449 protein-coding genes, 3 tRNA genes and 4 pseudogenes (2 of these 456 cut by a window edge) are annotated in these 450529 nt (G+C 62.8%); 200 read left to right on the top strand and 256 right to left on the bottom strand.

Annotated features, from left to right (window positions below):
• A protein-coding gene (polA, locus tag ABFY71_RS05015) for a DNA polymerase I (protein ID WP_347944943.1) crosses the window boundary here: on the top strand, window positions 1-2471 show its 3' portion. The gene continues 451 nt to the left of window position 1, outside the view; the window shows 2471 of its 2922 coding nt (coding positions 452-2922); its start codon lies beyond the left edge, outside the window; it ends in the stop codon at window positions 2469-2471.
• Between the two features lie 605 nt (window positions 2472-3076).
• The gene (locus tag ABFY71_RS05010; RefSeq protein ID WP_347944942.1) at window positions 3077-3478 is read left to right on the top strand and encodes an OsmC family protein; all 402 of its coding nucleotides are present in this window, start codon (window positions 3077-3079) and stop codon (window positions 3476-3478) included.
• Window positions 3479-4034: 556 nt separating this feature from the next.
• Here the strand turns inward: ABFY71_RS05010 and tsaE are convergent.
• From tsaE to ABFY71_RS04965, 9 genes are all read right to left on the bottom strand, one after another.
• On the bottom strand, window positions 4035-4466 hold the full coding sequence (gene tsaE / locus ABFY71_RS05005; protein ID WP_347944941.1) for a tRNA (adenosine(37)-N6)-threonylcarbamoyltransferase complex ATPase subunit type 1 TsaE: 432 nt from the start codon (window positions 4464-4466) through the stop codon (window positions 4035-4037).
• 11 nt (window positions 4467-4477) lie between these two features.
• Window positions 4478-6937, bottom strand: a complete 2460-nt coding sequence (locus ABFY71_RS05000) for a sensor histidine kinase (protein WP_347944940.1) — start codon at window positions 6935-6937, stop codon at window positions 4478-4480.
• 323 nt (window positions 6938-7260) lie between these two features.
• Entirely contained in the window at window positions 7261-8661 is a 1401-nt protein-coding gene (gene ahcY / locus ABFY71_RS04995; RefSeq protein WP_347944939.1) for an adenosylhomocysteinase, read from the bottom strand.
• A gap of 98 nt (window positions 8662-8759) precedes the next feature.
• Window positions 8760-9266, bottom strand: a complete 507-nt coding sequence (locus ABFY71_RS04990; RefSeq protein ID WP_347944938.1) for a DUF2937 family protein — start codon at window positions 9264-9266, stop codon at window positions 8760-8762.
• A 77-nt stretch (window positions 9267-9343) separates the two neighbouring features.
• Complete coding sequence (locus tag ABFY71_RS04985; RefSeq protein ID WP_347944937.1) at window positions 9344-9643, bottom strand: HPr family phosphocarrier protein; 300 nt, start codon at window positions 9641-9643, stop codon at window positions 9344-9346.
• Between the two features lie 49 nt (window positions 9644-9692).
• Complete coding sequence (locus tag ABFY71_RS04980) at window positions 9693-10094, bottom strand: PTS sugar transporter subunit IIA (protein WP_305577079.1); 402 nt, start codon at window positions 10092-10094, stop codon at window positions 9693-9695.
• 175 nt (window positions 10095-10269) lie between these two features.
• Window positions 10270-10728 (bottom strand): HPr kinase/phosphorylase, encoded by a 459-nt coding sequence (locus tag ABFY71_RS04975; RefSeq protein ID WP_347944936.1) that lies wholly within the window; start codon window positions 10726-10728, stop codon window positions 10270-10272.
• Between the two features lie 9 nt (window positions 10729-10737).
• A complete protein-coding gene (locus tag ABFY71_RS04970; protein ID WP_347944935.1) occupies window positions 10738-12552 on the bottom strand; it encodes a stimulus-sensing domain-containing protein in 1815 nt (604 codons plus the stop codon).
• 9 nt (window positions 12553-12561) lie between these two features.
• Window positions 12562-13278: a response regulator transcription factor gene (locus tag ABFY71_RS04965; protein ID WP_347944934.1), complete on the bottom strand. Its 717-nt coding sequence runs from the start codon at window positions 13276-13278 to the stop codon at window positions 12562-12564.
• Window positions 13279-13533: 255 nt separating this feature from the next.
• On the opposite strand from ABFY71_RS04965, the gene pckA reads away from it, so the two are divergent.
• Window positions 13534-15120 (top strand): phosphoenolpyruvate carboxykinase (ATP), encoded by a 1587-nt coding sequence (pckA, locus tag ABFY71_RS04960; RefSeq protein ID WP_347944933.1) that lies wholly within the window; start codon window positions 13534-13536, stop codon window positions 15118-15120.
• A 170-nt stretch (window positions 15121-15290) separates the two neighbouring features.
• On the opposite strand, the gene ABFY71_RS04955 is transcribed toward pckA, so the two are convergent.
• Both ABFY71_RS04955 and ABFY71_RS04950 read right to left on the bottom strand, forming a co-directional pair.
• Entirely contained in the window at window positions 15291-16181 is an 891-nt protein-coding gene (locus ABFY71_RS04955; protein ID WP_305582902.1) for a cell wall hydrolase, read from the bottom strand.
• A gap of 365 nt (window positions 16182-16546) precedes the next feature.
• Window positions 16547-17233: an HAD family hydrolase gene (locus ABFY71_RS04950; protein ID WP_347944932.1), complete on the bottom strand. Its 687-nt coding sequence runs from the start codon at window positions 17231-17233 to the stop codon at window positions 16547-16549.
• A gap of 101 nt (window positions 17234-17334) precedes the next feature.
• On the opposite strand from ABFY71_RS04950, the gene ABFY71_RS04945 reads away from it, so the two are divergent.
• The 5 genes from ABFY71_RS04945 (at window position 17335) to ABFY71_RS04925 (ending at window position 23968) form a co-directional block, all read left to right on the top strand.
• On the top strand, window positions 17335-18741 hold the full coding sequence (locus ABFY71_RS04945) for a protein adenylyltransferase SelO (protein ID WP_347944931.1): 1407 nt from the start codon (window positions 17335-17337) through the stop codon (window positions 18739-18741).
• An 11-nt stretch (window positions 18742-18752) separates the two neighbouring features.
• Complete coding sequence (locus ABFY71_RS04940; protein WP_347944930.1) at window positions 18753-19307, top strand: gamma carbonic anhydrase family protein; 555 nt, start codon at window positions 18753-18755, stop codon at window positions 19305-19307.
• A 1-nt stretch (window position 19308) separates the two neighbouring features.
• The gene (locus ABFY71_RS04935; protein WP_347944929.1) at window positions 19309-20100 is read left to right on the top strand and encodes a DeoR/GlpR family DNA-binding transcription regulator; all 792 of its coding nucleotides are present in this window, start codon (window positions 19309-19311) and stop codon (window positions 20098-20100) included.
• 91 nt (window positions 20101-20191) lie between these two features.
• Window positions 20192-22867: a bifunctional diguanylate cyclase/phosphodiesterase gene (locus ABFY71_RS04930; protein ID WP_347944928.1), complete on the top strand. Its 2676-nt coding sequence runs from the start codon at window positions 20192-20194 to the stop codon at window positions 22865-22867.
• Window positions 22868-22933: 66 nt separating this feature from the next.
• Window positions 22934-23968, top strand: coding sequence for a Gfo/Idh/MocA family protein (locus tag ABFY71_RS04925; RefSeq protein ID WP_347944926.1), 1035 nt, complete (start codon window positions 22934-22936; stop codon window positions 23966-23968).
• A gap of 6 nt (window positions 23969-23974) precedes the next feature.
• Here ABFY71_RS04925 and ABFY71_RS04920 read toward each other — a convergent pair whose 3' ends face one another.
• The 6 genes from ABFY71_RS04920 to ABFY71_RS04895 all read right to left on the bottom strand — a co-directional run bounded on the left by ABFY71_RS04920 (window position 23975) and on the right by ABFY71_RS04895 (window position 30342).
• Window positions 23975-25021 (bottom strand): YihY/virulence factor BrkB family protein, encoded by a 1047-nt coding sequence (locus tag ABFY71_RS04920; protein WP_347944925.1) that lies wholly within the window; start codon window positions 25019-25021, stop codon window positions 23975-23977.
• A 39-nt stretch (window positions 25022-25060) separates the two neighbouring features.
• The gene (locus ABFY71_RS04915) at window positions 25061-25906 is read right to left on the bottom strand and encodes an ABC transporter ATP-binding protein (RefSeq protein WP_305582920.1); all 846 of its coding nucleotides are present in this window, start codon (window positions 25904-25906) and stop codon (window positions 25061-25063) included.
• Window positions 25903-26751 (bottom strand): ABC transporter ATP-binding protein, encoded by an 849-nt coding sequence (locus ABFY71_RS04910; RefSeq protein ID WP_305582922.1) that lies wholly within the window; start codon window positions 26749-26751, stop codon window positions 25903-25905. Before ABFY71_RS04910 ends, ABFY71_RS04915 begins: the two co-directional genes overlap by 4 nt.
• A 2-nt stretch (window positions 26752-26753) precedes the next feature.
• Window positions 26754-27668 carry an ABC transporter permease subunit gene (locus ABFY71_RS04905; RefSeq protein WP_305582924.1) on the bottom strand — a complete coding sequence of 305 codons (915 nt, stop codon included), beginning with the start codon at window positions 27666-27668 and terminating at the stop codon, window positions 26754-26756.
• 8 nt (window positions 27669-27676) lie between these two features.
• Window positions 27677-28684, bottom strand: a complete 1008-nt coding sequence (locus ABFY71_RS04900) for an ABC transporter permease subunit (protein WP_305582926.1) — start codon at window positions 28682-28684, stop codon at window positions 27677-27679.
• A gap of 62 nt (window positions 28685-28746) precedes the next feature.
• Window positions 28747-30342 (bottom strand): ABC transporter substrate-binding protein, encoded by a 1596-nt coding sequence (locus tag ABFY71_RS04895; protein ID WP_347944922.1) that lies wholly within the window; start codon window positions 30340-30342, stop codon window positions 28747-28749.
• Window positions 30343-30565: 223 nt separating this feature from the next.
• Here ABFY71_RS04895 and ABFY71_RS04890 point away from each other — a divergent pair, with 223 nt between their 5' ends.
• Both ABFY71_RS04890 and ABFY71_RS04885 read left to right on the top strand, forming a co-directional pair.
• On the top strand, window positions 30566-30958 hold the full coding sequence (locus ABFY71_RS04890; RefSeq protein ID WP_347944921.1) for a VOC family protein: 393 nt from the start codon (window positions 30566-30568) through the stop codon (window positions 30956-30958).
• 84 nt (window positions 30959-31042) lie between these two features.
• Complete coding sequence (locus tag ABFY71_RS04885) at window positions 31043-31981, top strand: aldo/keto reductase (RefSeq protein WP_347944920.1); 939 nt, start codon at window positions 31043-31045, stop codon at window positions 31979-31981.
• A 47-nt stretch (window positions 31982-32028) separates the two neighbouring features.
• Here ABFY71_RS04885 and ABFY71_RS04880 read toward each other — a convergent pair whose 3' ends face one another.
• From ABFY71_RS04880 to ABFY71_RS04870, 3 genes are all read right to left on the bottom strand, one after another.
• Window positions 32029-32967, bottom strand: coding sequence for a Gfo/Idh/MocA family protein (locus ABFY71_RS04880; RefSeq protein WP_347944919.1), 939 nt, complete (start codon window positions 32965-32967; stop codon window positions 32029-32031).
• Between the two features lie 72 nt (window positions 32968-33039).
• Window positions 33040-33387, bottom strand: a complete 348-nt coding sequence (locus ABFY71_RS04875) for a VOC family protein (protein ID WP_347944918.1) — start codon at window positions 33385-33387, stop codon at window positions 33040-33042.
• A gap of 48 nt (window positions 33388-33435) precedes the next feature.
• Window positions 33436-34689: a glycerate kinase type-2 family protein gene (locus ABFY71_RS04870; protein WP_347944917.1), complete on the bottom strand. Its 1254-nt coding sequence runs from the start codon at window positions 34687-34689 to the stop codon at window positions 33436-33438.
• Between the two features lie 111 nt (window positions 34690-34800).
• Between ABFY71_RS04870 and ABFY71_RS04865 the strand changes: the two genes are divergently transcribed.
• The 5 genes from ABFY71_RS04865 (at window position 34801) to ABFY71_RS04845 (ending at window position 37592) form a co-directional block, all read left to right on the top strand.
• Complete coding sequence (locus tag ABFY71_RS04865) at window positions 34801-35493, top strand: DUF1045 domain-containing protein (protein WP_347944916.1); 693 nt, start codon at window positions 34801-34803, stop codon at window positions 35491-35493.
• Window positions 35490-36620 carry an alpha-D-ribose 1-methylphosphonate 5-triphosphate diphosphatase gene (locus tag ABFY71_RS04860; RefSeq protein WP_347944915.1) on the top strand — a complete coding sequence of 377 codons (1131 nt, stop codon included), beginning with the start codon at window positions 35490-35492 and terminating at the stop codon, window positions 36618-36620. Before ABFY71_RS04865 ends, ABFY71_RS04860 begins: the two co-directional genes overlap by 4 nt.
• A 3-nt stretch (window positions 36621-36623) precedes the next feature.
• A complete protein-coding gene (gene phnN, locus ABFY71_RS04855; RefSeq protein WP_347944914.1) occupies window positions 36624-37193 on the top strand; it encodes a phosphonate metabolism protein/1,5-bisphosphokinase (PRPP-forming) PhnN in 570 nt (189 codons plus the stop codon).
• Window positions 37194-37258: 65 nt separating this feature from the next.
• Window positions 37259-37408, top strand: coding sequence for a hypothetical protein (locus ABFY71_RS04850; RefSeq protein ID WP_305582946.1), 150 nt, complete (start codon window positions 37259-37261; stop codon window positions 37406-37408).
• Window positions 37395-37592, top strand: coding sequence for a hypothetical protein (locus tag ABFY71_RS04845; protein ID WP_305582948.1), 198 nt, complete (start codon window positions 37395-37397; stop codon window positions 37590-37592). Before ABFY71_RS04850 ends, ABFY71_RS04845 begins: the two co-directional genes overlap by 14 nt.
• A 78-nt stretch (window positions 37593-37670) precedes the next feature.
• On the opposite strand, the gene ABFY71_RS04840 is transcribed toward ABFY71_RS04845, so the two are convergent.
• Window positions 37671-37892: a hypothetical protein gene (locus ABFY71_RS04840; protein ID WP_305582950.1), complete on the bottom strand. Its 222-nt coding sequence runs from the start codon at window positions 37890-37892 to the stop codon at window positions 37671-37673.
• A gap of 112 nt (window positions 37893-38004) precedes the next feature.
• Window positions 38005-38280: a hypothetical protein gene (locus ABFY71_RS04835; RefSeq protein ID WP_347944913.1), complete on the bottom strand. Its 276-nt coding sequence runs from the start codon at window positions 38278-38280 to the stop codon at window positions 38005-38007.
• A 134-nt stretch (window positions 38281-38414) separates the two neighbouring features.
• Between ABFY71_RS04835 and ABFY71_RS04830 the strand changes: the two genes are divergently transcribed.
• Window positions 38415-39458 carry a LacI family transcriptional regulator gene (locus tag ABFY71_RS04830; RefSeq protein WP_305582954.1) on the top strand — a complete coding sequence of 348 codons (1044 nt, stop codon included), beginning with the start codon at window positions 38415-38417 and terminating at the stop codon, window positions 39456-39458.
• Window positions 39459-39461: 3 nt separating this feature from the next.
• Here ABFY71_RS04830 and ABFY71_RS04825 read toward each other — a convergent pair whose 3' ends face one another.
• Both ABFY71_RS04825 and rirA read right to left on the bottom strand, forming a co-directional pair.
• The gene (locus ABFY71_RS04825; protein WP_347944912.1) at window positions 39462-41276 is read right to left on the bottom strand and encodes an ABC-F family ATP-binding cassette domain-containing protein; all 1815 of its coding nucleotides are present in this window, start codon (window positions 41274-41276) and stop codon (window positions 39462-39464) included.
• Window positions 41277-41520: 244 nt separating this feature from the next.
• Complete coding sequence (gene rirA, locus ABFY71_RS04820; protein WP_305582958.1) at window positions 41521-41982, bottom strand: iron-responsive transcriptional regulator RirA; 462 nt, start codon at window positions 41980-41982, stop codon at window positions 41521-41523.
• Between the two features lie 216 nt (window positions 41983-42198).
• Here rirA and ABFY71_RS04815 point away from each other — a divergent pair, with 216 nt between their 5' ends.
• Window positions 42199-42495: an HU family DNA-binding protein gene (locus ABFY71_RS04815; RefSeq protein ID WP_347944911.1), complete on the top strand. Its 297-nt coding sequence runs from the start codon at window positions 42199-42201 to the stop codon at window positions 42493-42495.
• 96 nt (window positions 42496-42591) lie between these two features.
• Here ABFY71_RS04815 and ABFY71_RS04810 read toward each other — a convergent pair whose 3' ends face one another.
• Genes ABFY71_RS04810 through ABFY71_RS04795 form a run of 4 tightly spaced genes read right to left on the bottom strand, consistent with a single transcriptional unit; the run spans window position 42592 to window position 46076 of the window.
• Window positions 42592-43437 (bottom strand): metal ABC transporter permease, encoded by an 846-nt coding sequence (locus tag ABFY71_RS04810; RefSeq protein WP_347944910.1) that lies wholly within the window; start codon window positions 43435-43437, stop codon window positions 42592-42594.
• The gene (locus ABFY71_RS04805; RefSeq protein WP_347944909.1) at window positions 43434-44300 is read right to left on the bottom strand and encodes a metal ABC transporter permease; all 867 of its coding nucleotides are present in this window, start codon (window positions 44298-44300) and stop codon (window positions 43434-43436) included. The genes ABFY71_RS04810 and ABFY71_RS04805 overlap by 4 nt, the downstream gene beginning before the upstream one ends.
• The gene (locus ABFY71_RS04800) at window positions 44293-45177 is read right to left on the bottom strand and encodes a manganese/iron ABC transporter ATP-binding protein (protein ID WP_347944908.1); all 885 of its coding nucleotides are present in this window, start codon (window positions 45175-45177) and stop codon (window positions 44293-44295) included. Before ABFY71_RS04800 ends, ABFY71_RS04805 begins: the two co-directional genes overlap by 8 nt.
• Window positions 45174-46076, bottom strand: a complete 903-nt coding sequence (locus ABFY71_RS04795; protein ID WP_347944907.1) for a metal ABC transporter substrate-binding protein — start codon at window positions 46074-46076, stop codon at window positions 45174-45176. Before ABFY71_RS04795 ends, ABFY71_RS04800 begins: the two co-directional genes overlap by 4 nt.
• 367 nt (window positions 46077-46443) lie before the next feature.
• Here ABFY71_RS04795 and ABFY71_RS04790 point away from each other — a divergent pair, with 367 nt between their 5' ends.
• From ABFY71_RS04790 to ABFY71_RS04765, 6 genes are all read left to right on the top strand, one after another.
• Window positions 46444-47169 (top strand): FadR/GntR family transcriptional regulator, encoded by a 726-nt coding sequence (locus ABFY71_RS04790; RefSeq protein WP_347944906.1) that lies wholly within the window; start codon window positions 46444-46446, stop codon window positions 47167-47169.
• 108 nt (window positions 47170-47277) lie between these two features.
• Window positions 47278-48414: a sugar ABC transporter substrate-binding protein gene (locus ABFY71_RS04785; RefSeq protein ID WP_305580098.1), complete on the top strand. Its 1137-nt coding sequence runs from the start codon at window positions 47278-47280 to the stop codon at window positions 48412-48414.
• Window positions 48415-48597: 183 nt separating this feature from the next.
• Window positions 48598-50130 carry a sugar ABC transporter ATP-binding protein gene (locus tag ABFY71_RS04780; RefSeq protein ID WP_347944905.1) on the top strand — a complete coding sequence of 511 codons (1533 nt, stop codon included), beginning with the start codon at window positions 48598-48600 and terminating at the stop codon, window positions 50128-50130.
• Window positions 50127-51176, top strand: a complete 1050-nt coding sequence (locus ABFY71_RS04775; protein WP_347944904.1) for an ABC transporter permease — start codon at window positions 50127-50129, stop codon at window positions 51174-51176. The genes ABFY71_RS04780 and ABFY71_RS04775 overlap by 4 nt, the downstream gene beginning before the upstream one ends.
• Window positions 51177-51188: 12 nt before the next feature.
• Window positions 51189-52148 (top strand): ABC transporter permease, encoded by a 960-nt coding sequence (locus ABFY71_RS04770; RefSeq protein WP_347944903.1) that lies wholly within the window; start codon window positions 51189-51191, stop codon window positions 52146-52148.
• Window positions 52149-52560: 412 nt separating this feature from the next.
• On the top strand, window positions 52561-53625 hold the full coding sequence (locus ABFY71_RS04765) for a LacI family DNA-binding transcriptional regulator (RefSeq protein ID WP_347944902.1): 1065 nt from the start codon (window positions 52561-52563) through the stop codon (window positions 53623-53625).
• A 135-nt stretch (window positions 53626-53760) separates the two neighbouring features.
• On the opposite strand, the gene ABFY71_RS04760 is transcribed toward ABFY71_RS04765, so the two are convergent.
• Together ABFY71_RS04760 and ABFY71_RS04755 are read right to left on the bottom strand one after the other, a co-directional pair.
• Window positions 53761-54765, bottom strand: a complete 1005-nt coding sequence (locus ABFY71_RS04760) for an ABC transporter permease (RefSeq protein ID WP_347944901.1) — start codon at window positions 54763-54765, stop codon at window positions 53761-53763.
• Between the two features lie 22 nt (window positions 54766-54787).
• Window positions 54788-55528, bottom strand: a complete 741-nt coding sequence (locus ABFY71_RS04755; RefSeq protein ID WP_305580110.1) for an ATP-binding cassette domain-containing protein — start codon at window positions 55526-55528, stop codon at window positions 54788-54790.
• 304 nt (window positions 55529-55832) lie between these two features.
• Here ABFY71_RS04755 and ABFY71_RS04750 point away from each other — a divergent pair, with 304 nt between their 5' ends.
• From ABFY71_RS04750 to ABFY71_RS04730, 5 genes are all read left to right on the top strand, one after another.
• On the top strand, window positions 55833-56822 hold the full coding sequence (locus ABFY71_RS04750; RefSeq protein ID WP_431021504.1) for a sugar-binding protein: 990 nt from the start codon (window positions 55833-55835) through the stop codon (window positions 56820-56822).
• A 60-nt stretch (window positions 56823-56882) separates the two neighbouring features.
• A complete protein-coding gene (locus ABFY71_RS04745; RefSeq protein WP_347944899.1) occupies window positions 56883-57857 on the top strand; it encodes an NAD-dependent epimerase/dehydratase family protein in 975 nt (324 codons plus the stop codon).
• Between the two features lie 167 nt (window positions 57858-58024).
• On the top strand, window positions 58025-58972 hold the full coding sequence (locus ABFY71_RS04740) for a sugar-binding protein (RefSeq protein WP_305580116.1): 948 nt from the start codon (window positions 58025-58027) through the stop codon (window positions 58970-58972).
• Window positions 58973-59091: 119 nt separating this feature from the next.
• Window positions 59092-60603 carry a sugar ABC transporter ATP-binding protein gene (locus tag ABFY71_RS04735; RefSeq protein ID WP_347944959.1) on the top strand — a complete coding sequence of 504 codons (1512 nt, stop codon included), beginning with the start codon at window positions 59092-59094 and terminating at the stop codon, window positions 60601-60603.
• An 11-nt stretch (window positions 60604-60614) separates the two neighbouring features.
• The gene (locus ABFY71_RS04730) at window positions 60615-61613 is read left to right on the top strand and encodes an ABC transporter permease (RefSeq protein WP_347944898.1); all 999 of its coding nucleotides are present in this window, start codon (window positions 60615-60617) and stop codon (window positions 61611-61613) included.
• A gap of 479 nt (window positions 61614-62092) precedes the next feature.
• On the opposite strand, the gene ABFY71_RS19305 is transcribed toward ABFY71_RS04730, so the two are convergent.
• The 9 genes from ABFY71_RS19305 to ABFY71_RS04685 all read right to left on the bottom strand — a co-directional run bounded on the left by ABFY71_RS19305 (window position 62093) and on the right by ABFY71_RS04685 (window position 72133).
• Window positions 62093-62518 (bottom strand): NAD(P)-dependent oxidoreductase, encoded by a 426-nt coding sequence (locus ABFY71_RS19305; protein WP_431021508.1) that lies wholly within the window; start codon window positions 62516-62518, stop codon window positions 62093-62095.
• 433 nt (window positions 62519-62951) lie between these two features.
• Window positions 62952-64865 (bottom strand): glycoside hydrolase family 127 protein, encoded by a 1914-nt coding sequence (locus tag ABFY71_RS04720; protein WP_347944896.1) that lies wholly within the window; start codon window positions 64863-64865, stop codon window positions 62952-62954.
• 10 nt (window positions 64866-64875) lie between these two features.
• Window positions 64876-65934: an ABC transporter ATP-binding protein gene (locus ABFY71_RS04715; protein WP_347944895.1), complete on the bottom strand. Its 1059-nt coding sequence runs from the start codon at window positions 65932-65934 to the stop codon at window positions 64876-64878.
• A complete protein-coding gene (locus tag ABFY71_RS04710) occupies window positions 65931-66758 on the bottom strand; it encodes a carbohydrate ABC transporter permease (protein ID WP_347944894.1) in 828 nt (275 codons plus the stop codon). Before ABFY71_RS04710 ends, ABFY71_RS04715 begins: the two co-directional genes overlap by 4 nt.
• Window positions 66755-67657, bottom strand: coding sequence for a carbohydrate ABC transporter permease (locus ABFY71_RS04705; RefSeq protein WP_347944893.1), 903 nt, complete (start codon window positions 67655-67657; stop codon window positions 66755-66757). Before ABFY71_RS04705 ends, ABFY71_RS04710 begins: the two co-directional genes overlap by 4 nt.
• 71 nt (window positions 67658-67728) lie before the next feature.
• Window positions 67729-68961, bottom strand: a complete 1233-nt coding sequence (locus ABFY71_RS04700) for an ABC transporter substrate-binding protein (RefSeq protein ID WP_347944892.1) — start codon at window positions 68959-68961, stop codon at window positions 67729-67731.
• 109 nt (window positions 68962-69070) lie between these two features.
• Complete coding sequence (locus ABFY71_RS04695; protein ID WP_347944958.1) at window positions 69071-70114, bottom strand: LacI family DNA-binding transcriptional regulator; 1044 nt, start codon at window positions 70112-70114, stop codon at window positions 69071-69073.
• A gap of 70 nt (window positions 70115-70184) precedes the next feature.
• Entirely contained in the window at window positions 70185-71087 is a 903-nt protein-coding gene (locus tag ABFY71_RS04690) for a sugar phosphate isomerase/epimerase family protein (RefSeq protein WP_347944891.1), read from the bottom strand.
• A gap of 11 nt (window positions 71088-71098) precedes the next feature.
• Window positions 71099-72133 (bottom strand): Gfo/Idh/MocA family protein, encoded by a 1035-nt coding sequence (locus ABFY71_RS04685; protein ID WP_347944890.1) that lies wholly within the window; start codon window positions 72131-72133, stop codon window positions 71099-71101.
• A gap of 162 nt (window positions 72134-72295) precedes the next feature.
• Between ABFY71_RS04685 and ABFY71_RS04680 the strand changes: the two genes are divergently transcribed.
• Entirely contained in the window at window positions 72296-73321 is a 1026-nt protein-coding gene (locus ABFY71_RS04680) for a substrate-binding domain-containing protein (RefSeq protein WP_347944889.1), read from the top strand.
• Window positions 73322-73603: 282 nt separating this feature from the next.
• Here ABFY71_RS04680 and ABFY71_RS19300 read toward each other — a convergent pair whose 3' ends face one another.
• The 9 genes from ABFY71_RS19300 to ABFY71_RS04640 form a co-directional block, all read right to left on the bottom strand.
• Window positions 73604-73882 carry a putative quinol monooxygenase gene (locus ABFY71_RS19300; RefSeq protein WP_431021503.1) on the bottom strand — a complete coding sequence of 93 codons (279 nt, stop codon included), beginning with the start codon at window positions 73880-73882 and terminating at the stop codon, window positions 73604-73606.
• 129 nt (window positions 73883-74011) lie between these two features.
• Window positions 74012-76123 carry a beta-galactosidase gene (locus ABFY71_RS04675; RefSeq protein ID WP_347944888.1) on the bottom strand — a complete coding sequence of 704 codons (2112 nt, stop codon included), beginning with the start codon at window positions 76121-76123 and terminating at the stop codon, window positions 74012-74014.
• A 73-nt stretch (window positions 76124-76196) separates the two neighbouring features.
• Window positions 76197-77072: a 2-hydroxy-3-oxopropionate reductase gene (locus ABFY71_RS04670; protein ID WP_347944887.1), complete on the bottom strand. Its 876-nt coding sequence runs from the start codon at window positions 77070-77072 to the stop codon at window positions 76197-76199.
• 10 nt (window positions 77073-77082) lie between these two features.
• The gene (gene hyi / locus ABFY71_RS04665) at window positions 77083-77859 is read right to left on the bottom strand and encodes a hydroxypyruvate isomerase (protein ID WP_347944886.1); all 777 of its coding nucleotides are present in this window, start codon (window positions 77857-77859) and stop codon (window positions 77083-77085) included.
• 10 nt (window positions 77860-77869) lie between these two features.
• Window positions 77870-79615, bottom strand: a complete 1746-nt coding sequence (locus ABFY71_RS04660; protein ID WP_347944885.1) for an ABC transporter ATP-binding protein — start codon at window positions 79613-79615, stop codon at window positions 77870-77872.
• A 4-nt stretch (window positions 79616-79619) separates the two neighbouring features.
• Complete coding sequence (locus ABFY71_RS04655; RefSeq protein WP_347944884.1) at window positions 79620-80792, bottom strand: ABC transporter permease; 1173 nt, start codon at window positions 80790-80792, stop codon at window positions 79620-79622.
• Entirely contained in the window at window positions 80792-81778 is a 987-nt protein-coding gene (locus ABFY71_RS04650; protein ID WP_305580152.1) for an ABC transporter permease, read from the bottom strand. Before ABFY71_RS04650 ends, ABFY71_RS04655 begins: the two co-directional genes overlap by 1 nt.
• A 5-nt stretch (window positions 81779-81783) precedes the next feature.
• A complete protein-coding gene (locus tag ABFY71_RS04645) occupies window positions 81784-83892 on the bottom strand; it encodes a family 10 glycosylhydrolase (RefSeq protein ID WP_347944883.1) in 2109 nt (702 codons plus the stop codon).
• Window positions 83893-83973: 81 nt separating this feature from the next.
• Window positions 83974-85893 (bottom strand): ABC transporter substrate-binding protein, encoded by a 1920-nt coding sequence (locus ABFY71_RS04640; RefSeq protein ID WP_347944882.1) that lies wholly within the window; start codon window positions 85891-85893, stop codon window positions 83974-83976.
• A 161-nt stretch (window positions 85894-86054) separates the two neighbouring features.
• Between ABFY71_RS04640 and ABFY71_RS04635 the strand changes: the two genes are divergently transcribed.
• Window positions 86055-87074, top strand: coding sequence for a LacI family DNA-binding transcriptional regulator (locus tag ABFY71_RS04635; RefSeq protein ID WP_347944881.1), 1020 nt, complete (start codon window positions 86055-86057; stop codon window positions 87072-87074).
• A 33-nt stretch (window positions 87075-87107) separates the two neighbouring features.
• Here ABFY71_RS04635 and ABFY71_RS04630 read toward each other — a convergent pair whose 3' ends face one another.
• From ABFY71_RS04630 to ABFY71_RS04595, 8 genes are all read right to left on the bottom strand, one after another.
• Window positions 87108-87866: an iron ABC transporter ATP-binding protein gene (locus ABFY71_RS04630; RefSeq protein ID WP_347944880.1), complete on the bottom strand. Its 759-nt coding sequence runs from the start codon at window positions 87864-87866 to the stop codon at window positions 87108-87110.
• The gene (locus ABFY71_RS04625) at window positions 87863-88825 is read right to left on the bottom strand and encodes an iron chelate uptake ABC transporter family permease subunit (RefSeq protein WP_347944879.1); all 963 of its coding nucleotides are present in this window, start codon (window positions 88823-88825) and stop codon (window positions 87863-87865) included. Before ABFY71_RS04625 ends, ABFY71_RS04630 begins: the two co-directional genes overlap by 4 nt.
• A complete protein-coding gene (locus tag ABFY71_RS04620; protein WP_347944878.1) occupies window positions 88815-89777 on the bottom strand; it encodes an ABC transporter permease in 963 nt (320 codons plus the stop codon). The genes ABFY71_RS04625 and ABFY71_RS04620 overlap by 11 nt, the downstream gene beginning before the upstream one ends.
• A gap of 78 nt (window positions 89778-89855) precedes the next feature.
• Window positions 89856-90773, bottom strand: coding sequence for a siderophore ABC transporter substrate-binding protein (locus ABFY71_RS04615; protein WP_347944876.1), 918 nt, complete (start codon window positions 90771-90773; stop codon window positions 89856-89858).
• Between the two features lie 404 nt (window positions 90774-91177).
• Entirely contained in the window at window positions 91178-92107 is a 930-nt protein-coding gene (locus tag ABFY71_RS04610; protein ID WP_305581702.1) for a helix-turn-helix domain-containing protein, read from the bottom strand.
• Window positions 92108-92248: 141 nt separating this feature from the next.
• Window positions 92249-93166 (bottom strand): hypothetical protein, encoded by a 918-nt coding sequence (locus ABFY71_RS04605; protein ID WP_347944875.1) that lies wholly within the window; start codon window positions 93164-93166, stop codon window positions 92249-92251.
• Window positions 93163-94077 (bottom strand): ABC transporter ATP-binding protein, encoded by a 915-nt coding sequence (locus ABFY71_RS04600; RefSeq protein WP_347944874.1) that lies wholly within the window; start codon window positions 94075-94077, stop codon window positions 93163-93165. Before ABFY71_RS04600 ends, ABFY71_RS04605 begins: the two co-directional genes overlap by 4 nt.
• Window positions 94070-94444 (bottom strand): GntR family transcriptional regulator, encoded by a 375-nt coding sequence (locus ABFY71_RS04595; RefSeq protein ID WP_347944873.1) that lies wholly within the window; start codon window positions 94442-94444, stop codon window positions 94070-94072. Before ABFY71_RS04595 ends, ABFY71_RS04600 begins: the two co-directional genes overlap by 8 nt.
• A 123-nt stretch (window positions 94445-94567) precedes the next feature.
• Here ABFY71_RS04595 and ABFY71_RS04590 point away from each other — a divergent pair, with 123 nt between their 5' ends.
• Window positions 94568-95329, top strand: coding sequence for a copper homeostasis protein CutC (locus tag ABFY71_RS04590; protein ID WP_347944872.1), 762 nt, complete (start codon window positions 94568-94570; stop codon window positions 95327-95329).
• A gap of 99 nt (window positions 95330-95428) precedes the next feature.
• Window positions 95429-96214: a siderophore ferric iron reductase gene (locus tag ABFY71_RS04585; RefSeq protein WP_347944871.1), complete on the top strand. Its 786-nt coding sequence runs from the start codon at window positions 95429-95431 to the stop codon at window positions 96212-96214.
• On the opposite strand, the gene ABFY71_RS04580 is transcribed toward ABFY71_RS04585, so the two are convergent.
• Entirely contained in the window at window positions 96211-96789 is a 579-nt protein-coding gene (locus ABFY71_RS04580; RefSeq protein WP_347944870.1) for an SH3 domain-containing protein, read from the bottom strand. The two genes, ABFY71_RS04585 and ABFY71_RS04580, sit on opposite strands and share 4 nt — an antisense overlap.
• Before the next feature lie 104 nt (window positions 96790-96893).
• Between ABFY71_RS04580 and ABFY71_RS04575 the strand changes: the two genes are divergently transcribed.
• From ABFY71_RS04575 to truB, 3 genes are all read left to right on the top strand, one after another.
• Window positions 96894-97883 carry a 2-hydroxyacid dehydrogenase gene (locus ABFY71_RS04575; protein ID WP_347944869.1) on the top strand — a complete coding sequence of 330 codons (990 nt, stop codon included), beginning with the start codon at window positions 96894-96896 and terminating at the stop codon, window positions 97881-97883.
• 148 nt (window positions 97884-98031) lie between these two features.
• Window positions 98032-98439, top strand: coding sequence for a 30S ribosome-binding factor RbfA (gene rbfA / locus ABFY71_RS04570; RefSeq protein WP_305581686.1), 408 nt, complete (start codon window positions 98032-98034; stop codon window positions 98437-98439).
• Entirely contained in the window at window positions 98436-99338 is a 903-nt protein-coding gene (truB, locus tag ABFY71_RS04565) for a tRNA pseudouridine(55) synthase TruB (protein ID WP_347944868.1), read from the top strand. Before rbfA ends, truB begins: the two co-directional genes overlap by 4 nt.
• 145 nt (window positions 99339-99483) lie before the next feature.
• Here truB and ABFY71_RS04560 read toward each other — a convergent pair whose 3' ends face one another.
• The 9 genes from ABFY71_RS04560 to aptA form a co-directional block, all read right to left on the bottom strand.
• Window positions 99484-100365, bottom strand: coding sequence for a hypothetical protein (locus ABFY71_RS04560; RefSeq protein ID WP_347944867.1), 882 nt, complete (start codon window positions 100363-100365; stop codon window positions 99484-99486).
• 269 nt (window positions 100366-100634) lie between these two features.
• Window positions 100635-101612, bottom strand: a complete 978-nt coding sequence (locus tag ABFY71_RS04555; RefSeq protein WP_347944866.1) for an ABC transporter substrate-binding protein — start codon at window positions 101610-101612, stop codon at window positions 100635-100637.
• Between the two features lie 19 nt (window positions 101613-101631).
• A complete protein-coding gene (locus ABFY71_RS04550; protein ID WP_347944865.1) occupies window positions 101632-102732 on the bottom strand; it encodes an ABC transporter permease in 1101 nt (366 codons plus the stop codon).
• Window positions 102729-103595 (bottom strand): ABC transporter permease, encoded by an 867-nt coding sequence (locus ABFY71_RS04545; RefSeq protein WP_347944864.1) that lies wholly within the window; start codon window positions 103593-103595, stop codon window positions 102729-102731. The genes ABFY71_RS04550 and ABFY71_RS04545 overlap by 4 nt, the downstream gene beginning before the upstream one ends.
• Window positions 103592-104401 carry an ABC transporter ATP-binding protein gene (locus tag ABFY71_RS04540; RefSeq protein WP_305581674.1) on the bottom strand — a complete coding sequence of 270 codons (810 nt, stop codon included), beginning with the start codon at window positions 104399-104401 and terminating at the stop codon, window positions 103592-103594. Before ABFY71_RS04540 ends, ABFY71_RS04545 begins: the two co-directional genes overlap by 4 nt.
• Entirely contained in the window at window positions 104401-105855 is a 1455-nt protein-coding gene (gene hydA, locus ABFY71_RS04535) for a dihydropyrimidinase (RefSeq protein WP_347944863.1), read from the bottom strand. Before hydA ends, ABFY71_RS04540 begins: the two co-directional genes overlap by 1 nt.
• A gap of 165 nt (window positions 105856-106020) precedes the next feature.
• Window positions 106021-107271, bottom strand: a complete 1251-nt coding sequence (locus tag ABFY71_RS04530; RefSeq protein ID WP_347944862.1) for a Zn-dependent hydrolase — start codon at window positions 107269-107271, stop codon at window positions 106021-106023.
• Window positions 107272-107280: 9 nt separating this feature from the next.
• The gene (locus ABFY71_RS04525) at window positions 107281-108774 is read right to left on the bottom strand and encodes a CoA-acylating methylmalonate-semialdehyde dehydrogenase (protein WP_347944860.1); all 1494 of its coding nucleotides are present in this window, start codon (window positions 108772-108774) and stop codon (window positions 107281-107283) included.
• On the bottom strand, window positions 108774-110120 hold the full coding sequence (gene aptA, locus ABFY71_RS04520; protein WP_347944859.1) for an omega-aminotransferase AptA: 1347 nt from the start codon (window positions 110118-110120) through the stop codon (window positions 108774-108776). Before aptA ends, ABFY71_RS04525 begins: the two co-directional genes overlap by 1 nt.
• A gap of 106 nt (window positions 110121-110226) precedes the next feature.
• Here aptA and ABFY71_RS04515 point away from each other — a divergent pair, with 106 nt between their 5' ends.
• Window positions 110227-110949 carry a TetR family transcriptional regulator C-terminal domain-containing protein gene (locus ABFY71_RS04515; protein ID WP_347944858.1) on the top strand — a complete coding sequence of 241 codons (723 nt, stop codon included), beginning with the start codon at window positions 110227-110229 and terminating at the stop codon, window positions 110947-110949.
• A 44-nt stretch (window positions 110950-110993) separates the two neighbouring features.
• Here ABFY71_RS04515 and ABFY71_RS04510 read toward each other — a convergent pair whose 3' ends face one another.
• Window positions 110994-111371 carry a DoxX family protein gene (locus ABFY71_RS04510; protein WP_347944856.1) on the bottom strand — a complete coding sequence of 126 codons (378 nt, stop codon included), beginning with the start codon at window positions 111369-111371 and terminating at the stop codon, window positions 110994-110996.
• Window positions 111372-111625: 254 nt separating this feature from the next.
• Here ABFY71_RS04510 and ABFY71_RS04505 point away from each other — a divergent pair, with 254 nt between their 5' ends.
• A complete protein-coding gene (locus ABFY71_RS04505) occupies window positions 111626-112333 on the top strand; it encodes an NYN domain-containing protein (protein ID WP_347944855.1) in 708 nt (235 codons plus the stop codon).
• Window positions 112334-112366: 33 nt separating this feature from the next.
• On the opposite strand, the gene ABFY71_RS04500 is transcribed toward ABFY71_RS04505, so the two are convergent.
• Window positions 112367-113407: a diguanylate cyclase domain-containing protein gene (locus ABFY71_RS04500; RefSeq protein WP_347944853.1), complete on the bottom strand. Its 1041-nt coding sequence runs from the start codon at window positions 113405-113407 to the stop codon at window positions 112367-112369.
• A 476-nt stretch (window positions 113408-113883) separates the two neighbouring features.
• Between ABFY71_RS04500 and ABFY71_RS04495 the strand changes: the two genes are divergently transcribed.
• Window positions 113884-114237: a septal ring lytic transglycosylase RlpA family protein gene (locus ABFY71_RS04495; RefSeq protein WP_347944852.1), complete on the top strand. Its 354-nt coding sequence runs from the start codon at window positions 113884-113886 to the stop codon at window positions 114235-114237.
• A 9-nt stretch (window positions 114238-114246) separates the two neighbouring features.
• Here ABFY71_RS04495 and ABFY71_RS04490 read toward each other — a convergent pair whose 3' ends face one another.
• Window positions 114247-114465, bottom strand: coding sequence for a YjiS-like domain-containing protein (locus ABFY71_RS04490; protein ID WP_305581654.1), 219 nt, complete (start codon window positions 114463-114465; stop codon window positions 114247-114249).
• Here ABFY71_RS04490 and ABFY71_RS04485 point away from each other — a divergent pair.
• From ABFY71_RS04485 to ABFY71_RS04470, 4 genes are all read left to right on the top strand, one after another.
• A complete protein-coding gene (locus ABFY71_RS04485; RefSeq protein ID WP_347944960.1) occupies window positions 114382-114663 on the top strand; it encodes a hypothetical protein in 282 nt (93 codons plus the stop codon). The two genes, ABFY71_RS04490 and ABFY71_RS04485, sit on opposite strands and share 84 nt — an antisense overlap.
• Window positions 114644-115510, top strand: a complete 867-nt coding sequence (locus tag ABFY71_RS04480; RefSeq protein WP_347944851.1) for a LysR family transcriptional regulator — start codon at window positions 114644-114646, stop codon at window positions 115508-115510. Before ABFY71_RS04485 ends, ABFY71_RS04480 begins: the two co-directional genes overlap by 20 nt.
• Window positions 115511-115698: 188 nt before the next feature.
• Window positions 115699-116889: an MFS transporter gene (locus ABFY71_RS04475; protein WP_347944850.1), complete on the top strand. Its 1191-nt coding sequence runs from the start codon at window positions 115699-115701 to the stop codon at window positions 116887-116889.
• Window positions 116890-116891: 2 nt separating this feature from the next.
• Window positions 116892-117353 carry an MmcB family DNA repair protein gene (locus ABFY71_RS04470; RefSeq protein WP_347944849.1) on the top strand — a complete coding sequence of 154 codons (462 nt, stop codon included), beginning with the start codon at window positions 116892-116894 and terminating at the stop codon, window positions 117351-117353.
• Between the two features lie 33 nt (window positions 117354-117386).
• Here the strand turns inward: ABFY71_RS04470 and ABFY71_RS04465 are convergent, their stop codons facing one another.
• Window positions 117387-119039 carry an MBL fold metallo-hydrolase RNA specificity domain-containing protein gene (locus ABFY71_RS04465; RefSeq protein ID WP_347944848.1) on the bottom strand — a complete coding sequence of 551 codons (1653 nt, stop codon included), beginning with the start codon at window positions 119037-119039 and terminating at the stop codon, window positions 117387-117389.
• Between the two features lie 116 nt (window positions 119040-119155).
• Between ABFY71_RS04465 and ABFY71_RS04460 the strand changes: the two genes are divergently transcribed.
• Complete coding sequence (locus ABFY71_RS04460) at window positions 119156-119506, top strand: DUF1428 domain-containing protein (protein WP_347944847.1); 351 nt, start codon at window positions 119156-119158, stop codon at window positions 119504-119506.
• A gap of 1 nt (window position 119507) precedes the next feature.
• Here ABFY71_RS04460 and ABFY71_RS04455 read toward each other — a convergent pair whose 3' ends face one another.
• Both ABFY71_RS04455 and ABFY71_RS04450 read right to left on the bottom strand, forming a co-directional pair.
• Window positions 119508-120059 carry an ActR/PrrA/RegA family redox response regulator transcription factor gene (locus tag ABFY71_RS04455; RefSeq protein ID WP_305579818.1) on the bottom strand — a complete coding sequence of 184 codons (552 nt, stop codon included), beginning with the start codon at window positions 120057-120059 and terminating at the stop codon, window positions 119508-119510.
• A gap of 51 nt (window positions 120060-120110) precedes the next feature.
• Complete coding sequence (locus ABFY71_RS04450) at window positions 120111-121421, bottom strand: ActS/PrrB/RegB family redox-sensitive histidine kinase (protein WP_347944846.1); 1311 nt, start codon at window positions 121419-121421, stop codon at window positions 120111-120113.
• A 146-nt stretch (window positions 121422-121567) separates the two neighbouring features.
• Between ABFY71_RS04450 and ABFY71_RS04445 the strand changes: the two genes are divergently transcribed.
• Window positions 121568-122050 (top strand): DUF2852 domain-containing protein, encoded by a 483-nt coding sequence (locus tag ABFY71_RS04445; protein ID WP_305579820.1) that lies wholly within the window; start codon window positions 121568-121570, stop codon window positions 122048-122050.
• A 200-nt stretch (window positions 122051-122250) separates the two neighbouring features.
• Window positions 122251-122988: a M48 family metallopeptidase gene (locus tag ABFY71_RS04440; RefSeq protein WP_347944845.1), complete on the top strand. Its 738-nt coding sequence runs from the start codon at window positions 122251-122253 to the stop codon at window positions 122986-122988.
• A 27-nt stretch (window positions 122989-123015) separates the two neighbouring features.
• Here ABFY71_RS04440 and ABFY71_RS04435 read toward each other — a convergent pair whose 3' ends face one another.
• Both ABFY71_RS04435 and ABFY71_RS04430 read right to left on the bottom strand, forming a co-directional pair.
• Window positions 123016-125610 carry a PBP1A family penicillin-binding protein gene (locus tag ABFY71_RS04435; protein ID WP_347944844.1) on the bottom strand — a complete coding sequence of 865 codons (2595 nt, stop codon included), beginning with the start codon at window positions 125608-125610 and terminating at the stop codon, window positions 123016-123018.
• Window positions 125611-125842: 232 nt separating this feature from the next.
• Entirely contained in the window at window positions 125843-127096 is a 1254-nt protein-coding gene (locus ABFY71_RS04430; RefSeq protein WP_347944843.1) for a D-amino acid dehydrogenase, read from the bottom strand.
• 149 nt (window positions 127097-127245) lie between these two features.
• Between ABFY71_RS04430 and ABFY71_RS04425 the strand changes: the two genes are divergently transcribed.
• The 4 genes from ABFY71_RS04425 (at window position 127246) to ABFY71_RS04410 (ending at window position 129435) form a co-directional block, all read left to right on the top strand.
• Window positions 127246-127701 carry an Lrp/AsnC family transcriptional regulator gene (locus ABFY71_RS04425; RefSeq protein WP_305579824.1) on the top strand — a complete coding sequence of 152 codons (456 nt, stop codon included), beginning with the start codon at window positions 127246-127248 and terminating at the stop codon, window positions 127699-127701.
• Between the two features lie 23 nt (window positions 127702-127724).
• Window positions 127725-128240: a hypothetical protein gene (locus tag ABFY71_RS04420; RefSeq protein WP_347944842.1), complete on the top strand. Its 516-nt coding sequence runs from the start codon at window positions 127725-127727 to the stop codon at window positions 128238-128240.
• A 73-nt stretch (window positions 128241-128313) separates the two neighbouring features.
• The gene (locus ABFY71_RS04415; RefSeq protein WP_305577236.1) at window positions 128314-128730 is read left to right on the top strand and encodes an antitoxin Xre-like helix-turn-helix domain-containing protein; all 417 of its coding nucleotides are present in this window, start codon (window positions 128314-128316) and stop codon (window positions 128728-128730) included.
• Window positions 128731-129435, top strand: a complete 705-nt coding sequence (locus ABFY71_RS04410) for an RES family NAD+ phosphorylase (protein WP_347944841.1) — start codon at window positions 128731-128733, stop codon at window positions 129433-129435. It begins immediately after the preceding gene.
• A gap of 13 nt (window positions 129436-129448) precedes the next feature.
• On the opposite strand, the gene gyrB is transcribed toward ABFY71_RS04410, so the two are convergent.
• The 3 genes from gyrB to dnaN all read right to left on the bottom strand — a co-directional run bounded on the left by gyrB (window position 129449) and on the right by dnaN (window position 134420).
• Window positions 129449-131902, bottom strand: a complete 2454-nt coding sequence (gene gyrB, locus ABFY71_RS04405; protein ID WP_347944840.1) for a DNA topoisomerase (ATP-hydrolyzing) subunit B — start codon at window positions 131900-131902, stop codon at window positions 129449-129451.
• 102 nt (window positions 131903-132004) lie between these two features.
• Window positions 132005-133117 carry a DNA replication/repair protein RecF gene (recF, locus tag ABFY71_RS04400; protein ID WP_305577182.1) on the bottom strand — a complete coding sequence of 371 codons (1113 nt, stop codon included), beginning with the start codon at window positions 133115-133117 and terminating at the stop codon, window positions 132005-132007.
• Between the two features lie 181 nt (window positions 133118-133298).
• Window positions 133299-134420 carry a DNA polymerase III subunit beta gene (gene dnaN / locus ABFY71_RS04395; protein WP_347944839.1) on the bottom strand — a complete coding sequence of 374 codons (1122 nt, stop codon included), beginning with the start codon at window positions 134418-134420 and terminating at the stop codon, window positions 133299-133301.
• Between the two features lie 200 nt (window positions 134421-134620).
• On the opposite strand from dnaN, the gene ABFY71_RS04390 reads away from it, so the two are divergent.
• Window positions 134621-135478, top strand: coding sequence for an SDR family NAD(P)-dependent oxidoreductase (locus tag ABFY71_RS04390; protein WP_347944838.1), 858 nt, complete (start codon window positions 134621-134623; stop codon window positions 135476-135478).
• A 58-nt stretch (window positions 135479-135536) separates the two neighbouring features.
• Here ABFY71_RS04390 and dnaA read toward each other — a convergent pair whose 3' ends face one another.
• The 3 genes from dnaA to mutM form a co-directional block, all read right to left on the bottom strand.
• Window positions 135537-137027: a chromosomal replication initiator protein DnaA gene (gene dnaA / locus ABFY71_RS04385; protein ID WP_305577188.1), complete on the bottom strand. Its 1491-nt coding sequence runs from the start codon at window positions 137025-137027 to the stop codon at window positions 135537-135539.
• 873 nt (window positions 137028-137900) lie between these two features.
• A complete protein-coding gene (gene rpsT, locus ABFY71_RS04380; RefSeq protein WP_347944837.1) occupies window positions 137901-138167 on the bottom strand; it encodes a 30S ribosomal protein S20 in 267 nt (88 codons plus the stop codon).
• Window positions 138168-138321: 154 nt separating this feature from the next.
• Window positions 138322-139209, bottom strand: a complete 888-nt coding sequence (gene mutM / locus ABFY71_RS04375; RefSeq protein ID WP_305577192.1) for a bifunctional DNA-formamidopyrimidine glycosylase/DNA-(apurinic or apyrimidinic site) lyase — start codon at window positions 139207-139209, stop codon at window positions 138322-138324.
• A 98-nt stretch (window positions 139210-139307) separates the two neighbouring features.
• On the opposite strand from mutM, the gene ubiE reads away from it, so the two are divergent.
• The 5 genes from ubiE to ABFY71_RS04350 all read left to right on the top strand — a co-directional run bounded on the left by ubiE (window position 139308) and on the right by ABFY71_RS04350 (window position 143572).
• Entirely contained in the window at window positions 139308-140072 is a 765-nt protein-coding gene (gene ubiE, locus ABFY71_RS04370; protein WP_347944836.1) for a bifunctional demethylmenaquinone methyltransferase/2-methoxy-6-polyprenyl-1,4-benzoquinol methylase UbiE, read from the top strand.
• A 3-nt stretch (window positions 140073-140075) separates the two neighbouring features.
• Window positions 140076-141626, top strand: coding sequence for a 2-polyprenylphenol 6-hydroxylase (gene ubiB / locus ABFY71_RS04365; RefSeq protein ID WP_347944835.1), 1551 nt, complete (start codon window positions 140076-140078; stop codon window positions 141624-141626).
• Window positions 141627-141698: 72 nt separating this feature from the next.
• Window positions 141699-142160: a dUTP diphosphatase gene (dut, locus tag ABFY71_RS04360; protein WP_305577198.1), complete on the top strand. Its 462-nt coding sequence runs from the start codon at window positions 141699-141701 to the stop codon at window positions 142158-142160.
• Window positions 142114-142860, top strand: a complete 747-nt coding sequence (locus tag ABFY71_RS04355; RefSeq protein ID WP_347944834.1) for a DUF2259 domain-containing protein — start codon at window positions 142114-142116, stop codon at window positions 142858-142860. Before dut ends, ABFY71_RS04355 begins: the two co-directional genes overlap by 47 nt.
• Window positions 142850-143572, top strand: a complete 723-nt coding sequence (locus ABFY71_RS04350) for a HesA/MoeB/ThiF family protein (RefSeq protein WP_347944833.1) — start codon at window positions 142850-142852, stop codon at window positions 143570-143572. The genes ABFY71_RS04355 and ABFY71_RS04350 overlap by 11 nt, the downstream gene beginning before the upstream one ends.
• 51 nt (window positions 143573-143623) lie before the next feature.
• On the opposite strand, the gene fabB is transcribed toward ABFY71_RS04350, so the two are convergent.
• Together fabB and fabA are read right to left on the bottom strand one after the other, a co-directional pair.
• The gene (gene fabB, locus ABFY71_RS04345; protein ID WP_347944831.1) at window positions 143624-144850 is read right to left on the bottom strand and encodes a beta-ketoacyl-ACP synthase I; all 1227 of its coding nucleotides are present in this window, start codon (window positions 144848-144850) and stop codon (window positions 143624-143626) included.
• A 77-nt stretch (window positions 144851-144927) separates the two neighbouring features.
• The gene (fabA, locus tag ABFY71_RS04340; protein ID WP_305577206.1) at window positions 144928-145458 is read right to left on the bottom strand and encodes a 3-hydroxyacyl-[acyl-carrier-protein] dehydratase FabA; all 531 of its coding nucleotides are present in this window, start codon (window positions 145456-145458) and stop codon (window positions 144928-144930) included.
• Window positions 145459-145640: 182 nt separating this feature from the next.
• Here fabA and irrA point away from each other — a divergent pair, with 182 nt between their 5' ends.
• The 5 genes from irrA (at window position 145641) to ABFY71_RS04315 (ending at window position 149147) form a co-directional block, all read left to right on the top strand.
• On the top strand, window positions 145641-146093 hold the full coding sequence (irrA, locus tag ABFY71_RS04335; protein WP_305577208.1) for an iron response transcriptional regulator IrrA: 453 nt from the start codon (window positions 145641-145643) through the stop codon (window positions 146091-146093).
• A gap of 161 nt (window positions 146094-146254) precedes the next feature.
• Complete coding sequence (locus ABFY71_RS04330) at window positions 146255-147124, top strand: arylamine N-acetyltransferase family protein (RefSeq protein WP_347944830.1); 870 nt, start codon at window positions 146255-146257, stop codon at window positions 147122-147124.
• A 3-nt stretch (window positions 147125-147127) separates the two neighbouring features.
• Window positions 147128-147724, top strand: a complete 597-nt coding sequence (locus ABFY71_RS04325) for a YdeI/OmpD-associated family protein (protein ID WP_347944829.1) — start codon at window positions 147128-147130, stop codon at window positions 147722-147724.
• The gene (locus ABFY71_RS04320) at window positions 147721-148257 is read left to right on the top strand and encodes a DUF1697 domain-containing protein (RefSeq protein WP_347944828.1); all 537 of its coding nucleotides are present in this window, start codon (window positions 147721-147723) and stop codon (window positions 148255-148257) included. The genes ABFY71_RS04325 and ABFY71_RS04320 overlap by 4 nt, the downstream gene beginning before the upstream one ends.
• Window positions 148254-149147, top strand: coding sequence for a ribokinase (locus ABFY71_RS04315; RefSeq protein ID WP_347944827.1), 894 nt, complete (start codon window positions 148254-148256; stop codon window positions 149145-149147). The genes ABFY71_RS04320 and ABFY71_RS04315 overlap by 4 nt, the downstream gene beginning before the upstream one ends.
• Window positions 149148-149184: 37 nt before the next feature.
• Here ABFY71_RS04315 and ABFY71_RS04310 read toward each other — a convergent pair whose 3' ends face one another.
• Entirely contained in the window at window positions 149185-149709 is a 525-nt protein-coding gene (locus ABFY71_RS04310) for a YcxB family protein (RefSeq protein WP_347944826.1), read from the bottom strand.
• A gap of 259 nt (window positions 149710-149968) precedes the next feature.
• On the bottom strand, window positions 149969-150505 hold the full coding sequence (gene infC, locus ABFY71_RS04305; protein ID WP_305577238.1) for a translation initiation factor IF-3: 537 nt from the start codon (window positions 150503-150505) through the stop codon (window positions 149969-149971).
• A gap of 185 nt (window positions 150506-150690) precedes the next feature.
• On the opposite strand from infC, the gene ABFY71_RS04300 reads away from it, so the two are divergent.
• Entirely contained in the window at window positions 150691-151464 is a 774-nt protein-coding gene (locus tag ABFY71_RS04300) for an alpha/beta hydrolase (protein ID WP_347944825.1), read from the top strand.
• Window positions 151465-151564: 100 nt separating this feature from the next.
• Complete coding sequence (locus ABFY71_RS04295) at window positions 151565-152542, top strand: ribose-phosphate diphosphokinase (RefSeq protein ID WP_347944824.1); 978 nt, start codon at window positions 151565-151567, stop codon at window positions 152540-152542.
• 9 nt (window positions 152543-152551) lie between these two features.
• Here ABFY71_RS04295 and ABFY71_RS04290 read toward each other — a convergent pair whose 3' ends face one another.
• Genes ABFY71_RS04290 through ABFY71_RS04275 form a run of 4 tightly spaced genes read right to left on the bottom strand, consistent with a single transcriptional unit; the run spans window position 152552 to window position 155872 of the window.
• Window positions 152552-153211 (bottom strand): GNAT family N-acetyltransferase, encoded by a 660-nt coding sequence (locus ABFY71_RS04290; protein WP_347944823.1) that lies wholly within the window; start codon window positions 153209-153211, stop codon window positions 152552-152554.
• Window positions 153208-154077: an SDR family oxidoreductase gene (locus tag ABFY71_RS04285; RefSeq protein ID WP_347944822.1), complete on the bottom strand. Its 870-nt coding sequence runs from the start codon at window positions 154075-154077 to the stop codon at window positions 153208-153210. The genes ABFY71_RS04290 and ABFY71_RS04285 overlap by 4 nt, the downstream gene beginning before the upstream one ends.
• A complete protein-coding gene (gene queG / locus ABFY71_RS04280; RefSeq protein WP_347944956.1) occupies window positions 154074-155153 on the bottom strand; it encodes a tRNA epoxyqueuosine(34) reductase QueG in 1080 nt (359 codons plus the stop codon). The genes ABFY71_RS04285 and queG overlap by 4 nt, the downstream gene beginning before the upstream one ends.
• Before the next feature lie 41 nt (window positions 155154-155194).
• Window positions 155195-155872: a glutathione S-transferase family protein gene (locus ABFY71_RS04275; protein WP_305577228.1), complete on the bottom strand. Its 678-nt coding sequence runs from the start codon at window positions 155870-155872 to the stop codon at window positions 155195-155197.
• A 112-nt stretch (window positions 155873-155984) separates the two neighbouring features.
• On the opposite strand from ABFY71_RS04275, the gene ABFY71_RS04270 reads away from it, so the two are divergent.
• Entirely contained in the window at window positions 155985-156797 is an 813-nt protein-coding gene (locus ABFY71_RS04270) for an undecaprenyl-diphosphate phosphatase (RefSeq protein ID WP_347944821.1), read from the top strand.
• A gap of 1 nt (window position 156798) precedes the next feature.
• On the opposite strand, the gene ABFY71_RS04265 is transcribed toward ABFY71_RS04270, so the two are convergent.
• The 6 genes from ABFY71_RS04265 to ABFY71_RS04240 form a co-directional block, all read right to left on the bottom strand.
• The gene (locus tag ABFY71_RS04265; RefSeq protein WP_347944820.1) at window positions 156799-157425 is read right to left on the bottom strand and encodes a LolA family protein; all 627 of its coding nucleotides are present in this window, start codon (window positions 157423-157425) and stop codon (window positions 156799-156801) included.
• A 94-nt stretch (window positions 157426-157519) separates the two neighbouring features.
• Entirely contained in the window at window positions 157520-160255 is a 2736-nt protein-coding gene (locus ABFY71_RS04260; protein WP_347944819.1) for a DNA translocase FtsK, read from the bottom strand.
• Between the two features lie 206 nt (window positions 160256-160461).
• Window positions 160462-161820 (bottom strand): ammonium transporter, encoded by a 1359-nt coding sequence (locus ABFY71_RS04255; protein ID WP_347944818.1) that lies wholly within the window; start codon window positions 161818-161820, stop codon window positions 160462-160464.
• Window positions 161821-161840: 20 nt separating this feature from the next.
• Complete coding sequence (locus ABFY71_RS04250) at window positions 161841-162179, bottom strand: P-II family nitrogen regulator (RefSeq protein WP_305579605.1); 339 nt, start codon at window positions 162177-162179, stop codon at window positions 161841-161843.
• 324 nt (window positions 162180-162503) lie between these two features.
• Window positions 162504-163892, bottom strand: a complete 1389-nt coding sequence (locus ABFY71_RS04245) for an ammonium transporter family protein (RefSeq protein WP_347944817.1) — start codon at window positions 163890-163892, stop codon at window positions 162504-162506.
• Window positions 163893-163917: 25 nt separating this feature from the next.
• Window positions 163918-164256 (bottom strand): P-II family nitrogen regulator, encoded by a 339-nt coding sequence (locus ABFY71_RS04240; RefSeq protein WP_305579603.1) that lies wholly within the window; start codon window positions 164254-164256, stop codon window positions 163918-163920.
• A 258-nt stretch (window positions 164257-164514) separates the two neighbouring features.
• Between ABFY71_RS04240 and ABFY71_RS04235 the strand changes: the two genes are divergently transcribed.
• Entirely contained in the window at window positions 164515-165735 is a 1221-nt protein-coding gene (locus ABFY71_RS04235) for an FAD-dependent monooxygenase (protein WP_347944816.1), read from the top strand.
• On the opposite strand, the gene ABFY71_RS04230 is transcribed toward ABFY71_RS04235, so the two are convergent.
• From ABFY71_RS04230 to trxA, 4 genes are read right to left on the bottom strand one after another with little or no spacing between them, the layout of a single operon-like run.
• The gene (locus ABFY71_RS04230) at window positions 165732-166124 is read right to left on the bottom strand and encodes an ACT domain-containing protein (protein ID WP_347944815.1); all 393 of its coding nucleotides are present in this window, start codon (window positions 166122-166124) and stop codon (window positions 165732-165734) included. The two genes, ABFY71_RS04235 and ABFY71_RS04230, sit on opposite strands and share 4 nt — an antisense overlap.
• Window positions 166114-166362: a Trm112 family protein gene (locus ABFY71_RS04225; protein ID WP_347944814.1), complete on the bottom strand. Its 249-nt coding sequence runs from the start codon at window positions 166360-166362 to the stop codon at window positions 166114-166116. Before ABFY71_RS04225 ends, ABFY71_RS04230 begins: the two co-directional genes overlap by 11 nt.
• Complete coding sequence (locus ABFY71_RS04220; protein ID WP_347944813.1) at window positions 166362-167030, bottom strand: LON peptidase substrate-binding domain-containing protein; 669 nt, start codon at window positions 167028-167030, stop codon at window positions 166362-166364. The genes ABFY71_RS04225 and ABFY71_RS04220 overlap by 1 nt, the downstream gene beginning before the upstream one ends.
• A gap of 14 nt (window positions 167031-167044) precedes the next feature.
• A complete protein-coding gene (trxA, locus tag ABFY71_RS04215; RefSeq protein WP_347944812.1) occupies window positions 167045-167995 on the bottom strand; it encodes a thioredoxin in 951 nt (316 codons plus the stop codon).
• A 201-nt stretch (window positions 167996-168196) separates the two neighbouring features.
• On the opposite strand from trxA, the gene ABFY71_RS04210 reads away from it, so the two are divergent.
• From ABFY71_RS04210 to ABFY71_RS04175, 8 genes are all read left to right on the top strand, one after another.
• Window positions 168197-168271, top strand: a tRNA-Gly gene (locus ABFY71_RS04210).
• Between the two features lie 292 nt (window positions 168272-168563).
• Window positions 168564-169808, top strand: coding sequence for an AAA family ATPase (locus ABFY71_RS04205; RefSeq protein ID WP_347944811.1), 1245 nt, complete (start codon window positions 168564-168566; stop codon window positions 169806-169808).
• 189 nt (window positions 169809-169997) lie between these two features.
• A complete protein-coding gene (locus ABFY71_RS04200; RefSeq protein WP_347944810.1) occupies window positions 169998-170333 on the top strand; it encodes a hypothetical protein in 336 nt (111 codons plus the stop codon).
• Window positions 170333-171019, top strand: a complete 687-nt coding sequence (locus ABFY71_RS04195; protein WP_347944809.1) for an SOS response-associated peptidase — start codon at window positions 170333-170335, stop codon at window positions 171017-171019. The genes ABFY71_RS04200 and ABFY71_RS04195 overlap by 1 nt, the downstream gene beginning before the upstream one ends.
• Before the next feature lie 164 nt (window positions 171020-171183).
• Window positions 171184-171375: a YodC family protein gene (locus ABFY71_RS04190; RefSeq protein ID WP_347944808.1), complete on the top strand. Its 192-nt coding sequence runs from the start codon at window positions 171184-171186 to the stop codon at window positions 171373-171375.
• Window positions 171368-171625 carry a DUF6953 family protein gene (locus ABFY71_RS04185; protein WP_347944807.1) on the top strand — a complete coding sequence of 86 codons (258 nt, stop codon included), beginning with the start codon at window positions 171368-171370 and terminating at the stop codon, window positions 171623-171625. The genes ABFY71_RS04190 and ABFY71_RS04185 overlap by 8 nt, the downstream gene beginning before the upstream one ends.
• A complete protein-coding gene (locus ABFY71_RS04180; RefSeq protein ID WP_347944806.1) occupies window positions 171622-171810 on the top strand; it encodes a hypothetical protein in 189 nt (62 codons plus the stop codon). The genes ABFY71_RS04185 and ABFY71_RS04180 overlap by 4 nt, the downstream gene beginning before the upstream one ends.
• Before the next feature lie 9 nt (window positions 171811-171819).
• Complete coding sequence (locus ABFY71_RS04175; RefSeq protein WP_347944805.1) at window positions 171820-172098, top strand: hypothetical protein; 279 nt, start codon at window positions 171820-171822, stop codon at window positions 172096-172098.
• A 391-nt stretch (window positions 172099-172489) separates the two neighbouring features.
• On the opposite strand, the gene ABFY71_RS04170 is transcribed toward ABFY71_RS04175, so the two are convergent.
• From ABFY71_RS04170 to ABFY71_RS04140, 7 genes are all read right to left on the bottom strand, one after another.
• On the bottom strand, window positions 172490-173053 hold the full coding sequence (locus tag ABFY71_RS04170; RefSeq protein ID WP_347944804.1) for a Panacea domain-containing protein: 564 nt from the start codon (window positions 173051-173053) through the stop codon (window positions 172490-172492).
• A 168-nt stretch (window positions 173054-173221) separates the two neighbouring features.
• Window positions 173222-175033: a cell wall hydrolase gene (locus ABFY71_RS04165; RefSeq protein WP_347944802.1), complete on the bottom strand. Its 1812-nt coding sequence runs from the start codon at window positions 175031-175033 to the stop codon at window positions 173222-173224.
• 3 nt (window positions 175034-175036) lie between these two features.
• Window positions 175037-178006: a hypothetical protein gene (locus ABFY71_RS04160; RefSeq protein WP_347944801.1), complete on the bottom strand. Its 2970-nt coding sequence runs from the start codon at window positions 178004-178006 to the stop codon at window positions 175037-175039.
• Window positions 178006-178527 carry a hypothetical protein gene (locus ABFY71_RS04155; RefSeq protein ID WP_347944800.1) on the bottom strand — a complete coding sequence of 174 codons (522 nt, stop codon included), beginning with the start codon at window positions 178525-178527 and terminating at the stop codon, window positions 178006-178008. The genes ABFY71_RS04160 and ABFY71_RS04155 overlap by 1 nt, the downstream gene beginning before the upstream one ends.
• A 148-nt stretch (window positions 178528-178675) precedes the next feature.
• On the bottom strand, window positions 178676-179350 hold the full coding sequence (locus ABFY71_RS04150) for a hypothetical protein (protein WP_347944799.1): 675 nt from the start codon (window positions 179348-179350) through the stop codon (window positions 178676-178678).
• A 6-nt stretch (window positions 179351-179356) separates the two neighbouring features.
• Window positions 179357-180232 carry a hypothetical protein gene (locus ABFY71_RS04145; protein WP_347944798.1) on the bottom strand — a complete coding sequence of 292 codons (876 nt, stop codon included), beginning with the start codon at window positions 180230-180232 and terminating at the stop codon, window positions 179357-179359.
• Between the two features lie 570 nt (window positions 180233-180802).
• Window positions 180803-181126, bottom strand: coding sequence for a hypothetical protein (locus ABFY71_RS04140; RefSeq protein ID WP_347944797.1), 324 nt, complete (start codon window positions 181124-181126; stop codon window positions 180803-180805).
• A gap of 349 nt (window positions 181127-181475) precedes the next feature.
• On the opposite strand from ABFY71_RS04140, the gene ABFY71_RS04135 reads away from it, so the two are divergent.
• Entirely contained in the window at window positions 181476-182486 is a 1011-nt protein-coding gene (locus ABFY71_RS04135; RefSeq protein WP_347944796.1) for a tyrosine-type recombinase/integrase, read from the top strand.
• Here ABFY71_RS04135 and ABFY71_RS04130 read toward each other — a convergent pair.
• From ABFY71_RS04130 to ABFY71_RS04085, 10 genes are all read right to left on the bottom strand, one after another.
• Entirely contained in the window at window positions 182483-182647 is a 165-nt protein-coding gene (locus ABFY71_RS04130) for a hypothetical protein (RefSeq protein WP_347944795.1), read from the bottom strand. The genes ABFY71_RS04135 and ABFY71_RS04130 overlap by 4 nt on opposite strands.
• 78 nt (window positions 182648-182725) lie before the next feature.
• Entirely contained in the window at window positions 182726-183085 is a 360-nt protein-coding gene (locus tag ABFY71_RS04125) for a hypothetical protein (RefSeq protein ID WP_347944794.1), read from the bottom strand.
• Window positions 183082-183648 (bottom strand): hypothetical protein, encoded by a 567-nt coding sequence (locus ABFY71_RS04120; protein WP_347944793.1) that lies wholly within the window; start codon window positions 183646-183648, stop codon window positions 183082-183084. The genes ABFY71_RS04125 and ABFY71_RS04120 overlap by 4 nt, the downstream gene beginning before the upstream one ends.
• Before the next feature lie 378 nt (window positions 183649-184026).
• Window positions 184027-186501 carry an AAA family ATPase gene (locus ABFY71_RS04115; protein WP_347944792.1) on the bottom strand — a complete coding sequence of 825 codons (2475 nt, stop codon included), beginning with the start codon at window positions 186499-186501 and terminating at the stop codon, window positions 184027-184029.
• A 402-nt stretch (window positions 186502-186903) separates the two neighbouring features.
• Window positions 186904-187746: a hypothetical protein gene (locus ABFY71_RS04110; RefSeq protein WP_347944791.1), complete on the bottom strand. Its 843-nt coding sequence runs from the start codon at window positions 187744-187746 to the stop codon at window positions 186904-186906.
• A complete protein-coding gene (locus ABFY71_RS04105) occupies window positions 187746-187976 on the bottom strand; it encodes a helix-turn-helix transcriptional regulator (RefSeq protein WP_347944790.1) in 231 nt (76 codons plus the stop codon). Before ABFY71_RS04105 ends, ABFY71_RS04110 begins: the two co-directional genes overlap by 1 nt.
• The gene (locus ABFY71_RS04100; protein WP_347944789.1) at window positions 187973-188239 is read right to left on the bottom strand and encodes a helix-turn-helix domain-containing protein; all 267 of its coding nucleotides are present in this window, start codon (window positions 188237-188239) and stop codon (window positions 187973-187975) included. Before ABFY71_RS04100 ends, ABFY71_RS04105 begins: the two co-directional genes overlap by 4 nt.
• A gap of 191 nt (window positions 188240-188430) precedes the next feature.
• On the bottom strand, window positions 188431-189834 hold the full coding sequence (locus tag ABFY71_RS04095; RefSeq protein ID WP_347944788.1) for a site-specific integrase: 1404 nt from the start codon (window positions 189832-189834) through the stop codon (window positions 188431-188433).
• A gap of 286 nt (window positions 189835-190120) precedes the next feature.
• Window positions 190121-190972, bottom strand: coding sequence for a division plane positioning ATPase MipZ (locus ABFY71_RS04090; RefSeq protein ID WP_347944787.1), 852 nt, complete (start codon window positions 190970-190972; stop codon window positions 190121-190123).
• A gap of 154 nt (window positions 190973-191126) precedes the next feature.
• Complete coding sequence (locus ABFY71_RS04085; protein ID WP_347944786.1) at window positions 191127-192218, bottom strand: NAD(P)-binding domain-containing protein; 1092 nt, start codon at window positions 192216-192218, stop codon at window positions 191127-191129.
• Window positions 192219-192326: 108 nt separating this feature from the next.
• Between ABFY71_RS04085 and ABFY71_RS04080 the strand changes: the two genes are divergently transcribed.
• On the top strand, window positions 192327-192578 hold the full coding sequence (locus ABFY71_RS04080) for a DUF2188 domain-containing protein (protein WP_305579595.1): 252 nt from the start codon (window positions 192327-192329) through the stop codon (window positions 192576-192578).
• A gap of 57 nt (window positions 192579-192635) precedes the next feature.
• On the opposite strand, the gene ABFY71_RS04075 is transcribed toward ABFY71_RS04080, so the two are convergent.
• From ABFY71_RS04075 to ABFY71_RS04050, 6 genes are read right to left on the bottom strand one after another with little or no spacing between them, the layout of a single operon-like run.
• The gene (locus ABFY71_RS04075) at window positions 192636-193688 is read right to left on the bottom strand and encodes an ABC transporter ATP-binding protein (RefSeq protein ID WP_347944785.1); all 1053 of its coding nucleotides are present in this window, start codon (window positions 193686-193688) and stop codon (window positions 192636-192638) included.
• A gap of 9 nt (window positions 193689-193697) precedes the next feature.
• Window positions 193698-194783: a Gfo/Idh/MocA family protein gene (locus ABFY71_RS04070; RefSeq protein ID WP_347944784.1), complete on the bottom strand. Its 1086-nt coding sequence runs from the start codon at window positions 194781-194783 to the stop codon at window positions 193698-193700.
• Complete coding sequence (locus ABFY71_RS04065; protein WP_347944783.1) at window positions 194780-195799, bottom strand: Gfo/Idh/MocA family protein; 1020 nt, start codon at window positions 195797-195799, stop codon at window positions 194780-194782. The genes ABFY71_RS04070 and ABFY71_RS04065 overlap by 4 nt, the downstream gene beginning before the upstream one ends.
• A 4-nt stretch (window positions 195800-195803) precedes the next feature.
• Complete coding sequence (locus ABFY71_RS04060) at window positions 195804-196688, bottom strand: carbohydrate ABC transporter permease (RefSeq protein WP_305579591.1); 885 nt, start codon at window positions 196686-196688, stop codon at window positions 195804-195806.
• Window positions 196681-197628, bottom strand: a complete 948-nt coding sequence (locus ABFY71_RS04055) for a carbohydrate ABC transporter permease (protein WP_347944782.1) — start codon at window positions 197626-197628, stop codon at window positions 196681-196683. Before ABFY71_RS04055 ends, ABFY71_RS04060 begins: the two co-directional genes overlap by 8 nt.
• Before the next feature lie 3 nt (window positions 197629-197631).
• Window positions 197632-198921, bottom strand: coding sequence for an ABC transporter substrate-binding protein (locus tag ABFY71_RS04050; RefSeq protein WP_347944781.1), 1290 nt, complete (start codon window positions 198919-198921; stop codon window positions 197632-197634).
• Window positions 198922-199373: 452 nt separating this feature from the next.
• On the opposite strand from ABFY71_RS04050, the gene ABFY71_RS04045 reads away from it, so the two are divergent.
• Window positions 199374-200297: a LysR family transcriptional regulator gene (locus ABFY71_RS04045; protein WP_347944780.1), complete on the top strand. Its 924-nt coding sequence runs from the start codon at window positions 199374-199376 to the stop codon at window positions 200295-200297.
• Here the strand turns inward: ABFY71_RS04045 and ABFY71_RS04040 are convergent.
• The 4 genes from ABFY71_RS04040 to ABFY71_RS04025 form a co-directional block, all read right to left on the bottom strand.
• Window positions 200294-200986, bottom strand: coding sequence for a TetR/AcrR family transcriptional regulator (locus ABFY71_RS04040; RefSeq protein ID WP_347944779.1), 693 nt, complete (start codon window positions 200984-200986; stop codon window positions 200294-200296). The two genes, ABFY71_RS04045 and ABFY71_RS04040, sit on opposite strands and share 4 nt — an antisense overlap.
• Complete coding sequence (locus ABFY71_RS04035; RefSeq protein ID WP_347944778.1) at window positions 200934-202460, bottom strand: tripartite tricarboxylate transporter permease; 1527 nt, start codon at window positions 202458-202460, stop codon at window positions 200934-200936. Before ABFY71_RS04035 ends, ABFY71_RS04040 begins: the two co-directional genes overlap by 53 nt.
• Window positions 202461-202477: 17 nt before the next feature.
• Complete coding sequence (locus ABFY71_RS04030; RefSeq protein WP_347944777.1) at window positions 202478-203032, bottom strand: tripartite tricarboxylate transporter TctB family protein; 555 nt, start codon at window positions 203030-203032, stop codon at window positions 202478-202480.
• Between the two features lie 78 nt (window positions 203033-203110).
• Window positions 203111-204151 (bottom strand): Bug family tripartite tricarboxylate transporter substrate binding protein, encoded by a 1041-nt coding sequence (locus ABFY71_RS04025; RefSeq protein ID WP_305579584.1) that lies wholly within the window; start codon window positions 204149-204151, stop codon window positions 203111-203113.
• Between the two features lie 230 nt (window positions 204152-204381).
• On the opposite strand from ABFY71_RS04025, the gene ABFY71_RS04020 reads away from it, so the two are divergent.
• The 5 genes and pseudogenes from ABFY71_RS04020 to ABFY71_RS04000 all read left to right on the top strand — a co-directional run bounded on the left by ABFY71_RS04020 (window position 204382) and on the right by ABFY71_RS04000 (window position 208488).
• Window positions 204382-204555 (top strand): hypothetical protein, encoded by a 174-nt coding sequence (locus ABFY71_RS04020; protein WP_347944776.1) that lies wholly within the window; start codon window positions 204382-204384, stop codon window positions 204553-204555.
• Between the two features lie 15 nt (window positions 204556-204570).
• Window positions 204571-205122 (top strand): annotated as a pseudogene (locus ABFY71_RS04015) (TSUP family transporter); the annotation flags it as partial.
• Between the two features lie 106 nt (window positions 205123-205228).
• Window positions 205229-206380, top strand: a complete 1152-nt coding sequence (locus ABFY71_RS04010; protein WP_347944775.1) for a Gfo/Idh/MocA family protein — start codon at window positions 205229-205231, stop codon at window positions 206378-206380.
• A 114-nt stretch (window positions 206381-206494) separates the two neighbouring features.
• Window positions 206495-207667, top strand: a complete 1173-nt coding sequence (locus ABFY71_RS04005; protein WP_347944774.1) for a dihydrodipicolinate synthase family protein — start codon at window positions 206495-206497, stop codon at window positions 207665-207667.
• Window positions 207664-208488: a sugar phosphate isomerase/epimerase family protein gene (locus ABFY71_RS04000; protein WP_347944773.1), complete on the top strand. Its 825-nt coding sequence runs from the start codon at window positions 207664-207666 to the stop codon at window positions 208486-208488. Before ABFY71_RS04005 ends, ABFY71_RS04000 begins: the two co-directional genes overlap by 4 nt.
• Before the next feature lie 44 nt (window positions 208489-208532).
• Here ABFY71_RS04000 and ABFY71_RS03995 read toward each other — a convergent pair whose 3' ends face one another.
• The 5 genes from ABFY71_RS03995 to ABFY71_RS03975 form a co-directional block, all read right to left on the bottom strand.
• A complete protein-coding gene (locus ABFY71_RS03995) occupies window positions 208533-208928 on the bottom strand; it encodes a hypothetical protein (protein WP_347944772.1) in 396 nt (131 codons plus the stop codon).
• A gap of 107 nt (window positions 208929-209035) precedes the next feature.
• The gene (locus tag ABFY71_RS03990) at window positions 209036-210232 is read right to left on the bottom strand and encodes a class I SAM-dependent RNA methyltransferase (protein WP_347944771.1); all 1197 of its coding nucleotides are present in this window, start codon (window positions 210230-210232) and stop codon (window positions 209036-209038) included.
• A 52-nt stretch (window positions 210233-210284) separates the two neighbouring features.
• A complete protein-coding gene (locus ABFY71_RS03985; protein WP_347944770.1) occupies window positions 210285-213233 on the bottom strand; it encodes an FAD-binding and (Fe-S)-binding domain-containing protein in 2949 nt (982 codons plus the stop codon).
• A gap of 79 nt (window positions 213234-213312) precedes the next feature.
• Window positions 213313-214017 carry a PadR family transcriptional regulator gene (locus tag ABFY71_RS03980; RefSeq protein WP_347944769.1) on the bottom strand — a complete coding sequence of 235 codons (705 nt, stop codon included), beginning with the start codon at window positions 214015-214017 and terminating at the stop codon, window positions 213313-213315.
• Window positions 214018-214189: 172 nt separating this feature from the next.
• The gene (locus ABFY71_RS03975; protein WP_347944768.1) at window positions 214190-215188 is read right to left on the bottom strand and encodes a complex I NDUFA9 subunit family protein; all 999 of its coding nucleotides are present in this window, start codon (window positions 215186-215188) and stop codon (window positions 214190-214192) included.
• 141 nt (window positions 215189-215329) lie between these two features.
• Here ABFY71_RS03975 and ABFY71_RS03970 point away from each other — a divergent pair, with 141 nt between their 5' ends.
• The 5 genes from ABFY71_RS03970 to ABFY71_RS03950 all read left to right on the top strand — a co-directional run bounded on the left by ABFY71_RS03970 (window position 215330) and on the right by ABFY71_RS03950 (window position 218591).
• Complete coding sequence (locus ABFY71_RS03970) at window positions 215330-215695, top strand: GFA family protein (protein WP_347944767.1); 366 nt, start codon at window positions 215330-215332, stop codon at window positions 215693-215695.
• Window positions 215696-215753: 58 nt separating this feature from the next.
• Window positions 215754-215838, top strand: a tRNA-Leu gene (locus tag ABFY71_RS03965).
• A gap of 213 nt (window positions 215839-216051) precedes the next feature.
• Window positions 216052-217308 (top strand): methionine adenosyltransferase, encoded by a 1257-nt coding sequence (gene metK, locus ABFY71_RS03960; RefSeq protein WP_305579573.1) that lies wholly within the window; start codon window positions 216052-216054, stop codon window positions 217306-217308.
• 81 nt (window positions 217309-217389) lie between these two features.
• Window positions 217390-218103, top strand: coding sequence for a tRNA (guanosine(46)-N7)-methyltransferase TrmB (trmB, locus tag ABFY71_RS03955; RefSeq protein ID WP_347944766.1), 714 nt, complete (start codon window positions 217390-217392; stop codon window positions 218101-218103).
• A gap of 104 nt (window positions 218104-218207) precedes the next feature.
• Window positions 218208-218591 carry a winged helix-turn-helix transcriptional regulator gene (locus ABFY71_RS03950; protein ID WP_347944765.1) on the top strand — a complete coding sequence of 128 codons (384 nt, stop codon included), beginning with the start codon at window positions 218208-218210 and terminating at the stop codon, window positions 218589-218591.
• Between the two features lie 48 nt (window positions 218592-218639).
• Here ABFY71_RS03950 and ABFY71_RS03945 read toward each other — a convergent pair whose 3' ends face one another.
• Window positions 218640-218909 carry a hypothetical protein gene (locus ABFY71_RS03945; RefSeq protein ID WP_347944764.1) on the bottom strand — a complete coding sequence of 90 codons (270 nt, stop codon included), beginning with the start codon at window positions 218907-218909 and terminating at the stop codon, window positions 218640-218642.
• A gap of 597 nt (window positions 218910-219506) precedes the next feature.
• Here ABFY71_RS03945 and rimP point away from each other — a divergent pair.
• From rimP to infB, 4 genes are read left to right on the top strand one after another with little or no spacing between them, the layout of a single operon-like run.
• Window positions 219507-220130 carry a ribosome maturation factor RimP gene (gene rimP / locus ABFY71_RS03940; RefSeq protein ID WP_347944763.1) on the top strand — a complete coding sequence of 208 codons (624 nt, stop codon included), beginning with the start codon at window positions 219507-219509 and terminating at the stop codon, window positions 220128-220130.
• Window positions 220131-221747, top strand: coding sequence for a transcription termination factor NusA (gene nusA, locus ABFY71_RS03935; protein WP_347944762.1), 1617 nt, complete (start codon window positions 220131-220133; stop codon window positions 221745-221747).
• A 29-nt stretch (window positions 221748-221776) separates the two neighbouring features.
• A complete protein-coding gene (locus ABFY71_RS03930; RefSeq protein ID WP_305582159.1) occupies window positions 221777-222478 on the top strand; it encodes an RNA-binding protein in 702 nt (233 codons plus the stop codon).
• Entirely contained in the window at window positions 222471-225284 is a 2814-nt protein-coding gene (infB, locus tag ABFY71_RS03925) for a translation initiation factor IF-2 (protein WP_347944761.1), read from the top strand. The genes ABFY71_RS03930 and infB overlap by 8 nt, the downstream gene beginning before the upstream one ends.
• An 89-nt stretch (window positions 225285-225373) precedes the next feature.
• Here infB and ABFY71_RS03920 read toward each other — a convergent pair whose 3' ends face one another.
• The 6 genes and pseudogenes from ABFY71_RS03920 to miaB form a co-directional block, all read right to left on the bottom strand.
• Window positions 225374-226399, bottom strand: a complete 1026-nt coding sequence (locus ABFY71_RS03920) for a hemolysin family protein (protein WP_347944760.1) — start codon at window positions 226397-226399, stop codon at window positions 225374-225376.
• Window positions 226400-226472: 73 nt separating this feature from the next.
• The gene (ybeY, locus tag ABFY71_RS03915) at window positions 226473-226877 is read right to left on the bottom strand and encodes an rRNA maturation RNase YbeY (RefSeq protein WP_347944955.1); all 405 of its coding nucleotides are present in this window, start codon (window positions 226875-226877) and stop codon (window positions 226473-226475) included.
• A 65-nt stretch (window positions 226878-226942) separates the two neighbouring features.
• Window positions 226943-227974, bottom strand: a complete 1032-nt coding sequence (locus ABFY71_RS03910) for a PhoH family protein (protein ID WP_347944759.1) — start codon at window positions 227972-227974, stop codon at window positions 226943-226945.
• Window positions 227975-228129: 155 nt separating this feature from the next.
• Window positions 228130-228261, bottom strand: a complete 132-nt coding sequence (locus tag ABFY71_RS03905; protein ID WP_347944758.1) for a hypothetical protein — start codon at window positions 228259-228261, stop codon at window positions 228130-228132.
• Between the two features lie 6 nt (window positions 228262-228267).
• Window positions 228268-228354 (bottom strand): annotated as a pseudogene (locus tag ABFY71_RS03900) (DUF305 domain-containing protein); the annotation flags it as partial.
• A gap of 29 nt (window positions 228355-228383) precedes the next feature.
• Window positions 228384-229781: a tRNA (N6-isopentenyl adenosine(37)-C2)-methylthiotransferase MiaB gene (gene miaB / locus ABFY71_RS03895; RefSeq protein ID WP_347944757.1), complete on the bottom strand. Its 1398-nt coding sequence runs from the start codon at window positions 229779-229781 to the stop codon at window positions 228384-228386.
• Between the two features lie 96 nt (window positions 229782-229877).
• On the opposite strand from miaB, the gene ABFY71_RS03890 reads away from it, so the two are divergent.
• The 5 genes from ABFY71_RS03890 (at window position 229878) to ABFY71_RS03870 (ending at window position 235731) form a co-directional block, all read left to right on the top strand.
• A complete protein-coding gene (locus ABFY71_RS03890) occupies window positions 229878-230129 on the top strand; it encodes a hypothetical protein (RefSeq protein ID WP_347944756.1) in 252 nt (83 codons plus the stop codon).
• Between the two features lie 112 nt (window positions 230130-230241).
• Window positions 230242-231954 (top strand): sensor histidine kinase, encoded by a 1713-nt coding sequence (locus tag ABFY71_RS03885; RefSeq protein ID WP_347944755.1) that lies wholly within the window; start codon window positions 230242-230244, stop codon window positions 231952-231954.
• Window positions 231955-232016: 62 nt separating this feature from the next.
• Window positions 232017-232355: a 30S ribosomal protein S15 gene (gene rpsO / locus ABFY71_RS03880; RefSeq protein WP_305582205.1), complete on the top strand. Its 339-nt coding sequence runs from the start codon at window positions 232017-232019 to the stop codon at window positions 232353-232355.
• A gap of 377 nt (window positions 232356-232732) precedes the next feature.
• Window positions 232733-234862, top strand: coding sequence for a polyribonucleotide nucleotidyltransferase (gene pnp / locus ABFY71_RS03875; protein ID WP_347944753.1), 2130 nt, complete (start codon window positions 232733-232735; stop codon window positions 234860-234862).
• A 239-nt stretch (window positions 234863-235101) separates the two neighbouring features.
• The gene (locus ABFY71_RS03870) at window positions 235102-235731 is read left to right on the top strand and encodes a L,D-transpeptidase (protein WP_305582176.1); all 630 of its coding nucleotides are present in this window, start codon (window positions 235102-235104) and stop codon (window positions 235729-235731) included.
• A 229-nt stretch (window positions 235732-235960) separates the two neighbouring features.
• Here ABFY71_RS03870 and ABFY71_RS03865 read toward each other — a convergent pair whose 3' ends face one another.
• From ABFY71_RS03865 to ABFY71_RS03820, 10 genes are all read right to left on the bottom strand, one after another.
• Window positions 235961-236527: a NifU family protein gene (locus ABFY71_RS03865; protein ID WP_305582178.1), complete on the bottom strand. Its 567-nt coding sequence runs from the start codon at window positions 236525-236527 to the stop codon at window positions 235961-235963.
• 100 nt (window positions 236528-236627) lie between these two features.
• Window positions 236628-237095, bottom strand: a complete 468-nt coding sequence (locus ABFY71_RS03860) for a universal stress protein (protein ID WP_347944752.1) — start codon at window positions 237093-237095, stop codon at window positions 236628-236630.
• A 12-nt stretch (window positions 237096-237107) separates the two neighbouring features.
• Window positions 237108-238139 (bottom strand): tryptophan--tRNA ligase, encoded by a 1032-nt coding sequence (trpS, locus tag ABFY71_RS03855; RefSeq protein WP_347944751.1) that lies wholly within the window; start codon window positions 238137-238139, stop codon window positions 237108-237110.
• Window positions 238140-238201: 62 nt separating this feature from the next.
• The gene (murJ, locus tag ABFY71_RS03850) at window positions 238202-239761 is read right to left on the bottom strand and encodes a murein biosynthesis integral membrane protein MurJ (RefSeq protein ID WP_347944750.1); all 1560 of its coding nucleotides are present in this window, start codon (window positions 239759-239761) and stop codon (window positions 238202-238204) included.
• Window positions 239762-239764: 3 nt separating this feature from the next.
• A complete protein-coding gene (locus ABFY71_RS03845) occupies window positions 239765-242560 on the bottom strand; it encodes a [protein-PII] uridylyltransferase (protein ID WP_347944749.1) in 2796 nt (931 codons plus the stop codon).
• The gene (gene mutS, locus ABFY71_RS03840) at window positions 242541-245246 is read right to left on the bottom strand and encodes a DNA mismatch repair protein MutS (protein WP_347944748.1); all 2706 of its coding nucleotides are present in this window, start codon (window positions 245244-245246) and stop codon (window positions 242541-242543) included. Before mutS ends, ABFY71_RS03845 begins: the two co-directional genes overlap by 20 nt.
• A gap of 179 nt (window positions 245247-245425) precedes the next feature.
• The gene (locus ABFY71_RS03835) at window positions 245426-247051 is read right to left on the bottom strand and encodes a glycoside hydrolase family 43 protein (RefSeq protein WP_347944747.1); all 1626 of its coding nucleotides are present in this window, start codon (window positions 247049-247051) and stop codon (window positions 245426-245428) included.
• Between the two features lie 169 nt (window positions 247052-247220).
• Window positions 247221-248528, bottom strand: coding sequence for a xylose isomerase (xylA, locus tag ABFY71_RS03830; protein WP_347944746.1), 1308 nt, complete (start codon window positions 248526-248528; stop codon window positions 247221-247223).
• A complete protein-coding gene (xylB, locus tag ABFY71_RS03825; protein WP_347944745.1) occupies window positions 248525-249988 on the bottom strand; it encodes a xylulokinase in 1464 nt (487 codons plus the stop codon). The genes xylA and xylB overlap by 4 nt, the downstream gene beginning before the upstream one ends.
• Before the next feature lie 92 nt (window positions 249989-250080).
• Window positions 250081-251124: a LacI family DNA-binding transcriptional regulator gene (locus tag ABFY71_RS03820; protein WP_305582196.1), complete on the bottom strand. Its 1044-nt coding sequence runs from the start codon at window positions 251122-251124 to the stop codon at window positions 250081-250083.
• Between the two features lie 122 nt (window positions 251125-251246).
• Here ABFY71_RS03820 and ABFY71_RS03815 point away from each other — a divergent pair, with 122 nt between their 5' ends.
• The gene (locus ABFY71_RS03815) at window positions 251247-252257 is read left to right on the top strand and encodes an aldose epimerase family protein (RefSeq protein WP_347944744.1); all 1011 of its coding nucleotides are present in this window, start codon (window positions 251247-251249) and stop codon (window positions 252255-252257) included.
• Between the two features lie 170 nt (window positions 252258-252427).
• The gene (locus ABFY71_RS03810) at window positions 252428-253141 is read left to right on the top strand and encodes a helix-turn-helix transcriptional regulator (RefSeq protein ID WP_347944743.1); all 714 of its coding nucleotides are present in this window, start codon (window positions 252428-252430) and stop codon (window positions 253139-253141) included.
• A 70-nt stretch (window positions 253142-253211) separates the two neighbouring features.
• On the opposite strand, the gene ABFY71_RS03805 is transcribed toward ABFY71_RS03810, so the two are convergent.
• Entirely contained in the window at window positions 253212-254618 is a 1407-nt protein-coding gene (locus tag ABFY71_RS03805) for a helix-turn-helix domain-containing protein (RefSeq protein ID WP_347944742.1), read from the bottom strand.
• A 164-nt stretch (window positions 254619-254782) separates the two neighbouring features.
• Between ABFY71_RS03805 and ABFY71_RS03800 the strand changes: the two genes are divergently transcribed.
• Window positions 254783-255010: a hypothetical protein gene (locus ABFY71_RS03800; RefSeq protein WP_305576822.1), complete on the top strand. Its 228-nt coding sequence runs from the start codon at window positions 254783-254785 to the stop codon at window positions 255008-255010.
• Window positions 255011-255135: 125 nt separating this feature from the next.
• Entirely contained in the window at window positions 255136-256419 is a 1284-nt protein-coding gene (gene aceA, locus ABFY71_RS03795; protein WP_305576824.1) for an isocitrate lyase, read from the top strand.
• A 4-nt stretch (window positions 256420-256423) separates the two neighbouring features.
• Here the strand turns inward: aceA and ABFY71_RS03790 are convergent, their stop codons facing one another.
• Window positions 256424-257056, bottom strand: coding sequence for a DUF1294 domain-containing protein (locus ABFY71_RS03790; RefSeq protein ID WP_347944741.1), 633 nt, complete (start codon window positions 257054-257056; stop codon window positions 256424-256426).
• A gap of 125 nt (window positions 257057-257181) precedes the next feature.
• On the opposite strand from ABFY71_RS03790, the gene cfa reads away from it, so the two are divergent.
• Entirely contained in the window at window positions 257182-258297 is a 1116-nt protein-coding gene (cfa, locus tag ABFY71_RS03785) for a cyclopropane fatty acyl phospholipid synthase (protein ID WP_347944740.1), read from the top strand.
• 147 nt (window positions 258298-258444) lie between these two features.
• Here the strand turns inward: cfa and ABFY71_RS03780 are convergent, their stop codons facing one another.
• Entirely contained in the window at window positions 258445-259968 is a 1524-nt protein-coding gene (locus tag ABFY71_RS03780) for a YifB family Mg chelatase-like AAA ATPase (RefSeq protein ID WP_347944739.1), read from the bottom strand.
• Window positions 259969-260149: 181 nt separating this feature from the next.
• On the opposite strand from ABFY71_RS03780, the gene ABFY71_RS03775 reads away from it, so the two are divergent.
• Window positions 260150-260989 carry a glycoside hydrolase family 25 protein gene (locus ABFY71_RS03775; RefSeq protein ID WP_305581593.1) on the top strand — a complete coding sequence of 280 codons (840 nt, stop codon included), beginning with the start codon at window positions 260150-260152 and terminating at the stop codon, window positions 260987-260989.
• A 36-nt stretch (window positions 260990-261025) separates the two neighbouring features.
• Here ABFY71_RS03775 and ABFY71_RS03770 read toward each other — a convergent pair whose 3' ends face one another.
• Both ABFY71_RS03770 and ABFY71_RS03765 read right to left on the bottom strand, forming a co-directional pair.
• Window positions 261026-261457, bottom strand: coding sequence for a GreA/GreB family elongation factor (locus ABFY71_RS03770; protein WP_305581595.1), 432 nt, complete (start codon window positions 261455-261457; stop codon window positions 261026-261028).
• 82 nt (window positions 261458-261539) lie between these two features.
• A complete protein-coding gene (locus tag ABFY71_RS03765) occupies window positions 261540-261746 on the bottom strand; it encodes a hypothetical protein (protein WP_347944738.1) in 207 nt (68 codons plus the stop codon).
• A gap of 356 nt (window positions 261747-262102) precedes the next feature.
• Here ABFY71_RS03765 and ABFY71_RS03760 point away from each other — a divergent pair, with 356 nt between their 5' ends.
• On the top strand, window positions 262103-262225 hold the full coding sequence (locus ABFY71_RS03760; protein ID WP_305581599.1) for a hypothetical protein: 123 nt from the start codon (window positions 262103-262105) through the stop codon (window positions 262223-262225).
• 351 nt (window positions 262226-262576) lie between these two features.
• Here the strand turns inward: ABFY71_RS03760 and ABFY71_RS03755 are convergent, their stop codons facing one another.
• From ABFY71_RS03755 to rsmI, 4 genes are all read right to left on the bottom strand, one after another.
• Entirely contained in the window at window positions 262577-263209 is a 633-nt protein-coding gene (locus tag ABFY71_RS03755; protein ID WP_347944737.1) for a MarC family protein, read from the bottom strand.
• A gap of 65 nt (window positions 263210-263274) precedes the next feature.
• Window positions 263275-264222 (bottom strand): glutathione synthase, encoded by a 948-nt coding sequence (gene gshB / locus ABFY71_RS03750; RefSeq protein WP_347944736.1) that lies wholly within the window; start codon window positions 264220-264222, stop codon window positions 263275-263277.
• Window positions 264223-264230: 8 nt separating this feature from the next.
• Window positions 264231-264617, bottom strand: a complete 387-nt coding sequence (locus ABFY71_RS03745) for a YraN family protein (protein WP_347944735.1) — start codon at window positions 264615-264617, stop codon at window positions 264231-264233.
• A complete protein-coding gene (gene rsmI / locus ABFY71_RS03740; protein WP_347944734.1) occupies window positions 264586-265473 on the bottom strand; it encodes a 16S rRNA (cytidine(1402)-2'-O)-methyltransferase in 888 nt (295 codons plus the stop codon). The genes ABFY71_RS03745 and rsmI overlap by 32 nt, the downstream gene beginning before the upstream one ends.
• 83 nt (window positions 265474-265556) lie before the next feature.
• Here rsmI and ABFY71_RS03735 point away from each other — a divergent pair, with 83 nt between their 5' ends.
• Window positions 265557-266786 (top strand): penicillin-binding protein activator, encoded by a 1230-nt coding sequence (locus tag ABFY71_RS03735; protein WP_347944733.1) that lies wholly within the window; start codon window positions 265557-265559, stop codon window positions 266784-266786.
• Between the two features lie 29 nt (window positions 266787-266815).
• A complete protein-coding gene (locus ABFY71_RS03730) occupies window positions 266816-267622 on the top strand; it encodes an MBL fold metallo-hydrolase (protein ID WP_347944732.1) in 807 nt (268 codons plus the stop codon).
• Here ABFY71_RS03730 and hemW read toward each other — a convergent pair.
• Genes hemW through rph form a run of 4 tightly spaced genes read right to left on the bottom strand, consistent with a single transcriptional unit; the run spans window position 267619 to window position 270263 of the window.
• Window positions 267619-268776 carry a radical SAM family heme chaperone HemW gene (gene hemW, locus ABFY71_RS03725; RefSeq protein ID WP_347944731.1) on the bottom strand — a complete coding sequence of 386 codons (1158 nt, stop codon included), beginning with the start codon at window positions 268774-268776 and terminating at the stop codon, window positions 267619-267621. The two genes, ABFY71_RS03730 and hemW, sit on opposite strands and share 4 nt — an antisense overlap.
• Window positions 268766-269407: a non-canonical purine NTP pyrophosphatase gene (locus ABFY71_RS03720; protein ID WP_347944730.1), complete on the bottom strand. Its 642-nt coding sequence runs from the start codon at window positions 269405-269407 to the stop codon at window positions 268766-268768. The genes hemW and ABFY71_RS03720 overlap by 11 nt, the downstream gene beginning before the upstream one ends.
• Entirely contained in the window at window positions 269404-269550 is a 147-nt protein-coding gene (locus ABFY71_RS03715) for a hypothetical protein (RefSeq protein ID WP_305581618.1), read from the bottom strand. Before ABFY71_RS03715 ends, ABFY71_RS03720 begins: the two co-directional genes overlap by 4 nt.
• On the bottom strand, window positions 269547-270263 hold the full coding sequence (rph, locus tag ABFY71_RS03710) for a ribonuclease PH (RefSeq protein ID WP_305581620.1): 717 nt from the start codon (window positions 270261-270263) through the stop codon (window positions 269547-269549). The genes ABFY71_RS03715 and rph overlap by 4 nt, the downstream gene beginning before the upstream one ends.
• A gap of 140 nt (window positions 270264-270403) precedes the next feature.
• Here rph and hrcA point away from each other — a divergent pair, with 140 nt between their 5' ends.
• The gene (gene hrcA, locus ABFY71_RS03705) at window positions 270404-271477 is read left to right on the top strand and encodes a heat-inducible transcriptional repressor HrcA (RefSeq protein ID WP_305581622.1); all 1074 of its coding nucleotides are present in this window, start codon (window positions 270404-270406) and stop codon (window positions 271475-271477) included.
• Window positions 271478-271706: 229 nt separating this feature from the next.
• Window positions 271707-272303 (top strand): nucleotide exchange factor GrpE, encoded by a 597-nt coding sequence (gene grpE / locus ABFY71_RS03700; protein WP_305581624.1) that lies wholly within the window; start codon window positions 271707-271709, stop codon window positions 272301-272303.
• Window positions 272304-272532: 229 nt separating this feature from the next.
• On the opposite strand, the gene pncA is transcribed toward grpE, so the two are convergent.
• Window positions 272533-273168, bottom strand: coding sequence for a bifunctional nicotinamidase/pyrazinamidase (gene pncA, locus ABFY71_RS03695; RefSeq protein ID WP_347944729.1), 636 nt, complete (start codon window positions 273166-273168; stop codon window positions 272533-272535).
• 6 nt (window positions 273169-273174) lie between these two features.
• A complete protein-coding gene (gene pabB, locus ABFY71_RS03690; RefSeq protein WP_347944728.1) occupies window positions 273175-274962 on the bottom strand; it encodes an aminodeoxychorismate synthase component I in 1788 nt (595 codons plus the stop codon).
• Between the two features lie 134 nt (window positions 274963-275096).
• Between pabB and ABFY71_RS03685 the strand changes: the two genes are divergently transcribed.
• From ABFY71_RS03685 to dnaJ, 5 genes are all read left to right on the top strand, one after another.
• Window positions 275097-275429 (top strand): hypothetical protein, encoded by a 333-nt coding sequence (locus tag ABFY71_RS03685; RefSeq protein WP_347944727.1) that lies wholly within the window; start codon window positions 275097-275099, stop codon window positions 275427-275429.
• A 261-nt stretch (window positions 275430-275690) separates the two neighbouring features.
• Complete coding sequence (gene dnaK, locus ABFY71_RS03680; RefSeq protein ID WP_305581630.1) at window positions 275691-277604, top strand: molecular chaperone DnaK; 1914 nt, start codon at window positions 275691-275693, stop codon at window positions 277602-277604.
• Window positions 277605-277684: 80 nt separating this feature from the next.
• Window positions 277685-278146, top strand: a complete 462-nt coding sequence (locus tag ABFY71_RS03675) for a hypothetical protein (RefSeq protein ID WP_305581632.1) — start codon at window positions 277685-277687, stop codon at window positions 278144-278146.
• Window positions 278147-278458: 312 nt separating this feature from the next.
• Entirely contained in the window at window positions 278459-279511 is a 1053-nt protein-coding gene (locus ABFY71_RS03670) for an alpha/beta hydrolase (protein ID WP_347944726.1), read from the top strand.
• 233 nt (window positions 279512-279744) lie between these two features.
• Window positions 279745-280875, top strand: a complete 1131-nt coding sequence (gene dnaJ, locus ABFY71_RS03665; RefSeq protein ID WP_347944725.1) for a molecular chaperone DnaJ — start codon at window positions 279745-279747, stop codon at window positions 280873-280875.
• A gap of 143 nt (window positions 280876-281018) precedes the next feature.
• On the opposite strand, the gene ABFY71_RS03660 is transcribed toward dnaJ, so the two are convergent.
• Complete coding sequence (locus tag ABFY71_RS03660) at window positions 281019-281426, bottom strand: VOC family protein (RefSeq protein ID WP_305581638.1); 408 nt, start codon at window positions 281424-281426, stop codon at window positions 281019-281021.
• A gap of 114 nt (window positions 281427-281540) precedes the next feature.
• On the opposite strand from ABFY71_RS03660, the gene ABFY71_RS03655 reads away from it, so the two are divergent.
• Both ABFY71_RS03655 and ABFY71_RS03650 read left to right on the top strand, forming a co-directional pair.
• On the top strand, window positions 281541-282089 hold the full coding sequence (locus tag ABFY71_RS03655) for an NADPH-dependent FMN reductase (protein WP_347944724.1): 549 nt from the start codon (window positions 281541-281543) through the stop codon (window positions 282087-282089).
• Between the two features lie 2 nt (window positions 282090-282091).
• Window positions 282092-282691 carry a histidine phosphatase family protein gene (locus ABFY71_RS03650; protein WP_347944723.1) on the top strand — a complete coding sequence of 200 codons (600 nt, stop codon included), beginning with the start codon at window positions 282092-282094 and terminating at the stop codon, window positions 282689-282691.
• Here ABFY71_RS03650 and ABFY71_RS03645 read toward each other — a convergent pair.
• On the bottom strand, window positions 282684-282902 hold the full coding sequence (locus tag ABFY71_RS03645) for a hypothetical protein (RefSeq protein WP_347944722.1): 219 nt from the start codon (window positions 282900-282902) through the stop codon (window positions 282684-282686). The genes ABFY71_RS03650 and ABFY71_RS03645 overlap by 8 nt on opposite strands.
• Window positions 282903-283117: 215 nt before the next feature.
• Here ABFY71_RS03645 and pyrF point away from each other — a divergent pair, with 215 nt between their 5' ends.
• The 3 genes from pyrF (at window position 283118) to ABFY71_RS03630 (ending at window position 285693) form a co-directional block, all read left to right on the top strand.
• A complete protein-coding gene (gene pyrF, locus ABFY71_RS03640) occupies window positions 283118-283816 on the top strand; it encodes an orotidine-5'-phosphate decarboxylase (protein ID WP_347944721.1) in 699 nt (232 codons plus the stop codon).
• Window positions 283813-284583, top strand: coding sequence for a TIM barrel protein (locus ABFY71_RS03635; protein ID WP_347944720.1), 771 nt, complete (start codon window positions 283813-283815; stop codon window positions 284581-284583). The genes pyrF and ABFY71_RS03635 overlap by 4 nt, the downstream gene beginning before the upstream one ends.
• A 129-nt stretch (window positions 284584-284712) precedes the next feature.
• Window positions 284713-285693, top strand: a complete 981-nt coding sequence (locus ABFY71_RS03630; protein WP_347944719.1) for a hypothetical protein — start codon at window positions 284713-284715, stop codon at window positions 285691-285693.
• Window positions 285694-285699: 6 nt separating this feature from the next.
• On the opposite strand, the gene ABFY71_RS03625 is transcribed toward ABFY71_RS03630, so the two are convergent.
• Window positions 285700-286704, bottom strand: a complete 1005-nt coding sequence (locus tag ABFY71_RS03625; RefSeq protein ID WP_347944718.1) for an adenosine kinase — start codon at window positions 286702-286704, stop codon at window positions 285700-285702.
• A 71-nt stretch (window positions 286705-286775) separates the two neighbouring features.
• On the bottom strand, window positions 286776-287339 hold the full coding sequence (locus tag ABFY71_RS03620) for a TetR/AcrR family transcriptional regulator (protein WP_347944717.1): 564 nt from the start codon (window positions 287337-287339) through the stop codon (window positions 286776-286778).
• A 59-nt stretch (window positions 287340-287398) separates the two neighbouring features.
• Between ABFY71_RS03620 and ABFY71_RS03615 the strand changes: the two genes are divergently transcribed.
• Window positions 287399-287842, top strand: coding sequence for a DUF2214 family protein (locus ABFY71_RS03615; RefSeq protein ID WP_347944716.1), 444 nt, complete (start codon window positions 287399-287401; stop codon window positions 287840-287842).
• Window positions 287843-287847: 5 nt separating this feature from the next.
• Here ABFY71_RS03615 and nth read toward each other — a convergent pair whose 3' ends face one another.
• Complete coding sequence (gene nth, locus ABFY71_RS03610) at window positions 287848-288540, bottom strand: endonuclease III (protein ID WP_347944715.1); 693 nt, start codon at window positions 288538-288540, stop codon at window positions 287848-287850.
• Window positions 288541-288594: 54 nt separating this feature from the next.
• Here nth and ABFY71_RS03605 point away from each other — a divergent pair, with 54 nt between their 5' ends.
• Together ABFY71_RS03605 and ABFY71_RS03600 are read left to right on the top strand one after the other, a co-directional pair.
• Window positions 288595-289071 (top strand): DUF2244 domain-containing protein, encoded by a 477-nt coding sequence (locus ABFY71_RS03605; RefSeq protein WP_347944714.1) that lies wholly within the window; start codon window positions 288595-288597, stop codon window positions 289069-289071.
• Between the two features lie 79 nt (window positions 289072-289150).
• Window positions 289151-290020, top strand: coding sequence for a methylated-DNA--[protein]-cysteine S-methyltransferase (locus ABFY71_RS03600; protein WP_305581803.1), 870 nt, complete (start codon window positions 289151-289153; stop codon window positions 290018-290020).
• Between the two features lie 261 nt (window positions 290021-290281).
• On the opposite strand, the gene ABFY71_RS03595 is transcribed toward ABFY71_RS03600, so the two are convergent.
• The gene (locus tag ABFY71_RS03595) at window positions 290282-290896 is read right to left on the bottom strand and encodes a 2,3-bisphosphoglycerate-dependent phosphoglycerate mutase (protein WP_347944713.1); all 615 of its coding nucleotides are present in this window, start codon (window positions 290894-290896) and stop codon (window positions 290282-290284) included.
• A gap of 15 nt (window positions 290897-290911) precedes the next feature.
• A complete protein-coding gene (dapB, locus tag ABFY71_RS03590; protein WP_347944712.1) occupies window positions 290912-291724 on the bottom strand; it encodes a 4-hydroxy-tetrahydrodipicolinate reductase in 813 nt (270 codons plus the stop codon).
• A gap of 116 nt (window positions 291725-291840) precedes the next feature.
• Between dapB and ABFY71_RS03585 the strand changes: the two genes are divergently transcribed.
• Window positions 291841-292191 carry a VOC family protein gene (locus ABFY71_RS03585; protein ID WP_347944711.1) on the top strand — a complete coding sequence of 117 codons (351 nt, stop codon included), beginning with the start codon at window positions 291841-291843 and terminating at the stop codon, window positions 292189-292191.
• 33 nt (window positions 292192-292224) lie between these two features.
• Here the strand turns inward: ABFY71_RS03585 and ABFY71_RS03580 are convergent, their stop codons facing one another.
• From ABFY71_RS03580 to hisB, 8 genes are all read right to left on the bottom strand, one after another.
• The gene (locus ABFY71_RS03580; RefSeq protein WP_347944710.1) at window positions 292225-292761 is read right to left on the bottom strand and encodes a hypothetical protein; all 537 of its coding nucleotides are present in this window, start codon (window positions 292759-292761) and stop codon (window positions 292225-292227) included.
• 44 nt (window positions 292762-292805) lie between these two features.
• On the bottom strand, window positions 292806-293756 hold the full coding sequence (coaA, locus tag ABFY71_RS03575) for a type I pantothenate kinase (protein ID WP_305581813.1): 951 nt from the start codon (window positions 293754-293756) through the stop codon (window positions 292806-292808).
• Window positions 293756-294082 (bottom strand): phosphoribosyl-ATP diphosphatase, encoded by a 327-nt coding sequence (locus ABFY71_RS03570; RefSeq protein WP_305581815.1) that lies wholly within the window; start codon window positions 294080-294082, stop codon window positions 293756-293758. Before ABFY71_RS03570 ends, coaA begins: the two co-directional genes overlap by 1 nt.
• A 138-nt stretch (window positions 294083-294220) precedes the next feature.
• Window positions 294221-295018: an imidazole glycerol phosphate synthase subunit HisF gene (gene hisF, locus ABFY71_RS03565; protein ID WP_347944709.1), complete on the bottom strand. Its 798-nt coding sequence runs from the start codon at window positions 295016-295018 to the stop codon at window positions 294221-294223.
• Window positions 295015-295746 (bottom strand): 1-(5-phosphoribosyl)-5-[(5-phosphoribosylamino)methylideneamino]imidazole-4-carboxamide isomerase, encoded by a 732-nt coding sequence (hisA, locus tag ABFY71_RS03560; protein ID WP_347944708.1) that lies wholly within the window; start codon window positions 295744-295746, stop codon window positions 295015-295017. The genes hisF and hisA overlap by 4 nt, the downstream gene beginning before the upstream one ends.
• Entirely contained in the window at window positions 295743-296393 is a 651-nt protein-coding gene (gene hisH, locus ABFY71_RS03555) for an imidazole glycerol phosphate synthase subunit HisH (protein ID WP_347944707.1), read from the bottom strand. Before hisH ends, hisA begins: the two co-directional genes overlap by 4 nt.
• Entirely contained in the window at window positions 296390-296737 is a 348-nt protein-coding gene (locus tag ABFY71_RS03550; protein ID WP_347944706.1) for a DUF2628 domain-containing protein, read from the bottom strand. Before ABFY71_RS03550 ends, hisH begins: the two co-directional genes overlap by 4 nt.
• 165 nt (window positions 296738-296902) lie before the next feature.
• Window positions 296903-297490: an imidazoleglycerol-phosphate dehydratase HisB gene (hisB, locus tag ABFY71_RS03545; protein WP_347944705.1), complete on the bottom strand. Its 588-nt coding sequence runs from the start codon at window positions 297488-297490 to the stop codon at window positions 296903-296905.
• A 638-nt stretch (window positions 297491-298128) separates the two neighbouring features.
• Here hisB and hslV point away from each other — a divergent pair.
• The 3 genes from hslV to hslU are packed head-to-tail and all read left to right on the top strand — an operon-like array spanning window position 298129 to window position 300516.
• Window positions 298129-298689, top strand: coding sequence for an ATP-dependent protease subunit HslV (hslV, locus tag ABFY71_RS03540; protein WP_305579358.1), 561 nt, complete (start codon window positions 298129-298131; stop codon window positions 298687-298689).
• Entirely contained in the window at window positions 298686-299204 is a 519-nt protein-coding gene (locus ABFY71_RS03535) for a GNAT family N-acetyltransferase (RefSeq protein ID WP_347944704.1), read from the top strand. Before hslV ends, ABFY71_RS03535 begins: the two co-directional genes overlap by 4 nt.
• Before the next feature lies 1 nt (window position 299205).
• Window positions 299206-300516, top strand: a complete 1311-nt coding sequence (hslU, locus tag ABFY71_RS03530) for an ATP-dependent protease ATPase subunit HslU (RefSeq protein ID WP_305579360.1) — start codon at window positions 299206-299208, stop codon at window positions 300514-300516.
• A 124-nt stretch (window positions 300517-300640) separates the two neighbouring features.
• Here the strand turns inward: hslU and ABFY71_RS03525 are convergent, their stop codons facing one another.
• From ABFY71_RS03525 to ABFY71_RS03515, 3 genes are read right to left on the bottom strand one after another with little or no spacing between them, the layout of a single operon-like run.
• Entirely contained in the window at window positions 300641-301009 is a 369-nt protein-coding gene (locus tag ABFY71_RS03525) for a helix-turn-helix domain-containing protein (RefSeq protein WP_347944703.1), read from the bottom strand.
• Entirely contained in the window at window positions 301006-301605 is a 600-nt protein-coding gene (locus ABFY71_RS03520; RefSeq protein WP_305579362.1) for a Smr/MutS family protein, read from the bottom strand. Before ABFY71_RS03520 ends, ABFY71_RS03525 begins: the two co-directional genes overlap by 4 nt.
• Window positions 301606-301635: 30 nt before the next feature.
• Window positions 301636-302349 carry a Tim44/TimA family putative adaptor protein gene (locus ABFY71_RS03515; RefSeq protein WP_305579363.1) on the bottom strand — a complete coding sequence of 238 codons (714 nt, stop codon included), beginning with the start codon at window positions 302347-302349 and terminating at the stop codon, window positions 301636-301638.
• Window positions 302350-302508: 159 nt separating this feature from the next.
• On the opposite strand from ABFY71_RS03515, the gene ABFY71_RS03510 reads away from it, so the two are divergent.
• Both ABFY71_RS03510 and secB read left to right on the top strand, forming a co-directional pair.
• Window positions 302509-302967, top strand: coding sequence for an FxsA family protein (locus ABFY71_RS03510; RefSeq protein ID WP_305579364.1), 459 nt, complete (start codon window positions 302509-302511; stop codon window positions 302965-302967).
• A gap of 81 nt (window positions 302968-303048) precedes the next feature.
• On the top strand, window positions 303049-303564 hold the full coding sequence (secB, locus tag ABFY71_RS03505) for a protein-export chaperone SecB (protein WP_305579365.1): 516 nt from the start codon (window positions 303049-303051) through the stop codon (window positions 303562-303564).
• 64 nt (window positions 303565-303628) lie between these two features.
• Here secB and dnaQ read toward each other — a convergent pair whose 3' ends face one another.
• Genes dnaQ through ABFY71_RS03485 form a run of 4 tightly spaced genes read right to left on the bottom strand, consistent with a single transcriptional unit; the run spans window position 303629 to window position 306370 of the window.
• Entirely contained in the window at window positions 303629-304357 is a 729-nt protein-coding gene (gene dnaQ / locus ABFY71_RS03500; RefSeq protein WP_347944702.1) for a DNA polymerase III subunit epsilon, read from the bottom strand.
• Window positions 304354-304950 (bottom strand): dephospho-CoA kinase, encoded by a 597-nt coding sequence (gene coaE, locus ABFY71_RS03495; protein WP_347944701.1) that lies wholly within the window; start codon window positions 304948-304950, stop codon window positions 304354-304356. Before coaE ends, dnaQ begins: the two co-directional genes overlap by 4 nt.
• Before the next feature lie 2 nt (window positions 304951-304952).
• Complete coding sequence (locus ABFY71_RS03490) at window positions 304953-305780, bottom strand: shikimate dehydrogenase (protein ID WP_347944700.1); 828 nt, start codon at window positions 305778-305780, stop codon at window positions 304953-304955.
• Window positions 305777-306370, bottom strand: coding sequence for a Maf family protein (locus ABFY71_RS03485; RefSeq protein ID WP_347944699.1), 594 nt, complete (start codon window positions 306368-306370; stop codon window positions 305777-305779). Before ABFY71_RS03485 ends, ABFY71_RS03490 begins: the two co-directional genes overlap by 4 nt.
• Window positions 306371-306809: 439 nt before the next feature.
• On the opposite strand from ABFY71_RS03485, the gene hemE reads away from it, so the two are divergent.
• The 8 genes from hemE (at window position 306810) to ABFY71_RS03445 (ending at window position 315452) form a co-directional block, all read left to right on the top strand.
• Window positions 306810-307835, top strand: a complete 1026-nt coding sequence (gene hemE, locus ABFY71_RS03480; RefSeq protein ID WP_347944698.1) for a uroporphyrinogen decarboxylase — start codon at window positions 306810-306812, stop codon at window positions 307833-307835.
• Between the two features lie 30 nt (window positions 307836-307865).
• Window positions 307866-308291, top strand: a complete 426-nt coding sequence (gene hemJ, locus ABFY71_RS03475) for a protoporphyrinogen oxidase HemJ (RefSeq protein ID WP_347944697.1) — start codon at window positions 307866-307868, stop codon at window positions 308289-308291.
• 251 nt (window positions 308292-308542) lie between these two features.
• Window positions 308543-309808, top strand: coding sequence for a transcription termination factor Rho (rho, locus tag ABFY71_RS03470; RefSeq protein ID WP_347944696.1), 1266 nt, complete (start codon window positions 308543-308545; stop codon window positions 309806-309808).
• Between the two features lie 51 nt (window positions 309809-309859).
• Entirely contained in the window at window positions 309860-311152 is a 1293-nt protein-coding gene (gene mnmE, locus ABFY71_RS03465) for a tRNA uridine-5-carboxymethylaminomethyl(34) synthesis GTPase MnmE (RefSeq protein WP_431021501.1), read from the top strand.
• A gap of 82 nt (window positions 311153-311234) precedes the next feature.
• The gene (mnmG, locus tag ABFY71_RS03460) at window positions 311235-313097 is read left to right on the top strand and encodes a tRNA uridine-5-carboxymethylaminomethyl(34) synthesis enzyme MnmG (protein WP_347944695.1); all 1863 of its coding nucleotides are present in this window, start codon (window positions 311235-311237) and stop codon (window positions 313095-313097) included.
• Window positions 313097-313744, top strand: coding sequence for a 16S rRNA (guanine(527)-N(7))-methyltransferase RsmG (gene rsmG / locus ABFY71_RS03455; protein ID WP_347944694.1), 648 nt, complete (start codon window positions 313097-313099; stop codon window positions 313742-313744). Before mnmG ends, rsmG begins: the two co-directional genes overlap by 1 nt.
• Window positions 313745-313768: 24 nt before the next feature.
• Entirely contained in the window at window positions 313769-314569 is an 801-nt protein-coding gene (locus ABFY71_RS03450) for a ParA family protein (protein ID WP_305579374.1), read from the top strand.
• Window positions 314570-314579: 10 nt separating this feature from the next.
• Complete coding sequence (locus tag ABFY71_RS03445; protein WP_305579375.1) at window positions 314580-315452, top strand: ParB/RepB/Spo0J family partition protein; 873 nt, start codon at window positions 314580-314582, stop codon at window positions 315450-315452.
• Between the two features lie 91 nt (window positions 315453-315543).
• Here ABFY71_RS03445 and holA read toward each other — a convergent pair whose 3' ends face one another.
• From holA to leuS, 3 genes are read right to left on the bottom strand one after another with little or no spacing between them, the layout of a single operon-like run.
• On the bottom strand, window positions 315544-316566 hold the full coding sequence (holA, locus tag ABFY71_RS03440) for a DNA polymerase III subunit delta (protein ID WP_347944693.1): 1023 nt from the start codon (window positions 316564-316566) through the stop codon (window positions 315544-315546).
• Entirely contained in the window at window positions 316566-317072 is a 507-nt protein-coding gene (locus ABFY71_RS03435) for a hypothetical protein (protein ID WP_347944692.1), read from the bottom strand. The genes holA and ABFY71_RS03435 overlap by 1 nt, the downstream gene beginning before the upstream one ends.
• Window positions 317059-319677, bottom strand: a complete 2619-nt coding sequence (gene leuS / locus ABFY71_RS03430) for a leucine--tRNA ligase (protein ID WP_347944691.1) — start codon at window positions 319675-319677, stop codon at window positions 317059-317061. The genes ABFY71_RS03435 and leuS overlap by 14 nt, the downstream gene beginning before the upstream one ends.
• Before the next feature lie 130 nt (window positions 319678-319807).
• Between leuS and ABFY71_RS03425 the strand changes: the two genes are divergently transcribed.
• From ABFY71_RS03425 to ABFY71_RS03415, 3 genes are all read left to right on the top strand, one after another.
• Window positions 319808-320485, top strand: a complete 678-nt coding sequence (locus tag ABFY71_RS03425) for a YggS family pyridoxal phosphate-dependent enzyme (protein WP_347944690.1) — start codon at window positions 319808-319810, stop codon at window positions 320483-320485.
• Between the two features lie 161 nt (window positions 320486-320646).
• The gene (locus ABFY71_RS03420) at window positions 320647-321330 is read left to right on the top strand and encodes a response regulator transcription factor (protein WP_347944689.1); all 684 of its coding nucleotides are present in this window, start codon (window positions 320647-320649) and stop codon (window positions 321328-321330) included.
• Between the two features lie 114 nt (window positions 321331-321444).
• Window positions 321445-321909 (top strand): cyclic nucleotide-binding domain-containing protein, encoded by a 465-nt coding sequence (locus ABFY71_RS03415; protein ID WP_347944688.1) that lies wholly within the window; start codon window positions 321445-321447, stop codon window positions 321907-321909.
• Here the strand turns inward: ABFY71_RS03415 and ABFY71_RS03410 are convergent.
• From ABFY71_RS03410 to rimM, 4 genes are all read right to left on the bottom strand, one after another.
• Complete coding sequence (locus tag ABFY71_RS03410; protein WP_347944687.1) at window positions 321906-322718, bottom strand: exodeoxyribonuclease III; 813 nt, start codon at window positions 322716-322718, stop codon at window positions 321906-321908. The two genes, ABFY71_RS03415 and ABFY71_RS03410, sit on opposite strands and share 4 nt — an antisense overlap.
• 184 nt (window positions 322719-322902) lie before the next feature.
• On the bottom strand, window positions 322903-323457 hold the full coding sequence (gene rplS, locus ABFY71_RS03405; RefSeq protein ID WP_305579383.1) for a 50S ribosomal protein L19: 555 nt from the start codon (window positions 323455-323457) through the stop codon (window positions 322903-322905).
• A gap of 189 nt (window positions 323458-323646) precedes the next feature.
• Window positions 323647-324339, bottom strand: a complete 693-nt coding sequence (gene trmD, locus ABFY71_RS03400) for a tRNA (guanosine(37)-N1)-methyltransferase TrmD (RefSeq protein ID WP_347944686.1) — start codon at window positions 324337-324339, stop codon at window positions 323647-323649.
• A complete protein-coding gene (gene rimM / locus ABFY71_RS03395; protein WP_347944685.1) occupies window positions 324336-324875 on the bottom strand; it encodes a ribosome maturation factor RimM in 540 nt (179 codons plus the stop codon). Before rimM ends, trmD begins: the two co-directional genes overlap by 4 nt.
• Before the next feature lie 116 nt (window positions 324876-324991).
• On the opposite strand from rimM, the gene ABFY71_RS03390 reads away from it, so the two are divergent.
• Window positions 324992-325291 (top strand): hypothetical protein, encoded by a 300-nt coding sequence (locus tag ABFY71_RS03390; protein ID WP_305579386.1) that lies wholly within the window; start codon window positions 324992-324994, stop codon window positions 325289-325291.
• Window positions 325292-325372: 81 nt separating this feature from the next.
• Here ABFY71_RS03390 and ABFY71_RS03385 read toward each other — a convergent pair whose 3' ends face one another.
• The 10 genes and pseudogenes from ABFY71_RS03385 to htpX form a co-directional block, all read right to left on the bottom strand.
• Entirely contained in the window at window positions 325373-325678 is a 306-nt protein-coding gene (locus ABFY71_RS03385; protein ID WP_305579387.1) for a hypothetical protein, read from the bottom strand.
• 179 nt (window positions 325679-325857) lie between these two features.
• Window positions 325858-326285: pseudogene (locus tag ABFY71_RS03380) on the bottom strand (metallopeptidase family protein).
• A complete protein-coding gene (gene leuC / locus ABFY71_RS03375; RefSeq protein ID WP_305579389.1) occupies window positions 326276-327682 on the bottom strand; it encodes a 3-isopropylmalate dehydratase large subunit in 1407 nt (468 codons plus the stop codon). Before leuC ends, ABFY71_RS03380 begins: the two are co-directional and overlap by 10 nt.
• 89 nt (window positions 327683-327771) lie before the next feature.
• Window positions 327772-329127, bottom strand: a complete 1356-nt coding sequence (locus ABFY71_RS03370) for a lipopolysaccharide biosynthesis protein (RefSeq protein ID WP_347944683.1) — start codon at window positions 329125-329127, stop codon at window positions 327772-327774.
• Between the two features lie 122 nt (window positions 329128-329249).
• Window positions 329250-330215: an endonuclease/exonuclease/phosphatase family protein gene (locus ABFY71_RS03365; RefSeq protein ID WP_347944682.1), complete on the bottom strand. Its 966-nt coding sequence runs from the start codon at window positions 330213-330215 to the stop codon at window positions 329250-329252.
• Window positions 330216-330289: 74 nt separating this feature from the next.
• On the bottom strand, window positions 330290-331357 hold the full coding sequence (locus tag ABFY71_RS03360) for a hypothetical protein (protein WP_347944681.1): 1068 nt from the start codon (window positions 331355-331357) through the stop codon (window positions 330290-330292).
• A gap of 59 nt (window positions 331358-331416) precedes the next feature.
• Window positions 331417-333003, bottom strand: coding sequence for a bifunctional phosphoribosylaminoimidazolecarboxamide formyltransferase/IMP cyclohydrolase (gene purH, locus ABFY71_RS03355; protein ID WP_347944680.1), 1587 nt, complete (start codon window positions 333001-333003; stop codon window positions 331417-331419).
• Between the two features lie 68 nt (window positions 333004-333071).
• Window positions 333072-334670: a heparinase II/III family protein gene (locus tag ABFY71_RS03350; protein ID WP_347944679.1), complete on the bottom strand. Its 1599-nt coding sequence runs from the start codon at window positions 334668-334670 to the stop codon at window positions 333072-333074.
• Between the two features lie 101 nt (window positions 334671-334771).
• Window positions 334772-336079: an RsmB/NOP family class I SAM-dependent RNA methyltransferase gene (locus ABFY71_RS03345; RefSeq protein ID WP_347944678.1), complete on the bottom strand. Its 1308-nt coding sequence runs from the start codon at window positions 336077-336079 to the stop codon at window positions 334772-334774.
• An 8-nt stretch (window positions 336080-336087) separates the two neighbouring features.
• Entirely contained in the window at window positions 336088-337071 is a 984-nt protein-coding gene (htpX, locus tag ABFY71_RS03340) for a zinc metalloprotease HtpX (protein WP_347944677.1), read from the bottom strand.
• Between the two features lie 94 nt (window positions 337072-337165).
• On the opposite strand from htpX, the gene ABFY71_RS03335 reads away from it, so the two are divergent.
• Window positions 337166-337369, top strand: a complete 204-nt coding sequence (locus tag ABFY71_RS03335; protein ID WP_347944676.1) for a DUF1674 domain-containing protein — start codon at window positions 337166-337168, stop codon at window positions 337367-337369.
• A 6-nt stretch (window positions 337370-337375) separates the two neighbouring features.
• Here ABFY71_RS03335 and ABFY71_RS03330 read toward each other — a convergent pair whose 3' ends face one another.
• From ABFY71_RS03330 to ccmA, 6 genes are all read right to left on the bottom strand, one after another.
• Window positions 337376-337534 (bottom strand): Flp family type IVb pilin, encoded by a 159-nt coding sequence (locus tag ABFY71_RS03330; protein ID WP_305579398.1) that lies wholly within the window; start codon window positions 337532-337534, stop codon window positions 337376-337378.
• 73 nt (window positions 337535-337607) lie between these two features.
• Window positions 337608-338144 (bottom strand): DsbE family thiol:disulfide interchange protein, encoded by a 537-nt coding sequence (locus ABFY71_RS03325; RefSeq protein WP_347944675.1) that lies wholly within the window; start codon window positions 338142-338144, stop codon window positions 337608-337610.
• Window positions 338141-338314 (bottom strand): heme exporter protein CcmD, encoded by a 174-nt coding sequence (gene ccmD, locus ABFY71_RS03320; protein ID WP_347944674.1) that lies wholly within the window; start codon window positions 338312-338314, stop codon window positions 338141-338143. The genes ABFY71_RS03325 and ccmD overlap by 4 nt, the downstream gene beginning before the upstream one ends.
• Window positions 338311-339072: a heme ABC transporter permease gene (locus ABFY71_RS03315; RefSeq protein ID WP_347944673.1), complete on the bottom strand. Its 762-nt coding sequence runs from the start codon at window positions 339070-339072 to the stop codon at window positions 338311-338313. The genes ccmD and ABFY71_RS03315 overlap by 4 nt, the downstream gene beginning before the upstream one ends.
• Window positions 339073-339094: 22 nt before the next feature.
• Entirely contained in the window at window positions 339095-339748 is a 654-nt protein-coding gene (gene ccmB / locus ABFY71_RS03310; protein WP_347944672.1) for a heme exporter protein CcmB, read from the bottom strand.
• Window positions 339745-340350, bottom strand: coding sequence for a heme ABC exporter ATP-binding protein CcmA (gene ccmA / locus ABFY71_RS03305; protein WP_431021507.1), 606 nt, complete (start codon window positions 340348-340350; stop codon window positions 339745-339747). The genes ccmB and ccmA overlap by 4 nt, the downstream gene beginning before the upstream one ends.
• A 195-nt stretch (window positions 340351-340545) precedes the next feature.
• On the opposite strand from ccmA, the gene acnA reads away from it, so the two are divergent.
• The 3 genes from acnA (at window position 340546) to ABFY71_RS03290 (ending at window position 344760) form a co-directional block, all read left to right on the top strand.
• Complete coding sequence (gene acnA, locus ABFY71_RS03300; RefSeq protein ID WP_431021500.1) at window positions 340546-343218, top strand: aconitate hydratase AcnA; 2673 nt, start codon at window positions 340546-340548, stop codon at window positions 343216-343218.
• 132 nt (window positions 343219-343350) lie between these two features.
• Complete coding sequence (locus ABFY71_RS03295) at window positions 343351-344088, top strand: DUF1223 domain-containing protein (RefSeq protein ID WP_347944952.1); 738 nt, start codon at window positions 343351-343353, stop codon at window positions 344086-344088.
• Window positions 344089-344370: 282 nt separating this feature from the next.
• Window positions 344371-344760, top strand: coding sequence for a DUF2794 domain-containing protein (locus tag ABFY71_RS03290; protein WP_305579404.1), 390 nt, complete (start codon window positions 344371-344373; stop codon window positions 344758-344760).
• Window positions 344761-344790: 30 nt separating this feature from the next.
• Here ABFY71_RS03290 and ABFY71_RS03285 read toward each other — a convergent pair whose 3' ends face one another.
• On the bottom strand, window positions 344791-345291 hold the full coding sequence (locus ABFY71_RS03285) for a GNAT family N-acetyltransferase (protein ID WP_347944670.1): 501 nt from the start codon (window positions 345289-345291) through the stop codon (window positions 344791-344793).
• A gap of 100 nt (window positions 345292-345391) precedes the next feature.
• On the bottom strand, window positions 345392-346162 hold the full coding sequence (locus ABFY71_RS03280) for a Bax inhibitor-1/YccA family protein (RefSeq protein ID WP_305579406.1): 771 nt from the start codon (window positions 346160-346162) through the stop codon (window positions 345392-345394).
• 200 nt (window positions 346163-346362) lie between these two features.
• On the opposite strand from ABFY71_RS03280, the gene thpR reads away from it, so the two are divergent.
• The 4 genes from thpR to rlmN all read left to right on the top strand — a co-directional run bounded on the left by thpR (window position 346363) and on the right by rlmN (window position 349568).
• Window positions 346363-346902 (top strand): RNA 2',3'-cyclic phosphodiesterase, encoded by a 540-nt coding sequence (gene thpR, locus ABFY71_RS03275; RefSeq protein ID WP_347944669.1) that lies wholly within the window; start codon window positions 346363-346365, stop codon window positions 346900-346902.
• 219 nt (window positions 346903-347121) lie between these two features.
• Entirely contained in the window at window positions 347122-347643 is a 522-nt protein-coding gene (locus ABFY71_RS03270; protein ID WP_347944668.1) for an invasion associated locus B family protein, read from the top strand.
• Window positions 347644-347735: 92 nt separating this feature from the next.
• Window positions 347736-348239 carry an invasion associated locus B family protein gene (locus ABFY71_RS03265; protein ID WP_347944667.1) on the top strand — a complete coding sequence of 168 codons (504 nt, stop codon included), beginning with the start codon at window positions 347736-347738 and terminating at the stop codon, window positions 348237-348239.
• Window positions 348240-348362: 123 nt separating this feature from the next.
• Entirely contained in the window at window positions 348363-349568 is a 1206-nt protein-coding gene (rlmN, locus tag ABFY71_RS03260) for a dual-specificity RNA methyltransferase RlmN (protein ID WP_305579410.1), read from the top strand.
• Between the two features lie 38 nt (window positions 349569-349606).
• Here rlmN and ABFY71_RS03255 read toward each other — a convergent pair whose 3' ends face one another.
• Window positions 349607-350254 (bottom strand): LysE family translocator, encoded by a 648-nt coding sequence (locus ABFY71_RS03255; protein ID WP_347944666.1) that lies wholly within the window; start codon window positions 350252-350254, stop codon window positions 349607-349609.
• A 74-nt stretch (window positions 350255-350328) separates the two neighbouring features.
• Window positions 350329-350796, bottom strand: a complete 468-nt coding sequence (locus tag ABFY71_RS03250; RefSeq protein WP_347944665.1) for an Lrp/AsnC family transcriptional regulator — start codon at window positions 350794-350796, stop codon at window positions 350329-350331.
• A 130-nt stretch (window positions 350797-350926) separates the two neighbouring features.
• On the opposite strand from ABFY71_RS03250, the gene ABFY71_RS03245 reads away from it, so the two are divergent.
• The 8 genes from ABFY71_RS03245 (at window position 350927) to ABFY71_RS03210 (ending at window position 359376) form a co-directional block, all read left to right on the top strand.
• Entirely contained in the window at window positions 350927-352153 is a 1227-nt protein-coding gene (locus ABFY71_RS03245) for an argininosuccinate synthase (RefSeq protein WP_347944664.1), read from the top strand.
• A 169-nt stretch (window positions 352154-352322) separates the two neighbouring features.
• The gene (locus ABFY71_RS03240; RefSeq protein ID WP_347944663.1) at window positions 352323-354461 is read left to right on the top strand and encodes a putative bifunctional diguanylate cyclase/phosphodiesterase; all 2139 of its coding nucleotides are present in this window, start codon (window positions 352323-352325) and stop codon (window positions 354459-354461) included.
• 209 nt (window positions 354462-354670) lie between these two features.
• Window positions 354671-356485, top strand: coding sequence for a translational GTPase TypA (gene typA / locus ABFY71_RS03235; RefSeq protein WP_347944662.1), 1815 nt, complete (start codon window positions 354671-354673; stop codon window positions 356483-356485).
• Between the two features lie 92 nt (window positions 356486-356577).
• Entirely contained in the window at window positions 356578-357186 is a 609-nt protein-coding gene (locus ABFY71_RS03230; protein WP_347944661.1) for a DedA family protein, read from the top strand.
• Between the two features lie 94 nt (window positions 357187-357280).
• Window positions 357281-357886: a 3-isopropylmalate dehydratase small subunit gene (gene leuD / locus ABFY71_RS03225; RefSeq protein ID WP_347944660.1), complete on the top strand. Its 606-nt coding sequence runs from the start codon at window positions 357281-357283 to the stop codon at window positions 357884-357886.
• A gap of 4 nt (window positions 357887-357890) precedes the next feature.
• A complete protein-coding gene (locus tag ABFY71_RS03220; RefSeq protein WP_347944659.1) occupies window positions 357891-358316 on the top strand; it encodes a GNAT family N-acetyltransferase in 426 nt (141 codons plus the stop codon).
• 4 nt (window positions 358317-358320) lie between these two features.
• Window positions 358321-358716 carry a RidA family protein gene (locus ABFY71_RS03215; protein ID WP_347944658.1) on the top strand — a complete coding sequence of 132 codons (396 nt, stop codon included), beginning with the start codon at window positions 358321-358323 and terminating at the stop codon, window positions 358714-358716.
• Window positions 358717-358731: 15 nt separating this feature from the next.
• Window positions 358732-359376 carry a CPBP family glutamic-type intramembrane protease gene (locus tag ABFY71_RS03210; RefSeq protein WP_347944657.1) on the top strand — a complete coding sequence of 215 codons (645 nt, stop codon included), beginning with the start codon at window positions 358732-358734 and terminating at the stop codon, window positions 359374-359376.
• Window positions 359377-359399: 23 nt separating this feature from the next.
• On the opposite strand, the gene ABFY71_RS03205 is transcribed toward ABFY71_RS03210, so the two are convergent.
• Both ABFY71_RS03205 and ABFY71_RS03200 read right to left on the bottom strand, forming a co-directional pair.
• Window positions 359400-359666 (bottom strand): YjiS-like domain-containing protein, encoded by a 267-nt coding sequence (locus ABFY71_RS03205; RefSeq protein ID WP_347944656.1) that lies wholly within the window; start codon window positions 359664-359666, stop codon window positions 359400-359402.
• Window positions 359641-360630 (bottom strand): homocysteine S-methyltransferase family protein, encoded by a 990-nt coding sequence (locus tag ABFY71_RS03200; protein WP_347944655.1) that lies wholly within the window; start codon window positions 360628-360630, stop codon window positions 359641-359643. Before ABFY71_RS03200 ends, ABFY71_RS03205 begins: the two co-directional genes overlap by 26 nt.
• Window positions 360631-360874: 244 nt before the next feature.
• On the opposite strand from ABFY71_RS03200, the gene ABFY71_RS03195 reads away from it, so the two are divergent.
• The gene (locus ABFY71_RS03195) at window positions 360875-361516 is read left to right on the top strand and encodes a TetR/AcrR family transcriptional regulator (protein ID WP_305579424.1); all 642 of its coding nucleotides are present in this window, start codon (window positions 360875-360877) and stop codon (window positions 361514-361516) included.
• Between the two features lie 108 nt (window positions 361517-361624).
• A complete protein-coding gene (leuB, locus tag ABFY71_RS03190) occupies window positions 361625-362725 on the top strand; it encodes a 3-isopropylmalate dehydrogenase (protein ID WP_347944654.1) in 1101 nt (366 codons plus the stop codon).
• Between the two features lie 57 nt (window positions 362726-362782).
• On the opposite strand, the gene ABFY71_RS03185 is transcribed toward leuB, so the two are convergent.
• The 6 genes from ABFY71_RS03185 to ABFY71_RS03160 all read right to left on the bottom strand — a co-directional run bounded on the left by ABFY71_RS03185 (window position 362783) and on the right by ABFY71_RS03160 (window position 369451).
• Window positions 362783-363130, bottom strand: a complete 348-nt coding sequence (locus ABFY71_RS03185) for a DUF6968 family protein (RefSeq protein ID WP_347944653.1) — start codon at window positions 363128-363130, stop codon at window positions 362783-362785.
• Between the two features lie 352 nt (window positions 363131-363482).
• A complete protein-coding gene (gene rpsP, locus ABFY71_RS03180) occupies window positions 363483-363929 on the bottom strand; it encodes a 30S ribosomal protein S16 (RefSeq protein WP_347944652.1) in 447 nt (148 codons plus the stop codon).
• A 29-nt stretch (window positions 363930-363958) separates the two neighbouring features.
• A complete protein-coding gene (gene ffh / locus ABFY71_RS03175) occupies window positions 363959-365548 on the bottom strand; it encodes a signal recognition particle protein (protein ID WP_347944651.1) in 1590 nt (529 codons plus the stop codon).
• Between the two features lie 215 nt (window positions 365549-365763).
• Complete coding sequence (locus ABFY71_RS03170; RefSeq protein ID WP_347944650.1) at window positions 365764-367191, bottom strand: methyl-accepting chemotaxis protein; 1428 nt, start codon at window positions 367189-367191, stop codon at window positions 365764-365766.
• Between the two features lie 86 nt (window positions 367192-367277).
• Complete coding sequence (locus tag ABFY71_RS03165; protein WP_347944649.1) at window positions 367278-368498, bottom strand: GNAT family N-acetyltransferase; 1221 nt, start codon at window positions 368496-368498, stop codon at window positions 367278-367280.
• Entirely contained in the window at window positions 368495-369451 is a 957-nt protein-coding gene (locus ABFY71_RS03160) for a hypothetical protein (RefSeq protein ID WP_347944648.1), read from the bottom strand. Before ABFY71_RS03160 ends, ABFY71_RS03165 begins: the two co-directional genes overlap by 4 nt.
• A 294-nt stretch (window positions 369452-369745) precedes the next feature.
• On the opposite strand from ABFY71_RS03160, the gene dapF reads away from it, so the two are divergent.
• The 4 genes from dapF to ABFY71_RS03140 all read left to right on the top strand — a co-directional run bounded on the left by dapF (window position 369746) and on the right by ABFY71_RS03140 (window position 373852).
• The gene (dapF, locus tag ABFY71_RS03155) at window positions 369746-370597 is read left to right on the top strand and encodes a diaminopimelate epimerase (protein ID WP_305579450.1); all 852 of its coding nucleotides are present in this window, start codon (window positions 369746-369748) and stop codon (window positions 370595-370597) included.
• A complete protein-coding gene (gene mtaB, locus ABFY71_RS03150; RefSeq protein ID WP_347944647.1) occupies window positions 370597-371862 on the top strand; it encodes a tRNA (N(6)-L-threonylcarbamoyladenosine(37)-C(2))-methylthiotransferase MtaB in 1266 nt (421 codons plus the stop codon). Before dapF ends, mtaB begins: the two co-directional genes overlap by 1 nt.
• Window positions 371863-371880: 18 nt before the next feature.
• Window positions 371881-373128: a signal recognition particle-docking protein FtsY gene (ftsY, locus tag ABFY71_RS03145; protein WP_347944646.1), complete on the top strand. Its 1248-nt coding sequence runs from the start codon at window positions 371881-371883 to the stop codon at window positions 373126-373128.
• A gap of 91 nt (window positions 373129-373219) precedes the next feature.
• Complete coding sequence (locus tag ABFY71_RS03140) at window positions 373220-373852, top strand: septation protein A (protein ID WP_305579434.1); 633 nt, start codon at window positions 373220-373222, stop codon at window positions 373850-373852.
• Between the two features lie 23 nt (window positions 373853-373875).
• On the opposite strand, the gene ABFY71_RS03135 is transcribed toward ABFY71_RS03140, so the two are convergent.
• From ABFY71_RS03135 to tsaD, 5 genes are all read right to left on the bottom strand, one after another.
• Window positions 373876-374280, bottom strand: a complete 405-nt coding sequence (locus ABFY71_RS03135) for a DUF1761 domain-containing protein (RefSeq protein WP_347944645.1) — start codon at window positions 374278-374280, stop codon at window positions 373876-373878.
• Between the two features lie 68 nt (window positions 374281-374348).
• Window positions 374349-374783 (bottom strand): EVE domain-containing protein, encoded by a 435-nt coding sequence (locus tag ABFY71_RS03130; RefSeq protein WP_347944644.1) that lies wholly within the window; start codon window positions 374781-374783, stop codon window positions 374349-374351.
• Between the two features lie 4 nt (window positions 374784-374787).
• Window positions 374788-375081 (bottom strand): YciI family protein, encoded by a 294-nt coding sequence (locus ABFY71_RS03125; RefSeq protein ID WP_347944643.1) that lies wholly within the window; start codon window positions 375079-375081, stop codon window positions 374788-374790.
• A 7-nt stretch (window positions 375082-375088) separates the two neighbouring features.
• Window positions 375089-376075, bottom strand: a complete 987-nt coding sequence (locus ABFY71_RS03120) for an NAD(P)H-dependent glycerol-3-phosphate dehydrogenase (RefSeq protein ID WP_347944642.1) — start codon at window positions 376073-376075, stop codon at window positions 375089-375091.
• Window positions 376065-377120 carry a tRNA (adenosine(37)-N6)-threonylcarbamoyltransferase complex transferase subunit TsaD gene (gene tsaD / locus ABFY71_RS03115; RefSeq protein ID WP_431021506.1) on the bottom strand — a complete coding sequence of 352 codons (1056 nt, stop codon included), beginning with the start codon at window positions 377118-377120 and terminating at the stop codon, window positions 376065-376067. The genes ABFY71_RS03120 and tsaD overlap by 11 nt, the downstream gene beginning before the upstream one ends.
• Window positions 377121-377190: 70 nt before the next feature.
• Between tsaD and hemC the strand changes: the two genes are divergently transcribed.
• The 5 genes from hemC to ABFY71_RS03090 all read left to right on the top strand — a co-directional run bounded on the left by hemC (window position 377191) and on the right by ABFY71_RS03090 (window position 381842).
• The gene (gene hemC / locus ABFY71_RS03110) at window positions 377191-378138 is read left to right on the top strand and encodes a hydroxymethylbilane synthase (protein WP_347944640.1); all 948 of its coding nucleotides are present in this window, start codon (window positions 377191-377193) and stop codon (window positions 378136-378138) included.
• On the top strand, window positions 378135-378866 hold the full coding sequence (locus tag ABFY71_RS03105) for a uroporphyrinogen-III synthase (RefSeq protein ID WP_347944639.1): 732 nt from the start codon (window positions 378135-378137) through the stop codon (window positions 378864-378866). Before hemC ends, ABFY71_RS03105 begins: the two co-directional genes overlap by 4 nt.
• A 28-nt stretch (window positions 378867-378894) precedes the next feature.
• The gene (locus tag ABFY71_RS03100; protein WP_347944638.1) at window positions 378895-380244 is read left to right on the top strand and encodes a COG4223 family protein; all 1350 of its coding nucleotides are present in this window, start codon (window positions 378895-378897) and stop codon (window positions 380242-380244) included.
• The gene (locus tag ABFY71_RS03095) at window positions 380241-381617 is read left to right on the top strand and encodes a heme biosynthesis protein HemY (RefSeq protein WP_347944637.1); all 1377 of its coding nucleotides are present in this window, start codon (window positions 380241-380243) and stop codon (window positions 381615-381617) included. Before ABFY71_RS03100 ends, ABFY71_RS03095 begins: the two co-directional genes overlap by 4 nt.
• Before the next feature lie 149 nt (window positions 381618-381766).
• Window positions 381767-381842: transfer RNA gene (locus ABFY71_RS03090), tRNA-Thr, on the top strand.
• A gap of 34 nt (window positions 381843-381876) precedes the next feature.
• On the opposite strand, the gene ABFY71_RS03085 is transcribed toward ABFY71_RS03090, so the two are convergent.
• Together ABFY71_RS03085 and ABFY71_RS03080 are read right to left on the bottom strand one after the other, a co-directional pair.
• The gene (locus ABFY71_RS03085) at window positions 381877-382875 is read right to left on the bottom strand and encodes a hypothetical protein (protein ID WP_347944636.1); all 999 of its coding nucleotides are present in this window, start codon (window positions 382873-382875) and stop codon (window positions 381877-381879) included.
• A 104-nt stretch (window positions 382876-382979) separates the two neighbouring features.
• Entirely contained in the window at window positions 382980-383291 is a 312-nt protein-coding gene (locus ABFY71_RS03080; RefSeq protein WP_347944635.1) for a hypothetical protein, read from the bottom strand.
• A gap of 115 nt (window positions 383292-383406) precedes the next feature.
• Between ABFY71_RS03080 and ABFY71_RS03075 the strand changes: the two genes are divergently transcribed.
• Window positions 383407-383625 (top strand): helix-turn-helix domain-containing protein, encoded by a 219-nt coding sequence (locus ABFY71_RS03075; RefSeq protein ID WP_347944634.1) that lies wholly within the window; start codon window positions 383407-383409, stop codon window positions 383623-383625.
• Between the two features lie 303 nt (window positions 383626-383928).
• Here ABFY71_RS03075 and ABFY71_RS03070 read toward each other — a convergent pair whose 3' ends face one another.
• The 4 genes from ABFY71_RS03070 to ABFY71_RS03060 all read right to left on the bottom strand — a co-directional run bounded on the left by ABFY71_RS03070 (window position 383929) and on the right by ABFY71_RS03060 (window position 388577).
• A complete protein-coding gene (locus ABFY71_RS03070) occupies window positions 383929-386349 on the bottom strand; it encodes a bifunctional DNA primase/polymerase (protein WP_347944633.1) in 2421 nt (806 codons plus the stop codon).
• Entirely contained in the window at window positions 386342-386557 is a 216-nt protein-coding gene (locus tag ABFY71_RS19295) for a helix-turn-helix transcriptional regulator (RefSeq protein WP_406873948.1), read from the bottom strand. Before ABFY71_RS19295 ends, ABFY71_RS03070 begins: the two co-directional genes overlap by 8 nt.
• A gap of 360 nt (window positions 386558-386917) precedes the next feature.
• Window positions 386918-387373, bottom strand: a complete 456-nt coding sequence (locus ABFY71_RS03065; protein ID WP_347944632.1) for a hypothetical protein — start codon at window positions 387371-387373, stop codon at window positions 386918-386920.
• A 40-nt stretch (window positions 387374-387413) separates the two neighbouring features.
• Window positions 387414-388577, bottom strand: coding sequence for a tyrosine-type recombinase/integrase (locus ABFY71_RS03060; RefSeq protein ID WP_431021499.1), 1164 nt, complete (start codon window positions 388575-388577; stop codon window positions 387414-387416).
• A 278-nt stretch (window positions 388578-388855) separates the two neighbouring features.
• Between ABFY71_RS03060 and ABFY71_RS03055 the strand changes: the two genes are divergently transcribed.
• The 8 genes from ABFY71_RS03055 (at window position 388856) to ABFY71_RS03020 (ending at window position 395515) form a co-directional block, all read left to right on the top strand.
• Window positions 388856-389083: a type II toxin-antitoxin system prevent-host-death family antitoxin gene (locus tag ABFY71_RS03055; protein WP_347944631.1), complete on the top strand. Its 228-nt coding sequence runs from the start codon at window positions 388856-388858 to the stop codon at window positions 389081-389083.
• Window positions 389084-389141: 58 nt separating this feature from the next.
• Window positions 389142-390626, top strand: coding sequence for a DNA cytosine methyltransferase (locus ABFY71_RS03050; protein ID WP_347944630.1), 1485 nt, complete (start codon window positions 389142-389144; stop codon window positions 390624-390626).
• Window positions 390623-391039 carry a very short patch repair endonuclease gene (locus tag ABFY71_RS03045; RefSeq protein ID WP_347944629.1) on the top strand — a complete coding sequence of 139 codons (417 nt, stop codon included), beginning with the start codon at window positions 390623-390625 and terminating at the stop codon, window positions 391037-391039. The genes ABFY71_RS03050 and ABFY71_RS03045 overlap by 4 nt, the downstream gene beginning before the upstream one ends.
• Before the next feature lie 107 nt (window positions 391040-391146).
• On the top strand, window positions 391147-391371 hold the full coding sequence (locus ABFY71_RS03040) for a hypothetical protein (protein WP_347944628.1): 225 nt from the start codon (window positions 391147-391149) through the stop codon (window positions 391369-391371).
• Window positions 391372-391451: 80 nt separating this feature from the next.
• Window positions 391452-393206 (top strand): hypothetical protein, encoded by a 1755-nt coding sequence (locus ABFY71_RS03035; RefSeq protein ID WP_347944625.1) that lies wholly within the window; start codon window positions 391452-391454, stop codon window positions 393204-393206.
• A gap of 88 nt (window positions 393207-393294) precedes the next feature.
• On the top strand, window positions 393295-393963 hold the full coding sequence (locus tag ABFY71_RS03030) for a hypothetical protein (protein WP_347944624.1): 669 nt from the start codon (window positions 393295-393297) through the stop codon (window positions 393961-393963).
• Window positions 393960-394730 (top strand): hypothetical protein, encoded by a 771-nt coding sequence (locus ABFY71_RS03025; RefSeq protein ID WP_347944623.1) that lies wholly within the window; start codon window positions 393960-393962, stop codon window positions 394728-394730. The genes ABFY71_RS03030 and ABFY71_RS03025 overlap by 4 nt, the downstream gene beginning before the upstream one ends.
• A gap of 44 nt (window positions 394731-394774) precedes the next feature.
• Window positions 394775-395515 (top strand): hypothetical protein, encoded by a 741-nt coding sequence (locus ABFY71_RS03020; protein ID WP_347944622.1) that lies wholly within the window; start codon window positions 394775-394777, stop codon window positions 395513-395515.
• Window positions 395516-395948: 433 nt separating this feature from the next.
• Here the strand turns inward: ABFY71_RS03020 and ABFY71_RS03015 are convergent, their stop codons facing one another.
• Together ABFY71_RS03015 and ABFY71_RS03010 are read right to left on the bottom strand one after the other, a co-directional pair.
• Window positions 395949-396725, bottom strand: coding sequence for an N-acyl amino acid synthase FeeM domain-containing protein (locus tag ABFY71_RS03015; protein WP_305577012.1), 777 nt, complete (start codon window positions 396723-396725; stop codon window positions 395949-395951).
• 106 nt (window positions 396726-396831) lie between these two features.
• Entirely contained in the window at window positions 396832-399141 is a 2310-nt protein-coding gene (locus tag ABFY71_RS03010) for a putative bifunctional diguanylate cyclase/phosphodiesterase (protein WP_347944621.1), read from the bottom strand.
• Window positions 399142-399529: 388 nt separating this feature from the next.
• Between ABFY71_RS03010 and ABFY71_RS03005 the strand changes: the two genes are divergently transcribed.
• Window positions 399530-399820: a 4a-hydroxytetrahydrobiopterin dehydratase gene (locus ABFY71_RS03005; protein ID WP_347944620.1), complete on the top strand. Its 291-nt coding sequence runs from the start codon at window positions 399530-399532 to the stop codon at window positions 399818-399820.
• Between the two features lie 28 nt (window positions 399821-399848).
• On the opposite strand, the gene ABFY71_RS03000 is transcribed toward ABFY71_RS03005, so the two are convergent.
• From ABFY71_RS03000 to ABFY71_RS02990, 3 genes are read right to left on the bottom strand one after another with little or no spacing between them, the layout of a single operon-like run.
• Window positions 399849-403280, bottom strand: a complete 3432-nt coding sequence (locus ABFY71_RS03000) for an error-prone DNA polymerase (protein WP_347944619.1) — start codon at window positions 403278-403280, stop codon at window positions 399849-399851.
• On the bottom strand, window positions 403277-404950 hold the full coding sequence (locus ABFY71_RS02995; protein WP_347944618.1) for a Y-family DNA polymerase: 1674 nt from the start codon (window positions 404948-404950) through the stop codon (window positions 403277-403279). The genes ABFY71_RS03000 and ABFY71_RS02995 overlap by 4 nt, the downstream gene beginning before the upstream one ends.
• Window positions 404838-405641: a hypothetical protein gene (locus ABFY71_RS02990; protein ID WP_347944617.1), complete on the bottom strand. Its 804-nt coding sequence runs from the start codon at window positions 405639-405641 to the stop codon at window positions 404838-404840. Before ABFY71_RS02990 ends, ABFY71_RS02995 begins: the two co-directional genes overlap by 113 nt.
• 248 nt (window positions 405642-405889) lie before the next feature.
• Here ABFY71_RS02990 and ABFY71_RS02985 point away from each other — a divergent pair, with 248 nt between their 5' ends.
• Window positions 405890-406327, top strand: a complete 438-nt coding sequence (locus ABFY71_RS02985; RefSeq protein ID WP_305577024.1) for a tellurite resistance TerB family protein — start codon at window positions 405890-405892, stop codon at window positions 406325-406327.
• Window positions 406328-406564: 237 nt separating this feature from the next.
• Here the strand turns inward: ABFY71_RS02985 and ABFY71_RS02980 are convergent, their stop codons facing one another.
• The 5 genes from ABFY71_RS02980 to sdhC are packed head-to-tail and all read right to left on the bottom strand — an operon-like array spanning window position 406565 to window position 410277.
• Window positions 406565-407347 carry a succinate dehydrogenase iron-sulfur subunit gene (locus ABFY71_RS02980; RefSeq protein WP_347944616.1) on the bottom strand — a complete coding sequence of 261 codons (783 nt, stop codon included), beginning with the start codon at window positions 407345-407347 and terminating at the stop codon, window positions 406565-406567.
• A 48-nt stretch (window positions 407348-407395) separates the two neighbouring features.
• Window positions 407396-407683, bottom strand: coding sequence for a hypothetical protein (locus ABFY71_RS02975; RefSeq protein WP_305577028.1), 288 nt, complete (start codon window positions 407681-407683; stop codon window positions 407396-407398).
• Complete coding sequence (sdhA, locus tag ABFY71_RS02970) at window positions 407683-409494, bottom strand: succinate dehydrogenase flavoprotein subunit (protein WP_347944615.1); 1812 nt, start codon at window positions 409492-409494, stop codon at window positions 407683-407685. The genes ABFY71_RS02975 and sdhA overlap by 1 nt, the downstream gene beginning before the upstream one ends.
• Before the next feature lie 5 nt (window positions 409495-409499).
• Window positions 409500-409889 (bottom strand): succinate dehydrogenase, hydrophobic membrane anchor protein, encoded by a 390-nt coding sequence (gene sdhD, locus ABFY71_RS02965; protein WP_305577032.1) that lies wholly within the window; start codon window positions 409887-409889, stop codon window positions 409500-409502.
• Between the two features lies 1 nt (window position 409890).
• Window positions 409891-410277 (bottom strand): succinate dehydrogenase, cytochrome b556 subunit, encoded by a 387-nt coding sequence (gene sdhC, locus ABFY71_RS02960; RefSeq protein ID WP_347944614.1) that lies wholly within the window; start codon window positions 410275-410277, stop codon window positions 409891-409893.
• 291 nt (window positions 410278-410568) lie between these two features.
• Here sdhC and ABFY71_RS02955 point away from each other — a divergent pair, with 291 nt between their 5' ends.
• Window positions 410569-411150, top strand: a complete 582-nt coding sequence (locus ABFY71_RS02955) for an NUDIX domain-containing protein (RefSeq protein ID WP_347944613.1) — start codon at window positions 410569-410571, stop codon at window positions 411148-411150.
• A 32-nt stretch (window positions 411151-411182) separates the two neighbouring features.
• Here the strand turns inward: ABFY71_RS02955 and ABFY71_RS02950 are convergent, their stop codons facing one another.
• Both ABFY71_RS02950 and ABFY71_RS02945 read right to left on the bottom strand, forming a co-directional pair.
• Window positions 411183-411389 (bottom strand): hypothetical protein, encoded by a 207-nt coding sequence (locus ABFY71_RS02950; protein ID WP_347944612.1) that lies wholly within the window; start codon window positions 411387-411389, stop codon window positions 411183-411185.
• A gap of 91 nt (window positions 411390-411480) precedes the next feature.
• The gene (locus tag ABFY71_RS02945) at window positions 411481-411687 is read right to left on the bottom strand and encodes a DUF1737 domain-containing protein (RefSeq protein ID WP_347944611.1); all 207 of its coding nucleotides are present in this window, start codon (window positions 411685-411687) and stop codon (window positions 411481-411483) included.
• 72 nt (window positions 411688-411759) lie between these two features.
• On the opposite strand from ABFY71_RS02945, the gene ABFY71_RS02940 reads away from it, so the two are divergent.
• Both ABFY71_RS02940 and ABFY71_RS02935 read left to right on the top strand, forming a co-directional pair.
• Complete coding sequence (locus tag ABFY71_RS02940; RefSeq protein ID WP_347944610.1) at window positions 411760-412401, top strand: carbonic anhydrase; 642 nt, start codon at window positions 411760-411762, stop codon at window positions 412399-412401.
• A 406-nt stretch (window positions 412402-412807) separates the two neighbouring features.
• A complete protein-coding gene (locus tag ABFY71_RS02935; RefSeq protein WP_347944609.1) occupies window positions 412808-413053 on the top strand; it encodes an EF-hand domain-containing protein in 246 nt (81 codons plus the stop codon).
• A gap of 77 nt (window positions 413054-413130) precedes the next feature.
• Here ABFY71_RS02935 and ABFY71_RS02930 read toward each other — a convergent pair whose 3' ends face one another.
• The 3 genes from ABFY71_RS02930 to ABFY71_RS02920 form a co-directional block, all read right to left on the bottom strand.
• Window positions 413131-414000 carry an EamA family transporter gene (locus tag ABFY71_RS02930; protein WP_347944608.1) on the bottom strand — a complete coding sequence of 290 codons (870 nt, stop codon included), beginning with the start codon at window positions 413998-414000 and terminating at the stop codon, window positions 413131-413133.
• Window positions 414000-414875, bottom strand: a complete 876-nt coding sequence (locus tag ABFY71_RS02925; RefSeq protein ID WP_347944607.1) for an EamA family transporter — start codon at window positions 414873-414875, stop codon at window positions 414000-414002. Before ABFY71_RS02925 ends, ABFY71_RS02930 begins: the two co-directional genes overlap by 1 nt.
• A gap of 192 nt (window positions 414876-415067) precedes the next feature.
• Window positions 415068-416120 (bottom strand): aspartate-semialdehyde dehydrogenase, encoded by a 1053-nt coding sequence (locus ABFY71_RS02920; RefSeq protein ID WP_347944605.1) that lies wholly within the window; start codon window positions 416118-416120, stop codon window positions 415068-415070.
• A 396-nt stretch (window positions 416121-416516) separates the two neighbouring features.
• Here ABFY71_RS02920 and ABFY71_RS02915 point away from each other — a divergent pair, with 396 nt between their 5' ends.
• Window positions 416517-417707, top strand: a complete 1191-nt coding sequence (locus ABFY71_RS02915) for a BaiN/RdsA family NAD(P)/FAD-dependent oxidoreductase (RefSeq protein WP_347944604.1) — start codon at window positions 416517-416519, stop codon at window positions 417705-417707.
• 18 nt (window positions 417708-417725) lie between these two features.
• On the opposite strand, the gene ABFY71_RS02910 is transcribed toward ABFY71_RS02915, so the two are convergent.
• Window positions 417726-418322, bottom strand: coding sequence for an acyloxyacyl hydrolase (locus tag ABFY71_RS02910; RefSeq protein WP_347944603.1), 597 nt, complete (start codon window positions 418320-418322; stop codon window positions 417726-417728).
• Between the two features lie 166 nt (window positions 418323-418488).
• Between ABFY71_RS02910 and ABFY71_RS02905 the strand changes: the two genes are divergently transcribed.
• The 3 genes from ABFY71_RS02905 (at window position 418489) to ABFY71_RS02895 (ending at window position 421747) form a co-directional block, all read left to right on the top strand.
• Window positions 418489-419499, top strand: a complete 1011-nt coding sequence (locus ABFY71_RS02905) for an LLM class flavin-dependent oxidoreductase (RefSeq protein ID WP_347944602.1) — start codon at window positions 418489-418491, stop codon at window positions 419497-419499.
• A gap of 97 nt (window positions 419500-419596) precedes the next feature.
• The gene (locus ABFY71_RS02900) at window positions 419597-420823 is read left to right on the top strand and encodes a GGDEF domain-containing protein (RefSeq protein ID WP_347944601.1); all 1227 of its coding nucleotides are present in this window, start codon (window positions 419597-419599) and stop codon (window positions 420821-420823) included.
• Window positions 420824-420983: 160 nt separating this feature from the next.
• Window positions 420984-421747, top strand: a protein-coding gene (locus ABFY71_RS02895; protein WP_347944600.1) for an IS5 family transposase whose coding sequence is annotated in 2 segments (ribosomal slippage) — window positions 420984-421317 and window positions 421317-421747 — 765 coding nt in all. Because the reading frame shifts where the segments join, the coding sequence is not laid out codon by codon here.
• A 6-nt stretch (window positions 421748-421753) separates the two neighbouring features.
• Here ABFY71_RS02895 and ABFY71_RS02890 read toward each other — a convergent pair.
• From ABFY71_RS02890 to ABFY71_RS02880, 3 genes are all read right to left on the bottom strand, one after another.
• Complete coding sequence (locus ABFY71_RS02890; RefSeq protein ID WP_347944599.1) at window positions 421754-422068, bottom strand: hypothetical protein; 315 nt, start codon at window positions 422066-422068, stop codon at window positions 421754-421756.
• A 78-nt stretch (window positions 422069-422146) separates the two neighbouring features.
• Window positions 422147-422947: a COG3904 family protein gene (locus ABFY71_RS02885; RefSeq protein ID WP_347944598.1), complete on the bottom strand. Its 801-nt coding sequence runs from the start codon at window positions 422945-422947 to the stop codon at window positions 422147-422149.
• Complete coding sequence (locus tag ABFY71_RS02880; RefSeq protein ID WP_347944596.1) at window positions 422944-424296, bottom strand: hypothetical protein; 1353 nt, start codon at window positions 424294-424296, stop codon at window positions 422944-422946. The genes ABFY71_RS02885 and ABFY71_RS02880 overlap by 4 nt, the downstream gene beginning before the upstream one ends.
• Before the next feature lie 222 nt (window positions 424297-424518).
• Between ABFY71_RS02880 and ABFY71_RS02875 the strand changes: the two genes are divergently transcribed.
• Window positions 424519-424872 carry a YciI family protein gene (locus ABFY71_RS02875; RefSeq protein WP_347944595.1) on the top strand — a complete coding sequence of 118 codons (354 nt, stop codon included), beginning with the start codon at window positions 424519-424521 and terminating at the stop codon, window positions 424870-424872.
• 31 nt (window positions 424873-424903) lie between these two features.
• Here ABFY71_RS02875 and deoD read toward each other — a convergent pair whose 3' ends face one another.
• On the bottom strand, window positions 424904-425614 hold the full coding sequence (gene deoD, locus ABFY71_RS02870) for a purine-nucleoside phosphorylase (protein WP_347944594.1): 711 nt from the start codon (window positions 425612-425614) through the stop codon (window positions 424904-424906).
• A 265-nt stretch (window positions 425615-425879) separates the two neighbouring features.
• On the opposite strand from deoD, the gene argC reads away from it, so the two are divergent.
• From argC to ABFY71_RS02850, 4 genes are all read left to right on the top strand, one after another.
• Window positions 425880-426827: an N-acetyl-gamma-glutamyl-phosphate reductase gene (argC, locus tag ABFY71_RS02865; RefSeq protein ID WP_347944592.1), complete on the top strand. Its 948-nt coding sequence runs from the start codon at window positions 425880-425882 to the stop codon at window positions 426825-426827.
• Between the two features lie 310 nt (window positions 426828-427137).
• Complete coding sequence (locus tag ABFY71_RS02860) at window positions 427138-427428, top strand: YggT family protein (RefSeq protein WP_305578668.1); 291 nt, start codon at window positions 427138-427140, stop codon at window positions 427426-427428.
• 12 nt (window positions 427429-427440) lie between these two features.
• On the top strand, window positions 427441-427749 hold the full coding sequence (locus ABFY71_RS02855; protein ID WP_305578670.1) for a DUF167 family protein: 309 nt from the start codon (window positions 427441-427443) through the stop codon (window positions 427747-427749).
• A gap of 186 nt (window positions 427750-427935) precedes the next feature.
• Window positions 427936-430080 (top strand): sodium-translocating pyrophosphatase, encoded by a 2145-nt coding sequence (locus ABFY71_RS02850; protein WP_347944590.1) that lies wholly within the window; start codon window positions 427936-427938, stop codon window positions 430078-430080.
• A gap of 76 nt (window positions 430081-430156) precedes the next feature.
• On the opposite strand, the gene ABFY71_RS02845 is transcribed toward ABFY71_RS02850, so the two are convergent.
• On the bottom strand, window positions 430157-431521 hold the full coding sequence (locus tag ABFY71_RS02845; protein ID WP_347944589.1) for a metallophosphoesterase: 1365 nt from the start codon (window positions 431519-431521) through the stop codon (window positions 430157-430159).
• 806 nt (window positions 431522-432327) lie between these two features.
• On the opposite strand from ABFY71_RS02845, the gene ABFY71_RS02840 reads away from it, so the two are divergent.
• On the top strand, window positions 432328-433128 hold the full coding sequence (locus ABFY71_RS02840) for an ion transporter (RefSeq protein ID WP_347944588.1): 801 nt from the start codon (window positions 432328-432330) through the stop codon (window positions 433126-433128).
• A gap of 90 nt (window positions 433129-433218) precedes the next feature.
• On the top strand, window positions 433219-433764 hold the full coding sequence (locus ABFY71_RS02835) for a dihydrofolate reductase family protein (protein ID WP_347944587.1): 546 nt from the start codon (window positions 433219-433221) through the stop codon (window positions 433762-433764).
• A 28-nt stretch (window positions 433765-433792) separates the two neighbouring features.
• On the opposite strand, the gene ABFY71_RS02830 is transcribed toward ABFY71_RS02835, so the two are convergent.
• Window positions 433793-434242, bottom strand: a complete 450-nt coding sequence (locus ABFY71_RS02830; protein ID WP_347944586.1) for a MarR family winged helix-turn-helix transcriptional regulator — start codon at window positions 434240-434242, stop codon at window positions 433793-433795.
• 75 nt (window positions 434243-434317) lie between these two features.
• Here ABFY71_RS02830 and ABFY71_RS02825 point away from each other — a divergent pair, with 75 nt between their 5' ends.
• Entirely contained in the window at window positions 434318-434854 is a 537-nt protein-coding gene (locus tag ABFY71_RS02825; RefSeq protein WP_347944585.1) for a cytochrome b, read from the top strand.
• Between the two features lie 61 nt (window positions 434855-434915).
• Here ABFY71_RS02825 and ppa read toward each other — a convergent pair whose 3' ends face one another.
• Window positions 434916-435449 carry an inorganic diphosphatase gene (gene ppa, locus ABFY71_RS02820; RefSeq protein WP_347944584.1) on the bottom strand — a complete coding sequence of 178 codons (534 nt, stop codon included), beginning with the start codon at window positions 435447-435449 and terminating at the stop codon, window positions 434916-434918.
• 137 nt (window positions 435450-435586) lie between these two features.
• On the opposite strand from ppa, the gene ABFY71_RS02815 reads away from it, so the two are divergent.
• A complete protein-coding gene (locus ABFY71_RS02815) occupies window positions 435587-436135 on the top strand; it encodes a hypothetical protein (protein WP_347944583.1) in 549 nt (182 codons plus the stop codon).
• A 32-nt stretch (window positions 436136-436167) separates the two neighbouring features.
• Here the strand turns inward: ABFY71_RS02815 and ABFY71_RS02810 are convergent, their stop codons facing one another.
• The 3 genes from ABFY71_RS02810 to ABFY71_RS02800 form a co-directional block, all read right to left on the bottom strand.
• On the bottom strand, window positions 436168-437064 hold the full coding sequence (locus ABFY71_RS02810; RefSeq protein ID WP_347944582.1) for a hypothetical protein: 897 nt from the start codon (window positions 437062-437064) through the stop codon (window positions 436168-436170).
• Between the two features lie 43 nt (window positions 437065-437107).
• Window positions 437108-438082, bottom strand: coding sequence for a DMT family transporter (locus tag ABFY71_RS02805; protein ID WP_347944581.1), 975 nt, complete (start codon window positions 438080-438082; stop codon window positions 437108-437110).
• Window positions 438083-438188: 106 nt separating this feature from the next.
• Complete coding sequence (locus ABFY71_RS02800; RefSeq protein ID WP_305578441.1) at window positions 438189-439118, bottom strand: tyrosine recombinase XerC; 930 nt, start codon at window positions 439116-439118, stop codon at window positions 438189-438191.
• 152 nt (window positions 439119-439270) lie between these two features.
• Between ABFY71_RS02800 and ABFY71_RS02795 the strand changes: the two genes are divergently transcribed.
• From ABFY71_RS02795 to ABFY71_RS02750, 10 genes and pseudogenes are all read left to right on the top strand, one after another.
• Window positions 439271-439594, top strand: a complete 324-nt coding sequence (locus tag ABFY71_RS02795) for a hypothetical protein (RefSeq protein WP_347944580.1) — start codon at window positions 439271-439273, stop codon at window positions 439592-439594.
• 64 nt (window positions 439595-439658) lie between these two features.
• Entirely contained in the window at window positions 439659-440336 is a 678-nt protein-coding gene (locus ABFY71_RS02790) for a L,D-transpeptidase (protein ID WP_347944579.1), read from the top strand.
• Between the two features lie 79 nt (window positions 440337-440415).
• Window positions 440416-442584, top strand: a complete 2169-nt coding sequence (locus tag ABFY71_RS02785) for a primosomal protein N' (protein ID WP_347944578.1) — start codon at window positions 440416-440418, stop codon at window positions 442582-442584.
• Window positions 442585-442787: 203 nt separating this feature from the next.
• On the top strand, window positions 442788-443348 hold the full coding sequence (locus ABFY71_RS02780) for a F0F1 ATP synthase subunit delta (RefSeq protein ID WP_347944577.1): 561 nt from the start codon (window positions 442788-442790) through the stop codon (window positions 443346-443348).
• The gene (atpA, locus tag ABFY71_RS02775) at window positions 443348-444883 is read left to right on the top strand and encodes a F0F1 ATP synthase subunit alpha (protein ID WP_347944576.1); all 1536 of its coding nucleotides are present in this window, start codon (window positions 443348-443350) and stop codon (window positions 444881-444883) included. The genes ABFY71_RS02780 and atpA overlap by 1 nt, the downstream gene beginning before the upstream one ends.
• A gap of 24 nt (window positions 444884-444907) precedes the next feature.
• The gene (locus tag ABFY71_RS02770; protein WP_347944575.1) at window positions 444908-445792 is read left to right on the top strand and encodes a F0F1 ATP synthase subunit gamma; all 885 of its coding nucleotides are present in this window, start codon (window positions 444908-444910) and stop codon (window positions 445790-445792) included.
• A 37-nt stretch (window positions 445793-445829) separates the two neighbouring features.
• Window positions 445830-447257, top strand: a pseudogene (gene atpD, locus ABFY71_RS02765) (F0F1 ATP synthase subunit beta); the annotation flags it as partial.
• A gap of 59 nt (window positions 447258-447316) precedes the next feature.
• Window positions 447317-447742 carry a F0F1 ATP synthase subunit epsilon gene (locus ABFY71_RS02760; RefSeq protein ID WP_305578455.1) on the top strand — a complete coding sequence of 142 codons (426 nt, stop codon included), beginning with the start codon at window positions 447317-447319 and terminating at the stop codon, window positions 447740-447742.
• A 313-nt stretch (window positions 447743-448055) separates the two neighbouring features.
• The gene (locus ABFY71_RS02755) at window positions 448056-448652 is read left to right on the top strand and encodes a hypothetical protein (RefSeq protein WP_347944574.1); all 597 of its coding nucleotides are present in this window, start codon (window positions 448056-448058) and stop codon (window positions 448650-448652) included.
• A gap of 40 nt (window positions 448653-448692) precedes the next feature.
• Window positions 448693-450529 carry the 5' portion of a methyl-accepting chemotaxis protein gene (locus ABFY71_RS02750; RefSeq protein ID WP_347944573.1) on the top strand. Its footprint extends 146 nt past the window's final position, so the window shows 1837 of its 1983 coding nt (coding positions 1-1837); its start codon is at window positions 448693-448695; its stop codon lies off the right edge, out of view.

The following is a 450529-nucleotide window of genomic DNA, read 5'->3' as shown; positions in this document are numbered from 1 at the left end:
GCATGCTCGACACCATTCCGCGCCCCGGCCAGCCGCCTTTGCGCTGGATCGGCATGGATGAGGTGTTCACCAAGTTTGGCGTCACCCCCGACAAGGTGATCGAGGTGCAGGCTTTGTGCGGCGACAGCGTCGACAATGTCCCCGGCGTGCCCGGCATTGGCGTCAAGACGGCGGCCGAGCTGATCAATCAATATGGCACGGTGGAGAACCTGCTCGCCCATGCCGACGAGATCAGGCAGAACGCGCGGCGCGAAAAGCTCAAGGCCAATGCCGATCTGGCGCTGGTCTCCAAACGCCTCGTCACCCTCAGCCAGGATGTGCCGGTGGAACTTGAGCTGGACGCCCTGGTGCGCCAGCCCATGGAGCCGGGCAATCTGTTCCCCTTCCTCAAGGCGATGGAGTTCAACACCATCACCAAGCGGCTGGCCGGGCTGCTCGATGCCAATCCCGACGATTTCCCCGCCGATCCCGAACTCAGCGCCAAAACCGCCCCCGGCGCGGTGGGCTTTGACAATGCGGCGCGGGCGGAAAGCCGGGCGGCGCGGCACGAGGCCAGTGGCCGCTCCAATGCCGCCACCGTCGCCCATGCGGCGGCCGAACATGCCCGGGTGCGCGCCATCCCCTTCAGGCCGGAAGATTACGAGATCATCCGCGACGCCGCCGCCCTGCAGCGCTGGATCGACGCCATCGAGATGACCGGCTATGTCGCCACCGATACCGAGACCACCGGGCTGGACAACCAGACCGCCGATCTGGTTGGCATCTCGTTTTCCATCGCTCCGGGCAGTGGCGCCTATCTGCCGCTCGGCCATTCCGACGGCGAGGCCGACATATTTGGCGGCGGCGGGCTGGTCGAGGGGCAGATGGAGATCCGCACCGCGCTCGACATGCTGAAGCCGCTGTTTGCCGATCCGTCGATCCTCAAAATCTTCCACAATGGCAAATATGATCTGGGCATGCTGGCGCGCTATGAGGTGCCGGTGGCCTCGATCGATGACACGCTTCTCTTGAGCTATGCGCTGGACGGGCCGCAGTTCAACACCATGGGCGAGCTGGGCGAACACTGGCTGGGCTTTGCCGGCCAGTCGATCCGCGAGCTGCTCGGCAGTGGCAAGAGCCAGCGCACCTTTGCCCAGGTGCCGCTGGCCGAGGGCGCGCGCTATGCCGCCGAAGATGCCGACATGACCATGCGGCTGTGGCAGGTGCTCAAGCCGCGCCTCGCCGCGGAAAACATGACGGCGCTCTACGAAACCATCGAGCGGCCCCTGGCCCCGGTGCTGGCGCGGATGGAGGCGCGCGGCGTCAATGTCGATCGCGCCATTCTGTCGCGCCTCTCGGGCGAGTTCGCCCAGCGCGCCGCCGCCTTCGAGGCGGAAGCCTATGAACTGGCCGGGCAGAGTTTCAATCTCGGCTCGCCCAAGCAGCTGGGGGAAATCCTGTTTGACAAGATGGGGCTCGAGGGCGGCAGCAAGACCAAGACCGGCGCCTGGGCCACCGGCGCCGATGTGCTCGAAGACCTGGCGCTCAAGGGCGTGCCGCTGGCCCGCACCATTGTCGACTGGCGCCAGCTCAACAAGCTGCGCGGCACCTATACTGATGCCCTGCCCGCCTATATCAATGCCCGCACCGGACGGGTGCACACCACCTATTCCCAGCATTCGGTGCTCACCGGGCGGCTGAGCTCGAACGATCCGAACCTGCAGAACATCCCGGTGCGCACCGAGGATGGCCGCAAGATCCGCTCCGCCTTTGTCGCCGCGCCGGGCAAAATCCTGATCTCTGCCGATTACAGCCAGATCGAGCTGCGCGTGCTGGCCCATATCGCTGATATTCAGGCGCTGAAAGACGCCTTCGAGGAGGGGCTCGACATTCACGCCATGACCGCCAGCGAAATGTTCGGCGTGCCGGTGGCCGGCATGCCCAGCGACATTCGCCGCCGCGCCAAGGCGATCAATTTCGGCATCATCTATGGCATTTCCGCCTTTGGCCTGGCCAATCAGCTGGGCATTGGCCGCGGCGAGGCGGGCGACTACATCAAGACCTATTTCGAGCGCTTCCCCGGCATCAAGGACTATATGGAAGAGCAGCGCCGCCGGGTGAAGGAAGACGGCCACGTCACCACGATCTTTGGCCGCCGCATCAACTTCCCCAATGCCAAATCGCACAATCCGAGCGAACGCGCCTTCGTCGAACGCGCCTCCATCAACGCCCCGATCCAGGGCTCAGCCGCCGACATCATCCGCCGCGCCATGATCCGCATGGAGCCCGAACTGGCACGGGCGGGCATCGACGCCGACATGCTATTACAGGTGCACGACGAACTGATCTTCGAAGTGCCGCTGGGCACCGAGAATGAGGCGATCCCGGTGATCAAGCGGGTGATGGAAGGCGCGGCGGAACCGGCGGTGCGCCTGACGGTGCCGATCCAGGTCGACGCCCATGCAGCGGGGAACTGGGACGAGGCGCATTGAGTGGAGATAACCCTCACATTTGAGGGAGAAATTCCCGCCCAGCGAACGGATTTGGGCGTGATTTGGAGCATGCGCCGATCCTTCCACACCCAGTTGCAGAAAGTTTGGGGCAAGGAGCCATTTGGCATCTTGAAGAAGTGGGAGGACACCAGTTTCTCGGCAGGTGCTCCAAATTTCATTCGCCGTCATTCAAGTCAGGCCAATGGCGATGAAGGTGACGAATGGCAATATAGCGATGCTCTTTTAGGACCCGCCGAGACGGCATTCCATTGTCCCGCTCAACGGTGTCGGGCACCACCCTAAGCCTACCCACGGTGTACCTCCAGCCTTGAGCCGGGCCCATCCCGAGATCAGTGAATGGCCGCAAGGTGGATCGTTCGGGGCACCGTTCTGCGATGGGGGGGGTTGCACTCTCAGGATGGATCCGCGCTGGAGCCTGCCCTCGGGCGCGCAGCGACCCGGGGGACGGGGATGACATCGAGTGTGTGGTGGGGGAGGGCGACGACTGCAGCATCTGTATCCACGCGCCCCAATTTTGCGCTCAATCAAAACCCACGCCCCCAAACCCCGCTACACTCCCCCCGACACCACAAGGGAGACCCACCATGCGCAGTTACACCATTTCCGCCCGCCGCGATGACGAGAACGGCAGTCTGGCCGGGGTGCGTGAGGCGGTGGTGACGCTCGATACCTCGCTGGCCGGGCGGCGCGATGCGCTCAATCCGGTGGAATTGCTGCTGGCCAGTCTGGCCGCCTGCATGATCAAGGGCATCGAGCGCTCGGCGCCGATGCTGAAATTCGGGTTTTCCGGGGTCACGGTCAGCCTCAGCGCCGAGCGGCAGGATGCGCCGCCAAAACTCACCGCCATCAGCTATGAGCTCATTGTCGACACCACCGAGAGCGACCGCCGGCTGGAGCTGCTGCACACCAATGTGCGCAAATATGGCACCATTTCCAACACGCTGGCCGACAGCGTCAGCCTCAGCGGCAGTATCCGGCGGGGGTGAGGGGGCCTTACCGCGCGTCATCCTCGGGCGCGATCCAACCCACCGCGCATCACCCCCTCGCTACCTCCCCCTGAGAGGGGGCGGGGTTTGTTCACTCGTGCGACACTATCCCGCCCCATCCACCGGACCGCACCTCCCCCTGCCAGGGGAGGCCGGGCGGGGTGAGGGTTGGCCCCAATGGCAGAATTATCCCCCTTGTCCCCGGCCCCGCGCCCCGTGCCATACTGCCGCCATCACCCCGCACGGGCGGCCTGCAGGCGAACAGTGGTGGGGTGTGTCGGGTGGAAGTTCGTCTCTTCCACAGGTTCCAGTCCGGCCGTGTGGGGGCGAGCGACCCCCGTGCCGCCGTACAGTTCCAAAAACCGGCGCCCCGAGGCGGCAATCGTCTCGTTTTTAACTTTACCAGAGGCGAAAGCCGTCTCGGGGTCCGTCCGCCTGCCCGCAACCGTTCGGCCCGCGCCGCGCGGTCGAGAACCATGCCTCGAAAAAAACTCCCCGTAGCCAAAGCACGCGTCAGGCTGCCGATGCTGGCCAGGACCGCCCGCGGAAACCGCGTCTATCGCCCGGTCCGGGTCAGGGTGGCGCGGCGGCCCTCGCCGCCGGGCGGGATGACCAGCTGCACCACCCAGCTGGCGGCGGCGCTGATTTCGGGTGAGCGCTCGGCCCATTCGACCAGCACGATGGCGTCGGGATTGTCGAGCAGGCCCAGCTCGTCGACCTCGCGCGGATCGCCGAGCCGGTAGAGATCGGCATGCAGCACGACGCCCCGGGCGGTGTCATAGGGCTGCACCAGGGCGAAGGTGGGCGAGGGCACGTCGAGCGTCGGGTCATCGGCCAGCTGGCGGATGATGGCGCGGGCCAGGGCGGTCTTGCCGGCGCCCAGATCGCCCTGCAGCAGCAGCAGATCGCCCGGCGCCAGTTCGGCCGCCAGTTCGGCGCCCAGGGCGGCGGTGGCGGCGTCATCGGGCAGGAAGCGCTCGGCCAGCACGGGCGGCGCCGCTATTCGGCGACGGCGGACATCGAGCTGTCGCGCGGCAGGTTGACGATGATCTTGGAGCCGCGCGGCTCGCGGCGCTCGGCGCTGATGGTGCCGCCATGCAGATTGACGAAGGTCTTGACGATGGCCAGGCCCAGTCCGGCGCCGCGCTGGCGGCCGCTGGGGCCACCGGTGCTGTCGAGCCGGGTGAGAATGGCCGATTTCATCTCGTCGGTCAGGCCCGGGCCCTCATCCTCGATGACGAACAGCATGCGTTCGCCACGATAGGAGATCGACAGCCGGATCTCGCCGCCGGGCGGGGAGAAGCGGGCGGCATTGGAGAGCAGGTTATACAGCACCTGCACGATGCGGGTGCCATCGGCGATGAAGGGGGGCAGATCGGGGTCGATGTCGACGGTCAGATTGATCGGCTTCTCGCCCGAAATCTCGGGGAAACTGGCCGATAGCCCGGCCCGGGCATTGTCGACCAGCTTGTGCACGTCGAGCAGTTCGGGGCGCAGTTCGGCAATGCCGGCATCGACCGAGGCGAGGTCGAGAATATTATCGATCAGCACGCCCAGCGTCACCGACGAGGCGCGGATATAGTCGACATAGGCGCTCTGGCGTTCATTGAGCGGGCCGGCACCGGTGGCCAGCATTTCGGCAAAGCCGATGATATTGGTCAGCGGCGAGCGCAGCTCATAGGAGACGTTCTCGACAAAGGCGTCCTTGAGCACGTCGGCAGCGACCAGGGCGTCATTGCGCTCCTTGAGCACGCGCGAATAGGAGGCGCTTTCGGTGACGTCGAGAAAGGTCATCATGGTCTGCCCGTCGGGCAGCCTGGTGATGGCATAGTCGAGCAGCCGGCCATCGGAGCGGTTGATGCGCCCGGTCTGGTCGGAGCGGGTGGGATTGAGATCAATTATCCCCCGCTTCAGATCCCGCCATATACTGGCCCCGTCTTCGGGAATGGCGCGGCCGCTGGCTTCGGTGATTTCGTCGATATGCGGGTTTTTGCCCAGTTCGTTGGTGGGCAGTTTCCACAGCGCCGACAGCCGCGGATTGGACAGGGTCAGCCGGCCATTGGTGCCAAACACCGCGACGGCCTCGGACAGCGAATTGATGGTCTCGCGCTGCACATTGGAGAAGGCCTTGTTGGTGGATTCGAGCTTGAGGCGCTCGGTAATGTCGTCAAACACATAGATCACGCCGCCGGTGGCGCCGGCGGGGGCCGAGATCACCTTGATGGTGCGGCCATCGGGCAGGTGCCAGGGCTCGTCCTCGAAGGGCTCGGTGCGGCTATAGGCCTTGAGATGGGCGTCGCGCCAGGTGTGGTAATTGACCTGGGCGGGCAGCATGCCCTCGGTGCGCAGCTTGTCGAGAATGGCGCGCTCGTCGAGGCCGAGCGCCAGGAAATCGCCGCTCAGTTTCCACAGGGTGGCATAGGCCTGGTTGAACTGGATCAGCTCGCGCCGGGCATTGAAAATGGCGATCGGCGTGCTCAGCGTGTCGATAATGCCGCTGATATGGGCGACGGCCTCGCTGGCGCTGTCGCGTTCGGTCTCCTGGACCCGGCGCAACATGCCGGCGCGACCGCCGGTGACGGGGAATTCGAGCAGCTCATAGGCGCCGTGCTGGCCCCAGGCCAGCGAGAGCGAATTGGGTCCCTGGGCGGCGTCGCAGGCCTGCAGATGCCGGGTCAGCCGGGCCGGGTCGAGCAGTTCGGGCGGGGCGCTGGTGGTGCCGGTCTTGCCCAGGGCGCGGGCCAGCTCGAGATAGGCGGCATTGGCATAGACCAGCCGGTCCTCGGCATCGCGGGCAAAGGCGGGCTTGGCCAGGGTGTCCAGAATTGCCCGCACGCTGGTGAAGTCACCCGTCGCGGCGGCGGCCACCAGATCGGGCTCGGCTCCGGGCTGCAGAAAGGCGGGGCGCAGGCGCATGGCCGTGCCGCCGCCGAGCACCCAGCCATTGGCCCGCACCAGCCGGCCGTCCAGGGCATTCAGGCTGACGGCAAAGGCATGGCCGTGCACGCGCAGGTCTTCGAGCAGGCGGGCCAGCCGGTCGGCATCGGCAATGGTCAGCCAGCTCTGGAAATTCAGCACGCTTTCGGGCTGCCGCCCGATCGGCAGCACGGCGGCGGCCTGCCCCAGCAGCTTGGGGGCGCCTTCATCGGTCCACAGCACGGTGACTTCGCGGGTGCCCGACAGCAGGGCCTCATATTCGTCCACCAGGGCGCGCAGCGCGGCGATCTGTTCGGCCGCCTTGCGGCGGGCCAGCTTGCCATCGACCAGCATGGTGCGCACCACGGCCATGGCCAGCAGGGCAAAGGCGCCGGCGCCGGCGGCAATGGCGACGGGTGCGGCACCGGCGAAGCTGGCCGCCTGCATCCCTTGCGCGGCGGCGGGTGCCGTCGTGAGCAGGGAGAAAGGGGTTACTGCCAGTCCGGCGAATCCCCAATGCTTCCGGAAGTGATCCGGCGCCATGCGCTACCCTCTAGGTCAAATTGTGTTGCTTGCCAGTCCGACGCCGCAAAGAGTCGGTACGCAATGACTACATACGGAGTGACTTACGCGGCCCAAACAGGCCTGCCGATTCCGGATTGGCTGCGTGTCCCCCAGCAGCCGAATCACCTTGACCATAGCGGCCCGGCGAATCGCCTAAAAGAGTCTTAATGACCTACCTTGACAGGCAAAGCATCGATATCGGGGCTTGACCGAGAACGAAGCAGCAACAACGAAACGCGGGTTTCTGGCAAAAGAAATGCCCGCGACCGGGGTCGCGGGCATAATGGCAGGGTCGGGGGCGCCTAGTAGCGGTATTCGCCCGACTTGAAGGGGCCTTCGGTGCTGACGCCGATATAGTCGGCCTGGTCTTTGGTCAGCTTGGTCAGCTTGGCGCCGAGCTTGGCCAGGTGCAGTTCGGCCACTTTTTCATCGAGATGCTTGGGCAGCACATGCACCTTTTTTTCCAGGTTTTCGCCATTGGTCCACAGCTCGATCTGCGCCAGGGTCTGGTTGGCAAAGCTGGCGCTCATCACGAAGCTGGGGTGACCGGTGGCATTGCCCAGATTGACCAGACGGCCTTCCGACAGCAGGATCAGGCGGCTGCCATCGGGCTTTTCGATCAGGTCGACCTGCGGCTTCACATTGGTCCACTTGAAATTGCGCAGGCCGAGCACGTCGATCTCATTGTCGAAATGGCCGATATTGCAGACAATGGCCATGTCCTTGAGCTTGCGCATGTCATCGACCATCAGCACGTCGCGGTTGCCGGTGGCGGTAACCACGATGTCGGCGCGAGGGGCAGCCTCGGCCAGGGTAACGACCTCAAAGCCTTCCATGGCGGCCTGCAGCGCGCAGATCGGGTCGACTTCGGTGACCAGCACGCGGGCGCCGGCGCCGCGCAGCGATTCGGCCGAGCCCTTGCCCACATCGCCAAAGCCGCAGACGATGGCGACCTTGCCGGCCAGCATCACGTCGGTGCCGCGACGGATGGCGTCGACCAGCGATTCACGGGTGCCGTACTTGTTGTCGAACTTGGACTTGGTGACCGAGTCATTGACGTTGATGGCGGGGAAGGGCAGCTCGCCCTTGGCGTGCAGCTGATAGAGGCGCATCACGCCGGTGGTGGTTTCTTCGGAGACGCCGCGGATGGCGTCGCGGATCTTGGTGAAGAAGCCCGGGCTCGATGCCAGGCGACGCTTGATGGTGGCAAAGAAGATTTCTTCTTCTTCATTGGTGGGCTTTTCAAGGAAGGACGGGTCCACCTCGGCCCTGGCGCCATTGAGAATATACATGGTGGCGTCGCCACCATCGTCGAGAATCATGTTGGGGGTGGTCCCCGGCCAGTCCATCATCCGATCGGTGAAGGCCCAGTATTCTTCCAGCGTTTCGCCCTTGTGGGCAAAGACCGGGATGCCGGCCGCCGCGATGGCAGCTGCAGCATGGTCCTGGGTGGAAAAGATGTTGCAGCTGACCCAGCGCACTTCGGCGCCCAGCGCGACCAGGGTCTCGATCAGCACGGCAGTCTGGATGGTCATATGCAGCGAGCCGGCGATGCGGGCGCCCTTGAGCGGCTGGGCGGCGGCATATTCTTCACGGATGGCCATCAGGCCGGGCATTTCGATCTCGGCGATATCGAGTTCCTTGCGGCCATAGGCGGCGAGGGAAATGTCCTTGACCGCGTAATCGGTCGAATGGGTGGTCATGAATGAAGCTCCGGAGCGGAATGGGGGATCGTTGCCTCTGCTATACGCAAGGGCGCGACCGGGATCAACCAGAGACATAAAGAAAGGTTTATATGCGACTAGGAATGAGCGGCGTAACGGCGGCGGTGGAAGGGCAGCATGACCAACCGCCACAGACCCGAGAGCACCAGATAGCCCAGGATGAAGCCACCGCCGGCATAGAGAATGCCCTCCATGGTGACCGGCACGGCGGGCCGGTAATTTTCCAGCGTCCGCTGGCCAATTTCACTGTCGAGATAGGCCGGAAGCGACTGGAAGCGTTCCACTGCACCGGCCCCCTCGATGCGCCGCAGCGTGGCCTGCAGCGCCGCGTAGCGCTCGAAGGTGGCGGTCATGGCAGTCCCGCGTCCGGCGAGGAAATCGTCGTTCGCTCCCTCATAGCGGCCCAAAGCGGTGGCGCGATCGAGCCCGCCTTCGACTGCGGCGCGATCAAAATCCTCGGCAATGACCCGCAATTCGTCGACGGCGCCACCGAGCCGCTGGGTATATTGCTGGGCATATTCGGGAAATTGGCTGAGCGTGACGGCCAGGCCGAGCCCGCCCAGTCCGGCAATGATGCGCCGCATGCGTTGATCTCCGTGCTGCTGATGCCCCGGGGGGTTGCCCCCCTGGCCTCAACGCGGGGCGACAGCGGCGCGTTCCGTCAGTCGGGGGCCCCTTCGCTATCCTCGTCAAAGCCGCTATTGACCAGCAGGACGATGGCCTCGAGCGCTTCGCGAGCCTGGCGGCCGCTCGATTGCACCAGAATGGTGCTGCCCGGTCCGGCGCCCAGCATCATCAGCCCCATGATGGAATTGCCGTCGACCGAGGTGCCGTCCTTGACGACAGAGATGGCCGCATCGAAGCACTCGGCGGTGCGCACGAAGCGGGCCGAGGCCCGCGCATGCAGGCCCTTGCGGTTGACGATGGTCAGTTGCTGCGCCAGTGCGCGACTTGAATCCATCAGCTCACTCTCCCCTGGGCCGTGTTGCCGGACGTCACGTTCACGGCGCTCAATCGGCAGCGAGAATGGAATTGGCGACGGTGATATATTTGCGACCCGCTTCCTGGGCCATGTTCACGGCATCCTTGATGGTCATCTCATTGCGCACGCGAACCAGCTTGACCAGCATGGGCAGATTGACCCCGGCGATCACTTCGACCGCCCGGTTCTGCATCACCGAAATGGCCAGGTTGGAGGGCGTGCCGCCAAACATGTCGGTGAGGATGATGACGCCCTTGCCGTTATCGGCGCTGTCGACCGCGGCAAGAATATCGTTGCGGCGGTCTTCCATATTGTCATCGGGACCAATGGCGATGGTCTCGCAGTATTCCTGCGGGCCGACGACATGCTCGAGCGCCGACTTGAATTCATGGGCGAGCGCACCGTGCGTCACCAGAACCAAACCAATCATACAAAGTCCCCAACATGTCGAGCGGCGCCTGCGGCGCAGAAGCGACAGTACTCCATAGTTTGCCCCAGTTCATCGCGCAATGCAGCAGCTGCACGGCCCAAGGCAGTGCCCGGGTCATTGGGCCGGGCGCGCGTCAGTCTTGTCCGGCAGCGGACGCGATTCAAGTGGTATTTTGTCACGGTTGAGCCAGCGCCGACATGGCCTCGGTCACCAGCAGGATCTGATGACCCAGGCTGATGACACTGCCATAGGGCACCGGCGCGCGCGGCAGGGTGATCCCGGCGATTTCGGTGACGAACTCGTCCTCTTCAACCATGCGCACCATTTCGGGCACCATGTCGATGACCAGATCAAGGGGGACCGCGTTCTGATGGGGGCGACTGACAATGCCGCGGCCCCGCAGCTCGATCAGCCCGGCCAGATTTGGGGGGGCCTGCATGGCCACCCGCTCATCGGTCCTGAGGAGATCGACGCGGTCGTCAGAGACGAGGAAGGCGGGCAGGCCGCGCAGCGTCCAGCGCTCCAGCAGGGTCAACGCCAGCACCGATTTTCCGGCGCCGGACGGGCCGCGCAACAGCACGCCGGTCGATCCCAACAACAGTCCCGTGCCATGCACGTTTTTTGGTTTGCTCATGGTGGCAATCTATTTGCGCGCGCGCGGCAGCACAACCGAGAACACGGCGCCGCTGCCATCGGTGCGATTATGCCCCTTGATCGTGCCCTTGTGGGCCTCGACGATCTGCTTGCAGATCGACAGGCCCAGGCCGGAATGATCGCCAAAGCTCTCGGTATCGGGCCGGTCGGTATAGAAGCGCTGGAAAATCTTGTTGAAATCGCCGGTAATGCCGCGCCCCTGATCGCTCACCGTGATGCGCACATCGTCGGCATCGGTGCTCAGCGCCACATGCACCACGCCTCCCTCAGGGGAAAACGAGACGGCATTGTCGATCAGATTGGCGAACACCTGGGCCAGGCGGCTCTCGTGGCCATTGACAATAGCGGCGCCCTTGCCGGTGCGCTTGTCCATGGCGACGGTGACGCCACGCCCCAGCGCCATGTCCTTCTGCATCGAGACAATGGCTTGGGCCAGCTTCTCGACGTCGACCCGCTCGGCGCTCTCGCGCGCCAGTTCGGCGTCGAGCCGGCTGGCGCTGGAAATATCGGTGATCAGCCGGTCGAGCCGTTTGACGTCATGCTGGATGATGGCATTGAGGCGCTCGCGGTCTTCCGGGCGCTTGGCCAGCGGCAAGGTCTCAACAGCACTGCGCAGCGAGGTCAGCGGGTTCTTGAGCTCATGGGCCACGTCGGCTGCAAAGCGCTCGATTGCCTCGATGCGGTTATAGAGCCCGTCCGTCATGCGGCGGAAAGCGTCGCTGAGGTGGCCGATCTCGTCGGGGCGATCGGTGAAATCGGGAATTTCGGCGCGGGCATTGCCGGCGGTCTGCACCCGCTCGGCGGCAGCCGCCAGGCGGCGCATCGGCCCGGCTATGGTGCCGGCCAGCGCCAGCGACAGCACGATCTGCACGGCAGCGGCAATCAGGGCAATGCGCAGAATGCTCCAGCGCTCCTGGGCAACAATGGAATCGATGTCGCCCGGGGCGGTCGAGAGCAGGATGGCGCCCACCACGGCGCGGACGCGCTGCACCGGTACGGCGACCGAGACCACCAGCTGGTTCTGGCCATCGACGCGGACAAAGTCTGCGGCAGCGCCCTGCAGCGCCGAGGCCACTTCGGGATAGCGGGCGCCTTCATCGACACCATGTTCCTGGTACTTCGGATAGTTGTCGCCGGGGACCCAGTTCAGCACGGCGTTCCACCAGTCCCACAGGAAGAACTCGTCGGCCTGCTTGGTTTCAATGATCTGCCGCATCACCTCGCCACGGGCGTAGATATTGTCGCTGTCCAGGATCAACAGCCCGCCCTGGTCATAGATGCGGGCGCGGGTGCGCGTGGGGGTGATCAGATTGCGCAGCAGCGGCGCGACCCGTTCGGGATTGATGGGAAATTCCAGGGTGGGATCGTAGTAGGACAGGGAGGACACCGAACCATCACCCTGCAATTGCAGCAGACGGTCGGGATTGATCGAGATGACGTCGCTATCCACCGTTGCCGAGGCCGCCACGGCCGCCGCAATGATCTCGCCCTGCACGCGGAGCGACTGCACGCGGGCGTCAATCAGCCCGGCGCGCCACTGGTTGAGATAGAGAATGCCGACCACCAGCACCAGCAGCCCGGCCATATTGAGCACGATGATGCGGCGCGTCAGGTTGGCAAAGATGGTGAGGTCGAGAAAGCGGCTGATGGCGCTGGCCAGCTTGTGGAACGGGGCCAGCAGGAGCCGCCAGCGGCGACGGGCGTGCGGCTTGGGGGACGCGCGGCGTGGGTCCTCGGTGCCCGGCGCGCGCCAGTCCGGTGCGGCGTCGGGCTGGCGATCGCGTTCGGGTTCGAGGATGGCCACAGGTTGTGCCTATTGCTCCTTGAAGCGGTAGCCGACGCCATACAGCGTCTCGATCATTTCAAAGTCATCATCGGTGGCCTTGAACTTCTTGCGCAGACGCTTGATGTGGCTGTCGATGGTGCGGTCATCAACATAGACCTGATCGTCATAGGCCGCATCCATCAAGGCATTGCGGGATTTGACCACGCCCGGCCGCAGGGCCAGCGACTGCAGGATCAGGAACTCGGTAACGGTCAGGGTGACGCGCTGGCCTTTCCAGGTGCAGGTGTGGCGCTCTTCATCCATCACCAGCGAGCCGCGCTCGATCAGGGCCTTGTCGCCGCCGGTTTCCCCCGAGGCGCCGTTCGAGGCGGCGGGATCACGTGGCGTCGAGCGGCGCAGGATGGCCTTGACCCGCTCGACCAGCAGGCGCTGGCTGAAGGGCTTGGTGATGAAATCGTCGGCACCCATCTTGAGACCGAACAGTTCATCGATCTCCTCGTCCTTGGAGGTGAGGAAGATCACCGGGATGTCGGATTTCTGGCGCAGCCGGCGCAGCAGTTCCATGCCATCCATGCGGGGCATCTTGATGTCGAGAATGGCTAGGTCCGGCCGGTCGGTGGTCAGACCCTCCAGGCCCGAAGCGCCGTCGGTATAGGTGGCGACCTGGTAGCCTTCCGCCTCCAGTGCCAGAGACACGGAAGTCAGGATATTGCGGTCGTCATCGACGAGAGCGATCTTGGGCATGAACTGCCTTTCTTGTTCGGACGCTTCAAACATGTGACCCACGCGGCGTTCCGTATGCTTGCAGGCGACAATTACGCATTAAATAAGGCGGTGCCAAGGAGAGTACAACCGCAGGCCCGCTGCACAGGGGTGTTGCGGGCGCGATGCAACTTCCGTCTTACGACCCATTTGGGGATGGTTGTAGCACAGTTCGACCCTCTATTTTGCACGTCAACAACGGGCGGCAGCACGTGCCCGCGAGCGACGGAGTTTTCTATGTTCGACCATGACACCCTGAGAAGCACAATCGCCGCCAGCGCCGGCTCGGTCTCCCACAACGACATCGTGCCCGTGCTGGTTGCACGCGCGCTGCAGGGCGATGAATGCGAATTGACGGCCGATGGCGCCGTTTCCGTGCGCACCGGGGCCTTTACCGGCCGCTCGCCCAAGGACAAGTTCATTGTGCGCGACGCTTTGACCGCCGACAGCGTATGGTGGGACAATTCGGGCGCCATGAGCCCGGCGCATTTTTCCGTGCTGCTGGAAGACGCCGTGGCCGCCCTGGGCGGGCTGAACGTGTTCCGCCAGGACCTGCTGGCCGGGGCCGATCCGCGCCTGCAATATGGCGTCACCGTGCTGACACCCAGCGCCTGGCACGCCCTGTTTATCCGCAACCTGCTGATCCGGCCCGGCGAGATGGTGCAAACCGGCGCCAACCCCACGCCCGTCACCATTGTGCACGTGCCGCAGTTCAAGGCTGATCCAGCCCGACATGGCTGCCGCAGCGAGACGGTGATTGCGCTCGACATGAGCCGCAACATCGTGATCATCACTGGCACCTCCTATGCCGGCGAGATCAAGAAAAGCGTGTTCTCGCTGTTCAATTTCCACGCCCCACGCCAGGGCGTGCTGCCCATGCATTGCTCGGCCAATCTGGGCAAGGATGGCGAGGCAGCCCTGTTCTTTGGCCTGTCGGGCACCGGCAAGACGACGCTCTCCAATGACCCCGACCGTCCGCTGATCGGCGATGACGAACATGGCTGGAGCGATGACGGCGTGTTCAACCTGGAGGGTGGCTGCTACGCCAAGACCGTCAAGCTGAGCGCGACGGCCGAGCCCGAGATCTTTGCCGCCACCAAACGCTTTGGCACGGTGCTGGAAAATGTCGTGCTCGATGACGCCAAGGTTCCCGATTTCGATGACGTGTCGCTGACCGAAAACACCCGGGCCGCCTATCCCATCCATGTGCTGCCGGCCATTGCCAAGGGCAGCGTTGGCGGCACGCCGAAAACCGTGGTGTTCCTCACCGCCGATGCGTTTGGCGTGCTGCCGCCGATTGCCCGGCTGACCCCCGATCAGGCGGTCTATCACTTCCTGTCAGGCTACACGGCCAAGGTTGCCGGCACCGAGCGCGGCATCACCGAACCGCAGGCGACATTTTCGGCCTGCTTTGGCGCGCCGTTCATGCCCCTCCATCCCACGGTCTATGGCGAGATGCTGGCCGAAAAGCTGCGGGCCAGCGGCGCCTCGGCCTGGCTGATCAATACCGGCTGGACCGGTGGCGGCTATGGCGTCGGCAAGCGGATCGACATTGCCTCAACCCGGCGCCTGCTGAGCGCCGCCCTGAACGGCGCGCTCGATGACATCGCCATGCGGACCGACGAGTTGTTTGGCTTTGAGGTGCCAGTAGCGGTGCCCGGCGTTGACAGCAAACTGCTGACTCCGCGCCTGACCTGGGCCGATGCGGCGGCCTATGACCGCCAGGCGCTGCATCTGGCTGGCCTGTTCCGGGCCAATTTTGAAAAGTTCGGCGACGCCGCCAATGCCGAACCGGGACCCCGGATGGCGCAGGCGGCCGAATAGATCCAAATCGGCCTGGCTCGCATCAGGCCAGCTTCGCTTCACCCTCGCCCGGCCTCCCCATCAAGGGCAGGCCGGGATGAGCGGCACAGGAACGCAGGTCCGCGAAGGACGCGGTTCAGGCTAGGGCGGCGTGCCAGCACGACGGCGCGTTCGACAGGGAGAGGATTGCCCTAGTTGGGCGAATAGAAAATGTGCGAGCCGATCTGGGCGACCGCATTGTAGGTATTGGCCCAGTTCGGGCGAACACTGGTGGTGTGATAGTACAGCGCCGAGCGCGGCACGGCCCCAACCGATTCACCGGTGGCGAACTCAGCATAGACAGCCTGTGCCAGATCGGCCGAGCGGGCCCAGGCGCGGCGTTCGCCGGGTGCATCGGTGCGGCCGTCACAGGCGAAGGTGAACTGGCAGCGATAGCGGCCCTTGTCGGCGTTCTGGTAAATCACGCCACACAGGGTGGAGGGGAATTTGGCGGAGCGGGCGCGATTGACGATGACATTGGCCACCGCGAGCTGGCCGGCTGCGCTTTCCCCGCGCGCCTCGTGATAGATGGCCTGCGCCAGGCAATCGCGCTCGGCCTCAGCATGCTCGATGCGCTTGCCGGTGGGCTGATAACCCGCGTCGATATAGGCGGCCAGCGCGCCGCTGTTCAATGCCGGCTGCGGCGTGGTTGGTGCAGCGGTGAAACTGGCAATGGCCGAGACGGCGCTGTTGCTGCCCAAGGCGCCGCGCGCAATATAGCTCAGCAGCACGTCGGAATTGAGCGGACGCGGGGTGGCGATACCCAGCACATCGAGCGCGCGCAGCGTCTGCTGGCGCTGCACATAATTGCTCAGCAAGGCGGGGGTCAGCGCCTGTTCGCCCGGCGCCAGTGGCACCAGCGTCGGCCCGATGGCCGGCTGGGCCCGCAGGGCGACAAGATCAGCGGGGACGGGAAGCGGGGTAACCAAGGCGAGCTGCTGGGTCTGGGCTTGGGCCGGCACGAGAGTCACAAGCAGCGCGAGCGTCATCGCGCACACGTGCCCGAGAGCACGTACAGCGTTGAGCTGCCTGGATTTCGTCATGCCCCGTCCTTACCCCTGAGCGCGTCCGGTCGTCTCCGGCGCGCCTTCGTCAGAACCCGCTGGCGAGTCCCTGGTCACTTCTGCGGGCACACTAGCCAAGCTTGGCCGCCCTGGGAAGTCAGAATTTACGACTGATTAACCATAGCCGTTAGCATCTTAAGTTACGGTTAATCGACAGAGCGGCAGATGAAAACCCTTGAAAGGCAAGGACTTGTGGTGTGGTGAAGGGGGGATGGGCCGGAAAGATAAAAGTTTACCAATTGGCGGCGCGGCCGAGGCAAGCCCCGGCGGCCCGATCATTGCCCAGTCTCAAACTGCCCCGGCCAGGGGCCAGGGCACGCAGGAGCAGCAGCTCTGGCGTGATATCAGGAGCGGTCGAACGCCGCCGCTAGGACGTGATTGAGGCTCTCCGTCACGGCAATGCCCAGTGCGCGGACCTCGTCATTGGGATGAACCAGATCGGGCACCATCACGGTTTGCATGCCGGCAGCATGGGCGGCGCGCACGCCGGCGTGACTGTCTTCCAGCGCCAGGCAGTGCAGCGGGGCAACGCCGAGACGCCGGGCGGCGGTCAGATAGGGTTCAGGATGGGGCTTGGGCTGAATGACGTCATCGCGGGTAACGATGGTATCGAACAGCTCGAGCAGGCCGGCGGCGCCCAGATGGGTGATGGCATGGGGCTGGCGCGAGGAGGTCGCCACCGCCGTGGGGATGCCGCGGGCCCGCAGTTCGCCGACCAATTCACGGGCGCCGGGCTTGACCGGCACGCCGCCATGGCTGCGTTCGCCCATGATCAGCCGGCAGCGCTGATCAAACAGGGCATAGGGAAAGGCGACACCATAGGCTTCGACCAGCAATTGGTTGGTGCTTTCATGGCTGCCGCCAATCATCGAGAGGTGGACCGCGTCAGTCATGGGGAAACCGAGCTCGTCGCAGACCTCAAATACCACCGTACGAAAAACGCTTTCGGTGTCGAGCAGCGTGCCGTCCATGTCAAAGATCACTGCCTGGAACGGGGTCAGGCGCAAAAGGTCGGTTGGGCGTGTCATCATGGCACGATATAGGGCGATTTGCCGCGCAGTGCTAGGCGGCTGCACGAAAGGCAGGGTTGCGCGCTGGCGAATGCCAGCGGCTGTGCTAGCCTTGTGCAACCATGACTGATTTCAAACCCGCCCGCAGCCACGAGACGCTGGGCGATGCGTTCTATGATCGTGTCGCGCCTGCCAACTTCCCGCAGACCATCCTGCGCCACCGCGACCAGCGCTGGGCCGCGCGCATGGGGCTTGATGGGCTGAGCGAAAGGCAATGGCTGGCCCATTTCGGGCGGTTCACCCCCCTGCCCGGCTCGTTCCCCGAGCCGCTGGCGCTGCGCTATCACGGGCATCAGTTCCGCAGCTACAATCCGGAACTGGGCGATGGCCGCGGCTTTCTCTTCGCGCAGGGCTACGACCTGCACGACGGCCGCCTGCTCGATTTCGGCACCAAGGGCACCGGCCGCACCCCCTGGTCACGCGGCGGCGATGGCCGGCTGACACTGAAGGGTGGGGTGCGCGAGGTGCTGGCCAGCGAAATGCTCGACGCCATGGGCGTTACTACCTCCAAGAGCTTCTCGCTGGTGGAGACCGGGGAAGCACTGCAGCGCGGCGACGAGCCATCGCCCACACGGTCGGCGGCGCTGGTGCGGCTCAGCCACAGCCATATCCGCGTCGGCACCTTCCAGCGCCTGGCCTATCTCGGCGACACAGCGGGGCTGCAGCAACTGCTCGACTACGCAATCGCCACCTATTATCCCGCGCTTGCCGATGCTGAGGATCGCGCCGCTGCCTTTCTCACTGCGGTGGTCGCCCGGGTCGCCCGGCTGGGCGCGCAATATATTGCGGCGGGCTTTGTGCATGGCGTGCTCAACTCCGACAATATCAACATTACCGGGGAGAGTTTCGACTACGGTCCATGGCGCTTCATCCCCCGCTATGATCCCGATTTCATCGCCGCCTATTTCGATGAAACAGGGCTCTACAGCTTCGGCCGCCAGCCCGATGCGCTGGCCTGGAACCTGACCCGGCTGGCCGAGTGTCTGGTGCCGCTCTCCAGCATTGCGGCACTCGAACCCGCGCTCAATACCGTGTGGCCGCAGTTCCGCGCGGCACTGCCGCTCCAGATGCTGCGGCGACTGGGGCTGCAGCCGCGCGACACCGAGAGCGACGGGACGTTCGTCACGGCCCTGTTTGAGTTCCTGGCCGCCTCCCAGGCACCCTATGAACAGATGCTGTTTGACTGGCGCGGGGGTGGCCTCAGCGCCAAACGGGCGGCGCGGAGCCCGTCGGCCGAGCATTATGCGAGCGCCGCATTCCGGCCGATTGCTGATGCACTGGAAGCCTATGCGCCCAGCGACGATGTCAATCTTGGTCACCCCTACTTTGCGCGGCCAACCCCACGCACTATGCTGATTGAAGAGGTCGAGGCGATCTGGACACCCATCGCCGAACGCGATGACTGGACGCTGTTGCAGCAGGCGCTGGCAGAGATCGCCCAGATGCGCCAAGCCTATGGCCCCGGGTGAGGAGAGACGAGATGACGCTATATGCACTGGATGGCATTGCCCCCGAGATCGCCGCCGATGTGGGCTGGATCGCACCAAGTGCGGTCCTGATCGGTCGTGTCATCGTGCGGGCCGAGGCCGGCATCTGGTTTGGCGTGGTGGCCCGGGGCGACAATGAAGCCATCACTATTGGCGCGCGCAGCAATGTGCAGGAAAACACGGTGCTGCACACCGATATGGGCTTCCCCCTGACGATCGGCGAAGGCTGCACCATTGGCCACAAGGCGATGCTGCACGGCTGCACCATCGGTGACAATACGCTGATCGGCATGGGTGCCACCGTGCTGAATGGCGCCAGGATCGGCAAGAACTGCCTGATCGGGGCCGGCGCGTTGATTACCGAGGGCAAGGAAATTCCCGATGGCTCGCTGGTGGTAGGGGCGCCCGGCAAGGTGATCCGCGACCTGGACGAGGCGGCCATTGCCGGGCTGCGCAAATCCGCCGATGGCTATGTGCGCAATGCCCGACGCTTTGCTGCCGGCCTGGTGGATGTAACGGCGCGCCTCAATGATTTTGAACCCGCCTAGCATGGCCAATGAGACGAGCGTACGCCATCGGGAAATCCTGGAACTGGCCCGCCAGCACAACCGGGTCACGGTTGACGCGCTGGCGGCCCATTTCACGGTATCGGTGCAGACCATTCGCAAGGATCTCAACCAGCTCTGTGAGCAGCGCCAGCTGACCCGCGTGCATGGTGGGGCAACCCTGCCCTCGGGCGTCGAAAATCTGGAGTACGAATCGCGCCGCCGCATCGCCGCCGACGCCAAGGAAGCCATCGGCGCGGCCGTGGCCGGGCTCATTCCCAATGGTGCGTCACTATTCATCAATATCGGCACCACCACCGAGGCAGTCAGCCAGGCGCTGCTCGATCATACGGGCTTGCTGGTGGTAACCAACAACATCAATGTGGCCAACCGCATGCGGGTCTATCCGCGCTTTGAGGTGGTCATTGCCGGTGGCGTGGTGCGACCCTCCGATGGCGGAGTGGTGGGCGAAGCGGCTGCCGGCTTCTTCTCCCAGTTCAAGGTGGACTATGCCGTGATCGGCGCCTCAGCGCTGGATGAGCAGGGGGCCCTGCTCGATTTCGACTATCGCGAGGTCAAGGTTGCGCAGGCCATCATCGCCAATGCCCGCCACGTAATCCTGGTGGCCGATCAGGGCAAGTTCAGCCGCTCGGCACCCGTGCGCATTGCCCGGATTGACCAGATCGGCAGCTTCGTGACCGACCATTGCCCGTCCGAGAGCTTTCGCCAGCTCTGCAAAGCCGCTGGCGTTCTCCTTGTTGAGACAAGCCGGCCGCCAGCATTAGCTCAACGCTAACCACACCCCAAGCTTCCCGCTGAAAATTATCAAACAGCAATTGTCAGGCCGCATAGTCATGTCAGGCCAGAATGGCCGTCGGGATGGGCGTATGGTGGCTGGCAACGAGAAAATTGAGGGCGGACACCGCTATAGCTGGCTGCGTCCCACGCTGGTGCCGGCGCTGGTGGCTCTGATCGTGCTGGTCGCTGGTGGCTTTTTTCTTGATCTGCAGAGCTCGACCATTAATCGCGCACGGGCCGAAGCACACGTACTGACCGAGTTGGCAGTGATCCGGGCCAAGCTTGAAGGCAACATCAATTCCAGTCTGCAACTGGTGCGCGGGCTGGTTTCGGTAGTCGCGACCACGCCGGACCTGACACAGGCCGAGTTTGATGCCCTGGCGAGCAATCTGCTGGAGGCGCAAAGCCAGTTGCGTTCAATCGCCATTGCGCCCGACATGATCGTCACCATGAGCTATCCGCTGGTCGGCAATGAAAGCGCCATTGGCCTGAATTACCGCCTCAATGCGGCGCAGCGCAGTTCAGCAATGCTGGCACGCGATACGGGCCAGCTCGTCTTGGCCGGACCAGTCGATCTGGTTCAAGGGGGGCGCGGCTTTATTGGACGGTTTCCGGTTCTCGTCGACAGCGCCCAGGGCCGGCGATTTTGGGGCCTGGTGTCGGCCGTCATCGATGTCGACCGGCTTTACGCCGATAGCGGCCTGACCGACCCAACACTCGACATTGAGCTGTCGCTGAGCGGCAAAGATGCGGTCGAGCAGTCGCTGGCGCCATTTTTTGGCCCCGACCTGAGCGCGCAGGCGCCGGTCTCAGCCGAGATAACCATGCCCTATGGTGCATGGACCATTTCGGCTGTTCCCAGGGGAGGCTGGTCGACGGTCTCGGACCAGAACTGGCTGATGCGTCTGGCAATTGTGGTCGCGGGCATCCTGATCCTCGTGCCGATCGTGATTACCGGCCATCTGGTGGGCGAGCGTAAACTGCATTTCCTTGCCCTCAAATCGCGCGAGTCCGAGCTGAGCCGCATGTCGCGCCGGCTGGAAGTGGCCCTGAACGTCTCCAAGGTGGGCGTCTGGGAACTGGACATGGCCAGCGGTTGCGAGACCTGGGACGCTCGCACCAACGAACTTTATGGCAGGTCAGCCGATGGCGGGCCGCGTAGTCATCAGGACTGGAAGGGCGCGGTGCATCCGGACGATCAGAATCGCGCCGAGGAGGAATTCCAGCGCATGATCGGTGCGGACGGCCACCATTATGAGGGCTATTACCGGGTTCTGTTGCCCGATGGCGGCCTGCGCCATGTCCGCTCCGTCGCCACGTTGCACCGCGATCCCGGATCGCCAGACAAGGTGATCGGCGCCAACTGGGATGTGACGACCGATATCGAGCTCAACAGGGAACTCCAGCATGCCACCGAACAGGCCCTGGCGCACAATGCAGAACTGGAGTCGGCGCGGATCCGTATCGAGCACAATGCTCTGCATGACAGCCTGACCGGACTGCCCAACCGGCGCTATGTCGACGAAAAGCTCGAGGGGCTGGCGGCCGAGGGGTTTGGGCCCGACCAGTCAATTGCCCTGCTGCATATCGATCTGGATCGCTTCAAGCAGATCAACGATACGCTGGGGCACGCGGCGGGCGACGCCATGCTGGTGCATGCCAGTGCGGTGCTGCGCGCCAAGTGCCGGGACGGCGATTTCGTCGCCCGCATTGGTGGCGACGAATTCGTGGTGCTGACCACTGCCAATGACAGCCAGGCCGAACTGGCGGCGCTGGCCGACGCCATTGTGCGACAGATGCGCCAGCCGGTGACCTATGAAGGCCATGAATGCCGGTTCGGCGTCAGCATCGGCATTGCCAGCGCCTGTGGCAGAGCGCTTGATGGCAGGCAATTGCTGATCAATGCCGATATTGCGCTGTATCGCGCCAAGGGGCGCGGCCGCAATTGCCATGAGTTCTTCTCGACCGCCTTGCAGGCGGAGGTGATCAATACCAAGCGTGTGGCCGACGAAATTCTGAGCGGGTTGGAACGCGATGAATTCATTGCCTATTACCAGCCGCAATTTGATGCGCGCACACTCGACGTTGTCGGGGTTGAAGCTCTGGCCCGCTGGCGCCACCCTGATGGACGCATCATGACGCCTGACAGCTTTTTGCCAGTGGCCGAAGAGCTCAACGTCATGGCGACGATCGACCGGCTGATGCTGGAGCAATCGCTCGCCGCCCTGGATCGCTGGGAGGCCATGGGCCTGATCGTGCCGCGTGCCTCGGTCAATGTCTCGCTGCGCCGCCTGCATGACGAAGAGCTCATCACCAGCCTGCGCCGGCTCGACATCAGGCCTGGCCGCATCTCGTTTGAACTGGTGGAGTCGGTCTATCTGGACGATAATGATGACATCGTCAGCTGGAATATCGACCAGATCAAGGAACTGGGCATCGATGTCGAAATTGATGATTTCGGCACGGGCTATGCCTCGATCGTCTCGCTGCAGAAACTGCGCCCGACCCGGCTCAAGATTGACCGCCAACTGGTCATGCCGATCCTCAAGGACATGCCCCAGCGCCAATTGCTGACCTCGATCATCGATATCGGCAAATCCATGGGCATCGAGGTGGTTGCTGAGGGTGTCGAGACCATGGAGCATGCCGCCATTCTGCGGGATCTGGGCTGCGATATCCTGCAGGGCTATGCGTTCGCCAAACCCCTCTGTGCGCCCGATCTGGAGCGTTTTCTTACCGAGCAACCCTGGCGCCTGGCCAGTTAGGCGCCCTTTTCAAAGCGGCGCGCATAGTCCATTGATCGCCCCTGATGACGTTATGGGGGAGTCAAAATGGCAGACGAACAGGGACGGTTTGCAATCGGGGTAATCGGTGCCGGGATGGGGGCCAAGCCACATGCGCTGGCGCTGCAGTCGCTGGCCGATACCATCAATGTGCTGGGCGTCTATCGCCGTAACCGGGCCGAGCTCGACGCCTTCTGCAGCACCTATGGCTTTGCCGCTGCGCCGAGCTATCAGGCGCTGCTGGCCGATCCGCGCCTTGACGCGATACTGGTGCTGACGCCGCCCAATGCGCGCGAAGAGATTGTCGCTGCCGCAGCCAGGGCGGGCAAGCATGTGCTGCTCGAAAAGCCGGTGGAGCGCACTGTCGAGGCGGCCGAGCGGATCGTGGCGATCTGCGACAACGCCCATGTCAAGCTGGGCGTCATCTTCCAGCACCGCTTCCGCCTTGCTTCAAAATTTCTCGCCGAGGCCATTGCCGGGCAACGCTACGGCCGGCTCGAGACGGTGCATCTGGTGGTGCCATGGTGGCGTCCGCAGCAGGGCTATTATGACCAGCCCGGTCGCGGCACGATTGCCCAGGATGGTGGTGGCGTGCTGATCACCCAGGCCATCCATTCGCTTGATCTGATGCTGAGCCTGTGCGGCCCGGTCAGGGCCGTCACGGCGATGGCCGCAACAACACGGCTGCACCAGATGGAGACCGAGGATTTCGTGGCCGCCGGTCTTGAATTTGCCAATGGTGCGGTGGGCGCGCTTATGGCGACCACTGCCAATTTCCCGGGCGGGCCCGAAAGCCTGACGCTGAACTTTGCCGAGGCAGCGGCTACACTCACCGCTGGCAATCTAACAATCCACACCCGCAGTGGCGACATCATCAGTGAAGGGGAGACCAGCGAGGGGGGCGGTGGCGCCGATCCGATGGCCTTCCCCTTTGACTGGCATGCAGACCAGATTGCCGACTTCGTCGACGCGGTGCGCGATGACCGGGCACCGCTGTCGAACGGTCACACGGCGCTGCTGGTTCATCGCTTGATCGACGCCCTGATGCGGTCATCACGCGAGGGTCGGCGGTTGCCGGTCTAGGCCGGTTCAACTTTCAGGTGGGCGCTCCTGGGACGGCACGGTCGGGGTCGTGCCGCCCCGCGCCGGCCAGCGCTCGCCCACGGTATCGGCCACAAACGCGCCCCGCTGGCCAATGGGCATGGCGGCGCCGGTGGTCGAATCCCTGGCAGTCTGGTGTTCGATCTCGGAATTGAGTGAGCCACCCAGGATGACGATGGTGATCGACAGCCACATCCAGGTCAGCATGCCCACCACGGCACTCAGTGAACCATAGGTAGCGCTGTAGTGGGAGATGTTGGCCGCATACCAGGAAAACAGCGCGGACGTTGACAGAATAGCCAGGGCCGCAAACAGGCTGCCCGGGGTAATCCAGCGCCAGCGCGCCTCCTGCCGGCTCGGCCCCCAGCGATATAACGCCGATATGGCGAGCAGCAGAAACACCAGCAGCACGGCATAGGCGCCCAGCTGAACCAGCCATTCAGAGCGCGACAGCCACAGCAGGCTGAGCAGCACGGGCAGCACCAGGACGACGCTGAGCATAATGATGGTGAGCACCAGGCCGCCCAGAATGAAGATCAGGGCCAGCACATTGATGGCGAGCAGATTGCGCTTCTCCTGTTCGCCATAGACCACGTTCATGGCTTCAAACAGCGCCTTGATGCTGGCGCCGGCGCTCCACAATGCAATGCCCAGAGACAGCAGCAGCGTGATACCCAGGGAACGATCGTCCTGGCTGGTCAGCCGCACCAATTGCTCCCGGATGATGTCGAGCCCACCCTCAGGGACGATGCCCGCTAGCAGGTTGAGTTGCTTGACCACGCTGGTGGCATCATTGAGCAGACCATAGGCCATCACGAACAGGCTCAATGACGGCACCAGTGCGAGCAGCAGGAAATAGGTTACACCGGCTGCCGTCAGCGGCACCCGGTTGTCATTGAACCCCACGACCAGACGATAGGCGATATCTTTCCAGCCGCGCCAGGGAATGGCGCCAGGCCCGGTGGCCTGGCGTCCCCGGTTGTGTTGCCGGGCGCGCTGGTGCTGGCTGTGCTCGATCATGGCAGCGTAACGCATGAAACCGGCTGGTGGCTCCATGGCAATACGATGAAAGGATCAGGCGGGCAGGGCAGCCTTGGCGGCGAGGCGACGCCGAATGCTTGCCACATCGGCTTTGGGCGTCGCGGCAAACAGGGTCTGGGTGTAGGCGTGCTGGGGATTGTCGAACACGGCCTGGCGGCTGCCATGCTCCACCACATCGCCGAAATACATAACCATCACCTCATCGGCGATATAACGCACCACGCTCAGATCATGGCTGATGAAGACATAGGTCAGGCCGAACTCGTCCTGCAGATCCTTGAGCAGGTTGAGGATCTGCGCCTGCACCGACAGGTCGAGGGCCGAAACCGGCTCATCGAGTACCAGAAAACTCGGATTGAGCATCAGGGCGCGGGCGATGGCGATACGCTGGCGCTGGCCGCCGGAAAACATGTGCGGATAGCGGTTGAAATGCTCGGGCGCCAGACCGACCTTGAGCAGCATCGCCATAGCCTTCTGCCGGCGTTCGTCATTGCCCATATCGGTATTGAGCAGCAATGGCTCGGCCAGCACGTCGCCAATCTTCTGGCGCGGATTGAGCGAGCCATAGGGGTTCTGGAACACGATCTGCACCTTCTGGCGCATCGCCTTGGTGACGCCATGGGTCTTGTCGACGATCTCGCCGTCGATCAGGATATCACCCGCAGTCTGCTGGTCGATCAGCGTGATCATGCGCGCCAGGGTGGATTTGCCGCAACCGCTTTCGCCGACCACGGCCAGCGTCTTGCCCTTGGTCAGTGTGAAATTCACGCTCTTGACGGCGTGCACCACCTTGGCCGGCCTGAACAGGCCGCCGCCGGTGACATAGTCGCGCGTCAGATTGCGGACTTCGAGAACGGGAGGAATAGCCGCGTTGCTCATGGCGTGCTCCCCAGTTCATCGGCAAAATCGTAATCGGCCACTGTGGGCAGGCGGTCGCCTACGGCGTTCTCAGGCAGGGCCGACAGCAGGGCGCGGGTATAGCGGGATTTGGGCTGTTCAAACAGCGTCAGCACATCGGCCTCTTCCATCTTGTGGCCCTTGTACTGCACGATGACGCGGTCGGCGGTCTCGGCGACGACGCCCATGTCATGGGTAATCATGATCAGGCCCATGCCGGTATCGACCTGCAACTGCACCAGCAGGTCCAGAATCTGGCGCTGGATGGTGACGTCAAGCGCGGTGGTCGGCTCGTCGGCAATCAGCAGTTTGGGATTGCAGGCAATGGCCATGGCGATCATCACGCGCTGGCACTGGCCACCACTCATCTGGTGCGGGAAGGCGCCGATGCGTTCGGCCCCGTCCCGGATGCCGACCATCAGCAACAGTTCGATCGCGCGATCGCGGGCGGCACGACCCGTCAGCCCCATGTGGCGGCTCAGCACTTCCTCGATCTGGAAGCCGACGGTGAAGCAGGGATTGAGGCTCGCCACCGGCTCCTGGAAGATCATGGCGATATCCTTGCCGATGATCTTGCGTTTATCGGCCGGGTCCATATTGAGCAGATCGATGCCTTCAAATTCCATCTTGTCGGCGGTCACGGTAGCGGTGGGGGGCAGCAGCCCCATCACCGCCAGCATGGCCACGGACTTGCCCGAGCCGGACTCCCCGACAATGGCCAGCACTTCGCGGCCATCGACCGACACATCTATGCCGTCAACGGCCTTGAACAGGCCGATGGAGGTATCGAACGATACCGACAGATTTTTGATTTCGAGCAGGGGCATGGTCAGCTCCTCTTGAGCTTGGGATCGAGCGCGTCGCGCAATCCGTCGCCAACAAGATTGATGGCCAGCACTGTGACAAGGATTGCCAGGCCCGGGAAAGTCACCACCCACCAGGCACGCAGAATGAACTGGCGCGCTTCGGCGAGCATGGTGCCCCATTCGGGGGTTGGCGGCTGGGCGCCCAGGCCCAGAAAGCCCAGCGCCGCAGCATCGAGAATGGCACTGGAAAAGCTCAGCGTCGCCTGCACAATCAAGGGCGCCAGGCAATTGGGCAGAATGGTCTTGAACATCAGCCGCAAATGGCTGGCACCGGCAACGCGGGCCGAGGTTACATAGTCCTTGCCGATCTCTCCCAGCACGGCCGAGCGGGTCAGGCGCACAAAGTGGGGCTGCAGGACCAGGGAGATGGCTATCATCATGTTGAGCAGGCCGGGGCCGAGGATGGCCACCAGAACCAGCGCCAGCAGCAGCGAGGGAAAGGCCAGGATCAGGTCCATCAGCCGCATGAGCACCGTATCAACCCAGCCGCCGGCATAACCGGCAATCAGCCCGACAATGATACCGACGGTCAGTGATATGGTCACCACGACAGCGCCGATCAGCAGCGAATACTGCGAACCGTGAATCAGCCGCGACAGTATATCGCGACCCACCGCATCGGTGCCAAGCAGGAATTCGGGCCGCCCGCCTGGCAGCCAGGATGGCGGTGACAACAGGGCGTCGCGGTATTGCTGGATCGGCGAATGCGGCGCGAGCCACTGCGCGAAAATGGCCGTCAGCACCAATAGGATGAAGACGACGAGGCCGATGACAGCCCCGCGATTGACGGAGAAATAATACCAGAACTCGCGCAACTGGATCAGCTTGCTGATCTTGGGTGCGGCGTTCGGATCGGCGACGATAACGGGAGTGGACATGTCGCCTCCTAAGTGTGCCGGATACGCGGATTGATGAGCCCGTAGAGCACATCGACGATGAGATTGACCGCCATGACGATCAGGGCAATCAGCAGCAGGCCCGCCTGCACCACCGGATAATCGCGACGGGAAATCGCATCAATCATCCACTTTCCGATCCCGGGCCAGGAAAAGATGGTTTCCGTGAGGATGGCCCCCGCCATCATCACCCCGACCTGTAGACCGATGGTGGTGACCACCGGGATCAGCGCGTTGCGCAGGGCGTGTACGCCGATGACCTGATGGGGAGCCAGCCCCTTGGCGCGCGCGGTGCGCACATAGTCGTCACCCAGCACTTCGAGCATGGCCGAGCGGGTCTGCCGGGCGATGACCGCGAGCGGGATGGTGCCCAGTGTTACTGTTGGCAGGATGAGGTGGCGCATCGCCGAAACGAAGGCACCGTCCTGCCCTGAAAGCAGGGCATCGATGGTCATGAAACCCGTCGTTGCCGGGAAATAGTACAGCATGTCAATGCGGCCGGACACCGGAGTCCAGCCCAGCATGCCTGAAAAGAAGATGATCAGCAGCAGGCCCAGCCAGAAGATGGGCATGGAATAGCCGACCAGGGCGGTGCCCATCAGCGTCTGGTCATACCAGGAGCCGCGCTTGACAGCGGCGATGACGCCAGCCGGAATGCCGAGCAGGATGGCAAAGCTGATTGCGAAGAAGGACAGCTCAAGCGTCGCCGGGAACAGCGTCAGGAAGTCCCGGATCACCGGACGTTTGGTGGAAACCGAGGTGCCGAAATCACCCTGGAATATCCCCGACAAATAGCTCCAGTACTGCTCCCAGATCGGCCGATTATAGCCGAACTGCTCGAGCAACATCTGGTAACGTTCGGGGGATACGCCGCGTTCACCGGCGATGAGCAGCACCGGATCACCCGGCAGCACGCGAACGAAGGCAAAGGCAAGAATGGTTATGCCGATGAAGGTCGGCACAATCAGGAACAGGCGATTCAGAAGGAATCGGATCATTGATGCTATCCGTTAGCAGAGGACGGCGCCGCAGCGCCGCCCCCTTATCGTGAAAGGACCGATTATTCGGCGAGATCGACGCCGTCAAAGGCGTGCGTGCCCTTGGGGTCCATGACATAGCCGGTAACCTTGGTGCTCATTGGCATGAAGACGACCGAGTGCGCAATGGTCAGCCATGGCGCTTCGCGCTTGAACACAACCTGGGCTTCTTCATAGAGAGCGGTACGCTCGGCCTTGTCAGAAGTAATCTTGGCCTTCTGGATCAGAGCGTCGAACTCTTCATTGCACCACTGGGCGCGGTTCGCCGAACCAACGGCATCGCAACCAAGCAGAACGGCGAGGAAGTTGTCCGGATCACCATTGTCACCGGTCCAGCCGAGCAGCACGGCACCATCACGGTCGGGCAGCAGCGACTGGGAGAGGTACTCACCCCATTCCATCGAGACGATCTCGGCAGTAACGCCGATCGCCGCGTAGTCAGCCTGGATCAACTCGGCCATACGGCGAGCATCCGGGTTGTATGGACGCGACACGGGCATGGCCCAGACCTTCATCGAGAGGTTCTCGACGCCAGCTTCGGCCAGCATGGCCTTGGCGGCTTCCGGGTTGTACTCGTCGTCGACGATCGAGGTGTTGTACGACCAGATGGTCGGCGGGATCGGGTTGATGGCGGCGGTCGCGTTGCCCTCAAACACGGCATCGACGATGGCCTGCTTGTCGACAGCCATGTTGAGCGCCTTGCGGACGTTCACATTGTCGAACGGTGCCATGGTGGTGTTGTAGGCGAGGTAGCCCACATTGAGGCCCTCCTGCTCCATCAACTGCAGGCTGGAATCGGCACGGATGGAGTCGAGATCAGCCGGGTTCGGATACGGCATCACATGGCATTCGCCGGCCTGCAGCTTCTGCATGCGGACGGCCGGATCAGTGGTGATGGCGAAAACCAGGTCGTCGAGCGGCTGTACGCCACCCCAGTAGTCATCGAAGGACGAGTAGCGGATCGCGGCGTCCTGCTGGTAGTTGACGAACTCGAACGGGCCAGTGCCGATCGGGGCCTGGTTCAGCAGATCCATGGTGCCGGCAGCTTCGAGCTGGGCAGCATATTCGGCCGACATGATCGACGCGAAGTCCATCGCCATGTTGGCGATAAAGGGCGCTTCGGGACGGGTCAGCGTGAACTTGACGGTATAGTCGTCAACCTTCTCGATGCTGGAGAGCAATTCGCCCATCGACATCGAGTTGAAATATTCCCAGGAAATGCCTGCTGTATAGGCATTCCACGGGTGATCGGACTTCCACTGGCGCTCGAAGCTGAACAGCACGTCGTCAGCGTTGAAGTCGCGGGTCGGGGTGAAGGTGTCGCTGCTGTGAAATTTCACGCCCTGACGCAGGTGGAAAGTATATTCCAGGCCGTCTTCGGACACGTCATAGCTCTCGGCCAGGCCCGGCTCGGTGTCGGACGAACCCTTGGTGAACTGCACCAGGCGGTTGTAGATCGGACGGCTCGAGGCATCGAATGTGGTACCTGAAGTGTAGGGTGCCGGATCGAAACCCTCCGGCGAACCTTCCGAGCAATAGACCAGAGTTTTGGCTTGGGCCGCGCCGGCAGCGAGTGCCAGAACGGCCGTCGCGGCGAGCAGCGTTTTCATCAATTTCATGATTGTTGTCTCCCGAAAAGTTTTATGCACCCGGCTTGCCAACCAGGGCTTGAGGTCAACAAAGCCTAGAATCCGGGGGAGTGCAATGGGGGAGTTTGACCAATTGGTCAATCTGATGACGGAGCGAAGACGAATCCACAGGATTGGACGGTTATTTATCGAACCGTTCGGCTCGCCACCCACCGCGCTTGACCCGGCGACAGCGCTGGTGGTCCATACAGAGATGACCCAAACCATTGCAACCGTGACGCTCGTCGTCGCCGAATATGATGCAGCGATCAATTTTTATCGCGACCAACTCGGCTTTGCCCTGCTTGCCGATATCGAAATGGGTGGCGGCAAACGCTGGGTGGTGGTTGGGCCCAATAAGGGCGGCGGCGCCAGATTGCTGCTGGCCCGGGCCGATAGCACCCGACAGCACGGCGCCGTCGGCAATCAGACCGGTGGCCGCGTCATGGGATTTCTGGAGACCGATGACTTTGCCGGCGACCATGCAGGCATGCTGGCACGCGGGGTGAAATTCCTCGAAGCACCACGGCACGAGGCCTATGGTTGGGTCGCGGTGTTTGAAGACCTCTATGGTAATAAATGGGACCTCATCGAGCCGAAGGGCTGACATTTGACCTGACCCAGTTGGCCAGCAGGCGAACGAAACTCGACCCCCGCCGTTGAGACTGAGAACAGAAAAAGGAGTCGCCTCATGGATCGCCGCCCCCTTGGACGCAGTGAACTCGTTATCGAACCCCTGGTACTGGGGGGTAATGTCTTTGGCTGGACGGTGGACGAGGCGCAGGGTTTCAAGATCCTGGACGCCTATGTCGAAGCCGGGTTTACCGCCATTGACACGGCCGAAGGCTATCCCAACTGGGTACCAGGCAATCCACCCGGCATGAGCGAGACCATTATCGGCAAGTGGATGCGGGCCCGCGGCAATCGCGAAGCGGTGCATATTTTCACCAAGGTCAATTCAGCCAACAAGCCCGGCGGGCTGAGTGCCAAGGCCATCCATGATAGTGTGGAAGCATCGCTGAAGCGGCTGCAGACCGACTATGTCGACCTGTATTTCAGCCATTGGCCCGATCCCCAAACCAGCCATGAGGAAACCCTGTCGGCCTATGCTCCCCTGGTGAGCTCGGGCCGGGTCCGGGTGATCGGCGCCTCGAACTACACCAGCGACATGGTGCGGGCCGCGCACGAGACCGCGGTGATCAAATCCCTGCCGCGCTACGAAGTACTGCAGCCGCTATACAATCTGTATGACCGGGAGACGTTCGAGGCGTTGCGCGATGTGGTGCTGGAGGAAGATCTGGGGACCATTGTCTATTACAGTCTCGCTGCAGGCTTCCTGACCGGCAAATATCGCAGCAAGGCCGATTTCAGCAAGTCACAGCGCGGCGGCGGCATGGAAAAATATCTCGATGGCAAGGGCGAGGCGATCCTGGCCGCGCTAGATCGCGTGGCGGCGGCCAATGACGCGACACCTGCTGAAGTGTCACTGGCCTGGCTGGTAGCGCAAAAGGGCGTCACTGCCCCCATCGCCTCGGCGACCTCGGTTGAGCAGGTACAGAGCCTGGCCAAGGGCGTCCGGCTCAAGCTCAGCGACGCCGACCTGCAGGCCTTGACGGATGCCGGGCACTAAAACGGCGCCACCGGCCCTCCCCGTGTGGGGGGGGTCTCGCCTTCAGCCTACCATTGGAAATCAGGGCCATTGACGCGCGCGCCGATCAGAAACACGTCTGACATCAGGCGGAATGGCGTGGTGTCGACATCGCTTTCATGGCGGTCCAGCAGATCGGCAAAGTGATCGTACATGGCAGCGTATTCGCCATCGCCATGCTGCAGCACCACTGCATCATTGACCTTGAGCGTGCGCCCGCCCCCCTCAAGCTTGACCACGTCGCCCGTGCCGGTCTCGAAGCGAATGGTCCAGATCTCGCCGCTTTCCTCGAGCCAGTTGAACCCGGCTGACAGCTTTGGCTTATGGGCCTGAGCGGACTTGAAGGTGATGGCCACATCTATGGGTGTCTGCCGGTTGGCGGGGAAGGTCAGCGTGCTGGCTTCCACAAACACCGGATAGGGCATCACCTTGGTGAAGATCGAAAAGGCGTTGATGCCGGGATCGCAGACGCCGAACCCGCCGGGCTCCCAGACCCAGTCCTGGCCGGGGTGCCATTTGCGCACGCTTTCGCGCCAGTCGATCCGCGCCGCGGTCACGCCCTGCTCGGCCAGCAATGCCTTGGCCCGATCAACCGCGGCATTATACTGGCTGTGCCATGTCTGATACAGCACGCGATCGAGCCGCTTGGCATGGGCGATCAGATCATCGAGTTCGGCAATGGTGGTGGTGGGCGGCTTTTCCATCATCACGTCCTTGCCCGCGTCGAGCGCCTCGCGAACATATTGATGGCGAATGCCGGGCGGGGTGCAGATCGAGACAACATTGATTTCGGGCATTGCCGCGTAGAGTTCGGCCGGAGTCTTGAAAACCGGCAGGCCCTTATGGGCGAGGCCCCGGGTCGACACCGTCGCGGCCAGCTCGAAATCGGCGGAACCATCGATGACGGGCAGGTGCTGATCCTGCGCGATCTTGCCCACCCCGATAACGGCGATCTTGCGTTTGGCCATGGTCTGGCTCCTCCCGAAAAGTCGCGGCTATAGAACAGAGCCACCCCCGCTCTGCCAAGGGCATTTGTATGATTATTTTGGTGGTTGCCAGAGCTCGATGGGATTGCCCTCGGGGTCGTGGATGCGGGCAAATCGTCCGGTTTCGGCTGAATCCCATTCTGCGGGCCGGGTTTCGCTGGTGATCCCGGCCTCCAGCAGGCTCTGGAGCAGCGAATCGAGATCGTCGACGCGCAGATTGATCATCCACTGCCGCTCAGCCGGGAAATAATCGCTGTCGGCCTTGAAGGGCGCAAAGACCGTGGGGCCGGCCTCCTGGGTCCAAAAGCTCGGCAAGCCCAGATGCTCCTCGTACCATTTTGCCAGCGCTTGGGTGTCCCGGGCCCGGAAAAACACGCCGCCTATGCCTGTTGCTCTGCCCATCCCGACCTCCTGTTCTGCTGGAAGTCTAGTGTGGCGCCGGCGGGCTGGCTAGCGGATCAGGATGGCCCGGAAGTCGTTGACATTGGTGCCGGTTGGCCCGGTGACTAGCAGGTCGCCAATCGCCTTGAAGGCCGAATAGGCATCATTGTTGGCCAGCGCCGCCAGGGGATCAATGCCGGCATGGCGCAAACGCGTGGCCGTGCTGCCATCGACAAGTGCACCGGCATTGTCTTCCGAGCCATCAATCCCGTCGGTATCGGCGGCCAGTGCGGTGATATTGTCGGCCCCATCAATGGCAATGGCCAGCGCGAGCAGGAATTCACCATTGCGGCCGCCGCGCCCGTTGCCGCGCAGCGTCACCGTGGTCTCGCCCCCCGAGAGCAGAACAACGGGCTTGGCAAAGGGCCGGTTGCGGCTGGCGATTTCCTTGGCAAGGGCGGCGTGTACCTGGGCAACGTCGCGCGCCTCGCCCTCAATGGAATCGGAGAGAATGGCCGCTTCTACCCCCTGCTCTCGCGCCAGATCAGCAGCCGCCTCCAGCGATAGCGCGGCCGAGGCTATGGTACGTACAGTGTTGCGGGCCAATGCGGGGTGGCTGGCCAGGGGGGCCAAATTATCCTCGCTGGCCAGTGCATCTGCGGCGCGCGACGGCAGCGCGATGCGATAGAGCGAGACATATTTGCGGGCCAGCGCGCGCGTGCCGGTCAGCGGGATGGTCGGCCCCGACGCCACCAAAGCCGGATCATCTCCTGGCACATCAGAGACCACCAGGGTGGCGACGCGCGCTGGCGCACAGCGGACCGCCAGACGGCCGCCCTTGATGGCCGAAAACTGATTGCGCACCAAGTTCATGACCGAAATGGGCGCGCCCGATGCCAGCAGGGACCGGTTGATGGCCTGTTCGTCATCCAGTGTCAGGCCGGGCCCCGGGGCCGGCAGCAATGAGGACCCTCCCCCCGAAATCAGCGCCACGACCAGATCATCGGCCCCCAGGCCGGAGACCGTTTCCATGATGCGCCGGGCGGCGAGAAACCCGGCCTCATCGGGCACGGGGTGGGCGGCCTCGACGATTTCGATATGTTCGCAGGCCTCTGCATAGCCGTAGCGCGTCACCACCAATCCACTGAGCGGGCTATCCCAGGCCTGTTCGAAGGCTCGCGCCATCTGAGCCGAAGCCTTGCCGGCACCGATGACCACGGTTCGTCCCTTGGGACGGTCGGGCAGGTTCTGGGCAACAGCCAAGGCCGGCTGCGCCTGGGCAACGGCAGTTCGGAACATCTGCTCAAGCAGGGTGGTTTGCATGGTTTCTCTCGGCTTGCGATTCGCGACGGGCGCGGGTAGCCAGCTATAAGAGCATGGCCAGTGTCAAATGCCCGACACATACTATGGCTAGCGACCGGTCAAGGAGTTCCGATGCCAGAACGATTCGCCATATACTATGCCCCCTCCGCCACCAGCCATTTATGGGAGCGGGCGGCAGCATGGCTTGGCCGCGATTCCAGCGACGGCAAATTGCTCAACGGCCCCCTTGCCGGCATTGATCGGGATCGACTGCTGAACCTGACCCAATCGGCCAACCGCTATGGCTTTCACGCCACCCTGAAGGCGCCGATGGCATTGGTTGATGGCGCCGGTGAAGCCGATTTGCGTGCGGCAATCACGGCCTTTGCCAGCGAGCATGCACCGCTTGATCTGGGTAAGCCGCGACTGGCGTCACTGGACGGCTTCCTGGCGCTGCTGGTCGATGACAATGAAGCGCTGCAGGATTTCGCAGCGCATGTGGTGGAGCGGTTCGACATCTTCCGCGCGCCCATGACCGCCAAGGACCGGGCTGCGCGCGCCGGCCGCCACTTGAGCGCTCGCCAGACTGAACTGCTCGATGCCTATGGCTATCCCTATGTGTTCGACGAGTTTCGTTTCCACATGACACTGACGGACCGGCTGGCTGACGCCGATCGGGTCGAAATCATGCAGGCGGCCAAGACCTGGTTCAATCCGGTGCTGGAGGAGCCGCTGCTGCTGGACCGGCTGGCACTCTACCACGAGCCCGATACCGGCAAGCCGTTTGTCCGTCTGGCCGACTTCAAGCTGGGTCACAGCGCATGAGGGGGGGCGCGTTTCGCAATGGCCGAATCGTGCTGGCTGACAGCGTGGTCGAAGGCAGTCTGAGCTATGCCGACGGCGTCATAGCGGCCGTGTCGGAGGGCGCCGCCACAACCGGGGTGGATCTGGAGGGTGATTATCTGATCGCCGGGCTGATCGAACTGCATACCGATCATCTGGAGAATCACTACCGCCCCCGCCCCGGCGTATTCTGGGACCCGCTGGCATCGCTGCACGCCCATGACGTGCAGATTGCCGGCTCGGGCATCACCACGGTATTTGATGCCGTCCGCATCGGCTCGGATAGCGACGTACCGAACATGGCGCCGCATATCGAGGCCCTGACCGGCGCCATTGCCAGTGGCCGACGGGATGGTTGGCTGCGGGCCGAGCATTTTGTGCATTTGCGGTGCGAACTGCCCAGTCACGACGTGCTGGAGCATTTCGAGGCCTATGCGGCCCATCCGGAAACCCGGCTCGCCTCGATGATGGACCACACGCCAGGTCAGCGCCAATTCCAGTCGCTGGATGCCTATAAACAATTCTACCAGATCGGCAGGACCGAGGAAGAACTTGAGCGCTATATCGAGGCGCGGCTGGCCGATCACGCCCGCTATTCGGCGGCTCATCGCAGCCATATCGTCCGGCGCGCGCAGGAACTGGGTCTGGCACTGGCCAGCCACGACGATGCGACTCTGGCCCATGTCGAACAGGGTGTTGAGGACGGCGTGGCGATCGCCGAATTCCCCACCACGCTGGAGGCCGCGGCAGCGGCCCATGATGGCGGCCAGGCCATCTTGATGGGGGCGCCAAACGTGGTGCGTGGCAGATCCCATTCTGGCAATGTCTCGGCAACCGATCTGGTGCGGGCAGGCCTGTTGGATATTCTGAGTTCGGACTATGTGCCCTTTGCCATGCTGCAGGCGGCCTTCAGGTTGCCGCAGCGGGTGGAGGGCATGACACTGCCGCAGGCCCTGGCCATGGTCACCGCCAATCCGGCCAAAGCCGCAGGGCTGGTCGACCGGGGCGAAATAGCCATCGGCAAGCGTGCCGATCTGGTGCGGGTGCGGGTGATCGGCGGCTTGCCAGTGGTGCGGGGCGTTTGGCGACAAGGCGTAAGGGTAAGCTAGGTCATGGCGCGGCGACCACTCGGTTCGCTGGTTCTGGTCGTCGGCCCCTCCGGGGTCGGCAAGGACACCCTGATCAAGGGCGCCCGACACGCTCTGGCCAGTGACCAGCGCTTCGTCTTTGTGCGGCGCGTGGTGCGCATGCCGGCAGGCATCGAGGTCGAAGAACATGACGCCATCGAGCCCGGCGCGTTTGACAGTGCCGAGGCCGTCGGCCGATTTTGCCTGTGCTGGGACGCCCATGACCGGCGCTATGGGCTACCGATCAGTGTGGACACCGATCTGGCGCTGGGCAAGGTCGTGGTTGCCAATGTCGCGCGCCATGTGGTGGCCCAGGCGCGCACCAGATATCCCGCCTGTTCGGTTGTGCTGATCACGGCCGAGATCTCACGGCGTGCCGAGCGGCTGATCCAGCGCGGTCGCGAAAATGGCGACCAAATCACGGCGCGCCTGGCCCGTGAAAGCCCAGCCGTGCCCAGTGGCATCAACCCCATCATCATCGACAATTCGGGAGGGGTGGCGATAGGTGTCACCGCCTTTGTCATGGCGCTGCGCACCATCGCTGCACAGGATTAACACTGCGGTGAACCAATTGGTCTGTCCCGCGTTGTTGTGAGTTGAACAAGCGTCAGGAGTTTTCTATGAGCCGCAATGGACTATATGCCGTGATCGCAATCTTGCTCATCGCGGTGGTCGGCTTTGCCATTTACAGCTATCAGCAGCAGCAAGCCCAGCCGGGCATTGAGGTGCGGGTAGATGAGCAGGGGATTTCCATCGATGGCAATGGATGATGGCCCGCGCCGGAGCGCCATAGCGACGGCCATTGAGGCCGAATTGAACCGGCAGGCCCACACGGATACTGCACGGATTGATGTCGACGCCCTGGCGGGCGCGGTCGATGAGGCACTTGATCCACCCCCGCCGGCGGCAGAGGGCAAGCGCCCCGACGAGCTCAACGCCACCAATGATGATTGAAATCCCGCCGCTACCATTCGGGTCTGCGACGCCGCTCCATTAGCAGAGCGCCGCAGATCGCGATTCGCACATAGCTGATCAGGCGGCGTCGGCGCCGTTCTTGCGCACAGCCTGGGAAACGGCGAAATGCGCCTTTTCGACCGTGTCGAATTGCTGCCCATCAATGGCAAAGGCCGGCAGCTTGACCGCGAGAAACCGATAGCCATCGGCATGCGGCACGACCACTCCAAGTGGCTCACCGCCGACTTCAATAACCACCGGCTTGTGGGCCTTGGCCTTATCTAAATTGCTTTCCTGCATGATCAAATCTCTGCTTGCGCGTCGGTGCAACGTGGCGGGATGGGCATGCTCTGCACCATCCGACCGGCGACACTGGGGGTTTATCAGACTTGTGAGTCGAACGAGTGACGGATCACATTCGTTTCGAGTGACAGCGTCCCAGCCAGCGTTTTACGCTTTGCAGTTTGGTGCGTACGAGAGCCGAACCGGCATGGATGGTGAAGGTAGTTGATGGTGTCATCTTCATTCCTTTCCTGCGGGTTGGCGACGGCACAACATCGGCGATTACCGATGCAACACGGAGAACATAGGCCCGTTTTCTTGGGAATACTAGCGCACCAAGCACCAATGAGCGCCAAAAATCAGGAAAATCCTGCTCGACTTTCGTTGCAGAACGATAATTGGACACAATCGATCCGGTTTTGCCAAACTTCGGTCACAGCCTGTCGCCTTGCGCAAGTGCTTGTAATCAAGCGGACAATCTGGTGTTGTCACACCCTGATTGCGTCCTGCCTGCATGGCTGGGACCGAGGGGTATCAAAAGTGTCCGAAGACGACCTGCCCGCGGGAGCGGGCAAGCGCGGTGTCAAGCCGTCCGGCAAGCCAACGCTGAAGACCATCGCGCAAATGACCGGGTTTGCGGTCACCACAATCTCGCGCGCCCTCAACAATGCGCCGGAACTGTCACAGGATACGCGCGACCGCGTGCAGAAAGTGGCCGCCGAGGTGGGATATTTGCCCGACCGCGCCGCGCTGCGCCTGAAAACCGGACGCACCAATGTCATTGCTCTGGTGCTGGAGCCCGACGAGCAGATCTATGGCTTTGGCAGTTCGATTGTGGGCGGGCTCACCGAAGCCCTGCGCGGCACTGCCTATCACCTGGTCATTACCCCCTTGTTCCGCAATGTGGCGCCCATCGAGCCAATCAAGCACATTGTCCGCAACCGCATGGCCGATGGGGTGATCTTTTCCAAATCCGAAGCCTTCGATGAGCGGACGCGGTTTCTCATCGACAATGAGTTTCCCTTCGTCAGCCACGGTCGCAGCAAATGGCCCGACGCCCATCCCTGGGTCGATTTCAACAATGAGGCCTATGCCTATGGCGCCGTACAGCGCTTGATCGCCAAGGGGTGTCGCAAGGTTTCGATTGTGCTGCCGGACAGCGCACTGACCTATACCGAGCATCTCAAAGCGGGGATGGCGCGGGCGGCACTCGATGGCGGAATCGACCATGAGTTCGCCGCTGACGTCAATCTGGGCAGCGCAGCAGATGCCATCCGCAGCTATGTTATCAAACGGTCCAGGCGACCGGACGGGCCCGATGGCTGGGTATGTGCCTCGGAAGTCTCGGCACTGGCCGTCATCAGTGGCATCACCGAGGCCGGGCTCAAGGTGGGCCGGGACGTGCATGTGGTGACCAAGCAGTCATCGCAATTGTTTGCCCAGTTCCAGCCCGGTGCCGAAACGGTATTCGAGGATTTTATCGGCGCCGGCCGCCTGCTGGGCTCATTGCTGTTGCGGCGCATTGGCGGCGCGACTGATGCATTGCAGGCGCTGGTCGAGCCGGTGTTCGACTGGAAAGACTGAAGCCTAGCCTTCCAGTTCCTCGCGCAGCAGTTCAAGCTCCATCCAGCGCTCTTCTGCCTTGGCGCGCTTGGCCTCGGCAGCGATCAGATCCTGGGAATGACGGGCAAAAGCATCGGGATCCCTGGTGTAGAGATCGGGCGCAACCAGTGCCGCATTGATCGCGGCAATACGGACCTCAAGCTCCTCGATCTGCTTGGGCAGTGTTTCGAGCGCGTGCTTTTCCTTGAACGACATTTTGCGCTTGGCCGCTGGCGCGGTCACGGCAATGGGCGCCATGGCGGTCTTGCCCGGGCGGTGCGGCTTGGCCGCGCTGCGCGCCTGAACGCCTTCGCCACGCTGGATCACCATGTCGGAATAGCCACCGGCATACTCGGTCCAATCACCATTGCCTTCGGCAATGATCACCGAGGTCGCGACACGGTCGAGAAAGTCGCGATCGTGGCTGACAACGATAACGGTACCGGCATATTCGGCGACCATTTCCTCAAGCAGATCAAGCGTTTCCAGGTCAAGGTCGTTGGTCGGCTCATCAAGCACCAGGAAATTGGACGGCAGCGACAGGGCCCGGGCCAGCGCGACACGGGCGCGCTCGCCACCCGACAACTTGCCGATCGGCGTATTGGCCTGTTCGGGGTTGAACAGGAAGTCCTTCATATAGCCCACGACATGTTTGGGCTGACCATTGATCTGCAGCGTGTCGGAGCCTCCACCGGTCAGCGCGTCACGCAACCTGGTATCAGGGTCGAGCTTGGCACGGCCCTGATCGAGCATGGCCAGTTCGAGCGCCGAGCCCAGCTTGATGGTACCCGTATCGGGCTTGAGCATGCCGGTCAGCATCTTGATCAGTGTGGTCTTGCCAGCCCCATTGGGGCCGACAATGCCGATCCGGTCGCCGCGCAGCACGCGGGTGGAAAAATCGGCGACTATGGTGCGCTCACCATAGGTCTTGGAAATATTTTCCGCTTCGACAACCAGGGCGCCGGAGGTACGGCCTTCGGAAACCTGCATATTGACCGAGCCGGTGACCTTGCGCTGTTCACGCCGATCCTGCCGCAACCCCGCCAGACGCTCCATCCGGCCGACATTGCGCTTGCGGCGCGCCGTCACGCCATAGCGCACCCAATGTTCTTCGCGCACAATCTGGCGGTCGAGCTTGTGCCGATCGCGCTCTTCTTCTTCGAGCACCTGATCCCGCCAGGCCTCAAAATGGCCAAAGCCCTTGTCCAGGCGCCGCGTGACGCCGCGATCAAGCCAGACGGTGGAGCGCGTCAGATCGCTGAGAAACCGCCGGTCATGGCTGATCAGCACCATGGCCGAGCGCATGGAATCGAGTTCGGACTGGAGCCATTCAATGACCGGCAGGTCGAGGTGGTTGGTCGGCTCGTCGAGCAGCAGGATGTCGGGCTTGGGTGCCAGCACACGCGCCAGAGCGGCGCGGCGCGCTTCACCACCCGACAGCGTCTTGGGATCTTCGGCGCCGGTCAGCCCGAGCGAGCTCAGCAGGTATTGCGCGCGATACTCGTCATCCCCTGGCCCCAGGCCGGCTTCGACATAGTCGAGCGTCGTGGCATAGGCGGACAGGTCGGGCTCCTGCGGCAGGTAGCGCAGGGTGGCGCCGGGCTCAACAAACCGCAGCCCGCTGTCGAAGGCGACCTCGCCCGAGGCGATCTTGAGGAGCGTTGACTTGCCCGAACCATTGCGGCCCACCAGCGCGATGCGCTGGCCGGGCGAGACAATAAGATCGGCCCCCTCAAGCAGCCTTGTGCCGCCGAAGGTGAGTTGAATATTCTGAAGCGAGAGAAGGGGTGCTGGAGCCATGGGGCGGATAGAGCATAGGCCGAGGATAAAGGGAAGGCTGACGGTGGCCGCGCTTGGGGCGCCAGCAAAATAGGCTGGTCAGGGTGTTGAGGACCCTGACCAGCCCGGGGAGACGGTAGCAGCAAGCCCCGTCATGGCAGCGCCGCTAGGATCGGCAGATCCTGCTGGATCAACCCATGCTGCGCGATGACCGGAGACAACCACATTATAACTTGACTGTCAAACTCATCTTATAGGTAACGCGCTAATGCGCCGTCTCGGTCACCAGATCGAGGGCCGTCAGCCCGAGGCGATCACGAATCGAGCGCTTCTTGCTGGCGAGATCGGCGATGGTGTAGCTTGCCAGAACTTCAAAGAAGGCACCCAGCGCTTCGCGCAAGGCCCCGTTAAGATCGCATTCGCCAATCAACGGGCAATCGGCACCGTCCTCAAAACACTCCGCCAGGGCGAAATTTTCTTCCGTCAGGCGAATGGTGTCCAGCAAGGTGATCTCATCGGCCGGCTTACCCAGCTTGATCCCGCCATTGCGGCCACGCACCGTGGCCAGAAGGCCATTTTCGACCAGGGGTTTGATCAGTTTGAACAAGAACAGTTCGGAAATATTGTAAGCACGCGCAATGTCGGCCACACGGCTCAGGCCGGGCTCATTGACGGCACAATAGACCAGGGCACGGATCGCGTAATTGGATTGGCGGGTCAGGCGCACGTTTGGACCTTTCTGGAGACACCTTGCGCGATTAAGAGCGCAATAGTCCTAGCTTCGAACTCGGACAGGCGTGATTGATGCCTGTGCCCAGCTTATAATCATTCTAAAATATGTCAACTTAACTTGATGACGTCATTCATATTTGTGAACAGCGGCAAACTCTGGACAGCGCTTTAAATTCTTCTTATGAACTTAACCGTCGGAGGAACAGCCATTGTGACAGAAACAATAACCCGCGCGAGGCTTTCCGAGGCCGCGGCCCGGCGGACAGGATCGAGCAAAGCCGATGTTGCGGCGGTGGGCGAGGCGATGTTTGCCTTGATGCGGAAAGCCCTGATGGAGGGCGAAAACGTCAAGCTGACGGCGTTTGGTTCATTGCAGGTGCGCGAGCGCGCCGAACGGCTGGGGCGCAATCCCCGCACCGGGACGGCGCACCGCATTTCGCCCCGCCGCACGGTGATCTTCACCCCGAGCGCCCAGCTGCGCGCGGCGCTCGACAAGAAAACACCGTAAAGCCATCGCGGTCGCTGCGTTCTCGTCCCCTATTTCTGGCGCACCAACGCGTCCTGAGGGGTCTAGCAATGCACAACATTGCGCATCATTTGCCCCTCAAACAGGCAGAGCAAGTCGCGCGGGCCGCCGCGTCGTGGTGACGATAAAGGTCACGATGAAGGTGGCGCTCATCAGCAGCACGATGGTCGGCGCCGGCGCCGAGTCGATGAAGAAGCTGAGATAGATGCCAGCCAGGGAGCTCAATACCGAGATGGTGACCGCAATCAGCATCATCGGCGCGAACCGTTTGGAAATGAGAAAAGCGATGGCGCCGGGGGCGACCAGCAGGGCAATCACCAGCACGATTCCGACGGCGGTGAGCGCCGCAACAATGGTCAGCGACAGCAACACCAATAGTCCATAATGCAGCACGCGTACCGGCAGGCCGATGGCGCCGGCCTGTTGCGGATCAAAGATGAACAGCAGCAGATCGCGCCATTTGGCCAGCACGATCAGGGTGACGACCAGGGCAATCATGCCGGTCTGGATCAGATCGCCCGTGCTGATGCCCAGAATGTCACCGAACAGGATGTGGTCGAGATGCACATCGGTCTCGATCGAGGTGTAGAGCACAATGCCCAGACCAAACAGGCCCGAAAACACCACGCCCATGACGGTGTCTTCCTTGATGCGGCTGTTTTCCTTGAGGAAACCCACCGCCAGCGCGCAGCCCATGCCGGCGGCAAAGGCGCCCACCCCCAGCGGCAGGCCGACAATATAGGCCAGTACCACGCCGGGCAGCACGGCATGGGAGATGGCGTCGCCCATCAGCGACCAGCCTTTTAGCACGAGGAAACAGCTCAGCAGGGCGGTAGGCACCGCGACCATGACGGCGATGAGCATGGCGTTGGTCATGAAGGGAAACTGGAACGGCCAGAGCGCGGAGATCAGGAACTCGTTCATGGCGCGACCTCGCCGGCGACATTGGCGTCGCGGCGGCGCCGGGCAGCCAGCATGCCGTGTTTGGGGGCAAAGACGAAGGCAGTAAGGAAGACCGCCGTCTGCAGCACGACGATGACGCCGCCGGTCGCACCATCGAGAAAGAAGGAAATATAGGCGCCAAATAGCGCGGAGAGCGTGCCCACCGCGATGGCAATCAGGATCAGGCGCGGGAAGCGGTCGGTCAGCAGATAGGCGGTGGCGCCGGGCGTCACCACCATGGCGATGACCAGAAAGGCGCCGACGGTCTGCATCGCCGCGACGGTGCAGGCAGCAAGCAGGGTGAAGAACACCACCCGCAGCAGCGGCGGATTGAGACCGATGGTGCGGGCATGGCTCTCGTCAAAGAAGGTGACCATCAGGTCTTTCCAGATGAAGAACATGACCACCAGCGTCACCACCGCAATGATCACCAATTGGATGGTGTCCTCGGGGGTAACAGCCAGGATATTGCCCATAACGATGGTCTGGATGTTCACCGAGGTGGGCGACAGCGAGATCATGAACAGACCCAGCCCGAAAAACGCGGTGAAGATCAATCCGATGACGGCATCTTCCTTGAGCTTGGTGCGCTGGGTGAGAAACAGCATGGCCGCCGCGGCAAGACCACCCGAGAAGAAGGCGCCGATGGAGAAGGGCAGGCCCAGCATGTAGGCGCCGGCTACCCCTGGGACGATGGAATGGCTCAGCGCATCGCCGATCAGCGACCAGCCCTTGAGCATCAGATAGGCCGATAGGAAGGCGCAGACGCCGCCAACCAGCGCCGAAACCCACATGGCGTTGATCATGTAGTGGTAGTGGAACGGCAGTAGCAGCGTCTCAATCATTGCTGTCGACCGGGTCAGACTGGCGCGTGGTCATCTTGCCCTTTTCGCCATACATGACGAGCGGCCGCTCGTCGTCGGTGATGACGGTAAGGTGGCGCGGATCGTCGTCATCATGCAGGCCGGCGCCGGCCAGCACGAAGTGGCGCAGCGCGCCACCAAAGGTGACTTCAAGCCATTCGCGGGTGAAGATTTCACTGGTCGGACCGGAGGCCAGCACGGTGCCTTTGACCAACACGGTGCGGTCGCAGAATTCAGGGACCGAGCCAAGATTGTGGGTGGAGACCAGCATCACCTTGCCCTCGTCGCGCAAGTCGCGCAGCAGGGCAACAATGGCATCCTCGGTCTGCACGTCAACGCCGGTGAACGGCTCGTCAAGCAGGATGACTTCGCTCTGCTGGGCCAGCGCCCGGGCGAGGAAGACGCGCTTCTTTTGGCCGCCGGACAGTTCGCCGATCTGGCGATGGCGGAATTCGAGCAGGTTCACGCGCTGCAGCGCCTGGGTAACCATGGCGTGGTCATCAGGTTTGGGCCGGCGCAGCATCCCCATATGGCCATAGCGGCCCATCATCACCACGTCTTCCACCAATACCGGGAAATTCCAGTCGACGTCTTCGGACTGTGGCACATAGGCGACGAGGTTTTGCTTGAGCGCCTGCCTGCCGGGCAGTCCCAGGATATCAACCGTACCGCCAGCCAGCGGCACAAAGCCCATAATGGCCTTGAACAGGGTGGACTTGCCCGAGCCGTTGACCCCCACCAGAGCGGTGATCGAGCCACGCGGAATGGTGAAGCTGGCCTGCCTGATGGCGGTGGTGCCATTGCGATAGGCGACCGTGATGTCACGGACAGCCAGACCGAGAGCAGTGGTAGCGCTCATGGTGTGAGGCCCTCGACAATGGTGCTGGTCGTGACCGAGAGCAGATCGAGATAGGTCGGCACCGGGCCGCCCGGTTCAGACAGCGAATCCACGTAAAGCATACCACCATAGGCAATGCCGGTTTCGCGGGCGACCTGCTGGGCCGGCTTGGGCGAGATGGTGGATTCCGAGAAGATTGCCGGCACGGCATTGGCCCGAACCTGGTCAATCACGTGGCGCACCTGTTGCGGCGTGCCCTGCTGGTCGGCGTTGATTGGCCACAAATAGAGTTCCTTGAGCCCGAAATCACGCGTCAGATAGGAAAAGGCCCCTTCTGAAGTGGCGAGCCAGCGGCGTTGCTCGGGAATGGCGGCGATGGCTGCGCGGATCGGGGCGACGGTGGCGGTGATCTCGGCGGCATAGGCCGCAGCATTGGCATTGTAGGTCTTCGCGTTGGCCGGGTCGGCGCTTACCAGCGCGGCCCGAATGTTCTCGACATAGATGAGCGCGTCGGTGGGCGACATCCATGCATGGGGGTTAGGCTTGCCAGCGTAGGGGCCATCGCCAATGCCCATGGGCTCAATGCCAGTGGTGATGACGACCGAGGGCACATCGCCCAGATTGGCCAGGAACCGCTCGAACCACTGTTCAAGATTGAGCCCGTTCCACAGGACCAGGTCCGCATCCTGGGCGCCGATCAGATCGCCTGGGGTGGGCTGGTAGTTGTGGATCTCGGCGCCGGGCTTGGTGATCGAGACCACATCCGCCGCGTCGCCGGCTACGTTCTGCGCCATATCGGCAATGATGGTGAAGCTGGTGATGACCTTGAGGCGACGGGCGTCCCCATCCTGGGCCAGGGCAGGCAAAGCTGCCAGAATGACCGCGGGCAGCAACAAAATCGACAACAGAAGACGACGCATCAAACACTCCGGGGCAATCCAGCCTTTGTGTGTAATGCAATTGCAACTCATTCGCAAGAAGCGTCTCGCGCTTTGGGAGGCCGACTCAATTGGCGCGTTACACAAAGGATGCGCTCAATCACCCAATGTCCGAGTTCAAAGAGCGCATCTCTGGTCCTTCTGATGGGGCCAGAGCCTACGTCAGACTGGATTAGGCGCAGGGGCAACGTCACGTCGTATAGAAAACGCGTCAGTCAGCACACGATTTGCTAATTCCACATACTATATTATTTATATTAATTGTTTGACGTCGGTAATTCGTCGGGCTAAGTGTTTTGTCCAACAAATAGACAGAGCGGCAGTGACACGGGGTCTGGGGGCAGATTTGGTGAAAGTCGACGGTGCCGACAGCATCGCGGTGATACGTACGGCACCCTCTGCCGTTGATGTGATCGTTGCTAATATTCGCAATCTGATTTCCGATGGCGGCCTCCGCGTCGGCGATAGCCTGCCGACGGAACGTGAGCTTTGTGAACGGTTTCAGGCCAGCCGGAATACGGTGCGCGAAGCCATGCGCATCCTCAAGGCCTATGGCATGGTTACGGTGCGGCCCAAAGTCGGCGCGACCATTATCGATGATCGCATGGAGCGGGTTTTTGACCTGTTCTCGTTCAATACGCTGGAAATTTCGCGCAAGAGTTTTACCGACATCCAGGGGTTTCGCAGCCTGATCGAAGTAGTCTCGGTGGACCATATCTTCGATAATGTTGGACCAGAAGACACCGCCGCGCTTCGCGAAATCAATGGTCGCCTGCGCCACGTCCATACTATTCCCGAAGCATCGGAAATCGACTTCCAGTTTCACCTGCGGCTGATTTCGGTGCTCAACAACCGGGCCGTGCACGACGTCTATCGCATGATGAAGCCGGTGATCATCCGCATCATAGAAAAGGGCAAGTCGCGGCAGGATTTCGCCGAGGGCACCTATAGCCAGCATCTGGCCATTATCGAGGCGATCGAGGCGCGAAACCGCATCAGTTACCAATACGCGCTGCAGTTTCACCTGCAGCTCGGGTTCAATAATTTCGACGATTTGGGTGAGGAGAGCGCCTGATTGTCAGGCGTCTGGAGGGGCGCGAGGAGGAATGGGAGGGCCGCGCGATTTAGGAGAACCGCGCCGCCTGATCATAGCGTGAGATACGCTTTATAACGGGAGGACGACATGAAGTTTCTAAGTCTCGCAACACTGGCGGGCGCCAGCCTGCTTGCATCGACCAGCCTGACCATGGCCGGCCCGGAGATCGTTTCCGGTCCCGGCGTTGACCCTGCCTGCTTTGCGGCGTGGGATGCCGACACCAAGTTCATGCAGTGGCCGGCCGCCGAAGGCCCCTATCGCATCGCCGTTGTGAACGGCTTTGTGGGCAATACCTGGCGCATCCAGATGATCAAGACCGCCAAGGCCTATGCCGAGGACCCGTCGGTCAAGGACAAGATCGCCGAGTTCAAAGTGGTCTCGACCGGCACGGACGCTCCGGCACAGCTGGGCGCCATCGAAGACTTCATCAACCAGGGCTTTGACGCCATCATCACCATCGCTGTTTCGCCCGACGGGTTCGACCGCGTGATCCGCCTCGCTGACCGCGAGAACGTGGTGCTGGTGCCGTTCGACAATGTGCTCGACACCGATGCGGTGATGCAGGTCAACGAAGACCAGACAGAGATGGGCCGCCAGTGGGCGCAGTTCCTGATCGACGAGCTGGCTGCGCAGGGCGTGACCGGCGGCAAGATCCTCGAAGTGCGCGGCCTGGCCGGCAATTCGGTGGACCGTGACCGTTCGGCCGCCATCCATGCTGCGTTCGAAGCCACCGGCGGCGATTGGGAAATCGTTGAAGTGGTCGGCAATTGGGATGACGGCACCGGCCAGAAGGTGACCGCCGACGCGATTGCCGTGCATGGCGAATTTGCCGCCGTGGCTGCACAGGGCGGCACCACGGGCGTCGTCCAGGCGCTGATCGACGCCGGCCACAAGATGGTCCCCATCGCCGGCGAATCCGAGAACGGCTATCGCAAGCAGCTGGCCAATCTCTCGGGCGATGGCCTCAAGGGCATCTCCATCGGCCAGTCGCCAGGCCTTGTTGCCATTTCCATCAAGGCCGCTATTTCGGCGCTTGAAGGCAATGTCATGCCGCAGCTGATCTCGGTTCCGCTGCCGGTCGCCACCTATGACCAGCTCGAAGACGGCGTCAACTACTGGTCCGATCTGCCGGACAACTTCTTCACCGTGAACGAATTCCCGCCCTGCGGCGTGAATATTTCGGGCCCGGCGATCATGTCCCAGAGCGAAGCTGACGTGAGCTAAACGTCCTCGGAAAGGCGGCGCCGGCCCCTTACCGGCGCCGCCACATGTCTTACGTGACCACCCAGGAGCCAATCGGTTTTGATTCTCAAAACCGCCGCTCCAGGTCTTATTTGCCTCGCTTCCGAACCGAATAGGTGGCGTCCACTTATTCTGGAAGCGCTCTAGTTGAAGGGCTAACAAGCCATGTCCGACCGCCCTCTCGTGCAGCTCAGCGGCATTTCCAAATTCTTTTCTGGCGCAAGGGCGCTCGAAAACGTCGATTTCTCCTGCCATAGCGGCTCGATCCATGCTGTCCTGGGGGAAAATGGCGCGGGCAAATCGACCCTGATCAAGATCATTTCGGGCGTGCTGCGGCCCGATACGGGGATTCTCAATCTCGATGGCGCGCCGATGGAATTTGCCAATCCGGCCGAGGCCAGCGCCGCCGGGATTGTCTGTATTTTCCAGGAACTTTCGCTGGTGCCCGACCTGACGGTCGCGGAAAATATTTCCCTCGCCACGCCGCCGCGCCGCTTCGGACTGATCGATGCGCGCGCCCAGCGCCAGCGCGCTGAAGAGCTTCTAGCGCGGATCAAATGCGAGGACGTTGACCCCAATGCCATGGTGCGCGACCTGTCGCTGTCGCGGCGGCAGATGGTGGAGATTGCCAAGGCGTTGGGCAAGAATCCGCGCCTGCTTATTCTCGATGAGGCCACATCGGCGCTGACCAGCCGCGATGTAGAAACCGTCTATGGGCTCCTGGCTGATCTCAAGGCGGACAATGTCGCCAGCCTCTTTATTTCCCACCGGATGCACGAAGTCGAACGGCTGTGCGACACACTGTCGGTGTTTCGCAATGGTCAGCATGTGGAGACCTTTGCCAAGGGCGCGCGCAGTGACCGCGACATTGTGCGGCTGATGATCGGGCGCGAAGTGGATGCGCATTTCCCGCCCAAGCCGGTGACAGGGAAACGAGCGCCTCATCTCGTCGTGGAGCAGTTGCGCTGGGAAAACCGGCTCAAGGGCGCCAGCCTCAATGTGGGCAAGGGCGAGATCGTCGGGCTGGGCGGGCTTGATGGGCAGGGGCAGAAGGAATTGATGCTGGCCCTGTTCGGCGTGTTGAAGGGCGTTGAGGGGCGTGTCGCGGTCGGCAGCACATCCGGAGTGCCCGGCTCGCCGGCCGTGGCCAAATCGGGGCGCAGCCGCATTGCGCTGGTGCCCGAGGATCGCAAGACCGAAGGCCTGATGCTGCCTATGTCCATCGCAGACAATCTGCTGGCAGCGTCCTATTCCAAAGTGTCGCGCGGGCCGTTTATTGACCCGGCGCTGGAGCGACAGGCAGTTGCGGATGGCATTGCGAAATTGCAGATCAAGATCGGGCGACCCGAAGATGCGGTGGCGACGCTTTCGGGTGGCAACCAGCAGAAGGTGGTTATCGCCAAATGGCTGATGACCGATCCGGAACTGATCCTGCTCAATGACCCGACGCGCGGCATTGACGTGGGGACCAAGCAGGAAATCTACCGGCTAATGCGCGAACTGGCCGACGAAGGACGGGCGATCCTCTTTTACTCGACCGATTATGCCGAGCTGATCGGCTGCTGCGACCGGGTGGCCGTCATGTATGACGGGGCCATCGTCACCGAGCTTTCGGGCACGGAGATCAATGAGGAGGCGATCATCGCCGCGTCGCTCAATATCGATGCCACAGAGCCTCTGGCCGGAGCCAGCGCATGAATAGTCTCCTGTCCAGCCTCGCCATTTCCATGCGGCAGAACCGGGGCTTTTATGGCGCCCTGTTCCTGTTGAGCGCGCTTTACCTGCTCTACAATATCCTCCACCCGCGCGGCTTTTCGAGCGCGGTGTTTGTGCAGAATGCCAATGAATCGGTGGCGATCGTTTTCGTTGCCATGGCCCAGACCATTCCGGTGCTGATGGGTGGGCTCGACCTTTCCGTCGGCGCGGTGATGACGCTGGCCTCGTGCATTGCCTCGGTGCTGGTCAATGGTTCGCCCCTGCAGATCGTCTTCGGCATGATCGTCACGCTGGCCTCGGGCACCGCCTTCGGCTTCGCCAATGGGTTGATCATCGTCTATGGGCGGCTGCAGCCGATTATCGCCACGCTGGCCACCGGCGCCATCGCCATGGGCCTCGCGCTCTTCATCCGGCCCAAGCCGGGCGGCGATATTGATGGCGATCTCAACTGGGCGCTGACCAATTCGCTCTGGGATTTCGTCGATACCTATCAATTGTTCGATCCGGACGCGCCCTGGTTCCAGCCAATTGCCTGGATACCAACGCCATTCCTCATCATCATTGTCGTGGCCGTTGTGGTCTGGATCCCGTTCCGGCGCACGGTCACCGGACGGACCATCTATGCCATCGGCTCGGCTGAGGGCCCGGCCTATATGTCGGGCCTGCCGATCAACCGCGCCAAGATTGCCGCCTTCACCCTCTCGGGCTTTTTCGCCTCGTGCGGCGGGCTTTATCTGGCCATCCAGACCGCCTCGGGCAATGCCGACATCACCCAGGCCGGTGCCTATACGCTCAATTCCATCGCCGCCGTTGTGCTAGGGGGCACTTCGCTTTTGGGTGGCATTGGCGGGGCCATTGGTTCGCTGATCGGCGCGCTGATCCTGCGCGTCATCTCCTTCTACTTCCGCATCCTGTCCATCGACCCGCTGCTGCAGCCGCTGGTCGAGGGTCTGGTTCTGCTCGCAGCGGTCAGCCTGGGCGCCATTGGCGTGCTCCGGGTCAAGAACCGCCTCGATCTCTTCCGCTAGGGAAATTTGGCCATGTCACTTTCGTTCGCCAGTCTCAAACCGGAAGACAAGCCGGTCCTCATCGCCTCGGGCTTCGTGCTGGTCATCCTGCTCGTCGGCACCGTCTATACGATGGCCACGCAGGGCAGTGCGCCGCTGCTGTCGCCCAATTACCTGCTGCAGCAGTTGCAGACCGGCTCTTTTCTCGGCATTGTCGCGGCCGGAATGATGATGGTCATCCTGCTCGGCCATATCGACTTGTCCATTCCCTGGACCGTTGCCGCCGCGGCTATGATGGCGACGACGGTGGGCGGGGACATGGCGCTGCCCACCGGCATCGCGGTCGGTATAACGGTCGGGCTCGTCAACGGGCTGGGCGTGGCCTATCTGCGCATCCCCTCGATGATCTTCACCCTCGGGGTGGATTCCGTGCTGCGCGGCTTGATGGTCTGGCACACGGGCGGCTTTGCCCCGCAGGATCAGGCAACGCCCATCATGCGCTTCCTCGCCGCTGACAAGATCCTCGGCATTCCCGTCGCCATTTTCGTCTGGGTCGCGGTGTCCCTTGTCATCGTGCTCATCCTCGGGCGCACCGCCTTTGGCCGCGCCGTCTATGCGACGGGCAATCGCGAAGGCGCCGCCTATCTCTCGGGCATCCGCACCCGCTGGGTGATCGTGGGCGCCTTTGTCATCTCGAGCGTCTGTGCCGCCATGGCCGGCATCCTCCTCGCCGGTTATTCGACCAAGGCCTACCAGGGTATGGGCAATGCCTATCTGCTGCCGGCCATCGCGGCAGTCGTCATCGGGGGCACGCGCATTCTCGGCGGCCAGGGGCGCTATGCCGGCACGGTCGTCGGCGTCACTCTCATCGTGCTGCTCAATTCGGTCCTCTCAATTATGCAGATGCCCGAGGCCGGGCGGCAGGTGATCTATGGCTGCGTCATCGTCGGGATGCTGCTGGTCTATGGCCGGGGCAATAAGGTGGTTTCATGAGTTCCAAAACTGGAACCAACACTCTGCGATATTGAACCGAAACCAAAAATCAGGGTGCTACTTTTCACCCTAGCCTTTAGAGCCATGAAACTGGAGTACTCGCCCTCGCGAATGACGCCTCTGCCATTGACCCTATGACATCCCTCACCAGCCGCTAAAATGACGCACGGCCGGACGGCGGTGTACGGGATGGCCGTTTGGCCGGCACAAGGGTAAACTCGGGCGAACGATGGATAGCCAAACCCTTCCTTCCGGTGGTTGATGAAGTCGGGTCGGATCCCGGGACTTTTGCAAAGGTCAGCACTTTCTGGAGTTGCGGTCGCGCAGAAATTGCGCAGACCTTGACTCGACCACACTAGACATTCACCTAGAACCTCTTGATCGACGTCGAGCCGCAACTTCAGGCAATTTAATGGTAAAATCAAAGCGACAGGCCGCGGGCACGCGGCCGACAATGATGGATGTGGCAGCGGCAGCCGGCGTATCTCAGGCGACGGTCTCGCTGGTGCTCAGCGGCAGTAAACTGGCGCGATTGACCGATGCGACCCGCCGACGCGTCATGGAAACGGCCGAACAGCTCAACTACAAATTCGTGCGTCGCGGTCCGAGAACGACTGGCCAGGCGACCATCCTGTTCATTGCCGACGAGGCATCGACGGATCCCTGGATGTCATTGGCCTTTGAAGGCGTGCGCGACAAGGCCCTCGATTTTGGGGTCAACGCCCTGATGGCGGTCAGCCATGCCGACGCCGATCTCGAGACCAGCATCCTTTCGAGCCTGAGGGACCAATCGATCCTGGGCATTGTCTATGGCACTATTCTTACTCGACAGGTCGGCCTTCCGGCGGCCTTTGGAGCGCATCGGACGGTTCTGGTAAATTGCTACGATGAACAAGGTGCGCTCCCGGCCGTACTGCCGGCAGACCTGCTGGCCGGCCGGGTGGCGACCGAACATCTGATCGGGTTGGGCCGGCGGCGCATCGGGATGATCAATGGGCAACAAGGCCTGGACAATCCACGGGACCGGCTGCGAGGCTACAAGCAGGCGCTGACGAGCCACGATCTCGCTTTCGACGCTGCATTGGTGAAGCCGGGCAATTGGGAGCCGTCATCGGGCTATGCCATGACGATGGAACTCATGGCGCAGGACAATCCACCGGATGCGATTTTCTGTGCAAACGATCTGATGGCGATGGGGTGTTTCGAAGCGCTGAAACAGCTGGGCCGGAAAATTCCCGAGGATGTTGCGGTGGTCGGTTTCGACGATCGCGAAATCGCCCGCTTCCTGCATCCGCCGCTCACCACCATGGTGCTGCCCCAATATGAAATGGGGCAGACCGCGGCGGAATTGCTGCTCGACAGCGCTGGGGGCCTGACCACCGGACCCAATCGCATCAAGGTCGAGTGCGAGCTGATCCAGCGTGGGTCGACCCTGGGCGCCAAGCAGCTTGCCGGTGTGGCAGAGCCGGCCGAGTAGAGCATTTCCAGCAAGAACTTGGAGACAGCTTTTGGTCGGAAAACGCGACAGGCAAAAAATTGGATCATTTCACCGTTTCAACGAAATGATGAAATGATCCAGCACCGGGCCGCCAGCCCGTGGCGGTCCGCCTTGTCAGTCGGACGAGCGGGCGCTGCGGAAGCGATCGAAAGCGACCGCTATGACTATGAACGAGCCGACAAATGCTCCCTGCCAGAAGGTGCTGATCCCGAGGAGAATCAGGCTGTTTCTGATCACCTCGATCAACAGCGCGCCGACCACGGCGCCAAAGGCGGTCCCCACGCCGCCCGCCAGATTGGCCCCACCGATCACCGCTGCCGCGATGACGGACAATTCCATCGCCTGACCGAGATTGGTGGTGATGCCGCCCAGCCAACCCACTTCCAGCACGCCGGTCACGCCCGCGGTGAAGGCGCAGAAAACGTAAACCGAAACCTTGAGTTGCTTCACCGCGATGCCGGTCAGCTTGGCCGCTTCTTCATTGCCGCCCATGGCGAACAGATGCTGCCCCCAGCGCGTCCATTTGAACGCGAAGCCAGTAACCAGCGCCAGCACCGCGAGAACGATGAGGGGGTTCGGCAAACCCAGCGTGGAACCGCCACCCAAGGCCAGCAGCATGTCATGGTCAGGTCCAAACTCGTACATCATCTTGTTGTTGGACAGCACCATGGCCAGGCTTCGTGCCACTGAAAGCATGCCGAGGGTGACGACGAAGGCCGGCATTCCGGCATACGCGATCAATAGGCCATTCGCGAGGCCTACCAGCACGGCCACCAGCAATGCTGCAGGAACGCCGATCCAGATCGGCAGCCCGGCGGCCATGATGACGGCTACTGTCATGGCGGAAATCACCACGGTGGATCCAACCGAGAGATCTATGCCGCCCGATGCAATGACCGCGGTCATTCCGATGGCAATTATGCCGACGAAGGCAAAGTTGCGCGACACGTTGAAGAGGTTTCTTTCGGTGGCAAATGTGTCGGTCATCAGCGTCAGCGCCACACAGGCAAGCAGGGCGGCGAGAAAGACCCAGAAGGTCTGGTGACCGGTCAGCCGGGAAAGCGCCGTGCGGTTTTGCGAGGCGCCGATGACTTCTATCAGGGTAGAGTTTGTCGACATCTGGATTGGTCCTTGATGATAATCAGGCGGCCTCGATTGCGCCGGTGATAAGCCCGGTGACTTCTTCGGGCGAGGAGGCGGCGGCGCGCTTGTCGGCGACCAGACGGCCTCTGCGCAGCACGGCGATCCTGTCCGCCACATCGAAGACGTCGGGCATGCGGTGGCTGATCAGCACCACGGCAATGCCGTGGTCACGCAGGTTGCGGATCAGATTGAGCACCTCGGCCACCTGGCGCACCGAAATGGCGGCCGTGGGCTCGTCCATCAGTACAATGCGGGCGTCCGAGAGCAGCGTGCGTGCAATCGCCACCGCCTGGCGTTGGCCGCCCGACATGCGCCGCACCAGATCGCGTGGACGGGTTTCAGACTTGAGGCGCGCGAAAAGCTCCGCCGACCTGCTGCGCATCCCTGCATAGTCCAATAGCCGCAGCGGCCCGATGCGATGCGTCAGTTCGCGGCCGAGAAAGACATTGGAAGCGGCCGACAGGTTGTTGCAAAGCGCCAAGTCCTGATAGACGACCTCGATCCCGGAGCGCTGCGCATCGCGCGGCTTATGAAATGCCGCCTTCTGGTCGCCGACGTAAACTTCGCCGCTGGTCGGGGCGAAATTGCCGGCAATGACTTTGACCAGGGTGGATTTACCGGCCCCGTTATCCCCCATCAGTCCCACTACCTCGCCTGGTTCGATCACCAGCGAAACATCGGTCAAAGCGTGGATCGCCCCAAAGTGCTTGCTCACGCCATTCAGTCGCAGTGCGCTCATGCGCCTCCCTTTCTGACTTACTCACCCCAGTCCAATCAGTGGGCTCGCTGGCCTGTTTCCTCCTGCCAGCGCCCTCCCCTTCAACAAGACCGCCAATTCACGCTTGACGGCCCCGCTAATTAGATGCTGATATTATCACATAATATGACTAAATCACCAGTGATCTGCTTAATACCGCTCGATCAGGGCGGAGAAACAGGCGAGGGGCTTAGGCCGGTCTCGTCTCGTGATCAACAATGGGGGAAATCCGACCATCAGTCGGAGCATGGACCGGGAAGCCGGTCATCAACGGGAGGAACTGAATTTGACATACGTAAATCATCTCGCCATCGCAGCGGCCGTGCTGGCCCTTGCGGCTGGTCCGGCCAATGCCCAGGACAAGAAGACCCTGGCAATCGTGGTGAAGGGCCTCGACAACCCTTTCTTCGAGCAGATCAATCTTGGTTGCCAGGACTGGGCCGCCAACAATCCGGACTCGGAATACGAGTGTCTCTATACCGGGCCGGCCTCCAGCGCCGATGAATCGGGCCAGGTGCAGTTGGTCGACGATCTGGTAACGCGCGGCGTGGCAGCCATTGCCATATCGCCGTCCAACGCACCGGCTATGGCCAACCGGCTCAAGGAAATCGCGCCGCAGATCCCCGTGATGACGGTGGATGCGGACCTTTCCGAGGCCGACCGGTCCTTGCGCGCCACATTCCTAGGCACCGACAATTACCTGATGGGCGTGATGATGGCTGAGCAGGCCCTGCGGCTCAAGCCCGATGGCGGCACGGTCTGCCTGCAGTTGGGCAATGTCGCGGCGGACAATATCAACGCTCGCGCCGCCGGTTTCCGTGACACCATTGCCGGCGCCGAAGGCACCGATCGCCTGAGCGGGGAAGCTGGCTGGAGCGAAATTGAAGGCTGCCCGGTCTTTACCAATGACCAGATCGATCTGGCCAACCAGCAGATGGCGGACGTATTCACCTCCAATCCGGATCTGGATGCCTTCATCCTGATTGGCGGCTGGGCCCAGTTCGCGCCCCAGGCCTATGCACAGGTCACCGATCAGGTCATGGACCGGCTGATGAGCGATGAACTCATCATCATCGCTGGCGACACGTTGCCACCGCAGGTGCAAGCCTTCAACGATGGGCGCAGCCATGTCCAAGTTGGTCAGCGGCCGTTCGAGATGGGCCAGCGCTCCCCCGATGTGATGATCCAGCTCATCAATGGCGAGGCTGTTGAAGACCCGATCTATACCGGCCTCGATGTCTGCACCCGCGAAGAGCCCGGTTTCTGCGCACAGTAAACGGGACATATCTGGCGTGGCGCCTCGGGCGCCATGCCGCTCGATGCAAGGGGCATTGGCGTGAAATTACTGGTCACCGGCGTAACCGGCAAAGTTGGCGGCAATTTTCTGCCTGCATTCCTGGCGGCCGAAAGGTTTGCTGGTTGGTCCATAAGGGCGATCTGCAACAACCGCGTGGTGGAGCATCCTGGCGTAGAAATTGTCCGCGCCTCCCTTGCAGATGCCGATGCCATGTTTGCAGCAATGGAGGGGGTCACACATGTCCTGCATATGGCCGCGGTGAAGGAGTCGCCGCTTCTGGCGATGGAGGTTGGTGTCGGGGGCATGTTCAACCTGCTCGAAGCCTTCCGGTCTACGCCGGGCACACGGCAGTTTGTGCTGCTCGGTGGCGATTGCACTGTCGGGCACATGTTCCAGCGCTATAACGAGCCGATCACCGATGCCGCGCCGCGCCGCGCCTATCCGGGCTGCTACGCGCTGACTAAGGTGCTCGAAGAGGTCATGCTTGAGCAATATGGAATCCAGTACGGCATCAATGGCTGCTGCCTGCGCGCACCCTGGATCATGGAGAAAGATGATTTCCGCTTTGCGCTCAGTTTCAGCGACCAGTTTGGCGGGCCACCCTGGAGCGAGCTAATTGATGCAGGGGCTGTAGCACGGCACGCACAGGCGGCGAGTGTACCCTTGCTGCGCGACGCGCGTGGCGCCCCACTCCGGCGCAACTTCATCCATGTCGACGATCTGGTCGGCGCCATTCTGACGGCATTGGACCATCCGGCCGCGGCCGGTCAGCTTTTCAACATTGCGATGGATGCGCCGGTCGATTACGGCGAGGTGGCGCAGTATCTGAGCGCCACCCGATCCCTGCCGGTGGCCGAGATCGACACACCCTTTCACAGCAACTGGCTCGACAATGCCAAGGCTCGCCTACTGCTGGGCTGGAAGCCGCAGGTCGATCTGCAACGACTCATCGAACGGGCATGGGACTATGTCCGCGCGCCCGATGACCCGCGCAAGGTCTGGTACCCTGGGTAGCAGCATGCGCACCACTTAATATCCAATGTTCCGGCGCCCATTCCATCAACGGGAGCGTGCCCGGATCGGCGGATATAAACCGCTCGACGGCAAACGGTTTGGCGCCGAGCAATTCAACGTCGTCGCGGAGCGCCAACAACAAAGCGCCTGTGACATGGGAGGACAATATGAAAGTCAAACTTGCCGTTTCAATCGCGGCCGTGGCCACTGTCGTGGCGGCACCCGCATTTGCTCAGGACAAGCCACAGCTGGCCTTTGTCGTAAACGCGGCTTCTGATTTCTGGAAGTTGGCCGAAGCAGGCGTGGCTAAGGCGCAGGGGGAACTGCCTGGCTATGATCTGCAGTTTCGCTATCCTGCGCAAGGCACGGCAGCGCTGCAGAATGCGCTGATGGACGATCTGGTCGCCGCCGGCACCGATGCCATCATGATTTCTTCGGCAGATCCGAAGAACTCCATCGATGCCTTCAACCGCATTGCCGCGCAGGTGCCCCTGTTCACCACTGACAGCGATGCGCCCGACAGCGATCGCATCGCCTATCTGGGTTCATCCAACACCCTAGCAGGCGTTCAGGCCGGTGAGATTGCTGTGGCTTCCTTGCCCAATGGCGCAAAATGCATGGGCTTTGTCGGCTTCCTTGGGGCCGATAATGCCATCGAGCGCATTGCCGGCTTCCGCCAGGCCGTCGAGGGTTCGGGCATTGAACTGGTCGATGTCCGTGGCGATGACGTGGACTTTGCGCGCGCCCGCTCCAATGTCGATGACGTGCTCGCGGCCAATCCCGACATCAACTGCATGGTCGGATTCTATTCTTACAACCCGCCCAAAATCTACGAGGCACTGCAGGCCGCCGGCAAGCTGGGAGAGATCACGGTTGTGGCGTTTGACGAAGACCCGATCACCCTGGGCGCCGTGCGCGAAGGCAGCTTTGCCGGCACTGTTGTTCAGGACCCATACCAGTGGGGTTACCAGGGCATGCACCTGATGGCAAAATATCTCGAGGGTGACACTTCGGGCGTGCCGGAAGACGGGCTGATCATTGTTCCGACCAAAGTTGTCGACCAATCCAATGTCGATGCCTTTGAGGCCGAACTCAAGGAGCGTATCGGCGGGTAATCCTCCCAGCCAGCGCAGCCGCACCGGGTCGGTTTCTGACCCGGTGCGTGCCTGTCCATGCGATGAGTCTGTTGAGCGGCACCCCCGGTGCCGTTGCCGCTTTTTCGGGTTGCCTGAACATGAATGCCCATGACACGAAGCACCCACTGTTGGTGCTTGAGAACATCTCGAAGGTCTATCCCGGCGTGGTGGCCCTCTCCAACGTTACCCTGTCGGTCAGGGCTGGCGAGGTGTTGGCGCTAATCGGAGAGAACGGAGCCGGAAAATCGACGCTGATGAAGATACTGGGCGGGGTGATCGCGCCCAGCTCCGGCAAAGTCATCATCGACAACGTTGCCCACGACCATCTCACGGTCACCCAGTCGCAGGCGGCCGGGATCGCCTTTGTGCACCAGGAACTCAACGTCTTCGACAATCTCGACGTGGCGGCGAACATGTTCCTGGGTCGCGAAATCCGGGGTGGCGCTCTTCGCCTGCTTGACCTCAAGGCTATGCGCGATGCGGCCCGTCCCCTGCTGGCGCGGGTGGGCGCCACGTTCCGGCCTGAAACTTCTGTGGCCGAGCTGTCGCTGGCCGAGCGGCAATTGCTTGAAATTGCCAAGGCGCTCTCCATCGATGCGCGCGTGGTCATCATGGACGAGCCAACTTCGTCGCTGACGCTATCGGAAACGCGGACCCTGATGAAGGTGATCGCCGACCTCAAGGCGCAGGGTATCGCGGTCATCTACATTTCCCATCGCCTGGGGGAGGTCGAGGATTGCGCCGACCGCGTCTTTGGATTGCGCGATGGCCATGTCGCGGGTGAGCTCAGCCGCGACGAGATCAACCATGATGCGATGATTCGCCTGATGATCGGACGAGATCTAAAATCGCTTTATACCCCGCCGACCCATGCAGTTGGCGACATCATCCTCTCGCTCAAGGGCGTGCGGATCGGCGCTAACCCGCGGGCTCGTGCCGACTTGGATCTGCATGCGGGCGAAATCCTGGGCTTGGCCGGGTTGGTCGGCGCTGGCCGAACCGAACTGGCCGAAGCCGTCTTCGGAATTGCGCCAGTGCTCGAGGGCGAGGTGCTCCTGGCCGGACAGCCGTTCCGTGCCTCCTCGCCGCGAGAGGCGATCCAGGCTGGCGTTTACCTTGTGCCCGAGGATCGCAAGCGCGCGGGCCTCGTTCTCGAGACATCGATTTGCGAAAACATCTCGCTGGCCGATTTCCAGTCGGTGAGCCGCAACGGCCTGGTCTCGGGAACGAAGGTTGCCGAAAGGGCCGAGGCGCAGCGCGCCCGGCTCGGCATCAAGGCCGCTGATGTGCAGCGCAATGCCGCAGAACTGTCAGGGGGCAACCAGCAAAAGGTTGTGTTGGGCAAATGGCTCTCGATGAAACCCCGGCTCATCATCTTTGACGAGCCGACGCGGGGCATCGATGTCGGCGCCAAGTGGGAAATCTATAAGCTCATGCGGGCTCTGGCCGAGGCCGGTGTCGGCGTGATGATGATCTCGAGCGACATGGAAGAGGTCATCGGTGTCTCTGACCGTATCCTGGTGCTCCGGGAGGGTGAGGTCACCGGCTCGCTGCCACGCTCGGATTTCTCCGAGCACAATGTTCTCAAGCTTGCCGTCGGCGCACATTAGGGGGAAGAAGAATGCACAAGAAAGACATGGGACTGGCGCTCCTAATCATCGTGGTGGGTGCCATAGTCTATATGCGCACCCCCCTGTTCCTCTCGCCCATCAACCTGGGCAATACGGCAAACCTGATTGGCCTGTTCGGCCTCTTCGCCATTGGGCAGGGCTTTGTCATCATGACCGGCGGGATTGACCTCTCCGTGGGTTCGATGATTGCCCTGCTCGGTGTCCTCTTTGTCGATATGGTGGGCCGGTTCGGCGTGCCTTGGCCGCTGGCCATGCTGATAACCATCGGCATCGGCACGCTGATGGGCCTAGCGCATGGATTGCTCATTACCAAACTGAAGATGCAGCCCTTTGTGGTGACCTTGTGCGGCCTGCTGATCTACCGCGGCGTGGCGCGCGGCTATACTGGTGAGGCCACGGCAGGCTTTCCATTTGGGGCCAGCTATCCGGAACTGGAATGGTTGACCATCGGTCGCTCCTTCGGCATCCCGCATTCGTTCTATGCGATGATCATTATCGGTGTGATCTGCTGGTTCGTGCTGCATCGGTCCGTGTTTGGGCGGCACCTGCAGGCCGTCGGCAAGAACGAGGATGCGGCCCGCTATTCCGGCGTAAGGACGGGTCTCGTCATCACCGCGGCCTACGTCATCTGCGCCGTGTTGACATCGATTGCCGCCATCTACTTCGCCATGTTCACCCGGTCGGTGCAGCCGTCTTCACATGGCAATTTCTATGAACTCTATGCCATCGCGGCGGCAGTGCTGGGGGGCTTCTCGCTCCGTGGCGGTGAGGGCTCGATCGTCGGCGTCATTCTGGGAGCGGTGCTGCTGCAGCAATTGCAGAACCTGGTGAACCTGCTGGGTATTCCGTCTTCGCTCAATTTTGCAGTTATGGGTGGGGTCATCCTGGCCGGTGTTCTCGCGGACCAGCAGTTCAACCGCTACCGCCAGAAACGCCGCGCTGCGCGTGCGCTGGATGGGCTCGGTAACGTGGCTGCTGCGCCGAGTTGAATGTGTCTGGCTCGTCCATTCTGAGACAAGCGATCGTGCTGCATTGCGAAAGCCCAGAGCCGCCCAAAGTCGCTGGCAGGGTAACGTTTGGCCGTTTGCAAGCGATACCTTCGGAGCGCAAGGCAGGGCACTAAGTTGCCGGTCCGCTAAGTCACCTTGGCAGCTCAAGTTCTGGCAGTCGCTTGCGGCCCCCTTCGCCACCAATCCGTTATTAGACAGAAGCCAAACTTCGCTAAACCACTGACGTAGAATACTTTCATTCGACGTCGGCGCGATGGAAAGTCGCGAAGCGTCGGTATTACGTCGAGCGCACCCACTCATCGCCCCTCGCTTGCTGGAGTGCTCAAGAGCCAGCGGAATTGACGCTGCGGGGAATGCGGATTGAGCGGCGCTGCACATTGATGCAGAGCCGAGAGGCTAGCAAACACTAGTTGCCGGTTGTCATCAGGCGGTCGCAGAACCTCAAGCCTGGATAACGCCTAAGAAGGACAAAAACCGAACGCGGATCCGCTAGAACACTGGAAACACTGTGGATCGACTAAACCGCTAGTCATGCTTAATGCTTGCGCCAATCCACGCAGTGGAAACTCAGCGGGCGGTTGCCGTCTTTGTTGGTAGCCCAGGCTGCGATCGACAGTGTGGTGAACAAGCTCGCCGTTTTCGAAGCGTCGGATATTGGCGGCCATCTCCCTGATCGCCATATGCTGATGGGTTGGCGCCGCAACATGCGGCGACAGCCGGATTTTTGGGTGTGTCCAGACCGGGCCTTCGGCTGGCAGCGGCTCGATGCGGAAGACATCGAGCGCTGCACCGCTGAGCTTGCCACTATCGAGCGCAGCGATCAGGTCGGCATCGACAACGTGGCCTCCGCGAGCTCCATTTATGAAGAAGGCGCCATCTTTAATCGAATCGATCAGTTTTTTGTCGACGATTTCTGACGTTTCCAGCGTAAGGGGTACGCGAATCCAGTGACCTATGCCAATCTCGGCATTGAAAACTCGGAAGCTGAACAGACCGCTCAGTCGTAAGCAGCACTGCGAGATTGGGCACTGCTCAATCTCGCTTCAGCAAAGGCGTCCGGCGGAAACGTCACGGAGCTCAATCGTTCGCAACTGGGTTCGAAGCTGCCATTCTTGGCGAGGAGTTTGGATGACCGAAAGGGGTCGGCAGCCGCCAAGGGTCAAATCGGCTGTCCGCTCACCTCTGCCGACTTTTGAACGATATCGGTTCCTTGGCAAGAAGACTTGATTGAGCTCTGCCACAACAGAGCCCTAGGTCGGTTCCTTGCGCACGTCACCATGAAAGGCCAGCAAATCGCCATGTGATGCGCGCTGATTGTCAGCCCGGTTGCTCCGGCACCCAGACCATCATGGAGCCCTGCCCTCGGTTGGACCAAAGGTAGTACGGGATGGCCACCAGGCTCGTCGGGGTCTGAAGGGCTGGGGTGGTGCGATAGAGGGTTTTCCAGTCGCCCTCGTCGATGGCGGTCCCTCTGGCCGTGAGGGTGACTATGCCGCCAAACAGGTCCGCTCGCGGTTCGGCAAGGAGCTCGGCACTACGTGGCAGCTTGATGCGCTGTACCCTGCCGCCGGGATTGTCGAACTCCTCAAGACAATAGACCAGCGGGCCGCGCTTCAGAGCAACTCGACCAGCATCCATTATGACGCCGGGATGAGCATAGAGCCGGGTCGGTGGCATAGGCAGATCGAGGGTGACGCGGTCGCTGGCCTGCCAGGTGCGGTGGATGGTGAGATAACCGCGCTTCGCCGCGGCGGCATCCGCCTCCTCCCCGTTGACCTGGACCTTGGCACCCTGGCACCAGCCGGGGATGCGCAAGGCGAGATCGAAGGCAGCGGGCGTTTCCGGATCGACACTGATGGCGATGTCGCCCGACCAGGGATAGTTGGACACCTCGCGCAAGCCGACCTTCACACCGCCAATCTCGACGTCCGAGGCTATGCCGCCATAGAGGTGAAAGGCCACGCCATCCTCGGCCACTGAGAGGAAATAGCCCCCGACCGAGGCGACCAAGCGACTGACATTCATGGTGCAGCAGGGGCACGTATGCCAGTCCCAGCGGGTCGGGGTGCCATCGCTTTCGAGTGGATTGGCATAGAAATAATGCTCGCCATCCCGGCTGAGACCAGACAAGGCGCCGTTGAACATGGCCAGTTCGAGAATGTCGGCATATTTGCCGTCGAGGTCGAGATGCAGCATGCGCTGCGCCCAAAAAATCAACGCCACCGAGGCGCAGGTTTCCGCATAGGCGGTCTGGTTGGGCAGGTCGAAATCGTGGGTGAATCCCTCATTATGCGCCGACGGCCCGAGGCCTGCCGTCACGTACATCTTGGTCTCCATCACATCGTCCCACAGCACTTCGCAGGCGTGTTTGAGACCGGCATCGTCGAGTTCGGCCGCCAGGTCGGCCATGGCGGTATAAAGATACATGGCGCGCACGGCATGGCCGACCACCTTGTCCTGCTCGCGCACCGGCTTGTGGCTTTGCGAATACTCGTAATTGGCAAAGACATAGGGTTGCTTGCTGTCGCCGCCTTCGCGCCGCTCGCGCTCGACATCGAAATAATGCGGCGGCTGCTGGCCGCGTTCATTGATGAGATAGGCGGCAAAATCGAGGTGCTTCTTTTCGCCGGTGAGATAGTAGAGCTTCATCAGCGCCAGCTCGATTTCCTCATGCCCGTCATAGCCGCGGCGCTGGCCTGGGCCGGTGCCGAAGGTTGCATAGATGTGGTCGAGATAGCGCTCCATCACGTCGAGGAAGCGCCGTCGGCCGGTGACCTGGAAATAGGCGACGGCGCCCTCAAGCAGGTGCCCGGCATTATACATTTCGTGGTTGTCGCGCAGATTGGTCCAGCGCTTGTCCGGCTCGCGGCCAAGATACCAGCAGTTGAGATAGCCATCCGGCGCCTGCGCCTTTTCGAGATCGTCGATCGCCGCCTCGATCTTGGCTTCGATGTCCGCGTTGCGGCGATGGGCCAGGGCATAGCTGGCCGCCTCGATCCACTTGCCGACATCGCTGTCCCAGAACACCTGGACGGTAAAGCCATTGGCATGGCGCGGAAAGCGCAGCGGCGGTGGCGGCTTGGGGAGCTTGAGGGAATCGAGGATGCCGTATTCGCCGAGCTTCTTGTGCTGGCTGGGAACGGTGCGGTCGAGCACGGTATCGAGGCGCTCGTGCCAGAACTGGCCCTCGAGCTTGACCTGGGGGAAGGGGACGGGGGCGTAGCGGGACATGGGCAAAACCTTAGAGGGCGATCCCGCTCTGGGGATCAAAGAGGTGGATCTTGGCTGCGTCGATGCGCAGGCCAAGGCGATCGCCGGAGGCGAGGCTGGTCCGCTCGGACTGGACGAGCTGGAAATTGCCATCGGGCGAGGTGAGATAGGTGGCCGACCCGGTCGACTCGACGGTGCCGATCTCGAGATGGAACGTGGCCGCATCGCCCGCCACATCGAGATGTTCGGGGCGCACGCCGACGATCACCGCGCGGCCTGGCGCAAGGCTGCGATCAAGCGGCAGCGTGCCGGCGCCATCGGCCAGCACCACGGCATTGCCGGTCTCGGCAATATGGCCGGGCATGAAGTTCATCGCCGGCGAGCCGATAAAGCCGGCAACGAACCGGTTGACCGGCTTGTCATAGAGATCGAGCGGGCGCCCCTGCTGCTCGATGAGCCCATCGCGCATGACCACGACCCAGTCGGCCATGGTCATGGCTTCGATCTGGTCATGCGTCACATAGACCGAGGTGGCGCCGAGCCGGTCGTGCAAGGCGCGGATTTCCTTGCGCATCTGTACGCGCAGCGAGGCATCGAGATTACTGAGCGGCTCGTCGAAGAGGAAGGCCTTGGGATTGCGGATGATGGCGCGGCCCATGGCCACGCGCTGCCGCTGCCCGCCCGACAATTGCCGCGGATAGCGACCGAGCAGGCTTGTCAGCCCGGTCGTGGCCGCCACCTCGGCGGCCTTCTGCCGGGCATCAGCCTTGCCCACGCCATGCAGGCGCAGCGAATAGGTGAGGTTTTCCTCCACCGTCATATGCGGGTAAAGCGCATAGCTCTGAAACACCATGGCAATGTCGCGGTGTCTGGGCGGCACGCCGTTCATGGCCTTGCCGGCAATCTGCAACGTGCCCGAGGTGATGGTTTCGAGCCCGGCAATCGAGCGCAGCAGCGTGGACTTGCCGCAGCCGGACGGGCCGACCAGGGCGACGAAACTGCCCTTGTCGATGGTCAGCGATATGCCCTTGAGCGCATGAAAGCTGCCATAATGCTTCTGGATGTCGCGCATTTCGATCTGGGCGGTCATTTGAGGGCTCCCGAGGTGAGGCCGGAGACGATGCGGCGCTGCAGGATGACGAAGGCGACCAGGATTGGCGTCACATAGATCGCCGAATAGGCCATGATGGAACTCCAGTCGGTCGAGTTGGGGCCGAGGAACCCGGACAGGCCAACGCTGGCGGGCTGCAGCGACGGGCTCTGGATGATCGACTTGGAGTAGATATATTCGCCAAAGGCGCTCATGAAGGTGAGGATGGCGCAGACCAGGATCCCGTTGCGCGCCAGCGGCAGGACGATGAAGAAGAAGGCGCCGACGCGCGAATTGCCGTCCACGAGGGCCGCTTCCTCTAGTTCGCGTGGCACGCTCATGAAAGTGGCGCGCACCAGCACGACAAAGAACGGCATGGCCTTGGCGGCAGCGGCGAGCACGACCGCGGTGCGCGGATAGTTGAGCAGGCCGACCTGGTTAAAGCCGACAAAGAGCGGCGTGATCATCACCGATGCGGGCAGCACCTGCAGCATCAGCACGAAGAACAGGCCGATATCGATCCAGTGATTGCGATAGCGGGCCAGCACATAGGCGCAGCCGGTGCCCAGCACCACGGTAATGGCCGTGACGCCGCCGGCAATCACCACCGAGTTCCACAGATAGGTCGGCATGGCCCGCCGCGCCCACACCTCGGGATAGACGGCGAAATTGGCATTGTTGGGCCAGAAGGTGGGCGGATTGGCGAACATTTCCGAGCCGGTCTTGAGGCTCGTGACATACATCCAGTAGAGCGGGAACAGATAGACCGCGGCCAGCGCCAGGGCGACGGTCAACAGGATCCAGGGGGTATAGGTCCGGGTCATCCGCGCACCTCGTGGCGGGTCGAGCGCACATAGACGACCGAGGCAAACAGCACGAGCAGGAACATCATCACCGATACGGTGGCGCCCTTGGCAAAATCATAGAGCTGGAAGCTGAGCTGCCAGGACCAGTAGCCGGCCACATTGGACGTATTGGCCGGACCGCCCTCGGTCAGCGCCGGGAACAGGTCGAACTGCTGCAGCGTGCCGATCAGGCCCAGCGACAGCACGGCGCCGATGGTGGGGCGCATCATGGGCAGGGTGATGGTCCAGAAGCGCTGGAAGGCATTGGCGCCATCGAGCTCGGCCGCCTCATAGAGATCGCGCGGAATGGCGGCGAGCCCGACCGACAGCAGCAGCATGTTAAAGGCCAGACCCAGCCAGATATTGGCGATGATGACGGCCCAGATGGAAAAACTCGGATCCGACTTCCAGAAGATGCTGGCATCGATAATGCCGAGTGCCTTGAGGATGACGTTGAGCACGCCATAGTCGCCGGCCAGGATAAAGCTCCAGATGCCGCCGACCACAAGGCCCGGCATCACCCAGGAGACGAGGAACAGGCCGCGAATGGTGGAGGCGCCGGGGAAGTTCTGCGCGAAGAACAGCGCCAGCGCGAAGCCCAGCACGAATTGCCCCGCCATGGAGCCGAACACGAAGACCAGCGTATTGCGCGTGACCAGCCAGAATTCGGGCTGCTGCACCACGGCCACATAATTGTCGAAGCCGACAAAGGGCCGGAACAGGGCGCCCAGGGTGAACATGTCCACCTGCTGGAAGCTCATCAGCACATTGTAGACCAGCGGCGCGCCGGCCAAAGCGAGCAGGAAAAGCAGGGCGGCGCCGACCAGCAGGATATCAAACCCCACACCGTCTCGCAGCCCGCTGAAAAATCGCGACACCGAATCCTCCGTGATCACGGGAACAGAAAATGCCGGCCAGAGCTTGCCTCCGGCCGGCCCAGTCGGGAGGACTAGTCGATGATTGTGTCGATCGTCGCCTGCGCCTGACTCAGCGCCTCGTCAGGTGTCATCTGACCGGTCAGGGCCGCCTGCTCGGCGTCGTAGATCGCTTTGGAGATTTTCTGCCATTCCGGATGCGGCCCGCGCGGCTGGGCATATTTCAGCTGTTCCTGGAAGACGGCGAGGGCGGCGTCCTTCTTCTCGACGCCCGAGAGCGGCAACTCAACGTCGGACCGCGTCGGTAGATAGCCGAACTCAGGGAAGAGGCGGTCGTCCTGACTGACGAAAAATTCCAGAACCTTGAAGGCTTCCTCTGGATAATCAGTCGTGGACATGATGCCGAGATTGAAGCCGCCAAGCGCTGAGGAGCGCTCATCGCCGTCCCCAAAGGTGGGCAGCAGGGTCACGCCCCAGTCGAAGTCGGCATCCTCGACCATGCGGTCGATTTCCCACGGGCCCGAGATCGCCATGGCGGCGTTGCCCGAGTTGAAGGTGCCGGTCGAATCCCACTGGCCAAGCGAGAGGACGTCCTGGCTGAGCACGCCATCATCGATCATGCCCTTGACCATGGACAGCCACTCGCGGGCGCCCTCGGTGTTGACGTTATCATAGCCGCCACCGGACATCTGGATGACGGGCAGGAACTGAAAGGTGCCCTCCTCATTACCACGGGCCGAAAGGGTTGCGCCGTATACGCCCTGGTCGGGCTTGGCGAGTTTCCGGGCGTATTCCTCGAACTCGGCCCAGGTTTGCGGCGGGTTCTCGATCCCCGCTTCTGCAAACATATCCTTGTTGTAGAAAACGCCAATCGTGTCGGTGTACTTGCCAACACCGTAGAGGCGCCCATCCCAACTCACCGAGTTGAGCGGCCCTTCGAAGTAAACTTCAGGATTTATGACGTCGCTTTCAGCGGCCATATCGGTAATGTCGAGAAACGCCCCACGCGATGAGAACATGGCGAAGTCTGGATTATCGAGGCTAACGATGTCGGGCGCGTTGCCCGTAGCAAAGGCGCGCAGCGTTTCGTTTACGATCTCGTCGAACTGCAGGATGCGGTATTCTACGTTGATGCCGTTATCCATCTCATCGAACTCGGCTGAGAACGTATCGGACGGACCGACCTGATTGGCCCCGTCAATCGACCAGACGGTGATAGTCACATCTTCCTGCGCCTGAGCCGGCGTGGCTGCGACCAATGCGCCGATGGCCAGACTGGCCAATAGACCTCGTTTAGACAATTGCATTATATCCTCCCTTGCGGCCTTGGCCGCGCTTGTGCCGCTTGGGTTTCCTCTTCCCTTGCGGCCCTTTCCTCGCTGCCATGGGCGGTTGCAACGCCCGTGGCAGCACTCCTCAAATCCCCTGAAGCTCCTCTTGCCTGTTGGGGCGGGCGAGCATGTCGCCGCCGCAGGATTGGCGCACCACGAGCTTGCAGGGCAGCGTGCGGATGCCCGGCTCGACTGGCTTGCCTTCGGCAAGATCCAGGATCAGGCGGCCGGCCACGCGGCCAAGTTCCTTGAGATTCATGTCCACACTGGTCAGCGGCGGGCGGGTCGCAGCGGCGACGATCTCCCAATTGTCAAAACCGATGACCGAGACATCGGCGGGCACATCGACACCGCGCTCGCGCAGGGCGTCGACGACGCCGCGCGCGATCTGGTCATTGCCGCAGAAAATGGCGTCGGGCGGCGTCTCCTGCTGCCACAACTGCGCCACCGCCGCATGCCCCCAGGCTTCCGACCATGGGCCATGCAGCACGGCTGCAGCCGCGCCAGCGGCCTCACGGAAGGCCCCGGCTCGCGCCGAAACAGAGGCAAAGCTGTCCGGTCCCGTGACATGCACCAGCCGTTGCCGGCCGAGCCCGAGCAGCCATTCGGTGGCTTCGCGCGCGCCCTGCGCATCATCCGATACCAGGGTCACCGCATCGGCCGGGCCCTCGGTAAAGGCATAGACCACCGGCAATGGCAACTCGGACAGATCGACCGGCAGGCGGCGATCGATGCGCTTGCCGGTGGCGATGATGCCATCGACCTGCTTGTCGAGCATGGCATCGACATGGATCTTGCCCAGGGCAGCATCATCCTCGATGCCGCACAGAAACACCGAGACGCCCTGATCGACCAGCGCCTCGTTGATGCCGGCCATGACCGGCAGGGTGAAGCGGCCATAGCTGTCATTGGTCAGCAGGCCAATGGTGAAGCTGCGCTGCTGAGTCAGCGCCCGGGCCATGGCATTGGGCCGGAAGCCCAGCGCCAGAGCGGTCTGCTTGACGCGGGTGCGGGTGGCATCGGTCATGCGGCCGGTATCGTTGAGCGCCTTGGAGGCCGTGGCAACGCTGACGCCGGCGACGCGAGCAACGTCATAGATGCGTATCCGTTCTGCCTTGGCCACGTCCACATACCTCAAAGGAAAACCCTTTTCTCAGCGATGGTAAAACGGTTTCTCAAACATCGTCAAGTCAGTTTCATCACGGTCCGACCGGCACGTAATCGCCGCCGCGTGCGGCTTTGAGGTGATTGAGCGCGTGGATCTGCCCGGTCATTTCGAGGTCGCCGCGATAGACCGGATCGTGCCAGCCTTCGATGTCGATGCTGCCCGACCAGCCGGCCAGGCGAAGCTCGGAAAGGATGTCGGTCCAGTTGCTGTCACCAAAGCCGGGCGTGCGCATGAAGACAAAAGGATGCTTGCCGAAAATGCCGTGTTCGCGGATTACCTCCCAGCGAATGGTGGCGTCCTTGCCATGCACATGGAAAATCTTGTGCGCCCATTTGCGGACCTGCGGCAGCGGGTCTATCAAATAGACCATCTGGTGGCAGGGCTCCCATTCGAGCCCGATATTGTCCTGCGGCGTCTCGTTGAACATCAACTCCCAGGCATCGGGATTATGCGCGATGTTCCAGTCGCCGGTGGCCCAGTTGCCATCCATGGCGCAGTTTTCAAAGGCAATGCGCACACCCTTGTCCGCCGCGCGCGCCGCCAGTTCGGTCCACACTTCTTTATAGCGCGGCAGGCTGTCGGTCAGCGGCTTGTTGCGCACCCGGCCGGTAAAACCGGCGACGCAGGTCGCGCCAAAGTGGTGGGCATTGTCGATGCAGTCCTTCCAACCCTGCAGGGTCTGGCGGTCCATGTCCTGGTCCTCGAGCGGATTGCCGAACATGCCCAGCGTTGAAATGGTGATGTCGCGGTCGCCAATCGCATCAAGGCTGCGCTTGCCCAGTTCGGCCAAGTCCTGACCATTGGTAGTCTGCCAGAAAAACGGCTCGAAGCTTTCAAAGCCCAGATCGGCGATCTCGGCAATGCGCTCAGCCGATTTGCCGGCGCTGGCGCTGATCATGGTGCCGATACGGATGGATTTTGCAGGGTCGCTCACGGGGATGGTCCTTAATTGGCAATGGTGACGCGCTGGCCTTTGCGCGCGCTCTCGATCGCGGCAAAGACCATAGCGAGGCTCTTGATGTTGTCGCTGCCCACGGTTTCTGGCTGGCGGCCGGTTTCGATGGCATTGAGAAAATCGGCGATGACGCTGGCATGGCCATGGGTCTGGTCGGCGTCGGCGGGCGGGGGCACCTCGATGTCCACGAGGTCGCGGAAGAAGCCGCTGTCGCCCGCCACGACACGGGCGGTAAAGCTCTCTTCGCCATCCCAGATCAGCGTGCCCTTGCTGCCCACGATGCGCCATCCGCTTTCCCAACTGGTATGGACGCCCTCGGCGGCCCAGGAGCCGCGATAGTTGAATACGACATTGTCGTCGAACTCAAAGATCGCATTGGCGGCGGCGCCATGCCGGTACCAGGAGCCGGGCGGATTGGTTTCGAGGCAATAGACGGCGCGCGGCGTCTTGCCGGCCATGAAGCGGGCCGCGTCCAGCGTATGGATGGCCATGTCGAGCAGGAGCACATTGTCCATCTCCTCGCGGAAGCCGCCAAAATGGGCGCCGATAAAGAAGTCGCAGTTGAGGCTGGCCAGCTCGCCCAGGGCGCCGCTTTCGATAAGGCGGCGGATCCGGCGGACCCCGGCAATGAAGCGGCGGTTCTGCACCACGGCATGGATACGGCCGGCCGCTGCGGCCTGGGCTATCATCGCCTGGGCCGCCTCTAGGCTCGCCGCCATCGGCTTTTCGCTCAGGACGTGGCAGCCATGGGTGAGGCCGGTTTGCACTACGCCGGCGCGCGCTCCGGGCACGACGACATCAAACAGCAGATCGGGTTTGGTCGTCGACAGCACCGCATCGAGATCGGTGCCGACGACCGCGTTGGTCAGGCCGAACTCGGCAGCGCGGGCCGCCGCAATCGCAGGGTCGAGGTCGACCAGCCCCACGACCTGCACCCTGCCAGCCAGCAGGGGATGCTCGGTAATGGCTGTCAGCCAGCCCTTGGACATGCCGCCGCAACCGGCCAGCACCGCCGTAAACACCACATTTTCCTCCTCTGGACCATTGCGCGCCGCCATCGTCTTGAGCGAGGGTCAGCGCAGAGAGCCGTAAACGTTTACGACGCTATTATTTCGCGCGTGAAGCTGTCAAGTAAGCTTCGTAAACGTTCACGCGGAACGATGCGGGGTTGGGGCTTTCGGAACATCATGACGGGCATCAAGTTTCTGGCGCAGCAACTGAATGTGTCCATCGGTACCGTGTCGCGCGCGCTCAACGGCAAGCCGGACGTTAGCGAGGACACCAGGCAACGCGTCATCGCCGCAGCGGCAGCGATGGGCTATGCGCCCAACCAGGCGGGACGAAGCCTTCGCCGCGGCAACACCAATGCAGTGGGCTTCATGATTGAACTGGGCTCGGACACCGGTCGCAACAACGACAACTTCTTTCTCGGTGTATTTGATGGCGTGCAGGCTACGTTGGCGCGACACCACCTCGATCTCATCGTTCTGCCTTGCCCCACCGACGAAGATCCCACGCAATATGTGCAACGGATGATCGCGCGGCGGCTGGTGGACGCGATGATCATATCCGCCACCCATCGCAAGGACACGCGCATCGATGTGCTGCGCGATGCGCGCATCCCCTTCATTACCCTGGGCCGCTCGGCCACTCCAGGGACGCATCCCTGGATTGATCTCGATTTTGACGGGGTCGCCAGGCGTGCCGTCGACCGCCTCGTTGCTGCCGGGCATCGCCGCATCGCCGTAGCTGTGCCGAGCAATGATATCAATCTGGGCTTCATCTTTCTCGACGGCTACAGAAATGCCCTCGCGGCCAACGGACTGTCCTTCGAACCTGAACTGGTATTTCGGGTCCCATCGTCCGAGCAGGGCGGTTATCAACTGGGACACGACCTGTGCGCCATGGCCAACCGCCCCAGCGCCGTGGTGCTCAATTATGAGCTCCTGGCGCTCGGACTTTATCGGCGGCTGGACGAATCGGGGCTTACACCAGGGATTGACCTGGCGGTCATTGGCTTTCGCGAGGGCCCTGTCTCCCGTTTTCTGTCGCCCACGCTGACCTGCTTCAGGCTCTCTCTGCGGGATTTAGGTATTGCCTTGGGGGAGGCACTACTGGCGTCGATCCCGGCCTATGCCGACGTTTATCCGCAGGGCATCGTGCGCCGCATCTGGCCGATGGAACTGGTGCCGGGCGAAAGCGATCGCGCATAATCCAGGACTGCTTTCTGCGACAGGCTTGGCTCTTTCGTGTGAAATTTTCCTCGTCCCTACGTTGCTGGCATTCTTGAAATGAACAGTTCTGGGCGATAGGCAATGTCCGTTCTCAGGATCCTCGCCTTCAGCGGTAAATGCCAGGAAGGGGGTCGGAACCTGGCGACCCTAGTGCTCAATTACAGCCGACCCAGATCGTTTATTTTTGCGAAGCCAGCGGGCGCCCTTTTTGAGCTTTTGCCAACCCGGTCGCGGCCGTCATGGTCTCGGACTGCTGCAGCGTCAGAGAGCGTGAAAGTAGGCCGAACTCGGCGGCGTGGCGAGATGGCTCGCAATGCCAGCCCAAGTTCCAATTGCCATCAAGCTATCAAAATGAGCGCTGTGCCTCTCCTGACTTTCCCAAGTCTCGACCAAAGTGAAGCGGCAGGGGCCTTGCACATCCTGCATGACAGAAACGGCCATGCAGCCGGGCGTGTTGACTATCCGCCACAGCAGCGGAAGGGGTTCAGGGAAGGCAGCAATCTCAGCATTATGGATGAACAGCCATCCGCATCCGGACACTGCTCGACGTGCGACTTGTCGGTTCCGCTGGGCGGTCAAAGGGATGGTGGGATCAACCTGCCTCGGGCGGCCCCCTGCCCTTCGGACCTGTCGCGCGGGTAGATGGCCTCACGAGCGCGACAGGCGTTCCTATCGGACGAGTTGAATAACCAGCGCGTCACGGGGTGGAACGGTGACCGTGGAGTTCACCACCGAACTATTCTTGCCGGACCAGAAGATTGCCCCAAGTGTCGGTGATTGGTCGGACACAGAGACAACGGCCTGCTGCGTCTGTCGTGTCGGATTAAGCACCCAAAGGACATTGCCGTTCGGGCCATGATGCAAACGGGCCTGCATCACCCGATTGGAGAGCCGAACCTGTTGCACGTTCCCGGTCCACTCAAAGATCGCGGCGAAGAATGCCAGGTTGTCGGCATTGCTCTGCTTGAAATAGGCGATGCCGGGATTGGTACCAACCAAAAGAGTTCGGCCCTTGCCAAACTGGTTCTCGACCACCGCTTGTCGCCCATCGGCAAAGGCTCCGCGCGATGTTCCAGTAGTGGGGTGGTAGGATTGCAGAAATCCGCCACCCCTGACCGGCTTGCCATCAAATTCGAAGGCGATGCGATCGCCGATATCGGGCATGAATTCGACGTCCTCCTCGCGGACCCCGAACACCGCGTCGAGACCGTTATGGGGCTGGATCACGCCGACCTTGCCGCGGTCGCCGAAATAGCCAGGCGTCGCCTCCGAGATCAATGTGCCACCATTCTTGACCCAGCTGGCGAGGGCTCCGGCATGGTCCGCCGTGAGCATGATCGGATAGGGTGCATAGATGGTATCGTAGTCAGCCAGATGGTCGATATGCACCCAATCGGCCTGAATGCCATTGTCGAAGAAGCCGCGATAGGCGCCCCACATGGCCTCGCGATAGGTTTCGGGCTTGTGCTTGTGGTTGAGCAGGTAGTCCCATGCCTGGGCTTCGGGAATGACCAGGATTCCGATATCGCCCCTGACCGGCCTGGCCTCGAACAACGCCTGCTGCTCGGGGGCATTGGCCCACTTGCCGATGCTGCTGGCCATATCGGAGCGCGGCGTGCGCGAACCATCCATGCCGTAGGAGCCAAAGGCGCCAAATAGCGGGCCATCGAGCAGCGGGCGATAGCGCAGGTTGAGCACACCGGTGGCGCCGGCGGCAAAGGATGTCATGGTGAGGATGCGGATGTCCTCGGGCTCCATGACGCGGCCATCATCCTTGTCGCGACCGAGCACTTGCGACTGCAGCCAGAGCGGCCCACCGGGACGCTCGGCATGCCACCACTTCTTGCCGCGCGCGGCGGCGCGGGTCAGGTCGGGCCCAAAGAAGTTCTGCCAGGGTTTGAAGCCGCGCCGGCTTGGCACCCAGGTGAGGCCATAGAGTTCGACCTTGGAGGCGGCGAGCCAGTCATCCGAGCCATTGGCGGCCATGTTGGGGATGGCGCCGCCGACGCCATGGGCGGCGATCATGCAGTCTTGATCCACCGCGCGGATAGTGTCGATCTTGAATTGCATCTGGTCATAGTAATTCTGCCGCTTGAATTCGAGCCAGTCGAGATTTTGCGGATAGGCCGCCGTTTCGGCAGGGGGATCGATATCGTCCCATTCTGCGTAGGAATAGCGATACCAGGCCTCGGCCAAGGCATCGAGATCACCATATTTGGCCTGCAGCCACAGGCGGAAGTCGGCTTTCATATAGGTGGAGAAGTCGACATCCTCGGCGTAATTGACTTCGTTCCAGACGTCATAGCCCAGCAGGGCCGGATGGCCCTTGTAGCGGGTGGCAAGCGCCTTGAGGAAGGCTTCGACAGCGTCCTTGACCTCGGGGGCATTCATGGTGAGGGAGCCGGCGCCGCCACCATTACTGGTGAAACCACCCGTAGCCGCGCTGACGCCCATATTGGCCGTCATGGGGCGGCCATCGGCGCGCAATTGGCGGGCATGAGCGAATTTTCGATAGGCCCAGTCGGGCACGGTATGGGTCAGTTCGGCAATGACGGTCTTGATGCCGTGCTTGGCGGCCAGGTCCATCTGGCGATCATAGTCGTCCCAATCATAGCGGCCAGGCTTGCGCTCAATGGCCGCCCACATGAACCAGTGGCGGAACACATTGAGCCCGTCTTCGGCGGCAATACCATAATCGCGCGCCCAGTCCTGCTTGGGGGGATTGGACTTGCGAAAATAGACGGCGCCGAAGGGAGACTGCGGGAGCTTGTCGAGTGGCATGGGGCGTTCCTGGGCAAGGCAATGGCGTTCGGCGCGGCGGCGCCGTCGGAAATCGGGGTGAACGGGTGCGGAACTAGCCGGGATCGCCAGCCAGCGCCTCCAGGGTCTGAATCAGGGCAGAATGATCCCGGTCGCCGTCGCCGCGGGCGATGGCCGCGTTCATCAATTGCTGTGTTGCGGCAGCATTGGGCAGGGCGATGTTGAGTGCTTTGGCAGCATCAACGGCCAGGGACAGGTCCTTGCGGTGCAGCCTTATGCGGAAACCGGGATCGAAAGTGCGCTTGACCATGCGCTCGCCATGCACCTCGAGAACACGCGAAGCGGCAAAGCCCCCCATCAGCGCTTCGCGGACCTTGGCGGGGTCGGCTCCGGCCTTGCTGGCAAACAGCAGGGCTTCGGCGACGGCTGCGATATTGAGGCCGACAATGATCTGGTTGGCTACCTTGGCCGTCTGGCCATCGCCATTGTCGCCGACCAGGGTGATGTTCTTGCCCATCAATTGGAGCAGGGGAAGCGCCTTGTCGAAGACGGCTCGCTTGCCACCGACCATGATGGTTAGCGCCGCATTTTTCGCGCCGACATCGCCGCCGGAAACCGGCGCGTCGAGATAATCGCAACCCAAAGCCTCGATGCGTCCGGCAAAATCCTTGGTGGCCACCGGCGAGATGGAACTCATGTCGATGACCAGCTTGCCGCGCGACAGACCCTCGGCGACGCCATCAGGCCCGAACAGTACGGTCTCCACATCGGGGGTGTCGGGCAGCATCAGGATAATCACATCGCTGGCTTCGGCCACTGCCCTGGCGCTGCCCAGCGACTTGCCGCCTTGCTCGACCAGATGCCGGGATGGGTCCTTCACCCGATGCAGGGCGAGCGTGTGGCCGGCTGCGATCAGGTGTTCCGCCATCGGGCGGCCCATGACACCGAGGCCGATAAATCCGATATTCATGGAGTGCTCCTCACAGATAGGGTTTCATCCAGCCCAGCCCGGCCGTGGTGCCGGATCGGGGCTTGTATTCGCAGCCGATCCAGCCGTCATAGCCAAGCCGGTCGAGTTCTGAAAAAACAAAGGGGTAGTTGATCTCGCCGGTACCGGGCTCGTGGCGGCCAGGATTGTCGGCGATCTGCACATGGCCGATGCGATCCTTGAGGCGGGCATAGGTTGGGATCAGATCACCCTGCATGACCTGGGTATGATAGATGTCGTACTGGATGAGCAGATTGTCCGACCCGACGGCATCGAGCAGGCGCTCGGCGTGATCGGTCGTCGAAACATGAAAACCGGCAATATCGCGCAGATTGATCGGCTCCAGCAGCAGCGTGATGCCAGCATCGGCAAGGCGCGGCGCGGCGTATTTCAGATTGTCGAGAAGGATGGCGTCGCGGTCCTCGACGCTGGTGCCAGCTTGGGCAATTCCCGCCAGGCAGTTGATCCTGGTGCAGCCCAGCGCCTGACCATAGCGGATCGCTGTCATCACCCCGGCCCGAAACTCGGCCACGCGATCACCATGGCAGCCGATACCGCGCTCGCCGGCATCCCAATTGCCGGCGGGCAGGTTGAACAGCGCCTGAGTCAGCCCATGGGTGTTGAGCGCCGCGGCGACCTCTGCGGCTGGCAAATCATAGGGACCGACATATTCTACGGCTTGAAAGCCATCTTTTGCGGCAGCGGCAAAGCGGTCCAGAAAGGGCAGGTCGGCATAGAGAAAGGAAATATTGGCGGAGAATTTCGGCATTGGACTATCCTCAGACGCTGAAGCGGGTGCGATGGAGCATCCGCTTGTTGCGCGGATCCGGGTTAGGCACGGCGGAGATGAGGCTCTTGGTATAAGGCTCTTGCGGATCGGTGCAGATCTGCTCGGCAGTCCCCATCTCGACCAGCTTGCCGCGATGCATCACTGCAACGCGGTCGCAGAAGTAGCGAACCACCGAAATGTCGTGCGAAATGAAGATGAAGCTCAGCTCGAGCCGCTTCTGGATATCGAGCAGCAGATCGAGGATTTGCGCCCGGATCGACACGTCGAGTGCGGCCGTAGCCTCATCGGCGATGAGAATTCGGGGATCAAGCGCCAGCGCCCGCGCAATGCCGATGCGCTGCCGCTGACCGCCGGAAAAGGCATGCGGATAGCGCTCCATGGCCATGGGATCGAGCCCGACCAGTTCGAGCAGTTCGGCCACCCGCTGTTCCAGCGCTGCTCCCTTGGCCTTGCCCGAGACCACCAGCGGATCGCCGATGACCTGCTTGACCGTCATGCGCGGATTGAGCGAGGCGAAGGGGTCCTGGAAGACCAGACGCACATCGCGGTGAAACGATTTGAGCTCGTGCTTGCTGAGGCCGGTGACCTCGACCGGCTTGTCCTGCCCGAAATAGGTGATGGTGCCTGAACTTGGCTCCACCGTGCGCAGGATCAGTCGCCCCAGCGTTGTCTTGCCCGATCCGCTCTCGCCAACAATACCGAGGTTTTCACCGGGATAGAGATCAAAGCTGACAGCGTCGACGGCCCTGATGGGATTGCTGTTGCCGCCAAGCCAGCCGGTCGAAGCGCCGTAGGTCTTGGAGAGGTTGCGCAGGCTGAGCACCGGCGCCGGCGCCGGCGCCGTCGCGACGGGGGCTGCCGCTGCATGGCTGCGCTGGTTCTGCTCGAGCTTGACGGTCGAGCGCAGCAAACTCCTGGTATAGGCATGTTTGGGATCATAAAAGATGGCGTCGGTGCTGCCGGTTTCCACGATCCTGCCGTAATGCATCACGGCAACCGTATCGGCCACCTCGGCCACAACACCCATATCATGGGTGATCAGCAGCATGGCCATGCCGCGACTGACCTGCAGACGCTTGATGAGATCGAGGATTTCGGCCTGGGTGGTCACATCGAGCGCCGTGGTGGGCTCGTCGGCAATGAGGATTTCCGGGTCTGCTGCCAGTGCCATGGCGATCATGGCGCGCTGACGCATACCGCCGGAGAATTCGAAGGTGTAGCGGTCGATCGCTGTATCAGGATTGGGAATTTCCACCTGCCGCAGCAGTTCGATGGTTTCGGCGCGGGCCTGCTTTTTGTCCATCCGACGATGGAGGCGCAACGCTTCGGTGATCTGGCTGCCAATAGTGTGGACCGGCGACAGCGAACTCATTGGCTCCTGAAAGATCAGGCCGATGCGGCCGCCGCGAATCTTGAGTAGTTCGGGGCTCCGCTCGGTAAGCGGGGCAATATCGATCGCGCCGGTTTTGCCAGCGAGCAGGATGCGGCCCGAGGTGATGGCGCCGTTCTTGTCAAGAATGCGCAGCAGGGCCCGGGCGGTGACGGACTTGCCCGAACCGCTTTCCCCCACAAGACACAGGGTCTGCCCTCGGCGCAACTGGAAGCTGACATTGCGCACGGCATGCAGAATTTCGGTGCGCAGGCGGAAATCCAGACTGAGATTTTCCACCGTGAGCACGACCTCGCCAGCGGCGGCGTCGGCGGCTCTTTCGGTGTTGACGGCTTGCCTCTGCATGGCGTCAGCTTTCATAGGGGTCGGCGGCGTCGCGCAGGCCATCGCCGAGGAAATTATAGGCCAGCACGGTCAGCACGACCGCGCCGGAAGGCCAGATCAGCAGCCAGGGCGCATTGGCAATGGTGCGCACGTTCTGGGCCTCCTGCAGCAGGACACCCCAGGACACGATGGGTGCCTTGAGCCCGATGCCGAGAAAGCTCAGCGCCGTTTCAGCGACGATCATGGTGGGCAGTGCCAGGGTGACCACCGCGAGGATGTGACTGGTGAGCGAGGGGAGAATGTGCCGGAAAATCAGGCGGCGCTCGCTCGACCCATCCAGCCTCGCGGCGGTAACGAAGTCTTCGCTGCGCAGGGCAAAGAAGCGGCCACGCACTTCGCGCGCCAATCCTGTCCAGCCGAACAGCGAGACGATCAGGGTGATGATGAAATAGACGCTGAGCGGCGACCAGGTCAGCGGGATCGCTGCTGCCAGACCCAGCCACAAGGGAATGGTGGGCATGGAGGAAATAACCTCGATTATCCGCTGGACTACCATATCGACCCAGCCGCCGTAAAAGCCCGAGACCGCCCCGAGCGCAACCCCCAGCAGCAGGCTGATGCCGACGCCAATCAGGCCGATGGACATGGAGATACGTGTGCCATGGATGAGGCGGCTCAGCAGGTCACGCCCCAGCTTGTCGGTGCCCAGCAGATACATGGTATCGCCGGGGTTGAGCGGGCCGAACAGGTGGGTGTCGAGCGCGAACAGGCCCCACAGCTTGTAGGGTGCTCCCTTGACCAGGAAACCCACAGGCACGACCTGGTTCTCGTCAATGACATAGGAGCGACGCAGAGAGGCCAGATCCACCGACATCGTGTAGCCGGTGACGTGGAGCTGGAACTGCTGGCTGCCATCGGCCTGGGTAGCAAACAGACGCAGTTCCTGCGGGGGCGCATTGGTGAATTGTGGCCGCGACATATCTGGCAGGGTGGGTGCTAGAAACTCGGCGAACAAGCCCACGAGAAAGAGCATCAGGATGATGCCCCCGGAAGCCACCGCCACCTTGTTGCGGGAGAACTTGGCCCAGACCAGCTGCCAGGGTCCCGCAACTGCGGTTTGGACCGGCTTGCCGGTGTTGAGCGCGGTCGTTGCCGGGCCAGCTTCTGGCGCTTCGTCGATGAAAACATGGTCAGTCATCAGTTGAACCTGATCCGTGGGTCGAGAAGGGCGAGCAGAATGTCAGAGACCAGCATGCCAACCAGCGTCAGCACGCCCATCAGCAGGATGAAACTGCCCGCCAGATACATGTCCTGGCTGATCAAGGCCCGCAGCAGCAGGGGGCCGGCCGTGGGCAGGTTGAGGACAATGGCGGTGATGGTGACCCCGGAAATGAGTTCCGGCAGCACCCAGCCGATGGCCGAAACGAACGGGTTCAAGGCGATGCGGACGGGGTATTTGATGACCGCTCGATATTCCGGCAGGCCCTTGGCCTTGGCCGTGATCACATAGGGCTTGTTCAACTCATCGGTGAGGTTGGCCCGCAGAATGCGGATCAGCGCTGCCGTGCCGCTGGTGCCAATGACGATGACGGCGATCCAGATGTGCCCGAGCAAATCGACGAACTTGGCCACGCTCCACGGCGCTTCGACATATTCCGGCGAGAACAGCCCGCCCACGCTTTGCCCGAAGAATTTGTAGCTGACATACATCAGCGTCAGAGCAAGAATGAAGTTGGGAATGGCCAGGCCGATAAAGCCGAGGAAGGTGAAGGCATAGTCGCCGACCGAATGGCGGCGCATTGCCGAATAAATGCCGATGGGCAGCGACACGGCCCAGACGAACAGGAGAGAAGCAATCGACAGTGCCAGAGTCGAGCCCATGCGCTCCCAGATCAGGTCGGCAACGGGACGGTTCCATTCAAAGGAATAGCCAAAATCGCCGCGGAACAGGATGCCACTGATCCATTTCCAGTATTGCAGCCAGATCGGGTCATCAAAGCCATAGCTGCGCCGCAAAGCCTCCACCTGGGCCGGATCGATGTTCTGCCCGCTATCGGCCATGGTCGCCAGCAGGGAGCTCAGGTAATCGCCCGGCGGTAGCTGGATGATCATGAAGGCGATCATCGACATCCCGAACAGCGTCGGGATCATGTAGATCAGCCGTTTGATCACATAGTTCAGCATGGCGTTCAGGCCCAGGTGAGGTGGATGACTTCGAGGGTAGTGATACTGGGCACCACGACGGTCACACGGCCATCGGCGAGGGTAATCTCGGCCTCCCGGCCCGCAACCAGCAACTCGGCCTTGCCCAGCGTTTTGCCCGTCGGGATCGCAATGGAAACGGCCTGCCGCCCAACCGGATAGATCTCGCGGATCGGTCCCTTCATCATCATCGGATTGGAGAGGTTATTGAGCACCACGGCAAGCCCGGCATGGTTTTCGCGCACAGCAAGATCGAGCGCGGCCAGTCCGGTGATTTCGATATCGGGGCGCTTGTTGAGCGCCCAGCGAACCGAGTTGGCGATCAGCCGCGAATGATCTGCGGCCATGACCTCCCAAAGGATGCCGCCGATATTCCAGGGAATGTAGACAGTACGCCCGCCCGAGGCATGCTCGCGGGTAACAACAGCGGCGCCCTTGGGGTCTTCTCGCGGATAAACCTCTTCCATGGGCAGATCAGGGAAATCGGGGACATAGAGGAATGGTTGGCTGGTGTCGGCGGCAGCATCAACGGCAAGCAGTCTGGTGCCACCGATGATGCGATTGGCGCCCTCGAAACCGTCCGAGATCGGATGGCTGCCATTGATGGCGACATAGGTATTTTTGACCGGGCCGCGTGCGGCCTTGGCCATGGTGACGCCGAGCAGATCGCCCAGTGCGATGGCGTTACGCGGCTTGTTGGCCTCCGTGCGGGTGGAGGATTCATGAGCCGCGACGATCGAACCGCCACGGGCCACATAGGCTTCCAGCGCCTGGACCTGCTCGTCGGACAGACAGGTGGAATTGGCCAGGATAATCACTTTGAACCGGTCCAGCATTGCCGGCGCCATGGCCTGATCGGAGACCATTTCAAATGGCAGTCGCGCCTCCACCAGCGCCATGTAGAAACCGAGATCATCGGCTTCGGCGACGCGGCGGGTGTCCTGGCCGTGGTGGCGCAGCGTGGTGGCCGGATCGAGAATGGCAATCTCGGCGGTGGGCGTCATCGTGCTGAGCAAGGGCTCAAGATCGGCATGCATGCCAAAGCTGTCGGCCACTGGCTGGATCCAGCGCGTGTCGGGCACCACGCCATTGAACTTGGTGAACCAGGGCAGCAGACCCTGGGTCGTGCCGTCATCAATCCACGCCTGGATTTCGGGACCGGTGGTCACCGAGTCCTTCCAGCGATATTCTTCTTCGGGCCCGATCGAGGTGATCAGGATGGCGGGGCGGTCGCGGAATGTGGCGCGCATGCGCTTGCCGTTGCGACCGCTCATCCAGACGGGCTCTACCCCCTTGCGGCCCTGGTCATCAACGCAGAGGAATGGGCAGTATTTCTCGATGATATCGAGGTCAAATTCGGTGAGCGAGACCGAGCCCATATTGGGAATGAAGCTGGTGTGAGGCTTGACCGATTTCATCACCGCATCCCATTCCACCACCAGCCGGCTCAGCAGGCTGCGGCGCCAGCCGGTCCAGGCCAGCCAGGCCGGATTCTCAAGACTTTCATCCATGGGCAGTTCATGGCCGGTGGCAGTGCGGAAATTGGTCTTGCAGCTCTGGCAATAGCAGACGCCATGCCCCTGCCATCGATTGGCAAAAATGGCGTCGATATCGTAATTGGCAGTCAGCTCGCGGACGATTTCGGGCATGAACTTGAAATTGTAGTCCGAGTAGGCGCAGGTCACCCAGACATCGGGGAAAGCCCAGTGCCGGCGCTTGTTGCCTTCCTTGTCAACCGCGATCCATTCAGGATGCGCATCGGCGGCGTCCTGGTGGATGGCGTGGGGATCGACGCGGGCCATGACATGCATGCCGAGCTGGCGCGCGCCGGTCACCAGATCGCCGAACGGGTCGCTGTCGCCGATGAACTTTGAAACATGGTGCAGCGGTACCTTGGACGGATAATAGGCAACATAGCCGCCCGCGCTGATGCAGGTGGCGTTGGAGCGCGTCCGCTTGAAGATGTCGATCCACTGGGCCAGATCGTATTTTACCGGATCATCCTCGGCGAGGGTAAGCTGGGTCCAGCGGGTGGCCGACCTGTACCAGTCGTGGGTGCGGAGGTGATCATTGGCTTGCGCCTTGGCGTCGAGCATAGCTGGTCCCAGGGTATGAGGTTTCTGTCGCCGGTCCCCCACTAGGGACCGGCGTTGTCATTGGCGGTAGTGGAAGGCCTGTCAGGCCTTGAAGAACTGCTCGGGTCGTGCGGGGCCGGGGGTCGGCCAGCCAAACGAATTGGGCATGGTGTCGAGCAGGTTGACGACCGAGTTCTTGACAATTCCATAGCCATCTGGCGGCAGGCTGACACCGAAGGTGAAGAACAGATCGGCGGCGTTTTGCAGCACCTGCGCCATCAGCTCGTTCTGTGTCGCAGGATCGGCAGTGCCGACCAGGGTGCGGTACAGGTCCTGCTGCGCCTTGACCGCCGGTGGCGGCTCCACCGCGGCTTCATTGGTGGGGTCAGTGTAGTAGAGCGACCAACCCGGCGCATAGAAGCAGTTGCTGTTGATCGGCACATAGAAGCGGGCGTCGAGCATGGCGGCAATGCCGGAATTGGCGCCGAACTGGTGGGCGGTGGCGTCATATTCACGGCCGCGGCGCACCCGTTCCTCCCAGAGCGAGCGGTCCATGGTGCGCATCTGCGCATCAATGCCGACGGCCCGGAACATGGGCAGAGCCAGCTCGAACATGTCCAGGAAGGTGGTGCGAGATTGATCGATCTCGAAAATGATCGAAACACGCCGGCCTTCGCTGTCCAGCCGGTAGCCATCGCCATCCTTGTCGGGAATGATGGCGTCAAGCATCTCATTGGCCCGGGCAGGATCGAATTCGGTGAACTGCTTGGACAATTGTTCATTGTAGAGTGGATCACCTTCGATGATGGAAGGCTGTGCCGGCGAGCCCTGGCCGACAAATACGGCATCGATCAGCGCCTGTCGGTCGACCGCAAGCGACATGGCATGGCGGAATTCCAGCGTGTTGAACAGCGCGTTCTTGACCGGGTCCTGATGGTTGAGATTGAGCTGGAAGGCCATGACATTGGCCGCCGTTTCCTTGAGGGTATAGAAGCCGTAATTGCCGGTTTCCTGGCCATCGAACAGCACCGGCTTGTTGGCTGGGGTGCAGATATACTGGTCGAAGATGTCGATCTCCCCCTGCAGGGTCTTGAGCAGGAGCACTTCGGGGTCGGCGACCATCTGGTAGACCACCCGGTCGAAATAGGGCAGCTGCGTGCCCTGATCGTCGACCTTGAAGTAGTAGGGGTTGCGGGTCGCGATCGCCTGTTCGGTATTGGTACCGGGCGCCTCGGCGAAAACCCAGGCATTCAGCGTTGGCCGATTGCCATTCTGGAAGAAGGTGTTGTCGTCGAGCAGGCCAATCTCGCGCTGGAACAGCGCAACCCAGCTTTCGAGGCCGGCCGCCTTGGCCAGCGCGTCGGCATCGGGGTTATAGCGGATGTGGAACTGCTCAAGATAGTGCTTGGGGGTGCGCGTCAGCTGGTCCTGCTGGGCCCAGGCAAGCTGCTGGACAAAGAAGCCGTTGGGGCCGGAAAAGCTGACCTTGAAAGTCTGCTCGTCCACCACTTCGAGCTTGGCCTGTTCGCCGTTGACCGACCACCAGGCATTGCCACCCAGTGAGGTTTCCTCATCGGTCAAATAGGCATCGTACCAGAACTGAATGTCGGCGGTGGTAAAGGGGGTCCCGTCGGACCATTTGTGGCCCTTGCGCAGGGTGAAGGTGTACTCGGTGGCTTCGGCATTGGCCGACCAGGACTCGGCAGCGTTGTTGACCAGGCCCGTCCAGTCCGGATTGAAACGCACCAGCGGCTCATAACCTTGATAGCGAACCAGCATGGACAGTGACCCGCCGCCAACCAGCGCGTGGTTCCAGTCGCCGCCCTGCTGGCCTGCCCGGTCAAATGGCGTAATCACCAGCGGATTGGCGGGTAGCCGATCGGCAACAGGTGGCAATGTGCCCGCTTCCACCTGCGGTTTGAGAAAAGCGGATTCCTGCGCCCGTACCCATGAAGATACTGCCAGCGCTCCAGCGAAAGCGGAACTGGCGGCGATAAAGGCCCTGCGGCTGATTCTTCCCATCGTGATCTCCTCCTCGCTAACCGCATTGTAGCGTTATTAGCTACCATCAGCTTGTAACTGCCTTTTTGTTAGGTAAAGCGTTATGTTAATATTGATGTTAGCCTGTGGATTGGGTTAGCTGGTTCTGCTCGGATGTCGGGCCCAGGAAGCGGAGGTTTTGTTTGAGAGCTCGAACGGCGCGCGTCACTTTGTCCACCATCGCGGAACGGACGGGCCTGTCCAAATTCGCCGTATCCCGCTCCCTGTCCGGCAAGGATGGCGTCAGCGAGGAAACACGCCGCCGTGTGCAGCAGGCGGCCACCGAACTGGGATATGAGCGGGCCGTGGTTGAAGTGGAGACGCCGGTGCTCGGCGTGGTGTTTCACGATACCGACCTGATCAATTCCGAACTGCATCTGCTGATCCAGAGCGGCTTCCAGACCGAGGCGCTGCGCAGTGGCTACCAGGTGCGCATGTGCTGGTCCCACCTCGCCAGTGAGATCGTGGACTTTGCCAGGGGCTGCCGCGGCATAGCGCTGGTCGGGCCCCATCTCAAACAGACCATGCAGTCGATTCGTGACCTTGGCATGCCGGTGGCCCGGATCGGCTGGATGGACCCACTCGATCCCTTCGATATTGTTGCGGGCACCGACCACGAAGCGGGATCAGCCGTGGCAAACTACCTGCTGGATCTGGGCCACAAGACCATCGCCTATGTGCACGGCACGCCTGGTTACCGCGGCCGCGTGGAGCGCTTCTATGGTGTGCGCGAAGTGTTGGAGAAACGGCCCGACGTCAGCTTCCGGGAAATGACGTTCCAGGCGGAGAGGCGGTTTTCCGAGCATCTTCTGGCCGTGCAGAAAGATGGCTTTCATCCAACGGCGTTCTTTTGCGCCCATGATGGCATGGCGCTGACCGTGGTCTCGGAGTTGCTGCGGCAGGGCTACAGAATTCCCGAGGATGTATCGGTCATCGGCTTTGGCGATTATTCCGCAGCGACCCAGATCTCGCCGCACCTGACGACGGTGAAGGTGCATGGTCGGGAAATGGGGGCCGGTCTGGTGCGCTTGCTGGATGATCGCAACAATGAGCGAATTCCCCCTGATGTGCCCATCAGAATGCTGTTTACGGGTCGTCTGGTGGTCCGCGCCTCCACCGGCATTGCCAAGGTTCCGTGCCGCATCCCGTCGCAGGACGCCTGACCAAATGAGGTCTATTGTAGCCTTTGGACGCAGCTAGCCATAGTAGACGCTGATGCGCTGGCCGCCGATCTGGTGGACCTTGATGTCCATCTCGTAGATCTCGGCCAGCACGGCCGGCACGATCATCGCTTCGGCTGTGCCCTGGGCGGCGACCTTGCCGTGCTTCATGGCCACAATATAGTCCGAATACCAGGACGCAAAATTGATGTCGTGCAGCACCAGCACCACGGTCTTGCCCAACTCATCGGCCGCCTTGCGCAGCAGTTTCATCATCGCCATGGCATGCTTCATGTCGAGATTGTTGAGCGGCTCGTCGAGCAGCACATAATCGGTGTCCTGGCACAGCACCATGGCGACAAAGGCCCGCTGGCGCTGACCACCCGAAAGTTCGTCAAGGAAGCGGTGTGATAGTGCGTCGAGATTGAGATAGTTGATGGCCTGATCGATATGGATTTTATCCGCGGGGGTCAGCCGCCCCTTGGAATAGGGATAGCGGCCAAAGCTGACGAGATCGTGCACGGTCAGGCGCGCCGTCATGTGATTTTCCTGCCGCAGGATGGACAGGCGCCGCGCCAGTACATCGCTGGCGGTTTTGGTCACGTCCAGCCCATCGACGGTCACGCTGCCCTTGTCCATGCTCATCAGGCGGCTGACCATCGAGAGCAATGTCGATTTGCCAGCGCCGTTCGGTCCGATGATCGAGGTGATGCCGCCCTTGGGCAGGTTGAGCGTGACCCCGTCGACCACGCAGCTGTCGCCGTAACTCTTGGTAACCTGGTTGGTGACGATCATCGGGCTGATCTCCGCAAGACGAGAAATATGAACACAATGCCACCGAGGAACTCGATGATGATCGAGAGCGCCGTGTCGAAGGCAAACGCCCGCTCCAACAGGGTCTGGCCCCCGACGAGGCAGATGACGGCGAGCAGCACGGAGGCCGGCAGCACATATTTGTGTCGGCTATTGCCCACCAGGGCGTGCGCCAGGGTGGCCACCAGCAGACCGAAAAAGGTGATCGGGCCCACCAGGGCCGTCGAGACCGACACCAGGACGGCAATGAGCACCAGAATGGTAACCACGGTGCGCTGGTAATTGACGCCGAGGTTGATGGCCTGTGCGCGGCCCAGGCTCAGCACATCGAAGGCAGGCAGGATGCGCCAGGCCACGAGGCTGACGACGAGCACGATGACGCAGGATATCGCCAGCAGCGTGGCGTCGGTGGTGGCAAAGCTGGCATACATGGAGTCCTGCAGCACATTGAACGCGCCGGGATCAAGCATGCGCTGCAGCAGATTGCTGATCGAGCGGAACAGGATGCCGAAGACGATGCCGACCAGCACCAACAGATGCAGGCTGCGTTCCTCGCCCAGAAACAGCCAGCGGAACAGCAGCAGGGCGAAGACAACCATGACGACCACCTGCAGGACAAACTGGATTTGCGGGTCGACGGCGACCAGCGCCCCGATGCCAAAGAAGAAGACCAGACCGGTCTTGATCAGCACGTAAAGCGCATCAAAGCCCATGATTGAGGGAGTCAGGATACGGTTATTGGCAACGGTCTGGAACAGCACGGTCGACACCGAAATGGCATAGGCCACCAGGATCAGCCCGAGCAGTTTCTTGCCGCGGAAGGAGAGCACGAAGCTCCAGCTGCCCCTGGCGCCCAGGGTCATGAAGCAGACAATGGAGAGCAGCGTCAGAACGGCAAGCGCGATCAGGACCAGGGCCGGCCGGGACAGGTTAGCTGGCATGGCGACGCGTCCGTAGCAGCAGATAGAGGAAGATGACGCTGCCCACGACACCGACCACGACGCTGATCGGAATTTCGTAGGGGAAGCGCACGAGGCGGCCGATGATGTCGCAGACCATGACGAAAGCCGCGCCGCCCACCGCCACCCAGGGCACGGTACGGCGCATATTGTCGCCCACGGTGAGGCTGACGATATTGGGAATGATCAGACCCAGAAACGGAATGGCGCCCACCGAAACCAGTACTACTGCGCTGACGATGGAGACAATCACCAGACCCAGCACCATGACCTGCTGGTGGTTGAGGCCCAGATTGGTGGTAAAGTCGCTTCCCATGCCGGCGACGGTGAAGCGGTCAGCGGCAATATAGGCGATGACGCAGCAAACCAGGCCGAGCCAGAGCAGCTCATAGCGGCCGCGCAGAACCCCCGAAAAATCGCCCATGCTCCAGGCCAGCAGCGAGCCGTTCAAGCCCATTCGATAGGCAAAGAACGCGGTTATCGAACCGATGACGCCGCCGAGCATGATGCCCACCAGCGGCACCAGCAGCACATCACGGAGCGGTACGGCGCGTAGTACGCGCAGGAATAGCGCCGTGCCGCCCAGCGCGAACACGGCCGAGACCAACATCTTGGCCATTAGCGGCCAGCCGGGCGCAAAAATGGTCACCACAAGAAAGCCCAGGCTAGCGGCCTCGGTGGTGCCGGCGGTGGAGGGTTCGACGAAGCGGTTGCGCACGATCATCTGCATGACCAGACCCGCAATGGCCATCGAGGCGCCGGCCAGCAGGATGGCAAGGGTGCGCGGAATGCGGCTGATCAGCAGCACCTGCATCGGGCGATCATCGGGGCTGGAAGACAGCAAAGACGCGAGCGACACATCGCTCACGCCGACAAACAGGCTGATGATCGCCAGCCCGATGGTGACGAGAATGGCAATGAACAAAGTGCGCAACCGGCTGCCCCAATCGGTGCCGTAGAAATAGCAGAACCCGGCAGCCTGGCGCTGCCGGGAAATGGGTCCCGTCCGGGCTTACTTCTGGAAGCCGGCCAGAACCTGATCAAGCATCAGCGACACGGCGGAATAGCCGTTCATGGTGATGTAGGCGGCCTGGGGGTCGAGATAGACGATCTGTCCATTTTGGGCGGCAGTGGTCTGGTTGAACAGTTCGTTGTCGAGCAGAGCGGCAGCAGCGCCGTTGTTCTCGCCGGTGCCGGCGTCGCGATCGACGACGAACACCCAGTCCGGATTGACCTCGAGCAGGAACTCAAAGGTCACCGCATCGCCACCGTGATCGCCATCCTTCACCTCGGCCAGCGCCGAGGGGATGCCGACTTCGTTGTAGATCCAGGATACGCGCGAATCGCGACCATAAACGCCAAGCTTGCCGGCATTGGTGACCAGTACCAGCGCATTGCCCTTGCCCGCTGCGGCGGCTTTGACGGCGGCAACCTTGGCATCAAGCGCGGCGATCAACTCGGCCGCCTTGGGCTGGACGTCGAAAATATCGCCCAGAATAGTGAGGTTCTTCTCGAGGCCGGCGATAACGGCGTCGTTGTTCACCGACAGATCGATGGTGGGCACGATATCCTTGGCCGTTGCGTATGCTGCGGCCGAGCGCGCGGCGACGAAATACACATCGGCTTGCGCAGCAGCAATGCCCTCGAAATCGGGCTCGAACAGCGAGCCGAGCTGCAGCAGATCGGCTGGAACCTGGTCGGCCAGATAGCCCGGAACATTGGAAGATGGGACGCCGGCAACCGCAATATCCAGTGCGGCGAGATTGTCGAATGTCGCCCAATCCTGCACCAGAACCTTGGCCGGAACGCCCGAAATGGTGGTTTCTCCCTGCGCGTGAACAATCGCTTTTTCCTGGGCAATCGCTGGCAGGGTGAACGACAGGGCGCCGGCAACCAGTGCGGCAAACATTGCGGTATGAGCGAGCTTCACGAGACTTCCAATCCAGAACAGCCAACAGGACACGGTCAAAAGATGACCGACACTGTCCGGTTTCCTATCCCGGCGAATTATGAGAGTCAAAAGCTAAATACACACCTCGGGAACCAGAGCCAATGTCATCCAATTCCGGGCACGGACCCCTCGAGAAAACCCTGTGGGTCAGGACCATTCGCGATGCTGCGATGGAAAAAAGACGAGCGCGCCGGTCGATCCAGCCCGCCAACGTGATTTGTGATGCAAATCAGAACCCGTGATATAAAATACAGAGGGGTGCGGCACCCCCTGATGTGGTCAATAGACGCTCACGGGTAACAAGGTGTTCCCCATTGCCGCCCGATGCGGCGACGAATCGAGGGGTGTGCGACTTGCCGCGCCACCCGGCGGTGGATTTTCGGTCACCCGGCAGTCTGCAGCCGCATGATGATCTCCTGATCATAATTGCCAAAGCCACGACCAAAAATATTGATGCCACCTGGATGTTTGGCATCAGGCTTGACGGCAATGCGCAGGCGAATGGAATGGCGGTTGGCCAAGTCCAGATCACTCAACGACACCGGCGAAATCTTCATGCCGTCGACATAGCTACCCTCCGTCGTCACGCGGAAACTCTTGAGCTTGCCATATTGGCTGCCCTTCAGTTTCCACCAATCGGGGGTATAGACGCCGCGCTTGTCACCAAAGTCGCCGGGCGACATCCAGGTGCCGATTTCCGTGCCATTGACCGACAGGGTAATATCGCTTGGCCAGTCTGCCGACGTGCCCGGCACCTCCGAACTGAGCTCCATGGAAAACTCCATGGCCTCAATCACTTGCTGGCTCAGCTTGGCATTGTTGGGAAACTGGTACTCAAGATAACCGCGGGTGAACCAGAGCAGACCCGCCTTCATCCGGTCCGGATCGAGAAACGTATCGGGCACGTCGAGCAAGCCGATAATCCCTTCGGTCGAACACAGCCCGCATGGTGCCGACACCTCGCAACTGGTGTAAAGCCCCAGGGGCATGGACACCTCGATGGTGTTGGCGGCCAATGGCTTGATGTCTTCCTTGAACATCACCATCACTTCGTCAAACATCGAGTGACAAATCTTCTGATTGCCCTTGCGCGCCTTTTGCGTCTCGGTCCGGATCAGTCCTGCACCCTCCAGGATCTGGATATTGGTCGACACTGTCGACTGCGGCAGGCTGAGTTTTTCGGCGATATCATTGCCGTTCATCGCCCCTTCGACATGCAGCAGCTTGAGGATCTTCACCCGGATTGGCGACGCCAGCCCCTTGAGAACCTCCATGTCCTCTTCAGGATCAACGACCAGAAAATTGCGGCTCATCGGGGCTCTCTCAAGGCGGGATTAAGGCAGGCACCCTGTCTATCACGAATGGCGATGTGATCAACCTGATGGCCCCGTCACCCCGGTACCGCCGCCGTAAGTGTGCGGCGGCCCCTGGCTGGCTGCCACGCTCCGGTCGGCCTAGTTGTCGTTGACGCGGCGGCGGTACTCGCTGGCAAGATAGATGGCGGCCAGCGCGAAGACGATGCCGATGCCGATCTGGGTCCAGTCGAGGCTGGCGAGCACTTCGCCCGAGGCGGCCACGCCGTCAAACCGGGGCACGCCCAGGCGACCGCTAGTGGCGGTTTCGGCGGCGGCAAACCAGGTGTCGACATAGTCGGTCTGCGGCACGGCAAGCCTATATTGCAGGAACCGCCAGGTATTGGTGGCGAAGGGATGCAGACCGCCCAAAGTGACCCATTCCAGGGTCGAGATCAACGTGGGCAGCAGCAGCGCAATGGGGATGGCCCAGCGACCAATGGCAGCGGCAATAGCGCCCACCAGCGCCATCACCGGCAGATACCAGAGCAGGGCAGCAATCAGGGCGGTGAACAGGGTGAGCGCCACATTGCCATAGATGCCAGCAATCGCCCCCAGCGTCCCGACGCTGGCCGTGCCATTGATTGACATGGTGGCAAAGGCCACGCCGAACAGCAGGACGCCGCTGAGCAAAGCGAGGCCGAACACCACGCCGGGCAGAATGGTCACGGCAGCCGTCAGCTTACTGAGCAGGATCTTGAAATCGGTGACCGGCATGGACTTCCAGAACAGCATGGCATTGTTGCGCTTGTCGGCAGCAAATCCATCGGCACAGTAGAAGAACAGGGTCACCGCCAGATAGAGTGACCAGGCAAAGCCCAGCCCGAAAAAGCCCATTTCGTAGATGATCAGCGGCGCGACGGTGAACAGGGCACCCGACAGGTGCACATCGACCCGCCCGACGGTGAAAGCCAGAATGGTGAGACCGAACAGCACGGCCAGCAACAGCATGGGGCCGAGGAAAAACGCCCCCTTGTGTTCGATGAATTCGCGATGCATCAGCGCAGTGAAAGCTTTCATCGAGCGGGCTCCGGGTTCGCGGTTGGCCGCTGCATCAGGGCGACGAACAGGTCAGACAGGGTGGGTGTCGACAGCGCACCGAGCGGCTCGAGCTGGGCGCGGGGCACGCCATCAAAGATCAGCACGGTCTGGCCGAAACGGGTTTCCTCAAAAACCGGTTTGAGGGCACGGGCTGACGCCAGTTGCGCCGGATCGGTGACCACCAGCTGGGTGAACTTGTCGTTGACGGTTTCCATCTGCATGTGCAGCACCAGATCACCATCGCGGATGAACATGATGTCGGAGAGCATGAACTCGATCTCGTCCACCTGATGGGTAGTGATGAGCAGGGTGCGCTCCTCGGTCATGTAGTCTTCGAGCAGGCGGCGATAGAAGCGCTTGCGATAGGTGATGTCGAGCCCCAGCGTGGGCTCATCGAGCACCAGCAGCTTGGCGTCGATGGCCATGACCACCGCCAGATGCAGCTGGGCAATCATGCCCTTGCTGAGGTGCTTGACCTTCATTTCGGGCTTGATGTCGGTGCCCTCGAGAAAACCGCGCGCCTTGTCCTGGCTGAAATTGGGATGAATATTGCTGAGCAGGGCGAACAGTTCGCGCACCCGCAGAAAGCGCGGCAGGCTGGCGACGTCGGAGATGAAGGCGACGTTTTCCATCAGCTTGGCGCGCCGGGCAAAAGGGTCTTCGCCCAGCACCCGAATGGTGCCCTGGCAATCGGTCAGGCCCAGCATGGCGTTGAGCGCGGTGGTCTTGCCGGCACCGTTGTGGCCGATCAGCCCATAGATCCGCCCGGCGGGAATATCGAAATCAAGGCCGTGCAGGACCTCCTTGCGGCCAAAGCTCTTGCGCAACCCGCGGGCCGTGACAATAGGCTCACCACTGGGCGGTGCGGGATCAAGGGTAAGCTCATTCATGGTTGTGCACCTGATCATCATTGATGGGTTTGAGGAGCGTGTTGAGATCAAGCTCGAGCGCCTTGATCTGGGCGGCAATGCGGGGCCAGTCCTGCAGCAGAAATTTCTCGCGCTCATGGGTCAGCAATTGGGCGCGCGCACCCGGCTTTACGAACATCCCTAGTCCCCTGCGTTTTTCGACCACACCAATTTCCACCAGAGCATCGAAGGCCTTGGTGACCGTCAGCGGATTGACCGACAGATCGGCGGCAATCTGGCGCACCGAGGGTAGGGCCTCGCCTTCTGCCACGTTGCCGCGCAGGATCATCTCGGCCAGCCGCTGCCGGATCTGCACGAAGATCGGCTGGCTGGTGTGAAACTCATCCATGTGTATTGCCTATATAGTGTGCCATACAACTACCACAGTAATACGGATTGTCAACAGCAATTTTCCGGCTTGCCCGCAGCGGCGTGGTTCACTATCCAATACAATACCAATTGGAGACCAGTTATGCGCAAGTCGCCGTTCAAGATCGAGATCTGCGTCGAAGGCACTGATGGCCTGATCGCCGCCCAAAATGCCGGGGCGGACCGGGTGGAGCTGTGCGCCAGCCTGATCGAAGGTGGATTGACGCCCAGCCTGGGCGTGGTGCGCGAGGCGCTGCAGGTCGCGACCATTCCGTTTCACGTCATCATCCGGCCGCGCGGCGGGGACTTCCTCTATTCAGAGGTCGAGTTCAACAGCATGCTCGCGGACATCGCGGCGCTGCGCGAGATGGGCAATGTCGCCGGCGTGGTGATTGGCTGTCTGACGAGCGATGGTCGTATCGACGAGGAGCGGACTGCCGCCCTGGTTGCGGCGGCGCGACCGATGGCGGTGACCTGCCACCGCGCCTTTGACATGACAGCAGAGTATCGCGCGGCGCTTGAGGCACTGATCGCCTGCGGGGTTGATCGGGTGCTGACCAGCGGCCAGCGCGATACGGCGATCGAGGGCAGCGAAATTCTCAAGGACTGCATGGCGATTGCCGATGGGCGCATTGTCATCATGGCCTGTGGTGGGCTGGATGCCGACACGATTGCCCAGGTGCGGCGCGAGACCGGCGTGGACGAAATGCACTTTGCCGCGCTCAAGACGCTCAAGAGCGGCATGACCTTCCGCAATCCCCATGTCGGCATGGGCGGCACCGCCATTGAGCGCGAATATGAGGTGACGGTGACCGATACCGAGGCAGTGCGCGCCACCATCGCGGCGGCACGCGGCGCGCTCTAAGGCGTTTTTGGCAAAAGTGGCGCCAGCGCCAGCAAATTGGTCCGACCGTGTGACACCGGGCGGGCTTTTTTCTTTGCTGCAGCGGCGCTAGAAGCAGGCATGGTCCGCTCCTTTCTGTTTGCCCCCAATGATGCCGACACTGCCACGACGCGGCTGATCGCGACGGCGGCGCAAATGACGGGCTTCATGCAGGGTGAACCCGGCCCGGCCCGCGCGGGCTGGTACCAGCCCGGCGGCGACAATGCCGACTTCATGGCCCAGCTGCACCAGGCGCTGGCCGTGACTTATCCTGCAGCCGGCCCGGCCTTCTGGGCTGTGCGGCTATGGACCAATCTGATCTGGCAGCCTGCCTATCTGGCGGTGATCGCCACCCACATCCACGGCGCCGTGCCAGATCTGGGTGGGTTGAGCCAGCAGCGACGCGGGATCCATGTCAATGGCTACCGGCTGCTGCCGGGGGAGCAGCGCGAGGGCGATGTCGCCGCTCGCATCGCCGCGACCAGTAGCCAGCTCAACACCATGACGGCGCAATTGCTCGAGGAGGTCAATGCGCTGGCCAAGCTGCGCCCCCTGCCCGCCAAGCGACTGCTGGCGGACCGCATGCTCAGCCTGATGGTTTGGCTGAGCCAGCGGCAGCGCGATCTGCCGGTCGCGATGATCCGCGGCTATTGCGACCAATGGCTGGCGGCGCTGGCATTGAGTGGACAGGGAACACTCGAAACCATCGTGGCCCCGGACGGACGCGAATTGCTGATCGTCAAGCGCAAGGGCTGTTGCCTCGACTACCTGATCGATTCAGACCGGCTCTGCGCCAGCTGCCCCAAGCAGGACAATGATCTGCGGGTGGCACGCCAGAGCGCCAACGCGCTGGCGGAACTGGATTAGTCGAACTGCTCGTCGGGGTAGACACCCCAGAGCTCTTCCTGACGCACATGGCCGGAATAGCTGGCAGAGCGGGCATTGTCGTCCTGCCGGCTGGCGGTGACGTCGCACCAGACGGCATCGCACTGCTTGATGATGACCTTGAAGCCGGCGCCCAGACGAGCGCGCAGCTCGGCGCTGTCGGACGGGCTGGCGCGCAGGGCGACCTCGCCATTGGCCAGCAGCGGCGTGGCATAGCCGGCGCGGGTGCCCGAGAGCAGGTTCTGGTGCACCCAGCCTTCGGCACCATCGACATCGCGGATTTTGCGCCAAGTGTCGAATTCCTGGACGATCTCGACCGGAATGACCGATTTCAGATAGGTCCAGGCCACTTCATATTTGGTGCCGGGGCCGACGCGGACATTGATCGGCTCGGAGCGGGTGGTGGCAAAGCGTGGCAGCGGCAGGCCGCTGGGATTGCCCGATTGGGCCAGCGCCGACGGGACAGCCGGCAGCAACGCCAGCATTAGCAGGGCGATCGAACGGGCAAGACGCTGGAAATGACGGTCAAAGCCGCCATGAGGGGGCTGATCAAACATGGCTTTGCAGATAAAATCGAATTGCCCTATCAGTACCCCATGAACCTTAATGGTCGCTGAAGGGGGAGGTTTTCCACACCCCGGCGACCCCATTCCGGAACCGTATGGCCAGCCACAAACCCAAAATCCTGGTGACGCGACGCCTGCCCGAGACCATCGAGGCCCGGATGGCGACGCTGTTCGAGACTGACATCAATGATGGCGATGTCACACTGACGGCCGACGACATCATCGACGGCCTGGCGGGCAAGGACGTGCTGGTCTGTTCGATCACCGACAAGATCGACGCACGGCTGATTGCCCGGCTGCCCAAGAGCGTCCGGCTGATTGCCCAGTTCGGCAATGGCATCGACAATATCGATGTCGAGGCCGCCTGGGCTGCCGGCCTCACCGTGACCAACACGCCCTCGGTGCTGACCGAAGACACGGCCGATATGGCCATGGTGCTGATGCTGGCGCTACCGCGCCGGCTGGTGGAAGGCACACAGATGCTGGTGCGCGACGGGATCTGGGCCGGCTGGTCACCCACCTCGATGCTGGGCCACCGGTTGCGCGGCAAGGCGCTGGGCATAATCGGCATGGGGCGGATCGGCACGGCAGTGGCGCAGCGGGCCAAGGCGTTCGGGCTGAACATCCACTATTATTCGCGCAATCGCCGCCCGCCCGCCATTGAAGAGCCGCTGGAGGCGACCTATTGGCCTGATCTGGATGCGATGATCGCTGCAGTGGACATTGTCTCGCTGCACACTCCCCACACCAGAGAGACCTTTCATCTGCTCTCGGCAGACCGGCTAGCCCGGATGAAGCCAGGCAGCTTTGTGGTCAATGTCAGCCGACCCGAGCTGATCGATGAAACTGCCCTGGTGGCCGAGATCGAATCCGGCCATCTCAGTGGCGCGGCGCTGGACGTGTTCGAGAACAAGAACGGCATCAATCCGCGCCTGCTGGCGCTGGCCGAGGAGAACAAGGTTGTGCTGACTGCCCATATGGCTTCGGCAACGCTGGAAGCACGGGTGGAGATGGGCGAGACGGTGATCGTCAATATCAGGGCCTTCATGGACGGTCACCAGCCGCCACACCGGGTACTGCCCTAGGAGCATAGCGCCATGATGGCGGGCGGACGCGCCGGCATTGACGAAATTTACCGCACAAGGCTCAAGGGCGGTAACAAGTGGTTGGGGAGCCATGCCACGCGCGTCCTCACCGATTGACGGGAAGGCAGCGAGGGCCTAATTCGCTCCCATGAGCAAAGACAACAAATTTTCCGGCCCGACCCAGCGCTCGCTGCGCATGGGTGAACTGGTCCGCCACGCGATGGCGGACATCTTCGCCCGCGGCGACATTGATGATGATGCCCTGCGCGGCACGGTGATCACCGTGCCCGAAGTGCGCATGAGCTCCGATCTCAAGCTGGCCAATGTCTACATCATGCCGCTGGGCGGCCAGCATGCCGAGGAAATCGTCGCGGCACTGAACCGACACCGCAAATATGTGCGCGGCCGGGTCTCGCCCGCGCTGAACGTCAAATTTGCGCCCGAAGTGCGGTTCTTCGTTGACGAGACATTTGAGGAAGCCGGGCGTATAGACGCGCTGCTGCGCTCCGAAAAGGTCAAGCGCGACCTCGCCGACGATGATGGCGAGACCGATTGAGCGCCCCCAAACGCGTCAAACGCGCGATTTCCGGCTGGGTAGTGCTCAACAAGCCCTATGACATGACGTCCACCCAGGCGGTGGGCAAGGTGCGCTGGCTGTTCAGCGCGGCCAAGGCGGGCCATGCCGGTACGCTGGACCCGCTGGCGACCGGCATTCTGCCGATTGCGCTGGGCGAGGCGACCAAGGCGGTGCCGCAGGTGCAGGACGGCACCAAGATCTATCGCTTTGCCATTGCCTGGGGCAGCGCCACCACCACGGACGACACTGAAGGCGCGGTGATCGCCACCTCCGATAGGCGGCCCGATCGGGCGGCACTGGAGGCGGTGTTGCCGCAATTTGTCGGCACCATCATGCAGCGGCCACCGATTTTTTCGGCGCTCAAGATCGATGGCGAGCGCGCCTATGATCTGGCGCGGGCCGGCGAAGCGGTCGATCTGCCGCCGCGCGAGATTGATGTGGATGCCATTGAATTGATCGAGCATGGCAGCGAAAGCAGCATTCTGGAGGTCACCTGCGGCAAGGGTACCTATGTGCGCTCATTGGCCCGCGACATTGGCGAGGCACTGGGCACGCGCGGTCATGTCAGCATGCTGCATCGCGCCGCCGTGGGGCCATTTACCGATGAAGATGCCGTGACCATAGAGCAGCTTGAGGCGCTGGACGGGGCAGCGCGCGACGCCTTGCTGCAGCCGGTATGGTCGGGCTTTGGCGATCTGCCGGAAATCCGGCTCGACGCGCTGCAGGCCAGCGCCGTACGCCATGGCAATACTGTGCTGCTGACCGGGGCCGGTTCGCCGGTGAGCGTGGATGAGTGCTGGGCCAGTTTCAAGGGCGACGTGCTGGCAACCGGCTGGGTCGAGTTTGGCCAGTTCCGCCCCAAACGCGTGTTCAACTGAACGAGAAAAAAGGCGGAGCTGGCGCCCCGCCTTTTTGAATCATTGATCGTCTTCTAGTTGATGAAAAAGATGATGATGATGATCAGCCAGATCGGCACGCCGAGCAGCCAGAGTCCAATACCTCGAAACATCTGCTTTCCTTTCCCTAGAACCGACGGAATACGTCAGCAAAGACGCTGTTATTGTCGCGGTGGTTGCCACCCTTCTGGGCAGCCCAATAAGCGCCGATAGCCGAGATCAGCAGCGAGGCGGCCAGCAGGAAGGCACCAATGATGCCGGTGTTGCGGGCGATCCGCGCGGCCTCGATGGCCTCCTGCCGGGCAGCTTCGACATTGGCGATGGCCTGGTCGACGCGGGTCTGGGCTTCAGCAGGCGCAATCCCGGTATTGGCGGCGACAATATTGGCCAGGTAGGCACGATCAGCGTCAGCAAAGGTACCGTCGTCAAGGGCAGCCCGAGCAAATATCCTAGTGGCTTCTTCGCGCGCCACCATGGCTTCAACCGGCTGATTGGAGCGGAACATGGTATCAACGAAATAGGCGTTTGGATCGAGGACATCGGCCGGGCCTTCAGCCGCATTGGTGGCCGTGGCTGCAATATTGCCGGCCGTAGAGGCGACCGCCCCAATGCCGCCAACGGCGATCATGGTGCCGAGCAGCGCGGCGCCACCCCAAACCAGCAGGCCATGGGCGCCATCACGCAGATCGCTCTCGTCTTCACTGGCATCGAAATGCCGGCGACGCAGGCGACCGGTCAGATAGCCGCCAGCCATGAAGCTGGAAATCTGCACCCAGAGGAACCAGCTGGCTGCGACAATGCCGACCACGATCGGGTTGACGCCCGTGCCATAGCCGAAGTCAAGGAAGTTCAGGCCAACGGCCGAGCCAAAGCTGATCAGCACGACGCTGATGGCCGTGGCCAGCACAATGCCGGCAATAATGGCAGGCCAGTCGACATAGCTCGACTGGTCACGCTCGGCGACGGAAGTTTCGATAACGGCGACGCCCGCGGGCGCATCAATGCTCATAATGGCTGCTCCTGAAATTTATGGTGTTCGCATGGGCCATGACAGGCTCAAGCCAGACCGATGAATGACAGGATGGCCATGACCACAACGACGAGGCCGACGAGATAAATGATCGAGTTCATTGCAATTGCCTTGTTGAGTTAAGCAGGTGACCTATCAACATGGCGTGAGCGGAATCGTTCCCCGCCTGCCGCAAATATGTGCAGAACAAGGCAAACAAAAAGGCGGGGATTGCTCCCCGCCTCCTGTCTTCAAGTGATTGATAGGACTTACTTCAGCGCGTCGGTAACGACGGTGGTGTAAGCGCCTTCCGGCTGCTCCTTGATGATGGACTGATCGATCAGGGCCTGTACCGTGCGCTCATAGGTTGCGATGTCGAGCGCGGGATCGGTCGGATCGACCAGCTTGGCGACTTCCTTGGCCATATAGAGCTGATGGTCGAGCATTGCCGCGCCGGTATCGTCCATGTCAACGACGATCTGGGCCGCTTCTTCGGGGTTCTCGGCGGCATAGGCCCAGCCCTTCATCGAGGCGCGGACGAAGCGGGTATAGGCGTCAACCTTGGCCGGATCATCCAGGCTTTCTTCCATGACGTAGAGGCCGTCTTCAAGCAGGTCATTGCCCATTTCGGTATAGTTGAAGATGGTCAGATTGTCCGGTCCGTAGCCGGCATCGAGCGCCTGCCCGTATTCATTATAGGTCATGACCGAGATGCAATCGGCCTGGCCCTGGATCATCGGCTGGATGTCAAAGCTCTGCTGCAGCACGGTAACGCCGCCTTCCGAGCCATCGGTAGCCAGGCCTTCCTTGTTCATCCAGGCAAAGAACGGGTATTCGTTGCCGAAAAACCAGACGCCCAAAGTGTGGCCCGGAAAGTCGGCAACCGTCTTGATCTCGGTTTCGGTCGGGCAGATCATCATCAGGCCCGAGCGCTTGAACGGTTGGGCGATATTGACCAGTGGCACACCATTTTCGCGGGCGGCCATGCCCGCTGCCATCCAGGTGACGATGATGTCGGCGCCGCCGCCGGCGATCACCTGCTCGGGGGCGATGTTGGGACCGCCAGCCAGCACGGTGACGTCAAGGTTTTCCTCGTCATAAAAACCCTTGGACTCGGCAACCAGATAGCCAGCGAACTGGGCCTGGGTGACCCATTTGAGCTGCAGTGTCAGCGCGTCCTGCGCGAATGCGGGCGTGGTCGAAAGCGCCAGGGCGCTCACGAGCAGACCTCCGATAATTTTGTTCATTGTCGTTCCCTTTTCCCTGTTACGCCCGTCCACCACGGACAGACGGATGCCAGAAGGTGACGCCCCTTTCGATGAGGGCGATCACCCCGTAGAAGGCAGACCCCGCGATCGCAGCAACGGCGATCTCTGCCCAGACCAGATCGATGGCCAACCGGCCAACGCCTGTAGAAATTCGGAAGCCCATTCCCACAACGGGCGTCCCGAAGAATTCCGCTACGATTGCGCCGATCAAGGCCAGAGTCGAGTTGATCTTGAGGGCGTTGAATATGAAGGGGCCCGCAGCGGGAAGCCGCAACTTCATAAGGGTTTGCCAGTAATTGGCGGCATAGGTGCGCATCAGGTCACGCTCGATGGCGGAACTGGCATTAAGGCCTGCCACGGTGTTGACCAGCATGGGAAAGAAGGTCATCGCCACCACGACGGCGGCCTTGGATTGCCAATCAAAGCCGAACCACATGACCATGATCGGCGCGATGCCGATGATGGGCAGGGCCGACATGAAATTGCCGATGGGCAGGAGCCCGGCCTTGAGGAAGGGGGAGCGGTCGACGAGGATGGCGACGGCCAGGCCCGAGAGGCACCCGATGGCGTAGCCCGGCAGCACCGACTTGATGAAGGTCTGCACGAAATCGGCCCACAGGATCGGTGCCGAATTGACCAGTTGCGCCCCGATCATCGATGGGGCGGGCAGCAGCACGGGCGGCACATTGGCGCCGCGCGTCACCACTTCCCAGACCACCAGCAGGGCCGCTCCAAACATCACCGGGATGAGCAAGCCAAGCCCCGCATTGTCGGAGAGCCGGGGAGCGAGGGTGTGGCTGAGGCGTTCGACGAACAGCCAGGCAAACAGCCAGGTCACGGTCAGCGCCAGCCAGAAATAGGGTGGCGCCGGGGCAAAGACTTCCAGGCTGGTCAGCAGGGCGGTAGCGCCGAGCACGGCCAGGACGCCATCGACCCATGGTCCCATGGGGACAACGAAGCGCAGCAGCGACACGACGCCGAGCGCGAGGAACGCCTTGAGCAGGAGCCCCTGTTCAAACGGCGTGATGAGGCTGAGGGCCAGGGCGATAGCGGAAAGCCCGCCGGCGATGAGCGCGAGAAAGAACTGCAACTGGCTCATGCGCGCACCCCCATGCGGGCATTGACCAGCCGCTCGGCCGCACCGACGAGCATCACCAGCACCGCGGCAAGCGCCGCAGCGATGAACAGGGCAGCCCAGATCTGGATGGTCTGGCCATTGTAGGAGCCGGTGAGCAGGCGGACGCCAAGGCCCCCACCGGCGGCATTGGAGAGTTCACTGACCACCGCGCCGACCAGCGAAATGGCAATGCCCACCTTCATCGAGGCGAACAGCATGGGCATGGCAGCGGGCCAGCGCAGTTTCCAGAAGGTCTGCCAGGGCGAGGCATCATAGGTGCGCATCAGATCGAACTGAATGGCTTCGGGCGAACGCAGGCCCTTGACCATGCCGACCACGACCGGGAAGAAACTGAGATACATCGAGATCAGCGCGCGCGGCACGGTGCCGGTGATGCCGATCGAGCCCAGCCCCACCACCACCATGGGCGCGATGGCCAGGATGGGGATGGTCTGGCTGGCAATGATCCAGGGCATTAGCGAGCGATTGGCCGCTTCATTGTGCACAATGATGACGGCCAGGGCGACGCCGAGCGCCGTGCCCAGCACGAAGCCCAGCAGGGTGGAGGAGAGGGTGATCCAGCCGTGATAGGCCAGCGAACGCTTGGAGGTCAGCTCCAGCGCCACGGTGGCGTTCCAGATTTCGCCGATCACCTGATGCGGTGCCGGCAGGAGCGGCCGATCCTGCGCCCAGGTCTGCAGGGCAAAGTCGGTGAAGGGCAGATCGGTGAGTCCGGCGCGGGTGTTCAGCGTGTTCTGCCACGGCGTGTTCATGCCGATGGCGGCGGCGTACCAGATGACGACGATGGCCAGCAGCACGGTGAGAATGGGCAGGGCGCGGGTCAAACGTGATCCTCGTCATAGGAATGCCCGGCTCGCAACCCCTCCCGCACCCGCGCGGCGATGGCAAGGAACTCAGGCGTCTCGCGCATGTCGAGCGGCCGTTCGGCTGGCAGATCGGATTCGATGATGTCGATCACCCGGCCAGGGCGCGGCGACATCACCACAATCCGGGTCGAGAGATAGACCGCCTCGGGAATGGAATGGGTGACAAAGCAGATGGTTTTCTGGGTACGCGCCCACAATTTCAGCAATTCGGAATTGAGGTGGTCGCGGACGATTTCATCCAGCGCGCCGAAGGGCTCATCCATCAGCAGCAGATCGGCGTCGAACGCCAGCGCGCGGGCGATGGAGGCGCGCTGCTGCATGCCACCCGAGAGCTGCCAGGGATATTTCTGTTCAAAACCGGCCAGATTGACCAGATCCATGGTGCGGGCAACGCGCTCGGCCTGCTCAGCCGAGCCGTGCCCCATGATTTCGAGCGGCAGGGCAATATTCTTGGCAATGGTGCGCCAGGGATAGAGCGCGGGCGCCTGAAACACATAGCCATAGGCGCGGGCGCGGCGGGCCGCTTCAGGGCTCTGGCCATTGATGGTCAGGGTCCCCGAAGTGGGCTGCTCCAGATCGGCAATAGTGCGCAGAAACGTCGTCTTGCCGCAGCCCGAAGGGCCGATGAAGGAAACGAACTCGCCCTTGTTGATGGTCAGATTGACGTCGCTGAGCGCAACAACATCGCCATCATTGGTCGGAAAGGTGAGCCCAAGATTGTTGGCCGCGACAACGGCGTCGCCTGGCGTGGTCTGCACTGACATTAAACCCCCGAGGCCGGAATGCCCGACCGCTGCACCTTGCGCGGCGCGACGATGTCTTTCCACTGGCTAAGGGCCTGATTCACAGGGTTCTTCGCCTCGCGGGCGACAAACTTTCCATGACCGGACTGATGATGCATCTCGTTTTCGATGACGGCGACCTGGCCGCGGGTCAGCACGAAGCGTGGCAGTCCGGTCAGTTCGAACCCTTCGAACACATTGTAGTCGATGGCCGATTGCTGCGTGGCGGCCGACACCGTCTTCTTGCGCGCCGGATCCCACACCACCAGATCGGCATCGGCGCCGACGAGAACCGCACCCTTTTTGGGGTAGAGGTTGAGAATCTTGGCAATATTGGTCGAGGTGACAGCGACGAACTCGTTCATGGTCAGCCGGCCGGTATTGACGCCGCGACTCCACAGCACGGCAAGGCGATCTTCAAGGCCGCCAGTGCCGTTGGGGATCTTGGAAAAATCGCCAATGCCATGGCGCTTCTGCGCAATGGTGAAGGCGCAGTGATCGGTGGCGACCACCGAGAGCGAGCCGGATTGCAGACCGGCCCACAGCGAATCCTGATGCAGCTTGTTGCGGAAGGGCGGCGACATCACCCGGCCCGCGGCGTGGTCCCAATCGGGGTTGGCATATTCGCTGTCATCCAGCGTCAAATGCTGCACCAGCGGTTCGCCATAGACGCGCATGCCCTTTTGCCGGGCGCGGCGGATCGCCTCGTGCGCCTGTTCGCTCGAGACATGCACGACATAGAGCGGCACGCCGGCCATGTCGGCGATCATGATGGCGCGATTGGTGGCCTCGCCTTCGACCTCTGGCGGGCGGGAATAGGCGTGCGCCTCAGGGCCATTATTACCCTCGGCCAGCAATTTGGCGGTCATGGCCGCGACGACGTCGCCATTTTCGGCATGCACCAGCGGCAGCGCGCCAAGGTCGGCACAGCGCTGAAATGATGCGAACAGTTCGTCATCATTGACCATCAGCGCGCCCTTATAGGCCATGAAGTGCTTGAAGCTGGTGATGCCGCGCTTGACCACTTCGTCCATCTCGCGCCAGACCTGTTCGTCCCACCAGGTAATGGCCATGTGGAAGGAGTAGTCGGCGCTGGCCTTGCCCGATTTGTTGTCCCACATCTGCAATGCTTCGAGCAGGCTCTGGCCGGGACTGGGCAGGCAGAAATCCACCACCATGGTGGTGCCGCCGGACAGCGCCGCGCGGGTGCCCGATTCAAAGTCATCGGTCGAATAGGTGCCCATGAAGGGCATCTCCAAATGCGTATGGGGGTCTATCCCCCCGGGCATGATGTAACAGCCGGTAGCGTCTATGACGGCGTCGCCGCTGAGGTTGGGCCCGATGTCGACAATCACCTCGCCCTCAATCTTCACGTCGGCCTTGTAGGTCAGGTCGGCGGTGACGACGGTGCCATTCTTGATGACAGTACTGCCCATTTTTTGCTCACTCCCTAGTCGTAATATCTGTCGGTTCCGGCTACTGGGCCCGGCGTTGGCTGTCTGCAATTTACTTGCAAGTTTGGTGCCAGTCTCGTGCCCGCAATGGTCAGCGCCCCTCCTTGGTCACTGGCAATGCCGATCGTTGTTTGCTTCAGTCCCCTGTCAGGCCACGATCTCCGCCGTTTCGAGCACGGCATGGAACAGCACGTCAGCGCCGGCGGTGGCCCATTGCAGGGAAATCTCCTCGGCTTCGTTATGGCTGAGGCCGCCGACACAGGGGCACATCACCATGGTGCTCGGCGCAACCTTGTTGGCCCAGCAGGCGTCGTGGCCAGCGCCGGAAATCAGGTCCATATGGCTATAGCCGAGCTTTTCGGCGGCGGCGCGGACGCGACCCACCAGGGTTGGATCAAAGGCGACGGGGTCGAAATGGCCGACCGCCTCCATGGCGTAGCCGACGCCGAGTTCGGCACATATGGCCTGCGCCTTGGCTTCGATCTGGCTGCGCATGCTGGTCAGCTTGCTCAGCTCCGGCGAGCGGATGTCGACGGTGAACACCACCGCGCCGGGCAGCACATTGCGCGAATTGGGGGTAAATTTCATCTGCCCCACCCCACCCACGGCGCCGGGCTGGTGCGCCATCGCCACTTCCTGGACCATTTCGAGAATGCGGGCCATGGCTAGGCCGGCATTGACGCGCATGTTCATCGGCGTTGAGCCGGTATGGGCTTCCTTGCCGGTCAGGGTGAATTCGAGCCACCACAGACCCTGGCCATGGGTGACGACGCCGATCTGCTTGTTCTCGGCTTCCAGAATGGGACCCTGCTCGATGTGATATTCGAAATAGGCGTGCATCTTGCGCGCGCCGACGGTTTCCTCACCGCGCCAGCCGATGCGGGCGAGTTCGTCGCCGAAGCTCTTGCCCTCCTGATCCTGACGGGCATAGGCATAATCTTGGGTGTGCACCCCGGCAAAGACACCCGAAGCCAGCATGGCTGGCGCGAAGCGGGCGCCTTCCTCATTGGTCCAGTTGGTGACGACAATCGGGTGGCGGGTCTTGATGCCCAGATCGTTCAGGCTGCGGACAATTTCGAGCCCCGCCAGCACGCCGAGCACGCCATCATATTTGCCGCCAGTGGGCTGGGTATCGAGGTGGCTGCCGACATAGACCGGCAGCGCACCGGCATCGGTGCCCGGGCGGGTCATGAACATGGTGCCCATCTGGTCAACGCCCATAGTGAGGCCCGCATCGTCGCACCAGCGCTTGAACAGGTGCCGCCCCTCACTGTCTTCATCAGTCAGGGTCTGGCGGTTATTGCCCCCGGCAATGCCGGGACCAATCCTGGCCATCTCCATGATGCTGTCCCAGAGGCGGTCGCCATTGATGCGAAGGTTTTCTCCTGGGGCCGACATGGCGCTCTCCTATTTGACGCTGGGGAAGCTGAATTCGGCGCCGCCCTTGATGCCGGCGGGCCAGCGGGTGGTGACGGTTTTGAGCCGCGTATAGAAATGCACGCCTTCGGGGCCGTAGATGGCGTGGTCGCCAAACAGGCTTCGCTTCCAGCCGCCGAAGGAGTGGTAGGCCACCGGCACGGGGATGGGGACGTTGATGCCGACCATGCCCACTTCGATCTTGTCGGCGAATTCACGGGCGGCGTCGCCGTCGCGGGTGAAGATGGCGGTGCCATTGGCATATTCGTGCGCGTTGATGAGGTCGACCGCCTCGTTATAGGTGTTGGCGCGCACCACTGAGAGGACGGGACCGAAGATCTCTTCCTTGTAGATGGTCATGTCGGGCGTGACATTGTCGAACAGCGTGCCGCCGACATAATAGCCGTCTTCATAGCCCTGCAGTGAGAAGCCCCGACCGTCGACGACGAGGTCGGCGCCCTGCTCCACACCGGCGTCGATATAGCCGATGATCTTGTCGCGGTGCATCTTGGTGACCACCGGACCCATTTCGGCGTCCTTGTCGGTGGCCGGGCCGATCTTGAGACTTTCGACGCGCGGCTTGAGCTTGGCAACCAGCGCATCGGCGGTTTCCTTGCCCACCGGCACGGCGACCGAAATGGCCATGCAGCGTTCGCCGGCCGAACCGTAGCCGGCGCCCATCAGGGCATCAGCGACCTGGTCGAGATCGGCATCGGGCAGGATCACCATGTGGTTCTTGGCGCCGCCGAGAGCCTGGACGCGCTTACCGGCCTTGGTGCCGCGCTGATAGACATATTCGGCGATCGGGGTGGAGCCGACAAAGCTGATCGCCTTGACGTCGGGGTGGTCGAGCAGGCCGTCGACCATTTCCTTGTCGCCGTGAACGATATTGAGAATGCCCTCGGGCAGACCGGCTTCCATGAACAGGTTCCAGGCCAGCATGGAGGCGGAGGGATCACGCTCGGAGGGCTTGAGGATGAAGGCATTGCCGCAGGCGATGGCGGCTGGATACATCCACATCGGCACCATGGCGGGGAAGTTGAATGGGGTGATGCCGGCCACGACGCCGAGCGGCTGGCGATCGGAATGGGTGTCGATCGAGGGCCCGACATTGCGCGAGAATTCGCCCTTGAGCAGCTGGGGAATGCCGCAGGCGTAATCGACGCAGTCGATGCCACGGGCCACTTCGCCCAGGGCATCGTCATGCACCTTGCCGTGTTCGCGCGAAATCTCGCGCGCCATGTCGTCGGCATATTGATCAAGCAGCGCCTTGAACTTGAACATCACGCGGGCGCGCTTCATTGGCGGGGTATTGCCCCAGGCCACCTGCGCCTGTTTGGCCGAGGCCACGGCGGCGTTGAGCTCGCTCAGCGTCGAGAGCGGCAGTTCGGCCGAGACTTCGCCGGTGGCCGGATTGAACACCGGCACGCGACGACCGGTGGAAACATAGCGTTTGCCGGCAACGGCGTTTTCAATAATGTTCATCAGTCGATGCTCCGCAGGGCTGCCCGGACGCCGTCGATCAGTTCACCGATCTGGCTTTCGGAAATGATCAGGGGCGGGCTCATGGCGATGATATCGCCGGTGGTCCGCACCAGGACGCCATCCTCATAACATTTGAGGAAGGCCGAAAAGGCGCGCTTGGTGGGGGCGCCGGCAATGGGATCAAGCTCGACAGCGCCGACCAGACCAATATTGCGGATGTCGATGACATGCGGCTCGCCCTTGAGCGAATGCAGGGCATCCTGGAAGATCGGCGCCAATTCGGCTCCCCGGGTCAGCAGACCTTCTTCCTTATAGGTTTCCAGCGTGGCCAGACCGGCGGCCGAGGCCATCGGATTGCCCGAATAGGTATAACCGTGGAAAAATTCGATCATGTGCTCGGGGCCCTGCATGAACGCGTCATGGATTTCCGAGGACACCAGCACGGCGCCCATCGGAATGACGCCATTGGTCAGGCCCTTGGCGGTGATCATGATATCGGGGGTGACGCCGAAATAATCCGCGCCAAACGGGGTGCCGAGACGGCCAAAGCCGGTAATGACCTCATCAAAAATCAGCAGGATACCGTGCTTGCTGGTGATTTCGCGCAGGCGCTTGAGATAGCCCATGGGGGGAATCAGCACGCCGGTGGAGCCGGCCACGGGTTCAACGATGACGGCGGCGATGGTGGAGGCATCATGCAGGGTGACAATGCGCTCAAGCTCGTCGGCCAGTTCGGTGCCGTATTCGGGCACACCCTTGGAATAGGCGTTTTTGGCCAGGTTGTGGGTATGGGGCATATGATCGACGCCGGTCAGCAGCGAGCCGAACATCTTGCGGTTGCTGACAATGCCGCCAACCGAAATGCCGCCGAAATTGACGCCGTGATAGCCGCGCTCGCGGCCGATCAGCCGGGAACGGGCGCCCTCGCCCTTGACCCGATGATAGGCCAGGGCCAGCTTGAGTGCGGTTTCCACCGACTCGGAGCCCGAATTGGTGAACAGCACGTGATTGAGGCCGTTGGGGGCAATATCAACAATACGATTGGCGAGCTCGAATGCCTTGGGATGACCCATCTGGAAGGCCGGGGCGTAATCGAGTTCGGCGGCCTGCCTGGCAATGGCCTCGACGATGCGGGGGCGGGCGTGACCGGCATTGACGCACCACAGACCGGCCGTGCCATCAAGCACCTGCCGGCCATCAGAGGTGGTGTAGTGCATGTCCTTGGCGGCCACCAGCATACGAGGGGCCTTCTTGAATTGCCGATTGGCTGTGAACGGCATCCAGAAGGCGCTCAAATCGTTTGGCACCACGGTATTGGAATTGGACACTTCTATCTCGCTCCCCATTATTCCGGCCTGATCACGATTGGCACTTGACGCGAGCGCGCAATGCTCTGAATTTTGACCAGTTGGAAAAAACTTAGCACTCCAAAACTTTCTAGCAAGGCGAAAAATGCCGGCGACCAAAAAGAGCAGTGCCGATTCGACCGCCGCGCCGAAGCGCCAGCACAAGGCTGAGGCCAAGGCGGCGGCTCATCCGCATGGCAAAGTCCGGCCGTTGACCCGCATTCAGCGCGAGAAACAGGACGTGATCCTGGAGGCGGCGCTCGAGGTGTTTTCCATGCACGGGTTTCGCGGCGCCACGATCGACCAGATCGCCGAGGTGGCGGGGATGAGCAAACCCAATCTGCTGTATTATTTTCCGCGCAAGGAAGAGATCCACCGCCGGCTGATGGCCGCCCTGCTGGAGACCTGGCTGGCGCCGCTCAAGGAAATGGATGCCACCGGCGACCCCTTCCCCGAAATTCGCTCCTATATTCGGCGCAAGCTGGAAATGGCGCGCGATTACCCGCGCGAGAGCCGGCTGTTTGCCAATGAAATGCTGCAGGGCGCGCCGCGCATCATCGAGATGATCGAGCTGGACCTGAAAAATCTGGTCGACGAGAAGGCCCAAGTACTGCTGGGGTGGATGGATGAGGGCAAGCTGGCCCGCACCGACCCCTATCACCTGATTTTTTCGATCTGGGCGACCACCCAGCACTATGCCGATTTCGATGTGCAGGTGCGGGCCGTGCTGGGCCCCAGCCGCAATGGCGAGGGGCGCTTTGAGGATGCCGCCCGCTATCTGGAGCAGTTGTTCATGCACGGGCTGACGCCAAAGCCGGCGGGCCGCTGACACGGAGCGAGAAAACCGGGATGGCGAACCATCCCGCAAAGCAATCAGAGCATCGCCGCAATCGGCAGCAGGAAAGCGCCGACGAGCCCCAGATTCATGATCGTCGCATTGAGATGGGTGAGCCGCTCCGCGCCGGAATAGCTCCAGAAATTGTGGAACAGCACGGTTGCGAAGATCAGGAAGACAATCAAGGCAGCGCCGCCGATCAGCGCGAATGGGCCGACGGCCACCAGCAGGCCGCCAACAATCTGCAGTGCCACGCCAATAGTCGCCGACAGGCGGGGCAGGATCATGCCGCGCGCCGTCAGGGCGAGGGTGAGGCCCGAAAGGTTGGCGATGTTGCGAATGCCAAAAACCAGAAAGGCGCCACCGAGCAGAAACCGGGCCAGCGCAAAGACAATATCAGGCAGATCGAGGGTCATGCAAAACGTCCTGTGTAATGATGGTGCGGCCAGGTCGGGGTATGACTAACCTCCAGCTCGGCTGCATTCGCGGATATGACGAGCGAGGATAGTCATTTTCGACAGGCCAAACGACGGGAATGAGGGGAATGCGAACACCTATTGCTGCATGGCTGACGCCGGGCGCACGCCGATAGCTAAAACTTTCGGCACGTGCAGCGGAGATCCTTTAATAGCCCTGGTTAGGCTGATCCGTGCCAACTAACGGATTTGCCATGGCTGACAAGCGCATTGCGGTGTTGTTCGACGCCGAGAACATCAATTGCGAAACGGCACTGAATGCACTCGACGCGTTGGCGCCGCTGGGCACTGTGCAGATCAAGCGCGCAGTGGGCGATTTCTCATCCGCCAGCCTCGCCGGCTGGATTGGTTGCGGCCGGGATCGTGGCATCGACCTGGTCCTGCAGCCCAGCCTGGGCAAGGGCAAGAATGGCGCCGAGATCAAGCTCACCATTGAGGCGATGGACATCGTGCATCAGGCCAGGATCGACGCTATCGCCCTGGTGACGCGTGATCGGGACTTCACGCCGCTGGCAATGCGCCTGCGCGATGCGGGCCTGTTGGTGCTGGGCTTTGCGCAGGCCGAGCCCTCCGCATCGTTCCGAGTGGCGTGTTCGAGCTTCGTCGTCATCGGCGCCCCCCCGCCCATTACAGCGACGCCAGCCAAATCCGCTCCAGGGCCGATCTTGGACAGGAGCGAACTGGCCCGCCTGAGGCGGCTTGTCCTGCTAGCCAGCCACAACGGTCCAATCACGCCCACAGCATTGACCAGGGCGATCATCAGCGCGGAGCCCGACCTCGCCACCCGGCTCAGCGGTCAGGGTAAGTTCCTCAGGACGCTGGTCGCCCATGGGCTGGTCGAGCGGGTTGGTAGCGGGTCGGGACTGCAGGTGCAGGCGCCGCGGCTGCACAATGCAGGCTAACGCTGCGCCCCGTGCGGTCGGCGGACACCGCGACTAGGCGCAGCGCAAGTGCCAGCTCGTCTGATCGGAGTGGGTCTCGCCAGCAAACTGGAAGCTGCTGCCCTGCATGGCTTTGGCGCGATAGAGCGCGGCGTCGGCTGCGCCGAGCAGGATGGCGGGCGGCAGATCGCTGCTGCCGGCTGCCACAATGCCCATACTTGTGCCGATCCGCACCGTGCGGCCCGCCAGGTCGATGGGCTGCTCGATGGCAAAAATGCACTCCCGTGCGAACAGGTCTAGGGTATCGGCGCCGGGCGTGCTGACCGCCACAATGACGAATTCATCGCCCCCCAATCGCACCAGCTGGTCCTGAGGGCCGAGCAGGGTGGCAAGGCGTTGGCCCACCGTGCGCAACACTATATCACCGGCGGCATGGCCCAGCGCGTCATTGACCGCCTTGAACCGGTCGAGGTCCAGGATAACGATGCCAAACGGGATGGCCGCAGTGCCCAGTTCGTCCATGGTGCTGTCGAGGGCCAGACGGTTGCCAAGCCCGGTGACCACGTCGGTGCGCGATTGTCGGTGGGCCAGGCGGCGCTGCCGCTCTATATCGCCGACCAAGCGGCGCAGATGCAGCATCAGGCCGGCAACGAACAACAACATCGCAGCCACGACCGGCAGGCGAATCGGGGCAAAGTGCCGAAACATGTCGTTGGCGAAGGGATTTTCGCCCCACACCAGATAGCTGCCGAACAGACTCTGTTCGCCCAGCAGCGGAATCATCAGGGCGTTGGGGTCGCTGGGGGCGGCGGACGACAGATGCGCACCGTTCAACCCCGCGATACGGCCAATCATTGCGGCGTCGGATTGCCTGAGCGGACCGGACCGGCCGACGACCAGGTCAATCGCGTTGGCGGCGCGGATATGCTCGGCCGCTGCGGTTTCGTGCTCGTAAAGCAGGCGCACCTGGAAGCCGGTGGCCAATAGCACGGCACAGGTAAGCGCCAGTGCGGCAATGGACATCACCGACAGGCGGCCAATTTTCTTGATTGCATGATGTTCGTTCAGCGCGGCCGGCGCGATTGCGCGCGGCACACGATCACGGCGTGTCCAATTCAATATCATAGTAGTCTGCGTCCCCAGCGGGCGCACACTGGCACCCCAGAGATTGGCAAAGCGTTAGCGCCGGCGGAGAAAACGGCCAAAGCCTGCCACAATCGCGCCACGAACGGCCGACGCAGCAATAATCTGCTGCCGATTTTTCCGGGAACCCCGGAAAAGCGGCCATCTGGTGCAGTCGGCCGGGAACCGTGGCTTGCGGGCCACAGTGCGAAAGATGAATCCGACAATGCGGATAATCAACCCTGTGCATTCCGCCAATTTGGTTAATGCCGGATTCATATTCTCCAACATTGCCGTGCCGACCATGACTATGGCGCGAACATGGCGGCGATGACTGCGGCCCATCTGCAACAGTTCCGGACTTGAGGGCAGTTGTGGCCAATCCGGGCACATTGTGGCCCGCAGGCACGATTAGTCAGCGGCCAATACCAACTATGTGAGTCTCCGTCTTGATTAGAAAAAACCTCTCCATCGCCGCACTTGCTGCAGTTATGTTCTCAGTTTCGTCTGCAGCCTATGCGCAGTGTGGTGGCGCCTCCTGGTACGGTCCAGGCTTTAATGGCAAGACCGCCGCATCAGGCGAAATCTTCAATGAAAACGCCATGACCGCCGCCCATCGCTCGCTGCCCTTTGGCACCAAGGTCAAGGTCACCGATCAACGCACCGGCAGTGAAATCGAAGTGACGATCAATGATCGCGGCCCGTTTGTCGGCAAGCGCATCATCGACCTGTCCAAAGCCGCCGCGACCAAGCTGGGCTTCCGCAATCGCGGCGTCACCTCGGTGTGCCTCAGCCAGCTGTAATTTCTGCAGTCAAAACCGACTGCCTTGACGGGGCGTCTCCAGGCCGGAGGCGCCCCGTTCTGGTGCGCACGGCATGGCGGGCCTGACCGACTGCCAGGCAAAGCAATCAATCTGGTCCCGCTCGGTCCCCAGATCATCTAGCAGGTGGTCATCAAGCATCTCGAGATAGTGGACGGTTTGCCGATACCGGTACCAATCGCGCAAGTGGCGGATCAACTTAACAAGCATTTCGGGTCTCCAGACAAGGGCCTGCAGCGCGCGCAACTACCCGTTGCGGGGCATTTTCATAAATCGAATGATGGTTGGCAGGCGGGCGCTCCAATATCGGCGCCTCGTATCCGATATTGCCGTTTCGAAGAGAAACTTGCTATGTTTGAGTTCGCAATGCTCTTTGCAGAAATGAAAAATGGATTTCAGCTGGGATGACCTGAAGCTGTTTCTGGCCGTGGCGCGTCTGGGTGGATTGAGTGCGGCTACGGATACGACGGGGTTGAGCGCCGCCACGCTGGGGCGGCGGGTCAGCACATTGGAACGCCAGATTGGCGAGCGGCTGTTTGTGCGCAGCCAGAGCGGCTACCGGCTGACCCAGGCGGGCGAAGATCTGCTGGCACGGGCCGAGGATGTCGAGGCCGCCATGCTCTCGCTGCGGCGCTGGAAGGAGGGTACGTTTGGCGAACGCGCTGTGCGGGTTTCGGCCGGCGCCTGGACGTCGGCCTTTCTGGCCCGGCATGTCCAACAGCTCTGGCAGGTCGAGGACCGCTTCGGGCTTGAACTGGTTACGGGCAATCAGAAGGTCGATATTGGCCGGCGCAATGCCGATCTGGGTCTGCGCAATCAGCGCCCGACCGAACAATGGCTGGCGGGGCGCCTGATCGGCACTGTGGCATACGCGATCTATTCGGGGCGCCAGATAATCAATGGCGTCAAGGCCGGCTATTTCGTCGGCATAGCCGGGGAAAGCGGCCATACCCGTTCGGCCCGCTGGCTCGAGGCGCGGCATGGCGACCGGATCGCGGTGCGTGGCAATGATCCCATGAGTGTGCGGGAACTGGGGGCGCATGGCGCGGGCATGTCGGTATTTCCCTGCTTTGTCGGCGACAGCGATCCCCAACTGGTCCGCATCGCGGCACCGATCAGCGAGCTGGAAACCGAGCAATGGCTGGTCAGTCACCATGAAGAACGGCACGACCCGGCGGTGCGGGCGGTCAGTCAGCGGATCGCTGCGCTGATCCAGAACCAGCGCGCGCTGTTTAACGGGACGGCCTCATCCTGACAGGCCGATGCCGAGGCCTGGGGCTGCTAGAGGTAGCGGGCCGCCCGGACGCCGCAAATCAGCCAGTGCCTGAGGCACAGCAGCACGACAGCAACGTTATTGCTGCGGTGTGAAACGTTTGCGCCGCCGCTTTCCCTGTGTGGCGAATTGGCATAGCGTGCGGGCATTCTGTTCACGAGTGGTTCGAGATGACTATCGGCCTTGCCATGCCGCCGCAAATTCGCGTGTTCGCAGCTTTCTTCATCTATTCGTTTTGCATGGGCAGCATATATCCGCGCCTGCCGGCCATCCAGCAGGCCATGGGAGTGGGCGAAGGCGCGCTGGGGCTGTCGCTGGTCGGCGCGGCCCTGGGCACGCTGCTGTCGCTGACCTTTGCCGGCCCCTATCTGGAACGCATTGGCTATCGCCGCGTGCTGCTGAGTGCCCTGCCGCTACTGGCGGCGCTCTATGCGGTGGCGGTGTGGGCGCCCTCGCCCCTGATGCTGTTCATCCTGCTGGTGCCGGTGGGCATGACCATTGGCTGTATCGAGCTGATCATCAATCTGGAGGCCGACCGGGTCGAGCACGCGCTGGGCTTTCGCATCATGAACCGGGCCCATGCGTTCTGGAGCTTCGGCTTTTTCGGCGCTGGCATGGTGGGCGCCCTGGTCGCCCAGGCCGGGCTGTCGCCGCAGCTGCATCTGGCGCTCATGGTGCCAGCCGTTTCGGTCGCCACCATTGTCGTGCTGGGCCGGTTCCAATCGGCCAAGCATCGCGTCACGGCAGCCTTGGACAATGGCCCCCGCTTTGCCCGGCCGAGCCTAGCGATACTGGTACTGGTCTGCGTGACATTTTCAGCCGTGATCATGGAGGGGGCCGGCATTGACTGGTCGGCCATCTATATGCGCGACGTGTTCCTGGCCGATCCGTTCTGGGCCGGCGTTGCGGTGGCGCTGGGCGCCGGCACGCAGGCGATCACCCGCTTTTTTGCCGACAGTTTTGTTGATCGCTGGAGCCCGACCATGGTGGCGCGGGTCCTGCTGGGCATTCTGGGCGTCGGCACGGTATTGGTATTTGTCAGCGACTATCAGTGGCTGGCCTATCTCGGTCTGGGGCTGATGGGCATCGGCACCAGCGCGATCTTCCCGCTGGCCATGTCGGCTGCAGCCCAGCGCACCGATCGTCCGGCGGCGGTCAATGTGGCGGCACTGGCGCAGATCTCGTTTGTCGGCTTCCTGCTCGGGCCACCGCTGCTGGGCTATGTGGCCGAGCATTTCGGCATTCGCTGGGCCTTCGGCATCGGCCTGCCGCTGGTGCTGGTCAGCTTTGTGGCAGCCAACGCGCTCGGCTCGCGTCCGGTCAAGGTGGTCGTGGCAGAGCCAGCCATACCGCGGGGCTAGCCATGTCCATGCTGCCCCCGATTGTTGATCTGCGCCAATCGGCCACCGCGCTGCGGGTGCAGCGCGGGGTGATGCGCATGCTGCGCCAGTCCCATGACATGGCCTGCTATGCCGAGGTGACACTCAGGAGCGGCCGGCGGGCCGATGTGCTGGCGGTCGGGCCCAAGGGCGAAATCTGGATCGTCGAAATCAAATCGAGCCTGATCGACTTCCAGATCGACCGGAAATGGCCGGAATATCGCGAATTCTCCGACAAGTTCTTCTTTGCCAAGCCGCCCGAGCTCGACGCGTCGATCTTTCCCGCGAGCGAGGGGCTGATCGTGGCCGATGGCCATGATGGCGCCATTCTGCGCGATAGCCCCGATACGCCGCTGGCGCCAGCACGGCGCAAGGCGTTGATGCTCAAGCTGGCCCGGCTGGGTGCCGACCGCATCCATGCGCTGATGGACCCCGGCCCGCAGTAGGTTCTGCGCTGCCGGCTGGCCGGGGTCTGCGCCCTATTCGTCCACGGACTGGCTCTCCACGGGGGTAATCGGGGTGCGCTTGTGGCCCGGCGAGAGCGGGGCCCCCAGCGCCGAGAGCTGCTGCTGCAGCGCCCGCATCAGCGCGAGCTTGTCTTCGTCGCTGCTGGCCTGCAGCTGCTGGCTGAGCCGGATGGTGAAATCGGAAAAGGCGTTGTGCCAATCGGAATGAACCTGGTGAGGATCAATGCGTCTGGTCTCGGCCTGCGCCTTGCCGGCAATGCCGGCAGCGGTCAGCTCAAAATAGTCATCGAGCTGGGGCAGGATGATCTGATCGCCGGCCATGCCGGTGGCCATGATCGCCGCGCGCAGGGCCTGACGCTCCTCATCCTCACCATGGCTGAGAAAGATCGCGCCATGGGCGGGCAGGCGCGCCGAGATCCATTCCATGAGTTCGGTGTGATCGGCATGGGCCGAGTAGTTCCCCAGCGCCCGGATATTGGCGCGGATCGGCACCAGTTTGCCATGGATGCGGGCTTGCTTGGCGCCGGTCAGAATGACATGGCCCAGCGTGCCGGGGGCCTGATAGCCCACGAACAGCACGGTGGCGTTGCGGCGGATCAGATTGGCCCGCAAGTGATGTTTGATGCGGCCGGCATCGCACATGCCCGAGGCGCTCATGATGATGGCGCCGCCGCGGATCGAGTTGATGGCCTGGCTGTCGGCAACGGCCTCGATGATGCGGAAGCGGGGATCGTTGAACAATTCGTCGGCGCCCAGTTCGACGTCTTCGAACATCTTGGCGTATTTGCGGTAGACACCGGTGACCTTGCTGGCCAACGGGCTATCGAGAAACACCAGGCTCGGATCGATTTCACCGGTCTTGATCAGGTAGCCGATATCGTGCAGCAGCTCCTGGCTGCGCTCGACGGCAAAGGTGGGGATCACCAGATTGCCGCCACGGCCCAGCGCGCCATTGATCTCGGCCTTGAGCGCGTCACGCCGCTGCAGCAGGGTGTAGTCATCACGCTCGCGCCCGCCATAGGTGGATTCGCAGACGATATAGTCAAAGCCGGCCGGGGCATCGGGCTCCTTGTAGAACACCTTCTCATCGGGCCCGATATCGCCCGAAAACAGCAGCCGCACCGGCTTGTCGCCATCCATCACCTCGATTTCGATAGAGGCCGAACCGATGATGTGGCCGGCATTCCAATAGCGGGCGCGCACGCCGGGGCCAGGCTCGATCCAGGTTTCATAGGCGCAGGTCTTGCGGTGCTTGAGGGCCTCGTCGGCATCGCCCATCGTATAGAGCGGCTTGACCGGCTCATCGCCGCGCCGGCTGCGCTTGCGGGTCTCGCGTTCGGCCTCGCTCTCCTGAATCCCGGCGCTGTCGGGCAGCATGTATTCGAGCAGGCCGGCCGTTGGTTCGGTCATCCAGGCCGGGCCGCTCCAGCCCTGGGCATAGAGCTTGGGCAAGAGGCCGACATGGTCGATATGAGCATGGGTGAGCAGCAGGAAATCGATGGATTGCACATCAAAAGGGGTGGGTTTGAGATTGAGCTCGCGCACCGAGCGATTGCCCTGGAACAGACCACAGTCGACCAGAAAATGCCCACCGGGGTGATCAACCCGATAGCATGAGCCGGTCACCGTGCCCGCCGCGCCGTGGAAGTGAAGGGTGACGGTCATGGCAGGCTCCTGATTGTGTCGCTGGTGAGTCGAAATAAGCCCGACTGCTTCGTCGTTGTCGAGACGGGCCCACCATGGTGGCCCCAAAAAGCAAGCCAACACAAGGAGATCGCAAAATGGCTTATGTCGATGGATTCGTGGCAGCCGTGCCCAAGGCCAACAGAGAGGCGTATTTGCGGGCCGCCCGTGCAGGCGCAAAGATGTTCCTCGAGTGGGGCGCCACCCGCGTTGTGGAGACCTGGGAGGACGATGTGCCGGACGGCAAGATCACCGATCTTCGTCGAGCCGTCGCAGCGAAGGCTGACGAAGCGATTGTCTTTTCCTGGATCGAGTATCCCGACAAGGCGACGCGCGAGGCGGTTCAGAAGAAGATGATTGAGAGCCCCGAGATGGGCGCAATGGAGATGCCCTATGACATGGGCCGAATGATCTTTGGTGGCTTCGAGACGCTGTTTGCTGCCGACTAGTTCAGCGTGGCGCGCGCTTGGCCAGGATGCGCTGCAGGGTACGGCGGTGCATATTGAGCCGGCGCGCGGTCTCCGAGACATTGCGGTCGCACAGCTCATAGACACGCTGGATGTGTTCCCAGCGCACGCGATCGGCCGACATCGGGTTTTCCGGCGGCTCGGGCTTGTCGGCACCGGTGGCCAGCAGCGCATTGATCACATCGTCGGCATCGGCGGGCTTGGAGAGATAGTCGACGGCGCCCAGTTTGACGGCGGTGACGGCGGTGGCGATATTGCCATAGCCGGTCAGCACCACCGCGCGGGCGTCGGGGCGCCTGGTATGCAGCGCCGACACCACTTCCAGCCCATTGCCATCTTCGAGCCGCAGATCGACCACCGCATAGGCGGGGGGCAGTTCGGCGACGGCGGCCAGACCTTCGGCAACGCTGCCGGCGATGCGGACATCAAAGCCACGCCGCGTCATGGCGCGTTCGAGGCGCTGCAGAAAGGCTACATCATCATCCACCAGCAGCAAGCTCGGGTCGGTGGCCAGGAGTTCTTCGATCGTGCTCATGGCTTTTCCATAGGCTGTTGCAAATGATACGTCAAAAGCGCTGTCTTGGATCTATACGGCGATTGCGGACCTTGGCCAGACAATCCGCACCTGGGCATGGCCTTCGGGCGCAATATTGAGGAAGGCCAGCCGGGCCCCGGTGCGTTCAAGCAGTGTCTTGGCGATGAACACTCCCAGGCCCAGCCCCCCCGGTTGGCTGGCGTCAGGGCCGTGCGGATCGCGCGGGCGGCTGGTGAGATAGGGCTCGCCCAGCCGGGCAATCAGTTCGGGCGCAAAGCCGGGGCCGTCATCGGTGATCGACACCGAAATGCTGTCATGGTCCCAACCCGCCTCAATGCGCACGGTCTGGCGGGCGAAGTCGGTGGCGTTTTCAATCAGATTACCCAGCCCATAGAGCAGGCCGACACTGCGGGTGAATACCGGCGGACTGCCGGCATCGGGCCCAAAGTAGAACAGGATCGCCTTGCCCCGGCCCTCATGCGGACGGGCCACTTCGGCCAGCAGATCGGTGAGCGGCACGGCGGCAAACGGATCCTGGCCCTTGCTGCCCAGATTGCGCAACTTGGCCAGGATGGCGCGGCAGCGGGCGGCCTGCTCGATGATCAGTTCGACATCGGCGGCCAGATCGCCACCGGCCGGCACCTCTGCACGCATTTCCTTGGCAGCCAGGGCAATGGTGGAGAGCGGGGTGCCCAGCTCGTGGGCGGCGGCGGCGGCCAGCCCGTCGAGGGCCGAGAGCTGTTCCCTGCGCGACAGGGCCAGTTCGGTGGCGGCCAGGGCGTCGGCAATCTGGCGGGCATCATGGGCGACGCGATTGGTATAGGTGGAGATGAACACCACCCCGCAAATGATCGACACCCAGATGCCGATGACATAGATGCGATTGAAAATCAGGTGTTCGAGCGGATCCCAGGGCAGCGGCAGGTGCCACACCGCCAGCACCGAGGCGATGATGGCAGCCAGCAGGGCGATGAGAAAGGCGGCGCGTTGCGGCAGCGTCGTGGCCGAAACCGAGACCGGGGCCAGCAGCAGCAGCGCGAACGGGTTTTGCAGGCCGCCGGTGAGTGCCAGCAGGCAGCCGAGCTGGCACAGGTCAAAAGCGATCTGGCTGGCCGTAAACCTTGAGCTGGGCCGAAAGGCGGCGCCAAACCGCCATACCAGCCAGAGATTGACCGCAGCCGACAGACCAATCAGCGCAAAACAGGCAAAGAGAGGCAGGGGGAAACCCAGCCCGAGCGCCACAAACAGCACACCGCAAGTCTGGCCGCCCACGGCCAGCCAGCGGAGCAGCACCAGGGTTTGCAGCCGCAAGGGCCGCCAGCTGGAGGGCAAAGGCAGGCCATCGGCCTGAATCATGGACATGCGCAGACCCTCAATTGGCGGCAGGCGGCCGCGCTATAGGGAGACAAAAACAGCATTTCAAGTGGCAAAATCGCACAGGCACAAGCTTGATCCTAGCCCGGGACGGGCCATTTATTGAGCATCGTGACTGGGAGAATGGAACCGAAATGACCACAGCAATCATCAAACCACAATGGTCGCCCTTGACCATCGCACTCATGGTAATGGGCTTTATCATCTTCTGGCCCCTGGGTCTGGCCGTGCTCGGCTATATCCTGTGGGGTGAAAAGTTCGGCGGATCGCCGGAAAAAGCCCAGGCTTACTGGAACAAGGGCAAGTCCTGGTGCAGCGCCAACAAGTCCCGCCACCACTGGAACAACCGGAGCTATGGCATGAATTCGAGCGGCAACGCAGCCTTTGACGAGTATCGCAGCGAACAGCTCAAGCGCCTTGAGGAAGAACGCGCCCGGCTTGATGCCGAGATCGATGACTTCCACGCCTATATGGCCAATCTGAACAAGGCCAAGGATCGCGAAGAGTTCGATCGCTTCATGAATGAGCGCCGCGGTTCGCGCCAGGGTTTTGGCGAGTCCAGGCCCGACCAGGGTGACCAGAACACCAATAATGGCTGGAACAACAATAACGACTAAGTCCGGCAATCCCCTCGGCGACGCGCCTTGCGCGTCGCTCCCCTCTCCAAAGCCTGTCGTTCCCAACGACGATACTGGTGCCCCCGCGAGGGGCACTTTTTTTTGCGCCATATTCCTCCCCCAAACATGACGCCATCGCGGCGCAGGGGAGTCATCAGCGCAAATTCGCGCTATCATCGCTGGCGATTCCCCGAGCTGCCATGAACCTGTTTTTCCGCACCAAGCCAAAAATCCCCGCCAGCACCGTGGTCGAGATCGACGGCGCTGCGGTGACCGTGACCGTGCGGGTCAATGCGCGGGCGCGCAGCTATCGGCTGTCGCTGCCCCATAGCGGGGGGCCGGTGCTGACCCTGCCGCCGCATGGCAAATGGGTTGAGGCCGAGGCCTTTCTGCTGCGCCACCACAATTGGCTGGCCGCCCGGATCAAGCGGGCGCCACAGGCGGCCAGCTTTTCCGATGGCGGGGTGGTGCCGCTGCGCGGCGTCGATCACCGCATCATCGGCACCGGCAAGCTGCGTGGCCGGGTGGAACGCGCCGAGGATGATGGCCAAATGGTGCTGCTGGTGCCCGGCGATCTGGCGCATCAGGCGCGGCGGCTGACCGACTGGCTCAAGGATGAGGCGCATGCCGATCTGAGCGAGCGCAGCGCCTGGCATGCCGCGCGGCTGGGGGTCAGCGTCAAGACCATCAAGATGCGCAGCCAGGCCAGCCGCTGGGGCTCGTGCTCATCCTCGGGTACGATCAATTACAATTGGCGGCTCGTGCTGGCACCGCCTTTCGTGCTGGATTATGTGGCGGCCCATGAAGTGGCCCATCTGGTGGAAATGAACCACTCGGCAGCCTTCTGGGCTACGGTCAAACGCACCCTGCCCGACATGGAACATGGCCGCGCCTGGCTCAAGGCGCATGGGCGGCAATTGATGGCGCATGGCGGCTAGGCCGTCACGCGCCGCATCTCGGGCTGATTAGCCGCCGAACATCAAATCCATCAGGGTGCGGGGTTTTTTGACCTGCACGGGCTGATTGACGGCGGCGGGGGGCTGGATCTGCTGCGCGGCGGGGGCACTGGGCACCCAGACCTGCTGGCCGGTAGCAGGGTCGACCACCAGGATCATGGGCTGGCCGGTAGCGGGGTCGATCGGCGCCTGGCCGACGCCATTGCTCTGGGGCTGCAGGGGGAAGCCGGTCACCGGATCGATAGCCTGCTCGGTCACCACCTGCCCTACGGGCATGCCGGTGGCAGGGTCGATCTGCACGCCATTGGCGTCAACAATCAGGCCGCCCTCGGGCAGGCCGGTCGCGGGCGCCAGCGCCTCACCCGACTGGATCGGCTGGGCGCCGCCGGCGAGGGGCTGGCCGGTGGCCGGATCAATCTGCACGACCTGGCCGGTGGCCGGATCGGTCATGGTCTGCACCGGCAGGCCGGTCGCCGCGTCGACATATTGCACCAGCGGCTGGCCGGTATTGGGATCGATAACGACCTGGCCGGTGCTGGGGTCAATCACCTGCTGGCTGGCCAGCTGGCCTTCATAGCTGCCGACGGGAATGGGGGCGACGGGCTGGCCCTGCAGCGCCTTGGTCATGAACTGCGACCAGATGGTGGCCGGCACATTGCCGCCCGACAGGGTGGTCTTGGTGTCGTCGTCGTTACCGAGCCAGACGCCGGTGACCATTGCCGCGGTGTAGCCGACAAACAGGGCGTCGCGCGCGTTCTGGCTGGTGCCGGTCTTGCCGCCAACCTGCCAGTCACCAAGGTTGGCGCGCTTGCCGGTACCCACCTCGACGGCGGTGCGCAGCATATCGTCCATCTTGGCCAGCACATCGGGGGCGATGACGCGGCCAGGGCCGGCATCGGAGGCTTCATAGAGCACGTCGCCCGCCTTGGATTCGATGCGGGTGATGACATTGGGGATCACGCCCATGCCGCCATTGGCGAAAGGAGCGTAGGCGCTGGTCAGTTCAAGCAGGTTCACTTCCTGGGTACCCAGGGCGATTGAGGGCACGGCGATCAGCGGCGAGGAAATGCCCATCCGTGTGGCGACGTCGATCACCGCCTGGGGGGTGACGTCGATGGCCAGACGGGCCGCGATGGTATTGATCGAATAGGCCAGGCCCTGCCGCAGGGTGACGGTGCCGGCATATTTGCCCGAGGCATTGCGCGGGCTCCAGCCATTATAGTCGAACTGGGCATCCTCGGCCAAAGTGTCAGGCGTATAGCCCTTTTCCATGGCCGCCATATAGACGAAGGGCTTGAAGGTGGAACCGGGCTGGCGCTTGGCGGTAACCGCGCGATTATACTGGCTGGCCTGATAATCGACGCCGCCCACCATGGCGCGCACCTTGCCATCCACATCCATGGCCACCAGGGCGCCCTGGGAGAAGCCGCGTTTGGCGCCTTCGGCCGCGACCTGTTCCCGCACGATGAATTCGGCGTCCTTTTGCATCTTGTAGTCGATAGTGGTCTGCACGACCACGTCGCTTTCGATGTCGCCAATATAGGCGGTCATCAGGCTTTCGACCCAGTCGGCGACATAGGATTCCGAACCGGCGACGCGGGTGCGCACGCTCTGATCGGGGTCGATCTGGGCGGCCGCGGCTTCTTCGGGCGTGATATAACCCTCCTCAGCCATGGCGTTGAGCGACAGGCGCTGGCGCTGGATGGCCTTTTCGGGGCTGGACTTGGGATTATAGGCCGAGGGAGCGGGCAGAATGCCGGCCAGCATGGCGGCCTGACCGAGCGCGAGATTGCGGGCGGAGACGCCGAAATAGGTCTGCGCTGCGGCCTCGATGCCAGTGGCACCAGCGCCGAAATAGACGCGGTTCATATAGAGTTCGAGGATCTCTTCCTTGGTATAATTCTGCTCCAGCCAGATCGCCAGAATGGCTTCCTGTACCTTGCGCCCCAGGGTCTGGTCGGGGGTCAGGAACAGGTTCTTGGCCACCTGCTGGGTAATGGTGGAAGCACCGCGGGTAACGCCGCGCGCCTTGATCATTTCGAGCGCGACCGAGGCCATGCCGATCGGATCGACGCCAAAATGGCTCATGAAGCGGCGGTCTTCGCTGGCGATGATGGCGGCGGGCACATAATAGGGCAGTTCGCGATAGGTCACCGCCTCGCCGCCGGTCTTGCCGCGATTGGAAATCAGGCTGCCATCAGCCGCCAGAATGCGGATATTGGGCGGCCGGTCGGGCACGGCCCAGGTGTTGGAGCTTGGCAGTTGTGCGCCGTAATAGACGATGATGCCGGCAACAGCGATACCGCCCCAGAGACAGGCGACAAAGCCCCACCAGAGCAGGCCCATAAGGAAGCCGCCGCTGCGCGATTTGCGTGGCTTGCGGCCCCGCCCTGTTGTCGCCTTGCCGCGGCGCGGTGGCTTGCCGCCGCCCTTGGGACCACTGCCGGCGCCGCCAACCGGGCGCTCGCCGCTGCTGAAAATGCCAGCCGATTTTCCCATGGAGGGTTCGACACGTGCGCCCTTGCTGCGGCTTTCGGCCCGGGGCTTGCTCGGCTTTTTGGGCTGAGCGCCAACGCGGTCATCGGCGGAAATGCGAAAATCCATCAAGCGAACCCACAAGAAAACCTTTGGCCGCTTCTACTCCGTTCCGTGCCAATGGGAAACAGGAGGTTAGCAGGTGGTTAAAGGTCGATCCTGACCGACTCGCGAGGCGCTGCCCAGCGAGCAGTGCCGATCGCGCGGCCACAGCAGTGCTTCTCCCGGTAAAATGTGGCTGGTTTATGGGGCGGGCGACCGTGCGGACGGGGCTGTTGCCCGATGGTCACGGCGCGGCCGCTCAGGCATAGCGCGCCAGACCGAGATCGTGGGTGTCGATTTCCGGCTTCTGGCCGCCAATCTGGTCGGCCAGAACCCGGGCCGAGCCACAGGCCATTGTCCAGCCCAGCGTGCCGTGACCGGTATTGAGATAGAAATTGGGATAGCGTGTTGGGCCCACGACCGGCGTGCCATCGGGCGTCATCGGCCGCAGGCCGGTCCAGAAACTGGCGCTGCTGATATCGCCGGCATCGCCATACAGATCGGTGACCACATGTTCGAGCGTCCTGCGGCGACGGTCATGCAAAGTGGTATCAAAACCGGCAATTTCGGCCATGCCGCCGACGCGGATGCGGTCACCCAGCCGGGTGACGGCGACCTTGTAGCTTTCGTCGAGCACAGTGGAGACCGGGGCGCGGTCGGCATGAATGATGGGCACGGTGATGGAATAGCCCTTGACCGGATAGACCGGCAGGTCGAGCCCGAGCGGCTTGACCATGGCGGGGGTAAAGCTGCCCAGGGCGCCAACAAAGATGTCGGCGTCGAACTCGCCCTGATTGGTGCGCACGGCGCGCACCCTGTCGCCTTCGGTAACCAGACCAGCAACGCTGACCCCGAAGCGGAAATCGACGCCCAGTTGCCGGGCCAGGTCGGCGAGCCTGGTGGTGAAAGTGTAGCAGTCGCCGGTCTCGTCATTGGGCAGGCGCAGGCCGCCGGCGATCCGGTCGCGGGCATTGGCCAGACCGGGCTCGGCGACAATGCAGCCGGCCGCGTCGAGCACTTCGAAATCCACCCCGTCGGCCGCCAGTACCTCGGTGTCCTTGTGGGCGTCATCGACCTGTTTTTGCGTGCGGAACAGCTGCAGCGTGCCCTGGCCACGGTGATCATAGGCAATGCCGGTATCGGCGCGCAGCGCCTTGAGCTGGTCGCGGCTATATTCGGCCAGCCGCACCATGCGCGACTTGTTCACCTGATAGCGCTTGATGGTGCAATTGCGCAGGATGGCCAGGCACCAGCGGATGGTCGCCGCATCCATTCTGGGCTGCACGATCAGCGGCGCGTGTTCCATGAACAGCCATTTGAGCGCCTTGCGCGGCACGCCCGGCGCGGCCCAGGGCGAGGAATAGCCCGGTGATATCTGGCCGGCATTGGCGAAACTGGTTTCCAGCGCCACGGCTTCGGCGCGCTCCAGCACGGTTACCGCATGGCCGGCTCTGGCCAGATAATAGGCCGTCGTCACGCCGATAACGCCGCCGCCCAGAACGATAACCCGCATGATTGCCACCCCCGACACGACCGGTCCGCCACTGGCCGGTATCCAGCCACAAATCTGACGTAGAAGCAGTGAAATGTCCTTCACTTTGTTGACAGAAAATTGCAAGCATTTCGGCCAGACACACGATTGTGCGGCGTTTCGATAGAAAGTTGTTCGTGATGGACCAGATGGATCAGGCAATAGTGACCCAGTTGCGGCGTGATGGCCGTATCAGCAATGCCAGCCTGGCCAATGCGGTGGGGCTATCGCCCTCGGCCTGTTTGCGGCGCATGCGCGAACTGGAAAGCAGCGGCGTGATCCGCGGCTATACCGCCATTATCGATGAGCCGACGCCGGGCGACACCATTGTGGCCATCGTGCAGATTACCCTGGAACGCCAGACCGACGATGTGTTGCGGCGCTTCGAGCAGGCGCTGCGCGGCTGTGCCGAAGTGCGCGAATGCTATCTGATGGCCGGCATGACCGATTATCTGGTGCGGCTGGAGGCGGCCAGCGTCTCGGATTATGAACGGCTGCACACCGAAGTGCTGTCGCGACTGCCCAGCGTGACCCGGATTCAGTCGAGCTTTGCCATCCGCAATGTGCTGCGCCCGATGCGGGCTTAGCCATGCGCTGGATACTAGGGACAATGAGCGCCATGGCCCTGCTGTGTCTGGTGCCGGCGGCGCAGGCGGACGATCAGGCCGTGCTGGAGCGGGCCATGGACGGCGCGCTGGGGCAGTTGGAGCGGGCACTGCCGCAGCTCGACGCGACGCTGTTCGGGGTCAATGTCACTGCCTATCATGACGCGCTGGCCCTGCGGCCGTTCTCGGGCGGCAGCTGGGCGGGACAAAACGTGGTGGACCTGACGATCCGCGGCGAGGCGAGTGGGTCGTGCAGCCGGTATGCCGCCTTTGTGCGGCTACCACCGGTGGACGGGCGCGTGCCGCTGGTGCTGTGTCCGCAATTTTTCACCCCCGGCGCCGATGAGTTGCGGGTGCTGACCGTACTGCACGAAATGGTCCATGTGGTAGCAGGTCGGGACGAGTGTCAGGCCATGGCCGTTGCGGCTCGCGTCGAACAATTGGCCAGGGGAACCTTCACCCCGGTGGATGCCTATTGGCGGGCCAATGGCTGCGCGGCCACGCGCTATCGCCTGCCCTGATCGGACCGCTGCAAAAACTGGACAATTACCATCATATGACGTATATACCCGTATTCATTTGATGGAGCGAACGATGCTGGGTCAGGTCGAGCCGCGCGATTGGCAGGATTTTTCGGCCGAGGCCGATCGGGCGCGGCTGTCAGCGGTGGCGCTGAAGGCCTATCGGCGCCTGGTCGGTCACTGGGGCCTGACCGGGCAACAGGCGGCGGCACTGCTGGATGTGTCGAGCAGCACCTGGGAGCGCATGAAACAGGGTGGCAAGGACAAGCTGCTCAGCCAGGACCAGATGACGCGGATTTCCGCGCTGGTCGGTATCTACAAGGGCCTGCACCTGCTGTTTGCCGACGACATGGCCGATCGCTGGCTGCAGCTGGACAATAAGGGACCGCTCTTCAGTCAGCAGACGCCCATCGCATCGATGATCAGGGGTGGCATTCCGCAAATGCTTGAGGTGCGGCGCTATGTCGACGCCGTACGCGGGGGCCTGTGATTGGCCATTGATGGCGTGCCAATTGTTACCGTGGCCTTTCCCACCACGGTCCGGCTGGTGACCACGGCGCGGCTGCGCGAATCGGTGCTGGCAGCGCTGGCCGATGGCGAAGATGAACTGGCCCTGCTGGCGGAAATCGAGGGGGCAACCAGCACGCGGCAGCTGGCGCAGGACCGGGGCATTTCCGGCCTCGCCGCCAATGAACTGGTCTATGACGTGCCGCACGTCCATTTCATCAATGCCGCCTTTGCCTATGCCCGGCCGCAGCAGCCCAACCGCTTCAATGGCGCCAGTCGGGGCGCCTGGTATGCGGCGCTGAGCGTGGAAACCTGCCTGGTTGAAGTGCGCTTTCACCTCACCCGTTTCCTCGCCGATACGGGCGTCTATGAGGCGGTGATCGATTACACCGAAATGTATTGCAGCCTGGCAGGCGGCTATCTCGACCTGCGGCAGGTGCCCGAGCACGCCGCCCTGGGGCCGGACCCGGCCACCGCTTACCCGATTGGCAATCGGCTGGCCGAGGCGGCCCGCGCCGAAGGGCTCAATGGCGTGATTTACCCTTCGGTGCGCCACAGCGGCGGCACCTGCTTTGCCGCGCTGCGCCCGGCAGCGGTGCAATCAGTCCGCCAGGGGGCGATCTACCGCCTGACATGGCAGGGGACCCCGACACCGATGGTGGAGGGGCCCCTGCCGGCAGTGCAATAGCGATGGTTGCGCGCTAAACGTCCAGATTGGACACGCTGAGGGCGTTTTCCTCGATGAATTCACGACGCGGTTCGACCAGGTCGCCCATCAGGGCGGTAAAGATCTGGTCGGCTTCGTCGGTCTGGTTCACCTCGACCTTGAGCAGGGTACGGGCATTGGGGTCGAGCGTGGTTTCCCAGAGCTGGGACGCGTTCATTTCCCCGAGGCCCTTGTAGCGCTGCAGCGAGACGCCCTTGCGGCCGGCGTCGGTCACGGTCTTGAACAGCGAAGCGGGGCCAAAGATCTGGGTGGTCTCGCCCTTGCGGACCAGGGTTGGCACGCCGCCATAGATCTCGTCGAGCCGGTCGGCCAGCTGGCGCAGCTTGCGCGCATCGGCGCTCTGCATCAGCGACTGGTCGAGCTGGTGGGTTTCCTCCACGCCGCGCACGGTGCGCGAGAAGGCCAGGCCATCTTCGTCGGTGATGACGCCGGCCCAGCCGCGTTCGAGTTCGTCCGAGATGCGGTCGAGCCGGTTGGCTACGCGGCTCAGGGTCTCGTTGATGCGTGCGGGGTCGCTGAGACCTTCGGGATCGAGCCCGCCGACAATGGCGGCCTGTTCAACCAGGCTGCGATTGTAGCGGGTATTGAGATTGTCGATAGCTTTGACGATATCGCGGGCCTGCTGCAGGATGCCCATCAGATCGGCGCCAGCGTGCTCGGTGCCGTGCTGGGTCTTGAACACCGCTTCGTCCAGGCCGTAATCGAGCAGATAGTCTTCAAGCGCCCGCTCGTCCTTGAGATATTGCTCGGACTTGCCGCGCGTGGCTTTGTAGAGCGGTGGCTGGGCGATGTAGATGTGACCGCGTTCGAGCAGCTCGGGCGTCTGCCGATAAAAGAAGGTCAGCAGCAGGGTGCGGATATGGGCGCCGTCCACGTCAGCATCGGTCATGATGATGATCTTGTGGTAGCGCAGCTTGTCGACGTTGAACTCTTCGCGGCCAATGCCGGTGCCGAGCGCGGTGATCAGCGTACCGACCTGATCGGAGGAGATCATGCGGTCAAAACGGGCGCGCTCGACATTGAGGATCTTGCCGCGCAGGGGCAGCACGGCCTGATTGGAGCGGTCGCGGCCCTGCTTGGCGGAGCCGCCGGCGGAGTCACCCTCGACGATGAAGATTTCCGACTTGGCCGGATCTCGTTCCTGGCAGTCGGCGAGCTTGCCGGGCAGCGAGGAAATTTCCAGCGCACCCTTGCGGCGGGTCAGTTCGCGCGCCTTGCGGGCGGCCTCGCGGGCGGCGGCGGCTTCAGCCACCTTGCCGACAATGACCTTGGCTTCGGCGGGATGCTCTTCAAACCACTGGCCGAGCTTGTCGTTGACGATGTTCTCCACCACCGGCCGCACTTCGGACGAGACCAGCTTGTCCTTGGTCTGGCTGGAGAACTTTGGATCGGGCACCTTGACCGAGAGCACGCAGGTCAGGCCTTCGCGGGTGTCGTCACCGGTCAGCGAAACCTTCTCGCGCTTGGCAATGCCTGAACTTTCGGCATAGCTGGTCACCTGGCGCGTCAGCGCGCCACGCAGGCCAGCCAGATGGGTGCCGCCATCGCGCTGCGGGATGTTGTTGGTAAAGCACAGCACGTTCTCGTGGTAGCTGTCGTTCCACTGCAGCGCGACTTCGACGGTGATGCCGTCCTTTTCGCTGATCATGGTGATCGGTCGCTCGATTACCGGCGTCTTGGACTTGTCGAGATAGTTGACGAAGGCTTCGAGCCCCCCCTCATAGAACAGGTCGACGCTGACCGGCTCGGGATGACGGTTGTCATTGAGCAGGATGTGCACGCCCGAATTGAGGAAGGCGAGCTCGCGCAGGCGATGCTCAAGCGTCTTGAAGTCGAACTCGACCATGGTGAAGGTCTTGTCGGACGGGAAGAAGGTAATCTCGGTGCCGCTACGTCCTTCATAGACACCGGCCTGCTTGTTCTCGACATAGCTGCCGATCTGCTTGAGCGGCGCGTCGGAGTCGCCATGGGTGAAGCTCATCTCGAAGACGCCGCCGTCTCGGCGAATATTGAGCTTGAGCCAGGCCGAGAGCGCGTTCACCACCGAAACACCCACGCCGTGCAGACCGCCCGAGACCTTGTAGGAGTTCTGGTCGAACTTACCGCCGGCATGGAGCTGGGTCATGATGACCTCGGCGGCCGAAATGCCCTCTTCCTTGTGAATGCCGGTCGGGATGCCACGACCATTGTCGTTGACGGACACCGAGCCATCGGCATTGAGGGTGACATTGACCAGGTCGGCGTGGCCGGCAAGAGCCTCGTCAATCGCGTTGTCGACCACCTCATAGACCATGTGGTGCAGGCCGGAACCATCATCGGTATCGCCGATATACATGCCGGGGCGCTTGCGCACGGCATCGAGGCCACGCAGCACCTTGATGCTGTCGGCGCCATATTCTTCGGGAACGGGATTTTCGCTATCGGTCATGGGGTCCGAATCAGTCAGTTTCAGAGTGCTTTTGTTCTAGCGGAACGGGGTGGTATCCCCAAGCAAAATGGCCGTTTTCAGGGCAAATGCCGGGGTTTTGCCCTAGTCGTGCTGCAAGCGACCGTCGCGCACGGTAATGGTCTGGGCGCGCTCGCCCAGAGCCTCGAACAGGACGCGGTCCGTGCCGGTCAAAAAGCACTGCGTGCCGAGGCCATCGAGGGCCACGAACAGCGCCCGGCGGCGATCCGGATCGAGATGGGCGGCGATCTCGTCGAGCAGCAGGAACGGGGTGATGGTGGTGCGCAATTTGACCAGCCGGGCATGGGCCAGGATCAGCCCGATCAGCAGCGCCTTCTGCTCGCCAGTGGAGCCCAGGGCAGCCGGAATGGATTTCTGGGCATAGGTGACCTCCAGATCCACCCGATGGGGGCCGACCAGGGTGCGCCCGGCCGCACGATCGCGACCGCGGCTGCGCTGCCAGCTCTCGCTCAACACGGTCTCAAGCGCCGCTGAGGCGTCCGGCTCGACAGTTTCGGCAAACAGCGGCGTCAGCGCCAGATGGGCGGCAGGGAAGCTGGCATCGTCCAGGCTCTGTCCGATCAGGGTCTGCAAATGGCTCAGACTGTCGGTGCGGGCCAGATGGATGGAGGCGCCCAGCTCCGCCATCTGCGCCTCGATGGCCCCCAGCCAGGCGGGGTCGCCATGGTCTTCGAGCAGTCGGTTGCGCTGCCGCATGGCCTTTTCATAGTCATTGACCGCGGCCGAATGGCTGGGGATCAGCGTGGTCACCAGCCGGTCCAGAAAGCGCCGCCGATCGCTCGCCGGGCCCGAGAACAGGCCGTCCATGGCCGGGGTGAGCCAAAGCACGCGCAGATAATCGCTCATCGCCTCGACCGAGCGGGCATTGGCGCCATTGATGCGGACCCGACGGCCGCCATCGGGCGCGGCACCGGTGCCTATATCGGCAGGACCATCGGCCGTTTCCACCGTCGCGGCCACGGCCCAGCCCAGATCGGCGTCGTGCGCCTGCACGGTCTCGAAAGCGGCACGGCGCAGGCCCCGGCCGGGCGAGAGCAGGGAAATCGCCTCCAGCAGATTGGTCTTGCCGGCGCCATTGGGGCCGGTCAGCACGACATGGCGGGAATCAAGATCAAGCGCCGCCGCCGCATAATTGCGGAAGGCGGTGAGACGCAGGCGGGAGAGATGGCGGATCATTTGCCTTCTTCCCCTCTCCCCTTGAGAGAGAGGGTGGATCGGCGAAGCCGGGACGGGTGAGGGGTTAGACCAGTCAGCTTAGCCATGCCAACCATTGCAGACCCCTCATTCGCCCTTTGGGCACCTTCTCCCTAAAGGGGAGAAGGGGGCATCGCGTGTGGACAGTCAGTTCACCGAACGATTAGACGCGCATCGGCATCAGCACGTAGAGCGCGCGGGTTTCGCCGTCATCCTTGACCAGCGTCGGCGAGCCGGCGTCGTTGAACATGAAGATGGCGCTCTCGGAGCGGATCTGGCCGATAATGTCGAGCAAATAGCGGGCGTTGAAGCCGATCTCGAAGCCGTCCGTGTCAAATTCCACCGCCAGTTCCTCGCTGGCCGTGCCGTGATCGGGATTGGTCACCGACAGCTCGAGCAGGCCGTCCGTGGCGTGCAGCTTGACCGCTTTGCCGCCGCGCTCGGAGGCAATGGTAGAGACGCGGTCGACGGCGGTGGCGAAGCTGGCGCGGTCGACCGTCATCTGCTTGTCGTTGTTCTTGGGGGTCACCCGGTCGTAATCGGGGAAGGTGCCTTCGATCAGCTTGCTGAGCAGCACGACTTCACCCACCGCAAAGCGGATCTTGGTCTCGGAGACCTCCACCAGCACTTCGCCATCGGCGCCATCGAGCAGCTTCTGGACTTCGCCGACGGTCTTTTTCGGAACGATGATGCCGGGCATGCCCTTGGCGCCCTCGGGCGCGTCGATCTCGGCGCGCGCCATGCGGTGACCATCGGTGGCCACGGCGCGCAGCACGGTGCCGGTGCCGGATATGTCGACGGTGTGGAAATAGATGCCGTTGAGATAGTAGCGCGTCTCCTCATTGGAGATGGCGAACTGGGTGCGCTCGATCAGCTCGCGCAGCGCGGTGACTGGCATGGAAAACTCATGGCCAAAGGCGCCGGACTTGAGGTCGGGGAAGCTGTCGGGCGACAGGCAGGCCAGATTGAAGCGCGAACGGCCGGAGGTGAGAACCATGTTCTCGCCGCCATCGGTCTCAAGCCGCACTTCGGCGCCATCGGCAAGCTTGCGGACAATCTCATAGAGCGTATGCGCCGGCACCGTGGTGGTGCCGGGCGTCGAGACCATGGCCGGCACCGATTCGGTGACCTCGATATCCAGATCGGTGGCGCGCAGCTCGACCTTGTCATCGCTGGCCTTGAACAGCACGTTGGCCAGAATGGGATAGGTGTTGCGGCGTTCCACAACCCGGTGCACATGGCTCAGTGACTTGAGCAGGTGATTGCGTTCGAGCGTGACTTTCATGCGACGACTTCCCTGGCACTACGCGGCTGCACAAATGCAGCATAAACTCCCGGCGGGCGGGGTGTGGACATTTACAATTTGGTGACCAAAACGCAAGGGCAGCAAGCGCTTTGCACCCAGCAAATGCGTGCGGCCGAACGGGCTGTATCGGCGGGCAAATCGGACTAGGTTTGGGGCACAGGAAACAAGAGGAGGCCCGGATGGCCGAATGTTTTGCAGCCGACGGCGTGGCGGTGATTACCGGCGGCGCCAGTGGCATTGGCCGGGCGGCGGCGCGACGTGCTGCCGCAGCAGGCATGAAAATCGCCCTGGTGGACATCAACGCGGCCAAGCTGGCCACAATCGGCGCCGAACTGGCGGGCGTGGTGGGCGGCGCCAATCTGGTGGTGGAACGGGTCGATGTCAGCGACACCGCCGCCATGCTTGGTTTCGCCCGGCAGGTGGAGCAGCAATTGGGCAGCCCGACCCTGCTGATGAACAATGCGGCAGCCTTTGTCAGTGGCGGGCCGGGCGGGATTCTCGATGCCAATGAAAACTGGCAGCGCGTGTTTGCGGTCAATGTATTGGGGCCGGTCAATGGCGTGCAGGCGTTTCTGCCGGGCATGCTGGCGGCAGGGCGCCAGGGGGTGATCATCAATACCGGCTCCAAGCAGGGGCTGACCAACCCGCCGGGCAATCCGGCCTACAATACGTCCAAGGCCGCCGTGAATGCCTATAGCCAAAACCTGGCGCGCGATCTGCGCGAGCGCGAGGGCTGCGCCATCAGCGCGCATCTGCTGATCCCGGGCTGGACCACGACGGGCGACGCCGAACATCGCCCCGGCGCCTGGCGGCCCGAACAGGTGGTCGACTATATGGCGGCAGCGATCGCGCGGGACCGCTTCTTCATCCTGTGCCCGGACGAAGAAACGCCCAATGAAATCGACCACAAGCGCATCTTGTGGAACGCCATGGACATTATCGAGAACCGTCCGGCGCTGTCGCGCTGGCATCCGGACTACCAGCAGGCCTTTGCCGATTTCATGGAACAGGACCTGCCCGTCAGGCCCAAAAACTAGCCTTGGAAACAGTAATGGCGGGCACCGGGCCCGCCATTTTCGTCAGTCTTGCGCAGCGCTACTCTTCGAGCATGCGCTTGAGCAGTTCGATTTCCTGACCCAGCTCCACGTCATCCTTGATCATGGACTCAACCTTGCGCACCGAGTGCAGCACGGTGGTGTGATCGCGGCCGCCAAAGCGCCGGCCGATTTCGGGCAGCGAGCGCGATGTCAGCGCCTTGGCCAGGAACATGGCAATCTGGCGCGGGCGCACCACGTCGCGCGAGCGGCGGGCCGAGAGCAGTTCGTTGCGCGGCACCTTGTAGTGGCGCGAGACGATACGCAGAATGTCTTCGATGCGGACCCGGCGCGCCTCGCGGTTGCGGATCAGATCGCCCAGGGTCTTTTCGGCCAGCGGCACGGTGATCAGTTCGCCGGTCAGCTGGTTGGCGGCCACCAGACGGTTGACGGCGCCATCCAGATCCCGGCCATGGCTGATCACGGCGCGCGAGATGTAGTCGATGACGGGTGCCGGGAAGTGCATGCCGTAGCGGGCGGTGGACTGGTCGGCCCGGCGCTGCACGATGGCGCGACGCAGTTCGAGATCAAAGCCCGAGATCGGCACCACCAGCCCGCCCGAGAGCCGCGAGCGGACGCGCTCATCGAGCATTTCAAGATCACGCGGCGGCGCATCGCCGGCCACCACGACCTGCTTGGCCCCGGTGAGCAGCGTGCCCAGCGTGTGCCCGAATTCGGTGGCCGACTTGCCCTGCAGGAACTGCATGTCATCGATCAGCAGCAGATCGACGCGGCGCAGCCATTCCTTGAAGCCGAGCGCGGACTGGCGCTGCACGGCGGTGATGAAATGGTACATGAAATGGTCGGCGGTCAGATAGACGATGTTCTTGGTGCTGTCGGCCTGCTGTACGGCGTGCGCAATGGCGTTGAGCAGATGGGACTTGCCCAGCCCGACGGTGGAATGGATGTAGACCGGGTTGAAGGTGACCGTGTTGTTGGCGGCTGCATTGGCGATCTGCTTGGCAACGCCGAAGGCCATTTCATTGGCAGCGCCCGGCACGAAACTGTCAAAGGTCATGCGCGCATCAATGGCACTGCCCGAGAGGGCATCGCCCTTGGCAGCGGCGGTGTCACGCGGGAAGCGCGCCATGCTGGCGAGCGGGGCCTGTGTCGGCGCGGCGGGTGGGTTGGGCGCGTCGCTGGCCATGGGTTCAGCGGCAGCCGGGGTAAAGCGCGGACGGGCCTGCCCATTGACGCGCAGCGTCACCTGGATGCGGTCGGTTTCGGCAAGATCCTGACGGAAGGCCTCGAGCAGGCGCTCGGCATAGTTGGACTGGACCCATGAGCACAGAAAACGCGTCGGGGCCGACAGATGCACCACGTCATCGACGATTTCTTCCAGCTCGAGGCTGGCGAACCAGGAGGTGAACACATCCACGCCCACAGCAGTCTTGATGCGGGCGCGAACCCGGGTCCACAGCTCACGTTGGGCTTCACTGGAATCGGAGGTGGTCATGACAGGATTATCGCCCTTGTTGATTGTGCTTGTCATTGCAGCATTGGTCTCAGGCCAATTGTCCCTGCCAGCGGTCGCCTGTCGCGTCATCAAGTGTGCCCCGTTTTAACTGTTCGACCGGTCCGCAAAGTCCGGTCTGCATCTGTCTGCGCCCTGGCTGCTCTGTGTTTGCCCACACAGCCATGGCTTCGCCCCTGCCCCCGCTCATGCGAACGCATTATTCCTGTCCGCCGGAATGGACCGGCGGGGTTTATCTATTCCACTGTCATGAACCCGGCCGTACAAGGCCAATGGCTTAATAATAACGCTTCGGCCCCGATCATACCACCAACCACGAGGGCTGGAGACACGGTCTTCACCGTCTGAAACCATCCCGGCATCAGCCGAGCTTTTGCTAAAAACTACGCCCCGAAAAATGACCCCGACAGCTCAGTCAGACGCTCATTGACGGCGCCGTCTCTCAAGCTGACGGGCTTACTTTAGAGGCACGATATGGGGCTCGCAACCGTGGAATCAGCAAAATGGGGGCTTGACTCTGAGGTTGTATTTTTGGGTCCCATCGAAGGGTCCCGACCCCTTCCGGGCAAGGCGCTGGGACTCAACGCAGATTCGCGTCCGGGGGTAATCTGGTCGGAAAAAAATTTATTTCCGGAAGGTCAGATTATTTCCTGCCACGTGGTGGTGCTTCCCGTTTCAACAATGGCCAGCACCGGGCCAAATCCCTATGAGGGCTCAAGAAATGCCGTCGGTTGACACGATCGGGCACGCTGGCAAGCGGCGTCACGACAATGATCTATCCAGGGCCAGCCGAAAAACGATACTCACTACCATACAAACAAAAAGGGCCCCTTGCGGAGCCCCGTTTCGTCAGGTGACCGGCTGCCTTGCAGGCGCCAGACTTGCCGGCAGTTAAGCGCTGAGCGCCTTCACCCGGCTGTTCAAACGGCTGACCTTGCGCGCGGCCAGATTGGCATGAACAATGCCCTTGCTGGAAGCGCGGGCGATCTCGGGAGCCGCGACTGCCAGGGCTTCCATGGCCAGCTTGTGATCACCGGCGGTAATGGCTTCTTCAACCTTGCGGATGAAGGTGCGCACGCGCGAACGGCGCGACTTGTTGACCGCCGTGCGGGCTTCAATCTTGCGGGTAGCCTTTTTGGCTGAAGGCGTATTGGCCATAATGGTCCTCTTGGCGTCCAACCGGCCGATCGCGCCACGAGGTCGCATGCGTCCGGGATGAAAATGAAAATCGGCGGCCTATCGATAGCCGCCAAGTTGCGCGGTCTATAGGGGATGCCGGCCCGAGCGTCAACTGGATTCAGACCAGCCTGGGTCAGGGTTTGGTCTGGCAGACGGGACAAAAGAAGGTGGATCGGCCCGACTGGACGATGCGCTGGACCACACCAGTGCAGCCAGGGGTGGCGCAGGGGTCGCCCTCGCGGTCATAGACGGCGAAATTGTGCTGAAAATAGCCATTGCCGCCCTCGGCATTGCGGAAGTCACGCAGGGTGGAGCCGCCCGAGGCGATGGCCTCGTTGAGGACGGTGCGCACGCCGGTCGCCAGCTGCTCCAGCGCCGGTTTGGGCTTGCCCTTGGCGGTCACCAGCGCGCCAGCCAGCACGGTGGGCAGGATATGGGCGCGGTGCAGTGCCTCGGCGACATAGATATTGCCCAGTCCCGCCACCACGCGCTGGTCGAGCAGTGCGGCCTTGATCGGGGTCTTCTTGCCGGCAAATTTGTCGGCCATCGCCGCCGCATTGAAGTCATTGCCCAGCGGCTCGGGACCCAGGCCCAGCAGATAGGGGCTGAGGGTGATGTCATCATAGAGATCGACAAAACCGAAGCGGCGCGGATCGGCATAGATGAGATGGCTCCTGCCGTGCGCGGGATGATCGAGATCGAGCACCAGGTGATCGTGCTTGGGCGGGGTCGCGGTTTCATAATAGCGCGGTGGCTTGTCGATGCCGTGTTCGGCAAAGCGCCAGGAGCCGGTCATGCCCAGATGGCTGAGCAGCGTCTTGCCATTGGAGAGCTCGATCAGCAGATATTTGGCGCGGCGGCCCACCGCGACAATGGTGCTGTCCGCCAGCCCATCGGCCAGGCCCTGCGGGAAGGGAAAGCGCAGATTGGGACGGTTGAGGGTGACGTGATTGATGCGCGCGCCTTCCAGCCAGGGCTGCAGGCCGCGTCGCACGGTTTCGACCTCGGGCAGCTCGGGCATGGCGATCCTCTTTACCTGTGCGGCTTTGCGCGATTGGCAAAGCCCATAACGCTTCTATATGGTGCGCGCCAACATCATTACAGATTAAGAGCATAGCCATGACCGAGGCGCGCGAGACCACCCATTTCGGCGAGCAGACTGTTGCGCTGGACGACAAGCAGGGCATGGTCAACCAGGTGTTCCACGGTGTGGCCGATCGCTACGACCTGATGAATGATCTGATGAGCATGGGCATTCACCGGATCTGGAAGGATGCCATGGTCGCCGATCTGGCGCCGCCCAAGTCCGGCTCGCGGCCCTATCGGGTGCTCGATATGGCCGGCGGCACCGGCGATATTGCCGAGCGCATCATCAATGCCTCGGTGGGTTATGCCGAAGTGGTGGTCTCCGACATCAATTCAGACATGCTGCGGGTCGGGGCCGAGCGCGCCAAGGGCTGGCGCTTTCCGGCGCAGGCCAGCTTTGTCGAAGCCAATGCCGAAGAGCTGCCGTTCGCGGACAATAGCTTTGACGCCTATACGATTGCCTTTGGCATTCGCAATGTGCCGCGCATCCAGCAGGCGCTGAACGAGGCCCATCGCGTGCTCAAGCGCGGCGGCCGGATTCTGGTGCTCGAATTCAGCCAGGTTGATGTGCCCGGGCTTGACGCCATCTACAAGGCATTCTCGGATACACTGATCCCCCCCATGGGCAAGCTGGTGACCGGCGACGCGCAGCCCTATCAGTATCTGGTGGAATCGATCCGCAAATTCCCCAACCCGACGCTGTTCCAGTCCATGCTGAGCCAGGCGGGCTTCAAGCGCGCCAAATTCACCCCGTTCAGCGGCAATATCGCCACGCTGTTTTCTGGCTGGAAGCTCTAGCGCATGCTGTTTTCCGCCTATTTCCGCCTGCTGCGCGCCGGCTATGTCCTGGCCCGCGAGGGCGCGCTTTCGATCATCTCGACCAGGGATCTGCCGCCCGCTCTGGCGCCGCTGCGTGCCGGCATCTGGCTGGGCCGGTTGATCGAGCGCCCCAGCGTGCGCAAGACCGGCCATGTCGAGCGGCTGACCAGGGCGCTGAACCTGCTGGGGCCCACCTATGTCAAATTTGGCCAGACCCTGGCCACGCGGCCCGACGTGGTCGGGGCCGCCATCGCCAATGATCTGGCTGGCCTGCAGGACCGCATGGATCCGTTTGATGCCGCCCTGGTGCCCGGCATTCTGGCGGCGGCGCTGGAAGACAAGGCGGCCGAGCTGACCGAGCTGAGCGCGCCCATCGCGGCCGCCTCGATCGCCCAGGTGCATCGCGCCACGCTCAAGCCGGCCAATGGACCCAACAAGATTGTCGCGGTCAAGATACTGCGCCCCGGCGTGCAGGCCCGCTTCATGGCCGATATCGAGAGCTTTTACGCCGCCGCCCGGCTGGCCAATCGCTTTGCCGCCTCAACCAAGCGGCTGCGCCCTGTTGAGGTCGTGGAAACGCTGGATCGCTCGGCGCAACTTGAGCTCGATCTGCGGCTGGAAGCGGCGTCGATCTCCGAGATGGCCGAGAATATCAAGGACGATACCGGCTTTGTCATTCCCTCGGTCAGCTGGGACCACGTGGCGCAGAATGTGCTGACCACCAGCTGGGTCGATGGCATCCCGATCCGCGAGCACGCCGCGCTGGACGCGGCGGGCGTCGATCGCAAGGCGCTGGCCGCCAATCTGCTGCAGAGCTTTTTGCGCCATGCCATTCGCGACGGGTTTTTTCACGCCGACATGCATCCGGGCAATCTGTTTGCCGATCCGCGCAGTGGCGATGTGATTGCCGTCGATTTCGGCATTATGGGCCGCATCAACCGCCAGGAACGCCGCTTTCTCGCCGATATCCTCTATGGCTTCATCACCCGTGATTATCGCATGGTGGCCGAGCGGCATTTCGATATCGGCTATGTGCCCAAGGGCCAGTCGGTCGACGATTTTGCGCTGGCGATCCGCTCGATCGGCGAGCCGCTGCATGGCCGCACCGCCGCCGACATTTCGATGGCCCGCGTGCTCGGACAATTATTCGCGATCACCGATCTGTTTGACATGCAGACCCGGCCCGAACTGGTGTTGTTGCAGAAATCCATGGTGCTGGTGGAAGGCGTGGCGCGGGCGCTCGATCCCGATCTGGATATCTGGAGCGTCTCCGAGCCGGTGGTGGGTGAGTGGTTGCGCAAGCAGGCCGGGCCCATGGGCCAGATCGAAAGCCTGGGCGAACACCTCAAGACTGCGGCCGAGGCGGCCGGAAGGGTACCGGCAATACTGGCCCAGGCCGAATTGGCGCTGGCCGATTACCACGCCAGAAAGCAACAGCCCGCCGATCTGGTGCTGCGCCGGGCGCTGCTGGGGCTGATCGGCCTCGCCGCAGTGACGCTGCTGGCCGTGCTGTGGCGGGTGCTGACTCTGTAGCAGCATGCCGCTTGCCCGCGCTGCAGCGACGCCCTAGTCTTAGCGCAAATAAGCCAAGGATTCGAGCCAGTTATGCCCACCAGCCCGATCGCCATTCCATTGCGCTGGCTTGAGCATGGGCGCGGACTGAAGCTGCCGGCACAGCAGACAGCTGGTGCGGCCGGGCTCGATCTGGCAGCGGCACTGGCGCCCGATGCGACGATCGAGATTGCCCCGGGCGCCTATGCGATGATCCCGACCGGCTTGGCCATTGCCCTGCCGCAGGGCTATGAGGCGCAGATCCGGCCGCGCTCGGGACTGGCGGCAAAGCATGGCATTACGGTGCTCAATGCGCCCGGCACGGTGGACGCCGATTATCGCGGCGAGATCAAGGTCGTGCTGATCAATCACGGCACCACCCCGTTTGTGGTGCGGCGGGGCGAGCGTATTGCGCAGATGGTGGTGGCACCGGTGAGTGCCGTTACCCTGGTCGAAAGGGAGACACTGGATGAGACTGAACGCGGCGATGGCGGGCATGGTTCGACGGGCCGCTAGCCTTGTGGGCATGCTCGCCCTGCTGGCCGGGCCGGCCCTGGCGGGCGACCGGGCCCAGATCGACCTGATCGGCTATTCGGCCGATGGCAGCTATTTCGCGTTTGAGGAATTCGGCATTCAGGATGGCTCGGGCTTTGCCTATTCCAGCATCTATGTCGTGGATCTGGTCGAGGACAGCTGGGTGGTCGGCACGCCGTTCCGCCTGCAGGCCGACGAGGAGCGAACGACGCTGAGCGACATTCGCGCCGCCGCGCGGGCCAGGGCGGCCGATAACATTGCCACGCTGGGCATTGAGGTGCCGGGCGAATTGATCGCCATGATCGGGGACGGCGCGGCCGATGCCGACGGGAAAACCCTGCGCTTTGGCGCGCCCGGCTTCGAACCCGGCGCGATTATCGGCAGCTATACGCTGACGCTGACCCAGTTCGACACGGTTTCATCGACGCCCTGCGCGGAATGGTTCGACGCGGTGCCGCAGGGCTATTCATTGAGCATCAGCGATGAGAACGGCGAGCGCGTGGTGCATCAAGATACCAGCCTGCCCCGCTCGCGCGGTTGTCCGGTCGAGTATCGGCTGTTTGGCGTGGTGCAGCCGTTTGCGGACCAACCGCTCAGCCAGGCGCTTGGCATCATCTCGGTCTACAGCTTTGGCTTTGAAGGCCCGGACCGCCGCTTCATGGTGGTACCCCTTGGCCTCTGACCCCCTTTCCGCCGCCGAAACCCGGCGCTATGCGCGCCATCTGGTGCTCAAGGGCATGGGCGGGCGCGGTCAGCAGGCGCTCAAGGCGGCACGGGTGCTGGTGGTGGGTGCCGGCGGGCTGGGCAGTCCGGCCATCGCCTATCTGGCGGCAGCAGGCGTCGGCACGCTGGGCATCATCGACAACGACACCGTCTCGCTGTCCAATCTGCAGCGGCAGATGATCCACACCACCGCCGGGATCGGCATGGGCAAGGCGGCGAGCGCCGAACGATTCGTGCAGGCGCTGAACCCTGAAATCACTGTCCGACTGCATACCGAGCGGCTGACGCCCGCCACTGCCGCCGCCATCCTGGCCGATTATGATCTGGTGCTTGATGGCACCGACAATCTGGCTACCCGCCGCGCCGTAGCCGCAGCGGCCGAGGCGCTGCAGCGGCCACTGGTATCGGGCGCAGTGTCGATGTTTGATGGCCAGGTGACGGTGTTTGTGCCGGACGGGCCGCGCTTTGCCGATCTCTATCCCGAGGCCGCCAGTGACGATGATCTGCCCAGTTGCGAAGCCACCGGCATATTGGGCCCCCTTACCGGCGTCATCGGCACGCTGATGGCCATGGAAGCGATCAAGCTGCTCACCGGCATTGGCGAACCGCTGATCGGACGGGTGCTGACCTATGACAGCCAGGGGGCCCGGTTTTCGGAATTTTCGTTTTAGGCGCCGGCTTTTCCTCCCCCTCAGGAGGCGAAGGGGGCCCCCGCGGGTGGCTTAAGCATCGGGGTGCTTGAACACCAGGGCGGCGTTGGTGCCGCCAAAGCCGAACGAGTTGGACAGCACCACGCCCAGATCAACGTCATCGCGCCGCTGCTGGATGATGGGCATGTCTTCAAAGGCCGGGTCGAGCTGGTCGATATTGGCGCTGGCGGCGATGAAACGGTGCTTCATCATCAGGATCGAATAGATCGATTCATGCACGCCGGTGGCGCCCTGGCTGTGGCCGGTCAACGACTTGGTGGCCGAGATGGGCGGACACTTGCTCGCATCGCCGAACACGTCGCGAATGGCTTCGATTTCCTTGAGGTCGCCGACGGGCGTCGAGGTGGCATGGGGGTTGATGTAGTCGACCTTGGGACCGACATTTTTCAGCGCCATCTGCATGCAGCGCGCCGCGCCCTCGCCCGAGGGCGCAACCATGTCGAGGCCATCGGAGGTGGCGCCATAGCCGACCAGTTCGGCCCAGATTTTTGCGCCACGCGCCTTGGCGTGTTCGTATTCTTCGAGCACCAGCACACCGGCGCCGCCGGAAATCACGAAGCCATCGCGATTGACGTCGTAGCAGCGCGAGGCCTTGTCGGGAGTGGCGTTGAAGTTTGAACTCATGGCCCCCATGGCGTCGAACAGGTTCGACAGGGTCCAGTCGAGATCCTCATGGCCGCCGGCAAACACGATATCCTGCTTGCCCAGCATGATCTGCTCCATGCCATTGCCGATGCAATGCTTGGAGGTCGCGCAGGCGGCGGTGATGGTGTAGTTCACGCCCTTGATGCCAAAGGCGGTGGCCAGCGTCGCCGAGGCGGTGGATCCCATGGCCTTGGGCACAGCCAGGGGACCAATGCGCTTGGGGCTGGAATTCTTGCGGGTGATGTCGGCGGCCTCGACAATGGTGCGGGTGGAAGCGCCGCCCGAGCCCATGACAATGCCGGTCATAGGGTTGGAAATGTCGCTGTCTTCGAGACCCGCATCGGCGATGGCCTGCTGCATGGCCAGATAGTTCCAGGCCGCGCCCTTGCCCATGAAGCGGGTGACGCGGCGATCAAGCAGCTCAAACGGGTCCAGGCGCGGATCGCCCTTGACCTGGCTGCGGAAGCCCAAATCGGCATAATCCTGGGCAAACACAATGCCTGGCTTGGCCGCAAGCAGGCTTGCGGCCACCTCGTCGAGCGAATTGCCGATCGAGGAAATGATGCCCATGCCGGTGACGACAACTCGTCTCATCTTGGCCTCGCTTAGTCCTGGTGTGACGCGCTTGCTTGCAGCGTTCTTGTTAATGAATGCGTCAGTTTGTGGGCGGTTCAGGCGCCCTGCTGCGCCTGCATCTGGGCGTCGGTGAACAAGCCGACGCGCAGTTCCTTGGCCTCGTAGATCACCTTGCCGTCGGCCTTGACCCAGCCATCGGCGATACCGAGGGTCAGGCGACCCTTCATCACGCGCTTGAGGTCGATGCCATATTCAACCAGTTTTACGTCATTGGTCACCTGGCCGGTAAACTTTATTTCGCCGCCCAGCGCGCGCCCCCTGCCGGGCTGGCCGATCCAGCTGAGGAAAAAGCCGGTCATCTGCCAGATGGCGTCCAGACCCAGGCAGCCGGGCATCACCGGATCGCCGATGAAATGGCATTGGAAGAACCAGAGGTCGGGATTGACGTCCAGCTCGGCGCGCACCTGGCCCTTGCCATAGGCGCCACCATCCTCCGAAATCGAGGTGATGCGATCAAACATCAGCATGGGTGGTGCTGGCAGGCGGGCATCGCCCTGGCCTGGCAATTCGCCCCGGCCATGCGCCAACAGCTCTTGATACCCAAATGCGCTTTGCCGCTCGGCCATGCATCCAACCCCGGTTAACCTTGTGTTTGTCTCGTATAGGGGCACGCTGGGAGGGTCAAGCGGGCGCCAGGGCGGCTTTGGCCGCGCGGGGCCAGGCGAGGGCGCGCCGACTTGTGCCGGCGGGGCGTGGTCGCTATAAGAACCCCAGCATCTTCCGGCCCTTTCGAGCATTCAAGGACCCCATGACTGATCGTAGCCAGACCGTCCGGTCACATCCGTCGCGCAAACCGTGCCTCACGGCAGTGCTGCGCATGGCCGGCCTTCGCCCGACCCGGCAGCGCGTGGCGCTGGCCGAATTGCTGTTCGGTGGCCCCCACCGCCATGTCAGCGCCGAGCAATTGCACGGCGAAGCTGGCGAGGCGCGGGTCAATGTCTCCCTGGCCACCATCTACAATACACTGCACCAGTTCCACGAAGCGGGCCTGCTGCGCGAAGTGGCGGTGGATGCCGCCCGCTCCTATTTTGACACCGACACCTCCGATCACCACCATTTCTATGTGGAAGACGAGCAGCGGATGATCGATATCCCGGCCACCGCCGTTGAATTCGCCAAGCTCCCCACCGCCCCCACGGGCATGGAGGTCAGCCATGTCGATGTGGTGATCCGCGTGCGTCGGGCCGGTACCCGCGCCTGAGCGGCACAATGCCATCAATCGGCGCCGCCGCGCGCGGCCCCACGGTGCAAATGGCCCCTGTCTAGCCCCATGACGCACTGAAATGGTAAATCGGCCACGGTGACAGCGGGCGACCGATCACCCATATTGGCCCAGTCCGACAATAGCGATAAGGGTGGCTGATGCGCCAAAAGGTCAATCTGAAAGGCTATTTCGAGCGAATCGGCTTCGCCGGCTCCATCGCCCCGACCTTGGCGACCCTCGAATCGCTGCACGCGCTGCACCCGGCAGCCATTGCCTTTGAAAACCTCAATCCCCTATTGGGCCTGCCGGTCAATATCGACCTGGCGAGCCTGCAGACCAAGCTGCTGACCGAGCGGCGGGGCGGCTACTGCTATGAGCACAATCTGCTGCTCAAGGCGGTGCTCGAGGAGCTTGAATTTACCGTGCGCGGACTGGCGGCGCGCGTCTTGTGGAACAATCCGGACAATGTCGCGGGCCCGGCGCATCACATGCTGCTGGCCGTGGAGATTGGCGGCTCCAGCTATATTGCCGATGTGGGCTTTGGCGGGCTGACGCTGACCGCGCCGCTCAAGCTCAAGACTGATGCCGAGCAGGCCACGCCGCATGAGACATTCCGGCTCACCGGCGGCGATCCGGTGTGGCAGCTCGAAAGCAAAATTGCCGACAGCTGGCGACCGGTCTATGCGTTCGAGACCAGTGAAGCGACGCCGGGCGACTACGAGGCGTCCAACACCTTCCTGTCCACCGATCCGGCCTCGCAGTTCCGCGGCGAGCTGCGCGTGGCGCTGTCGCCCGCTGGCCAGCGGCTGGCGCTGCGCAACAACCGCTTCACCACCTACGCCGGAGGCAGCGAGCCGGCGGTGCGCCTGCTGACCAGCGTGGCGGAAATGCGTGAGGTGCTGAGCAGCAATTTTGGCATTCAGCTGCCGGCGTCCGAGCTGCTTGATCCCAAGCTGGCCGAAATCCTCGCCGCTGCGGGCATTGAGCCACCACCGCCCGAGCCGACGCCTGAGGCGGTGGAGGGCTGACCCATGGCACCGGTTCAGGTCGATCCGGACAAGGTCAGGCGCTTTGCCAATCAGGCCGCGTTCTACGACTGGCTGGGTGCCCATCACGACAGTGCTGACGAGGTCTGGATCCAGATTTTCAAGAAGGCCAGCGGCACGCCGACCATTTCCCCGACCGAAGCAGTCGAGGTGGTGCTGTGCTGGGGCTGGATCGACGCGATCCGCAAATCCTGGGACGATACCTCCTTTGTGCAGCGCTATTGCCCGCGCAAGGCTAAAAGTGCGTGGAGCCAGATCAATCGCGACCATGTCGCCCGGCTGATCGCTGATGGCCGGATGACGCCGCATGGCCTCAGACATGTCGAAGCTGCCAGGAAGGATGGCCGCTGGGACGCCGCCTATGCGACCACGATGGCGCCACCGGCCGACCTGCTCATGGCCATTGAGGCCAATCGGGCAGCCAGCGAGGTCTATCGCGGGCTGAGCGCACAGAACCGCTTTGCCCTGACCTTCCGGGTCATCAACCTCAAGACGCCGGCGGCCCGCGCCAGAAAGATCGCCGGTTTTGTCGACATGCTGGCCCGTGGCGAAACCATCCATCCGCAAAAGCGCCCGTCATGAGCCGCTATCTGGCGTTTCTGCGCGGCATCAATCTGGGCAAGCGACAGATCAGGATGGCCGATCTTGTGCCCTGTCTGGCCGCAATGGGTCTCAGCGAGATCAAGACCATATTGGCCAGCGGCAATGTGCGGTTTGCGGCCGTCGCGGACACTACGCTCAAACCGTGCATCGAGGCGGCCATCGCCAGGCAATTCGGCTTTGACGTTGGCGTGGTGCTGCGCAGCGAAGACGAGATCGCCGCCATGCTGGCCGCGGCGCCATTTGGCCAACTCGATCCCCAGGCCGATGTGGCACGCCATGTCATGCTGTTTGACGCGCCGCTGCCGGCCGATCTGGCGCTGCTCAACCGGCCCCTGCATACCGAGGTGCTGCGGATCGACGCCCGGGAAATCTATCTGGCCTGCTATCGCCAGCCCAATGGGCGTTATACCGAGGGCCTGATCGAGCTGGGCAAGCAGCTCGATCAGCAATTGGGCAAGGATTACCTCGTCACCACGCGCAACTGGAACACCATCGAAAAGGCCCTGGCATGATCACCGTTTTCGGCTCGACCAATCTGGACCAGATCGGCACCGTGCCGCGCCTGCCGCAACCCGGCGAAACCGTGGCGGGCGGGGTGTTTTCCATGGCCGCCGGCGGCAAGGGCGCCAATCAGGCACTGGCGGCGCGCCGCGCCGGGGCAGCGGTGCGCCATGTTTCGGCGGTCGGGCGCGACAGTTTTGCCGATGCGGCGCTGCAATTGCTCGCTGCCGCCGGCGTTGATCTGGGCGCGGTCCGGCGGACCGAAGGGGCCACCGGCATTGCCATGATCTTTGTCGACGCGGCCGGCGAAAACGTCATTGCCGTGCTGCCGGGCGCCAATGGCACCATCACCGCGGCGGATGCGGCGGTCGCGCTGAACGGGCTGGGCCAGGGCGACCTGCTGCTGGTGCAGCAGGAAATCCCCCAGGCGGCGACGCGGCGAGCGCTGGAGCTGGCGCGGGCGCAGGGCGTCACCAGCGTGCTCAATACCGCGCCCTTTCTGGCCGATACGGCAGACATCGCGCCACTGGCCGATATCGTTGTCGCCAATGAAACCGAATTCGCCCTGCTCAGCGGCCGCCCGGAAAGCGACCTTGACGCGGCTATGGCGGACTGGGCGGCGGCACACGACCAGATCCTCATCGTCACTCTGGGCGGCGACGGCGTGAAGGCGATGACGGACGGCAAGCTGCTGCACATTGCCGCCTTGCCGATCAAGCCGGTCGATACTGTTGGCGCCGGCGATACCTTCGTGGGTTATCTCGCCGCCGGCCTCGATGCCGGCCTCGACCTCGAAACCGCCCTGCGCCGCGCCGCCGCCGCGGGGAGCCTGGCCTGCCTCAAGCCCGGCGCGCAGCCGGCGATACCCATGGCGAGCGAGGTGGATAAGGCGCTGGGATAGCCGCTGCCTTGCGCCTCTCGCAACGCGGTCAACGTGGCTACAGCCGACGCAATCCGGACTGGGCGAGATGGGTCAACAGGTCATCCGCCTCCTCGGCAGTCAAGGCATGGCGCGGCAGCATCTGGAACAAAGCCGGCGACTGAAAGAATAGGATGATGGTCTCGTCGGCCGCCCAGCCGTAATAATCGTTCCAGGCGGTCGTGCCAGATACGGCCTTGGTCGAGGCCGAAAAGGTCGCGCTGTCCCATGAGGCGGTGACAGGATGCTGCATGGTCTTTTGCTGACCATATATCCGGCGTGCCTGCCGAGGGATCCGGACAAAATAGGTAAAAAGGGACAAGCAGACGAGCGCTATCAAGCCACCTGTCGCGCCAATGGTCAGTGATGGATTGATGCCGGACAGTGCCATAGCCAGCAGGATGGCGGCCACTGTCCCCACCCCAAAAAGCTTTGGAACAGGGTTTCTCGCCCAGTAGCGACGCGTATGCAGCTTCGAGGCGTTGGCATAGTCCTGGGCGGTGATCGTAAACGACACCGCGGGGTATGGGGATGTGCTGGTCATGAGCAACTTTGAGCGGTTGGACCCGACACTTGTCAATGCGCCTCGATCATCCATGACGCCGCAAAGGCCTCGGCCAGACCCGAACTGAGCGCCGGCCAATGCCGCGCAAGGCCCGGCAATGGGCAGGTTTGCCATGTTGGGGCTCATTGCTGCCCGATGCCAATTGCGGCGTGCAAAACCGGCAGCGTCGGCGTCTGTTCCCCAAACAAAAAGGCAGGCCCAGCGGACCTGCCTCTTCAATCTCTGTCGGTCGGCAACCCTATTTAGGCGCCAGGACCATCACCATCTGGCGACCCTCGGAGCGCGGCTGGCTTTCCACCTTGGCGACGTCCTCGGTCTGGGCGCGCACCTTGAGCAGAAGCTGCATGCCCAGGTCCTGATGCGCCATTTCGCGGCCACGGAAACGCATGGTCACCTTGACCCGGTCGCCGTCGTCGAGAAAGCGCTGTACCGCCTTCATCTTGGTCTCGTAGTCATGCGTGTCGATATTGGGCCGCATCTGGACTTCCTTGACCTCAATCACCTTCTGCTTCTTGCGCGCATCGGCAGCTTTTTTCTGCGCGGCGTATTTGAAGCGCCCCAGATCGAGCATCTTGGCGACCGGCGGGACGGCATTGGGAGAGATCAAGACGAGATCGAGGCCCTGGTCCTGGGCCTCTGCGAGCGCTTCGCGGGTATTGACGACCCCGCGATTCTCACCTTCAGCGTCGATCAGCTGAACATCAGCGCTGGTGATATCTTCATTGGCGGGCGGCCCATCTTTTTGGGGCGTGACTGGTCTCATTGGACGGCGAATGGCAAATGATCCTTGTGTTATTAAGCCAAGCGGGTGAATTCGGGCATAAAATCGTGTTACCGAGGCGATAAGTCAACTGGCAAAGCGTGCGATTTTCTTGCCTATTGCCGGTTCAAACCCCGGCAGCCGGCGCACTATAGCCTCAACGGCCGCGCCGCGCCATCTGTTCCCAAGAAAGCTCAGCCATGTCTGCCACACACAGCTCAAATCTCACCGTCGGATCGGGTCCGGCGGCCCGCACTATCGCCATCGAAACGCGCAGCGGTGGCGCGCCCGGGCTGTTCTGGCTGGGTGGCTTTCGCTCCGATATGCGGGGCAGCAAGGCGATGGCGCTGGATGGCCTGGGTGCCGAGCACGGACTGGCGGTCACCCGGTTTGACTATTCCGGGCACGGCATTTCGGGCGGTGACTTCAATGAGGGCACCATCAGCCGCTGGCTGGAAGAGGCCGAGGCGGTCTACGCCACCACGCAAGGCCCCCAGATCATCATCGGCTCATCAATGGGTGGCTGGATTGCGCTGCTGCTGGCGCGGGCGCTGCTGGAGCGCGACACCCCGGCCCATGGGCTGGTGCTGATCGCGCCGGCGCCCGACATGACCCATGAACTGATATCGCCCGGCTTCACGCTGGAAGAGCATCAGGCGTTGCAGGCCAATGGTTATGTCGATCAACCCAGCGTCTATTCCGATGAGCCCTATCGCATCAACCAGGCGCTGATCAATGATGGTGCCCAGCATCTGCTGTTTGGCAGCGTCATCGAGACCGGCTGTCCGGTGACGATCCTGCAGGGCGGGCAGGATGAGGATGTGCCGCCAGCGCACGCCATCAAGCTGGTCACCCATATCCTGCATGACCCGGTGACCCTGACCCTGATTCCGGATGGCGACCATCGCCTGAGCCGGGAGCAGGACCTGAAGCAGTTGAAGGACGCGGTGCTGCGGCTGGTGGAGGCAAAATAGCCTTCGCCGGTGCCGTGCTGACGCAGGCATTGCGCCAGCACGGTTGATTGTCAGGCCGAAATGCCCTAATCGCCCCCCTAGCGGCAGCGGGGGTAGCGCCATGAGCGAACTAGCGATTTTCAGCGGTAGTGCCCACCCCGAGCTGGCCCAGCAGATTTGCACCCACCTTGGTGTGCCGCTGCAGCCCACGCTGCTCAAGCGCTTCTCCAATGACTGTCTCGAAGTGCAATTGCAGGCCAATTGCCGCGAGCAGGATGTGTTCATCATCCAGCCGCTGAGCACGCCGGTGCAGGACAGTCTGATGGAGCTGTTGCTGATGCTGGACGCGGCACGAGGGGCGTCGGCGGCGCGCATCACCGCCGTCATCCCCTATTTTTCCTATGCACGCTCCGACAAGAAGGACGCGCCGCGCATCTCGCTGGGGGGCCGTCTGGTCGCCGATCTGCTGGTCACCGCTGGCGCCAATCGCGTGCTGACCATGGCGCTGCATTCGCCGCAGGTGCATGGCTTTTTCAGCGTGCCGGTTGATCAGCTGCATGCGTTCAATGAACTGGCTGCCCATTTCCAGGCCTGTGATCTGAGCAATGCGGTGGTGGTATCGCCCGATCTGGGCAATGCCAAAAATGCAGCCGCCTTTGCCAAGCGCCTCGGCCTGCCGGTTGCCGCTGCCGCCAAGGAGCGCATTGACGACACCACGGTGCGGATCACCACGCTGATTGGCGAGGTGCGCAATCGCGATGTGATCGTGCTGGACGACGAAATCGCCAGCGGCGGCTCGATCCTCGAACTGCTGCAGCACTTGCGGGCGCATGGCGCGCGCTCGGTGCGCGTGGCCACGACACATGGCATTTTTGCCGGCGCCAGCATCGAAACACTGGCGGGCGAGCCCGACATTCTGGAGATCGTCAGCACCAGTACCGTGCCCATCGCGCAGAGCAAGCGCCTGCCAAAGCTGACGGTGCTGTCGGTTGCCCCGACCTTTGCCGAGGCCATTCGCCGCATCAATAGCGGTGAGTCGATCAGCGCGCTGTTCTATAGCGAGGCCGACGCAGCCAGGGCCACCGGCACCGCAGGCTGAACGATCAGACTAGACCTGGGGGCGCGTCGCCAGCCTGCTCAACTGCTGGCCGTCCGTGTCGAAATTGTCCGGGCTGAGCCAGCGCTCATATTCGGCGCGCAGAGCCGGCCATTCGCCGTCAATAATGGAGAACCAGGCGGTGTCGCGGCTCTCGCCCTTGACGATGCGGTCCTGGCGAAAAATCCCTTCAAACTGAAAGCCGAAGCGCAGGGCCGCCGCCTTTGAGGGATCGTTGCGATTGTTGCACTTCCACTCGAAGCGCCGATAGCCGAGATCGTCAAAGGCATGGCGCGCGAACAGGAACAGCGCCTCGGTGGCCAGCGGCGTGCGAGCCATGGGCAGGCCCCAATAGACGCCGCCGATCTCGATCGAGGCATGATCGGGGAAGATGCGCATCCAGGCCTGCTGGCCGACAGCGCGGCCGCTGCGCTGGTCGATGATGGCGACATAGCGGTCAGACCCGGCATTGACCGTGTCGATCCAGCGTTCCAGCTCGACCACGCTGCCGGGGGCCTCGCTGAACAGCCAGCGAAAGCGCTCGGGCCCGCCGGGCAGGGTGGCCACCGCAAACAGGTCGGCGGCATGGCGCCGCTCGATCGGTTCGAGCCGGACATAACGGCCGGTCAGGTCACGGCGTTCGGGGGCGGATTTGGCGGCAGCAACGCTCATTGGCGGGTTTCCAGAATCTGGGCCAGGCCCTCGCGATAGGTCGGATAGAGCAGTTCGATGCCCAGCGCCTGCTTGATGGCGGCATTGGAGCAGCGCTTGTTGTCGGCATAAAAGCTCGCCTGTATCGGCGTCATGGCCGCTTCGACAAAAGCCTGTTCGGGGGGTGGTTCGATGCCGAGCAGGTCGGCAGCGTGCTTGATGACGTCCTGCGGCGGCGCCGGCTCGTCATCGCCCAGATTGAAGGTGCCATTGAGCCTGGCCGCGGCAGCCAGCGCCGTCACCCGGCCGATATCGTCGACATGGATGCGGTTGAACACCTGTCCGGGTTTAGCGATGCGGCGGGAGGTGCCCTGTTCGAGCTTGTCGAAGGTGGACCGGCCCGGGCCATAAATGCCGGCCAGGCGCAGAATGGTCAGCGGCACGCCGCGCGCTGCGGCATAGTCGCGCCAGGCCTGTTCGGCAGCCACGCGCCGATCCGAGCGCTCATTGCGCGGCACCAGCGGGGCCGACTCATCAATCCAGGCGCCACCGAAATCGCCATAGACCCCGACCGTGGAATAGTAGCACAGCCATTCAAGACCCGTCGCCGCGTCAAGATCGGCGCGGTGCTGCAGCAAGGCCGGATCGCCATCCGGTCCGGGCGCGATGGAAAAGATTACATGCGTGGCAGCCCGCAGGTCCGGGCCCAGGGTGTCGCCGGGCGCAGTGCCATCGAACAGGTGTGGGGTGACGCCAGCCGCTGACAGCCGTTCGGCCTTCTCAATGCTGCGAACGGTGCCGCAAATGTTAACACTGTGTGAATCGATACGCAGCGCCTTGGCCGCTGCTGCTGACGAAAAGCCAAAGCCGAAAAAGAAAGCGTTCATGCGAGATCCACGGTCCATTCGCTGGCTACGTCAGGGTTATCCTCACGCAGCAGATAGGTTTGGCTGAGCGCGGTGGCCCGCTCAGGCGCCAGCCGCCGCAGCGCCCAGATGGCGGCGCCGCGCACCAGGGCACTCTCGTCAGCAAGCCGGGCTTCGACCAGTGGCAACAAGCCTATATCGGCTGAATTGCCGATGCCGATCAAGACATTACGCAAAAATCGCGCCAGGCCGATGCGCTTGACCGGCGAGCCGGCAAACAGCGCGCGAAAGCCGGCATCATCGAGCTGGACCAGATCGGCCAGCGCCGGACGCTCCAGTTCGTCGCGGGCGCGCAGGCGGGCCTCGCGACTGACCGAGGCAAACTTGTTCCACGGGCAGACCGCCAGGCAGTCATCGCAGCCATAGATGCGATTGCCCATCGGCACGCGAAACTCCAGCGGAATCTGGCCCTTATGCTCGACCGAGAGATAGGCCAGACAGCGCCGCGCATCGAGCTGGAACGGCGCGGGGAAGGCATTGGTGGGGCAGACATCAAGGCATTTGGTGCACGAGCCGCAACTCTCGGCATGCGGCTTGTCCAAGGGCAGCTCGGCAGCAGTCAGGATGGCGCCGAGAAACAACCAGGAGCCGAACGCGCGACTGACCAGCACGGTATGCTTGCCCTGCCAGCCCAGCCCGGCGGCCTCGGCCATCGGCTTTTCCATCAGCGGCGCAGTGTCGACAAACACCTTCACCTCGGCGCCGGACCGGCGGGCCAACAGGCCTGCCAGTTCCTTGAGCTTGCCCTTGATGATCTCGTGATAATCGCGATTGCGGGCATAGACCGAGATGGCGCCCAGCGTGGGCTCGCCCAACAGGGCCAGCGGGTCCGATTCCGGGCCGTAATTGATGCCGAGCACAATGATCGATTTCGCCCCGGCCCAGAGCTGGGTCGGGCTGCCGCGGCGCTCGGCAGTGTCGGCCATCCAGGCCATGTCGCCATGCCAGCCGGCAGCCAGGGCAGCGTTCAGTTTTTCGGGCAGGTCCGGCCGCGCATCGGCCGGGGCAATGCCGAAGCTGTCAAAGCCCAGCGCCATGGCGCGGGCGCGCAGCTCGGCGACGAGGGCATCAGGAGCGATCAAAAATCAAGGTCCGCATAGCCCTTGTGCGGCGGCATGGCGAGGACGCGGTCATTGAGCAGGGTGCGGAAGGCGGGGCGGGACTTGATGCGCGAATACCAGTCGCGTGTCTCCCCCGCCTTGCCCCAGTCGATGTCACCGAGATAGTCGAGCGTGGACAGATGGGCCGCCAGGGCGAAATCGGCCAGGGTCAGGTCGTCGCCGGTCAGCCAGGAGCGATTGGCGAACAGCCAGTTGAAATACAGCATGTGCTCGTTGAGATTGGCCTTGGCGACGCGCAGCACGGCCGGATCGGGGGTCGCGCCCCTGTGGTCGCGCTTGACAATCTTTTCTTCCAGCACATAGCGGGTCACTTCGTCATTGAGCTTGAAGATCACCCATTCGATCAGCCGCCACATTTCGGCCCGCGCGAGGGGGTCGGGCGGGATCAGGCCGGCAACCGCGCTGGGCGTATAAAGATCCTCGATCAGGTGGATATTGGCCAGAAGGCCAACAATGGGCTGATCATTGTCATCGATCAGGATGGGCAGGGTCGCTGCGGGATTGATCTCGAGCAGTTCGGGCGTGCGCAGCCAGGGCTTGATCTCCTCGACATCGAGCGGCACGCCATATTCGGCGCACATCAGGCGGATAAGGCGCGAGGCGGGATCAAGGGGATGATGCAGCAAGCTGGGCATTGTACGCTCATCTCTTTTTGGGGGCACGACATCAGCCTGCTTGGCGCTCCTGACGAAGCAGTCTAGAGCTTGGCCCGCCGCGCCAGGCAGCTGAACAGAGTTAGGGGATCAGATGAACGCCGATCAAGGTCTTTTTGTGCCGCTGATTCTGGGAATACTCGAAGGGCTTACCGAATTCTTGCCGGTCAGCTCGACCGGACACCTGCTGCTGGCAGGACATTTCTTCGGCCTGACCCAGCCTGAGACCTTTATCGTGCTGATTCAGCTGGGCGCCATCCTGGCCATTGTTACCATCTATTTCGCCAGATTGGGCGTGTTGATCCGCGATGCGCTGACCGGCAAGGCCTATGCATGGCGGTTTACCCTGTCGGTAGCGCTGGCCTGCATTCCGGCGGTGATCGCCGGCGTGCTGCTGCGTGACTTCATTCAGGGCGCGCTGTGGCACTCGCCCATGCTCATCTGCGTCTCGCTGCTGCTGGGCGGCTTTGTCCTGTTGGCCGTCGACCGCATGCCCAAGCGGGAAATCTATGACGATGCCTACCAGTATCCCTGGCATCTGGCGCTGATCATCGGACTGTTTCAAATGCTCAGCCTGGTACCGGGTGTGTCGCGCTCGGGCGCGACGGTGGTGGGCGCCATGCTGTTCGGCGCCAGCAAGCGCAGTGCCGCCGAATTCACTTTCTTTGTCGCCCTGCCGATCATGACCGGGGCCTTTGGCTATGACCTCTACAAGAGCCGCGAGCTGATCGATGCCAGCATAGCGCTGAACGTGGCGATCGGCTTTGCCGCCGCCTTCGTGGTGGGGGCCATCGTGGTGCGCTTTCTGCTGGCCTTTGTGGCCAATTACGGTTTTGCGCCCTTCGCCTGGTGGCGCATCGTGGTGGGCGGTGGCGGCATCATAGCGCTGCTGATGCTGGGCCAGTAGCTCAGCCCTGCTTGAGCGGCTTGTAATTGGCCGGGATGGAGAAATAGCTGCGCGGGATTTCGCGATCCTTTTCCACATCATAGAGCGAAAAGGTCAGCTCGGCGCCGCTGGGCTCGACCAGGCTCCACTGCACCAGATCGAGCGTATCGGTGCCAAATACCAGCGATACCTGCACCGTGCCGGCAATGGTCTCATCGATCACCGTGACCGACATGTAGCCGTCCGAGGTGGTGACATCGATCACATTGGCGTCGAGCAGATTGATGGAATCCCCGAGGAACTGCCGGAGCGGAATGGAATCCTGAGGATAGGCATAGTAGGTCTCGTCGCGCCGGTTCAACACGTAAAAGCCATTGCCGATCGAGACAATTTCATCGCGGCTGGGCGGCGCATAGCGGAAGGCAATCTTGTTTGGACGCTCCAAAAAGAACGTGCCTTCCGAGCGGCCGCCATTGGTGTCGATCTGCAGGAAGCGGCCCACCATGGTGCGGATGGCCGAATTATGCGCGCCAATATTGGCGATCATCTGCTGCTCTTCAGGGGACAATGCGCGGTCGAGCGCCCAAGCGGAGGTGCTCAGGGCGAAAGCGGCGGAAAGGCCAAGCAGCAGGGCATCGCGGCGAATCATGGCATCTGGTCCCGGTCTAGGTGGTCGTTGCACGCTACCCTAGAAACCAATTGCGGCAACAGCTGGTTCCGTCGTCGCAGGCAATAGGGGCCAATCAATACTGATCGGCACCCACCAGGATTTCCCGCTTGCCGGCATGGTTGGCCTGGCTGATGACGCCTTCGCGTTCCATGCGCTCGATCAGCGTCGCGGCCTTGTTGTAGCCAATGGCCAGGCGCCGCTGCACATAGGATGTGGACGCCTTCTTGTCGGTCAAAACGATGTGGACGGCCTTGTCGTAGAGCTCATCGCCCGAACCGGCATAGTCATCGCCACTGCTGCCGCCACCGCTATCGCCCATCTCGCCATCGTCCTCGTCGGCAGTGACCGATTCAAGGTAGTCGGGCGCGCCCTGGCTCTTGAGATGGGCCACCACGGCCTCGACTTCGGCATCGGAGACAAAGGGGCCGTGCAGGCGCTTGGTGCGGCCGCCCGAGGCCATGTAGAGCATGTCGCCATTGCCCAGCAGCTGTTCGGCGCCCTGCTCACCCAGAATGGTGCGCGAATCGATCTTGGAGGTGACCATGAACGAGATGCGGGTGGGGAAGTTGGCCTTGATGGTGCCGGTGATGACGTCCACCGAAGGGCGCTGGGTGGCGGTGATGATGTGAATGCCGGCGGCACGCGCCATCTGCGCTAGGCGCTGGATGGCGCCTTCAATGTCCTTGCCGGCCACCATCATCAGATCGGCCATCTCGTCGACCACGACCACGATATAGGGCAGAACTTCGAGCTGGAATTCCTCAGTCTCAAAGATGGCTTCGCCGGTTTCGCGGTCAAACCCGGTCTGCACCGTGCGGCTGATGATCTTGCCTTCGGTGGCTGCCTCACTGACGCGCTGGTTGAAGCCGTCAATATTGCGCACGCCGATCTTGCTCATCTTGCGATAGCGGTCTTCCATCTCGCGCACGGCCCATTTGAGCGCCACCACGGCCTTTTGCGGGTCGGTGACGACGGGGGTCAGCAGATGGGGAATGCCGTCATAAATGCTCAGTTCGAGCATTTTGGGATCGATCATGATCATGCGGCACTGCTGGGGCGTCATCTGGTAGAGCAGGCTGAGGATGAAGGTGTTGATACCCACCGACTTGCCCGAACCGGTGGTGCCGGCGATCAGCAGATGCGGCATGCGCGCGAGATCGGCGATCACCGGCTCGCCGCCAATGGTCTTGCCGAGGCAGATGGGCAGCTTGCCCTTCATCTTCTCAAAGTCGGAGCTGGCCAGCATTTCGCGGAAATACACGGTTTCGCGGTTCTGGTTGGGCAGTTCGATGCCGATGGCATTGCGGCCGGGCACCACCGCCACGCGGGCGGAGATGGCGCTCATCGAGCGTGCAATATCGTCGGCCAGGGAGATGACCCGTGACGATTTGATCCCCGGGGCGGGCTCGAGTTCAAACAGGGTGACGACGGGGCCGGGGCGGACATTGATGATGTCGCCCTTGACGCCAAAATCTTCCAGCACACCCTCAAGCTGGCGCGCCATGGCTTCGAGCCGCTCGGGCGCATGTTCGGGCGAAGGGCCCTTGTGCTTGGGTTCGGCGAGCAGGTTGAGCGCGGGCAGCTCGAAGCCACCGGGCTCGTCCAGAAACGAGCTCTGGGCTTCGCGCAGCATGCGGCTGCCTGGCTGCGGCCGGGGGGCCGGGGCAGCAACCCGCGGCTTGGCCGGATCGACCGGATGGAAGCGTGAATCGCCGCGCTGATGGTGGCTGGCGGCAGGCGCTGACGGGGCATCGGCGATGAAGGGAATGTCGTCATCGACCTCGTCGGGATAGTCGAGTTCGGTATCGTCATAGCTCGGACGGGCATTGATGCGCGCCGAGGTGTCGGCTGCCATTTGCGGGGCGGCCTCGGCACTGAAAGGGGCGGCAAAAGCGGGTTCCACCGGGTGGATGCGGCGCTGGGCTGACGCCACCGTCGGCGCGTACTGATCGGGAGCGCGGCCATCCAGGCTGGGTTCGACCTCGTCCTCGCGCCAGCTGGCGGCGTCGGCCGCCTGGCGTTCGGCATGGCTCTGGCGGGCCCGGCGATAGGCGGTGCGCAGCGAATAGCCCACATGCACCACCGCACCTAGCGCGATATCGACAATCGGGTTGGTCTCTGGCTCGTCGGCCTGGGCGGCGGCGCCGCCCTTGCGGGTGGCACCGGCGGCCGCAGTTTTGCGCGGGCCGGTCGGCACGGAGGTCCCCAGACCCATGGCGATCCAGAACAGGGCCAGAGCCGGCACGGCAATGATGATGGCAAACAGAACGGTCGTTACCGCCTGCGGCTGCGCCCCGGTCACCAGCGCGGCGAGATTGGTAAAGCCGGTGCCGACCAGCCCGCCCAGGCCGGTTGGCAGCGGCCAGGTGGCCGGCATGACGACAAAGGCCAGCACGCCGGCGCCCAGCAGGGTGGCGCCGATCCAGCCCAGCAGGCGCAGACCCATATGGCTGGGCATGCGCCGCCGCGCGAAGTTCCAGCCCCACAGGGCCGGCGGCACCAGCATCAGCAAGGCGGCCAGACCAAACACCTGAAACAGCGTGTCGGCGATCACGGCGCCGGGAAAGCCCAGCCAATTGGCGGCCGGCTTGAGCGTGGCATAGGTGAAGCTGGGGTCATCGACCGACCAGGACGCCAGCGCAGCCAGACAGATCGCCACCACGGCCAGCAGCAGCAGACCGGCGAGGCGCACGGGAATGCGGATCGCCAGCGCCGGGGGTGGCGTGGGCAATGGCTTGGTCGAAGCACGGGTGCCGCGTTGCGGCACGGAGCGGATTTCGTCGAGTACGGGCGAAGGAGAGCTGGGCATGGGCGTGTCCGGAGCGGCCCGGAACGGTCCGGGCCCAATCAGTGCCATGCTAGTGGGGTCGGGTTAACCCAAGGCTAACCATCGCGGCAGGCACCCGCAAAAGTCATCGCCCGACAGCAAAAAAGCCCACGGAAGCCGCGGGCTTTTTGGTTTTGGGTGATTGAGCCAACGACCCCGGCGACGGTGTGCCGCCGGGATCGGCAAGGCTAGTTGTAGGCGCGCTCACCATGGCTGGACAGATCAAGCCCATCGCTTTCGGCCGATTCGGGAACCCGCAGGCCACCAAAGATCGCCTTGACGATAAGCATGGCCACCAACGCCACCACACCGGACCAGACAATGGCGACACCGACAGCCGTCAGCTGGATCACGAACTGGTTGACGATGGAGTAGTCTGCCGCTTCGCCAAGCGGGTAGCCGCCCATAGCGGGGGCCGCGACAATGGCGGTGCCCAGCGCGCCGACAATGCCGCCCACGCCATGGATGCCAAACACGTCAAGGCTATCGTCATATTTCAGCATGGGCTTGAGGTTGACCACGGCCCACAGGCAGACGATGCCGGCCACGCCACCGAGCGCAATGGCGCCACCGACCCCGGCAAAGCCTGCGGCGGGAGTGATTGCCACCAGACCAGCAACGGCGCCCGAGACGGCACCAAGGGCAGAGGCGTGACCGCGGGTGGTGCGTTCGGCCAGGGCCCAGGCCAGCGCGCCGGCGGCGGGGGCGAGCACGGTGTTGATCAGCGCCACGGCGGTCAGCGCATTGGCTTCCAGATTCGAGCCGGCATTGAAGCCAAACCAGCCGAACCAGAGCAGGCCGACACCGGCATAGGTCCAGACCAGATTGTGGGGCGCAATCGGCTCCTTCATGTAGCCCAGACGGGGGCCAAGCACGATGGCGGCGACGAGGGCGGCGACACCGGAATTGATGTGCACCACCGTGCCACCGGCAAAGTCATAGGCGCCCAGACCAAACAGCAGGCCGGGGCCCGACCAGACCATGTGGGCCATCGGGACATAGGAGAAGGTGAACCAGATCGCGAGGAACGCCATCAGGGCGCCAAACTTCATGCGCTCGGCGATGGCGCCGACAATCAGGGTGGAGGTGATGCAGGCAAAGGTCATTTGGAAGGCCACGAACACCAGTTCGGGCAGCTCAAAGCCGGCCGAGAAGGTTGCCGCCCGTGAGTCGAGAGTAACGCCCGACAGGAAGAACTTGGAAAAATCCCCGAAAAACGCCGACAGGCCGCCTTCGGTGGGGCCAGCAAAGGCCAGCGAGTAGCCATAGGCCACCCACAGGATGGAAATCATCGAAAAGCCGAGGAACACCTGGGTGAGAACCGACAGGATATTCTTGGCGCGCACCAGGCCGCCATAGAACAGGGCCAGACCCGGCACCGTCATGACGATCACGACCATGGTCGAGACCAGCATCCAGGCCACGTCGCCCTTGTCGACCACAGCGACCGCTTCAGTCGCCGGTGCGGCGGCGTCCTGGGCAAAGGCCGGCAGGGCCAGCAGAAGGGAGGCCAGTGCAGCGCCCCCGAAGAGTTTTGTCGTCTTCATCTTGGTATCTCCAATGAGGCTCAAAGGGCGGCCGCGCCGGTTTCACCGGTGCGAATGCGGGTGATAGCCAGCAGCTCGAGCACGAAAATCTTGCCATCGCCGATGCGGCCAGTCTGGGCACTGTCGCGGATGGCGTTGACAACTTCGTCGGCAATGGTGTCATCGACGGCGATCTCAAGCTTGAGCTTGGGCAGGAAGTGCACCGCATATTCGGTGCCGCGGTAAATTTCCGAGTGCCCCTTCTGGCGGCCGAAACCCTTCACTTCGGTCACGGTCATGCCGTGTACGTCGAGCGCGGTGAGTGCCTGACGAACCTCTTCGAGACGCGATGGCTTGATAATGGCGATAACCAGTTTCACGTTTGCCCCCTTTTGCAACTTAGTGCTTGGTCTGGAATAGCTTCATAGACTCAAGCGCCGTGCCAAGTGCGTGATCGCGGGCAAAACCCTGCATCTTCATGGTGTTAGAATATGTTGTCTGCGTTTTCCGGCGCAGGCTTTCGCATTCTGCCTAAAATTTGGGCAGAAAGGCACCGGATCTGCACATTTCTGCGGCGCATCGTCGCTGGCCCGCCGCCGTTGGCGCGGGGAACATCGGGTTCAGACGAGGCTGGCGCCGGACTTTGGACAAGCCCGTGCCAGGGCAGGTGGAAGGCCGGGCGGACCCGGCCTTCGCGTGAGGGGTTACCTGAACTCGGGATAGGCCTCGATGCCGATTTCGGCGACATCCAGGCCCGCATCCTCGTCCTCGGCCGTGGGGCGCAGGCCCATGGTTGCCTTGAGGATGAACCAGACCGCAAAGCTCACCACGAAGGTGAAGACACCGACGATGATGATGGAGATCAGCTGACCGCCCAGATTGGCGTCCGGATTGGTGAAGACCACGGCAATGGTGCCCCAGATGCCGGCGAGCAGGTGGACCGGGATGGCGCCAACCACGTCGTCGATCTTGAGCCGGTCGAGCATGGGCACACCCAGCACGACGATGATGCCGCCCACCGCGCCGATCAGCGACGCCGTGCCCAGGCCGGGCGTGAGGGGTTCAGCGGTGACCGCCACCAGGCCGGCAAGCGCCCCGTTGATGACAAAGGTCAGGTCGAACTTCTTGTAGAGCAGGCCTGAAAGCACCAGAGCAGCCAAGGCCCCGCCGACGGCGCCGGCATTGGTATTGGCCATGATGCGACCGACCGCGGCCATGTCGTTCACCGAACCCATGGCGAGCTGGGAGGCCCCGTTAAAGCCGAACCAGCCGAGCCAGAGGATGAACATGCCCAGCGTCGCCAGCGGCATGGACGAACCGGGCATGGCATTGACCGTGCCGTCGGCATTGAACTTGCCGCGACGCGCGCCGAGCAGAATGGCGCCGGCCAATGCAGCCCAGCCCCCGACCGAGTGCACTACCGTGGAACCGGCAAAGTCGAGGAAGCCGAACTGGCTGTCGAGGAAACCGCCGCCCCATTTCCAGGAGCCGGCAATGGGGTAGATCAGGCCGGTCAGCACGACGGTGAAGAGCAGGAAGGGTACCAGCTTGATACGCTCGGCCAAGGTGCCCGAGACGATCGAGGCGGCGGTGGCGCAGAACATGACCTGAAAGAAGAAGTCGGCGCTGGTGGCGGCATAGGAGAAGTCATCGGCCGTATCGGCGGTGACGCCAACCGCTTCGAGCACGGCAATGCCGAAGGCGCCCAGATAGCCGCCGGTCTCGTCAGCACCCATGATCCAATTGCCCAGCGGGTACATCAGGTTGTAGCCGATCAGGTAATACATCAGGCAGGCGACGCCAAACAGCGAGATGTTCTTGAGCAGCTGCATCGAGACATTCTTGGTGCGCACCATGCCCGCTTCGACCATGGCGAAACCTGCCGCCATGAAGAATACCAGGATGCCCCCGAGCACCATCAACAGCGAATTGAGGATGAAGACGACGTCGGCCGAGACGCCTTCGCTGACCGTCGCCGCGGCCTCGGCAGCTTCCGCAGGCGCGGCATCCTGACCCAGAGCGGGAAGGGTGAGCAGCAGGCCCGCCAGGGCTATGCCCCCCAGCAGGCGCCGCGATGTTTTCTGACCTGTCATTGTTCTTGTTCTCCGGAGATGTCGGTTAAAGCGCGGCCGGACCGGTTTCACCGGTGCGGATGCGCGTAATGGCCAAAAGGTCGAGCACGAAGATCTTGCCATCGCCTATGCGCCCGGTCTGGGCGCTGTCGCGGATGGCATTGGTCACCGGATCGGCGACCGCATCATCGACGGCGATTTCCACCTTGAGCTTGGGCAGGAAATGAACCGCGTATTCCGTGCCTCGGTAGATTTCGGAATGGCCCTTCTGGCGTCCGTAACCCTTGACCTCGGTGACAGTCATGCCGTGGACGTCCAGTGAATTGAGGGCCTGGCGGACCTCTTCGAGACGTGATGGCTTGATGATCGCAACAATCAGCTTCATGTAAACTCCCGCAGCGCTGCAATGTCTTTACGTCAGTCTAGACTCAAGAGCCGTGCCAGAATTGGGACGCAATCTCTAGACGACTGAAATACTTGCAGAAAATTGCCGGAAGACTGCCTTTCTGCCCCGGCTATTCACGCACCGGGGTTGATCGATGCACAATAGATTGGCATTTTGGATTTTTGTGCCCAACAGATAGGCAGCTTGGCAGCGTGGCGTGTTCGGCGTAGGGATCGGCATACGCAGATGGAGGCCGGCATGCAGGACCAGGAACGCTTTGATGTCATCATCGTGGGTGGTGGGCCCGTCGGGCTGACGCTGGCGCTGGCGCTGACCCAGGCGGCCCGCGGCATCCGCGTGGCGCTGGTGGATCGGCGGCCGCTGGCGGTGCCGCGCGACAACCGCGCCTCGGCCATCGCGGCGGGGGTGCGGCGGGTGTTTGAGGCGCTGGGGGTGTGGCCTGCCATGCTGGCGGAAGCGCAACCCATCAGCGCTATGCGCATCACCGATTCGGGCGAGGGTGATATTTCGCGGCCACTGTTCCTCAGCTTTGATGGCGATCTGGCGCCCGGCGAGGCCTTTGCCCATATGGTGCCGAACCGGGTCAGTACGTCGGCGCTGATGGAGGCGCTGGGCGATGCTGCCAGCATCATCGCGCCGGCCCAGGTCGCCGGTTACGTGGTAACGGGCGATCTGGCGGCATTGTCGCTGGCCGATGGCCGGGTATTGCGGGCGCCGCTGCTGGTGGCGGCCGATGGCAGCCAGTCGGCCTTGCGCGGCATGGCCGGGATTGGCGTGACCGGGCATGATTATGGCCAGACCGGGCTGGTGACCACCATTGCCCACGCCCTGCCCCATGACGGCGTCGCCTATGAGCATTTCCGGCCGGCCGGCCCCTTCGCCAGCCTGCCGCTGCCCGGCAACCGCTCCTCGCTGGTATGGACCGAACGCAGCGACGCCGCCGGGCATTATCTGGACCTTGATCCAGTGGCGCTGGCGGCCGAGATCGAGACGGTGATGGGCGCCACGCTGGGCGCGGTCACGGTGGAAGAAAAGCTGATGGGGTTTCCGCTGCGCCTGCAGATTGCGCGCAGTTTTATCGCGCCACGGCTGGCGCTGGTGGGTGATGCGGCCCATGTGGTGCACCCGATTGCCGGTCAGGGGCTCAATCTTGGGCTCAAGGATGTGGCGGCGCTGGCCGAAGTGGTCATTGAAGCGGTGCGGCTGGGGCTCGATCATGGCAGCGACGATGTGCTGGAGCACTATCAGAGCTGGCGCCGGCTCGACACTGCGGGCATGGCGGCAATGACCGACGGGCTCAACCGGCTGTTTTCCAATGATGTGGCGCCGGTCCGCGCCCTGCGCGACTTCGGGCTGGGGCTGGTGGATCGGGCCGGGCCGGTCAAATCGGCGCTGATCCGCACAGCTGCTGGGGTATCGTCAGGCGGGCCCAGACTCTTGAGCGGGCTGCCGCTCTAGCCGAGGGCACGCAAGACGGCGACCGCCTCGTCGCGGCGATCCCAGGGGACAAAGACATGATCGTGGTGGTAGGCGGCCACGACATTGGCGCTGATGCCGGCTTGGGTCAGCGCAGTGGCCATGGCTGCGGTCATGCCGACCGCCTCAAGCGCGGAATGCACCATCATGGTGATGCGCGCCCAGCGACCTTCTGCGGCGATGCCGGCAGCGGTCAGGTCATCAAGCATGGCGATGATGGTCAGCCCCTCGGCCTCGCGCAGTAACCCGAAGGGCTCCAGTCCGGCGGGCAGGGCCTGACCATGCGGCAGCAGGGCGAAGCCGTAGGGATGGATGTCGAGCACCGGGTTGAGCCCGGCCAGCAGACGGGCCAGATCGCTCTCAGCGGCCATAATTGCCGTCGTCGAGGTTGGGCAGGCGCCGCAGCGAATCGGGGTCGACCTGGCGCGCCTCGTCGAGGCTGAGCAGCGGCACGCCGCTGACGATGGGAAACGCCAGGCGCGCTGCCACCGAAACCAGTTCCTGACGATCCGCCGACAGGACCAAACGGGTCTTGGTCAGCGGACAGACCAGCATTTCGAGGGTCTTGATATCGAGCACGTAGCGCGGATCGACCGGGGGCGTGGCCATCAGTTGAGCGAGGGGGCGCTGCCGCCGCTGCCGCGCGCCATTTCATATTCGGTCATGGCGATCAGCGTTTCGGCGCGTTGTTCGAGCGTGGGGGCTTCGAGCAGGAGCTGCTTGTCGGCTGCATCATAGGGGCCGACCATGCAGCAGAAATTGACCAGATCGGCGGTGCCGGTGCGCTCGATCTCCTCCCAGTTCAGCTCGATATTGGCGAAGTCGGCATAGTCGCGCATCAGCCTGACGAAACGCTCCCGGTCCACCGCCTCCTCACCGAAATTGCGGGTGAAATCGCTGGCAAAATCGCTGGCATCAACAACGCACTGGCGATAGGGCGTCAGCACGGTCAGCTCATGGGCAAGGCGGAACCGCGTCACGCCTTCGAGAATGATGAAATAGCGGCCCTCCCCGCTCTCCTCGAAATGGGTGATGCGGCCCAGGCAGCCAATGGCCTGCAGCGGATCGCGACCGCGCGGGCTTTCCTCGGTCGTGTCTTCGGGCTGGATCAGGCCAATCAGGCGATCGCCGCGCAGCGCCGCGTCCACCATCTCGATATAGCGCGGCTCAAAGACATTGAGCGGCCGGTGCGAGAACGGCAGCAGCAGCGCTCCCGAAAGCGGGAACAGCGGCACTGATTTGGGCAGATCGGCGGGCTGGGCGGGGCGCTTGAGCATCGATGCGGTTGCTCCTAGGAGAACAGCGCCGCCGACAACAGGCGGCGACCCTTGGCCGTTGCTGGGTCCTTGGGGCCCCAGGCATCAAAAAATTCCAGCAGCTTGGCGCGGGCGCCATCCTCGTTCCAGCTGCGATCGCGCTTGACGATGGCGACCAGCGCTTCGGCCGCCTCAAGGCGCTTGTCATGGCCATTGAGCGCCAGCGCCAGATCAAAGCGCGCCTGATGGTCATCGGGATTGCTGGCGAGCGCCGCTTCGAGCGCGCTGATGTCACCGAGATTGGCTGCTTCGGCCTTGAGGCGGATGGAATTGATGGCGCTGACATAGGCCTCACCCTTGCGCTCGGCTTCGGGCACCAGATCCAGCGTCGCCTGCGCCTGCTCGGTTTCGTCAGTGGCCAGATAAACCTGGGCGAGGCCGACCAGAGCGGCGGCGTTTTCAGGCTGATGTTGCACGACCGTGCCAAACAATTGCGCGGCGGTGCCGAGGTCGCCCGCCAGCAAAGCCGCCTCGGCCGCCTCGATGGCGTCAGCGATCTGGGCTTCAATTGTTCCCGCGCCCGGCTGGGGGGCTGGCGCGGCGGCAATCACCTTGTCGGCAAAGCGACGGATTTCGGCTTCCGGCATGGCGCCCATGAAACCGTCGACCGGACGCCCGCCGGCAAAGGCAAACACGGCGGGAATCGACTGCACGCCCAGCTGCCCGGCAATCTGGGGATGCTCATCGATATTGATCTTGATCAGCTTTATCGCGCCGGCCTTCTCATTGACCACTTTTTCCAGCGCTGGCGTGAGCTGGCGGCAGGGGCCGCACCAGGGGGCCCAGAAATCGACCAGCACGGGCTGGTCAGCCGAGGCGTCAATCACGTCAACCTTGAATGCGGCGTCGCTGGATTCCTTGATCAGGGCGCCGGCGGGCGGAACATTGGCGGGAGCGGCAGTGAGGTCGAGGATCGGGGTGGACATGATAAAAGGCCCTTGCAGCTAGGCGAAATCTGAAAGTTCTGGGCCCTTCTTGCGCCCGCGAACCGTGATGTGACAAGCCCCCCAACCCACAAGGCGACGCGAAGATCACGCGACGGTCAAAATGTGGGTTGCAATCGGGCTGGTGTTTAGGCATATAGGCCCGCGTCGGCGGCGAACAAGACCAGTCGCAGACAATGGAGTGCGGGTGTAGCTCAGGGGTAGAGCATAACCTTGCCAAGGTTAGGGTCGTGGGTTCGAATCCCATCGCCCGCTCCAAAAACCTCCTTGTTAAATCAAGGGGTTAACGTCAAAAGGCCGAGCCATGTGCTCGGCCTTTCGTTTTTCCGGGCAGCACCTGGGCAGCACACTGCAAAAGCCGAAATGCGGCGAAAATCCGTCATTGTCGAATAGCCTCGGAATGAGCATTCGCTCCAACAGCCCACCATTTCCGAGTTGCTGTCAGCACGCGATAGCGCTCATTACCCTTTGCCCACCGACCACCGACAGCATCGACTTTTCGCCAATTTCTGAGTTAAGTGCGTGTCACGATTTCAGATAAAGCCGAGAAATGAAGTACAACCCTTTCAAGCCCAACGATATCGTTCACCAGGGAATGTTTGTCGGCCGCCTCGATGAGATCAACAATATCGAGCGAAGCCTCTTTCAGGCAAAGCACGGCAACCCCCAACATTTCTTGGTGATCGGCGAACGCGGAATTGGAAAGTCTTCCCTGCTCTTCTACGTGAAGGTGCTGGCGGACGGCCTACCCATCGCGCCTGACGAGCGCATGAATTTTATGACGGTCCCGGTGGACCTCGGCGGCTGTACCACTCAGCTTGATGTAATTCGTAAGATTGGAAGAGGATTTCGCACTGCTCTTTCCCGGAAGCAGCAGGTACGGGAAAAAATCGGCAAAATATGGGACTGGGTGACCAATTGGGAGGTTCTGGGGGTTCAGTACCATAAAGAAGATCGCGCGATCGACTTTGAAGAAATTTGCGAAGAGTTTGTGACTCATTTGGCAGAGTTCTGCGATCTCACCTCCAACGACATGGACGGCGTCGTGTTTCTAATAGACGAAGCCGATAGGCCTCCTGTGGAAGCGAATCTGGGTTTGCAGCTAAAGATGATCACAGAGAGGTTGACCTGGGCATCATGTGATCGGGTGCTTTTTGGTCTAGCCGGGCTGCCGCCATTGCTGAGCAAGCTAAGAGATAGCCATGAATCGTCACCGAGGCTCTTTCAAATAATGCACCTGGAACCGCTCGAGTTGGACGAGCGAATCCGGGTCGTTAACTTAGGGCTCGAAGAGGCAAATTCGCGAAATGCCGTGAAGACCACAATCACCGAAGAGGGTATTGAGTTTTTGGCCGACCTATCAGAAGGCTACCCGCATTTCGTTCAGCAGTTCTCTTACTCGGCTTTTGAGCACGACAAGGATAACATAATCGATGTTGAGGACGTGGGTGATGCCGCCTTTAAGGACGGTGGCGCCCTATCCCAATTGGGCGACAAGTTCTTTAGCGAAATGTATCACGCGCGAATTTCCTCTGAGGAGTATCGACGTGTACTAGATGCTATGGCGGACCATGGGGATCAGTGGGTGACTAGAAAAACGATTATTGCGGAGTCTGGCGTTAGCGAAACCAATGTGACCAATGCGCTACAGGCCTTGAAGGCCAAGAGTGTAATTCTGCAAGATGATACGCGGAGAGGGGTTTATCGGCTTCCGACGAATTCCTTCGCGGCGTGGATCAACGCGATCCGAGCGGCGCGCGCGAAAAGCGATGCTGGCATCGCTACGCTGTTCTAAATGATCGTTTCCAGCGCCTTCCATTGGCGTCCATTACGCTCCATTAAATTCTGATACAGGAGTTGTAGGCTGATGGTCCTACTGCTTCGTCTCGTTGCCTAGGGTGAGAATGTTCCATTAGGCTCCAGTGCCTTCCATTAGCATCCATTAGGATCCATTAGCTCCCAAACCTGCGCCGAGATGGAGCGCATGCCGTCGCTACCATTCTACCAGTGGACCGTCGATGATGAAGAGATCGCCGAGGACGCGATCATGGTGGGCATTGGCGGCATCGATATCCACATGCTGGCCGTCGGGCTGGCCTATGTGGAGCCGACGGCCAGCATCTACTGGTGCGCCAGGTTGACAGGCAGGGGCGTGTTCGAGGCAGGCGGGGAGATGGGGCCTTGGTCCGTGCCAGACGCCTTGGATAGCGCCCATGCGCTGCGCATCCTGATGGGCTATGACCGCGTTGTGGTGACAATGGCAGAGGTGGGCATCTGGCGCGATGCTTGGGGCCGTCTGGCCGACCAGGAGGGCTATTGATGTGCGGACGCTTCACCAATGAAATGACGTGGTCGCAGATCCATGCCCTCTACAAGCTGAGCGACAAACTGCACCCGGTGGCACCTTCTAATCTGCAGCCACGGCATAACATTGCACCCACCCAAGACGTCGATATCGTCCATCTGGACAAGGCCGGTGAATTAGAGCTCGACCGCGGCCGATGGTGGTTGGTGCCGTTTTTCGCGAAGGAACTGCCCAAGGCGGCGATGTTCAACGCGAGGATAGAAACCGTCGATATCTCGGGTGCTTTTCGCGAAGGGTTCAAGTCGCGCCGCTGCCTGATTCCAGCTGATGGCTATTTTGAATGGACAAAGGCGGAGGACGGCGGCAAGGATCCCTGGCTACTGCAAATGCCCAATGGGCAGCCATTCAGCTTCGCCGGGATTTGGGCGCGCAACGACAATTTGGGCGTGACCAGCTGCACGATCATCACCGCGCCTGCCGTTCCAGAGATTGCCCACCTTCACGATCGAATGCCCGTAATTTTGGCGCCAGAAGCCTACGGCACCTGGCTCGACACCAGGGTGCAAGGCAAAGACGCCAAGGCCTTACTGCTCGACGCCCAGATCGACCATATGCTTGAGTTCCATCGGGTCGACCGTGCCGTGAACTCCAGCCGATATGACGGGACCGACACCAAAAAGCCCCTGATCAATTCGCTGTAGCCCCGGGCGCTTTACTCGATTTTCGGTGACGTCGCCGTGCTGAAACAGCACAGCTGGTTCGCCAAATCCCCATTCACCAGGTCCGCAGACCGCGACGAGGGGGTGCGATTGAAAGCGCCTTGTAAGTAAGCGACACTGCGCTCAACTAACTATGGGATTCGGTGATGGCAAATAAGTTCAATGTCGGCGATATCGTCCAGCTCAAGTCAGGCGGACCAGCCATGACTGTCGAGAAGGCTACCGGGGGCGATTCCGGCGGCTATTGGTGTGAATGGTTCCGAGGCGCATCGAAAGAGCGAGCTCATTTCACCGAGGACACGCTAAAGAATTACGTGGCGCCCAACAACAATGACTGAGGAAGAAGCCGCGCGGTGGATGCTTCGGGAATATGATGAGTTTGGCTTCATCTATCAGGAGGCAGCCGCCGGCCACCTATTTCAACTCAATGACGAGAAGCTCGCCTACTTTGATAGGAGCTCTAATCTGTGCGTCGGCAAGGGCGTGTTGGCAATTTTCAATCGTCTGACACCCACCGCTGTTTATGAACGGAGCGGAAAGTTCTGGAGGCGCCGGCTGGAAACAGACCAACCGGGGAGGCAGCAATGAGTGAGCTCGCCGATATTGAGGATGGCAGCGGGAAGGTTATTGGAAAGATCGACCTTTCATCCATGCGGGTGGTAGCGCCAAATCGAGAGGTAGATCGGGCTATTTCCGATGGTGAGCTGCTCTATATGAACAAGAATGGCATCAGGTCTATCCTATCGGCGCCGGCTGCAACGAAACGGCGTTAGGATCTATATATGAACGAGGCGGTGACGTTTGATGAGGCCGACTGGCGCCAACTGACCGGGCACGACAAAAAGGCGCTGCGAACCCTCGCCCGTGTGTCGATCGACTTTGAGCCCCTGGCGAAAGCATCCGGCGTTGGTCAGAAGAGCATGGACGCTTTAATCGCAAAGGACCTTACCGTGGAAGGCGCGCCATCGCTGCATGGCCGGACCTTCAAGATCACCAAGAAGGGATGGCTGGCTGTCGAATGGCTACAGGGTCGGCGAACTCGAGTATATCCTGAGAGCTAGCCGCAATTCTCCCCATAATACTTCTTTGCCCAGCGCGGGGTGAAAGGTGACGCCTCTATACCCTCACACACTCGCGAGAATACTCCGTCTGACAGGCGGTCTTTCGGCGTATAAACCCAGCCAGCGACACATTTTATTAGCAGGTCCGAACGGACTTGCGCCGCTTTCGCGTAAAAGATGAAGCTAGGCTTTGTGATAAAGCCGTGGCAGCCGACTTCCAACTCGCAGGTTGGATCGTGCTTTACACCATCCTTGATTGAGCTAACAGACAAGAACAAGTGCTGACCATTGGAGCATACCTTGGTCATAATAATGAAAAGGTGTTTTTGGTCCGGCGACTCGAAGGTGCCAGATGGCAGAAGCAGCGTATTCTGCGGCTCCGGCGAGTAAGTCACTGTGCGTAGCTGAGGGCCTGATCTAAACTGCGAACCGTTTCGATCTCGTTGGCTATTTCGGCAGTGTGTCCTTTACCGAGAAACTTCAAAACCCGTTCATAGGGAATGGCCGCAGAAGAGCCCTTCGGATCTTCCCACTCGCCGCAGTGCGTGTGGGTCCAGTCACGAACAGCATAGCGATCCATCCCACCGAAATCACTCCAGACGGCCTCCAAAGTGTCGAGCTCAGCGTCGCTCAGTTCGTCTAGGTCGTCGGTCGTCAAGCTGCTTTTCGCAACGCCAACATTGTAGCCCGCGCGATCGGATACGAAGACATCCCAATTGGCCCGGTCTTCCTGATAGCCATTCACATAATCGAGCGTGGTCGACGTCACCGGGCCGTGGTCCATAGACACAAAATTATCGAACAGAATAGGTAGGTCGTGCCGGGAGAGATGCTCACGGTCCCCAATATACAAAAGCTTCGCTAGCTTGAGCACATTGATCGAGCCTCCTTGCTTCAAAGCAAAGAATGCTGCGACCTGCGCGGCTTTGCGTGTTTTATATCCGAAGTTGGGCATGATCTCTCCGAAAGGCGTTCAGTAGCGTTGCCGCTATGCGCCAATCCTATGGCCTGCAATGTATCGCATTTCGATTCGTTCCGCCAGTCTACCGTGTCGGCACCTGCATCGTCGAACCGCGTTCTCCGAACGGCCGACTGCTATAATGGGAAAACCTAAAGAGCAAAGTCACCGCCAGCTGTTGCTGTCCGGGTCGTATGACCGCTTGCCGCTGCTGGAACTGGTGCTCGAGCCTGGCGTGGTCCGGCCCGACGATAGGCTGGTGAAGCTGCCATCCGAATTGGCCACTTTGACCTCGCCGGTGCCCGTCACATAGTTCTGACCGATATTGTAGCTTCGGCCCGTGGCAGTGCCGCGGAACGACCCGCCTGAACTGCTGCCGCCACTCGACTGCCCACTCCCGCCGCCACCGAAGGCCGATGCGATGGCAGCAATGCCAGGCGATGCGACGCGGGGGACGGGTGCGCGGGCATAGCCCAACGCCGCCGCAGGCGACGCAGCCAAGCGCGACTGAGCAATGACGCCGCCGGGGCGACGCGCCGGCACCTGGGGCGATGTGATGGCCACCCGCGTCTGCGGTGTCTGCGGCGTGGCGGGTCGACGCGGCGGAACCTGGGGCACCGCGATTTTGGGCGCCTGATCGGGAAAGAGACCGTGCGCCATCAGGACGTCGGGGCCGGCATTGCCGATTACCGAAGTGTTGGTCAGACGGGACTGGTCCTTGCGGTCGTTGATCGTCGAGGCCACGCGGGGCGTGAAGTCAAACACCGTAGCGAGGTCAGCGAAATCGAAGGGCTGGCCGGTGTCGGTGATGCGCGACGGGGCCGCCCGCTCCATCCCAGCGTAAGACGGCGGGGCGCCGATGGTCATTGGCGTCGGCTTGGCCTGCTGTGGCGCCGTGCGCTGCGCGGGCATTGGAACGCTCTGGACCGTTCGCGTGGTGGGCGGGCCGCCGACGGCTGACGGCTGAATATCGGGCAGGCGAGCCTTGGCGGTGCGGGCAGCCGGTGGGCCCTGTCCGTTGTCGGCGCGCTGTTGGGCGGCGGTCATCACCGGCTTGGGCTTCACCCATGCCTCGACGGCGGCCTGCGTGCTGGGACTGACGCTGCTTCGGGCGGCGGTCATGCTGCGCGAGATCAGATCGGCCGGAGCCCCGCCGCGCTGGCCTGCCTCCTGGCCGGCAAAGGACTGGCGGGTGCCCAGGGGCATAGGCGGAGCGGCCGGACGCAAGGAGCGCTGCAGCGCAGCGGCCAGCGCCGGGTCCTGCATGGCCTGGGTGTTGCGCGCCGTGTCGGCGATGCCGCTCGACGAGAACAGATCGTTGGTGGTGATCGGAGCCCGAGCCGGCGCGCGTCGGGCGGTGTTCGGGAAAATGTCGCTGGCCCAACCCGCTGCACCGGCCATCGGCGACACTACGGCGCCGTCCTGCAGCCGCGGGGTGTTGGCATTCGCAGCAGGACCAAACATATCGGCCAGCGAGCGCCGGCCCTGCGCGGCGGCGATGCCGCTCATGCTGTTGGAGATCAGATCAGACGGCACGTTGCCGCGGGCGGGCGGCATCTGTGGGACGGGTGCCGATGGCGTCAGCAGGGCACTTAGCGCTTCGACCGGCACAGGCCGTGAGCGATAGAATGTGTGCTGCTTGTAGCTTCCCGTGCTGGGCATTGAGTCTGCCCAATATGGATCGACGGAATCGGCATGATAGTGGTCGGCGCCCTGCGTCGGATCGCCCGGCTGCTTGGCAAGCTGCCAGGCCGCTTCCGCAGCGGTCATGACGGCGGGGTCGCGTTGGGCAGCGACGGCGGCCGGGCCCGGAGCGAAGAAGCCGGTGTATTGGTGCGGCTGGCGCACGACCTCGGCCGGATCGATGCCGCGAATAGCGGCCCGGTTCAAGATCGTCTCGCCGACCCGGCGCATGCCCTCATCGCCCTCACCGAAAGCTTCGGCGATCATGGTCAGCAGGATGTCGTTCTCGTCCATTGCCTACCTCGTAACCGCGTCCATGAGTTCATCGGGCTGCGTCCGGTCCTCTATGTTTGGGGCCGCTTCTTCTGGGTCGTCTTCGGCGTCCATCAAATTGATGAATGTGGAGGCCTCGTTGCCCAGCCATGCGCGCACCTTGCGTGCCATTGCTGTGCGGTTGGCCGGGTTGTTCTCTTTGAGCAATTCTGCAGCAAACTCTGGGTTGAGCAGCGCCTTGTCTGTCATTCGTTCGATGGCATCTGTTTGGGCGCCCCGAACCGCGCGCCGCGCAACGACAGCGGCGATTGACGTCACCAGGTACGTCCCGCTGACCTGACCCCGCATGTAGGCATAGAACCGGCTCTGCAGCGTTTCTGGCGTCAGAACCTGGTTGACGCTTTGGGCAGTGCCAGAAGATGCGGGTGCGCGAGCGCGGACACGCAGATCAGTGTTGTCGAGAACATCGGCAATGGCACGGATGTCGGCAAGATGCTCGGGATTGTCGCGGTAGAGGCGTTCGGCCACCGCGGCGGTCGCCGGCTTGTCGAGGAATGACTTGAGCCAATCGCCGCGCCACATCCGAGGGCCATTCATCGACCGCTCGGCGCTTTGGCTTTCCGTTCGAAGCTTCTGCCAGAAGGCAGATCGAGCTCCTTCGACTGCACTTGGGTTGTCGCCAATAAAGGTCAGAAGCTCGTCGGCAGCAGCAGCGGGATCCTTGGCACTGAGGACTTCGGAGACGGCCCGTTCCGCGTTCGCGTCGGAATATTGCAGGTAGCGTCCAACCGGGCCTTTGCCTGAAACCGTGCCATCAGAATTCCCGAGATCACGGGTCAGGGCGGTCTGAGCTTCGGTCCGATCTGTCAGGCGCCCACCGGCTACCGCTGCCGCTTCGACATCTGCTCGCAGATCGGGAAAGCGATCAAACGCTCGGGTGAACTGGTCAAGATACTGCTGCAGGCGGACCGGCGTCGTGCCTTGTCGCTGGATACCGCCCAGAATTTCGTCCTTCACGGCTTCGCGCACCGAGCCGCCATGCGAGGTCATGTCGGTAGCGGCCAACAGCCGGTCGATATTGGACGCCTGCTTGGTGTCTGGCTGTACGAAGCGTGGGCCAACTGCGCTGTCTGGCAGATCAGGGCGGCCTTCGCTGCGAGCCAGTGTCTGGGCGATTGGGTCGTTCGGGCGGTTGAATTGCTCGTTGACGCCGCGCGACACCGACTTGGCGTCGTCGATCTGCGCGCGCAGGGCCGGATCGACCGCGTCGCTGTCGAGATAGGCGTTGACGTCGTCGAGCAGGGTACCGATGGCGTTGGCCCGGTTGCGGTCTGGGCGCTCGCCTGACGTGGCAGCGCGCTGCTCGTCGAGCAGCTTGGATCGCATGTCGAGGACTTCGCGCAGCTGGGTCTCTGTGACCGGCTCGTCTGCCGTGCCCGACAACTGGCGTGGAATGTCCACCGTTGGGTCGAGATCGGCTGTGGCCTGCCGCCGTGCTGTGGTGAGGCCGCCGCGTGTCTCGTCGAGCATATCGGCCAGCGGGTTCGGATCGACCTGACCGTCCAGCCCCTGCCAAGCGTTGCTCTCGACTTCGCGGGCAGAACGGTTGGCGTTGGTGAGACCTTCGCGGATCGTGGCGCCGCGCTCTTCTGCGGCCATGCGGGGCGACAGGTTCGCGATGTACTGGTCGAACTCGCTCTGGGCGTTCTGAGTGCCCTCGGCAGCCGCCGACAGCCGCAGATCGCGCTGCGTCTCAAGCTCGCTTCGGAATGCGCCGGGGGTCTGCTGGGGCGCGATGGCCTCCATGACCTGATCGACCGCTTCGTTGTTGGTGCTGCGACGGGTCGTGAACATGCCGGAATTGGGACCAGACTGGCGGCTGTATTCCAGCGACGCGAGGCCGGGGTTCTGTGTGGTGTCTGCCAGGCTCTCTTCGAAGCCGGGGATGATGTCGGAGGGCCGCGTCGTGTCGCTGCGAGTAATCGCATCGAGGAGAGCGTCGGTGTCCATCGGGCCGTCTGTGCCGTCGAGACCGCCGGCCTTGCCTATACGATCGACGACGGCGTCTTTAACGACCTGATCGACATAATTGGGGTTCTGGCGGATGGCGTTGAATGCATGACCGAGACCCTTGGCCAACGTGCTGCCAATGCCGTAGACACCCGCGCCGCCCAGCGCTCCGACCATATCGGCCACTTGGCCTTGTTGAGTGTCTCGATCGACAAACATGTTGGCAAAACTGGCGCCCAAACCTGCAGCTGTTGCGCCGGCTGTTTCGGCGGCAACGAACTTGCTGGGCGCTGCAGCTGCCGGTGCCACGAAAGTCCTCACCAGCGGATTTGCGGCCTCTCTTGCCACCTTCGCCCCCATCTGGCTGCCTTTGGCAGCAAGTCCGACCACTGGCAGTGACGACGCACCTACTTCCTCAGCAACGCGGCCCACAACTTTCTGAAAAGGGTCCTGCGGCTGGGGGGCTTCGTAGTCCGTCGTACCGAATAGCGTCCGCGCGTCGTTCAGGTTTTCGCTACCCCCGATTGGGTTCGGGCTCGTCTTGAGCCAGGACTGGTCACCAGGCAGAATGGTGTCGGCCCCACGCATGCCCATTTCGATGGTGAAGTTGGCCGCGTCGATCGGCAGGCCAGCAACATTCGCCATACCCTCGCCGAAGCGGTCACCCGCGATTGCGGCGGTGCTGCCAGCATAACCGAGCGCACCCATCACGTTGTCCATAAAACCGGGTTCTGCGCTGGCTTCTGGCGTGTTGAATTTCTGGCTTGCTGCGCTGCCGGCGGCGAGTGCGTCAGTGTAGGCAGCCGATGACGCTGTGGCAGAAGTTGTCGCCTCTTCTCGTCGACGCCGAGCGCGGCCCAGCGCCAACGCACGTTCTTGTTCTGGGGTTTGCGGCTGAGCCTGCAAAATCTGGCGCACCTGCTCGTCGCTGGCGCCGTCTGGAACTTGGATTGTCCGGCCTTGGAACTGGATGATGCGCGCCATCATGCCTCTCCCAGCTGATCAATGTCGACACCTGAAGTGTCGAGAAGGGAGCGGAACAGGGTGGTCCTGGCCGCCGTAAGGTCTGAATTGATCCGCTGTTCCGCGATGGTGAGGCAGAGGAAGGTCAGGGCTGTTTCAATGGTCTGGCAGAGGATGGCACCCTGCAGGACCGACCCCTGAATTGCAAAAGGCTTCTCTTCGCTGCGCGGCTGCCCCCAGCATTGGATCAGGTACCTGACCCCTCCAAAAATCCGGCCGAAATCCTTCAGGGCTTCGCGGTATTCGCTGGCACTCAAGAACTGGTACATTTGAGCGAAAAGCTGAAGTAGCAGCTGCTTCTCGGCCTTCGAGATAGGCGTGCTCTTTGTGGCTACGGCACTCACCCGCAACAACTTGAGCGAGTGGATAAAGCAGTCGGTCGCCTGCGGGAAACCCTCCGCAATACCCTGAGCGATGAAGCGCTCGATATCGGAGACAATCAGTGAACTGCTGGTGGTCGGAACATCGCTATGCGGAGCCACTTGAACACCCTCCCACGGCCACGAAAGGCCCAATGGTTGAAAGAGCCAGCAATGGTTGCCGGCGATGGGTGCGGTGGCACGAGTCCGCGGTCGATCGTGCCATGCCAGAATACCGCGCTTTGACGTAGTTGGCGAGCATCAAAGCCTCCTACGATCCCGAGAAGGATTCAACAAAACCGAGCAGCGCATCCGAGGGGAAATCCAAATTCTCGGGGTGCGCTGGCATGTCGGCAATTGCGCTCGGCACGGGGAGCAACGAGCGCGCTGCAACCTCTTCTGTAACATCGACCAGCAGGCAGCTGTTGTGGAGCACGTTGCGGAAAATGCGGAGCGCATTCCGTAGCGCATATCGCCGGCGGGGCTTCGCGTTCCGCTCGACCTCGGGCAGATGCCAAAATGCAATGGCGTGCCCAAGCATCAAAAGACCGTGCATGGTCTGGTCCGGTGTAAGCCCAACCGGCGGCGCCGAATAACCGGCCTCGGCAGCATCACCAAGCGCACCGCTAATCCTAAGAAACTGCTCCTGGCTGAGTGACTGTGTGGCTTTGCCGAGCGCCAGCTTCTCAACCTGCAAAAGCACCATGTCGACGTTGAAAGCGAAGTTGTGCTCTCGGCCAGCGTGCTGGAGCCGAAAGATTATCAGGCCGACCTCGTCGTTCGGATCGTCGAGGACCTCTTCGGGACAGTCAAAGATCCCATCGTCGCTGTTGTAATGCGCGTGCATTGGCGCGCCCTGTGCTTGTTCCACTTCCAGAAAATTATGACCATTGCGCGCGTCATGAAACGGGCGATTTAGCCATGTCTTTTGACGCGGAGCCTGCACGCTGGACTATGGTGTGTTGACGCGAGTCTTGGAATCTATGTCCCAGATTTTGGAGAGAATGCGGAGGGTTTGGTCCGAATGTTCCCGCTGGGCTTCATGCATCAATGCGTTCAAATTGGCCTCTTGTGAGGATCCAAAATACGGGCGTCCAGTCAGGCAAAGGCTGTCTGTTTCGCCTACTACCCGCCCCTGCCAGTTATCTAACAGCCCATGGTCTCCGGATTTTCGCCCCATGTGGACGATCAGCCCGTCAAAAAAGAAACGAAAGATTGGTATTGAAGGCAAATCGAACCCTAGGGACTGCATGTCGATTTCCTGGGCCATAGGACCAAGCACTTGGGGCTCCCCGGCGTCAGTGAGAAGCAGCAGGGTTGCAGGCCAGTCTTCAATCTTGGGCTCAACCTCCCCAACAATGACCCGCCGCAGATAGTCTAGGTCTTCAGATGGAAGGTGAATTTCTGCGAAGCGAAACTGCGTACTAGCAGCGCAGCGCCAAAGGACACTCAGAAAGAACAGACGCAGCTTTTCAGTGTCGACGTCGGAGATGGTGATTATCTCAACGCCGTCGTCGCCCAAGGCAGTCCGCGACGAGTTTTCTGCCAACGGAAAATGTCGCCAGGACAGCCCGTGGCTCCGGAATATCTTCGCTGCCTCTGTGTCGATGTCTCGAAGGCGCTCTTCTCCCTTTCGACTACATAGCTCTCCGTCTGTCCAGCTGTTGAACACCAGTCTCGGCCGCGCACCTAGTTCGCCCAACTCAATTCGATGTGCTTGGCCCAAGGCCTTATCCCCCAAGAACCTAGGGATGATGTGCGACTGAGCAAAAAGCCCTTCGGTGCCCAACAACTGGCATGTACCCTGCCGCTTCTCGCGCTTCGTCATGTCACGCCTTCTTCGGTCGAACCTTAGACATAGTGTCTGAAAGTTTGGGAGAATTGCAAGTTTCTCTGGCCGTGGCCCGCGTACCCGTTTGGCACGTTTCGAGTATCCGGCAGGGGGCGGGGTCGGCCTTGCTACCTGCGGCCGATGCATGTGCTACGCTCGCGCCCCAGCTAGGGAGGAAACGTCATGCGTGCGATAGGAATCGCGTGGGTAGCGCTGGTAGTTGCTGGGTGTTCGCCGAGCAAGCCGGCGCACTACTACGTGTGGTGCGACGACAAAGACGCAATGGGCTGGACCCTCATCGACTTCGAGGAAAACGCGCAAGGCTACATCCTGGCTTGCACCTATCAATCGCCCGGCAAACAGCAATCCTATACGGCCAAGTGCACTGATAGCGGGTGCGATTGACCCTCTGAAAACAGGGTATACTAGATTAGCAATACAGTGGTCTTGCCTTTAATTCCAAAGGCTTGCGCCTGTCAGTTGGGCACGCATTGGGCGCAAACAGCAAAAAAGCGTCCATTCGAACGGTTCTTGCAATGGAAAAGGGGCGCCAAGGCGCCCCGCATATCATGCTGCTTCGATGATCAAACCGCGGGCCTGGCAGAGATCGCGTAGCGCCAGCGCGCTGGCATACGTGACATAGCCTTCGGCCCAGGCTTTGCCGTCATCCTCGATATCCAGCTCGGCCGGCAGGGCCTGAACTTCTGCAGTCGAGGCGCTGCGCGCCTCAACAATGTTGCGGAACATTTCAACGGCGATATCAAAGTCGCCTGCCACGACCACGCTCACGACGTCGGTGGGCGAGGGTCTTCTGAAGTCACCAAAGATCCTGAAGGTGCAGGCAGAAGCTTTGCGAGCCGCGCGCACGGCGGCCAGATCGATAACGTTCATTTTCTGTGGCTCCAATACCGCTTTGCAGGCGGTTTTTTGCATCCGGGGTTGCAAAGTCGGCCACAGAGTCGACCCCACATGCCTTTAGCCTTGCGGCTTGGACATTCGCATGTGGACCCCGGACATCTGAAAAGGAATGAAGCATTATCACTCTGTGGCGTTCGCTGGCTTTGCAGGCCTGCAATAGATAGAGCACAGAAAAAACGGCTAAGCAACAATAAAAGCGAAGTATGTTTTGTATTCTATTTCATTATACAAACCATACTACTGTCCTGATCTAGGATGTTTACCGTTTATTTTATTTACACTTCTATTGCATCGATTAGTGGGGGATTTTAGGAGGACTATTTTGGACGAACATTCTGCACGGGCAGCGATTGGCTATCTCACCCAACTATTAAGCGAATTAGGCGCCCAAAGCGCTCGACAGCCGGTCGCCGCCGTGTGGGATATCTACCGCTGGCAGCACGTAGAGCCCAACCTGGCGGGCAAGCAGCAAGCCGATTGGTGCTGGCAAAACCTCCGACTACACTTCGGAGATGCGGACGTGGCTGATATCGATCAGCGCATGGTCAACCGGTATGTGGCGGCAAGGGTCACTGGCCAGATCGGCCGCGTGGCAAAGCCGGTCAGCGCCCGGCGAGAATTGGCGTATCTGCGGGCAGCACTTCGATATGCTGCTGGTCCGCACGCTCGCCTATTCCCCGCTTCGATGCTGCCAGACTTCAAATTGCCGAAAGGCAGCCCACCGCGGGAGCGCTGGGTCACGATTGCTGAGTTTCAGCGGCTCTTAGACGCCGCGCGGACCATGAGGCGAGGCGCACGGTTATCGAAGCTTGAGCTGTTCCTGTGGCTAAGCATCGAAACCGGCGGCCGCAGGCAGGCGCTTCTCGAACTGACCTGGGGGCAGGTGGATTTCGAGATAGGTGTGGTTCACCTGGACACGCCTGGGAAGGTCAGGACGAACAAGAGACGGGCATCGGTGCCATTGTCGCGCAACCTGCGCCTGGTGCTCGAGCGCGCGCACGGCGAACGGCAGAACCACCTGGTGTTGGGCAATGCCAATGCGGGGCTATGGAGAAGCCTGCAGGTTGCTGCGATCAAGGCGGGGTTCTCTGACCAGCAGATAGTCCGTGGGCAGAAGCCGAAGGCCACAGGGATCTCGCCACATGCCTTTCGGAGATCGGCCGCGACCCTCATGGCGCGAAATGGGGTGTCGTTCTATACGATTGGCCAGGTGCTGGGCATCAGCGCCGCAACGGCGGAGAAGCACTACGCGAAACACGCCCCCGTGCCAGCCTCACAGTCGACCGATTTCATCACCGGACCGACGATGTCATTGGTGGCGCCGGAAGATTAGCGTGTGGGGGTCATCATCGGGGCGACCAGGCGGCTTACCACCCAGCCCAGCGCTGCCGGCCCCGCCGCAAACGCCATGCAGGCCACCGCCACAGCGACCAGGGTGGCTTGCACCATCACCGCTACGGTCACCGCAGCAACAATCATCGAAAAAACGTCCATACTACCCTCGCCGAGGTGATCAGTTGGCCGTGGCGCTCTTGCAGGGGCGATCTTACTCCATTCCCTGCAGGATGGAAGCTAGTCAAAAACGCTGCTGCCAGCGGCCTGCACTGACGGCCTGGCCGGCGACCGACTGACTGCGGCCCCCTCGATAAGAGGGCGCGCCCGCTCCTGCTGCTCTCGCCGAAGGGAAGCAATGCGCGCGTTCAACTGATCGGAGCTCATTTCATGGGGCTCCATCAACTTGCTGGGGTCGTCGCTCTTGGCATCGAGCAGACCGTTCGCTCGAAACACCTGGCCGATAATGGCCGCCGCTGCCGATGGCGGCGTTCGGGGATCCTCGAGCTTCTTGATCGCCACCTCTGTCGCCAGTTCGGCCGCATAGAGAAGACGCTCGTCCAATGCCAGCAGGCGCTTCACTCTGTCTTCGCTGTTCACCCAAACACTCCTTGGTGCCCGTTCTGGGCGCAATAGGCCTTCCAGGCCCGCTTCTCTGCCTTGAGCTCAACGAGCCGGGCTTGCATCTGTGCAATGGTCATGTCGTTTGGTGAAGGGGCGGGCCCCAAGCCAAGGGCTGCCAGCATCTTGGCGCCAACTCGACCATCCTGCGGCCCTGGTGCATGGGCGCGAAGCCACGCATCGTACCGGGCGCGCTCGTCGGGTGGCATGGCCGCCAACCGCTGCTCCCGCTCGGCCACCGCCCGCTCCACCTTTTTGGCCTTGTCCATCTGGCGACGTGCAACGACTGGAGAGGTACTGTCGGACCACTGACGCAAACCCCACGTCTCGCCGGCCGTCGATTTCCCGCCGTGATAGACGCAACGCCCACCGCGCCCGGAACCGGGCTGGCGGCACGGCAACCCGGTGGACTTCGCCTTGGCACCACACCGCGGCATGGATTGAATCAGCTGGAGATTTGCGAGTGCCCGCTGGTGCAGGACAAGTTGTCCTTCATCGGAGAGCGCCCACCTGGTCAAAGGATTGTCGTGGCTGCCGCTCATGCCGCCCGCTCCCCAAGCCGCATAATTTGGATGGGCCTGTGAGGTCTCGCTCCGTCAAGGCAGCTAGGACGTCTGTTCCTTTGTGGCGTTTCTCCACTCCTGGGCAATCCAAGGCCGACTGCTCCAATGCGACGCTCCAGGTGCACCAGCCCCCTAAAGGGGAGGCTGTCGCACTGTCGCATGGAGCCTGCGACGGGTATTTTGCGACAGGTATTTTTTAGCTGTCGCATCGTCGCAAAAACCACGTTTTGCTGGGGTTTCGCCTGCGCCGACCGACCTGCAAAAGGTGACATACAAACAGCACCTGTCGCATGCCCGGAAGTGCGACAGGTGAAATAACCTGTCGCAAACCGCCTAAATCTTTGAAATCGTTCATGTTTAAACATTCGACCGGGCCTCAGTCGCTGGGGTCACCTGAATGTACTGTCGCGGCTTCCGAGTGGTCGGATCGGTGCGGTGGACCGCCTTAATAAGCCCCGACCCTTTCATGCTCTTGAGCACGGCAAGCACTTCTTGCCTGTCTTCGGGGTCGGAAATCTCCAGGCCCAGCACTCCAGCGACCACCGAGCCCGCCCAACGATCCCGCGAATTGGCGCTGTCGAGGTATTCGCCGCTCGACAAGATGTCCAAGATGGCCCGCGTTTGATCACCCTCGACGATCTTGGAGACAGCGGTCGGCGTGTATTCGGCGACAACGCCAACGCTGTCCCCCTCGGTATATTCCGGCGTGGCGTTGCCCAGGTGCTGGCTGCGTAGGGCCATCCACTTCGTGTTCTTGCTGGCCGGCGCGGTAAGATTGTCCTTCCCTTGCCCGAAGCGGAAATAGGTGCGCGGGTCCCCCTCGAGCCCCAGGGACCGCATTTCTTCTTTGCTGGGCCGCGTCAAAGTCCGCACAGCGCGAGCAGCGTCGACCAGCGCCCCGCCGCCGCGAGCGTCTTCCGCGGTGACCTCCTTGCCTCCCAGCTTTCTGGCGTGATGGACCAGTTCGATGCTGATGTTGAGCTCGTCAGCGATCTGGGCCCAGGTGCGGGCAACCAACGACATGGCGTCATTGTCGTTCTCGGTGACGCGGTGCGAACTGATGAACGGGTCGATCGTTAGGACATCGACGCCGCGGGCCCTCACGCCCTGCTTTATCGCTTTGACGTCCGGCGCGTGGATCGTGGCGCCGTCCTTGGTCTGGGTCGCCACAGTGATCGGCGTGCTTCGCCCGCTGTCGAAATAAAACCGGCCTTCCAGCTCGGCCGGGGCGATGCCGTAATAGAGCATGGCGCCATGAACGCGCCGCTCCACTTCTTCATAGGGGTCTTCACCGTTCCAGATCCATGTCTTGAAACGGCCATGGGGCATCACGCCCAGCAGCGGGCGTTTCGTCGCCATGGCCAAATTCTCGACCATGCTCAGGCTGGACTTGCCCAGGCTGCCGGGCGCGACGGTGGCGCTGATGAATTTGCGCAGATAGTGACCGCCATATAGCCACTCGCGGGGCTGGATGGTGGAGGGGTCCCGCCAGACAAAGGGCGACGGCATGATGACGCGATCGCCCTCTTTTTCTTTCACGGGGTCCTCAACCGACTCCCAGACATCGCTGACCTTCATCCTGATGGAATACGTCATCCCGCCGTGGGCCTGGCTCTCGATGCGGGTATCGCCCCCGCCGTTGAGGATGATCGCCAGGTTGCGCCCGGCCCCGTATTCCGGCTCGAGCGGGTCGGGGCATGTCAGGCCGTCATACCGTCCCGGCGCTTGGCTGATCTCACGGGCAGTGACAACGCGACCATCGTCAAGAACAATGGGATAATCGCCTTGGAGCACCAGCTTTTCGACCGCACAATCGTGGTCTTCGGAGAAGGCCGTGAATTTGGAGGGTGTGAGGGCCGGAACTTTACCGCGCAGCAGCTGCATATGCTCAAGGCGCGTCCGCTCGGCCTCGTCGGCCTTCCCAGCACGGAGATCGTCTTCAATACGCTTGAGCTCGTCTCGCTCTGCGGAAGTAAGGTCCGGCAGCAGGCTTGTGTCGAGGAAGCCGCCATCCCGCACGATCGGCGCGCGGGCACCTGGAATGAACTCCAGGTCGCTCGATTCCAGGATCGCTTGGCCTTCATACCAAACCCGCGACTGATCGATCGATGCCATCACGTCGATCAGCGTCTTGATCAGGATGCGCCCCGACGCGGTGACATGGGCCCAACCCCACCCATTCAGGACCAGCCGGTCCTTGAGGACCTGGGAGAACCGGGGCACGTCCTGGCCGTCGCGAACAAAGCAATAGCGGTGCAATCCAGCCGTGCTCGATGTTGCCTGGCCGGTGCCCTTATGGCGAATGCCCGTCGACATCGATGGGCGGGACACATCCGCTGCTCTTGCAAACTCAGGAAAAACGGCCTCGAGCGGCGCCCGAAGCGTTTGCCCATCGAGCTTGGCGGTGATGTGGCTCGGATACTCTTTGACATCAAAATCAAGAGGCAGGATGCCGGGGCCGTCCGGGGTCTTGAAGTATTTTTTCGTGCGGGAGATTGCCCCGGCGGTCCCTTCGACCTTGTCGTCCACCACCAACGGCCACGTATTCTTCTCACGCGGTGGCGGCACGCAGATCAGGACCTGGCTCACGTCGAGCCCCTCGAGATCGGCAGCCAAACCAGCAGCCATTTCGGAAGCGCTGCCCGCCAGCTTGAAGGTTTCCGCAGTGCCGGAAACAAGTGGAGCGTCGCCGCTGCGCTTGCTCGGCTTGCCGCCGACGGCAGTGAACCGCTTTGCTATTGGCCGGTCGCTGGTGACGATGGCGTAACGCACCGCCAACAGCTCCCCCTGGTCTGGAGTCTTGGTTTCTGGGAAGATTTCTGATATGGACATGACTGTTGATTGACCTCTTGACCGAGTGGCCCTGGCCGGGGCGCTCGGTCGTTTCGTTTGTGGTTGCGACCCGCGGCTAACGCGTCATTTCTTATGAGCGGTGTTGTCGATCACCAGGCGCAAGTGACCGCCGGAGGAAGAACTGGCAGAGCGCGTCGGTCGAACGCGCTGCATCAGGCGTGCCATGCTTTTTCCCGGCACCAGGTACCGGCCCTCGACCAGCGCGGCCCGCAGCGCCCCTGATTGGATTTGATCCCTGACCCAGGACTGGGACCTCCCGGCCAATGCGGCGCATTCGCGCACTGTGAGGGCGGGGGCGACTGTGGGAGTGCTGACCAGGGCGACAGATGGCATGAGGACCTCCTTGAGTGGGGGCGAGAATGATGAACCTGCGCGCGTCATTCAAACGCCCGATCCGATCGACTTCTGACGCGTGGTGAAAACCGCCTCCCGCAGATCCTGGATTTCGTGCATGGCCTCGGCCAACCTTCGGCCCCGAAGACCCCGCAGGTGCGGGTAGCTTTTGGAGGTCATGGCCTGCAGACGCAGGCTGTCAAAGGCATTCAACAGCGCGACGTCGTCGGACAGCTGTTGAATGCGAGCGTGACCAAAGGACTTCAGCTCCCTTCGAAATGACCGGTCGACAGATCGCAGCGCGTGCCTGTCAATGTGCGCAACCGATGACCGGACATCACCATCCTCGTCTCTCGGAAGCCCCTGGTTCAAGAAGGCGCAAATGTCAGTGGTGCTGTGGGGTCCAATGGTGAACCGCGCCGCGGTGACGACGCGCACGGCCAGGGTTCGCCGGTAGCGGGGGTTATCGAGGTATTGTTCCCCGTACTCTCGAAGAAGCAGGTCAATGGCCTGAACGGGCCCACCATACTTCTCAAATACCCGGCAGCGCTCTCCTTGAACCAGCCGATCGACAAGCTCCATCACCTTGGGGTCTGCACCAGACTCCAGCCGCTCCGGCGGGACGCCGGCCTCCCGCAGGGACTGCACAGCACGGCGCCGTGCATCCCAGTCGTTTTCGATCAGGCGCCGGTTGACCCTGCTCATCATGCCCCGCATTTCGGGGTCGACTAATGCAGAGATCGTCTCCTGATCGAGAGGCGCCCAGGCGCCCGGCAACACGAAGTCGAGGTCGTTAAAACCGAAAGCCGTCCAGAAAAACTCGTAGTTGCTGTCCGGCGGCGGGTTCTTTAACGGCGCGTCATTATGGGCTTCGGTTTGACGCGTGACCATCACTTCGTCCCCCGGCCGGCGAGCCAAGCGCGTACATCGGCGACGCGATATCGAGGACATTTTTCGATGATGGTGATTTGCGGCCCGCGGCCGGCGGCTGCCCAGTTCTTGAAGGTCTGGGTGCGAAAGCCGGTGATCTGCTCAAGCTGGCGCCGAGTTAACAGGGCGTCGCCGGGCAAGGATGCAATATCGACGGGCTGGGCGGGATCGATCTGATGAATGGCGTTCATTGCACCACCCGCAATTTGGCCTGGCGTGCCGCAGTGGCGCGGGTGGACGGCGTCCAGTCCTGCGCCGAGGCCAGATACTCGATTATGCTTGCGGTGGTCACCATGGTGCGATTGCCCAGGCGCTTAAATGCCAAGCGACCATCGCGACCCATTTTGTAGGCTGTAGGCGGGGATACCTTGAGGATGCCGCAGGTCGCGGCAACGGTGTGTAAGGGGACCTCACGCCACTGCGGGCTGCCACCCGCGCGGATATCGTGCTGCATGGTTGTGTCTCTGTTGAAAAACCAAAGGCGCGCCGCCAAATCAGGGCAGAGGTTTCACAGCGGGTAAGACAGAGACGACAGGAAAGCAGGAAAGAGATCGCGGCACGTCAGCTTTATGTCATTTAATAGGGCGACATGCAAGTCATTGTTTTTGCTAGTCTTTTGTATGTCACTTTGACATACACAGGTACTCAGTAGAAATCCTCTTCATATTCCACTGGCGGCGCGGGAGGCCGTTCATCGGGATCAATGCCCGCCTTCCTGAGCTCTTCGTAATAGTCCTCGCGAGCCTCAGCATCCTGCTGCTGGAACCGAATTTCTGCTTCCATTTCTTCCTGGGTTTGCGGTTTACGTGGCCCGATGAAAACTGGGCCAGTGAAGCGCTTGCCGAACGGGTGCTTGCGCCGCTCAAGTTGGGAGATGTGATCGGCCCACTTAGTGAAGGCGTCGCGCATTTCGGATGGAGCCGAGTTTTTGTTGTAGATGGCCTCTAGACCTTTTCGGGAATGGTTGATGCAGATGGCGCCGATGTCGACGTCAACGCGGAGCTTGTCCAACCCGGTGCGGAAGGTCTTGCGCAGGTCATGAAACTTGAAGTGGACGCCCGACGCGATGCGCAAGCGGCCGAGCATCGCTGAGAACCCCTGCATCTCTTTGCCGGTCTTCCAGCTCGGAAAGTACAGGTCGCTGCGCGCGTCCTTCTCGCACTTCTCGAACAAGGCCTTCATCTTCGGCGTGACCGGCAAGTTATGATCCCGGCCAGATTTGGTAATCCTCTTCGGCAACACCACCAGGTCGCCCTTCCGCATCGCCCTTGAAACTTTCGACGCCTCCGTCCGTCGGCAGCCGCTCAGGATCAAGAACTGGATATAGCGGCCGAATGCCGAGCCCTCATTGCCGGCGGCAATCCAGATTTCAATCAGTTGCTCATCAGCAATGACGTCGCCTTCATCGTCTTCTTTGTCGAGCCGGTCGGAGCGTGTCGACTTTTCGGACTTGTGCGAGATGATCGGATTGATCTCGAGAACCTTCTGCCGCACGCACCACGAAAGAAACGCGCGACACCGAGACCAAAAATTGTCGGCCGCACCTTGCTGGTCTTTGGCGATACGGTCGCGAATGGTGACGTATTCGGAGGCAGCGACATGCGCGACGTCACGATTAAGCAGATGCTGGAGGTTGCGCCGAAGCGTGCTGATCGTGCCGGGTCGGTCGACGTATTTTCGCCTTTGCAAATCCAGATCGTAGGAGTCGATCAATTGGCTGATTTTAGCCCGCTCGCGGCGTTTAAGCTCGGCGCGCTCAGCCGCCGGATCCTTACCAGAGGCAACGTGGCCCAGGATCACCCGCGCAAGCTTACGTGCGTCTGCCGCGGTTTCGATGTTGCCCGGCGTGCCGATCTTGAAGCGCCTCGCCGGCACCGACCTGCCCGCTCCGACTGGCCGGTACATCACGATGTATGTCTTGGCGCTTTCTCGAACGCGGAGCCCAAAGCCCACCACTTCAGAATCCCAGACGACGAACTCTTTCTTCCCGGCCGGCAGAGCGGCGGCCTTCACGACGGCATCGGTGAGCTTGACCTTTACAGTGGCCATTATCGTATTCTCCTGGGCAGCACGGGGGCAGCACCACTATTGAGTACCAAGGAGTACCTTGATAATCCATGAAGTACCTAGTTTTCCCAGGATATACAGGGGTTTGAGGCTTCTCAAGTACCGTCAAGTACCTCCGAGTACCTCATATAACAGTCTTGCCAAGGTTAGGGTCGTGGGTTCGAATCCCATCGCCCGCTCCAATCTTCTCTCTCGCAGGAGAAGACACAATGAAAAGGCCGGACAGCAATGTCCGGCCTTTCGTTTTTCAGGTCCGGGCCTTTGGGCGCTAGGCCGAGCGGCGCAGCGGCTCGGACAGGGCGCTGGATGGCCTTGGCAGGCGCAGGGCGGCGACCAGGCTGCGATATTCCTGACGCGCATTGACATGCGACATCGATGGAGCGCCGCCGAGTAGATCGGCGTCGAGCGGATCGAACACCGTCATACCCACGGGAAACAGCGAGCGGAAGATCACCCGCTCGGCAATGCCATCCGCGACGCGACAGCCCAGCCGGGCCGCCACGCGCTCGATGGCGCTCTGCACCTGGCTGGCATTGCGCGACCCCAGATTGGCAATACGGTTGCGCACCAGCACCCAGTCGGTGCCGTTGCCGGTGCTGGCCAGGCGCTCGGCCCGGGCGCGCTGCACATTGCGCGAATAGGGGCTGGTTTCGATCGGCTCGCCGGTGCTGACATCGATGCGGGCGAGCACGTCGAGATCGATCATGCTGTCATTGATCGGGGTGATCAGCGTGTCGGCGACGCCATGGGCGAGGCGCGCCAGATTGCCATCAAAGCCGGGGGTGTCGATGACGATATAGTCGGCCTCATCGCGCAATTCCGCCATCGCCTTGGTGAAGATATCGAGTTCGGTGCGCTGGTTTTCGCGGATCGAATCGCCCCAGGCAGTGGGCAGGTGCACGTGCCGGGGCATCGGCACCGTGCGGCCAGTGGTCTCGAGCGTCGCGCGACGGTTGCGGACATAGCGCGTCAGGGTCTGCTGCCGGCTGTCGACGTCGACGGTGGCGACACGATGGCCCTGATGCAGCAGATAGACGGCGAGGTGCAAGGCGGTGGTTGACTTGCCCGAGCCACCCTTTTCATTGCCCACGGCAATAATATGCGCGCCGGTGTGCCCCATTGTGGTCTCTCCAAATCAGGGACGATCCCTGTGGTCCATCAACTGCCACCGTGGTTAACAAAGCCCTAATGGGGCGGTGGGGAAGGGCTGACAGCATGGGTTTTCGACCGTTTTGCGGTGCGCGCCATTGGCCAGCGCCCGATGGCGACCCGCCTCAGCGCAAATGCTCGAGCAGTTCTGTCGCTGCTGCCGCGCCGGCACGGTTGGCGCCGATGGTGGAGGCGGAGGGGCCGTAGCCGACCAGATGAATGCGGGGGTCGCGCGCCACCTGCGTGGCCAGGCGGCCGGTCATGGTGATGCCGCCCGAAGGCTCACGCAATTGCAGCGGTGCCAGGTGGTCGAGCGCGCTGCGAAAGCCGGTGCACCACAGGATGACATCGACCGCAAGTTCACGGCCATCCTCCCAGCGCACGCCGGTCGGTGTGATCGCGGTGAACATCGGCTGGTGATCGAGCACGCCGCGCTGCTGCATGGCGATGATGGCCGGGCTGCGCGGCAGGCCGGTGACCGAAACCACCGAGCCCGGCGGCAGGCCCTGGCGGACGCGATCTTCCACCAGTTTGACGGCGGCGCGGCCGTCTTCGGGGGTGAAACTGCCATCGCGAAAGCGCGGCGGCGTGCGGCTGACCCAGCTGGTTCTGGTCACACGGGAAATCTCGTCGAGCAGCTGGATCGCCGAAATGCCGGCGCCAACCACCAGCACATGCTGGCCGGCAAATTCTTCGGCGGTCCTGTAGTCACGGGTATGCAACTGGCGACCGGCAAAGCTCTCGGCGCCGGGATAGTGGGGGATGAAGGGCTTTTCCCAGGTGCCGGTGGCGTTGATCAGGCCGCGGGCGGAAAACACGCCGCGATCGCTCTCGATGCGCAGGCGCTCACCGCGATTGCAGACCACGCTGACTGTGGCCGGTCGCAGCACCTGCAAATCGAACCGCTCCTCATAGGCGGCGAAATACTGCGGCACGGCGACCGCCGCTTGCACGCTGTCGTCGCCGCCGGCGCTGGCGGCAAAGCTCATGCCGGGCAGGTCGTGTACCCGGTTGACGGTAGACAGGGTCAGCGAGGGCCAGCGATATTGCCAGGCACCACCCGGCTGGGGGGCCGCATCGAGCACGAGGAAGTCGCGGCGCGGCAGCAGACCCCGTTGCTTGAGGTGATAGGCGGCACTCAGCCCCGCCTGCCCGGCCCCGACAAGGACGATATCGAGCTTGAGCGCGACGCGGGCAGACTGACTTTGTGATGGCACGCACGGCTCCTATTGGCTGGCTGGCCATGTAAGGTGCGCTGGCCAGACTACAAGCCAGGCAACCTCGGCACGGCGTCTGGCGTTGCCTCCCGCACAAGGAGAATCAGCATGGCACATTTGACCTATGAGGTCGTCGAACATGATGGCGGGTATGCCTACAAGGTCGGCGACGTATTTTCGGAGAGCTTCCCAACCCATCAGCAGGCCCATGACGCCGCCGCAGCGGCAGCAGAGCGGCAGCGCGCCAGTGGCGCCAGCGAGGCGATCGAATACCAGGACAGCACCGGAACCTGGCATGAAGAGCAGACCAAGGGCGGCGATCGGCCGATGACCGAAGTCGAGGACAATCTTAAGGACTAGCTGGGGAAACTGCGACCGGCAGCTTCCCCTGGTGCCGGCCAGCAGGGGGCCGCTGGATTAGATCGCGTCGCCGTCCGCATTGAACAGATGCAGGCGGGCCGGGTCGATATGGGCGGCGACGTTTTCGCCCAGGGTCACCGGGCTTTGGCCCTCCAGCACGATATTGATGGGCTGGTTGTCAGTGGTGGTCGCATAGACCACGGTCTGGCCGCCGAGATTTTCCACCAGATCGACGCGCACATCGGCCAGCTTGGCGCCGCTGCCCGGGGTCAGGGTAATATGCTCGGGACGCACACCCAGCGTCGTGGCGCCGGTAACCGGGCGGTCAAGCGCCAGGCTGCCGCCGGCCACGTTGAGCGTGGTGTCGGTCGCGCTGGCCGTCAGGAAGTTCATCTTGGGCGAGCCGATAAAGCCGGCCACGAAGAGGTTCTTGGGGTTGTTGTAGAGATCGAGCGGGGCGCCGACCTGCTCGATGACGCCGGCGCGCAGCACCACGATCTTGTCGGCCATGGTCATGGCTTCCACCTGATCATGGGTCACATAGATCATGGTATTGCCCAGATCATTGTGCAGCTTGGCGATCTCGACGCGCATCTGCACGCGCAGTTCGGCATCCAGATTGCTTAGCGGTTCATCGAACAGGAAGATGCGCGGCTCGCGCACAATGGCGCGGCCAATGGCAACGCGCTGGCGCTGGCCGCCCGAAAGCTGCTTGGGCTTGCGGGTGAGCAGTGGTTCGATCTTGAGAATCTCGGCCGCCTTGGCGACACGCTCGGCAATCTCGGCCTTGGGCATTTTGGCAGTTTCCAGCCCGAAGGCCAGGTTCTGATAGACGCTCATATGCGGATAGAGCGCATAGCTCTGAAACACCATGGCGATGCCACGCCGGGCTGCGGGCACATCGTTCATGCGTTCGCCATCGATCAGCAGATCACCACCGGTGATCGGCTCCAGCCCGGCAATCATGCGCAGCAGGGTGGACTTGCCGCAGCCCGAAGGACCGACGAACACCGTGAATTCACCGGGGTTGATGGTCAGATCAATGCCGTGAATGACGCTCACGTCGCCATAGGCTTTGACGATACGGCTCAACTCGATGTTGGTCGACATGGCGAACTCCTAAGCGGTCCGGAACGAGGCTGGGACCCAGCTCTGATAGAGCGGATGGCCGGGGCCGAGCGGCAGGGCAACGTCCTCGCCGGTCGACGACGAATGATAGAAGGCGGTGACCAGTTCAAGCGAGCGGCGCGAATCGGCGCTGGTCACCGGCAGTGGTGCGGCGCCGATCAGCGCAGCGTGGAACCGCTCCATCTGGGTCTGGAAACGCGATGGCACATGCTGCCAATTGGCCAGCAGGGCATCGATCTTGGCCTTGGTCTGGTCGTTGCGCGGCTGGATGTTCCACAGCTTTTCGCCGGGATTATAGGCGGCGTGGTCGCTCTCGAAGGTGACGTTTTCAAAGGCCAGCCGGATGCGGGTGGTATCATCGGCGGCGCCAAGCGTGGCGGTCAGGCTGGCCAGGGCACCGCTCTGCATCAGCAGCGAGGCCGAGATGGTGTCTTCGACCTCGATCGGATTGACCCGAGTGGCGACGCGACCGAAGACCCTGGCGATATCGCCCATAAGATAGGTGAACAGATCGTGCGGGTGGATGGCGTGGCCCATCAGCACGCCGCCGAGTTCGCTGGCCCATTTGCCGCGCCACGGCACGGCGTAATAATCGGCATCGCGGCGCCAGAAGGTTTCCACCGTACCGCTAAAGGCCTTGCCGGCCAGGCCGGCATCAATGATGGCCTTGGCCTGCTCGATGCCATCGCCGAAGCGATACTGGAACACCGGCATCAGCTTGCCCTTGGAGAGCTTCTCCTGGGCCATGACTTCATCAACCTGGGCGAGCGAGCCGACCAGCGGCTTTTCGCAGATGACGTGCTTGCCGGCCTTGAGCGCCGCCAGCACCATGGGATGGTGCAGCATGGGTGGGGTGCAGATGTCGATAATGTCGATATCGTCCATCGCCAGAACGGCGTCAAAATCGGCGACGCGGCGCTCGATGCCGAACTCATCGGCGACACTGGTCATGCGATCTTCGTTCAGATCGCACAGGACCATTACCTTGAACTTGCCGGCATTGGGCAGATAGCCCTCCACGATATGGCTGCGGCCGATACCGGCGCCGATTACGGCGACATTGAAGGTCGGGCTCATTGTGCCCACTCCGTGCCGCGCTCGGCCATTTGCTGGGCGGTCAGCGCCAGCTTCATGGCATTGAAGCACCGCTCCTGCGGCATGGCCGTTTCGGTGCGATTGCGAACGTCATCGAGGAACTGGCGCCCAAAGGGCAACTCGACACTGGAGCAGTCGATATGGCGCGGCCCTTCAGCATTGACGATAAACAGGTGATTGTCGCCGGCGCGGCCGGCGATGTCGATATATTTGCGCAGTTCGATATAGCCTTCAGTGCCCAGAATGGTCAGACGGCCATCGCCCCAGGTCGGCAGACCCTTGGGGGTGAACCAGTCGACCCGGATATAGCCGGTGGTGTCGGGCGTCCTGACGCTGACATCGCCAACATCCTGCAGGCCTGGACGGTGCGGATTGGCGCGGTTGGCCACATTGGCCGAAACGATTTCGGCATCCATGGCGCCCGAAAAGAACAGGAACTGTTCAAACTGATGGGCGCCGATATCGCACAGAATGCCGCCATAGCGGGCGCGTTCGAAGAACCAGTCGGGACGCGGATTGTTGTTGAGGGCGTGCGGACCCAGGCCGACCGTGTTGATCACCTTGCCGATGGCACCCTGAGCGATCAGATTGCCCGCCTCGACGGTGGCCTTGACCTCAAAGTGCTCGGAATACAGCACGGCATAGATGCGGCCGGTCTCGGCCTGCACCCGCTTGATCTCTTCGAGCTGGGCGAAAGTGGTCATGCCCGGCTTGTCCGAGAGCACATCCTTGCCGTGCTGCATGGCCGCAATCGAAATGGCCGCCCGGTCAGCCGGAATGGCGGCCGTGGTAATGACCGCAATGGAGGGGTCTTCGAGAATTTCCCGGGCCTCGGCCACGCGCCGGGCTTCGGGGAATTTTTCAGCGAAGGCGGCGGCCAGATCGTCTTCCACGGCGTGGAAAGCAACAAACTGGGCACCGGCGCGCTTGAGGCACTCTACCTGGCCATAGATGTGGCTGTGGTTGATGCCGATGGCGGCGAATTTGATATCGGTCATAGGGCTAACGTTTCATACCGGTGGTGGCGATGCCCTCGATGAGCAACCGCTGGAAAAAGAGGAAGAACAGGAAGATTGGCACCAGGCTGAGCACACTCATGGCGAACAGGCCGCCATAGTCGCTTTCCCCGGTACTGTCGGTGAAGGTGCGCAGACCCAGCATGACGGTGTAAGACTTCATTTCGCTGAGATAGATCAGCGGGCCGAAGAAGTCGTCCCAGGTCCAGATGAAGGTGAAGATGGCAGCGGTGGCCAGCACCGGCATGGAAAGCGGAATGATGATCTTCCAGTAGATGCGCCAGGGCGAGCAGCCGTCCATCTGGGCGGCCTCGTCGAGCTCCTTGGGCAGGCCGCGGAAGAACTGCACCATCAGGAAGATGAAGAAGCCATCGGCGGCGAGGAACTTCGGCACCACCAGCGGCAGGAAGGTGTTGACCCAGCCGAGCTGGCGGAACAGCACATATTGCGGGATCAGCGTCACCTGATAGGGCAGCATGAGCGTCAGCAGCATCATGGCGAACCAGAAGTTCTTGAACCTGAAGTCCAGCCGGGCAAAGGCGTAGGCCGCCATCGAGCAGGCCATGACGTTGCCGATGACCGACAGGCCCGAGATGATGAAGCTGTTGGTGAAGAAGACGCCAAAGCTGGTGCGCAAGCCGTTCCAGCCGCGAATGTAGGAATCGATGCTCCAGACACTGGGAAGAATGCTGGCCGAGGTGAAGATCTCGTTTTCCGGGCGGAACGATGCCGCCAGCAGCCACAGCAGCGGGTAGAGCATCACCACCGAGGCGGCCAGCAGTCCCAGGTGGATGAGCAACGAGGTCAGCCGGGAGCGGCCGGGCGAACCCTTGCCGGTGACCACGGTAAGCTTGGCGGGGACATCACTCATCGTAGTGCACCCAGTATTTGGAGGTGAAGAAGGAGAAGGCGGTGAACACACCCACTACCGCGAGCAGGACCCAGGCCAGTGCCGAAGCATAGCCCATGCGGAAGAAGGCAAATGCCTCCTGATAGAGATAGAGGGTGTAGAACAGCGTTGAATTGATCGGATTGCCGGTGCCGCCCGAGATGATGAAGGCGGGCGTGAAGCTCTTGAACGCCTCGATGGTCTGGATGATGGCGTTGAAGAACACCACCGGGGTCAGCAGCGGCAGGGTGATCTTGACGAATTGCCGCCATTTGCTGGCGCCGTCGAGGCTGGCCGCTTCATACATGTCGGTGGGGATCTGGCGCAGACCGGCGAGGAAAATGATCATGGGCGAGCCGAACTGCCAGATCGACAGCACGATCAGCGTCCACAGCGAATATTGCGGATTGGAAATCCAGCTGGGGCCTTCAATACCCACCAGAAGCAGCAGCTTGTTGACCAGGCCGTCACCGGCGAAGATCTGCCGCCACAGGATGGCGATGGCGACCGATGCACCGAGCAGGCTCGGCAGATAAAACAGCGCACGATACAGCGGCAGGCCCCTGATGCCGCGATTGAGCAGCATGGCCACGGCCAAAGCGAAGGCCAGCTTCAGCGGCACCGAGAAAATCACGAAGAACATGGTCACCCGCATCGACGTCCAGAACTTGGCGTCATTGGTGAACATGCGGATGTAATTGTCCGCACCGACCCAGTCGGGCGAGGTGAGCAGATCGAAATCGGTGAAGCTGAGATAGAGCGAGGTCACCATCGGGCCGACGGTCAAGCCGATGAAGCCGATCAGCCAGGGCAACAGAAACAGGTAGCCCGGGGCATCGTTTTGCCAGATCCGGGACCAGATGGAGGGGGTGGCCGCGCGCTCCCTTGCGGGAGCGCCCGATTGTGGAGAGCGCGCGGTCATGGGTTAGGCCCGATTCAGGATGGCAGTGGCTTCCTTGACGAAATACGGGCCCGCATCTTCTGGCGAACGGGCGCCGAAGCCGACTTCCTGGCTGAGCGTGCGCAGCAGGGAGATGTCGATTTCGCCGGCGGCAGCCGGTGGCGATGGTGGCAGTGGCCCAAGCAGGTCGCCGAGATTGGCGACGAAGTTGAGCGCGATCTGGTCCTGCTCGGACAGCGTTGGGGCGATTGCGTCACGCACGGCGGCCGAGCACGGAATGCCGCGTTCGACGCCCAGCACGGCTGCCGCCTCGGGATCGTTGACGAAGAAGCTGAGGAATTCGGCTGCTGCTTCCTTGTTGGCGGACGAGCCGGCCACCGAGAAGAACATCGAGGGCTTGCGATAGTGGCCGCCACCGACGCCTGCCGCCAGACGCGGATAGGACGAGATGGTGATATCGTCCTGCATCACGGCCTGGAAGCCGACGAGCTGGTTGGAGTTCGACGGCATCATGGCCGCCTTGCCCAGAACCAGCATGGTGGTTTCATGCGGGCCGGTATCCAGGGCCTGGTCTTCTGCCGAAACGCAAACGCCGGCTTCGCGCATCTGGCTCCACAGCTGGAACCACTCGGTCATGGCGTCGGCGTCGAAGCCGAGCTTGCCATCGGCAGTATAGAGGGCCAGGCCCTTCTGGCGCAGCCAGTTGTCGAGCATGGGCTCACTGCCCGAGCCGTCCATGATCACCTTCATGCCACCGCGCACATTGGCACTGTTGAACGCCTCGCCCATGGCCATGATTTCATCATAGGTGAGGTCGCGGTTCGGGGCGGCAACGCCGGCTTCTTCAAAGGCTGTGGTGTTGACCATCAGGGCCACTGAATTGGCGCCCAGGCTGATGCCATAGAGGCTGCCATCGACCTTGCCGCCTTCGAGCTGGTCAGCATCGAAATCGTCGAGCTTGAGGGCGCCGCCGACAAATTCGTCAAGCGGGGCAATGGCGTTGCGCTGCGCGTATTCGACGATGTAGCGATAATCCATCTGGATGATGTCGGGGGCATTGCCGCCGGCAGTCTGGGTGGCCAGCTTGGGCCAGTAGTCGTTCCAGGCGAGGAACTCGCCCTCGACGTCGGTGCCTTTGGCCGCCTGGTACAGGTCGGTCACGGCATAGGTACGGTCGGCGCGGGCCTGGCCGCCCCAGAACAGCAGGCGCAGCCGCTCGGCCTGGGCAAAGGCGGGCGAAATGCCGGCCGCGCCGGCAGCAATCAACGCCGAGCTCCCCATCAGGAAATGGCGGCGATCGATACGAATAGTCATCAGGTTTCCTCCCATGAACTGTGGTCGTTCCAATAGCTGGAACATTTGTAACTCAGCAGCCTCCTGCTGCTAATTCACTAACCGGTTACGCATCTCCGCCACCGAGCATTGCTGTCTTCAGCGGATCCTTGTGGGTTGTGCGTTTCATCACTTTGCGCGTTGCACAAATAACCGACTGGTTACGACATAGCACACTGGTTTGGCGGGGCGCAATCTTCTTGTATGGAAGATTTGCGTGGTTGTGAACACCACTCGACCAGATTGAGTCTGATTTGCTACCCCATTGAAATATTTATGCTTATTGGCACCGAGTCACGCAATGACCCGGAGTCGCGGAGCGCCTCCTTGCAGCACTAATCCGGCTGCTTGAGGAAAAGTCTGGCCCAGACTGGATCAAAAGAAAAATACGAAATATCCTGCCTAATATAGATTCTATCTATGGAGCAGAACGCATGGACAAATTGTTGAGTCAGTTTCTGGCGGTGGCGGAGGCGGGCTCCATTACCGGGGCGGCGGCGGCGCTGTTCATCACCCAGCCAACGCTGACCTTCAACATGCGCAAGCTCGAGGAAAACATGGGCGTGGCGCTGCTGACGCGATCCTCGCGCGGGGTGGAGCTGACCGAATATGGCGAGATCCTGTATCAGAACGCCCGGCTGATGCGGCGGCTCTATGACAATACCCTCAAGGCCATCGAGCAGCAGCGCGGTCGGGTCGAGCAGGGCCTTAATCTGGGCACCGGCTATTCGTGGTGGACCCTGTTCATCCGCGACATGGTGGTGGACTATTCGCGCGACTTCCCCAGTGCGCGGGTGCATGTGAGCCTGGGCAACCAGCTGCGGCTGATGGACCAGTTGCTCAGTGGCGACATCTCGCTGTTTGTCGGGCACGAGATCGAGGGGCTCAATCGCAGCGCCGGGGCGCGCTTTTGTCCGCTGACCCGGGTGGGTCAGGGCTATTTCGTGCGCGCCGGCCATCCGCTGCTGCTGGCGCCGCGCAGCCTGAATGAGCTGGAGGCCTATCCGGCGGTGACCAGCGCCCTGCCCGAGACGCGGCACCAGCGGTTTTTTGAAACCTGGAGCCGCAGTACGGCGGGCAGCACCAGCTTCGAGCAGGGCAAATATGCCTTCGCCTCGAACTCGCTGGCGGCGTGTTTGGACTATGTGGCGCGCACCGATGCGGTGATCAGTCATACTGCGGTGATGGAGTCCGAATTCGCCCGGCGCGGACTGGCCCGCATCACCGTCAATGAGCCGACCCCGCAATACACGATCGGCGTCTACGCGCTCAACGAGCGTGTTGACGAACCGCGCGTTGCCGAGCTGATTGGCTGGCTGCAGAGCGCGGCCAGCAAAGCCCTGCCGCCGCTGGTCTAGGCCGGCTTGGTGCGCAGATAGTCGAGCACCATCTGCACCGCCTGGGCTTCGCGCTCCTGCACCATGTCGATGCCGCTCAGATCGCGGGCAAAGATCACCGAGAGCGTGGCCATATTGGAGACATAGAAGAACCCCAGCGCGGCAATGGAAATATAGAGCTGGACCGGATCGACATCGCGGCGAAATACCCCCGCATCGGCGCCACGCTCGACAATGGTGGTGATCTGGCCGACCAGCGGCGAGTGCAGCGCCGGGATATCGGTCATGGTCTTGAGAAAGCGCGCATTCTCGATGTTTTCGGTATTGAGCAGGCGCGGAAACCAGGGATTGGCCAGAAAGTGCCGGAAGGTGAAGCGCACCAGCCGGTCCATGGCTTCGACCGGGCCGAACTGGTCGAGACTGAGGGCCCGCTCGCCCCGCCGGATCTCCTGATAGGCGTCGAGCAGCACGGCACGGTACAGCTCTTCCTTGTTGCCATAGTAATGGTAGAGCAGGCGCTTGTTGGCGCCGGCCAGCGCCGCAATGGCGTCGACCCGCGCGCCCTCGAAACCGCGCGCGGCAAATTCGGCGCGCCCCGCCACCAGAATGCCGGCCTTGGTCTTGACGCTGTCGCGCGCCCGCTTGACCGAAGGCGTTTTAGCCTTGGTCGGGGCTTTGGGCGCGGGCGCTGGGGAGGAGGGCTCTGACACGCTTGGATACCGCCGGAATTGACATCAGGATGGTGACAATGATGACCCCGCAGATAACAGCACTGATCGGACGGGTAAAGAACGGGCTGGGGTCGCCATTGGTCAGCAACAGGCCTCGCCGCAAATTGAGGTCGAGCAGATCACCCAGGATGATCCCCAGCACCAGCGGCGCCATGGGGAATTTCATCTCGCGCAGGATGAAGCCGGCAATGCCGAAGCCGACCATGACATAGACGTCGAACAGCCGCTGGGTGATGGCGAACGAGCCCACCACGCACAGCACATAGACCACCGCCATCAGCCGCTCGCGCGGTACCGACAGCACGGTCAGCAGGGGCTTGGTCAGCGTCAGGCCGAGCACCAGGATGGCCAGGGTGGAAAACAGCAGCACGGCCACGATCTGGTAGAGCGTTTCGGGGCTTTCGGTCATCAGCAGCGGACCGGGCCGAATACCGTGAATGAACATGGCGGCAATCAGCACGGCGGCGGCGGCCGAGCCGGGCAGTGCCAGGGTCAATGTGGGGATCATGGCGCCCGGCACCACGGAGGAATTGCCGGTTTCGGCGGCAATCAGCCCCTCCTGGCTGCCGCGCCCGAACATGTGCGGTTCCTTGCTGGCCCGTTTGGCGGCGGCATAGCTGGCCCAGGCGCCGACATCTTCGCCCACCCCCGGGACGATGCCGACAAAGGTGCCGATCAGGCCCGAACGGATGATGGTTTTCCAGTATTTGAACACTTCGCCCAGCTTGGGCACGACGCGGTCGCTGGACGAGACGATACGGGCCTGGGCGGTGCGCTTCATGACGCCAAGGATTTCGGCAAAACCAAAGGCGCCGACCATGGCCGGGATCAGATCAACCCCGCCACCGAGCGAGGCTATGCCGAAGGTGAAGCGCTGATGGGCATGCAGGGTTTCCATGCCGACCATGGCCACCAGCAGCCCGAGAATGCCGGCCATATAGCCCTTGAGCGGATCGTCCATGGCGGTCAGCTGCCCGGAAATGATCACGCCGAACAGCGCCAGCCAGAAGAATTCATAGGTGCCAAATTTCAGCGCCGCCTCAGCCAGCAGCGGCGCGATCAGGGCCAGCGCGACAATGCCGATGATCGTGCCCAGGGCCGAGGAGGTGGTGGCCAGTCCCATGGCCAGGCCGGCCTTGCCCTGCAGCGCCAGCGGGTGGCCGTCCAGCGTGGTGGCGGCGCTGGCGGGGGTGCCCGGAATGGCCAGCAGGATGGCCGTGCGGCTGCCACCATAGATGGCGCCTGAATAGATGCACATCAGCACCAGGATCGCCTGGTCGGGGGCCATCTTGTAGGTGAGGGTCACCAGCAGGGCGACGCCCATCGTGGCCGTCAGCCCCGGCAGGGCGCCGATCACGATGCCCAGCAGCGTGGCCCAGACGATATTGAACAGGGAGATGGGGTTGAGGAAATGGCTGATGCCATTGGCCAGCAGGCCGAGACCGTCGAACATGCTTCAATAAACTCCGGTCACGGTAGACGCACGAGAAACAGGCGCTCGAACACCAGGGTGACCACGGCAGCGGTCACCACGGCGAGCCCGAATGCCCAGGGCAGGGTACGCAGCAGGGGTTGCCGCGGCGCGGCCAGCCAGGCTTCAAACACCAGGACAAAGGCGAACACAAAGACCCCGGTGGCCAGCCAGAACGGCAGCAGGCCGACCAGCACCAGCGAATAGATCAGGGTCAGCACCAGCACGGCGCCGGCACGCTGCGCCCCGGACGAGACAATGGCGCGGCCAAGGTCGCGCCAGCCCTCGGGCGCCGGGGTGCGGAGCGAGCGCAGCGTCAGAATCACGCCGCAGACCAGCAGCGCCGCGCTGAGCAGCCCGGGCACCAGGCCTGGCGCGGTCAGTGGATTAATGCGGCGTGCCTCAAGGCGATCCATGGTCCAGGAGCCAAACAGGGTCGCCGCCGCCAGCACGACAAAGAACAGGCCGGCGGCCAGATCGGCTTTGATCATGGCGGGAGGCACGGCCTCATCGGCAGGCGGTAGTGGCGCGGCGTCGGGGGATTGTTCGACCATGGGCAATTCATCTCATTGCAGAAATCAGGCCCGGCGGGTGGTCCCGCCGGGCCGCAGACAGGGGTGTGTCAGCGTCGGCTACATGCCCACTTCGGTGCGGGTCTCGCAGTCAATGCCGATGGTGGACGGATCATTGGCGGCTTCGCCACGTTCCATGGCCGAACAGGCTTCCAGAATCACCACCGGCATGGCCAGCGCGCGGGCTTCGGCACCATAGGATGGCGCGAACACCGCACCGAAATTCTCGGCATAGGCCTTGAGTTCGGGGGCGTTCATCACCTTTTCGGCCCAGATCTTGTCGACCGTAGCCAGCACTTCGGCGGGCGCATCGGCGGGGATGAAAATGCCGAAATAATCGGGGGCGAGCCCCATCTCGGGCAGCCAGTCAGTGATCGGCGGAATCGGATCGACGCCATCGAGCAGCAGCGGCTTGTCCGACAGCACGGCGAGTGCCCGCAGACGACCGCCCCGGATCAGTTCGGTCTGTTCCACGGCGAGCTGGGTGGTGACCATGGCTTCGCCGGAGGCGACCGCGATGGCAGCCGGCCCGCCGCCGTCATAGGTGACCATATTGTATTCGAAGCCGCCTGCGGCATCGGAGAGCGCGGCGATGGCCGTGCCGCCCGAGGAGGTGATACCGGCGGTGGCAACGGTGACACCACGCCCGCCATCGGACTGGAACGCCGCCAGCAATTCGCCGAAATCGGTGAACTGGCTGTCGGCAGGCACACTGACCACCGGCACATTGGCGACGGAAAGATAGATATGCCAGTCGTCGATATTGGTATCTTCGAGCAGGCCCGACACCGAATAGGTGGCGTTGTTGGCGATGGCATTGGCGGTCCAGGTGTAACCGTCATGCGGGGCGTTGAGCACTTCCTGGGTACCGATGGCGCCCGAGGCGCCCGGCTGGTTGACGACGACAATGTCGACGCCCAGTGCTTCGGCCAGGATTGGCGCGGTGACGCGGGTCACCTGATCGGTGGAGCCACCGGCACCCCACGGCACGATCAGATTGATCGGGCGATCAGGCTTCCATTCCTGCGCAAATGTCATAGTCGTACCAAGCAGCACCGTCGCGGCACTGCAGGTCAGCAGAAGTCGCATTGTGCGCTTCATGATGAGCCTCCTTAAAAGTGGTCGGGCTGATTATTATCGGTTGGCCCGGCACCTAGACTGGTACCAACATATCTGCGATGTCAATCCACAAGTAACCAGATGGTGACTTTTCGCCGGCACCCGCCGGAAACCGGGCCGCGGCGGCAGGCCGAGCCGTGACGACGCAATAATGGGGGGCCGGTTCACCGAAACGGCTGCGCCACAAGGAAGTTGGAAGGTTGACTGGGATTATGGATTTAACGTCGGTATTGATCATCGTCCTGGCATTGGGTGGCGGGGGTTTTGTCAAGGGTGCCACCGGCATGGGGCTGCCGCTGGTCGCGCTGCCCGTGCTGACCACGGCGTTCGGGTTGCAGCATGCCGTCGGCCTGATGGTTGTGCCGCTGATTGCCACCAATTCCTGACAAGTCTGGCGCTTTCGCACTGAAGTCAAATCACCGCAGCTCGCCTTCATGCCGCTGTTTCTGGCGGGCGGGGTCCTCGGCATCGGCGTGGGCACCTGGGCCCTGACCAGCTTGCCCGAACGACTGCTGGTACTGGTGCTCGGCGTCATCCTTCTGGCCTATGTCGCCATGCGACTGGCCACGCCGCACTGGATACTCAGCCCCGCCATGGCCAGGCGTTTCGGGCCGCTGGCCGGGGTGGGCGGCGGCGCCTTGCAGGGGGCCACCGGGATCTCCTCCCCGATCACGGTGACTTTCATCCATGCCATGGGGCTCGAGCGCTCTGCCCATGTGTTTGCCGTCTCTGCCATGTTCTTGCTGTATGCGGTGGTGCAATTGCCGGCACTGTGGGTGGCTGGGGTCATGCAGCCGCTCTGGTTGCTGCAGGGCGTGCTGGCGCTGATCCCGATCCTGGCCATCATGCCGCTCGGCCACTGGGCCAGCAGCAAGCTCAGCCGGCGGGCCTTTGACCGCCTGATCCTGGTTTTTCTGGGCGTGATCGGCCTGAAAATGGCCTTGGGCGTGTGAGCCGCTCCAGGCAGTTTTCAACAATAGCGGCTTGACGTAGGCTTGCCGGCACGTATATCTAAGTAACTAATCAGTTACACACCGACGGTGTCTTGGAGAAATTGAAATGGCGGATAAGCGGCTTGGCCTGATCATGCACGGAGTGACCGGGCGCATGGGCTATAATCAGCACCTGGTGCGCTCCATTCTGGCAATTCGGGACCAGGGTGGCGTCATGCTGTCCAACGGCGACCGGCTGGTAGTGGACCCGATCATTGTCGGCCGCGACGCCGACAAGATCGAGCGCCTGGCCAAAAAGCACGACATCAAGCGCTGGAGCAGCGATCTTGATGCGGCGCTGGCCAATCCCGAAGACACGGTGTTTTTTGACGCCGGCACCACGCTGATGCGCGCCAGCCTGATCGAAAAGGCGCTGGCCGCCGGCAAGCATGTCTATTGCGAGAAGCCGACCTCGGACAGCCTGGATATCGCCGTCAACCTGGCCAAGACGGCCCGCGCCTCGGGTCTCAAGCATGGCGTGGTGCAGGACAAGCTGTTCCTGCCCGGCCTGATGAAGCTGAAAATGCTGCGCGACAGCGGCTTTTTCGGCGATATCCTGTCGGTACGCGGCGAGTTCGGCTATTGGGTGTTCGAGGGTGACTGGCAGCCATCGCAGCGCCCCAGCTGGAACTACCGCAAGAAGGATGGCGGCGGCATCATTCTCGATATGCTGTGCCACTGGCGCTATGTGCTCGATAATCTCTTCGGGGAAGTCAAAGCCGTCTCCTGCCTCGGCGCGACGCACATTCCCGAGCGCGTTGACGAGAACGGCAAGCGCTTCAAGGCCGATACCGATGACGCGGCCTATGCCACGTTCGAACTCGAGGGCGGGGTGATCGCCCAGATCAATTCGAGCTGGACCACCCGCGTCCGGCGCGACGATCTGGTGACCTTCCATGTCGATGGTACGCATGGCTCGGCGGTGGCGGGCCTGCACAAATGCTGGAGCCAGCATCGCGTCAACACGCCAAAGCCGGTGTGGAACCCCGATCAGCCCCAGACCATGAACTTCTTTGACGACTGGGAAGAAGTGCCGGACAACTGGCCGGCCCAGAACGGCTTCAAGGCACAGTGGGAAATGTTCCTGCGCCACGTCGCCGAGGATGCGCCATGGGAATATGGCCTCGAAGCCGGCGCCAAGGGCGTGCAGCTGGCCGAACTCGGCCTCAAGAGCTGGGCCGAACGCCGCTGGCTCGATGTGCCGAAGCTCGAATTCTGACACACGTCATGTGAGGCACACCCTCACCCCACCCACGGTGTCACCCCGGCCTTGAGCCGGGGCCCGTCCTTCGCGGGGATGACACCGAGTTTGTTGAGACTTCGGAGCTCTTCGATGCCCACAATCAATCTGCCCAATCCCGACCGGTCCATCACGCCCTACACGCTGACCGGCACCCCAATTCCCTTCGTCAAGCACAAGGCCAGCGACTTCAATCGCATCGCCTATTCTGCCGCCCACGTCGTGGCCGATCCACTGGCCAACAACGATCCCTGGCTGACGCCGGCGATTGACTGGGACACCACGCTCAAATTCCGCCACCGCATGTGGGATCTCGGCCTTGGCGTTGCCGAAGCCATGGACACCGCCCAGCGCGGCATGGGTCTGGGCTGGGCCGAGGCGCAGGAGCTGATCCGTCGCGCCCAGGCCGAAGCGCGCACACGCGACGATGCGCTGATCGCCTATGGCGCCGGCACCGATCACCTGCTGCCCGGCCCCGATGTCACCATCGACCAGATCATCGCCGCCTATGAGGAGCAGGTCGGGTTCGTCGAAGCCGAAGGCGGGCGCGTCATCCTGATGGCGAGCCGCGCGCTGGCCGCTGTCGCCAAGTCGCCGGACGACTATGTCAGGGTCTATGGCCGCATTCTCTCCCAGGTCAAACAGCCCGTCATCCTGCACTGGCTCGGCGAAATGTTCGATCCGGCCCTTGAGGGCTATTGGGGCAGGGCCGACCACCTCGCCGCCATGGATGTGTGCCTCGACGTCATCGCCGCCCATGCCGACAAGGTCGATGGCATCAAGGTTTCGCTGCTCTCGGCAGAAAAGGAAATCGCCATGCGCCGGCGGCTCCCCGCTAGCGTCAAGATGTATACCGGCGACGATTTCAACTATGCTGAGCTCATCGCCGGGGACAGCGAAGGCTATTCCCACGCGCTGCTGGGCATTTTCGACGCCATCGCGCCGGCCGCCTCGGCGGCTCTGGCCGCGCTGGGCAAGGGCAATAATAACGAGTTCTTTGACCTGCTCGAACCCACCGTACCGCTGAGCCGGCATATCTTTGCCGCCCCGACCCGCTTCTACAAGACGGGCGTGGTGTTCCTCGCCTACCTCAACGGGCTGCAGGACCACTTCCAGATGGTGGGCGGCCAGCAATCGACGCGCTCGGTGCAGCATCTGAGCGAGCTGTTCCGGCTGGCTGACAAGGCGCGGGTGCTCAGCGATCCCGATCTTGCCGTCAAACGCATGAAAGCAGTGCTTGATGTTAACATTGTGCTAACGCCATGACCCAACGTTCTATCTCGCTGAACCTTGCCACCACCCGCCAGGTCTGGGGCTTCGCCGAAGCCGTGGATGGCTGCATGCGGGCCGGCATAACCGCCATATCACCCTGGCGCGACCAGATCGCCGCCATTGGCCTTGATGAAGCCGCGCGCATTGTGCGCGACAACAAGATCCAGGTTACCGGGGTCTGCCGGGGCGGCATGTTCCCGGCCGAAACCGCCGAGGGTCGCAAAGCCCAGATCGACGACAATTTGCGCGCCATCGATGAAGCGGCGGCGCTGAATGCCGATTGCCTCGTGCTGGTCGTGGGCGGATTACCGGGCAGTTCCAAGGACTTGCCGGGCGCCCGGCAGATGGTCAGCGACGGCATTGCCGCCATGCTGCCGCATGCGAAAGCCTCGGGCGTCAAGATCGCCATCGAGCCGCTGCACCCCATGTATGCCGCCGACCGGGCCTGCGTGAACACCATCGACCAGGCGCTCGACATCTGCGAGACGCTGGGCGAAACCGTCGGGGTGGCCATAGACGTCTACCATGTCTGGTGGGACCCGCGGCTGGCACAGGCCATTGCCCGCGCCGGCCGTATGAAGCGCATCTTCGCCCATCACATCTGCGACTGGCTGGTGCCGACCAAGGACATGCTGCTTGATCGCGGCATGATGGGCGATGGCGTCATCGATCTCCCCGCCATCCGCAAGATGATTGAAGACGCTGGCTTTTTCGGACCGCAGGAAGTGGAAATCTTCAGCCAGGACAATTGGTGGAAGCGCCCCGGCGATGAAGTGCTCGCGGTCATCAAGGAGCGCGTGGCAACGATCTGCTGACCAAAACCCCCGGGATCGGCCCGGGGGTTTCGCGTCAGGCCGTGTCAGGATGCTTTGTTGTAGGCCAGGGTCTGACACAGAATGGCCGCGCGGCAACCCTGGATCTCGACGGTCTGGTCGCTGACCAGGGTAATGGTCGCTGCGGCGCTCATGTCGCCAGCAACCAGCTCGCCCTTCCACTCATTGGGAGCGATCTGCTCGGCTTGCATGACCTGCTGACCAACAAAGGCCAGGTTTTGTTCAGTCGCCGACCTGCCTTCAAGATTGGTCAGCGTGGCACACAAGGTGGTGCCGGTTTCGCCACAGGGCTGAAACTCAAAGGAGGTCCCGTATTCGTCAACGTATGTCCCGCTCGGGACAACTTCCTGGGCAGACACGGCCGGAATGGCAAAGCCGGCACACAGGGCAGTAACGACAAGGCTGGTTTTCAAGATATGCATGGTGTTCTCCATCACGACGGCTCCCGCCCAAGGCAGTCGCTCATGATTGCTGAATGCTTACCCAACGCCGTCAAATGCGCATTGGTTGCCAGCTCAAAGATGACCATTTAGCGGCGAAATGTGGCCGCCATTTCAATATGGGTGGACTGGGTAAACTGGTCCACCGCCACCAGATCGCTCATCGTATAGCCGCCGGCGATGAGAATGGCGGCGTCGCGGGCGAAGGTGCGCGGGTCGCAGGCCGCCATGACAATGGTCTTGACCTTGGACAGGGCCAGCTCCCTGACCTGCGCCTCGGCGCCGGAGCGGGGTGGATCGAGCACCACGAAATCATAATTGAGCTCGTACTGGGTCAGGGGGTCGCGGAACAGATCCTGGGCCTTGGCGGTGATCTCGCGCAGCCCCTTGGTAAAGCGGCGGGCGTGATCGAGCGCGGCAATGGATGGCCTGTCATTGTCAAACGCCATTACCGGCCGCTGTTCGGCCAGCCGCAGCGCAAAGGGCCCCAGGCCGCAGAACAGGTCGGCGACCGTCTTGGCCTTGCGGTCGAGCGCGCCGAGCACATAATCCGCCAGCAGGTTTTCGGCAGCGGCAGTGGCCTGCAAAAAGGCCCCGATCGGCAATTCCACCCGGGCCCGGCCCATTTCGATGATGGGAGGCTGGGCCTGCAGCACCATGTCACCATTGAGCGCCAGCCGCGCCAGCTTGAAGCGTGCCACCAGCGGCGCCAAGCGATCGTGTCGGGCCTGCTTTTTTTCGGTGCGGATGGCGACGTCGAGACCCGACAGGCTGGCGACGATGCTGACATCGGCCTCGCCCACGGCCTGAAACACCGCCCGCGCGATATCAGGCGCCTTGGCCAGAGCCGGCACCAGAATGGGGCAGACGTCCAGATCGTGCACCTCATGGCTGCGGGCGCGCATATAGCCGACGCCTTCGCGGCGGGCATGCAGGGTGGCGCGGCGCCGGCCGTCGCCGGCTGCATCGATAAAGCGGGCGACCGGCACTTCAATGCCGGCAAAGCGCAATGGCGTCTCGATCAGGCCGATCTTGAAGGCCTCATAGCTGGTCCGGTCCATGTGCTGGAGCTGGCAGCCGCCGCAGGCGCCGAAATGCGGGCAGAAGGGTTCGATGCGGTTTTCTGCCGGCGCCACCACGCCGAGCAATGTGCCCCGATCACCGTCAAGGGCGATCTCGACGCGCTCGCCAGGCAGGGCGAGCGGCACGAAGACCTTGCGGCCGTCGATTTCGGCGACGCCCTCGCCCTTATGGCCAAGGCTGGTGATGGTGGCGGTGATGGTCATGGTTATCCGGGGCTTGCTGAACCCGTTCAGTAGCGGCAAGCCCCGGTCAGGTCTAGTGCAGCGGCCGGCTGGCCCATTCGAGCAGGCTGGCCAGACCGACAAAGGGCACATCGGTATGCTCGCTCAGGCCCGAGGCGCAGGTGCTTACCGTCGAGACCCCCAAAGTACAGCCCGCCGGCATATCCTGCTTGGCAAAGCGGGTGGCGTGGGCGTTGAGTTCGGGCACGAACAGGCCCTTGTCACCGGCATAGCCACAGCAGTTGAGCGCGCTGAGCACGGCGACGGTATCGGCACAGGCGCCGGCAATGGCTTCGGTCATCGGCTGTTCGGCCAGCCGCTGGGCCGAGCAATTGTGGTGCACGGCGACGGTCGGTAGCTTTTGCGTGATGGTCAGCTTGGGCAGTACCTGGCTCAGGAGAAATTGCGCGGAATCCAGCACCGGTGCGTCGCCGGGAAACTCACGCAGATGTTTGGCGCAGGTCGAGGCGTCAGTGACCACACTCAACCGACCGGCGTCGGACAGAGAAGACAGTTCGCGCTTGAGGTCGCCGCCAACACTGGCGGCCTGTTCGGGGAAACCCTTGGACTGGAAGGGCTGGCCGCAACACTGGCCATTGAGATGGTCGGGCATGACGACGTCGAAGCCCGCGCGTTCGAGCAGCGCCAGCATGGCAGCGGGCACCGGTAGCAGATCGTAGCGGGTTGCGGGCGCGCCGAACATGCGCGTGGCGCAACTGGGAAAGTAGACGATGGATGGACGGCCGCTCTGGGCGATGGGCACGGGGAAGCCGGTCTGGCGCGGATCCTGCCGGTTCGGAACCGGCTTGGGCGCGCCGGGGCCCCGATGCAGGGCACGCGACACGCGGGGCAGGCGCTTGCCGGTCAGTCGTCTGGCAGCGTCGGTCAGCGCTTCGATGGCGGGCGCCGGGATAACGGTGCGGGCGGCGTCGGCCAGCCCCACGCCGGCGCGCATCAAGGTCTCCACACTGCCACGATGATCGGCCACAAGGCCGGCCACGGCGTGGCCGGTAGCGCCGCGCCGCTGCGCACGTTGGCCGATGATCATGGTGCCGGTTTCAATGCCCACCGGGCAGCGCAGCGAACACAAATTGCAGGCAGCGCAGGTGTCGAGCCCGGCATACTGGAAATCATCGTCGAGCCGCTTGAGCCGGGCAGGGTCTTCTCCACTGCGCCGCAGCCGCTCCCGCTCCCGCGTCACTGCAATCCGCTGGCGCGGCGACAGGGTCATCTGCTGGCTGGGACAAGCCGGCTCGCAGAAGCCGCATTCGATACACATATCGACCAGTTCATCGGCTGGCGGCATGACCTTGAGATGCTTGATATGGATCTTGTCGTCGGGGTTGAGCAGCACGCCGGGGTTGAGCAGGCCCTCGGGATCAAACAGATGCTTGATGGCATGCATCAGGCCATAGGCCTTGGCCCCCCATTCGGCCTCGACGAACGGCGCAATGGCGCGGCCGGTGCCATGTTCAGCCTTGAGCGAGCCGCCATATTTCAGCGACACCAGATCGCTGAGGGCGCCGGAAAAGGCATCGAACTTTTCCGCTGAACCGGGCAGCGAAAAATCGTCGCCCATCTGGAAATGCAGATTGCCGGCCAGGGCATGGCCAAAAATCACGGCGTCCTCATAGCCATGATCGTCCAGCATGGCGCGCAGATCGACCACGAAATCGGCCAGCCGCTCGATCGGGGCGGCCACGTCTTCGGTCAACATGATGCTGCCCTTGGGACGCGCCGCTCCGGCGGAGGCGAAAAAGCCCTTGCGAATGTCCCAGAGGGCGTGGCTGCGGATCGCGTCAGTAGAAAAATCGACATGGGTGGCGCCGTGCCGCGACAGCAGCTCGACCGCCTTGGCGACTTCGCGATCCAGCGTCGCCGCATCAGGGGCGGTGACGTCGATCAGCACGGCGGGGGAATTGTCGGTCAGCCAGGGCAGCAGGGGCGCCATGGGGGGCAGATGGGCCACCGTTTCCAGGGCGCGGCGCTCGATATATTCGGCGGCCGTGACGCCTGTGGTCAGCTGGATGCCGCCATTGGCCATTTCAATGATGGCCCTGCCCGCAGATTGCGGGTCGGGAAATGACACCAGGGCGGTGGATTTGAACGGGTGCTCGGGAACGGTATTGTAGGTGACCTCGGAAACGAAGCCGAGCGTGCCTTCGGACCCCACCATCAGATGGATCAGGATGTCGAGCGGATCGGAATAGTCGACCAGCGCATTGAGCGAATAGCCGACAGTGTTCTTGATGGCGTATTTCCGGGTGATCAGCGCCACCAGGTCGGGGTCGCTGATCACCTGATGATGCAGCTGATGCAGGCCATCAAGCATGGCAGCGTGGCTGGTGCGGAAGGCGGCGCAACTGGCCGGATCGCCCGAATCCAGCATGGTGCCATCGGTCAGCACCAGGCGCAGGCGCGCCATGGTGTGATAGGTGTTCTGGGTGACGCCGCAGCACATGCCGGACGAATTATTGTTGACCACGCCACCGATCTTGCAGGTCGCCTGGCTGGCGGGATCAGGGCCGATCTTCTTGTTGAAGGGCTTCAGTGCCGTATTGGCATTGGCCACAATAATGGCCGGGCCCAGGGTAATCTGTTCAGCACCGGGATGGATATTGAGCCGGCGCCAGCCATCGCCGAGGACAGCCAGCACGCCATCGGTGACGGCCTGCCCCGATAACGAGGTGCCGGCGGCGCGAAAGGTGATGGGCAGTCCTTCGGCCCGGGCGGCGGCCATGACCGCTCGGACCTCATCTTCGGAATTGATGAGGACCACCGCTGCCGGAATCAACCGGTAGGAGCTGGCGTCGCCGCTCCAGGCATAGGTCATCAGCGGGTCAGTAAACATGAACCCTTCGATCGCGCCCTTGAGGCGCGCCACCAGGCGCTCACCGGCGGCTTGCCGCTCGGGAGTAACCTGATGAAGGGGGGTAACGACGGGGGCGATGTGGGGCGCGAGGGCGGGGGCGATTTGCTGCATGGCAGCAGACTAACATGTTAGTTTGTGACTGCGAAGCGCGTTCTGAGGGACGCGGTGTCCACCGCGCCCCTCAGATCCATCAGATGTCCACGTCGTCTTCGGTAAGCGCGTGAATGTCAGCGGCCGCACGGCGCAGGATAATGGCAGCACGCAATTGCTGGTCCTCGGAGCCACGGCGGGCTGCCTTGATCGCTGCCTTGAGGGCGCGCCGGGCAGTGTTGAGCTCGGGCACCACATCCTTGAGGTCACGATCGGTGTCCGACGCAGTTGCCTGCCGGGTGCCCGAATCGGTGGGGCCGTCCTGTTGGGCAGACCAGTCGGCCTTGGCGAATTCGCGGAAGCGCTGCATCTGCTCGCCGGCCTTGGCAAGGAAAGCCAGGGTCGATTCGATCGATTCGCGATTGTCGCTGAGATGGGCCCGCCCGGCATCGGTGATGGTGTAGAGCTTCTTGTTGCCATCGGCATGGGAGGTCGCATACCCGGCTTCCTCGAGATAGGTCAGCGCGGGATAGACCACGCCCGGGCTGGGCGAATAGAAGCCGGCCGACTTTTCCTCGATCGCCTTGATCAGGTCATAGCCGTGGCGCGGCTGCTCATCGATCAGATAGAGCGCTACCAGGCGGAGGTCACCCGATGCCAGCATGCGGCCAATACGAAACTTGCCCCCCATATTGCCCCAGTTTTCGGCGCTGTCGACGCCAGCAGCCAGACGAGCCCAGCCGCTTCGCGCCATGGCTTCCATGCGCCGCCAATTGGGTTCTCCATTATTCCAGTAGGTGCTCATTTGCTGTGCTCCGATATATCTTTGATGCCGTTAATCGCCGATATCATGGCCGAAAGACCGGGTTTCAAGATATATCGCTGAGTTGTGAAGCACGCCGACGCCCAGCAAAACGCCCGCTGCAAGGCAACGGGCGCCGGGTATTGATCATCTGGTGATCATCGATTGGCGCCGATCAGGCGCTGCTGGCGTCGCTGGCCGGGCTCGGCAGGGTCTTGTCGAACTGGCCGTGCTTGCGGAAGCGCCAGAGATAGGTGGGCAGGATGGTGTCCATCGCGGTGGGGACAATGCCCATGCCGGCAAAGGTTCGCTTCTCCTTGATGGCGGCTGCAGACACCACATTGTCCACGCTGAGCAGCGCGACCTGGTCGACCGTGAGCAGTGGCGGAAAGGGGAGAATGGCCATGACACTGGCCAGCATCTTGGCAACCCCGAAGGACAGCGGCAGCAGCGGTCGGTTGCGCAGGGCCTCGCGCTGGATCCGCTCCAGCAGCGCGCGATGGGTTTCGACCTGCGGGCCACCGAGTTCGTAGACCTTGCCTGTCTTGAGCTGGCCCTCGGCGGCCAGCACGAATGCCTCAGCGACATCGGCCACATAGGCGGGCTGGAATTTGGTGTCGCCACCGATCAGCGGCATTACCGGGAACATCCGGGCGAGACCGGCCATCAGGTTGAAGAAACCGTCGCCCTGACCAAACAGGATGGAGGGGCGCATTACCACCGCCTTGGGGAAAGCCTCGAATACGGCGGCTTCACCAGCCAGCTTGGACGCGGCGTAGGCGCTGATCTCGGCGGCCTTGTCGACGCCGAGCGCCGACATGTGGACCAGCGCGCTGGCGCCCGCTGCCCTGGCGGCCTCGGCAATTGTCCTGGCGCCATCAACATGGACCGCTTCAAAAGTCTGGGCGCCGCGATTGGCGCCAATGCCCACCAGATTGATCACTATATCGGCGCCGGCGACAGCGCGCTCGACCGAGGCCCGGTTGCGGATATTGGCCTGGAGAGGCACCACCTGCCCCACCGTGCCGAGCGGCCGGACATGGCCGGCCAGATTGGGCTGGCGCACGGCAACCCGAATGCGATGTCCCTTGGCGGCCAGCAATTGGACGATCTGGGTTCCCACAAAGCCCGAGCCGCCAAACACGGTAACGAGTTTTGGATCAAGGCTTTCCATGCTGGGCTCCGGCAAATGGGGCAAAACTTTCCCCGCTTCTAGCGCAAGCCCGGCGCTGCTGTCGAGGGCCGCGGGGCGAATAGAGCTTGACTCCAGGTCAGTTTTGTTCTTGCTTTGTTCCGTTCAAAAGAGGTCTCGGCCATGACTGCCCTTCAAACAACCTATCACGGCCAGTGCCATTGCGGTGCCGTCAGCTTCACGGCCAGCACCGATCTGTCGGCCATGGGCGACTGCAATTGCTCACGCTGCCGGCGTCTGGGCTGGGTAATGCAGTCCGTGCCAGCTGCCGATTTCGTGCTGGAAAGCGGCGCCGACAATCTCACCGAGTTCCGGTTCAACACCCAGACCATCTCCCATCTGTTCTGCAGGACCTGCGGCATTGAAGCATTTGCCCGCGGTTCGGACGGCAAGGGCCAGGAGCTGGTGATGATCAATGTTCATTGCCTGGACGGCGCGCCGCCGGTGGATCGCACTGCCATTACCCATTGGGACGGGGCGAATTGGTGAGCGGGGCGATTAAGGTGATTGACATCGGTCACCGCGCCCCCTAGTTACCGCCCTGCTTGCCCAGATGGCGGAATTGGTAGACGCGCACGGTTCAGGTCCGTGTACCGCAAGGTGTGGAAGTTCGAGTCTTCTTCTGGGCACCAAGTTTAGACCCCGGTCCGACGAAAGTCGTGGCCGGGGTTTTTGGTTCTGGCGGCGGCCGCCGCAACGGGCTCCAGCGGGGCGTCCGGCGCAAGCCCGCATCAGATCATATCAAGCTTTCTTTATATCCAGCTTGACCAGTTGAGGCTTGGATGTCACAAACCGGGTCGAATGGCTCGTTTTGAGCCGCTTTCAGCCAATTCAGGGGATGTTGCGTGGTCCGATCATCTTTTCTTTTCACCTCGGAATCAGTTTCCGAAGGTCATCCGGACAAGGTTTGCGACCGGATCAGCGATGAAATCGTCGATCTGGTGTTCCGCGAGGCAAAAAAGGCCGGCATGGATCTGGCGCAGGTGCGCATTGCCTGCGAGACCCTGGCAACCACCAATCGCGTGGTCATTGCCGGCGAGGTCCGCGTCCCCGAAACGCTGCTGAAAAAGGACAAGGCGGGCAAGATCGTCGTCGATGCCGTCGGCAACCCGCTGGTCAACCCGGCCAAATTCAAGTCGGCCGCGCGCAAGGCCATCCGGGCCATTGGCTATGAGCAGGCCGGCTTCCACTGGAAGACGGCACGCATCGACGTGCTGCTGCATGGCCAGTCGGCCGACATTGCCCAGGGCGTTGATGAGGCCGGCAACAAGGATGTTGGTGCCGGCGATCAGGGCATCATGTTTGGCTATGCCTCGCGCGAAACACCCGAGCTGATGCCGGCGCCGATCTATTATGCGCACAAGATCCTCGAAGTGCTGACCCAGGCGCGCAAGGAGGGCACCGGCCCGGCCAAGGTGCTCGGCCCCGATGCCAAGAGCCAGGTCACGGTGCGCTATCAGGACGGCAAGCCGGTCGCGGTAACGCAGATCGTGCTGTCGACCCAGCATATGGACGATACGCTGACCTCCGCCGATGTGCGCAGGATTGTTGAGCCCTATATCCGCGAGGCCCTGCCCGAGGGCTGGATTTCGGCCGAGACGGTCTGGCACGTCAATCCAACCGGCAAGTTTGTCATTGGCGGCCCGGACGGCGATGCCGGCCTGACCGGGCGCAAGATCATTGTCGATACCTATGGTGGCGCGGCGCCGCATGGCGGCGGCGCCTTCTCGGGCAAGGATCCGACCAAGGTTGACCGCTCCGCGGCCTATGCAGCGCGCTATCTGGCCAAGAATGTGGTCGCTGCAGGCATGGCCGAGCGTGCCACCATCCAGCTCAGCTATGCCATTGGTGTGGCGCAGCCGCTGTCGATCAATGTGAACCTGCACGACACCGGTTCGGTCGATGAGGAAGTGGTTGAGGCCGCTCTGGCCAAGGTGATGGACCTGACGCCGCGCGGCATCCGCACCCACCTTGATCTGAACAAGCCGATTTATGCCAAGACCTCGGCCTATGGCCATTTTGGTCGCAAGGCGGGCCGCGATGGCAGCTTCTCCTGGGAAAAGACCGATCTGGTCAGCGCCTTGAAGGCTGCCGTAAAGTAGCCCTGATCGATCAATGAGTGCTACCATGAACCTCGCCGCCGATCCGTCGGCGGCGAGGTTCTTTTTGATGTTGTGAGACTGATGAGCAAGCCTGACCACCAGCTGCCCAAAACGCGCGACGGCGCCCCGCGCGCGTTTTTTGGCCGCCGTTCTGGCAAGAAGCTGCATGGCGGCCAGCAGGCAGTGTTTGACGCCACCCTGCCCGATCTTGACATCACGCTGAACGGCACCCTGGATCCGGCGAGCCTTTTCCCGGACGCCAAAAAGATCATCGTCGAGATTGGCTATGGCGGGGGTGAGCATCTGGCGCTGGAGGCGGCGCGGCATCCCGATACGGGCTATATCGGTTGCGAGGTGTTTACCGGCGGCATCGGCAAAATGGTGCAAACCATTGCCTCGGAGGGCCTAGGCAATATCCGGCTCTATACCGATGACGCGCTCAAGCTGCTGACCGCCCTGCCCGATGCCAGCCTTGACGAAGTCTTCCTGCTCTATCCCGATCCCTGGCCAAAAACGCGCCATCACAAGCGGCGGTTTGTCTCGCCGACAACGCTGGCCGAGCTGGCGCGGGTGATCCGACCGGGCGGCCTGTTTCACTTTGCCAGCGATATCGAGGACTACGCCAATTGGACGTTGGCCCATATCGTGCGCACGCCCGCCTTTGTCTTCGCCCCCGAAAAACCGGGCGGCTGGCACGAGCCCTATCCGGGCTGGCAGGCGACGCGTTACGAGCAGAAGGCCCGCCGCGAAGGCCGCATGACCAGCTTTTACCTGACTTTTCCGCGCCTGTCGTAACAAAGCGCATGGCTGACCTGTCAGTATTTTAATCTGACGGACCCTAGACTGAGCCCATTCGGGTCCCATATGCGGAGTTCGATCACTGGTTCTTGAGGCGCGTCATGTCCCTATCGCAAAGCATTCAGCCCGATGATGATGTGCTGGTCGTGCGACCGGGGAAATGGACCCTGATCATTGTAACTTTGCTGCGCGCCGAAACGTTGCGCTTTTCTGAAATCAAGCGCCATGCCGGCGGCATATCGCAAAAGATGCTGACCACCACATTGCGGGATCTGGAGCGCGACGGCTTCGTCACGCGCAAGATTTTTGCGACCATTCCACCCCGGGTGGATTATGAATTGACCCAGTTGGGGCAGGAACTGCTTGAACTGGCCGATAGCTGGCGGGTCTTCGCGGCGCGCAATCGCGTGCAGGTGGAAGCGGCCCGTCGGCAGTTCGATGCCGCGGGTGGCGAACCGGTCATCCGGTTCATCCGTCCCGCCTAGCATACGGGCGCCGTCGGACACTGTCCGGCGGCGCCGTGGTCGGCCAGCCTAAAGGGCGACTGGCTGCAGATGGTCCGGCGTGAACAACTGCATGGTCTCGGTGCCATCGGCCTGGATCACATAGGCGCGAACCAGATCGCCCCATTCTTCGACCGACGTGGCATTGATGCCCTGGTCATGCAGGCCGGCCAGGATGATTTCCGAGACGAACTGGCGGGAATCGCTGTCGCCGTCGCCAAAGGCACCAGCCATTGCGGGAGCAGCAGCGCCCAGAAGGGCAGTAGCAGTAGCCAGAGCGATAAGAGTGTTCTTGATCATTTCGAGTGTTCCTTTCGTGTTGAACACTCTGGAAATGAGCACGAGCCGAATGATCCTCAAGTGACAATTTCGTCTGCCATGGGGCTTGAACTCTGGCGTCGCGACCCGAGGGTTTTACAAAGGAAATCAAGGCATTAACATGTGCCTCGGTATCCTTTTCGTGACTGTGTTTCGGCAATGTGACGATCTTGTCGCACGGGCCTGAGCGGCTGCCACAGCGCGCTCGCGCCACCCGCCGAGACGGTCAAACGGCGCCGGATCGACACCCCTCAGCTGTCCATTTCCACCCGGATGCGATCGCGCCTCTCCGGACAAAAAAATCGTCAAAAATCAGAAAACAGTCTCTTCCGGCTACCAGCGAAGTGGAGCTGAGCATTGAGCCGGCGGGTTGGCAAGGCCAATAGCAGCGCCTTGTCATCACATCTGGCGCCGACCGCCGAGACAGGGCAAGAGCGTATCCACGGCTGTCACCAAGCAGCCCCAACAGCCTGCCCTTGCGGCGCATGCGGTTCGGCGCTATACAGGGGTCAACATCTCAGCAGGTTTGCAGAGTGGGCGCCTCCCGGCCCCGCTCTTTTTTATTACCCGAAGGGACCGATGAGCTTCGATCTTACTGCCAAGCGCTATATCAAGGAAACGGGCCTGGAAGCCCGCGTTTCCGCTATTGTCGAGCCTGTGGCCAATGGCCTGGGCTTTGCACTGGTGCGGGTGCGCATCACCCAGGAAAACGGCATGACCTTGCAGATCATGGCCGAGGACCAGAACGGGCGTTTCACCATTATGGACTGCGAGGCTCTGAGCAAGGATCTCTCGCCGGTGCTGGATGTGGAAGACCCGATCGAGCGCGAATATCATCTCGAAGTCAGCTCCCCGGGCATTGATCGCCCGCTGGTGCGCCAGCGCGATTTTGCCGCCCATATCGGCCATGAAGCCAAGATCGAATTGAGTGACATGCTCAATGGCCGCAAGCGTTTCCGGGGCTTCATCAAGGCCGTGGATGACGAAACAGTGACCATTACCCTGCCTGACGCGCCGACCGGCACGGACCCCGATTACCGCTTGCCGCTCGCCTCGCTGGGTGAAGCCAAGCTGGTGATGACGGACGCCCTGATGGAAAAGGCGCGGCTGGATCAGGAACTGCATCCCCTTGACGATGACGAGACCGAGACGGTCGAAATCGCCGCTACTGAAGACGACAATATCTCCGAGGAGACACCCTAAATGGCTGTGAGTGCGAACCGTCTTGAACTCCTGCAAATCGCAGACGCTGTTGCCCGCGAAAAGTCGATCGACCGCATGGTCGTGATCGAAGCGATGCAGGACGCCATGGAAAAGGCCGCCAAGGGCCGCTACGGCGCCGAGACCGAGATCAAGGTTGAGATCAACCCGCGTTCGGGCGAGACCCGCATGTGGCGCCTGCTGGAAATCGTCGAGACGGTGGAAGAGACCAGCCGCCAGGTCGATCTCAAGCACGCCCAGATCAAATCCCCCGAGGCCAAGGTTGGCGATTTCCTGACCGAGCCGCTGCCGCCGATGGAATTCGGCCGCATCGCCGCCCAGTCGGCCAAGCAGGTCATCGTGCAGAAGGTGCGCGATGCCGAACGCGAGCGCATGTATGACGAGTACATCAATCGCATTGGCGAGATCGTCAACGGTTCGGTCAAGCGTGTCGAATATGGCAATGTGATTGTCGATCTGGGTCGTGGCGAAGCCATTATCCGGCGCGACGAGCTGATCCCGCGCGAAATGTTCCGCTATGGCGATCGCGTCCGCGCCTATGTCTATGACGTGCGCCGCGAGCAGCGCGGCCCGCAGATTTTCCTCTCCCGCACCCATCCCCAGTTCATGGCCAAGCTGTTCATGCAGGAAGTGCCCGAGATCTATGATGGCGTGATCACCATCCGCTCGATCGCCCGTGACCCGGGCTCCAGGGCCAAGATCGCCGTGACCTCCTCTGATTCCTCGATCGATCCTGTGGGCGCCTGCGTTGGTATGCGCGGCAGCCGTGTGCAGGCCGTGGTGGGCGAATTGCAGGGCGAAAAGATCGACATCATCCCCTGGACCGATTCCATTGCCGACCTCGTGGTTTCGGCGTTGCAGCCGGCCGATGTGGCCAAGGTGGTGCTCGACGAGCAGGCCGAACGCATCGAAGTTGTGGTGCCCGACGAACAGCTGAGCCTGGCCATTGGCCGTCGTGGCCAGAATGTGCGTCTGGCCAGCCAGCTGATTGGCTGGGATATCGACATCCTGACCGAGCAGGAAGAAAGCGAACGCCGGCAGAAGGAATTCACCGAGCGCTCGGCCCTGTTCATGCAGGCGCTGGACGTCGACGAGATGGTGGCCCAGTTGCTGGCGTCGGAAGGCTTCTCCTCGGTTGAGGAGCTGGCCTATATCGACACCAATGAAATCGCCACCATCGAGGGTTTCGATGACGAAACCGCTGGCGAAATCCAGAACCGCGCTGCCGAATATCTGGCGGCCATTGATGGCGCGTTCGATGAAGAGCGCAAGGCGCTGGGCGTTGAGGACGAGCTGTATGAAATTTCCGGCCTGAATGCTGCCATGCTGGCGGCACTGGGCAAGGAAGAGATCAGGACCGTGGAAGACTTCGCCGGTTGCGCGGCGGACGATCTGGTCGGCTGGAGTGAGCGCAAGGACGGCGAAACCAAGCGGTTTGAAGGGACGTTCAAGGACTTCCCGGTGAGCCGCGAAGAGGCCGAAGACATGATCATGCAGGCCCGCGTCAAGGCTGGCTGGATTGCTGCCGAAGATTTGCCGTCAACTGACGAAGCCGAAGCCGAAATCGCTGACGGTGCTACTGACGAGGTTTCGGCCTAGCGGCCGAAACCTTAGCGAGGGCACCAGAAATGGCCCGGCGCGCAGAAACGACCAGGATGTGCGCTCTGACACGGGTAGAAAAACCCGTGGCGGAGCTCATCCGTTTTGTACTTGGGCCCGATGGTGTGCTAGTACCCGATACGGAAGCCAAGGCCGAGGGTCGGGGCGTCTGGATCAGCCTCAACCGCACTCTGGTAGAACAGGCGGTCAAGAAGAAGATCTTTGCGCGCAGCCTCAAGACCGAGGTTGCCCTGCCCGAAGATCTGCCGGGCCTGACCGAATTGCGGCTGCAGCAGCGCTATCTCAATGCGCTGGGCATGGCCCGCAAGGCCGGCCAGTTGACCTTCGGGGCAACCAAGGTACGCAGCCTGATTGCCACCGGCGGTCTGATCGCGCTGATTACGGCGACCGATGCGGCTGACGATGGGCGCAGCAAGATGGTGGGGCCGCTCAAGGCGCTGCATTACGCTGCGGCCGAAGAAGAAATTACCGGCTTCGATGTGCCCCATTTCGAATTGCTTGACTCAGAGCAAATGGGTTTGGCACTCGGGATGGAAAATGTGATACATGCTGCCCTCACAAGAGGGGCGGCAGCCCAAGCGGCAGTAGAAAAGGCCAGAAGACTGGCACTTTATACTGCCAAACCGACGGAAACGGACATCGGCCGCGCTGCGGTTGACGGTGACCTTTTGCCCGAGGAACAGGACGAAAGACGCGAGATACATGGCTGATAACGACGACAAGCGCACCGACGACACTGGCGCGAAGAAGACGCTGACACTCAAGGGCGGCCCAGGCCTGGGCAATCGTCCGGGCGTGTCGCGCGGTCCTTCCCGCTCGACGGTGGTCGTCGAGAAGCGCACCCGACTGGTTCCCAAACCGAATGTACCGAGCGGCGCCCCACAGCGCCCACAGTCCAGCGCCTCCAATCAAGGTCGCCCTGCTGCCGGTCGCCCGGGTCAGCAGACCCGTGCCCCGCTAGGACTGTCGGCCGCTGAAGCCGAGGCCCGCCGTCAGGCGCTGGCTTTGGCCGGTGCCCGCCAGGCTGAAGACAAGGAACGGTTTGTGGCCGAAGAAGCCCGCCGCATGGAAGATGACGCCCGCCGGCGTCAAATCCGTGAGGACGCGGCCCGCGTCGAAGAAGAACGTCAGGCCGCTGAGAGCGTGGTTGAACAGCCCGTCGCTGAAACCCCGGCTGCTGCGCCCGATGCTGTCGCTCCCGAGGCGGCTGCGCCAGGTGCCGATGCCGACGCCGAACCGATCACGCCGGCATCGCAGCGCAATGCTGGCCCGTCCAGCGTCCGCGTGGTTGCCGGTCGTCCCGGCCAGCCGCCGCGGCCGCCGCGGACCGAGCGTCCGAGCAATGCCCGTCCGGAAAGCGAGCGGGGTGCCAACGCCTATATCAAGACCGGCGCAGCTGCCGCGCGTCCTTCAGGCACCGCAACGCGGCCGCCCGGCGAGCGTCGTCCGGCGGGTGCCGGCATGGCGCCCATCGGCAATGTGCCGCCCGCAGGCCCCAACGAGGCCGATGGCCGCAAGATCCGGTCCGGCTCGCCGCAGGTACGGCCCACCACTGAGGCCGAACTCGAAAATGCCCGGCGCGCCTCGCGTGCCGCACCGGAACGGCCAACGCGCCGCACCGGCCAGGAAAATGCCCGTGGCCGCCTGACGGTGACCAATGCCGGCTCCGAGAGCGATCGCGATAAGGGGCCATCCCTGGCCGCCATGCGTCGCCGTCGCGACAAGAAGATGGGCCGCAACCAGCAGGAAGCGCCCAAGCTGCTGCGTGAAGTGATCATTCCCGAAGCCATTACCGTTGCCGAACTGGCCAACCGCATGGCCGAACGCTCGGTTACCGTGATCAAGATGCTGATGGCCCAGGGCCAGATGGCAACGATCAATGATGTGCTGGACGCCGATACCGCCGAGCTGATCGCCACCGAACTGGGCCATACGGTCAAGCGCGTGTCGGAAGCTGACGTGGAAGAAGGCCTGTACGATCTGCCTGCCGACGACAAGGCCGAGGATCTGACCACCCGCGCACCGGTGGTGACCATTATGGGTCACGTTGACCACGGCAAGACGAGCCTGCTCGATGCGCTGCGCAATGCCAATGTGGTTGCCGGTGAAGCCGGTGGCATCACCCAGCATATCGGCGCCTATCAGGTGGAGCGCAACGGCGCCAAGATCACCTTCCTCGATACCCCGGGCCATGAGGCGTTCACCGCCATGCGCGCCCGCGGTGCCCAGGCCACCGATATCGCCATTCTGGTGGTGGCGGCCGATGACAGCGTGATGCCGCAGACCATCGAATCGATCAAGCATGCCAAGGCGGCCGGGGTGCCGATCATCGTGGCCATCACCAAGATGGACAAGCCCGCCGCCGATGCGCAGAAGGTGCGCGCCGAGCTGCTGCAGCACGAAGTGTTCGTGGAAACCATGGGCGGCGACGTGCTCGACGTGGAAGTCTCCGCCAAGACCGGCGACGGCCTCGACAAGCTGCTCGAAACCATCCTGCTGCAGGCCGAAGTGCTCGAGCTCAAGGTGGCCCGTGACGGTCGCGCCGAGGGTCTGGTGATTGAAGCCAAGCTCGATCGTGGCCGCGGTGCGGTGGCGACGGTGCTGGTGCAGCGCGGGACGCTGGCGATCGGCGACATTCTGGTTGCCGGCACCGAGTTCGCCCGCGTGCGCGCCCTGATCAATGACAAGGGCGAGCAGGTCAAGGAAGCCGGCCCCTCCATTCCGGTGGAAGTGCTGGGCTTTACCGGCGTGCCAAGTGCAGGCGACAGGTTCTCTGTGGTTGAAACAGAGGCCCGGGCCCGTGAAGTGACCGAATATCGTCAGCGCGCCATTCGTGAAAAGACGGCGGGCGGCGGTGCCACCAGCCTCGAGCAGATGATGAATCAGCTCAAGGTGGCTGGCATTGCCAAGTTCCCGCTGATCATCAAGGGCGACGTGCAGGGTTCGGTGGAAGCCATCGTGGCCTCGCTCAACAAGCTGTCGACCGACGAAGTGTCGGCGCAGATCCTGATGAGTGCGGTGGGCGGCATCACCGAGTCGGACGTCACGCTGGCGGCCGCTTCGAGCGCCATCGTCATCGGCTTCAATGTGCGTGCCAACAAGCAGGCCACCGAGCTGGCGACCCGCGACGGCATCGAAATCCGCTATTACAACATCATCTACGATCTGGTGGATGACGTGAAGAATGCGATGAGCGGTCTGCTCAAGCCGGAACGCCGCGAAACCTTCATCGGCAATGCCGAGATCCTGGAAGTGTTCACCATTACCAAGGTCGGCAAGGTTGCCGGTTGCCGGGTTACCGAGGGCATGGTGGAACGTGGTGCCGGCGTGCGCCTGATCCGCGACAACGTCGTGATCCACGAAGGCAAGCTGAAGACGCTCAAGCGCTTCAAGGATGAGGTCAAGGAAGTTCAGACCGGCCAGGAATGCGGCATGGCCTTCGAGAATTACGAAGATATGCGCGCCGGCGACGTCATCGAATGCTTCCGCGTCGAGACCGTGCAGCGCACGCTCTAGTCACGGGCAAATCCCCTATAGAAAAAGGGCGCGGTTCACACCGCGCCCTTTTTGTATGTCCAGGCCTTCTCCCGAGGGCAGCACCGCCGCTATTCGGCGGCGGCGATCTGACCGTCGTCGCGCTGATCGGTGATGGCGAGTTGCGCACCGCCCTCGCGCTGGCGCACAATGCGCACCCGCTTGATGCGGCGACTGTCGGCGGCCAGCACCTCGAACTCAAAGCCTTCAAGCTTGCTGACGCGTTCACCCCGCGTGGGCACATGGCCGGCCAGGTCAAAGATCAGGCCACCAATGGTGTCGACTTCATCGGCATATTCGCCGGGATCAAAATCAGGACCGATCATGGCCTGCACATCGCTGAGTTCGGCCCGGGCATCGGCAATATAGGTATCGACGCCGACCTTGCGGATCAGCGAGGCAACCAGCTCGTCGTGCTCGTCCTCAATCTCGCCGACCACCGCCTCAAGCAGGTCCTCAATGGTCACCAGACCATCGGTGCCGCCATATTCATCGACCACAATGGCCATGTGAACGCGGCTGGCGCGCATGGATTGCAGCAGATCACCCACCGGCATGAAGGTGGGCACATACATCGCCGCGCGGATACCGTCGAACTTGGCAAGCTTCTGGCGGAGCGCGCTCGACACCAGCTTGACGGGCACCGGCTTGGTCGGATCATCCACCGGCAGGGTGATCTTGCTCAACGCGTCCTTGACGTGAATGAAGCCGATAATGTCGTCGAGCCCGTCCTCATAGACGGGCAGGCGCGAATGGCCGACATGGCGGAAGCGGGCCAGCAGATCACCCAGCGTGGCACCAGAATCGATCGCCTGAATATCGCTGCGCTCGACCATCACGTCGCCGACGGAAACGTCGGACAGCTTGAGCACGTTTTGCAGAATGGTGCGCTCACTCTCGGAGAAGTCAGCCGTCTCGGCGCTGCCCTGTTCGTTGAGGGCGACCTGCAGGTCGTCGCGCAGTGAAACCGTACCACGGGCCAGCATGGCCTTGATGCGGTTCCAGATCGATGGCCCCCGTGCAGGCACGGCGGCGGGACTAGAAGGAGGCTCGGATTTGGTGGGCGCCGAGGGAGCCAGACTGTCAGTGTCGTTCATGTTTTCTCGCTGCGCGCTGGCAGCTCACTGTCCTTGAAAAAGCGGCCTGCGCCGCAAAAAATCCGTTCCAGCCTCAGCCGGCATAGGGATCAGCAATCCCCAAACGCGCCAGTATCTGGGTTTCGAGGCTCTCCATTTGAAGGGCCTCGGCGTCGGAAAGATGATCATAGCCTAAAATGTGCAAAAATCCATGCACCACAAGATGGGTGAAGTGATCGGCAAAGCTGGTGCCTTGGTCGGCAGCTTCGCGCTCCAGGGTTTCGCGCGCCATGGTGATGTCCCCCAGAATGCCGACGACCGGGCCAAAGGGCTCGATCTGGGGAAAGCTCAGCACATTGGTGGGGCTGTCCTTGCCGCGCCATTGCAGGTTGAGGTCACGCTGCTCTGCATCATTGGTCAGCACAATGGCCAGTTCGGCGGCGCCTTTGGTTTTGGCGCCCGATTGCTTGAGCGCCTCGAGCACAGCGCGCTCGGCCAGAGGATCGAGATCCTCCGGCCAGGCGTCATCATTGCGGATTATGGCGATCTCGAGCGGAGCAGAAGTCAGCGTGTCGCCCCTTCAATGGCCTTTTCGGCCAGTCGCTTGGCGGTATCGGCCTCGTAGGCGCGCACGATGCGGCCCACCAGGGCATGGCGCACCACATCCTTGTCATTGAAGCGGGTGATATGGACGCCCTCGACTCCGTCGAGCAGGTTGATGGCCTCAACCAGCCCGGATTTCTCGCCGCGCGGCAGATCAACCTGGGTCGGGTCGCCGGTGACGATCATCTTGGAGTTTTCGCCCAGACGGGTCAAAAACATCTTCATCTGCATCGAGGTGGTGTTCTGGGCCTCGTCCAGGATCACCACGGCATTGGCCAGGGTCCGGCCACGCATGAAGGCCAGTGGCGCCACTTCGATAATGCCCGAGGTGATGCAGCGCTCGACGTTTTCGGGCTTCATCATGTCAAACAGGGCGTCGTAGAGCGGTCGCAGATAGGGGTCGACCTTTTCCTTCATGTCACCGGGCAGAAAGCCCAGGCGCTCGCCCGCCTCGACGGCGGGACGGCTGAGAATGATGCGGTTGATGTCACCGCGTTCCAGCAGGGAGGCGGCATGGGCCACCGCCAGATAGGTCTTGCCGGTACCGGCCGGGCCGACGCCGAATACCAGCTCGGCGCGATCCATGGCGCGCATATAGCCGTCCTGTGCCGGGGTGCGGGCCACCACGGTGGATTTGCGCGTGGCGATCTGGGCCATGCGCACCTTGCCCTTGCGCTCCAGGGTGGGCAGGGTGAGCTGGCTGTCTTCGGTCTGGATCATGCGGATAACGCCATCGACTTCGGAAATGTCGACAGTGCGGCCTTCTTCGAGACCGCCATAAAGCGATTCAAGGACGCGGCGCGCCTGATCCACGGCGCTGGCAGCACCTTTGAGCAGAACGTGATTGCCGCGCGGAATGGCTGAAACCTTCAGACGCTGTTCAACGAGCGCCAGGTTCTGGTCGAAATCGCCATACAGCTGGGCTGCCAGGCGATTATCTTCAAAAGCGAGTTCAAGTTGGGATGCGAGTGCGTTGTCTGCTGTCGGTGACAAGTGCCTGCTCAAACTGGTGTGGCTCCACGCTCAGCGCGGCTGCGGGCTTGCGCCGCGACTACAAAAACAAGGCTAGGATGATTTGGTTGCCGTGTCTGTAGCAATATTGTGACGATTGGGGCCCCGAACAAGGGCAACACGCCACCAGATGCCGGCTAGGGGGCGTCCAACTCGACCAGGGCCGGGTCGAGCGGCTCCAGGTCCGGCGCGCTGTCGGGCGTCGGCGTCTGCTCCAGATCGGCGACCAACTGCTTCATTTCGGCGATCTCGCCCATCAGCAGGGCCATCTACATGCGCGTGTGGCTGAAGAAGACGGGATCAAGGGGATAGGTGTTCAGGTACATCAGCCCGAACATGACGACTGTCGATGTGGCGATCATCGCGCCGAAGGTTCAGTGAAACCGCAGAGCTATGCCGCCACTGCCTCTTTCAGCCGGCCAACCAGCGAATTGGTGCTGGTGCCAACAATCTCGACCTGATGGATCGAACCGATCAGCTCGGGGCCGCCCTCGAGGTGCACGGCCTGCAGATAGGGCGAGCGGCCGCCGACCTGGCCCTGCATGCGGCCGGGGCGTTCGATCAGCACGGGCAGGGTCTTGCCGACGCAGGCGGCATGGAACGCCGTGGTCTGGGCATTGACCAGATCCTGCAGCCGCCACAGGCGTTCATTCTTGACCGCTTCGGGGATCTGATCGCCCAGATTGGCGCCAGGGGTGCCGGGGCGGGTGGAATATTTGAAGGAATAGGCCGATGCATAGCCGACATCGGCGATGATCTTGAGGGTGGCCTCGAAATCGGCATCGGTCTCGCCGGGGAAGCCAACGATGAAATCGCCCGACAGCGCCATATCGGGTCGCGCCGCCTTGATGCGGGCAATCACCTCGAGATATTCGGCCGCCGTGTGGCGCCGGTTCATCGCCTTGAGCATGCTGTCGCTGCCGGACTGCACCGGCAGATGCAGATAGGGCATCAGAATATCGAGGTCGCGATGGGCCGCGATCAGCACATCATCCATGTCGCGCGGATGGCTGGTGGTGTAGCGCAGGCGCTCGAGACCATCGATCTCGGCCAGCAGATAGGCCAGTTCGCCCAGGCTGGTGCTGCCGCCGCTGGCGCCCAGGCCGTGATAGGCGTTGACGTTCTGCCCCAGCAGGGTGATTTCCTTGACCCCGGCATCGACCAGGCCGCGCGCCTCGGCGATGATCTGGGCGACGGGACGGCTGACTTCGGCGCCGCGGGTATAGGGCACCACGCAGAAACTGCAGAATTTGTCGCAGCCTTCCTGCACGGTCAAGAACGCGGTCAGGCCGCGCTTGATGGTAATTTCCTTGCGGGGGGCGGGCAGGTGCTCGAACTTGTCTTCCTCGGGGAAGTCGGTATCGACAATGGATTTTCGCAGTGCGGGGTGCAGGTGTCGCTGCGCTTCGGCCCGCGCCAGCATGTCGGGCAATCGGTGATAGGCCTGCGGCCCGAACACCATATCGACCACGGGGGCGCGCCGGGCGATCTCCTCGCCTTCGGCCTGCGCCACGCAGCCGGCCACCCCGATCAGCATGTCGCCACCCATCGCCCGGCGCTCATCCTGGAGTTCCTTGAGCCGCCCCAGCTCGGAAAATACCTTCTCGGAAGCCTTCTCGCGAATATGGCAGGTATTGAGCAGGATCAGGTCCGCCTGGCCCATATCGAGCGTGGTTTCATAGCCGTGCGGCGCCAGCGCATCGCTCATGCGGTCGCTGTCATAGACATTCATCTGACAGCCATAGGTCTTGATGAAGAGTTTTTTGCTGTTGGCGCGCGTCTCGGTCATAGCGGGCTCATACCAGAGGATGCGGTCTTATCAAAGCACCTGCAACCCTTGTGCTGTCTGGCGTGTTCTATTGTGACCACAGCACGGAGATCTGCCATGACCGATACCCCTCGCAATGACACGGCCAATGATGCAACCGACAATGGTGCCGCCAGGAAGGACGTCAAACCCAAATCGGACAAGGCTGCCGCGATGAAAGACAACAAGAAGCCCGGCCCGGATGCATCGCCCGTGCAGGTGCGCAATGCCGGCGAAGACGCCCAGCTTGATACCACCGAAAATTGGGACAAGCAGGATGAAGCGGTCGATGAGAGCTTTCCGGCCAGCGATTCGAGCGCTAAATACTGATCGACCAACCGCGCTGCCGTGCCGCATACGCTGGTCAGCCAACACCCGCTGATTGTATGACTCATCGCGAGCCATGCGGTCAGATAAACAGGCTCGGCCAAGAAAGTGCGGCATGATCAATTCGTCTTCCAACAATGCAGCGCCGCCGCCAGCCGGGCGGTCGGGGCCTGCACCGCAGCGCTCCTTGTCGGTAGCGTTCTATCTATTTGCATCGGCGCTGGTCATCCTCCTGCCGGCGCTGGTGGTGTCTTTGGTCCTGCTCAACCGCAACAACCAGGCCCAGGAACAGGTGGTGCGCGGCCTGACCGATACGACGGTGCAGGCGATCGGCCAGTCGGTTGAGCGCGAGATTGCCGGCATGATCACCACCTTGCGCGTCCTCTCCACCAGCGAACTGCTGAACGATGAACTGCTCAAGGAATTCAATGATCGCTCCGTTACCGCCCTGGCCGGAAGCGGCGCCTATCTGATCGCGCTCAATGACGAGTTTGAGCAGTTGCTCAACACCAGGGTGCCCTATGGCACGGCACTGGAACGCACCTCGGACCCCGCCACCGCCGCTCGGGCCCTGGAGCGCAAGACGCCGACGGTGTCCGGCCTGTTCTATGGCCAGACCGCCGAGCGCTGGGTGTTCAACGTGCTGCTGCCCATCGCCGACAATGACCGGGTTTCCCTGCTGGCCTTGACGCAGGATGCGCGCAATATGGCGCGAGCCCTGCAGACAAGGCAATTGCCCACCGGCTGGCAGGCAGCGCTGGTCGACAATGCCAATCTGGTGATTGCCGCAACGCCGGAGGCCGGTTTTGAGACCGGCAATGTGCTGCCCATGCGCCAGCAGCTGGATCAGGCCCCCGAAGAATGGCGGCGCGAACCCTTTAACGGCCAGCAGGTGGTCACCGCCGAGTGGCGCTCGGCCCTGTCGGGATGGCGCGTGATTGCCTGGGCGTCCAGCGAGGCGGTGGACCGGCCGCTGGGCGACGCCCTGTTGTGGCTGGCGGCCTGGGGCGTGATCATCGTCGTGGCGGCGGGCCTGCTGGCCTTCCTGATTGCCCAGCGCATCGGTCTGTCGGTGCGCGGCCTGCGCCGCGATGCCCAGCGGCTGGGGCGTGGCGAGCATGTGGCGGCCAAGCCCTATCCGGTCGCCGAGATTGCCGAAGTGTCGCGCGCGCTGGCCGATGCGTCGACGGCCCGCCAGGCGGCCGATCGCGAAGTGCGGTTCCTGATGCGCGAAGTGGCGCACCGCTCCAAGAACCAGATGACGGTGATTGCGGCGATGGCCCGGCAGACGGCGCGGGGCGCCGAGGATGTGCCCAGCTATGTGCAGGCATTCGAGCGGCGGATTCTGGGGCTGGCCCGCTCCACCGATCTGTTGCTCACCCATGGCCGGGCCGGGGTGGCCCTGCGCGAACTGGTCGAAAGCCAGATCGCCCCGTTCAGTCCGCCCGATTCCAGCCGCGTCAGCATTACCGGGCCGGCGGTGCGGCTCAACATACAGGCGGCCCAGATCCTGGGCATGGCCGTGCATGAGCTATCGACCAATGCCGTCAAATATGGCGCCTTTGGCGAAGACGGCGGCACGCTGGCCGTCAGCTGGACAGTGGTGGATGACCGGCTGGATTTTGTCTGGCGCGAGACGGTACCCCGGGTTCTGCCCGGTTCCAAGCGTGTCGGATTTGGCACCACCGTGCTCAAATCCATGGTCGGCCATTCCCTGGGCGCCGAGGTCGAGTGCCTGCCCCACCCGACCGGCATGGAATGGCGCTTTGCCATTCCGCTGCACGCTATTGATCCTGAACAGGCGCCAGCGGAGGCGGCGGGCGAATAATTCTGGCGTTGCAGCGCCGTTTGCACTATAGCACGCCTGTCTCTGGCCTATGGGTCAGCGGCATTCATGGCCCCTCCTGGACGACATCCCGGCCGGGGCGACCGCAATCCTCCTTTGAAAGGATCTATCCGATGTCGATCACTGCTGAGCGCAAAACCGCGCTGATTCAGGAATATGCCACCACACCAAACGACACCGGCTCGCCGGAAGTTCAGGTGGCAATCCTGTCCGAGCGCATTGCCAACCTCACCGAGCACTTCAAGGGCCATGGCAAGGATAACCATTCCCGCCGCGGCCTGCTCAAGCTGGTTTCGACCCGTCGCAGCCTTCTCGACTATGTCAAGAAGGTCGACGACAACCGTTACAAGACCTTGATCGAAAAGCTCGGCCTGCGCCGCTAGGCGCGCCAGTACAATTGCGGGTGCGGGGACAATCTCCGCATTCGCCCTCGTGGTATCCCTCTGCCGTGTTTCGATAGGGTGGGGATATGACGAAAGCGTAGACCGGCGAATGCCGGAGCATGGCAGGATTACTGGCCGCTCCCCGCCTCACGCTCGCAAAATCAGTGCCTGATTTTGAACTCGTGGGGCCCCTGGAAATTTCCGGGAGCTGCTTGTTGTCTTGCCCATGTTTCGTCTTTGCCAGATGCAAACAGCGCCTGATTTTGAGCCCGGGTCACACATGGGGTGGGACTGCGGGTGCGGGTGCACCGAATGAGTTCGCGGGATGACCTACGCCCCTGCGTTACCGCTCAGACGGCAGAAATGGAAAACAAGACATGACAATCAATTTTGACCACCACAAGGTCGAGCTCAACTGGGGCGGTCAGCCCCTGACGCTCGAGACCGGCAAGATGGCCCGCCAGGCCGATGGCGCTGTGCTCGCCACCCTGGGTGAAACCGTGCTGCTGGCCACCGTTGTCAGCGCCAAGACCGCCAAGCCCGGCATCGACTTCTTCCCGCTGACCGTGAACTACCAGGAAAAGTACTTTGCAGCCGGCAAGATTCCTGGCGGCTATTTCAAGCGTGAAGGTCGTCCGACCGAGAACGAGACGCTGACCAGCCGCCTGATCGACCGTCCGATCCGCCCGCTCTTCCCGGCCGGCTACAAGCATGAGACCCAGGTGGTCATCACCGTGCTGCAGCACGATATGGAAAACAATCCGGACGTGCTGGCCCTGGTTGCCGCTTCGGCAGCCCTGACCATTTCCGGCGTGCCCTTCATGGGCCCGATCGGCGCGGCGCGCGTCGGCTATGTGAACGGCGAATATGTGCTGAACCTGGCGGTTGATCGCCGCAGCGAGTCCAAGCTCGATCTGGTCATGGCCGGCACCGAAGACGCCGTGCTGATGGTGGAATCGGAAGCCAAGGAGCTCAGCGAGGAAATCATGCTGGGCGCCGTGATGTTCGGTCACGCCGAGAGCCGCAAGGTGATCCAGGCCATCATCAAGCTGGCCGAACTGGCTGCCAAGGATGCCCGCGATTTCGAGCCGCATGACACCTCGGCCATCGAAGCCGAGATGCTGGGCGTGATCGAAGCCGATCTGCGCACGGCCTACAAGCAGACCAAGAAGGAAGAGCGCTACGCTGCCGTGGACGCCGTCAAGGCAACGGCCAAGGCGCATTTCGCTGCCCGCGTTGAAGCCGGCGAAATCTCGGCTGAAGATGTTGGCGCCGTGTTCAAGGCGCTGCAGGCCAAGGTGGTGCGCTGGAACGTGCTCGACACCGGGCTGCGCATCGATGGTCGCGATCTGAGCACCGTGCGTCCGATTGTTTCGGAAGTCGGCATTCTGCCGCGTACCCATGGTTCGGCCATCTTCACCCGTGGCGAAACCCAGGCGCTGGTTGTGGCCACGCTGGGCACGGGCGATGACGAGCAGTACATCGACAGCCTTGAAGGCACCTACAAGCAGAACTTCCTGCTGCACTACAACTTCCCTCCATACTCGGTGGGTGAAGCTGGGCGCATGGGGTCCCCGGGCCGTCGCGAAATCGGCCATGGCAAGCTGGCCTGGCGCGCGATCAACCCGATCCGTCCATCGGCTGAAGAGTTCCCCTACACGATCCGTGTGGTGTCCGAGATCACCGAATCGAACGGCTCGTCCTCGATGGCAACCGTGTGCGGCACCTCGCTGGCACTGATGGATGCCGGTGTGCCACTGGCCCGTCCGGTGGCCGGCATTGCCATGGGTCTGATCCTGGAAGGCGAAAAGTTCGCCGTGCTCAGCGACATTCTGGGTGATGAAGATCATCTGGGCGACATGGACTTCAAGGTGGCGGGTACCGAAGAGGGCGTCACCAGCCTGCAGATGGACATCAAGATCGCCGGCATCACCGAGGAGATCATGAAGATCGCCCTCGAGCAGGCCAAGGGCGGCCGTATCCACATCCTGGGCGAAATGGCCAAGGCCATCACCGCGTCCCGTTCGGAAGTGGGCGAGTTCGCGCCGCGCATCGAGACCATGAAGATCCCGACCGACAAGATTCGTGAAGTGATCGGCACCGGCGGCAAGGTGATCCGCGAGATCGTCGAAAAGACCGGCGCCAAGATCAACATCGAAGACGATGGCACGATCAAGATCGCCTCCTCGGACGGCGCCGCGATTGAAGCGGCGATCAAGTGGATCCGCTCGATCACCGACGAAGCCGAAGTTGGCGCCATCTATCAGGGCACCGTGGTCAAGACCGCCGATTTCGGCGCGTTCGTGAACTTCTTCGGCGCCAAGGATGGTCTGGTCCATATCAGCCAGCTGGCCGAACAGCGCGTTGCCAAGACCACCGATGTGGTCAAGGAAGGCGACAAGGTCTGGGTCAAGCTGCTGGGCTTTGACGAGCGCGGCAAGGTTCGCCTGTCGATGAAGATCGTCGATCAGGCAACCGGCAAGGAAGTCGAAGCCGCCGCCGAATAGGCGAGGCTTCTGACAAACAGACAGGCCCGCAGCAATGCGGGCCTTTTTTGTGTGATCGCCCTGCAACACACCCTCGATCCATCACTTTGACGAGAGGAACCCCTTGCTATGCGAGGCGTTGGTGCAGTGAGGCATTCATGCACTAGCGAAGCCAGTGCTATCGGCTTAGGTGCTTGATCTCGCCGAGTTATTCGGTCCGTCCAGTTTAGGGTATTATTTTGCTCTCTCGTCGTTTGTTTATGATTGGCCTGTCGGCCACGGCTTTGGCCGCCTGCTCCAGCACCCGCACGCCGGTGGTGAGCGAGCCGCAAATCAATCCTTATTATCTGGCGATGTACGGCGCCGACTACAGCGGGAAGTTCCCGGTGGAGGCCACCGATCTGCGCCGGGTTGATCCCATGTACTGGCGCCAGGAAGTGCCCTATGTCACCAGCGAGCGCTCTGGCACGCTTATTGTCGATACCCCGTCCCGTTTCCTCTATCTGGTACTGGGCGGCGGTCGTGCGCTGCGCTACGGCATTGGTGTGGGCAAGACCGAGGCACTGGTGTTCCGCGGCACGGCCAGCATTGGCCGCAAGGCGGAATGGCCGCGCTGGACACCCACCCAGTCGATGATCAAGCGCGAGCCTGATCGCTACGGCCCCTATGCTGGTGGCATGGAGGGCGGGCCGACCAATCCGCTGGGCCCGCGGGCGCTGTATCTGTACAAGAATGGCCGTGACACGCTGTTCCGCATTCACGGTACCACCGAGCCCTATACCATTGGCACCAATGTTTCGTCGGGCTGCATCCGCTTGATGAATCAGGACATTATTGATCTTTACGGTCGTGTACCCACCGGCGCCAAGGTGGTGGTGATCAACGGCTAGAATATTGCCTGGGTCGCGTTTTCAAACGGCAGAAGTGCAACCACTTTTGCTCGAAACGCTCCCCGCCCTGACCGGGCCAATGCCGCGGCAGCGGGTCGTCTTGCTTCGGATTCCGTAGTCACCGAAGTGAAATTCACTGCTGTCGCGACACTGGCCCGGCATATGGCCATAGAAAAAGGCCCGCGGCGCGCGCCGCGGGGCCTTTTTCTATGGGTCGGCAATGGGTAATTCAGACCTGCTGCACGGATTCAACGCCAGGCACGAAGTGCCGAAGCAGATTTTCGATGCCGCTTTTCAGCGTGGCGCTGGAAGAGGGGCAGCCCGAACAGGCGCCCTGCATATGCAGGAAGACGGTACCTTCCTTGAAGCCCTTGAAGATAATGTCGCCACCATCCATGGCCACGGCAGGGCGCACGCGCGTGGCCAGCAATTCCTTGATCACTTCCACGGTTTCGCTGTCGGCCTGCTCGAAGAACTCATCGACCTCGTCGTGATTGGCCACTTCAACGCCGCCTTCGACGATCACCGGCTTGCCCGAGAGGAAGTGGTCCATGATGACGCCCAGAATAGCCGGCTTGATATGGGCCCAATTGGTGTCATCCTTGGTCACCGAGATGAAGTCGGCTCCCAGGAACACCCCGGTCACCCCGGAAATGGCAAACAGCCCGGTGGCCAGTGGCGAGTTGGCCGACGCCTCAACGCTGCGGAAGTCGCGCGGTTCACCAACCAGCACGTCACGCCCGGGCAGGAATTTCAGGGTCGATGGGTTGGGCGTGGCTTCGGTCTGGATGAACATCGGAGTGCCTCGGAAATGCAATTAGAACGTTTCTAAAATAGCCCTTTATGGGCCAGTTGCAAGGCCATTATGCGCGGGGCAGGGGTGCCGGGTGCACCGATCAGCAAATCGCGATGATCTCGTCGTCACTCATGCGGCCGGGCACCACGGTCAGCGGGATGGGCAGGACGTGGGCGCGACCAGCAAAGTGCATTACCAGCGGGCCAGGGCCCTCGCCGGTTGAGGCGGCCAGCACCAGAATGGCAATGTCGCGATCCTCATTGATCACCCGTTCAATCTGCTCGGGACCTTCGCCCTCGCGAACCACCGATTCCACCTTCACCTCGCCAATGGCGCGGATACGGGCGAGACGGGCATCGAGATTGCGTTCGGCCTCCTCCACCGCCTCGGCGCGCAGCACATCCTCGACGCCCAGGCCGATGAATTCGGGCTTTTCGACAATGCTCATCAGTACCACGGTGCCGCCGGTCCGTTTGACGCGGTAGGCCGCAAAGGTCAGGGCGCGATCGCACTCAACGGTTTCGTCGATAACGACCAGGAATTTGCGCTTGTATTCGGTCTCGTACATGGCCGAACCTTTCTAGCGGACAAAGCCGACGATGTTGCGGACATCGTCCATAACCGGCTGGGCAATGGCCCGGGCTCGCGCCGCGCCGTCGCGCAGAATAGCATCCATTTCCTCGCGTTCGGCAACCAGGCGCTGCATTTCGTCGGCAATGGGTGACAGCACCGAGACGGCCAGTTCCGCCAGGGCGGGCTTGAAACTGCCCCAGCCCTGACCGCCATATTCGTCCAGCACGGCGTCAACACTGACATTGGAGAGGGCGGCGTAGATGCCCACGAGGTTTTCCGCCTCGGCCCGTCCTGCCAGGCCCGCGGCCTCGCTGGGCAAAGCATCGGCATCGGTGGTGGCGCGCTTGATCTTCTTGGCGATCAGATCGGCACCATCAAGCATGTAGATGGTGGAGAGGTCCGAGGCGTCGGACTTGCTCATCTTCTTGCTGCCGTCCTTGAGGCTTTTGACGCGCATGGCCGGGCCGGTGGCCAGCGTCTCGGTGATCGGGAAGAAATCACCCTTGTGGCCATTGGCCTTGATCTGCTTTTTGAAGTCGTGATTGAATTTCTTGGCAATATCGCGGGTCAGTTCGAGATGCTGGCGCTGATCCTCGCCCACCGGGACGGCGGTGGACTTGTAGAGCAGAATGTCGGCGGCCATCAGCGAGGGATAGGCGAACAGGCCGAGTGAGGCATTTTCGGCGTTTTCGCCGGCCTTATCCTTGTACTGGGTCATGCGCTCCATCCAGCCCATGCGGGCGACGCAGTTGAAGATCCAGCTCAGCTCGGCATGTTCGATGACCTGGGACTGGTTGAAGATGATGGATTTTTTGGGATCGAGCCCGGCCGCGATATAGGCGGCGGCGATCTCATAGGTCCGGCGCCGGAGGTCTTGGGGTTCCTGCCACACCGTGATGGCGTGCATGTCGACCACGCAGTAGATGGTTTCATGCGTCTCCTGCAGCGGCACGAAACGGCGAATGGCGCCGAGATAATTGCCCAGATGCAGATCGCCCGAAGGCTGGATGCCCGAGAAGACGCGGGGAGTGAAAGCCATACGAAATACCCATCAGGTTTAGCAGCCTGCCGAATTACACCGGCTGGCGGGGAGGATGCAAGTCAGCTGCGGCGGCGCAGGCGGGCCAGCAACTGACCCAGGGGCTGTGCCCCGGTGAAATGGACCAGAGAAAAATAGACCGCCGCGCCGAAGACGCAGATGGCAGACAGCGCCGCAATTTGGATGAGCAGCGGCGCGCCGGCAGAAAAGATCGCCGTGCCCCGCTGGCCCAGAAGATACAGCACGCCCGCCATGGCCAGGCTGCTGGCAATGGTCAGCACATGCTTGCGCATCGAGCCGGCTTCCAGCACGAAATAGCCGCGCCGGGCCAGGAACAGCGCCAGCAGGAAGGCATTGAGCCAGGACGAGATGGTGGTGGCCAGCGCGATGCCGACATGCTGCAGGCTGGGAAAGAGCCAGAGCGAGATGCCGATATTGGCCAGCACTGAAATGCCGGCAAAAATGGTGGGGGTGACGGTATCCTGGCGCGAGAAAAAGCCCGGCTGCAGCACCCGGATCAGCACGAAGGCCGGCAGTCCCCAGGCATAGCCCACCAGGGCCTCGGCCACGCCCGCGGTTGCCGCGACATCAAAGGCGCCCCGCTCGAACAGCACGCGGACAATGGGCACCGACAGCGCTGCAAGGGCAGCGGCGGCGGGCATGGAGAGCAGCATGGCGAGCAGCAGCGACTGGTCCTGGCTTCGGGCGGCCTCGCGGTCGCGCCCGGCGCTCAGATGCCGGCTGAGTTCGGGCAGCAGCACCGTGCCGATGGCGATGCCGATAATGCCCAGCGGCAATTGGTAGAGCCGGTCGGCATAGCTCAGGATCGACATGGCGCCGTCGACGCCCGAGGCAATGATGGTGCCCACGAAGATATTGATCTGGGTAATCCCGCCCGCCAGGATGGCCGGAATGGCAAGCAACCAGAAGCGGCGCACCTCGGGATTGGGCCGGGGCAGGCCGATGCGCGGCACAAAGCCGGAGCGGCGGACCGCGCCATAGACCAGGGCCAGCTGGGCAACCCCGCCCAGCATGGTGGCAATGGCGACCCAGAAGGCAGCGTCGGCCTTGTCGTCGAGCACAAAAATGGCCAGCGGTACCAGCGCGGCGATATTGACGATGTTGAGAATGACCGGCGCGAAGGCCGCCGCGAAGAACCGCCCCAGCGTATTGAGAATGGCGCCATAGGCCGCCATCAGCGACATGCAGGCCAGATAGGGGAACATGATGCGCGTCAGATAGACGGTCAGCGCAAATTTTTCCGGATCATCAAAGCCGGGCACGAACACCGCCATGATGGGTTCCATGAAGATCTCGGCGAGGATGGTGACCACCCCTATGGTGGCGACCAGCCAGCTCATGATGCGACTGGCCAGCAGTTTGGCGGCCGCGTCGCCATGGGTTTCGAGCGCCGTGGAGAACATGGGCACAAAGGCGGTGTTGAATGCGCCTTCGGCAAACAGCCGCCGGAACAGGTTGGGAAAGCGGAACGCGGCGTAGAAGGCGTCGGTCACCGGGCCGACGCCGAGCACGGCAGCCATCAGGGCATCGCGGGCAAAGCCGGCAATGCGCGAGAGCAGGGTCAGCCCGCCCACCGAGAGAAAATTGCGATAGAGGTTCACCGTCTAGCCATTGGTCGGCCTGGTCTCGGGCCGGGGATGGAACACCGCCATCAGCGCATCGTGGATCTTGCGCTGCCGTGGCTTGCTGGTGATCTTCTGGCCGGTCAGGTCGGTGACATAGAACACGTCGACGGCCTTCTCGCCGTAGGTGCCGATATGGGCCGAGCCGATGGTCAGGTTGAGATCGGCAATCTCGCGGGTGAGGGCATGCAGCAGCCCGGTGCGATCGAGACCCGAAACCTCGATGACGGTGAATTTTTCCGACAGCGCATTGGACACGGTGACCTCGGTGGGCAGGGCGAAGGGCTTCAACCGTCGATTGAGCCGGCTGTCCTTGCCCAGGTCGATCAGCACGCGGCGCTTGCCCTGCAGCAATTGCTTGACGGTATCGATGATGCGGGTGGCGCGGACCTTTTCATCCTCATCGGAGGTAAAGGCGCGTCGCAGGCGGAAGGTGTCCAGGGCCTGCCCGTCGCGGGTCGAGAAGATCTGCGCACCGATGATCGAGGCATCCTGCATGGTGCAGGCGCCGGCAATCAGCGAGAGCAGGCGGGGATGGTCGGGCGTGTAGAACGTCACCTCGGTGATGCTCTCGAAGGCCTTGATCCGGATCGAGCCGGCAAAGGCCTCGTCGGTCTTGTCGGCCTGGCGGATCATGCGCGCATGCTCGATCTGCAATTCGGGTTCGGCGCGCAGCCAGTAATGGTCGTAATGGCGCTCGATATAGGTTTCCACCTCGGCCGCTGGCCAGGCGTTGAGCGCCTCGGCGAGTTCCTGACGCGCCTGATTGATGCGGTCGGACTGGGTGACCTGGCTGTGCCCGCCCGACAATAGCGGCTCGGTGGCGTAATAGAGGGCCCGCAACAGGCTGCCCTTCCAGCCCGTCCACACCCCCGGGCCGACAGCGCGGATATCGCAGGCGGTCAGGATCATCAGCAGCGCCAGACGCTGGGGCGATTGCACCACATCGGCAAAGGCCCTGGCGGTTTCGGGGTCCTGGATATCGCGGGCCTGGGCAATCTCGCTCATCAGCAGGTGATATTCGACCAGCCAGGCCACCGTGTCGGTTTCCGCTGCGGAGAGGCCCAGGCGCGGGCAGAAGCGGCGGGCGATGCGGGCGCCGGCAATGGAATGATCCTCCGGGCGGCCCTTGGCAATATCGTGCAGAAACAGCGCCACATAGAGCAGCCGCACATCGTTGAGCTGGGGCAGCAGCTCATGGGTCAGCGGCAGCTGGTCGCGCAAGCCGCCATTGGCGATATCGGCCATGACGCCGATGGAGCGGATCAGATGCTCGTCCACGGTATAGTGGTGATACATGTTGAACTGCATCAGCGCGACGATCTTGCCGAATTCGGGCACGAATTTGCCGAGCACGCCGCTCTCGTTCATCTGGCGCAGAATGCGCTCCACCGATTTGGGCGCCGTCAGAATGGCCAGGAAATACTCATTGGCCCGGAGATTGGTGCGCAGCGACTTGTCGATCAGGGGCAGGGAACGCGAAATGCGCTTGATGGCGTCGGGGTGAAACAGCAATTGCTCGCGCCCGGCGACCAGGAACATGCGGATCAGGTTGACCGGATCCTTTTCGAATATTTCGGCTGAGGCGATATTGAGCCGGCCGGTATCGAGCACAAAGTCGGGCTCGCCCTTGATCTTGCTGCGGCCGGGCCGGAACGGCGCAAACACCCGCCCGATCAGATCCATGTCCTTGACGTGGTTGAACTCGAGCGAGGCGCTGATGATGCGGGTCAGGTCGCCGACATCCTTGGCCACGAGGAAATAGCGCTTCATGAAGCGCTCGACCCCGAGCATGCCGACACGCTGGGTGTAGCCCATGCGCTCGGCCAGCTCGGGCTGCATGTCAAAGGTCAGCTTTTCCTCGGCGCGGCCGGTGGCGAAATGCAGATGACAGCGCACGGCCCAGAGAAAATCCTCGGCGCGCGAGAAGATGCGGTACTCGGCTGCGCTGAGCACGCCCTTGCCCACCAGTTCATGGCTGGTCTTGACCTGATAGAAATACTTGCCGATCCAGAACAGCGCATTGAGATCGCGCAACCCGCCCTTGCCATCCTTGATATTGGGTTCGACCACATAGCGGGTATTGCCCATGGCCTTGTGGCGCTCGTCACGCTCGCTCATCTTGGCGGCGATGAATTCGGGACCGGTCTTGGGCATGATCTCGGTTTCGAACCGCTGCACCAATTGCTGATACAGGGCCTTGTCGCCGGTCAGGAAGCGGGCCTCAAGCGTGGCGGTGCGCACGGTCATGTCGGCGCGGGCCATGCGGATGCATTCATCGACCGAGCGGACGGCATGGCCGACCTTCTGGCCCAGATCCCAGAGCATATAGAGGATGTATTCGGTGACCTGCTCGCCCCAGGGCGTTTGCTTGTAGGGCAGGATGAACAGCAGATCGATATCGCTGCCGGGGGCCAGCGTGCCGCGGCCATAACCACCGACAGCGGACAGGGCGATGGCTTCGGCGCCAGAGGGATTGTCGACCGGGTAGACGCGCCGCGTGGCAAACATGTGCACGGCGGTGATGATCTCGTCCTGGGCGCTGCACAGATTCTGCGCGCAACGGACGCCTTTGCCGCTGGCCAGCAGCTCGGCCTCGGCCTGTCGGCGGGCCTCGGCCAGAATCTGGCGGATATGGCTCAGGACGGCGGCGCGCGCGGTGCCCGATTTGGGATCGTTATCGCCAATGACGGCCTCCAGCTCGCCGACAATGGTGCTGGCGGATTTGAGAACGAATAGCGGTTTTCGCGGCTTGGCTTCAGCTTCGACGAGCGTCATCGCGGATTTTCTTCAGTTCGTAGAGGGCGTCGATTGCTTGTTTGGGGGTCATTTCGTCAGGACGAACCGCGTCGAGCGCCAGGAGTACGGGGTCTTGTTGCACCGGCGTGGGCGCCGATTGATGCGCAAACAGCGGTAAATCATCTAGCACGCTGGCTTTCTGGCTGGAAGAGGCGCTGCCGGTCGAGCGCTGCTCAAGCACGGTCAGCACCTGGCGGGCACGCCGCAGCACCGGCTCGGGCACCCCGGCGAGCCGCGCCACCTGAATGCCGTAGGAACGATCGGCGGCGCCGGCCGCCACTTCGTGCAGGAATACCACCTCGCCCTCCCATTCGCGCACCTTCATGGTGACGTTGGAGACCCGGGTCAGCGTCTTGGCGAGGCTGGTCAATTCGTGGAAATGGGTGGCAAACAGGGCGCGGCAGCCGGTGGTTTCATGCAGGGCTTCCACCGCCGCCCAGGCAATCGAGAGACCATCAAAGGTGGCGGTGCCGCGGCCGATTTCGTCCAGCACCACCAGCGAACGGCGGGTGGCGCGGTTGAGAATGGCGGCGGTCTCGACCATTTCGACCATGAAGGTGGAGCGGCCATGGGCGATGTCATCGCTGGCGCCCACCCGGGAAAACACGCGGTCGACCACGCCGATATAGGCGGCGCTGGCCGGCACGAAACTGCCCATCTGCGCCAGGATGGCGATCAGGGCATTTTGCCGCAGAAAGGTCGACTTGCCGCCCATGTTCGGGCCGGTCACCAGCCAGAGCCGGCCACCGCCGCTGGCGTCGTCACCGGACAGATCGGCGTCATTGGCGACAAAGCTCTGGCCCTCGGCCAGCACCATGTCCTCCACCACCGGGTGGCGGCCGCCGGTGATCTCGAAAGCCAGCGAGGTGTCGATTTCGGGCCGGGTGTAGCGGCGGGTGGCGGCCAGATGGGCCAGGGCCGTGGTCACATCGAGTTCGGCCAGCGCATCGGCCAGGTCGCGCAGGGCATCGGTGCGGCTGAGCACATCGTAGCGCAGGCTGGCGAACACCTTGAGTTCGATGTCGAGCGCGGCCTCGTGCGCCCTGGCGATACGGCCTTCGAGGTCGGCCAGTTCGGTGGTGGTGAACCGCATGGCATTGGCCATGGTCTGGCGATGGATGAAGACCTGACGGTGCGGCTCCTCCAGCAGCTTGGCGCCGTGCCCGGCCGGGACTTCGACGAAATAGCCGAGCACGCCATTGTGCCGGATCTTGAGCGAGCGGACATCGGTCTCATCAATCAGCCTTGCCTGCAGCGCGGCAACCACAGCGCGGGTCTGACGCGCCAGGGCCCGCTCATCGTCGAGGGTCTGGTCATAGCCCTGCCGCACAAAGCCACCGTCGCGGCTGAGCAGGGGCAGCTCATCATCAAGCGCCAGCGCCAGTTGCGACGCCAGGGCCAGCGGGGCGGCGGCGAGCGTGCTGGCGAGACGGGCGATCACCGCAGGGGGCTCGGCCAGCTGCGCCATATGGCGCGACAGCGCGGCCGCGGCGCTGATCGCGGCGCCAATGGCGGCCAGATCGCGCGGTCCACCGCGCTCCAGCACCAGCCGGGTGAGGGCACGGGCCAGATCGGGCACGGCCTTGAGATCGCTGCGCAGGCGGCCGGTCAGCATGGTGTCATTGGCCAGCAGATCGACCGCATCGAGCCGCTGATTGATGGCCGCGGCATCGGCCAGTGGCGCCGCGAGGCGGGCCGAGAGCAGGCGGGAGCCGGGCGCGGTGACCGTCAGATCAATCACCTGGCGCAGCGAGCCGCGCACCTGGCCGCGTTGGGTCTGGTGCAGTTCGAGGCTGGAGCGGGTGGCCGCATCGATGGCCAGATAGGTGCTGGTGGTCTCGGCCAGCGGGGCGCGCAGCGCCACGCCGACGCCCTTCTGGCTTTCCCCGACATAGGCAATGATGGCGCCCAGCGCGGCGCGGCTGGCGCGCGACAGCACCGAGGGATCGAAAGCCTCGCCGGGAAAGGCGCCGCGCAGGGTCGCCGAAGCGGTTTCGCTGTCAAAGCTCTGCGCCGGCGCGGTGTGGGCAATGGCTGACCAGCTGGGGGCGAACAGATGGCGCTCCACCAGGGCCGATTGCGTGGCCTCGGTCAGCAGCAGTTCGACCGGATCAATGCGCGCCAGCTCGTCCTGCAACTGGTCAGCGGAAAGATCGGCGGTAAAGGTCTCGCCGGTTGAAATATCGGCCCAGGCCAGGGCAAAATCGGTCTCGCCGTGCCGCACCATGGCCAGGGCGGCCAGAAAATTGGCGGCGCGGGCGTCGAGATGATCGTCTTCGGTCAGCGTGCCGGCGGTGATCAGGCGCACCACGCCGCGGCGCACCACCGATTTGGCGCCCCGCTTCTTGGCCTCCTTGGGGTCTTCCATCTGCTCGCAAATGGCGACGCGATGGCCCAGCTTGACCAGCTTGTTGAGGTAGTCATTGGCGGCATGAATGGGCACGCCGCACATCTGGATGTCCTGCCCCAGATGCTTGCCGCGCTTGGTCAGCACAATGCCCAACGCGGCGCTGGCGATCTCGGCGTCCTCAAAGAACAGCTCGTAGAAATCGCCCATGCGATAAAACAGCAGATAGCCGGGATTGACCGCCTTGATCTCGAAAAACTGCGCCATCATCGGCGTCAGGGCCGGGCTGGGAGCGGGTTCGAGTTGCGGCTGATCCATGGGCGGTTTGATCTCGGCGAGTAAGCCGAGACCATATGGGTTTTGCCCGCAGAATCCAACCGGATGGGTCCGGATTTACCCGCCTCGTTCACACGCCGCGACTGGCGCGCGCCACGCGCCCTTACCTGCCATCCCGAACCGGAGCGCTGTGGCTCCGGTTCGAAAGGAGGTGAACGCGATCAGACTTCGTAGCGATCGGTGTGGTGATGCACCGGCCGATAGATGAAATGCTCGAATTCGGCGGTACTGGCCGTGCCGTTCAGATCCTGGGCCGCAAGGCCGACAAAGGCGCCGGTAAAGCTGCCATGCTCGGCATGGCCACCGCATTCGTCCGAGAGCAGCGAAGCGTCGAGCACGGGGCCGATGGGCTGCAAATCCTGGCCCTCAAGGGCATAGAAAAACTGCAGCTCGGGGCCGCGCACGGTCAGTGCCAGCCTGACCTTGCCGGCATTGGGGATCTGTACCGGGGCGGCCGGGAAATTGAGCCTGCCGTCGGGATGGCTCATTTCCGAGCTCATGATCAGCAGTTCGCGTTGCCCGTCGGAATGGGCGGTCACCGCCAGATAGAAGAAATTGAACCGGCTGTAATAGGCGGTCAGCCCGGCCATGGTGCGTTCGTCGGTCGGGGTAAAATCGATGACGGTTTCAGCATCATAGCTGAAATGGGTTTGCCGCCGCGCCACCAGCGCCTGCTCGAACCAGGAGCCGATCGATTCCCGGCCGATCAGTTGCAGCTTGCCGCCATCGGTGGTGAAGATGCGTTCGGGCTCGGGGGTACGCAGCCACTGGAAATCAAGCGGCAGGCCCTTGGCAAAGCTGTAGCGCTGCTCGGCCCAATAGGCGGTGTCGTCGCGCGTGCCGGGCACCTCGACATGCAGCGAAGGGACCGGACCGTGTTTCACGTGAATCCAGTCGTCATCGCCCCAATAGGCTTCCTGGATCGAGGTTTCGCGGCCCAGCACGCAGCGGCGCTTCTGGGTGGTGGGGCGACCGCTGAGATGGACCAGATAGGTCTTGCCATCGGGGGTATCGACCAGATCGCCATGGCCAGCACGCTGCAGCGGATTGAGCGGGGCATCCTTGGCGGTGACGATGTGCTTGTCGGGATGGGTTTGGTAGGGCCCCTCGATGGTGCGCGAGCGGGCAAAGGTCACGGCATGGTCATAGCCGGTGCCGCCTTCAGCGGTCAGCAGATAGTACCAGGGCTGGCCGTCCTTGCCGTTGCGCTTGTAGAGATGGGGGCCTTCCACCAGCTCGAGATCGGTGCCCTGATAGATATTGGTGACCGGACCGACCAGCTTGCCGGCCACGGGGTCGAACTGCTGCAGCGCAATGCCGGCAAACAGCAGCGGGCGCCGCCTGTGGTCCCACAGCATGTTGACGAACCACTTCTTGCCGTCATCGTCGTGGAACAGGCTGGGATCAAAGCCCGAGGAATTGGTGTAGACCGGATCGGACCAGGGCCCCTCGATATTGTCGGCCCAGACGATGTAATTATGCGCGTCCTTGAACGAGCCGTCCTTGCGCTTGACGTCGGTATAGACCAGCCAGAATTTTTCGCCGTCATGGCTGAGGCAGGGGGCCCAGACGCCACAGCTGTCGGGATCGCCGCGCATGTCGAGCTGGGTCTTGCGGGTCAGCGGCCGGGTCAGCAGCGTCCAGTTCGCCAGATCCCTCGAGTGATGGATCTGCACCCCCGGAAACCACTCAAAGGTCGAGGTGGCGATGTAGTAGTCCTCGCCGACCCGCAGAATGGAGGGGTCCGGATTGAAGCCGGGCAGGATGGGATTGGTCAGTTGGGGCATGGAACGACTCCCGACAGGATTAAAGCGGCCGCCCGCACTGGGCGTCACCCTCGGGCCTGGCCCGAGGGCTCTGCACTTCTTGCGGCGCTGGTTACGTTAAGGCCCCTCGGGTCAAGCCCGAGGGTGACGAGCTGTGGTGGGGACGGGTCGTGCCCCCCACCCATGCTCATCAAACGAAGCGGTTGATCAGGTTTTCGAGATATTCCTGCTGGCCCGAGCGCGGCTGCGGGTTGATGTTTTCGGCTTCCACCCAGGCAGCGATCTGTTCGAGCGTGCGCTCGCCCTTGAGCATGGCCTGGGCACCGGCCTGGTTCCAGCCGGCATAGCGCTCGTCGACAATCTTGTCATAGGCGCCATCCTCGATCAGCGCGGCGGCCGCCTTGAGCGAGCGGGCCAGCACATCCAGGCCACCAATATGGCCGTGCAGCAGATCGGCGGGATCGAGCGACTGGCGCCGCACGCGGGCGTCGAAGTTGAAGCCGCCCTTGCCCAGACCGCCATTCTTGAGGATCTGGTAGAAGGCCAAAGCCGTCTCGGGCACATTGTTGGGGAACTGGTCGGTATCCCAGCCGGACTGGATGTCATTGCGGTTGGCGTCGACCGAACCCAGCATGCCCAGCGAGGCGGCCAAGGCCAGTTCATGCTCGAAGGAGTGGTTGGCCAGGAACGCATGGCCCACTTCGATATTGCACTTCACCTTGGTGTCGAGATCGTACTTCTTGAGGAAGCCATAGACCGTGGCGACGTCGAAATCATACTGGTGCTTGCTCGGTTCCTGCGGCTTGGGCTCGATCAGGATCTGGCCGGTAAAGCCGATCTTTTCGGCATGATTGACCACCAGATGGATGAAGCGGGCCATCTGGTCCTGCTCCTGGCCGATCTTGGTATTGAGCAGGGTTTCATAGCCCTCGCGGCCACCCCAGAGCACATAGTTCTCGCCACCCAGTTCATGGGTCAGCTCGAGCACGTTCTTCACCTGGGCGGCAGCATAGGCGAACACTTCGGGATCGGGATTGGTGGCAGCACCCGCCATGTAGCGGCGGTTGGAGAACAGGTTAGCCGTGCCCCAGAGCAGCTTGGTGCGGCTTGACTGCATCTTCTTGGCAAAGATCTCGCCGATGGCGCGGACATTGCGGTTGGATTCGGCCAGCGTGGCGCCTTCGGGGGCGATATCGGCATCGTGGAAGCAGAAGAACGGCGCATCGAGCAGGTCGAAGAATTCAAACGCCACCTCGGCCTTGAGCTTGGCGCCCTCCAGGCCATTGTCATACCAGGGGCGATCAAAGGTGCGGCCGCCAAACGGGTCGCCGCCCTCATAGGCAAAGGTGTGCCAATAGGCGATGGCGGGGCGGATATGGTCTTCCATGGTCTTGCCGGCGACCATTTCGTCCTTGTTGTAATGGCGATAGGCCAGCGGGTTGGTGCTGTTGGCACCCTCGAACTTGACCGGCGAAATGCCCTTGAAAAAATCACTCACGAAATTGCCTCCTCGATGGCGGGATAAAGGGCGCGGTAGCGCGCATATTGCTCGGCATAGGCGGCCGACAGGGATTTGTCGGGCGCAATGATGGTCTTGATCGGCGGCATGGTCATCACCGTGGCAGGGCTGGCGCCTTCGGCGGCGCAGAGACCGAGCCGGGCAGCGCCCAGCGCGCCGCCAAAGTCACCGTCCTCGGGCAGGGCGATTTCCATGTCGAGATTGGTGGCGATCAGCTTGAGCCACAGGGCGGATCTGGAGCCGCCACCCACCGCCAGCAGGCGGTCGATGCGGGTGCCGGCATCAGCGAGCACGCGCTGGCTGTCGCGGAAGGCGAAGGCCACGCCTTCCATCACCGCCTGGGCCAGCCTGGCCGGATCGGAGAGATGGCTGAGGCCGACAAAACTGCCGCGCGCGGCGGCGTTGTTGTGCGGCGTGCGCTCGCCCGAGAGATAGGGCAGGAAGATCTCCTCGCCCGGACCGGTGAACTGCGCTTCGGCCGCGCCGGACAAGGCCGCCTGCTTCTGGCCGGTGATCTTGCTCAGCCAGTTCAGCGAATCGGTGGCCGACAGGATGACCCCCATCTGGTGCCAGGTGTCCGGCACGGCGTGGCAGAAGGCGTGCACGGCGCCCTCGGTATTGGGGCGGAACTTGTCGTTGGAGACAAACAGTACACCCGAGGTGCCGAGCGAGACAAAGCCTTCGCCGGGGCGGATGGCGCCGATACCGCAGGCGGCGGCCGCGTTATCCCCGGCGCCGCCGGCCACGACCACCAGCCCCTCCATGCCCCAGCGCTGGGCCAGTTCGCGCTTGAGATTGCCCGAGACCGCCGAGCCTTCGACGAGGCGCGGCATGTGGCTGCGGTCAAGCCCGGTAACGGCGAGCAGCGCATCGGACCAGTCGCGCTTGCCGACATCGAGCCAGAGCGTGCCGGCGGCGTCGCTCATGTCTTCGACATATTCCCCGGTCAGCAGCAGCCGCACATAGGCCTTGGGCAGCAGGACCTTGGCGATCTTCTCGAAAATCTGCGGCTCGTGCTTGCGCACCCAGGCAATCTTGGGAGCGGTGAAGCCGGGCATGGCGATATTGCCGGCAATATCGCGCAGGCCGGGGAGCGCCGCTTCCATTTCCTTGCATTCGGCGGCCGAGCGCCCGTCATTCCACAAGATGGCGGGGCGCAGCACGTCGTCATTCTTGTCCAGCAGCGTCGCGCCATGCATGTGGCCGGACAGGCCAATGCCGCGCACCGAGGCGAGTTCTGATGGATGGGACGCCTTGAGCATGTCGATGGCGGCCAGGGTGGCGGTCCACCAGTCGGCCGGGTTCTGCTCGGACCAGCCGGGATGGGGCCGGACCGGTTCCACAGCGGCGGCGGCGGCGTCGCCCAGGGCGCGGCCATGCTCGTCGATGAGCAGTGCCTTGACCCCGGACGTGCCGATATCAATGCCCAAATAGGTCATGAGGCACGTACCTCAATCCAAACCATGAACAACATCTTAACGTCCTCCCAGCCCCATTTCGGGCCGCGCCGGTGTGATGAATGGCGCTCTTGTTAGCGCAGATTGTCGCGCAGGAAAATACCGATTTCAATGGGGTCGATGACAGCACTGCCATTGCCCCCCAGGGCCAGGCTGCGGGCCGCCGCCAGAGCAGCGCGAATTTCGCCGTCCGGGTTCTGGTCCAGCACCACATCAATGGCGCCCGATTGCAGCCCGCGCCGGGTCGGCTCGGTCAGCTCGTGGGCGATCACCCGAATGGCGCCGGCCCGGCCGGAGGCTTGCAGCGCCGCGACCAGACCGGCATTGCCGGCGCCCAGATTATAGACGCCGGCGAGATCGGGGTGGCGGGCCAGCAGATCGCCGACCAGCGTTGCGGTCTGGCTGCGCTCATCATGGCCCTCAATCGGGCCGATGATCGCGACACCGGCAAATTCGGCTTCCAGCACTGCCGCGAACCCCGCCAGACGGTCGGCGTGGTCGCGCAGATGCAGCGAGCCGGCGATCACCGCCACCTTGCCACCCTGCGGCAGGAACCGGCCCAGCAGCGCCCCGGCGGTGCGGCCGGCGGCAACATTGTCGATGCCGATGAAATGGCGGCGTTGCGAGTCGGGGAGATCGGAGACCAGGGTCATCACCACCACGCCGCGCCGGCTGGCGGCATCGACGGCGGCCACCACGCTTGGCGCCTGGCTGGCGACGATAATGGCGCAGTCGCAATCGCGCGGGTCGAGCCCGTCAAGGCTGTGCGCCAGGGCATCGCCATCGAGCGGTTTGATGCGCCGGGTCTGGATATGCATGCGTTCGCTCAGGGCCTGGCTGGCGCGGCGCCTCACCGCTTCGGCCAGGCGCGCCATGAATTCGTTGGAGCCATCGGGGATGATGAAGGTCAGTTTGAGATCGCGGGCGCGGGCCAGCAGCGAGGCGGACAGATCGCGTTGAAAGCCGATCGCGGCAATGGCGGCCTCGACCTTTTCGGCCGTGGCGGCGCGCACGCCGGGGCGGCCATTGAGCACGCGATCAACCGTAGCCAGCGATACACCGGCCGCGCGGGCCACATCATGGACCGTGGCGCGGCGGCTCAGACCGATTTCGTTCACCCCTGTCCCTCCAGCTTGCCTCGCGCGAGCTTTGGCAGCCGCCCCGAAAAGGTCAAGTGCGCCGTTGCAGAAGGCGCAAAAAGCAGGCTAGAGCTTTGCGCAAATTCCAGGGGAAGCACAGCATGACCATCGCGGTTTCAACTTTCGGCACCCATAACGAGCAGCGCGTCGACCAGTTTACGCTGCTCAGCGACACCGGCGTCAGCGTCGATCTCATCGGCTATGGCGTGGCAGTGCGCGACTGGCGCGTGCCGGTGGCGGGTGGCGAGCGCACAGTCGTGCTGGGCTTTGACACGCTGGCGGCCTATCTGGCGCACAGCCCGCATTTTGGCGCCCTGGCCGGTCGCGTTGCCAACCGCATCAAGGACGCCTCGTTCGCGCTGAACGGCAAGACCTACCAGCTGCCACCCAATGCCGGATCGCTGCAATTGCATGGCGGGGCGGAAGGTCTGGGCCGCCAGGTGTGGAAGGGGCAGGTCGATGAGGCCAATAATGCCGTGCGCTTCAGCCATTTCAGCCCCGACGGGGCGATGGGCTATCCGGGCAATGTGAACTTTGCGGCGACCTATTCGCTCAAGGGCAATGTGCTGCGGCTCGAGCTCGATGCCACCACCGATCAGGCGACGCCGATCAGCCTGGTGCAGCACCAGTATTTCAATCTGGGCCGCACGGACGACGTGCTTGATCACACCATCCAGGTCAATTCGAGTGCCTATACCGAGCTGGGCGCCGATCTGGCCCCAACCGGCGCCATCCTGCCCTCGGCCGGCACGCAATATGATCTGCGCACGCCACGCACCATGCGTGACGCGGCCGGCGCGCCGGTGGCCTATGATATCGGCATGGTGCTCGATACCGGCCGCAAACTGGTCGACCCGATTGCCACCGTGGTCGGTCCCGATCAGGCGCTGACACTCAGGCTGTGGAGCGACCGGCCGGGCGTGCAGGTTTATAACGGGGTATGGACCGACGTGCCGGTGCCGGGCCTGAACGGTAAAACCTATGGCAAGCATTCCGGCTTTTGCCTTGAAGATCAGGCCTTTGCCGATGCAGTGCACAATCCGCACTTTCCCAATGTGATCTATTCGCCTGACCGTCCCTATAGCCATTGGTGCGAAATCGAGATCGCCTAGCGCCGCTGCTGCTGCCAGTTTCCGTCAGTACGCTGTGACAGCGTCTCCCCCGGACGATCTGGGGAGACGACAATGGCTCACCACAGGGGCACCGATAGAACTGAAGGCAGCCCGCATCTTGGCGGCTTGCCGGGAATCTGGCATGCCAGTGCGCCTGAGGAGTTTTGGCCATGGACAAGACCGAGCGCCTGTTCGCGATCATGGATGCGCTGCGCCGGCACCGGCTGCCGGTCACGGCGGCCAGCCTGGCTGAAGAGCAGGGCGTTTCGGTGCGCACGCTGTATCGCGATGTGCAGACGCTTATCGGGCTGGGCGCGCCGATCGATGGCGAGGCGGGGGTTGGCTATATGCTGAAACCCGGCTTTTTCCTGCCGCCGCTCATGTTCACGCCCGAGGAGCTGGAAGCGCTGGTGCTGGGCGCACGCTGGGTCGGGGCGCAGCCCGATGACGGGCTGGGCGCGGCCGCCCGGAACGCCCTGGCCAAGATCGCCACCGCCTCGCCGGAGGATCTGCGCGACCGGATCAATGATACCGGGCTGTGGCCGGTGGCGGTGTGGAGCGCGAAAACGCCCATGCCGGTGCTGGGGCAGGTGCGCCAGGCGATGCGCACCGAGAAGGCCGTGCAGATTGCCTATGGCGATGAAGCGGGCAATGCGACCGAGCGCACCATCTGGCCGGTGCAACTGGCCTATTATGAGGGCAAGCAGACCATCGCCGCCTGGTGCTGTCTGCGCGGGGCCTTCCGCAATTTCCGCACCGACCGCATCGAGACGCTCACCGTGACCGAAGAGCGCTATGGCAAGCGCCGGGCGGTGCTGGAGCGCGAATGGCGCGACAGCTGGCAGCATGACCCGCGCCACAACGGCAGGGATCAGCCGGGATAGGCAGAAATTTGCCCCCACCGCCCGGCTCCGCCCCCTTGAGGAGGAGGGTCTCGACCGGGATTGCGGTCCGCTACATCCGCCCATAAAGGCTTTCGGGGCGGTTGGTTGGATCGAACTCGAAGCGGTGGTCGGCCGGGGGATGGGCGCGCTGGCCGCATTGCAGGCGCGGGCAGATGCGGCAGCCCACGCCAATGGGCACCACCTGGCTGTCGCCGGTCAGATCCATGCCATCGGCATAGATCATTTCCTTGGCGTGGTGGATCGAGCAGCCCAGCCCGATCGACATATAGCGGCGCGGCGCGTTGTAGCGGTGGTCGCCCTTGATGATGGTGCGGGCCAGGCAGAAATAGCGTTGCCCGTCGGGCATCTGGCTGATCTGGATATTGATCCGCTCCGGCGCCAGAAAGGCCGAATAGATGTTCCAGCGCGGGCAGGCACCCGAATGGCGCGGAATGTGGATGCCCGACAGCGAAAACCTCTTGGAGATATTGCCGGCAATATCGGTGCGCACCAGATGGAGCGGAATGCCCGCCGCGCCGGGGCGCTGCAGCGTGGTCATGCGGTGGCAGACCTGCTCGAAACTGGCGCCGAAGCGGCGGCCGATGCGCTCGATATCATAGCGATAGTCGCGGCAGGCGCCCAGAAACGGCGCATAGGGCATGGCCAGGGCGGCGGCGAAATAGGCCGACAACACATTGCGCGCCAGCGCTGGTGCATCGCCCTCGGGCAGGCTGGAGGCGGCGATAATGGCGTCAATTTCCGCGCTGGCGGCCAGCTGGCCCAATTGGTGGCCGATCAGAAACAGCGCTGATTCGGCCGGCATGATGTCGGACACCAGCAAATGGCCGCGCGTGGCATCAAGCTGGCGGGCAATGCCGTGCGGCAGCGAGGCCAGCCGGACCTCGACGCCAAACACGTTGAGCAGATAGGTGCGCAGGCCCGCCTCGAAACTGTCGCCCGAACGGTCGATATCGCTGCGGATACGCTCGGCGGCGGCTTCGAGCGCCGGGAAGTGGTTGGCGTTCTCCTGCAGGAAGTCCGAGATCGCGTCGGTGGCCAGGTGGAAGGGTTCACCCACGCCGGGCTGGGTCGGCGTGTCGCCCGATTTGGCGACCAGCCGATAGCGGTCATAAAGCTTGAGAATGGCCCGGGCAGCCGCCGGATTGGCGTGCGCCAGATCGCGGATTTCCAGATTGGTGACGTCGCTGTCGGCAAAGATGTCGTCGCCAAAGGCCTCCATCAGATCGCCGAGCAGCCGGCCTTCATCGCTGTCGACCAGTTCGCCCGGCTCAACGCCGAAATAGCCGGCAATGGCAAACAGCAGGGGTACGGTGACCTTGCGCCGATTGTGCTCGATCAGATTGAGATAGCTGGCCGAAATGCCCAGCGCCGTCGCCAGATCGGCCTGGGCCAGTTTGCGGGTGCGGCGCAGGCGCTTGATGCGCCCGCCGATCTGCATGTCGCTCGCATCGTTCATCGGCTCCTCCCGGCCTTGCTGGCCGCATTTGTTTACAGGCTTTACAGAAACCGCATCGCAACTTGTGTAGCGATTTACAGGTTTACTGGGCCTATTGCGCTTATTCCTTGCATGTTTGAGCCATTTGTCAAATCTTTACAGACAAGAAATGAGGAGACTTTCGGATGAGCCCTTCCAGCAGTGAACGTGAAGAATATCTGACCATCATTGCCCCGACCGCGGTTGAGGCCATGGCGCAGTTCAGCGCCCGCGGTCTGGCCAGCCAGGGTTATGCCATTGCCGGCAAGATCGGCCGGCACCAGTTTTCGCTGGTGGGCGGGCAGGGCAGCACCGAACTGTTTTCCGGCGCCGGCATGATCGCCGCCACTTTCAGCCGCAAGGTGCTGGGTTAGCCTCTTCCCCTCTCCCTCAGGGGAGACGGGAAGGCCGGACCAACGCCGCTATTGTTCCACGTGAATCACAAAAAGAATGCCGGCCCACCGGACCGGCGAAGCCATGCCCTAAAGGAGGACATACCATGCTTGACCAACCCAAATTCCCCGCGCCCGATTATGCGCCGGACCGCTGGCACAATATTGCCCGCAACTACGCCCCCAGCGCCGTGGCGCGGCTCGCCGGCTCGCTGCCGATCCGCCATACCCTGGCCGAACAGGGCGCCAAACGGCTGTGGGAGCTGCTGCAGAACGAGGATTTCGTGCCCACTTTGGGCACGTTTACCGGCAACCAGGCAGTGCAGCAGGTCAAGGCGGGCCTCAAGGCAATCTATCTGAGTGGCTGGCAGGTGGCGGCCGACGCCAATAGCAGTGGCAATATGTATCCCGACCAGAGCCTTTATCCGGTCGACAGCGTGCCGGCGGTGGTCAAGCGCATCAACAAGGCGCTGCAGCGGGCCGACCAGATCCAGACCATGGAGCGCGAAGACGGCATCGCCACCACCGATCTCGACTTTTTCGTGCCGATCATCGCCGATGCCGAGGCCGGCTTTGGCGGCGCGCTCAATGCCTTTGAGCTGATGAAGGCGATGATCGAGGCCGGCGCAGCTGCCGTGCATTTCGAGGATCAGCTGGCCAGCGAAAAGAAGTGCGGCCATCTGGGCGGCAAGGTGCTGGTGCCAACCAGCCAGTTCATCCGCACGCTCAATGCGGCGCGGCTGGCCGCCGATGTGATGGGCGTGCCGACGCTGATCATGGCGCGCACCGATGCGGAAGCGGCGCGGCTGATCACCTCCGACATTGACGAGCAGGATGCGCCATTTGTCACCGGGGAACGCACTGCCGAAGGGTTCTATCGGCTCAAGGGCGGCATTGACGCGGCGATTGCGCGCGGCATTGCCTATGCGCCCTATGCCGACCTGATCTGGTGCGAAACCAGCACGCCGAGCCTGGCGGAAGCCAAGAAATTCGCCGAGGCGGTGCGCAAGGTGCATCCCGAACAGATGCTGGCCTATAACTGCTCGCCGAGCTTTAACTGGGCCAAGCATATGGACGAGGCGGCGATGGCCAGCTTCCAGCGCGAAATCGCGGCGATGGGCTACAAATACCAGTTCATCACCCTGGCCGGCTTCCACAATCTGAGCCTGTCGACCTTCGAACTGGCCCGGGCCTACAAGAATGAGGGCATGGCGGGCTATTCCCGGCTGCAGCAGGCCGAGTTTGCCGCCGAACAGCACGGCTTTTCGGCAGTGCGGCACCAGCGCGAAGTGGGCACCAGCTATTTCGACGCCGTGTCGATGGCGGTGAGCGAAGGCAAGAGCGCCACCACCGCAATGGGCGAATCAACCGAAACGGCGCAGTTCCACTAGCCGGCTAGGGCAAGGCGATGCTGACCCAGCCCAGGGCCAGCATCGCCAGACCCAGCACATGGATCAGGGCAAGGGCCCAGGTGACGGCGACAAAGCGCGGCTTGACGGTCTTGTGCCGGTAGATCTCCTGGGCGATCAGGCCGCCGATAATGCCAAAGCAGAAATCAACCACATGCAGATTGGCTTCGCTGACCCGCCAGCGGTCATTGAGTGCGTAGAGCTTGTCGAAGCGATAGAGCAGGGCTGAGGCCAGGCCCATCAGCGTATAGATGGTGCCAAGCCAGAGCGGCGCCCGATCGGTGGCGATGGCCAGCAATATCAACAGTGTCAGCATGGTCGCTGCCGTGGTGCGCAGGCCGATCTGGTAGCGCGGCACCCCGTCGGACAGGCGTCTGACGTCGCGCATGCTGCGCTCGGGGACCGGCGCGACAGCGGTGACCACGATATTGATCGCCGCCGGACGGCCATTGCGGCCGGTCGCGATGTCAAACCTCAGCTGATCGCCGGGCTTGGGCCTTGGTTCACCCTCGGCCAGTTTGGAAATATGGACGTAAAAGTCGTTGCCGGTGCCATCGCGGACGAAGCCATAGCCGCCCTTGTTGTTCCACTGCACCAATTCACCCGTTCGCGACATCATACCCTACCAGTTCAGTTACAGCCTTTAGTCGCGGCACGTTAATGAGAGCTGAGCAGAACGGGCTTGATCACACAAAACCACCGGCGTTAGACTGGGCTATTGCCGATCAAGCTTTTGTGCGCGCCATGTCAGAATCCGCCAGGCGGTTTGTGCTCAGCCAACTCGAACGGACCGGTATTACGGTCAATGGTCCGGCTGCAGCCGATCCAGTCATCCACAATGAGGCCCTTTGGGGGCGGTTGCTGCGCGACGGCACGCTGGGGCTGGGCGAAAGCTATATGGATGGCTGGTGGGATGCCGAGGCGCTCGACCAATTCCTGTTCGCGCTGATCCGCAGCGATGTGCAGCGGGCCTTCCCCAAGGATCTGGCGGTGATGTGGAGCCTGGCGCGCGGCAAGCTGCTCAACCTGCAGCGGCTGCGGGTGCGCGAAGTGGCCGAAAAACACTATGATATCGGCAATGATCTCTACGCGGCCATGCTGGACCGGCGGATGATCTATTCGTGCGGCTACTGGAAGGACGCCACCGATCTGGACGCGGCCCAGGAGGCCAAGCTTGACCTGATCTGTCGCAAGGTGGGGCTGCAGCCCGGCATGCGCATTCTTGATATCGGTTCGGGCTGGGGCGGGTTTCTGCAATTTGCCGCCGAGCGCTACGGGGTGTCGGGCGTGGGTGTGACGGTCTCCAGGGAACAGGCGGCGCTGGCCAATGCGCGCACCGCCCATCTGCCGGTGGAAACCAGATTGCTCGACTATCAGGCGCTGGACGGCCAGTTCGACCGCATCATCTCGATCGGCATGTTCGAGCATGTTGGCTACAAGAATTACCGCAGCTATTTCAGCAAGGCCGCCAGCCTGCTGGCGCCGGACGGGCTGATGCTGCTGCACACCATTGGTGGCCATACCAGCGTCGTGCATGGCGATCCGTGGAGCGAAAAATACATCTTCCCCAATGGCATGCTGCCCTCGATCGCCCAGATCGGCCGGGCCATTGAAGGGCTGTTCGTGATGGAGGACTGGCACAATTTCGGCGCCGATTACGACACCACGCTCATGGCCTGGCTGGCCCGTTTCGAGGCGGCCTGGCCAGAGCTGTCGGCGCGCTATGACCAGCGCTTTTACCGCATGTGGCGCTACTATCTCAGCGTCTTTGCCGCCTCGTTCCGGGCACGCCAGATCAGCCTGTGGCAGGTGGTCCTGTCACCGCGCGGCGTCCTGGGCGGCTATACCAGCCACCGCTGAGGCAGATTCACGTGAAACACTGCGAGGCGTCCGGCCAGGCCGGTGAAAGGCGCCGGCGGCGCCTTTCAAGTCGAGCAGGCCATGAGAGCTATGCTCGAATGGCAGACGGCTTGCCCACACGGCAGGCCGAGCGCTGAACCTGTCGGCTCATACCGCGCCGAAGTTCAGCCGGTAGCTCAGCGCCTCGGCGATATGGGGCCGTCCCACCCGCTCGTCGCCGCCCAGATCGGCCAGGGTGCGGGCGACCTTGAGCACGCGGTGATAGGCGCGGGCCGACAGGTTGAAGCGTTCGGCGGCCTGCAGCAACAGGGTCTGGCTCTCCTTGTCGGGGTTGACCAGCGCCTCGATCAGGCTGGGGCCGGCGGCGGCATTGGTGTGGATGCCCGGAGCGCCATGGTCGGCATAGCGCTGCTGCTGGCGCGCGCGGGCCTGGGCGACGCGGGCGGCCACGTCCGCTGAACTCTCCCCGGCCAGGCTCGGCGCGATCAGATCGGCGGCGGTCACCGCGGGCACATCGATGCGCAGATCAATGCGATCGAGAAACGGCCCCGAGACCCGGCTTTGATAATCATGGGCGCAGGCGGGTCCGCGCCGGCAGGTGTGGCCCGGCGTGCCGGCCATGCCGCATTTGCACGGGTTCATCGCGGCGATCAGCTGCACCCGGCTGGGATAGGAAATGCGGGCATTGGCCCGGGCAATCACGGTTTCGCCGCTCTCGAGCGGCTGGCGCAGACTATCGAGCACGCCGGGGGCAAATTCGGGCAGCTCATCGAGAAACAGCACGCCATTATGGGCCAGACTGACCTCGCCGGGGCGCACTTTGAGCCCGCCGCCGACCAGCGCGGCCATCGAGGCGGAGTGATGCGGGGCGCGAAACGGCCGGCGGTCGGAAATCGCCCCGCCCACCAGCTCGCCGGCAATGGACTGGATCATCGACACGTCGAGCAATTCGCGCGGATTGAGCGGCGGCAGGATGGAGGGCAGGCGGGCCGCCAGCATGGATTTGCCGGCGCCCGGCGGGCCGATCATCAGCAGATTATGCCCGCCGGCAGCGGCCACTTCGAGCGCGCGGCGCGCCACCTGCTGGCCGCGCACATCGCAGAGATCGGGCAGACCGGTGCTGGGCACATATTTGCGCGGCTGCGGGCGGGCGGCCAATTGGTGGCCGGTCAGATGATTGACCAGCGCCAGCAGGCTGTCGGCGGCAATGATCTCGAGATTTTCGCCGGCCCAGGCCGCTTCAGGGCCCGAGGGGGCGGCACATATCAGCCCCAGTTCGCGCGACTGGGCTGCGATGGCGGCGGGCAGGATGCCGCCGACATGGGCGAGGCGCCCGTCGAGCCCCAGTTCGCCCAGCGCCAGATAGCCATCGAGCCCATCCTGGGGCATGACGCCGATCGCCGCCATGATGCCCAGCGCGATGGGCAGGTCGTAATGGCTCCCCTCCTTGGGCAGGTCGGCGGGCGCCAGATTGACGGTGATGCGCTTGGGCGGCAGGCCGATGCCGGAGGCGACCAGCGCCGCCCGGACGCGCTCGCTGCTTTCCTTGACCGCCTTGTCGGGCAGGCCGACCAGGGTGATCTTGGGAAAGCCGGGCGTGATCTGCACTTGCACGTCGACCGGTACGGCCTCGATGCCCTCAAACGCGACGGTAGCGACACGGGTGACCATGTGCTGTTTCCCCTGGCCCGGCAGAAATCTAGCAAAGTCGGTCGCGCTGAACAAGAACGTAGGGCGAACAAAAAACGGCCTGTTAACCACGCCCGTTGCCACACTGGTTAACCTAAGCCTCCATTAACCGCGCCATGTTGAATCAAAGCCACTGCTTGTTCCTGCGTAGAGTGCTGCTGCAATGATGTTCCGCCGTCCTTTTCCCTCGTATTCCGCGATCGCAAAGGGTGCCCTGCTGGCCCTGCTGGCCGGTATTGTTGTGGCCTGCTCGTCGGGAGGCGGTCTTTACGGTCCGATACAGGGTGATAACCGGCCGCATTCGGGCGTCGACCGGGCGCGCGGCATGCCGATCCAGGGGATCGACGTGGCGCGCTACCAGGAGAATGTCGATTTCCGCACCGCGATCCAGTCGGGTATCCATTTCGTCTTCATGAAGGCGACCGAAGGCAAGGACTATCTCGACCCCGATTTCCGCAAGAACTGGGTGCGAGCGCGCGAGGCCGGCATGCCGCGCGGCGCCTATCATTTCATGACCTGGTGTTCGCTGGCCTCCGAACAGGCGGCCTGGTTCGTCGCCAATGTGCCCAATGATCCCGATGCGCTGCCGCCGGTGCTCGATCTGGAGTGGAACAATCACTCCAGCTGCCGCAACAAGCCGAGCCGCGCCGATGCGCTGGAAAAAATCCGGCTGATGCTGGACGTGATGGAACGCCATACCGGCAAGCTGCCGCTGATCTATACCGACATGACCTTCCACCGCGACGTGCTGGAGGGGGAATATTTCCCCAATGCCTTCTGGCTGCGCTCGACCGCTGCCGAGCCGCATGAACGCTATGGCAACCGGACCTGGACCTTCTGGCAGTGGACGCAGACCGGCGTGGTGCGCGGGGTGCGCGGCGAAGTGGATCGCAATGCCTATTATGGCGACCAGAATGACTGGCTGACGTTCCTGCAGACCGGCTGCGATCCCCGGGCGATTGCGACGCTGGCGCCGAGCGGCCGCTGCCAGGCAGCCAAATAGGCGAGGTGGCCGGCCTCGCCAGCGATTATGGCCCGATCAGCGCGCGCTCCAGCGGCGCGCGCTGCCATAGTCGATCCCTTCGTCATCGGCTTGTGGCTGGTACAGCACGGCGCTGACGGTCACCGGCCCCTGTTCGGGGTCATAGGTGAATTCCTGCTCGTCACGCATGCCCAGCAGCGCCAGCCCGTGCAGCGAGCGCAGCGAGACGGTCTGGCCGATCACTTCACGGGCGGCGCCGAGCACCAGGCGATGCTCGAACCAGCGCCCCTTGCCCACGCGATAGAGCACCTGGCTGTTCATGGTGACCACATCGGGCTCAATCCTGGCGGCATCCACCACCTGGGCCCGCAACAGCTTGTGGCGCAGCAGGTCGAAATAGCCGCGCTCTCCCGAAGGCCGGGCCACGGCAATGCCGCGCAGGATGGCATAATCCTGATCGGTCATGACGAACTGGGGCAAGTCCGACATTGTGTTGAAACTCCTTGGCAGCAGACAAAAACGGGAAAGCGGGCGGAAAAAGGCGCGTCGCGCTGACCGCGACGCCCCCTCGTCACAGCTTGTTGGCATTCAGTGCGGACAGGATGCGGGCGCGGTCATCGCTGTCGCGCAGGCGGATGGTCATGGTTTCGGTCTTGATCGGGGTCTGCGGCGGCAGCCGGTATTGCAGATCCGGCAGGTGGGCGCCGGCCCAAAGGGTGAAGCGCTTGAGCTTGTGGCTGCCGCTGATGGGAAGGGTGAGACCGTATTTGTACGTCATGGCAATTGTTCCGAACAGACGCATCGCCGCAGCCCGGCAATAGCGGGCGGGCGGACGATGACAGGGGGAACCGCTGGCGCGGTTCAATGATCAGTGAGTAAGGGGGAACATATCCTGGCCCGGCCCTTGCAGTGCAGGTGGCCGAACCAGGTCAAACGCCTCGGAGGAGGCGGAGCCGGTGATGCGGGCGGTGGTCGGAAGCATGTACGCGCATGGCCACATCAAAGCAGAACCGGCCGGAAAGTCAAATCCCGGCGGGTTTGGCGGCGGCGCGGCGCTTGCCAGCGCCCGGCGTCGGGGCTAGCGTCTCAGGGTATTGATGCGGGCCCTCTGGCCTGCACGAAGGAGAGTGTGAGATGGCCAAGGGTCAGATGCGCAGCAACAAGGAAGCCAAAAAGCCGAAGAAGGACAAGGTCGAAGCCGCCAAGCAGATCACCGGGCTTGGCTCAGGCAGCACCGGCAATTCGGCCAAGAAGTAATCCATTGCCGACAGGTTGGTGGGCGGTCGGCGTGCTCGATCGCCCTTTTTGCTGACTCGGCACAGTCTGAGCATGTCACCGTTTTGCTGGAAACGCCTTAGCGGCTGGCGGCGACCGCGGGCAGCAGGGTTTCCGAGCGCGCCACCGTGACCGTACTGGCGCTGGCCGCCAGCAGGGCCATGATCAACAGAGCAAGAACTGCGGCGACACGCATGGAATGCATCCTCAAAAGCCAAAACCGGCTTTAGCTGTGCGCCGCGCCGCCTGCCCGGTCAAGCACGGCGTTAAGACTTGCTTAACCCTGCAATTTTACCAAATTTTTCAGCTGTGCAGCAGCCTTGCCGGGGCGGCTCAGCCCGCCAGCAGGCCGCTCTGCTTGATGCCGTCGAAGACGAACTGCACGGCCAGGGCGGCCAGCAGGATGCCGACCACCCGCGAGACCACGGCGAGGCCGGTGACGCCGAGCAGGCGCTGGATGGGAATGGCCACCAGCAGGGTCAGCCAGGCCAGAAACAGGATCACCACAATGGCGACCAGCACCGCCCAGAATTCAATATCGCTCTGGGTGCCGGTGGTCAGCAGGATCACCGCACTGATGGCGCCCGGGCCGGCCAGCAAGGGCATGGCGAGCGGAAAGACGGCGATATCATCGCGCGAGCGGGCTTCCACCTCTTCCTCATTGGTGGTGCCGGTGCCGCCCGAATGACGGGCAAACACCATGTCGATGGCGATCAGGAACAGCAGCAGGCCGCCGGCCGTGCGCAGGGCCGGAATGGAAATGCCGAAGGCATCGAGGATGGCATTGCCCAGAATGCCGAAGGTGAGCAGGATGATGGCGGCGATGATGACGCCGCGCGTGGCAAAGGCAAAGCGCTCCCTGGCCGTGTTGTGCTTGGTCAGCGCGGCAAAGATGAAGGCAATATCGGCCACGCCCACCGTGGCAAACAGGGTCGCAAAAGCGGCCAGAAATGTCGTTGTGGGCATGAACTTGCTCCCGAATGCGGCTCTAGACCTAGCCGGTTGCGCCGGTCTTGCCTACCCCGCTGCGCTCAGGCGGCCCGCCGCTTTTCGATGGCGTCCCAGATCAGCACGGCGATGTCGGGGCCGCCAAAGCGCTTGATCTCGCGGATGCCGGTGGGGGAGGTGACGTTGATCTCGGTGAGGTAGTCGCCGATCACGTCAATGCCGACAAAGATCATGTCGCGTTCGCGCAGCGCCGGGGCGATGGCGGCGCAGATCTCGCGCTCGCGGGCGGTCAGTTCGCTCAGTTCGGGGCGGCCGCCGACATGCATGTTGGAGCGCGCCTCTCCAGCGGCGGGAATGCGGTTGAGGCCGGCGATGGGCTCGCCATCGATGATGATGACCCGCTTGTCGCCCTTGCGCACGTCGGGCAGGTATTGCTGCACCATGAAGGGTTCGCGGTAATTCTGTTCGAACAGTTCGAGCAGGCTGACCAGATTGTGGTCGCCCTCCTGGATGAAGAACACCCCGGCCCCGCCATTGCCGTAGAGCGGCTTGACGATGACATTGCCATGCTCGCGGCGGAAGGCGTGGATCATCTCCCGGTCGCGCGTCACCAGGGTGGGCGGCATCAGGTCGGGGAATTCGGTGACCAGGATCTTTTCGGGGGCATTGCGCACGGCGGCGGGCGGATTGACCACCAGCGTCCTGGGGTGCAGCCGCTCGAGCATGTGGGTGAGCGTGATATAGTTCATGTCGAAGGGCGGATCCTGGCGCATATGGATCACGTCCTGGGTCGAGAGGTCGATGCGGGCGGGCTCGCCCAGCTGGAAATGCTCGCCCCTGGGCTTGTCGAACACTTCAATCGGCGCTGCCAAGGCGGTCACCACATTGTCGCGCAGCGCCAGCGTATCGGGGGTGTAGTGCAGCAGCTGGTGGCCGCGCGCCTGGGCTTCGAGCATCAGGGCGAAGGTGGAATCGCCGAGCGGATTGATGGTGGCAACATGGTCCATCTGGACCGCGACTTTGAGCATCATGGTGTCTCTCAGCTAACGTCGAAGGCGTTGATGACATGGCGCGGCCATCGCCAGGGTGCAAGGAAAATCACGTCAAAGCGCAGATCGGTATCCGCGCTGGCCCTGTGGCGGGCCAGCCAGTACTGCGCCGCGTGGCTGATCCGGCGCTGGTTCACCGCTTCGAGCGTCTCGCCCTCGCGGGCCGCCGAGGCGCGGGCCTTGACCTCGACAAAGACGATGGTGCCCGCGCGCTGCACGATCAGATCGATCTCGCCCAGCGGGGTTTTGGCGCGCCGGGCAATGATGCGGTAAAACTTGCAGCGCAGATACCAGGCCGCCAGCGCCTCGGCGCGCAGCCCGCCGCGATAGGCGGCGATGCGGGCCTTACTTTTCGGCTTTGAGGGCGAGCGCGGCATCATAGACTTCCTTGCGCTTGAGCCCGAAGCGCGCGGCCACAGCATCGACGGCGGCGCGCAGGGGCTGGTCGGTCATTTCCGCCTGCAGCGCCGCCTGCCAGTCGGCGGCAGCAGGGGCGGCGGGCGCGGCGGCGCCAGCGACAATGATGACCGCCTCGCCCTTGGTCTCGCCTTCGGCAAAAACGGCGGCGAGTTCGGCCAAGGTGCCACGCTGCACGCGCTCGAAGCGCTTGGTCAGTTCGAGCGCCACGGCGGCCTGGCGCTCGCCCAGCACCTCGGCCATGGCGGCCAGGCTATCGTCGAGCCGGCGCGGGCTTTCGTAAAACACCATGGTTTCACGTGAATCGCTGAGCGCCTTGAGCGCATTGATGCGGGCCCCGGCCTTGGGCGGCAGAAAGCCATGAAAAGTGAAGGCATCGGTGGGCAGGCCCGCCACCACCAGGCCCGAGAGCAGGGCCGAGGCGCCGGGAATGGCAAACACCGGCAAACCGGCCTCGGCCAGGGCACGGATCAGCGGAAAGCCGGGATCGGAGAGCAGCGGCGTGCCGGCGTCGGAAATCAGCGCGAAGCGGCCGCCGGCAGCGATGCGGGCGACGATATCGTCGGCCTTGGCGCGCTCATTGTGCTCATGGTAGGCAATGCGGCGGGTCTTGATGCCATAGTGATCGAGCAGCCGGGCCGACAGGCGCGTGTCCTCGCACAGCACGGCGTCGGCAGCGGCCAGGGTTTCGAGCGCCCGGATGGTGATATCGCGCAGATTGCCGATCGGGGTGGCCACGACATAAAGACCGGGCGCCAGCGGCGGCGCGGTGAAGGTGGTGCCGGCGATGAAGTAGCCCGAATTGGTGTCCGTCATGCGCCAGCAGTCCGCCCGATTGAGAATTGGTTAAGCAATGCGGTTCTAGATGCTAACAGTCTGCTGGCAAACTCGGGGCAAGCGTGACTGCACATCGAAATTCATGTCAGGGCATAGCACAGGCGCTCGCCGTCGTCGGCCTGTTTGTACTGAGCGCCTGCTCGCCCATCCATATCGCTTCGCGCACCATCGATTTCGGTTTTGGGGGCGCGAACCAGACCAGCCCCAACCAGACGATGACGCCGCTGGGTCCAGCCAATGCCAGCCAGCGCTTCGGGCGCGGGCCGGTGCAGGTGGCGCTGCTGCTGCCGCTGAGCGGGGATCCGGGTCTGGCCAATGTGGGCCAGGCCATGGCCAATGGCAGCCGGCTGGCCATGGCGTTCATTGAAGCCAATCCCAATATTGCCGAAAACACCACCATCACCCTGCACGATACCGGCGGCACGGTGGCCGGGGCCACCAGCGCCACCCAGACTGCGCTCGCTGGAGGTGCCAGGCTGATCCTGGGGCCGTTGCGCGGCGATTCGGTGACGGCGGCCGGGGCCGTGGCACGCGCATCGGGGGTGCCGCTGATCGGCTTTTCCAACAATCCGGGCGCGGCGGGGCCGGGGGTGTATCTGCTCAGCGTGCTGCCGGAAATGGAAATGCAGCGGGCGCTGAACTATGTGAAGGCCAAGGGACGGCGGGGCGTTGCCGGGGTGTTCCCCGCTTCGGCCTATGGCCAGGCCCAGCAGACGGCGTTCCGCCAGCAGGCCAGCCAGGCCGGGCTGGCGCCGCAGGCGGTCTATAGTTTCGGCGGTGCGGGTGAGGCCCCCCAGATCATCGCCCAGGCCCAGCCGCTGATCGCGAAGGGCCTGATCGATACGCTGTTCCTGCCCGACCGGGCCAGCGCGCCCGCATTCGCTGCTGCCCTGGCCCAGGCCGGGATCAGCCCGAGCGCGGTGCAGATCGTCGGCTCGGCCGATTGGGAGGGCGATACCACAATCCTCGCCACCTCAGCTTTGGCGGGGGCGATCTATCCGGCGGTTGATCCGGCCGGCATGGCCGCGATCCGGCCCGATTATCAGGCCCGCTTCAACAGCCAGCCGCATGCGCTGTCCACCATCGCCTATACCGCCACCATCCTGGCCAATGTGAATACGCTGTCGCTGGCCAATCCGCCGTATAATCCGGCGCTGATGACCAATCCCACGGGCTTCAATGGCCGCGACGGGGTGTTCCGCTTCCTCAATAGCGGGCGCAGCCAATATGCGCTGGCCATGCTGCAGGTCAGCCCCGGCGGCGCGGTGCGGCTGGAAGGCCCAAGACTCTGAATTACACTGATCTTTGGCAGGAAATTTCAATGACGGTATGGATCTGCAAGACCTGCGGCGCCCAGCATACACCGAGCCAGACGCCACCGGCCCATTGCGCCATTTGCGAAGATGAGCGGCAATATGTCGGCGCCGCTGGACAGCTCTGGCTTGATCGCGATGCCATCACCGCCAGCCATGCCAATGACTGGCGGGAGATCGAACCGGGTTTGAGCGGCATTGGTGTGGTGCCCACCATCGCCATCGGCCAACGCGCGCTGCTGGTGCAGACGCCAGAGGGCAATGTGCTCTGGGATTGCGTGCCCATGCTGGACGCGGCAACCATGGACCGCATCAAGGCTCTTGGCGGGCTCAAGGCGATGTGCTTTTCGCACCCGCATTTCTACACCGGCATGGTGGAATGGAGCGAAGCGCTGGGTGGCGTGCCGATCCGGCTGCCCGAAGTCGATCTGGCCCATGTGATGCGCCCCAGCCCGCTGATCACGCCGTGGAGCGGCGACCGGCTGGATATCCTGCCCGGCGTTACTGTGCATCGCGTGGGCGGGCATTTCGAAGGCAGCAGCGTGCTGGAATGGGCTGCCGGCGCTGATGGCAAGGGGGCGCTTCTCGTAGGCGACACCATCCAGGTCACCCCAGCCGCCGGCTGGGTGAGCTTCATGCGCTCCTATCCCAACATGATCCCGCTGCCTGCTCGTGACGTCCAGACAATTGCAGATCGCGTGGCGGAGCTGAGCTTCGACCGCCTCTATGGTGGCTGGTGGGACAAGGTCATCGCCAGCGACGCCAAAACCGCCATTGCCCGCTCGGCCGAGCGCTATATCGCGGCGCTGGCCTAGGCGGCCAGATCCGCGACAACCGCATCGAGCACCGGCCAGCCGCGGTCAGTGACGCGCAGATTGCCATTGGGCAGGGTTTCGACAAAGCCATAACCCTTGAGCGCGGCGATCTGGGCCGGGTTGATCTGGCGGCCGGACAGCGCGGTAAAGCGGGCCGGGGAAATGCCTTCCTTGAGGCGCAGGCCCATGACGAGGAACTCGTCGCCCTGCTCTTCCCAGGTCAGGACGTCGTCCACCACCATGCCATGGCCCTTGGCCAGCACGTTTTTCTGCCAGTCGAAAGGCATTTTCTCGTCGGCGGTGGCGTGGCGCTGATTGTTGATCATCAACCGGCCATGGGCGCCCGGGCCAATGCCGGCATATTCGCCATAGCGCCAATACAGCAGATTGTGTTCGCTCTCCTGGCCGGGGCGGGCATGGTTGGAAATCTCATAGGCGGGCAGGCCGGCTGCGGCGGTGAGTTCCTGGGTCATTTCATAGAAATCGGCGGCCAGGTCCTCGCCGGGGATCTTCAGCTTGCCGGTGGCCTGCAGGTCGAAATAGCGCGTGCCCTGCTCGATGGTGAGCTGGTAGAGGCTGATATGGCCCTGCGCCATCCACAGCGCCTCCTTGAGCTCGTCTTCCCAGTCGTCCAGGGTCTGGCGCGGCCTTGCATAGATCAGATCAAAGCTGGAGCGCTCGAACACTGATTGGGCGATGCGCACGGCGGCGACGGCCTCCTCAACGCTGTGGCGCCGGCCCAGTTCGGCCAGCGGGCCGGGGCGCAGCGACTGCACGCCGAGCGAGACGCGATTGACGCCGGCGCTGCGGAAGCCGCGAAAGCGGTCGACTTCGACACTGGTCGGATTGGCCTCCAGCGTGATCTCGGCCTGCGGCTCGACAGTCCAGTGCCGGGCAATGGCGTCAATGATGCGGGCGGTGGAGCCGGGCGACATCAGCGAGGGGGTGCCACCACCAAAAAAGATCGACTGCACCACCCGGCCCGGCGCCAGTTGCGCGGCATGGGCGATTTCGCGCTCATAGGCCGCCACATAGCTGTCCTCATCAAAGGCCCCGCGATGGACGTGGCTATTGAAATCGCAATACGGGCATTTGCTGGCGCAGAACGGCCAGTGCACATAGACCCCAAACAGATCATTGGGGTTATTTTTCAATCTGGGCCTCGTAGAACTGGGCAAAGGACCGGGCGCGGTGGCTGAGGCCGCGCTGGCCGGGGGCCCAGGAGTGCTTCATCTCGGCCGGCATCTGGCCAAAGGTGATGTCGTAGCCCTTGGGCATGAAAACCGGATCATAGCCATGCCCGAGCGTGCCGCGCGGCGGCCAGACCAGCGTGCCCTCGACCTTGCCGACATAGAGCACGTCGCGCCCATCGGGATGGGCCAGGCACATGGTGGCATTGAACGAGGCACCCCGAAGGCCGGGCGAGGTGGCATTGGCCGCCTGCAGCGCGTCTTCCACCCGCTTCATGGCATGGCCGAAATCGCGCGGCACCCCGGCCCAGTCGGCGGTGTAAACGCCCGGATCGCCATTGAGCGCGTCGACGCACAGCCCCGAATCATCACTGAGCGCCAGATTGCCGGTGGCCTGGGCCGCGGCATGGGCCTTGAGGCGGGCATTTTGCGCAAAAGTGGTGCCGGTTTCTTCGGGCTCGGGCAGACCCAGTTCCCCTGCCGAGACGATCTCGAGTCCAAAGGGCTCAAACAGCTCGCGGAATTCCTTGAGCTTGCCGGCATTGTGGGTGGCCAGCACCAGCCGGTCGCCAGCGCGCAGGCGGGGCAGGCTCATTTGCTGGAGCCTTTGGGCTTGGCATCGAGCGCCCGGGCCACATCGTGCCACAGCGCGCAGTTCTCCGGGGAAGCCTGACGCGTGCCATTGGACGGGGTCGGCGTGGATTTGCTGGAAATCAGGTTTTTGAGCCAGGCGATCATACTGCGAGTACCGATTGCTGGAGAAGGGAAAGCTCGCCAATGCCCTGTTCGGCCAGGGTCATCAGCGCATCGAGTTCGGCGCGGCTGAACGGGGTCTGTTCGGCGGTGCCCTGGATTTCCACGAAGGCACCGCTGCCGGTCATGACGAAATTGGCGTCGGTATGGGCTTCGACATCTTCGAGATAGTCGAGATCGAGCACCGGGGCGCCGCGATAGATGCCGCAGGAGACGGCAGCCACCGAATCGCGCAGCGCCTTGCCCCTGGTGAGCTTGCGCTCATCCATCCACTTGATGGCATCGGCCAGCGCCACATAGGCGCCGGTGATCGCGGCGGTGCGGGTGCCGCCATCGGCTTCGAGCACGTCGCAGTCGATGGTGATCTGGTTTTCGCCCAGCAGCTGCAGATCGACCACCGCCCGAAGCGAACGGCCGATCAGGCGCTGGATTTCCTGGGTGCGGCCGGTCTGCTTGCCGGCTGTCGCCTCGCGGCGATTGCGGCTGCCGGTGGCGCGCGGCAGCATGCCGTATTCGGCGGTGACCCAGCCCTGGCCCTTGCCGCGCATCCAGCCGGGGACAGTGGTTTCCACCGATGCAGTGACCAGCACCTTGGTATGGCCGAACGAGACGAGGCAGGAGCCTTCCGCCTTCATGGCGACGTTGCGTTCGATCGCCACGGCGCGCATCTGGTTGGCTTGACGTCCTGAAGGGCGCATCCGTTATCCACTTGGAGATTGCAGTTAACCGCCTCTTAACCTTCCTGACGCCGCCTCACAAGCCACGGGAGCTTGGCGGGAGGCTGCAATGCGCCTAAATGGTGGGACACAGTTAAAGTGGACGATTTTATCAAACTGCCATGAGCAAACTTCCAGAAGACTTTTTGAGTGTGCTCAATGCCCGCAGCCAGGACATTTTCCGCCGCATTGTGGAGCGGTATCTGGACACCGGCGCACCAGTGGGCTCGCGCGATCTCAGCCGCATGTTGCAGGGCGGGCTGTCGCCGGCCTCGGTGCGCAATGTCATGGCGGACCTTGAAGATCTCGGGCTGATCGCGGCGCCGCACACCTCGGCAGGGCGTGCCCCGACCCAGGAGGGGCTGCGCTTTTTTGTCGATGCCATGCTTGAGGTGGGGTCGATCAACGAGGTCGAGCGCAGCCAGATCGCCCAGTCGATCCAGGGCCAGCAGCAGGGCCAGGTCGAGGACGTGCTGACCGAAGCCAGCCAATTGCTCAGCGGGCTCAGCCAGGGCGCCGGGGTGGTGATTACCGCCAAGGCCGACATGGTGCTGCGCCATCTCGAATTCGTCCGGCTTGATGCCACCCGCGCCATGGCCATTCTGGTGGGCGAGGATGGCCAGGTGGAAAACCGCATCATGGACATTCCGGCCGGCCTGACGGCGAGCGCGCTGACCCAGGCCAGCAATTTCATTGCCCATCATGTGGTGGGCCGCACCCTGGCCGAGGCGCGCAAGGTGCTGGCGGCGCAGCGCGCCGAGCAGCGGGCCGAACTGGACGAGCTGACGCAGAAGCTGGTCGATGCCGGCATTGCCACGCTGAGCCAGAACGCGCCGAGCAGCACGCCGACGGTGATCGTGCGCGGTCGGGCCAATCTGATCAATGACACCATGGCCAGCGACGAATTGCTGCGCATGCGGCAATTGTTCGATGAGCTGGAAAGCAAGGACGGCCTGCTCGACCTGCTCGGCGATGCCGACAAGGCGCAGGGCGTGCGCATCTTTATCGGCTCGGAGAACAAGCTGTTCTCGCTGTCGGGCTCGTCGGTGATTCTGAGCCCCTACAAGGACGCCAATGACAAGGTGGTGGGCGTGCTGGGGGTGATCGGACCGACGCGGCTGAACTATGCCCGCATCGTGCCGGTGGTCGATTATACCGCCCATGTGATCACGGCGATGATGGCGCGCAAGCGCTGAGGCGTTTTCAGCAGAAGGGGCGCCACTTCTGCGGCTCGACAGCGCGACCGGTCAACGCGCTGGAGCGATTTGACCGTTTCGGCGAAACGGTGAAATGGTCTGGCGACAGGCGCTTTGGCTTGCCCCGCCCGGCCACGGGAGCGGGGAGAAAGCCGGGCGCACTTGAAATCACCCCGATATTGGCCGATATGCGGGGCAAATTCTTTGGTATTTGCGGAAGACAGCAATGATGAGCGACGAGAACGCCGCCTCAGGCGAAATGCCTGAAGTCGAAATCCCGGTCGAAGAGACCAATGAGGGCATCGAGAGCATCGATCCAACCGCTGCCCTGCGCACGGAAAACGCCGAACTCAAGGACCGTGTGTTGCGCACGGTTGCCGAGATGGAAAACCTGCGCAAGCGCACCGAGCGCGAAATCAATGATACCCGCAGCTACGCCATTGCCGGCTTTGCCCGCGACATGCTCAGCGCCACCGATGCACTGAGCCGCGCGCTGATCACGCTGCCCGCAGAAACCCGCGAAACCGGCGACGCCACCACCAAGAGCCTGATTGAAGGCATTGAGCTGGCGGAACGCGAAATGCAGCGCCTGCTGGCCAAGCATGGCGTCAAGCCGATCGAGGCGCAGGGCGAGAAATTTGATCCGCATGTGCATCAGGCAATGTTTGAAGTGCCCGATCCCAGCCAGCCCGAAGGCACTGTGGTGCAGGTGGTGCAGCCCGGCTTCCTCATCGGCGACCGCGTGCTGCGCCCCGCCATGGTCGGCGTCGCCAAGGGCGGCCCCAGCCATGCCCCAGCCAGCGAAGCCGTCGACAAGAGCGCCTAGAACCGATCCCGGCGTTTCACGTGAATCCCCGCTTGCGCGGGGATTTTTCGTTTGTGGGTGCCGCAAACTCGATGGGCACCTCCCCCTTGACGGGGGAGGCCGGGAGGGGGTGAGAGAGCCACGATCTCGGGCGAACCACCCCCACCTTGATTCCTCCCCACAAGAGCCTGCACTCGGGCGCGCCAGGGCGCGACCCGGGTGGGGAGGGTGTTGACTGAAAGCTTGGCCGCTACCCTAAAATCTCCCGGCTCATCACCCGCTCGACCCCGGCTTGGGCCATATCCGCCCAAGCTTTGGTGAGGCTGCCGTCATTGTCGATGGCGCGGGTGGCGTCCTCGATGACGGTGACGTCAAAGCCCGCGGCGGCGCCATCAATGGCGGTCCAGCCGACGCAGTAATCGGTGGCCAGGCCCACGATATAGAGGCGGTCGACATCGCGTTCGCTGAAATAGCCGGCCAGCCCGGTAAGGGTTTCGCGGTCGGCCTCCTGGAAGCCGGAATAGCTGTCGATGGCGCGGTTATAGCCCTTGCGGATGATCAGCTGGGCATGGGGAACGTCCAGATCGGCGGCGAGTTCGGCGCCGTGGCTGTTCCAGACGCAGTGATCGGGCCACAGCACCTGGGTGCCATAGTCGAGCGCGATGGTCTCGAACGGCGCCTTGCCGGGGTGCTGGCTGGCGAACGAGATGTGGTCGGCCGGGTGCCAGTCCTGGGTGAACACCACATGGCTGAATTTCTTCGCCAGGGCGTTGATCAGCGGCACGATCTCGTCGCCAGCGGCGACGCCGAGACTGCCGCCGGGCAAGAAGTCGTGCTGCACATCGACCACGACCAGCACGTCGCGCGGTGAAATCTGAAGCGTCATCCGGCATTACTCCACTTGAACAGACGGCTGCACCCATTGCGCCGGCAGCAGGCCACGCACCGAATTGCCGAGCCAGACTGCCTCGGCACTGGTCAGGTCGGCAAGGGTCAAAACCTGCTCCACGGCCCGGCCGGTGGCGAGCAGCTCGGCGCGCAGCGTGCCCGGGAGCAGGCCCGAGGCCAAAGGCGGGGTGAGCAGCAGACCAGCGCGTTCGACAAACAGATTGGTGATCGAGCCTTCGGTGAGCTCGCCGCGCTCATTGAGAAACACCACCTCGTCAACGCCATGGGCGGCATGGGCACGCTGGCGCGGCGCATCATAAAACGCCCGGTTGGTGGTCTTGTGCGCCAGCCACAGGCTCTGCGAATCGAGCCGTTCCTCGGCGATCATGAAGCGGAAGCGTTCCGGATTGGGCGGCAGCGGCGTGGCGGTGAGCTGCGGGCCGTCGGCGCTCAACATCAGCCGCACCCGCATGGGCGCGGTGAAGGCCTGCCCCTTGAGCAGGGCGGTGATGGCGGCCAGATCGCAGGGCAGGGCGAAATAGGCGGCAGAGGCAGCCAGCCGCTCGAGGTGGCGCTGCAACAGGCTGTAGCCATCAGCGGGGGTCCAGAGCAGGGTTTCGATCAGGGTGACCGGATCGGCCGGGTCGGTAAAAAATGCCATTTTCAGCAGGGCCTCGCGATATTCGTCCCCGGCGGTGCTGTCGGCGACGACGCCGCCGCCAATGCCAATACTGCCGCGGCCATCGCGATCGATGACGGCGGTGCGGATGGCGACATTGAGGGTGAGGTCGCCATTGGGCGCGAAATAGCCGATCGAGCCGGTATAGACGCCGCGCGGCCTGGTTTCGAGTTCATCGATGATTTCCATGGCCCGCAATTTGGGGGCGCCGGTGATCGAGCCGCAGGGGAACAGGTTTTCCAGCAGCGCGGTGGTGGAGACGCCAGGCCGGCGGGTGGCGGTGATGCCCGAGGTCATGGTGTGGAGGGTGCGGTAAGTCTCCACCGTGAACAGGTCGGTGACCTTGACCGAGCCGATCTCGGCAATGCGTCCCAGATCATTGCGCAACAGATCGGTGATCATCAGGTTTTCGGCGCGGTTCTTCTCGTCACTGGCGAGGGCGGCGCGGCCGATGGCGTCTTCGGCAATGGTCCTGCCGCGCTTGAGCGTGCCCTTCATCGGGCGGGCCGACAGCGTGGTGCCGCGACTGGCGACGAACAGCTCGGGCGAGCGTGACAGGATCCAGTGCGTGCCGGTATTGAGCAGGGCGCCATAGGCCACTGGCTGCTGGCGCACGAGGTCGACATAGAGCGCCACCGGATCGCCCTCAAGCCGGAAGTCGGCCTGGAAGGTGAGGTTGACCTGATAGGTGTCGCCGGCCGCAATCAGGGCTTTGACGCGATCAAAGGCGGCGGCGTATTGCGCCGGGGTCAGGCTGGGGACGATATCGCGGGCCCGGCCGGTCGCGCTGCCGGCGGCCTGGGCCAGCAATTGGCCGGTTTCGGCGGCGCTCAGCCTTTGCGGGGGGGCGTAGAGGCCAAGCCAGAGCAGGGGGGTGTCGCTGGCGGGCGGCAGGCGGTGCACCAGGCGCTCCTCAAAGGCCAGGCCGGCCTCATAGGCCAAATAGCCGGCAGCCCACAGGCCCTGCGACCGGGCGGCCTCGAGCTGGGCCAGCGCGGCGCGGACCCCGGCAGCGTCATGGGCCTGCAGCACCGCCTGGGGGGCGGTGAACAATAGATTTTCACCCTGGGGGGCGAGCGTATCGTGCAGCAGAACAGAACCGGGGGCGAACATGGGTCTGGTTCTATGGGGTCGGCAGCGCAAAGAAAAGCACTGCTGATGGGGGGAGGCGCTTGATTATTTTTGGCGGCTGCAGATAGTGGCCTGCCGGTTCGCCAATGCGAATGCGGCCCGTGGGAAAATCGATCATGAACACCTATGTTACCGGCGGTCTCGCCGCACTGGCCCTGCTGGCCAGCGCCCTGCCTGCCGCCGCCGAAACCGTTGAATTCACACTGATCAACGAGAGCAGCCAGGCGCTGCATTATTTTTATACCAATCCGAGCAATTCCGACGAATGGGGCGAGGATCTGCTGGGCGAAGACGGCACGCTGGAGCCCGGCATGGAGGGCACGGTGACCATCGGTGATGGGTCGGACCAGTGCGAATATGATTTCCGCTTCGAAACCGGCGAGGGCGCGGTGCTTGAAGTGACCAATGTCGATATCTGCACGCTCGACAGCTATACGCTGAGCGACTGATTGTCGGCTGGGGGCGGGCCTGGTGCCCGTCCCCTTGCCGTCCGCAAGCTGCCCGATCGGGGCGCCGGCGCCCGGCAATGGTGTCAAGCGGGGGCGAATGTGCCCGATGAACGCTTGAAGCCGTACAGGGACCCCCCTATATACCCCTCAAGCCCAGCGACGGGCGCATTTTCAATTGCAAGGAACCCGGTCCTGCGGGGTCACGGAACTGCCTCGCGAGAGGGGCTCCAGCATGGGTTTGCTGAAAGAGAGGCTAGAGTAATGGCTAAAGTCATCGGTATCGATCTGGGCACCACCAATAGCTGCGTTGCAGTGATGGATGGGGCCAATCCCAAGGTCATCGAAAACGCAGAGGGTGCACGCACCACGCCTTCCATGGTCGCCTTCTCCAAGGATGGCGAGCGTCTGGTCGGCCAGCCGGCCAAGCGCCAGGCCGTGACCAATCCCGAGGGCACCCTGTTTGCCGTCAAGCGCCTGATCGGTCGTCGTTACGACGACAAGGTCGTGGCCAAGGACAAGAACCTGGTTCCCTTCAAGATCGTGGCCGCCGACAATGGCGACGCCTGGGTTGAAGCATCGGGCGAAAAGTACTCGCCCAGCCAGGTCTCGGCCATGATCCTGCAGAAGATGAAGGAAACCGCTGAGAGCTATCTCGGCGAGACCGTCACCCAGGCCGTGATCACCGTGCCGGCCTATTTCAACGACAGCCAGCGTCAGGCCACCAAGGATGCCGGCAAGATTGCCGGCCTTGAAGTGCTGCGCATCATCAACGAGCCCACCGCAGCCGCGCTGGCCTATGGCCTCGACAAGAAGAACACCGGCACCATCGCGGTCTATGACCTTGGCGGCGGCACCTTCGACGTGTCGATCCTGGAAATCGGCGACGGCGTGTTCGAGGTGAAGTCCACCAATGGCGACACCTTCCTGGGTGGTGAAGACTTCGACATGCGGCTGGTCGACTATCTGGCCGACGAGTTCAAGAAGGAGCAGGGCATTGACCTGCGCTCCGACAAGCTGGCCCTGCAGCGCCTCAAGGAAGCTGCCGAAAAGGCCAAGATCGAACTGTCGAGCTCGACCCAGACCGAAATCAACCTGCCCTTCATCACCGCCGATGCCTCGGGCCCCAAGCATCTGACGATCAAGCTGAGCCGTTCCAAGCTGGAAAGCCTGGTGGACGACCTGATCCAGCGCACCATGGAGCCCTGCAAACTGGCGCTCAAGGATGCCGGCGTCACCGCAGCCCAGATCGACGAAGTCGTGCTGGTGGGCGGCATGAGCCGCATGCCCAAGGTGCAGGAAATCGTCAAGCAACTGTTCGGCAAGGAGCCCCACAAGGGCGTCAATCCGGACGAAGTGGTGGCGCTGGGCGCAGCCATTCAGGCCGGCGTGCTGCAGGGCGACGTCAAGGACGTGCTGCTGCTCGACGTGACCCCGCTCAGCCTGGGTATTGAAACCCTGGGCGGCGTGTTCACCCGCCTGATCGATCGCAACACGACCATTCCGACCAAGAAGAGCCAGACCTTCTCGACCGCCGAGGACAACCAGAGCGCCGTGACGATCCGGGTCTTCCAGGGCGAGCGCGAAATGGCCGCCAACAACAAGCTGTTGGGCAATTTCGATCTGGCCGGCATTCCCCCCGCACCGCGCGGCGTGCCTCAGGTTGAAGTGACCTTCGACATCGATGCCAACGGCATCGTGCAGGTTTCGGCCAAGGACAAGGGCACCGGCAAGGAGCAGCAGATCCGCATCCAGGCCTCGGGTGGCCTCAGCGATGCCGACATCGAAGCCATGGTCAAGGAAGCCGAGCTGAACGCTGACGCCGACAAGCGCAAGCGCGAGGCGGTGGAAGCCAAGAACCAGGGCGAGAGCCTGATCCACTCGACCGAGAAGTCGCTGGCCGAATATGCCGACAAGGTCTCGGAAGACGACAAGACCGCGATCGAAACCGCGATCAGTGAACTCAAGGCCATCATCGAGGGTGATGATGCCGAGCTGATCAAGCAGAAGACCGAGGCCCTGAGCCAGGCGTCCATGAAGCTGGGCGAGGCCATGTACAAGGCCAGCCAGGCGGAAGCCGAAGCCCAGGCTTCCGGTTCGGACGACGACGCCGATGACGACGTGGTTGACGCTGATTTCGAAGAAGTCAGCGACGATGACGACAAGAAGTCCGCTTAAGCGCACCTAGAGCGCAGATAAAGGGGTCCGGCAGCTGCCGGGCCCCTTTCTGTTTCCGGAGGAACCCGGTAAGATAATCCATGAACATTCCAGACCCCCAGACCTTCACCGACCCCGAAAAACTACGCAAGCTGATGGCCAATGCCGTCCGCCTTGGCTATGACGACCTGGCGTTCCAGTGCAAAATTCGCATCGCCGAGCTGGTGGGTGACGCCCACAAGGAAAGCGCTGTCGAACGCGAATTCTGGACCAATCTGGCGGCGGCCGAAGAATTCCGCAGCGCCGACAATGGCCGGGTGACGCGCCTGGTCAAGGTGCGCGCCAAGCACAAGCGCGTTGGCGCCGAAAAAGTGCTGAGCGACCAGATGATGGAAGAAGGCCTCAGCGACGGCTTTGACAAGCTGGTGGCCAATGGTCGCGCCGATCTGACCGGCGAAGCCATTGTGATGCGCCATGAAGACAGCTTCAGCGTCGATGCGGTCAATGCCGCCCGCAAGAAGCTGATGGACAAGGGCGTTGCCACCGCCGACGTCGTCGGTTGATGCGCCAGGCGCTCCCCACCCCCACCTGATCCTGACGGGCAGCGAGACGGTTTCCCCCTCCTCGCTGCCATTTTATGGGTTGTGCGCCGCCCGTCAGCGGACGCTGCATTCGTAGCGCTGCCCCTCCACAAGGCCGCGCAGCACTGGCCTTCCCCTCGAAGTTTCACGTGAATCAGCCCGGTCGCTGCGGCGCAACGGGCGGCTTCCGGCTGTGGCGGTCACGGGGCTGCCGCACTTTGTCCATGATTGAGCCCAAATGCGGGCCGGTTCCTCTGTCACAGGAGGCCGTCCAAACCTTCAAGGCGTCTGCCCATGACCACTTCCAGCGCCCCCGACGATGCCAACGAGTCCATTGGCCGGCTGGCAGAACTGATCGGCGGCGACCCGATGGCCGGGCTGGACACCGACATGAAGGCGGTGCTCGATATGCTGGCCCAGTTGGACGAGCGCCCGCTCGAGCGATTGACGCCTGCCGAGGCCCGTCAGCAAGCGGGGATGAACGACGCTGTTGCGGCCCTGATGGCACGGGCCGGCACGGTGCCGGAAGACGATGCGGTGGCAGCCGAAGATGTGATGGTCAGCGGCGGCGATGGCGAGGTGCCCGCGCGCCTCTATCGCCCGAGCGGCCTGCGCGAGCGGCTCAATCCGCTGATACTGTTTTTTCACGGCGGTGGTTTCGTCACCGGCGACCTGGACAGCCATGATTGGTCCGCGCGGGCCCTGGCGCGACGGACCGGCGCCATTGTGCTGTCCGTTGGCTATCGGCTGGCGCCCGAACACGGCTTTCCCGCCGCCCATGACGATGCCTGGGCCGCCTGGAACTGGCTGAGCCGCCAGGCCCACCGGCTGGGTGGCGATCCGCGCCAGGTGGCGGTGGCGGGCGAGGATGCCGGCGCCAATCTGGCCGCTTATGTGGCCGTGCTGGCGCGTGACCAGGGCGGCCATCAACCGGTGCATCAGGCCCTGATCCACCCGATGGCCGATACCGATCTGAGCCGGCCTTCCTATGGCGAGGCCTTGCGGGCCCGCCCGATTGGTCTTGCGGGCATGCGTTGGCGGCTGCGGCACCTGCTGGCCGATGGGGTGCCCGAGGACGAGCCCCGGCTGCAACTGGCGCGCCGCACCGATCTGGCCGGCCTGGCGCCCGCCAGTATCGTGCTGGCCGGGATCGACCCGCTGCGCTCGGAAGGCGAGGCGCTGGCGGCAGCGCTGCACCAGGCCGGGGTGCCGGTCAATTGCTGGAGCTATGACGGGGTTACCCAGGGATTTTTCGGCCTCGGGCTGATTGTCACCAAGGCCCTGTTTGCCCAGGCCGATATCGCCGGGGCGCTCACCCAGGCCTTTGCGGCGGCGCCGGGCCGTTAGGCAAACCGAATCACCCGTGTTGAAGACCGCGCCCGCTCTTGCTACAGGAGCGGGCAATGGGTCGCCCCCAGCGCGATTGAACGCTGTTTTGTGCCGGAAAGTGACGTTCTCACCGCCGCAAAGCAGCGTTGCGACCCCAGCCCCCTTGCGGGTGGTGGGGTCGATTGCCATCTAGGGGCTAGGTTTGGTCGGGCGCGCCTGTCGCGACCGGCAATGCATTGGAGACGTGCTTCTTGTCTAAACGGGATTTCTACGAGGTGCTCGGCGTTGAAAAGGGTGCCGATGACGCCGCGCTCAAAAGCGCCTATCGCAAGCTCGCCATGACGCATCACCCGGACCGCAATCCGGGCGATGACGCGGCCGAGGCCAAGTTCAAGGAAATCAGCGAGGCTTATGACACGCTCAAGGACGGCCAGAAGCGGGCCGCCTATGACCGGTTTGGCCATGCCGCCTTCGAAAATGGCGGCGGGCGTGGACCGGCCGGTTTCGGCCCCGAATTCAGCTCGTCAATGTCCGATATCTTCGACGACATCTTTGGCGATTTCATGGGCGGCGGCGGCCGGCGCGGTGGCGGCGCCGCCAAGCTGCGCGGCAACGATCTGCGCTATAATCTGGAAATCAGCCTCGAAGAGAGTTTTGAGGGCCGCACCGTCGAAATCGATGTGCCCACCCTGGTGGGCTGCACCACCTGTGACGGCTCGGGCGCCAAGCCGGGCACCGGCACCCATGCCTGCCGGCAGTGCAATGGCCATGGCAAGGTGCGCGCGGCGCAGGGGTTCTTCACCATTGAGCGGACCTGTCCGGTCTGCCAGGGCCGTGGCCAGATGATGGACCAGCCCTGCACCGATTGCGGTGGCCAGGGGCGCCGCCAGGAAAACCGCACGCTCAGCGTCGATATTCCCAAGGGCATTGAGGACGGCACGCGCATCCGGCTGGCCAATGAGGGCGAGGCAGGATTGCGCGGTGGCCCGCCGGGCGATCTCTATATCTTCATCTCGCTGCGTCCCCATGGCCTGTTCCAGCGCGATGGCGCCGACCTGTTTGCCCGGGTGCCGATTGCCATGACCACGGCGGCGCTGGGCGGCGAGTTCGAAGTCCCCACGCTCGATGGCGCCCGCGCCAAGGTGAAGGTCGCCGCCGGCACCCAGCCGGGGCAGCGCGTGCGGCTCAAGGGCAAGGGCATGCCGGTGCTGCGCAGCAAGGATGTCGGCGACATGTATGTGCAGCTCGATATCGAGACGCCGCAGGCGCTCAGCCGCAAGCAGCGCGAACTGCTCGAAGAGTTTGCCAAGCTTGAAACCGAAGAGACCAGCCCCACCTCGGGCGGGTTCTTCGACAAGCTCAAGAAGATGTTTGAGGCTTAAGGCGGAACCGAAATCGCTCCGGTGGAGCGATTTCCCCCTTGAGGCCATGAGAGCTGTGCTCGAAGGGCATGAGGCTTTCGCGCATCCCGGCCTTTTCCTTTAGGCCGGCATGCGTCAACGGGCTCAGGCGGACCTTCCAATCCTTAGCCTTGGGGCATCTGCCCCATATCCATCCAGAAATACTCCCAGACATGACCGTCCACATCGGCGATGGCACGGGAATACATGAACCCCATGTCCTGAGCTGGTCGCGCTTCGGTGCCACCAGCCTTCAGGCAGGCCTCGGCAATGGCATCGACGGCGGCATGGTCGTCGCGCGACAGGGCGTATAGCGCCTGGGTCTGGGCCTTGGGATCGGGGATGGGCAGGGGCGAGAACTGCTTGAACTTGGCGTGGGTGAGCAGCATGACAAAAATGGTGTCGCTGATGACGATGCAGGCCGCTGTCTCATCGGTGAATTGCGGATTGTGATCAAAGCCAATGGCCTTGTAATAGGCCATGGCGGCGTCCAGATCGGTGACCGGCAGGTTGACGAAGATCATTGCAGACATGGGCAATACTCCCTGATGGATTGATGTGGCTAGGACATTGCCCGATCCGGGGCAACGCTCTTGCCACGACGGACCAGCCACGTCACTTTCGACAATCATTGCGTTGGAGATGACATGACCACTGCCCTGACCCTGTCCGGATCGATCCGCCAAGGCTCGCATAATCTGAAATTGCAGGCCCATATGGGCCGCAGGCTCGAAGCCGCGGGCGTGACGGTCAATGCGATCGATCTGGGCGATTTCAACCTGCCCATTTTCAATGAGGATCTGGAGGCCCAGGCGGTGCCCGAAGGGGCAGTGGCGCTGGCCGCGCTGTGGCGCAGCCACGACATCATCTTCATCGCCACGCCCGAATATAATGGCGGTTTGCCGCCGCTGCTGGTCAATGCAGTCACCTGGGTCAGCCGGCAGCGGCCGAGCCCGTTCCGCCATGCCATTTTCGGCATTGGCGGGGTCAGCTCGGGCAAATATGGCACGATCTGGTCGCTCAGCCATCTGCGCGAATCGCTGACCAAGGTGGGCGCCCTGGTGGTGCCGACCCTGCTGGGCATCGGTCCGGCCGATCAGGCGTTTGACGCCCAGGATAATTTCGTCGAGCCGGCGATCAGCCGCAAGGTCGAGCAGATGGTGCATGAACTGACCCATTTCAGTCGCGGCGACTGAGCATGCGCGCGCTCTACCTCACCCATCCCCAGGTCATGATCGACCCGGCCATCGCAGTGCCGCATTGGGGGTTGAGCCCGGAGGGCCGGGCGCGGGCCGAAGCCTTTGCGGCGCGCGGCGTGGTGCCGGCCCATGCGGTGATATTTGCCAGCGAGGAACGCAAGGCGCTGGAGCTGGCGACGATTGTCTCGAGCGATCGCGACGTGCGCATTGATCCCGCCCTGGGAGAGAATGATCGCAGCGCGACGGGCTATCTGCCCGGCGACCAGTTCGAAGCCATGGCGGACCGGTTCTTTGCCGCGCCCGAGCTGAGTGCCGAAGGCTGGGAGCGCGCCCTTGATGCCCAGGCGCGCATCGTGGCTGCCGTGACGCGGGCGCTGGCCAGTGTTGCCGGCGAGCGGCCCGTGGTGTTCTGCGGCCACGGTGCGGTGGGCACGCTGCTCAAATGCCATATCGGCGGCCGCGCCATTGCGCGCAGCGAAGATCAGCGCCGGCACGGCCATCCCGGCGGTGGCAATTGCTTTGCCTTTACGCTGGAGCCGCCGCAACTGGGCAGCGACTGGCGCGCCATGGAGGATGCCGCGCCGGGCTGGTTCAGCTAGGCGGCGGGGGCGCCTCGATCTCGGCTGCCGCCAGTTCACTCGACAGCGCCTTTACGGCGACCACCGCTTCGCGTTCGGCATCGGCCAGCGTGGTGCCGAAGGGGACTTCCAGACCCAATCGCTTGGAAGGATCATCTGCCCAGACAAACTGCACATAGGATTTGTGGTTGGCCAGATCGTGGTTGAGGTGGGTGAGCAGCATCTTGGACATGGGGCAATATCCCTTGGAAGCAATGGGACCAGCATAGTCATGGCGGGGGCCGGGCGACAAGTTTCAGCCACCAGAAGCCTCAAGGGCGCTGGTTTGACTGAGCGGCGCGTTCCCGATCGCTGAACGAACCGGGTCGTCACGCGGTGGGCGGCGGGTTGCGAAGCGGTGGTTTTTGGGCTAGTTCCCACGCGATAATCGACATCGGAGAAAACACCATGGCTGGCCAATTGATCGTGGGCCTCGACGTTTCCTCACGCGCCCGCGCCGAGGAGATCGTGGCGCTGCTGGGCGACGATGTCGATTTCTACAAGATCGGCTATCAGTGCTTTTACGGCGCCGACGGCTTCGCGCTGGGCAAGGCGCTGCTGGCCGCGGGCAAGAAGGTGTTCTTCGACCTCAAGCTGCTCGATATCGACAATACGGTGGAGCAGGGCGTCGCCGCCATCGCCGCGACCGGCGCCACCATGCTGACCGTGCACGCCTATCCGCAATGCATGCGCGCGGCGGTGCGCGGGGCGGCCGGCTCGGGGCTGAGCATATTGGGCGTTTCGGTGCTGACCTCGATGGACGATGCCGACCTCAGGGAGGCCGGCTTTGCCCGCGACACCGCCGGGCTGGTGGCGCTGCGCGCGCAGCAGGCGCGCGATGCCGGCATTGGCGGGCTGGTGGCCTCGGCGCATGAGGCGGCCATGGTGCTCGACATTGTGGGCGCAGAGCTTTCCATCGTCACCCCGGGCATTCGTCCAGCCGGCAGTCCGGCGGGCGACCAGAAGCGGGTGATGAGCCCGGCCGAGGCGCTTTCGGCAGGCGCCAGCCACCTGGTGGTGGCGCGCCCGATCATCGAGGCGGCCGATCCGGCGGCGGCGGCCCGAGCCATTCTGGCCGAGATGAACACCGGCACGCGGCTGGCGTGAGCCGGTTCTCCGCCTGCATCGACATGCTGTTTGTGCGCGAAAGCGCCGATGTCGCCCAGCGCATCCATCTGGCCAGGGCGGCGGGCATGGCCGGCGTCGAATTCTGGCGCTGGTCTGACAAGGATCTCGACGCCATCGAGGACGCGCTGGGTGCCACCGGCCTGCCCCTGCTGGCCATGGTCGCCGAACCCTTTGCCGAGCTGACCCGGGAAACCGGGCATGACCGGTTCCTCGCCGGTCTCGAGCAGAGCCGCGATGTGGCCATCCGTCTGGGCGCGCCGATCCTGATCTGCCAGTCCGGGCCGCTGCTGGAGGGCGTCGAGCGCATCCGCCAGCACGAGGCGCTGACCCTGGCCATGGCCCGCTCGGCCGAGGTGCTGGCCGATTCGGGCGTCCGGCTGGCGCTGGAGCCGCTCAATGATCGCGTCGATCATCCCGACTATTATCTGACCAGCACCAGTGAAGGGCTCGACATCGTCGCGGCGGTCAATCGCCCCGAAATCGGGCTCACCTACGACATGTATCATTCCATGGTGATGGACGAAGATCCCGAGACGGTGCTGGCGGGCCGGCTGGACCGTGTGTTCCACCTCCATATCGCCGACCACCCCGGCCGCCACCAGCCCGGCAGCGGCCACCTGCCCATCAAGCAGAAGCTGGCCTGGCTGCAAGCGCAGGGCTATGCCGGCGCAATAGGGCTGGAGTTCAGGCCGACCGGGTCGACAGCGGATGCGCTGGAGATGATGCGGGGGAGTCTGGGGGCGTAGGCGGTTTCTATTCTCAGGTAGAATCTGATTTGATGCGGCTTGAAGCCCATTCAAGGTCCAAAGACTATGTTCAGACGCAAGACAGTTTTCGTTGTGGGCGCGGGCGCTAGTACTGACTTCGGACTCCCCGTGGGAAAAGACCTGTCGGAACGCATTGCTGCATCAGCCAAAGTTGACCTCGACCACTGGGGCACTCCTGCCAACTCCCTCAGTTTCTCTATTTTGGATCTGCTGAGGCGAAAATCTGATGACATCCCCAAGCTTAACGCTTGGCTTGGCGCACTACGTCAAATCACCACCGGGATACATCTGAAGCGGTCTATCGACAGCTTTATCGACCAGCACGCGGACGATGCTGATATTGCGCAAATGGGTAAGCTGATGATTGCGTTGCGCATCGTAGAGGCTGAGGCGCGAGCCGATGCGCTTCGCCTCAGTGATAGAGGGCGGCTGAATCTCAAAAATCCTGTTTTGGAAGCGAGCTGGTTGGACCAATTTGCATCAATGCTCTTCGATGGTTTGAGAGCCGACGCACTGGAGGACCTCGGCGAAAATTTGGCCGTGATCTGTTTCAACTACGATCGTTGCATAGAGCACTACCTGACGCATGCCCTGATAAACACGTACTCGGTCACTGACCACGAGGCGGCACGGCTCGTTGACAGGCTGAACATAGTCCACCCATACGGTAAACTAGGCTCACTTGGGAAAGTGCCATTCGGCCCTCAAAATCCTGACTTTTGGGCCATATCCAATAATCTAAAGACGTTCAGCGAAAGCGCAGACACCGAGATTGTTGAAAAGACCAAGGCTGCGATCCTCGACGCTGAACAATTGGTTTTCTTGGGCTTCTCGTTTGGCCGGCAGAATATGGAGTTAATGACCGGAGCGGATCTACATATAAGAAATCCGGGAAAGCCGGCCTACGCCTCTGGGTTTGGCGTGTACGAGCAGCAGGTGGATGAGGTGTCCCGACAGATCGAGCAATTATACGGTCACCCTCTCAAATTACGTCGTCCAAGTGGTCATAGCGTCTACACTTCGATAGAAGTCAACGTGAAGGCCCGCGCACTTCTTGAAGTGCATTGGCACAACATAATGGCTGGTTAGCACAGCCTACCCCGCCAACCCGTGCCCTGCCACCAGCCCGTCAAGCGCCACCTGCGGCCGGGCGCCGATATGGCTGATCACTTCATGGGCCGAGAGGCACCCGGTCTTGAGGGCGGACTCGAAGCTCTGGTTGCGGGCGAGGCCGAGCAGGAAGCCGGAGGCAAACAGATCGCCGGCGCCGGTGGCGTCGACCACCTTGTCGATCGGATAGGCCGGCACCGAGGTGACTTCGCCATTGTGGATGGCCATGGCGCCATCGGCGCCCATGGTGATGGCGGCGACTTCGGCATCCTTGGCGATCTCGCGCACCGCTTCGCCCAGATCGTCGGTCTGGTACAGCGATTTCAGCTCATGGACATTGGCAAATACGTAGTCGATGGTCTTGGAGCGGATCAGGTCGAGGAATTCGGGGCGGAAGCGATCGACGCAGAACGGATCGCTCAGGGTCAGCGCGGCGGCGCGCTCATGCTTGTGGGCATAATGGGCGGCCAGCACGAAGGCCTTCTTGGCTTCCACGGGATCCCACAAAAAGCCTTCCATGAAGGTGATGGCGGCGCCGCCGATCTCGTCGGGGCGGATATCGCGCTCGGTCAGCTCGTGGCAGGCGCCCAGATAGGTGTTCATGGTGCGCTCGCCATCCTCGGACAGGAAGATCATCGAGCGGGCGGTGAGCGCGCCGTTCTTGAGGCGGCTGGTATTGTAATGGACGCCGATCTCGTTGAGATCGGTCTCGAACACATCGCCGAGCGGATCATCGGCAACCTTGCCGACAAAGGCGGCGCGGCCGCCCAGCGAGGCGACGCCGGCGGCGGTGTTGGCGGCGCTGCCGCCCGAAATCTGCTGCCGGGTGATTGGCATCTTGGCATAGAGGTCTTCGGCCCGATCGGTATCGATCAGGTGCATGATGCCCTTGCTCATGCCCTCGCGCTCGATAAAGCCCGGCTCCACAGGGGCAATGATATCGACGATGGCATTGCCGATGGTGAGAACGTCGAAGCGCGTCTGGGTCATGAAGATGTCCGGATTGAGGGGCCCGGAAGACCGTTTAGAACAAGCTCCGGCCGGGTGCAACGCCCAGCAGGTTATTGCTGCCCGATGATCGCCCCGATCAGCGCCTCGATATCCTCGCCGGGCTGGAGGGCGATCTGGTCGTCGAGCAGCAGCACGGCCAGCCCATGCACCTTGGTCCAGGCCGCCAGAGCGGCGATCCGGCCACTGGCAGTGTCGCCGCCACTGACCTGGCGCAGCGTCGCAAAGGCCGCGTCGGCGGCCATGCGCAGGCCGGGACGGTTGTCGCGCTTGAGCTGGGGCGAGAACATCAGCCGGAACAGCGCCGCATTGTCGAGCGCGAAGCGCACATAGGCCTGGCCCATGGCCGCAAGGAGATCGGGTGGCTGGCTGGCTGCCACCGCGTTCATTGCGGCAGTGAAGCGCTGAAAGCCGGTGACGGCGAGCGCTTCGAGCAGGGCGGCGCGACTGTCGAAATGCCGATAGGGCGCCGCCGGCGACACCCCCACCGCCCGGGCCAGATCGCGCAGGCCCAGCCCGGCCTCGCCATCGCGCTGCAGCATCAGCAGCGCGGCGTCGAGCAGGGCATGGCGCAGATTGCCATGGTGATAGGGGGCATTGCTGAGAGATGTTGACACTGCTTTACTTCTCGATGACATTATGTAATCAATGATAACATAACGCTGGGACCGGTTCCATGTCGATCGACCTGCTGCTGACCATTGCCCACCATCTGACGGTGTTTGCCCTGGTGGGCCTGTTCGCTGCCGAATTTGCCCTGCTGCGACCGGGCCTGTCGGGCCCCCGCATCGGCCAGCTGGCACGGCTCGATGCGGCCTATGGCGGCTTTGCCGGGCTGGTGATCGCGGTGGGGGTGCTGCGCGTGATCTTTGGCGCGGCGGGCTGGGAATACTATGCCGGCAACCATGCCTTCTGGGGCAAGATGGCGGCATTGCTCGTCATGGGGCTGTTGACCATTCCACCCACGCTGGCGATTCGCCGCTGGCGGCAGGCACAAAGGGCTGACGCGGCCTTCGCGCCGGACAGCGCCGCGATCGCCAGCCAGCGGCGGTTCGTGCACCTGCAGGCCGGTTTCCTGCTGCTGATCCCGATTTTCGCCGCCATCATGGCGCGCGGCTGAGGCGGCTAGCCCTGGTGCTTGCTGGCCGGGACGCTGGGCCGGGGCGTCTTGGGGGTGAAGCGGCACCATTGGGCAATCGGGCAGCGCCAGCATTCGGGCTTGCGCGCCTTGCAGATATAGCGGCCATGCAGGATCAGCCAGTGATGGGCATGCAGCAAATAGGGCTCGGGAATCACCTTGAGCAGGATCTGCTCCACCGCCAGCGGCGTTGGGGCCACGGCCATGCCGGTGCGGTTGGACACGCGGAACAGATGGGTATCGACCGCAATGGCGGGCTGCCTGAAGAAGATATTGAGCACCACATTGGCGGTCTTGCGCCCGACGCCGGGCAGGGCCTCGAGCGCCGCACGGTCCTGCGGCACCTCGCCGCCATGCAGCTCGAGCAATTGCTGGCTGAGCCGAAACACGTTCCTGGCCTTGGTGCGGAACAGGCCGATGGTGCGGATATGGTGCTCGATCTGCTCTGGGCCCAGCGCCACCATGGCCGCCGGCGTCGGCGCCAGGGCAAACAGTGATTTGGTCGCCTTGTTGACCCCTACATCGGTGGCCTGGGCCGAAAGCACCACCGCGACCAGCAGGGTAAAGGCGCTGGAATAATCCAGCTCACCCTTGGGCTCGGGCTCGATCTCGTGAAAGCGGGCAAAGATGGCTTCGATATCGGCCCGCGGCAGGCTCTTCACTTTTTTGCTGGCTGCCATTCTCTCGCCTCTGATTCTGGGCCTATAGTTAGTGCGGAAGAGAGCGCGATGCCAATGCAAGCTACAACCACCACGCCGCTGTTTGCGGCAGAACTCACCCCCAACCGCTCGCTGAGCACGCGGGGCGCCTGGATATTGTTCGCCCTGGTCGCTGCCCTGTTCGCCGCGCCGGGCCTGCTGTTTCTGTCGATGGGGGCGTTTCCGGTCACCGTGCTGATGGGGCTGACCGCCCTGGCCATTGTCGCCGGGCTGTTCATCGGTCTGCGCCAGGGCAAGCGGCGCGAGCGCATCACGGTATGGGCCGAGCAGATCGAATGGCAGGTCACCGACAGCGCCGGGCAGACGACCCTGCGCCGCTTTGACCCGCGCATGGTGCGTCTGGTGCTGGGCCGCGATGACTACGAAAAGACCACCGCCGTGCAGTTGCGCGCGGCCGAGCAGACGCACGAACTCGGCTCGTTCCTGAGCAGCGAAGACAAATCGAGCTTTGCCAAGGCGCTGGGCACCGCGCTGCGGCGGGCGCGCAGCTAGCCCCGGTGAAAACCGGGTCGCTTCGCGCCCCGATGGGTTCTAGAGATCGTGCCAGGACAATCATCAGACGAGCGCGACGATGAACCAGATGGCCCAGATCGGCCCGATCAGTGATTACGACACCATCAGGGCGGCGATTCGCTATCTCAGCGAGCATGGTCCCGATGTGGCGGACCTGCCCGGCTTTGCCCGCGCGCTGGGTCTGAACGAGCGGCAATTGACCGCGCTGTTCCGCCGCTGGTGCGGCCTGTCGCCCAAGAGCTTTGCCCAGGCGGTGGCGCTCGACCACGCCAAGGGCCTGCTGCGCGGCCAGGAGAGCGTGCTCGACACCACCTATGCGGTGGGGCTGAGTTCGACCTCGCGGCTGCATGATCTGTTCGTGACCTATGAGGCGATGCCGCCCGGCATGTTTCGCGCCGGCGGGGCCGGGCTCGACATGATCTGGGGCGCCGCGCCCTCGCCCTTTGGCACGGCCGTGGTCACCGCCACCGAATATGGCATGAGCGGGCTGGGCTTTGCCGATCAGGACACCACGGTCGAGCAGGCCTTTGCCGATCTGGCCGGTCGCTGGCCCAATGCCCGGTTCAGCCGCGATGATGGCCGCATCGCGCCGCTGGTGGCGCAGGCCTTTGATCCGGCCCATTGGTCGGCCGATCGCCCGGTGCGGATCGTGCTGATCGGCACCGATTTCGAGGTGCAGGTGTGGGAGACGCTGCTGAAGATCCCCGTGGGCAAGGCCACCACCTATTCGGCGGTGGCCAGTCATATCGGCCGCCCGACAGCGTCACGCGCCGTCGGCGCTGCGGTGGGCAAGAACCCGATCAGCTTTGTCGTACCCTGCCACCGCGTGGTGGGCACCTCCGGCGCCCTGACCGGCTATCACTGGGGCGTGCCGCGCAAGCGGGCGATATTGGGCTGGGAAGCCGGGGTGATTTCCGCGGCGCATTAGTCCTTCGGGCACAGCGCGACGTTTCACGTGAATCGATGACGCGGCAAACATGGCACCGGGCGTCAGGCGGGAAAGTTCTCACCCACCCACCGGGCGGCACCTCCCCCTTGACGGGGGAGGTTGGGAGGGGGTGCGTGAGCCCGGATATCAGGGCTAGCCGCCCCCCTCCCTGACCCTCCCCGCGAGGGGGAGGGTGTCGACTGGGACTTCCCGGTTATTTTCCCCGTCCCCCACCAGTTCCGTGACCATTCTCGCAAACGCCTAAAGCGCCACCCGCTCCACCAGCTTGCCATCGGGGCCGATCTTGTAGACGGTCGGCTGGCCGGTGCCGATCTCGCGGGCTAGGATCTCGTCGGGGGTCAGCCCTTCGATGGCCATGACCAGCGCGCGCAGCGAATTGCCGTGGGCGGCGACCAGCACGGTCTTGCCGGCTTTGAGCTGGGGCAGGATCTCGGCCTCGTAATAGGGCAGGGTGCGCGCGGCGGTGTCTTTCAGGCTCTCGCCGCCGGGGGGTGGCACGTCAAAGCTGCGGCGCCAGAGCAGCACCTGCTCCTCACCCCATTTCTTGCGCGCATCGTCCTTGTTCAGCCCTGCCAGATCGCCATAGTCGCGCTCATTGAGCGCAATATTGCGGGTGATGGTGACATTGAGAATGCCCATCTCCTCGAGCATCAGGTCGAGTGTGTGCTGGGCGCGACGCAGGGCCGACGTGTAGTAGAGATCGGGCACGATGCCCTTGGCCGCCAGCACCTGGCCGGTCTGGCGGGCTTCCTCGATGCCCTGCTCGGTCAGGTCCGGATCGCGCCAGCCGGTGAACAGGTTTTTCAGGTTCCACTCGCTCTGCCCGTGGCGGACGAGGATCAGGGTTCCGGTCATAGCAGATATCCTTGTTCAGTCGTTGAGGCCGAGTACGTCGACCATGGAATAAAGCCCGGGCGGCTGTTGGCTGGCCCAGAGTGCGGCACGCGCCGCGCCACTGGCAAAGATCGAGCGATCCTCGGCGCGGTGGCCCAGCTCGATGCGCTCGCCGGGCCCGGCCAGGATCACCGAATGATCGCCCACCACCGTGCCGCCGCGCAGGGTGGCAAAGCCGATACTGCCGGCCTCGCGTGGCCCGGTATGGCCATCGCGGACCCGCACCGAATGGGTCTTGAGGGAAATCTCGCGCCCCTTGGCCGCGGCTTCGCCGAGCAGCAGCGCCGAGCCCGATGGGGCATCCACCTTGCGGTTGTGATGCATTTCGAGAATTTCGATGTCGTAATCGGCCAGGGCGGCCGCGGCCTTTTCCACCAGATTGGCCAGCACCACCATGCCCATGGAAAAATTGCCCGACTTGACGATGCAGGCGCCCGCCCGGGCCGACGCCGCGATGGCGGCATCGTCGGCTTCCGAACAGCCGGTGGTGCCAATGATATGGACGAGGCCGCGAGCGGCCGCCTTGGCCGCCAGCGCCACACTGGCCTCGGGCGCGGTAAAATCAATAACGATATCGGCCCCGGCCAGGGCGGCATCGATATCCTCGGTAATGGCGACGTGCAGCGCGCCAAGGCCGGCGAACAGCCCGGCATCCTGGGCAAGGGCGGCGCTGCCGGGGCGATCGAGAGCGGCATGCAGCGCGAGGCCGGCAGTTTGGGTGATGGCGCGGATAATGGCGGCTCCCATGCGGCCACCGGCCCCTGCCACCACAACCTTGAGTTCTGCCATAAGTCGTCTCCACGTTTCGTCCGGCCTATAGCAGCGCCGCACGAAAACACCAATACTGTGCCCCATTACGGTCACCATGCTAGGGTTCAGCTTGGCAGCAAACCAAGGACGCTGATTTGACCATCACCAACGCGCTGGCCGGGATCGCGGTGGACGACATCACCGCGGCGCTCGACTTTTATGAACTACTGTTCGGCCGGATGCCCGATGCCCGGCCGATGGGCGATATTGGCGAATGGAAACTGCCCGGCGGCGGCTGGGTGCAGATCCTGGCCGATAGCGACCGGGCCGGGGCGGGCACGCTGACGCTGATCGTCGACGATCTGGCCGAAGAGCTGGGGCGCCTCAGCCTGCAGGGCCTGACCCCGGTCGCCAAATCGATGGGCGACTTCTTCAAGACCGCCAAGTTCCGCGATCCCGACGGCAACCAGATCATCTTCAGCCAGCCGCAACCGGGCACCTATTGAGTAGGCTCCAGACCTAGAGACTTGCCTGCTTTCTTAAAGTAGAGGCAGGTACATCGAGTTGCGTGGGTCCGAAAAATCTAACCTAGGCTGATAGGGGATCAACTCAGAGACTATCGTCGATATGGCGGCGGCGGCGACTGTCGCATCGGTACAGAACCGTTCCACATCGCCCTCATCCCATTCAACACTCTCAATCTTCAATTTTCCCTTCGCAACTACACGTCGGAAGACTATGGCTCCCTCTTCGATTGCGTCGAAGCGACAGTGAGCCGCTATAATCCTGTTGTTATTGAGGCTTAGTACCTGGCTCCGGGTTTTCTTGAGGAGGCTACCCCGCTCAGAATCTGGCATCTCAGCCAAGAGGTTCTCGGCAGAGAACAGGATGTCGATCTTTTTCGCGAGTGGAACATTTGCTGCGACTATGTCCGACACTCCACTGTCGAGCCCGAGTAGCTTGGTCAATCCAGAATCGATCGCCTCTTCGACGAGGGCAAAATGCTGCAAAAATCTGCCAACTAGGCGATTTGCTTTGTCAGTTTCGCTCGTCCTTGGAATAAGCTCCACAGCCATGCGTCAAATCCCGGCAAACATTAGACATACACCACTATACACAGCTACACCCGGCGCAGCTGCACCTCCTCGATATGGTGGCTCTTGCCCTTTTTCAGGATCAGATCGGCCCGGCCGCGGGTGGGCAGCACATTGTCGAGCAGGTTGGGCAGGTTGATGGTGCGCCACACGGTGCGCCCGAACGTGCCGGCCTCTTCCGGGCTCATTTCCGAGAAGCGGCGGAAGAACGAGTTCGGGTCCTTGAAGGCGGTGTCGCGCAGCCGGAAGAAGCGCTCCATGAACCAGGTCTCCAGATCGTCGACCTCGGCATCGATATAGATCGAGAAGTCGATGAAGTCGGAGGCGAACAGGATGGGCGCGCCATTTTTCGGCAGCTCGCCGGGCTGCAGGATATTGAGCCCTTCCACGATCAGGATGTCGGGGTGCTCAATGACCACTTCGCTGCCCGGCACCACGTCATAGACCAGGTGGGAATAGACCGGCACCTTGACATTGGTCTTGCCCGATTTGATGTCGCCCAGAAACGCCACGAAGCGGGCCCGGTCATAGCTTTCGGGGAAGCCCTTGCGGTCCATGATGCCGCGCTTTTCCAGCACCTTGTTGGGGTACAAAAAGCCGTCCGTGGTCACCAGGTCAACCCTTGGGCTGGCCGGCCAGCGCTGCAGCAGCGCCTGCAGAATGCGCGCTGTGGTCGATTTGCCCACCGCCACCGAACCGGCGACGCCGATGATGAAGGGCACCTTCTGGTCGGGGGTCTGCAGAAACCGCGACGAGACATTGTGCAGGCCCTGCACCGCCTCGACATAGAACGACAGCAGGCGGGTCAACGGCAGATAGGTGGCTTCGGCCTCTTCGAGCGAGATCGGGTCGCTCAGCGTGCGCAGCCGGGCAATGTCCTCGCGGGTCAGCGTCATCGGCTCGTCGGCGCGCAGGGCACCCCATTGCGCCTTGGTGAAATGGTGGTAGGGCGCCAGCACCGGTTTGCGTCGCGCCATTATTGCGGATCCTGGCGGGCGGCTTTTTCGGCCAGGCCCGAGCGGGCGGTGCGGGCATCGAGCTCGGCCATCACCGCGCCGAGCGGCACGTTGGCGGCGCGCAGCAGCACCAGCAGGTGATAGAGCACGTCGGCGCTCTCCTTGATCAGTTCGGGCCGGTTGGCCGTGACCGCCGCAATCACCGCTTCGGTGGCTTCTTCGCCCAGTTTCTGCGCGCATTTTTCAATGCCGCGGCTGAGCAGCTGCGCGGTGTAGCTGTCCTCCGGCGCGGCAGCGGCGCGCAGGGCCAGGCGGGCGTCCAGGTCGTCCAGGGTCATGGCAGTCAAGGCTCCTCATCCACGACGTCATCCCGGCGAAGGCCGGGATCCAGCTTGAGATCTCGGGATGGACCCCGGGTTGGGCCCGGGGTGACATCGCATTGGGGGGCAGCTGTAGCGCAAAGCCATGCCCGGCGTCACTACGACCTAAGCCGGGCGGTCCTGGCGCACGGGAACGCCATGGGCCGCCAGATAGGCCTTGGCCTGGGGAATGGTGAAGGTGCCGAAATGGAAGATCGAGGCGGCCAGCACGGCGCTGGCATGGCCCTCGATCACGCCATCGACCAGGTCCTGCAGCGCACCGACGCCCCCCGAGGCAATGACCGGCACCGGCACCGCATCGGCAATGGTGCGGGTCAGCGCCAGGTCAAAGCCGGACTTGGTGCCGTCGCGATCCATCGAGGTGACCAGCAGTTCGCCGGCGCCACGTTCCACCATGCGGCTGGCAAATTCCACCGCGTCCAGCCCGGTCGGCTTGCGCCCGCCATGGGTGAAGATTTCCCACGCCGAAACATTGTCGCCGCCCACCGCCCGGGTCAGGCGCTGCTTGGCGTCGACCGAAACGACGATGCACTGATTGCCGAATTTGTCAGCGGCGCGGGCGATGAAATCGGGGTCGTTCACCGCCGCTGAATTGATCGCCACCTTGTCGGCTCCGGCCAGCAGCAGCTTGCGGATATCGTCAATGCTGCGCACCCCGCCGCCCACGGTCAGCGGCATGAAGCAGTGCTCGGCGGTGCGGGCAACGACATCGAGAATGGTGTCGCGGCCCTCATGGCTGGCGGTGATGTCGAGAAAGGTCAGCTCATCGGCGCCCGCGGCGTCATAGGCCATGGCGGCCTCGACCGGATCACCGGCATCGCGCAGATCGACGAAGTTGACGCCCTTGACGACACGGCCATCCATGACGTCGAGGCAGGGGATCAGGCGGATCTTGAGACTCATGGCGTACCCCGCAACATGGCCAGTGCTTCACGTGAATCAATGCGCCCGTCATAGAGCGCGCGGCCGGAGATAGCGCCTTCGAGCACGGCGTATTCGGGCCGGGTCATGCGCTCGATATCGGCCATCGAGGCCAACCCGCCCGAGGCGATCACCGGAATGGAGGTGGCGCGGGCCAGCTCCAGGGTGGCGTCCCAGTTGATGCCGGCCAGCACGCCGTCGCGGTCGATATCGGTATAGATGATGGCGGCGACCCCAGCGCCCTCGAAGCGCCGGGCCAGTTCGACCACGGAAAGCTCAGAGGTTTCCGCCCAGCCTTCCACCGCCACCATGCCGGCGCGCGCATCGATGCCCACGGCGACCTGGCCGGGCCATTTGCTGGCGGCTTCCTTCACCAGAGCGGGGTCGCGCACCGCCACCGTGCCCAGAATCACCCGGGCCAGGCCCTTGTCGAGCCAGCTTTCGATATGGGCCAGGGTGCGGATGCCGCCGCCCAGCTGCACCGGAAATGTCACCGCCTTGAGGATGGCGTCGACCGCCGCGCCATTGACGCTCTGGCCGGCAAAGGCGCCGTTGAGATCGACGACATGCAGATATTCGAACCCCTCTGCCTCAAAGCTCCTGGCCTGGGCCGCCGGATTGTCGTTGAACACGGTGGCCTGATCCATGTCGCCCAGCTTGAGGCGCACGCACTGGCCGTCTTTCAGATCGATGGCAGGAAACAGGATCACGGCGTCCACCTCAGGAAATTCTCGATCAATTGCAGGCCCAGCGCCTGGCTCTTTTCGGGATGGAACTGGGTGCCGAACATGTTGTCGCGACCGACACAGGCGGTCAGCGGGCCGCCATAATCGGTGGTGGCGAGCAGCGTGTCCGGGCTGTCGGTGACCAGGTGATAGGAGTGCACGAAATAGGCGTGCAGCCCGTCGGGGCCATCGGGGATATTGTCGAACAGCTTGTGGGCCCTGGTGATGGCAATGGTGTTCCAGCCCATATGCGGCACCTTGAGCGCCGGGTCGGACGGGACAATCGCCTCCACCGCGCCGGGGATCCAGCCCAGGCCCGGGGTCACGGTTTTTTCGCGCCCTTCACTGGCCATCAGCTGCATGCCGACGCAGACGCCCAGAAATGGCGTGCCGCCGGCGATGACAGCCTCTTCAAGCACCTCGACCATGCCGGGCACGGCATCGAGCCCGGCCTTGCAGTCGGCAAAGGCGCCGACGCCGGGCAGCATGATGCGGTCGGCCTGGCGCACGCGCTCGGGGTCGGCGGTCACCTCGATGGTGATGCCGCCCAGCCCCTGGGCCATGCGCTCGAATGCCTTGGCCGCCGAGTGCAGATTGCCGGCGCCGTAATCGATAATCGTCACCAGGCTCATTGCATTGCCTCCAATTGGGCGAGATCGGCGCTGGCGGCGACGCGGTCGCCGCGATGGCGCCAGCCGCGCCAGGCCAGGCCGTGGCGGCGCAGGCCGGGGGCGGCAAAGCCGAGCCAGAGGGCCAGCAGCCCATAGAGCAGGAAGGCGGCGCCATCGCCGATGAACGGCGCGAGCAGGATCAGCGCGACCAGCTTGACGCAGAACACCACCAGCTCAAGCCAGAGCCCGTGGCGCAGCAGAAACACCGGCGGCAGCAGGGCGGCCAGCCAGGAGAAGCGTTCCGGGATCGCCGCCGGCAAGGCGGGCTTGCCGAGCCTGGGATCGAAGATGGCGTAAAGGGTCACACTTTTCTCCAGCACCGCGATGTCATTCCGGCGCAGGCCGCAATCCATCTTGAGATCTCGGGATGGCCCCGGCCTTGACCCGTCTTTATGCACGACGCGACAGGCGGGCCCGGGGTGCCACCCTGGATGGGGACGATCTAGTGCAAAAGGCGCGAAAACAAAAGCCTAGAGCGTGCCCTTGGTGCTCGGCACCCGATCGGCCGCGCGCGGATCGATTTCCACAGCCTGGCGCAGCGCCCGGGCCACCGCCTTGAACATCGACTCGGCCAGATGGTGGTTATTGTCGGTGTAGAAATTTTCGATATGCAGGGTGATGCCGGCATTGCTGGCAAAGGCCTGGAAGAATTCGCGGAACAGTTCGGTGTCCATCTCGCCGATCTTGTCGCGCGAAAATTCGGCCCGGAACACCAGGAACGGGCGGCCGGACACATCGAGCGCGGCGCGGGTCAGCGTGCCGTCCATCGGCAGATCGGCCGAGGCATAGCGGCGGATGCCCTTTTTGTCGCCCAGTGCCTGGCTCACGGCCTGGCCCAGGGCAATGCCGACATCTTCCACCGTGTGGTGGAAATCAATGTGCAGGTCGCCGCTGCAGGCCACATCCATATCGATCAGCGAGTGGCGGCTGAGCTGGTCGAGCATGTGGTCAAAGAACCCCACCCCGGTCGCCATGGCGTGCGCACCGGTGCCGTCGAGGTTGATCGAGACCTTGATCTCGGTCTCGTTGGTCTTGCGGGCAATCTGGGCGGTACGCATGATCTGGCTCTTTCGAATGGTCGGCGCTGTCCTAGCAGATAAGCGCAAACGCATAAAGATAGCGTTGCCAGGGGTGGTTGACGGCAGCTTCAGTGCCGGGCGTACCATTTCGCAAGTCCGGCGCGCGAGAATACCCCCACCCCTGATCCCTCCCCACAAGGGGAAGGGCGACGACAAAACAACGGTCCCGGGCAGAGTGGTTTTGCCCGTGCCGGACAGGCCTCCCTCCCCTTTGTGGGGAGGGAATGAGGGTGGGGGGCCGGCTTTGACACAAGAAAACCTGTCCATCTTGTCCCCGCCGGCAGAACCGGCCGCATACTCATGCCCATCACTCCGCACGGGCGGCCTGCAGGCGAACAGTGGCGGGGTGAGCCGGGTGTGGCTTTTGCCTGCCGCACAGGTTCCAGTCCGGCCGTGCGAGGGCGAGCGACCCCGTGCCGCCGTACAGTTCCAAAAACCGGCGCCCCGAGGCGGATACCGTCTCACTATTTTTGCTTACCAGAGGCGGCAGACGCCTCGGGGCCCGCTCTGCTGCCTCAACCGTGCGGTCCGCCGACCGCGCGGCGCCGCGCCATGCATTGCAATCGCTGCCTCACCACCTAAATATCACGCAACGGTTCTGGAGTAATTTTCCCATCATGAGTGATTCAGCATTTCCCGGTTGGCACGGGACAACCATCGTTTCCGTGCGCAAGGGCAATAAGGTGGTGGTGGCGGGCGACGGTCAGGTCTCGATGGGCCAGACCGTGATGAAGCACACCGCCAAGAAGGTGCGCCGGCTGGCCGGCGGCAAGGTGATCGGCGGCTTTGCCGGGTCCACCGCCGACGCCTTCACGCTGTTTGAGCGGCTCGAAGCCCGGCTTGAGCAATATCCCGATCAATTGATGCGCGCGGCGGTGGAACTGGCCAAGGACTGGCGCACCGACCGCTATCTGCGCAAGCTTGAGGCCATGATGATCGTGGCCGACAAGAAGGACACGCTGGTGCTCACCGGCACGGGCGATGTGCTGACCCCCGACCACGGCGTCACCGCGATTGGCTCGGGCGGCAATTATGCGCTGAGCGCCGCCCTGGCGCTGCATCAGGGCACCGAGATGGATGCCGAGGAAGTGGCGCGCCGCGCCATGGCGATTGCCGAACAGATCTGCGTCTACACCAATGGCAATGTGACGCTTGAAGCCATCGAGCTCGATCCGTGAGCTGGGCCGTCCGCCGTCTGACGCGCAAGGACTTCGCCGCCTATCACGCCCTGCGCCTTGAGGCCCTGACCAACCATCCGGAGGCCTATGGCACCGCGGCGGAGAGCTTTGCGGCCCGGCCGGCGACCGAGATCGAGGATTTCCTCAGCCTTCGGGCGCTGTTCGGGGTGGTGACGGAGACGGGCGAGCTGGCCGGGATGGTGCTCTACGACCGCGACAGTGGCGAGCGCGAGTCCCATCGCGGCTGGCTGCTGCAGGTCTACCTCAAACCCGCCATGCGCGGCACCGGCGCGGCGCTGGCCCTGCTCGAAACCGCCATCGACCATGCCAGCAGCGAGGTGCTGCAGGTGCACCTGATGGTGGGCACGCACAACCTGCCGGCCATCCGCCTCTATGAGAAGGCGGGCTTCAGGATCTACGGCACCGACCCCCGCCGCCTCTACGTGAACGGTCGCTATATCGACGAACACATGATGGTGCGCTTGCTCGACAAGGCACCAGGAAAGACAGACTGAAATGACTGAAACCAATTTCTCCCCGCGCGAGATCGTCTCCGAGCTCGACCGCCATATTGTCGGCCAGAACGACGCCAAGCGGGCTGTCGCCGTGGCGCTGCGCAATCGCTGGCGCCGGCAGCAGCTGCCGCCCGAATTGCGGCGCGAGGTGAGCCCGAAGAATATCCTGATGATCGGGCCGACCGGCGTCGGCAAGACCGAGATTTCGCGCCGCCTGGCCCGGCTGGCCCAGGCGCCGTTCATCAAGGTGGAAGCCACCAAGTTCACCGAGGTGGGCTATGTCGGCCGCGATGTCGAGCAGATCATCCGCGATCTGGTGGAAGCCGGCATTGCCGTGCTGCGCGACAAGCGCCGCGCCGATGTGCAGGCCCAGGCGCACCAGAATGCCGAAGACCGGGTGCTTGATGCGCTGGTGGGGACCTCGGCGACGCCGGCGACCCGCGACTCGTTTCGCAAGAAGCTGCGCAATAACGAGATCGATGACAGCGAAATCGAGATCGAGATGACGCCGTCCAGCAATACCGGCGGCTTTGAAATCCCCGGCATGCCCAATGGCGGCATCGGCATGATCAACCTTTCGGACATGTTCAAATCGGCCATGGGCGGGCGCGGCGTCAAGCGCAAGATCAAGGTCAAGGACGCCTATGAGCCGCTGATCGCCGAGGAAGCCGACAAGCTGCTCGATCAGGACCAGCTCAAGGTCGAGGCCATCGATCTGGTGGAAAACCACGGCATTGTCTTCATCGACGAGATCGACAAGGTGGCCCATCGCGAAGGCGGGGCGCAGGGCGGACCGTCACGCGAAGGCGTGCAGCGCGACCTGCTGCCGCTGATCGAGGGCACCACCGTTGCGACCAAGTATGGCCCGGTCAATACCGACCATATCCTGTTCATCGCCTCGGGCGCCTTCCATGTCAGCAAGCCGAGCGACCTGCTGCCCGAATTGCAGGGTCGCCTGCCGATCCGGGTGGAGCTGAAGGCGCTGACGCGCGGCGATTTCATCCAGATCCTCAACGACACCGAGGCCAGCCTGATCAAGCAGTATATCGCGCTGATGGCGACCGAAGGGGTGACGCTGGAATTCTCCCAGAACGCCATCGAGGCGATTGCCGACGCGGCGGTGCTGGTCAATGACAGTGTGGAAAACATCGGTGCCCGCCGCCTGATGACGGTGATGGAGCGGCTGGTGGAAGACATCAGCTTCGACGCGCCCGACAAGCAGGGCCAGACCATCGCCATCGACGCGGCCTTCGTCGCCGACAAGGTGGGCAAGCTGGCTGGCGATACCGATCTGAGCAAGTTCGTGCTGTAGCGAAACGCCTGCGTTTTCAGTCGACACCCTCCCCCTTGCGGGGAGGGACCAAGGGAGGGGGGTCGCTTGACCCCGATATCGGGGCGCTCAGTGGGTGCGAGGGAACTAGGTGGGTGCGAGAGAACTAGCGCTTCTTGCTGCTGCGCCGCATCAGTTCGTCGCGCAGGGCGCGCAGATCCTCGGCGTCGAGCTTGCCGATGGCGCCGGCCAGCCGGTTGGTCAGCTCGGTCGCCTCGGGGGCCAGCCCGCCGGTATCGATGGTGATCTTGGGATCGCTGATCTCGGCGAGGCGCTGCAGCTCCTCGGCCTCGTCCCAGATGACGTTGAAAAAGGCGATGATGCGGTGCAGCAGAAAGCCGGTCGGCTTGCCGCGCCTTCCATGCTCAAGCGCCGAGAGATAGGCGCTCGAGACATTGATGGCCGCCGCCATGTCCTTGAGGGACACGCCGCGCTCGGCGCGCATTTGCCTCATCCTGACGCCCAGCGGGGTCATCGACGGCGCAGGCGCACATACCACGCCCCCTCCCCACCATGACCGCGCGCCGCCGCCGACCAGCCCGAGACCAGGGAGGACAGCACGGGTTCATTGAGCCAGATCGGCAGCATGGTGCGCAAAATCCCCCTGCCGGTCATGGCGGCGATATAGTCATCGTCGGATTTGAGGCCCTTGCCGGTAATCACCAGAATGGTGCGGGCGCCCTGGGCCGCCTTGGCCTGGACAAAGCGATGCAGCGCGTCCCGCGCCTGCGACTGCGTCATGTCGTGCAGGTCGATCCTGCCATCGATGTCGAGCCGGCCGCGGCCGAGCTTCTTGCGGATCGAGGGGTCAACTGCCTTGTCGGGCCGCTGGGCATTCGGCGCCGGTGCCTGATAGGGCGGCAGGAAAGGCTGGCGCGGCGGCAGGCGGCGGGGCGCCGGCTTGACGCCGGCCTGGTCGTCGGGCGGGGCGGACCGCTCCTCGCCCGGCAGCGGCAGGGGGCCGGTCCCCAGCTTGAGCAGCCCCTTGCGACGCAGCGGATCGACCGTCGCGGCGACGGTCGTCCAGAGGTGGAAATCGTGTGGCAGGCGCTTGGGATCACGCTTGGACATGGCAATGAACCGGACGCTTGGGGCCGTGGATCAGTCGAGCTGGCTGGTGGTAATGACTTTCCAGTTCGGATCGCGCGATTTCGGATTGCGGGCGAAGGTCCATTCATCGGCGATGGTCTGGACCTGATCGGCATTGCCTTCCACCAGCTCGCCATCCTTGTCGCGGGTGGCCGACACCACTTCGGCATGGAAGCGGACGGTCACCAGTACATTCTTGCCGTCGAATTCGGCGTCGGCATATTCCACCTTGGGCAGGCCGACAAAGGTGAAATCGACGGTCTGGCCGGCCGCTTCGCGCTCGGTAATGGCGCGCTGAAAGCCGTCAAACACGTCCTTTTCCAGCAGATTCTTCAGCATTGGCCGATCGCCGGCGGCGTAGCCGGTGACGATCATCTCATAGGCCTGCTTGGCGCCATCGAGGAAAGATTTGGGGGTGAAGCTGGCATCGGCCTCGGCCACCGCCTTGAAGCCGGCGGCCAGTTCGGCATCGCCATGGGCGAATTGTTCGATCTCGGCCTCGAGCTTGCGGGCGCGGCGCTCATCGTCGAGTTCGGGTGCCGGCGCGCCGCGCGGACGGAGCGGCACGACGGTGTCTTCATTGGCGGGGGCATTGCTGGGCTTGCGCCGTTCGAGTGGCGGCCGTTCCGTGCCGGTGCGGGTGCCGAGCACCGAGCGCAGCCGGAACAGGACAAAAACCGCGACGGCGATCACGATGAGAGTGGGCAGATCGAAGAATTCGTCCATTGGGCAGGTACCTTACGGTCGGCTAGGATGGAAAATATCACGGCAGCGCTCGCGGCGCGCCCGATTTGAACTATATATAGGCAAAGCCTCACCCCAAAACCAGTTCACGTTGGGGTAAACGCCGTTTTGCCGCGCTTTGTTCGAGAAGGATACCCAGTTTTGGCCCGTTTTTTTGCTCTCGGCCTGCTTGTGCTCCCCATTATCGAGATCGCCTTGTTCATCAAGGTGGGTCAGAGCATCGGCCTGTGGCCCACCCTGGCGCTGATTATCGGCGCGGCGCTGCTCGGTGGCCTGCTGCTGCGTCAGCAGGGCCTGCAGATCGTCGGCCAGTTGCGCAACAATATGAGCAGCGGTCAATTGCCGGGCCGCACCATTGCCGAAACCATGATGATCGGGCTGGCGGCCCTGTTGCTGGTGCTGCCCGGATTTCTCAGCGATATCGTGGCGCTGGCCCTGCTGCTGCCGCCGGTGCGCGGCTGGATCTATGCGGGTCTGGCCAGCCGCCTGACCGTGGTCAGTGCCAGCGCCAGCTATCGCAGCACAAGGCAGGCCGAAAACCCCCGCATGGGGGGACCCGGCACCATCGATCTGGACGAGGATGACTATCGGCCGCAGTAACCGTTGGGGCCGGGGTGTGCTTGTGGCTCCAGCACAAAGATGGTAGCCAGCAACAACGCTTTTTCGACAAAGGAACCGTCTATGAGTGACGAGACCCAGGGCGACGCAACAGCCCAGGAAAACACGCCTTCCATGAACATGGTGGGTCAGTATATCCGCGATCTGTCGTTCGAGAATCCGGGCGCACCGGGCTCGATCATGGCAGGCGGCGCCAATCCGGCCTTCAACGTCTCGATTTCGGTCGCCGTCAAGAAGCAGACCGAGGAGGTCTATGCCGTTGAGCTGACGCTCAATGCCAAGGCCAATCGCGAGCAGACCGTGCTGTTCAATGTCGAATTGATCTATGGCGGCGTGTTCCGGCTCAAGAATGTCCCCGAGGCGACGCTCAGCCAGCTGCTGATGATCGAGTGCCCGCGCCTGATCTTCCCGTTTGCCCGCCAGGTGCTGGCCAGCGTCACCCAGCAGGGCGGCTTCCCGCCCCTGATGATGGAACCAGTCGATTTTGCCGCCATCTATCGGCAGAACATGGCCAAGCTGGCTGCCCAGCAGGGCGCCACCGCGCCGGCGGCGCCCGATGGCACGGGCAAGCCGAACTGATCGGCGAGCCTTGCCAATCAGCAAAAACCCCGGATCGCTCCGGGGTTTTTTTATTGACTGGTGCTCAGGACGCAGCGGCGCGATAGCGCTGCCAGATCGACTCCTCGCCCAGGGTGGCAATGAAGGCGGCATGGGCGGCGGCCTCGTCGGGGGTCAGCCGCTGGGGCAGGGCACGGGGGCGCTGCGAGGCGGTGACGCGCGTGGCAATGGCGTCGACGCCCGAGACGGTCGTTTCGGCGATCAGGGCCAGGCTGACCTGCTTGCCGCCGAGCAACTCGAGATAGACCTCGGCCAGGATTTCGCTGTCGAGCAGAGCGCCATGCAGCGTGCGGCGGGTATTGTCGATGCCATAATGCTTGCACATGGCATCAAGGCTGACCCGGGCGCCGGGATGCTTCTGACGCGCCAGCATGACCGTATCGATCACCTTGTTGGCCAGCGGCTTGTGGCCGACCCGTTCGAGCTCGGCATTGAGAAAGCCCATATCGAAGGAGGCATTGTGGATCACCAGCGTCGCGTCGCCGATAAAGGCGCGGAAATCCTCGACCACAGCGCCAAACAATGGCTTGTCGGCCAGAAATTCCTCACTCAGCCCATGCACGCGAAACGCCTCTTCGGGCATGGAGCGCTGCGGATTGACGTAAACGTGGAAGTGCCGGCCCGAGGGAATGTGGTTGATCAGCTCGACGCAGCCGATTTCAACCAGCCGATCGCCGGCAGCCGGCGACAGGCCGGTGGTTTCGGTATCCAGCACGATTTCGCGATTGAGGGCGGGATCGGCGGCAGGGTTCATGGTTTGAGGTCCTTGGCGCGAATGCTGGCGACCAGCGCCGCCACCATCTCTCGTATCCTGGCTTTGGGCAGGTCGGTATCAAACAGATAGCTGGCCCGAGCCTTCTTGTCGGCCTGAGGCAGCTGGCGGGCAAGCATGGTATCGAGCTTTTCCCCGCTCATTGCCGGCCGCGCCAGGGCCCGCTGCCGCTGGATGGCGTCATCGACCCAGGTCACGGCAATGGCGTCAAAGCCATAGTCAAAGCCGCTTTCAAACAGCAGCGGCACTTCGACCACGGCCAGGGCGTGCCCCTGTCGCTCGGCGCTATCAAGGAATTCTGCAATGCGGGCGCGCACCAGCGGGTGGACAATGGCCTCGAGCCGGGCAAAGCCGGCCGGGTCCGCGGTGAGGGCGCGTGACAGCGCCACCTTGTCGATGACGCCGTCGGGCGCGGTGCCGGGGAACGCTGCCGCAACTGGCCCAACAGCTTCGCCGGCATAGAGTTCTGCGACTGCCTGATCGGCGGAAAACACCGGCACGCCGAGATCGGCGAACGCCTGCAAGACGGTGGATTTTCCAGTAGCGATGGAGCCGGTCAGGCCGATACGCCACATGCTCAAGGCTCCAGCGATGCTTCAACAACGCGGCGCAAGGCGGGCGTCACCTGCGGGGTTACGCCAAACCAGGCGGCAAAGCCCAGTACCGCCTGATGCAGCAACATGCCCAGACCATCAACAGTACGCAGGCCGCGCGCCTTGGCGTCGGCCAGCAAGGGGGTCAACAGAGGCACATAGACGATATCGGTGACCAGGGCATTGTCGGGCAATCGGCCGAGGTCAAAGCCCTCAAAGCGCGTGCCATGCAGGCCAATGGAGGTGGTGTTGACCACGAGGCCCGCCGCTGGCGCCAGCGCATTGAAATCGCTCAGGGCACCGGGCGTGATAGCGCCGCCAATGTCGGCGGCCAGGCTTTCGGCCGTGGCGAGGGTGCGATTGAGCAGGTGCACCGGGATCTGGCGGTTCTGCAGCGCGACCAGTATGGCCCGTGCGGCGCCGCCGGCACCCAGCACGATGGTGGGTTGAGCCGATCGCTCCCACTGCGGCGCACCGGCATCAAGATTACCCAGAAAGCCCAGATAGTCGGTATTGCTGCCCAGGACCTTGCCGTCGCGCACCACCAGCGTATTGACCGCCCCTATGGTGCGCGCCAGCGGGTCGACCTCATCACACAGCGCAAAGACTGCCTGCTTGTGTGGAATGGTCACATTGCCGCCGGCAAATTCGCCGCTGCGCAACCGATCAAAAAATGCCGGCAGGGCGTCGGGCGGCACATCGATGGGCTCGTAGCTGCCATCAATGCCATGTTCGGCCAGCCAGGTGCGATGGATCAGCGGCGAGCGTGAGTGATTGATCGGATGGCCGATGACAAAGGCTTTGATCGTCACCTGAGCGTCTCGGGCGCAATGGCGCGCAGGGCAGCCAGTAGCGGTAAAAGCGGCAGGCCCAGAATGGTGAAATAGTCGCCGACGACCTTTTCGAACAGGTGAATGGACGGACCTTCGAGGCGATAGCCGCCAACCGAGCCGAAGATGGCGTCGCCCTCCCGGTCCAGGACGTCATCGCGCTCGCTCGGCGTGAAGTCGCGCATGGTGAGCTCGGCCGTCTGAATATCGGACCAGAGCACGCTATCGTGACGCACCAGGGTCACCGCTGCATGCAGGCGATGGGTCTTGCCGCGCAAATGCTCGAGCTGGGCGGCGGCATCGGCGCGATCTACCGGCTTGTGCAGCAACGTGGTGCCCAGGCTCAAGGTCTGATCGGCGCCAATGACAAGAGCACCGGGATGATTGCGGGCCACCGCTTCAGCCTTGTGCCGGGCCAGTAACAGGGCCACGTCGCGCCCGTCGCCGCCAGCGGCAACAGCATCGGATTCCAGCGTCCGCTCGTCGATGCTGGCGGGGACGGTGACAAAACTCAATCCGGCCTGCTGCAGCAGGGCTTTGCGGGTGTTACTCTGTGAGGCGAGGATCAACATGGAGACATGTTTTCCACACTGTCATGCACAGCTCAAGCCCAAGCTGTGACAATGACTCATGACTTTGACCAAAGGGCAAACTTGTTCGACCTGGTTACCAAATTGTTAACACGCCGACTTCGAGCCCCGGCGCGGCAGGCCTTGCATAGCTCTGGGGATAACCCGGTCAGGCGGCCACCGGCTTACCAAGCGGTTGTACACATGGCGCAGCGAATCATTGACTCCGGAGTCGGCCTGTTAAGCTTTCGTTAAGGAGTGTTAAGGACCGGTTACCACCAGCCCGCCGCGACGGTGTTAACATAGTGTTAACCATCACGCTGCGCGCTTGTGCCACGAGCCATGGTGATTGTGGAAGCGCGTGAATTGCCGCAAAACACCGTCATGATAATACAAATACGAAGTCAGAAAGACTCTTTAGGGGTTTTGGAAGGAGTCAAACGTGACCGGTAAACCTTTGCTCGACACCGTGCTTGGCCAGCGTCAGGCACGGCCACCCATCTGGATCATGCGCCAGGCGGGACGCTATCTGCCTGAGTACCGGCAGACCCGGATCAAGGCCAAGAGCTTTCTCGAACTCTGCTACAATCCAGAGCTGGCGATTGAAGTATCACTGCAGCCCCTGCGCCGGTTCGATCTCGATGCAGCGATCATGTTCTCCGATATTCTGGTGATCCCCGACGCACTCGGCCAGAAAGTCCGCTTTGAACAAGGCGAAGGACCGATCCTGGATCCGGTGGATCAAACCAGCATTGCGTCGTTGCAGCCGGAGCGCGCCCTCGATCATCTGGCGCCAGTGTTGGAGACCCTTAAGGGACTCAAAGCGGCGCTGGCACCTGAAAAGACCCTGATCGGCTTCTGTGGTTCTCCCTGGACGGTGGCGACCTATATGATCGGCGGTCGGGGCTCGACCGATCAGGCGGCGGCGCGATTGTTCGCGGTGCGGTACCCCGAAGCCTTTGCGCAGCTGATGGATATTCTGGTGCAGACCAGTATCGACTATCTGGTGGCCCAGTTCGCCGCCGGCGCCGATGTGGTGCAATTGTTTGAAAGCTGGGCGCTTAATCTGGACGATGCCGCTTTTGACGAGCGGGTGATCGAACCCAATCGACGGATTGTCGAGGGGGTGCGGGCCAGGGTGCCCAATGCGCCGATCATCGGCTTTCCACGGGGTGCGGCGGGCAATCTGGCGCGCTATGCGGCAGCAACCGGGGTCAATGCGCTGGGGCTTGATTATGCGACGCCGCTGGATTTTGCCAGCAAGCAGCTGCCAAAGGACTTGCCGGTGCAGGGCAATCTTGATCCGCTGCGCCTGGTGGTCGGCGGGGCGCAGATGGATGCCCGTGTGGACAGGATTATCGACGCGTTCAGCGATCGACCGCACATTTTCAATCTGGGACATGGCATTGTGCCGGAGACCCCGATTGAGCATGTGGCGCAGCTGATTGACCGGGTCAAGAACGGCTAGAGCCTTGCAACTGCTGAGGAGTTTTCGGTGATGGAATGGGTCAAGGCGGCGCATGTGCTCTCGGTAATCGCCTGGATGGCGGGGCTGCTCTATCTGCCGCGGCTGTTTGTCTATCACGCCGGGGTGGCCGTGGGTTCGGAGGCGTCCGAGACCTTCAAGACCATGGAACGCAAGCTCTATCGCGGCATCACCACCCCGGCGATGATCGCCAGCTGGATCTTTGGCCTGTGGCTGGCCTTTGGCTATGGCCTGGTGGACTTTTCGCAGGGCTGGATGTGGGTCAAGGCGCTGAGTGTGATCGTGCTGACCGGCGTGCAAGGGTTCTATGGTTCGCTGCGCCGGGCATTTGCCGAAGACCGCAACAGGCGCAGCCATAAATTCTTCCGGGCAATCAACGAAATTCCGTTCGTGCTGGCGATCATCATCGTCATCATGGTGATCGTAAAACCGTTCTAGGCGATTGCCGTTCCAGCATTGCCGGGCTCTCGGAGAATCGCGCCGCTGCTGCGGTTTTGGTCTGGCCCTGTTGCTGTTTCACGTGAATCTGCGCTTTGGATGGCGGTTCATCCTTGAAACGGCGCCCGGATCGCGTTATGTGGCGTGCAACGCATCCCATTCACAAGCCGACCCGCCCGGGTCGCTGCGCGGTGCCTACCCCTCCCAGATCGACTACACGTCCAGATTTCCCTCAAGGGTTTATCGATTACATGCAGAATATGAAGCTCAGCGAGCTCAAGGCCAAATCTCCGGCCGAATTGCTGGTGTTCGCCGAAGAACACGAGGTCGAGAACGCCTCGACCATGCGCAAACAGGAATTGATGTTTGCCATCCTCAAGGAACTGGCCGCCCAGGAAGTGGACATCACCGGCGAAGGCGTCGTTGAGATCCTGCCGGACGGTTTTGGTTTTCTGCGTTCGCCGGATGCCAATTATCTGCCGGGTCCCGACGACATCTATGTCAGTCCCAGCCAGATCCGGCGCTTCGGACTGCGCACCGGTGACACGGTCGAAGGCCAGATTCGCTCGCCCAAGGATGGCGAACGCTATTTCGCCCTGCTCAAGGTCAACACCATCAATTTCGAAAATCCTGAGGCGGTCCGCCACAAGGTCAATTTCGACAATCTGACGCCGCTCTACCCCGAAGAACGCCTGCGCATGGAAATGCCCGATCCGACGATCAAGGATCGTTCGGCACGGCTGCTCGATCTGGTGGCGCCGCTCGGCAAGGGTCAGCGCGCCTTGATTGTTGCTCCGCCACGTACCGGTAAGACGGTACTGTTGCAGAATATCGCACAATCGATCGCTGCCAATCACCCCGAATGCTATTTGATCGTGTTGTTGATTGACGAACGGCCCGAAGAAGTGACCGATATGCAGCGCTCGGTGCGTGGCGAAGTCATTTCCTCGACCTTTGACGAACCCGCCAGCCGCCACGTGCAGGTTGCCGAAATGGTGATCGAAAAGGCCAAGCGCTTGGTCGAGCACAAGCACGACGTGGTGATCCTGCTCGATTCGATCACGCGTCTCGGCCGCGCCTACAACACTGTTGTCCCGTCATCGGGCAAGGTGCTGACCGGTGGTGTTGACGCCAATGCCTTGCAGCGCCCCAAGCGCTTTTTCGGTGCCGCCCGCAATATCGAGGATGGCGGCTCGCTGACCATCATTTCGACGGCGCTGATCGACACCGGTTCGCGCATGGACGAAGTGATCTTTGAAGAGTTCAAGGGTACCGGCAACTCGGAAATCATTCTCGATCGCAAGGTTGCCGACAAGCGCATCTTCCCGGCCATCGACATCACCAAGTCGGGCACGCGCAAGGAAGAGCTGCTGATCGAGCCCGACATCCTCAAGAAGATGTATGTGCTGCGCCGCATCCTCAATCCAATGGGGACGATCGACGCCATGGAGTTCCTGATGGACAAGGTCCGTCAGACCAAGACGAATTCCGACTTCTTCGATTCGATGAACACTTAGAACTATGGGCGCGCCGCTGTTTGCTGCCGCCCGTATTTCGGCCTGATCGAGATGCGATCGGGCGATACCATTGTGGCGCTTTCCTCCGGGACACCGCCGTCCGGTGTCGCCGTGATCCGGCTGTCCGGACCCAGAGTCCCAGAGATCCTGCAGGCCGTATGCGGCGGCGTTCCAGAGCCACGGCGCCTGGTTCTGCGCCCGATTGGCCAGGATTCGCTGCTTGATCGTGGCCTGGTGGCCTATTTCCCGGCGCCCCACAGTTTTACCGGCGAAGACTGTGCCGAATTGCAGGTGCACGGCTCACCCGCCGGCGTCCGCGCCATTCTGCGCCTGCTGACAAAACTGGGCGCGCGGCTGGCAGAGGCGGGCGAATTCACGCGGCGCGCCTTTGAAAACGGCAAGCTCGATCTGGTGGAAATCGAAGGACTGGGCGACCTGCTGGATGCCGAGACCGAGAATCAGCGCAGGCAGGCGCTGGCCCGCTTTGAAGGCGGCTTGAGCCAGCGCATCGACGCCTGGCGCCACCAATTGCTTGATCTGCGCGCGGAAATCGAGGCCCGGTTGGACTTTTCCGATGAAGGCGACGTTGCCGACGCACTGCCGGACAGCTTTGGCGACAATATTCTGGAACTACAGGCCGATATTGCCGCAGCCCTGGCCTCAGCCGAGTATGGCCGGATTGTGCGCGAGGGCATCAGGGTAGCGCTGGCCGGCGCTCCCAATGCCGGCAAGTCCAGTCTGCTCAACGCGCTGGCCCGATCCGATATTGCCATTGTTACCGACGAGGCAGGGACGACGCGCGACGTGCGCGAAGTGCCGCTTGATATCAACGGGCAACTCTATGTGTTGCTCGATCTGGCCGGGTTGCGGGATGCCGACAGCAAGGCCGAGGCCGAGGGCGTGCGGCGGGCCCGGTTGGCCATCGAGCAGGCCGACATTGTGCTGTGGCTGAGTGCGCCAGATATTGCCGAAGAAGATGACGCATTGCGGCGCAAGGCCAGTCTGCGTATTGGCACCAAGGGCGATCTTGGCCCGAGCGGGGACTTCGATCTGACAGTTTCCGCCCGCAGCGGTAGTGGCCTTGATGCGCTGCTGGCGGCAATTGAGCGTCTGGGGCAGGAGCTTGCCAGCGGCGAACCAGCTCTGATCAGTCGCGAACGGGATCGCCTGGCGCTGGCGGCAGCGATAGCAGCGTTGACAGCGGCCCAGCAACAATTGGCGGCGCCGGAGCTGGCCGCGGAGAGCCTGCGCATTGCCTCGCAGGCCCTGGAACGGCTGATTGGCCGGATCGACGCCGAGCGCGTGCTGGACCGGCTGTTTGCCAGTTTCTGCATCGGCAAATGATTCACGTGAAACAGTGTTGTGGCCGCGCGGAATTGATTCACGTGAAACATTGGCCTATTGAGCGCGTCTGGAGATCAGAGCCATGACTGACTATGCAGTGATCGTCGTTGGCGGCGGGCACGCTGGCTGTGAGGCGGCGGCGGCCGCCGCGCGCCTGGGTGTTCCGACCGCCTTGATCACCCACAAGATCGCGACAATCGGCGAGATGAGCTGCAATCCGGCCATTGGCGGGCTCGGCAAGGGCCACCTGGTGCGCGAGATCGACGCGCTGGACGGGTTGATGGGGCATGTCGCCGACGCTGCCGGCATCCAGTTCCGCGTGCTCAATCGCCGCAAGGGTCCCGCCGTTCGCGGCCCGCGGGCCCAGGCGGATCGCCAGCTCTATCGCAAGGCCATGCAGGTCGCCATTGCCGGGCAGAGCAATCTTGACGTCATCGAAGGCGAGGTCGACGATATCGAGGTGACCGATGGCGTGGTCAGTGGCGTGCGCCTGCTGGACGGCAGGCGGTTCGGCAGCAAGGCGGTGGTGCTGACCACCGGCACCTTCCTGCGCGGTCTCATTCACAGTGGCGATCACAGCTATCCCGCTGGCCGCCTTGGCGAAAAGCCCGTTCTGGGTCTGTCTACGCGGCTTGAGACGCTTGGCCTGACGCTGGGACGCCTCAAGACGGGGACGCCGGCGCGCCTCGACCGTGACAGCATCAATTATGCCGTGCTCGAGGAGCAGCCGGGGGACAATCCGCCTGAGCCTTTTTCCGCGCTGACCACGGCCATCACCACGCGGCAGGTGCCGTGTCATATCACCCGCACAACGGCGGCAACCCACGCGATCATCGCGGCCAATGTGCACCGCTCGGCGATGTATTCGGGGCGCATCCAGAGCCGGGGACCGCGCTATTGCCCGTCCATCGAGGACAAGATTGTTCGCTTTGCCGACCGCGACAGCCACCAGATTTTCCTCGAGCCCGAAGGGCAGAATGACCAGACCGTCTATCCCAATGGCGTGTCGACGTCGCTGCCGGCGGAAGTGCAGGACGAGTTCCTGCGTACCATGCCCGGGCTGGAGAATGTCCGCATCATCCAGCACGGCTACGCCATCGAGTATGACTATGTCGATCCGCGCGAGCTGCGGGCCACGCTGGAGCTGAAGCGGCAGCCGGGGCTTTATCTGGCGGGCCAGATCAATGGCACGACGGGCTATGAAGAGGCCGGGGCACAAGGCCTGCTGGCCGGCGCCAATGCGGCACTGGCAGCGTTGGGCCGCGATGTGCTGGTGCTGTCGCGCACCGAGAGTTATCTCGGCGTGATGATTGATGATCTGGTGACCAGGGGGGTCAGTGAGCCCTACCGCATGTTCACCTCGCGCGCCGAGTTCCGGCTGCATCTGCGCGCCGATAACGCCGACCAGCGGCTGACACCGCTGGGGGTGGCTACTGGCCTGGTAGGACCACAACGCCGGGCGCAGTTCGGGGAAAAATCGGCTGCGCTGGGGCAGGGCAGAAGTCTGCTGGGCAGCTTGACGGTCACACCCAATGTGGCGCGCAAGGCGGGGATCGCCGTCAACGAGGACGGCAAGTCACGGTCAGCGTTTGATCTGTTGTCCTATCCGGATGTGGGTATTGCCGATGTGACGCGCCTGTGGCCGCAGCTTGCCGCGTTGAGCGCCCCCGTGATCGAGCAATTGATGGTTGACGCGCAATATGCGGTCTATCTGGAGCGGCAACGCGATGATATCGCCGCGGTGCGGCGCGATGAGCAGAAGCCGATTCCCGACGGCATCGACTATGCGGCCATTCCGGGTCTGTCGATGGAACTGCGCCAGAAACTGCAGCAGTTCCGGCCGCAGACCATCGCCCAGGCCCAGGCCATGGACGGCATGACCCCAGCTGCCGTTACCCTGCTGCTGGCGGTGATTCGTCGCGGCGAACTGCGCAAGGCCAGTTAATGAACAACTATGCTGCCATTGCGCCCTACGCGCCTTACTTCACCCGGCCCCTCGACGCCGTGGCCGCCGATCTGGAATCCTATGCTGCTTTGCTGCGAAAATGGCAGGCAGTGCAGAATCTTGTTTCACGTGAAACACTCGATGAGGTCTGGACTCGGCATTTTGCCGATAGTCTGCAGGTGTTGAAGCTGCTGCATGGCGACGATCAGTCCTTTCTGGATATTGGCAGCGGCGGCGGCTTGCCGGCGATTCCATTGGCTATTGCGCTCAAGGGCTCGAATCGCCACTTCACGCTGATCGAGCCCAACGGCCGCAAGGTCAGCTTTCTGCGCACAGTGGCGCGCGAGCTCGGGCTGTTGATCACGGTGGAAGGCCGCCGCAGCGATCAGGTTGATTCACGTGAAACACCGGCACCGGACGTCATTACCTGCCGCGCCCTGGCATCCCTGCCGCAGCTTTGCAGCTGGATGGCGCCGTTCGCGACCCCAAAAACCCGGGCGATTCTGCACAAAGGGGGGGAACATGTTGAAGAAGTCGCGGAAACGCTTACGCGCTGGGATGTTAACGTGGTATCAACACCTAGTGACACTGATCGAAGCGGTGTCCTGCTTACGCTCACAAATTTTAGCGCGAAATCAGTAAGTTAGCGGCGAACGAGCTGGAGGCCGATAGTGGCGCCCCGTATCCTGACACTGGCCAATCAAAAAGGTGGCGTGGGTAAGACCACGACCGCCATCAACCTGGCGACCGCCCTGGCGGCGGTGGGCGAGCGCGTGCTGATTGTGGACATTGATCCGCAAGGCAATGCCTCGACCGGGCTGGGCATTTCACGCAATGACCGCGACGTCTCCTCCTATGATCTGCTGGTCGGTGAAGCGACCGTCGCTGAGGCGGCGATCATGACCAGCGTTCCCAATGTGGCCATCGTCCCCTCGACCATGGACCTGTTGGGCGTGGAGTTGACGATTGCCGAGCATGGCGACCGTGCCTTCAAACTGCGCAATGCCTTCAAGCAGATGGGCGATCTGACCATCAATGACAAGCCGGTCAGCTATATCCTGATCGACTGTCCACCCTCGCTCAACCTGCTGACAGTCAATTCACTGGTGGCCGCCGATGCGGTGCTGGTGCCGCTGCAGTGCGAGTTTTTTGCGCTCGAAGGGCTCAGCCAGTTGCTGCAGACCATCGAGCAGATCCGGTCGACGCTTAATCCGGGCCTGTCGATCCAGGGCGTGGTGATGACCATGTTCGACAAGCGCAATAATCTGAGCGAACAGGTGCTCAACGACGTGCGCCATGAAATGGGTGCGCTGGTTTATGACACCGTCATTCCGCGCAATGTGCGCTTGTCGGAGGCGCCGTCCTATGGCAAGCCCGCTTTGCTGTATGATTTGAAATGTGCCGGCAGCCAGGCCTATCTGCGGCTGGCGACCGAAGTGATCCGCCGTGAGCGGCAGCTCAACGCGGCATAGGAGCCCGTCCATGAACGAAAAACCCACACGTCTTGGCCGCGGGCTGGCCGCCCTGATTGGCGACATGGCTATTGTTGAGGGCGCCCGCGTCACCGAATCGGGTGGCGTCAAGCGCCTGGCGGTGGATTTCATCATTGCCAACCGCGCCAATCCGCGGCGCACGTTCAATGATGAGCAGCTTGAGGAGTTGACCAACTCGATCCGCGAAAAGGGCGTGATGCAGCCCTTGCTGGTGCGGCCGAGTCAGGATCCCAATATATTCGAGCTGATCGCGGGCGAGCGGCGCTGGCGCGCTGCGCAGCGCGCCGGCCTGCATGACGTGCCGGTGATCGTGCGCGATGTGGACGACAAGGAAGCGCTCGAGCTTGCCATCATCGAGAATGTGCAGCGCGCCGACCTTAATCCGCTGGAAGAGGCCATGGGCTATGGTCAGTTGATCGAGCAGTTCGACTATACCCAGCAGGATCTGGCCCAGGTGATCGGCAAGAGCCGCTCGCATGTGGCCAATACGCTGCGCCTGCTGCGCCTGCCCGAGGATGTGCGCGAAATGGTGGCCAGCGGCACGCTGACCGCCGGCCATGCCCGCACGCTGATCACCGCCGAGGACCCTGCCACGCTGGCGCGCCAGATTGTGGCGGGTGGTCTATCGGTGCGCGATGCCGAGGCGCTGAGCCAGCAGCGTGATATCGCCGGCACCAAAAAGCCGAGTGGCGCGGGCAGCGAACGCGATGCGGATACGGTGGCGCTGGAACGCCGTCTGTCCGATGCGCTGGGGCTGTCAGTGTCGCTGGCGCATGGCGAGCGTGGTGGCAAGCTGGAAATCCGCTACAAGACGCTGGAACAGCTCGATGGCATCTGTCTCAAGCTGACCGGCACCAACTGATCATCACGCATCGTCGGACGCGGTGAGCCTTTAATCGCTGTCTGGGGTGATTTGCTGTGGCTGCGTTTCACGTGAAACGCTGCCGGCGCACTCAATGGGCGGCCGCCATCATGCAGATCGCCAGCAAGGCGCGTCGCAGGCCTGCATCCGCCAGAGCGGGGCGGCGTCTGGTGTCGCCCGTGGTCTGCAGAATGCGGGCGCTGGCGGTGGCCAGGGCATTGTCCGACCATAGCCGCAATTGCTGCTCAAGGGCACCGGCGCGGGAGAAGTGCGGCTTGGGCCGCTGCCCGTCGAGCACAGCGCGCGGCGTCTTGCCGGCGTCGACTTCGGTGCGCCAGCGCCGCAGATTGGCAAAGTGAATGGTGGACATCGCCAGGAGGCGCTGCGGGTCAACGCCAGAGGACAGGGCGCGATTGAGTGCCAGTTCCAGCTTTTCGGCATGTCCCCCGGCGGCGGCGTCGATAATGGCGTCAATCACCATCATGCCGTTGTCAGCGCACAGCAGGAGCACGTCTTCATGGGTCAGTTGCTTGCTGGTTGCCGCGTAAAGGCTGAGCTTTTCCAGTTCGCGGCGGGTGATTTCGCGGTCATTGCCGAGAATTTCGCGCAGGAGCGCCACCACATCGGCGTCGACGCGAATGCCCTGCTGGTTGAAGGTCTCGCGAATAAGGGTCTGCAGCGCTTCGTCGCTGTCGGGATAGCAGGGCAGGGCCCGGCCGTTCCTGGCGGCTTCCACCAGGGCGCGCAGGGCGTCTCTGGGAGGGAGATTGCCGGCTTCAAGCACGATGGCCGCGCCCTGCAGGTTGTCGCGTAGTTCGGTCAGCGTCATCACCAGCGATTTGCCAGCGCCGCGCACCCGCACAATGCGTTTGCCGCCAAACAGCGAAATGGTCTTGGCTTCGACAGCCAGAATGGAGGGATCGGCGTCGACCGTCGCGCCATCGAGTGTAACGATGCTGGCCGCGTCGGGGTCGTCGCCGCTCAGCTTGCGAATCAGCCGCTGCGCGGTCTCGCGGACCAGGCCGGCGTCGGGCCCATAGGCGAGAAAGATACCGTCGGCGATATCGGGACGCGTGACAAAGCGCGCCACCTCATGGGCCTTGAGCGCCGTCATCAGCGGCTCAGCGCTGCCAGCAGGGCCAGTCGCAGTGATTCGGCCGCACTCCTGGCGGCGCGCTCGGCCGCATTCTCGGCGGCGGCATTGTCTGCCATCACCTGGCCTGAGCGCGTGTAGTCCGCGGTGGCGCTGCGGGTGAAGCTTCTGGGCGGGGTATCGCTGCCATCGCGCGCGGTGATCGTCAGTGTGGCGGTGACGGTGACCATGAGTGGCTTGGCCGGGTTGGTGGTGGGTGTCACCATCATCTCCGCAGCGCTGCCGATGGCGCTGACGGTCACCAGAGGCGCGGTTTGACTATCGGAGCGGCCGAAGCGCAGCGCCAGTTCCTGATAGATGATCTGCTGCAGCCGGCTGGTGGGCTTGGCATAGGCCAGGTTGAGGCCCGGTTGGGCGGCCAGAGTGCCGCTATAGACCGGCGAAAAGCTGCAGGCGCCGAGGGCGACGGGCAGGCTCAGCATAATTCCGGCCAGTACCGAGTGACGGAGCGCTTTAGACCACGACATTGACGATCCTGTCCGGGACGATGACAATCTTCTTGGGAGCCTTGCCGTCCAGCATGCGGACAATCTCGTCCATAGACAAGACCAGTTTCTCGACTTCGGCGGCCGCCATGCCCTTGGCAAGGGTAATTTCGCCGCGGCGCTTGCCATTGACCTGGATCGGCAGGGTTACCTCGTCGTCAACCAGCATGACCGGATCAACCTCCGGCCAGCGGGCGTCGGCCACAAGGCCGGGCTGACCCAGCGCTTCCCAGCAGGTTTCCGCCAGGTGGGGCATCATCGGGGCGATCAGCTGGATCAGGTGGGTAACACCCAGTTCCAGCGCGGCCAGGCGGCTGGCCGGGGCCACGGCGCAGATGCCGGACGCGCGCACCAGGGCATTGGTCAGCTCATAGATCTGGGCGACGGCGCGGTTGAAGCGCAGGCCCTCGATCTCGTTGCCGACATTGTGCACGGCGCGGTGAATGACCTTGCGCAGCGCCAGGCCTTCATTGTCGTCTTTTTCACGAACAACACCAGAAGACTGTTTGATGATTTCGATGGTGTCGCCCACCAGACGCCAGATGCGTTGCTGGAAGCGACTGGCCCCCTCGACGCCCGATTCAGTCCACTGCACATCGCGCTCCGGGGGGGAGTCCGACAGCATGAACCAGCGCGCGGTATCGGCGCCATAGGTAGCGACGATCTCGTCGGGATCGATGACGTTCTTCTTGGATTTGCTCATCTTTTCGATCGAGCCGATGGTGATCGGGGCGCCCGATTTCAAATGCCGGGCGCGACGCCCTTCGCCAAACGTCTCCACCGCCACGTCGACCGGGGCGACCCAGTCGCCCGTGGGTGACTTATAGGTTTCGTGGGTTACCATGCCCTGGGTGAACAGGCCCTTGAACGGCTCGTCGAGCCCGACATGGCCGGTCGCCTTCATGGCGCGGGTAAAGTAGCGCGAATACAGCAGATGCAGGATCGCGTGCTCGACACCGCCAATATACTGGTCCACCGGCAGCCAGCGATTGGCGATCGCGGGCACGGTCGGGGTGGCGGCATGCGGTGCGGTAAAGCGCGTGTAATACCAGGACGAATCGACAAATGTGTCCATGGTGTCGGTCTCACGCCGCGCCTCGCCGCCGCATTGCGGACAGCTCACATGCTTCCAGCTCGGGTGGTGGTCCAGCGCATTGCCGGGCTTGTCGAAGCTGACATCCTCGGGCAGCACGACGGGCAGGTCCTTTTTGGGCACGGGCAGCGTGCCGCAGACCTCGCAATGGATCACCGGAATGGGACATCCCCAATAGCGCTGGCGTGACACGCCCCAGTCGCGCAGGCGGTAGTTGATCTCGACCTTGCCTTGCGGCTGGCCATCAACCGTGCGGGCCGCAAAATGGCTGGCTGCCGCCTGCTTGGCCGCATCAATGCTCAAACCATCGAGAAAGCCGGAATTGAAGATGGTGCCAGCATCGGTAAAGGCCTCGTTGGTCACCGCAAAACTGTCCGCATTGGCGTCGGGCGGCAGAACGACCGGCTTGACCGGCAAATCATAGCGGCGCGCAAAGTCCAGGTCGCGCTGGTCATGTGCCGGGCAGCCGAAAATTGCGCCCGTGCCATAATCCATCAGCACAAAATTGGCGACATAGACCGGCAGGGTGGCGCCCTCGATCGCTGGATGCTGGACCTGCAGTCCCGTGAAAACGCCCTTTTTCTCGGCCTTTTCCAGGGTTTCGGTGGCCGTGCCTTGGGCATGACACTCGGCAATGAAGTCGGTCAGCGCCGCATTGGCGCTGGCCAGCTGGGTCGTCAGCGGATGGTCCGCTGACAGGGCGATAAACGAGGCGCCAAAAATGGTGTCAGGCCTGGTGGTGAACACCTCAATGGCTGTCGCGTCGGTGCCCTTGCTGTCGACCAGGGCAAATTTCAGGCGCAGGCCTTCGGATTTGCCGATCCAGTTGCGCTGCATGGTGCGCACTTTTTCGGGCCACTCGGTCAGCGTGTCGAGGCCGGCCAGCAGATCCTCGGCCATGTCTGAAATCTTGAAGAACCACTGCGTCAGCTCGCGCTGTTCCACCGGGGCGCCGGAGCGCCAGCCCCTGCCGTCAATGACCTGCTCATTGGCCAGCACGGTCATGTCGATGGGGTCCCAATTGACCTTGGACTGCTTGCGGGTGACCAGGCCTGCTGCCATCATGTCGATGAACATGGCCTGCTGATGCTGGTAATATTGGGGTTCGCAGGTGGCGATCTCGCGGGTCCAGTCGATCGCCAGACCCATGGATTGCAGCTGGGCCTTCATCGAGGCGATATTGGCCCGGGTCCAGGTACCCGGATGGGTCTTGTTCTCGATGGCGGCGTTTTCAGCCGGCAGGCCAAAGGCATCCCAGCCCATGGGATGCAGCACATTCTTGCCCCTGGCGCGATGGTAGCGCGCCACCACATCGCCCATGGAATAATTGCGCACATGGCCCATGTGAATGCGTCCCGACGGGTAGGGGAACATTTCGAGGACGTAATAGGGCTCGCGCGGGTCATCATCGCTGGTGACAAAGCTCTTGGCCTGATCCCAGACCTGTTGCCATTTGGGTTCCATTTCGCGCGGATTGTAGCGTTCGACGCTCACTTAACTCGTCCTTGGGTCACTGTCGCCAGGCGCGCGGGAAAGTCCGGAGCGGCTTGCGTTTATAGGGGATTTTGTCTACCGGACCATCACCAGAAATACCCCGCTAGGTCAACAGCAACAGGGCCAAAGCATGTCAGCCAATGCCGTCAGCAAACTCGCCGCCATCCAGGAACGGATCGCCAAGGCCCAGGAACGCTTTGGCCCACCGCCCGACCAGGTGACGCTGGTGGCGGTGTCCAAGACCTTCCCGGCGGCCGAGATCGCGCCGTTTCTGGATGCCGGACAACGCGTGTTCGGCGAAAACCGGGTGCAGGAGGCCAAGGAAAAGTGGCCGGCCCTGCGCGAGCGCTACGGCGATATCGAACTGCATCTGATCGGGCCGCTGCAGACCAACAAGGCGCGCGAAGCGGTGGCGTTGTTTGACGTCATCGAAACGGTCGACCGCGAGAAACTGGCCGGCATGCTGGCAGCCGAAATGCAGCGCGCCGGGCGAAGGCTTGCCTGCTTCGTGCAGGTCAATATCGGGCTCGAGGCGCAGAAAGCCGGCATTGCCCCGGCGGAAACCGTCGCCTTTGTCGAGCGCTGCCGGGCCGAACATGGGCTCGATATCGTGGGGCTGATGTGCATTCCTCCCGACGGCGTGCCGCCGGGCCCCTATTTCGCCCAGATGGTGTCCCTGGGGCGGGCCGCCGGTGTTGGCAAACTGTCGATGGGCATGAGCGGCGATTTCGAGATTGCCATCGGGATGGGCGCCACCCATGTGCGGATCGGTTCGGCGCTGTTTGGCCATCGCCCGGCCCCGGTTTAGCCGGCAGCCGGGAAATTATCGCTTCGCGAAAGGGTTGGGTGCAACTTCTCCGGGGCCGCGTTCGTTGTTGTTATCTATAACGCCGTTGTGATTGGCAGGCCAAAAACCGGTCGCATTAGTGTGACCGTTCGGCAGGTCGGTGCAAAAGACTGGAGATATCAATGAACAAGCGACGCATCCTGCTGGTAGATGATGATGCAGACCTGCGGCAAACTCTGGTCGAGCAACTGCAAGCCCATCCAGAATTCGACATTCTGCAGGCCGGTACGGCCAATGATGCGATCAAGTCGACGCGGGAAAACAATATTGACCTGACCATCCTCGATGTCGGTCTGCCCGATATGGATGGCCGCGAGGTCGTCAAAATGCTGCGGGCGGAAGGCTATAACAGTCCTATTCTGATGCTCACCGGGCATGACAGCGACGCCGACCAGATCCGCGGGCTCGATTCTGGCGCCAATGATTACCTGACCAAGCCGTTCCGCTTCCCGGTGCTGCTGGCGCGGATCAACTCGGCCCTGCGACAGCACGACCAGAGCGAGGACGTGGTGTTCACCATCGGCCCCTACAGCTTCCAGCCATCGGCGAAGCTGATGGAGACCAAGGACGGCAACAAGGTGCGGCTGACCGACAAGGAAACGTCCATCTTGAAGTATCTCTATCGTCAGGGCCCCAAGACGATCTCCCGCGATATCCTGCTCAAGGAGGTTTGGGGCTACAATAACCGGGTCACCACCCATACGCTGGAGACCCATATTTACCGCCTGCGCCAGAAGATCGAGCGGGACCCCTCCAATGCCCGCCTGCTGGTCACCGAAGAGGGCGGCTACCGCCTGGTGGCCTGAAAGCCGTGGATGGCGGCGCGCAAACGCAAAATCGGGTATAAAAGCGCGCCAAATGCCCTATAGGATGGCAAGACTCTGCTGTGGCGGAGTCAAACTGCTTTCGGATTGGGGCTTATGATCAGGGACGAGGCGGACGCCGCTTTGGCGCAGGCCGAATTTTTCGACATCTGCGACGAGCAGCAGCGCCGCCTGTTGGCGTTTGCTGGCGATCGCCGACATTTCGAGCCCGACGCGGTCATTTACCAGGACGGCGACACGCCGCAGGGCGCCTATGTGCTGATTTCGGGCACACTGAAGGCCAAGCCAGCAGGCAAGGGAGCCAACAAGCCCTACGCCATCTCCGAGCCGGGTAGCGTGGTGTCAGCAATGGCCCTGATCCTGGACAAGCCGCGGCAGGTGACCTTCACCGCGGTTACCGACTGCGACATGCTGTTCGTACCCCGTCAGGCCTTCCTCAAGCTGGTGCAGCAATCGCCCGACCTGGCGCAGCGGGCGGTTGAGCGTATCGAGCGCGATCTGGGCAGCTATCTCGGGGCGATCGAGCCCATCGGCCGCCGGATGCGGGCCAACGAGACCTAGACGCCGGCGAAACGGGCGATGACGGGCACGTGGTCGCTGGGCTTTTCGGTCCAGCCGCGCGCCGGCCGGATGATTTCAGCACCAATGCAGTGCGCGGCAACATCGCCGGTCGACCAGATATGGTCGAGCCGCCGGCCACGATCGGACGTTTCCCAATCCTTGCCGCGATAGCTCCACCAGGAATAGAGCTTCTGGTCGTGCGGCAGGTGCTTGCGCACCAGATCAGTCCAGCCATGACCGCCATTGAGAATGGCGTCGAGGGTTTGGGTCTCGAGCGGGGTGTGGCTGACGACCTTGAGCAGCTGCTTGTGGCTCCAGACGTCATTCTCGTGCGGCGCGATATTGAAGTCGCCGGCAATCAGATGGCCACGCGAAAATGCCGGCTCCTGAAACCAGCTGGTCAACTCGTTGAGGAAGCCCATCTTGTGCTTGAATTTGGGGTTGATGGCGACATCCGGCTCGTCGCCACCGGCGGGAATGTAGAAATTGTGCACGGTGAGCGGGCCGCGCCCGAAATCGAGCACCGCCGAGACATGGCGCGATTCCTCGATTTCGCAGAACACGCGGCTGGAGATGTCGGTCAGCGGGAATTTCGAGATGGTGGCGACGCCGTGATAGCCCTTCTGGCCATGCACGGCCTGATGGGGGTAGCCGGCATCAGCAAAGGCCTTGGCCGGAAACTGGTCATTGGTGCACTTGATCTCCTGCAGCATCAGCACGTCGGGCTGATAATGGGCAAGAAAATCGAGCACCATGGGCAGGCGCAACCGAACCGAGTTGATGTTCCAGGTGACGATCGAGACGGTCATGGCGGGCCTTTGATGCAAGCGGAGCCTTCTTATCGCGGAGGCGTGCGGCGAGGTAAAGCCGGAATTGGCCCGGTCATGGCGAAGGTTTCACGTGAATCGGCGACGGCCAAACAGCAAAAAGCCCGACGCCTTGCGGGGTCGGGCTTCCAGATTTTGCGTCACGCCAGAGTGGCGATGGGCGAGCCTATTCGGCCTTTGGCTCAGCGCTTGCTTCTGCGGCGGCGGCGGCCTCAGCGGCAGCTGCCGTCTCGGCGGCTGCAGCGGCTGCGGCTGCTGCGTCCTTGGTAGCCTGGGCAGCTGCGATCTTCTCGGCTTCGCGGGCTTCCTTGGCAGCGAGAGCTGCTGAACGCTCGGTTGCCTCGATCTTCTTGGTACGCGAATTGGTCGATTCGACGATACGGGCCGATTTGCCGCGACGATCGCGCAGGTAATACAGCTTGGCGCGACGGACCTTGCCGCGCTTGAGAACTTCAACCGACGCTACGTTGGGGGAGTGGAGCGGGAATACGCGCTCAACGCCTTCGCCGTAGGACAGCTTGCGCACGGTAAAGGATTCCATCAGGCCGCCGCCATTGATGGCGATCACGACGCCTTCATAGGCCTGCAGACGTTCCTTGGCGCCTTCAGTGATACGGACCCACACCTTGACGGTGTCGCCGTGGGTAAATTCGGGAAGCTGACGCTTTTCAGCGATGGCTGCCATCTGCTCGGCTTCGAGCTGCTGGATGATGTTGGACATGTCGATTCCGTTCTGAATCTTTTCAAAGGAGCGTTTATTCGGACCTTGCAGCCCGATCGCCCGGTCTTGGTTGGTAACGGAGTTTGGTCGTCTTTTTATTGGTGCGCACCAGGTCCGATCAGCCCGACACGCAGATAGTGGCGCGGCTATAGGCGAAAACCGCCCCAGAGTCTAGAGATTGGCGGCGTTTTATGGCTTGGGCGGGGCCAGAAGATCGGGGCGGCGCAATTTGGTCAATGCCAGGCTCTGTTCAGCGCGCCATTTGGCAATCTTGCCGTGATCGCCCGAGGTGAGCACCGGCGGAATCTCGCGGCCTTCAAAACTCTGGGGGCGGGTAAACTGGGGGTATTCGAGCTGGCCATTCTCAAAGCTCTCATCGGCATGGCTGTCGGCGCCGCCCAGCACGCCGGGGATCAGCCGTACTACTGCTTCGAGCAGCACCATGGCGGCCACTTCGCCGCCGGCCAGCACATAATCACCGATGGAGATTTCCTCCAGCGCACGGGCGTCGATAACGCGCTGGTCGACGCCTTCAAAGCGGCCGCAGACGATCACCGCGCCAGGACCCAGGGCCAGTTGACGCGCACGCTGCTGCGTCAGTGGCTTGCCACGCGGCGACATCAGGATGCGGGGGCGGGGATCGCCCTGCGGGGACACGTCATCAATCGCCCGGGCCAGGACATCGGCTTTGAGCACCATGCCGGCGCCGCCACCCGAGGGGGTATCGTCAACCGTGTGGTGGCGATCAGTGGCGAAGTCGCGCAATTGGGTGGCGTGCAGTGCCCACAGGCCGTCGGCCAGGCCACGGCCCAGTACCGAGGCCCCGAGGGGGCCCGGAAACAGTTCGGGGAAGAGCGTGATGATCGATGCGGAAAAACTCAATCGGCCTCTTCCTCACCTTCGGGGGCATCGAGTGGTACGTCGATGACGAGATAGCCCTGGTCGATATGGATGGTGGGCACGACTGCCTTGGTGAAGGGATAGAGGAAGGTGTCGCCGCTATTGGGGTCGCGGACTTCGATGAGATCGCCAGCGCCAAAATTGGGCAGGGCGGAAACCTGGCCGATGATCTGTCCCGATTGCAGCCGGGCCTCAAGGCCGATCAGGTCGGCGTGATAGAAGTCGTCGGCGTCATCGGGCTCGGGCAGGCGGCTGCGATCGACATAGAGTTTGACGCCATTGAGCGTCTCGGCGGTATTGCGATCAGCAATGCCCTTGATGTGAGCAACGACTACATTCTTGTGCAGGCGCAATTTGTCGATGGTGATCGTCAGGTCCTCTCGATCGGTGTCGAGCGGGCCGTAGCTGCCGATGGCCAGCGGGTCCTCGGTATGCGCCGCGATCCGGACGGCGCCCTTGATGCCATGCGCGGCGCCGATCTGGCCCAGCAGGATGCGATTGGTGTTCTGGGTGGTCATGGCAGCTCCGAGCGGTCTAAGGTGCTCTTAGCAGGCAAAGCGCGGATTGGGAATTGCCGCGCAACCCACCGCAGACTAAGCGTTTGCCGGGTTACATCAGACAAGGAAACGATTCGATGGCCAAGATTTTGACTGACCAAAACGATATTCGCCAGTGGGTCGCAGCGCGTGGTGGCAGTCCTATGGCGATGGAAACGCCCGACGGTACCGGGACGCGGACGCTGCTGCAGCTGACCTTTGGTCAATACGAGATCAACACCGACGGCAATCAGGGTCCTGACCGGCTTGGCGGATTTCAGCTGGTGAGCTGGGATGAATGGTTTGCCGCGCTCGACGCCAATAATCTGGCCCTGCGCGTTTCCGATGATCCGTCTGGAGGCAATGAGGCAGAATTCGAGTTTGTCGAAAAAGTCTAAAATTTGGATCGAAATCAAATCAGGCTTTAGCAAGCAGGCTCGGATCGCGGTGGGTCACCGCCTCCAGAGGGGTCAGGCGGTTCACTCGGGTGTCGCGAGCGAGTTGAGACCAGCTTCGTACAGGCGCATCGTGGCTTCGATGTCGGCGATATGCATGGACAGGCCCTGCTCGACAGCTTCTGCCTGACGACGAACCAGGTCGCGACGCGACAGCAGTTCAAAGCGTTCGCTTTCGAGTTCCTTGACCGCCAGGTCAATGCGGTCGCGGTGGGCGGCCAGGCGCTGGACCATTGGTGCGGTCTGCTTGGCAGCCTCCTGCATGACGGCCTCCATCTGCTCAATTTCGGGTTGCACAATCTTGAGATTGGTCTTGGCTCGGGTGGTCATTTGTTACTTTCCACAACATTGCAATTGCGCGCCGTCCTGCCTTCTTTCGAGGCCGCCGGGCGTCAACAGGCAGTCATAGAGGTATTGTGGGAAATCCCAATGTTTACCTGCTATTTACCTTAACAACAGCACGTGTGTACTGCGACAATTCAAGTAAAATTGAAACGAACTGGTCCCAATCAGGGGCTGTCAGCCTGCGCCTCAATGGCGTCCATGTCTTCGTCCGAGAAGCCGAAATGATGCCCAGCTCGTGCACCAGAACATGGGTCACCACGTCACCGAGCGTGTTGTCGTCATGCTCGGCCCAATAGTCTAGAATGGCCCGACGATAGAGAAAGACTGTGTTCGGCAATTGTCCGGTCTGCGGCATGGCGCCGTCTTGAGCCAGGCCAATGCCTGAAAACAGGCCCATCAGTTCAAACGGGCTCTCCATGCCGAATTCGGCCAGGATGTCGTCCTCGGCAAATTCGGCAACGGCGCAGGTCACATCGGCGGCAAGGGATTTGAAAGGCTCCGGCAAGTCGGCCAGGGCCTGACTTGCCAGCGCTTCAAGGTCGTCCAGGGTGGGCGCCAGCCGCGCGCCCCAGTCGGGGTGGCTTACTGCCACTCGCGGATGTCGACGAAGTGGCCAGTGACGGCTGCGGCGACGGCCATGGTGGGGGACACCAGATGGGTGCGGCCCTTGAAGCCCTGGCGGCCCTCGAAATTGCGGTTCGAGGTAGAGGCGCAGCGTTCATGCGGCTTGAGCTTGTCATCGTTCATGGCCAGGCACATCGAGCAGCCGGGCTCGCGCCAGTCAAAGCCGGCATCCTTGAAGATCCGGTCGAGGCCTTCGGCTTCAGCCTGCGCCTTGACCAGGCCCGAGCCGGGCACGACCATGGCGCTGACCGAGGCATGCACCTTCTTGCCGTCGAGCAGCTTGGCGGCGGCGCGCAGATCTTCGATGCGGCCATTGGTGCACGAGCCCAGGAACACCCGATCAACCGTGATGTCGGTGATCTTGGTGCCGGGCTTGAGACCCATATAGTCCAGCGCCCGCCATTTGGAGGCACGCTTGTTCTCGTCGGCGATATCGTCCGGGTTCGGCACGGTGCCGGTGACCGAGATGACGTCCTCGGGCGATGAGCCCCAGGAGACAATCGGCGGCAGTTTGGCGGCGTCCAGGATCACGACCTTGTCGTAGACGGCGCCTTCATCGGTATAGAGGGTCTTCCAATAGTCGAGCGCCATATCCCAGGCCTTGCCGGTAGGCGCGCGGTTGCGACCCTTGACGTAGTCATAGGTGGTCTGGTCAGGGGCAATCAGGCCGGCGCGGGCGCCGCCTTCAATGGTCATGTTGCAGACCGTCATGCGGCCTTCCATCGACAGGGCCTCGATAGCTTCGCCAGCGAACTCGATAACGTGGCCATTGCCGCCGGCAGTGCCGATCTCGCCGATGATGGCCAGGATGATATCTTTGGCAGTGACATGGGCCGGCAGCTTGCCGTCCACCCGCACCAGCATGTTCTTGGCCTTTTGCTGGATCAGCGTCTGGGTGGCCAGAACGTGTTCCACTTCCGAGGTGCCAATACCGTGCGCGAGCGCACCAAAGGCGCCATGGGTCGAGGTGTGGCTGTCGCCACAGACAATGGTCATGCCGGGCAGGGTGAAACCCTGCTCGGGGCCGACGATGTGGACGATGCCCTGGCGCCTGTCGAGCTCGTCGAAATATTCGACGCCGAACTCGCGCGCATTCTCGGCCAGGGTATCGACCTGCAGCTTGGATTCGGGATTGTCGATGCCGTGCGTGCGGTCTGAGGTGGGGACGTTGTGGTCAACCACCGCCAGGGTGCGCTCGGGGTGGCGCACCCGGCGCTTGTTGAGGCGCAGGCCTTCAAAGGCCTGCGGGCTGGTCACTTCGTGCACCAGATGCCGGTCGATATAGAGGAGGGACGTGCCATCCTCATTATTCTGGACCAGATGGTCGTCCCAGATCTTGTCGTAAAGCGTGCGAGCCTTGGTCATGGCAGGATTCCGGCAGGTAAAGTTTGGAGTGGTTCTAAGCCGCTGCGCCATGAGGGTCAAGCGTTAGCGTACTCTCGGGTACGGTTTGCTCAACCGGGCAGACGGTCGGTGGCGCTTCTGACGGTCAGAAAGCCGAGCAGGCTGGTATCAAGGCCGATGCGCAGGCGGCACCACAGCGCTATCGCCAATTGGGCGAGGATGCGGGCGCCCATATTGGCGGCAGCGGCGCCAACAATGCCATAGGCCGGGATGACCACGATCTGGACGAGGAAACCCAGCGCCATGATGGTCCCGAAAATCATGGCATAGGCCCGTTCATGGCCGGTCATCATCATGACGATCTTGGAGGGGCCGGTGGCCGCGTCAAACAACAGGCCCAGCGAGAGCAGCACCAGCACCAGCCAACCCTCGGCATAGGCGGGGCCAAAAAAGCTCAGGACCCAGTCGCCCCAGCCAAAAAAGGCGACGAAAACCAGCAGCGAGAAGGCGAACCCTGCCGCCGCGCCCATCGCCGTTATGGCCTGGGCCTTGCGCATTTCGCCGGCATGGAAATGCTGGGCGATCATGGGGGCGATCACCAGCTCGATGGCAAAGGTGAACAGGGTCATCAGACCGGCGGTGCGGAAGGCATTGAAGTACAGCCCGGAGCTTTCCAGGTTCAGCATCAGTCCGACCAGGATCACGTCAGCATTGAGGGCGGCGGTCTCGATGAGGGCGCCCAGCAGCAGCCAGCGACTAATGCCGCCCCATCGCTGCCAGTATTGACGGGTGACGCCGGCTACCGGGCTGAGCACATAATGCCGGCGCAGGGCATTCCAGAACTGCAGCGCCAGCATGCCCGCCAGCAGGGCCGCCGAAAGCACCAGGGCATCGGGGCCGCTCAGCACCACGCCGAGACCGAACAGCACCAGCACGCTGGCCGGCAGGGCAAGGCGCCACAGGATGTCGCGCGGCACCAGCGCGGTCCATAGCGAGCCCTGGGCGCGCAGGGCCGAGGAATTGTATTCGGCCAGTGCCATCGGCAGCACCAGAAAGGCGGCGCCATAGATGTGGTTGATGCTGCCCTGGCTGGGCAGGAACAGGTGCCAGAGATAGGCCAGCGCGCATACCGCCAGGGCGATGGCGATACTGGCCAGGATGGTCAGAACCGAGCCGGCCTGTGCGGCCCTGACGGCTGCAGGCTGGCGGCCGGCGACGGTCTCCTGCGACCAGACGCGCAGGATGGCGGTGGGCTGGCCGATCCCGGCAGCGATGGCCAGCACGGTGGCGAGCGCCAGACCAAAGGCAAAACGGCCGTATTCGTCGGCGCTCATGGTGCGTGAGAGCGCCACATAGGTGAGATAGGTCAAGCCGGCGGTCGCCACCTTGATGCCCAGCGAGCCGGCGGAGCGCCACAAACCAGTGTGCAGCAAGCTGGATAGATCGGAAGGAATGGTAAGCCGCATCGATTGCCTCAGGACCGCGCCGTCTGCGCGACCCCGATAATGTGACACGGCAAAGTCAAGAAGGGATTACCTTCCGCGGCGGCGGGGAGTTGCAATGCTGTAATCTGGCGCTGGTCCAGCGCCTAATCGAGATCGAATACGCTGGTCACCGGTTGATGATCAGAATGGGCGAAGCCAAGGTCGCGCGTGGCGACCGAAACGATGGAAACGTTGGGTGACACCAGGAACCCGTCAATGCTGGTGGTGTAGTTCTCACCGGCCACATAGGGTTTGTAGAGGGTGCGGACGCTGGGTGTTACGGCATCTGACGCGATCGTCCACCCAGCCGGCAGCGTGTCGCGCGGAAATGGGTGGATCCAGAACAGGTATTTTTCCGCGGTCGTGCTTGGCCAGGCTGGATCGGAAAGAACCATGTTCCAGTCGCCGCCGATAACGACATGGTTACCCTTGGCGAACTCGGCCTGGGCGAATGCCAGGACGGCGCTGATCTGGGCCTGCCTGGTGGTGCCCCCATCGTCAAACGCCGACAGGTGAATATTGCCGATGACCAACTGGCCGGGGCGCTCCGCCAGGGCGAAACGCGCCACCTGAATGGCATAGCGCCGTTTCAGAAATCCGAGCATGGCGCCCGGTTCGGGTGGCAGGGGCACTGTTTCAACGCTGAGTGGATTGTAGCGCGCCACCAACATGGTGCCGTGATCGAGCGCCAGCGGAAAAGGGATGAATCGGGTCGCGACGTCTGGCCGGTAAAAGACCTGCCAATCGGAGAACTGCGCGCTTACCTGGTCGCGAACGGGCGCCCAGTAGCTGAGCGGGCTCTTGCTGGAGACCTCCTGAAACAGCCGGATTTGAGCCTTGTCGTCCTTGATGGTCTGGACAATGCCTGCCAGGTTCTCATCCACCACGGACCGCGAGGGCGGCAGCAGCGCCTGGCCGCCATCAGCGATGAAATTGGATCCGGCGCCCAGTCCGGCATAACCGAGGTTCCATGTACTCAGCGTGATCTGGTTGCCAATGGCTGAAGGCAGGGTCGCCCGCGCAGTCGGGGTTGTCACGTCTGCGACAGGCTGCAAGTTGGAATTGATCACGTAAGCTCCGACCAAATAAAACGCCACGATGGCTGTCGCGGCCACGAAGGCAGTACGAATGGGTCTTTTCAAGGTCACTTGCTTGCCAGGTTGGACTTTTGATGCTGGCCACCCTTGTGGGACAACAGGCTCTGCAGGAAATAGCCGGCAACAGGGGTCACAAGGATCAGCCCCCCACGGCCAGTCGTCAGGGCAACCAGAAACCCGAATATGCCGCGCTGTCTGGACAGTTCCGCTATCAGCTCATGATAGCGCTGTGTGACGCTCCATGGCCCATCGTTCATGCGCGCCTCATAAAGCGCCAGCTGGCTCAGCAATTTGTCGACGAAGCCGATATGGAGCGTGAAGAATATCGTGCAGCCATAGATCAGGCTCAATGCCACCAGAATCGCGACGATAATCCTGAGGACATGCAGTGCTTCTTCGGCGAACACCTGGCGGATGCTCGTGCCATAGACAATGGAATAGGCCAGCATGACGCATAGCAACAGCATCAGCAGGCTGTTGACCTGATCGAGAATGTAGCCCTCCGCTACCCGCTGGGTACCGAACAGGACTTCAAACCTGGTCTGCAGGGTTTCACCGGCGACGTCTCCCATGCCCCCCAATTCCCGCAAGATCGCGTCGACCTTCAAGTTGACGAGCTGGAAGCGGTCAAAGTCGATGAAAATCTGATGGATGGTAATGGCAAAAATGGCGATGATCAGCAGCGAAATCGCCGCCCCATAGCCGATGTAAAAGCGGTAGCCCAGTGCAAACAGGCGAAGGTTTTGCTCGGTCTTCTTGATCCCGGGCCGGAAGCTGGCGCGCCGCACCTTTCGCACCGCAACGACGCTATACACGGCAACACCGACCACCACGATCAAGGCGACGACCACCGCATACAGCCAATTCAGACCAATCAAGTCGAGCAGATTGGCGTCAGGCGTCAGCACCAGAAGTATCAGCAGAATTGCCGCAATCAGCCCGAGATTGGCCAACTCGCCGACTTCGCCGCTGCTCAGGCTGGGGAGTGTCGGCAGCGTGGTGGCAAACTGTTTCGGCCACACCGGTGCGCCAAAACCGTAGGCCAGCTTGAAGCACAGCACCCCGAACAGACACAGGGCCGCGATTATGGCCAGATCATATCCAAAATTGGCCAAGCGCGTCCCCCCTGCTCAGGGTATCAGTTCACCCAGATTTGCCTCTGTACACAAGACCCCTAGTGCCGGAAGTGGCGCATCCCGGTCATCACCATGGCGATGCCGGCCGCGTCGGCGGCGGCAATCACCTCGTCATCGCGCATCGAACCGCCCGGCTGGATCACGGCAGTGGCGCCGGCGGCGACCAGAGCTTCGAGCCCGTCGGCAAACGGGAAAAAGGCATCCGAGGCGGCCACGGAACCGGCCGTCAGGGCGCCTTCGATGCCCGCGGCCCTGGCGGCGTCGATGGACTTGCGGTGGGCGGTGAGGGCGGAATCGACCCTGGACATCTGGCCGGCGCCGATGCCGACGGTCGCACCGGCTTTGACATAGACGATGGCATTGGACTTGACGTGCTTGGCAACCTTGGCGGCGAGGCGCAGATCGGCCATTTCGGCTGCGGTCGGGGCCCGCTTGGTCACGATCTTGAGGTCGCAATCGTCGACATTGCGATTGTCGCGCGATTGCACCAGCAACCCGCCCGCAACCGATTTCACGGTAAGGCCATCGGCCTTGGCATCGGCCAGGCCGCCGGTGAGCAGCAGGCGCAGGTTTTTCTTGGCGGCGATGATGTCCTGCGCCTCCTGGGTGGCGGACGGCGCAACGATCACCTCGGTGAAGACCTTGACGATTTCGGTGGCGGTGGCAGCGTCGATCTGGCGGTTGGTGGCCACAATGCCGCCAAAGGCCGAAACCGGGTCGGTGCGCAGCGCCTTGGTGTAGGCGCTCAACAAATCGCCGGCGACAGCGACGCCGCAGGGATTGGCATGCTTGATGATGGCGACGGCCGCTACCTCCGCCGCATCGAACTCGCTGACCAGTTCAAAGGCGGCATCGGTATCGTTGATATTGTTGTAGCTCAGGGTCTTGCCCTGCAGCTGGGTGGCGGTGGCGACGCCGGGCCGGTCTTCGCCATTGGCGTAAAAACCGGCCCATTGATGGGGGTTTTCGCCATAGCGCATCACTTCGCGCAGGGTGCCCGCGAAGCTGCGATAGGGAATTTCGGGATAGTCGATGGCTTTGGCAAACCAGGTCGAGATAGCGCTGTCATAGGCTGCCGTGCGGGCATAGGCCTTGGCCGCGAGCCGCTGGCGCATGGCGAAGGGGACGCCACCGGTTTCGGTGATGGCGGAAAGAATGGCGGGATAATCGGCCGGATCCACCACGACAGTGACAAAGGCGTGGTTCTTGGCCGCCGAGCGGACTATGGCCGGGCCACCAATATCGATGTTCTCAATGATGTCATCGTAACCGGCGCCCGAGGCGACGGTCTTTTCGAAGGGATAGAGATTGACCGCCACCAGATCGATGGCGTCGATGCCATGCTCGGCCATGGAGGCGACGTGGTCGGGCTTGCCGCGCACCGCGAGCAGACCGCCATGCACCTTGGGGTGCAGGGTCTTGACCCGGCCATCCATCATTTCGGGGAAGCCGGTGAGGTCGGCGATTTCGCGCACCGGCAGGCCGGCGTCCATGATCAATTTGTGGGTACCGCCGGTGGAGACCAGCTCGACGCCCGCCGCGCTCAACCCGCGGGCAAAATCGGCCATGCCGGATTTATCAAATACCGAAAGCAGTGCCCGACCGACCTTGACCGTCTTGCCCATGAGGTGTGTGCCCTAATTGTGATGAATTTGCGCGCTCGCTAGCACGAAGCGGGACGAACGCCAACCGGCTATTGCTGTTCGAGCGTGAAGATCCAGGCGATCTCGTTGCCCGCAACCACATTGGTTTCGAGCACCAATTGCCGGGTCTTGTGCAGGCCGACATAGGCCGATTGGCGAACGCTTTCTTCCTCGCGGCAGGTCGCGCCCTCCCAGAGAAAGTTCCAGACCGCGCCATTGGGCAGGACCAGGCGGACCATGCCTTCGGCATGATGGCGCTGCAGCTGCACGCCAGGCGCCAGGTGGAACCGCACTGCCAGCAGGCCCGAGGCCTTGCCGTGGCCGATCATCCGGTCCTGACCGACCAGCGTGGTGCCGCCCGAAAGCAGGGTGATGCGACGCTCAAGATCAATACCGAACCGCTTGGCGTAGCCGGGACTGGTCAGGGTCAGCAATTGGTCGGCCGGCGTCAGGGCCATAATGGTGGGCGGCAGGCTGGCGGCGTCTTCGGCATTGATTGTGGGGGCAGAGTGCGCGACGCCCTGCTGGAACAAGGCCTTGCTGGCGGCCAGATCGGCGGGTGCGGGTCCGCAACTGCCCAGGATCAACTCGCTGCCATGGGAGAATTCAAAGGCCAGGGTGCTGGCATGGGCATTGCGGGCAAATTCGGGTGGCGGCCGCCGTCCGGAATCGGCGATCACGACGGCATCGCCGGCGCGCAGAATGCCATAGCCACCCAGCAGCTTGGAGCGCCGTTGATGACCGGGTGTATTGGCCTGGATGGCGATCAGCACGTCATGGGGCAAGTGGCCGCCGCCGTTGAAATAGGCCGGCTCGCCGCTCGACAGCGTCAGCGCGTCCAGGCTGTCGTGCATGCGTTCAATCTGTGCCACCAGTTCATTGGAGGCTTCGGTCTTGAGCTGGGCGGCAATGCGGCGAATACTGACCAGCTCCACCAGCAGCTGCAATTGCAGCTTGGGATTGCGGGAGCGATGCAGGCCATCGTTATCGAGCTGGCTGGCCAGAATGCGGTTCAGGCGTTCGACCCGCAGCGCAATATCGGCCTTGTCGCCCAGTTCACAATATTCGGCGCCGAGCAGGGCAATGGCGGCAAACAGGGCATCGGTGGGATCTGCGGCCAGCAGCCCGCGCACCCGCAGGCTCTGGATCTGGGTCCCCAGCACGCGCTGGATGGTCTTGGCCTGTTCGGGGGTAGCGCCGTCGAGCAGCAGGGGCAGATGGCGCAACCAGTTGAGCACGCGCTGGGCCGTCAGGCCGGGTGCCCAGGTGGCGCGTGCAAAGCGGCCTTCCCGTCCGATCCAGTCCAGCACCAGCGTGCGGGCGAAATAGCGTTCACCGGGGTCGCGAATATCGCGAAAATGGCGCAACCAGGAGAAGCCGTGCAGGTTGAACCACCAATCGGCGTGGTCAACGTCGAGGCCGAAGGGCGAGGCACCGTGGGTTTCCATCAGCTTGCTGGCCAGCACGTAGCGACCGGCCATCATGTCGCGCACGGCTTCGCGGTCAGCGGGACGGAATTCATGCAATTCATCAGCAAAGGCGTCATCGGCCAGGCCGCGCCAGGTCCAGCGCAGAATGGGCAGGGTCACTATCGTATCGGCCAGCCCGCAGGCGAAGCGCCGCGCGGCGAAACCAAGCCGAGACGCCATTGTGTTACCAGCGTCCGCCGCGGCCAAGACCTGCGTCGTTGTTTGTCTGCCCGTCAATAACCAGTTCCTAGTTTGGCGCCTTCCCCCTCAGCGCCCGTCGATCACCCTATCTCACTACGGCGAAAGCGTGCCACGAAGAAGCCGTCCATACCGCCGGATCGTCCACCGGGCATCATGCCGGGATGGGTCCGCACCAATCCCCGAGGCGATACGGCGGACTCCAGTCCGGGCAATTCTTCGCTGGTCACGGGCCAAAGCTCAAGACCGGGCAGGGCTTGGAGTGCCCAATCGACCTGCTCCTCGCCCTCGGCTGGTTCAAGTGAACAGACGCAATAGATAAGAACCCCGCCCTGATCCAGGCAACGCGCTGCGTTGGTCAGCAGGGACCGCTGCAGCCGCACGCGCCCGGCCACGTCGCCCACCGAGCGATGCCAGATCACCTCAGGATGGCGGCGGAAGGTGCCGGTCGCCGAGCAGGGGGCGTCGAGCAGGACGCCCTTGAACGGCGTCTCAGGCGTGAAACTACCCGCGTCGGCGACGATGGTTTCGGCGGCATAGTGCAGGCGCTCAAGATTCTCCTTGAGGCGCTCCATGCGCTTGGTGTCGGCATCAAGGGCGGTCACGGCATAGCCGGCCTTGACCAGTTGGGCGGTCTTGCCGCCAGGGGCAGCGCAGAGGTCCAGGACGCGCGCACCGGGTTCCAGGCCCAGCAGCCGTGCGGGAATGGAGGACGCAGCGTCCTGCACCCACCAGCGACCCTCGGCAAAGCCGGGCAGGGCCTCAACCGGGCGGTCGCGCTGCTCAATCCGCACGGTATCGGCCATCACGGGCTCGGCGCCCAAGGCATCGATCAGTTCGGGATCATTGTCCTTGAGTGTCAGATCGAGGGCGGCGCCGGCCAGAAGGGCGTCGGAAAAGCCATCAATGGCCTCTTCGCCATAGGCTTCGAGCCAGGTGTCCCCGAAAGTATCGGGAATCAGCAGATCGTCGCTGAGCATGCCGAACTTGGCCGAATTGGCCTGGGCATTGCGCAGCACGGCATTCATCAGGCCGGACAAATGGCGGGCCTTGGGGTCGCGCTTGGTGGCCTCCACGGCCAGAAACAGCGCGCTGTGGGCGCCCAGATCGGGCAGAAAGACCAATTGCGCCAGGCTCAGGCGCAGCACAGCTTCAAAGGTGCCGGATTTGCCCGGCATGCCCTTGTCGAGCAGGGCATGAATCATGAAATTGAGCTGACCCTGCCGGCGCAGGGCGGTGGTGATCAGGCGATTGGCCAGCGCGCGATCACGTCCGTCGACGAGGTCGGTGGCCCCGAGCGGCACGAAATTGTCGCCCGCCAGCACGGATTTCAGCCGCTGGGCGGCAACGAGGCGGAGCTTGAGCCCAGCCGGTTCAGGTTTGTACGCCACGCCTAATTCTATCCCCAGGGACCGGGTTGTCCGCCATCCTCATCGGTTCGTCCGACGGTCGGCACGCGCCAGCCACCACCCGTATCGCGACCAGTGCTGGTCGGGGCAGGGCGAGGCTGAGGCCTGCGGCCCTTATCGTCCACATGGGCGGAAGCTGCAAGCTTGCGCAGTGCCTCAATGCGATTGCCGGTGTCGGGGTGGGTGGAGAACAGATTGTCCATGCGCTGCCCCGAGAGGGGATTGATGATGTACATATGCGCCATGGCCGGATTGCGCTCGGCCGCCATATTGATCCGCTGCCCGGCCAGGGCGGCGATCTTTTGCAGGGCCGAGGCCAGCGCCAGCGGATCGCTGGAAATCTCGGCGCCGATGCGGTCGGCTTCATATTCGCGGGTGCGGCTGACCGCCATTTGCACCATCATGGCCGCAACGGGGGCCAGGAACACCATCAGCAAGGCCCCGATGCCGCCCAGCGGATTGTCGCGATTATTGCCGCCGCCAAAGAACAGGCCAAACTGGGCCAGCGCCGAAATGGCGCCGGCAAAGGTGGCCGTGATGGTCATGGTCAGGGTATCGCGATTGCGGATATGGGCCAGTTCGTGGGCGACCACGGCGGCCACTTCGCGGGTTTCGAGATGCTTGAGCAGGCCTGCCGAGACCGCGACCACGGCGTTTTGCGGGTTGCGGCCTGTGGCGAAGGCATTGGGCTGGTCGGACTGGATCAGATAGACCGCCGGGGTGGGAATCCCCGCCTTGCGGGCGAGAATGTCGACCATGTCATAGAGCTCGGGCACGCGGCTTCGCTCAATGGGCACGGCGTTCTGCATGCGCAGCACCAGCTTGTCGGCGTTCCAGTAGCTGAACAGATTGGTCGCCAGGGCAAAGACCAGGGCGATCATCATGCCGCCGCTGCCGCCGATAAAATAGCCGACCACCATGAACAGGGCTGTCAGGCCCGCCAGGAGGACGAAAGTGCGCAGCGTATTGAACATCAGCAGCTCTTGGGTTCGAGGTCTTGCGCATCTATGTTGGGTCGGACTGGCTCGGCTGCAAGCGGCATGAGCAAAACGCAGGATGGATATGACCATGAGCGATGACAAATCTGTGGCCGAAGCGCCACGCCCCCCCCTGAGCCCTGCGGCAAAGCGCGCCCTGGCGGAGGCAGAGGCCCGCCGTCAGGCCATCGACGCCAGGAACGTCGCGACGCAAGATGAGCAGGGTGGACGGGGTGGTCTTGAACCGGGGCGCTACGGCGACTGGGAAATCAAGGGGCTGACCAGCGACTTCTAGCGAAGCTCAGTTCTGGCGCGAATTGCCGATCAGGTCGTGGATGTTGTAGCCAGCGGCCGACACCACCATGGTCGCGGCGACCACGACAATGGCCGCGATCAGGCCATACTCCACCGGGGTGATACCGGTCTCATCGCGGGCAAATTTCTGGATCACGCTCAACATGGTACGCTTTCAACACAACAACTATGCCGACAGTGTGGCGTTGGCTGGCTGAACCCAGGCTGAACGGGGTTGTTCAGTCGCCGGCCTTGGCGATGGCGGGGAGCAGCTCGGTCTCGAAAGTCTCGGGCGTGAGCGGGCCGACATGCTTGAACGTGATGATGCCATCGGCATCGACCACGAATGTCTCGGGCACCCCGTAGACACCCCAGTCAATCGAAACGCGCCGATCGCGATCGGCGCCAACGGCATCGTACGGGTTGCCCAGCTCGGCCAGGAAAGCGCGGGCATTTTCGGGGGCATCGTTCTGGTTGATGCCGAGCAGGCGCACCTCGGCAACATCCCTCAGGGTCATCAGCAGGGGGTGTTCGTCACGGCAGGGAATGCACCAGCTGGCAAAGACATTGACCACGCTGACCTGACCCTTGAGCGTATCGGTGTCAAAGCCGGGCACGCCGAGCCCGGGCACGGCGGCCAGAGCGAAACTGGGGGCGGGCTTGTCGATCAGCACGGACCGGACGAGTCCAGGATCGCGATTGATCGAGAAGGCAAAGACCGAGACCAGCGCGATCAGCGCCAGCAGCGGCAGACCAAACAACACATAGCGCATCATACGGTTGACTCCGGGGTACGCCGAGGCGCCTTGCGGGCCTCAAGCGCAGCCAGTTTTCGGGCGGTGGCGCGGGCGTCGAGCAGCGTCCAGCCAATCAGGCCAAACACGCCAAGCGCAACGCCGAAATAGGCCCAGATGATGAAGATGGCGTGGGGTCCGAGATCGATCATGCGGCGGCTCCCTGTGCCAGTTTGCGCTGCAGGGTCATGACGCGGCGGCGTTTGATCTCGGTGTGCATCGCCTTGAGATGGAGCACCAGGAACAGCAAAGTGAAGGCGAAAAACATCATGAATAGCGGCGTCAGGATGGAGCCGGGCATGGTTGGTCCATCGGGCCGGAACACGCTGGCGGGCTGGTGCAGCGTGCTCCACCAATCGACCGAGAACTTGATGATGGGGATGTTGATGGCCCCGACCAGGGTGAAGACGGCAATCACCCGCGCCGCGCGCAGCTGATCGTCAAAGGCGCGCCAGAGCGCAATGATGCCCAGATAGATGAACAGCAGCACGAGGGTCGAGGTCATGCGGCCGTCCCATTCCCAGAACGTGCCCCAGGTAGGGCGGCCCCACAGGGCGCCGGTGAACAGGGCCAGCGCGGTGAACAAGGCGCCCAGCGGGGCAGCGGCTTTCATCGACACATCGGCCAGGGGGTGACGCCAGACCAGCGTGCCCAGGGCTGACACGGCCATCATCGCGTAGACGAACTGGCTGAGCCAAGCGTTGGGCACGTGGACATACATGATGCGGACCGTGTCGCCCATCTGGTAATCCTGGGGCGAATTGAAAAAGGAGAACCACAGGCCCAGGGCAAACAGCGCCGCAGTCAGGATCGTGAGCGGCCAGAGCAGGGGTGCACTCCAGGCGACGAACTGCCCCGGATGGGCAATCCGCTGCCACCAGGCCTGTGGGCGCGTCGTATCATTGCTCATGGGGGCGTCACCTGGGTCATCTTCAGTCTTCGGCCGAACGTATCGCAAACGCAGCAACAAAGGGAGCCAGGGCCACGGCCATGAGGCTCAATGCCGCAAGAAACAGCGCTGCCGCCCCCGATTGGGGAGAGGTGATGGCGCCAACCCCGAAGATCAACACTGGCACCGACAGCGGCGCAATCAGGATGGGCGCGATCAGGCCGCCGTGCCGGATGGGGACCGTCACGGCGGCACCGATGGCGCCAAACGCCGCCAGGGCCGGGGTTCCCAGGCTCAGTGAGATCAGGGTGCGCCAGAATGAAGCCAGATCCATGGCCAGCAGCAGGGCAAGGATCGGGCTGGCCAGCAGCAGCGGCAGGGCCGTGACCAGCCAGTGGGCGATCAATTTTGCGGCAATGGCGGCGCTCAGCGGCAATTCGGCGTGCCGTAGCAGGATCAGCGAGCCATCCTCATGGTCGGGGCGAAACAGGCGTTCGAGCCCGAGCAGCATCGCCAGAAAGGCGGCAATCCAGACGATGCCGGGGGCAATGGAGGCCAGCAGGGTCTGGTCGGGGCCGACGGCAAAGGGAACGATGGCCCCGACAATCACGAAAAACAGCATCAGGGTCAGCACATCGCCGCCGCCGCGCAAGGCGAGGCGCAGTTCGCGCTGCAGCATGGCCAGGAACGCGCTCATGGCGCGCGCGCCAGGAGTAATGTGCTCAGGCTGCTCGGGTCGGGCAGGCTGATCGGGTCGTGCGTGGCGGCAATGGCCAGACCACCGCGCGCCAGATGGTTGGCGAGCAGGCGCGTCACCAGTTGATGGCCCGGCTCGTCGAGCGCGGCGGTCGGTTCATCAAGCAGCCAGAGCGGGCGCAGGCTGACCAGCAGCCGGGCCAGGGCGAGACGGCGCGACTGGCCGGCCGAGAGGTAGCCTGCGTCCAGCCCGTCGAGGTCGCCGAGGCCGACTTGGCCCAGCGCGGCCTGGGGTGTCATGCCGGTCGGTCCATTGACTTTGGCCCAGAAGGTCAGGTTTTCCAGGACGCTCAGCCGGGGTTTGCTGGCGTTGCGGTGGCCGCAATAGTGCAGCAGGGGCAGCTCGGCGCCGGCGTCGGGGGGACCGAAGCGGCCGGAAAATGGCGCGATGATGCCGGCCAGCGTCAGCAATAGCGTGGACTTGCCGGCACCATTGGGGCCGCGCAGCAACAGGGTCTGGCCATTGCGCAGGGAAAAGTCGAGCTGGTCGGTCAGCAGCATGCCGCCGCGGCCACAGCTCAGGCCGGTCGCGCGCAGGTGGATCGGGGGATAGACTTGCTGATCGGTCATGGCCCCTTCTCGTATTGAACGAAAGGTCGGGCTGGCAAGCCCAATCGTCTTTCTCTATAAGCCGTTGTAGATTGGAGTCATTCCAGGAAGGGCGGCGCTATTGAGTGGATTCGGGGAGCTTTCCTGAACCCGAGCGCCTGCCGCAACACGAGATGACGGGCGGACATAGTGACCTCAAAAAACAGCTTCAAGTCGAAATCGACCCTGGTGGTCGGCGGCAAAACCTACACCTATTACTCGATCGTGGAAGCCGAGAAGAACGGCCTGGCGGGCGTTTCCAGCCTGCCCCACTCGATGAAGGTGGTGCTCGAAAACCTGCTGCGGTTCGAAGATGATCGCACCGTGACCAAGGCCGATATCGAGGCTGTTGCCACCTGGCTGAAGACGCGGACCTCGGAGCAGGAAATTTCCTATCGTCCCGCCCGTGTGCTGATGCAGGACTTTACCGGCGTGCCGGCCGTGGTGGACCTGGCCGCGATGCGCGACGCGACGGCCAAGCTCGGCGCCGATCCGCAGAAGATCAATCCACTGGTGCCGGTCGATCTGGTCATCGATCACTCGGTGATGGTGGACAGCTTTGGTACGCCGCAGTCGTTCGGGCAGAATGTCGAGCTCGAATATGAGCGCAATGGCGAACGCTATGAGTTCCTGCGCTGGGGTCAGTCGGCCTTTGACAATTTCCGCGTGGTGCCCCCCGGCACCGGCATCTGCCATCAGGTGAACCTGGAATATCTGGCGCAGACCGTGTGGACCAAGGAAGAGAACGGCGAGACCGTCGCCTATCCCGACACGCTGGTGGGCACCGATTCGCACACCACCATGGTCAATGGTCTGGCCGTGCTGGGCTGGGGCGTGGGCGGCATCGAGGCAGAGGCCGCCATGCTGGGCCAGCCGATCACCATGATGATCCCCGAGGTTGTCGGCTTCAAGATGACCGGCAAGATCAATGAAGGCATCACCGCGACCGATCTGGTGCTGACCGTCACTGAAATGCTGCGCAAGAAGGGCGTGGTCGGCAAGTTTGTCGAGTTCTACGGCCCCGGCCTTGATTATCTCAGTCTCGAAGATCAGGCGACGATCGCCAATATGGCGCCCGAATATGGCGCCACCTGCGGCTATTTCCCGGTCGATGCCGATACGCTGAAATATCTGAGCACATCGGGTCGCGATGCCGACCGCGTGGCGCTGGTGGAAGCCTATTCCAAGGCGCAGGGCATGTTCCGCGAGACCACTTCGGCCGATCCGGTCTTCACCTCGACCATCGAACTCGACCTGACCACTGTGGTGCCCTCGATCTCGGGCCCCAAGCGCCCGCAGGACCGGATCGCGCTCGACAATGCCAAGCCGGCCTTTGCCGCAGCTTTGCCCAAGGAATTCGGCAAGACCGACAATCCCAAGATTGCCGTTGAGGGCACTGACTACGCCATTGGTCACGGTGATGTGGTGATCGCCGCCATTACCTCGTGCACCAATACCTCCAATCCATCGGTGCTGGTGGCAGCGGGTCTGGTGGCGCGCAAGGCGCGGGCGCTGGGTCTGGACTCCAAGCCATGGGTGAAAACCTCGCTGGCGCCCGGCTCGCAGGTCGTCACCGATTATCTCGATAGCGCCGGGCTTTCGGCCGATCTTGACGCCATCGGTTTCAACCTGGTCGGCTATGGCTGCACCACCTGTATCGGCAATTCCGGCCCGCTGCCGGCGCCCATCGCCAAGGCGGTGCAGGAGGGCGATCTGGTTGCCGCTTCGGTGCTTTCGGGCAACCGCAACTTTGAAGGCCGTGTTAACCCGGACGTGAAGGCCAACTATCTGGCGTCCCCGCCGCTGGTGGTGGCCTATGCCATTGCCGGGTCGATGAATATCGACATCACAAGGGACCCGATTGGTACCTCCAAGGATGGCCGGCCGGTTTACCTCAAGGACATCTGGCCCTCCAATCACGAGGTTGCCGAGATCGTGCGCACGCATGTGACCAAGGAAATGTTCCAGGGCCGCTATTCGGACGTCTTCAAGGGCGACGAAAACTGGCAGGGCATTTCGGTGGATGGCGGCGAGACCTACCGCTGGAACGCCAGCTCGACCTATGTACAGAACCCGCCCTATTTCGAGGGCATGACGATGGACCCCAAGCCCATCACCAATGTCGCCAATGCCAAGGTGCTGGCGCTGTTCCTCGATTCGATCACGACCGACCACATTTCACCGGCGGGCTCGTTCAAGTCGACGACACCGGCTGGCAGATATCTGGAAAGCCATCAGGTCGCACCCAGGGACTTCAACTCCTATGGCGCGCGTCGCGGCAACCATGAAGTGATGATGCGCGGCACGTTCGCCAATATCCGCATCAAGAACCAGATGCTGCCCGGCGTTGAAGGTGGCTACACCAAGGGCCCGGACGGCTCGCAGATGGCGATCTATGATGCCGCCATGGCCTATCAGGCCGCCGGCACGCCACTGGTGGTGTTTGCCGGCAAGGAATACGGCACCGGTTCAAGCCGTGACTGGGCGGCGAAGGGCACCAATCTGCTGGGTGTCCGCGCCGTGATCGCCCAGTCGTTCGAGCGGATTCACCGCTCCAATCTGGTTGGCATGGGCGTTATCCCGCTGCAGTTCAAGGATGGCGAGAGCTGGCAGTCGCTCGGGCTTGATGGCACTGAGACCGTGGACATTGAGGGTGTGACCGAGATCGCGCCGCGCGCCATGGTCACCGTCAAGATCACCCGTGCCGATGGCTCGGTGCTCAATATCGAAACCCGCTGCCGCATCGATACCGCCAACGAGCTCGACTACTACAAGCATGGCGGCATTCTGCACTACGTGCTGCGTAGCCTGGTCGCTGCCTAGGCGCGCCAAGCCACCTGAATTGACAATGGCGGCCCTCTGGGCCGCCATTTTTATTGGGGACAGCAGATGGTTTTGAGCTCTCACCCTCTTTTGACTGGCGGGGGCGGGTGGCGGCGGACTACAACCGTGGCCATGAGACTTGCAAGCTGGCTGACCACCCTTAGTGCCATTGTTGTTCTGAGCGCGCTGGCCCAGCCAGCTGCGGCTGATGGCGTAAGCCTGCGGCCCAAGGCGGTGGTCGAGTTGTTCACCAGCCAGGGCTGCTCATCGTGTCCGCCTGCCGACGCGCTGTTGACCAGCCTGGCTGATCAGGGCGACGTGCTGGCACTGGCCTATCACGTTGATTATTGGGATTATGCGGGCTGGAAGGACACGTTCGGCGCGGCTGACTATTCGGACCGCCAGCGTGCCTATGCCCAGAGCTGGGGCTCATCGCGCATCTATACGCCGCAAATGGTGGTCAACGGCACCAAGGGCGTGGTCGGATCGCGGCGCCCGGACGTATATCGGGCGATTGATCGGGCCCAGCTGCCGCTGCACATCGACGTCACCGAAGTCGGCGACATGCTCAGGATCGCCATTCCGGCCGATACCACGCTGAAAGATGCGGTGGTCTGGCTGGTGACCTATTCGGACCGGGCCGATGTCACTATCGAACGGGGCAATAATGCCGGCAAGACCATGGTCTACACCCAGATCGTTACCGGCAGGCAGGTGCTGGGGCTGTGGGAATGCGCCACGGGTGCCGATATCAAGCTGCCGATCCCGGAAGTGCTGGCGGACAAAAGCACCGGCATTGCAGTGATTGTACAGCAGGAGAACGACGGCCTGCCCGGGCCAATTCTGGGTGCTGCCGCCTTCGAGCGCTGAACTCCCCACCAGCAGCAACGAAAAACCCCGTCCTTGGGGGCAAGGACGGGGATCAGTCGGGTCAACTCAATTTGAGAAGCTGGCACCCGGGCTTCAAGGTTTGGGGGCTCATTCGGCCCGGGCGCCAACCACTGGAGGCAATGGTCAGACTATGTTCGCCCAATTGGGCAGGTTCAGGGACAAATTGTGGCCGGATTGGGAATTGTTCGTTCCCGAGGGGCCTTGCATCGCGGGCTGAATGCCCCGATCATGACGTCACGGTGACACGGAGTATTCGGAGCAGTGCAAAAGCGCACACCGAACGGCAACAACGGATCGCTCATGCTGGTGCATGCCAGCGAGCCTGCGGCAAATGCCAGCAATGCCAAGGTTCCCGTCAGCGTCGTGTTCGATCGAAAAGAGTTGGCGCTGATCCTGTCCGTTTATGGACGCAAGGTGGGGCAGGGGGAGTGGCGCGATTACGCCATGGATTTCCTGCGCGAGCGGGCGATGTTCTCCATCTATGCCCGGGTGTCGGAGCGTCCCCTGTTCATCATCGAGAAGACCCCGCGCCTGCGCAACAAGCAGGGGCAATACACCGTCACCAATCAGCAGGGCCGCATTCTCCGGCGTGGCCATGACATCGCCCAGGTCTTGCGGGTGCTGGATCCGCATCTGGCGGTGGTCGGCTAGATGATTGCCCTGCGGCCGAACATCACCTGACTACAGCGCGAGCTGCATGTGGACGATGTCGAGCCAGCGGTCGAACTTGAAGCCGAGTGCCTCGTGCCGGCCGATATGGCGGAAGCCGAGCTTTTCGTGCAGCCGGATCGAGCCGCTGCCTTCGGCGGTGATGACGGCAACCATCTGTTTGAAACCAAAGTCCCGTGACTGGCGGATGATCTCGTCCATCATCGCGGTGCCCAGGCCGCGGCCCATGGCGTCCGGGGCACAATAGACCGAGTTCTCGCAGGTGAAGCGATAGGCGGGGCGGGGGCGGTAACCCGAGGCATAGGCATAGCCCAGCAGTGTGCCATCGGGGTCCTGCGCCATGACAATGGGGTGGCCGGCGGCCAGCATGTGGCCGAATTTTTCGCCCAGCACCGCCTCGCCGGGGGCTTCGAGATCGAAGGTGGCCACCGAGTGCTCGACATAATGCTTGTAGATGGCGGTGATGGCGGGAATGTCAGCCCACTGGAAAGGGCGCAAGGAGAATTCGGACACGGCATGCACTCGGACAAAAAAAGGACCGCAGCCTTTGTAGACTGCGGTCCGATTTGTCGTCCATCCAAATTGCTGATTGTGCAATCAGGAAGGCTGCTGGCTACTCGCGATTGCCGAACAGGCGCAGCAGCATCAGGAACAGGTTGATGAAGTCCAGATAGAGGCGCAGCGCGCCCATGATGGCGCCCTTGGCCAGCACTTCCGTGCTGTGGCTTTCGGAGTATTCTTCCTTGATCTTCTGGGTATCGTAGGCGGTAAGGCCCACGAAGATCAGCACGCCGACCACCGAGATGATGAATTCCATCATCGAGGACTGCATGAAGATGTTGACCACCGAGGCGATGATCAGGCCGATCAGGCCCATCATCAGGAAGCTGCCCATGCCGGTCAGGTCCCGCTTGGTGGTGTAGCCATACAGGCTCATCGAGCCGAAGGTCGCGGCGGTAATGAAGAACACCTTGGCGATGGACGCGTCGGTATAGACCAGGAAGATCGAGCTCAGCGACAGGCCCATGATCGCGGCAAAGCCCCAGAAGGCGCCCTGTGCGGCCGGGACGGAGAGCTTGTTGATGCCGAAACTCAGCACCAGCACGAAAGCGAGCGGCGCCAGCATGACAACCCACTGCAGCGGGCTGGCGAACAGCAGATAGCCCCACTGTGTCAGCATGGTGCCATTGGTCATGGTCGCGACAGCAGCGTCGGGATTGGTGGTGACGGCAGCGGCGGCAGCAAACCAGGCCGCCAGGCCGGTTACCACCAGGCCAATGCCCATGTAATTGTAGACGCGCAGCATGTAGCTGCGAAGGCCCTCGTCGATGGCAGCGGCCGAGCCGGCCCGCGCACCAAGGGTCTGACGGTCATATTCAGCCATGTAGTCGGTTCCTTTCCCAGATAAAGCGGTGTTTCGCACCGCCGGTGGGCGTTTATTGCCACTTGATGGTCAATATGGATGGGGCGCCAAGCGTTTACAAGGGTTCTCGGCTTGTTGCGACGATAAGACTGGCCCGGCAGGTCGGCTGTGCTACGGTCGAGCTGCGAATCGACTTGATCTGAGTATGAGAGGAGGGCCCCATGCCCCGGCTCTTCACCGGTCTGGAAATCCCTGAGGACGTGGGTTATGCCCTGTCCTTGAAGCGGGGCGGGCTCTCCGGCGCACGCTGGATTGATGTCGAAAACTATCACATCACCCTGCGGTTCATCGGCGATGTGGATCATCCCATGGCCGAAGAGGTGGCCGACAGCCTCGATCGGCTGGCCAACTCGATGCGCTTTGATGTCCGGCTGACCCATCTGGGCAGTTTTGGCGGCGACAAGCCCCGCTCGCTCTATGCCGGCATCGAGCCAAGCGAGACGCTCAACCGGTTGCAGGCGGCCCAGGAGCGGGTGCTGCAGCGGGCCGGCCTGCCGCCGGAGGGACGAAAATTCGTGCCGCATGTGACACTGGCCCGACTGCGCGGCAGCACCGCGCTTGATGTGGCGCGGTTCATCGCCGAAGCGGGCCGGTTCGAGCCGCTCAGTTTTCCGGTGGGGCGATTCGTGCTGTACTCGAGCAGGGATTCGGTGGGCGGTGGTCCCTATGTGGTGGAGCAGCACTATCCCCTGGCGGCCTGAAGCGGTGCAGTCACGAGCCTGTTAGCGCGATATTAACCCTGGCAGCGCAAACCGGTCTGCAATTATGCTCACTGCCAAACTGCTGCCGCGTTTGGCAGGCAGTTGAAGCAAATTCGATCGAATGCGGCGGCATTTGACACCTTGGTAACCATGTCGGGGGCAGAGTCGGCGGGTGGCTCACCTCGATAACGGACCTTCAAGATGAGGAAAAAATTGGCGATGACGAGTAAAACCGGAAGCCTAGCAGTCGGGCTCGCGGTCGGCGTGATCATGGCTCTGGCGCCAGCCGCGCAGGCGCAGCAGGCGACCGAGTTGGGGACATTCAATGCCTGGACCGCCTGGCAGGCGACTGACGCGAGTGGCTTGATCTGCTATGTGTCGGCAGCGCCGCAGTCCAGTGAGCCGGTCGGGGCGAACCGCGACCCGATCCATTTCATGATCATCCACCGCAAGGGCATGGGTACCAAGAACGAGGTGCAGACCATTATTGGCTACCCGTTCAACACGACCGATGCCAAGGCCAGCGCCACTATCGATGGCAAGTCCTATCCCATGGTCACCGAAGGTTCTGCCGCCTGGCTGGCCTCGACGGGCGATGAAGGCGGCTTCGTGCAGGCGTTCAAGGCAGGCACCAATCTGACCGTCAAAGGCACCAGCCAGCGCGGTACCGAAACCACGGACAGCTATTCGCTGAGCGGCGCAACGGCCGCCGTCAACGCCATTGACGCTGCCTGTCAGTAGGCATCAATTACGGGTTGCCCGGTCCGGGTAATCCGCCCTAACTGGGCGGCGGGCTTGCTGAGCCCCCGCCCCTTATCGTCTTGAGGCCCTCGATGACCAAGTCCGCCATGGCGCTTGCCCTTGCTGCAACGCTCTTTCTGACCAGTGCTGCCAGCGCGCAGCAGGTTCGGCTGCTGGGCGAGCATCGGGCGTGGTCCAGCTATGGCGCCACCGATGCGACGGGCGAAGTCTGCTTTGCCATGACCAAGCCGGAAAGCGTGACGCCGGCACCGGACGGCTACACCCAAGCCTATATCTATATTACCAACCGGCCTGCCGAGAATGTCACCACCGAGTTCAATCTGGTGGCCGGCTTCACCTTCCAGCCCGATAGCAAGGCCACGCTCACCGTGGACGGGCTGGTGTTCAACCTGTTCACCCAGAACGATGCCGCCTGGCTCGATGATGCCAGCCAGGCCAGCGAGCTGGCCAGCGCGATCCGTGCCGGCTCGAGCATGTCGGTTGAGGGCACCAGTGCCGCCGGCATCAAGGTCAGGCAGGCCTATTCGCTTTCGGGCGCCACTGCAGCGCAGCAATCGATCGCCGCTGCGTGCTAGCAAGGCCGCCGGGCTCGGCGTGAGCGCGGCGCATCCCTGCTGTCGGGTCTGTGACTTTGCCTGGAACGCGCCTATATGCTATTGGCCGCGCCAATCCCGCAGTTTCCGGACCTTTCGCACGCCATGAGCATAGCGCTGAACCTTGACCATTCGTCTGCCATCCGGCCTGCTACCAGCAGCCGACCGTCGCTGATTGGTCTGAGCAAGCCTGAGCTGGCAAAAGCCCTGACCACGGCCGGGCTGGCCACCGACAAGGAAGCGCGTATGCGCGCCAGCCAGTTGTGGAACTGGCTCTATGTGCATGGCACCACCGATTTCGAGCGCATGACCAATGTGGCGGCGCCGTTCCGGCAGAAGCTGGCGGACGTGTTCAACCTCGATCGCCCCGAGATCGTGTCCGAGCAGGTGTCGACTGATGGCACGCGCAAATGGCTGTTCCGCTTCCGCGACCCGGCCAATCCGAACTATCCGCCAGTCGAGGTGGAAACCGTCTACATTCCCGAAGAAGATCGCGGCACGCTCTGCGTCTCCTCGCAGGTTGGCTGCACACTGACCTGCTCGTTCTGTCACACCGGCACGCAAAAGCTGGTGCGCAATCTGACCGCCGGGGAAATCCTCGGTCAGATCCTGATGGCGCGCGAACAGCTGGGTGATTTCCCCGGCGGCGTGCGCCCGGATGATGGCGGGCTGGTGCCCGCAGCTGGTACACGCGCCATCACCAATGTGGTGATGATGGGCATGGGCGAGCCGCTCTACAATTACGACAACGTCAAGCAGGCGCTCCTGATCGCTTCGGCCGGTGACGGCATGAGCCTTTCCAAGCGCCGCATTACCCTGTCGACCTCGGGCGTGGTGCCGTTCATCGAGCCGACCGGGCGCGAGATCGACGTGATGCTGGCCATTTCGCTGCATGCCACCAACAACGATCTGCGCGACGTGCTGGTCCCGATCAACAAAAAGTGGCCGCTTGAAGAGCTGCTTGAAGCCTGTCGCACCTATCCCGGCGTGTCCAATTCGCGACGCATCACCTTTGAGTATGTGATGCTCGACGGTATCAATGACAGCGATGCCGAAGCGCGCGAACTGGTGCGGCTGTTGGCCGGCATTCCGGCCAAGATCAATCTGATCCCGTTCAATCCCTGGCCCGGCGCCAATTACGGCACCTCGCCGTCAAGCCGGATCGAACGCTTTGCCGATATCGTCAACAAGGCCGGCTATGCCAGCCCGGTGCGCACGCCGCGCGGTCGCGACATCTTTGCCGCCTGCGGCCAGCTCAAGAGCGAAAGTGAACGCCTGAGCAAGAAGGACCGCGAGGCCCTGGCGGGGTGACGCTGCCGGCACTGGTTCCTGAACTGTCGGTCAGCTGCTCACTTGCGGCCTTCAGCGAGCAGGATCGTGGCCGCAAAGGCCATGAAGACCGCGGCAAAGCTCCAGTTCAGCGCCTTGCTGACCCAGGCATTGTCGCGTAGCGTCGTGGTCAGCCATTGCGCGAACAGCACGATGGCGATGACGACGGGCAGCGACACCAGCACAAATTCGACGCCCAGGAACAATAGCTTGCCCACGGCGTGCGGATCTTGCGCCGAGACGAATTGCGGCAGGAAGGTTACGAAGAACAGCGCCACCTTGGGATTGGTCAGATTGATGCCCAGTCCGGTCATGTAGCTTTGCGCCAGCCTGGGGGGCTTGCCGCCCGCCTGGCTGACCAGAATGCCGCCACCGGAGCGGACGGCCTGAATGGCCAGCCAGACCAGATAGAGCGCGCCGACGATCTTGAGCACCCAGAAAGCGGTGGGCGCCGCCACGATCAGCATGGAAATGCCGAAGGCCACCAGTGCGGTATGCACGGCAATGCCGGTCAGGGCGCCCAGCACCGTGGCATAGCCATGCAGGCGGCCAAAATTCATGGTGCGCGAGACGAACAGCGCCATGTCGGGGCCCGGGGTCACGGCGAGCACGAAAGCGGCCAGTGCAAAGGCCAGGATGACGGACAGATCAGGCAGAAAGGCGGGCATGGTGGCTCCCGGCGCGCAGAAATCAGTGACAGATCTAGCGCAGTGGTTGGCGCCAGGCCAGCGCATTGGCGGGCTCAGAGCAGGGGCAGTCCGGTGCTGGCCTTGATGGTCTCCATCGGCACGTCGGTCTTGACGCTCTGCACGCTGGGGATGCGGGTGAGATGGTCTGACTGGAAGCGCCAATAGGCATGCAGGTCGGCGGTCACCACCCGCATGATGGCGTCGCATTCCCCCGTGGTCAGATAGCATTCCACCACTTCGGGGAATTTCCGCACGGTGTCGGCAAATTGCTGGGTGACGGCGGCATCCTGGGTCTTGAACCAGACGCGGACGAACACGGTCAGACCAAGGCCGACCCTGGCCGGATTGAGCACGGCGATATAGCGGTCAATAATGCCGGACTCCTCGAGCAGCCGGACCCGGCGCAGGCAGGGCGAGGGCGACAGGCCCACCTGATTGGCCAGATCGACATTGGAGATGCGGCCATCGTTCTGCAGCACGCGCAGAATGCGGCGGTCGATGGCACCGAGCACTAGCGGCATTTAATGCTTCCCGATTGGCGTGTAATGGCAGGTTATGCCGCAAATGAACCCATGTGTGAAGTTTTGGCAAGATTATTGCGTTTGAGCTAGTCTATCCTCCCACATCACTATGTTAACAAAGACAGAGCTCATGGCAAAAGATATCAAAAAGGTCGTGCTGGCCTATTCGGGCGGTCTGGACACCTCGATCATCCTGAAATGGCTGCAGGAGACCTATCAGTGCGAAGTGGTGACCTTCACCGCTGATCTGGGGCAGGGCGAAGAACTCGAGCCGGCGCGCAAGAAGGCCGAACTGATGGGGATCAAGGATATCCGCATCGAGGATCTGCGCGAGGAATTCGTGCGCGATTTCGTGTTCCCGATGTTCCGCGCCAATGCCGTCTATGAAGGCGTCTATCTGCTGGGCACCTCGATTGCGCGGCCGCTGATTACCAAGCGCCTGGTCGAGATCGCCCAGGAAGTGGGGGCTGACGCCATTTCCCATGGCGCCACCGGCAAGGGCAATGACCAGGTGCGGTTCGAGCTGACCGCCAATGCGCTCGACCCCTCGATCAAGGTGATTGCGCCCTGGCGCGAGTGGGATATCTCTTCGCGCACGCAGTTGATCGATTACGCTGAAAAGCACCAGATCCAGGTGCCCAAGGACAAGCGCGGCGAGGCCCCGTTCTCGGTCGATGCCAATCTGCTGCACACCTCTTCGGAGGGCAAGGTGCTGGAGGACCCGGCCCAGGTCGCGCCCGAATATGTCTATCAGCGCACCACTGATCCCGAGCAGGCACCCAATACGCCTGAAATCATCACCATCGGCTTCGAGCGGGGCGATGCGGTTTCGGTCAACGGCATCGCGCTGTCCCCGGCGGCACTGCTGACCAAGCTGAACGAACTGGGCGGCAAGCATGGCGTGGGTCGGCTGGACCTGGTGGAAAACCGCTTTGTCGGCATGAAGTCACGCGGTGTCTATGAAACCCCGGGCGGGACAATTCTGCTGGCGGCGCATCGCGGTATCGAATCGATCACGCTTGATCGCGGTGCGGCCCATCTCAAGGACGAGATCATGCCGCGCTATGCCGAGCTGATCTATAATGGCTTCTGGTTTGCGCCCGAGCGCGAAATGCTGCAGGCGCTGATCGACAAGAGCCAGGAATTCGTTACCGGCGAAGTCACCATCAAGCTCTACAAGGGCAGCGCCAATGTGATCGCCCGCAGCTCGCCCCTGTCGCTGTATTCGGAAGATCTGGTGACCTTTGAAGAGGGTACTGGCAGCTATGACCATCATGATGCCGAAGGTTTCATCAGGCTCAGCGGTCTACGGTTGAAGACTTATGCTGCCCGCAACAAGCAAATCGGGCGTGGTTAGTCCGTCCACACACTAATAGAGGCTCGCGTTCATTACGCGGGCTTCATCGCCGCTACCGCTTTAATCCGTCGTTAAGCCATTCGAAATACTCTTGCGGGCGGCGCCATATTAGCGCGCCATTGAGGGGACTCGTCGAGTGCGCACAGTGGAAACTGGCAACTTGAGCGAAATGGCTGAAGCATTGCTGCTTGATGCCGCGCTTGAAAACATTCCATACGGGTTTTGCGTCTGGTCATCGCAATTCCGCCTCGTCATGTGGAACCAGCACTACAGCGATTTTTACGGCTTTGCCGAAGGCGTCCTGCATCGTGGCATGAGCCTTGAAGATGTGGTGCAACTGAGCTTCAGCCTGGGCAATCATCCCGGCCGCACCTCTGCGGAGTTCTACGAAACCTATACCGACGAACTGCTGGCCAATCGCGATGGGGCGCAACGCAAGTCCCAGGAGGAAGTGCGGGGCGGCCGCACCATTCAGTCTTCCCATACCTATTCGGCGGCCCTTGGCTGGGTGGTGACCCATGAGGACATCACCGACGAAGTGGCCCGCACCGAGGTCGTGGAAAAGCGCAAGCTGGAGCTGGAGCGGCAGAACATTCGTCTCGATGCGGCGGTCAACAATATCAGCCAGGGCCTGTGCATGATGGACGCCCGCGGGCGCTTGATCATCTGCAATGAGCCGTATGCCCGCATTTACGGCCTGCCCGAACACCTGCTGCGGCCAGGCACCCAGCTTGAGGATGTTCTGGGCCATCTGTTCGACATGGGGATGAGCACAACCGGCACGCGCGAGGAGTATTTCATCTGGCGCCAGGGGCTGATTTCCCGGCGCGAATACGGCAAGACCGTCTATGAGCTCAATAACCGCACCATCATGATGCAACACCATCCCATGAAGGATGGCGGCTGGGTGTCTACCCATGAGGACATTACCGAGCAGAAACAGAATGAAGCGCGCATCCAGCACCTGGCGCGCCATGATGCGCTGACCGATCTGCCCAATCGCATCGAGTTTCTCGACCAGATGGCCAAGGCCGAGGCGGCGCTCAATCGTGGTGAGATCGCTGCGGTGCTCTATATCGACCTGGATCACTTCAAGGCGGTCAATGACACGCTGGGCCATGCGGTGGGCGACGAGGTCATCAAGCAGGCATCGGCCCGGCTGTGGGGCGCCACGCGTGAGACCGATGTGCTGGCCCGGCTGGGTGGCGACGAGTTCGCGCTGCTATTGCGCCCCATCGACGGGGCCGATTCGGCCGCCAGGGTGGCCGACCGCATTATTCGCTCGATCAGCGCGCCGATGCTGATTGGCGGGCAGCATATCGAGATCGGCGCCAGTATCGGCATTGCGGTGGGGCCCGGCGACGGGGTCAAGACCGACACGCTGGTCAAGAACGCCGATCTGGCGCTCTACAAGGCCAAGAGCGAAGGCCGCTCGACCTACCATTTCTTTGAGACCGGCATGGATGCGGACCTGCAGCAACGCCGCACCATCGAGGCAGGGTTGCGACTGGCCCTGCAGCGCGATGAACTGCGGCTGGTGTATCAGCCGCTGCTCGGACTGCAGCAAAACCGCGTCATCTGCGTCGAGGCCCTGCTGCGCTGGGACCATGAAGATCGCACGGTCTCGCCAACCGAGTTCATTCCCATCGCCGAAGAAACCGGGCTGATCGTGCCGATTGGCGAATGGGTGCTGCGCGAGGCCACCAAAACGGCCGCCAAATGGCCCGGCGATGTGCGGGTGGCGGTCAACCTGTCGCCCATGCAGTTCAAGACCCGAGATCTGGTCGGTCTGGTGAAATCGGCGCTCGCCGACGCTCATCTGCCTGCGTCGCGGCTCGAGCTGGAGATTACCGAATCGCTCTTGCTGGCGGACAATGAGGCCACGCTCAACGTGCTGCACGAGCTGCGGGCCATGGGGGTGCGCATTTCGATGGACGATTTTGGTACCGGCTATTCCTCGCTGAGCTATTTGCGCAGCTTCCCCTTCGACAAGATCAAGATTGATCGCTCCTTCATGCGCGATCTGACGGACCGCAAGGATAGCCAGGCCATCATGGAAGCGGTGATCGGGCTGGGCCGCTCGCTGGGCATGTCGACGACAGCCGAAGGGGTGGAAACGGAAGAGCAACTGGCCATGGTGCGGGCGCAGGGCGCGACGGAAATCCAGGGGTTCCTGTTCTCGCCGCCCTTGCCACCGGCGGCGCTGCTCAGCCTGCTGCGCGCCCAGGTCAGAAAGGCGCCGGAGCCGGACAGGCCGGCCGCTCGGCCACCGGCAAGCGCCGACGCCGTTCTGGGTCTGGCCCGGTAACCATCCGACACGGTTTGGACGGGCTGCAACCCACCTGTGCGTTGGCTGCGCTTGTAGAAAAGGCCATCTTCCTGTAAGGCAGCGCTGAAAGTGCCAGTCCTCCCATTGTCGAAGCATTGGCGCATCTTTATTCCTGCATGGTTCAGCCGTTTGTTGCCGCCCCTATCGCGGCCCGAGGTTTTGGGATCATGCCAACAGGCCGGATCCATATGTCCTTGCGCAATATCGCCATCATCGCCCACGTTGACCACGGCAAGACCACCCTGATCGATGTCCTGCTCAAGCAGTCGGGTTCCTTTCGCGAAAACGAACGCGTCGAAGAGCGCGCCATGGACAGCAATGATATCGAGCGCGAGCGCGGCATCACCATTCTGGCCAAGGTCACCTCGCTGCTCTGGAAAGACACGCGCATCAACATCGTGGACACCCCCGGCCACGCCGACTTCGGCGGTGAAGTCGAGCGCATCCTGTCCATGGTCGATGGCGTGGTGATCCTGGTCGATGCGGCTGAAGGCCCGATGCCACAGACCAAGTTCGTGCTCGGCAAGGCGCTGGCCCAGGGCCTGCGGCCGATCGTGGCAATCAACAAGATCGACAAGGGTGACGAGCGTCACCTTGAAGTGCTCGAAGAAATCTTCGACCTGTTCATCGCGCTGGACGCGACGCCCGAGCAGCTCGATTTTCCCGTGCTCTACGGTGCTGCCAAGCAGGGCTGGATGAGCGCCGATCCGACCGGTCCCAAGGAAAGCCTGGGGCCATTGCTCGACAAGGTCATCGAGCACGTGCCCGAGCCCAAGGTCGAAGAAGGCCCGTTCCGCATGCTGGTCACCACCATCGAGCGCAACCCCTTCCTTGGGCGCATCCTGACCGGTCGCGTCTTCTCGGGTGCGGTAAAGGCGGGCGATACCATCCACACGCTCAATCGTGAGGGTAAGGAAGTCGAAAAGGGCCGCGTCTCCAAGGTGCTGGCGTTCCGCGGCCTCGAGCGTACTCCGGTGGACCTCGGCGAAGCGGGCGACATCGTCGCCATTGCCGGTCTCGAAACCACTACCGTGGCCGATACGATCGCCGCGCCATCGGTGTCCGAGCCCATCGCTTCCAAGCCAATCGATCCGCCAACCCTGTCGGTGACCTTCCGCATCAATGACGGCCCGCTGGCCGGCCGTGAAGGCGACAAGGTGCAGTCCCGCGTGATCCGCGAGCGGCTGATGCGCGAAGCCGAAGGCAATGTGGCCATCCGCGTCACGCCGGGCGAGGACAATGACAGCTATGACGTGGCGGGCCGCGGCGAGTTGCAGCTGGCGGTGCTGATCGAAAACATGCGCCGCGAAGGCTTTGAGCTGACCATTGGTCGGCCCAAGGTGCTGTTCAAGGAAGAAAACGGCGTCAAGATGGAGCCGGTCGAAGAAGTCATCATCGACGTCGATGATGAGCATACCGGCACCGTGGTGCAGAAGCTGACCGAGCGGAAGGGCGAATTGACCGATATGCGCCCGTCCGGCATTGGCCGCACCCGCATCCAGCTGCTGGTCCCGACCCGCTCGCTGATCGGTTATCAGCCCGAATTGCTGAGCGATACGCGCGGCACGGCGATCTTCAACCGCCTGTTCCACTCCTTTGTGCCGTTCAAGGGTGAACTGCCCGGTCGTCGCACCGGCGTGTTGATCTCCAATGGCACCGGCCAGTCCGTAGCGTTCGCGCTGTGGAATCTGGAAGACCGTGGTCAGATCATGATCGACTCTGGTGTGGACATCTATGAGGGCATGATCATTGGCGAGCACAGCCGCGAGAACGATCTCGAGGTCAATGCACTCAAGGGCAAGCAGCTCACCAATATCCGCACTACCTCCAAGGATGAAGCGGTGCGGCTGACCACCCCCAAGAAGCTGACGCTGGAGCAGTCGCTGGGCTATATCGCCGAAGACGAATATGTCGAGGTGACGCCCAAGTCGCTGCGCCTGCGCAAGATCTGGCTCGACCCCAATGATCGCAAGCGCATGAGCCGGACCGCCAAGGCCAGCTAAGAAATCCAAGGGCTCCTGCGAATTCGTTGGAGCCCTTACTCTTTCTTGGCAGTTTGCAGTGAAGGTCCGGGCTGGACCAATTGGGGCGTGCAATGACGGCGTGGATTATCGAGACGATTTCGGATCTGGGCTATGTCGGCATCTTTCTGGTGATGCTGGCGGAGTCGCTCTTTCCGCCGATACCGTCCGAACTGATCATCCCGTTTGCCGGTTTTGCCGCCGCCAATGGTGATCTCAACTTTTTCGCGGTGGTCGCCACCGCCACGCTGGGCGCCGTGGTGGGCATGTTGCCCTGGTATTATGCCGGTCGGCTGTTCGGGCTCGCCCGGGTGCGCTGGCTGGCCGACAAGTTCGGCCGCTTCATGGCTTTCAATGCCGAGGAGATCGATATCGCCGTCGGCTGGTTCGTCCGCTTCGGGCCGATCATCGTGCTGTTCGGCCGGCTGGTGCCGCTGATCCGTACGCTGATTTCCATTCCGGCCGGCCTGTCCCGGATGCCATTGCCAGTGTTCCTTGTCGCTTCGAGCAGTGGCGCACTGATCTGGAACACCATTTTGACCTCGGCGGGCTATGTGCTGCATGAGCACTATGAGGTGGTCGAGGTGATCCTGGATCCGCTGAGCTATATCGTGCTGGCGCTGGTGGTCCTGATCTACGCCTATCGCGTCATTACCTGGCGGCCGAGCCAGCAGGCCCGCTAGGCCGAGCCCGCCCTCGGCGAACGGTTTCAGCCATTCCCGGCTTGACCCCAGGCGGGGTTTTGCGCCAAGACCTGTGGCAAAGCGAGGTTTCCTGATGGACAAGTTCACTACCCTGACCGGTGTCGCGGCGCCCCTGCCGTTCATCAATATCGACACCGACATGATCATCCCCAAGCAGTACCTCAAGACCATCAAACGGACCGGGTTGGGTTCGGCGCTGTTTTCCGAGATGCGCTACAATGATGATGGCAGCGAGAACGCTGATTTCGTGCTCAACAAGCCGGCCTATCGCCATGCCCAGATCATCGTGGCGGGCGACAATTTCGGCTGCGGCTCCAGCCGCGAGCATGCGCCGTGGGCGCTGCTGGATTTTGGCATTCGCTGCGTGATCTCGACCAGCTTTGCCGACATTTTCTACAATAACTGCTTCAAGAACGGCATCCTGCCGGTGGTGGTGAGCGCCGAGCAGCTCAAGCTGTTGATGGACGACGCCGAGCGCGGCTCCAACGCCACGCTGACAGTGGATCTGGCGGCCCAGACCATTCGTGGTCCTGACGGCGGCACGATTTCGTTTGATATCGATCCGAGCCGCAAGCAGATCCTGCTCGAGGGCCTTGATGACATTGCCGGCACGCTGAAGTCGGCCCCGGCCATCACCTCGTTTGAGACTGCCATGGCGGCTGAGCGCCCCTGGCTCTGAGGCGATGACGACAATCGTCTTCGAGCCCGAGCTGACGCCGGAAAGCCGGGCTGGCGTGGTCGATGGCCTGGTTGCGTTCAACCGCAGCCAGGTCCCTGACGCTGCGCCATTCGCCACGATCGGCCTCGTGCTCAAGGACCCGGTGACCGGGGTCACCGATGGCGGGCTGACTGCCCGCATCAGCTTTGGCTGGATGTTCGTTGAATTGCTGTTCGTGCCTGAACGCCTGCGCGGCCAGGGCGTCGGACGGCAATTGATGGAGCAGGCGGAGGCCGTGGCGCGCGAGCGTGGCTGCAGCGGCATCTGGCTTGATACCTTTTCCTTCCAGGCGCCGGGGTTTTACAGCAAGCTCGGCTATGCCGTGTTCGGCGAAATCAGCAATTATCCACCCGGCAATAGCCGCTTCTTCCTCCAGAAACATTTGAGCTAACCACATGGTCCAGCGCGTCTCTACCGGTTCACCCTTCGAGGCTACCTTCGGCTATTCCCGCGCGGTGCGGCACGAAGACACCGTCTATGTGTCGGGCACGACCGGCTATGATTATGCCAGCATGACCATGCCCGACGATGTCGGCGCCCAGGCAGCCAATGCCCTGGCCACCATCGACAAGGCACTCAAAGAGGCCGGCTCGTCCATAAAGGACACCGTGCGGGTGGTGTATTATGTCGGCGACCGCGCCGATGTCGATGCGGTGGTCAAGGCTGTCGGCCCGGTGTTCAGCGATATCCGCCCGGCCGCCTCCATGCTGATCGTGCAGATGATCGAGCCCGGCATGAAGATCGAGATCGAAGTCACCGCCCGCATCGGCGCGGCCGGCAGTCCCGCCTGATTGGCGGGCGGGGCGATGAACGGCAGACAAATCGCCCTGCTGGTCCACGCAGCGCTCCTCATCGGAGCGCTGTTTTTCATCGTACCCCGGCTCACGGCCTGGGACGCAAGAGCGGGCTATCTGTTCACCCTGGGGTTTTACTGGCTGGCCTTCTGCCTGCCGGTCATCGGTCTGCATGCCCTGCCGGGCAATGACGGGCGCCTGTTCTCGGAAAAACTCCCCTGGCGCGACTGGTGGATCCTTCCCCTGCTGCTGGCGCAGGCCGGGCTCGTGGCCCTGATCAGTTTCATGCCCAACACCACCATGCTCAGCCATGGCGCCCTGTGGCTGGCCATACTGATTGCCGCCATCAATGCGCCGCTCGAAGAACTCGCCTGGCGGGGCGGCTTTATCGGCACGTTTCACGACCGGCCGCGCCTCGGCTTCTGGCTTGGCTGGGGCTTGTTCACCGCCTGGCACATTCCCCTGGTGCTCAGTGTGGGGATTGTCTTCGACGGGGGCGCCGCGGCGCTGATCGGGGGCGCCGCTGCACTGGGGCTGATGTGGAACTGGATCGCCTGGCGCACCGGCTCGGTATTCTATGTCGGCCTGGCCCATTTCATCACCAATCTTTTCACCTTCTGGGTGCTGTTCGCCCGCAATGGTTTTGCCGGCGCCTGAGGTGACGCCGGCAATAGGATTGTTCAGCGGCGCCGGACCCGGGTGGTCCCGGGCAAGGGGCGTGACCGGCGTATCGGCTCGATCAGCTCGAGCGGATCAAGCCCGATGTCGTAGAGCAGCCGTTCGTCGAGGCTGTGCAACATCAGCACCGTCTGGCGATGCGGCCGGTGGCGACCCAGTCGCTGCCGCAGGCTGGCGAGGCTCCGGCGCAGCGGCCAGGAGAGCTGCCAGGGCAGTTGCCAGGCGTGACGGTGCGACTGCCGCTCAGGCTGAATGGCGAAGTCGCTCATGCTGCACCTCCTGATCGCGCTGCCCGGGCAGGCAGTGGTGGCAAATGGCGCCGATATGGCGGTGATCGGTACCGCAGCAGCCGCCGATGACCCGGATATTGGGTAATAGGGGCAGCAGGCGCTGATAGCGCTGGGCCAGGTCCTGCCAGTCGCCGATATCGAGGGTCTCGCTTTCGTCGAGCTCGGCATGGCTTTTCATCGAGGCGTTGACCCGCAGGCCGCCGATGCGGTCGACCCAGGCGCCGGCATGGCGGATGGTGCTGGCGAAGTGGATGGGGTGCACGCAGTTGATCATGTAATAGGCCGGCGACCCGCCGGTTGCGGCCTCGACCTCCCCGATAGCGGTGCCAAGGTTCTTGCCGCCGGGCAGGTGCCCGTCGGTTTCCAGCGTGAACGAGAGCACGCAGGGCAGGCCGGCCGCCTCGGCCAGCCTGGCAATGCCGATGGCCTCGGGCGTATTGGTCAGCGTATAGGCAGTGACCAGGTCCGCGCCGGCCGCGGCGAAGGCGGCTACCTGGTCCGCGTGATAGGCCATGGCCTCGTCCACGCTCATGGCATCGTCATACTGCCAGGCATCGCGGCGGGGCCCGATGGCGCCGCTGACCACCGTCGGCACGCCAGCGAGATGGAAGCCCTCGGCCACCGTGCGGGAAAAGCGTATGGCAGCCATATTGACCGCCCGCAGGCGCGCTGCGCCATATCCCACCAGCGCACCCCAGTCGGGATTGGCGCGCCAGGTATTGGTGTCGAACAGGAAGCCCTGTCGAGCCTTGGCAGCAATCTCGATATAGGGCTGATAGTATTCACGCATGGCCTGCCGTCCCTGTTCGCCGTCATTGAGCTGAAAGACGGTGAAATACGGCAGGTCGTGACCCTGGTTGAAGATCATGTGGGTTTCGATACCACCATCGGTGACGAACATCTGTCCGGAATTCTGTGGCAGGGTCCTGTTCTGCTTTGCCATTGTGGCCTCCATTAGCGCTTGATCTGGTCGGCGGGCAGCGTTACATCTGGGTCGCCGGTGGCCGAAGTGATGCCCCGGAACGGCAGCGCACATCCAGAGGACTTGCGGTTCAGTCCCGGGTGCAGCGCTGGTTTTTGTTTTTTATCAATGGGTTGCCGTGGCCGAGGTCACGCGCGCAGGCGGTCGCGGCGCAAGCGACGCGCACAAAACTGTACCGGCGGTACAGTGCAGCAGGGGCAGGGCCATGTTCAGGAAAGCGAGCAAGGGGCAGGAAACGCGGGAGAGACTGCTGGCCATTGCCGAGGCGTCCGTGCTGGCCAAGGGCTTTGCCGCCACCTCGATCGAGGAGGTGATCGCCGAAGCAGGGATCACCAAGTCCGGCTTTTTCTACCACTTCAGCGACAAGAACGCCCTGGCCCATGAAATGCTGCAGCGCTATGTGGCGGCCAATGATGAAATCTTCGAGGCGCTGTTCGGCCGCGGCGCCGAGCTGTCCGATGACCCGCTGCAGGGTTTTCTCATCGGCCTCAAATTGCTGGCGGAAACCATGGCCGACCTGCCCAATGGGCATCCGGGATGCCTGATTGCCAGCGTCTGCTACCAGGAGCGCCTGTTCGACAATACCGTTCGCCAGCTCACTGTGGATTCCGTGCGCAGGTGGAACGCATTCTTTCGCCAACGCCTCGACGCCATTGCGGCCGTGCATCCGCCGGTCGAGCCGGTTGATCTCGAGCAGCTGGCCGCCATGATGAGCTGCATGGTGGACGGCGCCATCATCATGAGCAAGGCGCTGGGCGATCCCGGCATTCTGCCACGGCAGATCCTGCTGTTTCGCAGCTATATCCGGCTCCTGTTCCAGCCGGGCCGGTTGGCATTGGCGGGATGATCTCGCAACAGAACGGACGTTTTTATGCGCCGCCGCCTTGCGCGGCGCCGACAATTGCCGCTATGTGGCCAGCCATAGGCGTAACCACCAGTACGGCAAGGACCCATCATGGCCAGTCATTCCCTCTTCCTGCTCCCCGGCGACGGCATTGGTGCCGAGATCATGCTCGAAGTGGACAAGCTGATCGCCTGGACCAATAGCGAGCAGCTCACCGATTTTTCGACCGATCGCGGTCTGGCCGGCGGGGCTGCCTATGATGCCCATCAGGTGGCGATTACCGATGAAGACACCGAAAAGGCCAAGGCGGCCGATGCGGTGATCTTTGGCGCGGTGGGTGGTCCCAAGTGGGACAATGTCCCCTATGATCAGCGTCCCGAGGCCGCGCTGCTGCGGTTGCGCAAGGAAATGGCGGTATTTGCCAATCTGCGCCCCGCCATCTGCTATCCGGCGCTGGCCGACGCTTCCTCGCTCAAGCGCGAGCTGGTGGAAGGCCTCGATATCCTGATCGTGCGCGAACTGACCGGCGGCGTTTATTTTGGCGAACCCAAGACCATTACCGATCTGGGCGATGGCCAGAAGCGCGCCATCGATACCCAGGTCTACGAGACCTATGAAATCGACCGCATTACCCGCGTCGCCTTCGATCTGGCGCGCACCCGCAACAACAAGGTGCATTCGGCCGACAAGAAGAATGTGATGAAGTCGGGCGTGCTGTGGGATGAAGTGGTCCAGGGCATCGCCAAGGACTATCCCGATGTCGAACTGCATCACATTCTGGCCGACAACGCGGCCATGCAGCTGGTGCGCAATCCCAAGCAGTTCGACGTGATGGTCACCGACAATCTGTTCGGCGATATTCTGAGCGATGTGGCGGCCATGCTGACCGGTTCACTGGGCATGCTGCCCTCGGCGAGCCTGGGGGCGCCCGACCCGGTCACCGGCAAGCGCAAGGCGTTCTACGAGCCCGTGCACGGCTCGGCTCCCGACATTGCCGGCCAGGGCATTGCCAACCCGATCGCCATGATCGCCTCGGTCGCCATGGCGCTGCGCTATTCGTTCGGCATGATCGAGCTGGCGACCAATATCGAGAACGCCATTTCGGCCGTGCTCAGCGATGGTCTGCGCACCGGCGACATCGCCCAGGACAATCGCCGGACGGTGGGCACCGAGGAAATGGGCGCGGCGATTTTGGCGAAGCTCAAGGCCTGATTCAGAAGCCCGATTTAACTGAAAACACCCGTGATCACCGTCGCGGGTGTTTTTGTGTCATGGCTTGTCGAGACCATAAAAGCGCTGGTCGTCGCCAATCAGTTCATCGCGCGCGCCTTTGGGCAGCGGAAAGCCATAGCCGACCCATGGTTTGAGCCACCACATGGCACGTTCGTGATGGAATCGGCTCATATAGAGTTCCATTCCCACTTTTTCGATGGCCGCATGCAGTGCTGCTATCGCGTCATTGCCGCCGGCAAAGCTCTCAATGGGGGTGTCTGGCCAGTCGATAGTGTAACGGCAATTCCAGTTTGGGCCGACCTGCTCGGGGAGGAATATCTGTACCAGGACCGGGTGCTCGCGCCCGGCGTGGCGCACGGTCAGCGTTCTCTCTGCAGCAATCATCAGCGTCGTCCGACATGAAAGAATGGTGGGATTGGGTCGCCCTTCATACAAGCGGTCATCCTTGATCGTGCCTGATCTTCACAGAACGGGTTCCAAGGCATCATTCTACATTGAAAGATGTCGCTCTGGTACTGAAGCTCCATTCAGCACGTCGGCGTTCGTTCCACTTGCCCGCTACACGATTGATCCCAACCCATTGGCCGCCTGTGGCCCGTCCGGAGGGCACTCTTGGTTGGTCTGGACTGTATTTGACCAGAGCGGCCCCCAGTTTAAGGCGGCTGCGGGGAGCGCGGACAAAACAAAAGCCCCGGTGTTTCCACCGGGGCTTTTGTCGTTCAGTGCTGCGCCAGACTTATTCGGCAGCAGTCTCTTCGGTCGCTGCTGGTGCAGCTTCCTCGGCAGGAGCGGCTTCTTCAACAGGCGCCTCTTCAACCTTTGGCGCGTTCTTGAGTTCTTCGGCGGCGGCGGCCTTGGCAGCCTTTTCTTCAGCGCGCTGGGTGGCCTTTTCGCCGGGCTTGCCCTTGTCAGGGTTGTTGCGGGCTTCGCGGTTCATCACGCCGGCAACGTCGAGGAAACGCAGCACGCGGTCGGTCGGCTGGGCGCCAACGCTCAGCCAATGCTTGGCGCGCTCGATGTCGAGCACGACGCGGCCTTCATTGTCCTTGGCCAGCAGCGGGTTGAAGGTGCCGAGCTTTTCGATGAAACGGCCATCGCGGGGCGCGCGGGCGTCAGCAACGACGATCTGATAGAATGGGCGCTTCTTGGTGCCACCACGGGCCAGACGGATCTTGAGGGACATATTGGTATCCTGGGGTTTGGTTGAAACGATTACTTTTTCTTGCCCAGGCCTGGCAGGCCGGGGAAACGGGGAGCCCCGCCGAAGCCGGGCAAAGCCGGTCCGCCGGAGGATTTGAGCAGGGCGCCAACATCGCTGGGCAGCGCCTTGGGTGCTGGCGTATCGGCGCCGGGCAGGCCCTTGAGCTGGTTGGGGTCGATGCCGGCCTGACGGGCCATTTGTTCGAGCTGGGCGGGGTCCATCCTGGAGAGGTCCGGCATGCCGCCCCCGCCCATCATCTGACCCATCTTGCCGCCCATCATGCCACCGAGCGCGCCCATGCCACCCTTGCCGACCTTTTTCATCATGTCGGCCATCTGGCGGTGCTGCTTGGCGAGCTTGTTGATGTCGCTGACGTCAACGCCGGCGCCCGCGGCAATGCGCTTGCGGCGGCTGGCATTGAGCAGGTCGGGGGCGGCGCGCTCTTTCTTGGTCATCGAATTGATGATGGCGATCTGGCGGTCAAACACCTTCTCGTCAATATTGGCGCCGGCCATGGCTTTTTTCATCTGGCCCATGCCGGGCATCATGGCCATCAGGCCACCCATGCCGCCCATCTTCTTCATCTGCTGCAGCTGGCTGCGCAGATCGTCGAGGTCAAAGGAGCCCTTTTTGAGCTTCTTGGCCATCTTCTGGGCGTCTTCGGCCGAAACATGTTCGGCGGCCTTTTCGACGAGGCTGACGATATCGCCCATGCCCAGGATACGGTCGGCAATGCGCGATGGATGGAAATCTTCCAGCGCATCCATTTTTTCGCCGACACCGATCAGCTTGATCGGCTTGCCGGTGGCTGCACGCATCGACAGCGCCGCGCCGCCACGGCCATCGCCGTCAACGCGGGTCAGCACAATGCCGGTGATGTCGAGGCGCCCGTCAAAGGAGCGCGCCACATTGATGGCGTCCTGACCGGTCAGCGCATCCACGACCAGCAGGATTTCATGCGGGCTGGCGACATCCTTGATGCTGACGGTCTCGGCCATCAGTTCGTCGTCGATATGGGTGCGGCCGGCGGTATCGAGAATGAGCACGTCATAGCCGCCCAGACGGCCTTCGCGCTCGGCGCGGCGGGCGATCTCGACGGGGGTTTCGCTGGTAATGATGGGCAGGGTGTCGACGCCGACCTGTTCGCCCAGCACGCGCAGCTGCTCCATGGCAGCGGGGCGGCGGGTATCGAGCGAGGCGAGCAGAACCTTCTTCTTCTGGCGGTCCTTGAGGCGCTTGGCAATCTTGGCCGTGGTGGTGGTCTTGCCCGAGCCCTGCAGGCCGACCATCAACAGGGTGACGGGGGCCTTGGCATTGAGGTCGATGCCGACACTGGTCTCGCCGAGCACGGCGACCAGCTCGTCATGGACGATCTTGATGACCTGCTGGCCGGGGGTTACCGAGCGGGTGACTTCGGCGCCGATGGCGCGGTCCTTGACCTGTTCGACAAAGGCCCGCACCACTTCGAGCGACACGTCGGCTTCGATCAGCGCGCGGCGGATTTCGCGCAGGGCTGCATCGACGTCGTCGGCGCTCAGCGCGCCGCGGCCGCGTAGTCCATCAAAGATTTTGCCAAGCCGGTCAGAAAGGCTCTCGAACATGGTTTTGGTCCTTCGCTGCGGAATAGTCCGCCAGACATAGGATCCATCAGTCCAAACGCCAAGCACACCCACGGGCGCAACGCGCTGGCGGGTGGTGGCCTCCGGGATCGTCGATACCCTTGCGGGGTCCCGGTCGGCTGGTCAGGGGCAAAGCCTGATGAATGGGCTGGCTGTAGGGGAAAGCGACAGGCGAGTCAAGAAAAACGCGGCGGCGTTCAGACCTTGAAGGCAACGCGCAGGCCACCCCAGTGGCGGCCATTGACGGTGATGGGGGCCGAGCAATCCTTCATCAGCGCAAACTGGCTGCCGCCCATGTCGCGCCGATAGGTCTGCAGCAGGAACGGCTTGGTTGAGCGCCCCGCCGACAGCCCGGTGCGATCATTGAACATCCGCCGGTTGCGGCAGTTGGCCATGTTCCACACCGGGTCACTGCCCTGCGGCCGCGAATAGATGATGTTGTGGGTCGGCAGATAGCCATTGCGATCCACCGCGGCGCAGAAGGCAATGCGCTGGTCAAACTCCAGGACCGGCTCTTGCACCGCCGGCAGGACCTGGTCGGTGAAGGCCGTGAACCGGGTCAGCACCTGCTTGGGATCGCTTCCGGCGACCGGGCGATAGTCCTCATCAAACAGATCGGCCATGCTGATCTGTCCGCGTGCCACCGCCGTGGTGAACAGCTCGGCAATCTCGTCCGCCTTGGTCCGCGCCAGATCGATGAAGTCGGCATCGGCAGTCTCAAAGCCGCTTTCGACCAGAAACAGCATGAAGTCTTCCGAGATCGACAGGATCGACTGCGTGCGCTGTTCGGCTTTTTCGAGATGGCCGCGACCGGCCGCAACACCTTCGGCCAGCGCCGACAGTTCGGTCTGGATGGTGGCAAAGCCGGCGATGGACTGCTCAACGGGCTGGCTCATGGCGTCGATATCGGTGATCAGCCGATCCACCGAACCCACCAGGGCCTCCAGCGTTGCCGTTGCCTCGGCGGCAGCCTGGGCATCGGCGATGGTTTGCTCGGCCGCTTGCGAATTGCCCTTGGCCTGGGTCCGCAGGGCGCCGAGGGCCTGGCTGAGACGGGCCATATTGCTGGTGGTCTGGCCGGAAAATTCATGGATCTGATCGGCCAGTCCCTTGACCGCATTGGCGATGACGGCAAAGCCGCGCCCGGCGTCACCGGCGCGCGCGGCCTCCACCGATGCGTTGAGCGCCAGCAGTTTGGTTTCCCGGGCAATCTGGGCGATGGCGGTGCTGGCGGCTTCCACATTGCGGACCGAGCCAGAGACGCCATCGAGCGTGGTCTGGATGTGCATGGCGCCATCGGCCATCATGGCCATGGTCTTGGCGGTGCGCTGCACGGTACCGGCGACCGCCGAAGCACTCTGGTCGAGCACGGCCCGCACCTCGGCTGCCGCCTGCCGGCTGACGCCCATGGTCTGGCTCAGTTGTGCGGTTGCCACGTTCATGCTGGCGGCAGCATCCTGGGTGGTCTCGGCCTGGGTCGCCTGCTGCAGGCTGATTTTGGAGAGATCGGCAATCAGCCCGGCGACGTCGGCGATTTCGACACCCAGACGCCCGGCGCGGTCGCCAATATCGGACTGTGCTCCCGTTGGATGGGTTGGCACGGTGCTGGCAATGATTGCTGACATTTTTTCCCCCGCAGCCAGCTTAAAGGCGAAAAGGTAACGAATACTTAACCGTGCTGGGGGCAGGCGGGCGGCGGCAGAATCAGGCGCTAGAGACGGCGGCCGGCCGCTCTCATCAGCGGGCCACGCCATTGCGCCGGCATGGCAAGCACCAGCTTCTTGATGGCCGGGCGCAACAAGCGGTCCCAGACGTTCAGGACCAGCAGACCACGCCGGGTCACCGGCAGGGCGAAGTCCCTGACCGTGACTGTTTCGGTCGCCCAGGTGAGCTTGTAGGGCATGACCGGCACCATCAGATCGGCACCCCTGAGGCCCTGATCGGCGCATACGTGGATGACTTCACCCAGATGCAACTTGCCCGGACTTTCATCGGAGTTGGAAAAGTCGCGGCTGGCGACAAAGGCATAATAGCGCCGGTTGTGGACAAAACCCCATTGCTCGGCAATGGCTTCGCCCTTGTGCCGCAGCGACATGGCAAGCACGGGCAGGTCGTCACGGCTGGCCAGTGACTGGCAGAATTCGGTGAAGGCGGTGTCGCCAAAAGCGCGGGAGGTCAGGCCCTGGTCGTTGAGCCGCTCTGCCCGCCCCTTCAGGGTGCGGTTGATGACGCCCAGGCGGTCCTGGGTACTGGCAGCGACGTGATGGGTGACGGGGCCGTCGCGCTCAAGGCGATTGCGGGCATTGCGCATGTTCTTGCGCGTCTTGTGATTGATGGTGGCGAAATAGCCGGCAAAATCGGGGAAGGCGTCGAGCGCTATATAGGGCGCGCCTTCCTGGATGCCGGTCAGCATGTGGTCAGCGGGCATGCCGCTGGCCAGCATGCTGTCGCTGCGCACCTTGAGAAAGCTCACCGCATCACAGGGTGCTGCCTTGATGGCGGCGTGCAACAGGCGCGATACGGCATCAACGGGGTGGATGCCGGGGGCGAGCATGACATCGGAATATTGGCTGAAGGCATGACCGAGCGCGGTCAGCACGGTGCGCGCCCGGGTGCGGATGCGCTCGAGGGGCAGCACGGCGACCAGGCGCGAGCCATCCCTGAGGGTGACAATCACCGGATCAAACCGGACATTGCCGCGTGCCGCCTCGAAGTCGAAGACAGCGCGGGCCCAGGCGCAGCTCTGAAACAGCACGGCGCCGTCGAGCCGGGCTTCCAGCTCCCGCCACTGCGCGGCAATGAGGTCCAGTGCCGCCCGTGTGCGGACAATTTCGACATGCAGTGCGGACCGCGTCACCGCAATGGCCGCCGCCAGGGTGGCGGGGGCGGGCTGGTGCGTTTGTGCCCTGATGGCGGCGGTGCCTGAAGTCATTTGCTGAAGCTATAGGCTTCGATGTCGCGAATGCCTTCGGGGGCTGTGGGATCCACGCGGAAGTCGACCGTGTAGACCTTCTTCTTTTGCGGGTTCAGCGGGGTGAACTTGACCACGCCCGCCAGCGCCAGCTTGGCCAGGTAGGACAGACCGCTGACATTCTGGTCCAGCTTGTGCAGGCCCATCTTGCGCAAAATGCCATTGGCATAGTTGACGGCGTAGTGGCGGCGCAGCCCGTCCGTCCAGTGTTCGGTGGTGAAGCTGACATTGAGCATGTTTTCATTGACCACGCGGTGCGGCCCGTTGAGCGGCCAGTGCGCCATCTTGCCCGCTTCGAGCATGTGCACCTCGGCGTAATCATCAAACCAGGGCTCAAACGGCATGTCGGTTTCGCGGGCCTGCCCCAGGATCAGGTTCTCCAGTGCGGGCTGGGACAGGAAGGGCGGGGTGTTCGGGTAAATATAGACCTTCTTGGTGCCGCGCACCTGCCACAGACACTGGCCGGGCACATCGGCGTGATATTTCACCGAAACATTGGGCGACGAGATCAGCAGGGTCATATTGCGCTTGTAGCTGATGAAGCCGGGCACGCGCGCCTCGAACTCGTCATAGAGTGCATTGAGCATCTCGCCATAGGCGGGATCGGTCCGGCCCGGTCGGGTCAGGTTGACCCAGATATTGCCGGTGCGCACAATCTCGAGCACCTCGGCCCCGGAAAGGTCCTTGATCTCGCCTTCGCGGCGCTTGGGCGGATTGCCCGGAGTCTTCTGCGAATAATTGACGTGATAGTCCTCGCGTGGCGCGGCATCGATCAGGCGCGCCAGTGCCTCGTCGGTGAACAGCGGTGAGTTGGCCAGGCTGTGACTGAGGGCCAGAGTGTGCTTGCCAAACAGCGCGGGAAAATGCGGCTGCCAGTCGGTAATGATCTGATCGGTACGCATGGACATGTTCATGGGCGGCTCCAGGATGTGCAAGGCGGGCGCCGTTGCCTGTCCGGGCCGCAGTTAGCGCAAAACAGCGGCTCCGGCGCGCTCGGACTGATGCGTTAGTTAAGTACCCATGAAAGAGGAAACCGTTAACAGGCGTGGTCAAATTCTTGCCTTGGCGGCGTGAGAACCGCCGGCCCGGAATGGCTTGCCGTCTGCTGGCCAGCGGGCCACTGGCAATTTTTGGCGGCTTGCGCCATATAGGGATATTCCTTCCAATCACGGGCGAGGCAGACTGTGAGCGGCGTGCCGTTTCTCAAGATGAACGGGCTGGGCAACCAGATCATCGTAGTCGATATGCGCGGTCGCGCGGATCGGGTGACGCCGGCTGCGGCCATCGCCATCAATGGCACTGAGGGGACCAGGTTCGACCAGATCATGGCCATTCATGATCCGCGCACACCGGGCACCGCCAATTACATCGAGATCATCAATTCCGATGGCAGCCGCGCCCAGGCCTGCGGCAATGGCATGCGCTGCGTGGTGCAGGTGCTGACTGCCGAGCAGGGCGCGCAGCGCTTTACCTTCGAGACGGTGGCGGGACTGTTGTTCGGCGAGGCCCAGGCCGACGGCATGATCACCGTCGACATGGGCACGCCCAAGCTGGCCTGGTACGATATTCCGCTGGCCGAAGAATTTGCCGATACGCGCAAGATCGAGCTGCAGATCGGGCCCATCGATGCGCCGGTGCTGCATTCGCCTTCGGTGGCCTCGATGGGCAATCCGCATGCCACCTTCTGGGTGGCCGACGATGTGTGGAGCTACGCGCTGGAGCGGTTTGGGCCGATGCTGGAAAACCATCCCATTTTTCCCGAGCGCGCCAATATTTCGCTGGCCCAGGTGGTGGCGCCGGACAAGATCATCCTGCGTACCTGGGAGCGGGGCGCCGGGCTGACCGAGGCCTGTGGCACGGCGGCCTGTGCGGCGGTGGTCAATGGCGCGCGCACACGGCGTACCGCGCGGGCCGCCACCGTGACCGTGCCGGGCGGCGATCTGCATGTCGCGTGGCGCGATGATGACCATGTGGTGCTGACCGGCCCGGCCGAACGGGAATGGACCGGCACGCTCGATCCGGCCACGGGCGCCTGGGTGCGCGACGAGGTTGCGGCCTGATGGCGGTGGAGACACTGACATTTGGCTGCCGGTTGAACGCCTATGAGGCTGAGGTGATGAAGGTCGAGGCCGAAAAGGCCGGGCTCGACAATGCCATCATCATCAATACCTGCGCGGTGACGGCCGAGGCCGTGCGCCAGGCCAGGCAGGCGGTGCGCAAGGCACGGCGCGACAATCCGGCAGCCCGTATCATCGTTACCGGCTGCGCCGCCCAGACCGAGGCGCGCAGCTTTGGCGAGATGGCCGAGGTCGATCTGGTGATCGGCAATCACGACAAGATGCAGGCGGCCAGCTACGCACCCATGGTGTTCGGCACCCCGCTCAACGACAAGGTGCAGGTCAACGACATCATGAGCGTGCGGGAAACCGCGGGCCATCTGATCGAGGGCATGGATGGACGCACGCGCGCCTTTGTCCAGGTGCAGAATGGCTGCGATCATCGCTGTACCTTCTGCATCATTCCCTTTGGCCGCGGCCCGTCGCGCTCGGTGCCGATGGGGCTGGTGGTCGAGCAGGTCAAGAAGCTGGTCGGCAATGGCTATGGCGAAGTGGTGCTCACCGGGGTCGATATTACCTCCTATGGCCCCGACCTGCCGGGCGCGCCGACGCTGGGCAAGCTGACCCAGTCGATCCTGCGCCACGTCCCCGATCTGCCACGGCTGCGGATTTCCTCGATCGACAGCATTGAAGCTGATGAGGCGCTCTATGACGCGGTGGCCAGCGAGCACCGGCTGATGCCGCATATGCATTTGTCACTGCAATCGGGCGATGACATGATTCTCAAGCGCATGAAGCGCCGGCATAGCCGCGCTGATGCCTTGGCCATCATGGCCAAGCTGCGGGCCCTGCGGCCCGATATGGTGTTTGGCGCCGACATCATTGCCGGCTTTCCCACCGAGGACGCGGCGATGTTTGCCAATACGCTGGCCATTGTCAGCGAGGCCGATCTGACGCATCTGCATGTTTTTCCCTATTCGCCGCGCGAGGGCACGCCCGCCGCGCGCATGCCGCAGGTCAGCCAGACGGTCGCCAGGGATCGTGCGAGGCAGTTGCGGGCCGTCGGCGCGGCGCAGTTCCGTGCGCTCTGCGACAGCCGCGTTGGCCAGATCGAACAGGTGCTGATAGAGCATGACGGGCTGGGCCGCAGCGAGCAGTTCGTGCCGGTCAGCGTGCCGGGGGCGCAGCCGGGCGCACTGCTGGCGGTGCGGATTACCGGTGTGGCCAGGGATGGTCTGGTCGGCGAAGCGGTGCGTGACGCTGCCTGAAAGTTAAGAAAGTCCACGATGACCGACAAGAAGCCGGGATTTTTCAAACGTCTGTTTGGTGGCGATGCGCCAGCGCCAGCGCCTGTTGAGCCAGCAGCGCCAGCCGACGATACCACTGCGCCCGCCGTGCCGGCAGTGACGCCGGATGCGGTCGCGCCGGAGCCGGCACCCGAGCCAGCACCCGAACCCAGTGCAACGCCTGAGCCGGATCCTGTCGCCGCTCCCGACCATGTGCCGCTGCCGGGCCCGCCGGAAACGACGCCTGACTATGTCGAAGCGATTGAAGAGAAGGCGGCGCAGGCGACGAGTGTCGCCGCCATCGAGACACCAGCGGATGCCCCGGCAGAGACAAAGGGCTGGTTTGCGCGGCTGGCTTCGGGGCTGAAGCGGTCGTCCGATCAGCTGACCGGCTCGATCACCTCGGTGTTCACCAAGCGCAAGCTCGACAATGCGACGCTCGAAGAGCTTGAGGACGTGCTGATCCAGGCCGATCTGGGCATTGAAACCGCAACCACCATCACGGACACGCTGCGGCGCGACCGGTTCGACCGCGATGTGTCGGGCGAAGATGTGCGCGCGGTGCTGGCCGCCGAAGTCGAAAAAGTGCTGGGCCCGGTGGCCCGGCCGCTGGAGATCGACGCCAGCCAGAAGCCCTTCATCATCCTGATGATCGGGGTCAATGGCTCGGGCAAGACCACGACAATCGGCAAGCTGGCGCAGAAATTTGCCAACGAAGGCAAATCGGTGATGCTGGCGGCAGGCGACACCTTCCGGGCGGCAGCCATCGAACAATTGCAGATCTGGGGCGACCGCACCGGCGCGACCGTGGTGTCACGGCCAGCCGGTTCCGATGCGTCGGGGCTGGCCTTTGACGCGGTGACCCAGGCGCGCGCCGAAGCGCGGGACGTGCTGATCATCGATACGGCCGGCCGGTTGCAGAACCGCGACGAGCTGATGAATGAGCTCGAAAAGGTCATTCGCGTCATCAAGAAGGTTAACCCGGGCGCGCCCCATGCCACGCTGCTGACGCTGGACGCCACCACCGGGCAGAATGCGCTCAAGCAGGTGGAGATCTTTGGCCAGCGCGCCGGGGTCACCGGGCTGGTGATGACCAAGCTCGACGGCACGGCACGCGGCGGCATTCTGGTGGCAATCGCCAGCAAGTTTGGCCTGCCGGTACACTTTATCGGCGTCGGCGAAGGGGTGGGTGATCTCGAGGCTTTTACCGCCGCCGAGTTTGCCCAGGCCATTGCCGGGCGCGACTAGCCCTAATCTGACCACGCTTGGTGCCTAGCACACCTTGCATGCCGGGGCTGCTACCCTCACATTGCCCCGACGCTGAACCGAGAAAATGTCCATGTCCGAAAAAGCCAAGACCGAGCACGCTGAACCCGAGGTCAACTGGGATGAACTGCGTCCGCAGCTGATCAAGATGGCGCTCGAGCTTGGGCCGCTGGTGGTGTTCTTCATCGTCAATGCGCGGGTTGATATTTTCGCTGCGACCGCCTGGTTCATGGGCGCGATGGTGATTTCGCTGGTCTTGAGCAAGGCGATCCTGAAAAAGATCGCCGTGATGCCGCTGGTGACCGGCGCCGTGGTGCTGGTGTTTGGCGGGCTGACATTGTGGCTGCAGGACGACACCTTCATCAAGGTCAAGCCGACCATCACCAATGGGCTGTTTGCCGGCGTGCTGCTGGGCGGGCTGCTGTTCAAGCACTCGCTGCTGAAATATGTGTTTGGCGACGTCTACAAGCTCAAGCCCGAGGGCTGGAGCAAGCTGACCCTGAACTGGGGCCTGTTCTTTGTGGCGCTGGCCATCATCAATGAAGTGCTGTGGCGCAATTTCTCGACCGATTTCTGGGTGACGTTCAAGGTGTGGGGCGTGATGCCGCTGACCATAGCCTTTTCGATCAGCCAGCTATCGCTGCTCAACAAATACGCGCCCCCCGATGAGCCGCACCACGTGCCGCCGATCGTCGTCGATAGCTGAGGCCCGCCAGCCACCGGCAGCAATCAGCCGAACAGGCCGATGACCGCGCCCGATATCAGCAGGACGCCGAGCAGATAGCCGCCATCGATGAAGGTGCGCGCCCAGGGGGCGCCCTCATAGCGATGGTTGAGCACCATGGATGTCAGCACAAAGCCCAGCCACATGGTGGCGCCAACGATCAGGCCATTGGCCACATTGGTTGCGCCGGTCACCGCCGGCGTCAGCAGGGCGATGAAATAGGCCATGACGAAGATGCACAGCACCGACCACAGATAGGGCGCGACGTCAGAGCGGTCGATATCGTCCATCTCCTTGCCGATGGAAGCGACCCACTGCCTGGCCAGCACCATGTACCAGGCGGCACCAAAGGCCCAGGCGACGACAGTGGCCAGAATGACGGCCAGCCAGTTTACCTCGAGATATGACATCGATCTTCTCCCCCAGAGTGAACGCTGCCGGCAAGCCTAGCGCCGGCTTGTCCGCTTGGGTAGGGGGCTCAGAGCCCGCCCATCTTGCACAGCAGCGCCCATTCGTCGGGGCTGACCTTGGAGACCGAGAGGCGCGACAGCTTGACCAGTTCAAGTTCGGCCAGCTCGGGCGTCGCCTTGATCGTGGCCAGGGTGACCGGCCTGGGCAGCGGCTTGATGGCGGCGACGTCGACACAGTCCCACACCACCTCGCCCTTGGCGTTGCGCTCGCCGGTGCTGTCGGGGTGGGCGGCGGCGACCACCTGCATGATGCCGACGATCTCCTTGCCGATATTGGAGTGATAGAAGAAGGCTTCATCGCCCAGGGCCATGGCGCGCATATTGTTGCGCGCCGCGTAATTGCGCACGCCGGTCCATTCCTCGGGCTCGTTGCGGGCGGTCTTGGCCTGCAGATCGGCAAAGGAAAACACGTCCGGCTCGGACTTCATCAGCCAGTAGGCCATGGCTTTAGTCCTTCGTGACCATGTGGTTGATGGCCAGGTTCCAGAGCTTGACCTCCCAGGAGGCAAATACCCCTTCGGTCACGAAGGGATCGGCGGCAAACAGGGCCCTGGCCTGTTCGAGGCTGTCGGCTTCAAGCACCATGACCGAGCCTTCGGCCTGGTCGTTCTCGTCCCAAAGCGCGCCGGCCAGCCGGAGCTTTTCCCCCAGGGAGGCGAGGTGTTCGAGATGGGTGGGACGGACCGCGAGGCGATGTTCGAGGCCGCCTGGCTTGTCCTTGCCGATAAATACAAACAGCATGTTCTCTCTAGTCCTCGCGTTTGAGCGGCCGGGCCATCAGGCCCGCAACCACGGTAGCTATATTGGCTTGGCCGCTGAGCACGGCGTGCACGGCGGCAATCAGGGGGGCATCGACATCGAGGCTATTGGCCAGCGCGTCGGCGACCGGGGTGGTGGCGACACCCTCGGCCAGCTTGGCGCCCGACGCAATGATCTGTTCGACCGATTGACCGCGGCCCAGGGCCATGCCGAACTGGTAATTGCGCGACTGCGCCGAGGTGCAGGTCAGCGTCAGATCGCCCAGGCCGGCCAGCCCGGTCAGCGTGGTCGTCGAACCGCCCATGGCCTTGACCATGCGGGCCATTTCGGCAAAAGCGCGGGCGATCAGGGCGGAGCGGGCCGAGGCGCCGAGGCCGGCGCCCTCAATGGCGCCGCAGGCCAGGGCATAGACGTTCTTCAGCGCCCCGGCGACTTCCACGCCAATGCGGTCGTCGCTGGCATAGGGGCGAAAGCTGGGGCCGGCCAGCGCGGCAGCCAGTTCGGAGGTATGATCGGCGTCATCGCCGGCCAGGGTGACGGCGGTGGGGCGACCGGCAGCAACGTCGGCAGCAAAGCTGGGCCCGGACAGGACGTAGGGAATGGCGTCGGGCGCCATATCGATCAGGATTTCGCTCTGGCGGTCCAGCGTGCCGGTTTCCAGCCCCTTGGCGGAGAGGATAACCGGCCGGTCGGCCAGCAATGCCGGATCCAGCGCCCCCAGCGCGGCGCGGGTCGATTGGGCGGGCACGGCCAGAATGATGATGTCGGCTGGCGCCGGCTGGGTGCTGGCCGTGATCGCCTCGTGCAGGATCTGGCCACCGAGATAGCGCTGATTGGTGTGGGCAATATTGATCTCGTCGGCCTGCGCCGCATCGCGGACCACAAGGCGCACCGTGCGGCCCGCCATGGCCGCAGCCTGCGCCAGCGCCGTGCCCCAGGCGCCGCCGCCAATCACCAGAACCGAATCAAGCGACATCGGGCACCTTCATGTCGGGCAGGTCGAGCGGCCAGCGTGGCCGGGCGGTAACGTCGAGCGGGTCGCGGACCCCCAGGGCAAAGCGCTCGGCGCCGGCCCAGGCGACCATGGCGCCATTGTCGGTGCACAGGGCAATGGGCGGCACAATCAGCGTGGCCCCCGCCGTTTCGCACACATTGGCCAGGGCCGTGGCGATGCTGCGATTGGCGGCAACGCCGCCGGCCACCACCAGGAGTGGCCTGGCCTGGGGCAATTCGGCCTTGAACCGCTCCAGCGCCTGGCTGGCCCGCACCGAAACAACTTCGGCGACAGCAGCCTGAAAGCTGGCGGCGATATCGGCGACGTCCTGGTCGCTGAGCGGGGCCAGCGCCTCGGCCTGCAGCCGCACGGCGGTCTTGAGGCCGGAAAAGGAAAAATCCAGCCGGGCCTCGCGCAATAGTGGGCGCGGGAATTTGAACCGCTTGGGGTCGCCTTGCATGGCAATGGCTTCCACGGCCGGTCCGCCGGGATGGCCCAGACTGAGCAGCTTGGCCACCTTGTCAAAGGCTTCGCCCAGCGCATCGTCAATGGTGGTGCCCCAGCGCTGGTAATCGCCGACGCCGCGCACCAGCACGAACTGGCTATGGCCGCCCGAAACCAGCAGCAGCAGATAGGGGAACGCCGCCTTGTCGGTCATGCGCGCGGTCAGGGCGTGCGCTTCAAGATGGTTGATGGCCAGCAGGGGCTTGTCCAGGGCGGCGGCCAGCGCCTTGGCGGTGGTCAGACCCACCAGCACGCCGCCGACCAGACCGGGGCCGGCGGTGACCGCGATGGCATCGACATCGGCCAGGGTGAGATCGGCCTCGCGGCAGGCCTGGGCAATGATATGGTCGAGATAGGTGACATGGGCGCGCGCCGCCAGTTCGGGCACCACGCCGCCGAATGCCGCATGTTCATCGAGCTGACTGCGGACCACATTGGACCGAATCGTTGAATTGCCTGATTGGTCTCGTACAACGATGGCTGCGGCGGTTTCGTCGCAGCTGGTCTCGATGCCAAGGATAATGGCTGGCGCTTGCCCGGTCACGATGAACTGGTTACTCCCTGAAGGGTCTCTCTGCCTACTATAGGACCAAATGACTTTGCAATCTCCCCAAGCCTTTGCCCGGATCGGAACGCGCGGCAGCCCGCTGGCGCTGACCCAGGCGCGCCTGGTGCGCAGCCTGCTGGCCCAGACCCATGGTGTCAGTGAAGACGACATCACCATTGAGGTGCTCTCGACCGGCGGCGATCGCAGTCAGGCCAGCAATGCCAGCCTGAGCGATATTGGCGGCAAGGGCCTGTTCACCAAGGAAATCGACGAGGCCATGCTGGCCGGGCGCATCGATATCGGCGTGCATTCGAGCAAGGATGTGGCGACCCGGCTGCCGGACGGCCTGGCGCTGGTGGCGTTTCTCGAGCGCGAGGATGTGCGCGACGCCTTCCTGTCGGTGAAGGTGCAGAGCCTTGATCATCTGGCCGAGCGCGCCAAATTCGGCACCTCATCGATTCGGCGGGCGGCGCAGGTGCTGCGCCAGCGCCCGGATCTGCAGATCGTGCCGTTTCGCGGCAATGTCGGTACCCGCCTGCAAAAACTGATCGAGGGGGTGGCTGACGCCACGCTGCTGGCCATGGCCGGGCTCAATCGGCTGGGCGAAGGCCATCGCGCCACCGGCCAGATGGATCCGGAGATTTTTCTGCCCGCGCCGGCGCAGGGCGCCATCGGGCTGGCGGTGCGCAGCGACGACGCGCGGATGGCCGATCTGGTGGCGGCGCTCGACCATGCCCCGACCCATCGGGCCATTGCGGCCGAGCGGGCCATGCTGGCGGTGCTCGATGGCTCCTGCCGCACCCCGGTGGGGGCGCTGACCAGGCTCGACAATGGCACGCTGACCCTCAAGGGACAGATTCTCAGCCTGGATGGCCAGACCGCCTTTGACAGCACTGCCAGCGGGACGGATCCGCTGGCGCTGGGCCGCGGGGTGGGCGAGGATCTGCTGGCGCAGGCCGGGACGGATTTTCTGGCGCAGTGGGCCGCCACATGACGCGGATGCTGGTGACCCGGCCGGAGCCGGATGCGCAATCCTCGCTGGCGCGGCTGCTGGCCCTCGATATCGACGCGGTGGCGGTGCCGGTGATGGAGCGCGTGAGTCTGGATGTCAGCCTGCCGCCTGCCGATGGCTTTGCCGCCGTGGTGCTGACCAGCGCCAATGCGGTGCGCACGCTGGTGGAGCGCAATGTCGTCGGCGACTATGCGCATCTGCCGGTGCTGGCGGTGGGCGACCGTACGGCGCGCGACGCCGAAATGGCCGGCTTTGCCCATGTCAGCAGCGCAGCCGGGGCGTTTGCCGATCTGGTCAATGCCATCAGCCTGTCCGGCCTCAAGGGGCCGCTGTTCTACCCCACCGGCAAGCATCAGAGCGCCGATCTGGCCAAGGCCGTGGCGCCGCTGGGTGTGATGGTGGCCACGGCGAAAATCTACGACATGGTCGCCATTGCCGCGCTGCCCGGGGCCATTCTGGCCGAGCTGGGCGATGGCCGCATCAATGCGGTGCTGGTCTATTCACGCCGCACCGCCGAAATCTTCGCCGATCTGGCGCAGAGGCTGAATCGTACCCAGCGGCAGGCGCTGGGCATGCTATGCATGAGTGAAGCGGTGGCCGAACCGCTGCTGGGCGCCCATTTCAACCGCATCAGCCTGGCCGATCGCCCGGACGAAGAGGCAATGATGGCCATGGCGCTGGGTTTTGCCCGCGCGCAAACTGGGCCATAGTCGATATTGAACATGAGGATTCCCGGATATGGCCGATAGCAAGGGCAGTGATCCCAAGCCGAGCGAGACCAAGGCGAACCAGACCAAGCCTGGCGCAGTCAAGCCGCCCGTGCTCGATCTGACGGCGCGTCCGGTTGGCGCCGAGGCCAGCAAGGCCGCGCCCGGAACGGCCGGGGCCAGCAAGTCCGACGCCGGCACGGCCGGGGCAGGGACAACCGCCAGCGCCGGCAAGCCTGTGGACGCGCCAGCCTCAGGCGCCGGGGCCACTGACAAGCCCAGGCCAGCCGACAAGCCGCCAGAAAAGCCTTCAGAAAAACCCTCAGACAAGCCAAGGCGGGTGCCGGCCGCGCCGGCTTCATCGGGCTTTGGTTTTGGCGCGGCGCTGCTGGGTGGCCTGCTCGGGCTCGGGGCGGCCTATGGGCTGGCCTATGCCGGCTGGTGGCCGGCGCCGGCAGCGCCGGTGGCCGTGGCCGATCCGCGGCTGGCCGAGTTCAGCAAAGCCATTCCCGAGCTGGAAACCGTGACCCGGACCACGCAATCGGAACTGGCCACCCTCAATCAGCGCATCGGGGCGCTGGAGCAGGCCGAGCCTGCCGCTACCCCGAGTGCTGCCGCGCCGGTTGATCTGGTGGGGATCGAAGGCGACATTGCGGCGCTGGCCGCCCGGGTCGACACACTGGCGGCAGCACCTCCGCCGGTGGCCGATACGGATGCGCTGGACCGGCTGCGCGGCGATTTTGTCACGCTGGGCGCACGGATAGACGAACTGGCGGCCCGGCTGGGCAGTGCCGAAGCCAATCTGCGCACGCTCGACAGCAGCGTCAGCCAGACCAGCGCTGCCCTGGCGTCGCAGCCCAGCGATATCGGCGCTGTTCTGCAATTGCCCCTGATCCTGTCGGGCTTTGAAACCGCCTTTGCCACGGGCCGCCCCTATGAGACCGAGCTGGCGGCGCTGCGCGCTGCCGCGCCCCAGGCCGATATTCCCACCCTGATCGCCAACAGGGCGCCGCAGGGCCTGACCCGTCCCGACGTCATCGCCCGGCAGTTTGACGCCGTGCTGCCGGCCATTCTGGCAGGCCGGCCGGTCGATCCCGATGCCCAGTGGCAGGATGGTGCGCTCGACTGGTTCGCCGGGGCCATCGCGCTGCGGCCGACGGGAGAAATCGCGGGCGACACGCCCCAGGCCATTGCCTCACGGCTGATCGGCGCGGTGGAGCGGCGTGATTTCGCCAGTGCCCAGACCCTGCTCGAAAGCCTGCCCGCGCCCATGCAGGCGGCGGCCGGTGCGGTGCCGGCGCTGTTTGCCGAGCAGGCGGCGGGAGAGGCTTTTCTGCAAGAGCTGCGTGATGCGGCCCTCAGTGGCGAGGTCGCCCGATGATCCGTCTGGCGTCCTGGATCGTGGGCAGTCTGGTCATCGCGGCGCTGGCCGCCTGGATGATTTCGCTGCCCGGCACGCTGACGCTGGAGGTGGCGGGCTATCGCATGCAGCCGCGGCTGGGCGTGGCGGTGTTCATGTTCATGGTGATCGCCATTGTGGTGATTTTCATCTGGGCCATTGTCCGGCGGATCATCTCGGCGCCGCGCGCCATGGCCCGGCGCCGGCGTGAACGGCGTCGCGAGCAGGGTGTCGAGGCGCTTGGCGCGGCGATGATTGCACTGCAGGCCGGTGATCCGGGCCGGGCGCGGTCGCTGGCGCGTGATGCGCAGGCGCGTCTGCCATCCAATGCCGCCGCCCGATTGCTCGAGGCGCGGGCCGATCTGGCGCTGGGCGACATGGCTGCAGCACGCGAACACTACCGGGCGCTGATTGCCAGCGACCAGACCGCGCTGGCCGCGCTGACCGGACTTTATGACCAGGCGCGGGCCCAGCAGCGGCCGCAGGCGGCGCTGACCTTTGCCCGCAAGGCCCTCAATCTGGCGCCGGACAGTGCCTGGGCGGCTGAAGCGGTGTTCAACGATCTGGCGCAGCGCGGGCAATGGGCCGAGGCGGTGGCGATGGTCAATGCCGAACAGGCCGGCAGCCGCGAGCAACGCGCCCGCAAGCGGCGCCGGCAGGCGGTGATCGAGACTGCCCGGGCCCGCGAGAGCGAAACCAGCGAGCCCCTGTCGGCGCTGGAACATGCCTTGACCGCGCTCCGGCTGCTGCCCGACTTTGTGCCCGCAGCGCTGATTGCGGCGCGCATCCACATCAATCGGGGCGAAACGCGCAAGGCGATGAGCCTGCTGCGCCGGATCTGGCGCGCCACCGGACATCCCGACATTGCCGCGCTTTATGGCCATGCCCAGCCCGGCGCTTCGGCCGTCGATCGGCTCAAGCGCATGGGCGAGATCATCGAGACCCCGCCGCCGCACCGGGCGGCCGGCATGGCCCTGGCCCGCGCGGCCATTGATGCCTATGACTGGGTGCTGGCGCGCCAGGCGCTGGCGCCGTTCGCCGGCCCCGATGCGACCCAGGGCGTGGCCAGCCTGATGGCCGAGATCGAAGAGGGCCAGCATGGCGATCAGGGCCGGGCTCGCGAATGGCTGGCGCGCGCCGTGCGGGCGCCGCGCGATCCGGCCTGGACGGCCGATGGCATGGTGAGTGATGAATGGGAGCCGGTGTCCCCGGTCACCGGTCGGCTGGACGCCTTTGAGTGGAAGGTACCAATGATCGCCACCATGACGGCGACAACGCCGCCCGATGGCGGGCTGCTGGCACAATCATCCCCCCAGCCCGCCTTGCCTCTTGCACCCGCCCCCAACCCAACGTAAAAGCTCACCCGTTGCCGCATTAGCTCAGTTGGTAGAGCACATCATTCGTAATTAGCGGGTCCGCTAGAGAATGACGTTCGAAGCCAGTGCGTTGGGGCTGGTGAGTGAAAGTTAGTAGGGCCATAGTATGGCCGTGTGTGAAGGGTTAAGCCGCTTTAGCTCAGTTGGTAGAGCACATCATTCGTAATGATGGGGTCAGGTGTTCGAGTCACCTAAGCGGCACCACTTTCCAACCAAACACGATGGCCGTGTCTGAGGCCTAATCGGGGCTTTGGATTGTTCGGACCTCTTTGATTAAGCGTCTAAACTCGCCGTCGTCGCTAGCACCCTTCCAAAAATTGACAAACCGACAAACGATTTGAAGATTGCCCGGCTCGTAGTGGCCAGCGCTGTCGATGCGGTCGAGAGAGCAGAAAAACTGCTTGTCGCCCCCGCGTTCGTCATAGTCCAGCCGCAGATCCGTAAGGGCACACCTATGCTCTTGGCGCTCCACGAGTTCGAGAATGTGTCGCTCTAGGCTGGCTTGGTCGTTGAACAAGAACTTCTTGTCCTTAAGCGTCCTGACAACCTCTTGACCGTTGGCTGTTTTCACAGTCTTGAGCACAGTAAGTGCCATTCGTTCGGAAGCTTCCCGGTAGGCAGCAATTCGTTTTTCGTCGTAGCTGGTGACGGGATTATGCTGCGCTTTGGCGTTGTCGTTTTTGCGTCGCCATAAAGGTCTTGAGTGCCATTCGGACAGGTCGGCACCATTGATGAGTGCGGCGGCATACGCCGCGTAGTCTTCGCTCAGCTCCTGCAGAGTTGCTTCCGTAGACAGGAAATCTTTCGCCTTAGGATGAAGCGAGCGCCAGAACAATTCCTGGCCCGTACGACTTCGGTCGGACCACTCCGCGCAAGGTTTATGGCAGACAATGACGTCGCGTTTGAACCCCACAGGTTCTGTCTTGCGTTCGAAAGTTGGCTGTTCCGAAGTTGAGATGGTCCACCAGACTTTTTCGCCATCCCTATGAATCCATATGTCATCTGAGGTATCAGAAACGATGGTCATAAGGTTGTACCAGCGCGCCGCGACCGCACGCGTCGGCGTCAGCCCCGCTGCGGTCTTTCCCCGCATTCGTGAGGTTATGTAGGCTTCACGGTCCCCGGCTTCCCAAAGCTGTTGGGCACTGACCTCATTCATCGTCGCTACTGTTCCGCGACGCCTGCACTCTGGCCACTCGTAATTCTCACGACCGAAATTGGCGATGAAAACTCGCAATGTTCGATATCCCCATGCCAACCAAAGCAGTTCGCCATCGCGAGCCTATCGGAATACGACGCGGTGTCTATGCATCCCCCTGCGCTGCTCCGCGTGAGTGCAAGCTATCCGGTTCGATTCGGTGGCCGCTGCATACGCTTCTGCACGGCCTTCCTCACCCGATGCCAATAGGTCTGCTCCGCCCCGTCGCTATCGTACCAAGCGCGCTCGTGGCGGGCGAAAGCCTCAAGTTCCGGGTCGGGGTAGCCGGCGATGATGTCGTCAGCTTCGCGGGCGATATCATCGGCGGGGATTAGCCTAGGTTTTATCGCGTCGGTCCAGATCGTCCAAACGATCATCCCAATGAAGATAAACGCCTGCCCGCCGAAGAAGATCAGCAAGAGCCACGAAAGTGCTTGAGCAAATATATCCCACATCGCACTACCCCCGGTGAAATGCGATGTAGCCTATAGTCGACAGTTTGAATCTGAAAGCAGAAATGAGACTCATAGTCCGTGGTCTCATCGTCTACACATCGGCCCTATCGCGGGCATGGAAGACGTGTGCGCGATACTGGCCCGAAACATCAAGGAAGCCCGAAGCCTGCTGGGTTGGTCCCAGGAAGAGCTTGCCGCACGCGCCGAAATCGACCGCACTTATATCTCGGGCGTTGAGCGGCAGGTGCGGAACCCGACGATTACCGTCGTCGCCAAGCTGGCCAAGGCTATCGGCACCACCACGGCAGACCTGTTAACTGACCGATCGAATTGACCCGTGCGGGCGCGGACCAGGGTGAAAAACGACGCGCATGCGCTGCCAAGCCTGCGATGCATAGCCCTGCCGCGCTGGCCCACAACCTGCCCACAGGCCCGCCACGGTGGTTACCGCAAAGTTACCGCAAACCGCCCTGCTCGGACGTCTGAGGGCGCTCTGAGGGGCATGCAATAGGCCCGGCGGGTACACTGCCCGGCCGGGCCTATTGGTTTTGAGGGGTTATGCGGGTTTGCAGGGCACGGGCGGTGGCGGCAAACCCGGCAAACCCATTTAAACCCGGTTCAGCACATTAACCGGATTTCAAAAGGGTGGACCGCCATCACTTCGCTCGGCACGGGCAGCGGTGCTGACGTCCATGACACGATATGCCTTCACGCCCGACCCGTCTGCTACCGACAACAACACCAAGCCGCCAACTCTGCGGTCAACATGCTTGGCCAGGAATCGTCCTACGCTACGCGCATTGAAATGCTGGTACCGCGTCGTGGCGATGAGTTCAGTCACAAGATCCTGTGCCGATCCCTTCCCCTGCTTGTCAGCCATCACGGCTAGCTCGGCAAGCGTGACGGGGCGATCCTTCAATGTCGTCCACCAGAGTCGGAGCAGGTCCAGTAGGACGGCCTTGGCCGGGTCGTCGGCAAGGACGCGTTCGCGCGTGTCGGCCGGATCGTCGTAGCCGAGCCAGACGATGGCCTCGCGCACGAGATTCCAGTCCTCGAACGAGCCAATCTTGTCCATCGGGTTCGGACGCCCTGCCGCTATATAGGCCCTCAGCACAGTCAGTCCCGCTGTCACCAGTCGCGGACGGTTGGCCCTAGCTTCGATACGCGGGTCAAAGCCGAACTGCCGCTGATCGGGCCGTTCCATGCCCGCGTCCATCCGACAGATAAGTGCACGCCGTGTGACATCCCCCGAAAGCGTCAAGTTGTTGCCAGTCGCCATGACGAGGCATCTCGTCGGTAATGTCCGCATCTCTGACTTGCCGAGGATACGTGGGCGCACATGTTCTTGGGTCAGCATTGTGCAGAGGAACTCGCCTTGAATCGGTCGATCGCAATTGTCTATTACGATGATCTGATCTCCGGCCATGAGGACCGAGGAAAGACGTTTTTGATCTTCCTCGCCGTTGAAGCCCTGCGACAGCATGGCCGGCTTATGGCCCGTAGCGATAATGCCCACCGTCTCGGCCAGGAGTGACTTGCCCGTCCCCGCCGTTGGCGCATCGATTGCGAAAAGCGGTGCGGCCGGAAACATCGGCCGCACGAGCGCAGTCAGCACCGCCGCAACAGTGACGCTTCGATCCGCCGCGCTGGCAAAGCAAAAGTCCCGGAATGGCTCGGCGAGGGAAGCGATGGCATGCTCCGCGTCGGCCTTACTCGGTATTTCCGGCACTGATTCGAAGACCACATTGCCCGGATCGTAAAGAAGCGCGGACGCTGCGTCGTATCCCGGTTCTTGGAGCATAGTGCCATCTGCGCGGAGTGTCGGGCTCTGAATCACGCCCTGCAGGAAAGGAGCCCGCCAATCGCCGACTCTGGCGAGATAGGCGAGGCTTGCTTGCGATGGCGGGTCGATCCGTTTCGGACCTTCCTCAGTCTCTCGCAGCCATTTGGCCGTGAGCGCGAACTGCTCACGTAGCCATGCCGCAACGACCGGCTGCAAGATTAGTGCGCCGCTGTCCCTGCCGACTCCTTCCAGATCGGCGCTGACCTTCAAACGGATCGGACGGACGAGCGTGTCGTAGCGCTGATAGATGGGGACGCCTGCCGTGAGAAGTGCGGCTTCAGCGGCGTCTACAGCCTGTGGCAGGAAGCCGGGGCGGATAGTAATAGCGTTGCCGTCCGAACCAGGATCGCCGGATAGCAAAGCCCCAAGCCATTTCCGCAAAGTGGGCTCCATCTCCGAGATGCCGAGCAATTCGCAGAGCTTCGGCAGGCCCCACACCTCCTCTTGAGCGTCCAGCTTTGCTCGAGAGGCGGCGGCTTTGCCACCGCGTTTAGCGGCCTCATCATCACCGGCAAGGTTGGCGACGAGTTCGACCAACCGATCAATCTCGCCCTCATCAATCCCGGCTCGCAACAGTGTGCCGGTGAGAGCGAGGCATACATCGTCGCGATAGCCCGCCGATCTGGGATAGGCGCGCAGGATGAGAGCCATGAACGCTACTTGCCCGGCGCGCCGTTCCAGATCATTGCCATTGATCTCCGGTATTGTTCCCGGACCATTGTGCCAGCGGACGCGCTCACCGGATGGGTGTAGCGACGGCGGAACCATCGTCTGGTGACCGTCGCCCCTCAGTTCCAGCACCATCAAGCGCTCTCCGTCGAAGAGATGCGCTGCGACCTTTGGGATCTGGAAATGTACCACTCCCTTAGTCAACTTCCCGCGTGCAAAGCGGTGACTATAGGGGGAGCCGACGCGCCCGAAGCTTGGCAGATCGCTCAGCAGTTCGCGCCCGATCTGCGCGGCCTCGGACCAGTCGAAGTCGATATCAATCAAGCCACCCGAACGTTCTCCCAGAGCAAGGCCGACATTGCCAACCGGACTAAATTTCCGGCTGATGTCGTCATTGGTCCACACCATTGGTGTCTTCCAGTTGCGTTGCGGTTTCTTTTGATTTGCCGGGAGCGGCAGCGGCTCCCAACCCAACTGCCAGTAGTACTGGGCGGCTGTGGCCGACGACTCGAACTGCATTTCCGCGTTGAGTTTGAAATCAGTCATGGCATTCACCTCCGGACATACGGCCGGATTCAAGCCATGCTTCAACTTCGGACCTTCGGTAGAGAACGCGTCCTCCTACCTTGTACCAAGGCAGGCCATTTCCACGGCCTCGGATCCTCGCCTTTTCAAACGTGGACTTGCTCCGCTTGGTTAGCCAAGCGACTTCTTTCGTGCATAGCCATTCGTCAGCTTGCGCGCGTGTTTGCATAACGGGATGTGCCATTTGGCCACTCCACCTTTAGGCACGCGCCACAGACAGGCGGACGTGCCAAATTGAGGTTTCTGGGTGAGTGACTTCGGCGCTGGCTCCGGCCCGCCATAGAGCGGGCAACTCCCGTTCGCTTACGAGACCTCCACGTTGCACTGGTCCCGCCGACTTGGTCCCGGACTGCTACCGGCCTCGCGGATGTCAAACCGCTTTAGGTGTACCGCTCGCCGGAAAACCGGAGAGGAACGCGCTTCCAAGCCCGACCAAGATACGAGGTGGAAAAGACAAAAACAAGAAGGGTCTGCGGGGTGTGAAGCGCGGTGCTAGCCGATCCAACATTCGGCCTGCAGATAATTGGCCTCACGGCCTCGTGGGCACGGCCCATTCCGCGAGTTCATCGCAGAGCCGTCGCACGGCCTCCGCTTCAAGCGCTTCCTGAACGTGATCCGGTGCCACATCACAGGCATTGCCACGTTTGCTGAAAATCTCGCAAAGAACGCGCGCGGTCGCCTGCACCTCGCCAGCGGTGGCGCAACCTAGGACCCTACGCGCTGCGAGAGTTGCCAGTTCAGGGACCGTGCGGGTTGCACACCTTGGCGAACCAGCGCCTGAGCCCAGCGCTTGCATCTCGACGTCGCAAACATCCCGCCGCCTTTGTCGCAGCATAAACAGCAGCGCCCTCTCCATATCCTGTCCGTCCCGCGCCGCTGGCCCGATCAGCGCCGCTATCGCCGTTTGCAGCCGTTCTGCCTGAAGACCCTCGGTCTCGCTCGTCGTATGGGCATTGATGATCGCCAGCAGGAGGCGTTCCAGCACGCTTGGGCTTCCGCCGAAAGCTGCGCCGTAAGTGGATCCACTACCTGACATTGGCCAACTCCAATATCCGGGTCGCGACCAGTTCGACCGGCACGCGCAAGCGTTCAGCATTGACCACGATATAGCCGCCCGTGACGTCGCCATTGGCGCGGTGGTTCAGGAGCCGCTTGAGCGCGTAATATGGAACATCGAGGCTTTCAGCGATGGTGATGAAGGTACGCCGCAAATCGTGCAGGGTGAAGCTGACACCCGACCCCGTGGTGACGCGGAGCAGGAACTTCTTGGTTTCCACGAGGTGCCCATTCTTGCCCGGTCCGGGGAACACCCAAGGCGAGCCTTCCGACTGCTCCTTGCGCTTGGTCAGCAGGTCCGCCAGGAACGCCGACAGCGGCAGGTTCAGGGGATCGCCGTTTTTGGTGGTGGGCAGGTGCAGGGTCCGCGCTTGCAGGTCCACGTTGTCCCAGCGCAGCTTCATCAGCTCGCCCCTGCGCATTCCCGTGAACAGTGCCGTCAGTAGAAAGTCGCGGGAATAGTCAGGCTCAGCCATGACGGCCTTCCACCACATGGGCAGGTCCAACGCCGTGACCAAGGTCTGCCGACGCCGCTCGCGATACCATGCCCGCGCCTGCGAAAGGATCAGAACCGGGTTCGGCGGGAAGTCGTCCTGGGTGGCGGCAATGAAATTGTAGACCGAGCGCAGATGGCGCATCGCGTTGTTGGCAGTCACCTCGCCATGCGTCCTGGCAATCTCCTGATGCTTGGCCAACACCATTTGCCGGGTGATCTGGTTCATGGGCTTTTTGCGCCATGCCTTGAGGTATAGCTTGGCCGTGCGCCCGTAATTGGTGACGGTGTGAGGCGACAGCTTATTGCGTGCCTCGAAGAAGCGTTCGAAGGCCACGGCGAGCGTGACGCGCTCAACCGTCTCCTTGCGCTTTTCTTCGTTGGGGTTGCGGCCCTCCGCCATTTCGCCCAGCAGCGCCAGCGCCTTCTTGCGGGCCACCTCCGGCGCAAACAGGTCCGCGCGTCCTATGGTGACGCGGCGGGTATCGCGGTTCACCTGCCCTTCGGCGAAGTAGACCTTGGAGCGGCTGCCGACCCGAAGGCCGAAACCGGAGAGCAGCGTATCTCGGTAAAGGATTTGGCCGCTGGCAGCGAACGGAATGTCGTCAATGGCGCGGCGGGTAAGACGTAAGTTAGGCATTTGAGACCTCCTGTTGGCCTCAACTCAAACTAACCAAAACAACTTGAAAATACAAGCAATATCAGACCCTTATCTAAGATTTTCCAGCCCGATCCAGCATGATGTAACGCCATCCAGCGCCTGCGCACGCGCGATCGGACGCACATGAGCAACGGCAGGTTCAGTTTAGCCAACAAGGCCAGTGCTCCTTTTCCTGGATTCGCTGTGGGAAGTGGGAGGAAGCAAGCATCTGTGGATAGCCTCCGATCGCCAAACGGCATCTCCGGAACCGCATTGCAATGCGGACCCATGTAGCTAAAGTAGCTATTATGGATCGTACTCCGCAGAAAACTCTGTCTGCCCGTGAGGCAAAAAACCGCTTCGGTTACCTGATCGATTTGGCACGACAGGAACCGATTTTCATCGAAAAGCACGGGAGGCCGGTTGTCGTCGTCGTCAGCGTCGAGGACTACGAGCGGATGCGGAAGGCATATAACTCAGTGAAGAATAAGACAGGCCGTGAATAAAGTCTCTTACCCCGTAGTCGATATATTTGCTGGACCTGGTGGTCTTGGAGAGGGATTTTTGTCTTTGGACGACGGCAACGGAAGGCCTCGTTTCGAGAGTGTCGCGTCGATCGAGCGCGATGAGCATTCGCACCGCACTCTTCATTTGCGTCATTTCCTCAGAACGTTCCCGGACGGATTCCCGGAAGACTATTATGACTACCTCAAAGGCAATTTGTCGTTAGAGGAATTGTATTCGCGCTTTCCGGAAAATCGGTCTCATGCAGATGCCACTGCTCTCCGTATTTCACTCGGACCGGAAAGTCATACGACCGTTCGCCGGACTATTTCGGCCAAGCTAAAAGGGAAGCACAAATGGGCTTTGGTCGGGGGGCCTCCCTGCCAAGCCTACTCTTTGGTCGGCCGATCCCGCATGATGGGTGATCCTGATTTCGCCACAGATGCCCGGCACCGCCTCTATCAAGAATATCTGAAAATTATTATTGACCATGCTCCGCCTGTATTTGTGATGGAGAATGTCAAAGGACTCCTTTCCTCGAAAATCGACGGGAAGCTGACCATCGATCTTATACTTGCGGACTTGGCAAGGCCAACGGAGGCCGTGGATGGCGGGGCGACTGGTCTTGGTTATCGCCTGTTTTCACTTTCCGAGGCGGAAATACCTGGCCCGGATGCAGACCCGCGAATGTTCTTGGTTCGCGCCGAGGATTTCGGCGTCCCTCAGGCAAGACACCGAATGTTCATTGTCGGTATACGGGAGGATGTTCCCGTTTCACCCGGGAGGTTGAAGCGCCACAAGTCGCCCACACTCAGGCAGACGATAGAGAGTCTTCCTTCGATACGCAGTGGCTTGTCGAAAGCCGCGGACAGCTTCGAGGCATGGGTGAAAGAGATTGACGGTTTTGATCCCGAGTCTGTTCGCCAGCGGTTGAACGGCCATGCTTCCACGGGCGATCTCTTTGACGCCGTCAGCTCTGAGATTGTGCGCGTGCCACCGGGGAAACTCTCGCGACGATCAGCGATCTATCCGGCGCGTCCTGCGTTCCAGCACCCCGCTTTGGACTACATCTACGACCGTCATCTGGATACATTGGACGGCCATGAGGCCCGCACTCATATGGCCTCCGATCTTCGTAGGTACGCCTTCGCCGCTTCCTTTGCTCTGATCACTGGCAAAAGTCCTAAGCTGGCCGACTTTCCGGAGGAGTTGTTGCCCAAGCATCACAATGTTGAATTGGGCCGAGAGGGGAAAATGTTCTCCGACCGCTTCCGCGTGCAGCTTCCGGATCAGCCTTCCACAACAATTACTTCTCACATCTCCAAAGATGGACACTACTTCATCCACTACGATCCACTTCAATCCCGCAGCCTTACGGTCAGAGAGGCGGCGCGACTACAAACCTTTCCCGACAATTATAAGTTCTTGGGGACGCGCACGGCTCAGTACCATCAGGTCGGGAATGCAGTTCCGCCTTATCTTGCCAATCAAATCGCCGCAGTAATTGCAGAGGTTCTTGACGCGATGAGAGACGGAGACACTTGACGGACAGAATTTCACAAGAGCGCCGCAGTTGGAACATGTCCCGGATCAGGGGCAAAAACACGACGCCTGAGGTCCAGTTGCGGAAGCTCCTCCATGCAGCCGGCTATCGGTTCCGCCTTCATGGGCGGAACCTCCCCGGCAAGCCCGACATCGTCCTCAAGAAATACAAGACTGCCATCTTCGTTCACGGCTGCTTCTGGCACAGACATGAAGGATGTGCGGGGGCAACCGTACCCAAGACCCGCACAGAGTTCTGGACCGCCAAGTTCCAAGATACCGTTCAACGCGATCAGCGGAAACAGCAGGAACTTGAGAAGTCGGGCTGGCGGGTGATTACCGTCTGGGAATGCGACGTAAGGAGAAGGCCTGATGGCGTTCTAAAAGATATTGTAAGTCATATGGTTAGCATATAATTCTCCGAATTTTTCGCTCATAGAACGCATACATTTCCGAAATATACGGGTTTCTCTTGACACATTTCGTGGAAATATCCACGTTATGTGCAACACAGGAGCGATGTATGCGTGACAAGCGGAAAAAATTCGTTGATCTGGCCGAGGCCCGCGTGAACCGAGCGATCAAGGACATTCGTCTGATCGGCAATCTATCCAATCGCAGTGCCTACGAATTTGGGGAGGACGACATCCGCAAGATATTCAAAGCCCTCCAGAAGGAGATGGACAGCGCCAAAGGCCGGTTCGGCGGCGATGCGGATGCGAGTGAGGAGGGGTTTCGTCTCAAATGAATGTTCTGTCCACTGAGTCTTGGAGCTGGATATGGCCCAGCGTGGGAGCAACACCGATCCATCAGGGATTGGACTCGGAGATGTTCGACCGAACGGACTATCCGTACTCCGAAACCTTTGTTCGCGAGGCCATCCAGAACAGCCTTGATGCGCGGCTCGACCCGACGAAGCCTGTTTTCGTAAACTTCACCTTCCATGCGGAGGCGATAGGGCCGCGCCGTCCTTTTCTGGCGCAGGTGATGAACCATCGCAAAAAGGCCGGGCTTGAAATCCCGTCGGAGTGGACGAACGGAACCGTCCGCTGGCTTGTTGTCGAGGACTTCAACTCAAAAGGGTTAGGTGGCAGCCTGAGCAGCCGTGTCAGTGATTTCTGGAACTACTGGCTCAACTTCGGCCTGTCCAACAAGGACGGCTCGGGTCGAGGTGGCCGCGGGATCGGTAGAGTTACGTTCCTGATTGCTTCCCGCCTGCAGGGCGTTATTGGCTACACGCGGCGCGCTGCTGATGGCTCAAGCGCTATCTGCGGCATGGCGGTTCTGCGAGCGCAGGAAGACGGAGACGACCTCAAGTCCACCCACGCCTATCTGGCCGAGACTGAGGCCGGCAACATATACGCACTTCATCACTCGCCGGAATTCCAAAACAGTACACGCAACGCCTTTGGGTTCACCGGATATGATGGCGAGCACCAGAGTGGCCTTGGTCTCGCGATCCTCTATCCGCACGCCGAGTTGAAAGCAGACACCATTTTGGCCGCTGCGATCGAAAACTTCGCGCCAGCCATAATGAATGGGAACCTCGTCCTGAACGTCGATGACGTTGTGCTTGATGCCAAAACCATAGATGCAACCGCCTACAACGTTGCGAACTACTTGAACGACGAGGCTATAAAAGGTGATGTCGCCAGATATCTGAAACTCGTCCGCCTTGCCCAGACAGAAGCCTCGTTTCACACAATTAAGCTACCAACTGCCCAGAGTAGCGACTTCGCACTACTGCGGAAATCCCCCGCCATCAAAGCCTTGCAACTGAAGATCGCAAATGAACAGGACGTGGTGCTGAAGATCGCCTTTCCGCTGACCCGCAACGGGACCACAACAGAGGTTGCACTCAGAGCAGCTATCGGTTCCGCTGGATCAGGAAAAAGACCTATTGACCGCTTGTTTCGGGAAGGAATGGGCCTGCCCGATGTGAGAGCCAAGAGCCCTGGCGAACTGGACTCGGTCATGCTGGTTGGCGAGGGTGACTTGGCAGTCTACCTTAACTTCTGCGAGGGCAAGGCACATCTCGATCTGCTTGAATCAAAGGATGTAAGGCAGAAGCTGGAAGAACGCGGCTTCGATGGGCCACGCGTGAAGCGCCTCATAAAGAACCTGCCGATTGAGCTTAGGCTTCTATTGACGCCAGACGTAACGGCCCCGGATTCTCACGTTTTCGACACCTACTTCTCCAAGCCCTCAGACGAACCTGGCAAGAAGAAGAAGCCGAATAAGCCCGACAACCCTCCTGAGCCACCGCCACCGCCTCAGGCCCCGGCGTTCAGGGTGGAAACGCTTGATGATGGCCTGCGGATCAAGGCCAATTCCGACTATGTCGACTGGCCAGTGAATATGACACTCACGCTTTCGTATGCTGATGGCTCGCGCCGCCCGTCCTGGAGTCCGTTCGACTTCAAGCTCGATGACCTCAATATCAGCCACAAAGATTGTGATCTCGCCACTGACAAGAACAGAGTGAAAGCTTTAGATTGCGGCCCCAGTACGGAGATTGAGATCACCGGCTTCGACAAGAACCGGGAGCTGGACACCAATATAAGGCCTTGGAAGAATGCGTAAGAGGATCAGACTTACTGGACGCAGACAGCTTTCCCGGTCCTGCGTTGCGACCAAAGTCGTCGAGATTGGTGGCAAAAAGCTTGTTGCCATGACGATTGCGAACCCCAAGGCTTTTAGCAAAATGCCAGATACGGCGCGGCTCAAGCTCCGCCTTTTCGAGAACAAATTCTCCGAAACCCTAGAGTTCGGAACTGTTGGGGCAATGAAGACAACTGCTGAAATCAAAAACAGCGCCTTCTCCGCTCCATCGTGTCAGCTGCGTGTGGTTGCCACGGATGAAAATCAGAAAGGTCTTCTTCTGGGAAGCACCGATACGTGGACACTCCGCACTGGAGGTGATGACGACGGCGGCACCGCAAGTGAAGGGATCCTGCTGTTCCAACCGCATGACATCGCCCCGCGGGGCTGGAAGCTCGACGTCCGCGAAGACGATTACCCGATCGTCTACATCGACAAGAATATCCCGGATTCGCGTACATGGGTCCGAAATGATCCCGTTTTCGTTAGTTGCGTATTGCCCGCCATTATCCGCGAAGTGTTTGATGACATCCTCTTTGCCAGCGCTCAGCCAGAGCAGGAATGGGCAAGGGATTGGCTCAACTGGGCCGACACGCTGATGCCAGGCAAGGCCCCGCCATGGACTGAGGGCCGTCCGCAGAGGCAGGCCTGGATCGCTGATTTGCTCGACAGCTTCTGCCAAAGACATGGCATGCTGGACCAGTTGATAGGAAAGCTCAAACAGGAGGCGGCAACGTGAGTACCTACCCTTTCCTATATCAGTTCAACGCTGCCGGATTAGACGCCTTCGAGAAAGTCTTCACCGGCCAAATCGACGATTCTGCTATCAATCCGATGGATAGCACGTTGGCTATTCATTTGCCGGGTACCAAGCCCTTCTCCTCGGCAGAATTTCTAACAGCTAAAGAGATGGCCGAAGCAGTTCTCGCTTCCATTGGCACCGCCAATCTCTTTGATCTCCTTCCCAACGCGGGACTGTGGGCGTGGCTGACCTTCGTCATGCGCGACCAGCTCTTCAAGAAGGGGGGCGACGGCACATGGAAGGTGGGGGAAGTCCATCGCTGGTATCCAAGCAATCCAAATGACTGGCAGAAGGGCCAGCGGCACCTAGTCCGGATGCCAGTGCTGCTTCTCAAATCGCTTGGCGACACCGCTGATCACTTGCTTTGTAGCGCGGCTTCGGTTCTGCCTGAAATCCGTGAACAGCTCACCAGCCAACAGGATATGTTCAATCCCTCATTCCAGCAGGTGGCTCGGGTCCTCTACTTCAATGATGACACAAGCACACTTAAGCGCGGTGCTGGCGGTAAGAGCGGCGGTACGCCGCGCAGGCTAGCGAAGGTGCGTCAGCAGCTTGATGTAACCTGGGATCTAGAGGACCTAGACGCCATGAAGATCATTGAGACCCTGCCCGTTGAGTTCTCGCGTTTCAAGACCAAGCCACTTTCGGGCAAGTCCGTAGTGAGCAAACTTGATTCCAAACCTATGCCCGGCACCTCTATGTAGCCAGATATCTAAGACAACTTTCAATCGGGTGGTCGAGAGCAAAAGTGGCAAACACGAAGCTGGGAAATGATGTTTGGAACGATGATGAGCTTCGAGCGTCCGTGGACGCCTACCTTTACATGCTCCGGCTGGAAGTTGCTTCGATTCCATACTCGCTAACGGACTACTCGAAATTCCTGCAGACAGGGCCGCTGCGGGACAGGAATGACGCGTCCATTCGGTACAGGATGCGGAACATCTCTCAAGTCATGGAAGAGCGAGGCGCGCCGATCCTGCGCTCGTTTTCGCCAGCGCCGCAAGTGGGGAGAAACGTAAAGAAGAAGATAAACGAGCTCCTCGACGAAAGGCAGGTACCAACGCGGACGCAGGAAACGCGTAGTGCCCGCCGCGAAGGGCCGATTGAACTTTCAGATATTCTGGCCAGCCTAGATGAACTTAAGGACCTGCTCGCGAACTTGGAGCCTCAGCATATGGCGGGCTTCGGCCACAATAACCCGCCTGGCATATACGCCATCACTCCCGAAGATGTCTTGGATGCCAGCGATACGGTTACCGCGCTGGGTCGTGAACTCTCGAGTGAATTGACCGACCGGCAGTCCATATCTGAGTTGACGGATAGGCTAGGCAGGTTTGGTCTAAAACTGGCGATCTGGACGGGTCAGCGGATCACCGATTTCGCGAAGGCGGGGTCCATAGCCGCGGGAACCGGTTTCGGGGTGTGGATTACCGGATTAGGCGATCACATCATTGAAGCCCTTCACATGATAGCCAAGTTCGTGGGGTGATGGTCGCATCATGGAAGAGTAAGTTACACGAAATCGCATGAGTGGGACATCCCGACGCCCATGGACTCCCGCCCCCGCCCCGAACTGTGAGTGCCGTTGATAGGGGGAGGTCCGGTGGGTGCGATGCCGATTAGTAGGGCCAACCGCGAACTGTAGGCTGCTAGTAGTGTCGCGGGATCAAAGGGGTGGCAACCGGGTGATACCCTGTGCTATCTCTCAGCTCCCAAAAGTGGATTCCGGCCAATGGCTTGTCCAGTAGGGTCCAACGATTTCGTAGAGCGTCTAAATCTCTGATATTGTTACGAAAAACAATTCGTAATGATGGGGTCAGGTGTTCGAGTCACCTATGCGGCACCATTTTCCAATTACAGCGCGAGTCTGGGGCGCGATGGCTTTCGGGGATGCTGGCGGCAGTGCGCCTGGCTGTGACCCATCAGACCTGCGCGTACGCGTCAAGGGCAGCTTCATAGGCCTGGCGCGCCGAGGCGGGGACATGGAGATTGCCGGCCTTTTCCAGCTTCTGGGTGAACAATTGCTGGCGTTCGGCAGGGGTGGACAAAAAGAACGGGAAGCGCTCGGCGACGCGGGAGCGAATGGCCTCCACACTGGCCGCGAACAGGGCCACCGGAAAGTGCAGCCCGGGATAGCTGCGTGCCTCGCCCAGCGGTTCGGAGCCGAATACGCGCTTGTAGAAGGCGCCGTGTTCGGGGCGCACCAGCGCCAGGCATCGATCAGCCCCGAAATGCACCGAGGCCATGGCGGCCATGCGCAGGGTCAGAAATGGCAGCGCCGGATAGGCCAGCGAGGCTTCATGGTCGGCGGTGAAGCGGCTGGGGTCGATAAAGCTCATGCCCTGATCCAGCATGGGGCCCAGCACATCGGGGAATACCTTCATGCTGGGGGAGTGCGGACAGGCCTGGGTCAGATGGTGCAGCCGGATCGAGCTGACCAGCTGGCCATCAATGTAAATGCCAAAACTCATGCCGTTGGCCGTGGCATCAAGATCGTCAATGCAGATCTCTTGGGGATTGTGATCCATGAAGCCCTCCCGCGTATAGGCGCGATAGCGCAGCCGGTAGATGGGATCATCGATCACCGAGGGGTCAACGCGCATATAGCTGACCCGGTCCAGAATATCGAGCAATGTGCCGGAGAAACGCGAGGGTTTCCCGACCCGTGCCGCCGCAGCGCCGTCGGAATCAATTGGCATGTTCTGCTCGCTGTCTCATTTTGCTGCGGGCACGGTAACCATTGATTAACCTTGGGATAAGCGGCAATGCGCGTTCTTGGTTAATGCCGGCACTTCTGCGCGGGCACTAACGGGCTGTCGCCGGCCTGGCCATTGCGGGGCCTTTGGCGCCGCAACGCGTGCGCAGCAGGCAGGTCATGGCCTCCAGGTCCAGCGGCTGGCCATAGACGAAGCCCTGGATCTGGTCGATTCGGGTTTGCGACAGCAGCAGGTTGAGCTGCTCCTCGGTTTCCACACCCTCGACGGTGACCTTGAGATCAAGATCCTTGCCCAATTGGGCAACATTGGCCAGCAGGCGCAACGCCTGCGGATTGGTGGTGATTTCCATTACGAAGCTGCGATCGATCTTGAGCTTGGTCAGGGGCAGGGACTGCAGATAGCTCAGTGAGGAATAGCCGGTGCCGAAATCGTCGAGCGCCACGCCGATGCCACGGGCACACAGGGCCGCCAGGGCGACCGTTGCGGCCTGCTGCTCTTCGATGACGGCCGTCTCGGTGACCTCGATCTCCAGCCGATGGGCCGCCAGGCCCGAATGCTTGAGGGCATCGGTGACGATGGCTTCGACATCGCTGGCCCGGAAGTCGCGGGCCGATATGTTGACGGCCACGCAGATATCGTCCGGCCAGGTGCTGCAGTCCCGGGTTGCCTTGGCCAGGACGGCGCGCGTCAGGTCGGTAATCATGCCGGTTTCCTCGGCGATGGGAATGAACACCGCCGGTGAAATCTGGCCGTGTTCGGGATGATTCCAGCGGGCCAGAGCCTCGCATCCGACAATCTTGTCCTGTCGGGGATCAATCACAGCCTGATAGACCAGCGTTACCTGGTCGTCGGCAATGGCCTGTTTGAGGTCGGCCTTCAATTGCTGGCGCAACCGATAGTCGGTGTCCATCTGATCGTGGAACTGCACGACCATGGCCTTGCCCCCGCTTTTGGCGGCACTGATGGCCAGATCCGCCTTGACCATCATATTGTCCAGATCATCATCGGGATTGTCGCTGATCACCAGACCGATACTGACATCGACTGCCAGCTTCCGGTCCGGGATGTGCATGTCAGCGGCCAGAATGGTGAACACGCGCTGGGATTGTTCGGCCAGCACTTCAGGCGAGGCGCCATCGGCACGGAAGGCGATGAACTCATCGCCACCCAGGCGGGCACAAATGGTGGGGGCGCCAAAGGCCCGAGGCAGGCGACGACCCAGTTCGGCCAGGACCGCGTCGCCAGCGATGTGGCCCATGGTATCGTTGATATGCTTGAAATCATCGACATCGACGATCCATAGCGCCGCATGGACAGGCTTTCCCTTGGTGCGCCGCTTACGCAAAGCCAGTTTGACCTGTTCGGAAAAATGGGCGCGATTGGACAGCCCCGTCAGTTCATCATGCCGCGCCATATGCGCGATGCGTTCCTCGGCAATAATCCGGGTGGAAACGTCCTCGAACAGCAGCACCGTCTTGGTGCGGCGCGAGGAGACCGAGATTTCGAAGTACTGATAGGGGTCGACGGCGAGCAGCAGCTTGCCGCTGGCGCGGGTATTGATCAGGTCGCGCAATTGATCGTAGGCGGCCTGCGGCATGCTGCTATTGGCCAAGGCCACATCGAACAGATCGCTGGCCGGACGCCCGACCCAGCCATCGGCACCGCCCAGGTCGAAGGCGTCGAGGGCGCGACCATTGGCCACTTCAATGATGCAGTCGCTGTCGAGCATGAGCAGGCCATGCTCGAGTGTGGTCAGGGCCGTGTCGAGCTGGCTTGCCAGTTGCGAGGCGGCAATCCGGCCATGCACGGCGCGCAGCAGAATATCGCGTGCATTGCCGGCAATGCCACGCAAGCTGGCAAAGAACGGCAGGAGCAGCAGGGTCAGCAGCGCATAATACAGATTGCCGACCAGCAGCAGGCCAAGGGCCAATGGCACGGCGATCAGCAGCACCTGGATGGTCATCAGCCGGTCAATGGCAAAGTTCCGCTGCGATACACCCACCAGAACCGAGACCGAGACCGAGGCGGCCGTCAATTCGGCAAAGGCGTCGCCAATCAGCCAGAAGCTGACCAGGCACCAGGTGCCATAAACCAGGGCGATGGCCGCGGCGCCCACAGTGGCCCGTATTTCCCAGTGCAGCGCCAGCTGCACATCGGTATCGGACAATTCTGCCGCCTCGAAGGCCCGCATGTCGGCATAGCGCAGCAGGCCGACCAGAATGAACAGGCCGACAAACACCCCCAGCAGAACGGACCCGGCCTCCAGCGCGGCGACTGCAGCGGCCAGCGCCGATCCAAAGGCGCCAAGCAGCATGGAGCGCCGGTCCTGGTAAAGCGAGCGGATCATCGACACATAGTCGACTGGCGGCAAAATCTTATGGGCGTCCTGGAAGACCATTGCCCGTCCTGTCTGAATTATCTTTGCTGGCCATGGTCTGGATCGGTTGGGTCTGGATCGGTTTGGCTCTGGATCGTCGCGGTGAATGAATGGATGGGAGCACGGCATGCTCTGCCAACGTGTTGTGGCGCAGAGTTAATTCGGGGCCGTTAAGATGGCCTTGCGGGACAGCAGAATGGGGCTGATGCAGGGGTGATTCCACAAAAAACAGTGAATCGGCGGTTAATGTCGCGGGAGCCGGTTGGCGCATGGGCGCGCTGCTGCGCTCAGGAGTGGCGGCGGCGGGCGTGACGCCTGATTGGGGTCCGGCGCGTCCCGATTGCCTTGGAAGTGTCGCTTTGCGCTTCTATCGCTGTGGGCATCAACGGCATGGCAAAGGGTGCGAAAAATGGTCGACAGACTGGGTGAGAATGAGCGCGAGAAGGGCCTGGGCGAGCTCAATGGCTGGGTCTATGACGCGGCGACGGGCGCCATCAGCCATGTGTTCAAGTTCAAGAATTTTTCCGAGGCATTCGGCTTTATGAGCAGGGTGGCGCTGGCGGCAGAGCAGGCCGGTCACCATCCCGACTGGTCCAATAGCTACAATAGCGTCACGGTGACGCTGACCACCCATGACGCCGGCGGGCTGAGCGCCAGGGATATCAGCCTGGCCAAGGCCATCGACGCCATCGTGGCCTGACGCCTGTCGCCGCGCTGAACGCCGGCCTTTAGTGGAAATTGCGTCCTTCGGGCAGGGCGGCAAAGGCGGCGCGGCGGGCTTTTTCGATTTCCAGCATCGCCTTGTGGTCGCGGCCGGGCTGCGGGCCCGAGCGCCCCTCATCGCCGCGCGCCAGTATCCTGTCGCCAATGTCCTGGCCATGGGCGAGGTCGAGCAGGTGATGGGTCAGGTCGGCGAGCTGCTCGGCAATGATGTGCACCACCAGCCCCTCGCGCTGCACCTGCCCGCGCACTGCCAGGAGCCGCGCGCCCAGCACGGTCCTGCGGTTGGCTTCGAACACCTTGGGCCAGATGACGATATTGGCGACGCCGGTTTCGTCTTCCAGTGTGGCAAAGATCACCCCGCTGGCCGTGCCGGGGCGCTGGCGCACCAGCACCAGCCCGGCCACTTCGATGCGGCTGCCGGGTTTGACGCTGAGCAATTGATCGGCGCGGGTGACGCGGCGCGCCTGCAAAATGGGCCGGATAAACTGCAGCGGGTGGCCCTTGAGTGAGAAGGAGAGGGTGGAATAGTCGTGGATCACCTCCTCGCCGGGCAGCATTTTGGGCAAGCCGGTCTCCCGGTCAGTCTCGGTCCCGACGCTGCCGGCAGCAACAAACAGGGGCAGCGTATCGGCGCCATGGGTGCCGATCAGGCCCTTGACCGCCCACAGCGCCTCGCGGCGGGACAGGCCGAGCGAGGCGAAGGCGTCGGCGCGGGCGAGCTTTTCCAGCGCCGCAATCGGCACCTGGGTGCGCAGCCAGAGATCGCGCACTGAATCATAGCCAGCGCCCCGCCGCGCCGCGATGCGGTTGATATCGGCCTCGGCCAGCCCCACGATCTGCGACAGGCCGAGCCGGATCGCGTGGGTGGCATGGATATGGCTGGCCATGGATTGATGCTGGGGCCAGAGCTGCGCGCTGGCGGGGCGGCTGCCGGTTTCCAGCACGCATTCCAGATCGGACAGGTTCACATCGACCGCGCGCACTTCCACACCATGTTCCACGGCGTCGCGAATGATCTGGGAGGGGGCATAAAACCCCATGGGCTGGCTGTTGAGCAGGGCGGTGGCAAACACGTCGGGATAGTGGCATTTCAGCCAGCACGAGGCATAGACCAACAGGGCAAACGAGGCCGCATGGCTTTCGGGAAAGCCATATTCGGCAAAGCCCTGGATCTGGGCAAAGCAGTTCTTGGCGAACGTTTCGGGATAGCCATTGGCCAGCATGCCGGCGATGAATTCGGTGCCAAACTGGGCAATGCGGCCGGTGCGGCGCCAGGCGGCCATGGCGCGGCGCAGGCTGTCGGCCTTGCCCGGGGAAAAGCCGGCCCCGACAATGGCGATCTGCATGGCCTGTTCCTGAAACAGCGGAATGCCCAGAGTGCGCCCGAGCACGTCCCTGAGCCTGTCATCGTGATAGTCTGCTTTCTCCAGGCCCTGGCGGCGGCGCAGATAGGGATGGACCATATTGCCCTGGATCGGGCCGGGCCGGACAATGGCCACCTCGATCACCAGATCGTAGAATTTCTCCGGCCTGAGGCGCGGCAGCATGCTCATCTGCGCCCGGCTTTCGATCTGGAACACGCCCAGCGTGTCGGCGCGCTGGATCATGGCGTAAACCTCGGCCTTTCTGGACTGGTCCTCGTCGACTTCTTCGCTCAGCAGATCGACCAGCGCCAGCGACCGGCCATAATGGGTCTGCATCAGCTCAAAGGCCCGGCGCAGGCAGCTGAGCATGCCCAGGGCCAGCACATCGACCTTGAGAATGGCCAGCGCGGCAATGTCGTCCTTGTTCCATTCAATGATGGTGCGGCTGTCCATGGCGGTCCTGGAGATCGGCACCAGGCTTTCCAGCGAATCGCGGGTGATGACGAAGCCGCCGACATGCTGGGACAGGTGACGGGGAAAGCCGCGCAGCACCTTGACCACCTCGAACAGCTGCGCCAGCACCGGGTCATCGGGGCTCAACCCGATAGTGCTCAGCTCGGCCGGATCGAGCCGCGCGCCGCCGCCCCAGCGCAGGCCGTTCAGCGCGGTCACGGTATCGTCGGAGACGCCGAACACCTTGGCGGTTTCGCGCATCGCCGATTTGGCGCGATAGGTGATGACATTGGCCGTCAGCCCGGTGCGCCTGCCGCCATATTTGGCATAGATATAGGCCATCACCTCCTCGCGCCGTTCATGCTCGAAATCGACGTCGATATCGGGCGGCTCGTCGCGCTCGGTGGAGATGAAGCGGCCAAAGACCAGCGAACTGGTCTCGGGGTCGACCTCGGTGATTTCCAGACAAAAGCAGACCGTGGAATTGGCGGCCGAGCCGCGCCCCTGGCACAATATCTTGCGCTGGTGGCGGGCAAACATGACGATGTCATGCACGGTCAGGAAATAGGCGGCGTAGCGCTTGTAGCCAATCAGGCAGAGCTCGGACCAGATGGCGCGCTTGGTCTTGTCCGAGACCCCCTGCGGATAGCGCCTGGCAGCCCCGGCCCAGGCCAGCCGCTCCAGCGTCTGCTGGGCGGTTTCGCCATTGCCGATGGTTTCTTCGGGGTAGTTGTATTTCAGCTGGTCGAGTGAAAAATCGATGCGCGCGAGCAGGCTTTGCGTCTGGGTGATGGCGTCGGGATAGTCGGCGAACAGCCGGGCCATTTCGCGCGGCGGCTTGAGGTGGCGCTCGGCATTGGCCGCCAGCTGCCAGCCCGCGGTATCGAGCGTCAGGTGCTGGCGGATACAGGTCACCACATCCTGCACCACGCGGCGGCTGGCGTGGTGATAGTGCACATCATTGCTGGCCAGCATCGGGGCGTTGTGCCGCTTGCCCAATTGATCGATGCGGTTGAGGCGGGCCCGGTCCTGGCCATCAAAACGCACCGCGCCGGCCACCCAGACGCGACCGGGCGCCTCCCTGCCCAGCCGGTCCAGCACCTGCTCGGTCCGTCCCCAATCGGTTTCGTCGGGGATGAGAATGAACATCTGCCCCTGCGCATAATTGCCGCCCGGGTCCGGTTCGGTCGCGGCGGCGCCAAACAGATCGGCGAAATAGAGGACCGGCCTGCCCTTGTCGCCGCGCTGATTGCCCAGGGTGAGCAATTGGCAGAGCCGCCCATAGGCCAGTCGCGTGCCGGGATAGGCGACAATGTCGGGCGTGCCGTCGGCAAAGCACAGCCGGACCCCCACCAGATAGCGGAAGTCCGGCGGCATGCTGGCCATGTCGCGGGCAGCCACATAGCCGCGCACCACGCCGGCAAAGCTGTTGCGATCGGTCAGGCCAAAGCCGGAAAGACCCAGGCTGGCGGCGGTATTGACCAGTTCCTCGGGGTGCGAGCCGCCATGCAGAAAGGAAAAATTGCTGGTCGACACCAGTTCGGCAAAGGCCGGCGCCGGCGGCAGCGGCGCGCGCGTGGCTTCGGCTGGAGCCTGCATCAGGGTGATCAGATCGCTCATGCGAACAGCCCGTGCAGATACCAGACCGGGCTGGCATCGGGGTGGTACAGCCCCTCGCGGAAAATCCAGAAGCGGCGGCCCATGGCGTCTTCGGCGATGTAGTAATCGCGGGTCACGGCAGACGGGTTGAAGCGCTCAAGCCGGGGCACATGGGGCGGGGGCCTCGGGGTTTCGCCGGGCTTGGCCGGCCTGGGGGGCTCGGGCGGGGCCAGCTGCAGGCGCTGGCCGCTGCGCCACCATTCGGCGCCCAGCCGTTCGGGGCCCGAGGCCCTGGTGATGCGATAGCTGATGCGGCGCCAGATCATCGAGGCGGGCAGCCCGTCGGGCACTTCGGCATTGATGGCAATGGGTTCGGGCACCGGCAACAGACGCAGGGGCCGATCCCGATCGGGGCCCGGTTCGGCTTGGGGGCCGGCGGCATGGACCATGGCCGGCACCAGTCGGGCGGCGCGTTCGGGAATATGGGTGGCGACGAACTGGGTGCGCAGCACCGCCATGGCGCCGAGCCGGCTGCTCATGCGGTCCTGCAGCTGGACCAGATCGTCGGTGCCGTCCGGGGTGGCGAAGGCGCCCAGTTGCGTGCCGTCGAGCTTGTCGACCGAACTGACCGCCAGGCGGATCATGTCGATGCCGAAGCCGGCGTCATATTCGCCGGCGAGCCGTTCGGCGCGGTGGGAGAACAGCTTGGCGATATGGTCGGGGTCGCGGCTCGGCCGGGCCGAATTGACCGAGAGCGTCATCACCTTGTGGTCGACGCGATAGAGAAACAGGTGAAAGGCCTGCGCCCCCAGCCCCTCGGCCTCGAGCCGCAGGCCGAGCTGGATGGCCAGATCACGGGTGGTCATCAACACATCGTCGAGCAGGCCGATCGGGTCGGGGAAGCGCCGTTCGGCATAGCGCTCGGCCAGAGGCAGGCGCGGCGTCAGGCGCTCTTCGAGCATGCCATAGGCCTGGTCGAGCCGGGTCAGCAGGCTCAGGCCAAAGCGGGCCTGTAGCGGCTTGCGCTCGCGCGGGCGCAGGGGGGCCAGCGTGGTCAGCCCCATCTGGGTGAGGCCCGCGATCTGCTCGGGGGTCAGGCGCAGGGCGCCAACCGGCAGGGCGTCGAGCACCTGGGCCAGATCGGTGTCCGCCACCACCTGGCTGCGGGCGAAATGGCTGACTGCCCAGGCCGCGCCGATGGTGGGGGCGATGGCCCCGGCCACGCTATAGCCGAGCGCCCGCAGGCGCGCGAGCAGGGTGCGCAACATGGCGTGTTCGCCACCGAACAGGTGAGCGACCCCGGTAATGTCGAGCACCAGATCGCCAAAGGCGCTGACATCGCCGAGTACCGCCACCAGCGGGCTGGCATTGGAATGCCAGTCGGCAAAATCGGCAAAGGCGGCGGTGAGCAGGGGGCGGTCGATTTCGCGCGCCGTCATTTCGGGCAGCATGGCGCGGGCATCGGCCAGGTTCTGTCCGAGCCGCAGCCCGGCCTGGGCCGCCTGCGGGTTCATGGCGGCCAGCCGCAGCCCGCCCTTGATGCGTTCATACAGCACCAGCGGGCCGCTCAGGCCCGGTTCACGCCGTTGCAGGTAGTCGGTGGGCCAATGGGGCAGGAACAGGGCCAGAAAGCGCCGCGTCGGCAGCAGGGAACAGGGCGCGGTTGGCCGCGTCGCGGATGATGAAACCATGATGTGTCCAGCCCAGAAGCCAATGGGTTTGCTGATTGTCGAGAATCCCCTTCTCCAATTGCGCCTGCCAGCGCGGGGCGCCCGGCGCCAGGGCGTCAAAGCGCCTTGTGGCACTCAGGGCAGGGGTGATGCGCCAGCGCAGATGCGCTGCGCTGGCCTCGCGCCCGGTGCCATAGCGCAGCAGCAGCATGGAGGCGCCGGCGTTGGCGCTGCGCAGGCCCAGCCGGCGGCTGGCGGTGAAATCGAGCAGCTTGTGCTGGCCGGCAATATCGGCGACCACGGCGGCCACGGCGCGGCAGGCAATCGCCTCTTCGGCGGCCCAGAGCAGTTCGGTCATATTGGCGACCCGCACCAGCACCAGCGCTGCCGGGTCAAAACCAAAGCTGAGCAGGCCGGGGCCATAGGGCAGGCCCATTTCCTGAGCCTCGTGCGCCAGCTGCAGATAGATCACGGCCGGACGCGACGGCGTGAGCAGGCTGCGGGCCTGGCCCAGGGCAAAGCCGAGCGCGGCGCCGGCATGGCGGCGCTCATCGGTGAAGACTTCCTGCAGCAGGCCGCCGGCAGGCAGCGGAAAGCCCGCCCCATCGGCCTGCAGCAGCGGGCGTGCCTCAGCCAGCGCCGGTTTGCGCTCAATATCGGCAATGGCATCCCGCAACGCCGCAAGGCGCTGCTGGCGATCTGGCGTGCCCATGGGCAACGGTCTTTCTATGCGAACAAACAGAGAACAAGTAGACTCCGATTCCGGCCGGAGTCGAGTCCTTTTTCGGCGCGACGACCCCCGATGAGTGTGGCTGTTGCGCACCAGGGCCGGTCAAGAGCGCGTGAGGGGGGCAGGTGTTGCTTGAGGAAACGGCCAGGATCGCTAAGTCTGAGGCGCCTGCCCTCCCGGCGCCAAACCCATTGCTGTTCCTGTCGTCCCGCGAAAAGAGGCTCGCCGCCATGTTCGAGGCCATTACCCGCCTGTTCAACAAACCCGAAGCGCTGGACAGCCGCGACCCAAAACTGTCGGTGGCGGCGCTGCTGGTGCATCTGGCGGCGGTGGACGGCCAGATGAGCGATGCCGAGCGGGGCACCATCAAGGGTGCGCTGATGGATCACTATGAGCTGGACGAAGGCGCGGTCGAGCAGCTGATCAAGGCGGCAGCATTGCGCGATGCCGAGGCGGTGGACCTCTACAGGTTCACCTCAAGCCTGTCCTCGCTGGAGCTGGCCGACCGGCTGGAAATCATCCGCATGATGTGGACAGTGGTGTTTGCCGACAGCAAGAACCACGAGCTGGAAGACAATATGGTCTGGCGCGTGGCCGAGCTGATCGGCGTCTCCAGTCGGGACCGCACCCTTCTGCGCCAGCAGATCGGCCGCGCCGAACAGGCTTGATGGCGTCCTCTGGGGGGGCTCTGGCTTTCCAGTCGTCTCCCTCCCCCTTGTGGGGAGGGATCAAGGGTGGGGGTGTCACGGCACCTGGCCTGCGGAACCACCCCCCACCCGGCTCGATCACGGACTTAGCCAATGCCAAGTCTTATCTCGGCCAAGTCCTATCTCGGCTAAGTCCTATCTCGCTGTCCCTCCCCACAGGGGGGAGGGAGGCCGACTGATAGTCTTTGGTTTGCCCCGCTAGGCCGCCTTGCGTTCGACCATCATCTTCTTGATCTGGGCGATGGCCTTGGCCGGGTTCAGGCCCTTGGGGCAGGCCTTGGAGCAGTTCATGATGGTGTGGCAGCGATAGAGCTTGAAGGGGTCTTCAAGGTTGTCGAGGCGCTCCTGGGTGGTCTCGTCGCGGCTGTCGATCAGCCAGCGATAGGCCTGCAACAGGGCGGCGGGGCCGAGATATTTGTCGCCATTCCACCAATAGGACGGGCATGAGGTCGAGCAGCAGGCGCACAGAATGCACTCATAGAGCCCATCGAGCTGGGCGCGCTGGGGAATGGTCTGGGTCCACTCTTTTTCAGGCGCAGGCGTGGTGGTCTTGAGCCAGGGCTCAATGGCGCGATGCTGGGCATAGAAGGTGGTGAGGTCGGGCACCAGATCCTTGACCACCGGCATGTGCGGCAGGGGGTAGATCTTGATCGGGCCGGCGCTGTCGCCCATGCCCTTGGTGCAGGCCAGCGTGTTGAGCCCGTTGATGTTCATCGAGCAGGAGCCGCAAATGCCCTCGCGGCAGCTTCGGCGCAGGGTCAGCGTGGCGTCGACCTTGTTCTTGATCCACAGCAGACCATCCAAAATCATCGGGCCGCAATCGTCGAGGTCGACGAAATAGGTGTCGATGCGCGGATTGGCCCCACTTTCGGGGTCATAGCGATAGATGTGGAACTCGCGCAGCCGCTGGGCATTGGCTGGCTTGGGCCAGGTCTTGCCCTTGGCTGGCCGGTCGGCCTTGGGGAGCATCAGTTCGACCATGTCTTCGGTCTTCCTTCTCAATACACGCCGGTCAACCAGCGCGACATCCTAATAGTCCGGCTTGCAGACCTGGTTGGATTTGGCGACGTAGGTGTTGTAGGCGACAAAATCGGTTGAGGCCGGGGTGCCGCCCCGCATCGAGGCGATCACCACGCCCATGAAGCGCTCATCGATCAGCGTCATGGCCGCCTTGGCCTTGCAGGCACACAGTGTTTCGTTGTCGGCAATGCCCATGCAGACGGCATAGAACTCGTCCTTTTGCGCGGCTGTTGGTGGCGCCGCCAGGGCGGGTCCACTCAACAGTCCGGCAAGAGCAAGGATCAGCGCCCACCGCATCAGTATACCCGTGCCTTGGGAGCGATCTTGCTGAGGTCGATGCCGCCTTCGCTTTCCGCCGTCAGCGGATCGACATGCACCGGCCGATAGCCGAGCCTGACGGCACCGGTGTCGCTATCGATCCAGCTCAATGTGTGCTTGCGCCAATTGGTATCGTCGCGACTGGGGAAATCCTCACGGGCGTGGGCGCCACGGCTCTCATGGCGGGCTTCGGCCGAGACCACGGTGGTCATGGCATTGGCCATCAGATTTTCCAGCTCCAGCGTTTCCACCAGATCCGAGTTCCAGATCAGCGAGCGGTCGGTGACGGCAATGTCCTTGAGTTGACCGTAGATTTCGCCAATTGCCTTGACGCCGGACTGCAGCGTTTCTGCGGTGCGGAACACGGCTGCATTGCGCTGCATGGTGTGCTGCATGGCGTCGCGAACCACGGCGGTGGGCTTGGAGCCGGCAGCGTTGCGCAGGCGATCGAAGCGGGCCAGGATCTTGTCGTCCTGGCTCTTGTTGATGGCCGGGATCGGCGCGTCGCGGTCCATCACCTTGCCGGCGCGGATGGCGGCGGCGCGGCCGAAGACCACCAGATCGGTGAGCGAATTGGAGCCGAGACGATTGGCGCCATGCACCGAGGCGCAGGCGGACTCGCCCACGGCCATCAGGCCGGGCACGATGGCGTCGGGATTGTCCGGCGTCGGGTTGAGCACTTCGCCATGATAATTGGCGGGGATGCCGCCCATATTGTAGTGCACGGTGGGAATGACCGGGATCGGCTCGCGCGTGAGGTCGACACCGGCAAAGATCTTGGCGCTTTCGGTGATGCCGGGCAGGCGCACTGCCAGCACCGCGGGATCAAGATGATCGAGGTGCAGGTAGATATGGTCCTTCTTGGGACCGACGCCGCGGCCTTCGCGGATTTCCAGCGTCATGCAGCGCGATACCACGTCGCGGCTGGCCAGATCCTTGGCATTGGGGGCATAGCGCTCCATGAAGCGCTCGCCTTCCGAATTGGTCAGATAGCCGCCTTCGCCGCGGGCGCCTTCGGTGATCAGCACGCCGGCGCCATAAATGCCGGTAGGGTGGAACTGCACGAATTCCATGTCCTGCAGCGGCAGGCCGGCCCGGGCCACCATGCCATTGCCGTCGCCGGTGCAGGTATGGGCCGAGGTCGCCGAAAAGAACGAGCGGCCGTAGCCACCGGTCGCCAGCACCGTGGTCTTGGCGCGGAAGCGATGCAGCGTGCCGTCGTCGAGCTTCCAGGCGATCACGCCCTCGCAGGCGCCATCCGCGCCCATGATCAGGTCGAGCGCGAAATATTCGACATAGAATTCGGCATTGTGGCGCAGGCTCTGGCCATAAAGCGTGTGCAGCATGGCATGGCCGGTGCGGTCGGCAGCGGCGCAGGTGCGCTGCACCGGTGGGCCATCGCCGAATTCGGTCATGTGGCCGCCAAAGGGGCGCTGATAGATCCTGCCGTCTTCGGTGCGCGAAAACGGCATGCCGTAGTGCTCTAGCTCATAGATGGCGGCCGGCGCCTCGCGCGCCAGATACTCCATGGCGTCATTGTCGCCGAGCCAGTCCGACCCCTTGACGGTGTCGTACATGTGCCATTTCCAGCTGTCGGGGCCCATGTTCTGCAAGGATGCGGCGATGCCGCCCTGCGCCGCGACCGTATGGCTGCGGGTGGGGAAGACCTTGGTGATGCAGGCGGTGCGCAGGCCCTGTTCGGCCATGCCCAGGGTGGCGCGGAGGCCCGCGCCGCCGGCGCCCACCACCACCACGTCATATTCGTGGTCGATGAGTTCGTATTGCGCCATGGTCACTAACCCCAGAAGACGAGCTTGAGAATGGCGGCCACGCCGGCCACCGCGATGAGGATGCAGAACGCGGTGTTGAGCATCATGTAGCGCTGGTAGGCGGCGCCGTGGAAATAGTCTTCCAGCGTGTCGCGCATGCCATTGCGCATGTGAATGGTGACGACCAGAAGCAGCGCCGCGAGCGGCAGGCCGACCCAGGCATTGCCAATGGTAGCCACCATGTCGGGGCGGTCCTGGCCGGCCAGGCGCAGCACGATGAAGGCCAGAAAGCCGACAAAGACGATATTGATCGCGCCGGTCAGCCGCTGGGTGATGAAATGGCGGGTCGAGGCCTTGGCATCGCCGTAGCGGGAGGTGGGATTGGCGATGACGGCGTCAGGAATACGGTCGGTCATATCAGCCCACCCACACAAAAATGGTCCAGACCAGCAGGGCCAGCACAATCGAGCCCACCAGATTGGCCCAGGCCAGGGCTTCGCGTTTGCCGGGCTCCATGCCGATGATGACATCCCAGATGAAGTGGCGGATGCCGCCCAGCATGTGATGCAGAATGGCCCAGCTATAGGCAAACAGCACCAGCTGGCCAAACCAGCTGCCAAACAGGTCATTGACCGGATTGAGCGCCTGCTGGCTGATCGCGGCGGCGCCGAGCCAGAGCACCAGCAGGGCGGTGCCGGCATAAAGGGCAATGCCGGTGGCGCGATGGGCGATCGACATCGTCATCGTGATGGTCCAGCGATAGATCTGGATATGGGGAGAAAGCGGGCGGGATCGAACCGTCATGAGGCCTCGCTGGCGGGCGGAAATCACCGCCGCAGTTTGGAATGGTTCGAGTCTTCTAGACCCCAAAGGTTACAAAATCAAAGCGGTTAACCGCCCTTGGCCTGCTACTTTTGGCGATAAGCGAACTTTGTTCGTATAGCGCACGCAATGTGCGCGTTTCGCAAAGTCTGGGCCGCCTGCGCCGGTGCGCCGCGGCAGTGCAAGGGGGCAATAACGCCCTGTTGGGCCAACATGGCTGGCGCCAGCGGCAGATTTGCGCCATAGCGCCGGCACAGAATCTGGGGAGACCGCATGTCCAGCAAGGTCAAGATCAATCGGGTGACCAAGCTCAGCCACAATTGGGGGCGCTTCGACAATTACGAGGTGACGCATGGCAGGCGCGACGGCAGCGAGCAGACGGTGACGCGCGAGGTCTATGACCATGGCAGCGCCGCAGCCGTCCTGCTCTATGCGCCACAGGCGCGCACGGTGATCCTGACCCGGCAGTTCCGCCTGCCGGTCTATCTCAATGGCGATCCGGCCTGGCTGATCGAAGTGCCGGCGGGCATGCTGGATGGCGAGGCGCCCGCGCTTGCGGCGCGGCGCGAGGCGCTGGAGGAAACCGGCTATGCGGGCGAGGATCTGGTCCTGCTGTGCAATGTCTATATGAGCCCGGGGTCGCTGACCGAGAAATGCGCCTGCTATCTGGGCCGCTATACGCCGGGCCAGCAGGCCCATCAGGGCGGTGGCCTGGCGGCCGAGGGCGAGGACATCGAAGTGCTCGAGCTGGGCCTCGATCAGGCACTGGCGATGATCGAGGCCGGTGACATCGCCGACGCCAAAACCGTTCTGCTGCTGCAGGCGCTGGCACTCCGGCTGGCGGCAGGCCTGTAGTCCGGCCCGACGCGCCACCACCATTGATCGCGTTATTGGATTTCAGCGGCGGCCTTGTTCGCGCGCGTCGTCATGACATTGTTGACGATTATCCCGACAATGACCGCTCCAAAGAGCTTTACGGCGCCCATCAGCGCCGGCTCAAACTGGACGTACTGAAAGACAAGTCCGCACAGTCCCCAAAACAGGAGAAATGCGACAATAGCGCAAACAAGGGGAATAACGTGCTTCTTGAACATAGACCAACCGTCCTGGAAAGTGCCTGCAAAGGCCCCTGGCTAGCATTGCGCCTGTTTAACAGCCGTAAATTCCCGCGCCCCGAACGCCGGCCTAATAATCGCTCAGCGGCTTGTCGGGATCATAGGGCTGATCCTTGGCCGCGCGGGTGACGGCCTGGCCGGCCCGCATTTTCTTGCTGTGCGAGTCAAAGGCATAGGTCGGTCCGCCATGCAGCTGCCAGCCCTGGCTGAGCGCCTTGGTGACCTTGTGGCAGAAGGCGGCGTCGTCCTCGCCGGTGAGAAATCGATAGATGAGCATGCATGCCCCCAATGCGTGAGCGCTGCACGCGCCCGATTGATCTTGTGACGTCTTAGCGCTATTCGAAATTTCATGCACAGATTTCCTGACTACCTGCTCAAAGGCCACGCCAACTTCATGGCTGGCCGCTATACGCGCGAAAAAGATCGCTATCGGGATCTGGCCAGTATCGGTCAAAGCCCCCAGACCATGATCATCGCCTGCTGCGACAGCCGCGCCGCGCCTGAAATGATCTTCGACAGCACGCCGGGCGAATTGTTCGTGCTGCGCAACGTGGCCAATCTGGTGCCGACCTATCAGCCCGATGGTGGCCAGCACGGTACCTCGGCGGGCATCGAGTTTGCCGTCAAGGCGCTGGGCATCGCCAATATCGTGGTCATGGGGCATGGCCGCTGCGGTGGCATCAAGGCGGCGCTCAGTCCCGATTCCAGCCCGCTCGACAGCGGGGACTTCATCGGCAAATGGATGAAAATGCTGGGCGGCCTGCCCGAGCAGATCGGCCACAATGAACTGATGACGCCCGGTGAGCGGCAGACGGCGCTGGAGCGCATCTCGATTCGCAACTCGATTGCCAATCTGCGCACCTTTCCCTATGTCGCCGACCTCGAGGCCGAGGGCAAACTGGCGGTGCATGGTGCCTGGTTCGACATCTCGACCGGTGAATTGTGGATCATGGACAGCGAAACCGGCGATTTCCTGCGGCCCGATCTGTAGCAGGTTCCAGTTGCCAGCCGGCAAGATCGGCCTGCGCGCAGTGTTCGAACACGCATAAAATTGCGTCCTGACCAGTTTCACGCCCCCGTGAACGCTGGTCATTGCGCGTTGTTCGACGCAACAGCACACTTGTTGTTCAGCATTGTCTCCGCGCAGCGTAAATACGTTCGTGTGATTGAATTATAGACCGGGCGAAACGGGTAAGATCTACAGCAAAAACGCGCGCCTTATTGTTGCTCATACTGCCCCAAAGTTACCCGATATTCTCCCGATATCTGCCCCGCTTCCGGCCCTTGTCGAACACAATGGCTGAGCATTGTCTGTGGCACGGGCTGCCAAGCTGCAGCGCGTCGGGGGCCGGTTGACCGGTCACCGCTTACCGACTCACTAATCGGAGCCACCTGCTATGAAAAAGATCGTTCTCTCCACCCTCGTCGTCCTTGGCCTGTCCGGCGCTGCCTTTGCGCAGGCTGCCACTGACTTCGTCGCCGTCGATGCCGATGCGAGCGGTGCCGTGACGCTTGAAGAAGCTCAGGTCGCCTGGCCCGAGCTGACGGCAGAAGCCTTTGCGGCGGCCGATACGGATGCCAATGGCGAACTGTCGGCCGAAGAGTATGGCCTGCTGGCATCGGCTGCGCCCGCCGCCATGTAAGCAAATGCCCCTCACGGGCATCGCAAGGCCACCCCAAGCAATTGGGGTGGCCTTGTTCGTCTGGCGGGGCAGGCGGGCTAGAGCAGGGGTGTCGCGCGGGGCCGCAGCAAAGTTACCAGCAGGCCGGCAATGACCAGCAGCGCCCCGACGATCTCGATCGAGGAGATGGTTTCGCCCAGCACCAGATAGCCCGAAGCCAGACCGGTAATGGGCACCAGGAGGGTAAAGGGCGCGACCACCGAGGCGGGGTGCTGGCCGAGCAGCCAGCTCCAGATCGCCATGCCAAGCAAGGTTGCGGGGTAGGCAAGGAAGGCGATCAGCGCGGCATCGCCCCAGCCAAAGCCCAGCAGGGCGTCCGACACCGCCAGCGGCCCTTCAAACAGCAGGGACAGCGCCAGAAGTGGCAACGGCACGACCAGGGCGCCCCAGACGGTGAGCGAGACCGGGTCAACCTTGCCCGCCTTCTTGATCAGGATATTGGCGGCGCCCCAGCACAGCGCGGCCAGCAGCGTCATGCCCAGCGGCAGCAGCGCCGCTCCGGCCAGCCGGTCGGCACCGATCACCGCAATGCCGGCAAAGGCGATGGCGGCCCCCAGCACCTGCACGCTGCGCGGGCGTTCGCCCAGCAGCACAAAGGCCAGCGCCATGGTAAAAAACGCCTGGGTCTGCAGCACCAGCGAACTCAGGCCCGCCGACATGCCCCAGGCCATGGCCAGGTTGAGAAAGCCATAGAGCCCAACGCCGAAGGCAAAGCCATAGGCCACGACCAGTGGCCAGGCCACCTTGGGCGGTTTGATGAAGAACACCAGCGGCAGGGCGGCAAACAGAAAGCGCAGGGCGGCGGCCAGCAGGGGTGGCAGGGCGGCGACACTGAGCTTGATGACGACGAAATTGAAGCCCCAGATGGCGACCACCAGCAGCGCCAGGGCGATGTGACGGATCGGCATCAGGCAGGCCGCAGCCGGGCCAGCAGGCGCGGTCCGAACACATTGAGCATCAGGCCGGCAAAGATCAGCACGCTGCCGGCCAGTTCGAGCGGCGACACGGCTTCACCGAGCAGCACGAAGGCCGCGGCAAAGCCGACCACCGGCACCAGCAGGGCAAAGGGCGCCACCAGTCCGGCAGGGTGGCGTCCGAGCAGAATGGCCCAGCCGCCATAGCCGAGCAGGGTTGAGCCATAGGCAATGAACAGCACCGAGAACAGGGCCTGCGGGCTGATGCTGACAAGGCTGGTCACGGCGCCGGGTCCTTCCAGCAGCAGGGCCAGCGCCAGCATGGGCAGCGGCGGGATCAGGCTGCCCCAGATGACAAAGGCAAACATATCGACCTTGCCGGCGCGCTTGGTGACGATGTTGGACATGGCCCAGAACAGCGAGGCCACCAGCGTCATCAGCAGCGGCACCAGCACGGCGCCGCCGAGATGTTCGATGCCGATGGTCAGCAGCCCGAGCAGGGCAATGGCCGCGCCGGTCAGGCGCAACGGGGTCGGGCGCTCGCCCAGAAACAGGGCGGCCAGTCCCATGGTGAAAAACACCTGCATCTGCATGACCAGGCTCGCCAGCCCGGCCGGCATGCCCATGCCGATGGCCGAAAACAGGAAGCTGAACTGCAGCACGCCCACGCTCATGCCATAGGCCAGCAGCAGGCTCCAGCTGACGGCGGGCCGGCGAACGAAGAAAATGGCGGGCAGCACGCAGCCGATATAGCGCAGGGCCGTCAGCATATAGGGCGAGACTTCGTCGACGCCCCATTTGATGGCCACGAAATTGAGGCCCCAGATGATCACGACGCCAAGGGCGAGAAGGAGGTCGCGTAGCGGCATGGTCACCTGCAGAGCTGTTAAGCGCGATGCCAGCAGGCGCTCGATCTGGCTCCCTCCCCCTGGTGGGGAGGGCTGGGTGGGGTGGTCTGGACAGGGTCGGAATGCCCGAACGCCCGCCACCCTTAATCCCTCCCCACCAGGGGAGGGAGAGTGTTCTGTGCAGAGCCGCCCTGCGTCGTTCTCAGCCCTCGGTCAGGCGGCGGTGGCCGCGTTGCGTGGCTTGAGGCCCAGCTCGATCAGCGTTTCGGCGATCTGGATGGTGTTGAGCGCGGCGCCCTTGCGCAGGTTGTCCGAGACAACCCAGATATTGAGACCGTTCTCGATGGTGGTGTCCTCGCGGATGCGGCTGACAAAGGTGTCGTATTCGCCGACGCATTCGACCGGGGTGGCGTAGCCACCAGGCTCGCGCTTGTCGAGCACCGTCACCCCCGGCGCCTCGCGCAGGATGTCGCGCGCTTCGTCCGCGCTGATCGGGTTCTCGAATTCGAGATTGATGGCTTCGGAATGGCCGACAAACACCGGCACGCGCACGGCGGTGCAGGTCACCTTGATCTTGGGATCAAGGATCTTCTTGGTTTCGGCCATCACCTTCCACTCTTCCTTGGTCGAGCCGTCTTCCATGAAGACGTCGATATGGGGAATGACGTTGAAGGCAATCTGCTTGGGGAACTTGCTGCCATTGCCGGGATTGTCGTTGACGAAAATGCCCTTGGTCTGGTTCCACAGCTCGTCAACGCCCTCCTTGCCGGCGCCCGACACCGACTGGTAGGTCGACACCACGGCGCGCTTGATCTTGGCAAAGTCGTGCAGCGGCTTGAGCGCCACCACCAGCTGGGCCGTCGAGCAATTGGGGTTGGCGATGATGTTCTTGCGGTTCCCATTGGCCAGCCAGGGGCCGAGCGAGGGGCCGTTCACTTCGGGCACGATCAGCGGCACATTGGAATCGTAGCGCCAGAAGCTCGAATTATCGATGACGATGCAGCCCGAGGCGGCAATGCGCGGACCCCAGTCCTTGGAAATCTCCGAACCCGCCGACATGATGGCGAAATCGACGCCCTTGAAGTCGAAATTTTCAAGGTTCTTGGCCTTGAGGATCTTGTCGCCATAGGAGATTTCGCGGCCGGTGGAGCGCGAGGAGGCGAGTGCGATCACCTCGGAGGCGGGGAACTTGCGTTCCGCCAGAATATTGAGAACTTCACGGCCCACATTGCCTGTGGCACCGATGACAGCGACGCGATAACCCATTTTTGGAACTCCAGTCCCTTACCATTTTCGCCCCCGCGCAAACCCTTGCGGTTTGCGGCCATTCGGATCAGCCTCTCCCCGTCGGGAGACGACCCGGGGAAAAGCGTCAGGCGGTTTTGGTGGTTTTGGCGGTTTTGGCCATGAGCGCAACGACGCCCCCGGCGGTGCGCCGGGTGAGTGCCAGGTCAGCAATGGAAAACACGCTGTGCATCATGGACTGCTTGGTTGGAAAAGCAGGCGAAGTCATACTCCACTGTAGGATTTAGTCAATGCTCGTCCTTGGCTCCTCCCGGCCCATCTCCGCCCAATGGCTGCGCGTGGCCATGACGGTTCGGCTTGGCAGGGACCCACGCTTGCCCTATGCCGGGCGTTCCCGCTTGCGCACAGGACCGCCCCATGCCTCACTATGATGTCGTCATTCTTGGCGCCGGCGCTGCCGGCATGATGGCCGCCATCGAGGCCGGGCGGCGCGGGCGCTCGGTGCTGCTGGTCGACCACCGCAAATATGCCGGCGAAAAGATTCGCATCTCGGGCGGCGGGCGCTGCAATTTCACCAATATCCACGCCACCATCGACAAGGGCCGCGATCGTTTCCTGAGCGCCAATCCGCGCTTTGCCCTGTCGGCGCTCAGCCGTTACACGCCCGACATGTTCATCGCCATGGTCAGGGATCACGGCATCCAGTTCCATGAAAAGACCCTGGGCCAGCTGTTCTGCGACGGGCCGGCGACGCAGATCAATTCCATGCTGCTCAATGAAATGCGCAAGGCCGGGGTGACGCTGGTGCTCGAAACCAGCGTCGAGGCGGTGGACCGCGGTACGGACGGTTTTTCGCTGCAGCTGAGCACCTCCTCGATCACCTGCGAGTCCCTGATCGTCGCCACCGGCGGCAAGTCGATTCCCAAAATGGGCGCGACCGGCCTGGGCTATCAGCTGGCCAGCCAGTTCGGCTTGCGGCTGACCGAGACGCGGCCGGGCCTGGTGCCGCTGACCTTTGAGACCGGGGCGCTGGAAAAGCTCAAGGCGCTATCGGGCATCGCCACCGATGCCATTGTCAGCCATGGCAAGACCGCGTTCGAGGAAGCGCTGCTGTTTACCCATCGCGGCCTGTCGGGGCCGGCCATCCTGCAGATCTCGTCCTATTGGCGCGAGGGCGATGCCATCGCGGTGGATCTGCTGCCGCATGAGGATGCCGGCGCAAAGCTGCGCGCGGCGCGCCGGGCGACGCCCAAGCTGCAGATCCAGACGGTGCTGGCGGGCTTTTTGCCCCGCAAGCTGGCCCAGCTGCTGGGCGAAGAGCTCGACATGACCGGCATGATCGGGGATTTTTCCGACAAGAAGCTGGCCGTGGTCGAAGCGATCCTCAAGGCCTGGACGCTGAAGCCGGTCGGCTCGGAAGGCTATCGCACGGCCGAAGTGACGCTGGGGGGGGTCGATACGCGCGATCTCGACGCCAGGACCATGGCCGCGCGGGACGTGCCGGGCCTTTATTTCGTCGGCGAGGTGGTCGATGTCACCGGCTGGCTGGGCGGCTATAATTTCCAGTGGGCCTGGGCCTCGGGCTGGGCCGCCGGGCAGGTGGCCTGACCGGTCCGTTTGCCCCGTCTAGAACTTCCAGCCCAGGCGCAGGCCGACATTGGACAGGCCCTGATTCATGTCGCACCAGCCATTATTGGACGTGTGCTCATAGGTCAGCGTTGCCGTTACAGTGTCGCTGACATGGGCGCCAATGCCATAGCGCTCGTAAAAATTCAGCCGGCAGCCGAAATTGGCGTAGCGCGTGTCGTCGGGCGAGCCGGTCAGATAGCCATTATGCACCGCGCCGCCGAAGGCGCCTTCGAGGTAGAGCGGGGTGTCAAAGATCGGCAGCTGCCAGGTCAGGCTCAGGTGCAGCAGGCTGTCCTGGCCATCGGTATTGATGGTGACGCCCAGATCGGGACGGGGCGAGCCGATCCAGCGGAAGGCGTCGAGGTCGGGCGATTTGAACAGCACCTCGAAGCTGACGTCCTCGATCTGGTTGAGCTTGTACTCCCAGGGCGGGGGAAACAGGATATAGCTGACGTCATGGGCATGCAGGCCGATGCGCAGCTCGTCGACCACATCGGCAAAGGGTTCAGGCGCGGTCAGGCTCTGGGCCTGGGCTGGGGTCGCCAAACTCATCGATGCTGCGATGGCAAGTAGAGCAAAGTGCAGTTTCGACACGACGGACCCCCAAGGCTGATGCACAGTAAAGGCGGCAATATTGCCATTGAGTCAACGTGGTGTGGCGCATTGGCGTGATTTTGTGACCGTGCGGCCACAAGGCGCCTCGCTTTCATCGTAATTTGACGATACAAGGCGGGCAATTGTTCTCAACCATGTGATTGCCATGACCGCCCCCTTCGCTCTGTCACTGCAGGACCTCGCCCCGATCGCCGAAGGCAGCACCACCGCGCAGGCCATGGCTGAAACCATCGCGCTGGCCAGGGCGGCCGACGGCCTGGGCTATACGCGGCTCTGGTATGCCGAGCATCACGGCATGCCGTCCATCGCCTCCTCGGTCCCCGAAATCCTGATCGGCAGCGCGGCGGCGCACACCACCGGCATTCGCGTCGGCTCGGGCGGCGTCATGCTGCTCAACCATGCGCCGCTGCGCATTGCCGAGGCCTATCGTACCCTCGAAGCGCTCCATCCGGGCCGCATTGACCTTGGATTGGGCCGCGCACCGGGCGGCGATGGCTATGCCATGCGGGCGCTGCGCAGTGGTGGTGGCGAGGAGTTCGCCAGCTATCTGGCCGAGCTGATGGCGTTTGATGAAGACGGTTTTCCGCCCGATCATCCCTATTCACGCGTGCCGGTGTCGCCGGGCGGGGTGCGCTTGCCGCCTAAATGGCTGCTCGGCTCGTCGGGCTCGAGCGCCCAGGCGGCCGGGCAATTGGGCTTTGGCTATGCCTTTGCCGCCCATTTCAGCCATACCCCGGCCGCGCCGGCCTTTGCGGCCTATCGGCAGGCCTTCCAGCCGACCGTGGAATTCCCCGCGCCGCAGACCATGCTGTGTGTCTCGGTGGTGTGCGCGCCCACCGACGAAGAGGCGCAGTATCTGTCGCGCTCGCAGGCGGTGAGCTGGGCGCTGTTCACCTCGGGCGAGCAGCGCAAGCTGATGAGCCCGGAAGAGGCCCATGCCAGGGTGCTGACGCCGCAGCAGCAGGCGGTGATCGATCACCAGTCGAGCCTGTGGATCGTCGGCTCGCCCAGCACGGTGCGCGATACCATTGCCGAAAAGGCCGAGGCCTGCGCTGCCGACGAGGTGATGATCACCACCACCATGCACAGCTACCAGCTGCGCCGGCGTTCCTACGAACTGGTGGCCAAGGCCTTTGATGTAACCCCGCGCGCCTGACCCTGTTGCGAAGTTTGCCTTGGCGGCGGCGCTGTTAACGTCTCATTGCGGCTGCGTCGTCTAGCATGGCGCAACATTTTTTCGCCCGGATTGATTTATGAGCGCCGCAGCATTCGTTCTGGCCATCAACTTCTGTGTGGCCGGCCTGTTCGTCACGGCATTTACTGTCGTGGCCGTCAATGCCCGCATCGCCACCGGCGCGCGCTGGCTGGCCCTGGCCTATTGCGCCGGGCTGGTCAATTTTGGGTTGGAGATTATCCTGCCGCTCCAGAGCGATCCGCGCCCGCTCGGCATCGCCATCTTCATGGTGTTCCTTTTGGCCCTGGCCGCGAGCGCGGTGGGCCTGGCGCGCAATTATCGCGTCGATCCGCCCTGGCTGTTGCTGGGCGGGCTGCTCATCGCCTCGTTCATCGATATCGTGCTGATTTATGACATGGAGCGCAACTCGCTGCTGCGCGGCCTGCTGTATCAGGCCCCCTATGCGCTGATGCTGCTGATCGGGGCCCTGGTCGTGCTGCGCTCGGGACGGCGGCATGTGCTCGATCTGGTGCTGCTGGCCATTCAGGTGCTGGGTGCGCTGCATTTTCTGGGCAAGTCGTTTCTCGCTGTGGCGCTGGGCTCGGGCGCCAATGCGCAGGCCTATATCGGCACCAGCTATGCGGCGATATCGCAGGCGGTGGGGGCGGTGCTGCTGATCGGCAATGGCATTTTGATGCTGGTGATCATTCTGCGCGACACCACCACGGAGATGCGGGCCCAATCGGAAACCGATCCGCTGTCGGGTCTGCTCAACCGGCGCGGTTTTGAGGATCACGCCGAAGCACTGCTTGCCGCGGCGCGCCGGAGCGGGGTGCCGGTGAGCGTGGTGGTGGCCGATCTCGATCACTTCAAGGCCATCAATGACCAGCATGGCCATGATGTCGGCGACGCGGTGATCAGGAGCTTTGCGCAAACCCTGCAGGACGCCGCCAGCCTTGGCACCATGACGGTGAGGGGGACCGTGCTGGGACGCCTGGGGGGCGAGGAATTTGCCGCCCTGGCCCCGGGCAGCGGTCTACACTCGGCGCAATTGTTCGCCGAGCGGGTCCGCACGCCATTCGGCACCAGGGGCCTGATCAGCCAGGCGCCGGAGTTGCAACCGACTGCCAGCTTCGGGATTGCCCAGCTCAGAGCCGATGAGGGCCTGTTCGACCTGCTGCGCCGGGCCGATGCCGCGCTCTATCAGGCCAAGAGAACCGGGCGCAACCGCATCTGCCTGGACGTCGTCGAGGCGGTGTCGGCACCGGCCAGTGCCGATCGTCGCCAGGTCTCGCGCCGGTCCTAGAGCGTCCTCAGCAAAAGCGGCTCCCCTGTGGCCGTTCGAAAACGCGACAAATCAGGACTCGCAGCCGTGTGACCGTTTCAGCCAAACGGCGAAATGGACTAGGGTCAGGACCTGTTAATTTGCAATGATCTGTGATTCAGATTCTCCATTGGAGGGTCTGATGGGTGATTTGTTTTTGTTGAGCGAGGCTCAGATGGCTCGGTTGTCGCCGCATTTTCCGTTAGCGCACGGTGTGCCGCGGGTGGATGATCGGCGGGTGGTGAGCGGGATCGTCTATGTGATCCGCAACGGCCTGATGTGGAAGGATGCGCCCAAGGGCTATGGCCCGCATAAGACGCTCTACAACCGCTTCATGCGCTGGAGCCGGCTGGGAGTGTTCGACAAGATCTTCGTGGCGTTGAGCCAGGATGGCCCCAGGCCAGAGCGGATCATGATCGATGCAACGCACTTGAAGGCTCATCGCACGGCGGCGAGCCTTTTAAAAAAGGGGATGTTCCCCGCCATATCGGGCGCACCAAGGGCGGGCTGAACTCCGAGCTCCATGCCGTCTGCGACCAACTGGGCCGCCCGATCATCCTCAAGCTCAGCGCCGGTCAGGTCAGCGACCACAAGGGCGCCGGCATGGTGCTCGATGAACTGCCTGCCGCCTCTCACTTGATCGCCTACAGGGGCTACGACAGCGCCTGGTTCAGACAAGCCCTTACCGACAAGGGCATTGAACCCTGCATTCCTTCGAGCCGCAGCCGGAAGGTCCCGTTCCCATACGACAAGGCCATCTATCGCCAACGCCACCGGGTTGAAAACCTGTTCGCAAAGCTCAAGGACTGGCGTCGCATCGCAACAACATACGACCGATGCGCCCACACATTCTTCTCGGCAATCTGCATCGCAGCAACAGTCATCTTCTGGATCAATGAGTCCTGACCCGGACTAGTTGTCGTCGCGGCGCTCGACGAATTCAAAGCCGTCGGCGTCGGGTTCAACCTTGAGGGCGAGTTGCTGGCGGTCAAGCTCGGCCAGCCAGGCGACCCAGGAACAGGGGCTCAATCCGGCCGTTTCGTCGGCGACAGGGCTGGGTGGGCTCGATTTGCCGGCCCGGCCGAAGCGCAGCTTGAGCTGGGCCCGCTCCTCGCCAAAGCGGTTGCGCACCCGGGCAATGGCAGGCACGCCGTGACGATTGGCGACCCAGGTGCGGATGTCACTATGGCCGATCAATGTCTTGTTGCCGACAGGGGACTTGGACATGCTGGCGTTCCTCCTCCAAAGAGCCATGCTGATCAGATTCAACGGGGCTGACGCGGGCGCCGTTCCATCACAATAGTCTCAATCCTGCAGCAGGACAGTAACAAGATTGAGACGCTGCATCTCCTCGACCGAAAAATAATACAGCCGCTCGGGCGGCGTCTGCAGCGCATGCAGCCAGAGCGCCGGATCGACGCCGCTGCGTGTCAGGGCGGTGATAATTTCGGCGGTGGTGGCTTGTGCGTCGCTCATTGCGGCGCCGGCCATGCGCAGGGCGTCCGGCGTGGCGCCGGCCAGGGCGGTGGCATAGAGCTGGTGCACGCCAATGGCCGAGGCCGGGCTGGCGCTGCGGGTCGTGCCGGCGGCAAAGATGATCGGGCAGGAGGAGGCGCAGAGCGCCCCGGCCAGCACCTGGGTGGCCAGGCCCTTGTCATGGATCAGCTCGCCAATGGCCAGGGCATCGCGCACCGCGCCGCCGGGCGAATCAAGCTGCACGGTCTGCACATATTCACCGCGGGCGGCAATCTCGCTGGCAAAGCGGGCTGCGGCGCCGGGGTCGATCGTGCCGGTCAGCGTCAGCACGCCACCACTGCCCAGGGCGATGTCGAGCGGTTGCTGCAACAGCGCCGGATCGGTAGTGATCGCCGGCATCGGGCCGGGATTTGGTCCCTCCAGCGCTGGCGGCAGGATGGGTTGCAGCGGCTGGTCGAGGCTGGCGTCCTGGGTGGCCGCCAGCTCGCGGAAATCGACAAACAGCATGGCGGCAACCCCGGCCAGCAGGGCAAAAAAGACCAGCCGCAGCAGGGCGCCGTCATCAATGGCGCCCAGGCGTTGCACGGCCCGGCGCAGGGGCGCGGCTGCGGTGGTGGCCGGGGCGGTCATGCGGGGCGCGGCGCGTCGGTGCGCTTGCGCTGGGCTGCGTCAATGGGGGTGACGGTGCCGTCGGCCCCAGGCGCCTCGGCGGCCAGGGGCGGTGCCGCTGGCGCGGGTTCAGGCTCACTGGCGCTGTCCTGCCCCGGCGGGCCGGTTGCCACCGCGATGCCGGCGGCCTCCATCTGGCGGAACAGGGCCATGGCGCGCAGCATTTCGGCGGCGGTGATGTTTTCCGCCTCGGCCAGTGACTGCGATTCCTGGCGCATCGCGTCATTGACGATCATCAGCACCAGAACCAGCACCACGGGCAGCAGGTCGATGGAAATGGCGCCGGCCCAGCTGGGGATGAAATCGGACCAGTAGCGGATCACCGCCTCGGCGCTCGAGAGCGGCACGAAGCGGCGTTGCTCGACGGCGGGGGTGGCCAGAATCTCATCGGCTGCCGCGCTGAGCGCGGTGGACTGGGCCGCCACCGAAACGCGCACCGTCTCCATCACCTGGTCCTGCCGATTGGCAAGGTCCGCGCTTTGCCCATTGGCCACAGGGGCAATGAAGCCGGCGCTGAGATCGGCAGCAGCGCGCTTGACCGAGGCGGCAATGTCGGTCTGCTGCAGCGCGGCGATCACGGCAGACAGCTGCACCGCCTCGGTCTGGAAACTGTCCGAGCGCGGCGCAACCGCGCCGGGGGTGGAGACCAGTTCGCGCATGCTGGCCAGCCGCGTCGAGCCCTGTTCGAACAGGCCCGCCACCGCGTCGCGATTGCTGGTGATGGTGGTGCTGAGCTGGGTCATCTGCGCGCTCATCTGGGTGAGCAATTGCACCACGCTGCCCGAGCCGGTGGTGCCGGTCAGGGCGCCGCTCTCGCGTTCGTCAGCGGCCAGGCCCGCAAAGCGCTCGGCGGCGCGCTGCACGTCGGGCAGCAGGCTCTGGCTGGCCAGCGCATTGGCATGGGCGGCGTCGAGATCTTCGGCATAGCCCTGCAGCGTCACCGCCATGTGCTGTTCGAGCGCGGCGGAGCCGGCCAGCGCAGCGGCGTTGAGCCAGCTGCTCATGGCAATGATCATGGCGCAGCCAATGGCCATGGTCAAAAACAGCGCAAGGCGCTGCACGCCCGAGGTGACCAGCGGCACAAAGCGCAGCATGAAGCTCCAGAAGGCATAGATCGCCACCGAAACGGCGGCCGAATAGATGATGGCGGCAAAGAACACAAAGCTGGCCGAGCCATCGAGCAGGCCGCGCACCCCCAGATAGGTATAAACGCCCGAGGCCAGGGCGAGCACGGCCAGGGCAAAGCGCGTCATGGTCTCGACGCTCTTGACCGTTTCGTTGAGACGATAGGCGTTCGGCTTGAGTTGCATTTTTTCCCGGGGCCCCCTGAACGTCAAGCAGAGCTTAACACGGCGATGGCGGCGAGATGGTGGCAGACTGCGGCAGGGTTAATGACGAAGCGGTGAGACGCGGGCCGGGAAAATTTGCCGAAATCGGCCGGGCATGTCGGTTTTGGGCATGCTCATCCGTTGTGTCAGTGTGAACCTTGCTGTTTTTGTCCCTCAACCCCGAGAATTCCAATGCGCTATTTCATGAGTATCATCCCGCCCGCCGACCTCAAGTCCGAAGACATCCCGCAAGGGCTGATGGATGCCATGGGCCCCTGGATGGAGAAAAACCTGGCAGCCGGCTCGCTTGTCTCGACCGGCGGCCTCAAGCCTGCCAGCGAAGGCAAGCGCCTGATGGGCCAGACCGGCGCCGTGGCGCTCACGGACGGCCCGTTTGCCGAAGCCAAGGAAGTCATTGGAGGCTATGCGGTGTTCGAGGCGCCCGATCTGCAGGCCGCGACGGCACTCGCCAGCGAGTTCATGCAGCTGCACATCGACAATGGGCTGTCCAATATCGTGCTGGAACTGCGCGAAATCGCTGGCGGCGCCAACTACTGATCCGCCCATCGCGCGCCACCGTGGCCGCCCGCTACCCCTCGATCGCGACCTCGAGGGCCACGCTCACCATTTCCCTGAGCGAGGTCTGGCGCTGGTCGGCGTCGATCTCCTGGCCGGTGATCAGGCAGTCGGTCATGGTGCAGATGGTCAGCGCCCTGACGCCGAAGCGGGCGGCCAGCGTATAGAGCGCGGCGGCTTCCATTTCGACGCCGATGACGCCGTGCTCGGGCAGCTTGTCGTAACCGGCCATGCCGTCGGCATGGTAGAAAATGTCCGAGCTGAGCATATTGCCGGCGTGGTAGCGCATGCCGGCGGCCTCGGCCTTGTCGGCGGCGGACCGCAACAGCCCGAAATCGGCGATCGGGGCAAAGTTGAAGGCGCCAAAGCGGCCCTTGACGATGGCGCTGTCGGTTGAGGCGGCCTGGGCCAGGATCAGGTCGCGCACCTTGACCTTGGCATTGAGCCCGCCGCAGGTGCCCACCCGGATCAGCGTGGTGACGCCATAGGTGTTGATCAGCTCATGGGCATAGATGGCCAGCGAGGGCTGGCCCATGCCGCTGGCCTGCACCGAGACGCGCTTGCCCTTGTAGGTGCCGGTATAGCCCAGGCAGTTGCGCACGGAATTGACCAGTTCTGGCGCATCGAGAAAGGTCTCGGCGATCCATTTGGCGCGCAGCGGGTCGCCCGGCAGCAGCACGGCATCAGCATAGTCGCCGGCTTTGGCGTGATTATGGGGGGTCATGGCGGTCTCCCGTTGGTTTTTGTCCACTTGGTCAAAGCAATGGCATTGCCGGCGCCGAACGGCAAGGCGCGGGGCTGGCCCTTCTTCTCCCTCCCCCTTGTGGGGAGGGTGGCCCCGGAGGGGTCGGGTGGGGGGCTTGCTGGAGCTGGCATATACCCCCACCCTTGATCCCTCCCCACGAGGGGGAGGGAGAAGAAAGGGCCGGCCGTCTTGACCCCGTGCCCGGGGCGGTCCATCTACGCAGCCGCATCAGGAGTGATAGAGCATGGTCAGCAAGATTTTCATCGATGGCGAAGCGGGCACCACCGGTCTGCAGATCCGCGAGCGGCTGGCCGGTCGGCGCGATCTGGAGGTGATCTCCATTGCCCAGGACAAGCGCAAGGATATCGATGAGCGGGCGCGGCTGCTCAATGCGGCCGATATTGCCATTCTGTGCCTGCCCGATGATGCCGCCAGGGAAAGCGTGGCGCTGATCGACAATGGCACGACGCGGGTCATCGACGCCTCCTCGGCCTTCCGGGTGCATGGCGACTGGGCCTATGGCTTTGCCGAAATGGACAAGGGCCAGAGCGAGGTCATCGCCCGGGCGCGCTTTGTCAGCAATCCGGGGTGCTATCCGCAGGGGGTGATCGCCACGGTGCGGCCGCTGATCGAGGCGGGGCTGCTGCCAAGCGGCTATCCGCTCACCGTCAACGCGATTTCCGGCTATAGCGGCGGCGGTAAGCAGATGATTGCCGAATATGAGGCTGCCGGTGCGGCGGCCAGCCATTTCATGCCCTATGGGCTGACCTTTGCGCACAAGCACGTGCCCGAAATGACCGCTTATACCAAGCTGGCCCAGGCGCCGCTATTCGTGCCCTCGGTGGGCGATTATGCCCAGGGCATGATGAGCTTTGTGCCCCTCCAGCTCAGCCATCTGGGCGTGGTGCCCAAGGGCGTCGAGCTGCATGCCGCCATTGCCGACCATTTCGCCGCCATCCCCAACAGCTTTGTCGAGGTGGCGCCCTATGTGGAAATGGCCAGGTCGCCCGAGCTGGATCCGCAGATCTACAACAATACCAACACCATGAAGCTGCATGTGTTTGCCAGTGACGCGCGGGCGCAGGCGGTGCTGGTGGCGGTCTATGACAATCTGGGCAAGGGCGCTTCGGGCGCTGCGGTGCAGAATCTGAACCTGATGCTGGGCGCCGATCCGCATACGGGATTGCACTGATCCCCCTCGCATTTTGCGAGGCTATCTGCATGTCGCATTGCATTTTGCAACGCTCAATGGTGAACAAAAACTTAACGCTGTCAGCCCTTTGACCCGCTAAGGCCCGGATTGCGGGGGCGGGCCGGTCGGGCGCGCTTCTGGCACGCTTTGTGCAACAGCGTTCGTATCCGGGTTGATTTGTACTGCGTACCGGATGTCAGTCATTGAGGCCCCGTTCTGTGCGACCAGAGCGGGGTCTTCATGGTTTGCGGCCTGCCCTTGTCGCGCGGCGGCGTTGCGACTAAATAGGCAGTGAAAACAGGAGACTGCAATGAAGGCCATTCTCGACGTGATCATGGTGATCCTCCAGCTGTACTGGTGGGTGTTGCTGATCATGATCATCATGAGCTGGCTGATCTCGTTCAACGTGATCAACACGCGCAATCAGTTCGTGGCCAGCGTCTGGCGCGTGGTCAACCAGTTGACCGAGCCCCTGCTCAATCCCATTCGCCGCGTCATGCCCAATTTCTCGGGCCTCGATATTTCGCCGATCATCCTGTTCCTGGGCATCTTCTTCATCCAGCAGCTGATCGTGCGCTACGGCTATGCCTACGTCCCCTGAGGGAACAGCATTTTGGCACTCTGTTACCGGCTCAGCCCCACGGGGCTGAGCCTTTTCGTTCGGGCCACCCCCAATAGCGGGCGTGACGTCATCGAGGGCGTGCAGCAGCGCGACGATGGCAGCGCCGTACTGCGCGTGCGGGTCAAGGCGGTGCCCGACAAGGGCCGCGCCAATGCCGCGGTGATCGCGCTGCTGGCCAGGGCGCTGGGCGTGCCCAGATCGGCCATCAGCGTCAGCCATGGCGAGACCGCCCGGCTCAAGACCCTGTCAGTGCTGGGGGACAGCACGGCTCTGGTGGCGGCGCTGGAAACCATCAGCTAGCGCCTTGTGCACCGCTCGGCCCATCCCGCCGCGACAAAACCGCGCAACTCCCATTGCGTAAGCCGATAATCTGGCTAATCTGGCGGTCAGGAGGGGGGCTCCTTGGAGGGCTGTCCGGCGCGGGTTGGAGGAACCGGTGGCGGCGCAGCGGCGGGTCCCTTGAGGCACATCGAGAGGGACTATTCTATGACTTTGGCACTCTGGCTGATCGTCGTATGCGGCGCTCTGTCCATCATTTACGGCGTTATCACCACAAGGCAATTGCTGGCCGCCGATGCCGGCTCCGCCCGGATGCAGGAAATCTCGGCGGCGGTGCGCGAAGGCGCTTCGGCCTATCTCAAGCGGCAATACACCACCATTGCCATTGTCGGCGCGGTCATCCTGATTGCCGCCTACTTCCTGCTCGGCATCTATGCCGCCATCGGCTTCCTGATCGGCGCGGTGCTCAGTGGGGCGGCCGGCTTTATCGGCATGAACGTGTCGGTGCGGGCCAATGTCCGCGTCGCCCAGGCGGCGATTTCCTCGCTCGGCAAGGGGCTCGATCTGGCGTTCAAATCGGGCGCGGTCACCGGCATGCTGGTGGCGGGCCTGGGCCTGCTGGGCGTGGCGCTCTACTTCATGGTGCTGACGCAGTTCCTCGGCTTTGCCTTCAATGACCGGGTGGTCATCGATGCGCTGGTGGCGCTGGGCTTTGGTGCCTCGCTGATTTCCATCTTCGCCCGGCTGGGCGGCGGAATCTTCACCAAGGGCGCCGATGTCGGCGGCGATATGGTGGGCAAGGTCGAGGCGGGCATTCCCGAGGATGATCCGCGCAACCCGGCCACCATTGCCGACAATGTGGGCGACAATGTCGGTGACTGCGCCGGCATGGCGGCCGACCTGTTCGAGACCTATGTGGTGACCATCGTCGCCACCATGGTGCTGGCCGCCATCATCCTGCCCGACGCCTTCAAGCTGATGGGCATGGTGCTGCCGCTGGCCATTGGCGGCGCCTGCGTCGTCACCTCGATCATCGGCACCTATTTCGTCAAGCTGGGCGCCGACAACAACATCATGGGCGCGCTGTACAAGGGCATCATTGCCACCGGCGTGCTGTCGCTGGTGGCGCTGATCCCGGTGCTGTGGTTCGTGTTTGGCGATCTCAATGTCGCCATTGCCGCCAATGACAAGACCTTCACCCCGATGAGCCTGTTCTGGTGCGGCGTCGCTGGCCTGCTGATTACCGGGCTGATCATCGTCATCACCGAATATTACACCGGCACCAATCGGCGCCCGGTCAATTCCATCGCCGAGGCTTCGGTCACCGGACACGGCACCAATGTGATCCAGGGGCTGGCCGTGTCGCTGGAATCAACGGCGCTGCCGGCGCTGGTGATCATCGCCGGCATCATCGTCACCCATAATCTGGCGGGCCTGTTCGGCATCGCCTTTGCGGTGGCGACCATGCTGGCGCTGGCCGGCATGGTGGTGGCGCTCGATGCCTTTGGTCCGGTTACCGACAATGCCGGTGGCATTGCCGAAATGGCCGGGCTGGACGATGCGGTGCGGCACAATACCGATGCGCTCGACGCGGTGGGCAATACCACCAAGGCCGTCACCAAGGGCTATGCCATTGGTTCGGCCGGCCTCGGCGCCCTGGTGCTGTTCGCGGCCTATACCCAGGATCTGATCTACTTCGCCAACCTGCCTGACGCCCCGGCAATCTTCCAGGGCATGGGCACGCTCACCTTCTCGCTGGCCGACCCTTATGTGGTGGTGGGCCTGCTGTTTGGTGGTCTGCTGCCCTTCCTGTTCTCGGGCATGAGCATGACGGCGGTGGGTCGCGCCGCCCAGTCGGTGGTGGTGGAAGTCCGCCGCCAGTTCAAGGCCGATCCGGGCATCATGGCCGGCACCTCCAAGCCCGACTATGCCCGGGCAGTCGACATGCTGACCCGGGCCGCGATCAAGGAAATGATCGTGCCCAGCCTGTTGCCCGTGCTCAGCCCGATCGTGGTGTTCTTCGTGATCTACTGGATCGCCGGACCCGCTGCCGGCTTCTCGGCCCTGGGCGCCATGCTGATGGGCGTCATCGTCACCGGGCTGTTCGTGGCCATTTCCATGACCGCCGGTGGCGGCGCCTGGGACAATGCCAAGAAGAGCTTTGAAGACGGCTTTACCGACAGCCACGGCGTCAAGCACCTCAAGGGCAGCGACGCGCACAAGGCCTCGGTCACCGGCGACACCGTCGGCGATCCCTACAAGGACACCGCCGGCCCGGCCATCAACCCGATGATCAAGATCACCAACATCGTGGCCCTGCTGCTGATCGCCGTTCTGGCCCATCTGGGCTGACCACCAGACATTGTCTGGACGGGAATGAAGAAGGCCCGGGGCGCAAGCTCCGGGCCTTTGGCGTGATGTTGTACGCCTAGTTCAGTGCCTGGGTCACCAGCGCCTTGAGCATCACCTCGGGGTCGGGGGTAAACACCAGGTCCTCACGGCCAAAATAGCTCTTCTGGTTGGTGGCGGACCAGTCATTGGTGACAATGGTGTAGCTCTGCTTGGCCGACAGGTCGGTCGGGGCGGCGTAGAGAAAGTCACCGGTGCGCTGTTCGAGGGTCTGCGCGCCGTCCTGGTTGGCCCGGGCGAGGATCTCGGCCAGCACCTGCGCGCTGACTTCGGCCAGCATCAGCTTGCCATCGAAGCGGACAATGGCGTTAAAGCCATATTGGCTGACATCGCCCTGGGGCAGGCCGGTACCCAGCGTGGTATGACCGACAAAGCCGACATCGGCCCCGGCGCCAGTGGCCATGGTGGCGGCGACGAAGCGGCCGGTTTCGGCGAGGCTCATGGCGGTCTCGGACTGGCCGATGGCGGCGCGTTCCTCGGCGGTGAGATGCTCGGCCAGCATGGCCTCGATCAGCGCGGCGAGTTCGGCATCGGGGGCGATATCGGCGGGCAGTTCGGTCTGGCTGAGGGTGATCGCCCCGTCGGCGGCGATCTCGGCCACCGTATAGACATTGCTCCAGGAGCCGGTATGGACGTAGCGGCTGCGGCCTTCCTCGTGGGTCAGCAGCAGATGGTCGTGGCCGCCCACGATCAGCGTGCCATCGGGCAGCAGGGGCAGGATGGCGCGGTCGGCGACCACGCCGGCATGGCTGAGCACCAGGTCGAGGCCGTCAGCGGCGAGGGCTTCTGCCAGATTGGCGCTGGCCCACTCGACCGGATCGGGCAGGGTGAGGCTGTCGCGCAGCGCTTTGGGATAGGTGAACAGGGCCGGGGTGGCGATGCCGACCACATTGACCGCCATGTCGCCCAGCTTGAGGCTGGCGGTGGCCGGGGCATAGGGGGTGCCGCTGCGGCTGTCGAGAATGTTGGAAACAACCGTGATGCCCAGCGCCTGGGCCTGCTCGACGACCTTGGCTAGGTCATCGCTGAAATCGGGTTCATGATTGCCGATATTGAGCACGGTGGGGGCCAGGCCGGCGAGGGCTTCCAGCAGCGCCCAGTCGACGCGACCGGCGGAGCGGCTGGCCACCACATTGCCGGCTTCGAACACATCGCCATTGATGGCAATGATGTGCGGCACGGCATGGTCCTGAATTTCGCTGCGCAACGCGGCCAGCAACTGGGCCGAATGCTCATAGGCCGAATGCAGGTCCGAGAGGATCAGTACCCGGCCGGCGGAGTCGGCGGCGATGGCGCGGGCCAATGGCAGGGCCAGCGGCAGCATGGCGGCCGAGCCGAGCAGTTGCAGGGTGAGGCGGCGGGAGAAGTTGAAGCTTGGCGTCATCGCGGAACAGTCCTTTGTCCAGAGCAGTGTGCGGCTTACGGCAGCGGTGTGACAGTGGCTGAACACGCTGATGACGAAAATATTGCTGCACGGTGACGATGCCGGTCTGCGCCGGGATGACACCGCGTTTGTGGGTGCCTCAATGCTTCCCACCCACCGCGTGACGACCGCGTATTTTGGCACGGTCTCACCCCACGCACCGGGTGGCACCTCCCCCTTGAAGGGGGAGGTTGGGAGGGGGTGCGTGAGCCCGGATATCAGGGCCAACCGCCCCCCACCCTTGATCCCTCCCCACAAGGGGGAGGGAGACGATGGGACCACGGTCACGGGCACGATCACCATCCAATGCGCCGGACAGGCCTCCCTCCCCCTTGTGGGGAGGGAATGAGGGTGGGGGGCGGCACCTGCGCAGAGTGCCGGCCACCCAAAAGGACTTATCCATCTTCTCCCCGTCCCCCAAACCTCCCGCATAATCCGCCCATCACCCCACACGGGCGGCCTGCAGGCGAACAGTGGTGGGGTGTGCCGGGTGGAGGTTCGTCTCTTCCACAGGTTCCAGTCCGGCCGTGTGGGGGCGAGCGATCCCCGTGCCGCCGTACAGTTCCAAAAACCGGCGCCCCGAGGCGGTTTCCGTCTCACTGTTTTAAATTACCAGAGGCGAAACCCGCCTCGGGGCCCGCTCCTGTTGTGACAACCGCGCTGCAGGCGGCGCTGACGGCTGCGCCCTTGCCCGCCCCCCAAACCCCTTGACGAATCCCGCGCCCTGGCCTCTGCCTCGTGCGGCAAAAATCCGGAGATTGCCCGCCATGCGTCAGGCGCTTGTTCATCTGCTCAGTTCCCGCCGCTGGGAGCAGGCCATCGTGGCCGTCATCCTGCTCAATTCGCTGGTGCTGGGGCTGGAAACCGATGCCGGCATTGTCGCCCGCTTTGGCCCGCTCCTGCAGGCGCTCGATAGCATTATCCTCGTCATCTTCGTGGTCGAGATCGCGCTGCGCCTATTTGCCTTCGGGCCGGCCTTCTTCCGCGATCCCTGGAGCCTGTTTGACTTCTTCGTCGTCGCCATTGCCCTGGTGCCGGCCAGCGGCCCGTTCCAGGTGCTGCGCGCCCTGCGCATCCTGCGGGCGCTGCGCCTGGTCTCGACGCTGCCGGCCCTGCGCCGTGTCGTCGGCGGGCTGGTGGCCGCCCTGCCGGGCATGAGCTCGATCATCATGCTGATGGGCATGCTGTTCTATGTGGCGGCGGTGATGGCGACCAATCTGTTCGGGGAGCAGTTTCCCGACTGGTTCGGCAGCCTGGGCGCCACGCTCTATACGCTGTTCCAGGTGATGACGCTGGAAAGCTGGTCGATGGGCATTGTCCGGCCGGTGATGGAGGCCTTCCCGCTGGCCTGGATGTTCTTCGTGCCCTTCATCCTGCTCTCGACCTATGCGGTGCTCAACCTTTTCATCGGTGTCATCGTCTCGGCCATGCAGGAGGAAACCGAGGCGACCGCCACCGCCGACCGGCAGGCCCTGCATGACGATACCGTCCATATCCTTGGCGAACTGCGCGCCCTGCGCGCCGAGGTGGCGGCCCTGCGGCAGGAGCGCCCGGGCAGCGCCGATTGAGGGGCAAATCTGCCTTGTCGGAACGCGGCCCATCGCTTCGTCATAATGGCAACGGGCGGCCAACGGGGCCGCGCCAACAGGGAGAATTTGATGCGAAAAGTGGTGGCGGGGCTATTTCATTCGATTGACGGCGTGGTGGAGGCGCCCAATCTCTTTCAATTCGACAGCTTTGACGACGAGCTGGGCGTGCTGCTGACCGGCGTACAGGAGCGGGTCAGCGACGTGCTGCTGGGTCGGGTCGGCTACGAGGAATGGAGCCGCTACTGGCCCAATGCCCAGCTCGACGATGACTTTGCCCGCTTCATCAATGGCGTGCCCAAGCATGTCGCGTCCGATACGCTGAGCGGGCCGCTGGGCTGGAACAATGCCAGGCTGATCGATGGCGACCTGCTCGACTTCGTGCGCGGGCTAAAGCAGGGAAGTGGCGGCGAAATCGCCGCCATGGGCGGCATTTCGCTGGTGCGCCAGCTGCTGTTTGCTGGCCAGCTCGATGAGCTGGTGCTGATCACCCATCCGGTGATTGCCGGCAACGGGCGGCACCTGTTCGAGCCGGGTGATCCGACCACCCGGCTGGCGCTGGTGGGCAGCCAGGTTACCAGCAAGGGCAATGTGGTGCAGACCTATCGGCTGGCCTGAGACGGGTCGGGTGGCGCCGGGCTGGCGGCTATTTCTGCGCGGCGGCCTCGTCGGCCTCAAGCGCGGCAATCACCTGCAGCAAGTGGGTGAGCAGGGCCTGCTGTTCGGCGGGCTGCAGATTGGCCATCGCCATGGCATTGATCTGCTGGACCACGGTTTGCACGCGGTCCAGCTGCCCGCTGGCCAGCGGCGTCAGCGCCACCAGGGCGCTGCGCCGGTCGGCCGGGTCGGGCCGGCGCTGCACCAGGCCATCACGCTCCATGCGCTTGAGGGTGGCGGCCATGGTAGGCTGTTCGACGGCGGCGCGCTGCGCCAGCGCCTTTTGCGTCATGGCCGTGCCATCGCCCAGCGCAAACAGCACCGGCAGATAGGCGGTGGCAATGCCGGCGGGCGCCAGGCGGCGTTCAATGGCCCGGGTAAACAGCCGGGCCGCCCAATTGCTCAGATAGCCAATGGAAGTCTCGCGCGTCAGGGTCATCGGTGTTGCTTGTCAGTCAAATACATAGTGTGCTATGTATAGGCCGTCACAGACGATCATGGCAAGGAGCCGGTAATGTCGCTCACCAGCACGCAGACCCGCTATGGCTCGGTCGCCATTGCCATTCACTGGCTCACCGCCCTGGCGATATTGGCCATGTTGATCAGCGGAATGAACGCCGCCAACACGACCGATCCAGCTACCGAAGTGACGCTGTTGCGGGCGCACGCGGTGATGGGCGTGCTGATCGGGGTGCTGACGATTCTGCGGATTTTCTGGTTCGTGCTGTTTGACCAGCGTCCCCCCGCTGTGACGGGCATGTCGCGGTTCCAGGCCATCGCCTCGCGCGGGGTGCATGGCGCGCTCTATCTCGTCGTGCTGGTGATGGTGGCCAGCGGCATCGCCACGCTGCTGCTCACCGGCGCCAATCTGCAGGTGTTCGGCACGGTGCCGCTGCCCTTGCCCGAGTTTGGCGCGGTCGCCCCGTTCAGGGTCCATGATGTGCTGTCCAAGGTGCTGATTGCGCTCCTGATCGGCCATATCGGCGCGGCGCTCTATCACCAGTTCATCGTGCGGGACCGGGTGATGGCCCGCATGGGGCTGGGCCGCTAGGCCCCGGAGGCCCACCATAAACAGCGAAAGGGGCGCCGGCGCCCCTTTCAAATCGCAAAGATCAGGCCTGCTTGTTGTGCAGCGCGATGGAGTCGAGGATCACCTTGCGCGCATCCTCATAGCCGCCGACATGGGAGATCTTGGCCCATTTGCCGGGTTCGAGATCCTTGTAATGGGTGAAGAAGTGATTCACCCGCTCGACCTGGATGGCCTGCATGTCGGTGATGTCCTTGATCTCGTCATACATGCGGGTCAGTTTCTGCACCGGCACGGCAAGGATCTTTTCGTCCTGGCCGCCATCGTCTTCCATGAACAGCACGCCGATGGGGCGGCAGCGCACGACGGCGCCGGGAACCAGCGGGCGCGAATTCATCACGATGACGTCGAGCGGATCGCCATCGCCGCACAGCGTGTGGGGCACAAAGCCGTAATTGCCGGGATAGCGCATCGGCGTATAGAGAAAGCGGTCAACAAACAGGGCGCCGCTGGCCTTGTCGATCTCGTACTTGATCGGCTCGCCGCCCATGGGGACTTCGATAATGACGTTGAGGTCGTCAGGCGGGTTGTTCCCGGTGGGGATGGCGTCGATATTCATCTGGCTTCAGGTCTCGTTCAGCAAGGGGGCCACAAAGTGGCTGCGTTGTGCCCATAATGGCCCGGCAAAGGCAAGCGCGTTTGGTGCATAGGCGCTGCCGCAAAATGTTTGTGTTTCCTACGCGCCCCGGAGCCAAGATGAAACCCTTTGTATTTGCAACATTGGCCGTACTGGCGCTGGCCGGTCCCGCCCAGGCGCAATTTACCAGCGCCTATACCGATCTCGATCTGGACAATGATTGCCTGGTGCTCGATGCCGATGACTTCGGCGTCAGCTGGTCCTGCCCGGGCTACAAGGGCTATCCGGTCCATGTCAGCGAGGGCGATCTGCGTTTCACAATCGTCTATGGCTTCAATATCGACAAGGAGCCGGGCGGGCAGACCCTGGGGCCGTTCAACCGGCTCGGCGACACGCTGGAGTGGCGGTTGAGCAAGGCGTCGGGGCGCTGGCTGCCGGTGGCCACCATTGTGCGCTACCACATTGCCGGTATCGACACCGGCGTCGATAGCGGCCAGGTGCTGGTGGTGACGCAACTGGCCGAGGGCAATAGCTGCCACATCGCCTATGTCGACGCCCGGGCCAATTCCAATGCCAATGAGCTGGCCCGGGCGGCGGCTGACCGGGCCGGCAAGTTCGATTGCGGCACCGACACCATCGCCACGCCGGGCACATTTGCCGCCTGGTAGCGCCGCGCCCGGTCAGGCGTTTCAGCGTGCCTCTAGCGCAACATCACCAGGCCAGCCTCATAGGCGGTTCGGCAGTCGGTGGCGTCGTGTTCACTGTCGCTGTCCAGCAGCGTCGGGGCCGCGCCGGGGCCTTCAAAGCGCGGGTCGTCGCACTCGCCATCAAGGGCATAGCTCGAACTGTCGTCACCAAAGATGATGCCGGTGCTGTCATAGGGCGCGCCGGCGGCATAGTCGGGCCGATAGACGGTACGGATGCTGACCTCGCCCCGCGCCTCGAGTGACTGGCAGTCATTGGCATCGGCCAGCATGTCGTCGGCCAGCAGCTTCTTGTCGGTGCCCGGGCCCTCAAAGCGCGGGTCGTCACATTCGCCGTCATAGGCATAGACGCTGGTGTCGCTGCCATAGTCAAAATCGACAAGGGCGGGCCCCCCGGCCGATGCCAGCGCGATCGTGCCCTGTTCAAAGGCGGCGCGACAGTCGCTGGCGTCGTGCAGTCGGCTTTCCGGCGAGGGCTTGGCGGTCATGCCGGCGCCGACGAAATCGGGATCGTCGCATTCCCCGTCATGGGCCCATTCCCCCGAATCATCGCCAAAAATGATGCGGGCGACGCTGCCGGTATCGCCTGCCGCTTCGCTGGCGTCACCGGGCGTGATCAGTGTCAGCCTGCCCTGTTCAAAGGCGGTGCGGCAGTCGGTGGCGTCGTGCAGCCGGTCGGCTTCGAGCAGTTCGACTGCCGCAGCGGGGCCGGTGAAGCGCGGGTCATCGCACTCGCCGTCATGGGCCCACTCGCTGGCGTCGTCGCCAAAATCGATCGGTTCGGCGGTGGCATTGGCGGCAGCTTCATCCTGCGCCAGGGCCGGGGCAACAGCGCCCGCCGCCAGCATCAGGCTCAGCGCCGCGCTGGTGAAAACAGTCTTCCAGGCATTCATCGGTGGTCCCTTCCCAGATCAATCCGCAAGTGCTTGCACTACATTAGAGGGGCTTGGGGCTGTCCAACAGCCCCGGCGGGAGGAATTCTGCGCGCGCCTGCCGCTCGGCGCGGGTGAACAGCACTGAACCGGTCAGCACCAGCGCCGTGCCGATGGCATGAAACAGGGTGAACGGTTCGCCCAGCACCCAGACGGCGATGATGATGGTGACAATGGGGCCGAAGGCGCCCGTCGAGGCGGTGGCCCGGGCGCCGATTCGCGCCATGCCCGCATTCATCAAGAACGAGGGCAGCACGGTGCCCAGTAGCCCCAGCGCCAGCCCGTAGCCCCATATTTCCGGCGCCAGGTTTCCATAGCTGGCGGGGCCGGCCACAATCAGGTTCTGGGCAATGGCGACCACGGCGGCGGTGGACATGCCGATACAGGTGAACAGGCCGGCGCCGATCAACAGCATCTGCCGCTTGGCCAGGTGTTGATACAGCGCAAAGCTGATGGCCGAGCCCAGTACCAGCAAGGTGCCGGTGAGCAAGCCGTCCGGGCTGATCGCCAGGTTCCAGCCGAAAATCACCAGCAGCCCGGCATAGGACACCAGCATGGGCGGCACGACGCGCCAGGCCATGCGATCGCCAAAGAACCAGACGCCAAACAGCAGTACGAAGAAGGGATAGGTGAACAGTACCAGCCGTTCATATTGTGCGGTGAGGAAGTTCAGGCCCAGAAAGTCGAGATAGCTGGAAAAATAGTAGCCCAGAATGCCCACGGCCATGCTGGCAAGCACGACCGGCAGGGTGAGCAGGCGGCGCAAGTTATCCTCGCGCCGCAAAAGGGTGAGCATAATCAGCAGATAGACCGGCAGCGCCACCAGCATGCGCAGGCTGAGCAGCATCTCGGTGGAGACGCCATGAGCGTAAGCGAGCTTGATGAAAATGCCCTTGGTGGAGAACAGCACGGCGCCGGCCACGGCCAAGCTGTAGCCGAGCGGGTCGTTGACGGGGGCGATGGGTGCGGACGGGTTCAAGAGCGGCTCATTTGCCGAGCATTATCGCAGCGGCAGAGCGTGGCCGACAAGTCGGGCCAGACGAAAACGGTTCGGCAGTTTGGGTGGCGAGAGAGTGAAGGCGGTGTCAGCCGCGCGGATGGGCGTTGCGGTAACTTTCGAGCAGCCGCTCGGTGTCCACGGCAGTGTAGATCTGGGTCGAGGAGAGGCTGGCATGGCCGAGCAATTCCTGGATAGCGCGCAAATCCCCGCCCTTGCCCAGCAAATGGGTGGCAAAGGAATGGCGCAGCGCATGGGGAGTGGCCGAGGGTGGCAGGCCCAGCGCCCCGCGCAACTGGGCCACCCGCAGCTGGATCAGCCGCGGCGACAATACCCCGCCCCTGACGCCGCGGAACAGCGGTTCTTCGGGCCAGGATTTGAACGGGCACAGGTCGAGATAGAGCGCGATGGAGCGCCGGACGGCGGCGATCAGCGGCACCATGCGGGTCTTGCCACCCTTGCCCGTCACGCGCAAAACCTCGGTTTCGAGGTCACTGCGGGTCAGCGCCAGTGCCTCGGCAATGCGCAGGCCGGCGCCATAGCACAGGCTGAGCACCGCCATGTCCCGGGCCGCCACCCAGGGTCGGTCTTCCAGTTCATTGGTGGTGGCGATGGTGGCGCGGGCCTCGATGACGGTCAGCGCCTTGGGCAGGGATTTGGGCAGCTTTGGCGTGCGGATCACATTGAGCGCTTCGGTGGCCATCACCCCTTCACGCTCGAGGAAGCGGAAGAAGCTCTTGAGTGCCGAGAGCACCCGGGCCAGCGAGCGCGACCCCAGGCTCTCGCTGCGCCGCTGCGCCATGAAGGCGCGCACATCGGCGCCGCGCAGCTCCTTGAGCGTATCGAGCGATACCGGGCCGCCGGTATGGCCGGCGAGAAACTGCAGGAATTGATCGAGATCGCGGCCATAGGCGTCGAGCGTATTGGCGGCCAGCCGGCGCACCGAGCCGAGTTCGCGCTGCCAGGCACTGATCCGGGCGCGGATAAACTCGTCGGTGGCAAAAGCGGAATCGACCATGGCAGCAATTTCGGCCTGCAGAGTAAACCTGAGCTTAACGCGGCCGGCCCGGATCGTCCTGGTGTTGCATATCAGCAGCAGCCCGAACCGGGCCGTCAACACACCGGCGTGAGGGCCTTCCGCGCCAGCGCCAGCCGCGCTATGGCCACGCTATGAAACGTCTTTTGGGCATTGCTGTGTTGATCCTGGCGTTGGCCGGCCTGAGCGCCCCCAGCCTGTCGCTGGCTGCCGGTGTCTCCAGCGCGATGTGGTCAGCGGGCCATAGCCAGGTTTCCGCGACGACCCCGACCAAGGTGGTGACCTGCAAATCGCTGGGCGGCAAACGCGTGCTGCCCTGCCATCCCGATCAGGGTGTGATGACGAGCGCCACGGTCGCCAGCGGCGTGACAAGCCATGCCGACCTGCGCCGGCTGGTGGCGCTGGCTGCCGCCGCCATTGAGCCGGAGGCCGAGCTGCCACCGCCACGAGGGGCCTGATCGTTCAGCGTTTCATCCTTCCCGTTTCTGCGGCCCCCGGGGCCCCAATCTTCGAGTTCTCGATATGATCAGTCTTTCCGTAGGCCGCCGCCAGTTTCTGGCCGGCGCCGCTAGTCTTTCTGCCCTGGCCCTGGCCGGCTGCGCCACCACCACGCCACAGCGCGTGGCGGTGGATACCGGTCCGGTCCGCCATCCAGTGCCCTCTGACGTGCAATTGATGTACGGCGCGGTCTATGATGAGCCCTACTTCCTGCGGGCCGCCGACATGTCGCTGGTCGATCCGATCTACTGGCGCCAGACTGTGGTTGACCCAACCGGGGAGAAGCCGGGCACGGTGGTGGTCGATACCGCCAGCCGTTTCCTCTACCATGTGGGCCAGGATAACCTTGCCACGCGCTATGGCGTTGGTATTGGCCGGGACGGCTTTGCCTGGGCCGGCCGCGCCCACATCGCCTACAAGAAATCGTGGCCGACCTGGACGCCACCGTCCGACATGATCGACCGCCAGCCTGAACTGGAACAATATCGCCGGGGCATGGAGCCGGGCCTCGACAATCCGCTGGGCGCGCGCACGCTCTATATTCATCAGGGCAATGTCGACACGATCTACCGTATCCACGGCAATCCCGATGAGCGCTCAATCGGCCAGGCTGTTTCAAGCGGCTGCGTCCGGCTGTTGCAGCAGGATGTGATCCATCTGGCCGAGGCGGTGCGGAGCGGCTCGACCCTGGTCGTGGGTTAGCCCCGCGCCAAACCCGCGTCGGCACTGTCGCAGAATCACCACGCGCTCCCTATGTTCACAGCGAACAGAACGGGCACAGATGGAACAGCGTCCAGATATAGTCGCCGTCATGGTGGGGGTCGCCGTTGACGGCCCCTACAGCTATCGCGTGCCGGCGGGCATGGCGGTCAGCCGCGGCTCGATTGTTTCGGTGCCGCTGGGGCCGCGTCTGGTGCTGGGCGTGGTCTGGGGGGCGCCCAAGGACATGGTGGCGCATAACCGGCTGCGCGATATCGCCCATGCCTATGATGTCCCCCCGCTCAGCGAGGAGCTGCTCAAGCTGGTGGAGTGGGTAGCCCGCTACACCCTGGCCGCCCCCGGCCAGGTATTGCGGGCAGTGTTGCGCTCGACCGAGGCGCTTGATGCGCCCCGGCCGGTGCTGGCTTTTCGCCGAACCCGCACCGAGCCCGACAAGCTGACGCCGGCCCGGCTGCGGGTGCTCGAGGTGCTGATGGACGATATGGCCTGGCCCAAGGCGGCCCTGCTTGAGGCTGCCGGCGTATCGGCGTCGGTAGTCGAGGGGCTGGAGCGGGTCGGGGCCATCGAACGGCTGGAACTGCCGGCGCCTCCCATTGTCGAGCCGCCCAATCCGGAGGCGGCAGTGGCAACGCTGTCGGTGGGCCAGCAACAGGCGCTCGAGCAGATCCTGGCGCTCGATGCGCAGCAGTTCGGGGTGGCGCTGCTGGATGGCGTGACGGGCGGTGGCAAGACCGAAGTGTTCTTCGAGGCGGTGGCCGATACGCTGCGGGCGGGGCGGCAGGCCCTGATCCTGCTGCCCGAGATCGCCCTGACCAACAGCTTTATCAGCCGCTTCACCAAGCGGTTTGGCACGCGGCCGGCCGAATGGCATTCCGATATGACGCCCGTGCAGCGGGCCAAGGTCTGGCGTGGTGTGCTCGATGGCACGGTACGGGCGGTGGTGGGCGCGCGTTCGGCGCTGTTCCTGCCATTTCGCGAACTGGGCATGCTGGTGCTCGATGAAGAGCATGACGGCGCCTATAAACAGGCCGATGGCATCACCTATCACGCCCGTGACATGGCGGTGGTGCGCGCCCATCTCAGCAATGCCCGGGTCATCCTGTCCTCGGCCACGCCATCGGTGGAAACCCGCAACAACGCCAATGGCGGCCGCTATGCCCATGTGCTGCTGACCTCGCGCTATGCCGAGGCGGCGATGCCCAATATCACCACCATCGACATGCGAATCGATGGCCCGGAAAAGGGGTCGTGGATTGCGCCCCTCCTGGCGCGCGAAGTGTTCGGGGCGCTGGACCGGGGCGAGCAGGCGCTGCTGTTTCTCAACCGGCGCGGCTATGCACCGCTGACGCTGTGCCGCTCCTGCGGGCACCAGTATCAATGTCCGGACTGTTCGGCCTGGATGGTCGAGCACCGGTTTCGTGGCGTCTTGATGTGCCACCATTGCGGGCACGAAGTGCGCACGCCCACGGTCTGTGGCGAATGTGGCGCGGCCGATGCCCTGATCGCGGTAGGGCCGGGCATCGAACGGGTGGCCGAAGAGGCGGCGGCGCGCTTCCCCGATGCGCGGCGGGTGATTCTGTCCTCGGACATGGGCAGCACTGCCCAGCTCAAGGAGCGGCTGGCCGAGATCGAGCGCGGTGAATTCGACCTGATCATTGGCACGCAGCTGGTGTCCAAGGGGCACCATTTTGAAAAGCTCACCGTGGTGGGTGTGCTCGATGCCGATCTGGGGCTGGCGCATGGCGATCCGCGCGCGGCCGAGAAGACCTTCCAGATCCTGACCCAGGTGGCGGGGCGCGCCGGACGCGCCTCCAGGAATGGCAAGGCGTTCCTGCAGACCTATCACCCTGACCATGCGGTGATGCGGGCCATGGTCAGCGGCGATCGGGAAGCGTTTTACGCCCATGAGCTGGCGGCGCGCGAATCTGGCGGGTTGCCACCCTTTGGCCGGTTGGCGGCTCTCATCATTTCGGCCAATGAGCATGACGTGGCGATGGGCTTTGCCAAAAAGCTGCTTTCTGCGGCGCCGATGGCCGAGGGCGTGCGGCTGTTCGGCCCCGCCGACGCCCCCATTGCCATGGTGCGCGGCCGCTACCGGGTGCGGCTGCTGGCCCAGTCGGGCAAGGATTTTGACCTCTCGGGCTATGTCCGGTTCTGGCTTGCCTCGGCCGACAAGGTCAGCGGCAATCTGCGGGTTCAGGTCGATATCGACCCGATGAGCTTCATGTAGGGTCAGCCTGCGACACTTTCGCCGCATTTGAATCATGCCCCTAAGCCTTGCAAGGCCCGCGAGCCTTGTGCTAGAGCGAGCGCGACTTTGAAGGGGGCTCCGGACGTCCTCTTTTCCATTCAAGAACAAGCGTCAGCGACCGCCCGGGTTTTCCAACCAGATCAGGCGGCAAGCAGGCAGGCAACCAAGAGGGTGATGCGGCATTGGCAGCGCAGAATTCAGTGCTTACCCAGATTGCTCGGCCATATGCGTCGGCGCTGTTTGATCTCGCCAGCAGCGAGAACCAGTTGGCATCGGTTGAGACGTCACTTTCCGACATCTCCCGTCTGATCGGAGAGAGTGCAGATTTTGCGCGCTTCCTGCGTTCGCCCGTGATTTCCGCCGACAACAAGGCCAGTGCACTCGATGCGCTGCTGGCCAAGGCGACGACCAATGAACTGGTCGGCAATTTCCTGCGGCTGGTGGCTCAGAATGGCCGCCTGTTTGCGCTTGATGCCATCATTGCCGGGTTTCGTGACCTGGCCGCCAAGGCACGTGACGAAACGACGGCGGATGTGACTTCCGCGGCGCCGTTGAACGCCGATCAGATTGCCGCACTCGGCGAGACGCTCAAGGCCAAGATCGGCAAGACCGTCACGCTCAATCAATTCGTCGATCCCTCCTTGATTGGCGGCCTTCAGGTGAAGGTCGGCAGCCAGATGATCGACTCTTCGCTCAAGACAAAACTCGCTGCGATGAAGATCGCCATGAAAGAGGTCGGATAATGGACATCAAAGCCGCGGAAATTTCTGCGATCCTCAAGGACCAGATCAAGAATTTCGGCCAGGAAGCCCAGGTTTCCGAAGTCGGTCAGGTGCTTTCCGTCGGTGACGGTATTGCCCGCGTCTATGGTCTGGACAATGTGCAGGCTGGTGAGCTCGTCGAGTTCCCGGGCGGCATCAAGGGCATGGCCCTGAACCTTGAAACCGACAATGTCGGTGTCGTGATTTTCGGCAATGACCGTTCCATCAAGGAAGGCGATGTCGTCAAGCGTACCGGTTCGATCGTGGATACCCCGGTCGGCATGGGTCTGCTGGGTCGCGTTGTTGACGGTCTGGGCAACCCGATCGACGGCAAGGGTCCGATCGAGCATACCGAGCGCAGCCGCGTTGACGTCAAGGCGCCTGGCATTCTGCCCCGCAAGTCGGTGCATGAGCCGATGTCGACGGGCCTCAAGGCCATCGATGCGCTGATCCCGATTGGCCGTGGCCAGCGCGAGCTGATCATTGGTGACCGCCAGACCGGCAAGTCGGCGATCATTCTCGATACCTTCCTCAACCAGAAGCCGGCGCATGACGCCAATGCTTCGGACACCGAGAAGCTCTACTGCATCTATGTTGCGGTCGGCCAGAAGCGCTCGACCGTGGCCCAGTTCGTGCGTCAGCTCGAAGAAGCCGGCGCGCTGCAGTATTCAGTGGTGATCGCAGCAACCGCTTCCGATCCGGCGCCGCTGCAATACATCGCCCCGTTCACCGGTTGTGCCATTGGCGAGTTCTTCCGCGATAATGGCAAGCATGCCGTGATCGCCTATGACGATCTGACCAAGCAGGCCGTTGCCTATCGTCAGATGAGCCTGCTGCTGCGTCGTCCACCCGGTCGCGAAGCCTATCCCGGTGACGTGTTCTACCTGCATTCGCGTCTGCTTGAGCGTGCTGCCAAGCTGAACGAAGCGCACGGTCTGGGTTCGCTGACCGCGCTGCCCGTGATCGAGACACAGGCCAACGACGTGTCGGCCTATATCCCGACCAACGTGATTTCGATCACCGACGGCCAGATCTTCCTTGAAACCAATCTGTTCTTCCAAGGCATCCGTCCTGCCGTGAACGTTGGTCTGTCGGTGTCACGCGTGGGGTCCTCGGCACAGGTCAAGGCGATGAAGCAGGTTGCCGGTTCGCTCAAGGGCGAGCTCAGCCAGTATCGCGAAATGGCGGCCTTCGCCCAGTTCGGTTCTGATCTGGATGCGGCTACCCAGCGTCTGCTCAACCGTGGCGCGCGGCTGACCGAGCTGCTCAAGCAGCCCCAGTTCAGCCCGCTCAAGATGGAAGAGCAGGTTGCGGTGATCTTTGCCGGCGCCAATGGCTATCTCGATAGCATTGCCGTCAACAAGGTGAGCGACTTCGAGCAGACGGTGCTGTCGGCGCTGCGCGGCAAATATGCCGAGCTGCTCTCGACCATCGCCACCGAGAAGGCCCTGAGCGACGACACCCGGGCGCAGCTCAAGTCCGCACTTGACGAGATCAAGAAGACCTACGCGGCTTAAGGCCAGCAGGGAGATCGACGGCCAATGGCTTCGCTAAAGGACCTCAAGAACCGGATCGACTCGGTCAGATCGACCCAGAAGATCACCAAGGCCATGCAGATGGTTGCGGCGGCCAAGCTCCGCCGTGCCCAGGAAGCAGCCGAGGCCGCGCGCCCCTATGCCGAACGCATGGGCAAGGTGCTGGCGGCGCTCGGCGCCGTTTACGAAGGTCAGGAAAACGCCCCTGTGCTGCTTGGCGGTACGGGCAAGGATCAGGTGCATTTGCTGGTGGTTGCCACCGGTGAGCGCGGCCTGGCTGGCGGCTTCAACTCCTCGATTGCCCGTCTGGCGCGTGAACATGCGGCCAAGCTGCTCAGTGAAGGCAAGACGGTCAAGATGCTGACCGTGGGCCGCAAGGGCCACGATATCCTGCGCCGGCAATATGCCGACAACATCGTCGACACCTTCAATTTCCGCGAGATCAAGCGGGTCGGATTCGTCCAGGCCCAGCAGGTCACGGACAAGGTGCTTGAAATGTTCAACGCCGGCGAGTTCGACGTGGCAACGCTGTATTTTGCCAAGTTCGGCAGCGTGATCAGCCAGGTGCCAACGGCGCAGCAACTGATCCCGGCCAAGCTGCCGGCCAAGGCAGACGGCGCCGTCGAAGCGTCGGCGATCCCCTACGAATATGAGCCGAGTGAAGAAGCGATCGTGGAAGATCTGCTGCCGCGCAATATTGCGGTGCAGGTGCTGCGGGCGCTGTTGGAAAACAGTGCTTCGTTCTATGGCGCGCAGATGTCGGCAATGGACAATGCGACCCGCAATGCGGGTGAAATGATCGGCCAGCTGCAGCTCAGCTACAACCGTCAGCGCCAGGCCCAGATCACCAAAGAACTCATCGAAATCATTTCGGGCGCGGAAGCGCTCTAAGCAATCGAAGCGAAGGACGAAACAAATGGCAGAGAAAAAGGCCGGTCGCGTATCGCAGGTCATCGGTGCCGTCGTGGACGTCGTGTTCGACGGCCATTTGCCCGCGATCCTGAACGCCCTCGAGACGACCAATAATGGCCAGCGTCTGGTCCTGGAAGTGGCGCAGCATCTGGGCGAAAATGCCGTGCGCACCATTGCCATGGACACCACGGAAGGTCTCGTGCGCGGCGCCGAAGTGACCGATCTGGGCAGTGCCATCACGGTTCCCGTCGGGGAAGAAACCCTGGGCCGCATCATGAACGTGATCGGCGAGCCAATCGACGAGGCCGGCCCGATCGGCTCGTCCGTCAAGCGCGAAATCCACCAGGAAGCGCCAGCCTTTGCCGAGCAGAACCCGGAAAGCACCGTGCTGGTTACCGGCATCAAGGTGGTTGACCTGATCGCCCCTTATGCACGCGGCGGCAAGATCGGCCTGATGGGCGGCGCCGGCGTGGGCAAGACCGTGCTGATCCAGGAACTGATCAACAACGTCGCCAAGGCGCATGGTGGCTATTCGGTGTTTGCCGGCGTGGGTGAACGCACCCGTGAAGGCAACGACCTTTACTACGAAATGATCGAATCGGGCGTGAACGTGAACCCGGCCGAGAACAATGGTTCGGCCGCCGGTTCCAAGTGCGCGCTGGTGTTCGGCCAGATGAACGAGCCCCCAGGCGCCCGCGCCCGCGTGGCCCTGACCGGTCTGACCATTGCGGAAGACTTCCGCGACAAGGGCCAGGATGTGCTGTTCTTCGTGGACAATATTTTCCGCTTTACCCAGGCTGGCGCTGAAATGTCGGCTCTGCTGGGCCGTATTCCGTCGGCTGTGGGCTATCAGCCGACGCTGGCCACGGACATGGGCGCGATGCAGGAACGCATCACGACCACCAATAAGGGCTCGATCACCTCGGTGCAGGCCGTGTACGTGCCCGCCGACGATTTGACCGACCCGGCCCCGGCGACCTCGTTTGCCCACTTTGACGCCGTGACCGTGCTGAACCGCGCGATCTCGGAAAAGGGCATCTATCCCGCCGTGGATCCGCTGGCCTCCAACTCGCGCATTCTCGATCCTTTGGTGGTCGGTGATGAGCATTATCAGGTGGCCCGCCGCGTGCAGGAAGTGCTGCAGAAGTACAAGGCGCTGCAGGACATCATCGCCATTCTGGGCATGGACGAGCTGTCGGAAGAAGACAAGCTGGTCGTGGCCCGCGCCCGCAAGGTTGAGCGCTTCATGAGCCAGCCCTTCGACGTGGCCGAGGTGTTCACCGGCACGCCAGGCGTGTTCGTGTCACTTGAAGACACCATCAAGGGCTTCAAGGGCCTGGTGGCTGGTGAGTATGATCACCTGCCCGAAGCTGCCTTCTACATGGTCGGCACCATCGAAGATGCCGTCAAGAAGGCCCAGAAGCTGGCGGCCCAGGCAGCCTAGTGCATTGTTCGGGCTTGCCGCACGCGGCGAGCCCAACCTTCCGTTAAGGGACCAAAATCATGGCTGAAGGCCTCAAGATCGAGATCGTGTCGCCAGAGCGCCTGGTGCTGTCGGAAGTGGTGACATCGGTCACTGTGCCGGGCAGCGAAGGCTATTTTACCGTGATGCATGACCATGCGCCGTTCATGTCCACGCTGCGTTCGGGCTTCATCACCGTGAACGGGCTGAATGGCCGCGACGAGATATTCTTCGTCAAGGGCGGGTTTGCCGATGTGTCACCCGAGGGTCTGACGATCCTGGCCGAGCAGTCCGCGCCCTTCGTCGAGTTCGATCACGCCGATCTGGCTGAACAGATCAAGGCGGCCGAGGCCGAACTGGCAACGGCAGCCACGCCTGAAGACAAGTCCTATGCCCAGGAAGTGGTCAGTGCGCTGTTGAACCTGGCGATCGAAGCAGGCCAGATCAATGGTGGTCACGTCCACTAGGACGCCCGCACCACCAACCGAGTTTTGCGCCCGTGGATGAAAATCCGCGGGCGTTTTCGTTGGTCCTTGCCCTGAAGGGGCCCGCGCCAACGCGGCAAGTCCAGCGCCCTAGCGGGGGCGCTGATCACCAATCAAGGACTGCCGGCCAGCTTCTGGCCGTGGTTGACCTGCTTGCTCCGCGACCGTGTCCAGCAGCACAGCCATCGCGCTGACGGATTTAAGTTCCTCGGTGAGAGGCTTTATTGAATGTTTACTGTCATACCTGATGCTTGCCTCCAAGCCGCCATTGTCGGCGGCAGAGGAGGACACTTTTATGACGACCCATTCCTTGCGGTATCTGAGTCTGGCAGGCCTGAGTTTTGTCGCCCTGCTGGCAACCAGTGCCACAGCGCAGGCGCAGGACGAATTCACGGCGCCCTTGACCGCGCTCGCTACCAGCGACATTGCCGCCTTGGCCAGTGATCCCGTGCTGATCGACGCCATCAAGGCGCAGAATGCGATCTCGGGCAGTTATGATCAGGCCAAGATTGACGCACTCGATGCCCAGTGGCGTGCTGAGGTGGATGCGGCCAGCAAGCCATTGATCGATGCGACACTGGGCAATGCTGCGTCGATGTATCTATCGGGCGTGCAGGAAGAGGCGATGGGTAAATATACCGAGATATTCGCCATGGATGCCAAGGGCCTCAATGTCGCCCAGAGCACGCTGACCTCGGATTACTGGCAGGGCGACGAAGACAAATTCAGTGCCAGCTTCGGTGCAGGCGCCAATGCTGTCCATATCGGGGAGATCGAACAGGACGAAAGCACCCAGGCCTTCCAGAGCCAGGTGTCGATCCCGATCAGTGACCCCGCGACGGGTGCACTGATCGGTGCCATCACCGTTGGTGTCGACGTTTCGATGCTCTGACTGAAATTTCCATCGAGAACCTGAAGCGTCGAGGTCAATGATGATAAAACTATCTCTTACCCAGAAAATCGTTGGCCTCGTGCTGCTTGCCCTGATCGTTGGGTCAGCGGCCATCAGCTATGTTGGTGCCAGCCAGAATGGCGCCCTGCTGCGCGCCGAACTTGAACGCGCCAATATGACATTGTCTGCCGCCAGCACCGAGCAGCTGGCCGGTGGGATCCGGTTCGGCAAGGCCGATGCGCTGATGACGGTCTATCAGGGGCTCGACACCTCGCTGGGTGAGCAGTTCTCGGCCGGCGCCAGTTACAATCTGGACGGCGCGGTGATTGCTGCGACATCGGAAGACTCCACAGTCAATGCGGCGCTGGCCGATGTCGTCGGCAAGACCTTGGCCAGCGGCGCCATTGAAATGGTGTCGGTCGGCGCCATTGGCTATGTCGCTGTCCCTGCCCATTTCGGGCCGGAGGGCGCCACAGTGGGCATCGCGGCCTTTGCCTGGGACATGAGCGAAAGCCTGGCTGAGCAAAGCAAAACCCTGATCACGTCGGCGCTGGCGGGTATTGCTGTCATCCTGGTGCTGACTGTGGTGCTCTATTTCTTCATCCGCCTGTCGATCACCGGTCCGTTGCTGCGGCTGGTGAACACGGCAACGCAGATTGCCGAGGACCCCTCCTCGGTCGACGCGGTACCCGCGACCAATCGCGGAGACGAGTTGGGCGCCATGGCGCGGGCGGTGGAAGTGTTCCGCGAGAATGGGCAGAAGGTGGCGCAACTCACCGAGGCAGAGGCTGCCCAGGTGCTCCGCAGCCAGGCTGAACGTGAAACAATGATGCAGCAACTGCAGCGCGCGTTTGGCGATGTCGTGGATGCCGCCATTGCCGGCGATTTCAGCAAGCGGGTGGAGGCTGAATTCCCTGACACCGAGCTTAATACCTTGGCGAGCAGCGTCAACAAACTGGTGGCCACAGTGGATGGCGGGCTACTGGAAACCGGCCAGGTACTGGCGGCGCTGGCCGAAACCAATCTGACCCAGCGTGTCAATGGGAGCTATCAGGGTGCCTTTGCCAAGCTCAAGGATGACACCAATGCGGTGGCCGACAAGCTGACCGATATTGTTGGGCAGCTACGCAAGACTTCGCGCGGGGTGCGCTCCGCAACCGGGGAAATCCTTGCTGGCGCGAACGATCTGAGCGAGCGCACGACCAGGCAGGCCGCCACCATTGAAGAGACATCGACCACGATGGAGCAATTGGCCGTGACGGTGCTGGAAAATTCCCGGAAAGCGGAAGATGCCAGCGTCAAGTCTCAGGGGGTGTCGCGCACCGCCGAAGAGGGCGGCGCGGTGATGGGTCAGGCGACCGATGCCATGGAAAAGATCACCTCGTCCTCGGCGAAAATCTCCAACATTATCGGGCTGATCGACGATATTGCCTTCCAAACCAATTTGCTGGCGCTGAACGCCTCGGTGGAAGCGGCGCGGGCCGGTGATGCCGGCAAGGGCTTTGCCGTGGTGGCAGTGGAAGTGCGGCGGCTGGCGCAGTCCGCCGCCAGCGCCTCGGCTGACGTCAAGGTGCTGGTTGAGCAGAGTGCCACCGAAGTCTCGGGTGGATCCAGGCTGGTTGCGGAAGCGGCCGGCAAGCTCGAAGCGATCCTCGCCGGTATTCGCGAGAACAGTGTGGTGATGGAAACCATTGCCCGCGACAGCAAGGAACAGGCTTCGGCAATCGAAGAGGTCAATGTTGCGGTGCGGTTGATGGACGAAATGACCCAGCACAATGCGGCGCTGGTGGAACAGACCAATGCGGCCATCGAGCAAACTGAGGGCCAGGCTGGCGAACTGGACCGGATCGTCGATATCTTCGTGCTGGAGGATCACG

Origin of the sequence: Devosia alba (assembly GCF_039938915.1) — a bacterium.
GTDB classification, from domain to species: domain Bacteria; phylum Pseudomonadota; class Alphaproteobacteria; order Rhizobiales; family Devosiaceae; genus Devosia; species Devosia alba.
The sequence above is the reverse complement of the archived record's forward strand: the minus strand, read 5'-3'. Positions and strand labels throughout refer to the sequence as shown.

Bases quoted from the DNA above. Each gene is read 5' to 3' on its own strand.
- ABFY71_RS05010 (WP_347944942.1), top strand. From the start codon at position 3,077: ATGCGCAGTTACACCATTTCCGCCCGCCGCGATGACGAGAACGGCAGT.
- ABFY71_RS05000 (WP_347944940.1), bottom strand. From the start codon at position 6,937: ATGGCGCCGGATCACTTCCGGAAGCATTGGGGATTCGCCGGACTGGCA.
- ahcY (WP_347944939.1), bottom strand. From the start codon at position 8,661: ATGACCACCCATTCGACCGATTACGCGGTCAAGGACATTTCCCTCGCC.
- ABFY71_RS04990 (WP_347944938.1), bottom strand. From the start codon at position 9,266: ATGCGGCGCATCATTGCCGGACTGGGCGGGCTCGGCCTGGCCGTCACG.
- ABFY71_RS04985 (WP_347944937.1), bottom strand. From the start codon at position 9,643: ATGGATTCAAGTCGCGCACTGGCGCAGCAACTGACCATCGTCAACCGC.
- ABFY71_RS04980 (WP_305577079.1), bottom strand. From the start codon at position 10,094: ATGATTGGTTTGGTTCTGGTGACGCACGGTGCGCTCGCCCATGAATTC.
- ABFY71_RS04975 (WP_347944936.1), bottom strand. From the start codon at position 10,728: ATGAGCAAACCAAAAAACGTGCATGGCACGGGACTGTTGTTGGGATCG.
- ABFY71_RS04965 (WP_347944934.1), bottom strand. From the start codon at position 13,278: ATGCCCAAGATCGCTCTCGTCGATGACGACCGCAATATCCTGACTTCC.
- pckA (WP_347944933.1), top strand. From the start codon at position 13,534: ATGTTCGACCATGACACCCTGAGAAGCACAATCGCCGCCAGCGCCGGC.
- ABFY71_RS04955 (WP_305582902.1), bottom strand. From the start codon at position 16,181: ATGACGAAATCCAGGCAGCTCAACGCTGTACGTGCTCTCGGGCACGTG.
- ABFY71_RS04950 (WP_347944932.1), bottom strand. From the start codon at position 17,233: ATGATGACACGCCCAACCGACCTTTTGCGCCTGACCCCGTTCCAGGCA.
- ABFY71_RS04945 (WP_347944931.1), top strand. From the start codon at position 17,335: ATGACTGATTTCAAACCCGCCCGCAGCCACGAGACGCTGGGCGATGCG.
- ABFY71_RS04940 (WP_347944930.1), top strand. From the start codon at position 18,753: ATGACGCTATATGCACTGGATGGCATTGCCCCCGAGATCGCCGCCGAT.
- ABFY71_RS04935 (WP_347944929.1), top strand. From the start codon at position 19,309: ATGGCCAATGAGACGAGCGTACGCCATCGGGAAATCCTGGAACTGGCC.
- ABFY71_RS04930 (WP_347944928.1), top strand. From the start codon at position 20,192: ATGGTGGCTGGCAACGAGAAAATTGAGGGCGGACACCGCTATAGCTGG.
- ABFY71_RS04925 (WP_347944926.1), top strand. From the start codon at position 22,934: ATGGCAGACGAACAGGGACGGTTTGCAATCGGGGTAATCGGTGCCGGG.
- ABFY71_RS04920 (WP_347944925.1), bottom strand. From the start codon at position 25,021: ATGCGTTACGCTGCCATGATCGAGCACAGCCAGCACCAGCGCGCCCGG.
- ABFY71_RS04915 (WP_305582920.1), bottom strand. From the start codon at position 25,906: ATGAGCAACGCGGCTATTCCTCCCGTTCTCGAAGTCCGCAATCTGACG.
- ABFY71_RS04910 (WP_305582922.1), bottom strand. From the start codon at position 26,751: ATGCCCCTGCTCGAAATCAAAAATCTGTCGGTATCGTTCGATACCTCC.
- ABFY71_RS04905 (WP_305582924.1), bottom strand. From the start codon at position 27,668: ATGTCCACTCCCGTTATCGTCGCCGATCCGAACGCCGCACCCAAGATC.
- ABFY71_RS04900 (WP_305582926.1), bottom strand. From the start codon at position 28,684: ATGATCCGATTCCTTCTGAATCGCCTGTTCCTGATTGTGCCGACCTTC.
- ABFY71_RS04895 (WP_347944922.1), bottom strand. From the start codon at position 30,342: ATGAAATTGATGAAAACGCTGCTCGCCGCGACGGCCGTTCTGGCACTC.
- ABFY71_RS04890 (WP_347944921.1), top strand. From the start codon at position 30,566: ATGACCCAAACCATTGCAACCGTGACGCTCGTCGTCGCCGAATATGAT.
- ABFY71_RS04885 (WP_347944920.1), top strand. From the start codon at position 31,043: ATGGATCGCCGCCCCCTTGGACGCAGTGAACTCGTTATCGAACCCCTG.
- ABFY71_RS04880 (WP_347944919.1), bottom strand. From the start codon at position 32,967: ATGGCCAAACGCAAGATCGCCGTTATCGGGGTGGGCAAGATCGCGCAG.
- ABFY71_RS04875 (WP_347944918.1), bottom strand. From the start codon at position 33,387: ATGGGCAGAGCAACAGGCATAGGCGGCGTGTTTTTCCGGGCCCGGGAC.
- ABFY71_RS04870 (WP_347944917.1), bottom strand. From the start codon at position 34,689: ATGCAAACCACCCTGCTTGAGCAGATGTTCCGAACTGCCGTTGCCCAG.
- ABFY71_RS04865 (WP_347944916.1), top strand. From the start codon at position 34,801: ATGCCAGAACGATTCGCCATATACTATGCCCCCTCCGCCACCAGCCAT.
- ABFY71_RS04860 (WP_347944915.1), top strand. From the start codon at position 35,490: ATGAGGGGGGGCGCGTTTCGCAATGGCCGAATCGTGCTGGCTGACAGC.
- phnN (WP_347944914.1), top strand. From the start codon at position 36,624: ATGGCGCGGCGACCACTCGGTTCGCTGGTTCTGGTCGTCGGCCCCTCC.
- ABFY71_RS04850 (WP_305582946.1), top strand. From the start codon at position 37,259: ATGAGCCGCAATGGACTATATGCCGTGATCGCAATCTTGCTCATCGCG.
- ABFY71_RS04845 (WP_305582948.1), top strand. From the start codon at position 37,395: ATGGCAATGGATGATGGCCCGCGCCGGAGCGCCATAGCGACGGCCATT.
- ABFY71_RS04840 (WP_305582950.1), bottom strand. From the start codon at position 37,892: ATGCAGGAAAGCAATTTAGATAAGGCCAAGGCCCACAAGCCGGTGGTT.
- ABFY71_RS04825 (WP_347944912.1), bottom strand. From the start codon at position 41,276: ATGGCTCCAGCACCCCTTCTCTCGCTTCAGAATATTCAACTCACCTTC.
- ABFY71_RS04810 (WP_347944910.1), bottom strand. From the start codon at position 43,437: ATGAACGAGTTCCTGATCTCCGCGCTCTGGCCGTTCCAGTTTCCCTTC.
- ABFY71_RS04805 (WP_347944909.1), bottom strand. From the start codon at position 44,300: ATGATTGAGACGCTGCTACTGCCGTTCCACTACCACTACATGATCAAC.
- ABFY71_RS04800 (WP_347944908.1), bottom strand. From the start codon at position 45,177: ATGAGCGCTACCACTGCTCTCGGTCTGGCTGTCCGTGACATCACGGTC.
- ABFY71_RS04795 (WP_347944907.1), bottom strand. From the start codon at position 46,076: ATGCGTCGTCTTCTGTTGTCGATTTTGTTGCTGCCCGCGGTCATTCTG.
- ABFY71_RS04785 (WP_305580098.1), top strand. From the start codon at position 47,278: ATGAAGTTTCTAAGTCTCGCAACACTGGCGGGCGCCAGCCTGCTTGCA.
- ABFY71_RS04780 (WP_347944905.1), top strand. From the start codon at position 48,598: ATGTCCGACCGCCCTCTCGTGCAGCTCAGCGGCATTTCCAAATTCTTT.
- ABFY71_RS04775 (WP_347944904.1), top strand. From the start codon at position 50,127: ATGAATAGTCTCCTGTCCAGCCTCGCCATTTCCATGCGGCAGAACCGG.
- ABFY71_RS04770 (WP_347944903.1), top strand. From the start codon at position 51,189: ATGTCACTTTCGTTCGCCAGTCTCAAACCGGAAGACAAGCCGGTCCTC.
- ABFY71_RS04765 (WP_347944902.1), top strand. From the start codon at position 52,561: ATGGTAAAATCAAAGCGACAGGCCGCGGGCACGCGGCCGACAATGATG.
- ABFY71_RS04760 (WP_347944901.1), bottom strand. From the start codon at position 54,765: ATGTCGACAAACTCTACCCTGATAGAAGTCATCGGCGCCTCGCAAAAC.
- ABFY71_RS04755 (WP_305580110.1), bottom strand. From the start codon at position 55,528: ATGAGCGCACTGCGACTGAATGGCGTGAGCAAGCACTTTGGGGCGATC.
- ABFY71_RS04740 (WP_305580116.1), top strand. From the start codon at position 58,025: ATGAAAGTCAAACTTGCCGTTTCAATCGCGGCCGTGGCCACTGTCGTG.
- ABFY71_RS04735 (WP_347944959.1), top strand. From the start codon at position 59,092: ATGAATGCCCATGACACGAAGCACCCACTGTTGGTGCTTGAGAACATC.
- ABFY71_RS04730 (WP_347944898.1), top strand. From the start codon at position 60,615: ATGCACAAGAAAGACATGGGACTGGCGCTCCTAATCATCGTGGTGGGT.
- ABFY71_RS04720 (WP_347944896.1), bottom strand. From the start codon at position 64,865: ATGTCCCGCTACGCCCCCGTCCCCTTCCCCCAGGTCAAGCTCGAGGGC.
- ABFY71_RS04715 (WP_347944895.1), bottom strand. From the start codon at position 65,934: ATGACCGCCCAGATCGAAATGCGCGACATCCAGAAGCATTATGGCAGC.
- ABFY71_RS04710 (WP_347944894.1), bottom strand. From the start codon at position 66,758: ATGACCCGGACCTATACCCCCTGGATCCTGTTGACCGTCGCCCTGGCG.
- ABFY71_RS04700 (WP_347944892.1), bottom strand. From the start codon at position 68,961: ATGCAATTGTCTAAACGAGGTCTATTGGCCAGTCTGGCCATCGGCGCA.
- ABFY71_RS04680 (WP_347944889.1), top strand. From the start codon at position 72,296: ATGACGGGCATCAAGTTTCTGGCGCAGCAACTGAATGTGTCCATCGGT.
- ABFY71_RS04675 (WP_347944888.1), bottom strand. From the start codon at position 76,123: ATGCCACTCGACAAGCTCCCGCAGTCTCCCTTCGGCGCCGTCTATTTT.
- ABFY71_RS04670 (WP_347944887.1), bottom strand. From the start codon at position 77,072: ATGAATATCGGATTTATCGGCCTCGGTGTCATGGGCCGCCCGATGGCG.
- hyi (WP_347944886.1), bottom strand. From the start codon at position 77,859: ATGCCGAAATTCTCCGCCAATATTTCCTTTCTCTATGCCGACCTGCCC.
- ABFY71_RS04660 (WP_347944885.1), bottom strand. From the start codon at position 79,615: ATGCAGAGGCAAGCCGTCAACACCGAAAGAGCCGCCGACGCCGCCGCT.
- ABFY71_RS04655 (WP_347944884.1), bottom strand. From the start codon at position 80,792: ATGACTGACCATGTTTTCATCGACGAAGCGCCAGAAGCTGGCCCGGCA.
- ABFY71_RS04650 (WP_305580152.1), bottom strand. From the start codon at position 81,778: ATGCTGAACTATGTGATCAAACGGCTGATCTACATGATCCCGACGCTG.
- ABFY71_RS04645 (WP_347944883.1), bottom strand. From the start codon at position 83,892: ATGCTCGACGCCAAGGCGCAAGCCAATGATCACCTCCGCACCCACGAC.
- ABFY71_RS04640 (WP_347944882.1), bottom strand. From the start codon at position 85,893: ATGGGAAGAATCAGCCGCAGGGCCTTTATCGCCGCCAGTTCCGCTTTC.
- ABFY71_RS04630 (WP_347944880.1), bottom strand. From the start codon at position 87,866: ATGATCGTCACCAACCAGGTTACCAAGAGTTACGGCGACAGCTGCGTG.
- ABFY71_RS04625 (WP_347944879.1), bottom strand. From the start codon at position 88,825: ATGCCAGCTAACCTGTCCCGGCCGGCCCTGGTCCTGATCGCGCTTGCC.
- ABFY71_RS04610 (WP_305581702.1), bottom strand. From the start codon at position 92,107: ATGAGCCGCAATTTTCTGGTCGTTGATCCTGAAGAGGACATGGAGGTT.
- ABFY71_RS04605 (WP_347944875.1), bottom strand. From the start codon at position 93,166: ATGAAAGCTTTCACTGCGCTGATGCATCGCGAATTCATCGAACACAAG.
- ABFY71_RS04600 (WP_347944874.1), bottom strand. From the start codon at position 94,077: ATGAATGAGCTTACCCTTGATCCCGCACCGCCCAGTGGTGAGCCTATT.
- ABFY71_RS04595 (WP_347944873.1), bottom strand. From the start codon at position 94,444: ATGGATGAGTTTCACACCAGCCAGCCGATCTTCGTGCAGATCCGGCAG.
- ABFY71_RS04590 (WP_347944872.1), top strand. From the start codon at position 94,568: ATGCGCAAGTCGCCGTTCAAGATCGAGATCTGCGTCGAAGGCACTGAT.
- ABFY71_RS04585 (WP_347944871.1), top strand. From the start codon at position 95,429: ATGGTCCGCTCCTTTCTGTTTGCCCCCAATGATGCCGACACTGCCACG.
- ABFY71_RS04580 (WP_347944870.1), bottom strand. From the start codon at position 96,789: ATGTTTGATCAGCCCCCTCATGGCGGCTTTGACCGTCATTTCCAGCGT.
- ABFY71_RS04575 (WP_347944869.1), top strand. From the start codon at position 96,894: ATGGCCAGCCACAAACCCAAAATCCTGGTGACGCGACGCCTGCCCGAG.
- rbfA (WP_305581686.1), top strand. From the start codon at position 98,032: ATGAGCAAAGACAACAAATTTTCCGGCCCGACCCAGCGCTCGCTGCGC.
- ABFY71_RS04560 (WP_347944867.1), bottom strand. From the start codon at position 100,365: ATGAGCATTGATGCGCCCGCGGGCGTCGCCGTTATCGAAACTTCCGTC.
- ABFY71_RS04555 (WP_347944866.1), bottom strand. From the start codon at position 101,612: ATGAACAAAATTATCGGAGGTCTGCTCGTGAGCGCCCTGGCGCTTTCG.
- ABFY71_RS04550 (WP_347944865.1), bottom strand. From the start codon at position 102,732: ATGAGCCAGTTGCAGTTCTTTCTCGCGCTCATCGCCGGCGGGCTTTCC.
- ABFY71_RS04540 (WP_305581674.1), bottom strand. From the start codon at position 104,401: ATGTCAGTGCAGACCACGCCAGGCGACGCCGTTGTCGCGGCCAACAAT.
- hydA (WP_347944863.1), bottom strand. From the start codon at position 105,855: ATGGGCAGTACTGTCATCAAGAATGGCACCGTCGTCACCGCCGACCTG.
- ABFY71_RS04530 (WP_347944862.1), bottom strand. From the start codon at position 107,271: ATGTCGGCCCCAGGAGAAAACCTTCGCATCAATGGCGACCGCCTCTGG.
- ABFY71_RS04525 (WP_347944860.1), bottom strand. From the start codon at position 108,774: ATGAACATTATTGAAAACGCCGTTGCCGGCAAACGCTATGTTTCCACC.
- aptA (WP_347944859.1), bottom strand. From the start codon at position 110,120: ATGGGGAGCGAGATAGAAGTGTCCAATTCCAATACCGTGGTGCCAAAC.
- ABFY71_RS04515 (WP_347944858.1), top strand. From the start codon at position 110,227: ATGCCGGCGACCAAAAAGAGCAGTGCCGATTCGACCGCCGCGCCGAAG.
- ABFY71_RS04510 (WP_347944856.1), bottom strand. From the start codon at position 111,371: ATGACCCTCGATCTGCCTGATATTGTCTTTGCGCTGGCCCGGTTTCTG.
- ABFY71_RS04505 (WP_347944855.1), top strand. From the start codon at position 111,626: ATGGCTGACAAGCGCATTGCGGTGTTGTTCGACGCCGAGAACATCAAT.
- ABFY71_RS04490 (WP_305581654.1), bottom strand. From the start codon at position 114,465: ATGCTTGTTAAGTTGATCCGCCACTTGCGCGATTGGTACCGGTATCGG.
- ABFY71_RS04480 (WP_347944851.1), top strand. From the start codon at position 114,644: ATGGATTTCAGCTGGGATGACCTGAAGCTGTTTCTGGCCGTGGCGCGT.
- ABFY71_RS04475 (WP_347944850.1), top strand. From the start codon at position 115,699: ATGACTATCGGCCTTGCCATGCCGCCGCAAATTCGCGTGTTCGCAGCT.
- ABFY71_RS04470 (WP_347944849.1), top strand. From the start codon at position 116,892: ATGTCCATGCTGCCCCCGATTGTTGATCTGCGCCAATCGGCCACCGCG.
- ABFY71_RS04465 (WP_347944848.1), bottom strand. From the start codon at position 119,039: ATGACCGTCACCCTTCACTTCCACGGCGCGGCGGGCACGGTGACCGGC.
- ABFY71_RS04460 (WP_347944847.1), top strand. From the start codon at position 119,156: ATGGCTTATGTCGATGGATTCGTGGCAGCCGTGCCCAAGGCCAACAGA.
- ABFY71_RS04455 (WP_305579818.1), bottom strand. From the start codon at position 120,059: ATGAGCACGATCGAAGAACTCCTGGCCACCGACCCGAGCTTGCTGCTG.
- ABFY71_RS04450 (WP_347944846.1), bottom strand. From the start codon at position 121,421: ATGTCCATGATTCAGGCCGATGGCCTGCCTTTGCCCTCCAGCTGGCGG.
- ABFY71_RS04445 (WP_305579820.1), top strand. From the start codon at position 121,568: ATGACCACAGCAATCATCAAACCACAATGGTCGCCCTTGACCATCGCA.
- ABFY71_RS04440 (WP_347944845.1), top strand. From the start codon at position 122,251: ATGAACCTGTTTTTCCGCACCAAGCCAAAAATCCCCGCCAGCACCGTG.
- ABFY71_RS04435 (WP_347944844.1), bottom strand. From the start codon at position 125,610: ATGGATTTTCGCATTTCCGCCGATGACCGCGTTGGCGCTCAGCCCAAA.
- ABFY71_RS04430 (WP_347944843.1), bottom strand. From the start codon at position 127,096: ATGCGGGTTATCGTTCTGGGCGGCGGCGTTATCGGCGTGACGACGGCC.
- ABFY71_RS04420 (WP_347944842.1), top strand. From the start codon at position 127,725: ATGAGCGCCATGGCCCTGCTGTGTCTGGTGCCGGCGGCGCAGGCGGAC.
- ABFY71_RS04415 (WP_305577236.1), top strand. From the start codon at position 128,314: ATGCTGGGTCAGGTCGAGCCGCGCGATTGGCAGGATTTTTCGGCCGAG.
- gyrB (WP_347944840.1), bottom strand. From the start codon at position 131,902: ATGACCGATAGCGAAAATCCCGTTCCCGAAGAATATGGCGCCGACAGC.
- recF (WP_305577182.1), bottom strand. From the start codon at position 133,117: ATGATCCGCCATCTCTCCCGCCTGCGTCTCACCGCCTTCCGCAATTAT.
- dnaN (WP_347944839.1), bottom strand. From the start codon at position 134,420: ATGAAAGTCACGCTCGAACGCAATCACCTGCTCAAGTCACTGAGCCAT.
- ABFY71_RS04390 (WP_347944838.1), top strand. From the start codon at position 134,621: ATGGCCGAATGTTTTGCAGCCGACGGCGTGGCGGTGATTACCGGCGGC.
- dnaA (WP_305577188.1), bottom strand. From the start codon at position 137,027: ATGACAAGCACAATCAACAAGGGCGATAATCCTGTCATGACCACCTCC.
- rpsT (WP_347944837.1), bottom strand. From the start codon at position 138,167: ATGGCCAATACGCCTTCAGCCAAAAAGGCTACCCGCAAGATTGAAGCC.
- mutM (WP_305577192.1), bottom strand. From the start codon at position 139,209: ATGCCCGAGCTGCCCGAGGTCGAAACCGTGCGACGCGGCCTGCAGCCC.
- ubiE (WP_347944836.1), top strand. From the start codon at position 139,308: ATGACCGAGGCGCGCGAGACCACCCATTTCGGCGAGCAGACTGTTGCG.
- ubiB (WP_347944835.1), top strand. From the start codon at position 140,076: ATGCTGTTTTCCGCCTATTTCCGCCTGCTGCGCGCCGGCTATGTCCTG.
- dut (WP_305577198.1), top strand. From the start codon at position 141,699: ATGCCCACCAGCCCGATCGCCATTCCATTGCGCTGGCTTGAGCATGGG.
- ABFY71_RS04355 (WP_347944834.1), top strand. From the start codon at position 142,114: ATGAGACTGAACGCGGCGATGGCGGGCATGGTTCGACGGGCCGCTAGC.
- fabB (WP_347944831.1), bottom strand. From the start codon at position 144,850: ATGAGACGAGTTGTCGTCACCGGCATGGGCATCATTTCCTCGATCGGC.
- fabA (WP_305577206.1), bottom strand. From the start codon at position 145,458: ATGGCCGAGCGGCAAAGCGCATTTGGGTATCAAGAGCTGTTGGCGCAT.
- irrA (WP_305577208.1), top strand. From the start codon at position 145,641: ATGACTGATCGTAGCCAGACCGTCCGGTCACATCCGTCGCGCAAACCG.
- ABFY71_RS04330 (WP_347944830.1), top strand. From the start codon at position 146,255: ATGCGCCAAAAGGTCAATCTGAAAGGCTATTTCGAGCGAATCGGCTTC.
- ABFY71_RS04325 (WP_347944829.1), top strand. From the start codon at position 147,128: ATGGCACCGGTTCAGGTCGATCCGGACAAGGTCAGGCGCTTTGCCAAT.
- ABFY71_RS04320 (WP_347944828.1), top strand. From the start codon at position 147,721: ATGAGCCGCTATCTGGCGTTTCTGCGCGGCATCAATCTGGGCAAGCGA.
- ABFY71_RS04315 (WP_347944827.1), top strand. From the start codon at position 148,254: ATGATCACCGTTTTCGGCTCGACCAATCTGGACCAGATCGGCACCGTG.
- ABFY71_RS04310 (WP_347944826.1), bottom strand. From the start codon at position 149,709: ATGACCAGCACATCCCCATACCCCGCGGTGTCGTTTACGATCACCGCC.
- ABFY71_RS04300 (WP_347944825.1), top strand. From the start codon at position 150,691: ATGTCTGCCACACACAGCTCAAATCTCACCGTCGGATCGGGTCCGGCG.
- ABFY71_RS04295 (WP_347944824.1), top strand. From the start codon at position 151,565: ATGAGCGAACTAGCGATTTTCAGCGGTAGTGCCCACCCCGAGCTGGCC.
- ABFY71_RS04290 (WP_347944823.1), bottom strand. From the start codon at position 153,211: ATGAGCGTTGCTGCCGCCAAATCCGCCCCCGAACGCCGTGACCTGACC.
- ABFY71_RS04285 (WP_347944822.1), bottom strand. From the start codon at position 154,077: ATGAACGCTTTCTTTTTCGGCTTTGGCTTTTCGTCAGCAGCAGCGGCC.
- queG (WP_347944956.1), bottom strand. From the start codon at position 155,153: ATGGCGCTGGGCTTTGACAGCTTCGGCATTGCCCCGGCCGATGCGCGG.
- ABFY71_RS04275 (WP_305577228.1), bottom strand. From the start codon at position 155,872: ATGCCCAGCTTGCTGCATCATCCCCTTGATCCCGCCTCGCGCCTTATC.
- ABFY71_RS04270 (WP_347944821.1), top strand. From the start codon at position 155,985: ATGAACGCCGATCAAGGTCTTTTTGTGCCGCTGATTCTGGGAATACTC.
- ABFY71_RS04265 (WP_347944820.1), bottom strand. From the start codon at position 157,425: ATGATTCGCCGCGATGCCCTGCTGCTTGGCCTTTCCGCCGCTTTCGCC.
- ABFY71_RS04260 (WP_347944819.1), bottom strand. From the start codon at position 160,255: ATGCCCAGCTCTCCTTCGCCCGTACTCGACGAAATCCGCTCCGTGCCG.
- ABFY71_RS04255 (WP_347944818.1), bottom strand. From the start codon at position 161,820: ATGAAGACGACAAAACTCTTCGGGGGCGCTGCACTGGCCTCCCTTCTG.
- ABFY71_RS04245 (WP_347944817.1), bottom strand. From the start codon at position 163,892: ATGACAGGTCAGAAAACATCGCGGCGCCTGCTGGGGGGCATAGCCCTG.
- ABFY71_RS04240 (WP_305579603.1), bottom strand. From the start codon at position 164,256: ATGAAGCTGATTGTTGCGATCATCAAGCCATCACGTCTCGAAGAGGTC.
- ABFY71_RS04235 (WP_347944816.1), top strand. From the start codon at position 164,515: ATGCAGGACCAGGAACGCTTTGATGTCATCATCGTGGGTGGTGGGCCC.
- ABFY71_RS04230 (WP_347944815.1), bottom strand. From the start codon at position 166,124: ATGGCCGCTGAGAGCGATCTGGCCCGTCTGCTGGCCGGGCTCAACCCG.
- ABFY71_RS04225 (WP_347944814.1), bottom strand. From the start codon at position 166,362: ATGGCCACGCCCCCGGTCGATCCGCGCTACGTGCTCGATATCAAGACC.
- ABFY71_RS04220 (WP_347944813.1), bottom strand. From the start codon at position 167,030: ATGCTCAAGCGCCCCGCCCAGCCCGCCGATCTGCCCAAATCAGTGCCG.
- trxA (WP_347944812.1), bottom strand. From the start codon at position 167,995: ATGTCCACCCCGATCCTCGACCTCACTGCCGCTCCCGCCAATGTTCCG.
- ABFY71_RS04205 (WP_347944811.1), top strand. From the start codon at position 168,564: ATGAAGTACAACCCTTTCAAGCCCAACGATATCGTTCACCAGGGAATG.
- ABFY71_RS04200 (WP_347944810.1), top strand. From the start codon at position 169,998: ATGCCGTCGCTACCATTCTACCAGTGGACCGTCGATGATGAAGAGATC.
- ABFY71_RS04195 (WP_347944809.1), top strand. From the start codon at position 170,333: ATGTGCGGACGCTTCACCAATGAAATGACGTGGTCGCAGATCCATGCC.
- ABFY71_RS04190 (WP_347944808.1), top strand. From the start codon at position 171,184: ATGGCAAATAAGTTCAATGTCGGCGATATCGTCCAGCTCAAGTCAGGC.
- ABFY71_RS04185 (WP_347944807.1), top strand. From the start codon at position 171,368: ATGACTGAGGAAGAAGCCGCGCGGTGGATGCTTCGGGAATATGATGAG.
- ABFY71_RS04180 (WP_347944806.1), top strand. From the start codon at position 171,622: ATGAGTGAGCTCGCCGATATTGAGGATGGCAGCGGGAAGGTTATTGGA.
- ABFY71_RS04175 (WP_347944805.1), top strand. From the start codon at position 171,820: ATGAACGAGGCGGTGACGTTTGATGAGGCCGACTGGCGCCAACTGACC.
- ABFY71_RS04170 (WP_347944804.1), bottom strand. From the start codon at position 173,053: ATGCCCAACTTCGGATATAAAACACGCAAAGCCGCGCAGGTCGCAGCA.
- ABFY71_RS04165 (WP_347944802.1), bottom strand. From the start codon at position 175,033: ATGGACGAGAACGACATCCTGCTGACCATGATCGCCGAAGCTTTCGGT.
- ABFY71_RS04160 (WP_347944801.1), bottom strand. From the start codon at position 178,006: ATGGCGCGCATCATCCAGTTCCAAGGCCGGACAATCCAAGTTCCAGAC.
- ABFY71_RS04145 (WP_347944798.1), bottom strand. From the start codon at position 180,232: ATGACGAAGCGCGAGAAGCGGCAGGGTACATGCCAGTTGTTGGGCACC.
- ABFY71_RS04140 (WP_347944797.1), bottom strand. From the start codon at position 181,126: ATGAACGTTATCGATCTGGCCGCCGTGCGCGCGGCTCGCAAAGCTTCT.
- ABFY71_RS04130 (WP_347944795.1), bottom strand. From the start codon at position 182,647: ATGGACGTTTTTTCGATGATTGTTGCTGCGGTGACCGTAGCGGTGATG.
- ABFY71_RS04120 (WP_347944793.1), bottom strand. From the start codon at position 183,648: ATGAGCGGCAGCCACGACAATCCTTTGACCAGGTGGGCGCTCTCCGAT.
- ABFY71_RS04115 (WP_347944792.1), bottom strand. From the start codon at position 186,501: ATGTCCATATCAGAAATCTTCCCAGAAACCAAGACTCCAGACCAGGGG.
- ABFY71_RS04110 (WP_347944791.1), bottom strand. From the start codon at position 187,746: ATGGTCACGCGTCAAACCGAAGCCCATAATGACGCGCCGTTAAAGAAC.
- ABFY71_RS04105 (WP_347944790.1), bottom strand. From the start codon at position 187,976: ATGAACGCCATTCATCAGATCGATCCCGCCCAGCCCGTCGATATTGCA.
- ABFY71_RS04100 (WP_347944789.1), bottom strand. From the start codon at position 188,239: ATGCAGCACGATATCCGCGCGGGTGGCAGCCCGCAGTGGCGTGAGGTC.
- ABFY71_RS04095 (WP_347944788.1), bottom strand. From the start codon at position 189,834: ATGGCCACTGTAAAGGTCAAGCTCACCGATGCCGTCGTGAAGGCCGCC.
- ABFY71_RS04090 (WP_347944787.1), bottom strand. From the start codon at position 190,972: ATGGGGCACACCGGCGCGCATATTATTGCCGTGGGCAATGAAAAGGGT.
- ABFY71_RS04080 (WP_305579595.1), top strand. From the start codon at position 192,327: ATGGCACATTTGACCTATGAGGTCGTCGAACATGATGGCGGGTATGCC.
- ABFY71_RS04075 (WP_347944785.1), bottom strand. From the start codon at position 193,688: ATGTCGACCAACATCGAGTTGAGCCGTATCGTCAAAGCCTATGGCGAC.
- ABFY71_RS04070 (WP_347944784.1), bottom strand. From the start codon at position 194,783: ATGAGCCCGACCTTCAATGTCGCCGTAATCGGCGCCGGTATCGGCCGC.
- ABFY71_RS04065 (WP_347944783.1), bottom strand. From the start codon at position 195,799: ATGACCGATATCAAATTCGCCGCCATCGGCATCAACCACAGCCACATC.
- ABFY71_RS04060 (WP_305579591.1), bottom strand. From the start codon at position 196,688: ATGAGTGATGTCCCCGCCAAGCTTACCGTGGTCACCGGCAAGGGTTCG.
- ABFY71_RS04055 (WP_347944782.1), bottom strand. From the start codon at position 197,628: ATGACCGCGCGCTCTCCACAATCGGGCGCTCCCGCAAGGGAGCGCGCG.
- ABFY71_RS04050 (WP_347944781.1), bottom strand. From the start codon at position 198,921: ATGACTATTCGTATCGATCGCCGCCATTTCCTGATGGGGAGCTCGGCG.
- ABFY71_RS04045 (WP_347944780.1), top strand. From the start codon at position 199,374: ATGGACAAATTGTTGAGTCAGTTTCTGGCGGTGGCGGAGGCGGGCTCC.
- ABFY71_RS04035 (WP_347944778.1), bottom strand. From the start codon at position 202,460: ATGTTCGACGGTCTCGGCCTGCTGGCCAATGGCATCAGCCATTTCCTC.
- ABFY71_RS04030 (WP_347944777.1), bottom strand. From the start codon at position 203,032: ATGGTCGAACAATCCCCCGACGCCGCGCCACTACCGCCTGCCGATGAG.
- ABFY71_RS04025 (WP_305579584.1), bottom strand. From the start codon at position 204,151: ATGAAGCGCACAATGCGACTTCTGCTGACCTGCAGTGCCGCGACGGTG.
- ABFY71_RS04020 (WP_347944776.1), top strand. From the start codon at position 204,382: ATGGATTTAACGTCGGTATTGATCATCGTCCTGGCATTGGGTGGCGGG.
- ABFY71_RS04010 (WP_347944775.1), top strand. From the start codon at position 205,229: ATGGCGGATAAGCGGCTTGGCCTGATCATGCACGGAGTGACCGGGCGC.
- ABFY71_RS04005 (WP_347944774.1), top strand. From the start codon at position 206,495: ATGCCCACAATCAATCTGCCCAATCCCGACCGGTCCATCACGCCCTAC.
- ABFY71_RS04000 (WP_347944773.1), top strand. From the start codon at position 207,664: ATGACCCAACGTTCTATCTCGCTGAACCTTGCCACCACCCGCCAGGTC.
- ABFY71_RS03995 (WP_347944772.1), bottom strand. From the start codon at position 208,928: ATGCATATCTTGAAAACCAGCCTTGTCGTTACTGCCCTGTGTGCCGGC.
- ABFY71_RS03990 (WP_347944771.1), bottom strand. From the start codon at position 210,232: ATGACCATCACCGCCACCATCACCAGCCTTGGCCATAAGGGCGAGGGC.
- ABFY71_RS03985 (WP_347944770.1), bottom strand. From the start codon at position 213,233: ATGCAGCAAATCGCCCCCGCCCTCGCGCCCCACATCGCCCCCGTCGTT.
- ABFY71_RS03980 (WP_347944769.1), bottom strand. From the start codon at position 214,017: ATGAGCACCTACTGGAATAATGGAGAACCCAATTGGCGGCGCATGGAA.
- ABFY71_RS03975 (WP_347944768.1), bottom strand. From the start codon at position 215,188: ATGGAAAGCCTTGATCCAAAACTCGTTACCGTGTTTGGCGGCTCGGGC.
- ABFY71_RS03970 (WP_347944767.1), top strand. From the start codon at position 215,330: ATGACTGCCCTTCAAACAACCTATCACGGCCAGTGCCATTGCGGTGCC.
- trmB (WP_347944766.1), top strand. From the start codon at position 217,390: ATGAGCAAGCCTGACCACCAGCTGCCCAAAACGCGCGACGGCGCCCCG.
- ABFY71_RS03950 (WP_347944765.1), top strand. From the start codon at position 218,208: ATGTCCCTATCGCAAAGCATTCAGCCCGATGATGATGTGCTGGTCGTG.
- ABFY71_RS03945 (WP_347944764.1), bottom strand. From the start codon at position 218,909: ATGATCAAGAACACTCTTATCGCTCTGGCTACTGCTACTGCCCTTCTG.
- rimP (WP_347944763.1), top strand. From the start codon at position 219,507: ATGAGCTTCGATCTTACTGCCAAGCGCTATATCAAGGAAACGGGCCTG.
- nusA (WP_347944762.1), top strand. From the start codon at position 220,131: ATGGCTGTGAGTGCGAACCGTCTTGAACTCCTGCAAATCGCAGACGCT.
- ABFY71_RS03930 (WP_305582159.1), top strand. From the start codon at position 221,777: ATGGCCCGGCGCGCAGAAACGACCAGGATGTGCGCTCTGACACGGGTA.
- infB (WP_347944761.1), top strand. From the start codon at position 222,471: ATGGCTGATAACGACGACAAGCGCACCGACGACACTGGCGCGAAGAAG.
- ABFY71_RS03920 (WP_347944760.1), bottom strand. From the start codon at position 226,399: ATGAACGACACTGACAGTCTGGCTCCCTCGGCGCCCACCAAATCCGAG.
- ABFY71_RS03905 (WP_347944758.1), bottom strand. From the start codon at position 228,261: ATGGCCCTGCTGATGGGCGAGATCGCCGAAATGAAGCAGTTGGTCGCC.
- miaB (WP_347944757.1), bottom strand. From the start codon at position 229,781: ATGACCGAGACGCGCGCCAACAGCAAAAAACTCTTCATCAAGACCTAT.
- ABFY71_RS03890 (WP_347944756.1), top strand. From the start codon at position 229,878: ATGACCGATACCCCTCGCAATGACACGGCCAATGATGCAACCGACAAT.
- ABFY71_RS03885 (WP_347944755.1), top strand. From the start codon at position 230,242: ATGATCAATTCGTCTTCCAACAATGCAGCGCCGCCGCCAGCCGGGCGG.
- pnp (WP_347944753.1), top strand. From the start codon at position 232,733: ATGACAATCAATTTTGACCACCACAAGGTCGAGCTCAACTGGGGCGGT.
- ABFY71_RS03870 (WP_305582176.1), top strand. From the start codon at position 235,102: ATGATTGGCCTGTCGGCCACGGCTTTGGCCGCCTGCTCCAGCACCCGC.
- ABFY71_RS03865 (WP_305582178.1), bottom strand. From the start codon at position 236,527: ATGTTCATCCAGACCGAAGCCACGCCCAACCCATCGACCCTGAAATTC.
- ABFY71_RS03860 (WP_347944752.1), bottom strand. From the start codon at position 237,095: ATGTACGAGACCGAATACAAGCGCAAATTCCTGGTCGTTATCGACGAA.
- trpS (WP_347944751.1), bottom strand. From the start codon at position 238,139: ATGGCTTTCACTCCCCGCGTCTTCTCGGGCATCCAGCCTTCGGGCGAT.
- ABFY71_RS03845 (WP_347944749.1), bottom strand. From the start codon at position 242,560: ATGACGCTCGTCGAAGCTGAAGCCAAGCCGCGAAAACCGCTATTCGTT.
- mutS (WP_347944748.1), bottom strand. From the start codon at position 245,246: ATGGATCAGCCGCAACTCGAACCCGCTCCCAGCCCGGCCCTGACGCCG.
- ABFY71_RS03835 (WP_347944747.1), bottom strand. From the start codon at position 247,051: ATGCCCCAACTGACCAATCCCATCCTGCCCGGCTTCAATCCGGACCCC.
- xylB (WP_347944745.1), bottom strand. From the start codon at position 249,988: ATGACCTATTTGGGCATTGATATCGGCACGTCCGGGGTCAAGGCACTG.
- ABFY71_RS03815 (WP_347944744.1), top strand. From the start codon at position 251,247: ATGACCATCGCGGTTTCAACTTTCGGCACCCATAACGAGCAGCGCGTC.
- ABFY71_RS03810 (WP_347944743.1), top strand. From the start codon at position 252,428: ATGGACAAGACCGAGCGCCTGTTCGCGATCATGGATGCGCTGCGCCGG.
- ABFY71_RS03805 (WP_347944742.1), bottom strand. From the start codon at position 254,618: ATGAACGATGCGAGCGACATGCAGATCGGCGGGCGCATCAAGCGCCTG.
- ABFY71_RS03800 (WP_305576822.1), top strand. From the start codon at position 254,783: ATGAGCCCTTCCAGCAGTGAACGTGAAGAATATCTGACCATCATTGCC.
- aceA (WP_305576824.1), top strand. From the start codon at position 255,136: ATGCTTGACCAACCCAAATTCCCCGCGCCCGATTATGCGCCGGACCGC.
- ABFY71_RS03790 (WP_347944741.1), bottom strand. From the start codon at position 257,056: ATGATGTCGCGAACGGGTGAATTGGTGCAGTGGAACAACAAGGGCGGC.
- cfa (WP_347944740.1), top strand. From the start codon at position 257,182: ATGTCAGAATCCGCCAGGCGGTTTGTGCTCAGCCAACTCGAACGGACC.
- ABFY71_RS03780 (WP_347944739.1), bottom strand. From the start codon at position 259,968: ATGGTCACCCGTGTCGCTACCGTCGCGTTTGAGGGCATCGAGGCCGTA.
- ABFY71_RS03775 (WP_305581593.1), top strand. From the start codon at position 260,150: ATGATGTTCCGCCGTCCTTTTCCCTCGTATTCCGCGATCGCAAAGGGT.
- ABFY71_RS03770 (WP_305581595.1), bottom strand. From the start codon at position 261,457: ATGTCGGACTTGCCCCAGTTCGTCATGACCGATCAGGATTATGCCATC.
- ABFY71_RS03765 (WP_347944738.1), bottom strand. From the start codon at position 261,746: ATGACGTACAAATACGGTCTCACCCTTCCCATCAGCGGCAGCCACAAG.
- ABFY71_RS03760 (WP_305581599.1), top strand. From the start codon at position 262,103: ATGGCCAAGGGTCAGATGCGCAGCAACAAGGAAGCCAAAAAGCCGAAG.
- ABFY71_RS03755 (WP_347944737.1), bottom strand. From the start codon at position 263,209: ATGCCCACAACGACATTTCTGGCCGCTTTTGCGACCCTGTTTGCCACG.
- gshB (WP_347944736.1), bottom strand. From the start codon at position 264,222: ATGATGCTCAAAGTCGCGGTCCAGATGGACCATGTTGCCACCATCAAT.
- ABFY71_RS03745 (WP_347944735.1), bottom strand. From the start codon at position 264,617: ATGCCGCGCTCGCCCTCAAAGCCGAAAAGTAAGGCCCGCATCGCCGCC.
- rsmI (WP_347944734.1), bottom strand. From the start codon at position 265,473: ATGACGGACACCAATTCGGGCTACTTCATCGCCGGCACCACCTTCACC.
- ABFY71_RS03730 (WP_347944732.1), top strand. From the start codon at position 266,816: ATGACGGTATGGATCTGCAAGACCTGCGGCGCCCAGCATACACCGAGC.
- ABFY71_RS03720 (WP_347944730.1), bottom strand. From the start codon at position 269,407: ATGAGCCTGCCCCGCCTGCGCGCTGGCGACCGGCTGGTGCTGGCCACC.
- ABFY71_RS03715 (WP_305581618.1), bottom strand. From the start codon at position 269,550: ATGATCGCCTGGCTCAAAAACCTGATTTCCAGCAAATCCACGCCGACC.
- rph (WP_305581620.1), bottom strand. From the start codon at position 270,263: ATGCGCCCTTCAGGACGTCAAGCCAACCAGATGCGCGCCGTGGCGATC.
- hrcA (WP_305581622.1), top strand. From the start codon at position 270,404: ATGAGCAAACTTCCAGAAGACTTTTTGAGTGTGCTCAATGCCCGCAGC.
- grpE (WP_305581624.1), top strand. From the start codon at position 271,707: ATGAGCGACGAGAACGCCGCCTCAGGCGAAATGCCTGAAGTCGAAATC.
- pncA (WP_347944729.1), bottom strand. From the start codon at position 273,168: ATGACGCTTCAGATTTCACCGCGCGACGTGCTGGTCGTGGTCGATGTG.
- pabB (WP_347944728.1), bottom strand. From the start codon at position 274,962: ATGTTCGCCCCCGGTTCTGTTCTGCTGCACGATACGCTCGCCCCCCAG.
- ABFY71_RS03685 (WP_347944727.1), top strand. From the start codon at position 275,097: ATGAACACCTATGTTACCGGCGGTCTCGCCGCACTGGCCCTGCTGGCC.
- dnaK (WP_305581630.1), top strand. From the start codon at position 275,691: ATGGCTAAAGTCATCGGTATCGATCTGGGCACCACCAATAGCTGCGTT.
- ABFY71_RS03675 (WP_305581632.1), top strand. From the start codon at position 277,685: ATGAACATTCCAGACCCCCAGACCTTCACCGACCCCGAAAAACTACGC.
- ABFY71_RS03670 (WP_347944726.1), top strand. From the start codon at position 278,459: ATGACCACTTCCAGCGCCCCCGACGATGCCAACGAGTCCATTGGCCGG.
- ABFY71_RS03660 (WP_305581638.1), bottom strand. From the start codon at position 281,426: ATGTCTGCAATGATCTTCGTCAACCTGCCGGTCACCGATCTGGACGCC.
- ABFY71_RS03655 (WP_347944724.1), top strand. From the start codon at position 281,541: ATGACCACTGCCCTGACCCTGTCCGGATCGATCCGCCAAGGCTCGCAT.
- ABFY71_RS03650 (WP_347944723.1), top strand. From the start codon at position 282,092: ATGCGCGCGCTCTACCTCACCCATCCCCAGGTCATGATCGACCCGGCC.
- ABFY71_RS03645 (WP_347944722.1), bottom strand. From the start codon at position 282,902: ATGTCCAAGATGCTGCTCACCCACCTCAACCACGATCTGGCCAACCAC.
- pyrF (WP_347944721.1), top strand. From the start codon at position 283,118: ATGGCTGGCCAATTGATCGTGGGCCTCGACGTTTCCTCACGCGCCCGC.
- ABFY71_RS03625 (WP_347944718.1), bottom strand. From the start codon at position 286,704: ATGACCCAGACGCGCTTCGACGTTCTCACCATCGGCAATGCCATCGTC.
- ABFY71_RS03615 (WP_347944716.1), top strand. From the start codon at position 287,399: ATGTCGATCGACCTGCTGCTGACCATTGCCCACCATCTGACGGTGTTT.
- nth (WP_347944715.1), bottom strand. From the start codon at position 288,540: ATGGCAGCCAGCAAAAAAGTGAAGAGCCTGCCGCGGGCCGATATCGAA.
- ABFY71_RS03605 (WP_347944714.1), top strand. From the start codon at position 288,595: ATGCAAGCTACAACCACCACGCCGCTGTTTGCGGCAGAACTCACCCCC.
- ABFY71_RS03600 (WP_305581803.1), top strand. From the start codon at position 289,151: ATGAACCAGATGGCCCAGATCGGCCCGATCAGTGATTACGACACCATC.
- ABFY71_RS03595 (WP_347944713.1), bottom strand. From the start codon at position 290,896: ATGACCGGAACCCTGATCCTCGTCCGCCACGGGCAGAGCGAGTGGAAC.
- dapB (WP_347944712.1), bottom strand. From the start codon at position 291,724: ATGGCAGAACTCAAGGTTGTGGTGGCAGGGGCCGGTGGCCGCATGGGA.
- ABFY71_RS03580 (WP_347944710.1), bottom strand. From the start codon at position 292,761: ATGGCTGTGGAGCTTATTCCAAGGACGAGCGAAACTGACAAAGCAAAT.
- coaA (WP_305581813.1), bottom strand. From the start codon at position 293,756: ATGGCGCGACGCAAACCGGTGCTGGCGCCCTACCACCATTTCACCAAG.
- hisF (WP_347944709.1), bottom strand. From the start codon at position 295,018: ATGAGTCTCAAGATCCGCCTGATCCCCTGCCTCGACGTCATGGATGGC.
- hisH (WP_347944707.1), bottom strand. From the start codon at position 296,393: ATGAGCCTGGTGACGATTATCGATTACGGCGCCGGCAATCTGCACTCG.
- hisB (WP_347944705.1), bottom strand. From the start codon at position 297,490: ATGCGTACCGCCCAGATTGCCCGCAAGACCAACGAGACCGAGATCAAG.
- hslV (WP_305579358.1), top strand. From the start codon at position 298,129: ATGAGTGATTCAGCATTTCCCGGTTGGCACGGGACAACCATCGTTTCC.
- hslU (WP_305579360.1), top strand. From the start codon at position 299,206: ATGACTGAAACCAATTTCTCCCCGCGCGAGATCGTCTCCGAGCTCGAC.
- ABFY71_RS03525 (WP_347944703.1), bottom strand. From the start codon at position 301,009: ATGACCCCGCTGGGCGTCAGGATGAGGCAAATGCGCGCCGAGCGCGGC.
- ABFY71_RS03520 (WP_305579362.1), bottom strand. From the start codon at position 301,605: ATGTCCAAGCGTGATCCCAAGCGCCTGCCACACGATTTCCACCTCTGG.
- ABFY71_RS03515 (WP_305579363.1), bottom strand. From the start codon at position 302,349: ATGGACGAATTCTTCGATCTGCCCACTCTCATCGTGATCGCCGTCGCG.
- secB (WP_305579365.1), top strand. From the start codon at position 303,049: ATGAGTGACGAGACCCAGGGCGACGCAACAGCCCAGGAAAACACGCCT.
- dnaQ (WP_347944702.1), bottom strand. From the start codon at position 304,357: ATGAACCCTGCCGCCGATCCCGCCCTCAATCGCGAAATCGTGCTGGAT.
- coaE (WP_347944701.1), bottom strand. From the start codon at position 304,950: ATGTGGCGTATCGGCCTGACCGGCTCCATCGCTACTGGAAAATCCACC.
- ABFY71_RS03485 (WP_347944699.1), bottom strand. From the start codon at position 306,370: ATGTTGATCCTCGCCTCACAGAGTAACACCCGCAAAGCCCTGCTGCAG.
- hemJ (WP_347944697.1), top strand. From the start codon at position 307,866: ATGGAATGGGTCAAGGCGGCGCATGTGCTCTCGGTAATCGCCTGGATG.
- rho (WP_347944696.1), top strand. From the start codon at position 308,543: ATGCAGAATATGAAGCTCAGCGAGCTCAAGGCCAAATCTCCGGCCGAA.
- mnmE (WP_431021501.1), top strand. From the start codon at position 309,860: ATGCGATCGGGCGATACCATTGTGGCGCTTTCCTCCGGGACACCGCCG.
- mnmG (WP_347944695.1), top strand. From the start codon at position 311,235: ATGACTGACTATGCAGTGATCGTCGTTGGCGGCGGGCACGCTGGCTGT.
- rsmG (WP_347944694.1), top strand. From the start codon at position 313,097: ATGAACAACTATGCTGCCATTGCGCCCTACGCGCCTTACTTCACCCGG.
- ABFY71_RS03445 (WP_305579375.1), top strand. From the start codon at position 314,580: ATGAACGAAAAACCCACACGTCTTGGCCGCGGGCTGGCCGCCCTGATT.
- holA (WP_347944693.1), bottom strand. From the start codon at position 316,566: ATGACGGCGCTCAAGGCCCATGAGGTGGCGCGCTTTGTCACGCGTCCC.
- ABFY71_RS03435 (WP_347944692.1), bottom strand. From the start codon at position 317,072: ATGTCGTGGTCTAAAGCGCTCCGTCACTCGGTACTGGCCGGAATTATG.
- ABFY71_RS03425 (WP_347944690.1), top strand. From the start codon at position 319,808: ATGTCAGCCAATGCCGTCAGCAAACTCGCCGCCATCCAGGAACGGATC.
- ABFY71_RS03420 (WP_347944689.1), top strand. From the start codon at position 320,647: ATGAACAAGCGACGCATCCTGCTGGTAGATGATGATGCAGACCTGCGG.
- ABFY71_RS03415 (WP_347944688.1), top strand. From the start codon at position 321,445: ATGATCAGGGACGAGGCGGACGCCGCTTTGGCGCAGGCCGAATTTTTC.
- ABFY71_RS03410 (WP_347944687.1), bottom strand. From the start codon at position 322,718: ATGACCGTCTCGATCGTCACCTGGAACATCAACTCGGTTCGGTTGCGC.
- rplS (WP_305579383.1), bottom strand. From the start codon at position 323,457: ATGTCCAACATCATCCAGCAGCTCGAAGCCGAGCAGATGGCAGCCATC.
- rimM (WP_347944685.1), bottom strand. From the start codon at position 324,875: ATGACCACCCAGAACACCAATCGCATCCTGCTGGGCCAGATCGGCGCC.
- ABFY71_RS03390 (WP_305579386.1), top strand. From the start codon at position 324,992: ATGGCCAAGATTTTGACTGACCAAAACGATATTCGCCAGTGGGTCGCA.
- ABFY71_RS03385 (WP_305579387.1), bottom strand. From the start codon at position 325,678: ATGACCACCCGAGCCAAGACCAATCTCAAGATTGTGCAACCCGAAATT.
- leuC (WP_305579389.1), bottom strand. From the start codon at position 327,682: ATGACCAAGGCTCGCACGCTTTACGACAAGATCTGGGACGACCATCTG.
- ABFY71_RS03370 (WP_347944683.1), bottom strand. From the start codon at position 329,127: ATGCGGCTTACCATTCCTTCCGATCTATCCAGCTTGCTGCACACTGGT.
- purH (WP_347944680.1), bottom strand. From the start codon at position 333,003: ATGGGCAAGACGGTCAAGGTCGGTCGGGCACTGCTTTCGGTATTTGAT.
- ABFY71_RS03350 (WP_347944679.1), bottom strand. From the start codon at position 334,670: ATGGCGTCTCGGCTTGGTTTCGCCGCGCGGCGCTTCGCCTGCGGGCTG.
- htpX (WP_347944677.1), bottom strand. From the start codon at position 337,071: ATGTTCAATACGCTGCGCACTTTCGTCCTCCTGGCGGGCCTGACAGCC.
- ABFY71_RS03335 (WP_347944676.1), top strand. From the start codon at position 337,166: ATGAGCGATGACAAATCTGTGGCCGAAGCGCCACGCCCCCCCCTGAGC.
- ABFY71_RS03330 (WP_305579398.1), bottom strand. From the start codon at position 337,534: ATGTTGAGCGTGATCCAGAAATTTGCCCGCGATGAGACCGGTATCACC.
- ABFY71_RS03325 (WP_347944675.1), bottom strand. From the start codon at position 338,144: ATGATGCGCTATGTGTTGTTTGGTCTGCCGCTGCTGGCGCTGATCGCG.
- ccmD (WP_347944674.1), bottom strand. From the start codon at position 338,314: ATGATCGATCTCGGACCCCACGCCATCTTCATCATCTGGGCCTATTTC.
- ABFY71_RS03315 (WP_347944673.1), bottom strand. From the start codon at position 339,072: ATGAGCAATGATACGACGCGCCCACAGGCCTGGTGGCAGCGGATTGCC.
- ccmB (WP_347944672.1), bottom strand. From the start codon at position 339,748: ATGAGCGCGTTCCTGGCCATGCTGCAGCGCGAACTGCGCCTCGCCTTG.
- ABFY71_RS03295 (WP_347944952.1), top strand. From the start codon at position 343,351: ATGAGACTTGCAAGCTGGCTGACCACCCTTAGTGCCATTGTTGTTCTG.
- ABFY71_RS03280 (WP_305579406.1), bottom strand. From the start codon at position 346,162: ATGGCTGAATATGACCGTCAGACCCTTGGTGCGCGGGCCGGCTCGGCC.
- thpR (WP_347944669.1), top strand. From the start codon at position 346,363: ATGCCCCGGCTCTTCACCGGTCTGGAAATCCCTGAGGACGTGGGTTAT.
- ABFY71_RS03270 (WP_347944668.1), top strand. From the start codon at position 347,122: ATGACGAGTAAAACCGGAAGCCTAGCAGTCGGGCTCGCGGTCGGCGTG.
- ABFY71_RS03265 (WP_347944667.1), top strand. From the start codon at position 347,736: ATGACCAAGTCCGCCATGGCGCTTGCCCTTGCTGCAACGCTCTTTCTG.
- rlmN (WP_305579410.1), top strand. From the start codon at position 348,363: ATGAGCATAGCGCTGAACCTTGACCATTCGTCTGCCATCCGGCCTGCT.
- ABFY71_RS03255 (WP_347944666.1), bottom strand. From the start codon at position 350,254: ATGCCCGCCTTTCTGCCTGATCTGTCCGTCATCCTGGCCTTTGCACTG.
- ABFY71_RS03250 (WP_347944665.1), bottom strand. From the start codon at position 350,796: ATGCCGCTAGTGCTCGGTGCCATCGACCGCCGCATTCTGCGCGTGCTG.
- ABFY71_RS03245 (WP_347944664.1), top strand. From the start codon at position 350,927: ATGGCAAAAGATATCAAAAAGGTCGTGCTGGCCTATTCGGGCGGTCTG.
- ABFY71_RS03240 (WP_347944663.1), top strand. From the start codon at position 352,323: ATGGCTGAAGCATTGCTGCTTGATGCCGCGCTTGAAAACATTCCATAC.
- typA (WP_347944662.1), top strand. From the start codon at position 354,671: ATGTCCTTGCGCAATATCGCCATCATCGCCCACGTTGACCACGGCAAG.
- ABFY71_RS03230 (WP_347944661.1), top strand. From the start codon at position 356,578: ATGACGGCGTGGATTATCGAGACGATTTCGGATCTGGGCTATGTCGGC.
- leuD (WP_347944660.1), top strand. From the start codon at position 357,281: ATGGACAAGTTCACTACCCTGACCGGTGTCGCGGCGCCCCTGCCGTTC.
- ABFY71_RS03220 (WP_347944659.1), top strand. From the start codon at position 357,891: ATGACGACAATCGTCTTCGAGCCCGAGCTGACGCCGGAAAGCCGGGCT.
- ABFY71_RS03215 (WP_347944658.1), top strand. From the start codon at position 358,321: ATGGTCCAGCGCGTCTCTACCGGTTCACCCTTCGAGGCTACCTTCGGC.
- ABFY71_RS03210 (WP_347944657.1), top strand. From the start codon at position 358,732: ATGAACGGCAGACAAATCGCCCTGCTGGTCCACGCAGCGCTCCTCATC.
- ABFY71_RS03205 (WP_347944656.1), bottom strand. From the start codon at position 359,666: ATGAGCGACTTCGCCATTCAGCCTGAGCGGCAGTCGCACCGTCACGCC.
- ABFY71_RS03200 (WP_347944655.1), bottom strand. From the start codon at position 360,630: ATGGCAAAGCAGAACAGGACCCTGCCACAGAATTCCGGACAGATGTTC.
- ABFY71_RS03195 (WP_305579424.1), top strand. From the start codon at position 360,875: ATGTTCAGGAAAGCGAGCAAGGGGCAGGAAACGCGGGAGAGACTGCTG.
- leuB (WP_347944654.1), top strand. From the start codon at position 361,625: ATGGCCAGTCATTCCCTCTTCCTGCTCCCCGGCGACGGCATTGGTGCC.
- ABFY71_RS03185 (WP_347944653.1), bottom strand. From the start codon at position 363,130: ATGATTGCTGCAGAGAGAACGCTGACCGTGCGCCACGCCGGGCGCGAG.
- rpsP (WP_347944652.1), bottom strand. From the start codon at position 363,929: ATGTCCCTCAAGATCCGTCTGGCCCGTGGTGGCACCAAGAAGCGCCCA.
- ffh (WP_347944651.1), bottom strand. From the start codon at position 365,548: ATGTTCGAGAGCCTTTCTGACCGGCTTGGCAAAATCTTTGATGGACTA.
- ABFY71_RS03170 (WP_347944650.1), bottom strand. From the start codon at position 367,191: ATGTCAGCAATCATTGCCAGCACCGTGCCAACCCATCCAACGGGAGCA.
- ABFY71_RS03165 (WP_347944649.1), bottom strand. From the start codon at position 368,498: ATGACTTCAGGCACCGCCGCCATCAGGGCACAAACGCACCAGCCCGCC.
- ABFY71_RS03160 (WP_347944648.1), bottom strand. From the start codon at position 369,451: ATGAACATGTCCATGCGTACCGATCAGATCATTACCGACTGGCAGCCG.
- dapF (WP_305579450.1), top strand. From the start codon at position 369,746: ATGAACGGGCTGGGCAACCAGATCATCGTAGTCGATATGCGCGGTCGC.
- mtaB (WP_347944647.1), top strand. From the start codon at position 370,597: ATGGCGGTGGAGACACTGACATTTGGCTGCCGGTTGAACGCCTATGAG.
- ftsY (WP_347944646.1), top strand. From the start codon at position 371,881: ATGACCGACAAGAAGCCGGGATTTTTCAAACGTCTGTTTGGTGGCGAT.
- ABFY71_RS03140 (WP_305579434.1), top strand. From the start codon at position 373,220: ATGTCCGAAAAAGCCAAGACCGAGCACGCTGAACCCGAGGTCAACTGG.
- ABFY71_RS03135 (WP_347944645.1), bottom strand. From the start codon at position 374,280: ATGTCATATCTCGAGGTAAACTGGCTGGCCGTCATTCTGGCCACTGTC.
- ABFY71_RS03130 (WP_347944644.1), bottom strand. From the start codon at position 374,783: ATGGCCTACTGGCTGATGAAGTCCGAGCCGGACGTGTTTTCCTTTGCC.
- ABFY71_RS03125 (WP_347944643.1), bottom strand. From the start codon at position 375,081: ATGCTGTTTGTATTTATCGGCAAGGACAAGCCAGGCGGCCTCGAACAT.
- ABFY71_RS03120 (WP_347944642.1), bottom strand. From the start codon at position 376,075: ATGTCGCTTGATTCGGTTCTGGTGATTGGCGGCGGCGCCTGGGGCACG.
- hemC (WP_347944640.1), top strand. From the start codon at position 377,191: ATGACTTTGCAATCTCCCCAAGCCTTTGCCCGGATCGGAACGCGCGGC.
- ABFY71_RS03105 (WP_347944639.1), top strand. From the start codon at position 378,135: ATGACGCGGATGCTGGTGACCCGGCCGGAGCCGGATGCGCAATCCTCG.
- ABFY71_RS03100 (WP_347944638.1), top strand. From the start codon at position 378,895: ATGGCCGATAGCAAGGGCAGTGATCCCAAGCCGAGCGAGACCAAGGCG.
- ABFY71_RS03095 (WP_347944637.1), top strand. From the start codon at position 380,241: ATGATCCGTCTGGCGTCCTGGATCGTGGGCAGTCTGGTCATCGCGGCG.
- ABFY71_RS03080 (WP_347944635.1), bottom strand. From the start codon at position 383,291: ATGTGGGATATATTTGCTCAAGCACTTTCGTGGCTCTTGCTGATCTTC.
- ABFY71_RS03075 (WP_347944634.1), top strand. From the start codon at position 383,407: ATGGAAGACGTGTGCGCGATACTGGCCCGAAACATCAAGGAAGCCCGA.
- ABFY71_RS03070 (WP_347944633.1), bottom strand. From the start codon at position 386,349: ATGACTGATTTCAAACTCAACGCGGAAATGCAGTTCGAGTCGTCGGCC.
- ABFY71_RS19295 (WP_406873948.1), bottom strand. From the start codon at position 386,557: ATGCAAACACGCGCGCAAGCTGACGAATGGCTATGCACGAAAGAAGTC.
- ABFY71_RS03060 (WP_431021499.1), bottom strand. From the start codon at position 388,577: ATGCCTAACTTACGTCTTACCCGCCGCGCCATTGACGACATTCCGTTC.
- ABFY71_RS03055 (WP_347944631.1), top strand. From the start codon at position 388,856: ATGCGGACCCATGTAGCTAAAGTAGCTATTATGGATCGTACTCCGCAG.
- ABFY71_RS03040 (WP_347944628.1), top strand. From the start codon at position 391,147: ATGCGTGACAAGCGGAAAAAATTCGTTGATCTGGCCGAGGCCCGCGTG.
- ABFY71_RS03035 (WP_347944625.1), top strand. From the start codon at position 391,452: ATGTTCGACCGAACGGACTATCCGTACTCCGAAACCTTTGTTCGCGAG.
- ABFY71_RS03030 (WP_347944624.1), top strand. From the start codon at position 393,295: ATGACGATTGCGAACCCCAAGGCTTTTAGCAAAATGCCAGATACGGCG.
- ABFY71_RS03015 (WP_305577012.1), bottom strand. From the start codon at position 396,725: ATGCCAATTGATTCCGACGGCGCTGCGGCGGCACGGGTCGGGAAACCC.
- ABFY71_RS03010 (WP_347944621.1), bottom strand. From the start codon at position 399,141: ATGGTCTTCCAGGACGCCCATAAGATTTTGCCGCCAGTCGACTATGTG.
- ABFY71_RS03005 (WP_347944620.1), top strand. From the start codon at position 399,530: ATGGTCGACAGACTGGGTGAGAATGAGCGCGAGAAGGGCCTGGGCGAG.
- ABFY71_RS03000 (WP_347944619.1), bottom strand. From the start codon at position 403,280: ATGAGCGATCTGATCACCCTGATGCAGGCTCCAGCCGAAGCCACGCGC.
- ABFY71_RS02995 (WP_347944618.1), bottom strand. From the start codon at position 404,950: ATGGTTTCATCATCCGCGACGCGGCCAACCGCGCCCTGTTCCCTGCTG.
- ABFY71_RS02990 (WP_347944617.1), bottom strand. From the start codon at position 405,641: ATGGGCACGCCAGATCGCCAGCAGCGCCTTGCGGCGTTGCGGGATGCC.
- ABFY71_RS02985 (WP_305577024.1), top strand. From the start codon at position 405,890: ATGTTCGAGGCCATTACCCGCCTGTTCAACAAACCCGAAGCGCTGGAC.
- ABFY71_RS02980 (WP_347944616.1), bottom strand. From the start codon at position 407,347: ATGGTCGAACTGATGCTCCCCAAGGCCGACCGGCCAGCCAAGGGCAAG.
- ABFY71_RS02975 (WP_305577028.1), bottom strand. From the start codon at position 407,683: ATGCGGTGGGCGCTGATCCTTGCTCTTGCCGGACTGTTGAGTGGACCC.
- sdhA (WP_347944615.1), bottom strand. From the start codon at position 409,494: ATGGCGCAATACGAACTCATCGACCACGAATATGACGTGGTGGTGGTG.
- sdhD (WP_305577032.1), bottom strand. From the start codon at position 409,889: ATGACCGACCGTATTCCTGACGCCGTCATCGCCAATCCCACCTCCCGC.
- sdhC (WP_347944614.1), bottom strand. From the start codon at position 410,277: ATGACGGTTCGATCCCGCCCGCTTTCTCCCCATATCCAGATCTATCGC.
- ABFY71_RS02955 (WP_347944613.1), top strand. From the start codon at position 410,569: ATGTCCAGCAAGGTCAAGATCAATCGGGTGACCAAGCTCAGCCACAAT.
- ABFY71_RS02950 (WP_347944612.1), bottom strand. From the start codon at position 411,389: ATGTTCAAGAAGCACGTTATTCCCCTTGTTTGCGCTATTGTCGCATTT.
- ABFY71_RS02945 (WP_347944611.1), bottom strand. From the start codon at position 411,687: ATGCTCATCTATCGATTTCTCACCGGCGAGGACGACGCCGCCTTCTGC.
- ABFY71_RS02940 (WP_347944610.1), top strand. From the start codon at position 411,760: ATGCACAGATTTCCTGACTACCTGCTCAAAGGCCACGCCAACTTCATG.
- ABFY71_RS02935 (WP_347944609.1), top strand. From the start codon at position 412,808: ATGAAAAAGATCGTTCTCTCCACCCTCGTCGTCCTTGGCCTGTCCGGC.
- ABFY71_RS02930 (WP_347944608.1), bottom strand. From the start codon at position 414,000: ATGCCGATCCGTCACATCGCCCTGGCGCTGCTGGTGGTCGCCATCTGG.
- ABFY71_RS02925 (WP_347944607.1), bottom strand. From the start codon at position 414,875: ATGCCGCTACGCGACCTCCTTCTCGCCCTTGGCGTCGTGATCATCTGG.
- ABFY71_RS02920 (WP_347944605.1), bottom strand. From the start codon at position 416,120: ATGGGTTATCGCGTCGCTGTCATCGGTGCCACAGGCAATGTGGGCCGT.
- ABFY71_RS02915 (WP_347944604.1), top strand. From the start codon at position 416,517: ATGCCTCACTATGATGTCGTCATTCTTGGCGCCGGCGCTGCCGGCATG.
- ABFY71_RS02905 (WP_347944602.1), top strand. From the start codon at position 418,489: ATGACCGCCCCCTTCGCTCTGTCACTGCAGGACCTCGCCCCGATCGCC.
- ABFY71_RS02900 (WP_347944601.1), top strand. From the start codon at position 419,597: ATGAGCGCCGCAGCATTCGTTCTGGCCATCAACTTCTGTGTGGCCGGC.
- ABFY71_RS02890 (WP_347944599.1), bottom strand. From the start codon at position 422,068: ATGTCCAAGTCCCCTGTCGGCAACAAGACATTGATCGGCCATAGTGAC.
- ABFY71_RS02885 (WP_347944598.1), bottom strand. From the start codon at position 422,947: ATGACCGCCCCGGCCACCACCGCAGCCGCGCCCCTGCGCCGGGCCGTG.
- ABFY71_RS02880 (WP_347944596.1), bottom strand. From the start codon at position 424,296: ATGCAACTCAAGCCGAACGCCTATCGTCTCAACGAAACGGTCAAGAGC.
- ABFY71_RS02875 (WP_347944595.1), top strand. From the start codon at position 424,519: ATGAGTATCATCCCGCCCGCCGACCTCAAGTCCGAAGACATCCCGCAA.
- deoD (WP_347944594.1), bottom strand. From the start codon at position 425,614: ATGACCCCCCATAATCACGCCAAAGCCGGCGACTATGCTGATGCCGTG.
- argC (WP_347944592.1), top strand. From the start codon at position 425,880: ATGGTCAGCAAGATTTTCATCGATGGCGAAGCGGGCACCACCGGTCTG.
- ABFY71_RS02860 (WP_305578668.1), top strand. From the start codon at position 427,138: ATGAAGGCCATTCTCGACGTGATCATGGTGATCCTCCAGCTGTACTGG.
- ABFY71_RS02850 (WP_347944590.1), top strand. From the start codon at position 427,936: ATGACTTTGGCACTCTGGCTGATCGTCGTATGCGGCGCTCTGTCCATC.
- ABFY71_RS02845 (WP_347944589.1), bottom strand. From the start codon at position 431,521: ATGACGCCAAGCTTCAACTTCTCCCGCCGCCTCACCCTGCAACTGCTC.
- ABFY71_RS02840 (WP_347944588.1), top strand. From the start codon at position 432,328: ATGCGTCAGGCGCTTGTTCATCTGCTCAGTTCCCGCCGCTGGGAGCAG.
- ABFY71_RS02835 (WP_347944587.1), top strand. From the start codon at position 433,219: ATGCGAAAAGTGGTGGCGGGGCTATTTCATTCGATTGACGGCGTGGTG.
- ABFY71_RS02830 (WP_347944586.1), bottom strand. From the start codon at position 434,242: ATGACCCTGACGCGCGAGACTTCCATTGGCTATCTGAGCAATTGGGCG.
- ABFY71_RS02825 (WP_347944585.1), top strand. From the start codon at position 434,318: ATGTCGCTCACCAGCACGCAGACCCGCTATGGCTCGGTCGCCATTGCC.
- ppa (WP_347944584.1), bottom strand. From the start codon at position 435,449: ATGAATATCGACGCCATCCCCACCGGGAACAACCCGCCTGACGACCTC.
- ABFY71_RS02815 (WP_347944583.1), top strand. From the start codon at position 435,587: ATGAAACCCTTTGTATTTGCAACATTGGCCGTACTGGCGCTGGCCGGT.
- ABFY71_RS02810 (WP_347944582.1), bottom strand. From the start codon at position 437,064: ATGAATGCCTGGAAGACTGTTTTCACCAGCGCGGCGCTGAGCCTGATG.
- ABFY71_RS02800 (WP_305578441.1), bottom strand. From the start codon at position 439,118: ATGGTCGATTCCGCTTTTGCCACCGACGAGTTTATCCGCGCCCGGATC.
- ABFY71_RS02795 (WP_347944580.1), top strand. From the start codon at position 439,271: ATGAAACGTCTTTTGGGCATTGCTGTGTTGATCCTGGCGTTGGCCGGC.
- ABFY71_RS02790 (WP_347944579.1), top strand. From the start codon at position 439,659: ATGATCAGTCTTTCCGTAGGCCGCCGCCAGTTTCTGGCCGGCGCCGCT.
- ABFY71_RS02785 (WP_347944578.1), top strand. From the start codon at position 440,416: ATGGAACAGCGTCCAGATATAGTCGCCGTCATGGTGGGGGTCGCCGTT.
- atpA (WP_347944576.1), top strand. From the start codon at position 443,348: ATGGACATCAAAGCCGCGGAAATTTCTGCGATCCTCAAGGACCAGATC.
- ABFY71_RS02770 (WP_347944575.1), top strand. From the start codon at position 444,908: ATGGCTTCGCTAAAGGACCTCAAGAACCGGATCGACTCGGTCAGATCG.
- ABFY71_RS02760 (WP_305578455.1), top strand. From the start codon at position 447,317: ATGGCTGAAGGCCTCAAGATCGAGATCGTGTCGCCAGAGCGCCTGGTG.
- ABFY71_RS02755 (WP_347944574.1), top strand. From the start codon at position 448,056: ATGACGACCCATTCCTTGCGGTATCTGAGTCTGGCAGGCCTGAGTTTT.